At 73.9% G+C, this 461,373-nt stretch carries 399 protein-coding genes, 2 tRNA genes, 1 other RNA gene and 2 riboswitches (2 of these 404 running past the window's edge); of the genes, 144 read left to right on the top strand and 258 right to left on the bottom strand.

Going from position 1 to position 461,373, the window contains the following annotated elements; translation table 11 throughout:
* From EDD28_RS11035 to EDD28_RS11000, 8 genes are all read right to left on the bottom strand, one after another.
* On the bottom strand, positions 1-291 hold the start of the coding sequence (locus EDD28_RS11035) for an ABC transporter ATP-binding protein (protein WP_123739646.1). Its footprint begins 618 nt before the window's first position; the window shows 291 of its 909 coding nt (coding positions 1-291); the start codon lies at positions 289-291; its stop codon lies off the left edge, out of view.
* Complete coding sequence (locus EDD28_RS11030; RefSeq protein WP_123739645.1) at positions 288-1,199, bottom strand: ABC transporter ATP-binding protein; 912 nt, start codon at positions 1,197-1,199, stop codon at positions 288-290. The genes EDD28_RS11035 and EDD28_RS11030 overlap by 4 nt, the downstream gene beginning before the upstream one ends.
* Positions 1,200-1,203: 4 nt before the next feature.
* Positions 1,204-2,319 (bottom strand): ABC transporter permease, encoded by a 1,116-nt coding sequence (locus EDD28_RS11025; RefSeq protein ID WP_342769941.1) that lies wholly within the window; start codon positions 2,317-2,319, stop codon positions 1,204-1,206.
* 1 nt (position 2,320) lies between these two features.
* Positions 2,321-3,313: an ABC transporter permease gene (locus EDD28_RS11020; protein ID WP_123739644.1), complete on the bottom strand. Its 993-nt coding sequence runs from the start codon at positions 3,311-3,313 to the stop codon at positions 2,321-2,323.
* Between the two features lie 182 nt (positions 3,314-3,495).
* Positions 3,496-5,217, bottom strand: a complete 1,722-nt coding sequence (locus tag EDD28_RS11015; RefSeq protein WP_123739643.1) for an ABC transporter substrate-binding protein — start codon at positions 5,215-5,217, stop codon at positions 3,496-3,498.
* Between the two features lie 260 nt (positions 5,218-5,477).
* On the bottom strand, positions 5,478-8,111 hold the full coding sequence (locus EDD28_RS11010) for a glycoside hydrolase family 2 protein (RefSeq protein WP_123739642.1): 2,634 nt from the start codon (positions 8,109-8,111) through the stop codon (positions 5,478-5,480).
* Positions 8,111-9,394: an alpha-L-fucosidase gene (locus EDD28_RS11005; RefSeq protein WP_123739641.1), complete on the bottom strand. Its 1,284-nt coding sequence runs from the start codon at positions 9,392-9,394 to the stop codon at positions 8,111-8,113. The genes EDD28_RS11010 and EDD28_RS11005 overlap by 1 nt, the downstream gene beginning before the upstream one ends.
* Positions 9,395-9,464: 70 nt before the next feature.
* Positions 9,465-10,565 (bottom strand): ROK family transcriptional regulator, encoded by a 1,101-nt coding sequence (locus tag EDD28_RS11000; protein ID WP_123739640.1) that lies wholly within the window; start codon positions 10,563-10,565, stop codon positions 9,465-9,467.
* A gap of 60 nt (positions 10,566-10,625) precedes the next feature.
* Between EDD28_RS11000 and EDD28_RS10995 the strand changes: the two genes are divergently transcribed.
* A complete protein-coding gene (locus EDD28_RS10995; RefSeq protein WP_123739639.1) occupies positions 10,626-11,126 on the top strand; it encodes a P-loop nucleotide/nucleoside kinase family protein in 501 nt (166 codons plus the stop codon).
* 10 nt (positions 11,127-11,136) lie between these two features.
* On the opposite strand, the gene EDD28_RS10990 is transcribed toward EDD28_RS10995, so the two are convergent.
* Genes EDD28_RS10990 through EDD28_RS10985 form a run of 3 tightly spaced genes read right to left on the bottom strand, consistent with a single transcriptional unit; the run spans position 11,137 to position 12,981 of the window.
* Positions 11,137-11,454: a PAAR domain-containing protein gene (locus EDD28_RS10990; RefSeq protein WP_123739638.1), complete on the bottom strand. Its 318-nt coding sequence runs from the start codon at positions 11,452-11,454 to the stop codon at positions 11,137-11,139.
* A gap of 3 nt (positions 11,455-11,457) precedes the next feature.
* The gene (locus EDD28_RS18090) at positions 11,458-11,589 is read right to left on the bottom strand and encodes a hypothetical protein (protein WP_281272553.1); all 132 of its coding nucleotides are present in this window, start codon (positions 11,587-11,589) and stop codon (positions 11,458-11,460) included.
* A 33-nt stretch (positions 11,590-11,622) separates the two neighbouring features.
* Positions 11,623-12,981 (bottom strand): COG1470 family protein, encoded by a 1,359-nt coding sequence (locus tag EDD28_RS10985; protein ID WP_211339168.1) that lies wholly within the window; start codon positions 12,979-12,981, stop codon positions 11,623-11,625.
* A gap of 192 nt (positions 12,982-13,173) precedes the next feature.
* Between EDD28_RS10985 and EDD28_RS10980 the strand changes: the two genes are divergently transcribed.
* The 17 genes from EDD28_RS10980 to EDD28_RS10905 all read left to right on the top strand — a co-directional run bounded on the left by EDD28_RS10980 (position 13,174) and on the right by EDD28_RS10905 (position 40,629).
* Entirely contained in the window at positions 13,174-13,833 is a 660-nt protein-coding gene (locus EDD28_RS10980) for a response regulator transcription factor (RefSeq protein WP_123739637.1), read from the top strand.
* Between the two features lie 238 nt (positions 13,834-14,071).
* On the top strand, positions 14,072-19,786 hold the full coding sequence (locus EDD28_RS10975; RefSeq protein WP_148059598.1) for a DUF11 domain-containing protein: 5,715 nt from the start codon (positions 14,072-14,074) through the stop codon (positions 19,784-19,786).
* 12 nt (positions 19,787-19,798) lie between these two features.
* Positions 19,799-20,719: a Pvc16 family protein gene (locus tag EDD28_RS10970; protein WP_170169439.1), complete on the top strand. Its 921-nt coding sequence runs from the start codon at positions 19,799-19,801 to the stop codon at positions 20,717-20,719.
* Positions 20,716-22,824, top strand: coding sequence for an ATP-binding protein (locus EDD28_RS10965; protein ID WP_123739635.1), 2,109 nt, complete (start codon positions 20,716-20,718; stop codon positions 22,822-22,824). Before EDD28_RS10970 ends, EDD28_RS10965 begins: the two co-directional genes overlap by 4 nt.
* Positions 22,825-23,089: 265 nt before the next feature.
* The gene (locus EDD28_RS10960) at positions 23,090-26,968 is read left to right on the top strand and encodes a hypothetical protein (RefSeq protein ID WP_123739634.1); all 3,879 of its coding nucleotides are present in this window, start codon (positions 23,090-23,092) and stop codon (positions 26,966-26,968) included.
* Positions 26,969-27,174: 206 nt separating this feature from the next.
* A complete protein-coding gene (locus EDD28_RS10955) occupies positions 27,175-28,752 on the top strand; it encodes a phage tail sheath subtilisin-like domain-containing protein (protein WP_123739633.1) in 1,578 nt (525 codons plus the stop codon).
* A 27-nt stretch (positions 28,753-28,779) separates the two neighbouring features.
* Positions 28,780-29,232, top strand: a complete 453-nt coding sequence (locus tag EDD28_RS10950; RefSeq protein ID WP_123739632.1) for a phage tail protein — start codon at positions 28,780-28,782, stop codon at positions 29,230-29,232.
* Between the two features lie 17 nt (positions 29,233-29,249).
* Positions 29,250-29,714 (top strand): hypothetical protein, encoded by a 465-nt coding sequence (locus tag EDD28_RS10945; RefSeq protein WP_245968004.1) that lies wholly within the window; start codon positions 29,250-29,252, stop codon positions 29,712-29,714.
* Complete coding sequence (locus EDD28_RS17375; RefSeq protein ID WP_170169437.1) at positions 29,711-29,869, top strand: DUF6760 family protein; 159 nt, start codon at positions 29,711-29,713, stop codon at positions 29,867-29,869. The genes EDD28_RS10945 and EDD28_RS17375 overlap by 4 nt, the downstream gene beginning before the upstream one ends.
* 3 nt (positions 29,870-29,872) lie before the next feature.
* Positions 29,873-32,572 carry a hypothetical protein gene (locus EDD28_RS10940; RefSeq protein ID WP_123739630.1) on the top strand — a complete coding sequence of 900 codons (2,700 nt, stop codon included), beginning with the start codon at positions 29,873-29,875 and terminating at the stop codon, positions 32,570-32,572.
* Between the two features lie 55 nt (positions 32,573-32,627).
* Positions 32,628-33,065 carry a phage tail protein gene (locus tag EDD28_RS10935; protein ID WP_211339167.1) on the top strand — a complete coding sequence of 146 codons (438 nt, stop codon included), beginning with the start codon at positions 32,628-32,630 and terminating at the stop codon, positions 33,063-33,065.
* Complete coding sequence (locus tag EDD28_RS10930) at positions 33,065-33,856, top strand: CIS tube protein (protein WP_123739629.1); 792 nt, start codon at positions 33,065-33,067, stop codon at positions 33,854-33,856. The genes EDD28_RS10935 and EDD28_RS10930 overlap by 1 nt, the downstream gene beginning before the upstream one ends.
* Before the next feature lie 2 nt (positions 33,857-33,858).
* On the top strand, positions 33,859-35,721 hold the full coding sequence (locus EDD28_RS10925) for a VgrG-related protein (protein ID WP_123739628.1): 1,863 nt from the start codon (positions 33,859-33,861) through the stop codon (positions 35,719-35,721).
* Positions 35,722-35,801: 80 nt separating this feature from the next.
* Positions 35,802-36,230 carry a GPW/gp25 family protein gene (locus tag EDD28_RS10920; RefSeq protein ID WP_123739627.1) on the top strand — a complete coding sequence of 143 codons (429 nt, stop codon included), beginning with the start codon at positions 35,802-35,804 and terminating at the stop codon, positions 36,228-36,230.
* 1 nt (position 36,231) lies between these two features.
* Positions 36,232-38,181 (top strand): putative baseplate assembly protein, encoded by a 1,950-nt coding sequence (locus EDD28_RS10915; protein WP_123739626.1) that lies wholly within the window; start codon positions 36,232-36,234, stop codon positions 38,179-38,181.
* The gene (locus tag EDD28_RS10910; RefSeq protein WP_123739625.1) at positions 38,171-38,731 is read left to right on the top strand and encodes a phage tail protein; all 561 of its coding nucleotides are present in this window, start codon (positions 38,171-38,173) and stop codon (positions 38,729-38,731) included. Before EDD28_RS10915 ends, EDD28_RS10910 begins: the two co-directional genes overlap by 11 nt.
* Positions 38,728-40,629, top strand: coding sequence for an NADase-type glycan-binding domain-containing protein (locus tag EDD28_RS10905; protein WP_123739624.1), 1,902 nt, complete (start codon positions 38,728-38,730; stop codon positions 40,627-40,629). The genes EDD28_RS10910 and EDD28_RS10905 overlap by 4 nt, the downstream gene beginning before the upstream one ends.
* An 84-nt stretch (positions 40,630-40,713) precedes the next feature.
* Here the strand turns inward: EDD28_RS10905 and EDD28_RS10900 are convergent, their stop codons facing one another.
* Together EDD28_RS10900 and EDD28_RS10895 are read right to left on the bottom strand one after the other, a co-directional pair.
* Positions 40,714-41,319: an eCIS core domain-containing protein gene (locus EDD28_RS10900; RefSeq protein WP_123739623.1), complete on the bottom strand. Its 606-nt coding sequence runs from the start codon at positions 41,317-41,319 to the stop codon at positions 40,714-40,716.
* A 130-nt stretch (positions 41,320-41,449) separates the two neighbouring features.
* A complete protein-coding gene (locus tag EDD28_RS10895; protein WP_123739622.1) occupies positions 41,450-44,371 on the bottom strand; it encodes a BTAD domain-containing putative transcriptional regulator in 2,922 nt (973 codons plus the stop codon).
* Positions 44,372-44,629: 258 nt separating this feature from the next.
* Here EDD28_RS10895 and EDD28_RS10890 point away from each other — a divergent pair, with 258 nt between their 5' ends.
* Positions 44,630-45,598, top strand: coding sequence for an FUSC family protein (locus EDD28_RS10890; protein WP_123739621.1), 969 nt, complete (start codon positions 44,630-44,632; stop codon positions 45,596-45,598).
* Positions 45,599-45,733: 135 nt separating this feature from the next.
* Here the strand turns inward: EDD28_RS10890 and EDD28_RS10885 are convergent, their stop codons facing one another.
* From EDD28_RS10885 to EDD28_RS10860, 6 genes are all read right to left on the bottom strand, one after another.
* On the bottom strand, positions 45,734-47,833 hold the full coding sequence (locus tag EDD28_RS10885; RefSeq protein WP_123739620.1) for an Ig domain-containing protein: 2,100 nt from the start codon (positions 47,831-47,833) through the stop codon (positions 45,734-45,736).
* 283 nt (positions 47,834-48,116) lie between these two features.
* A complete protein-coding gene (locus tag EDD28_RS10880; protein ID WP_170169436.1) occupies positions 48,117-49,370 on the bottom strand; it encodes an N-acetylmuramoyl-L-alanine amidase family protein in 1,254 nt (417 codons plus the stop codon).
* A 201-nt stretch (positions 49,371-49,571) separates the two neighbouring features.
* Positions 49,572-49,939: a transfer-messenger RNA gene (gene ssrA, locus EDD28_RS10875) on the bottom strand.
* A 137-nt stretch (positions 49,940-50,076) separates the two neighbouring features.
* Positions 50,077-50,481, bottom strand: coding sequence for a DoxX family membrane protein (locus EDD28_RS10870; protein ID WP_123739618.1), 405 nt, complete (start codon positions 50,479-50,481; stop codon positions 50,077-50,079).
* Positions 50,482-50,626: 145 nt separating this feature from the next.
* Positions 50,627-51,145 carry an SsrA-binding protein SmpB gene (gene smpB, locus EDD28_RS10865; protein WP_123739617.1) on the bottom strand — a complete coding sequence of 173 codons (519 nt, stop codon included), beginning with the start codon at positions 51,143-51,145 and terminating at the stop codon, positions 50,627-50,629.
* Between the two features lie 71 nt (positions 51,146-51,216).
* Entirely contained in the window at positions 51,217-51,843 is a 627-nt protein-coding gene (locus EDD28_RS10860) for a TetR/AcrR family transcriptional regulator (protein WP_123739616.1), read from the bottom strand.
* 80 nt (positions 51,844-51,923) lie between these two features.
* Here EDD28_RS10860 and EDD28_RS10855 point away from each other — a divergent pair, with 80 nt between their 5' ends.
* Positions 51,924-53,399, top strand: coding sequence for an MFS transporter (locus tag EDD28_RS10855; RefSeq protein WP_123739615.1), 1,476 nt, complete (start codon positions 51,924-51,926; stop codon positions 53,397-53,399).
* A 101-nt stretch (positions 53,400-53,500) separates the two neighbouring features.
* Here EDD28_RS10855 and EDD28_RS10850 read toward each other — a convergent pair whose 3' ends face one another.
* The 5 genes from EDD28_RS10850 to ppdK form a co-directional block, all read right to left on the bottom strand.
* A complete protein-coding gene (locus EDD28_RS10850; RefSeq protein WP_123739614.1) occupies positions 53,501-54,205 on the bottom strand; it encodes a DUF6882 domain-containing protein in 705 nt (234 codons plus the stop codon).
* Complete coding sequence (locus tag EDD28_RS10845; protein ID WP_123739613.1) at positions 54,205-55,665, bottom strand: M23 family metallopeptidase; 1,461 nt, start codon at positions 55,663-55,665, stop codon at positions 54,205-54,207. Before EDD28_RS10845 ends, EDD28_RS10850 begins: the two co-directional genes overlap by 1 nt.
* Positions 55,666-55,675: 10 nt before the next feature.
* Complete coding sequence (gene ftsX / locus EDD28_RS10840; RefSeq protein ID WP_211339166.1) at positions 55,676-56,602, bottom strand: permease-like cell division protein FtsX; 927 nt, start codon at positions 56,600-56,602, stop codon at positions 55,676-55,678.
* Complete coding sequence (ftsE, locus tag EDD28_RS10835) at positions 56,599-57,417, bottom strand: cell division ATP-binding protein FtsE (protein WP_123739612.1); 819 nt, start codon at positions 57,415-57,417, stop codon at positions 56,599-56,601. The genes ftsX and ftsE overlap by 4 nt, the downstream gene beginning before the upstream one ends.
* A 257-nt stretch (positions 57,418-57,674) precedes the next feature.
* Positions 57,675-60,449, bottom strand: a complete 2,775-nt coding sequence (gene ppdK / locus EDD28_RS10830) for a pyruvate, phosphate dikinase (protein ID WP_123739611.1) — start codon at positions 60,447-60,449, stop codon at positions 57,675-57,677.
* A 282-nt stretch (positions 60,450-60,731) separates the two neighbouring features.
* On the opposite strand from ppdK, the gene EDD28_RS10825 reads away from it, so the two are divergent.
* Together EDD28_RS10825 and EDD28_RS10820 are read left to right on the top strand one after the other, a co-directional pair.
* Positions 60,732-63,212: a sodium-translocating pyrophosphatase gene (locus tag EDD28_RS10825; protein WP_123739610.1), complete on the top strand. Its 2,481-nt coding sequence runs from the start codon at positions 60,732-60,734 to the stop codon at positions 63,210-63,212.
* Positions 63,209-64,291 (top strand): glycosyltransferase family protein, encoded by a 1,083-nt coding sequence (locus EDD28_RS10820; protein WP_123739609.1) that lies wholly within the window; start codon positions 63,209-63,211, stop codon positions 64,289-64,291. Before EDD28_RS10825 ends, EDD28_RS10820 begins: the two co-directional genes overlap by 4 nt.
* Here the strand turns inward: EDD28_RS10820 and prfB are convergent.
* The 4 genes from prfB to EDD28_RS10800 form a co-directional block, all read right to left on the bottom strand.
* Positions 64,288-65,406 carry a peptide chain release factor 2 gene (prfB, locus tag EDD28_RS10815; RefSeq protein WP_123739608.1) on the bottom strand — a complete coding sequence of 373 codons (1,119 nt, stop codon included), beginning with the start codon at positions 65,404-65,406 and terminating at the stop codon, positions 64,288-64,290. The two genes, EDD28_RS10820 and prfB, sit on opposite strands and share 4 nt — an antisense overlap.
* Positions 65,407-65,417: 11 nt before the next feature.
* On the bottom strand, positions 65,418-67,028 hold the full coding sequence (locus tag EDD28_RS10810; protein WP_123739607.1) for a sensor histidine kinase: 1,611 nt from the start codon (positions 67,026-67,028) through the stop codon (positions 65,418-65,420).
* A complete protein-coding gene (locus tag EDD28_RS10805; protein ID WP_123739606.1) occupies positions 67,025-67,777 on the bottom strand; it encodes a response regulator transcription factor in 753 nt (250 codons plus the stop codon). Before EDD28_RS10805 ends, EDD28_RS10810 begins: the two co-directional genes overlap by 4 nt.
* Positions 67,778-67,860: 83 nt before the next feature.
* Complete coding sequence (locus EDD28_RS10800; RefSeq protein ID WP_170169435.1) at positions 67,861-68,670, bottom strand: M15 family metallopeptidase; 810 nt, start codon at positions 68,668-68,670, stop codon at positions 67,861-67,863.
* 115 nt (positions 68,671-68,785) lie between these two features.
* Between EDD28_RS10800 and EDD28_RS10795 the strand changes: the two genes are divergently transcribed.
* Both EDD28_RS10795 and EDD28_RS10790 read left to right on the top strand, forming a co-directional pair.
* The gene (locus tag EDD28_RS10795) at positions 68,786-69,796 is read left to right on the top strand and encodes an aldo/keto reductase family protein (RefSeq protein ID WP_123739604.1); all 1,011 of its coding nucleotides are present in this window, start codon (positions 68,786-68,788) and stop codon (positions 69,794-69,796) included.
* Positions 69,797-69,899: 103 nt separating this feature from the next.
* Complete coding sequence (locus tag EDD28_RS10790; RefSeq protein ID WP_123739603.1) at positions 69,900-71,309, top strand: sensor histidine kinase; 1,410 nt, start codon at positions 69,900-69,902, stop codon at positions 71,307-71,309.
* An 18-nt stretch (positions 71,310-71,327) separates the two neighbouring features.
* Here EDD28_RS10790 and EDD28_RS10785 read toward each other — a convergent pair whose 3' ends face one another.
* Positions 71,328-71,780, bottom strand: a complete 453-nt coding sequence (locus EDD28_RS10785; RefSeq protein ID WP_123739602.1) for a GNAT family N-acetyltransferase — start codon at positions 71,778-71,780, stop codon at positions 71,328-71,330.
* A gap of 34 nt (positions 71,781-71,814) precedes the next feature.
* Here EDD28_RS10785 and EDD28_RS10780 point away from each other — a divergent pair, with 34 nt between their 5' ends.
* On the top strand, positions 71,815-72,483 hold the full coding sequence (locus tag EDD28_RS10780) for a response regulator (RefSeq protein WP_123739601.1): 669 nt from the start codon (positions 71,815-71,817) through the stop codon (positions 72,481-72,483).
* Positions 72,484-72,495: 12 nt separating this feature from the next.
* Here EDD28_RS10780 and EDD28_RS10775 read toward each other — a convergent pair whose 3' ends face one another.
* From EDD28_RS10775 to EDD28_RS10740, 8 genes are all read right to left on the bottom strand, one after another.
* Positions 72,496-73,983 carry a multidrug effflux MFS transporter gene (locus tag EDD28_RS10775; protein WP_245968003.1) on the bottom strand — a complete coding sequence of 496 codons (1,488 nt, stop codon included), beginning with the start codon at positions 73,981-73,983 and terminating at the stop codon, positions 72,496-72,498.
* Between the two features lie 258 nt (positions 73,984-74,241).
* Positions 74,242-74,697 (bottom strand): glycosyltransferase, encoded by a 456-nt coding sequence (locus EDD28_RS10770; RefSeq protein WP_123739600.1) that lies wholly within the window; start codon positions 74,695-74,697, stop codon positions 74,242-74,244.
* Positions 74,694-75,122, bottom strand: a complete 429-nt coding sequence (locus EDD28_RS10765; protein ID WP_123739599.1) for a pilus assembly protein — start codon at positions 75,120-75,122, stop codon at positions 74,694-74,696. The genes EDD28_RS10770 and EDD28_RS10765 overlap by 4 nt, the downstream gene beginning before the upstream one ends.
* Entirely contained in the window at positions 75,119-75,508 is a 390-nt protein-coding gene (locus tag EDD28_RS10760) for a TadE/TadG family type IV pilus assembly protein (RefSeq protein ID WP_245968002.1), read from the bottom strand. The genes EDD28_RS10765 and EDD28_RS10760 overlap by 4 nt, the downstream gene beginning before the upstream one ends.
* Positions 75,505-75,753, bottom strand: coding sequence for a hypothetical protein (locus tag EDD28_RS10755; protein ID WP_245968001.1), 249 nt, complete (start codon positions 75,751-75,753; stop codon positions 75,505-75,507). The genes EDD28_RS10760 and EDD28_RS10755 overlap by 4 nt, the downstream gene beginning before the upstream one ends.
* A gap of 71 nt (positions 75,754-75,824) precedes the next feature.
* Entirely contained in the window at positions 75,825-76,727 is a 903-nt protein-coding gene (locus tag EDD28_RS10750; RefSeq protein ID WP_123740058.1) for a type II secretion system F family protein, read from the bottom strand.
* The gene (locus EDD28_RS10745; RefSeq protein ID WP_123739598.1) at positions 76,724-77,752 is read right to left on the bottom strand and encodes a type II secretion system F family protein; all 1,029 of its coding nucleotides are present in this window, start codon (positions 77,750-77,752) and stop codon (positions 76,724-76,726) included. The genes EDD28_RS10750 and EDD28_RS10745 overlap by 4 nt, the downstream gene beginning before the upstream one ends.
* Entirely contained in the window at positions 77,752-79,002 is a 1,251-nt protein-coding gene (locus tag EDD28_RS10740; protein ID WP_425469980.1) for a TadA family conjugal transfer-associated ATPase, read from the bottom strand. The genes EDD28_RS10745 and EDD28_RS10740 overlap by 1 nt, the downstream gene beginning before the upstream one ends.
* Before the next feature lie 265 nt (positions 79,003-79,267).
* Here EDD28_RS10740 and EDD28_RS10735 point away from each other — a divergent pair, with 265 nt between their 5' ends.
* The 4 genes from EDD28_RS10735 to EDD28_RS10720 all read left to right on the top strand — a co-directional run bounded on the left by EDD28_RS10735 (position 79,268) and on the right by EDD28_RS10720 (position 83,383).
* Entirely contained in the window at positions 79,268-80,512 is a 1,245-nt protein-coding gene (locus EDD28_RS10735) for an aminotransferase class I/II-fold pyridoxal phosphate-dependent enzyme (protein ID WP_123739596.1), read from the top strand.
* A complete protein-coding gene (locus EDD28_RS10730) occupies positions 80,493-81,293 on the top strand; it encodes an SOS response-associated peptidase (protein ID WP_123739595.1) in 801 nt (266 codons plus the stop codon). Before EDD28_RS10735 ends, EDD28_RS10730 begins: the two co-directional genes overlap by 20 nt.
* 53 nt (positions 81,294-81,346) lie before the next feature.
* Entirely contained in the window at positions 81,347-82,603 is a 1,257-nt protein-coding gene (locus EDD28_RS10725) for a sensor histidine kinase (RefSeq protein WP_245967999.1), read from the top strand.
* A gap of 72 nt (positions 82,604-82,675) precedes the next feature.
* Entirely contained in the window at positions 82,676-83,383 is a 708-nt protein-coding gene (locus EDD28_RS10720) for a response regulator (RefSeq protein WP_123739594.1), read from the top strand.
* A gap of 88 nt (positions 83,384-83,471) precedes the next feature.
* Here the strand turns inward: EDD28_RS10720 and EDD28_RS10715 are convergent, their stop codons facing one another.
* From EDD28_RS10715 to EDD28_RS10700, 4 genes are read right to left on the bottom strand one after another with little or no spacing between them, the layout of a single operon-like run.
* On the bottom strand, positions 83,472-84,656 hold the full coding sequence (locus EDD28_RS10715; protein ID WP_123739593.1) for an ABC transporter permease: 1,185 nt from the start codon (positions 84,654-84,656) through the stop codon (positions 83,472-83,474).
* Complete coding sequence (locus tag EDD28_RS10710) at positions 84,653-85,384, bottom strand: ABC transporter ATP-binding protein (RefSeq protein ID WP_123739592.1); 732 nt, start codon at positions 85,382-85,384, stop codon at positions 84,653-84,655. Before EDD28_RS10710 ends, EDD28_RS10715 begins: the two co-directional genes overlap by 4 nt.
* Positions 85,381-86,553, bottom strand: a complete 1,173-nt coding sequence (locus EDD28_RS10705; RefSeq protein WP_148059597.1) for a peptidoglycan-binding domain-containing protein — start codon at positions 86,551-86,553, stop codon at positions 85,381-85,383. The genes EDD28_RS10710 and EDD28_RS10705 overlap by 4 nt, the downstream gene beginning before the upstream one ends.
* The gene (locus tag EDD28_RS10700; protein ID WP_123739590.1) at positions 86,550-87,074 is read right to left on the bottom strand and encodes a hypothetical protein; all 525 of its coding nucleotides are present in this window, start codon (positions 87,072-87,074) and stop codon (positions 86,550-86,552) included. Before EDD28_RS10700 ends, EDD28_RS10705 begins: the two co-directional genes overlap by 4 nt.
* Positions 87,075-87,216: 142 nt before the next feature.
* Here EDD28_RS10700 and EDD28_RS10695 point away from each other — a divergent pair, with 142 nt between their 5' ends.
* The 3 genes from EDD28_RS10695 (at position 87,217) to EDD28_RS10685 (ending at position 90,767) form a co-directional block, all read left to right on the top strand.
* Positions 87,217-87,897: a response regulator transcription factor gene (locus EDD28_RS10695; protein WP_123739589.1), complete on the top strand. Its 681-nt coding sequence runs from the start codon at positions 87,217-87,219 to the stop codon at positions 87,895-87,897.
* The gene (locus EDD28_RS10690) at positions 87,884-89,083 is read left to right on the top strand and encodes a sensor histidine kinase (protein WP_123739588.1); all 1,200 of its coding nucleotides are present in this window, start codon (positions 87,884-87,886) and stop codon (positions 89,081-89,083) included. Before EDD28_RS10695 ends, EDD28_RS10690 begins: the two co-directional genes overlap by 14 nt.
* Before the next feature lie 130 nt (positions 89,084-89,213).
* On the top strand, positions 89,214-90,767 hold the full coding sequence (locus tag EDD28_RS10685; RefSeq protein WP_123739587.1) for a hypothetical protein: 1,554 nt from the start codon (positions 89,214-89,216) through the stop codon (positions 90,765-90,767).
* Positions 90,768-90,803: 36 nt separating this feature from the next.
* On the opposite strand, the gene EDD28_RS17170 is transcribed toward EDD28_RS10685, so the two are convergent.
* Together EDD28_RS17170 and EDD28_RS17370 are read right to left on the bottom strand one after the other, a co-directional pair.
* Positions 90,804-92,180: an RCC1 domain-containing protein gene (locus EDD28_RS17170; protein ID WP_148059596.1), complete on the bottom strand. Its 1,377-nt coding sequence runs from the start codon at positions 92,178-92,180 to the stop codon at positions 90,804-90,806.
* A 73-nt stretch (positions 92,181-92,253) separates the two neighbouring features.
* The gene (locus EDD28_RS17370; RefSeq protein WP_170169434.1) at positions 92,254-92,877 is read right to left on the bottom strand and encodes a signal peptidase I; all 624 of its coding nucleotides are present in this window, start codon (positions 92,875-92,877) and stop codon (positions 92,254-92,256) included.
* A gap of 471 nt (positions 92,878-93,348) precedes the next feature.
* On the opposite strand from EDD28_RS17370, the gene EDD28_RS10660 reads away from it, so the two are divergent.
* Positions 93,349-93,906 carry a TasA family protein gene (locus EDD28_RS10660; RefSeq protein WP_170169433.1) on the top strand — a complete coding sequence of 186 codons (558 nt, stop codon included), beginning with the start codon at positions 93,349-93,351 and terminating at the stop codon, positions 93,904-93,906.
* A 194-nt stretch (positions 93,907-94,100) separates the two neighbouring features.
* Positions 94,101-96,635, top strand: coding sequence for a helix-turn-helix transcriptional regulator (locus EDD28_RS18085; RefSeq protein WP_123739585.1), 2,535 nt, complete (start codon positions 94,101-94,103; stop codon positions 96,633-96,635).
* 38 nt (positions 96,636-96,673) lie between these two features.
* Here EDD28_RS18085 and EDD28_RS10650 read toward each other — a convergent pair whose 3' ends face one another.
* On the bottom strand, positions 96,674-99,247 hold the full coding sequence (locus tag EDD28_RS10650; protein WP_148059595.1) for a helix-turn-helix transcriptional regulator: 2,574 nt from the start codon (positions 99,245-99,247) through the stop codon (positions 96,674-96,676).
* An 898-nt stretch (positions 99,248-100,145) separates the two neighbouring features.
* Between EDD28_RS10650 and EDD28_RS10645 the strand changes: the two genes are divergently transcribed.
* Both EDD28_RS10645 and EDD28_RS10640 read left to right on the top strand, forming a co-directional pair.
* A complete protein-coding gene (locus tag EDD28_RS10645; protein ID WP_123739583.1) occupies positions 100,146-101,702 on the top strand; it encodes a leucine-rich repeat domain-containing protein in 1,557 nt (518 codons plus the stop codon).
* A 336-nt stretch (positions 101,703-102,038) separates the two neighbouring features.
* Complete coding sequence (locus EDD28_RS10640; protein WP_170169432.1) at positions 102,039-105,596, top strand: FtsK/SpoIIIE domain-containing protein; 3,558 nt, start codon at positions 102,039-102,041, stop codon at positions 105,594-105,596.
* A gap of 43 nt (positions 105,597-105,639) precedes the next feature.
* Here EDD28_RS10640 and EDD28_RS10635 read toward each other — a convergent pair whose 3' ends face one another.
* On the bottom strand, positions 105,640-106,203 hold the full coding sequence (locus EDD28_RS10635; RefSeq protein ID WP_123739581.1) for a hypothetical protein: 564 nt from the start codon (positions 106,201-106,203) through the stop codon (positions 105,640-105,642).
* A gap of 239 nt (positions 106,204-106,442) precedes the next feature.
* Here EDD28_RS10635 and EDD28_RS10630 point away from each other — a divergent pair, with 239 nt between their 5' ends.
* Complete coding sequence (locus tag EDD28_RS10630) at positions 106,443-106,691, top strand: WhiB family transcriptional regulator (RefSeq protein WP_123739580.1); 249 nt, start codon at positions 106,443-106,445, stop codon at positions 106,689-106,691.
* A 169-nt stretch (positions 106,692-106,860) separates the two neighbouring features.
* Here the strand turns inward: EDD28_RS10630 and EDD28_RS10625 are convergent, their stop codons facing one another.
* The gene (locus tag EDD28_RS10625; RefSeq protein WP_123739579.1) at positions 106,861-108,342 is read right to left on the bottom strand and encodes a sensor histidine kinase; all 1,482 of its coding nucleotides are present in this window, start codon (positions 108,340-108,342) and stop codon (positions 106,861-106,863) included.
* A 42-nt stretch (positions 108,343-108,384) separates the two neighbouring features.
* Here EDD28_RS10625 and EDD28_RS10620 point away from each other — a divergent pair, with 42 nt between their 5' ends.
* Positions 108,385-109,200, top strand: coding sequence for a glycerophosphodiester phosphodiesterase (locus EDD28_RS10620; protein WP_123739578.1), 816 nt, complete (start codon positions 108,385-108,387; stop codon positions 109,198-109,200).
* Positions 109,201-109,244: 44 nt separating this feature from the next.
* On the opposite strand, the gene EDD28_RS10615 is transcribed toward EDD28_RS10620, so the two are convergent.
* Positions 109,245-109,787 carry a hypothetical protein gene (locus EDD28_RS10615; protein ID WP_123739577.1) on the bottom strand — a complete coding sequence of 181 codons (543 nt, stop codon included), beginning with the start codon at positions 109,785-109,787 and terminating at the stop codon, positions 109,245-109,247.
* Positions 109,788-109,939: 152 nt separating this feature from the next.
* On the bottom strand, positions 109,940-113,500 hold the full coding sequence (locus EDD28_RS10610; protein ID WP_123739576.1) for a bifunctional proline dehydrogenase/L-glutamate gamma-semialdehyde dehydrogenase: 3,561 nt from the start codon (positions 113,498-113,500) through the stop codon (positions 109,940-109,942).
* A gap of 83 nt (positions 113,501-113,583) precedes the next feature.
* Here EDD28_RS10610 and EDD28_RS10605 point away from each other — a divergent pair, with 83 nt between their 5' ends.
* The 13 genes from EDD28_RS10605 (at position 113,584) to EDD28_RS10550 (ending at position 123,772) form a co-directional block, all read left to right on the top strand.
* Positions 113,584-114,063: an OsmC family protein gene (locus EDD28_RS10605; protein ID WP_123739575.1), complete on the top strand. Its 480-nt coding sequence runs from the start codon at positions 113,584-113,586 to the stop codon at positions 114,061-114,063.
* Positions 114,064-114,086: 23 nt separating this feature from the next.
* Positions 114,087-114,899, top strand: coding sequence for a thymidylate synthase (locus tag EDD28_RS10600; RefSeq protein WP_123739574.1), 813 nt, complete (start codon positions 114,087-114,089; stop codon positions 114,897-114,899).
* Between the two features lie 11 nt (positions 114,900-114,910).
* Positions 114,911-115,471, top strand: coding sequence for a dihydrofolate reductase (locus EDD28_RS10595; RefSeq protein ID WP_245967998.1), 561 nt, complete (start codon positions 114,911-114,913; stop codon positions 115,469-115,471).
* A gap of 6 nt (positions 115,472-115,477) precedes the next feature.
* Complete coding sequence (locus EDD28_RS10590) at positions 115,478-116,263, top strand: DUF4129 domain-containing protein (protein WP_123739572.1); 786 nt, start codon at positions 115,478-115,480, stop codon at positions 116,261-116,263.
* Positions 116,251-116,772, top strand: coding sequence for a hypothetical protein (locus tag EDD28_RS10585; protein ID WP_123739571.1), 522 nt, complete (start codon positions 116,251-116,253; stop codon positions 116,770-116,772). The genes EDD28_RS10590 and EDD28_RS10585 overlap by 13 nt, the downstream gene beginning before the upstream one ends.
* Positions 116,769-117,794, top strand: a complete 1,026-nt coding sequence (locus EDD28_RS10580) for an AAA family ATPase (protein WP_123739570.1) — start codon at positions 116,769-116,771, stop codon at positions 117,792-117,794. Before EDD28_RS10585 ends, EDD28_RS10580 begins: the two co-directional genes overlap by 4 nt.
* On the top strand, positions 117,791-119,059 hold the full coding sequence (locus tag EDD28_RS10575; RefSeq protein ID WP_170169431.1) for a DUF58 domain-containing protein: 1,269 nt from the start codon (positions 117,791-117,793) through the stop codon (positions 119,057-119,059). The genes EDD28_RS10580 and EDD28_RS10575 overlap by 4 nt, the downstream gene beginning before the upstream one ends.
* Positions 119,056-119,685: a hypothetical protein gene (locus EDD28_RS10570; protein WP_148059594.1), complete on the top strand. Its 630-nt coding sequence runs from the start codon at positions 119,056-119,058 to the stop codon at positions 119,683-119,685. Before EDD28_RS10575 ends, EDD28_RS10570 begins: the two co-directional genes overlap by 4 nt.
* 3 nt (positions 119,686-119,688) lie before the next feature.
* Positions 119,689-120,597, top strand: a complete 909-nt coding sequence (locus EDD28_RS10565; protein WP_123739568.1) for an Fpg/Nei family DNA glycosylase — start codon at positions 119,689-119,691, stop codon at positions 120,595-120,597.
* Between the two features lie 88 nt (positions 120,598-120,685).
* A complete protein-coding gene (locus EDD28_RS10560; RefSeq protein ID WP_123739567.1) occupies positions 120,686-121,834 on the top strand; it encodes an AI-2E family transporter in 1,149 nt (382 codons plus the stop codon).
* A gap of 125 nt (positions 121,835-121,959) precedes the next feature.
* Positions 121,960-122,106 carry a hypothetical protein gene (locus EDD28_RS17365; RefSeq protein ID WP_170169430.1) on the top strand — a complete coding sequence of 49 codons (147 nt, stop codon included), beginning with the start codon at positions 121,960-121,962 and terminating at the stop codon, positions 122,104-122,106.
* Positions 122,107-122,206: 100 nt separating this feature from the next.
* Positions 122,207-122,770 (top strand): hypothetical protein, encoded by a 564-nt coding sequence (locus EDD28_RS10555; protein WP_123739566.1) that lies wholly within the window; start codon positions 122,207-122,209, stop codon positions 122,768-122,770.
* Positions 122,771-122,866: 96 nt separating this feature from the next.
* Complete coding sequence (locus EDD28_RS10550; RefSeq protein WP_123739565.1) at positions 122,867-123,772, top strand: DUF4097 family beta strand repeat-containing protein; 906 nt, start codon at positions 122,867-122,869, stop codon at positions 123,770-123,772.
* 395 nt (positions 123,773-124,167) lie between these two features.
* Here EDD28_RS10550 and EDD28_RS10545 read toward each other — a convergent pair.
* Both EDD28_RS10545 and EDD28_RS10540 read right to left on the bottom strand, forming a co-directional pair.
* Positions 124,168-124,244: transfer RNA gene (locus EDD28_RS10545), tRNA-Met, on the bottom strand.
* 61 nt (positions 124,245-124,305) lie between these two features.
* On the bottom strand, positions 124,306-127,311 hold the full coding sequence (locus tag EDD28_RS10540) for a UPF0182 family membrane protein (RefSeq protein WP_245967997.1): 3,006 nt from the start codon (positions 127,309-127,311) through the stop codon (positions 124,306-124,308).
* A gap of 156 nt (positions 127,312-127,467) precedes the next feature.
* Here EDD28_RS10540 and EDD28_RS10535 point away from each other — a divergent pair, with 156 nt between their 5' ends.
* A complete protein-coding gene (locus EDD28_RS10535) occupies positions 127,468-128,046 on the top strand; it encodes a PPA1309 family protein (RefSeq protein ID WP_123739564.1) in 579 nt (192 codons plus the stop codon).
* A 53-nt stretch (positions 128,047-128,099) separates the two neighbouring features.
* Here the strand turns inward: EDD28_RS10535 and EDD28_RS10530 are convergent, their stop codons facing one another.
* Positions 128,100-129,227 carry a YlbL family protein gene (locus tag EDD28_RS10530; protein WP_245967996.1) on the bottom strand — a complete coding sequence of 376 codons (1,128 nt, stop codon included), beginning with the start codon at positions 129,225-129,227 and terminating at the stop codon, positions 128,100-128,102.
* Between the two features lie 117 nt (positions 129,228-129,344).
* Between EDD28_RS10530 and EDD28_RS10525 the strand changes: the two genes are divergently transcribed.
* Together EDD28_RS10525 and EDD28_RS10520 are read left to right on the top strand one after the other, a co-directional pair.
* Positions 129,345-130,742, top strand: coding sequence for a zinc-dependent metalloprotease (locus EDD28_RS10525; protein WP_123739563.1), 1,398 nt, complete (start codon positions 129,345-129,347; stop codon positions 130,740-130,742).
* 95 nt (positions 130,743-130,837) lie between these two features.
* Positions 130,838-131,971 carry a TOMM precursor leader peptide-binding protein gene (locus EDD28_RS10520; RefSeq protein WP_123739562.1) on the top strand — a complete coding sequence of 378 codons (1,134 nt, stop codon included), beginning with the start codon at positions 130,838-130,840 and terminating at the stop codon, positions 131,969-131,971.
* Between the two features lie 417 nt (positions 131,972-132,388).
* Here EDD28_RS10520 and EDD28_RS10515 read toward each other — a convergent pair whose 3' ends face one another.
* The 3 genes from EDD28_RS10515 to EDD28_RS10510 form a co-directional block, all read right to left on the bottom strand.
* Positions 132,389-132,724, bottom strand: coding sequence for a WhiB family transcriptional regulator (locus EDD28_RS10515; protein WP_123739561.1), 336 nt, complete (start codon positions 132,722-132,724; stop codon positions 132,389-132,391).
* A 101-nt stretch (positions 132,725-132,825) separates the two neighbouring features.
* Positions 132,826-132,969: a hypothetical protein gene (locus EDD28_RS17360; RefSeq protein ID WP_170169429.1), complete on the bottom strand. Its 144-nt coding sequence runs from the start codon at positions 132,967-132,969 to the stop codon at positions 132,826-132,828.
* Positions 132,970-133,223: 254 nt separating this feature from the next.
* On the bottom strand, positions 133,224-135,401 hold the full coding sequence (locus EDD28_RS10510) for an ATP-dependent DNA helicase UvrD2 (RefSeq protein ID WP_123739560.1): 2,178 nt from the start codon (positions 135,399-135,401) through the stop codon (positions 133,224-133,226).
* Positions 135,402-135,593: 192 nt separating this feature from the next.
* On the opposite strand from EDD28_RS10510, the gene EDD28_RS10505 reads away from it, so the two are divergent.
* Complete coding sequence (locus EDD28_RS10505; protein WP_123739559.1) at positions 135,594-135,860, top strand: mycoredoxin; 267 nt, start codon at positions 135,594-135,596, stop codon at positions 135,858-135,860.
* A gap of 19 nt (positions 135,861-135,879) precedes the next feature.
* On the opposite strand, the gene EDD28_RS10500 is transcribed toward EDD28_RS10505, so the two are convergent.
* Together EDD28_RS10500 and nudC are read right to left on the bottom strand one after the other, a co-directional pair.
* Positions 135,880-136,449: a P-loop nucleotide/nucleoside kinase family protein gene (locus tag EDD28_RS10500; protein ID WP_211339165.1), complete on the bottom strand. Its 570-nt coding sequence runs from the start codon at positions 136,447-136,449 to the stop codon at positions 135,880-135,882.
* A gap of 60 nt (positions 136,450-136,509) precedes the next feature.
* Positions 136,510-137,538 (bottom strand): NAD(+) diphosphatase, encoded by a 1,029-nt coding sequence (gene nudC / locus EDD28_RS10495; protein WP_123739557.1) that lies wholly within the window; start codon positions 137,536-137,538, stop codon positions 136,510-136,512.
* 62 nt (positions 137,539-137,600) lie between these two features.
* On the opposite strand from nudC, the gene EDD28_RS10490 reads away from it, so the two are divergent.
* The 3 genes from EDD28_RS10490 (at position 137,601) to EDD28_RS10485 (ending at position 139,540) form a co-directional block, all read left to right on the top strand.
* Positions 137,601-138,542, top strand: a complete 942-nt coding sequence (locus EDD28_RS10490) for a phosphotransferase (protein ID WP_123739556.1) — start codon at positions 137,601-137,603, stop codon at positions 138,540-138,542.
* Positions 138,543-138,710: 168 nt separating this feature from the next.
* A complete protein-coding gene (locus EDD28_RS17355) occupies positions 138,711-138,866 on the top strand; it encodes a hypothetical protein (RefSeq protein ID WP_170169427.1) in 156 nt (51 codons plus the stop codon).
* Entirely contained in the window at positions 138,863-139,540 is a 678-nt protein-coding gene (locus EDD28_RS10485) for a M23 family metallopeptidase (protein WP_123739555.1), read from the top strand. The genes EDD28_RS17355 and EDD28_RS10485 overlap by 4 nt, the downstream gene beginning before the upstream one ends.
* A 33-nt stretch (positions 139,541-139,573) precedes the next feature.
* Here EDD28_RS10485 and EDD28_RS10480 read toward each other — a convergent pair whose 3' ends face one another.
* Positions 139,574-143,062, bottom strand: a complete 3,489-nt coding sequence (locus EDD28_RS10480; RefSeq protein ID WP_148059593.1) for an ATP-dependent helicase — start codon at positions 143,060-143,062, stop codon at positions 139,574-139,576.
* A complete protein-coding gene (locus EDD28_RS10475) occupies positions 143,059-146,442 on the bottom strand; it encodes an ATP-dependent helicase (RefSeq protein ID WP_123739553.1) in 3,384 nt (1,127 codons plus the stop codon). The genes EDD28_RS10480 and EDD28_RS10475 overlap by 4 nt, the downstream gene beginning before the upstream one ends.
* A gap of 131 nt (positions 146,443-146,573) precedes the next feature.
* Between EDD28_RS10475 and EDD28_RS10470 the strand changes: the two genes are divergently transcribed.
* Positions 146,574-146,795: a DUF3107 domain-containing protein gene (locus EDD28_RS10470; RefSeq protein WP_123739552.1), complete on the top strand. Its 222-nt coding sequence runs from the start codon at positions 146,574-146,576 to the stop codon at positions 146,793-146,795.
* 61 nt (positions 146,796-146,856) lie between these two features.
* Here the strand turns inward: EDD28_RS10470 and EDD28_RS10465 are convergent, their stop codons facing one another.
* Entirely contained in the window at positions 146,857-147,540 is a 684-nt protein-coding gene (locus EDD28_RS10465; RefSeq protein WP_170169426.1) for a ferritin-like fold-containing protein, read from the bottom strand.
* A 416-nt stretch (positions 147,541-147,956) separates the two neighbouring features.
* Between EDD28_RS10465 and EDD28_RS10460 the strand changes: the two genes are divergently transcribed.
* Positions 147,957-149,741 (top strand): DEAD/DEAH box helicase, encoded by a 1,785-nt coding sequence (locus tag EDD28_RS10460; RefSeq protein WP_123739550.1) that lies wholly within the window; start codon positions 147,957-147,959, stop codon positions 149,739-149,741.
* 182 nt (positions 149,742-149,923) lie between these two features.
* Here the strand turns inward: EDD28_RS10460 and EDD28_RS10455 are convergent, their stop codons facing one another.
* From EDD28_RS10455 to EDD28_RS10440, 4 genes are all read right to left on the bottom strand, one after another.
* Complete coding sequence (locus EDD28_RS10455) at positions 149,924-155,686, bottom strand: rhamnogalacturonan lyase family protein (protein WP_245967995.1); 5,763 nt, start codon at positions 155,684-155,686, stop codon at positions 149,924-149,926.
* A gap of 657 nt (positions 155,687-156,343) precedes the next feature.
* A complete protein-coding gene (locus tag EDD28_RS10450; RefSeq protein WP_123739549.1) occupies positions 156,344-156,964 on the bottom strand; it encodes an L-threonylcarbamoyladenylate synthase in 621 nt (206 codons plus the stop codon).
* Between the two features lie 87 nt (positions 156,965-157,051).
* Positions 157,052-157,669 (bottom strand): MarC family protein, encoded by a 618-nt coding sequence (locus EDD28_RS10445; protein WP_123739548.1) that lies wholly within the window; start codon positions 157,667-157,669, stop codon positions 157,052-157,054.
* Between the two features lie 88 nt (positions 157,670-157,757).
* On the bottom strand, positions 157,758-158,597 hold the full coding sequence (locus EDD28_RS10440; RefSeq protein WP_123739547.1) for a PHP domain-containing protein: 840 nt from the start codon (positions 158,595-158,597) through the stop codon (positions 157,758-157,760).
* Positions 158,598-158,660: 63 nt separating this feature from the next.
* On the opposite strand from EDD28_RS10440, the gene EDD28_RS10435 reads away from it, so the two are divergent.
* Positions 158,661-160,205, top strand: coding sequence for an aminopeptidase P family protein (locus tag EDD28_RS10435; protein ID WP_123739546.1), 1,545 nt, complete (start codon positions 158,661-158,663; stop codon positions 160,203-160,205).
* A gap of 64 nt (positions 160,206-160,269) precedes the next feature.
* Here EDD28_RS10435 and EDD28_RS10430 read toward each other — a convergent pair whose 3' ends face one another.
* Both EDD28_RS10430 and EDD28_RS10425 read right to left on the bottom strand, forming a co-directional pair.
* Positions 160,270-161,649: a glycosyltransferase 87 family protein gene (locus tag EDD28_RS10430; RefSeq protein ID WP_123739545.1), complete on the bottom strand. Its 1,380-nt coding sequence runs from the start codon at positions 161,647-161,649 to the stop codon at positions 160,270-160,272.
* On the bottom strand, positions 161,646-162,299 hold the full coding sequence (locus EDD28_RS10425; protein ID WP_123739544.1) for a YflT domain-containing protein: 654 nt from the start codon (positions 162,297-162,299) through the stop codon (positions 161,646-161,648). Before EDD28_RS10425 ends, EDD28_RS10430 begins: the two co-directional genes overlap by 4 nt.
* A 78-nt stretch (positions 162,300-162,377) precedes the next feature.
* On the opposite strand from EDD28_RS10425, the gene EDD28_RS10420 reads away from it, so the two are divergent.
* The 3 genes from EDD28_RS10420 to EDD28_RS10410 all read left to right on the top strand — a co-directional run bounded on the left by EDD28_RS10420 (position 162,378) and on the right by EDD28_RS10410 (position 165,616).
* A complete protein-coding gene (locus tag EDD28_RS10420; RefSeq protein ID WP_123739543.1) occupies positions 162,378-163,661 on the top strand; it encodes a magnesium transporter MgtE N-terminal domain-containing protein in 1,284 nt (427 codons plus the stop codon).
* A complete protein-coding gene (locus EDD28_RS10415; protein ID WP_123739542.1) occupies positions 163,654-164,361 on the top strand; it encodes a DUF1003 domain-containing protein in 708 nt (235 codons plus the stop codon). Before EDD28_RS10420 ends, EDD28_RS10415 begins: the two co-directional genes overlap by 8 nt.
* Positions 164,362-164,437: 76 nt before the next feature.
* Complete coding sequence (locus tag EDD28_RS10410) at positions 164,438-165,616, top strand: Mrp/NBP35 family ATP-binding protein (protein ID WP_245967994.1); 1,179 nt, start codon at positions 164,438-164,440, stop codon at positions 165,614-165,616.
* 36 nt (positions 165,617-165,652) lie between these two features.
* Here EDD28_RS10410 and EDD28_RS10405 read toward each other — a convergent pair whose 3' ends face one another.
* Genes EDD28_RS10405 through EDD28_RS10390 form a run of 4 tightly spaced genes read right to left on the bottom strand, consistent with a single transcriptional unit; the run spans position 165,653 to position 168,903 of the window.
* Positions 165,653-166,012, bottom strand: a complete 360-nt coding sequence (locus tag EDD28_RS10405) for a twin-arginine translocase TatA/TatE family subunit (protein WP_123739541.1) — start codon at positions 166,010-166,012, stop codon at positions 165,653-165,655.
* Entirely contained in the window at positions 166,009-167,460 is a 1,452-nt protein-coding gene (locus EDD28_RS10400) for a S1C family serine protease (RefSeq protein WP_245967993.1), read from the bottom strand. Before EDD28_RS10400 ends, EDD28_RS10405 begins: the two co-directional genes overlap by 4 nt.
* Positions 167,453-168,313: a hypothetical protein gene (locus EDD28_RS17160; RefSeq protein ID WP_148059592.1), complete on the bottom strand. Its 861-nt coding sequence runs from the start codon at positions 168,311-168,313 to the stop codon at positions 167,453-167,455. Before EDD28_RS17160 ends, EDD28_RS10400 begins: the two co-directional genes overlap by 8 nt.
* Positions 168,310-168,903, bottom strand: a complete 594-nt coding sequence (locus tag EDD28_RS10390; protein ID WP_123739538.1) for a sigma-70 family RNA polymerase sigma factor — start codon at positions 168,901-168,903, stop codon at positions 168,310-168,312. The genes EDD28_RS17160 and EDD28_RS10390 overlap by 4 nt, the downstream gene beginning before the upstream one ends.
* A 137-nt stretch (positions 168,904-169,040) precedes the next feature.
* Here EDD28_RS10390 and EDD28_RS10385 point away from each other — a divergent pair, with 137 nt between their 5' ends.
* The gene (locus EDD28_RS10385) at positions 169,041-169,676 is read left to right on the top strand and encodes an O-methyltransferase (RefSeq protein ID WP_123739537.1); all 636 of its coding nucleotides are present in this window, start codon (positions 169,041-169,043) and stop codon (positions 169,674-169,676) included.
* Between the two features lie 37 nt (positions 169,677-169,713).
* On the opposite strand, the gene EDD28_RS10380 is transcribed toward EDD28_RS10385, so the two are convergent.
* The 6 genes from EDD28_RS10380 to EDD28_RS10355 all read right to left on the bottom strand — a co-directional run bounded on the left by EDD28_RS10380 (position 169,714) and on the right by EDD28_RS10355 (position 175,566).
* Positions 169,714-171,366, bottom strand: a complete 1,653-nt coding sequence (locus EDD28_RS10380) for a leucyl aminopeptidase family protein (protein WP_123739536.1) — start codon at positions 171,364-171,366, stop codon at positions 169,714-169,716.
* A gap of 22 nt (positions 171,367-171,388) precedes the next feature.
* The gene (locus EDD28_RS10375; RefSeq protein WP_123739535.1) at positions 171,389-171,556 is read right to left on the bottom strand and encodes a DUF3117 domain-containing protein; all 168 of its coding nucleotides are present in this window, start codon (positions 171,554-171,556) and stop codon (positions 171,389-171,391) included.
* 105 nt (positions 171,557-171,661) lie between these two features.
* Positions 171,662-172,009: a hypothetical protein gene (locus EDD28_RS17350; protein WP_170169425.1), complete on the bottom strand. Its 348-nt coding sequence runs from the start codon at positions 172,007-172,009 to the stop codon at positions 171,662-171,664.
* Positions 172,009-172,809, bottom strand: coding sequence for an LOG family protein (locus EDD28_RS10365; protein ID WP_123739534.1), 801 nt, complete (start codon positions 172,807-172,809; stop codon positions 172,009-172,011). The genes EDD28_RS17350 and EDD28_RS10365 overlap by 1 nt, the downstream gene beginning before the upstream one ends.
* A gap of 57 nt (positions 172,810-172,866) precedes the next feature.
* Positions 172,867-173,976, bottom strand: a complete 1,110-nt coding sequence (gene dapE / locus EDD28_RS10360; protein WP_123739533.1) for a succinyl-diaminopimelate desuccinylase — start codon at positions 173,974-173,976, stop codon at positions 172,867-172,869.
* Positions 173,977-174,033: 57 nt separating this feature from the next.
* The gene (locus tag EDD28_RS10355) at positions 174,034-175,566 is read right to left on the bottom strand and encodes an NAD(P)H-quinone dehydrogenase (protein WP_123739532.1); all 1,533 of its coding nucleotides are present in this window, start codon (positions 175,564-175,566) and stop codon (positions 174,034-174,036) included.
* A 131-nt stretch (positions 175,567-175,697) separates the two neighbouring features.
* On the opposite strand from EDD28_RS10355, the gene EDD28_RS10350 reads away from it, so the two are divergent.
* The 3 genes from EDD28_RS10350 (at position 175,698) to EDD28_RS10340 (ending at position 180,278) form a co-directional block, all read left to right on the top strand.
* Positions 175,698-176,597 (top strand): purine-nucleoside phosphorylase, encoded by a 900-nt coding sequence (locus EDD28_RS10350; RefSeq protein WP_123739531.1) that lies wholly within the window; start codon positions 175,698-175,700, stop codon positions 176,595-176,597.
* 55 nt (positions 176,598-176,652) lie between these two features.
* Positions 176,653-178,506, top strand: coding sequence for a phospho-sugar mutase (locus tag EDD28_RS10345; RefSeq protein ID WP_342769935.1), 1,854 nt, complete (start codon positions 176,653-176,655; stop codon positions 178,504-178,506).
* Positions 178,507-178,586: 80 nt separating this feature from the next.
* Positions 178,587-180,278 (top strand): glycoside hydrolase family 13 protein, encoded by a 1,692-nt coding sequence (locus EDD28_RS10340; protein WP_123739530.1) that lies wholly within the window; start codon positions 178,587-178,589, stop codon positions 180,276-180,278.
* A 61-nt stretch (positions 180,279-180,339) separates the two neighbouring features.
* Here the strand turns inward: EDD28_RS10340 and EDD28_RS10335 are convergent, their stop codons facing one another.
* The 10 genes from EDD28_RS10335 to EDD28_RS10290 all read right to left on the bottom strand — a co-directional run bounded on the left by EDD28_RS10335 (position 180,340) and on the right by EDD28_RS10290 (position 192,989).
* Positions 180,340-181,452, bottom strand: a complete 1,113-nt coding sequence (locus EDD28_RS10335; protein ID WP_123739529.1) for an adenosine deaminase — start codon at positions 181,450-181,452, stop codon at positions 180,340-180,342.
* 155 nt (positions 181,453-181,607) lie between these two features.
* Entirely contained in the window at positions 181,608-182,477 is an 870-nt protein-coding gene (locus tag EDD28_RS10330) for a hypothetical protein (RefSeq protein ID WP_123739528.1), read from the bottom strand.
* Positions 182,478-182,664: 187 nt separating this feature from the next.
* A complete protein-coding gene (locus tag EDD28_RS10325; RefSeq protein WP_123739527.1) occupies positions 182,665-183,969 on the bottom strand; it encodes a thymidine phosphorylase in 1,305 nt (434 codons plus the stop codon).
* Complete coding sequence (locus EDD28_RS10320) at positions 183,966-184,409, bottom strand: cytidine deaminase (RefSeq protein ID WP_123739526.1); 444 nt, start codon at positions 184,407-184,409, stop codon at positions 183,966-183,968. The genes EDD28_RS10325 and EDD28_RS10320 overlap by 4 nt, the downstream gene beginning before the upstream one ends.
* A complete protein-coding gene (locus EDD28_RS10315) occupies positions 184,399-185,694 on the bottom strand; it encodes an ABC transporter permease (protein ID WP_123739525.1) in 1,296 nt (431 codons plus the stop codon). The genes EDD28_RS10320 and EDD28_RS10315 overlap by 11 nt, the downstream gene beginning before the upstream one ends.
* Positions 185,691-187,013 (bottom strand): ABC transporter permease, encoded by a 1,323-nt coding sequence (locus EDD28_RS10310; RefSeq protein WP_123739524.1) that lies wholly within the window; start codon positions 187,011-187,013, stop codon positions 185,691-185,693. The genes EDD28_RS10315 and EDD28_RS10310 overlap by 4 nt, the downstream gene beginning before the upstream one ends.
* The gene (locus tag EDD28_RS10305) at positions 187,010-188,869 is read right to left on the bottom strand and encodes an ATP-binding cassette domain-containing protein (protein ID WP_170169423.1); all 1,860 of its coding nucleotides are present in this window, start codon (positions 188,867-188,869) and stop codon (positions 187,010-187,012) included. Before EDD28_RS10305 ends, EDD28_RS10310 begins: the two co-directional genes overlap by 4 nt.
* Before the next feature lie 214 nt (positions 188,870-189,083).
* Complete coding sequence (locus EDD28_RS10300; protein WP_123739523.1) at positions 189,084-190,229, bottom strand: BMP family lipoprotein; 1,146 nt, start codon at positions 190,227-190,229, stop codon at positions 189,084-189,086.
* A gap of 201 nt (positions 190,230-190,430) precedes the next feature.
* On the bottom strand, positions 190,431-191,690 hold the full coding sequence (locus EDD28_RS10295; RefSeq protein WP_425469969.1) for an amidohydrolase: 1,260 nt from the start codon (positions 191,688-191,690) through the stop codon (positions 190,431-190,433).
* 69 nt (positions 191,691-191,759) lie between these two features.
* Positions 191,760-192,989 (bottom strand): mannose-1-phosphate guanylyltransferase, encoded by a 1,230-nt coding sequence (locus EDD28_RS10290; protein ID WP_123739522.1) that lies wholly within the window; start codon positions 192,987-192,989, stop codon positions 191,760-191,762.
* A 53-nt stretch (positions 192,990-193,042) separates the two neighbouring features.
* Here EDD28_RS10290 and sdhC point away from each other — a divergent pair, with 53 nt between their 5' ends.
* The 4 genes from sdhC to EDD28_RS10270 all read left to right on the top strand — a co-directional run bounded on the left by sdhC (position 193,043) and on the right by EDD28_RS10270 (position 196,543).
* Positions 193,043-193,468, top strand: a complete 426-nt coding sequence (sdhC, locus tag EDD28_RS10285; RefSeq protein ID WP_123739521.1) for a succinate dehydrogenase, cytochrome b556 subunit — start codon at positions 193,043-193,045, stop codon at positions 193,466-193,468.
* A gap of 1 nt (position 193,469) precedes the next feature.
* Positions 193,470-193,925 (top strand): succinate dehydrogenase hydrophobic membrane anchor subunit, encoded by a 456-nt coding sequence (locus tag EDD28_RS10280; RefSeq protein ID WP_123739520.1) that lies wholly within the window; start codon positions 193,470-193,472, stop codon positions 193,923-193,925.
* 72 nt (positions 193,926-193,997) lie between these two features.
* Positions 193,998-195,776, top strand: coding sequence for a succinate dehydrogenase flavoprotein subunit (gene sdhA / locus EDD28_RS10275; RefSeq protein ID WP_123739519.1), 1,779 nt, complete (start codon positions 193,998-194,000; stop codon positions 195,774-195,776).
* Positions 195,776-196,543, top strand: coding sequence for a succinate dehydrogenase iron-sulfur subunit (locus tag EDD28_RS10270; RefSeq protein WP_123739518.1), 768 nt, complete (start codon positions 195,776-195,778; stop codon positions 196,541-196,543). The genes sdhA and EDD28_RS10270 overlap by 1 nt, the downstream gene beginning before the upstream one ends.
* 76 nt (positions 196,544-196,619) lie before the next feature.
* Here the strand turns inward: EDD28_RS10270 and EDD28_RS10265 are convergent, their stop codons facing one another.
* The 5 genes from EDD28_RS10265 to EDD28_RS10245 all read right to left on the bottom strand — a co-directional run bounded on the left by EDD28_RS10265 (position 196,620) and on the right by EDD28_RS10245 (position 200,442).
* Entirely contained in the window at positions 196,620-197,816 is a 1,197-nt protein-coding gene (locus tag EDD28_RS10265; protein WP_123739517.1) for a YihY/virulence factor BrkB family protein, read from the bottom strand.
* A 28-nt stretch (positions 197,817-197,844) separates the two neighbouring features.
* Positions 197,845-198,420, bottom strand: coding sequence for a 2'-5' RNA ligase family protein (locus EDD28_RS10260; RefSeq protein WP_123739516.1), 576 nt, complete (start codon positions 198,418-198,420; stop codon positions 197,845-197,847).
* Positions 198,417-199,436, bottom strand: a complete 1,020-nt coding sequence (gene trpS, locus EDD28_RS10255; protein WP_123739515.1) for a tryptophan--tRNA ligase — start codon at positions 199,434-199,436, stop codon at positions 198,417-198,419. Before trpS ends, EDD28_RS10260 begins: the two co-directional genes overlap by 4 nt.
* 110 nt (positions 199,437-199,546) lie before the next feature.
* On the bottom strand, positions 199,547-200,281 hold the full coding sequence (locus tag EDD28_RS10250; protein ID WP_123739514.1) for a hypothetical protein: 735 nt from the start codon (positions 200,279-200,281) through the stop codon (positions 199,547-199,549).
* Positions 200,278-200,442, bottom strand: a complete 165-nt coding sequence (locus EDD28_RS10245) for a ribbon-helix-helix protein, CopG family (RefSeq protein WP_123739513.1) — start codon at positions 200,440-200,442, stop codon at positions 200,278-200,280. Before EDD28_RS10245 ends, EDD28_RS10250 begins: the two co-directional genes overlap by 4 nt.
* Before the next feature lie 137 nt (positions 200,443-200,579).
* On the opposite strand from EDD28_RS10245, the gene EDD28_RS10240 reads away from it, so the two are divergent.
* The 7 genes from EDD28_RS10240 (at position 200,580) to EDD28_RS10210 (ending at position 209,756) form a co-directional block, all read left to right on the top strand.
* A complete protein-coding gene (locus tag EDD28_RS10240) occupies positions 200,580-201,140 on the top strand; it encodes a YdeI/OmpD-associated family protein (RefSeq protein ID WP_123740049.1) in 561 nt (186 codons plus the stop codon).
* Between the two features lie 32 nt (positions 201,141-201,172).
* Positions 201,173-202,399 carry a galactokinase gene (gene galK, locus EDD28_RS10235; RefSeq protein WP_245967992.1) on the top strand — a complete coding sequence of 409 codons (1,227 nt, stop codon included), beginning with the start codon at positions 201,173-201,175 and terminating at the stop codon, positions 202,397-202,399.
* Between the two features lie 330 nt (positions 202,400-202,729).
* A complete protein-coding gene (locus tag EDD28_RS10230; RefSeq protein WP_148059591.1) occupies positions 202,730-203,773 on the top strand; it encodes a hypothetical protein in 1,044 nt (347 codons plus the stop codon).
* Positions 203,770-205,557 (top strand): hypothetical protein, encoded by a 1,788-nt coding sequence (locus tag EDD28_RS10225; RefSeq protein WP_211339164.1) that lies wholly within the window; start codon positions 203,770-203,772, stop codon positions 205,555-205,557. The genes EDD28_RS10230 and EDD28_RS10225 overlap by 4 nt, the downstream gene beginning before the upstream one ends.
* A 61-nt stretch (positions 205,558-205,618) precedes the next feature.
* A complete protein-coding gene (locus tag EDD28_RS10220; RefSeq protein WP_211339220.1) occupies positions 205,619-206,335 on the top strand; it encodes an ABC transporter ATP-binding protein in 717 nt (238 codons plus the stop codon).
* Positions 206,332-207,549 (top strand): ABC transporter permease, encoded by a 1,218-nt coding sequence (locus EDD28_RS10215; RefSeq protein ID WP_123739510.1) that lies wholly within the window; start codon positions 206,332-206,334, stop codon positions 207,547-207,549. Before EDD28_RS10220 ends, EDD28_RS10215 begins: the two co-directional genes overlap by 4 nt.
* Positions 207,550-207,698: 149 nt before the next feature.
* A complete protein-coding gene (locus tag EDD28_RS10210) occupies positions 207,699-209,756 on the top strand; it encodes a bifunctional metallophosphatase/5'-nucleotidase (RefSeq protein ID WP_211339163.1) in 2,058 nt (685 codons plus the stop codon).
* Between the two features lie 162 nt (positions 209,757-209,918).
* Here the strand turns inward: EDD28_RS10210 and EDD28_RS10205 are convergent, their stop codons facing one another.
* The gene (locus EDD28_RS10205; RefSeq protein ID WP_123740047.1) at positions 209,919-210,785 is read right to left on the bottom strand and encodes an exodeoxyribonuclease III; all 867 of its coding nucleotides are present in this window, start codon (positions 210,783-210,785) and stop codon (positions 209,919-209,921) included.
* A 143-nt stretch (positions 210,786-210,928) separates the two neighbouring features.
* Between EDD28_RS10205 and EDD28_RS17345 the strand changes: the two genes are divergently transcribed.
* From EDD28_RS17345 to EDD28_RS10190, 3 genes are read left to right on the top strand one after another with little or no spacing between them, the layout of a single operon-like run.
* Positions 210,929-211,402 (top strand): hypothetical protein, encoded by a 474-nt coding sequence (locus EDD28_RS17345; protein WP_170169422.1) that lies wholly within the window; start codon positions 210,929-210,931, stop codon positions 211,400-211,402.
* 27 nt (positions 211,403-211,429) lie between these two features.
* A complete protein-coding gene (vapB, locus tag EDD28_RS10195) occupies positions 211,430-211,666 on the top strand; it encodes a type II toxin-antitoxin system VapB family antitoxin (protein WP_123739509.1) in 237 nt (78 codons plus the stop codon).
* The gene (locus tag EDD28_RS10190) at positions 211,642-212,058 is read left to right on the top strand and encodes a PIN domain nuclease (RefSeq protein ID WP_123739508.1); all 417 of its coding nucleotides are present in this window, start codon (positions 211,642-211,644) and stop codon (positions 212,056-212,058) included. Before vapB ends, EDD28_RS10190 begins: the two co-directional genes overlap by 25 nt.
* Positions 212,059-212,122: 64 nt before the next feature.
* Here EDD28_RS10190 and EDD28_RS10185 read toward each other — a convergent pair whose 3' ends face one another.
* The 6 genes from EDD28_RS10185 to EDD28_RS10160 form a co-directional block, all read right to left on the bottom strand.
* On the bottom strand, positions 212,123-213,283 hold the full coding sequence (locus EDD28_RS10185) for a DUF4232 domain-containing protein (protein WP_123739507.1): 1,161 nt from the start codon (positions 213,281-213,283) through the stop codon (positions 212,123-212,125).
* Complete coding sequence (locus EDD28_RS10180; protein ID WP_123739506.1) at positions 213,280-214,140, bottom strand: bifunctional 5,10-methylenetetrahydrofolate dehydrogenase/5,10-methenyltetrahydrofolate cyclohydrolase; 861 nt, start codon at positions 214,138-214,140, stop codon at positions 213,280-213,282. The genes EDD28_RS10185 and EDD28_RS10180 overlap by 4 nt, the downstream gene beginning before the upstream one ends.
* On the bottom strand, positions 214,137-215,417 hold the full coding sequence (glyA, locus tag EDD28_RS10175; RefSeq protein ID WP_123739505.1) for a serine hydroxymethyltransferase: 1,281 nt from the start codon (positions 215,415-215,417) through the stop codon (positions 214,137-214,139). Before glyA ends, EDD28_RS10180 begins: the two co-directional genes overlap by 4 nt.
* A 68-nt stretch (positions 215,418-215,485) precedes the next feature.
* Positions 215,486-215,575, bottom strand: a riboswitch (ZMP/ZTP riboswitch).
* A 27-nt stretch (positions 215,576-215,602) separates the two neighbouring features.
* Positions 215,603-215,983: a cupin domain-containing protein gene (locus EDD28_RS10170; protein ID WP_211339162.1), complete on the bottom strand. Its 381-nt coding sequence runs from the start codon at positions 215,981-215,983 to the stop codon at positions 215,603-215,605.
* A complete protein-coding gene (locus EDD28_RS10165; RefSeq protein WP_123739504.1) occupies positions 215,980-216,816 on the bottom strand; it encodes a class I SAM-dependent methyltransferase in 837 nt (278 codons plus the stop codon). The genes EDD28_RS10170 and EDD28_RS10165 overlap by 4 nt, the downstream gene beginning before the upstream one ends.
* 67 nt (positions 216,817-216,883) lie before the next feature.
* Positions 216,884-217,414, bottom strand: coding sequence for a GNAT family N-acetyltransferase (locus EDD28_RS10160; protein ID WP_123739503.1), 531 nt, complete (start codon positions 217,412-217,414; stop codon positions 216,884-216,886).
* A gap of 50 nt (positions 217,415-217,464) precedes the next feature.
* On the opposite strand from EDD28_RS10160, the gene purU reads away from it, so the two are divergent.
* Positions 217,465-218,334 (top strand): formyltetrahydrofolate deformylase, encoded by an 870-nt coding sequence (gene purU / locus EDD28_RS10155; protein WP_123739502.1) that lies wholly within the window; start codon positions 217,465-217,467, stop codon positions 218,332-218,334.
* An 18-nt stretch (positions 218,335-218,352) separates the two neighbouring features.
* Here the strand turns inward: purU and EDD28_RS10150 are convergent, their stop codons facing one another.
* The 7 genes from EDD28_RS10150 to EDD28_RS10120 form a co-directional block, all read right to left on the bottom strand.
* Positions 218,353-219,216 carry an ATP-binding cassette domain-containing protein gene (locus EDD28_RS10150; protein ID WP_123739501.1) on the bottom strand — a complete coding sequence of 288 codons (864 nt, stop codon included), beginning with the start codon at positions 219,214-219,216 and terminating at the stop codon, positions 218,353-218,355.
* A complete protein-coding gene (locus tag EDD28_RS10145; RefSeq protein ID WP_123739500.1) occupies positions 219,213-220,385 on the bottom strand; it encodes an ROK family transcriptional regulator in 1,173 nt (390 codons plus the stop codon). The genes EDD28_RS10150 and EDD28_RS10145 overlap by 4 nt, the downstream gene beginning before the upstream one ends.
* 111 nt (positions 220,386-220,496) lie before the next feature.
* The gene (mmsB, locus tag EDD28_RS10140; RefSeq protein WP_123739499.1) at positions 220,497-221,675 is read right to left on the bottom strand and encodes a multiple monosaccharide ABC transporter permease; all 1,179 of its coding nucleotides are present in this window, start codon (positions 221,673-221,675) and stop codon (positions 220,497-220,499) included.
* Positions 221,672-223,228 (bottom strand): multiple monosaccharide ABC transporter ATP-binding protein, encoded by a 1,557-nt coding sequence (gene mmsA / locus EDD28_RS10135; RefSeq protein WP_123739498.1) that lies wholly within the window; start codon positions 223,226-223,228, stop codon positions 221,672-221,674. Before mmsA ends, mmsB begins: the two co-directional genes overlap by 4 nt.
* Before the next feature lie 88 nt (positions 223,229-223,316).
* Positions 223,317-224,519, bottom strand: coding sequence for a multiple monosaccharide ABC transporter substrate-binding protein (chvE, locus tag EDD28_RS10130; protein ID WP_123739497.1), 1,203 nt, complete (start codon positions 224,517-224,519; stop codon positions 223,317-223,319).
* A 413-nt stretch (positions 224,520-224,932) separates the two neighbouring features.
* A complete protein-coding gene (locus EDD28_RS10125; protein WP_123739496.1) occupies positions 224,933-225,919 on the bottom strand; it encodes a malate dehydrogenase in 987 nt (328 codons plus the stop codon).
* Positions 225,920-225,941: 22 nt separating this feature from the next.
* Positions 225,942-227,159 carry an NADP-dependent isocitrate dehydrogenase gene (locus EDD28_RS10120; protein WP_123739495.1) on the bottom strand — a complete coding sequence of 406 codons (1,218 nt, stop codon included), beginning with the start codon at positions 227,157-227,159 and terminating at the stop codon, positions 225,942-225,944.
* 195 nt (positions 227,160-227,354) lie between these two features.
* Between EDD28_RS10120 and EDD28_RS10115 the strand changes: the two genes are divergently transcribed.
* Positions 227,355-228,539, top strand: a complete 1,185-nt coding sequence (locus EDD28_RS10115) for an aquaporin (RefSeq protein WP_211339161.1) — start codon at positions 227,355-227,357, stop codon at positions 228,537-228,539.
* A gap of 116 nt (positions 228,540-228,655) precedes the next feature.
* Here EDD28_RS10115 and EDD28_RS10110 read toward each other — a convergent pair whose 3' ends face one another.
* The 7 genes from EDD28_RS10110 to EDD28_RS10080 form a co-directional block, all read right to left on the bottom strand.
* Positions 228,656-228,928: a DUF3017 domain-containing protein gene (locus tag EDD28_RS10110; protein WP_148059589.1), complete on the bottom strand. Its 273-nt coding sequence runs from the start codon at positions 228,926-228,928 to the stop codon at positions 228,656-228,658.
* A gap of 65 nt (positions 228,929-228,993) precedes the next feature.
* Positions 228,994-230,727 (bottom strand): bifunctional phosphoribosylaminoimidazolecarboxamide formyltransferase/IMP cyclohydrolase, encoded by a 1,734-nt coding sequence (purH, locus tag EDD28_RS10105; protein ID WP_123739493.1) that lies wholly within the window; start codon positions 230,725-230,727, stop codon positions 228,994-228,996.
* A gap of 60 nt (positions 230,728-230,787) precedes the next feature.
* Positions 230,788-230,882: riboswitch (ZMP/ZTP riboswitch) on the bottom strand.
* A 66-nt stretch (positions 230,883-230,948) separates the two neighbouring features.
* A complete protein-coding gene (gene purN / locus EDD28_RS10100; RefSeq protein ID WP_123740045.1) occupies positions 230,949-231,578 on the bottom strand; it encodes a phosphoribosylglycinamide formyltransferase in 630 nt (209 codons plus the stop codon).
* Positions 231,579-231,657: 79 nt separating this feature from the next.
* The gene (locus EDD28_RS10095; RefSeq protein WP_123739492.1) at positions 231,658-233,265 is read right to left on the bottom strand and encodes a cell division protein PerM; all 1,608 of its coding nucleotides are present in this window, start codon (positions 233,263-233,265) and stop codon (positions 231,658-231,660) included.
* 226 nt (positions 233,266-233,491) lie between these two features.
* Positions 233,492-234,382 carry a succinate--CoA ligase subunit alpha gene (sucD, locus tag EDD28_RS10090; protein WP_123739491.1) on the bottom strand — a complete coding sequence of 297 codons (891 nt, stop codon included), beginning with the start codon at positions 234,380-234,382 and terminating at the stop codon, positions 233,492-233,494.
* 46 nt (positions 234,383-234,428) lie between these two features.
* Positions 234,429-235,610, bottom strand: a complete 1,182-nt coding sequence (gene sucC, locus EDD28_RS10085; RefSeq protein ID WP_123739490.1) for an ADP-forming succinate--CoA ligase subunit beta — start codon at positions 235,608-235,610, stop codon at positions 234,429-234,431.
* Positions 235,611-235,856: 246 nt separating this feature from the next.
* The gene (locus EDD28_RS10080) at positions 235,857-238,469 is read right to left on the bottom strand and encodes a UvrD-helicase domain-containing protein (protein WP_123739489.1); all 2,613 of its coding nucleotides are present in this window, start codon (positions 238,467-238,469) and stop codon (positions 235,857-235,859) included.
* Positions 238,470-238,638: 169 nt separating this feature from the next.
* Between EDD28_RS10080 and EDD28_RS10075 the strand changes: the two genes are divergently transcribed.
* From EDD28_RS10075 to EDD28_RS10060, 4 genes are all read left to right on the top strand, one after another.
* Positions 238,639-240,021: a sensor histidine kinase gene (locus EDD28_RS10075; RefSeq protein WP_170169421.1), complete on the top strand. Its 1,383-nt coding sequence runs from the start codon at positions 238,639-238,641 to the stop codon at positions 240,019-240,021.
* Entirely contained in the window at positions 240,021-240,821 is an 801-nt protein-coding gene (locus tag EDD28_RS10070) for a response regulator transcription factor (RefSeq protein ID WP_123740044.1), read from the top strand. Before EDD28_RS10075 ends, EDD28_RS10070 begins: the two co-directional genes overlap by 1 nt.
* Positions 240,822-241,088: 267 nt before the next feature.
* The gene (locus tag EDD28_RS10065) at positions 241,089-242,033 is read left to right on the top strand and encodes an ABC transporter ATP-binding protein (protein ID WP_123739487.1); all 945 of its coding nucleotides are present in this window, start codon (positions 241,089-241,091) and stop codon (positions 242,031-242,033) included.
* Positions 242,030-243,172, top strand: a complete 1,143-nt coding sequence (locus EDD28_RS10060; protein WP_123739486.1) for an ABC transporter permease — start codon at positions 242,030-242,032, stop codon at positions 243,170-243,172. Before EDD28_RS10065 ends, EDD28_RS10060 begins: the two co-directional genes overlap by 4 nt.
* Before the next feature lie 73 nt (positions 243,173-243,245).
* Here EDD28_RS10060 and EDD28_RS10055 read toward each other — a convergent pair whose 3' ends face one another.
* The gene (locus tag EDD28_RS10055) at positions 243,246-244,019 is read right to left on the bottom strand and encodes a metallophosphoesterase family protein (protein ID WP_123739485.1); all 774 of its coding nucleotides are present in this window, start codon (positions 244,017-244,019) and stop codon (positions 243,246-243,248) included.
* Positions 244,016-244,369, bottom strand: a complete 354-nt coding sequence (locus EDD28_RS10050; protein ID WP_123739484.1) for a hypothetical protein — start codon at positions 244,367-244,369, stop codon at positions 244,016-244,018. The genes EDD28_RS10055 and EDD28_RS10050 overlap by 4 nt, the downstream gene beginning before the upstream one ends.
* Positions 244,370-244,671: 302 nt before the next feature.
* Between EDD28_RS10050 and EDD28_RS10045 the strand changes: the two genes are divergently transcribed.
* Positions 244,672-245,766 carry a 3-deoxy-7-phosphoheptulonate synthase gene (locus tag EDD28_RS10045; protein ID WP_123739483.1) on the top strand — a complete coding sequence of 365 codons (1,095 nt, stop codon included), beginning with the start codon at positions 244,672-244,674 and terminating at the stop codon, positions 245,764-245,766.
* A gap of 128 nt (positions 245,767-245,894) precedes the next feature.
* Positions 245,895-246,962: an Rv2578c family radical SAM protein gene (locus EDD28_RS10040; RefSeq protein WP_123739482.1), complete on the top strand. Its 1,068-nt coding sequence runs from the start codon at positions 245,895-245,897 to the stop codon at positions 246,960-246,962.
* Between the two features lie 16 nt (positions 246,963-246,978).
* Here EDD28_RS10040 and EDD28_RS10035 read toward each other — a convergent pair whose 3' ends face one another.
* Together EDD28_RS10035 and EDD28_RS10030 are read right to left on the bottom strand one after the other, a co-directional pair.
* On the bottom strand, positions 246,979-247,671 hold the full coding sequence (locus EDD28_RS10035; protein WP_123739481.1) for a LuxR C-terminal-related transcriptional regulator: 693 nt from the start codon (positions 247,669-247,671) through the stop codon (positions 246,979-246,981).
* Complete coding sequence (locus EDD28_RS10030; protein WP_245967991.1) at positions 247,668-249,212, bottom strand: ATP-binding protein; 1,545 nt, start codon at positions 249,210-249,212, stop codon at positions 247,668-247,670. Before EDD28_RS10030 ends, EDD28_RS10035 begins: the two co-directional genes overlap by 4 nt.
* 177 nt (positions 249,213-249,389) lie before the next feature.
* Between EDD28_RS10030 and EDD28_RS10025 the strand changes: the two genes are divergently transcribed.
* Together EDD28_RS10025 and EDD28_RS17155 are read left to right on the top strand one after the other, a co-directional pair.
* The gene (locus tag EDD28_RS10025; RefSeq protein WP_123739479.1) at positions 249,390-250,796 is read left to right on the top strand and encodes a PspC domain-containing protein; all 1,407 of its coding nucleotides are present in this window, start codon (positions 249,390-249,392) and stop codon (positions 250,794-250,796) included.
* Positions 250,793-251,161, top strand: a complete 369-nt coding sequence (locus tag EDD28_RS17155) for a hypothetical protein (protein ID WP_148059588.1) — start codon at positions 250,793-250,795, stop codon at positions 251,159-251,161. The genes EDD28_RS10025 and EDD28_RS17155 overlap by 4 nt, the downstream gene beginning before the upstream one ends.
* Positions 251,162-251,232: 71 nt before the next feature.
* Here EDD28_RS17155 and EDD28_RS10015 read toward each other — a convergent pair whose 3' ends face one another.
* Genes EDD28_RS10015 through EDD28_RS10005 form a run of 3 tightly spaced genes read right to left on the bottom strand, consistent with a single transcriptional unit; the run spans position 251,233 to position 254,568 of the window.
* A complete protein-coding gene (locus EDD28_RS10015) occupies positions 251,233-252,420 on the bottom strand; it encodes a glycosyltransferase family 4 protein (RefSeq protein WP_123739477.1) in 1,188 nt (395 codons plus the stop codon).
* Positions 252,421-252,469: 49 nt separating this feature from the next.
* The gene (guaA, locus tag EDD28_RS10010) at positions 252,470-254,110 is read right to left on the bottom strand and encodes a glutamine-hydrolyzing GMP synthase (RefSeq protein ID WP_123739476.1); all 1,641 of its coding nucleotides are present in this window, start codon (positions 254,108-254,110) and stop codon (positions 252,470-252,472) included.
* Between the two features lie 38 nt (positions 254,111-254,148).
* Positions 254,149-254,568 carry a DUF3817 domain-containing protein gene (locus EDD28_RS10005; RefSeq protein ID WP_123739475.1) on the bottom strand — a complete coding sequence of 140 codons (420 nt, stop codon included), beginning with the start codon at positions 254,566-254,568 and terminating at the stop codon, positions 254,149-254,151.
* Positions 254,569-254,663: 95 nt separating this feature from the next.
* Here EDD28_RS10005 and EDD28_RS10000 point away from each other — a divergent pair, with 95 nt between their 5' ends.
* The 7 genes from EDD28_RS10000 (at position 254,664) to EDD28_RS09970 (ending at position 266,385) form a co-directional block, all read left to right on the top strand.
* Positions 254,664-255,644, top strand: coding sequence for a hypothetical protein (locus EDD28_RS10000; protein WP_123739474.1), 981 nt, complete (start codon positions 254,664-254,666; stop codon positions 255,642-255,644).
* 200 nt (positions 255,645-255,844) lie between these two features.
* Positions 255,845-257,803 (top strand): ABC transporter ATP-binding protein, encoded by a 1,959-nt coding sequence (locus EDD28_RS09995; RefSeq protein ID WP_245967990.1) that lies wholly within the window; start codon positions 255,845-255,847, stop codon positions 257,801-257,803.
* Complete coding sequence (locus EDD28_RS09990) at positions 257,800-259,575, top strand: ABC transporter ATP-binding protein (RefSeq protein WP_245967989.1); 1,776 nt, start codon at positions 257,800-257,802, stop codon at positions 259,573-259,575. The genes EDD28_RS09995 and EDD28_RS09990 overlap by 4 nt, the downstream gene beginning before the upstream one ends.
* 38 nt (positions 259,576-259,613) lie before the next feature.
* Positions 259,614-260,489 carry an SURF1 family protein gene (locus EDD28_RS09985; protein ID WP_123739472.1) on the top strand — a complete coding sequence of 292 codons (876 nt, stop codon included), beginning with the start codon at positions 259,614-259,616 and terminating at the stop codon, positions 260,487-260,489.
* A gap of 69 nt (positions 260,490-260,558) precedes the next feature.
* Positions 260,559-263,093 carry a phosphoketolase family protein gene (locus EDD28_RS09980; protein ID WP_123739471.1) on the top strand — a complete coding sequence of 845 codons (2,535 nt, stop codon included), beginning with the start codon at positions 260,559-260,561 and terminating at the stop codon, positions 263,091-263,093.
* Positions 263,090-265,180, top strand: coding sequence for a phosphate acetyltransferase (pta, locus tag EDD28_RS09975; RefSeq protein ID WP_123739470.1), 2,091 nt, complete (start codon positions 263,090-263,092; stop codon positions 265,178-265,180). The genes EDD28_RS09980 and pta overlap by 4 nt, the downstream gene beginning before the upstream one ends.
* An 8-nt stretch (positions 265,181-265,188) precedes the next feature.
* On the top strand, positions 265,189-266,385 hold the full coding sequence (locus EDD28_RS09970) for an acetate kinase (RefSeq protein WP_123739469.1): 1,197 nt from the start codon (positions 265,189-265,191) through the stop codon (positions 266,383-266,385).
* A 560-nt stretch (positions 266,386-266,945) separates the two neighbouring features.
* On the opposite strand, the gene EDD28_RS09965 is transcribed toward EDD28_RS09970, so the two are convergent.
* The 9 genes from EDD28_RS09965 to EDD28_RS09925 all read right to left on the bottom strand — a co-directional run bounded on the left by EDD28_RS09965 (position 266,946) and on the right by EDD28_RS09925 (position 275,768).
* On the bottom strand, positions 266,946-267,974 hold the full coding sequence (locus EDD28_RS09965) for a nitroreductase family protein (RefSeq protein ID WP_123739468.1): 1,029 nt from the start codon (positions 267,972-267,974) through the stop codon (positions 266,946-266,948).
* Between the two features lie 178 nt (positions 267,975-268,152).
* Positions 268,153-269,859 carry a putative PEP-binding protein gene (locus EDD28_RS09960; RefSeq protein WP_123739467.1) on the bottom strand — a complete coding sequence of 569 codons (1,707 nt, stop codon included), beginning with the start codon at positions 269,857-269,859 and terminating at the stop codon, positions 268,153-268,155.
* Positions 269,856-270,119: an HPr family phosphocarrier protein gene (locus tag EDD28_RS09955; protein ID WP_123739466.1), complete on the bottom strand. Its 264-nt coding sequence runs from the start codon at positions 270,117-270,119 to the stop codon at positions 269,856-269,858. The genes EDD28_RS09960 and EDD28_RS09955 overlap by 4 nt, the downstream gene beginning before the upstream one ends.
* A gap of 63 nt (positions 270,120-270,182) precedes the next feature.
* Positions 270,183-271,676, bottom strand: a complete 1,494-nt coding sequence (locus EDD28_RS09950; protein ID WP_123739465.1) for a PTS fructose transporter subunit IIC — start codon at positions 271,674-271,676, stop codon at positions 270,183-270,185.
* Positions 271,677-271,678: 2 nt separating this feature from the next.
* Positions 271,679-272,128 (bottom strand): PTS sugar transporter subunit IIA, encoded by a 450-nt coding sequence (locus EDD28_RS09945; protein WP_123739464.1) that lies wholly within the window; start codon positions 272,126-272,128, stop codon positions 271,679-271,681.
* A gap of 2 nt (positions 272,129-272,130) precedes the next feature.
* A complete protein-coding gene (pfkB, locus tag EDD28_RS09940) occupies positions 272,131-273,093 on the bottom strand; it encodes a 1-phosphofructokinase (RefSeq protein WP_123739463.1) in 963 nt (320 codons plus the stop codon).
* On the bottom strand, positions 273,090-273,851 hold the full coding sequence (locus EDD28_RS09935) for a DeoR/GlpR family DNA-binding transcription regulator (RefSeq protein ID WP_123739462.1): 762 nt from the start codon (positions 273,849-273,851) through the stop codon (positions 273,090-273,092). Before EDD28_RS09935 ends, pfkB begins: the two co-directional genes overlap by 4 nt.
* 287 nt (positions 273,852-274,138) lie before the next feature.
* Complete coding sequence (locus tag EDD28_RS09930) at positions 274,139-274,633, bottom strand: GNAT family acetyltransferase (protein ID WP_123739461.1); 495 nt, start codon at positions 274,631-274,633, stop codon at positions 274,139-274,141.
* A gap of 10 nt (positions 274,634-274,643) precedes the next feature.
* Positions 274,644-275,768, bottom strand: a complete 1,125-nt coding sequence (locus EDD28_RS09925; protein ID WP_123739460.1) for a GuaB3 family IMP dehydrogenase-related protein — start codon at positions 275,766-275,768, stop codon at positions 274,644-274,646.
* Positions 275,769-275,895: 127 nt separating this feature from the next.
* Between EDD28_RS09925 and EDD28_RS09920 the strand changes: the two genes are divergently transcribed.
* Positions 275,896-276,702: an exonuclease domain-containing protein gene (locus EDD28_RS09920; RefSeq protein ID WP_123739459.1), complete on the top strand. Its 807-nt coding sequence runs from the start codon at positions 275,896-275,898 to the stop codon at positions 276,700-276,702.
* A gap of 87 nt (positions 276,703-276,789) precedes the next feature.
* Here EDD28_RS09920 and EDD28_RS09915 read toward each other — a convergent pair whose 3' ends face one another.
* Positions 276,790-278,187 carry a class II fumarate hydratase gene (locus tag EDD28_RS09915; RefSeq protein ID WP_123739458.1) on the bottom strand — a complete coding sequence of 466 codons (1,398 nt, stop codon included), beginning with the start codon at positions 278,185-278,187 and terminating at the stop codon, positions 276,790-276,792.
* An 81-nt stretch (positions 278,188-278,268) separates the two neighbouring features.
* A complete protein-coding gene (locus tag EDD28_RS09910) occupies positions 278,269-279,660 on the bottom strand; it encodes an MFS transporter (protein ID WP_123739457.1) in 1,392 nt (463 codons plus the stop codon).
* Between the two features lie 129 nt (positions 279,661-279,789).
* On the opposite strand from EDD28_RS09910, the gene EDD28_RS09905 reads away from it, so the two are divergent.
* Positions 279,790-280,353 (top strand): ArsR/SmtB family transcription factor, encoded by a 564-nt coding sequence (locus EDD28_RS09905; protein WP_123739456.1) that lies wholly within the window; start codon positions 279,790-279,792, stop codon positions 280,351-280,353.
* 27 nt (positions 280,354-280,380) lie between these two features.
* Here EDD28_RS09905 and guaB read toward each other — a convergent pair whose 3' ends face one another.
* On the bottom strand, positions 280,381-281,955 hold the full coding sequence (guaB, locus tag EDD28_RS09900; protein WP_123739455.1) for an IMP dehydrogenase: 1,575 nt from the start codon (positions 281,953-281,955) through the stop codon (positions 280,381-280,383).
* A gap of 303 nt (positions 281,956-282,258) precedes the next feature.
* On the opposite strand from guaB, the gene EDD28_RS09895 reads away from it, so the two are divergent.
* The gene (locus tag EDD28_RS09895) at positions 282,259-282,561 is read left to right on the top strand and encodes a WhiB family transcriptional regulator (protein WP_123739454.1); all 303 of its coding nucleotides are present in this window, start codon (positions 282,259-282,261) and stop codon (positions 282,559-282,561) included.
* A gap of 254 nt (positions 282,562-282,815) precedes the next feature.
* Here the strand turns inward: EDD28_RS09895 and groES are convergent, their stop codons facing one another.
* Complete coding sequence (groES, locus tag EDD28_RS09890) at positions 282,816-283,112, bottom strand: co-chaperone GroES (protein WP_123739453.1); 297 nt, start codon at positions 283,110-283,112, stop codon at positions 282,816-282,818.
* A gap of 308 nt (positions 283,113-283,420) precedes the next feature.
* Here groES and EDD28_RS09885 point away from each other — a divergent pair, with 308 nt between their 5' ends.
* Both EDD28_RS09885 and EDD28_RS09880 read left to right on the top strand, forming a co-directional pair.
* Positions 283,421-284,692: a THUMP-like domain-containing protein gene (locus EDD28_RS09885; protein ID WP_123739452.1), complete on the top strand. Its 1,272-nt coding sequence runs from the start codon at positions 283,421-283,423 to the stop codon at positions 284,690-284,692.
* A gap of 35 nt (positions 284,693-284,727) precedes the next feature.
* The gene (locus tag EDD28_RS09880; RefSeq protein ID WP_123739451.1) at positions 284,728-285,876 is read left to right on the top strand and encodes a glutamate--cysteine ligase; all 1,149 of its coding nucleotides are present in this window, start codon (positions 284,728-284,730) and stop codon (positions 285,874-285,876) included.
* A gap of 58 nt (positions 285,877-285,934) precedes the next feature.
* On the opposite strand, the gene EDD28_RS09875 is transcribed toward EDD28_RS09880, so the two are convergent.
* Both EDD28_RS09875 and EDD28_RS09870 read right to left on the bottom strand, forming a co-directional pair.
* Positions 285,935-286,621: a GNAT family N-acetyltransferase gene (locus tag EDD28_RS09875; protein ID WP_123739450.1), complete on the bottom strand. Its 687-nt coding sequence runs from the start codon at positions 286,619-286,621 to the stop codon at positions 285,935-285,937.
* Between the two features lie 52 nt (positions 286,622-286,673).
* Positions 286,674-287,462, bottom strand: a complete 789-nt coding sequence (locus EDD28_RS09870; RefSeq protein ID WP_170169420.1) for an alpha/beta hydrolase — start codon at positions 287,460-287,462, stop codon at positions 286,674-286,676.
* Between the two features lie 86 nt (positions 287,463-287,548).
* On the opposite strand from EDD28_RS09870, the gene arfB reads away from it, so the two are divergent.
* A complete protein-coding gene (arfB, locus tag EDD28_RS09865; RefSeq protein WP_123739448.1) occupies positions 287,549-287,992 on the top strand; it encodes an alternative ribosome rescue aminoacyl-tRNA hydrolase ArfB in 444 nt (147 codons plus the stop codon).
* Here the strand turns inward: arfB and tsaD are convergent.
* Positions 287,989-289,053: a tRNA (adenosine(37)-N6)-threonylcarbamoyltransferase complex transferase subunit TsaD gene (gene tsaD / locus EDD28_RS09860; RefSeq protein WP_245967988.1), complete on the bottom strand. Its 1,065-nt coding sequence runs from the start codon at positions 289,051-289,053 to the stop codon at positions 287,989-287,991. The two genes, arfB and tsaD, sit on opposite strands and share 4 nt — an antisense overlap.
* A gap of 73 nt (positions 289,054-289,126) precedes the next feature.
* Here tsaD and EDD28_RS09855 point away from each other — a divergent pair, with 73 nt between their 5' ends.
* A complete protein-coding gene (locus EDD28_RS09855) occupies positions 289,127-289,774 on the top strand; it encodes a malonic semialdehyde reductase (protein WP_123739447.1) in 648 nt (215 codons plus the stop codon).
* 63 nt (positions 289,775-289,837) lie between these two features.
* On the opposite strand, the gene EDD28_RS18145 is transcribed toward EDD28_RS09855, so the two are convergent.
* From EDD28_RS18145 to glmS, 7 genes are read right to left on the bottom strand one after another with little or no spacing between them, the layout of a single operon-like run.
* Positions 289,838-291,235 carry a GNAT family N-acetyltransferase gene (locus tag EDD28_RS18145; protein ID WP_123739446.1) on the bottom strand — a complete coding sequence of 466 codons (1,398 nt, stop codon included), beginning with the start codon at positions 291,233-291,235 and terminating at the stop codon, positions 289,838-289,840.
* Entirely contained in the window at positions 291,232-291,918 is a 687-nt protein-coding gene (gene tsaB / locus EDD28_RS09845) for a tRNA (adenosine(37)-N6)-threonylcarbamoyltransferase complex dimerization subunit type 1 TsaB (protein ID WP_123739445.1), read from the bottom strand. The genes EDD28_RS18145 and tsaB overlap by 4 nt, the downstream gene beginning before the upstream one ends.
* Entirely contained in the window at positions 291,915-292,415 is a 501-nt protein-coding gene (gene tsaE / locus EDD28_RS09840; RefSeq protein WP_123739444.1) for a tRNA (adenosine(37)-N6)-threonylcarbamoyltransferase complex ATPase subunit type 1 TsaE, read from the bottom strand. Before tsaE ends, tsaB begins: the two co-directional genes overlap by 4 nt.
* A complete protein-coding gene (gene alr / locus EDD28_RS09835; RefSeq protein ID WP_123739443.1) occupies positions 292,412-293,731 on the bottom strand; it encodes an alanine racemase in 1,320 nt (439 codons plus the stop codon). Before alr ends, tsaE begins: the two co-directional genes overlap by 4 nt.
* Entirely contained in the window at positions 293,728-295,383 is a 1,656-nt protein-coding gene (locus tag EDD28_RS09830) for a bifunctional ADP-dependent NAD(P)H-hydrate dehydratase/NAD(P)H-hydrate epimerase (protein ID WP_123739442.1), read from the bottom strand. The genes alr and EDD28_RS09830 overlap by 4 nt, the downstream gene beginning before the upstream one ends.
* Before the next feature lie 46 nt (positions 295,384-295,429).
* Positions 295,430-295,780 (bottom strand): holo-ACP synthase, encoded by a 351-nt coding sequence (locus EDD28_RS09825; RefSeq protein WP_123739441.1) that lies wholly within the window; start codon positions 295,778-295,780, stop codon positions 295,430-295,432.
* Positions 295,781-295,786: 6 nt separating this feature from the next.
* Entirely contained in the window at positions 295,787-297,640 is a 1,854-nt protein-coding gene (gene glmS, locus EDD28_RS09820) for a glutamine--fructose-6-phosphate transaminase (isomerizing) (protein WP_123739440.1), read from the bottom strand.
* A gap of 109 nt (positions 297,641-297,749) precedes the next feature.
* Here glmS and coaA point away from each other — a divergent pair, with 109 nt between their 5' ends.
* Complete coding sequence (gene coaA / locus EDD28_RS09815) at positions 297,750-298,748, top strand: type I pantothenate kinase (protein ID WP_123739439.1); 999 nt, start codon at positions 297,750-297,752, stop codon at positions 298,746-298,748.
* 52 nt (positions 298,749-298,800) lie between these two features.
* On the top strand, positions 298,801-299,169 hold the full coding sequence (locus EDD28_RS09810; protein WP_123739438.1) for a VOC family protein: 369 nt from the start codon (positions 298,801-298,803) through the stop codon (positions 299,167-299,169).
* Here the strand turns inward: EDD28_RS09810 and EDD28_RS09805 are convergent.
* From EDD28_RS09805 to rplM, 4 genes are all read right to left on the bottom strand, one after another.
* Complete coding sequence (locus tag EDD28_RS09805) at positions 299,159-299,896, bottom strand: DedA family protein (RefSeq protein ID WP_245967987.1); 738 nt, start codon at positions 299,894-299,896, stop codon at positions 299,159-299,161. The two genes, EDD28_RS09810 and EDD28_RS09805, sit on opposite strands and share 11 nt — an antisense overlap.
* A 186-nt stretch (positions 299,897-300,082) precedes the next feature.
* Complete coding sequence (gene glmM, locus EDD28_RS09800; protein WP_123739437.1) at positions 300,083-301,453, bottom strand: phosphoglucosamine mutase; 1,371 nt, start codon at positions 301,451-301,453, stop codon at positions 300,083-300,085.
* 14 nt (positions 301,454-301,467) lie between these two features.
* Positions 301,468-301,953 (bottom strand): 30S ribosomal protein S9, encoded by a 486-nt coding sequence (gene rpsI, locus EDD28_RS09795; protein ID WP_123739436.1) that lies wholly within the window; start codon positions 301,951-301,953, stop codon positions 301,468-301,470.
* A 55-nt stretch (positions 301,954-302,008) separates the two neighbouring features.
* Positions 302,009-302,452, bottom strand: coding sequence for a 50S ribosomal protein L13 (rplM, locus tag EDD28_RS09790; RefSeq protein ID WP_123739435.1), 444 nt, complete (start codon positions 302,450-302,452; stop codon positions 302,009-302,011).
* Positions 302,453-302,828: 376 nt separating this feature from the next.
* Between rplM and EDD28_RS09785 the strand changes: the two genes are divergently transcribed.
* Positions 302,829-303,296, top strand: a complete 468-nt coding sequence (locus EDD28_RS09785; protein WP_123739434.1) for a DUF5709 domain-containing protein — start codon at positions 302,829-302,831, stop codon at positions 303,294-303,296.
* 85 nt (positions 303,297-303,381) lie between these two features.
* On the opposite strand, the gene truA is transcribed toward EDD28_RS09785, so the two are convergent.
* Positions 303,382-304,218, bottom strand: a complete 837-nt coding sequence (gene truA, locus EDD28_RS09780) for a tRNA pseudouridine(38-40) synthase TruA (protein WP_123739433.1) — start codon at positions 304,216-304,218, stop codon at positions 303,382-303,384.
* A gap of 47 nt (positions 304,219-304,265) precedes the next feature.
* On the opposite strand from truA, the gene EDD28_RS09775 reads away from it, so the two are divergent.
* Positions 304,266-305,021: an ROK family protein gene (locus EDD28_RS09775; protein ID WP_123739432.1), complete on the top strand. Its 756-nt coding sequence runs from the start codon at positions 304,266-304,268 to the stop codon at positions 305,019-305,021.
* 70 nt (positions 305,022-305,091) lie between these two features.
* Here the strand turns inward: EDD28_RS09775 and EDD28_RS09770 are convergent, their stop codons facing one another.
* From EDD28_RS09770 to EDD28_RS09525, 50 genes are all read right to left on the bottom strand, one after another.
* Positions 305,092-306,567, bottom strand: a complete 1,476-nt coding sequence (locus tag EDD28_RS09770) for an alpha/beta fold hydrolase (RefSeq protein ID WP_170169419.1) — start codon at positions 306,565-306,567, stop codon at positions 305,092-305,094.
* A gap of 455 nt (positions 306,568-307,022) precedes the next feature.
* Complete coding sequence (gene rplQ, locus EDD28_RS09765) at positions 307,023-307,613, bottom strand: 50S ribosomal protein L17 (RefSeq protein ID WP_123739430.1); 591 nt, start codon at positions 307,611-307,613, stop codon at positions 307,023-307,025.
* 56 nt (positions 307,614-307,669) lie between these two features.
* Positions 307,670-308,683: a DNA-directed RNA polymerase subunit alpha gene (locus EDD28_RS09760; protein WP_123739429.1), complete on the bottom strand. Its 1,014-nt coding sequence runs from the start codon at positions 308,681-308,683 to the stop codon at positions 307,670-307,672.
* A 118-nt stretch (positions 308,684-308,801) separates the two neighbouring features.
* Positions 308,802-309,212: a 30S ribosomal protein S11 gene (gene rpsK / locus EDD28_RS09755; protein WP_123739428.1), complete on the bottom strand. Its 411-nt coding sequence runs from the start codon at positions 309,210-309,212 to the stop codon at positions 308,802-308,804.
* A 93-nt stretch (positions 309,213-309,305) separates the two neighbouring features.
* Positions 309,306-309,686 (bottom strand): 30S ribosomal protein S13, encoded by a 381-nt coding sequence (gene rpsM / locus EDD28_RS09750; protein WP_123739427.1) that lies wholly within the window; start codon positions 309,684-309,686, stop codon positions 309,306-309,308.
* Between the two features lie 188 nt (positions 309,687-309,874).
* Positions 309,875-309,988 (bottom strand): 50S ribosomal protein L36, encoded by a 114-nt coding sequence (gene rpmJ / locus EDD28_RS09745; RefSeq protein WP_015883600.1) that lies wholly within the window; start codon positions 309,986-309,988, stop codon positions 309,875-309,877.
* 69 nt (positions 309,989-310,057) lie between these two features.
* Positions 310,058-310,279, bottom strand: a complete 222-nt coding sequence (infA, locus tag EDD28_RS09740) for a translation initiation factor IF-1 (RefSeq protein ID WP_123739426.1) — start codon at positions 310,277-310,279, stop codon at positions 310,058-310,060.
* Positions 310,280-310,578: 299 nt separating this feature from the next.
* The gene (locus EDD28_RS09735; protein ID WP_123739425.1) at positions 310,579-311,163 is read right to left on the bottom strand and encodes an adenylate kinase; all 585 of its coding nucleotides are present in this window, start codon (positions 311,161-311,163) and stop codon (positions 310,579-310,581) included.
* On the bottom strand, positions 311,160-312,464 hold the full coding sequence (gene secY / locus EDD28_RS09730) for a preprotein translocase subunit SecY (protein WP_123739424.1): 1,305 nt from the start codon (positions 312,462-312,464) through the stop codon (positions 311,160-311,162). Before secY ends, EDD28_RS09735 begins: the two co-directional genes overlap by 4 nt.
* A 179-nt stretch (positions 312,465-312,643) precedes the next feature.
* Positions 312,644-313,330: a 50S ribosomal protein L15 gene (gene rplO, locus EDD28_RS09725; protein WP_123739423.1), complete on the bottom strand. Its 687-nt coding sequence runs from the start codon at positions 313,328-313,330 to the stop codon at positions 312,644-312,646.
* Positions 313,330-313,512: a 50S ribosomal protein L30 gene (rpmD, locus tag EDD28_RS09720; protein WP_123739422.1), complete on the bottom strand. Its 183-nt coding sequence runs from the start codon at positions 313,510-313,512 to the stop codon at positions 313,330-313,332. The genes rplO and rpmD overlap by 1 nt, the downstream gene beginning before the upstream one ends.
* Positions 313,512-314,204 (bottom strand): 30S ribosomal protein S5, encoded by a 693-nt coding sequence (rpsE, locus tag EDD28_RS09715; protein ID WP_123739421.1) that lies wholly within the window; start codon positions 314,202-314,204, stop codon positions 313,512-313,514. The genes rpmD and rpsE overlap by 1 nt, the downstream gene beginning before the upstream one ends.
* 28 nt (positions 314,205-314,232) lie before the next feature.
* Entirely contained in the window at positions 314,233-314,610 is a 378-nt protein-coding gene (rplR, locus tag EDD28_RS09710) for a 50S ribosomal protein L18 (RefSeq protein WP_123739420.1), read from the bottom strand.
* Positions 314,611-314,612: 2 nt separating this feature from the next.
* Positions 314,613-315,149 carry a 50S ribosomal protein L6 gene (rplF, locus tag EDD28_RS09705; protein WP_123739419.1) on the bottom strand — a complete coding sequence of 179 codons (537 nt, stop codon included), beginning with the start codon at positions 315,147-315,149 and terminating at the stop codon, positions 314,613-314,615.
* A 14-nt stretch (positions 315,150-315,163) separates the two neighbouring features.
* The gene (gene rpsH, locus EDD28_RS09700) at positions 315,164-315,562 is read right to left on the bottom strand and encodes a 30S ribosomal protein S8 (RefSeq protein ID WP_123739418.1); all 399 of its coding nucleotides are present in this window, start codon (positions 315,560-315,562) and stop codon (positions 315,164-315,166) included.
* A 75-nt stretch (positions 315,563-315,637) separates the two neighbouring features.
* Complete coding sequence (locus EDD28_RS09695; RefSeq protein ID WP_123739417.1) at positions 315,638-315,823, bottom strand: type Z 30S ribosomal protein S14; 186 nt, start codon at positions 315,821-315,823, stop codon at positions 315,638-315,640.
* A gap of 1 nt (position 315,824) precedes the next feature.
* A complete protein-coding gene (gene rplE, locus EDD28_RS09690; RefSeq protein WP_123739416.1) occupies positions 315,825-316,421 on the bottom strand; it encodes a 50S ribosomal protein L5 in 597 nt (198 codons plus the stop codon).
* On the bottom strand, positions 316,421-316,762 hold the full coding sequence (gene rplX / locus EDD28_RS09685) for a 50S ribosomal protein L24 (RefSeq protein ID WP_123739415.1): 342 nt from the start codon (positions 316,760-316,762) through the stop codon (positions 316,421-316,423). The genes rplE and rplX overlap by 1 nt, the downstream gene beginning before the upstream one ends.
* 3 nt (positions 316,763-316,765) lie before the next feature.
* Positions 316,766-317,134, bottom strand: coding sequence for a 50S ribosomal protein L14 (gene rplN, locus EDD28_RS09680; RefSeq protein ID WP_123739414.1), 369 nt, complete (start codon positions 317,132-317,134; stop codon positions 316,766-316,768).
* A gap of 85 nt (positions 317,135-317,219) precedes the next feature.
* Positions 317,220-317,540 carry a 30S ribosomal protein S17 gene (rpsQ, locus tag EDD28_RS09675; RefSeq protein ID WP_123740040.1) on the bottom strand — a complete coding sequence of 107 codons (321 nt, stop codon included), beginning with the start codon at positions 317,538-317,540 and terminating at the stop codon, positions 317,220-317,222.
* 11 nt (positions 317,541-317,551) lie between these two features.
* The gene (gene rpmC, locus EDD28_RS09670) at positions 317,552-317,791 is read right to left on the bottom strand and encodes a 50S ribosomal protein L29 (RefSeq protein WP_123739413.1); all 240 of its coding nucleotides are present in this window, start codon (positions 317,789-317,791) and stop codon (positions 317,552-317,554) included.
* Entirely contained in the window at positions 317,791-318,210 is a 420-nt protein-coding gene (rplP, locus tag EDD28_RS09665; RefSeq protein WP_123739412.1) for a 50S ribosomal protein L16, read from the bottom strand. Before rplP ends, rpmC begins: the two co-directional genes overlap by 1 nt.
* Before the next feature lie 4 nt (positions 318,211-318,214).
* Complete coding sequence (gene rpsC, locus EDD28_RS09660) at positions 318,215-319,027, bottom strand: 30S ribosomal protein S3 (protein WP_123739411.1); 813 nt, start codon at positions 319,025-319,027, stop codon at positions 318,215-318,217.
* A complete protein-coding gene (gene rplV / locus EDD28_RS09655; protein ID WP_123739410.1) occupies positions 319,027-319,386 on the bottom strand; it encodes a 50S ribosomal protein L22 in 360 nt (119 codons plus the stop codon). The genes rpsC and rplV overlap by 1 nt, the downstream gene beginning before the upstream one ends.
* Before the next feature lie 53 nt (positions 319,387-319,439).
* Positions 319,440-319,721: a 30S ribosomal protein S19 gene (rpsS, locus tag EDD28_RS09650; protein WP_123739409.1), complete on the bottom strand. Its 282-nt coding sequence runs from the start codon at positions 319,719-319,721 to the stop codon at positions 319,440-319,442.
* 15 nt (positions 319,722-319,736) lie between these two features.
* Positions 319,737-320,573, bottom strand: a complete 837-nt coding sequence (rplB, locus tag EDD28_RS09645; protein WP_123739408.1) for a 50S ribosomal protein L2 — start codon at positions 320,571-320,573, stop codon at positions 319,737-319,739.
* A gap of 31 nt (positions 320,574-320,604) precedes the next feature.
* Positions 320,605-320,901, bottom strand: coding sequence for a 50S ribosomal protein L23 (gene rplW, locus EDD28_RS09640; protein WP_123740039.1), 297 nt, complete (start codon positions 320,899-320,901; stop codon positions 320,605-320,607).
* Positions 320,902-320,906: 5 nt separating this feature from the next.
* Positions 320,907-321,557 (bottom strand): 50S ribosomal protein L4, encoded by a 651-nt coding sequence (gene rplD / locus EDD28_RS09635; RefSeq protein ID WP_123739407.1) that lies wholly within the window; start codon positions 321,555-321,557, stop codon positions 320,907-320,909.
* A gap of 1 nt (position 321,558) precedes the next feature.
* Complete coding sequence (rplC, locus tag EDD28_RS09630) at positions 321,559-322,212, bottom strand: 50S ribosomal protein L3 (protein WP_123739406.1); 654 nt, start codon at positions 322,210-322,212, stop codon at positions 321,559-321,561.
* An 11-nt stretch (positions 322,213-322,223) separates the two neighbouring features.
* Positions 322,224-322,532, bottom strand: coding sequence for a 30S ribosomal protein S10 (rpsJ, locus tag EDD28_RS09625; RefSeq protein ID WP_015883628.1), 309 nt, complete (start codon positions 322,530-322,532; stop codon positions 322,224-322,226).
* An 875-nt stretch (positions 322,533-323,407) separates the two neighbouring features.
* Positions 323,408-324,463 carry a type IV toxin-antitoxin system AbiEi family antitoxin domain-containing protein gene (locus EDD28_RS09620; protein WP_123739405.1) on the bottom strand — a complete coding sequence of 352 codons (1,056 nt, stop codon included), beginning with the start codon at positions 324,461-324,463 and terminating at the stop codon, positions 323,408-323,410.
* 540 nt (positions 324,464-325,003) lie between these two features.
* Positions 325,004-325,699 (bottom strand): hypothetical protein, encoded by a 696-nt coding sequence (locus EDD28_RS09615; RefSeq protein ID WP_123739404.1) that lies wholly within the window; start codon positions 325,697-325,699, stop codon positions 325,004-325,006.
* Positions 325,696-326,583: an ABC transporter ATP-binding protein gene (locus EDD28_RS09610; RefSeq protein WP_123739403.1), complete on the bottom strand. Its 888-nt coding sequence runs from the start codon at positions 326,581-326,583 to the stop codon at positions 325,696-325,698. Before EDD28_RS09610 ends, EDD28_RS09615 begins: the two co-directional genes overlap by 4 nt.
* A complete protein-coding gene (locus EDD28_RS09605; protein WP_123739402.1) occupies positions 326,580-326,984 on the bottom strand; it encodes a GntR family transcriptional regulator in 405 nt (134 codons plus the stop codon). The genes EDD28_RS09610 and EDD28_RS09605 overlap by 4 nt, the downstream gene beginning before the upstream one ends.
* A gap of 204 nt (positions 326,985-327,188) precedes the next feature.
* A complete protein-coding gene (gene tuf / locus EDD28_RS09600) occupies positions 327,189-328,379 on the bottom strand; it encodes an elongation factor Tu (protein ID WP_123739401.1) in 1,191 nt (396 codons plus the stop codon).
* Positions 328,380-328,488: 109 nt separating this feature from the next.
* Positions 328,489-330,591, bottom strand: a complete 2,103-nt coding sequence (gene fusA, locus EDD28_RS09595; protein WP_123739400.1) for an elongation factor G — start codon at positions 330,589-330,591, stop codon at positions 328,489-328,491.
* Positions 330,592-330,736: 145 nt separating this feature from the next.
* On the bottom strand, positions 330,737-331,207 hold the full coding sequence (rpsG, locus tag EDD28_RS09590; protein WP_123739399.1) for a 30S ribosomal protein S7: 471 nt from the start codon (positions 331,205-331,207) through the stop codon (positions 330,737-330,739).
* The gene (rpsL, locus tag EDD28_RS09585) at positions 331,207-331,581 is read right to left on the bottom strand and encodes a 30S ribosomal protein S12 (protein WP_123739398.1); all 375 of its coding nucleotides are present in this window, start codon (positions 331,579-331,581) and stop codon (positions 331,207-331,209) included. Before rpsL ends, rpsG begins: the two co-directional genes overlap by 1 nt.
* A 269-nt stretch (positions 331,582-331,850) precedes the next feature.
* Positions 331,851-332,531, bottom strand: a complete 681-nt coding sequence (locus EDD28_RS09580; protein WP_123739397.1) for a hypothetical protein — start codon at positions 332,529-332,531, stop codon at positions 331,851-331,853.
* On the bottom strand, positions 332,528-334,387 hold the full coding sequence (locus EDD28_RS09575) for a M91 family zinc metallopeptidase (protein WP_123739396.1): 1,860 nt from the start codon (positions 334,385-334,387) through the stop codon (positions 332,528-332,530). Before EDD28_RS09575 ends, EDD28_RS09580 begins: the two co-directional genes overlap by 4 nt.
* On the bottom strand, positions 334,384-334,701 hold the full coding sequence (locus EDD28_RS09570) for a hypothetical protein (protein WP_123739395.1): 318 nt from the start codon (positions 334,699-334,701) through the stop codon (positions 334,384-334,386). Before EDD28_RS09570 ends, EDD28_RS09575 begins: the two co-directional genes overlap by 4 nt.
* Before the next feature lie 144 nt (positions 334,702-334,845).
* Positions 334,846-338,739 (bottom strand): DNA-directed RNA polymerase subunit beta', encoded by a 3,894-nt coding sequence (locus tag EDD28_RS09565; RefSeq protein ID WP_123739394.1) that lies wholly within the window; start codon positions 338,737-338,739, stop codon positions 334,846-334,848.
* Positions 338,740-338,887: 148 nt separating this feature from the next.
* Entirely contained in the window at positions 338,888-342,400 is a 3,513-nt protein-coding gene (gene rpoB, locus EDD28_RS09560) for a DNA-directed RNA polymerase subunit beta (RefSeq protein WP_123739393.1), read from the bottom strand.
* A 903-nt stretch (positions 342,401-343,303) separates the two neighbouring features.
* The gene (gene rplL, locus EDD28_RS09555) at positions 343,304-343,693 is read right to left on the bottom strand and encodes a 50S ribosomal protein L7/L12 (protein WP_123739392.1); all 390 of its coding nucleotides are present in this window, start codon (positions 343,691-343,693) and stop codon (positions 343,304-343,306) included.
* Between the two features lie 78 nt (positions 343,694-343,771).
* A complete protein-coding gene (gene rplJ, locus EDD28_RS09550) occupies positions 343,772-344,290 on the bottom strand; it encodes a 50S ribosomal protein L10 (protein WP_123739391.1) in 519 nt (172 codons plus the stop codon).
* A gap of 422 nt (positions 344,291-344,712) precedes the next feature.
* Positions 344,713-345,429: a 50S ribosomal protein L1 gene (gene rplA, locus EDD28_RS09545; RefSeq protein WP_123739390.1), complete on the bottom strand. Its 717-nt coding sequence runs from the start codon at positions 345,427-345,429 to the stop codon at positions 344,713-344,715.
* 124 nt (positions 345,430-345,553) lie between these two features.
* Positions 345,554-345,985 carry a 50S ribosomal protein L11 gene (gene rplK, locus EDD28_RS09540; protein WP_123739389.1) on the bottom strand — a complete coding sequence of 144 codons (432 nt, stop codon included), beginning with the start codon at positions 345,983-345,985 and terminating at the stop codon, positions 345,554-345,556.
* 116 nt (positions 345,986-346,101) lie between these two features.
* Complete coding sequence (gene nusG / locus EDD28_RS09535; RefSeq protein WP_123739388.1) at positions 346,102-346,887, bottom strand: transcription termination/antitermination protein NusG; 786 nt, start codon at positions 346,885-346,887, stop codon at positions 346,102-346,104.
* Between the two features lie 77 nt (positions 346,888-346,964).
* The gene (gene secE / locus EDD28_RS09530) at positions 346,965-347,210 is read right to left on the bottom strand and encodes a preprotein translocase subunit SecE (RefSeq protein ID WP_123739387.1); all 246 of its coding nucleotides are present in this window, start codon (positions 347,208-347,210) and stop codon (positions 346,965-346,967) included.
* 92 nt (positions 347,211-347,302) lie between these two features.
* Positions 347,303-347,375 (bottom strand) — tRNA-Trp (locus EDD28_RS09525).
* A 125-nt stretch (positions 347,376-347,500) separates the two neighbouring features.
* On the opposite strand from EDD28_RS09525, the gene EDD28_RS09520 reads away from it, so the two are divergent.
* Genes EDD28_RS09520 through EDD28_RS09505 form a run of 4 tightly spaced genes read left to right on the top strand, consistent with a single transcriptional unit; the run spans position 347,501 to position 351,278 of the window.
* Positions 347,501-348,757 carry a pyridoxal phosphate-dependent aminotransferase gene (locus EDD28_RS09520; RefSeq protein ID WP_170169418.1) on the top strand — a complete coding sequence of 419 codons (1,257 nt, stop codon included), beginning with the start codon at positions 347,501-347,503 and terminating at the stop codon, positions 348,755-348,757.
* Between the two features lie 46 nt (positions 348,758-348,803).
* Positions 348,804-349,199, top strand: coding sequence for a hypothetical protein (locus tag EDD28_RS17340; protein WP_170169417.1), 396 nt, complete (start codon positions 348,804-348,806; stop codon positions 349,197-349,199).
* Positions 349,138-350,619: a sensor histidine kinase gene (locus EDD28_RS09510; RefSeq protein WP_148059586.1), complete on the top strand. Its 1,482-nt coding sequence runs from the start codon at positions 349,138-349,140 to the stop codon at positions 350,617-350,619. Before EDD28_RS17340 ends, EDD28_RS09510 begins: the two co-directional genes overlap by 62 nt.
* Complete coding sequence (locus tag EDD28_RS09505) at positions 350,616-351,278, top strand: response regulator transcription factor (RefSeq protein WP_123739384.1); 663 nt, start codon at positions 350,616-350,618, stop codon at positions 351,276-351,278. The genes EDD28_RS09510 and EDD28_RS09505 overlap by 4 nt, the downstream gene beginning before the upstream one ends.
* Before the next feature lie 181 nt (positions 351,279-351,459).
* Here the strand turns inward: EDD28_RS09505 and EDD28_RS09500 are convergent, their stop codons facing one another.
* Both EDD28_RS09500 and EDD28_RS09495 read right to left on the bottom strand, forming a co-directional pair.
* On the bottom strand, positions 351,460-351,906 hold the full coding sequence (locus tag EDD28_RS09500) for a hypothetical protein (protein WP_123739383.1): 447 nt from the start codon (positions 351,904-351,906) through the stop codon (positions 351,460-351,462).
* Positions 351,903-353,246 carry a phosphotransferase gene (locus EDD28_RS09495; protein ID WP_170169416.1) on the bottom strand — a complete coding sequence of 448 codons (1,344 nt, stop codon included), beginning with the start codon at positions 353,244-353,246 and terminating at the stop codon, positions 351,903-351,905. The genes EDD28_RS09500 and EDD28_RS09495 overlap by 4 nt, the downstream gene beginning before the upstream one ends.
* Positions 353,247-353,325: 79 nt before the next feature.
* Here EDD28_RS09495 and EDD28_RS09490 point away from each other — a divergent pair, with 79 nt between their 5' ends.
* A complete protein-coding gene (locus EDD28_RS09490) occupies positions 353,326-354,345 on the top strand; it encodes an adenosine deaminase (RefSeq protein ID WP_123739381.1) in 1,020 nt (339 codons plus the stop codon).
* 653 nt (positions 354,346-354,998) lie between these two features.
* On the opposite strand, the gene EDD28_RS09485 is transcribed toward EDD28_RS09490, so the two are convergent.
* Genes EDD28_RS09485 through EDD28_RS09475 form a run of 3 tightly spaced genes read right to left on the bottom strand, consistent with a single transcriptional unit; the run spans position 354,999 to position 357,617 of the window.
* Complete coding sequence (locus EDD28_RS09485; RefSeq protein WP_245967986.1) at positions 354,999-356,081, bottom strand: LacI family DNA-binding transcriptional regulator; 1,083 nt, start codon at positions 356,079-356,081, stop codon at positions 354,999-355,001.
* Positions 356,078-356,923 carry a pyrroline-5-carboxylate reductase gene (proC, locus tag EDD28_RS09480; RefSeq protein ID WP_123739380.1) on the bottom strand — a complete coding sequence of 282 codons (846 nt, stop codon included), beginning with the start codon at positions 356,921-356,923 and terminating at the stop codon, positions 356,078-356,080. Before proC ends, EDD28_RS09485 begins: the two co-directional genes overlap by 4 nt.
* A 7-nt stretch (positions 356,924-356,930) precedes the next feature.
* Positions 356,931-357,617 carry a hypothetical protein gene (locus EDD28_RS09475; protein WP_148059585.1) on the bottom strand — a complete coding sequence of 229 codons (687 nt, stop codon included), beginning with the start codon at positions 357,615-357,617 and terminating at the stop codon, positions 356,931-356,933.
* A gap of 232 nt (positions 357,618-357,849) precedes the next feature.
* On the opposite strand from EDD28_RS09475, the gene radA reads away from it, so the two are divergent.
* Together radA and disA are read left to right on the top strand one after the other, a co-directional pair.
* A complete protein-coding gene (gene radA / locus EDD28_RS09470) occupies positions 357,850-359,376 on the top strand; it encodes a DNA repair protein RadA (protein WP_123739378.1) in 1,527 nt (508 codons plus the stop codon).
* A gap of 10 nt (positions 359,377-359,386) precedes the next feature.
* On the top strand, positions 359,387-360,460 hold the full coding sequence (gene disA, locus EDD28_RS09465) for a DNA integrity scanning diadenylate cyclase DisA (protein WP_123739377.1): 1,074 nt from the start codon (positions 359,387-359,389) through the stop codon (positions 360,458-360,460).
* A 540-nt stretch (positions 360,461-361,000) separates the two neighbouring features.
* Here the strand turns inward: disA and EDD28_RS09460 are convergent.
* Positions 361,001-362,239: an HhH-GPD family protein gene (locus tag EDD28_RS09460; RefSeq protein ID WP_342769933.1), complete on the bottom strand. Its 1,239-nt coding sequence runs from the start codon at positions 362,237-362,239 to the stop codon at positions 361,001-361,003.
* Between the two features lie 21 nt (positions 362,240-362,260).
* Between EDD28_RS09460 and EDD28_RS09455 the strand changes: the two genes are divergently transcribed.
* Together EDD28_RS09455 and EDD28_RS09450 are read left to right on the top strand one after the other, a co-directional pair.
* The gene (locus tag EDD28_RS09455; protein WP_123739376.1) at positions 362,261-363,049 is read left to right on the top strand and encodes a hypothetical protein; all 789 of its coding nucleotides are present in this window, start codon (positions 362,261-362,263) and stop codon (positions 363,047-363,049) included.
* A gap of 78 nt (positions 363,050-363,127) precedes the next feature.
* Positions 363,128-363,625 carry a hypothetical protein gene (locus EDD28_RS09450; RefSeq protein WP_123739375.1) on the top strand — a complete coding sequence of 166 codons (498 nt, stop codon included), beginning with the start codon at positions 363,128-363,130 and terminating at the stop codon, positions 363,623-363,625.
* A gap of 57 nt (positions 363,626-363,682) precedes the next feature.
* Here EDD28_RS09450 and EDD28_RS09445 read toward each other — a convergent pair whose 3' ends face one another.
* Complete coding sequence (locus EDD28_RS09445; protein ID WP_123739374.1) at positions 363,683-364,627, bottom strand: sugar-binding transcriptional regulator; 945 nt, start codon at positions 364,625-364,627, stop codon at positions 363,683-363,685.
* 178 nt (positions 364,628-364,805) lie between these two features.
* Here EDD28_RS09445 and EDD28_RS09440 point away from each other — a divergent pair, with 178 nt between their 5' ends.
* The 3 genes from EDD28_RS09440 to glpK all read left to right on the top strand — a co-directional run bounded on the left by EDD28_RS09440 (position 364,806) and on the right by glpK (position 369,189).
* Entirely contained in the window at positions 364,806-366,512 is a 1,707-nt protein-coding gene (locus EDD28_RS09440) for a glycerol-3-phosphate dehydrogenase/oxidase (RefSeq protein WP_123740036.1), read from the top strand.
* A 152-nt stretch (positions 366,513-366,664) separates the two neighbouring features.
* A complete protein-coding gene (locus EDD28_RS09435; RefSeq protein WP_123739373.1) occupies positions 366,665-367,426 on the top strand; it encodes an MIP/aquaporin family protein in 762 nt (253 codons plus the stop codon).
* A 242-nt stretch (positions 367,427-367,668) separates the two neighbouring features.
* Positions 367,669-369,189, top strand: a complete 1,521-nt coding sequence (glpK, locus tag EDD28_RS09430) for a glycerol kinase GlpK (RefSeq protein ID WP_123739372.1) — start codon at positions 367,669-367,671, stop codon at positions 369,187-369,189.
* Between the two features lie 98 nt (positions 369,190-369,287).
* Here the strand turns inward: glpK and EDD28_RS09425 are convergent, their stop codons facing one another.
* The gene (locus EDD28_RS09425) at positions 369,288-369,692 is read right to left on the bottom strand and encodes a phage holin family protein (RefSeq protein ID WP_123739371.1); all 405 of its coding nucleotides are present in this window, start codon (positions 369,690-369,692) and stop codon (positions 369,288-369,290) included.
* 160 nt (positions 369,693-369,852) lie between these two features.
* Between EDD28_RS09425 and EDD28_RS09420 the strand changes: the two genes are divergently transcribed.
* Positions 369,853-370,203, top strand: coding sequence for an SHOCT domain-containing protein (locus tag EDD28_RS09420; protein WP_123739370.1), 351 nt, complete (start codon positions 369,853-369,855; stop codon positions 370,201-370,203).
* A 61-nt stretch (positions 370,204-370,264) separates the two neighbouring features.
* On the opposite strand, the gene EDD28_RS09415 is transcribed toward EDD28_RS09420, so the two are convergent.
* Both EDD28_RS09415 and EDD28_RS09410 read right to left on the bottom strand, forming a co-directional pair.
* Positions 370,265-371,707, bottom strand: coding sequence for a hypothetical protein (locus EDD28_RS09415; RefSeq protein ID WP_123739369.1), 1,443 nt, complete (start codon positions 371,705-371,707; stop codon positions 370,265-370,267).
* Between the two features lie 314 nt (positions 371,708-372,021).
* Positions 372,022-373,536 carry a methyltransferase domain-containing protein gene (locus EDD28_RS09410; RefSeq protein ID WP_123739368.1) on the bottom strand — a complete coding sequence of 505 codons (1,515 nt, stop codon included), beginning with the start codon at positions 373,534-373,536 and terminating at the stop codon, positions 372,022-372,024.
* A 103-nt stretch (positions 373,537-373,639) separates the two neighbouring features.
* Here EDD28_RS09410 and EDD28_RS09405 point away from each other — a divergent pair, with 103 nt between their 5' ends.
* Genes EDD28_RS09405 through EDD28_RS09395 form a run of 3 tightly spaced genes read left to right on the top strand, consistent with a single transcriptional unit; the run spans position 373,640 to position 376,768 of the window.
* On the top strand, positions 373,640-374,644 hold the full coding sequence (locus tag EDD28_RS09405; protein WP_123739367.1) for an SPFH domain-containing protein: 1,005 nt from the start codon (positions 373,640-373,642) through the stop codon (positions 374,642-374,644).
* Positions 374,641-375,546 carry an NAD(+)/NADH kinase gene (locus tag EDD28_RS09400; protein ID WP_123740035.1) on the top strand — a complete coding sequence of 302 codons (906 nt, stop codon included), beginning with the start codon at positions 374,641-374,643 and terminating at the stop codon, positions 375,544-375,546. Before EDD28_RS09405 ends, EDD28_RS09400 begins: the two co-directional genes overlap by 4 nt.
* A gap of 40 nt (positions 375,547-375,586) precedes the next feature.
* Positions 375,587-376,768 carry an acyl-CoA dehydrogenase family protein gene (locus tag EDD28_RS09395; protein WP_123739366.1) on the top strand — a complete coding sequence of 394 codons (1,182 nt, stop codon included), beginning with the start codon at positions 375,587-375,589 and terminating at the stop codon, positions 376,766-376,768.
* 74 nt (positions 376,769-376,842) lie between these two features.
* Here the strand turns inward: EDD28_RS09395 and EDD28_RS09390 are convergent, their stop codons facing one another.
* Genes EDD28_RS09390 through EDD28_RS09375 form a run of 4 tightly spaced genes read right to left on the bottom strand, consistent with a single transcriptional unit; the run spans position 376,843 to position 381,959 of the window.
* Complete coding sequence (locus tag EDD28_RS09390; protein WP_123739365.1) at positions 376,843-378,819, bottom strand: right-handed parallel beta-helix repeat-containing protein; 1,977 nt, start codon at positions 378,817-378,819, stop codon at positions 376,843-376,845.
* 22 nt (positions 378,820-378,841) lie between these two features.
* The gene (locus tag EDD28_RS09385) at positions 378,842-379,681 is read right to left on the bottom strand and encodes a carbohydrate ABC transporter permease (protein ID WP_123739364.1); all 840 of its coding nucleotides are present in this window, start codon (positions 379,679-379,681) and stop codon (positions 378,842-378,844) included.
* Positions 379,681-380,616: a carbohydrate ABC transporter permease gene (locus EDD28_RS09380; protein WP_123740034.1), complete on the bottom strand. Its 936-nt coding sequence runs from the start codon at positions 380,614-380,616 to the stop codon at positions 379,681-379,683. Before EDD28_RS09380 ends, EDD28_RS09385 begins: the two co-directional genes overlap by 1 nt.
* Positions 380,613-381,959: an extracellular solute-binding protein gene (locus tag EDD28_RS09375; protein ID WP_123739363.1), complete on the bottom strand. Its 1,347-nt coding sequence runs from the start codon at positions 381,957-381,959 to the stop codon at positions 380,613-380,615. Before EDD28_RS09375 ends, EDD28_RS09380 begins: the two co-directional genes overlap by 4 nt.
* Positions 381,960-382,204: 245 nt before the next feature.
* Between EDD28_RS09375 and EDD28_RS09370 the strand changes: the two genes are divergently transcribed.
* Entirely contained in the window at positions 382,205-383,275 is a 1,071-nt protein-coding gene (locus EDD28_RS09370; RefSeq protein WP_123739362.1) for a LacI family DNA-binding transcriptional regulator, read from the top strand.
* A gap of 94 nt (positions 383,276-383,369) precedes the next feature.
* On the opposite strand, the gene EDD28_RS09365 is transcribed toward EDD28_RS09370, so the two are convergent.
* Positions 383,370-383,702: a YtxH domain-containing protein gene (locus tag EDD28_RS09365; protein ID WP_123739361.1), complete on the bottom strand. Its 333-nt coding sequence runs from the start codon at positions 383,700-383,702 to the stop codon at positions 383,370-383,372.
* Positions 383,703-383,817: 115 nt separating this feature from the next.
* Between EDD28_RS09365 and EDD28_RS09360 the strand changes: the two genes are divergently transcribed.
* The gene (locus EDD28_RS09360) at positions 383,818-384,453 is read left to right on the top strand and encodes a uridine kinase family protein (RefSeq protein ID WP_245967985.1); all 636 of its coding nucleotides are present in this window, start codon (positions 383,818-383,820) and stop codon (positions 384,451-384,453) included.
* Positions 384,454-384,476: 23 nt separating this feature from the next.
* Here EDD28_RS09360 and EDD28_RS09355 read toward each other — a convergent pair whose 3' ends face one another.
* The 3 genes from EDD28_RS09355 to xylA are packed head-to-tail and all read right to left on the bottom strand — an operon-like array spanning position 384,477 to position 388,121.
* Positions 384,477-385,502 (bottom strand): zinc-dependent alcohol dehydrogenase, encoded by a 1,026-nt coding sequence (locus EDD28_RS09355; RefSeq protein ID WP_245967984.1) that lies wholly within the window; start codon positions 385,500-385,502, stop codon positions 384,477-384,479.
* 1 nt (position 385,503) lies between these two features.
* Complete coding sequence (gene xylB, locus EDD28_RS09350; RefSeq protein ID WP_123739359.1) at positions 385,504-386,940, bottom strand: xylulokinase; 1,437 nt, start codon at positions 386,938-386,940, stop codon at positions 385,504-385,506.
* Positions 386,940-388,121: a xylose isomerase gene (gene xylA / locus EDD28_RS09345; RefSeq protein WP_123739358.1), complete on the bottom strand. Its 1,182-nt coding sequence runs from the start codon at positions 388,119-388,121 to the stop codon at positions 386,940-386,942. The genes xylB and xylA overlap by 1 nt, the downstream gene beginning before the upstream one ends.
* A gap of 103 nt (positions 388,122-388,224) precedes the next feature.
* Between xylA and EDD28_RS09340 the strand changes: the two genes are divergently transcribed.
* Positions 388,225-389,493 (top strand): ROK family protein, encoded by a 1,269-nt coding sequence (locus EDD28_RS09340; protein ID WP_211339159.1) that lies wholly within the window; start codon positions 388,225-388,227, stop codon positions 389,491-389,493.
* A gap of 47 nt (positions 389,494-389,540) precedes the next feature.
* A complete protein-coding gene (locus tag EDD28_RS09335; protein WP_123739357.1) occupies positions 389,541-390,257 on the top strand; it encodes a GntR family transcriptional regulator in 717 nt (238 codons plus the stop codon).
* 54 nt (positions 390,258-390,311) lie between these two features.
* On the opposite strand, the gene manD is transcribed toward EDD28_RS09335, so the two are convergent.
* The 4 genes from manD to EDD28_RS09310 form a co-directional block, all read right to left on the bottom strand.
* Positions 390,312-391,520, bottom strand: coding sequence for a D-mannonate dehydratase ManD (manD, locus tag EDD28_RS09330; RefSeq protein WP_123740031.1), 1,209 nt, complete (start codon positions 391,518-391,520; stop codon positions 390,312-390,314).
* Positions 391,521-391,849: 329 nt separating this feature from the next.
* On the bottom strand, positions 391,850-392,992 hold the full coding sequence (locus EDD28_RS09320; protein WP_123739356.1) for a Gfo/Idh/MocA family protein: 1,143 nt from the start codon (positions 392,990-392,992) through the stop codon (positions 391,850-391,852).
* Entirely contained in the window at positions 392,989-394,083 is a 1,095-nt protein-coding gene (locus EDD28_RS09315; protein WP_123739355.1) for a Gfo/Idh/MocA family protein, read from the bottom strand. The genes EDD28_RS09320 and EDD28_RS09315 overlap by 4 nt, the downstream gene beginning before the upstream one ends.
* 40 nt (positions 394,084-394,123) lie before the next feature.
* Positions 394,124-395,284 carry a Gfo/Idh/MocA family protein gene (locus EDD28_RS09310; RefSeq protein ID WP_123739354.1) on the bottom strand — a complete coding sequence of 387 codons (1,161 nt, stop codon included), beginning with the start codon at positions 395,282-395,284 and terminating at the stop codon, positions 394,124-394,126.
* A 190-nt stretch (positions 395,285-395,474) separates the two neighbouring features.
* Between EDD28_RS09310 and EDD28_RS09305 the strand changes: the two genes are divergently transcribed.
* Positions 395,475-396,503, top strand: a complete 1,029-nt coding sequence (locus EDD28_RS09305) for a LacI family DNA-binding transcriptional regulator (protein ID WP_148059584.1) — start codon at positions 395,475-395,477, stop codon at positions 396,501-396,503.
* Positions 396,504-396,570: 67 nt separating this feature from the next.
* Here the strand turns inward: EDD28_RS09305 and uxuA are convergent, their stop codons facing one another.
* A complete protein-coding gene (gene uxuA / locus EDD28_RS09300; protein ID WP_123739352.1) occupies positions 396,571-397,773 on the bottom strand; it encodes a mannonate dehydratase in 1,203 nt (400 codons plus the stop codon).
* A 62-nt stretch (positions 397,774-397,835) separates the two neighbouring features.
* Here uxuA and EDD28_RS09295 point away from each other — a divergent pair, with 62 nt between their 5' ends.
* On the top strand, positions 397,836-398,837 hold the full coding sequence (locus EDD28_RS09295) for a suppressor of fused domain protein (protein ID WP_123739351.1): 1,002 nt from the start codon (positions 397,836-397,838) through the stop codon (positions 398,835-398,837).
* Here EDD28_RS09295 and EDD28_RS09290 read toward each other — a convergent pair whose 3' ends face one another.
* The 3 genes from EDD28_RS09290 to EDD28_RS09280 form a co-directional block, all read right to left on the bottom strand.
* Entirely contained in the window at positions 398,838-399,476 is a 639-nt protein-coding gene (locus EDD28_RS09290; RefSeq protein WP_123739350.1) for a hypothetical protein, read from the bottom strand.
* The gene (locus tag EDD28_RS09285; RefSeq protein ID WP_170169413.1) at positions 399,442-401,112 is read right to left on the bottom strand and encodes an MATE family efflux transporter; all 1,671 of its coding nucleotides are present in this window, start codon (positions 401,110-401,112) and stop codon (positions 399,442-399,444) included. Before EDD28_RS09285 ends, EDD28_RS09290 begins: the two co-directional genes overlap by 35 nt.
* A gap of 259 nt (positions 401,113-401,371) precedes the next feature.
* Positions 401,372-403,948 carry an ATP-dependent Clp protease ATP-binding subunit gene (locus tag EDD28_RS09280; protein WP_123739348.1) on the bottom strand — a complete coding sequence of 859 codons (2,577 nt, stop codon included), beginning with the start codon at positions 403,946-403,948 and terminating at the stop codon, positions 401,372-401,374.
* 189 nt (positions 403,949-404,137) lie between these two features.
* On the opposite strand from EDD28_RS09280, the gene EDD28_RS09275 reads away from it, so the two are divergent.
* From EDD28_RS09275 to EDD28_RS09265, 3 genes are all read left to right on the top strand, one after another.
* Positions 404,138-405,151, top strand: a complete 1,014-nt coding sequence (locus EDD28_RS09275; RefSeq protein ID WP_123740030.1) for an ATP-binding cassette domain-containing protein — start codon at positions 404,138-404,140, stop codon at positions 405,149-405,151.
* Positions 405,151-405,951: an ABC transporter permease gene (locus EDD28_RS09270; RefSeq protein ID WP_123739347.1), complete on the top strand. Its 801-nt coding sequence runs from the start codon at positions 405,151-405,153 to the stop codon at positions 405,949-405,951. The genes EDD28_RS09275 and EDD28_RS09270 overlap by 1 nt, the downstream gene beginning before the upstream one ends.
* A gap of 85 nt (positions 405,952-406,036) precedes the next feature.
* A complete protein-coding gene (locus EDD28_RS09265; RefSeq protein ID WP_123739346.1) occupies positions 406,037-406,450 on the top strand; it encodes a VOC family protein in 414 nt (137 codons plus the stop codon).
* A gap of 34 nt (positions 406,451-406,484) precedes the next feature.
* Here the strand turns inward: EDD28_RS09265 and dtd are convergent, their stop codons facing one another.
* The 10 genes from dtd to EDD28_RS09215 all read right to left on the bottom strand — a co-directional run bounded on the left by dtd (position 406,485) and on the right by EDD28_RS09215 (position 416,669).
* Complete coding sequence (gene dtd, locus EDD28_RS09260; protein ID WP_123739345.1) at positions 406,485-406,940, bottom strand: D-aminoacyl-tRNA deacylase; 456 nt, start codon at positions 406,938-406,940, stop codon at positions 406,485-406,487.
* Between the two features lies 1 nt (position 406,941).
* Positions 406,942-407,277, bottom strand: coding sequence for a DUF2516 family protein (locus tag EDD28_RS09255; RefSeq protein WP_123739344.1), 336 nt, complete (start codon positions 407,275-407,277; stop codon positions 406,942-406,944).
* Positions 407,278-407,298: 21 nt separating this feature from the next.
* Positions 407,299-408,363 carry an FUSC family protein gene (locus EDD28_RS09250; RefSeq protein WP_123739343.1) on the bottom strand — a complete coding sequence of 355 codons (1,065 nt, stop codon included), beginning with the start codon at positions 408,361-408,363 and terminating at the stop codon, positions 407,299-407,301.
* Positions 408,360-409,493 carry a CAF17-like 4Fe-4S cluster assembly/insertion protein YgfZ gene (ygfZ, locus tag EDD28_RS09245; RefSeq protein ID WP_123739342.1) on the bottom strand — a complete coding sequence of 378 codons (1,134 nt, stop codon included), beginning with the start codon at positions 409,491-409,493 and terminating at the stop codon, positions 408,360-408,362. Before ygfZ ends, EDD28_RS09250 begins: the two co-directional genes overlap by 4 nt.
* 12 nt (positions 409,494-409,505) lie before the next feature.
* On the bottom strand, positions 409,506-410,150 hold the full coding sequence (locus tag EDD28_RS09240; RefSeq protein ID WP_123739341.1) for a heme-binding beta-barrel domain-containing protein: 645 nt from the start codon (positions 410,148-410,150) through the stop codon (positions 409,506-409,508).
* 128 nt (positions 410,151-410,278) lie between these two features.
* Positions 410,279-412,483, bottom strand: coding sequence for a 1,3-beta-galactosyl-N-acetylhexosamine phosphorylase (gnpA, locus tag EDD28_RS09235; protein WP_123739340.1), 2,205 nt, complete (start codon positions 412,481-412,483; stop codon positions 410,279-410,281).
* 41 nt (positions 412,484-412,524) lie between these two features.
* Positions 412,525-413,256: a hypothetical protein gene (locus EDD28_RS09230; protein ID WP_123739339.1), complete on the bottom strand. Its 732-nt coding sequence runs from the start codon at positions 413,254-413,256 to the stop codon at positions 412,525-412,527.
* Between the two features lie 2 nt (positions 413,257-413,258).
* Positions 413,259-414,173: a carbohydrate ABC transporter permease gene (locus EDD28_RS09225; protein ID WP_123740029.1), complete on the bottom strand. Its 915-nt coding sequence runs from the start codon at positions 414,171-414,173 to the stop codon at positions 413,259-413,261.
* An 11-nt stretch (positions 414,174-414,184) separates the two neighbouring features.
* Positions 414,185-415,132, bottom strand: coding sequence for a carbohydrate ABC transporter permease (locus EDD28_RS09220; protein WP_123739338.1), 948 nt, complete (start codon positions 415,130-415,132; stop codon positions 414,185-414,187).
* A 175-nt stretch (positions 415,133-415,307) separates the two neighbouring features.
* Positions 415,308-416,669, bottom strand: coding sequence for an ABC transporter substrate-binding protein (locus tag EDD28_RS09215; protein ID WP_123739337.1), 1,362 nt, complete (start codon positions 416,667-416,669; stop codon positions 415,308-415,310).
* A 146-nt stretch (positions 416,670-416,815) separates the two neighbouring features.
* Here EDD28_RS09215 and EDD28_RS09210 point away from each other — a divergent pair, with 146 nt between their 5' ends.
* Positions 416,816-418,039: an SGNH/GDSL hydrolase family protein gene (locus EDD28_RS09210; protein WP_123739336.1), complete on the top strand. Its 1,224-nt coding sequence runs from the start codon at positions 416,816-416,818 to the stop codon at positions 418,037-418,039.
* Here the strand turns inward: EDD28_RS09210 and EDD28_RS09205 are convergent.
* Positions 417,990-418,724, bottom strand: a complete 735-nt coding sequence (locus EDD28_RS09205) for a hypothetical protein (RefSeq protein ID WP_123739335.1) — start codon at positions 418,722-418,724, stop codon at positions 417,990-417,992. The genes EDD28_RS09210 and EDD28_RS09205 overlap by 50 nt on opposite strands.
* Before the next feature lie 228 nt (positions 418,725-418,952).
* On the opposite strand from EDD28_RS09205, the gene EDD28_RS09200 reads away from it, so the two are divergent.
* The 3 genes from EDD28_RS09200 to EDD28_RS09190 all read left to right on the top strand — a co-directional run bounded on the left by EDD28_RS09200 (position 418,953) and on the right by EDD28_RS09190 (position 421,460).
* Positions 418,953-419,648 carry a winged helix-turn-helix transcriptional regulator gene (locus EDD28_RS09200; protein WP_123739334.1) on the top strand — a complete coding sequence of 232 codons (696 nt, stop codon included), beginning with the start codon at positions 418,953-418,955 and terminating at the stop codon, positions 419,646-419,648.
* 140 nt (positions 419,649-419,788) lie between these two features.
* Positions 419,789-420,421, top strand: coding sequence for a DUF47 domain-containing protein (locus EDD28_RS09195; RefSeq protein WP_123739333.1), 633 nt, complete (start codon positions 419,789-419,791; stop codon positions 420,419-420,421).
* A 1-nt stretch (position 420,422) separates the two neighbouring features.
* Positions 420,423-421,460: an inorganic phosphate transporter gene (locus EDD28_RS09190; protein WP_123739332.1), complete on the top strand. Its 1,038-nt coding sequence runs from the start codon at positions 420,423-420,425 to the stop codon at positions 421,458-421,460.
* Positions 421,461-421,469: 9 nt separating this feature from the next.
* Here EDD28_RS09190 and EDD28_RS09185 read toward each other — a convergent pair whose 3' ends face one another.
* The 20 genes from EDD28_RS09185 to EDD28_RS17705 all read right to left on the bottom strand — a co-directional run bounded on the left by EDD28_RS09185 (position 421,470) and on the right by EDD28_RS17705 (position 445,577).
* A complete protein-coding gene (locus EDD28_RS09185) occupies positions 421,470-422,072 on the bottom strand; it encodes a TetR/AcrR family transcriptional regulator (RefSeq protein WP_123739331.1) in 603 nt (200 codons plus the stop codon).
* Positions 422,073-422,077: 5 nt separating this feature from the next.
* Positions 422,078-422,632, bottom strand: coding sequence for a hypothetical protein (locus EDD28_RS09180; RefSeq protein ID WP_123739330.1), 555 nt, complete (start codon positions 422,630-422,632; stop codon positions 422,078-422,080).
* 204 nt (positions 422,633-422,836) lie between these two features.
* Positions 422,837-423,616, bottom strand: coding sequence for a phosphate ABC transporter ATP-binding protein PstB (gene pstB / locus EDD28_RS09175; protein WP_123739329.1), 780 nt, complete (start codon positions 423,614-423,616; stop codon positions 422,837-422,839).
* A 28-nt stretch (positions 423,617-423,644) separates the two neighbouring features.
* On the bottom strand, positions 423,645-424,577 hold the full coding sequence (gene pstA, locus EDD28_RS09170; protein ID WP_123739328.1) for a phosphate ABC transporter permease PstA: 933 nt from the start codon (positions 424,575-424,577) through the stop codon (positions 423,645-423,647).
* Positions 424,577-425,617: a phosphate ABC transporter permease subunit PstC gene (gene pstC / locus EDD28_RS09165; RefSeq protein WP_123739327.1), complete on the bottom strand. Its 1,041-nt coding sequence runs from the start codon at positions 425,615-425,617 to the stop codon at positions 424,577-424,579. The genes pstA and pstC overlap by 1 nt, the downstream gene beginning before the upstream one ends.
* Before the next feature lie 44 nt (positions 425,618-425,661).
* Entirely contained in the window at positions 425,662-426,825 is a 1,164-nt protein-coding gene (pstS, locus tag EDD28_RS09160) for a phosphate ABC transporter substrate-binding protein PstS (protein WP_123739326.1), read from the bottom strand.
* A gap of 337 nt (positions 426,826-427,162) precedes the next feature.
* A complete protein-coding gene (locus EDD28_RS09155; protein ID WP_245967981.1) occupies positions 427,163-428,182 on the bottom strand; it encodes an NUDIX hydrolase in 1,020 nt (339 codons plus the stop codon).
* Between the two features lie 62 nt (positions 428,183-428,244).
* On the bottom strand, positions 428,245-430,473 hold the full coding sequence (locus EDD28_RS09150) for an RNA degradosome polyphosphate kinase (RefSeq protein ID WP_245968053.1): 2,229 nt from the start codon (positions 430,471-430,473) through the stop codon (positions 428,245-428,247).
* A gap of 183 nt (positions 430,474-430,656) precedes the next feature.
* On the bottom strand, positions 430,657-431,637 hold the full coding sequence (gene mshD, locus EDD28_RS09145; RefSeq protein ID WP_211339158.1) for a mycothiol synthase: 981 nt from the start codon (positions 431,635-431,637) through the stop codon (positions 430,657-430,659).
* Entirely contained in the window at positions 431,634-432,311 is a 678-nt protein-coding gene (locus EDD28_RS09140) for a hypothetical protein (protein ID WP_245967980.1), read from the bottom strand. Before EDD28_RS09140 ends, mshD begins: the two co-directional genes overlap by 4 nt.
* Before the next feature lie 224 nt (positions 432,312-432,535).
* On the bottom strand, positions 432,536-433,579 hold the full coding sequence (locus EDD28_RS09135; protein ID WP_245967979.1) for an arabinan endo-1,5-alpha-L-arabinosidase: 1,044 nt from the start codon (positions 433,577-433,579) through the stop codon (positions 432,536-432,538).
* Positions 433,576-435,090 (bottom strand): arabinosylfuranosidase ArfA, encoded by a 1,515-nt coding sequence (gene arfA, locus EDD28_RS09130; protein WP_123739321.1) that lies wholly within the window; start codon positions 435,088-435,090, stop codon positions 433,576-433,578. Before arfA ends, EDD28_RS09135 begins: the two co-directional genes overlap by 4 nt.
* A 97-nt stretch (positions 435,091-435,187) precedes the next feature.
* Positions 435,188-436,282, bottom strand: a complete 1,095-nt coding sequence (locus EDD28_RS09125) for a LacI family DNA-binding transcriptional regulator (protein ID WP_245967978.1) — start codon at positions 436,280-436,282, stop codon at positions 435,188-435,190.
* Positions 436,283-436,354: 72 nt separating this feature from the next.
* The gene (locus EDD28_RS09120) at positions 436,355-438,667 is read right to left on the bottom strand and encodes a hypothetical protein (RefSeq protein ID WP_123739320.1); all 2,313 of its coding nucleotides are present in this window, start codon (positions 438,665-438,667) and stop codon (positions 436,355-436,357) included.
* On the bottom strand, positions 438,664-439,764 hold the full coding sequence (locus EDD28_RS09115) for a glycoside hydrolase 5 family protein (RefSeq protein ID WP_123739319.1): 1,101 nt from the start codon (positions 439,762-439,764) through the stop codon (positions 438,664-438,666). Before EDD28_RS09115 ends, EDD28_RS09120 begins: the two co-directional genes overlap by 4 nt.
* A complete protein-coding gene (locus EDD28_RS09110) occupies positions 439,761-440,915 on the bottom strand; it encodes a sialidase family protein (RefSeq protein WP_123739318.1) in 1,155 nt (384 codons plus the stop codon). Before EDD28_RS09110 ends, EDD28_RS09115 begins: the two co-directional genes overlap by 4 nt.
* A 13-nt stretch (positions 440,916-440,928) precedes the next feature.
* Positions 440,929-441,828 carry a carbohydrate ABC transporter permease gene (locus tag EDD28_RS09105; RefSeq protein ID WP_123739317.1) on the bottom strand — a complete coding sequence of 300 codons (900 nt, stop codon included), beginning with the start codon at positions 441,826-441,828 and terminating at the stop codon, positions 440,929-440,931.
* A complete protein-coding gene (locus EDD28_RS09100) occupies positions 441,825-442,790 on the bottom strand; it encodes a carbohydrate ABC transporter permease (RefSeq protein ID WP_211339157.1) in 966 nt (321 codons plus the stop codon). The genes EDD28_RS09105 and EDD28_RS09100 overlap by 4 nt, the downstream gene beginning before the upstream one ends.
* A 63-nt stretch (positions 442,791-442,853) precedes the next feature.
* Positions 442,854-444,134, bottom strand: coding sequence for an extracellular solute-binding protein (locus EDD28_RS09095; RefSeq protein ID WP_123739316.1), 1,281 nt, complete (start codon positions 444,132-444,134; stop codon positions 442,854-442,856).
* Between the two features lie 792 nt (positions 444,135-444,926).
* Entirely contained in the window at positions 444,927-445,577 is a 651-nt protein-coding gene (locus EDD28_RS17705; protein ID WP_211339156.1) for a VOC family protein, read from the bottom strand.
* Positions 445,578-445,661: 84 nt separating this feature from the next.
* On the opposite strand from EDD28_RS17705, the gene soxR reads away from it, so the two are divergent.
* Positions 445,662-446,126, top strand: coding sequence for a redox-sensitive transcriptional activator SoxR (gene soxR, locus EDD28_RS17700; protein WP_245967977.1), 465 nt, complete (start codon positions 445,662-445,664; stop codon positions 446,124-446,126).
* Between the two features lie 28 nt (positions 446,127-446,154).
* On the opposite strand, the gene EDD28_RS09085 is transcribed toward soxR, so the two are convergent.
* The 4 genes from EDD28_RS09085 to EDD28_RS09070 are packed head-to-tail and all read right to left on the bottom strand — an operon-like array spanning position 446,155 to position 454,547.
* Entirely contained in the window at positions 446,155-448,281 is a 2,127-nt protein-coding gene (locus EDD28_RS09085; protein ID WP_123739314.1) for a glycoside hydrolase family 31 protein, read from the bottom strand.
* A 41-nt stretch (positions 448,282-448,322) separates the two neighbouring features.
* Positions 448,323-450,272 carry a glycoside hydrolase family 127 protein gene (locus EDD28_RS09080; protein ID WP_123739313.1) on the bottom strand — a complete coding sequence of 650 codons (1,950 nt, stop codon included), beginning with the start codon at positions 450,270-450,272 and terminating at the stop codon, positions 448,323-448,325.
* Between the two features lie 22 nt (positions 450,273-450,294).
* The gene (locus EDD28_RS09075; RefSeq protein ID WP_211339155.1) at positions 450,295-452,253 is read right to left on the bottom strand and encodes a glycoside hydrolase family 127 protein; all 1,959 of its coding nucleotides are present in this window, start codon (positions 452,251-452,253) and stop codon (positions 450,295-450,297) included.
* A 50-nt stretch (positions 452,254-452,303) separates the two neighbouring features.
* Positions 452,304-454,547, bottom strand: a complete 2,244-nt coding sequence (locus EDD28_RS09070; protein ID WP_123739311.1) for a beta-galactosidase — start codon at positions 454,545-454,547, stop codon at positions 452,304-452,306.
* A gap of 1,037 nt (positions 454,548-455,584) precedes the next feature.
* On the opposite strand from EDD28_RS09070, the gene EDD28_RS09065 reads away from it, so the two are divergent.
* Positions 455,585-457,003 carry an alpha-galactosidase gene (locus EDD28_RS09065; protein WP_123739310.1) on the top strand — a complete coding sequence of 473 codons (1,419 nt, stop codon included), beginning with the start codon at positions 455,585-455,587 and terminating at the stop codon, positions 457,001-457,003.
* A 75-nt stretch (positions 457,004-457,078) separates the two neighbouring features.
* On the opposite strand, the gene EDD28_RS09060 is transcribed toward EDD28_RS09065, so the two are convergent.
* On the bottom strand, positions 457,079-457,489 hold the full coding sequence (locus EDD28_RS09060; RefSeq protein ID WP_211339154.1) for a winged helix-turn-helix transcriptional regulator: 411 nt from the start codon (positions 457,487-457,489) through the stop codon (positions 457,079-457,081).
* 115 nt (positions 457,490-457,604) lie between these two features.
* Between EDD28_RS09060 and EDD28_RS09055 the strand changes: the two genes are divergently transcribed.
* The 3 genes from EDD28_RS09055 to EDD28_RS09045 all read left to right on the top strand — a co-directional run.
* A complete protein-coding gene (locus EDD28_RS09055; RefSeq protein ID WP_123739309.1) occupies positions 457,605-457,973 on the top strand; it encodes a DoxX family protein in 369 nt (122 codons plus the stop codon).
* Positions 457,974-458,102: 129 nt separating this feature from the next.
* Positions 458,103-461,036, top strand: a complete 2,934-nt coding sequence (locus tag EDD28_RS09050) for a glycoside hydrolase family 2 TIM barrel-domain containing protein (RefSeq protein ID WP_123739308.1) — start codon at positions 458,103-458,105, stop codon at positions 461,034-461,036.
* A gap of 71 nt (positions 461,037-461,107) precedes the next feature.
* A protein-coding gene (locus tag EDD28_RS09045) for a beta-galactosidase (RefSeq protein WP_123739307.1) crosses the window boundary here: on the top strand, positions 461,108-461,373 show its 5' end (the start). It continues 2,026 nt past the right edge of the window; 266 of the gene's 2,292 nt are visible here — the first part of the coding sequence; it begins with the start codon at positions 461,108-461,110; the stop codon falls past the right edge of the window.

Raw genomic sequence — 461,373 nt, 5'->3', positions numbered from 1 at the left:
CGGGTCCTGGAACACCATCTGGAGCTGGCGCCGGTAGTCCTCGATCCCGCGGGAGCCGGTCGGGACCGGGTGCCCGTCGAGCAGGATCTCCCCCGACGTCGGCGTCTCGAGCTTCGCGAGCATCTTCGCGACGGTCGACTTGCCCGAGCCGGACTCGCCGACCAGCGCGATCGTCTTGCCCTGCTCCAGCGTGAAGCTCACGTGGTTCGCCGCGGTGAGCTTCTCCGTGCGGACACCCCTGCGGACCTTGTAGACCTTCGTGAGGTCACGGACCTCGAGCGTTCCGGTCACTGCGACACCCCCGTTCCCTCTCGGACGAATGAACCGCGGTCGCCCGTGAGGCTCGGGAACGAGCTGAGCAGCCGCTGCGTGTACGGGTGCTGCGGGCGGTGGAGGATGTTCTCGGCCACGTCGACCTCGACGATCTCGCCCCGGAGCATGACGGCGATCCGGTCGGAGATCTCCAGCAGCAGCGGCAGGTCGTGCGTGATGAACACGACCGCGAACTGGAGCTGCTCGCGCAGGCGCATGATCTCGCGCAGGATCCCGCGCTGGACGACGACGTCGAGGGCCGTCGTCGGCTCGTCCATGATCATGAGCTGCGGGCTGAGCGCGAGCGCCATGGCGATCATGACGCGCTGGCGCATCCCGCCGGACAGCTCGTGGGCGTAGGCGCCGAGCCGCGACGGGTCGACCCCGACGAGCTCGAACAGCTCGACGCAGCGCGCCTCCCGCTCGGCCTTCGACATGCCGGGGCGGTGGGTGGCGAACACGTCGTAGAGCTGCGCCCGGACCGAGATCACCGGGTTGAGCGAGTTCATCGCCCCCTGGAAGACCATCGAGATCTTGTCCCAGCGGAACCGGCGCAGGCCGTCGCCGTCGAGCGCGACGACGTCGACGTCCGTGCCGTCGGCGTCGTGGAAGGCGATCGACCCGGAGGTGAGCAGCGCCGGCGGCTTGAGCAGCCGGTTGATGCCGTAGGCCAGCGTCGTCTTGCCGCAGCCGGACTCCCCGGCCAGGCCGAGGATCTCGCCGCGGTTGACGACGAGGTCGACGTTCTTGACGGCGTGGACCACGGGGGTGACCTCGTAGTCGATGGAGACGTCGGTCGCCGTGAGCACCGGCGACTGCTCCGCCAGGTAGCGCTCGTGGTCGGCCGAGCTGAGCGGGCGGGTGGGCGTGATGGCGTCGGTCGTCATGTCCTCACCTGGCCGTTCCGGTCGGGGCGGCGGCCGTCCGGGACGACGACGCCGTCGGCAGCGACTTGTTCTTCTTGGCCTTGCGCACGCTGCGCGCGGCCGCGGGGACGCTCCTGAGCTTCGGGTTGATGATCTCGTCGATCGAGAAGTTGATGAGCGAGAGACCGCAGCCGAACGCGGAGATCATGAGGCCGGGCGGGATGAACCACCACCACGCGCCGGCGGACAGCGCGTTGCCCGTCTGCGCCTCGTTGAGCATCGTGCCCCAGGTGATGACGCCGTTCGGGCCGAGGCCGAGGTAGGACAGACCCGCCTCACCGAGGATCGCGAGCACGACCGCGGCGATGAACTGCGCCGCGAGGAGCGGCAGCAGGTTCGGCAGGATCTCGACGGCGATGATGCGGAAGGACTTCTCCCCCGCGACCTTCGACGCCGCGACGTAGTCCCGCGAGCGCAGCGAGCGCGCCTGGGAGCGCAGCACGACGGCCGCTCCGGCCCAGCCGGTCACCCCGAGGATGAGCGCGACCAGCAGCATCGAGCGCTGCTGCGCGTAGGAGGCGATGACGATCATGAGCGGCAGGCCGGGGATCACGAGCATGACGTTCGTGACGAGCGAGAGCGCCTCGTCGGTGAAGCCGCCGACGTAGCCGGCGACGATACCGAAGACGATGGAGAGCGAGAGCGCGATGAGACCGGCGATGAGGCCGACCTGGAGCGAGCCCTTGGCGCCGTACGCGAGCTGCGCGAACACGTCGTAGCCGAGCTTCGTCGTGCCGAGGATGTGGTCGCCGTTCGGCGGCTCGAAGGCGGGGTTGCCGGAGAACTTCGGGTCCTGGGTGAACAGCGGCGCGATGAGCGCGAACGCGACGATGCCGACGACGAGCACGAGCCCGACGATCAGCTTCGGCGTGATCCGCGGCATGAGCTGCGCGCCCCGCCACCCCTTCCGGCTCGGCGCGCCGGGCGCCGCCGCACCGCCGGCGGCGACGGCCGGGTTGATCGCCTCGCGCGCGGCAAGGCTCTCCTTGTCGACGAGCTGCGTCCCCATCGTGCCGAGATCGGCGGCCGGGGCCAGGTCGGCCTCGTGCTCGGCCGTCGGCGACGGCTGGATGTCGTCCATGTCAGCCACGGGTCCTCGCTCTCGGGTCGATGAATCCGTACACCAGGTCCATGAGCAGGTTCGCCGACAGCACCGCGATGGTGATGACGAGGAACACCCCCTGCATGAGCGGGTAGTCGTTGCCCTGGACCGCGGTGATCATGAGCTTCCCGATGCCGGGATAGGTGAAGACCTGCTCCATGACGATCGAGCCGGCCACGACGAACCCGAGCGCGACGCCGAAGCCGGCGATCGACGGCAGGGCGGCGTTGCGCACGGCGTAGGTCATGAAGATGCGCCGCGGGCGCAGGCCCTTGGCCTCGGCGGTCGTGATGTAGTCCTCGGCCAGCGTCGAGACCATCATGTTGCGCATCCCGAGCATCCAGCCGCCGAACGCCGAGATGACGATCGTGAGCGCCGGCAGCGTCCCGTGCTTGAGGACGGACAGGACGAACGCCCAGCTCTGCTCCGGCTCGTCGAACGTGAACACGTCGTACGCGCCGATGCGCGGCAGGATCTGCCACTGCACGGAGAACAGGTAGGCGAGCAGGAGGGCGACCCAGAAGTAGGGCAGCGACTGCAGGAGCGTCGAGCCGGGGACGAGGTTGTCCACCCAGGTCCCGCGCTTCCAGCCGGCCCAGGCGCCGAGACCGACGCCGATGAGGACCGAGATGATCGTCGCGAGCCCGACGAGCCCGATGGTCCAGGGCAGCGCCTGACCGATCAGCTCCGTGACGGGCGTGGGGTACTTCGTGACCGAGACGCCGAGGTTGCCCCGGAAGAGGTTCCCCCAGTACTGCAGGTACTGCTCCCACATCGACTGGTCGGACTCGGCACCGAGCAGCAGCCGGACGGTCTTCTCGACGCCGGGTGGGATCTCCCCGTTGCGCGCCATCTTCGCGAGGATGATGTCGGCCGGGTTGCCCGGCAGCAGGCGGGGGATGAAGAAGTTGAGCGAGATGGCAGCCCAGAGCGTGATGACGTAGAACGCGAGCCGTCGCGCGTAGAACTTCACGTGTCACCCCTGTCCATAGCGGTTCCTCCTCGAACCTTGCGGGTGGTGGATCACATCATGGTGAAGCGGGTGAGCGTGCGGCAACGGCCTCACGCCCACCCGCTTCCGGAGCCGTTCGGGGCTCCACCGTCCAGGGCGAGGCCCCGGGTCGCCGTCCAGGGCGAGCCCGGGGCCTCGTCGCCTCAGCCGACCGGCTGGAGCTTGGACAGGATGTACCCGGCCGAGTTGGAGCCCCACGCCGGCGGGAAGGCGTAGAGGTCGTCCTCGGTCGGCCAGCCCGTGAAGTCCTTGTCGTTGAAGAACGTCTGGGTGGCGTTCACGACGACCGGGATGTACGGCAGGTCGTTGACGATGTGCTCCTGGATGATCGCGTACTGCGCGAGGCGCTCCGCGTCGTCGTTCGTCTGCGACGCGGCGAGCACCGCGGCGTCGACCTCGGCGTTGGAGTACCGGGAGATGCCCCAGGCGCCGGCGTCGAGCATCTCGCCGACGGGGTTCGTCATGTCGGTGGTGAACCAGTCGCGGTAGATCTGGAACGGGTCGGCGACCGGCGTGCCGATCATGCCGCCGACGATGAGCTCGAAGTTGCCGGACTGGCGGCCGTCGGAGAACTCGTTCCACGAGACGGTCGAGGCGATGACCTCCATGCCGGCGGCCTTGGCCTGCTCCTCGATCAGCTTGGCGGCGTCGTTGTAGTCGCTCCAGCCGTCGACGGAGGTCAGCTTCATGGAGACGCGCTGGCCGTCCTTCTCGTAGATGCCGTCGCTGCCCTTGGTGTAGCCGGCGGCCTCGAGGATCGACGCGGCCTTGGCCGCGTCGGCGCTCTGCGACGCCTCCTTCGGCATGCCGTCCGCGATCCACGCGTCGTCACGGCCGAGGAGCGCGAACGTCGGCGAGATCTCCTTGGTCAGGCCGACGAAGGCCTTGTCCTTGATGACACCGCGGTCGATGGCGGCGTCGAGCGCCTGGCGGACGGCGACGTCCGTCTGCGCGCCCGTGCAGCCGAGGTCGGCGTTGGAGCACGTGTAGAGGACCGTCGGGTCGATCGGCGTGTTGACGTAGCCCATGTCGACGCTGTCCGGGTCCGGCACGAACATGGCCGTCCAGTCGATCTGACCGGCCTTGAGCAGGTCCTCGGCCGAGGCGTTGGCGTCGATGCCGAGGTAGCGGAGGTTCTTCACCGCCGGAGCCCCGCCCCAGTAGTCCTCGTTCGCGTGCAGCGTGTAGGACGCGTCCGAGACCTTGTCGACGATGTACGGGCCCGTGCCGACCGGGGTCTCGTTGACCCAGGACATGAGCTCCTCCTCCGTCTTGTCCTTCCAGATGTGCTCCGGGAGGATCGTCGTCTGGAGGATGGCGGACTCGTTCGTGAACGCCGGGGCGTTGAACTTGAGCTCGACCGTGGTGTCGTCGGTCGCCGTCGCGGAGTCGAGGTAGCTCGCCTTCGCGACCGCGTTGGTGAGCGAGTAGACGACGTCCTCGGCCGTGAAGTCCTCGCCGTCCGTCCAGGTCACGCCGGAGCGGACCTTGATCGTCATCGAGGTGCCGTCGGCGCCGAACTCGTAGGACTCACCGAGGATCGGCACCGGGTCGCCGGCCGCTGCCTTGTTGAACAGGAAGAGGGGCTCGTAGACCGGGCCCTGGGTCGCGTGCAGGAAGCCGGGGATGTACGGGTTGAAGTTCGCCTTGATCGGCGTCTGCGAGCCGGCCCAGATGTTCAGCGTCGCACCGTCTCCGCCGGCCGCACCACCGTCTCCCCCGCCCTCGGAGGTCTCGCCACCCGTGCCGTCGCCCGTGCCGGGGTCGTCCGACCCGCCGGTGGAGCAGCCGGCCGCCAGGAGCGCAAGCCCCGCCGCCGCGGCCACCAGCGTGGCGACCCTGCGCCGTCCTGTGCTTCGAGTCATCTACTCGATCCTTTCTCAGTCACTCGCAACGCGTCCATGCGTCGCTCCCACCTCGTCGGGGGGTGTACCGCTCACGCTAACCGCTGGATCGCGATCGCGCATCCGTTCTGGAAGGAAAGTTGCCTAATTGAGACCTGCGAGGTCGGTGACCCCCTCCGACGGGTCGACATCAGCAGGATTTTGACGGCTCTACGAGGCTGAAGAGACGGATGGAACGCGTTCGGCGCGTGTCGCCGCGCCTCCCTTCCCGACCGTTCGCGTCAGCGGTGCCAGAGATCGTTTCGCGTGCGCAGCACGGGCGCGCGGCCGAGGGCGCCGGAGTCGACCGTGCCCGACGCCGACCCGCTCGAGGCGGTGACGAGCAGCTCGAGCGTCTCCCCGGGCAGGACCGTGCGCAGCATGTCGTCGGCCACCGCCTCCGGGACGACGCGATCGGCGAGCACCGCGACGTCGGCCAGCACGACGCGCGCCCTGACCCGGACCAGCCAGCCGCCGTCGACCGGCTCGACGTCGACGCTCGCGCCGGACGCCGCGTCCGGCCAGGCCACGCCGTCCGGGCGGCACAGCGGCGCCGTGGCGCGACGGGGCGAGGGGTGGCACGGCCCCGACGGCGCAGCGTCGTCGGCCTCGCTCAGGTCCGCGACGAGGATCTCCTCACGCCGTCGCCGCGGGAGGGCGACCGCTGGCGGGACCGGCAGCCACGCGACGCCGCGCGGGGCGACGCTCGCCGGGAGCACGACCCGCTCGACCTCGCCGTCACGGACGTGGACGCGACGCACCAGCACCTCGGTCGACCACGCGTCGTCGGTGTCGTTGACGAGCACGACGTGCGGTGCGCCCTCGCGGGGCTGGATCGACAGGGCACGCGGGGCGAAGGCCGTGCGCAGCGCGTACCAGACGGGCTTGCGGCGTCCGCCGTGGTCGACGATCGACCAGGAGATGCCGGGCCAGGCGTCGTTCATCTGCCACACGAGCATGCCGGCGCTGCGCGGCCAGTGGCCGCGCAGGTGCTCGGCGGCCGTGCGCATCGCGTCGGCCTGGAGGAGCTGGGTCGCCCAGAGCCAGTCGTCGAGGTCGGCCTCCAGCGCGGCCGGGTCCGGGACGTTGCCGGCCAGACGACCGAGAAGGCTGCGCATCCCGGTGGGCTGACGCTGCCGGGTCGCCATGGCCGCGGACGTCGGCGCGACCGGCCAGGCGTCGATGGCGCCGGCCAGCGTCGCCCAGGTGGCGGGCGCCTGGTAGCCGAGCTCGGCGGCGAACCGCGGGACCTGGTCCCGATAGGTCGAGTGGTCCCGCAGGTTCCACTGGTCCCACAGGTGGGTCGATCCGTCGCCGTCGACGTTCGCGGCGACGTCGGGGCCGCTGGAGAACGGGCTGGACGGGACGTACGGGACCCCGGGCGCCTGCTCCGCGACGATCGCCGGGAGCAGGCGGTGGTAGTAGCCGTCGCCCCAGGTGCGGCCGGCGACGCGCGCCTGCCAGCCCCAGTCCTCCCAGCCGAGCAGGCACTCGTTGCCGCCGTTCCAGACGACGACGCTCGGGTGCGCCGCGAGCCGTCGCACCTGCTCGGTGGCCTCGGCGACCACCTCGGAGCGCAACGGCTCCTCCTCGGGGTAGGCGGCGCAGGCGAACGCGAAGTCCTGCCAGACGAGCAGCCCCGCCTCGTCCGCGAGGTCGTAGAAGAGGTCGTCCTCGTAGCGGCCGCCGCCCCACACGCGCAGCATCGTCATGTTCGCCTCGACGGCCTGCGCGACGCGCTCGCGATAGCGCTCGGGCGTCACGCGGGCGGCGAGCTGGTCGTCCGGGATCCAGTTCGCCCCGCGGGCGAACACCGGTCGACCGTTGACGACGACGGTGCACGCGCGACCGTGCTCGTCCGGCGTCGTGTCGAGGTGCGCGTGCCGGAAGCCGACCCGTCCGGCGTGCAGCTGCGGCGAGCCGACCAGCGTCACGCCGACGTCGTGCAGCGTCGCCCGGCCGTACCCGCGCGGCCACCACAGGTCGTCGTCGGTGAGCTCGACGGGCAGGCGCAGCGTGGCCGAGCCCTCGACGTCGGCGCGCCAGGTCAGCTCCCCCAGGCGCACCTCGACCGATCCGCTCGCCGAGCCGTCCCCCGGCGCGGCGTCGAGCGCGACCTCGACGACGAGCGTCCCCTCGCGCAGGTCCTCCGCGACCTCGGTGCGCGTCCTCGTCCGCAGGCGCGCGCCGCGCCACGACACCAGCTCGGCGCGCCCGATCCCGGCCGTGATCATCGGCGGTGCCCAGTCCCAGCCGGCGCTGCACGCCGTCACTCGCAGGCGGTTGTACTGGTGCTCCCAGTCGTACGGGAGCTGGCCGCCGGGGTCGGCCGCCTCCGCCGCGTCCATCGCCCGCGCCGCCGAGTCGATCTCGATCACGAGGTCGCTGCCGCCCGGGCGCAGGTGGGGGCCGACGTCGATCCGGTGGGTGCGGTTGGCGTTCGCGAGCTCGGCGACGACGACGCCGTCGACGAGCACGCGCGCCACCGTCTCGACGCGGGTGAGCACCAGCTCGTGCCGGAGGGCGGCTGCATCGGCGCCGGCGGCGCCGGCGGGGTCGGCGGGGAGCCCGATCCGCGTCCGGTACACCCAGTCGCTCTCGCCGATCCAGGCGGCGGCCGCCGTCCCGTCGTTCCGGTACGGGTCCTCGACGAGGCCGGCGGCGACGAGCGCGTCGTGCGCGTTGCCGGGAGCGCGCGCCGGGACGCCGGACCGGGCCGCGGCGAGCACGTGCTCGGGCGGGAGGGCGCCGGACCGGCTCGGCCGCGCCTCGCGCAGCGCGAGGGTCCAGACCGTCAGCTCCGTCGTCGCCACCGCGCCCGGCTCGTCGGGGAGCCGGAGGGTCGTCGCCCCGGCGGTGTCGTGGGAGGTGGTCATCAGGACTCCGGGTAGTCGGTCGGGGCGGTGTAGCCGGCGGGGATGCGGGGTGGCGTCACGTCGCCGACGTCGTGCAGCAGGACCTCGGCGAGCCGGGCGCCGGCGCCGGTCAGCTCGATCTCCAGCGCGCCGTCGCCGGGCGTCGCGACGATGTGGAGCCGGCCGGCGCCCACCGTCCCGCCCTCGGCGATCACGGCGCCGTCGCGGAGCACGCGGTGGGACACGACGCGCTGCCCGTCGCGCAGGTCCTCGACGAGCCGCACGTGGTCGAACGCGCGGGCCGCGGGGACCTCGACGCGCCAGGTGCTGCCGCCGGCGTGCGTCGCCGACTCGGTCGGCGTGACGCGGACCGGGTCGGCGAACCGGCGCCGCAGCTCGGCCCCGAGCTCCTCGACGCGAGCGAGGTCGGCGGGGTCGAGGCGGCCCCGGTCGTCGGGCGGCACGTTGAGCAGGAGGTTGGCCCCGAGGCCGACGGAGCGGTAGTAGATGGCGAGCAGGTGCTCGAGCGACTTGGGCTCGTCGTCCGCCCGCCAGAACCAGCCGCGGCGCAGCGAGACGTCGCACTCGGGCGGGAGGTAGAGCGCGTCGGCGTGCTCGATGGTCTCGACCGTGTAGTTGCTCATCTGCGAGTGCGTCACGACGTACTCGACCGGGTCGGTCGCGAGGCCGTCCTCGTTGCCGACCCAGCGGATCGTCGGGTCGCCCATGTTGAAGACCATCGCGTCCGGCTGGTGGGTGCGCGCGACGTCCATGATGCGCCGCCAGTCGTAGCGGTAGCCCTCGGAGCCCGCGCCGTCGAACCAGAGCTCGACGAGCGGTCCGTAGCGCGTGCACAGCTCCGTGAGCTGCGCGACGTAGAGGTCGGCGTACGCGTCGGGGTCGGCGTAGGCGGGCGCGTTGCGGTCCCAGGGCGAGAGGTAGAGGCCGAGACCGATGCCCGCCTCCCGGCACGCCCGCGCAACCTCGGCCACGACGTCCCCGCGACCGTCCCGCCACGGCGAGGAGGCGACGGAGTAGTCGGTCGTCGCCGTCGGCCAGAGGCAGAAGCCGTCGTGGTGCTTGGCGGTCAGGACGAGGTAGCGCGCACCGATCGCGCGGGCGGCCTCGACCCACTCCCGGGCGTCGAGGTCGCTCGGGTCGAACGCCGCGGGCGGGATGGTGCCGTCGCTCCACTCGACGCCGCGGAAGGTGTTGACGCCGACGTGGACGAACAGGCCGATCCCCCACGACTGCCAGGCGAGCTGCTGCGGGGTCGGCGCGAGGGGCGGGGCGGAGGCGGTCACGGGGATCCGTTCTGGTTCGAGGGGAGGGGCGGGGTCGAGGCTGCTGGAGGTTCGTGCGGGGGGCCGACGGTCAGGTGCCGTAGACGTCGTCGCGCAGCCGGGCGGCGGCGATCGCGACCGCGCCGTCCACGACGGCGTCGGCACCGAGGCCGGTGGGGCGGACGTCGAGGTCGATCGGGACGAGCGAGGCGAGCTCGGCGCGGACCCGCCTCGCGAGGTCGGTGCCGCCGGCGGCACCGACGGGACCACCGAGCACGACGCACTCGGGATCGAGGATCGTCGCGATCAGGCTCGTCACCTCGGCGATCCGCCGCGCGACGGCGTCGGCTCCCCCGCGCTCGTCGACCCGCCCCAGCGCGGAGCGGCCGAGGAGGTCCTGGAGCCGGAGCGGAGCGTCGGTGCCGCGGTCGTCGGCGCCGCGGTCGTCGCTGGCGGCCCCCGTCGCCGCGCGCGAGGCGACCGGGAGCACGGCAAGGCCGATCTCGCCGGCGAACCCGCGGGCACCGCGCAGCGGCTCGCCGTCGAGGATCGTCGCGGCGCGGACGCCCTCGGCGAGGTGGAGGACGGTGTAGCGCGCGCGGTCGCTGGCGTTCCCGGTCATCCCCTCGGCGAGCGCGAGCAGGTTGACGTCGTTCTCGACCTGGACCGGGCAGCCGAGGCGGCGCGCGAGCTCGGCGACCGGCTCGGGATGCCAGTCGGGGTGGCCCCACACGTACGTCGCCTCGCCGTCCGGCCCGACGACGCCCGGCATTCCGACGACGACGCGACCGAGCGCGCGCTCGTCGACACGGAGATCCCGGAGCACCGAGCGGACGGCGTCGACCACACCGTGCCGGTCGAACGTCGTGGCGTCGGCGAGCGCGCGGCCGGCGAGGTCGGCGACGACGACGCGGACCGTCCCCGGCATCAGCTCGACGCCCGCGGCGAGGGCCAGCTCGGTCACGGCTCGGAAGTGCACGGCGTTCGGGCCGCGCCTGGTCGAGACCACCTCACCGACGGGCTCGACCACGCCCGAGGCCACCAGACGGGCGACGAGCTCGTTGAGCGAGGCGCGGGACATGCCGATCCGCTCGGCGAGGTCGACCCGCGAGGCCGGGCCGTCCGCGAGCAGGAGGTCGACGACGGTGCGCTCGTTGGCGGACAGCCGCCGTCGCGCGTCGCTCCCGGTCATAATAGTTAGGCTACCTGATTGATACTCCGTACGCCGCCCGAACGGTGCTGTACTTGAAGCATGAGCTCCGTCAGCCCCGCCACACCGCCGGTGCGCGTCGTCCTGCTGTGCGGGCCGGCGGGGAGCGGGAAGTCGTACCTGGCTCGGGCCATGGCGCGCGAGGGCTGGGTGCGGCTCTCGATCGACGAGCTCGCGTGGGAGCAGGGCCTGCGTCACCACCCGCTGCCGGACGAGCGGCTCGCGCGACTGAACGAGGAGCTCCAGGACCGGCTTCTCGCGACCGTGGCGCGGGGCGACGACGTCGTCGTCGACGCCTCGTTCTGGTCGCGCCGGCGCCGCGAGGACTACCGGAGCCTGCCCTACCCGCGGGCGGTGGAGGTCGAGGTCTGGTACCTGCGCACGCCGGAGCCCGTGCTCCGCACCCGCATCGCCGCGCGGACGAACTCCGGCCCCGACGACGTCGCGCTCACCCAGGACGTGCTGACCGGCTTCCTCGCCGGGTTCGAGGTGCCGACCCCGGACGAGGGCCGGCTGCGGGTGATCGACGCCGACGAGGGCTGACCGCGCGTCGCTAGCCCCCGACGATCACCGTCGGCGCCCCCGGTCCGGGCACGATCGGCGACCCGTGCATCGACTGGTCCCCCACGCGCGCGGCGGGGAACCCGCCGACCAGCACGGTCATGCTGCCCATCGCGATACCGTTCGGCGCCGGCGAGACGCACACGATCCCGCCGGGGGTCGCGTTGGCCACGGCGGCCGGCGCGCCGCCGACCAGCACCGTCATGACGCACGCCGCCGGCGTGATCGGGCCGCCGACGTGGGGCTTGGGGCCGTCCGACAGCGGGCAGACGACGGTGTCCCCCGCGCGCAGCCACGGACCGGTCGGCACGGCTCAGCCCCGCCCGCGCGACCCGGGGGTCGCCGGCCGGCCCGCCCCGGCGGCTCCGGCCGGAGCGCCGGCTCCCCGCACCTCGTCGATCACGGCGTCGCGCACCTCGTCGCGACCGCCGACCGCGCTCCTCACCCGTCCCACCTGACCCGCCTCACCGGACCGGGCTCACCCACCGGTCTCACCGGAGGTGTCGGCGCCGGGCTCGACGGGCACGAGCCGCACGAGGTTCCCGCCGAACGAGACCCCCTGGGCGCACGTCGTCGGCGGCGGCGTCTGCCCGAACGGCGTCCCGGGCTGGCGGCAGGACAGCGAGAACCGCAGCTGCGCGTCGCCGGGGACCACGATCGGCGTCTGGAAGTGGAAGTCGGAGTCGCGGAAGTTCTCCAGCCCCAGCTCGGTCACCACCTCGAGACCGGCGTCGGACAGGACGGACAGCGTCACCGTCCCGAAGTCGCCCTGCGGGTTGTTGAACAGCAGGCTGTAGACGCGCAGCGTCTGCCCGGACGGGACGACATAGCTGTCGGCGTCGGACCCGCCGATGCCGGCCGAGGTCTCGAGCCGTCCGACGGTCGGCGTCAGCACCTCCGTCGCGGGCAGCAGACCCTCGCGCAGCGCGGACATCTCCTCGATCTGCGCCTCGCCCTGCGCCGCGGCCGCGTCGGCCGCCTGCCCGGCGGCCGCCGCGTCACCCTGCGCGGCCTCCGCGGCTCCCTTGGCGTCCTCGGCCGCGCTCTGCGCCGCGGCGACGTCCTCCGCGACCGCGGCCCTCGCCGCCGCCGACACGGCGGGCTTGACGAGCAGGAACCAGAGCGCGACCAGCAGGAGCAGCAGCGCGAGCAGCGCCAGGAGCGCCTTGAGGAACCATGGGGGAAGGGTCGGCCGCTGCACGTGCGCCGCGTCGAGGATGACGGGGGTGGAGTTCGCCGGCGCCACGGTCACGGCGAACGGGAACGTCGTGTCGGCGCCCCGCCAGATCCGCTTGGGCGGCTTGACGCGCACGGTGGTGAACGCGGCCTCCCCCGGCGCGACGGTGAGGTACTCGGGGTCGACGGCGAACCGCAGGCCCTTGCCCTCGTCGGCACCCTTGACCGTGACGCTCACCGGGGTGTTCCCGCGGTTGTCGATCGCCACCTGGTGCTTGGCGCCCATCCGCCCGGTCGACGTGCGCGGCAGGATCTCGGCCGTCGACTCCAGGTAGGGCAGCACCTCGACGGTCCCCTCCGGGACCACGACGCCGGTGGCGTCGTCGATCGGCACGACGCGCACGCCGTAGTCGAGGGTGCCGGCGGCGACGCTGGCGCTGCGCGGCGGGGCGAACGTGATCGTCGCGGTGGTCGAGGTGTCCGGGTAGAGGCCGTCGATCCGAGCTGGCTCGACCGTCGCCCACGAGGCCGGGACCCCGAGGATCTCGATCCGGTACCCCTCGACCGTCGTGCCGCCGTTGCGGATGCTCAGGGGCACCACGGCCTGCTCCCCCGGTACCAGCCGGACGTGCGCGCCATCGAGCGTGGCTGTCGTGGTCATGCCCCGACGCTAGGAACGCGGCGGGATCGAGCGGGAGGCGGCCGGGACGGCCGTTCGGGCAACGCGGTTGCCCGTTGAGCCGTTGTTGAGTGCGCGATCAGTCAACCGAGGATGCTGTCCTTCTGGGCACCCGAGGATGCCCGGGAATCACGCAGGGGGGAGCCGGGACGGACAACTGTGTGAGGTGGAGCAATGAGCGTGTCGACGGGCACGACCGGGACGCTGACGTCCCGGGTCCGGGTGTGGGTGAGCGCGAGCGACCCGATCTCGCTGGCGGGGGTGATGAGCGCGCTGCGGTCGCGTCCGGAGCTCTCGCTCGTGAGGGATCCGGACGCGAACGACGCCGAGGTCGCGGTGGTCGTGACCGATCGTGTGGACGAGCAGGCGCTGCGGGCGGTGCGCAGCGCGCGACGCAACCACGGCGTCCAGGTGGTCCTCGTCTGCGGCCGGCTCGGTGACGACGACGACGTCGTGGCCGCGGTCGAGGCCGGGGCGCTCGGTCTGGTGCGGCGCTCCGAGGCGACGCCCGAGCGGCTGGTCTCGGTGATCCGGGGCGCCAGCCACGGCGAGGGGACGGTCCCGCCCGACCTGCTCGGCCACCTCCTGGACCAGGTCGGCTCGCTGCAGCGCCAGGTGCTGCGTCCGATGGGTCTCACGTTCACGGGGCTCACGACGCGGGAGGTCGACGTGCTCCGGCTCATCGCCGACGGCTTCGACACCGCCGAGATCGCCCGGAACCTCAACTTCTCCGAGCGGACCGTGAAGAACGTGCTGCACGACATCACGACGCGGCTGCAGCTTCGCAACCGCCCCCACGCCGTCGCGTACGCGCTGCGCGAGGGCCTCATCTAGCCGCGCCACCCGCCGCCGGTGTCGGTCGGCCGGCACCCGCGGTGCGGGCGAGGCTCGGCCGGGACACCGGGCCGAGGGGGCGGCGCCCCGGGCCGCTGCCCGTTCGGGCAGCCCCGGTGCCCGCTCCGGTGACCGGCAGCCCTGCCGTCGCGACATCGACGCTCGCGACGCTGACACCCACGAGCGCTGAGGAGGTGCGGCGATGAGGCGTGCGCCGTTGATGCGTGAGCGTGCGCGCGTGCGCCGGCCCACGTCCGTGACGGCGACGCTGTCCTGCGTCGCGCTCGGGGCGAGCCTCGCGATCGCCGCCGTCGTGGTCGCCCCGAGCACGAGCGCCGAGCCGGCCATCCCGTGGCTGCCGGTCCTCGAGGGCGACGTCGCCCCGCGGCTGGCCTTCGCCGACGACGGCGTCGAGGTCGCGCGCACGTTCGTCGACGACGCGTGGAGCGAGGACGACGACGTCTTCCCCTTCCGCGACCCGGACCGTCGCTACCTCGCCGACTACCGCACGACCTGGGTCGACGCCGACCGCGTCTCGACGCAGCCGGCCGTCGAACGGGGCTGGTACTCGGAGGGCGGGGCCGTCGTCGCGTTCGTCTCGAACGCCGACCTGACCGGCGGCCCGGTGTTCCCTGGCGGCGACGTCTACGCGCAGGGGATCGACGACAACGAGGTGACCTGGATCGCCCGGCTCACGTGCAACGCCGCGGTCGAGTCCCACCCCGCCGTGAACCCGGCCCACGACGGCGTCGCCTACACGACCAACGCCGACGAGAACGGCGAGCCCGGCTCCGACTTCGACATCGTCATGACCCAGATGTGGGCGGACGACGGCATCGACGCCTGCGGAGGCGACCTCGTCACCACGCCGCTCGCGACCGGCCCCGGCGACCAGCTCTGGCCGGCGTGGAACGACGTCGAGATGCAGCTCGTCTACTCCTCCTCGAGCGGTCCGGGCGCCCCGGCCGACCTGTACGTCGTGCCGGACCCGGAGGACAACGGGCCGGGCGCGGAGCCGACCTCCTACCAGGTCACGAGCACGGCGGCCGACGAGACGCAGCCCACCGTCATCACCGCGACGCGGATCGACGAGTCGTCCTGGACGGCCATCGCCTTCCGGACCGACGAGTTCCGCCCCGACGGGTCGCTCGGGCTGGTCATGTGCGCCGACCTCGCCTGCGCCGACGGGCCGTTCGACGGGGCGATCGACCTCTACCGCGACGACGCGCGCGCTCGCATCCAGGGGTCCCAGCCGAGCTGGCTCGAGGCCGACTTCCCGGAGGGCTCCACGAGCGGCGAGTTCGGCGTCATGGATCTCGCCTTCACCAGCACGTCGGGCAGCCCGGACGGGGACGTCTGGGTGGCCCACGTGACCTCGCCCGACTCCGACCCGCAGATCGAGGACCAGGGGCGCGCGGTCGCCGACCCGCTGGTGACGGAGGGCAACCCGACCGGCCTGCCGTCCTGGCCCTACCCCGGGAGCGACACCAGCGGCGGCCTCCTGCTGTCCCAGGACGGCGACGACGCCAACGTCGACGACGTGCTCGCGTCCGACGGCACCGACCGTCGGGTCCTGACCTCGGGCACCCGACCCTCCCCCAGCGGCGTCGACGTGCCAGCGGACGAGGACGGACCGGCCTACAGCCCCGACGGCCGCACGATGGTCTACTCGGTCGCGACGTGCGACTGCCACCCGTCGATCGAGTGGCACGGCCGTCAGCTCGTCGTCGCGGCCGCCGACGGGACCTCGCCGACGCCCCTGACCTACCCCCACGACCTCATGGACCTCGACGTCGACCCGGTCTGGTCGCCCGACGGGACCCGGATCGCGTTCGTGCGCTACTCCACGGCCACCGGCCCCTGGCTCGGGTACCCGTCCCTGTCACCGGGCGGCTACCAGCCGCCCGTCATCATGGTGCTCGACCTGCGGACCATGCTCGTCGAGCCGCTGCTCTCGGCCGACCCGCGGGAGAGCCAGGTCGGCAACCTCGACCCGGCCTGGTCCCCGGACGGCACCCGCATCGTGTTCACGGCCGAGGCCGAGGTCCACGACGGGGCGCCGGGCCCCCTCGGCGTCTTCCTCGCGGACGTCGCGGCGCGGACCGCGATCCCGATCGGACAGTCCCGGACGATCACCTGTCCCGACGCGACCTGCGCCCCCCACGAGGAGCAGATCGCCCTGGTCGGGCGCCACCCCTCCTGGTCGCCGGACGGCCGGGCGCTCGTCGTCGCGGACGCGACGCTCACCGCGAAGTACGGCGGCCTCGTCCACGACGGCCGCGGTGCGCTCTCGATCGCGACCCTCGACCCCGAGGCCGACGGTGGCGAGATGGTCACGCGGATCCAGCTCCTCACCCGCCCCGCCGTCCTCGCCACCGAGGTCGACGCGGGCGCGGTCGACGCGACCTGGCGCCGGCTCACCGCCGTCAGCACGCCGGCGTGGTCGCCCGACGGCGCGCGGATCGCGTTCGTCGGCGCCGACGTCGACGGCGCCCGCGACGTGTGGACCGTGGGTACGGACGGCTCCGGCCTCACCCGAGTGACGGACGACCGGACCGAGCAGCGCGACCCGGCGTGGCAGGCGGCGCCCGACGTCGCCGCCGAGGTGTCCTCCGCGGCGTCGACGCTCACCCGGGGCGACGCGACGACGGTGACGTCGACGGTGCGGCCGGTCGGCGGCGCGGCCCCCGCCTCGACCCTCACGATCCACCTCCCGACCGGCCTCACCGCTGACTGGTCGGCCGCGTGCGGCTGGCCGACGGCCGACCCGGACGGCGGCGGCACGGTCGTCACCTGCGCGGTCCCGCCGCTCCCCGCCGGCGGGTCCTTCGCGGTCACGCTCGACGTCACGGCGTCGCGCGACGGGCAGCACGTCGTGACGGCGACGGTCGCGCTCGCGTTCCCGGACGCCGACCCGGACAACGACACGGCCTCGACCACGATCGACGTCCAGGCGCCGCCGCCCCAGCGCGTCGACCGGCCCCGCCTGGCATTCACCGACGACGGCACCGCGGTCGCCACCGAGTCGCTCACGCGCGGCGAGGAGGGCTACGGCTGGCTCGGGCAGCAGGGCGGCCGGATCACCGAGCAGGCCAGCATCCTCGAGCCGGACGGCTACTACGGCAGCATGTCCGTCTGGATCAGCTCCGGCGCCTGGACCGAGGGCGGCGAGGAGAACCTGTTCCCGAACGGCGACATCTACGTGACGCTGGCCAACTGGCAGGGCGACGTCCGGCTGACCTGCGACGACTCCCGCAAGAGCCACCCCGTCCTCGACCCGAGCGGCGAGTGGGTCGCCTGGGCCACCGACCGCGGCGGCGACTTCGACGTCGTCGTCGCGCCGATCACCGACGCCGACCCGTGCGCCCAGCCGCCGGAGATCGTCGTCGTCGCCGGCGGCCCCGGCGACCAGACCTGGCCGACGTGGGCCGGCGAGCACGGCGTGATCGTCTACGCGTCGAACACGGCGTCGGGCGAGCCGAGCGACCTGTGGGCGGTCTCCCGGGACGGGGACGGCGGCGCGGCCCAGCGGCTCACCGACACCCCGACCGACGAGACGCAGCCGTCCGCCGTCGACGTCATCGCCTGGTACGACGGGATCTCCTACGTCGACTCGATCGCGATCGCGGCGCGCAGCGATGCCGTCCGGCCGGACGGGTCGATCGTCGTGCTGCAGTGCGACTCCTACATCGTGGTCGACGGCGGCGGGTGCGGCGCCCCGGTCGACCCGTACGCCGCGGACCCCGGCGCCCGCGTCCAGGGCAGCGAGCCGGCGTGGAGCGGGAGCGCGACGTGGGAGGAGGGCAGCGACCTCGCCTTCACGACGACGGCCGACTCCCCGCTCGGCAGCCCGTGGACGGCCGAGGTGGCGCTGCGCGACCGGACCGCGAACGAGCCGAACGGCGCGGCGGTGGTCCAGTGGCAGGAGCGCGGGTCCTCCGAGCCGCTCACGAGCCGGACGCACCCCACCTGGCTCAGCACCTGGAGCCCGTACGAGATCCCGGGCGGCGACGTCGAGTGGGCGGCCCAGCTCGAGGTGACGAGCAACTCCAGCCAGGGCGCGATCCACGACGTGCGCGCCACCGACTACAGCCAGCGCCGCACGGTCCTGGACCAGGAGGTCCTGATCGAGCCGTGGGAGTACCTGTGGTGGCCGGACGAGCGTCAGCCCGCCTACAGCAGCGACGGCGACCTGCTCGCGTTCTCGACGGACGTCTACGTCGAGAGCGAGGGCGAGGTGGACGCGCCCGAGCGCGTCCTCGGGGTGGTCGACTGGAACGGCGTCCCCGTCATGTCGCCGCTGGCGTACGAGACCGAGACGGGCGCGCGCGACGTCGACCCCGTCTTCTCCCCCGACGGCACGCGGCTCGCCTTCGTCCGCTACCCCGCGCTGGCCCAGGGCGAGGCCCAGACCTCGACGGCTCCCGCCGGCTACGGCCCCGGCCGGGTGATGGTCGTGACGCTCGCGACCGGCGCCGTCGAGGAGCTGCTCGCGAGCGAGACCGAGGGGATCGGCGAGCTCGACCCGGCGTGGTCGCTCGACGGCAGGACGATCGCGCTCAGCCGCGTCGACGGCCGTCCGGCCGGAGAGCCGGTCGACCTCGGCATCCACCTGGTCGACGTCGCCACGCGTCAGGCGCGCCAGCTCCGCGTCGGTGTCGGCTGCGCGACGACCTGCACCGGCCAGCGACCGGTGCTCGGCCGGCACCCCGCGTGGTCGCCCGACTCCAGCCGTCTCGTCGTCGCCGACCTCTCGGTGCCGGCGGCGTCCGGCGGCGGCACCGTCGTCGACGCGCGCGGCTCGCTCGCGATCGTCCGGGTCACGGGAACCGGCGCCGCCGGGACGGTCGAGGCCGGGGAGTCCATCGTCGTGCTCGACGCGACGTCGCGGGCCGACGCGCGGCAGTGGGGCTCTCTCGTCAACCCCGCCCAGCCCGCGTGGTCGCCGGACGGCGAGCGGATCGCGTTCATGGCGCAGCACGCCGGTCTGTCCGCGTCGACCGACATCGCGACCGTGCGGGTCGACGGCAGCGACGTGCGGTGGGCGACCGACGACCCCTCGCGCCAGACCGACCCGGCCTGGCAGCCCGCCGGCCTCCCCACCCCGACGCCGACGCCGACGACTCCCACCCCGACCCCGACCCTGCCGGGACCGCCCGACCTCGGCGTCACGATCGAGGTCACGACGCCGGTCGCCGTGACGGACTCGGCGCTGCCCGTGCTGTGGCAGGGCGGGCAGAGCGGCGAGGTGCGGATCACCGTGCGCAACCACGGCGGGTCGCCCGCCCCCGGCTCCGCGCTCGACGTCGTCTGGCCGGCCGGGCTCGTGCCGACGGCCAGCGGGTCGAGCACGGGCGCGTGCCTGGCCGCGTCGGACCGGTGCCAGCTCGGCAGCATCGCCGCCGGCGCACAGGTCGTGCTCACCGCCGCCGTCGCCGCCACCGGGCCCGTGACCCCGCCGGCGCCGGTGGAGCGCTCGCAGCCCGCGCCGAGCGTCGGGCCCGTGACGCCGCCGACCACGACGACGCTCACGGCGTCCGTCACGTCGACCCCCGTCCCGCCCGGCAGCGTCGACGCGAGCGTCCGGGTCGATGCCTCCGACGACGCGGCGAGCTCCACCGTCGAGCTGCGGCTCGCGCAGCTCCGCCTGGCGAGCTCGGTCATGCGGACGGGGACGCCGATCACCGTCATGGGGTACTGGTTCCCGCCCGGTCAGCAGGTCTCGCTCGCGTGGAGCCGGGGCGTCACGTCGAACCCCGGCGCGGTCACCGTCGCTACCAACGGGACGTTCGCCACGACCGTCCTCGCGCTCAACGACGGGCTCCTCGACGACCGCGACCTGCTCGCGCTCACCGCGCCGTCGGGCGCGCCGCCGGGCTGGGGCGACGCGCGCTCGCGCGTGCTCGTCGTGCAGAACACGACCCAGGCCCCCAACTTCCTCTACCGGAACTAGGCGGGTGGTCCCGTGATCCCCCAGGTGGACGACCTGCTCAAGGAGACCGTGCGCTCGGCGCTGGCCGGGTCCGACGTCGACGTCGTGCTCGACGCGCCGACGAAGGAGTGGGCGGCGCGACGCAACGCCCCGACCATCTCCCTCTACCTCTACGACCTGCGCGAGGACCCGCGCCGGCGCAGCCGCGGGGTCATCGAGCTGCGCGGCGACGACGGGCTCGTCACCCGGCGGATGTCCCCGCCGCCGGTGTTCCGGCTCTCCTACCTCGTGACGGCGTGGACGCAGCGGCCGGAGGACGAGCACCGGCTGCTCGACACGGTCCTCGTCCGGCTGCTCGGGCTGCCGACCCTGCCCGGGTACCGGCCGGTCGGGGCGCTCGCGGACTCGGGCATCAGCGCACCGCTCCTCGTCGCGCTCCCGCCGCCGGAGGACCGCGGGCTCGCCGACATCTGGAGCGCGCTGGGCGGGGAGCTCAAGCCGTCCGTCGACGTCGCGGTCATCGTGCCGGCCGACGTGCCCGTCGACGACCACATCGCGCCGCCCGTGCGCGAGGGTCTGCTGCTCGACATGGCGGGGACCGACGGGACCGGCGGCACCGACGCCGGCGTCCAGCGGCACGTCCCGCCGCCGGCGACGGGGGACGGCGCAGCCGCGGGTGGTGGCGACGACCGCGGTGGTGGCGGTGACGGCAGCAGCGGCGGGGCGCGCGGGGGGCGAGGTGGTTCCGGCGCGGGCGGCCGCGCGGGCGGCACCGGCCGCGGCGGCTCGGGCTCGGGTGCCGGCTCCGCGCGGGACGCCGACGCACCGGATGGCGCCGCGGGCACCGGCGACCCCGGCGAGGACGGTGCCGGCACGGACGGCACGGCGGCGCGTGGTCTCGGGCTCGATCTCGGCGCGCAGGCGCGGCGCGGGCGCCGCCGGACGTCGTCGTGACGCCCGGGACGACCCACCTGCTCGAGCGGCTCCTCGCCGTCCAGGAGCGGGTGGAGGCTCTCGTCGCCGCGCGGCGTGGCGGCGACCACAACCCGGACGACCCGTTCCGCGGGCTCTACGTCGACGACGCGATGGTGGACCACCTGCTCGCCCGCGGCGCGCCGGACGCCGCCGGCGACGGCCTCGCCGGCCCCGACCGGGAGCGCGTCGCGGACATCGAGGCCCGGGCGGACGCGGTGCTCGCCGAGGACGGTCCCGCGCTGCCGCTGCGCGACCTCGAGCTGACGTTCGGGCTCGACGCGCTCGACGTGGAGCTCCTCCTCGTCGCGCTGGCCGGCGAGCTCGACCCGCGTCTCGACCTCCTGTTCGGCTACCTCAACGACGACGTGACGCGGCGCCGACCGTCGGCCGCCGTGGCGCTCGCGCTGTGCGGGCTGCCGATCGCGTCGGCGTCGGCGCGACACCGGCTGCAGCACGGGCCGCTCATCGAGAGCGGTCTCCTCACCCTCGACGAGCCGGACCGGCCGCTCCCCTCGCGGTGCCTGCGCGTGCCCGACCGGGTGGTCGACCACCTGCTCGGCTCCCGGACGCCGGACGCCGCGCTGCGGGACCTGCTCCTCGCACCCGACCCGGTCGAGTGGGGCGACGGCAGCGAGCTCGCCCTCGCGCTCAGCCTCGGGCAGCGGCTGGTCCACCTGCGCGAGGGCGCGACGGGGTCGGGCCGGCTGCTCGCGCTCGACGCGCTCGGCCGGCTGCGTCGCGGCGCGCTCCTGCTCGACGCAGCGGCGCTCGCCCAGCACCCCGACGCCGACGTGCTCGCCCGCACCGCCGTCCGGGAGGCGCTGCTGACCGGGGCCGGTCTCGTCGTGTGCGGGCTGGACCAGCTCGCCGAGCGGCCGGCCGTGCTGCACCGACTGCTCGACCCGCGCGCCACCGTCGTCACCGTCGGGGCGCTCGGCTGGGACCCGGAGTGGAGCTCGGTCGCTCCGCTGCGGCTCGAGGTGCCCGAGAGCACCGTCGCCGAGCGGCTCGCGCTGTGGGACCGGACGCTCGGGATCGACGCCGACGTGGTGAGCGACGGGTCGGGTGAGGGGTCGGTGGTCGGTGGGCGGCCCGGCGAGGGCGCAGCGACGGCCGCGGCCGCGCCGTTCCGGCTGCGGCCCGAGCAGGTGGTCAGGGCCGCGCGGACGGCGCGCCAGCTCTCGCAGCTGCGCGGCGCGCTGACGCCGGAGCACGTCCGGCAGGGCGCGCTCGCCGAGAACAGCTCCGCGCTGGAGCGGCTCGCGCGACGCGTGACGCCGGGCGTCGGCTGGGACGACCTCGTGCTGCCGGCCCCGATCCTCGCGTCGCTGCGCGAGATCTCGCTGCGCGCCCGGTTCCGCGAGCGGGTGCTCGGTGACTGGCGGATGCGCCCAGGGGGCGGGCGTGGCATCGGCGTCGCCGCGCTGTTCGCCGGCGACTCCGGCACCGGGAAGACGATGTCGGCCGAGGTCGTGGCCGCCGACCTCGGGCTCGAGCTGTTCGTGGTGGACCTCGCCACCGTCGTCAGCAAGTACATCGGCGAGACCGAGAAGAACATCGAGCGGATCTTCGTCGGCGCCGCCGGGGTCAACGCGGTGCTGCTGTTCGACGAGGCGGACGCGCTGTTCGGCCGGCGCACCGAGGTGCGCGACTCCCACGACCGCTACGCGAACCTGGAGAGCGCCTACCTGCTCCAGCGGCTGGAGTCGTTCGACGGACTGTGCATCCTCGCGACCAACCTGCGGGCGAACATCGACGAGGCGTTCACCCGGCGCCTCGACGTGCTGGTCGACTTCCCGCTGCCCGACGTCGGACACCGGCTCGCGCTGTGGGACCGCTCGCTCGGCACGGCGCTCCCGCGGGAGGCGGACGTCGATCTCGCGTTCTGCGCCGAGGCGTTCGAGATGGCGGGCGGCGCGATCCGCTCGGCCGCGATCACGGCCGCCTACCTCGCGGCCGCCGACGACGGCGTGCTCCGGATGTCGCACGTCGTCTCGGGCATCCACCGCGAGTTCCGCAAGCTCGGCCGGCTCACGATCGAGCAGGAGTTCGGGCCCTACTGGGAGCTGGTCGAGCGTCCCTGAGCCCGGCCCCGCGCAGGGGCGTCGACCCGTGCGCGCGGTCAGGCCGCCCCCGCCGTGGCCACCCCACGACCGGCTGCCGAACACCACCCGAGCCGTCGGTGGACGCCGTGGCCGCGGTGTCCACCCGGGGACCGGACGCGCTCGGCGATCCGGCTCTCCCGTGGACACCGGTCCCGCGCGGGACGCCCGAAGGTGCAGCCGCCTCTGCCCTCGCGGGCGCCCGAACCGTCCGTTCGCCGACGCGCGCGTCGACGACCCTCGACGCATGGCGGCGTCGCGGTCCCGTCTCGATGCGCGCGCGGGTCCGACCGCGCGCGACGACTCGCGCCCGCGCCGTCCGGCACCGACCCCACCGGTGGCGCTCATGCGGCTCCAGGCGAGCGCCGGGAACGGCGCGGTGGCCACCCTCGTGCGCTCCTCGGGCGTCCGCGCCTCGATCGGAGCCGGCGCCGTCGGGTCGGTCGGCGTCGGGCCTCTCGGCGTGGGGCCGGTCGCCGCCGCGGGACGTGCCACGACGGCCTCGGCCCCCGCCGCGTCGGGGCGCGACGCGGCCGGGGTCGCCGGGGCCGTCGGGCCGGCGGCCGCGCAGGAGGGCGCCACGACGACGGGCACGCCGACGGCTGGCGCCGTGAGCGGGGTGCCGGCGGCCGCGTCGCAGACACCGGCGTCCGCCTCGACGCCGGCGGGGCCTGCAAGCGCAACCCCCGAGCCGACGGCGGCCCAGCCGGTGACGGCCGTCGGACCGACCGAGACGTCGGCCGGCGCCGTGCCCGGGGGTGCAGCTCCCGCATCGGACGCGGCCCGGGAGGGGCCGGTGCCCGCCGATCCGGCGGCGGCCACCGGCCCGACCGAGGGAGCGTCCACCGCCACGACGGACGAGTCGAGCGCCGGGCCCGCCCTCGCGGCCACCGAGGTCGCGGCGACCCCCGGGGCGGCGGAGTCCGCGAGCGAGGCCGCGGGAGCCGCGACGCCGACCCGGTCGGCAGCCTCCTCCCCCGGCCTGGCCCGCGCCAAGGCACGGGTCGCCGGCGCGGCGCGGACGCTCAAGCAGCACGGCGCCCCGGCGGCGGCCGGGGCCGCCGGCGTCCGGGCGGCCGCTGCGCCCAGCGGCGAGCGGGAGGCCATCGCCAAGGCCGGCCAGGCGGACGACATGGCGGCGGCCGAGCCCCGACCGTTCGATCGGGCGGCCTTCATCGCGGCCGTCCACCAGGCCATCGCGCAGCAGCAGCCGCGCACGCTCGAGGAGGCCGACGCCCAGTCACGCCCCGACCCCGCCGTCGCGACCTCCGTCCGGCAGACCGTCGCCGCCGGCCAGACGCAGGCGGCGGCGCCCGTCGCCGAGGCGACGACCGCCGCGCCGAGCACGAGCCAGGTCCCCGTCGAGGAGCCGGAGCGGCTGGCGCCCCCCGTCGTCGTCCCGGCGCCCGCGATCCACGCGGCCGAGGCGGTGCCCCAGCCGCTGCCGGCGGAGCAGACGAACCTGGCGGCCGGTCCGGCCGCCGTCTCGGACCAGATGGCACGGGCGAACGTCACGGAGGAGCAGCTCGCCCGATCCAACGAGCCGGAGCTGACCGGCGCGCTCGACGCGAAGCGCGCGGGCGAGGCGCACAGCGCGACGGCGCCCGGCGAGGTCCGCGCCGAGGAGGCCACGGTGCTCGCGGGCGCCCGGGCGGGCGCCGAGGCGGCCGGCGCCCAGGCGAGCGTCGCCATGGTCGGTGCCCGCGACACCGGGCTGGCCGCGGCCCACACGAGCCAGGGCGGCGCCGCTGACCGCACCGCCCAGATGCGCGCCCGCGTCACCGGACGGATCCACGCGATCTTCGACGCGACGAGGACGACGGTGGAGGGGATCCTGGCCGGGATCGGTCCCAGCGTCGAGCAGCAGTTCGTCGCGGGCGAGCAGGCAGCCGCCCAGGCGTTCCAGAACCACCACGACCAGGAGATGGCGGCGTTCCGCGACCGGCGGTACGGCGGCGCCCTCGGCTGGACCGACTGGATCGCTGACAAGCTGACCAGCCCGCCGCCCGAGGTGAACCGGATCATCGAGAGCTCCCGGGCCCTCTACACCGCCCGGATGACGGCCCTCGTCGAGCAGATCGCCGACACGGTCTCGGCCGAGCTCGGCCGCGCGAGCGCCGCGGTCCAGGCCGGTCGCGCGCAGATCGCGGAGTTCGTCGCCTCCCGGCCGGCGCAGGAGCGGCAGGTCGCGCAGCAGGCGGCGACCGAGGTCGGGACCGGGTTCACCCAGCTCGAGACCTCGATCGACGAGAAGGCCACCGCGCTCGCCGACGACCTGGCCGCGCGCTACGTCGAGGCCAGCGCGGCCGTCGACGAGCGGGTCACGGCCATGCGCGAGGCCAACCGGGGGCTCATCGACCGCGCGCGGGACGCCGTCGGCGGCGCCATCACGACGATCCTGAAGATGAAGGACATGCTGACGGGCGTGCTCGCCCGCGCGGCGGGCGCGGTCGACCAGATCATCCAGGACCCGATCGGCTTCCTCGGCAACTTCGTCGGGGCGATCCGCGCCGGGGTCGGGCAGTTCGTCGGGAACATCGCCACGCACCTCAAGCGCGGGCTGCAGGAGTGGCTGTTCGGCGCGCTGGCCGAGGCGGGCATCGAGGTGCCGGAGACGCTCGACCTCAAGGGCGTCATCACGCTCGTGCTGCAGCTCATCGGCGCGACGTGGGCGAACCTGCGCGCCCGGATCGTCAAGCGGATCGGCGAGCGCGCGATGGCGGCGGTCGAGCGCGGCGTCGAGGTGATCCAGCTCCTCGTGACCAAGGGCATCGGCGGGCTGTGGGAGTGGATCGCCGGCAAGGTGACGAACCTGTACGAGCAGGTCGTGGAGAAGATCCAGGACTTCGTCGTCACCAAGGTCATCACGGCCGGCGTCACGTGGCTGATCTCGCTGCTCAACCCCGCGGCGGCGTTCATCAAGGCCTGCCGGATGATCTACGACGCCGTTATGTGGTTCGTCGAGAACGCGGCCCGGCTGAAGGACTTCGTCGGCTCGGTGCTGGACTCCGTCGAGTCGATCGCGCGGGGCGGCGTCGGCGCGGTGGCGTCGCTCATCGAGAACACGATGGCCAGGACCGTCCCGATGATCATCAGCGGGTTCGCGAGCCTGCTCGGGCTCGGCGGCATCGCGGCGAAGATCAAGTCGATCCTGCAGACCGTGCAGCGCCCGGTCGGGAAGCTGATCGACAAGGTCGTCGACACCGCGGTCCGGTTCGGCAAGCGCGCCATGGGCAGGCTCACGCGTGGTGGCCGGTCCCGCGGGCCGGGTGCGCGGGACGACGGCGCCCTCGGTCCCGCGCTCCGCGCCGCCCGAGCGCTGCTCGCGCGACCGGGCGCGACGCCGGAGACCGTTCGCGCGGCGCTGCCCGGGCTCACGTCCGAGCACGGTCTGCGAGCCGCGTCGCTGCAGGAGACGAGCGGGAGGTTCCACATCCACGTCCAGCGCGAGGACGGCGACACCCCAGCCGTGGCGCTCGGTGGGGGCGACCACACCGACCTCGTCGGACGGCGCGTCTTCGTCGCCGCGGAGAAGAAGATCGCCAAGGTGGTGAAGATCGTCACCGAACACGGGTTCGCCATGCTCCAGTGGGACACCGGGCGGGCCGGACCGCGGAGCAGGAACGGGCCCGCGAGCTTCGGTGTCAAGGCCGACCTGCTCGCGGAGCAGCTCCGGGCCGGTGGACCCGCGTACACGCTGGCGACGGGCAACGAGAACCAGACGACGTACACGATCGACGGCGAGAACCTCCGCGAGACCTACGACGGTCTGACGATCCGCAACGTGTTCTACGGCGGGACCAACGCCTACCTCCACCACCTGCCGGCCAAGCTCGCGCCGCTGCGCAATCCCGACGGCCTCACCTTCCGCTGCCCGGGGACCGGCTCGCGTCCCGCCCACGATGCCGCCCTCACCAGCGCAACGCTCGACCACGCTCAGTCGCTCGCCGTGCACTGGAAGACCCACGGCCACAACGCCACCCAACGCGAGCGGGTCGAGTTCAGCGGGCAGTCGGAGAACCTCGTGGTGCTCTGCCGCTCGTGCAACAGCTCGAAGGGCTCGGGGGGCGTCACCTACGTGCGGGTCATCGGCGTCGCGTTCACGGGCCCGAACGGCGATCGCTGATCTCGCGCGTGGCTCCACCAGCGCCACGCCGGTGGAGCCACCCGCGAGCGCACGCCCAGCGCACGCCCGGCACCCGGCCCTTTCGGGCAGTCCTTCTTCCCTCACGGGCGTCCGCCCGGACCGGCGCCGACGGGGCCCGCGCACCACGCTGGAGCCACCCATCAGTGCCACCCATCAGTACTGCTCAGCGGCGAGGAGGATTCGCGATGCCGACGTACCTGTCCCCCGGTGTCTACGTCGAGGAGGTGGAGGCCGGCTCACGCCCGATCGAGGGAGTCGGGACGTCCGTCGCCGCCTTCGTCGGTCTGGCCGAGAAGGGCCCGATCAACACCCCGACCCTGGTGTCCAACTGGACCCAGTTCGTCGACACGTTCGGGGACTTCGTCCCGGGCAGCTACCTGGCGCACGCCGTGTACGGGTACTACCTCAACGGCGGGTCGAACTGCTACGTGGTCCGCATCGGTTCCGCGGCCGAGCCGACGCCTAAGGCGGTCGGCGGCGGCTCCGGGCGAGCGGCCAAGCAGATCGCGCCCGGACCGGCGCAGGCCATGGTCGGCGCGCTCCGCATCACGGCGCAGGACTCCTCGGGCAAGCCGAAGAAGATCACCGTCGAGGTCTCGGACGCTGGCGGCGACTCGCCCTCCGACGACCAGTTCAAGCTCGTCATCTCCGTCGACGGCAAGGAGGCCGAGACCTTCGACAACGTCACGACGAAGAAGGGCGAGAACAACGTCGCGACGAAGGTCAACGCGCACTCGAAGGTCGTCGTCATCGAGGAGACGGCCGCGGGCAGCGCCGCCCTCATGAAGCCGGACAAGGGGTCGACGGAGCTCGTCACCCCGCCGGTCGAGGAGCCGGCCCCCAGCTCGGCCGAGCTCGGCGCGCAGGACTACATCGGCGACGCCTCGGCCCGCACCGGCTTCTCCGGCCTCGAGGCGATCGACGACATCACGATGGTCTCCGTCCCCGACCTCGTCGCCGCCCTCGAGCAGGGTGCGATCGACCGCGAGACGTTCAAGGCCGTACAGCTCGCGATGATCGCGCACTGCGAGCTCATGGGCGACCGGATGGCGATCCTCGACCCGCCGCCCGGCCTCAGCGCCCAGCAGATCAAGGACTGGCGCGTCGACGAGGCCGGCTACGACTCCAAGTACGCCACCCTCTACTGGCCCGAGATCAAGGTGTTCGACCCGGCGTCGGCCACGAACATCTACGTCCCGCCGAGCGGCCACATGGCCGGCATCTGGGCGCGCAGCGACGGCGAGCGCGGCGTCCACAAGGCCCCGGCCAACGAGGTGATCCGCGGGGCGATCGACCTCAAGACCCAGATCACCCGCGCGGAGCACGACCTGCTCAACCCGGTCGGCATCAACTGCAACCGGGCGTTCCCCGGCCGCGGCATCCGCGTGTGGGGCGCCCGGACGCTCTCCTCCGACCCGGCGTGGCGCTACATCAACGTCCGCCGGCTGTTCAACTACCTCGAGGAGTCGATCCTCGTCGGCACCCAGTGGGTGGTCTTCGAGCCGAACGACGACGCGCTGTGGGCCCGGATCCGCCGCACCATCAACGCCTTCCTCGTCAACGAGTGGCGCAAGGGCGCGCTCTTCGGCACCCAGCCGGCGGAGGCGTTCTACGTCCAGTGCGACCGCGAGACCAACCCCGCCGAGGCGATCGACGCGGGGCAGGTCACCTGCCGGATCGGCGTCGCGCCGGTGAAGCCGGCCGAGTTCGTCATCTTCCAGCTCGCCCAGTTCTCGGGCGGCACCAGCCTCGTCGCCGAGTAGTCGGCGCACCCGAGAGAGGAACCTCCCATGCCACTCCCCGACCAGTACGACCTCGCCGCCGGCTACTCCTTCAGCGTCACCATCGACGGCGTCCAGGTGCCGCACGTCATGGAGGTCAGCGGGATCAAGGCCGAGGTCGAGAAGATCGAGTACAAGCAGCAGGCGAGCGACGGCAAGTTCATCGTGCGCCAGATGATGGGCCGGATCAAGCCGGGCGAGATCAAGGTCAAGCGCGGCCTCACCGACTCCACCACGGTCACCGACTGGTTCAAGATGGTCTTCGAGGGCAAGCTCCAGGACGCCCGCAAGACCGCCGAGGTCGCGATCTACTCCTCCGACGGCACGGTCATCAAGCGCGTCAACTACACGAACGTCTGGATCAAGGACGTCGAGCTCGGCGGGTCGCTCAAGGCCGGGTCGACCGAGCCGCTCACCGAGTCGTTCACGATGTGCTGGGACGAGATGGAGTTCGCGCAGTGAGGCGCGCGGTGGCGGGAGTGCTCGGAGCGGAGGAGCCGGGCATCGGCGACGCCGACGAGATCACCTCCGCCACCGCCGACCTCTCCCGGGCCGGGAGCGGCGGCGCCCCGGCCCTGCGGACCGAGTTCGCGTTCCAGCTCCCGCGCGGCTACCTCGACGACGACGGCGTGCTCCACCGCAGCGGCGTCATGCGGCTCGCGACGGCGCGCGACGAGCTGCTCCCCCTCTACGACGCCCGCGTCCAGGAGAACCCCGCCTTCACGACGGTGGTGCTCCTCAGCCGGGTCATCACGGAGCTCGGGACGCTGAGCTCGGTCTCGGCCAGCGTCGTCGAGCGGATGTTCGCCTCGGACGTGGCCTTCCTGCAGGACCTGTACCGCCGGATCAACGCGGAGGGGCACACGCACGCCGCCGTCGTGTGCCCGAGCTGCCAGCACCACTTCGTCGTCGACATCTCGGGTGGGCGCCTGGGGGAATCGTGACGTACGCGGCCGACAGACTCTACGAGGAGGTCGCGTACGTCGCGTTCCACTTCCACTGGCCCCTGGCCGACATCCTCGACCTGGAGCACCCCGAGCGGCGCCGCTACGTCGCCCAGATCGCCTCGCTCAACCGCCGGATCAACGGGGAGGAGTGAGCAGTGCGCTGGCCATGGAGCCGTGACCGCGCCGGCGACGCGTCGGTCGAGCCGGCCGCCCCCGGCGGTGGCGTCGATGCCGTCCCCGGGCCCGTCGCACCGCGGGTCGCCCCGCGCGGCTGGGCGTTCCTCCCGCCGCTGCAGCGCACCGTCGCGCCGGCCCCGAGCATCTCGCGCCCGGTCGGCTTCCCCTCGCTGCTCGCCACCCGCGCCGACCCCACGACGCTGACGTCGATGGGGCACCTCGTCGCCGACGACGGGCCGACGGGCGTCGTCGACGGGCTCGGCATCGGCCTCACCGGGCCGACCGCTCCCCCGATCGGTCGGACGACGTCGACGCTGCCGGACCTGACCATCGCCCAGCCACCGCAGCTCCAGCGCGCGACGCTCGCGCCGAGCCGGCCCGCAGCGTCCGACCTCACCCGCGCCCCCCGGCCGCGCACGCTCCCGCCGCTGCCGACCGTTGCCGCGCCCGCGGCGGCGCTCGTGGTCGCCGCGCCGCCCGAGCCGTACGCCGAGCGACCCGTGGTCACCCCCGTCGAGACGCTCGCCGAGGCCGCCGTCCAGCGGTCCGTCGTTCCCGACGCTGCCGCGCCCGCGCCCGCGGCCCTGGCACCCCGGCCCGAGCGGCTCGACCTCCCGCTCGTCCCGACGCTGCGGCCCGAACCACCTGCCGGGCCAGCCGCGGCGCCGTCGGTCGAGCCGGCCGTCGAGGCCGTCCTCGACCCCGGGGCACGCGCCGCGGCCTCGACCGTCCCGTCGGTCGAGGCCGGGGTCGCCCGGCCGCCAGCCCCCGACCTGGTGACCGCCCAGCGCGCGACGACGCCGACGGAGACCGTGCCGACCGAGCCGACCGCCGCCCCGACGGTGACGTCGAGCGCCACGAGCGTCGACCTCCCGGCCGGTGCCGTGCGCGACGACTCCGGGACGAGCGTCCCGATCCTCGGCTCCGCCCCGGCCGCCGGGCTCGCGCCCGCCACCGCGGGGTCGAGCCTCCCGACGCCGCTCGCCTCCGAGGGCGGGCGGCGGCTCGGTCTCGGCGCCCCGATCCGGCGGGACGCGCCGACACCGGTCCAGCGGGCGGTGACCACGCCCCCGGCGAGCGCGACGCCGCGCGGCCTCGCCGCCCCCGTCGGACCGCTCGCGCCCGCGTCCGGCAGCGATCTGCCCACGCTCTCGCGTCTCGCCTCGGGGCCCGACGTCGGCCCCGTCCCCGGGTCGGCCGAGCCGGCCGCGTCGCCGATCCCCGCCACCCCGACGCCGGAGCCGGCCGAGCCGACGGCGCAGACCGCGGTCGTCGAGCCCGTCGCCGACGACCCGGTCGTCACCCTCGCCCCGGTCCGGACGCCGGCCCCGCTCGGCGACCTCCCCGTCGCGACGGCTCCGGCGACGTCGGACACCCCGCCGATCACGGCGCAGCCGACGCCGGAGGGAGCCGTCGGCGCCGCGCCGGCTCAGGCACCCGCGCCCGCGTCGAGCGCCGCCACCGACGCTGGCGAGCCCGTGGCGCGGACGGCGCCCACCGGGCCGAGGACGTCACCGGCGGCCGGCGTCCAGCGCATGCCCGACCCCGACGTCCCGCACCTCGCAGCCACCGTCGTCCCGCTCGACCCGGCCCGCGTGTCGGTGACGGCCCCCGTCGTCGACCTCGCGGTCGCCGCCGGGGCGCGCGCGACCGCGGCGTCCGGGAGCTCCGCGTCCGGGGGCTCGGCCTCCGGGACCGCCGCGTCCGTGGGCTCGCCATCGAGCACGGCGGAGCCGGCCGGGCCGGGCGGTGCGACCGCCCCAGCGGCCCTCGGTCTCTCCGGGCGGGCGGGCGTCGCGACGCTCGCGGCCCCGCTCGGTGCGGTCGGGACGTCGCTCCAGCGCTCGGTCGCGCCGGACCTCGCCTCGGTCGCGCGCCCCGTCCGCCACGTCGTGCACGCCCGGCTCCAGCCACCCGCCGTCGCCGAGCCGACGGCCGGCGGCTCGACCACCCCGACGACGCGGCCGGCCGCCGGGGACGGCCCGCACGGCGTGCTCGCGGCGCAGCGGTCGACCGGCGAGCCCGCCCGCCACGCGGGCGCCACCGCCGCCGGCGCGGCCACCTACGCGGCCGCCGCCACCGTCGGAGTCCAGCGACTCGCCCAGCCGCCGAGCTCCCGCGCGCCCGGCGCGCAGCCACCGGTCCAGCGCGCGCCCGAGGCCGCGGTCGCCTCGGCCAACCCCCTGCGCCGGTTCGTCGACTGGCTCTTCGACTCCGGGACCGCACCCGATCCCGCCGCCCTGTCCGCCGTGGCCGAGACGGCTCCCGCGTCGTCCATCCCCGCGAGCGCCCCGAGCGCGCCGTCGTCGTCCGCGGCGCTGCCGGTCGCCACCCAGCTCGCGGCGCCCCTGGACCACCCGGCCGATGCGATCGCCGCGACGCAGCTTCCCGTCGCCGCCCCCCGCGCGGCGACGGCGACCACCGCGGCACCGACTCCGGCGGCCCCGGCGGCTGTCCCGGCCGAGGCCGCCGAGGCGGACCTCGTCGCGCCGGCGGAGCCCGTGCTCGACGCGCGGTCCACGACGTCCGACCCGAGCGCGACCGCCGCCTCGGCCGGCGACGCCGGGACGCTCGACGTCGACCTGCTGGCCCGGCGCCTGGCCGACCCGATCATGCGACAGCTGCGGCACGAGGTGCTGCGCGGCCGCGAGCGCCTCGGTCAGCGCGCCGACCTGTGACCAGCCGCCACGTCACCAGCCACGACCACCCGAGAACCTGCGAGAGGAGCACCCGATGACGATCCTGGAGACGACGGAGACGGCGGTCGGCGTCCGCTACCACGTGAGCGTCGACGGCCAGGACCTCGGCCTGTTCTCCTCGTGCGAGGGGCTCGCCGTCGAGGTCGTCATGGAGACGCGCGAGGAGGGCGGGAACAACGACTTCGTCCACCAGCTCCCCACCCGGCTGCGCTACCCGAACATCAAGCTGACCCGTCCGCTCGGCAAGGACGCGGCCAAGGTCGCGGCCTGGGTGTCGTCGGTCGCGAGCGGCTACCAGCGCCGCACCTGCCAGATCACGGTGTTCACGACGGACGGCCGGCAGGTCGCGTCCTGGTCGCTGCAGGGCGTCGTCCCCGTGCGATGGACCGGCCCGCAGCTCCAGGAGGACTCGGCCAAGGTCCTGACCGAGCAGCTCGAGATCGCCCACCACGGCTTCACCGGGGGTGCGTGATGGCCACCCCGGGGCTGGCCGGAGCCTCGACCGCCGCCTCGGCCGCTGGCTCGCGCCAGGCCGCCGTCCTCAAGCTGTTCTCGCCGCCGCCGGCCGGCTCGTCGCAGCCGGGCGGGCAGTTCGACTCGATCGAGTTCGAGTTCAACCCCAAGGAGCTCACCATGGGGAAGGAGGCGGACTGGACGACGAACGAGGGGCAGAGGGCCGACAGCGCCTCGCCGCCCCAGTACAAGGGACCGAAGGCGTCGCGGCTCGCGCTGGAGCTCTTCCTCGACGACTCGGCCGAGCGACGCGGAACGGTCGTGGCGAAGGTCGAGAAGCTGTTCGCCTGCTGCACGCCGAAGACCGCCGGCAGCGACAACACCTCCCCGCCCTGGGTGCAGTTCCAGTGGGGCGGGATCACGAGCTTCGTCGGGTACGTCAGCTCCGTCCAGGCGCGGTACACGCTGTTCACCCCGGCGGGGCTGCCGGTCCGGGCGGTCGTCTCGGTGACGCTGCAGGAGTTCCCGAGCACCCCGCCGCGCCAGAACCCGACGTCGGGGACGCTGGTGCCGCACCGCGAGCACGTCGTCGTCGCGGGCGACACGCTCCAGGGGATCGCCTACCGCGAGTACGGCGACGCGGGCCGGTGGCGGGACATCGCGGCCGCCAACGGCGTCGACGACCCGGCGCGGCTGTCGCCGGGGCTGCGGCTGCTCCTCCCGCTGCGCGGCGAGGACGAGGCGGCCGGCGACGGACGCGACGGCGCCGATCGCCCCGCGGCGACCGCCGCGTCCCGGGACGGCGGCTAGCCATGCCGAACCAGATCTACAGCGCGACCCTCGAGGTCAAGGTCAACGGCACGGCGCTGCCCGACGCCGTCGCGACGAGGCTGACCTATGCCCTGGTCGAGACGGCGCGCCGCCTGCCCGGCATGTTCGAGCTGCACTTCGCCGACGGCGAGCGCACGGTGCTCGCTCGGTCCGGGCTCGCCGTCGGCGCCGCGGTCAAGCTCTCCGTCCGCAGCAACGAGCCCGGCGCGACGGAGCTGTTCGACGGCGAGGTCGTGACGCTCGAGGCCGAGATCGGCCCGCTCGGCGCGCTCACGATCGTCCGCGGGTACGACCGCTCCTACCGGCTCCTGCGCCAGCGCCGGGTCGCGGCGTACCAGGACCAGACCGTCGCCGACATCGCGCGGCGGATCGCGGGCGACCACGGGCTCACCGCCAGCGTCTCGAGCCAGGTCAAGCACCAGCACGTGCTCCAGGCGGGGACGTCGGACTGGGCGTTCCTGCACGAGCTCGCCGACGCCGAGGGGCTCGCGTTCTCGGTCTCCGGCACCAGGCTCACGCTGGCCGACCCCGCCACGGCGGCGCCCGGCAGCCCCCGCGCCTCCGCGCGCACCGACGCGACCGTGCTGCAGTACGGCGCGAACCTGCGCTCGCTGCGCGCGGCCGTCACCGCCTCCGACCAGGTGAAGGAGGTCGAGGTGCGCGGCTGGGACCCGACGAACCACAAGCCGACCGTCGCCACGGCGACGGCGAGGACCAGCGGCGTGAAGATCGACCAGACCCCGGCGAAGCTCGCCACCGCCATCGCGTCCTCACCTCGGCTCGTCCACGCGCCGCAGGCGAGCACGCAGGCCCAGGCCTCCGCGCTCGCCGATGCCGTGGCCGACGAGGTCGGTGGGGCGTTCGCCGAGCTCGAGGGCGTCGTCACCGGCAACCCGGCGCTCGCCGCCGGGGGCAAGGTCACCCTCGCCGGGCTCGGGGCGCCGTTCGACGGCGGCTACGTCCTCACCCGCGTCACGCACCGGTTCGAGCCGGGAGAGACCGGGTACACGACGGCGTTCCAGGTCTCCTCGGGGGCCGACCGCACCACCCGCGGCGTCCTCAGCGGCGGTGGCGGGGCCGGCGCCGCGCTCGCCCCGCGCGTCGGCGGGGCCGGCGGCAGCGGCGGCGGGCCGCGCCTCGTGCTCGGCGTCGTCACGAACAACCAGGACCCCGACTCCCTCGGTCGGGTCCGGCTCAAGCTGCCGACGCTGTCCGACTCGGCCGAGACGTGGTGGTCGCACGTCGTCATGCCGGGCGCCGGCACCGAGCGCGGCTTCTCGATGGTGCCCGACGTCAACGACCTCGTCGTCGTCGCGCTGCCGGAGTCGGCCGCCGAGGCGCCGTGGGTGCTCGGCGGGCTGCACCACCCGAAGGTGAAGACCCCGGCGACCAAGGAGCAGATCAAGGCCGCCACCGCGATGTGGGTGAGCAAGAGCGGCATGACCGTCCAGCTCGTGGAGAAGCAGGGGTCGGAGTCGATCCGCCTGTCGATCAGGTACGCGGAGGGCAGCGACGAGGACTCCATCGTCATTGCGAAGGACACGAGCAAGGGCATCTCGATCAGCTCGAAGGGACCGGTGGCGATCACGGCCGACGGCGACGTCACCGTCAAGGCGAAGGGCAAGGCCGACGTCACCGCCGACCAGGACGTCTCCGTCAAGGGCATGAACGTCTCGATCACCGGCAACCAGAAGATCTCGCTCAAGGCGCCGCAGATCGAGCTCGCCGGCGACGCGAAGATCGCGGCCAAGGCCGCGGCGCTGGAGCTCAAGGCCGACGGCATGGCCGAGCTCTCGGCGTCCGGGATCCTCACGGTCAAGGGGTCGCTGGTCAAGATCAACTGACGTCGAGCACGACGGGCGCGCGGCCACGCGGACGCCCCCACCACCGACACGAACGACGGGACGGAGAGGAGGACGAGGAGATGGCACGGGAGTTCATCGGCTCCGGCTGGGCCTACCCGGTCGGCACGGACGCCACGGGACGGATCGCGCTGTCGCGGGAGTCGCACGAGATCGAGGAGAGCATCCACCTCATCCTCGGCACCGCGAAGGGCGAGCGGCCCATGCGGCCGGAGTTCGGCTGCGGCGTCCACGACTACGTCTTCGCGCCGGCCGACGCCACGACGGCCGGCGCGATCGCCGACGCCGTCCGCGTCGCCCTGGAGTGGTGGGAGCCCCGGATCACGCTGGCCGACGTCGTCGTCCGGCTCGACCGCGCGACGGAGGGCGTCCTGCTCATCGAGATCCACTACACCGTGCGCGGCACCAACGACCCGCGCAACCTCGTCTTCCCGTTCTACACGATCCCGTCGGAGCCATCCCGCGCGACGCCCGACCCGGCTGGAGGCTGACGTGCTGCCAACCCCGAACCTCGACGACCGCCGGTTCCAGGACATGGTCGACGACGCGAAGCGCTACGTGCAGCAGCGCTGCCCCGAGTGGACCGACCACAACGTGTCGGACCCGGGCGTCACCGTCATCGAGACGGTCGCGTCGATGGTGGACGAGATGTTCTACCGGCTCAACCGGGTCCCCGACCGGCTCTACCTGGAGTTCCTCCAGCTCCTCGGCGTGCGGCTGCACCCGGCGACCGCGGCCGTCGCCGAGGTCGTCGCGTGGCTCTCGGCTCCGCAGACGGAGGACGTCCTCGTCCCCGCGGGGCTCGAGCTCGCGACGCCGGGCGTCGACGCCGGCGACGCCGTCGTCTTCACCACGACGCGCTCGCTCACGATCCCGCCGCGCTCGCTCGCCCACGTCATGACGCAGGCGAGCGGCGACGACGCCGGCCCGCCGGTGTCCCGGGACGACGCGCTGCGCGACGGGCAGCACGTCCCGGCGTTCTCGCCCGAGCCGGTGATCGGCGACACCCTCCTGTTCGGGCTCGACGACCCCGCCCCGAGCTGCGCCGTCCTGCTCCACCTGGCGTGCGAGGTCCAGGGGGTCGGCGTCGACCCGCGCTACCCCCCGCTCGTCTGGGAGGCGTGGACGGGATCGTGGACGCCGTGCGAGGTCGTCGAGGACGGCACCGGCGGGCTCAACCGGACGGGCGACGTCGTCCTCCTGCTGCCCCCGACGCACACCGCCAGCGTCATCGCGCAGGTGCGGGCCGGGTGGCTGCGCTGCCGCGTCGTCGAGGCGGACGAGGGCTACCCGACCTACACCGCGAGCCCGACGCTGCACCGCGCGGTCGCCTCGACCGTCGGCGGCACGACGGAGGCCGTGCACGCGCGCACCGTGACGGACGAGGTGCTCGGCCTGTCCGAGGGCGTGCCGGGCCAGGTGTTCCGGCTGCAGCACGCGCCCGTGGTCGCCGGTCCGGCGCTCGTGCTCGAGGTCGCGGCCGGGCACGGCTGGGAGACCTGGCACGAGGTCGACTCCTTCGCCAGTCACGACGGCGACGACGGCGTGTTCACCGTCGACCGGGCGAACGGGCTCGTCGAGCTGGCCCCCGCCGTCCGGGAGCCCGACGGCAGCGTCCGGCTCTGCGGCGCCGTGCCGCCCAAGGGCGCTCCGCTGCGGCTCGTCGGCTACCGCACGGGCGGCGGACCGGCGGGGAACGTCGCGGCCGGGGCCATCAGCGTCATGCGCACACCGGTGCCGTTCGTCGACCGGGTGGAGAACCGGCGCGTCGCGCACGGGGGCGTCGCGGCGGAGACCGTCGCCGAGGTGCGCCGGCGGGGGCCGATGACGCTGCGTGTGCGGGACCGCGCCGTCACGACCGAGGACATCGAGGCGATCGCGTCGGCCGCGGCTCCCCAGATCGCGCGGGTCCGCGCGTTCACCGACGACGAGCCGGGCGCCGTGCGGGTGCTGCTCGTGCCGTCGGCGGTCCCCGACGAGGAGGGGGTGCTCCGGTTCGAGGACATGGTGCCGCAGGAGGAGGCGGTCGCCGCGATCGTCGAGGCGCTCGAGGAGCGGCGGACGGTCGGCGCACGGATCGTCGTGGAGCCCCCGTCCTACCAGGGCGTCACCGTGGTGGCCCGGCTGGCGGCGACGCTGCGCGCCGCCCCGGCGCTGCTGGAGCTCGAGGCGCTGCGCGCGCTCAACCGGTACTTCGACCCGCTCGTCGGCGGCCCGGACGGGACCGGCTGGCCGTTCGGCCGACCCGTGCAGACCGGCGAGGTCTACGCCGTCCTGCAGCGGCTGCCGGGGACCGACCTCGTCGAGGACGTCCGGCTGTTCGCGGCCGACCCGATCACGGGCAAGCGCGGCGAGCCGGTGCCGCGGATCGACATCGACCCCAACGCGCTCGTCTTCTCCTTCCGGCACCAGGTCCGGGTCGGCGGTCGCGATGCGCGGTGAGACCCCCGGCGTCATCAGCCCCGTCCCCGTGGTGGACCGCCTGCCGGCGATCCTCGCGGAGGACGACTTCCTCGCGCGCTACGTGAGCGGGCTCGACGACCTGCTCGCCCCGATCTACCTCACGCTCGACTCGCTGCACGCCTATGTCGACCCCGACCTGGCCCCGGAGGACTTCCTCCTGTGGCTCACGGGCTGGGTCGGCATCGAGCACGACCAGACGTGGTCGACCGAGCGCACCCGCGGCGCCGTGCGCTCGGCCGCGTCCCTGCACCGCTGGCGCGGCACGCCCCGCGGGGTCGCCGAGGCCGTGCGGCTCGCGTTCGACGGGGACGTGGAGGTCCACGACTCCGGCGGCGTCGTCGGCTCGATGAGCCCGCGGGGCGAGCTGCCGGGCAGTGCGACGCCGGGGCTGCGGGTCGTCCTGCGGGTGCCCGACGCCTCGCGCGTCGACCCACGACGGCTGGACGCGCTCGTGGCGTCGGTCAAGCCGGCGCACGTGCCCCACACGTGCGAGATCAGGGAGCTCGGGACCGAGGAGGCAGGGACATGAGGGTCTGCGTTGAGTGCGGCTTCCGCAACGAGGCCGACGAGGCGTTCTGCGGCGGGTGCGGGGCGTACCTCGAGTGGGCCGAGGAGCCCGAGGTCCTCGAGGCGGGGGCCGTCGAGGGGAGCGAGGAGATCGCCGCGGTCGAGGGCGACGACGCGGTGGTCGAGGACGTCGCGGTCTCGGAGGTCGCGGTCGACGACGCCGGACTCGCCTGGCTCGCGGAGGACGACGACCCCGGGACCGTCGGATGGTCCGAGGGCGTCGAGGAGACCGGTGACCCGGTGAGCGAGCGAGCCGTCGAGGCCGTCACGGCCGCAGAGGCCGTCGAGGTCGCGTCGACGCAGTCGGTCGCCGCCGACCCGCCGGCGACGGCGTTCGCGGCGGCGATCGAGGAGAGCGACGACGAGGACGTGCCGCTCCCCCGCGGCGCGGCCGGCCTCGGGGTGGGGGCCGAGACCGGGAGCGGCGCGGGGGCAGCGGGGGACGTCGAGGGACGCGGTGCCGGCGAGGCCTCCGACGTCGGGGCCGCGGCGGCCGGCAGCGCAACGGGCTCGGCCGCGACGACGGGCGCGGCGGAGCCGGACGCCCCCGCCGAGGCGGCGAGACCGGCCGCGGCAGCCGGCCCGGCGGCCTCCGCGGGCACCGCGGCCACCCCCGGTCCGACGCACGAGTCGCCGCCCCCCGCCGCGACGACGGCTCCGGCCCCGTCCCCGGACGACCCGGCCCCCAAGCCCGCGGAGACGCCCGCGCCCGCCCCGATCGCCGCACCGGCCCCGACCGCCGCGCCAGACCCGACGTCCGCTGCGGCGAAGCTGGTCCCCCCGCCGCGCTCCGCGTCCGCAGCCACGTCGGCGTCGGCGGCCGCGGCCAAGCTCGTCCCACCGGCCAGGCCCGTCGTCCCGGCGAAGCCCGCGGCGCCCTCGCCGGCCGCGGCGACGCGCAAGGCCGCCCGGGCGGCGACCGCCGCGGCCGCGGTGCCACCGATCAGCCCGACGGCAGCAACGGCAGCCGCGGCGGCGAAGCGGGCGGCCGCCCCGTCGCTGGTCGCCCCGGTCCGGCCGGCAGCCCCCAAGCCGGGCAGCGTCGCGGCCGTCCAGCCCGGCCGGGCCAGGCCGAAGCCGCCGCCGCGTCAGGCGAAGGCGGACGAGCCGCCGCCGGCCCCCGGCGACCTCATCTGCGGGTCGTGCGGCGCCGGCAACGTCCCGACGCGCAAGTTCTGCCGCCGCTGCGGGAACAGCCTGGCGGAGGCCAGGGTCCAGCCGCGTCGCTCGTGGTGGTCGCGGCTGTGGCGGCCCGAGCCGAAGGCCGGACCCGTCGCCGGGACCCGACCGAAGGTGCGCCGGCGCCGGTTCCCGACCCGGGCCGTCGTCACGCTCGGCGTCCTCGGTGTGCTCGTCTTCGTCGGCTTCCTGTTCCGCCCCGAGCTGGCGAAGCTGGTCGTGGCCGTGCAGGACCGGATCGCGGGGAACGAGGCGATCAACCAGGTGTCGGTGACGGCGTCGTCGGCCGCGGCCGGGCACGAGGCCGACCTCGCCCGCGACGGGACGACGAACCTCTCCTGGCAGCCCGAGGCGACGGGGGCCGGGGCCGGGGAGTACCTCGACTTCACGTTCGCCGAGCCGTTCCGGCTCACCCGCGTCCTGGTCATCCCCGGTGCGTCCGACGTCGAGGCCGAGTACCTCACGACGGCCGCGCCGCAGCAGCTCACGATCACCGTGACGACCTCGGCCGGGACCCAGCAGGACTTCACGATGACGCTGGAGGACCGGGTCGGGCTGCAGCACACGGCGATCGAGGCCGACGACGTCGTGGCCGTCCGGGTCACGATCGACCAGAGCTACCGCGCGAGCGACACGATGCACGTCGCGCTGGCCGAGGTGGAGTTCCGCGGCCGCACCTGACCACGCCGCACCGTCGCACCACCTCCGACATCGGGGTGGATCCAGTCGTGATTCACGATCGGACCCACCCCGGTATCGGAGGGGCTACTCCTGCAGCTCCTCCTCGGGCGCCTCCTCCTCCTGACGCTGGACGGCCATCGCCGCCTCGGCGTTCGCGGCGGCCGCCAGCTCGAAGGAGTCCCCGGGGTCGCTCACCCGCACGCCGTTGCCTGCGTCGGAGCCGGCGACCGGCCCCGACCGCTGCTGGATGACGTGCGTCAGCTCGTGCGCGATGGTCGTCCGCCCGGCGCGCGAGGACGGGTCGAACGCCTCGCGCTGGAACACGACGTCGCTGCCCACCGTGTAGGCGCGCGCGCCGACGGAGCGGGCGGAGTCGTGCGCGCGCGCGTCGGTGTGGATGCGGACGTCCGAGAAGTCGGCTCCGAGCCGCGTCTCCATGTCGCGGCGCAGCCCGCTCTCCATCGGTGACCCGCCACCGCGTCCCACGACGTCGAGCACGGGCGAGCGCTCCTCCTCGAGCATCCCGGCGACGGCGCCGTTGCCAGCCTCCCGCTGCAGGCGCAGGATCCCGCTCGCGCCGAGCACGCCCGGGGGCGCCGCGTTGGCGTGCTCCCCACCCGCCGGACCCGCGCGCCGCACCGGCGCGACCGACGTGACGTGCTGCTGCGGATCGAGCTCGTGGGCATACATGGGGCGCCTCCTCGTCGAGTCCCCCTATTGCAGCGCCGAACCGCTCGGTCGCGGGAGCCCGTCGCCCCAAGACGCATCGAAGCCTGCCCGAACGCGCACCGCCGTCGTCGCGCCGTCCCGGACGGGACCGTCACGGACCGGCGGGTCGCGCCCCCGCGGGCCGCGCCCCGCGCTCGGGCGCCGGTGCCAGCTCCGCCGCCCCGTCCCGCCCGGCCACGATGCCGCCACCGGTCCGCACCGCCGACGGGTCGCGCTCATCGATGCCGAGCGAGCGGAGCACCTCCCGGTAGGACCGCCGCACCCGCTGCGCCGACGCGCGCTCGCCCGAGAGCGTGAGCGCCGCGATGAGCACCCGCCACGCGTTGTCCCGCCACTCGTCCAGCTCGATCGCGCGCGACGCGGCCTCGGCCGCCGCGACCGGCTCCCCCGCTCGGAGCAGCAGCGCGGCGAGCGAGGTCGCAGCCCCCGCCACCTGCTGGCGCAGCCGGTCCCGCGGCCCGAGCACCCACTCGGCGGACCCGGCCTCGGGCAGCAGCTCGCCGGGGTAGGCCGCGAGCGCCCGGCTCCACGCGCGGCGCGCCAGCTCGTCGTCGTCGCGGCTCGCCGCGTACTCCCCCGAGCGAAGGGCCGCCTCGAGCTCGAGCAGGTCGCAGCTCGCCCCCTCGCCGAGCCGCAGCACGTACGACTCGCCCTCGCGCTGGAGCAGCCGCCGACCGAGGCCGGGCTCGACCTCGTTGAGCAGCCGGCGCACGGCCGAGACCGCCACGTGGAGGTTGTGCGTCGCCGACTCGGGCGAGAGGTCGAACCAGAGCGCCTCGACCAGCCGCTCGCGATGGACGACGTGCCCGGCCTCGATCGCGAGCAGGCGCAGCAGGTTCCGCGCGCGAGGGCGCAGCCGGGTCAGGTCGACCACGCGCCCGTCGGCGCGCAGCTCGAACGGCCCGAGGCAGCGCAGCCGGACCCCGGTCTCCGCGACCGGGCGGGCCGCGAGCGCGCCGGCCGTCGGCGCACCGGTCGGCGCCGTCGGGGTGGGCGACACGAGGGCCGACGGGACGCGGGCGCTCGCGCCCGCCGCGATCTCGGTGACGCGGCCGCGGCCGGCGACGGGGCGTCGCTCGCGCACGTCGCTCGCGCCACCGCCGCCGTGCTCGACGACGCGCGGGACGGCCGGTGCCTCGGTGCCCGCCCAGTCCTCGGGCGGCAGCTCGGCGACGAGCCGCCACGCCGTCGTTCGCGCGGCGGCCACCCGGCACGTCTCGGCGACGAGCGGGAGCCCCCGCTCGTGCCACGCGGCCGCCAGCTCGAGCCAGCGCTGGGAGTCGTCCTCGTCGCGGCGCATCGCGCACAGCTCCGCGACGCTCGACACGACGAGCGGCCCCCAGGCGTCGGAGGCCTCCTGTCCCCACCGGCGCAGCCGCCCGACGGCCTCGCGCCACCCCGGCGTCCCGTCGACGGCGAGGACGACGGTCTGTGCCAGCCGCTCGGTCCAGGCCAGGCCGAGCTCGTGCGCCTCCACCAGGATGCGGTCGGCCCCCTCGAGGAGCTGCTGGAGCGGCAGCGTCCGGTCGAGCAGCAGCGCGGCGAGCGAGGCGAGCAGGCCGAGGCCGCGCCCGGCGCCGGGATCCTCGACGACCCGACCGAGCTCGTCGCGGGCCAGGTCCGCGTCCTGGCTGAGCCCGTGGACGAGGCCGGCGACGAACAGATCGGCCGGCCGGCCGGACGACGTCGGCGACGGCGCACCCTGGAGCGCCCAGCGCAGGCGGGTGCGCCACTCGACGTCGCCGTCGGGCTGGGCCGTGATCGTCCGGGCGCTCCCCCAGGCCACCAGCGAGCCGCGCAGCCGGGCGAGCCGCGGGTCCGCCCCCGCGTCGAGCTGCTCGATGAGCGAGCCCGCCGTGGTGAGCGCGCCGTCCGCCATCGCGCGGGACAGGCGGGCGAACAGCCGAGCGTGCGGCGTCGCGTCGTCGGGGAGCGCCTCGTCCCAGGGCTCGGCGGCTCGCGCACCGTGCCACAGCGCGGCGTCGGGGCGCTCGGTCAGTCGCCGGACCGAGACCGCGTCGCCGCCCCGGCCGTAGCACAGGAGGGCGCCGGGCACGTCGCCGTCGGCCTCGAGCACCGCGCCGCCGGCGAGGAACCACTCCCGCGCCCCCGCGCGGCCGAGGTCGCGGGCGTGCGTCGCGCGCAGGTAGCGCCGCAGCGGGCCGGGCAGCCGCAGCCCGGCCGAGGTGCGGGCCGCCGGCAGCGAGGGGCGGCGCTCGAGCCGGTCGAGCGTCGCGGCGTGGTCGCCGGCGCCGAGCAGGGCGTCCAGTCGCGCCGGCGTCAGGTGCTCGAACACCGATCCCCAGCGCAGCAGCGCGAGCTCCTGCGTCGAGCAGCCGGTGAGCAGGACCTGCTCGGCGTAGCCGGCGAGGAACCAGGGCTCGTGGACGAGCGAGCGGACGGCGCGGCTCAGCTCGGCCGGGAGGTGGGCCGCCGTGCCGGCGTGGAACAGCTCGAGCGCCGCCGGCCAGCCGTCCGTCACGCGGGCGAGCAGGTGGACGTCCTCGGCTCCGAGCGGCGTGCGATGCACCTCGCGGAAGAGCCGGTCGACCTCGTAGGGACGGAACGTGAGATCGACGCCGCCGATCACGCCCGAGATCATCCGGCCGGCGTTGACGAGCAGGCAGGAGGGCACGACGGCCACGGCGATGACCACCTGGACCTCGGGCGGCAGCAGGCGCACGAGCCGTTCGAGGTCGCGCTCGTGGTCCGGGTGGTCGGTCAGGCGGTCGCCGTCGTCGATCGTGACGAGCCACGGACCGGACAGGCCGGTGACCGCGTCGACGACGGCGGCGAGCGTGAGCTCCAGCTCGTCGCCGTTCGCGTGCCAGCGGAGGTTCCCGTCGTCGTGCGCGACGACGCGGGCGGTCGGCACGCCGTCCGCACCGGCGGCATCGACGAGCTGCCCGAGCAGCGTCGACTTCCCGCTGCCGGCGGTCCCGACGACGAGCGCGACCCCCGGGTCCATCTCGGCGACGCGACGCAGCAGGCGCGGTCGCACGAGCGACCGCACCGGGGCTGCTCGGTACCTCCACGAGCGAGGTGACTCACTGCCCAGCACTTGATTCCCAACGACAGCGCCTGCGGCCTGGGTGCTGCCCCAACGACCGCAGGCCGCAGCGGTCGGCACTCAGCATCCTTCCAGGGTCAACCCCGCGGTGCTACTAGGGAAAACCCTCACCGTGGCCCGTTCGGCCGCACGTTCGCGCTTGACTTCGGGCCGCGTGCGTGCCGGCACCGGGCGCCGCGCGACGCGTCCTAGCCTTGGCCCATGGCTGCGAGCTCGCGCGAGGTGCTGGTCCGGGCGCTCACGGCCGCGCTCCTCGTCCTCGTGCCGGTCGTGGCGGTCTCGCTCTCCCCGTGGCGCGACGCGACGGGTCTGCTCGTGCTCAGCCTGCTGCCGACGCTCACGGCGCTGGCGGCCGGGCCGCGGGCGACCACGGCCGCCGCGCTCGCCACCGGCCTCACGGGCTTCCTCGCCGTGCTCGCGGCGGGCGCGTTCGCACCGGTGACGGGGACACTGCTCGTGGTCGTGCTCGCCTACCTCACGGCGACGGTCTCGCCGCGCGGCTACCACGCCGTCGGCGCGGCGACGATCGCGTTCGCCGCGTACCTGCTGGTCGACCCGTCCCGCGTCGTCGAGGTGCTCGACGCGCAGGCGCCGCGTCTCGCGGTCGCCGCCCTCGTCCTCGGGACCACCGTGCTGGCGGGAGCGTGGGCGCTGCTCGTGCGCGCCGTCCTCCTGCGCGGGATCCGCCTCCCGATCCGCACGGCACCGGCGACGCTCCCCTACGGGGTCCTGCTGGCGGCGCTGTGCGGGGCGTTCATGCTCGTCTGCCTCGTGTGGTTCCGCGGCACGAACGCCTGGTGGGCCGTCATGACCGTTGCGCTCATCCTGCAGCCGACCCACGCGGACACGCGGACCCGGCTCGGCGGCCGCATCGCCGGCACGATGCTCGGCGGGACGGCGGCCGCGCTCGTCGCGATCGTGCTCCCGGGCGTCGGAGCCGCCACCGTGCTCGGGGTGCTCGCGGCGCTGGCGTCCGTCGTCCTGACGCTGGCGGGCGGCGCCTACTGGCTGTGCACGACGGCGACGACGATCTCCGTCGTGCTGCTGACCTTCGAGCCGTCGGACCGGCTGGCCGGCGACCTCGCGCGCGTCGGCATCACCCTGGTCGCGGCCGGGGTCACGGCCGGGGCGGTGTGGCTGGCCGCCCGGCTCGCACCCGTCCCCGACTGACGGCGGGGCCGACCGAGGTCGCGACCGCCGCGCGGCGCCGGTCTCCGGCACCGGGTCGGGGTGTCGGCGCGGACCGGGACGACGACGGCCGGCCCCCGGGGGGGCCGGCCGCGTCGAGCCTCCGTCGGCTCCGTGCTACCGGAGCGCGCTGCGACGACGCTGAGCCATGAGCCCCAGCGCGCCGACGACGAGCAGCAGCACCGCCACGAGCGCGGGGACGGCCGGCGAGACACCGGTGTTCGAGAGGTCGCCGGCGGTCGGCGAGGTCGAGGGCGAGGGCGACGTCGTCGAGATGGACGGCGAGGCCGAGGCCGACACCGACGGGCTCGGTGCCGGAGCGACCGTTCCCGTGAGCTCGATGCTCGTCGGCTCGCCGAACCCGTTGCTCGCCGTGATCGTGAACGAGTAGGTGCCCGGCGTCGTCGGGCTGCCGAGGAAGGCACCCGTGACGGGATCGAGCGTGACGCCCGGGGGCAGCGCGCCAGCGGTCACGGCGTAGGTCGGCGCCGGCACGCCGGACGCGGAGACCGAGCCGCCGGCCGGCTGACCGACGACGAACGCGTCCGGACCGCCGGTGACCGCACCGGGGGCGACGCCGACGACACCGCTGACCACCAGGTCGTCGGTCCCGGCGGCGTTCGTCGCGCGGAGCGTGAACTCGTAGGGGCCGGGCTGCGTCGGCGTCCCGCTGACGATCCCGGTGGCGGGGTCGAACTCCAGGCCCTCCGGCAGCTCACCGGCGACCAGCTCGTAGGTCGGCGCGAGGACGCCGGTCGCGGTGAACGTGACCTCGACCGGGACGCCGAGCTCGACGGGACCGAGGCCCCCGTTCGCCCACTGCGGCGCGGCGGGCTGGGCGCAGGTGTAGCCGCTCAGCGCGGCGGAGCTCGCCGAGGACGACCCGGCCGCGTTGGTCTGGGTCACGGTCACGGTCAGCTCGCTGCCGGGGGACGCGACGAGGAAGCACGTCTCGGCGGTCTCGCCCTCGAGCGGGGTGCTGACGCCGTCGACGGTGCTCACCCACTGGAAGGCGGTCCCGGTGATCGGCGACCCGCCGTCCGTCCAGGTGCCCGGGTGCGCGGTGACCGTCTCGCCCTCGGCGACCGTCCCCGTGATGTAGGGCAGGCCGGCGTTGATCGGGGCCGTCGGCTCGCTGAGCACGCGGAAGGAGCGCGTGACGGTCTCCGCGGCCACGTAGTCGACGCCGTCGCCCGGCTGGTTCGCCACGACGCTGCAGATGCCGGTCGTACCGGTGAGCGTCACGGTCGTGCCGGACACGGTGCAGACGCCCGGCGTGCCGGAGGCGAAGGAGACCGGGCCGCCCGGAGCGGTCGCCGCGACGTCGAACGGCGCGGCGCCGACGATCCGGTCCGGCAGCCCGTCGAACGCGATGGGGTTGGCCAGGCCGACCTTCACCGCGGCGTCGAGGTACATGTCCGAGCCGAGCGCCCAGCCCCCGCTCCGGTCGTAGGAACCGTTGACGAAGCGGAACCGGTAGGTGCCGTCGGCCGGAACGTCGAGGCTCGTCGTCGTCCAGCCCTGCGCCGTGCCGCGGCCGTAGGCGAGGAGCGTGTGATCGGCCTCGGTGCCGTAGCCCTCGCCGTCGACCCGGACGAGGAAGGCGTAGATCTCGTAGTCGTCGATCACGGCGTGCGCCGCCCAGTCGAACGACACCGCCTGGCCGACCTGCGCGTCGAACGGCTCGGTCCACACGTCCGGCCCGAAGGTGGAGCAGTAGGTCTCGACTCCCGTGGTGAGGTTGTTGCGGGTGCACTCGATCTGCGAGGCGAGCCACAGGACACCCGTCCGGCCGTCGTAGGTCTGGCCCGTCTGGGAGATGAAGTAGGTGGAGAGCGACTCCCGCTCGAGGCCCTCGCGCGCCCAGCCCGGCATCGTCCACTCGGACAGGCCGCCGTAGTCGCTGTCGGTGACGAACTCGTACGGGAGCTCGGTGCGCGAGTCGGTGCCGCGCACGGTGTAGGGGCCGATCCCGCTCGTCGCGACCGGCTTGCCCTGCGTCCGGCTGGCGAGGTTGCCGAGCTGGACGCCGGTCGTGCCGGGGGCCTCGAAGGCGATCGTGGTGATCGCGGCGGACGCGGGCTGGGCCGTGGCGACGAGCAGCACCGGCAGGGCGAGCAGCATGGCCACGAGGAGGGCGAGGAGGGAGCGGACCGATCCGCGGACCCCGGACGGGGCGAGCGCAGACCGATCGAGCGCGAAGGCGCGAGAAGACATGGGGGTCCCAAGGGGTTGTGCCGACGAGGTGCGCGACGTGGAGGTCGCAGGTGTGGAGCGACCACACTTCCGCCCGGAGCCGTGGCGGGACGCACGCTACAACCACGCGTTGTCGTGCCCGTTGATCCGTCCACATGTCGGATGCCGGGTTCTGATGCCCGACCCCATTGCGAGGTTTCACTATGAGGGCTTTTGGCATCGAAGGCAGTCGATGCGGGCCTATCGCGATCCTTCCGTTCCCGCCATCTACTCTCGAACCTAGTCGGACGCGACCGACCTGCCCCTAGCGGGACCAGCTCCACACGCCGCCCTCGCTGAAGTAGTTGAGGCGGCCGTCGATCCAGGTGGCACCCGTCGCCATGACCCCGTCGGCCTTGAGGTAGTACCAGAACCGTCCGGACTGGAGCCAGCCCGTCCTCATCCGTCCGGACTCCTCCAGGTAGTACCAGCTCCCACCGACGCTGACCCAGCCGGTGTGCATGTAGCCCGGCGAACCCGAGGAACCGAGCTGGCCGAGGAAGTACCAGTCGCGGCCCTGCTGCAACCAGCCCTGCCAGCCGCGGCCGGAGCCGTCCATGAAGTACCAGACTCCGCCGACGACGCACCAGCCCGTGCACATCCGGCCGTCGGCCCTCAGGTAGTACATCCCCCCGTCGGGCTCGGTCACCCAGGTGCTCGCCAGCATGGCGCCGTCGTCACGCCGGAGGTTGTACCAGGAGCCGCCGTCGCGGACCCAGCCCGATCGTCGGGCGCCATCCCGGTCGAAGAGGTACCAGCGTCCGTCGACCTTTGCCCACCCCGTCGCCATCGCACCGCTCGACGTCAGGTAGTACCAGCTTCCTGAGTCCTTGCGCCAGCCCGTCATCATCTGCCCGGACTCCGGCGAGAACCAGTACCACGCGCCGCTGATCCTCGCCCACCCGCGCTTGAAGAACCCCTGCTCGTTGGCGTGGATCCAGGCGTCTCCGACACGGGACCATCCGCCCCGCAGGAGCACGCCGTCGACCACCCAGGCGGCCCCCGACTCGCCCGTCCGGGTGTCGGTCACGGTGCCGAGCTCCAGGTAGGGCACGGAGCTCGGGCCGACCCACCAGCGCTCGGACTCGTAGGTGACCTCCACGCCCTCGTCGATCACGGTGACCTCGAGGTAGCCCCAGTCGCCGGCGCCGGACGTGACCGTCTGGCTGCCCGCCCGACCGGCCGAGCTCGGCTGATAGGTCCCCCACACGAGCCCCGTGAAGACGAGGGAACCACTCACGAGCTCGCTGCGGACCCGCAGCGACTCGATGCGCGGCTCGACGCCGCCGGTGATCTCCCAGCGCACCGTCACGGGCGACCCCGGTCCCACGCCCGAGGGGGTGATCTCCAGGTCGACCTGGTGCTCGCCCGCGGGCACGGCCTGCGCCTCGACGCGCCCGGCCGCCTGAGCAACCGGCTCACCGGGTGCGGCGGACGCCCCCGTCACCCCCGTACCGACGAACATCGCAGCCACGAGCGCGGCCACCGATCCAACCCTGGCCCACCGAACACCCGTCATGGCGAGACTCCCTTGCCCCGTCGTCATCGGCAACAAAAGCCGCGAGCGTCGGCCTCGTCGTCGGCGCCTGATGCTCAACCTAGGACCAAGCGTCCGCCCGCGCCAATTCCGCGAGACAACTCGCTCCATTTCTCCCCCGAATACGACGAGTGCCCGATCCCACGCGGTGGGATCGGGCACTCGGGGCGTCGCGAGACGCCGGGGTGGAGGTGGCGGGAATCGAACCCGCGTCCGACGGTGTGGAGCCAGGGCTTCTCCGGGTGCAGTCAGCTGCTGTTCTGCTCGGCCCCGGCGCTGTCGCTGACAACGCGCCGACGGGCCCAGTCATCTAGATGTCCCCGCAACCCCGATGACGAGGGCTACGGGCAGTGGCTCTCTAGGCGACGCCAGGACCCCGGTCGAGAGCTATCCGGGACTGACGGACTTCGAGGCTCGCTCAGGCGGCGAGGGCGAAGTCGGTGCGCTTGGAATCGGCACCTATTGGTTTGCGTGGAGCGTTATCGAGATAACCACGCATCCTCGACCCGCTTCCCCTGGCTGAACGGCCGTCGTCGAAACCGTTCACCCCCATGTGGAGTTGTCAATCGTCCGGGGCTCTCGCCCCGGCGTGCCGCCCCGAGGAGCGGACGTTCCATCCTACCTGGCCAACACCGCGGCGGCCAGGGGTATTTCCGCGCGCAGCTCGCGGACGGCGCGCGCCGGCGGCTCAGCGCTTGCGGAACGCGTCCAGCACGAGGGCGAGCCCGATGCCGAGGAGGAACACGTCCTTGGCCATCGCGATGCCCTGCTGCGTCGGGCGCACGCCGTCGAGCGTCGCGCCGGGGGTCTTGTGATACAGCCACAGCAGCGCGCCCGAGAAACCGGTCAGCCCGAGGCCGGCGATGACGCGCGGCACGAACGGCAGGAGCAGGGCCGAGCCGAGCGCGACCTCGGCCGAGGCCAGGAGCTTGCCGAACTCCGCCGGCGCCATCTCCTTGACCTGCGGGAACGCCTCCGCCGCCGCGGCCTGCAGCCCGGCGGCCGCCTCCTCCGTGAGGGAGAGCTTGCCGAGACCCGAGTTGAGGATGAACGCGCCGGACGCCAGTCGCAGCGGGACGTTACGCAGTGCCATGAGATGTCTCCTGGTGGATCGGTGACGGATTCCTCGCACCTCCAGTATCACCCGGATCGGCGGACCGAGACGGTCGATCCCGGCGCCGACGGCGCGACACCGGTCCCGCCGGAGTCGAGCGCCTCGTCCGCCGGCCGCCCGGGACTCAGGCGATCTCGCGGTGCCGGATGGCTCGGTGCGCCTCGCGCAGGTCCTGCTTCTCGCGCAGGGTCTGCCGCTTGTCCCACTCCTTCTTGCCGCGCGCGAGCGCGATCTCGACCTTGGCGTGCGAGCCGAGGAAGTACAGCTCGAGGGGCACGATCGTGTACCCCTTCTCCTTGGTCTTCGCGGCGAGCTTGAGGATCTCGGTCTTGTGCAGCAGGAGCTTGCGCTTGCGCCGCGGGGCGTGGTTGGTCCACGTCCCCTCGGCGTACTCGGCGATGTGGACGTGCTCGAGCCACGCCTCACCACGGTCGATCAGGACGAAACCGTCGATCAGCGACGCGCGCCCCGCCCGCAGCGACTTCACCTCGGTCCCCGTCAGCACGATCCCCGCCTCGTAGCGCGCGTCGACGTGGTAGTCGTGCAGCGCCTTCTTGTTGCGCGCCACGACCACCTTCGCCGGTCGCTCGCCCTTGGCGGCGGCAGCCTTCGCCGCGCGCTCGGCGTTCTTCATGCGGGACATGGTCAACCAGCCTAACGGGCCCCGCGGCGACGAGGCCCGTCCTTTTCCGTCGCGCCCACCGGCGCCGGACGTCAGGTGCCGGACGCGTCCCGGTCGGCGAGCTCGCGCAGGATGCCGACCTTGGTGGGCAGCGCCGTCTCCAGGAGCTCGCGCACGTCGGGCTCCTCCCAGTCGGCCGCGAGGCGGACGCCGACGAGGGTGTTGATGAGCATGCCGCCCGAGAGCACGTCGACGACGGCCTCCGGCGTCAGCCCGATCTCGTCCCGCAGCGTGCGGTACACCCGGATCCACCCGGCCCGGGCGATCGGCCCGATCTCGGGGTCGGCCCCCAGCATGAACGCCTGCATGAGGCTGAGCAGGATCCCCCGGTCACGCAGGAGGTCGACGTAGTTGCGCCCGACGCACGCCGCGAGCTCCTGCTGACCGGGGCTGGACCGGCCGACCTCGGCCGCGGCGCTCCGGAACGTCTCGAGCAGCCGATCGAGCGACCGCTCGAGCACCGCCTCGAAGAGCGCGGCCTTCGAGCCGAACATCCGCACGACGTACGGCTGGCTGACGCCCGCCGCGCGCGCGACGGCGTCGGTCGTCGCGCCGACGTAGCCGCGCTCCCCGAACACCTCGGCGGCCGCGCTGAGCACGAGCTCGCGGCGCTCGGACCCGCGCATCCGTGCCGGGGGCGTCGCTGCCGGGCTGCTCATGCTTGACAGGTTATCACCCGATTACTTACCCTCGCCTCGCAAGTAATCATCCGATTACCTCATCTAGTCCAGGAGCCCGCATGACCTCCCCCACCACGACCGACGGGCGGCGCGCGCCGTTCCTGCTCGTGATCCTCGCGACCGGCGTCCCGATGTTCATGGCCACGCTCGACAACCTCGTCATGACGAACGCGCTCCCCGTCATCCACGCCGACCTCGGGGCGAGCGTCGAGCAGCTCCAGTGGTTCGTCAACGCCTACACGCTCGTGTTCGCGAGCCTCATCCTGCTGGCCGTCGGGCTGGGCGACCGGGTCGGGCGGCGCACCGTGTTCGTCGCCGGGATCGCGGTGTTCGCCCTCGCGTCGGTCGGTGCGGCGCTGAGCACCGACCCCACCCAGCTCATCGTCGCCCGCGCCGTGCAGGGCCTCGGCGGTGCCGCCGTCATGCCGCTCTCGCTGTCCCTGCTCGCGGGCGCGGTCGAGCCGCGACGGCGACCGCTCGCCATCGGGATCTGGGGTGGCCTCGCCGGACTGGGCGTCGCCGTCGGGCCGCTCGTCGGCGGGGCCGTCGTCGAGGGCTGGAGCTGGCACGCGATCTTCTGGATCAACGTCCCGGTCGGGCTGCTCGCCATCCCGCTGGTCCTGCTCGTCCTCCCGGCCGGGAGCCGCTCACGGCTGCGGCTCGACCTCCTCGGCACGCTGCTGGCCGGGCTCGGCGTCCTCGGCATCGTCTACGGCATCGTCCGCGGCAACGAGGTCGGCTGGACCTCGGCGGAGGTCCTCGGCTCCCTCGTCGCGGGCGTCGCCCTCCTCGCCGCGTTCCTGGTCCACGAACGACGCACCGACTCACCGCTGCTGCCGCTGCGACTGTTCCGGGACCGCAGCTTCACGCTCGCGAACGCGGTCGGCCTCGGGTTCAGCTTCGGGATGTTCGGGGCGGTGTTCATCCTCATCCAGTTCCTCCAGGTCGTGCAGGGCGCGACCCCGCTCGAGGCCGCCGTCCAGACGACGCCGTGGACCCTGGCACCCGTGATCGTCGCGCCGATCGCCGGGCTGCTGGCCCCGCGGGTCGGCACGCGGGTGCTCATCGTCGTCGGGCTCGTGCTGCAGACGGCCGGGATGGCGTGGCTGGGGCTCGTCATCTCCCCCGACGTCGCGTACTCGACCATGCTGCCGGCGTTCATCGCCGCCGGCGTCGGCATGAGCCTCGTCTTCGCGCCGTCCTCGACCGCGGTGCTCGCGAACATCGGCGAGGCGGACACGGCGAAGGCGTCGGGAACCAGCTCGACGATGCGGGAGATCGGCACCGCGCTCGGCATCGCCGTGCTGACGGCGGTGTTCACGGGCGCGGGCGGCGAGCTGACCCCGACCGGGTACACCGACGCGGCCGGCGTCGCCGTCCTCGCCGGGGCCGCCGCACTGGCCGTCACGGCCGTCGTCGCGGTCTTCCTCCCCGCCGAGCGCGGAACGCCGCGGACGGCGCCGACGTCCGAGGAGCCGGGCCGACCGGACGCTGCGGTCGTCGCACCCGCACCCGCCGCCGTCGTCCCGGCCTGACCGGCCGCGGCCGCAACCCGATGTCGGGGTGGATCCGATCGTAAAACGCGACGCGATCCACCCCGGTATCGGACGAGGGGGTGAAGCCCGGCGCCGGGAGGCTAGGCGGTCGCCCCGCCCGGCCCCGCGGTCCCGCCCATCCGGACGAGCCGGCCGGCGTGGTCGACCTCGACGGTGAGGTCGCCGTCGGGCATGGTGAGCACCGACCCGTCCCAGCCGAGGCCGCGCAGCGTCGCGTAGCTCGCGAACGCCCGCCGGGCGTCGGTCAGCAGCCCGAGCTGCGCCGCCTCCCCCGCGATGCGCAGCGTGCGCAGGATGCCCGGCTCGGGCAGCGTCAGCCCCTCCCCCGTGAGCAGCAGGTAGACCCACTGGCCCGGGTTCGGCTGACCGCGGTAGCCGAACCAGTCGCCGGAGACCACCCGGCTGACGATCCAGATCCTCGTCGCGAGGTCCTGACCGTCCTCGTCACCGTCGGGGAACGGGATCTCTCCCGTCGTCAGCTCCGGGATGCCGTAGCGCTCACCGAGCTCGCGGACGGCGCGCGAGGCGCGCAGCACCGGCTCGGGGAAGCCGGCCGGGTTGGCCCAGCCCCACATCCACGTGCGCGGGGTCGGCGCCGTCGAGCCGAGGAGCTGGACGCCGAACACCCGCTCGCCCGTGGAGGGGCCGCTGAAGGTGAACGTGCCCCGCGCGAGGTCGACGTCCCACCGCGGCTGGTCCTCGAACCGGTCGGCCATGTGCGCCTGCACCTCGAGGGCCAGCAGCGCGCCGTCGCTGACCAGCGCGTCGAAGCCGGCCGACGTCATCAGTTCGACCTCGTCCAGCCCGCCAGCGACTCCGGGTTGATCGCGGTGCCGTTCTTCCAGACCTCGACGTGGACGTGGCAGCCCGTGACGTTGCCGGTCATGCCGGTGTAGCCGAGCACGTCGCCCTTGCCGATCCACTGGCCGTTGCTCACGTTGAACCGCGAGAGGTGGTTGTAGACCGTGACGTAGGAGTCCCCGTCGATGACCCCGTGGTCGATGAGCACCTGGTTGCCGTGCGTCCCGTTGCCCGCGGCCTTGCGCACGCCGACGACCGTCCCGGAGCCGGACGCGTACTGCGGGTTGCCGCAGGCCGAGCGGATGTCCGTGCCGTTGTGCATGTAGCGGCCGCCGTTGATCGGGTAGATCCGCATCCCGAACGGCGACGTCACGTGGAACGGGGCCGCGACCGGCGGCGAGAGGCCGGGGCCGGACGACGACGGGGGCGCGGCGCCTCCGCCACCGCCGCCACCACCGGTCGAGCCGCCACCGGAGCTGCCGCCCCCGCTGGAGCCCGAGTTCTGCTTCGCCGCCTCGGCGGCGGCGGCCGCCTCACGCTCCTCGCGCTCCTTGCGCTGGCGCTCGCGCTCGTCGGCCTGCTGGGCCATGAGGTCGTCGATCTGCGCCTTGAGGTCGGCGTCGTCGGCCTCGATCTGGTCCTGCTGCTGCTCGATCTGCGTCCGGTAGCTCTCGAGCTCGCTCGCCTTGGACGCGCGGTCGGCGCGCAGCGACGTCAGCTCGTCGCGGTGCTGCTGCGCCTCGTCGCGCGCCTCGTCGGCCGCGACGACGGCCTCCTGGGCCTCCACCTCGAGCTCGCCGATCCGCACGTTGACGGCGTCGAGGCGGGCCTGGGAGTTGCGCTGCTCGGCCGCGGTGTTCTCCAGGTCGTCGAGCACCTGGGTCTGGGAGCGCATCGCGAGGTCGTACGCGGAGGCACGCTCGGTGAACTCCTGCGGCGAGGCAGCGTCGACCACGAGCGCGATCGCCGACAGCCCGTCGGTGCCCCGGTAGGTCGACCGGGCCAGCTCGCCGATCTCGTCCTGCGTGCTCGCGATGTCGGCGTCCGACTGCGCGATCTCGTCCTCGAGCGTCGTGGCCTCGCTCTGCGCGACGGCGAGCCGGTCCTGGACGGAGTCGCGGTGCCGCTCGGCGGCCGCGAGGTCGTCCTCGGCCTGGGCAAGCTCGGCCTCGGCGATCGGGATCTCGCCGTCGAGCTGCGCGATCTCCAGGTAGACCGCCTGGAGGGAGGCGTCCGTCCCCTCGAGCTCGGAGGAGAGCTGCTCCTGCTTGTCCTGGTTCGCCTGGCGCTGGGACTCCAGGTCCTTGGTCTGGGACTGGAGCTGCTCGAGCTTGTCGGCGAAGGCGACACCGCCGGCGAGCCCGAGACCGATGGTCACGGCGAGGACGGCGGCGACGCGGCGCACGACGCGCGTGCGGCGGGGGGTGCGGGGGGTTCTGGTCACGGTCGGCTCCTCAGACCCTCGTGTACCGGGACAGGCTGACGATCGAGCTGACCGCGGCGATCGCGATGCCGATGACGGCGAGCCCCGGTGCGATCAGCCACACGTCGGCCGTCGATATGTAGTCGTTGACGATGTTCACCGAGCTCGACAGCCACTCCTCGACGCCGTAGCGCACGCCCAGCCACAGCGTGGTCGTCGCCAGCGCGGCGCCGACCAGCGCGGCGAGCGCGCCCTCGAGCATGAACGGGAGCTGGATGAAGAAGTTGGACGCGCCGACGAAGCGCATGATCTCGGTCTCCCGGCGTCTCGACATCGCCGAGAGCCGGATCGTCGTCGTGATGAGCAGGACGGCCGTCACCGTCATGACGGCCGCGAGGCCGATCGACAGCGCCGTCGCGCGGTTCATCACGAGGAACACCGGTTCCCAGATGGCGCGCAGGTCCTGGACGCTCTCGACGCCGGCGCGGCCCGAGACCTCGTCGGCGACCACGTCGATCTGCGTCGGGTCGGCGAGCTTGACCCGGAACGACGACGGCATCATCTCGACGGTCACGCGGTCGAACCAGTCCAGGTCGCCCACCTGCTTCTGGAGCGCGGTGTAGGCCTCCTCCTTCGTCTCGAAGTAGATCTCCTGGACGTAGGGGGCGAGGCCGTCGCTCTCGAGGATGCCGCGAACCTCGTCGATCTGGTTCTGCGACGCCTCGCCGCCGGCGCACGTGGCGACGATGGGCTTGTCGCGGTCGGGGCACATCCAGACGGTCAGCTCGACGCGGTCGTACCACTCGCCCTTGAGCTTGCCGATCTGCATCTGCAGCAGCGCGGCGGCGCCGACGAACGTGAGCGAGACGAACGTGACGAGGACGACCGAGATGGCCATCGGCAGGTTGCGGCGCAGCCCCTGGCCGAGCTCGCCGAGGACGAAGCGCAGCCGGGTCACGCGGCGCCCCCCTCGGTCTCGGGCGTGTGCTCCATGGTCTCCGCGAGCGTCGCGCCGGCCGGGATGGACCCGACGCGGCCCGCGCCCCCGGGACGGGCCCGGCCGCCGACGTCGGGATCGTCCAGGCCCTCGGCCGAGTCGTACGTCCCGTACTCCTGGTCGCGCACGACCTCGCCGTCGATGAGCTGGATGACGCGCTTGCGCATCTGGTTGACGATGTTCTCGTCGTGGGTGGCCATGACCACCGTCGTCCCCGTCCGGTTGATCCGGTCGAGGAGCTGCATGATGCCGGCCGACGTCGACGGGTCGAGGTTGCCCGTCGGCTCGTCGGCCAGGAGGATGGCGGGCCGGTTGACGATGGCGCGCGCGATCGCGACGCGCTGCTGCTCACCGCCCGACAGCTCGTGCGGGAGCCGCTTCTCCTTGCCGGAGAGCTTGACCAGCTCGAGCGTCTCGGGCACGTCGCGCGCGATGGTGTGCCGCGGCCGGCCGATCACCTGCTGGGCGAACGCCACGTTCTCGAACACGGTCTTGCCTGGCAGCAGGCGGAAGTCCTGGAACACGACGCCGATCCGGCGACGCAGGCCGGGGACCTTCCACTGCGAGAGCGCGGTGATCTCCCGGCCCGCCACGTACACGCGGCCGGACGTCGCCTGCTCCTCGCGCATGACGAGCCGCAGGAACGTCGACTTCCCCGACCCGGACGCCCCGACGAGGAAGACGAACTCCTCGCGCTCGATCTCGAGCGAGACCCGGTCGAGGGCGGGGCGCGCGCCCCGCTTGTAGACCTTGGAGACTCTGTCGAACCGGATCACGTGCTCTCTCTCGCCTAGACCGTGCGCGTGCCGGCCCCCGTCGATCGCGCGCGGGCCGTCTGCGTACCACGCGTACCAACGGACAGAAGGCCCAGGTCACCATAAGCACGCCTCGTGGCAGCCGTGCGGGAGGGCACGCCGATGACGGCCGACCCCGTGTGGTCGGGCCTCGCCGCGGCACGACGCGGGACGGCCCCGGCCGGGCGGCGCGATGCCGTCCGGCCGGGGCCGTCCCTGGAGGTGGTCGGCGGGGGTGGTCAGCGGGAGTCGCTGAGGCGCCCGCTCCCGGCCGCCTCGATCGCGGCGCGCCCCGCCTCGAGCCGGGCGACCGGCACGCGGAACGGCGAGCACGAGACGTAGTCGAGCCCGACGGCGTCGAAGAACCGGATCGACTCCGGGTCGCCGCCGTGCTCGCCGCACACGCCGAACACCAGCGACGGCTTGGCCTCGCGCGCCTCCTCGACGGCGATCCGGACGAGCCGTCCGACCCCGCGGGTGTCGATCGACTCGAACGGCGAGACCGTGAGCACGCCGTTGGCCGCGTACTGGGAGAAGAACGCGCCCTCGACGTCGTCGCGGGAGAAGCCCCAGGTCGTCTGCGTCAGGTCGTTCGTGCCGAAGGAGAAGAAGTCGGACGCCTCGGCGATCCGGTCGGCCGTGAGCGCCGCGCGCGGCAGCTCGAGCATGGCGCCGACCTCGAGGTCGATCTCGACGCCGCGCGCGGCCGACACCTCGGCCATGATCCCCTTCGCCGTGTCCCGGACCAGGTGGAGCTCCATGACGGAGGCCACCAGCGGCACCATGATCTGCGCCCGCGGGTCCCTCCCGGCCAGGAGCAGGTCGGCCTGCGCCTCGCAGATCGCCCGGATCTGCAGGGCGAACAGCCCGGGGACGACGAGCCCCAGCCGCACGCCGCGCAGGCCGAGCATGGGGTTGGCCTCGTGCATCCGGCGCACGGCGGCCAGCAGCTCCTCGTCCCGCTCGACCTCCTCGCCGCCCTCGCCGCGCTCGTGCGCGAGCGCCACGCGGACGCTCAGCTCGGTGAGGTCGGGCAGGAACTCGTGCAGCGGCGGGTCGATGAGCCGGATCGTGACCGGCAGCCCGTCCATCGCCTCCAGCAGCTCCGTGAAGTCCGCCCGCTGCAGCGGCAGCAGCTCGGCGAGCGCCGCCTCCCGCTCGACGTCGTCGGCGGCGAGGATGACGCGCTCGACGAGCTTGCGCCGGTCGCCGAGGAACATGTGCTCGGTCCGGGTGAGCCCGATGCCCTGGGCGCCGAGCGAGCGGGCGCGGCGCGCGTCCTCGCCCGTGTCGGCGTTGGCCTCGACGGCCAGCCGCCGGGTCTCGTCGGCGTGGTGGAGCAGCAGGTCGACCGCCTCGACGAGCGCGCGCGTGTCGGCGCCGGCGTCGCCGTCACCGGCCAGCTCCAGCGCGGCCTCCAGCCCGTCCGTCAGGTACGTCGTCACGGGCGACGGGACGACCGGGACCTCGCCGAGGAACACCTCGCCCGTCGCGCCGTCGATGGCGATGACGTCGCCCTCCTCGACCACCCGTTCCGTCGGACGCTCGCCGTCCCGGCCCCGCGCGGCGACCCGGAACAGGCGCTGCTCGGGGTCGACGTCGAGCGCGTCGGCCCCGACGACGCAGGTCCGGCCCATGCCGCGGGCCACGACGGCCGCGTGCGAGGTCTTGCCGCCCCTGGCCGTGAGGATGCCGTCGGCGGCGATCATCCCGGCGAGGTCGTCCGGGTTGGTCTCGCGACGCACCAGGATGACCTTCTCGCCGCGCTCCGCCCACGCCGTCGCCGTCTCGGAGTCGAACACGGCCCGGCCGACGGCGGCCCCGGGCGACGCGGACATCGCCTGGGTCAGCAGCACCTTGTTCGCCGCCCGCGGGTCGAACTGGGGGAACATGAGCTGGCTGAGCTGCTCCCCGCTCACCCGCAGCAGCGCCTCGTCGAGCGTGATGACGTGCTCGCGCTCGAGCTCGGCGGCGATCCGGAACGCGGCCGGCGCCGTGCGCTTGCCAACGCGGGTCTGGAGCATCCAGAGCCGGCCCTGCTCGACGGTGAACTCGATGTCGCACAGGTCGCGGTAGTGGTTCTCGAGCCGGCGCATGACGCCGCGCAGCTCCGCGTAGACGTCCGGGTCGATCTCCTCCAGCGCGGACAGCGACAGCGTGTTGCGGATGCCGGCGACGACGTCCTCGCCCTGGGCGTTCTCGAGGTAGTCGCCGTAGTCGCCGGGCCGCCCCGTCGCGGGGTCGCGCGTGAACGCGACGCCGGTGCCCGAGCGGTCGCCCAGGTTGCCGAACACCATGGTGCAGACGTTGACGGCCGTCCCGATGTCGTGCGGGATGCGCTCGCGGCGGCGGTAGAGCATCGCGCGCTCGGTGTTCCACGAGTCGAGGACGGCGACGATCGCCAGGTCGAGCTGCTCGCGCGGGTGCTGCGGGAAGTCGCGTCCCGTCTGCTCCTTGACGATCTCCTTGTAGCGCTGGGTGAGCGCGCGCATCGCCCCGGCGTCGAGGTCGGAGTCGCTGGCGGCACCGGCGGCGGCCTTCGCCGCGTCCAGCTCGGCCGCGAACAGGTCGCCGTCGATCCCGAGGACGGTCTTGCCGAACATCTGCACCAGGCGGCGGTAGGAGTCCCAGGCGAACCGCTCGTCCCCGGCCAGCTCGGCCAGGCCCTGCACGGACGCGTCGTTGAGGCCGATGTTGAGGACCGTCTCCATCATCCCCGGCATCGAGAACTTGGCGCCCGAGCGCACGGAGACCAGCAGGGGGTCGTGGAAGTCGCCCAGCCGGCGGTCCATCGCGGCCTCGAGCCGGCGCACGGCCTGCGTGACCTCGACCCGCAGGTCGGTCGGGACGCGGCCGTTGGCCAGGTAGTAGCGGCAGGCCTCGGTCGTGATGGTGAAGCCCGGCGGGACGGGGAGCCCCAGTCTCGTCATCTCGGCCAGGTTCGCCCCCTTGCCGCCGAGCAGGTCCTTCTGCTCCATGGACCCCTGCGCGAAGTCCTGCACGTACGTGACCACGAACGACCTCCTTGTCGCTGCCAGAGCGTCGGGGGCGCGTCCGGCACCCGCCGCGAACGACCTCCGACCAGTTCGGCCAGCCTGCCACGGTGTGACGCAGGTCACCGGGGACCATGGGCCCACGTGACGCCGATCACACCGACCTAGCGTGGTGTGCGGGCGGCGCCGTTGCGGCTCACCGGGCCCACACCGCCCCCGCCTCCCCGCCGGTCTCCCGGCGGACGCGACGCGCACGGAGGCGGCACCAACGACCGTCACGCGCTGCGTGGCGTGGAGGAACCGATGGACGGCTCACACGGCGGCGAGGCCAACCTCGTCCTGCCATCGCTCAGCGACGTCATGCTCGCCGGCGGCATCCCCGGCCGCGTCGCCCTCGTCGTGGCGCTCCTGCTGTGCCTCGCGGGGCTCGCGTTCGGCGGGATCGTGCTCGCGCAGCTGCGCCGGCTGCCGACGCACCCGTCGATGCGGGAGATCGCGGACCTCATCTACGCGACGTGCAAGGCGTACCTGCTGCGGCAGGGCCGGTTCCTCATGCTCCTGTGGGTGTTCATCGCCACGGTGATCGTCGCCTACTACGGCTTCCTCATGAGCCTCGGCGTCGCGAAGGTCCTCGTCATCGTCGGCTTCTCGCTGCTCGGCATGGCCGGCTCCTACGCCGTCGCCTGGTTCGGCATCCGCGTCAACACCTACGCGAACGCGCGCACGGCCTACGCGTCGCTGTCCGGCCGCCCGCTGCCGGTGCACCGGATCCCGCTGCGGGCCGGGATGAGCATCGGCATGGTGCTCATCAGCCTCGAGCTGTTCCTCATGCTCGTCATCCTCCTGTTCCTGCCCCGCGAGGTGGCCGGCGCGTGCTTCATCGGCTTCGCGGTCGGGGAGTCGCTCGGCGCGGCCGCCCTGCGCATCGCCGGCGGCATCTTCACCAAGATCGCCGACATCGGCGCCGACCTCATGAAGATCGTCCTCAAGATCAAGGAGGACGACGCGCGCAACCCCGGCGTCATCGCCGACTGCACGGGCGACAACGCCGGCGACTCCGTCGGGCCGTCGGCGGACGGGTTCGAGACCTACGGCGTGACCGGCGTCGCGATCATCACGTTCATCCTCCTGGCCGTCCACGACGTCGGGGTCCAGGCGACGCTGCTCGTGTGGATGTTCGTCGTCCGCGCCGTCATGCTGATCGCGTCGGCCGCGTCCTACGCGATCAACGACGCGATCACCTCGGCCCGGCACCGCGGCGCGACGCGGATGGACTTCGAGAAGCCGCTGACGAACCTGGTCTGGCTCACGTCGCTCGTCTCGATCGTCCTGACCTACGCGACGAGCTGGGTCGCGCTCGGCACGCTGCCGGGCGGCCTGTGGTGGAAGCTCGCCTCGATCGTCTCGGCGGGGACGCTGGCCGGCGCGCTCATCCCGGAGCTGGTCAAGGTCTTCACGTCGACCTCCTCCCGGCACGTGCGCGAGGTGGTGAAGTCCTCCCGCGCCGGCGGCCCGTCGCTCAACATCCTCTCCGGCCTCGTGGCTGGCAACTTCTCCGCCTACTGGCTCGGCATGGCGATCGTCGCCCTGATGGCCGCCGGCTACGGCATCTCGACGATGGGGCTGGACGCCTACATGACCGCGCCGGCCGTCTTCGCGTTCGGCCTCGTCGCGTTCGGCTTCCTCGGGATGGGGCCGGTGACGATCGCCGTCGACTCCTACGGGCCGGTGACGGACAACGCGCAGAGCGTCTACGAGCTCTCCCTCATCGAGGAGATCCCCGGCATCGACGACGAGCTGCGCGCGCAGGGCGTCGAGGTCGAGTGGGACCGCGCCAAGCAGATGCTCGAGGAGAACGACGGCGCCGGGAACACCTTCAAGGCGACGGCCAAGCCGGTGCTCATCGGGACCGCGGTCGTCGGCGCGACGACGATGATCTTCTCGATCGTCATGGCGCTGACCGACGGGCTGACGACGAACATGGCGAACCTCTCGCTCATCCACCCGCCGTTCCTGCTCGGGCTGGTCGCCGGCGGCGCGATCATCTACTGGTTCACGGGCGCGTCGATCCAGGCGGTCACGACGGGGGCGCACCGCGCGGTCGAGTTCATCCGCGACACGATCCGGCTCGACTCGGGCAGCCGCCGGGCCTCGACGCAGGACTCGACCCGCGTCGTCGACATCTGCACGCAGTACGCCCAGCGCGGCATGCTGACGATCTTCCTCGCGACGTTCTTCGTCACGCTCGCCTTCGCGTTCGTCGAGCCCTACTTCTTCATCGGCTACCTCGTCTCGATCGCCGTGTTCGGGCTCTACCAGGCGATCTTCATGGCCAACGCGGGCGGCGCGTGGGACAACGCGAAGAAGGTCGTCGAGGTCGACCTGCACGCCAAGGGCTCGGCGCTGCACGACGCGACGATCGTCGGCGACACCGTCGGCGACCCGTACAAGGACACCTCCTCCGTCGCGCTCAACCCGATCATCAAGTTCACGACGCTGTTCGGTCTCCTCGCGGTCGAGCTCGCCGTGTCGCTCACGAACCAGGGCCGCGGGCCGCTGGTGCACGTGCTCGCCGCCGTCTTCTTCCTCGTCTCGGCGTACTTCGTCCACCGCTCGTTCTACGGCATGCGGATCGGGTCCTCCCTCGAGGCGGACGAGGAGGGCGACGAGGACGGCTCCGGCGACCGGATCAGCGAGACCGCCGACCTCGGCGGTGCGTCGGGCTCGTACGAGGGCCGGGCCGCGGCGAGCGCCCCCGCCGAGGTGGAGGTGACGTCGCGATGAGCAGGCGGATCGCGGTCAAGTACGCCGGCGTCGAGCTGGACCGGGCCGGTCGCGTCGCGGGGCACGACTCGGGGGCGACGCTGGTGCGCCGCATCCTGCGGGTGTTCCCGGGCTCGATCGTCGTCGGCGCCGGACCGCGGCGCGGCGAGGGCTTCGACGTCATGCCGCTGGAGTTCCTCGACCCGGCGAGCGCCGTCGTCGTCAACATGGACGTGCTCGACAGCCTCGACGTGGTCCGGCAGCTCCGGGCGAGCGCCACGGCTCAGGGCTACGGGCCGGAGACCTCCCCGCAGGTGATGAACTTCCTGTGGTGGCCGCCGAGCACCTACCCGGAGATCGAGGACCGGGCGGCGCTCGCGCTGTCGGCCGCGCTCGTGCCGACGTTCGCCGACTCCGAGCGCACGGCGCAGGAGGTGCGGGAGCTGGTCTCGCGACTCGTGGTCAAGCAGCTCGCCGAGCGGATGCGGATGGGCTGGGTCAACCTCGGGTTCCGGCTCGACCACGTCCGCCCGCGCAAGGAGCGCGCGGCCGGGGCGCCGCCCGTCGTGCAGTACCCGGCGACGTACCTCTCCGAGCGCAAGCGTCCCGAGCTGTTCCTCGAGGTGGTGGAGCGGGTGCGCCAGCAGGTGCCGATCCGCGTCGAGGTGCACCTGCACGAGTCGCAGCTCACGCGGGACCTCGCGCTGCGGATGGGGCGCAAGGAGTGGATGTGGGTCGGCCCGCTCGCGACGCGGTCGGACTACTGGGACGACCTGTCCGGGACGACGGCGTTCCTCGCGACCGCGTCCGAGGAGTCCTACGGGATGGCGTACGTCGAGGCGCTGGCGGCCGGGGTGGTCGGCGTGCTGCCCGACCTGCCGTGGGCGAGGGCGCTGCTGCCCGCCGGCTACCCGCTGCTGTACCGGACCAAGGACGAGGCGGCCGCGCTGCTGCTGCGGGCCGTCACGGAGCCGGCGGCCTGTCTGGCCGAGGTCGACGCGGCCGTCGGCGGCTCGCTCGCCGAGGTGCTGCGGACCGAGCACTCCGACGCGGTGTTCGACCGCGCGCTGCGCTCCCGCGTCGCCGAGTGGTTCGGCTAGGAGCCCTCGACCTCGAGCTGCTGCTGGCGGCGCCAGCGGATGCCGGCGTCGATGAAGTCGTCGATCTCGCCGTCGAACACCGCGGCCGGGTTGCCGACCTCGTGCTCGGTGCGCAGGTCCTTGACCATCTGGTACGGCTGCAGGACGTAGGAGCGCATCTGGTCGCCCCAGGACGCCTTGATGTCGCCGGCCAGCTCCTTCTTCTGGGCCGCCTCCTCCTCCTTCTTCGCCAGGAGGAGTCGCGACTGGAGCACGCGCATGGCGGCGGCGCGGTTCTGGATCTGGGACTTCTCGTCCTGCATCGAGACGACGATGCCGGTCGGGAGGTGGGTGATCCGGACGGCCGAGTCGGTCGTGTTGACGCTCTGCCCGCCGGGGCCGGAGGAGCGGAACACGTCGACCTTGATGTCGGTCTCGGGCACGTCGACGTGGTCGGTCGACTCGATGAGCGGGATGACCTCGACGGCCGCGAAGGACGTCTGGCGCCGGCCCTGGTTGTCGAACGGGGAGATCCGGACGAGGCGGTGCGTCCCGGCCTCGACCGAGAGCGTGCCGTAGGCGTAGGGCGCCTTCACCTCGAACGTCGCCGACTTGATGCCGGCCTCCTCGGCGTAGGACGTGTCGAGCACCTTGGCGGCGTAGCCGTGCCGCTCGGCCCAGCGCAGGTACATCCGCAGGAGCGTCTGGGCGAAGTCGGCCGCGTCGACCCCGCCGGCTCCGGAGCGGATCGTGACGACGGCCTCGCGCTCGTCCCACTCCCCCGACAGCAGGGTGCGGACCTCGAGCTCCGACAGCGCCTTGCTCACCGATGCGAGCTCGCTCTCGGCCTCGGCGAGCGTGTCCGCGTCGTCCTCCTCCGCCGCGAGCTCCACGAGCGTCTCGAGGTCGTCGATCCGGGCGGCGAGGGTGTCGAGCCGCTTGACCTCGCCCGAGACGTGCGAGAGCCGCGACGTGACGGCCTGCGCCTTCTCCGGGTCGTCCCACAGGTCGGGCGCCGACGCCTCCTGCTCGAGCTCGGCGATCTGGGCCCGCAGCTTCTCCGGGTCGCGCACGGCGGTGATCTGCCGGAGCGTGCCGCGCAGCTCGGAGATCTCGGTCGGGAAGTCGGTAGCCACGAGGGTCAAGCCTACCGGCCGGCCGACGGCGTCCTCGGCTCGGCTCCCCCGCTCGACCCGGCGGCGCGCCTGCCCTTCTGGAGCGCGCCCGGGCCCGGCAGGTCGAGCGTCGCGACGAAGGTCTCGTCGTCGGCGTCGAGGGTGAGCCGGCCACCGAGGAGCGCGGTGAGCCGGTCGGCGATGAACAGGCCGAGCCCGCTGCCCTCCCCCGTGCGCGCGGCGTCGCCGCGGGTGAACTGCCCGACCAGCTCGGCCGCCGGCACCGCGAGGCGGCGCGCCATGACGTTGGCCAGCCGCAGGCGCACGACGCCGGACCGCTCGGCCGGCCGGTCGATGCTGGCGCGGACGGTCGTGCCCGGCCGCGCGTACTTGACGACGTTGCCGAGCAGGTTCTCCAGGATCCGGCGCAGGTGCTCGCCGTCCGCCGTGACGAGGGCCCGCCCGCGACCCGGCTCGCCCGCCGGACCGGCGTCCGGCCCGACCCACGCGAGGTCACGCGCGGCGAGGTCGTCGTCGTGGTCGCCAACGATCTGGCCGAGCATCTCCGCCAGGTCGAGCACCTCGCGGTGCACCGGCAGGCTGCCCGCACTGGCCCGCGACGCGTCCAGCAGGTCGCCGATGAGCACCCTCAGCCGCTCGGCCTTCCGGCTCAGCACGGCGGTGTAGCCCGCGAGCCGGTCGTCGTCGATGTCGAGCCGCGCGATCAGGTCCGCGTAGGCGATGACGGACGTCAGCGGCGTCCGGATGTCGTGCGTGACGTTGGTGACGAGCTCGGCGCGGAAGCGCTCCTCCCGGAACCGCGCCTCGACGGCCGCCTCGTTCGCCTCCGTGATCTCGATGATGTTGCGGCACAGGACGGCGACGACGGCCAGCGTCACGAGCGGAAGGCCCACCGTCACGAGCCACCAGCCGGTCCAGTTCGCGAAGAACGCGGAGCCGAAGGCCGAGGCGGTCACCACCTCGGCGATGCACCAGACGGCGCCGCCGAGCAGGAGCGCCGTCGCGGTGACCACGACGACGAGGACGCCCATCCCGGCGATCTGCCCGGGCGGCAGCGTCCGGAAGACGCGCGGCCAGAAGATCGTGCGCGCGAGCGTCCCGGCCCGCAGGCGCACCAGCGTCGTCGCAGTCACGTAGCAGACGCTCACCGCGACGACCGCGAGCCAGAGCACGTGCCAGACGAGCTGACGACGGCCGGTCTCGAGCAGGATGGTCACGAGTGCCAGGGCGCTCAACGCGCCCACCAGGACGAAGAAGTAGTCCCACCGGTGGATCCGCAGCGTCGAACGCTCGCGCGCCCCGGCGAGGCAGGAGGCGCCCCCGACGACGAGCGCGGCGACGCCGACGACGAGGCCGACGCCACCGTCGCCGAGCCCGAACGGAAGCTGCGTCGCGGCGAGGTCGCCCGGGATGAGGACGCGGTCCGGGTCGTCCGGGGTGCGACCGAGCAGGACCCAGCGGTAGGAGGTGAAGGGCGGGACGCTGCCGTACAGCCAGAGGGTGAGACCGAGGGTCGCCACGACGAAGGCGGTCACCATGACCCGCGTGGACGCGAAGCCCCGCGTCGCCGGCTCGCCGGACGTCCGCGCGCGGGGGCCGTGCCGCGTCGCCGTCGGGCTCACGGGTCGGACACCACCTTGTACCCGAGGCCGTAGACGACCCGGAGGTAGCGCGGGCGGGCCGGGTCCCGCTCGATCTTCTCCCGGATGTGCCGGACGTGGACGGCGACCGTCCGGCGCGGGTCCAGCGCGACGTCGCGCCAGACCGCCTCGTAGATCTGCTCGGAGGAGTAGACGCGGTCGGGGTGCGCGATGAGCAGGCGCAGGATGCCGAACTCGAGCGGCGTCAGCGTGGCCTCCCGTCCCTCGACGACCACCGTCTTGCGCTTGTCGTCGAGGACGAGCTCGCCGGTGCGCCAGACGCTCCCGGTGCCCGGACCGGACGCCGACCCGGCCGTCACCGGGCCCGGGCCAGCCGCGCCGCCGGACGGCAGCCCGCCGAGCTGCGTGTACCGGCGCAGCGCCGAGCGCACCCGGGCGAACAGCTCGCCCGGCGAGAACGGCTTGACGATGTAGTCGTCGGCTCCGGCGTGCAGGCCGAGGACGCGGTCGGCCTCCTCGCCCCGGGCGCTGAGGAACAGGATGGGCAGGTTCGAGGTCTCGCGGATCCGCTCGGCGGCGGCGATGCCGTCGAGGTTCGGCATCATGACGTCGAGCAGGACGAGGTGGACCGTCTCCGTCCGCACGAGCCGGACGGCCTCGAGCCCGTCGGCGGCGCTGAGCACCCGGTAGCCCTCGCCGGTGAGATAGATCCGCAGCGCCGCGAGGATGTCCGGGTCGTCGTCGCACGCGAGGATCGTGTGCTGCGTCATGGCGTCCCTCCCGAGCCCCGGTGCACCCGCTCGCCCGGGGCCGCCGTCGTGCCCATCCTGCCCGTTCCCGCGCTGCCACGCGCTCATGCCGCCCCCGCGTACTCCTCGAGCGTCAGGCCCTCGCGCTGGCAGATCTCGGCCACCTCGGGGCCGACGTAGCGGAAGTGCCACGCCTCGTACGCGATCCCCGTCACCTCCTCCTTGCCGGCCGGGTAGCGCAGGATGAAGCCGTACCGCCAGGCGTTGTCGGCCAGCCACCGGCCGGAGGAGCTGTCGGCGAGGCTCGCGCCGTCGGGCTCGAGGTCCGCCAGGTCGACCGCGAGACCGGTCTGGTGCTCGCTGTGGCCGGGCGGCTGGACGAGGGACCGGTCCTCGGCCGTGTCCCAGAGCTCCCGCTGGTCCTCGGCGGAGCGGTACCCGCTGTTGACGTACAGGCCCGGGTACCCGGCGTCGGCGGCCGCGCCGAGCATCTGCCGCAGCGGCTCGACCAGCTCGGCGGCGACCTGGACCCCCGAGCCCGAGACGGGGACCGTCCCGACGAGGTCGACGAGATCGGGCGCACCCAGGTCGTCGGGAAGGGCGTGGTCGGCGTTGACGAGGAGGACGCTGGGCCGGCTCCCGCCCGCGGCGTCGCCCTGGGCGCCCCCGGCGCCTCCGGCGCCCGGGTCGTCGGTCGTCGTCGCGTCGGCCGCCTCGTCCGTGGCACCCGCGTCGGCCGCGTCGTCGGTCGTCGCGTCGGCCGTCATCGTGCCGACGGCGTCGGCGAGCCGCACGAGGCCGGGCACAGCGACGGCGACGACGGCGAGGACCGCCCCGGCGAGCAGGGTCCTGACCAGGAGACGGCGACGACGACGCCTGCGGCGCAGGGCCTCGGTGAGCGTGAGAGCTGTCATGCCTCCCAGCCCAGCGCACGCATCTTGTGACCCGTGGCGCGGAGAGCTTAAGTTCCGTTGAAGACCGCCGACCCGCCGCGTCGGCCGCCGCCCGGCTCGGCGTAGGTTGGAGGTCATGGTCACCTACCGCTATCTCGGCAGCTCCGGTCTCAAGGTCTCGGAGATCACCTACGGCAACTGGATCACGCACGGCTCGCAGGTGGAGGACGGCGCGGCCGTCGCCACGGTGCACGCGGCGCTCGACCTCGGCATCACGACGTTCGACACGGCGGACGTCTACGCCAACACGCTCGCCGAGGAGGTGCTCGGCAAGGCGCTGGAGGGCCAGCGTCGGGAGTCCCTCGAGATCCTCACGAAGGTGTACTGGCCGACCGGCCCGCGGGGCGCCAACGACGTCGGTCTCTCCCGCAAGCACATCCGCGACTCGGTGCACGGCTCGCTGCGCCGCCTGCGAACGGACTACATCGACCTGTACCAGGCCCACCGGTTCGACTACGAGACGCCGCTGGAGGAGACGTTCCAGACGTTCGCCGACCTCGTCCACCAGGGCAAGATCCTCTACGTCGGGGTCTCGGAGTGGACCGCCGAGCAGCTCCGCGACGGCGCGCGGCTCGCCAAGGAGCTCGGCATCCAGCTCGTCTCGAACCAGCCGCAGTACTCCGCGCTGTGGCGGGTCATCGAGGAGAAGGTCGTGCCCGCGAGCGAGGAGCTCGGGATCACGCAGATCGTCTGGTCGCCGATGGCGCAGGGCGTCCTGTCCGGGAAGTACCTGCCCGGCCAGCCGGCGCCGGCCGGCTCGCGCGCGACGGACGAGAAGTCCGGGGCCCGCACCATCAAGGGGTTCATGCGGGAGGAGGTGCTCGAGGCCGTCCAGCGGCTCGTGCCGATCGCGGCCGAGGCCGGGCTCACCATGCCGCAGCTCGCCATCGCGTGGGTGCTGCAGAACCCGAACGTCTCCGCCGCCCTGGTCGGGGCGTCCCGGCCCGAGCAGCTCGCCGACACCGTCAAGGCGTCCGGCGTCGTGCTCGACGACGCGACGATGAGCGCGATCGACGCGGCGCTCGACGCGGTGGTGGAGCGCGACCCGGCCAAGACGTACGACGTCTCGCCGCGGACCCGCCCGTAGCGCTCCGCGGGGCCCGGCCGGGCCTCGCGTGGGGGCGTGCCCCCACGCGAGGTCTCCGGTCGGCTCCCTGTCCCGCCCGACCCCCGAGCGGAAGGCTCGAGGCATGAGCTCATCGGCTGCTGCCCCTCCCGTCCCCTCCCTCGCCGGCGTCTACTCCTGGCGCGCCCTGCCCCGGCGGGTCGGCTACCTGCTCCTTGGCCTCGTCTGGTCGCTCTCGCTCGGGCTGGCCGTCGTCGTCCTCGTGGCGGTCGGCGTCCCGCTGTCGCTCATCGCGGTCGGCGTCCCCGTGCTCCTCGCCGGTCTCTCCCTCGCCCGCGCGTACGGCGCGCTGGAGCTGGCGCTCCTGCGCTGGACCCGGATGCCGGCGGTGACACCGCCGACGTGGCGGACCGAGAAGGCCGACACGATCGGCACCTGGCTCTGGCGCCGGCTGAGCAGTCCCGACGCCTGGCGCGCCGCCCTGTTCGCCGCCGTCACGCTCCTCCTCACGCCCGTGACGTGGGCGCTGACGCTCCTCTTCTCGGTGCTCACGGTCGCGTTCCCGGCGATGCTCGTGCAGGTCTACCTCATCCCGTCGCTCATGTACGACGACGCCGAGAGCCAGTCGCTGGGCGAGCTGCTGTTCAGCCTCATGACGCCGGCGGAGCAGGCGCAGTGGCGGATCGGCCCGCACGGGCTGGACCTGCTGATCGGCGGGGTCGGGAGCGTGATCGGGCTGGCCCTGCTGCCGCTCGTGGCCGGCGCCTGCGTCCACCTGCACCACGCGATCGCGCGCGGCCTGCTCGCCCGACGCACGAGCGACGCCCTCCGCGCCCAGGTGGTCGAGCTGTCCAGCGCGCGCCGGGCCGCGACCCAGGCCGAGGGCCGGACGCTGCGCCAGCTCGAGCGCGACCTCCACGACGGGCCGCAGCAGCAGCTCCTGCGCCTGCAGCTCGACCTCGAGGCGGCGCAGCGCCGGCTGGAGAGCGATCCCGGCGGCGCGGGCGACCTGCTCGCCGACGCGCGGACGCGGACCCGGGACACGCTCTCGGAGCTGCGGCGACTCTCCCGCGGCATCGCGCCACCGCTGCTGCAGGACCGCGGGCTGGCGGAGGCCGTCGCCGCGCTGGCCGAGCGCAGCCCGATCCCGGCGACGGTCGACCTCGGGGACGGCACCGGCCCGGACGGCCTCGGCGGGGACGACGTGGGCGACGGCCTCGACCCGGCGGTCGCGCAGGCCGCGTACTTCGTGGTGAGCGAGCTGCTCGCGAACGCGGCCAAGCACTCCGGCGCCGAGCACGTCGTCGTCGCGCTCGGCCGGGTGATCGGCGCGGACGGCGGCGACGGGGCGGAGCTGGCCGAGCTCCTCGTGGTCGAGGTGTCCGACGACGGTGCCGGCGGAGCCGCGCTCGTGCCCGGCGGTGGGTTGGACGGCCTGGCCGAGCGGCTGCGCGGCCTGGGCGGGACGCTCTCGGTGAGCAGTCCGGACGGCGGGCCGACCCGCGTCCGGGCGGTCGTCCCGCTCGCGGCGTGAGGCGTGGCCCGAGCCGGCTCAGTCGAGCTGGCGGGTGAAGTGGTGCGACACGATGTCCATCCGCTCGCGCAGGTAGAACCGGTGGGCGCCGACGCGCTGGACGCCGGAGTCGAGGTCGATGGCGGTGCAGCCCAGCTCCCGGGCGCGCTCGGTGAGGACGCGCAGCAGCGTCGAGCCGTGGCCGCGGGACCGGTGGGCGGCCGCGGTCGAGAGGTCGTCGACGTAGAGCTTGCGGATCGCGCTCGTGTTCGCGACGAGGCGCCAGCCAGCGACGGCGACGCACTCGCCACCGGCGAGCAGCGCCGTGAACCGGAGGCCCTGCGGCGCGCCCTCGGTCGCGACCTGGCGCAGCAGCTCCGGCGTCAGGTGGGGGCGCAGCTCGCGCAGGACGGGCAGCGCGAGCGCCCAGCGCGGGTCGTCCGGCCCGTCGAGGTCGACGACGGTCGGCTCGGGTGCCTCGGGTTCGCTCACCCGACGAGGCTAGCGCCGCGCCTAGGGTGAGGGCGTGACACCGCCACCAGCCCGGATCGCCCTGGCCGAGGACTCGGCCCTGCTGCGCGAGGGACTCCTCCGGCTGCTCGGGGAGGCGGGCTTCGAGATCGTCGGCTCGCACGGCGACGGCGCGTCCCTCCTGGCGGCCCTGGACGCCGAGGCGCCCGACGCCGTCGTCCTCGACGTCCGGATGCCGCCGACGTTCACGGACGAGGGGGTCAGGACCGCGCTGGAGGTGCGCCGGCGGCGGCCCGGCACCGCGGTGCTGCTGCTGAGCCAGTACGTCGAGTCGGTCTACGCCCAGGAGCTGTTCGCCGCCGGCGAGGGCGGCTGCGGCTACCTGCTCAAGGACCGGGTGCTCTCGCTCGCCGACCTCAGCGGTGCGCTGGAGCGGCTGCTCGCCGGCTCGACCGTGCTCGACCCGGAGATCGTCGCCGCGCTCGTCGGGGCGCGCCGGGACCCGCTGGCCGCCCTCACGCCGAGCGAGCTCGAGGTGCTGGGCGACATGGCCCGCGGGCGGACGAACCAGGAGATCGCCGCGGCCCGCGTCGTGAGTCTCGGGACGGTGGAGAAGCAGGTCGGCTCCGTCTTCGACAAGCTCGGCCTCGACGCCGCGGACGGCGGGCACCGCCGCGTCCTCGCGGTCCTCACCTGGCTGCGCAGCCCGCGCGCGGCGCGCTGAGCCGGTCCTCGCTCAGTCGCGCCCGGTGGTCCAGCCGCCGCTGCGGTAGGCCGGCGTGCCGAACGCCACGACGAGCAGGGCGAGCGTGAGCGCCCCCGCCATGACCGCGGCCATCGCGATCGCCGTGCCGCCGAACACGCCGACGAGCGGCGAGATCGCGGCGGGCAGCAGCGCGCCGAGGCTGCCGCAGACGGCTGCGGCGGCGCCGGCCCGGTCGCCGTGACGCCCGAGCGCGAGCGCCGTCGCGTTCGGGGGGACGAAGTTCTGGAACGACAGCGTCGCCGCGAGCACGACGAGGAACCCGATGACGCCGCCGATGCCCGTCACCGCGACGACGAGCAGCGCGACGGCGAACGAGAGCTGGATCGGCAGGGCGAGCCGGATGATCCGCACGGGGGCGTACCGGTGCACGAGCGCCGCGTTGACCTGCGCCATCCCGACGAGCAGCATCCCGCCGACGGCGAAGAACAGCGAGAACTGGCCGACCGAGAGCCCGAACTGCTCCTGGAGCACGAACGGCGAGCCCGACACGTACGCGATGAGGGCGCTGGAGACGAGGCCGGGCAGCACGGCGAGCGCGAGGAACCGGGGATCGCCGAACAGCACGCGGTAGCTGCGCAGCGCCGTCCCGATCCCGCCGGTCTGGCGCCGCTGCCGCGGGTGGGACTCGGGCAGCATCCGCCAGCACAGGGCGAGCACGAACAGCCCGCAGCCCGCGAGCACGGCGAACACCGCCCGCCAGCCCCAGTGGTGGGCGATGAACCCGCCGACGCTCGGGGCGAAGAGCGGGGCGACACCGATCACGAGCATGAGCCGCGAGAGCGTCGCGGCGGCGACGGGGCCCGAGTAGCGGTCGCGGATGAGCGCCTGCGCGCACACGCCGAGCGCGGCGGCCGCGACGCCCTGGAGCAGGCGGAGGCCGAGGAAGACCCCGATGCCGGAGCCGAGGAGCACGAGCGCGCACGCGACGACGTGCAGGGCGGCCCCGATGAGCACCGGCCGGCGGCGACCGATCCGGTCCGAGAGCGGCCCGACGACGAGCTGGCCGATCGCGGCGCCCGCCATCATGAACGAGATCGTGAGCTGCGACGTCGCGTCGGAGACCCGCATCTCTCTCGCGACGGTCGGCAGCGACGGGAGGTACATGTCGACCGTGACGGCGAAGATGGCCGACATCGCGCCGAGCAGCGCGACGAGCCAGGCCTGCGGCCGCGGCGGGACGACGCCCGGTCGGTCGCCGCGCCACTCCCCCGGCGCGAAGCCGTCCGGGTGGACGACCTCCGGCTCGCTCGGCGCCGCCGGTGTGGCCGGCGTGGTCGTCCCCGGGGAGACGGGCGCCATCGCGGGCACGGCGTGCGTCGGGTCCTCGCCCGCGTCGCCGACGGCGAGCGCGCCCACCTCGCCCATGACGGAGTCGATGGTCGGGACGTCGAGCGCCTCGGGCACGCCGAGGACGTCGACGGGGTCGTCGGCCCCGTCGGAGGAGCGTGGCTGAGGCATACGAGTCATGCGAGAAATGGACTCCAGGGGGTTGCTCGACGTCACGCGCGGGCCGGTGCGGACGACGAGTCCATCGTGCTCCACCGCGGGGCTGGTGTCGAATCGTTTCGAGGACGCGTCACGGCCGGGTCTTGGCCGGGTCTGCGAGAGGTACGCGACAGGTCAAGCCCGCCGGGCCCGACCCTCGTCCGCCGCACGTCCAACCACCGGGACCGGATGACGCCGCCGGGTCAGCGGGCCGACGTCGGCCGGCTCGGGTCAGGTGCCGGCGGCGGTCGAGGTGACCCGCAGCGCGATGCCGTCGGACCACGGCGCGAGCAGCCAGGGCAGGAAGGCCGGCCGCGAGCGGCCGACCAGCGTCACCTGCGCCGTGACCTCGTCGGGAGCACCCGTCGGCTCGGCCAGCGCGAGGCGGTCGACGTCGACCGCGTCGATCGGGACGGACGCGAGGAACTCATCGGCCCCGGCGCGCACGCCGGCGTCGGTGAGCACGACGAGGCCCTCGGCGTACGCCGCCGGGTCGATGCTCGTCGCCGCGTGCGCCGCCGTCGCGTCCGCGAGCGCCAGCAGCTCCCGCCGGTCGAGGTAGACCGCCGAGGCCACCGCGACGACCACGACGAGCAGCGCCGCCACCCCGAGGGCACCGAGCGTGAGCGCGAGGACGCCTCCGCGCTCGGCGTCCTCGCGCCCACCCGACGGCGCACCCGGGCTCACGGATGCTCCCGGTGCGGATCGATCGTCCCCCAGGCATCGCCCTCGGCGGTGTAGCCGGCCCCCTCCGGGAGGAACGGCAGCGCGACCGCGGCTCGGACGGTCACCACCACCCGGTCGCCCGGCCCGCAGTCGCGCTGGCAGACGATCGTCACGGCCCGCGACCCGTCGACCACGAGGCCCTGGTCGGCGAAGGCCAGCTCGACCGCCGCGGCGGTCAGCGACGACCACAGCTCGGGGTCGGCGGTCGCGACGAGACGGGCCGCGTCGCGCGCGGCTCCGGTCGCGGCGAGCTGCGCGCCCTGGACCTGGACGAGCGTGAGCACGAGATACACCAGCGGGACGAGCAGCACGATCGTGCCGCCGAGGAGCTCCACCAGCGCCGAGCCGCGCTCGCCCCGGGCGACGGGTCCGGCCGGGCAGCTCATCGCTCGACCACCGCGTGACCGGTGACGCTCAGCGCGCCCGGCGGGCCCAGCAGCCCGAGCACGGGCAGCGGGGCGCTCAGCTCGACCGCCATGACGTCGTACCCCGGCACGCCGAGCGCGTCGTCCTCGCGGTGCACGGAGACGGACGGCTGGTACCCCGACCCGAGCGTCGACGCGACCAGCTCGGCGGCCCGGGAGGCCGCGGCCAGCTCGTCGCCGCCCGCGAGCGCCGCGAGCCGCGCGCCCTCCGCCGCCGCGTCGATCAGGACCGTGCGCACCCACAGCGCGAAGGTGAGCTGCACGAGGGCGAGCACGACGACGACGACCAGCGCGGAGGTCATCGTGAACTCGGCGATCGCGGAGCCCCGCTCCCCCGGTCGGGTCACGGGCCGGAGACCCGATCGACCGCCTGCTGGAAGAGCTGGCGCAGCCAGTCGTCGGCGAGCACCCAGATGACGGCGACCAGCCCGGCCGACATCAGGGTGATCATCACCCAGCCGGGGACGTCGCCGCGCTCGGGGGTCGCGGCGCCAGCGGTCGCGCGAGCACGGACGGCGCCCGCGATCCCGTCGGCGAGGCGGGTCAGCAGGGCGGCGGTCGCCACGGCGAGGGCGAGCAGGTGGCGGTTCATCGGACCTCCAGGAGGGGTGGTGGGTGGGGCTGGTTCGGGAGCTGGGAGGGGTCGCCGCCCGTCGTGACGCGTCACGGCAGGCCCGACCCGAGCACCGCGAGGCCCGGGAACAGGGCGAACACCACCGTGAGCGGCAGGATGAGCAGGACGACGGGCACGAGCATCGCGATCTCGCGCCGGCCGCCGGACTCCATCAGCTCCTGGCGGGCCGACTCGCGCGCGTCGCCCGCCTGGGCCCGCAGCACGTCGGCGACCGGCGACCCGCGCTCGACGGCGACGGCCAGGCCCTCCGTGAACCGGGAGAGCTGCGGCAGCCCGATCCGGTCGCCGAGCGCGGTGAGCGCCGTCGCGAGGCCCGAGCCGGCGCGCAGCTCGGCCAGCGTGCGGCGCAGCTCCTCGGCGAGCGGCCCGTCGGTGCCGCGGGCCACCCGGTCCATCGCCGCGACCGGCGACTCACCCGCGCCGACCGCGAGCGCCAGCAGCTCGGCGATCGTCGGCAGCTCGGCGACGATCCGCTCGCGCCTGCGGCGCACCTGCCGGGTCAGCACCCGGTCGCGCAGCAGCGCACCGCCGAGGCCGCACAGGGCGACGACCGCGAGGACGAGCACGGGCGAGAAGCCCCGGGCGATGCTGAGCGCCCCGCCGAGCAGCAGCCCCGCGACGAGCCCGAGGCACGCCCAGACGACCTGCTCGAGCCGGAAGCCGTCGAGCGTGAGGGACGAGCCGAGGACGGCGAGCCGGTGCCGGACGCTGGGGGCCGTGCTGCCGAGGCGGTCGAGCCCCCGCGCGAGGTCGCCCGTGATCGTCGCGACGAGGCGCGCGCCGGCGGGCACCGGCCGCTCGGCGACCCGCAGCCCACCGAGGTAGGGCGCCACGCGCTCGGCGAACGTCGGCCGCCGCCCGCGCCAGGCGGCCGCGACGAGCAGGGCGCCCAGCGCTCCCAGCAGCCCGGCGAGCGCGCCCAGCGGGCTCACCGCCCGCCTCCCGGTCGTGCGGCCGGAGCCGTCCGGCGCCTGGCGCACGACCGGGACGAGCCGACGACACCGCTGGATCCCGCCACGCCTCCGGGGCGGGCGGTCGCGCCCGCGGCGCCGCCGTTCGCCGGTCCTCCCGTGCCGCCGCCCGCACCCGGTGCCGGCGCGGCCGCCCGCAACACCCGCGGGTCCTCCGGCAGCCGGCCGAGCCGCAGCATCAGGGCGTACGCCACCGCCGAGGTGACACCTCCCCCGGCGAGGAGCGTCACGCCGGCCGGGGTGTCGAAGGCCGCCGCGGTCGCGCCGCGCCCGCTCATCAGCGCCAGGACGATCCACGGCGCGGCGACCGCGAGCCGGGCGCCGTTGACCGTCCAGCTCTGGCGCGCCGCGAGCTCGCCGCGCGTGCGCAGATCCTCGCGCAGGAACGTCGAGAGCGTCCGGAGCATCCGGCCGAGGTCGCTGCCGCCGACGTCGTCGGCAAGCCGCAGCGCGGCCGCGATCCGGTCGGCGACGGGATCCGCGAGCGCGAGCTGCCACCGCGCGAGCGCGTCCGAGAACCGCCCCGTCGCCCGGTACTCGGCGGCGAACAGGGCCATCTCCGGTCGCAGCTCCGCCGGGCCGCGAGTGGCGAGGGCGACCAGGGCCTCCGGGAGCGAGAGACCGGCCCGGACCGCGGAGGTGAGGTCGTCGACGACGTCGGGCCAGAGCGTGCGCCGCTCGACGACGCGTCGCCGCGCCCGCCGCCACAGCCAGGCCAGCGGCAGCGCCGCGGCCACCAGGGCGAAGGCGACCGTGACGCTCGTGGCAATCCCCGTGCCGAGACCAACGAGCGCGACGAGGACGGCGGCCAGGGCGCCCAGCCCGACGACCGGACCCGGGTCGACGCCCGCGAGGCCGGCCCGCGCGGTCAGCTCCCGCCACGACCGGACGGGCCACGACTCCCCGCGTGGGAGCTCGTCGGCCCAGGTCGCCGACCAGACCAGCAGGAGCCCTGCGCCGAGCAGCAGACCGGCAACGGTCCCCATCAGCCGACCTCCTCGGCACGGGCCGGACGCATCGCGGCGGCGCGGGCGGCGGCCGAGCGCGCGTCGGCGGACCGGTCGGAGCCGAGCAGCGCCGCGACGTCGTACCCGGCGCGCTCGAACCGCTCGACGCCGGGCGGGAAGCCGCTGCCGCGGACGAGCTCACCGGGAGCCCCGTCCTCCGGCCGGTGGAAGAGCGTGGCCGTCCCGACGATGCCGTTCTCGCTCCGGCCGGTCACGGCGAGGATCTCGCGGACGCTGCGTCGACCGGCGCGGTCGAGGTCGAGGTGGACGACGAGGTCGAGCGCGCCGGCGACCATCGGCACGACGAACTGCGGCGTGACGTTCTCCCCCGCCAGGAGCGGGAGCACGCAGAGCTTGGCGACCGCGTCGCGCGCGGAGTTCGCGTGGATCGTCCCCGCGCCGCAGATGCCGGCGTTGAGCGCGAGGAGCAGGTCGAGGCTCTCCGCCTCGCGGACCTCGCCGATGACGAGGCGGTCCGGCCGCATCCGCAGCGCCTCCTTGACCAGGCGGCGCAGCGTGATCTCGCCGGCGCCCTCGAGGTTGGGCTGGCGGCACTGCAGCGCGACGTGGTCGCGCAGCGCCGGGCGCAGCTCGAACACCTCCTCGCACGTGACGAGCCGCTGGGCGGCCGGGACGGAGCCGGTCAGCGCGCCGAGGAACGTCGTCTTCCCGGCCTGGGTCGATCCGCTGACCAGGACGTTGAGCCCGGCGACCACGGCGGCGTCGAGGAACCGCGCCGCGTGCGCCGGGAGCGACCCGGCGGCGACGAGGTCGTCGAGGTGGCGGGCCCGGGCGACGTACTTGCGGATGTTCACCGCGACGTGGCGGCGGGTCACGTCGGGGATGACCACGTGCAGGCGCTCGCCGCCGGGGAGCGTGGCGTCGACGAACGGCGCGCTCAGGTCGAGCCGCCGCCCGCTCGGCCGCAGCATCCGCTCGACGAGGTCGCGCACCTGGGCGTCCGTCAGGACGATGGTGGTGAGCTCGGGGACGCCGTGCCGGGCGACGAAGACGCGGGCCGGCTCGTTGATCCAGATCTCCTCGATCGCCGGGTCGTCGAGGAGGGGTTGCAGCGGGCCGAGCCCCGCGAGGGCGTCGCTGACCTCGCGCGCCGCCTCGGCGACGTCGGCGAGCTGCGGCACGGCGCCGAGGCTCGCCTCGTGGACGTAGTCGGCGACGACGCCCTCGACCAGCGCCCGGAACTCATCCGCCTCGCGCACCGGATCCACGCCGCGGCGGCGCACCGCGTCTCGGACTCGGCTCTCGAGAAGCCGCGTCGTCGTGTCCACCCCCTGCCCCTGTCCGCCCCGAGGCCACCTTAGTCACGGACTGAGTGGGTTGGGAAGGATTCGACAAGATCGTGGACGACTTGATGCTACGTAGACGTGGCAACGGCGCGCCCGACGGGACGGTCCGCCGGCCCGTAGGCTCACCAGCGTGACCACCCCGGCAGCCCGGCCCCCGACCGACGCGCAGGTCCCCCGCTGGCGCGCCATGGCCGCCGCGACCGGCCTGGTCGCACCCGACGGCGCCGTCCGGCCGACGATCTTCGCCGAGATGTCCGCCCTCGCCCTGGCCAACGACGCGGTCAACCTCGGCCAGGGCTTCCCCGACACCGACGGGCCAGCGTGGATCCGCGAGCGCGCCGTCGAGGCCATCCGCGCCGGCGCCAACCAGTACCCGCCCGGTCCCGGCATCCCCGCCCTGCGCCGCGCGATCGCCGCCCACCAGCGGCGGCACTACGGCCTCGACCTCGATCCGGAGAGCGAGGTGCTGGTGACGGCCGGGGCCACCGAGGCGATCGCGGCCGCGATCGTCGCGCTCGCGGGGCCGGGCGACGAGGTCCTCACGCTCGAGCCGTTCTACGACTCCTACGCCGCCACCATCGCGATGGCCGGGGCGACCCACACGACGGCTCCGCTCCGGCCGACCCCCGCCGGCTGGCGCCTGGACGCCGACGTGCTCCGTTCCGCCGTGACCGAGCGCACCCGCGTCGTCCTGCTCAACAGCCCGCACAACCCGACCGGGACCGTCCTGACGCGCGAGGAGCTCGACCTCGTCGCCCGGCACGCCCGGCGGGTGGACGCCGTCGTCGTGACCGACGAGGTCTACGAGCACCTCACGTTCGACGGCGCCCGGCACGTGCCCGTGGCGACCCTGCCGGGCATGCGCGAGCTGACGCTCACGATCTCCAGCCTCGGCAAGTCGTTCTCCCTCACCGGCTGGAAGATCGGCTGGGTGAGCGGGCCGGCCGCGCTCGTCACGGCGGTCCGCACCGTCAAGCAGTTCCTCACCTACGTCTCCGGTGCCCCGTTCCAGCCGGCCGCCGCGGCCGCGCTCGACGGGGGCGACGCGGACGTCGCGGACCTCGCCGGCTCGCTCGCCGCGCGACGCGACGCGCTCATGGCGGGCCTGACGCGGGCCGGCCTCCGGGTCGCCCGGCCCGACGGCACGTACTTCGTCTGCGCCGACGCGTCCGGGCTGCTCGACGCGACCGGCCTGCCCGACGGCGCCGCCCTCGCCCGCGCGCTGCCCGGGCTGGCTGGCGTCGCGTGCGTCCCGCTGACCGCGTTCTGCCGCCCCGGCGGCCCGACCAACGACGCGCTCGCGCCGTGGCTGAGGTTCACGTTCGTCAAGGACGAGGCGACGATCGACGAGGGCGTCCGCCGGCTCCTCGCGTTCGCCGCGTCGCTCGGCACGCTCGCGGAGGAGGACCCGGATGTGCGGCCGGTTCGCTGAGTACACCTCGGCCGACGACCTGCTCGAGGCATACGGCGCCGCGGAGGCGAGCGAGGCGGCGCGCGACCGCCCGCCGTCGTACAACGTCGCGCCGACCGACCCGGTCCGCATCGTGATCGACCGGCCGGCCGACACCGACGCGACCCCCGCCGCCGACGCCGCCGACGAGGCCACCGCCGACGCCCGCCCTCGTCGCGAGCTGCACCTCGCGCGCTGGGGCCTCGTCCCGTCGTGGTCCAGGAGCCTGACGACGAAGGGCGCGCCGCTGTTCAACGCGCGGATCGAGACCGTCGCGGAGAAGCCGGCCTTCCGCGCCTCGCTGCGGGCGCGGCGCTGCCTCGTGCCAGCCGACGGCTACTACGAGTGGCGGCGCAACGACCGGTCGGACGACGCGGCGGTCCAGGCGGCGGTCCGCGCCGGGACGATGCCGGCCAGGACGCCGTTCTACATCACGGAGGCGTCGGGCTCGACGCTCGCCTTCGCCGGTCTCTACGGCTGGTGGCGCGACCCGTCGAGGGCGGAGGACGACCCCGAGCGCTGGGTGCTCTCCACCACGATCCTCACCCAGCCGGCGCGCGACGGCCTCGAGACGATCCACGACCGCGAGCCGGTCGTCCTCGCCCGCGACGCCATCGGCGCGTGGCTCGACCCGCGGGTCCGCACGGCCGACGAGGCACTGGGCGTCCTGGCGGAGCCCGGTCCGCCGCTCGAGTGGTACGAGGTCGGCCCGCGCGTCGGGTCGGTCCGCAACGACGACCCCGGTCTGATCCACCGCGTGTAGAACGGCACCACGGGATGACCCGCCGGACGCGGCCCCGCTCGTAGGCTGCCGGGGTGACCTTCCCGACCGCGACCTCCGACTCGCCCGTGCAGCAGGCCGACGCCTGGCTCACGCGGCGCGGCTGGATCCTCGACGTGAGCCTCGCGGTCCTCGCCTTCCTCCTGCTCGGCGGGTTCTCGTTCGTCACGCTCGGCACCTCGGTCGAGGGCGGCGCCGCCGGCCTCGTCACGACCTGGCTCGCCTCGCTCGGGATGCCGGCGGCGCTCGCCGTGCGCCGGCGGTTCCCGGTGGCCAGCGCCGTCGCGGTCAACGCCCTCGCGCTGCTGCACTGGCTCCTCGGCCCGCCGCTGCTGCCGATCGACCTCCTGATCTACGTGTCGGTCTACTCCACGGCCGTCCACGGCCCGCGCTGGGCTCGCCGCGCCAGCCTCAGCTCCGCCCTCCTCGGCAGCGGCCTCGTCGCCCTGCAGGAGGCGGCGGTGTGGGGCAGCTTCAGCGACCGCGCGATCGGCGTGGTGTTCCTCTTCATCGCGATGGCGGCCCCGGTCGTCGTCGCCTGGGCGCTGGGCCTGCTGCGCCGCAGCACGCGCGCCCGGTGGGAGTCGCTGCGCGAGCGGGCCGCCCGGCTGGAGTACGAGCGCGACCAGCAGGCCGTCATCGCGGCCGGCGCGGAGCGCGCCCGGATCGCCCGCGAGATGCACGACGTCGTCGCCCACTCCCTCTCCATCATCGTCGCGCAGGCGGACGGCGGGCGGTACGCGGCCCGGACCGACCCGGACCTCGCGGTCGGCGCGCTGGAGACGATCGCCGACACCGCCCGCGGCGCCCTCGCCGACACGCGGCGCATCCTCGGCGTGCTGCGCGGGGACGCAGCGGCCGACACCGCGCCCCAGCCGGGCCTGGCGTCGCTGGACGACCTCGTCCGCACCGTGCGCGAGTCGGGTCTCGGGGTCGAGGTCGTGACATGGGGCGAGCGGCTGCCGCTCACCCCCGCCGCCGACCTCGCGGTCTACCGGGTGTGCCAGGAGTCGCTCACGAACGTGCTCAAGCACGCGGGGACGCCCGGCGTCGTGCACGCCCGCGTCGACGTCGCGTGGCACCCGGGTGCGCTCGTCGTCCAGATCGACGACGACGGGCGCGGCGCGGCGGCCGGCGACGACGGTGCCGGCAACGGCATCCTCGGGATGCGCGAGCGGATCGCGCTGTTCTCGGGCAGTCTCGAGAGCGGGCCGCGACCGGGCGGCGGCTGGCGGGTCAAGGCCACGCTGCCGACCTCCGCCATCGTGGCGGGCACGATGGGACGCTGGTAACGGTGGCACGACCGGACGGTCGGCGCGACGGGACGACGAGGGAACGGACGGGGACGGGTGAGCGAGAGCGTGATGGGTGACGGGACCGGCGACGGCGGCGGGGCGCGGATCCGCGTCGCGCTCGTCGACGACCAGCAGCTCGTGCGGGCCGGGTTCGCGATGGTCATCAACTCCCAGCCCGACATGACGGTCGTCGTCGAGGCGAGCGACGGAGACCAGGCGCTGCGCGTGCTGCCGAGCTACGACGTCGACGTCGTGCTCATGGACGTGCGCATGCCGGGCCGCGACGGCATCTCGGCGACGGAGGCGCTGCTGTGCGCACCGCGACCGGCCGGGCACGCCACGCCGAAGGTCATCATCCTCACGACGTTCGACCTCGACGAGTACGTCTTCACCGCCATCAAGGCGGGCGCGAGCGGGTTCCTGCTCAAGGACACCCAGCCCGAGGACATGCTCGGCGCCATCCGGACCGTGCACGCCGGCGACGCCGTCGTCGCGCCGTCGGTGACGCGGCGGCTCATCGAGCACGTCGCCGCGACGCTGCCGGCCACCGAGCGGACGCCGCTGGAGGCGCTGGACGACCTGACCGATCGGGAGCGGGAGGTGCTCGTCCTCATCGCGCGGGGGTTCACCAACTCCGAGATCGCGACCGAGCTGTTCGTGGCCGAGGCGACCGTCAAGACGCACGTCGGGCGCATCCTGGCGAAACTCGGCGCGCGCGACCGGGTGCAGCTCGTCGTGACCGCGTACGAGACCGGGCTGGTGTCGCCCGGCGCGTAGCCGCGTCCGGCCGACGCGAGGAGAGCGGGTGGCGCCGGACGCTCACCCGCCCGGTGCCACCCGCGTCCTCCAGCCGGCGCTCAGGCGCTCAGGCGCTCAGCGCGACGGTCGGCGAGGTCCGCGCCGCCCGGATCGCCGGCAGCATCCCGGCCACCGCGCCCACGACGACGGTCACCGTCACCCCGGCGGCGAGCACGAGCGGCGGGACCGACACGAGCCAGCCGTTCGCCGACGCGACCGCCGCGGTGATGCCCCAGCCGAGCACGGTCCCGGCCACGCCGCCGCACGCGGCCAGCAGGATCGCCTCGACGAGGAACTGCGAGCGGATGTGGCTGCGGGTCGCCCCGATGGCCCGCCGCAGGCCGATCTCGCGCCGGCGTTCCAGCACCGAGATCACCATGGTGTTCGCCACGCCGATGCCGCCGACCAGCAGCGCGATCGACCCGACGCCGACGAGCAGCCCGGTGAACGCCTGGTCGACCGTGTTCTGCGCCGCGAGCGCGTCGGAGGGTCGGCTGACCTTCACCTCGTTGGGCGCCTCGGGGTTGATCGTGCGCGGCAGGAGCTCCCTGACGCGCTCGACCGCGTCGTCCCGCGACCGCTCGTAGATGCTGCCGGGCGAGCCGTCGAAGGCGAAGAGGTCCCGGGCGACCGGCTCGCCGATCAGCGCCGTCGTGTCGAGCTCGGGCACCAGCGCCGACGGCGCGAGGATGCCGAGCACGGCGAACGACTGGTCGCCGAGCCAGACCGTCCCGCCGACGTCGACGATGCCGAGCCGGTCCGCCGCCTTGGTGCCGAGCACGACGCCGGGCAGGCGGGCCGTCGCGTCGTTCAGCCACACACCGTCGGCGAGCTCGCCGCTGACCGCCCGGAGCAGGTCGAGGTCGGCCGCGGCGACGGTGAGGCCGGAGGTCGCATCGGGATCGACGAGCGCGTTCCGGTAGACGTGCACGTCGGACAGCCCGGCCAGCCAGCTCGCGTCCGTCACCCCGTCGATGCGCCGGACGCGCTCGACCGCGTCGGCGGGCAGCGAGGTCTCCTTGCCGAACAGGTCGGTGCCGGCCGAGGCCGTCAGCAGGTTCGTGCCGAGTGCGGCGAGGCGCTCGCGCACCAGCGCCTCGCTCGACGTCGAGATGCCGATGACGGCCACCATCGCGGCGATGCCGATCGCGATGCCGAGGGCCGAGAGCACGGCCCGCAGCGGGTGCGCGCGCAGGCCGTGGAAGCCCAGCCCGACCAGGTCGCCCGGGCGCAGCCGGGAGCGCGGGGTCACGCGGCGGCCCTCCCGCCCCCGGCGCGCGGCCGGTCGGCGCCCGCGACGGGATCGTCCGACTCGTCGGAGACGATGCGGCCGTCCTTGAGCGAGACCCGTCGCGGCATCCGCTCGGCGAGCCCGCGGTCGTGGGTGATGACGACGACGGTGGTCCCGGCGGCGTGCAGCTCGCCGAGGATCCGGATGACGGTCTCGCCCGAGCGACTGTCGAGCGCGCCGGTCGGTTCGTCGGCCAGCAGCAGCCGGGGCCGGCCGACGACGGCGCGCGCGATCGCGACCCGCTGCTTCTCTCCCCCGGAGAGCTGGCGCGGCAGGTGCCTCGTGCGATGGCCGAGCCCCACCTGCTCCAGCGCCAGGCCGGCCCGGCGCCGCCGCTCCCGCACGGGCATCCCCGTGTAGAGGAGACCGGTGGCGACGTTGTCGAGCGCGGTGACGCCGTCGGACAGGTGGAACTGCTGGAACACGAAGCCGATCGTGTGCGCCCGCAGCGCGGAGAGCTCGCCGTCCTCGAGCGTCGAGACGTCGGTGCCGGCGATCCGCACGGTGCCGGCCGTCGGCCGGTCGAGCGTGCCCATGAGGTTGAGCATCGTGGACTTCCCGGACCCGCTGGGCCCGACCACCGCGACCATCTCGCCCCGCTCGACGCACAGGTCGACGCCGGCGAGGGCGACGGTCGGCGGCGACCCGAACGAGCGCACGGCGCCCACCATCTCCACGTCCGCGGTCATCGTCCGACCACCACCTCGTCGCCCTCGGCGAGCTCACCGCCGGTGACCTCCACCATCGAGCCGGCGAACGCGCCGATCTCGATCGGGACGTCGCGGACCGCCCCGCCGTCGAGCACCTGGACCGCGAAGCCACCCTCGGGCGCCGCGAGGAGCGCGAGCACGGGGACGAGGAGCGCGTCCTCCCGGATCACCCGGGAGAGCTGGAGCGTGACGCCGACGTTGTCCAGCGCCTCGCCCTGCGACGGGTCGTCGAGCCGCAGCACGAGCGGGATCTTCAGGTCCTTGCCGCCGGAGCCGTCCTCCTCCTCGCGGGGGGACCCGACCGACTCGATGGTCGCCTCGGCCCGGGTGCCGTCGGGCAGCGACACGCTCGTCGCCGCGCCGGGGACGGCGACGGCGGCGAGGTTCGGGTCGACGCTCGCCACGATCTCCTTGGCGGTCCCCGTGACGTCGAGCGCCTCGGGCGACGCGGGGTCGCCGATCGCGGCCGCCGCCGAGCCGACGCGGACGTCGGACGGCTCGAACACGATCCGGCCCAGCTCGATCGAGCCGGTGCGCTCGAGGCCGAGCGACTTCTGCCAGCGACGGATCGCGTCGCGCGTGCGCCAGGTGAACTCCTCGTCCGGCGTGCGGTCGAAGAAGCCCAGCTCGGCCAGGTTGGTCTCCAGCTGCAGCACGTCGCGCCCGTCCGCCATGCCGGACTCGAACGGGCGCCACATCGGCAGGTCCCCGAGGAGGAGGACGACGGGCAGGTCGTCGACGCGCAGCAGCTCCGCACCGCGGCCGATGACCGTTCCGGCGGCCGGCAGCCCCGTGATGGTGCCCTCGAGCACGGTGCCGAGGGAGCGCGGGTCGGCGAACCGCAGCGTGCCCTTCTGCCGGATCTCCTGGGTGAGGTCGCCGCGGTGGACCTCGGCGGTCTCGTGCTCCACCGCCGTGGCGTCGTCCCCGGCCGACGCGGCCGGCGGGCGCAGGAACAGCCCCAGCCCGACGGCGACGGCGGCCACGACCGCGACGCCGGTCGCGACCCACGGCCAGCGCCGCCGCGGGCGCGGGCCGCCGCCGGACGGCCCGGGCGGCGGCTCGGCCGGCGGTCCAGGCGGCGACGGGGCGGGTGGGGTCCCCGCCGGGGCCGCCGCCGCGTCCTGTCCCCGCGTCTCGACGCTCATGACGCCGGGCCCCCGCCGAGACCGGCCGCCTCGCGGCACGTCATGATGTCCTGCGGGTCGACCTCCCCCTCGAGCGTCGTCGTCGTGGTGCCGGACCCGGAGGAGTCGGGGTCGGGGAAGTCGTAGCCGGCATCCCGCATGCACTTGGCGAAGGCCAGCTCGGCCTCGTTCTGCTCCTCGACGCCGGGGTCGTCGGGGCTCGCCGGAGGCTCGCCCACCTGGTCGTAGCAGGTCTGCTGCGCCGAGAGCAGCTCGTCCATGTCGACCTCGCCCGGGTCCAGCATCGTGACTCCGTCCCCACCGGACCCGCTGGGCAGGTCGACGCCCTGGTCCGCCATGCAGGCGGTGAAGTCGCGGTTCCAGTCGTCGAAGTCGGTCTGCTCGTTGCTCGTGTCGAGCTCGGCGTCCTCCTGGGCGGACTGGTCGGCGGCGCAGGAGGTGAGCAGGCCGGTGAGCGCGAGCGCCGCGATGCCGGCGCTCAGGAGCCGACCCGGGTGCCGGCGGCTACGTGTTCTCTGCATGGTGATTCCCTTCGTGTGGAGCGGGCAGGGAACCAGCACACCCGTCGACCGGTTGCGACGGCGTCAGCTCGTGCGTTGACCTTTTCCCAACCTTGGGCGTGTTTCACTGCGTGCTTCACTGGTCTCGAACGGAGGGAAGCGGATGCGGGTGTTGATCGTCGACGACGAGGAGCTGCTCGCGGACTCGATCCGGCGGTGGCTGGCGGCCGAGGCGATCGCCGCCGACGTCGCCGACGACGGGGACGCGGCCCTGCTCGCGATCGACGTCAACGACTACGACGTCGTCGTCCTCGATCGCGACCTGCCGGGGCTCCACGGCGACGAGGTGTGCCGCATCCTCGTCGCCCGTCCCGAGCGGCCCGCCATCCTCATGCTGACGGCGGCCCGCTCGCTCGACGACACGGTCGAGGGCCTGCGCCTCGGCGCGGACGACTACCTGACGAAGCCGTTCGAGCTGGCCGAGCTCACCGCGCGCCTGCGCACGCTGACCCGGCGACGCTTCACGGCCCTGCCCCCCATCCTGCGCGCCGGCGACCTCACGCTCGACCCCTACCGGCGCGAGGTGTACCGCGCCGGGCGCTTCGTCCACCTGAGCCGCAAGGAGTTCGCCGTGCTCGAGCTGCTGCTGCGTGCGCAGGGCGGCGTGCTGAGCGCGGAGACGCTCCTGGAGAAGGCGTGGGACGAGAACGCCGACCCGCTGACGAACAGCGTCAAGGTCACGATCAGCACCCTGCGGCGCAAGATCGGGGCCCCCGCGGTCATCCGTACGGTCCCCGGCACCGGGTACGCGATCGACGGGGCGCAGGCGCATGAGCGCGGCTAGCTGGCCGCGGCGGCACCGGCTCACCGTCCGCGCCCGCCTGGCGCTCAGCCACGTCGTCCTGCTCGTCGCGGCGAGCGCCGTCGTGCTCACGGCCCTCGGCGTGGTGGTCACGCTGCTGCCGACCTACGGGTTCGCGGCCACGACGCAGACGGCGACCGGCTCGCCGCCGCAGGCCCCGGCCGGCGCCACCCCCGCCGACGTCGTCGAGGTCGTCGACGTCGGGCTGCTCTCGCCCGCGCTGCTCAGCATCGGCAGCCGCGAGGAGCTCGTCCGCGTCGTCCTGTGGGCCTCGGCCGCCGCCCTCGTGCTCATCGTCGGCGCCGGGGGGTGGGTCTCCTGGGTGTCGGCCGGCCGGCTCACCCGCCCGCTGCAGCAGGTCAACGAGGCCGCGACCCGCGCCGCGCACGGCGACCTGCGTCACCGGATCGACATTCCGGGACCCCGCGACGAGCTCACCGACCTCGCCGACACGATGAACGAGATGCTGGGGCGGCTGGACGACCAGCTCACGGCGCACCGCCGGTTCGCCGCGAACGCGTCGCACGAGCTGCGCACCCCGCTCGCGAGCACGCGAGCGATGCTCGACGTCGCGCTGTCCGGGACGACCGAGCCGGACCCCGACCTGCTCGTCCACCTCCGGGCGACCAACGAGCGCAGCATCGCAACCGTCGAGTCGCTGATGGACCTGGCCGAGATCGAGCACGCCGACCCGCCGCGCGACCCCGTCGACCTGGCCGGGCTGGTCCTCGACGTCGTCGGTGACTGCCAGGCCGAGGCGGCGGCGCGCGAGGTCCACCTCGTCCCCCGCCTCGGCGAGGCGCCGACCCGCGGCGACGCGGTGCTGCTGCGCCAGCTCGCCGCGAACCTCGTGCAGAACGCGATCCGGCACAACGTCCCCGGCGGCAGCGTCGTCATCACGACCGGCACCTGGGTCAACGCCCGGACCGGCTCGGAGTCGTTCGTCCAGGTCGTCAACGGCGGCCGCACCGTCCCGCCGGACGACCTCGCCCGGCTGGCGGACCCGTTCTTCCGCGTGGCTGGCCGCACGTCGACGCCGGCCTCCCGCGGCCGCGGGCTCGGTCTGGCCATCGTCGAGGCCATCGTCCGTCGGCACGGCGGTCGGCTGACCCTCACGGCTCCCGGCGAGGGCGGGCTCGTCGTGACGGTCGCGCTCGCGAACGACTGACCGCCGTCCTCCGAGGCTCGGCCCTCACTCCCGACCCGACCGCCCTGGGTGGCGCCCGCGCGCGGGCGAGACCCGTCGGGGCCGCCGCCCGCGCGCCCGCACCCGTCCGACCCGACCCGGAGACATCGCCGTGAGCTCACGCCCGTCCGCACGCCGCCTCGGCGGCGTCCTGTCCGCCGTCCTCTGCCTCGTCCTGCTCGGCTCGGGACCCGCGGGCGCCGGCGGGGAGCCGCTCCCCCCGAGGTTCGACGTCCAGTCCTCCTCGCTGATGCCGTACGCGGGACTCAACCTCACGATGGGCTCCGTCCTCGTCAACCCGAACCCGGAGCCGCTGCACGACGTCTACGTCGAGGTCACGGCCGGGCCGTCCGGGAACGGGCTCGCCATGCTGCCGGAGAGCCGCCCGAGCTGCGCCCAGCCGGACGGCCCGGGCTCGGCCGTGGTCTGCGGGCCGCTCACGGTCCCGGGGGACGGGTTCGTGCACCTCCTGGACAGCTCGCGCGTCCCGTCGGACTACCTGCGCACGCACGGCCGGACGCCGCTCGTGCTCACGGCTCGCGTCACGGGGGCGCGCCTCGGCGGTGCCCCGGTCGACGTCTCGGACGTGCCCCCGCGCACCGTCTCCATGTCGGTGCTCACCTCCCCCGGCGCGCAGGTCGCGCTCGGCCGCACGATCGCGACCTCCCCCGGCGAGTCAGCTCTCCGGCTGATCGTGGCGAACGGCGGGTGGAGCTGGGCGCAGCTCCTGACGGCGTCACAGACCTTCCCGCCCGGGCTGCGCCCGCACGACCTGCCCGCCGGGTGCACCGCCGAGCCGCCGTCCGATGCGGGGACGGAGGTGACCTGCGTCTGGGAGTGGGCGCCCAGCGCGCGCCAGCGCGAGTTCCGCATCCCCTTCACGATGCCGCAGGGCCACGCCCCGGGCACCGCGGTGTGGCTGCCGGACCCGTCGCTCATCCAGACCAGCGACCTGGAGCCGCCGGGCGAGCGCGACCGGTGGGTCGGCCAGGTGGTCGGGCGGCCGTTCTCGGTGCACATCGTGTCGAGCCGGATCTCCGGCACGGTGTACGAGGACGTCGACGGCGACGGCGCGCCCTCGCCGGACGACCGGCCGCTGCCCTCGCCGCTCGTCCGGATCACCGGGGGCTACTCCTTCGGGCCGGACGGCCTCGACCAGGCCGGCGGGGGCGACGACGTCCCCGTGACCGTGACGATCGACGCGACCTCCGGCACCGACGGCGGCTACGCGCTCGCCGGCCTGATGCCGGGCCGGTACGAGCTCACGCTCGTGCCGCCGGAGGGCGGGAGCGTCGTCTGGCGGCCGTCGGGGTCCGTGCTGGTCGACGTCGACGCCGACGTCACGGGGAAGGACTTCGGCGTCGCGCTCGGCGACCCGGTGCCGTCGCCGGCCCCGTCCTCGGGTCCACCTCCCGCTCCCTCCCCGTCCGCGCCCGAACCGCCGTCCAGCCCGGCGCCGACTCCCTCCCCCGTGCCCGAGCCGACGCCGGGGCACGGGACGGGGCCCGGCGACGCGACCGACCCGGCGGAGGCGCGGTCGACCCCGGGCGACGCGGGACCGGACGGCCTCGGCGGGACGGGCGTCGCCGTCCTCCCGCTCGCCGCCGTCGGCGCGGGCCTGCTGCTCCTCGGCCTCGTCGTCCGGCGGACCTGGCGGGCGGGCTGACACCCGGCCCGGGGGCCGGGCAGCCGGACGCCGGCGTCAGTAGCCCTGGACCGCGAGGAAGGAGCCGGCCCCGCCGACGATCCGCAGGACGGGGCGCGTCGAGGGCATGGTGACGACGGTGGCCGCGCCCGAGGAGGTCGTGGTGCCGCGACCGAGCTGACCGCGGCGGTTGTCGCCCCAGCAGGCGAGACGTCCGTCGCCGTACCGGACGCACGCGGCCTCCTGCGCGGTGGCGAGCTCGACGGCGGGCTGGGCGAGCGCCCCGACCTTGACCGGACGGGCCGCGTCGCTCCCGCCCGTGGTGCCGCGGCCGTTCTGCCCCTGCGAGTTGTTGCCCCAGCAGAAGACCTCGCCGGCCTCGGTCAGGGCGCAGCCGCCGTTGTACATGACGCCGACGCTGCGCACGCGGGCCGACGACGGCAGGGCGGACGCCCCGTCGACGGCCACCGGACGCGCCGAGGTCACGGCGGCGCCCGCGGTCGAGCCGTTGCCGAGGCCACCCCAGAGGGCGTCACCCCAGCAATAGGCCCGGGCGTCGGCGACGGCACAGGTGACCACGCCGTCCGCGGCGACGTCCGTGACCCGTCGCGCGCTCTGGGCGGCCTCGAACGCGGCATCGCCCTTGACCAGCGCCGGCGTCGTCCTCGACTCCGTGGTCCCGTTGCCGAGCCGCCCCTGGACGTTGCGGCCCCAGCACCACGCCTGGCCGTCGACCACGCCGCAGGAGTACTCGATGCCGAGGCTCAGGTCGCCCACGACCGTCGACGGCCCGAACGGGATGCCCGTCACGAGCGTCGGCAGGTACTGGTGCGGCTTCCCGCCGATGCCGAGCTGGCCGTAGTAGTTGTCGCCCCAGCAGTAGACCTCCATGCCGCCGCTCGGGGCGATCACGGACGCGCAGGTGAAGCCGCGCCCGTCGGCGACCGAGCCGACGGCCACCTCGACCGCGACCCGGTCGTACAGCGCGTCGCCCGGGTTCGGGCTCACGGGCACGGGGGTGTCGGAGGCGGTCGACGTGCCGTTCCCGAGCTGGCCGGTCGCGTTGTCTCCCCAGCAGTACACCCGGCCCTCGACGACCGCGCAGCCGTGGAACTCGCCGACGGCGGCGTCGGTCACGAGCCCGGGCAGCGAGCCGGCGGGGTCGGCGAGGCGGAACGTCGTCGCGTTCGAGCCGCGCCCGCCGGTGCCGAGCTGGCCGTGCGCGTTCGCGCCGACGCCCTGCAGGGAGAGCGGGTGGCTCGCCAGGTCGACGGAGACGGCTCCGGGGTCCTGGAAGGCGGCGACCGTCTCGCCCGTTGCGGCGATCCCGATCGCCGTCGCGGCCAGGACTGCGAGCGCCGCGAGGCGCGCCACGCGCGCGTGGCGCCGTCGGGTCGGGCGCACGGGTGCGGCGGACGGGGCTGCGGCTGACATGTCGACCTCGCTGCTCGGTGGGGTGGGGGTGTCGTCGGAGGGTGTCGGGGTGGGACTGTCGTGGTGGGTGCGCTCAGCCGGCGCCGACGAGCGTCGGGGCGTCGGAGGCGGCGCCCGCGGCGTCGGCGTCGTCGGCACCGGCGCCCGCGGCGTCGTCATCCGCGGCACCAGCGCCCGCGGCGTCAGCGTCGTCCGCGGTCGGGCGCGCCCGCTTGCCGGGGATGAGGGCGATCAGGACGAGCGCCACCGCGCCGACGACGATCCAGGGCGTGCTCAGCGAGCCGACCACGCTCCCCGCACCCTCCACGTGCCAGATCACGCGGTCGGCACCGTCGGTCACGTCGTACCGCTCGGCGTCGACGTCCGTGTTGGCATCGCCCTTCATGACGAGCAGGACGCGACCGTCCTGCGCCACGAGCTCGACGGCGCGGTGCGTGACGCGGACGCCGTCGGCGCGCGTGACGCTGATGACGTCGCCCTCCTCGATGCCGTCGGCCGCCACGGGTGCGGTGAGGGCGAGCGCCCCGGTCTGGATCGTCGGGCTCATCGATCCGCTGATGAAGACGACGGGACGCACGCCCGTGAGCAGGGCGACGAGCGCGACGACCGTCGCCGCGACGCCGGCGACGGCGATGACGTTGACGACCCAGCTCGCCGCGGTCGCGGCGATCCTCCGGGCGGGCGTGCTGGTGGACATGTCGGGCTCCGATGCTCTGGGGTGGTTCGGGACCTCTCCATTACAGGCGCGCGCCGCGACGTCCGCCCCACTCATCCGCCCCGTTCCCTGGCCGATGAGTGGGGATATGAGTAGGGGGCCGGCAGCCCACGCTCCCGGCGGCGCGACACTCAGCCGGCGGGTGCGCGGCCTCCCGCCCGAGGGGTCCCGAGGGGTCAGGCTGAGTGCTCGCTCACGCCGGGGCGCGGCGCACCCGGGCGGGGATCGGCTCGCCACTCATCCCGCCACTCACCTGGGCCCCGTGCGGGCGGCTGGGTGCTGCGTACCCCGGTCCCGGCGGGCGTAATGGATCCATCGCATCCGCGACCCCGCCACGTACCGGAACGACCGTCCGGTCGGCGGTCGGCCAGGCGCGCCCCACGACCGGCGACGCCTCGTTCCACGCGGCACCGCCGTCCGGCGGCCTCCGCGCGACAGAAAGGGAAGACCCCCATGGCATTCGAGATCTCCACCCGCGCCCGGATCATCGCCGCCGCCACCGTCGTGCTCGGCGTCGGCGTCGCCACCACGTTCGCCGCGTTCAGCGACTCCGGCGACGTGCGGACCGAGCTGGCCTCCGGCACGCTCGACCTCAAGTTCGACGACGCGCAGGACGGCAACCCCGACGCGTACCTGATCGAGTTCGACGGCGGGAGCTCCCTGGTCCCCGGCGCGACCGTGAGCCGCGACCTCGTCGTCTACAACTCCGGCTCCGTCGAGGCGGACCTCGACCTCGCCCTCCCGGTCGTCGTCAACTCCGCCGGCTCGCCGGCCGAGGCGCTCCAGGACGCGCTGCTGCTGGAGATCCGGGACGACGAGAGCGGCGCCGTCCTCTACACCGGCCCCCTCTCGGGCGCGACGTTCGCCGACTTCGAGGTGCCGCGGGCGGCCACGCCCGAGGACGGGGCGACGCTCGTCCTCACGGCCACCCTCCCGGCCGAGGCGACCATCGCCGTCGCCGGCCAGACGCTCGACATCACGTTCAGCTTCACCGCGGAGCAGGCCGTGTGACGCGGACACCGCTCGCGAGAGGGCGCGTCCCCCGATCCGGGGGGCGCGCCCTTCGCGCGCCCCCGACCGCCCGCCGCACCTGCCCGGCGACGCCCCCCGCGCGTATGCTGCCGACCACGGCAGCGAGACGGTGCGGATCACGCCGGTGACGGCGGCCCGGACCGCGGCGACGCGGCAGATCCGAGGGGGTGACCATGACGGCACACGGTGCGAGCGTCGAGGCGATCGAGCTCCGGCTGTCCGACGGTGCGAACGTCGTCGTGACCGGCGACGTCGGCTCGGGCAAGTCGGCCGTCCTCGCCGAGCTGCACGACCGGGCGGTCGCCATCGGCCGGCCCGTGCTGCGGCTGCGCGGCTCGCAGACGGCGCACGACCTGCCGTTCGCGCTGCTGCAGTCCGACCCCTCCTTCCTCCCCTCCCCCGACGTCCGCCCCTCGCCCGCCTACGCTGCGGCCTGGCTGGACGCCCGGCACCTCGGGGAGCGCGGGCTCCTGCTGATCGACGACGTCGACCTGGCCGACCGGGTGTCGCTGCTCGTCGTCGAGAGCGTCCTCGGCGCCGGCCTGGTCCGGATCGCGTGCAGCCTCAGCTCGACCCGGGCCCCCGACGCGGCCGCCGACGCCTTCTCCCGCGCGATGACGCCGGTGGAGCTGCCGCCGCTCGGCCTCGGCGGGACCACGACGCTGCTCACGGAGCACACGCGCACGGACGTCGACGCCAGTCTCGCGTGGGCGATCGCGGCCATGTCGGCCGGCAACCCGCGCGCGGCGCTGGCCGTCTTCGACGCGGGCGTGTGGTCCGAGGCCATCCAGCTCGTCGACGGCGCGTGGACCGACGTCGCACCGCTCGAGGACGTCCCGCTCTCGGCGGTGCTGCACCAGTTCTCGGCCGCGCTCTCGCCGGAGGAGTCCCGCGCGCTCCGGGCGCTGTCCTGGTGCGGCGCGATCCCGTGGGACAGCGCCCGGCGGATCGTCGGCGACGACACCGCGCGATCCCTCATCCGTCGGCGGCGCCTCATCGTCGACCCACGCGACCCGGAGTCGGCGGTGGTCGTCTCCCCGCCGGCGCTGTCGCGGGCGATCCTGGCGTCGCTCACCCCGTTCGACCGGCTCGACGCGGCCGGGTCGACCCGCCGGGCGCTCGGCGACACGGGCGCGATGGACGACGCGGTCGGCGTCGCCGAGGCGGTGTGGCCGGTGCGGCAGCGCCGCCAGCACGTCCTCGGCGCCGACTTCCCCGAGTCGACGACGATCCTCACGGAGCGGCTGCGCTCCCGCATCGCCACCCTCTGGCGCGCGTGGGACGAGGACCGGACGGTCTCCTCGGCGATCCCCGTGCTGCAGCTCCTCATGCTGCACGACCTGGAGACCTCCGACCCAGCGACCGCGTTCCGGGACACCCGGATCACCGCGTCGGACACCACCGAGGACGTCGCGCACTACCTGGTGATGCGCGAGCAGTGGCTGCTGTGGACCGGCCGCGCGGACGCCGAGGACCTGCCGGCGCCGCCGACCGGCTGGGACGCGGGCGAGTGGGAGGAGTCGATGGCGTTCGCGACGCAGCGGCTGCTCGGCCCGCTCAGCGAGGGCGTCCCGGCGAGCACGATCGTCGCCGGGCTGACCCCGCCCTACCCGATCGGCCTCGACGAGACCGTGCACCTGCTGACGGCCCAGGCGCTGTTCGACCGCGGCGAGCTGGAGGAGCTGGAGGAGCTGCTGGAGAGCGTCCGGCCGCACGCCACGAACACCGAGGTCGGCGACCGGATGGACGCCCTGCGCGGCGACGCGCTGCTCGCGCGGGGCGAGCTGCGTCGCGGCATCCAGTGGTTCCGGCAGCGGCTGGCGGACGCGCACGACCGCGTCGACCCGTTCGGGGTCCGCCTGTGCGCCCGGGGGCTCGCAAGCGCGCTGTTCCTGCGCGGCGACCTGCTCGGGGCGTGGCGCGCCGTCAGCGTCGCGCTGAGCCTCGGCCGGTCCGGACCGCTGAGCGCCAGCTACGACGAGCGGCTGCTCGCGCTCGGGACCGCGCTGGCCGCGCGGAACGGGGACGCCCGGCTCGCCCAGTCGCTGTTCCGCGAGCTCGAGGGGCTGCGCCGGACCGGGGCGCCGACGCTCGACATCATGCGGGAGTGGGCGCGGGCCGAGCTGCTGTCCGCCGAGGACGCCACGTCGACCGCCGCGGGCGACCTGCTGTGGAGCTGCGGCGAGCGGGAGGCGGAGCGGGGAGCGCCGCTCTCGGCACTCGCGGCGTGGATGCTCATCGGCACGCCCCTCGACGCCGAGCGGATGGCCACCGTCGAGCGCGTGTGGTCGACGACCCGCGTGCCGCTGCTCGGTCCCGTCCTCGAGGTGCACCGGCGGCTGCACGAGGGAGACGCCGAGCAGCTCCTCCGGGCGCTGGCGCCGCTGCCGGCCCCGGTGCCGCTCGCGGTGACCGCGTTCCGCGTCGCCGGCGAGCGCTGGCAGGCCCAGCACGGCCGCGCGCTCACGGAGGCCGACGTGTCGACGCTGGCCGGCGAGGGGGTCGCGGAGACCTGGCGCGAGGTCTCCGACGCGGCGCCGGCGACTCCGGGGCCGCTGACCGACCGCGAGCGGGAGGTGCTGGAGCTCGCGCGCGCCGGGCGGAGCAACCGCGAGATCGCCGACGCGCTGTTCCTCAGCGTGCGCACCGTCGAGAACCACCTGTACCGCGCGCGACAGAAGAGCGGGCCGGTGGCGCGCCGGGGGTAGGCGCCCCGTCCGCGTCGGGCGGTGGCCGACCCGCGGCGCTACGCGTCGATGCGCTCGGTGACCAGCCGGCCGAGCATGCGGCGGTTCGCCGCCCCCGTCTTGCGCATCGTCCGGTGGACGTGGTTCTCGACGGTGCGCACGCTGATGACGAGCTCCGCCGCGATCTGCTGGTTCGACAGCCCGGCGGCCACGAGCTGGGCGACCTCGTGCTCGCGCGCGGTCAGCGTGACGGCCTCCGTCTCCTCCCGCGCCGCGGCCGGGGCGCCGAGGGTGAGCCGCTGCACGAGCGCGGCCCGCTCCCGCTCGACGGCGTCGGCGGCCTCGACGCGGCCCTCCTCCCGCAGGAGCCGGGTCGCCTCCTGGTACGCGCGCAGCGCCCTGGCGTGGAAGCCGGCGGCGGCGACCCGGGCGGCGCCGGCGGTCAGCGCCGGCACGTCGCGCCGCACGAGCGCCCGGAGCAGCTCCAGGTGCACCTCGACGATGACCCCGTCGAGGTCGCGCGCCCGCGACTCCGCCTCGGCGAGGCGTTCCTCGTCGGGGGCGATCTCCACGGCGGTCGCGTAGGCGAGCATCGCGGCGAGCCGGGCGCCGCGGTCCCACAGCGCCCGCGCCCAGTCGGCGACGATGTGCGCCGCCGCCTCGCGGTCGCCGCTCGCCGCGAGCCGTTCCGCGTGGCGCCACGACGTGACCATCCCCGACAGCGGCCCGTCCACCACCTCGACCTGGTCGAGGGCGCGGTTCTCCTCCTCGACGACGCGCCAGAGACGCACCGCCGTGACCGCGCCGAGGCAGAGCGTCGCCAGGTAGTCGTGGGACGGGACGTGCGGCGGGTCGCCGAGCGTCGTCCAGGTCTCGACCAGGGTCCGCAGCTGACCGTGCTCACCGCGGACCATGAGGCAGAGCGCGCTGAGGTAGGAGTAGCAGCGGATGGCCTCGGCGTCGAGCGCGTTGCGCGCCTCGCTGAGGACGAGGCCGGCGCGATCGATCGCCTCGTCGTTGCGGCCCTCGCCGATGAGCACGAGGACGGTGAGCACGTCCCGGCTCAGCCACGGCGTCGGCGACGACGCGGTGGAGGCGTCGAGGCGGTCCCGCGCCTCGACGAAGCGACCGAGCGAGACCAGCACGAGGATCCGGGTCGCCTCGAGCTCGGCGCGCACCGACTCCGGCAGGTCGTCCTCGACGGCGACGAGCGGCACGTGGTCGGCCGGCACCGTGCCGCGGTTGAGGCAGAGCTGGACGACGGCGGCGTCGAGGAGGCGGCCGTAGCTGCCGAACGAGAGCCGCGTCTCGCGGAGCATCCGCAGACCCTCCTCGAGGTCCGCCTTCGCGTACGCGGTCCACCACGCCCGCCAGACGAGCAGGCGCGCCCGGTCCTCGGCACCCCCGTCGTCGCTGCGCGGGTCCGAGAGCACGGCCTCGATCTGCGCCACCGGGGCGCGCGCCCCGCTGAGGCCGGTGAGGTAGCGCAGGGCGGTCGCGGCGCTCGGGTCGCGGGTCCACTCGACCCGGCTGATGAGGAGCTGCGCCCGCGCCTGCTCGTGGACCAGCCGGACGAACGACGCGTCCGCCTCGGATCCCGTCGGCACGGCGTCGGAGACGTGGGGCAGGAGCGCTCCCCCGGTCCCGAGCCTTGACTCCAGGGCCTCGGTGATCCGGATGCGCCGGGCGACGAACGGGTCGTGCCGGAAGTACTCCACCAGCAGCGGGGGCTCGATGCTCGCGAGCCGGCGGCCCCGCGAGGGGTGGAAGCTGAGGAGCGCCTGGGCCTCCAGGCTCTCCAGCACCTCCCAGTCGACGAGCGTGCGCGCGGTGGCGACGTCGATGACGCCGAGCAGGGCCATCGTCGCCAGCGCGTCGCGCTCCGCCGGGAGGAGGGTCTCCAGCATCGCCTCGACGAGGTGGCTGAGCGCCGGGCTCCACAGGCTGCGGGTCGCGCTCCAGACGCCGTTGGCCAGCGTCAGCGCACCCTCCCGGACGGCGACGTCGACGACGCTCAGGGCGAGCCCGACGAGGCCGCCGGACTTGGCGAAGATCCGGTTGAGCGTCGCGCCGTCCGTGGGGGCGCCCAGCCGGTGCTCGAGGATCTGCTCGATCTCGTCGATCCGCAGCGGGCCGAGCGGGATCACGTAGGCGGCGAGGTTGCCGGCCGGGTCGAGACCGGTGGGGGTCTGCCGGCTCGTGCGGCCGCGCAGGTGCGTCAGGACCATCGGGAAGCCGGCGATGCGCTGGGCCGCGGTCACGGCACCCCAGGTCGCCTCGTCGAGGTCGTCCCAGTCGTCCACGAGCAGGACGACGCGGCGGGTCCTGGCGTAGCCGACCATCGCGGTGACGACGGCCGGGATCGACCCGGCACCGCGGCCGCTCACGAGGTCCTGCACCGGCGAGACCTGGAGCGCGGCCAGCGGGTAGCCGCGCAGCGACGCCACCCCGAACAGGTCGAGCACGGTCCAGCCGTCGGCGACGAGCTTGGCGCGCAGCTCCCCGAGGAAGGCCGTCCGCCCGCTGCCCCGACAGCCGACGACGTCGACGACGGCTCCGGTCTGGACGTAGGACGCGGCCATCGCGAGGCAGCGCGCGCGGCCGACGATCCTCGACTCGCTTCGAGCTGACACGTCGCGCCTCCGTTCGGGTCGCCGAGGAACCGCGGCAGCGGTCGTTGGGGGGAGGTGCCATCCTCACCGAGCGACGGCCGCGTCGGGCGGGCCTGAGCGGCGGCGTGAGTGGCGCACGCCGAACGTTGAGCGCACGCGGGGTCGTCGCGTGCCCCGGCGCGGGTGGCCGAGTGAGCAACTACTCAGCCGCGCCGGCGGGGCACCGGCGGGGAGCCGGCGAGGCATCGGCGGGGAGCCGGCGGGGCGTCCGCGGGCGGGTCGAGGGGGCAGGGGGACGGCGCTCGGCGCGATCGGTCCGGGCGCGGGGTCGGAGTGGTGGTCGGCCTCCACGCGGCCTGCGGACGGGCTGAGCGTCCACTCACGGCACGGAGCCCAGCCACGCAGTCGCGCCCTCCGAACACTCAACTCGGCTCTCCTGAGCCCTTTTTCACGGCCCTGTCCCGGCTCGGTGCCGCGTCACGGCCACCATCCTCGATCCAGGCGCCGTCGGCATGGGCGGCCCCACCCACCACGTCTTCTCGTCCGAGGGGGACATCTCATGACGACGCACTCCACGACCCGTCGCTCCACGGCCGCGCCGGCGGCCGGACGCGCCACGCTCGCGATCCCGCACCCGCCGACCACGGAGGACACCGAGTCGCGGCGATGAACGGCGTGCAACCCCGCCGCGGCCGGGTTGCACGCGACAGACGTGATGAGGGCCCCCATCCCACTCAGCCCTCATCACGCATCGAGGAGCTCGACGGTCCCCCAGCCGTCGCCTCGAACAGATCGGCCGGTGACGAAGGACCCCCGGGCCGATCGCCCAGCTGATGGGTGTGGGGACGCGTCCGTCCCCACACCCGTCAGCACCCCACGACTTCTTCCTTGTCCGTGAACTCCGAAAGGTTGTCCGTCCATGGCAACGCGTCCCAGCGCTCACCGAGTCGCGACCGCACTCGCGGTCGGCGGCACGATGCTCGCGACCCCACTCCTGTTCGCACCGGCGGCCGTCGCCGACACCTCGGTCGTGCCCGATGCAGCGCTGGCCACCTGCGTCAACTCTGCGCTCGGCCGACCGGCGCAGAGCGATCTCACGGCCGAGGACGTCGCCGCGATCACCGGCGTGTTCTCCTGCACCGGCCGAGGCGTCGCAGACCTCACCGGATTGGAGCACCTCACGGGTGCCACCGAGCTCCAGCTCTCCTACAATCACGGCATCAGCGACCTGACGCCCCTGGCCGGCCTCACCCAGCTCACGGCGCTCGACCTCGTCGAGGCCGGTCCCATCACCTCGCTGGAGCCGATCGACGAGCTGACCGAGCTTCGCCGGCTCCTCTTCGCGGGCCGGATCCCGCCGTTCGGCGGCCCTCCGCTCGATGGCATCGCGCCGCTGCGCAACCTGCGCGAGCTGCGCCAGCTCTGGCTGATGAACGCCGGGCTCACCGACATCTCGGACCTCTCCGACCTCACGAGGCTCGAGACCCTGGCACTGACGGGCAACCGGATCGAGGATGTCGCGCCACTCGCCGGCATGTCCGAGCTGCGGCAGCTCGACCTGCGGAACAACCGCGTCTCCGACGTGTCTCCGCTCGGGCCCGAGGTCGTCGACGGACTGACGATGGTGGTCCTGGCCGGCAACCGGATCTCCGATCTCAGCGTGTTCCCCACGGCCCCCGACGACGGCTCCGCGTGGGGGCAGTACCCCTCGAGTGGCACCGTGTACGTGCCGATCGACGCCGAGGAGTTCCGGCTCGGCCCCGACGGCCTCCCCCGGTCCTGGGGTGGCGCCCCGACCAATGCGACCAACACCTGGTCCTGGGTGACGGGCGAGGTTCCCGGTAGCCTGTCGGCCGCGTTCAACGACCTGGAGGACCCGGAGCGGTACAACGGCGTCGCCACCTACGACGTCGTGCTCGTCGACCTGATGACCACGCAGCCGGCCGACGGCCAGGTGGGTGCGGAGTACACGTTCGCGTTCGAGCTCACGGAGGCGGAGGCCCCGTACGACGCCTTCACCCTCGTCGGTGACGTCCCCGGTCTGTCCCTCGCGTCCGACGGCACGCTGCGGGGCACCCCGACCGAGGCGGGCACGCACTCCGTCGTCGTCGAGGCTCGGGACGCCTGGGGCAACGTCGTGAGCGGGTCGTACTCCCTCCGCATCGACGAGCCCATGGAGCCCACGCCGACGCCGGTCGAGCCCACGCCCGCCGAGCCCACGCCCGCCGAGCCCGGCGACGGCGACGGGGACGGGAACGGCGGCGACGGGTCGGGTGACGGCTCCAGCGGGTCCGGCAACGGCAGCAGCTCCGGCAGCACCGACGGCACGGGTTCCGCCACGGGCGCCGGCACCGGTGACCGCCTCGCCGTCACCGGCGTCGAGCAGAACGGCCTCTGGCTCGCCGCGACCGGAGCGATCACCGCGGGAGGTCTCCTCCTCGTCGGCGCGCGCCTGCGGCGACGAGGGTGGCGCTGACCACCCGACCACAGCCTGGGCGGGTAGCCGATCGCCGGCTACCCGCCCGCGGAACGCGATGAGGTGCCTCCTTCCCCCTCAGGCCTCATCACGCCTCGGATATCGACGCTCCCCCAGCCGTCGTTACCCGAGTGGACCGACCGATCGGAGGACCATCGGTCGGTCACCCTGCCGGTGGGCACGGGGTATCGACGTACCCCGCGCCCACCGGCGTCTTCGTACGATCCGGCGAACCGGTGCGCCGAGCCCTGTCCACAGGTAGCCGTGATGTCGTCCTCCCAGCACCGTCCCCAGGACCCCAGCGGCGACGATGCCGCGTGGACCATCGTGTGGCGCATGACGACAGCACCCACCCCGGACCGACGCTCGACGAGCGGCCAGGAACCACACCGGACGGTCGCCCTGTGGCGCGCCTGCTGGGACACGGCTCTGCACCTCGCGGTCGTGTCGGGACCGGACGCCGGGTGGGCGGTACCGCTCGTCCCCGGCCGTGACGTGCTCGTGGGGCGAGGCGCCGACGCCGCACTCCGCATCGCCGACCAGGACGTCTGGCAGCGCCACCTCACGGTCAGGGCGCAGCACGGCGGCCGCGTGTTGCTGAGGAGGATCGGACGGGCCCAGGTCCTCCTCCACCGACCTCGTCGGCGTCCCGTCCGAGGAGCTCGGCGCGAGCGTGCCTGGCCGCCCCACACCGCGACGACGACGTCGCTCCCGTCCGACGGCGCCGACGCTCCGGCGGACGAGGCCCGGGGGCGACGCTCCCGACGCGGCGCGGCGGGCAACGCGTGGCGGCGCGGGAGACCGCTGCGCAGGCAGGCGAGGATCCGGCCGGGGACCCGGATCGTGCTGGGCTCGACCACCCTGGAGGCGAGGGGCACCCCCTTCCGAGGTCCCGACCGGGACGGTCCTGCGTCCAGCTCGCCGCCAGGCCGGCTGCCGTCCCCGGTCGTCCTGCTCCCCCTCGTCGCGATGCTCGCCGTGGCCGCGACGCTCGCGATGCGCGGCGGCGGTCACGGGGCCCCGGGCTACCTCCTGGTCGGGTTGATCGTGTCGGCGGCGAGCGGCGTCGCGATGCTCGTGTCCGGCGTCAGAGCCGGTGCCAGCCCCCGGCCGGCCGCACCCCCGGAGCCAGCGTCGCGAGGGCCGCTCCACGGCGGTCCGCCCGACCCCGCGACCGTGGCCGTGCTCGCGGCGGGTCTCGGCCGGGAGGGCCTCACGCGAGCCGCGGGGCCACCGGGTGAGGGCGATCGGGCGGGTCTCGTCGAGCGCGCGGGCGCCACGACGACGCGGCCCGAGCACGCTCCCGCGATGCGACGGCCTCCCGAAGGTCTCCTGGTCACCGGGCCGGACGGCATCGGTGTGGCGCGATGGCTGACGGTCGAGCTGGAGCTGGCCGGGCACGACCCCGCCGACGTCGGCGTCTGGCCCGGCCCCGGGGCGTGCCCGCCGACCGGTGGGCGCCTCGTGCCGTCGACCGGCCGACCGGGGGTCTCGTCCCGGTGGCTGGCCGCGCTCCACCACGCGCTGGGACCACCGATGGACGCCGGCGACCTGCGCGGGCTGCTGGGTCGGCCGAGTGCCGCCGAGATCGCCTCGGCCTGGGCGAGGGGGCGTCGCGACCTCGCCGTGCCGCTCGGCCCGGGACCCGGCTGCGTGCTCGACCTGGCCACCGACGGTCCGCACGCACTCGTCGTCGGCACGACGGGGTCGGGCAAGTCCGAGCTGCTCCAGGCCTGGGTCCTGGCGCTGGCGACACGACACCCGCCGCGGGACATCGCGTTCCTCCTCGTCGACTACAAGGGCGGGGCGACCTTCGCCCACGCCGCGCACCTGCCGCACTGCGTCGGTCTGCTGACCGACCTGGACCCCGCGGGGAGCCGGCGCGCCCTCGCTGCGCTGCGGCACGAGCTGCGCCGGCGCGAGCGAGTGCTCGGCGAGGCCGGCGTTCGGGATCGCGAGGCGTTCGAGGCCACGGGCGGCACGCTGGGCAGGCTGATCGTCGTCGTCGACGAGCTCCGCGCCCTGGTGGAGGACGACGAGGACCGCCTCGCCGACCTCGTCGCCGTCGCGACGCTCGGCCGCTCCCTCGGCGTGCACCTCGTCCTGGCGACGCAACGGGCCGGCGGCGTGGTCAGCGGGCAGCTCCGCGCGAACCTCACGCTCCGGGTCTGCCTCCGGGTGCTCGAGGCCGGCGACGCGCTCGACGTGGTGGGCGACCCACGTCCCGCCTCCTTCACGACGCCGGGTGAGGCGTCCGTCGGTGGGCGGGAGGTCCGGCTCGCCTGGCTTCCCGGGACGGCCGCGGCGGAGCTCGCGGCCGCGGTCGTCGAGGCGGGTGAGCGGGCGCGCCGACGCCGGCGGTCCGACCTCCTGCGGACGCACCGCCCGTGGCTGCCTCCGTTGCCGGAGGCGCCGGCCGCCGGCTCCGTGGACGGGGCTGTCCTGCTCGACCGTCTCGAGGTGCCCGACCACGTCTTCTGGCGGGAGCCCGGTGGACACGTGCTCGTGAGCGGACCGCCGCGCAGCGGACGGAGCACGGCGCTGCGCGCGCTCGCCACCCAGGCGCTGCGACCCGGGCGGACTCGCGGGCGGACGGGCGTCGTCGGCTCCGAGCCGTCCGGGTCGACGGCGCGGGTCATCGAGAGGCGCTCGATGCTCGATGACCCACCCACCGGTGCCGGGACCCCCGTGGGTGGGCGGACGCCGACGGATGGGGCGATCCCGATCCCCGGCACCGCCGACGACGCCGTCACCGGTTGCCACGTCCTCTCTCGCGAGGGCTGGGGCGTCGGCGTGGACGGGACCGTCGCGGGCTGCGACGACCCCGACGTGCTCGCGCGGCTGCTCACGCACGTCGCGTCCGGTGGCGATCCGGCGGCGCTCGTCATGGTCGACGACGCCGAGCACGTGGTCGCGGCCGTCGACCAGGTGCTGGGGCCGGGCAGCGGGATCGACCTCGTGACGGCGCTGCTCACGATCCGTCGCTCCGGCCGCGTGGTGCTGGCCGCCGGCAGTCCGCACCGGTGGACCGCATCGGTCGCCCACCACCTCGCGCTGGGCGTGCGCGATGCCGGCACGGCCGCGACGCTCGGGATCGGCCGCGACCTCGTGGAGCCGCGTCCCCTCCCCGGGCGCGGGGTGCTGCTGACGGATGGTCGTCAGCGCGCGGCCCAGGTGGTTCCGGCGCCGCCGGTCGACCGCCCGCACCCGTCCGGCGCGACGAGACCCGAGCTGCTGCGCCTGAGACCGCTGCCCGACCTGGTCACGCCGCACGACCTCGACCGCCTGGTGCGCGATCGGTCGCAGCCGGTCCGCCGGTGGGGCTCGACGGCATCCGCGCGGCTTCCTCCGGTGCCGCTCGGGGTCGGTCACGCGGGGCTGGTGGAGGTGGAGGTGCCGACGCGCGGAGCGCTGCTCGTGGTCGGGCCAGCCGGCTCCGGTCGCAGCACCGCCCTGGCACGGATCGCCGATGGGCTCGGGGCGACGGGCGTCGCGGTGAGCCGCGCGAGCCCCGGCCACATCGAGGACGTCGGGACCGAGGGCGATGGGTCGCCCGGTCGGTCACGGGGTGGCTCACCGCTGGCGGTCCGCGGGGAGGCGGTCCTGCTCGTCGACGACGCGGAGCTGCTCGCCGCCGAGGAGGTCGAGGCCCTGCGGCCGCGCCTGCGCGGGCGATGTGTCGTCGCGACGACCCCGTCGGCGTTCGCCGGGGACTTCCGCGGACTGGTGGCGGCCGCACGGGACGGCGCGCGCGTCCTCGCCCTCGGCGGCTTCGCTCCGGGTCGGGCACGCCCACCGCACGGTCCCCCGCGTCCCGGTCGGGGACTGCTCGTCGAGCCCGACCGGACGATCCCGGTCCAGGTCGGCCTCGGCGTCCAGGACGGCCGGCGGTAGTCGGTTCGTCGCCGCGTCGAGTCGACGAACCCGTCGGACCCGACTAGCCCGCCGGTGTCGACGAACCGGTCGAACCGGTCGGTCCGTCCGCGTCGTCCTCGTCGGGCCCGTCCGAGTCGCCGGCGAGGGCGAGCCGCGTCGCGGGGGCGAAGGCCGTCACCGCGGTCGCAGCTCCCGCGAGGGCGACGGCGATCGCGACGGGTCCGTTGACCGAGAGCTGCGCTAGCCCGACGAGCATGAGGAGGACGCCCCAGGCGGTGGCCGCGCCGCGCGGCCACCGGCGCAGCCGCCACAGGTGGAGCGCCATGATCGCGAGCAGTGCCCCGGCCAGCAGCGTGAAGACCGCGACGGGGTAGACGGCGCCGGCGCCCTCGGCGGGGGTCGGACCCGTCACCACGGCGATGCCGAGGGCGACGAACGCTCCCGCCTGGAGCGCGAGCAGCGCGACGCACGCGACGAGGGTCACCGGCCGCGCCGGGCGCACCGACTCCGTCGGGGCGGCCGCGCTCGGCGCAACGGCCGCGCTCGGCTCGGCGGTCAGGCTCGGCTCGGCGGCGATCTCGGCCCCGCGGTCGGGGCCGTCGGGGAGGGTGGAATCAGCACTCACCCGACCAGGGTAAGGTGGGCCCTCACAACGGCAGGACAACGGTGCACCTGCCTCGGACGACGACTCTGGCCCACCGATGTGACGGACGACTCACGATCGTCCGTCGTCAACTGTGCGGGAACCCTTGTGCCCACGGGGCCGACGTGTGACCCTTGATCCAGGACCTGTTGACCACGGCGCCCGAACCCCCTCATCACCCGAGGCACGGGCACGTCCGCGCCCTGAAGGAGCACCACACGATGGACTGGCGTCACAACGCTGCCTGCCTCACCGAGGACCCCGAGCTGTTCTTCCCGATCGGCAACACGGGTCCCGCCCTCGCGCAGATCGAGGAGGCCAAGGCCGTGTGCAACCGCTGCGAGGTCGTGGACTCCTGCCTCAAGTGGGCGCTCGAGACGGGTCAGGACTCCGGCGTGTGGGGCGGCCTGTCCGAGGACGAGCGTCGCGCGCTGAAGCGCCGCACCGCCCGCGCCCGCCGCGCCGGCTGACCTCAGCCGACCCCCCTCGCGGCACCGGCGGCGCGGTCGACCGACCGTTCCCCGGTCCCGACCGACCGTTCCCCGGTCCCGACCGCCCGTTTCCCCGGCCCCGACCGACCGCTCCCGGTGCCGATCGACGGCCGCCGGACCCTGTCGGCCACCCCCTGAACGGCCGCGACTAGAACTGGTCGAGCTCCCCGTCCGACGCGGCGGCGAAGCCGAGCCGCGCCTTGATGAGCACCTCGGTGCCGCCCTGCTCGCGGGGCAGCCACTCCATCGTCCCGTGCAGCTCGCCCGCCACGAGCGTCCGCACGATCTGCATGCCGAGGCCCGTCCCCGAGGGCGCGGCCGCCGGGTCGATGCCCACCCCGTCGTCGATCACCGACACCGCGAGGTCGCGGCCCGTCCGCTCGCTGCGCACGACCACGGTCCCGCCGGTCTTCGCCAGCCCGTGCTCGACCGCGTTCGAGACCAGCTCGGTCAGCACGACGGCGAGTGCGGTCGCCTCGGTCGCCTGCACCTTCCCGAACGAGCCCTCCCGCACCATCCGGACCGGCGCCTCGGACGTCGCGACGTCGACGGCGAGCCGCAGCGTGCGGCCGAACACCTGGTCGAAGTCGACGATCTCGTCGATGGTCTGGGACAGCGCCTCGTGCACGGTCGCGATCGTCGCGACGCGGCGCATGGCCTCCTCGAGAGCGGCCCTGGCGTCATCCGACGGGGTGCGCCGCGCCTGGAGCCGCAGCAGCGCCGCGACCGTCTGCAGGTTGTTCTTCACGCGGTGGTGGATCTCGCGGATCGTCGCGTCCTTCGTGATGAGCTCCTGCTCGCGCCGCCGCAGCTCCGTCACGTCGCGGCACAGCACGATGGCGCCGAGCCGCTCACCGTCGCGCGTCGTCGGGATCGAGCGCAGCGACAGGCACACGCCGTGCGCCTCGACGTCCGTCCGCCAGTCCGCGCGTCCCATCGCCACGAGCGGCAGCGACTCGTCGACCGGCTCGCCGATCCCCACGTGGTCGGTGATGACCTGCGCCAGCGAGCGCCCGACCAGGTCACCGATGACGCCGATCCGGTGGAAGCAGGACATCGCGTTCGGGCTCGCGTACAGGACCTCGCCCTCGGGGTTGAGCCGCACCAGGCCGTCGCCGACGCGCGGCGCGCCGCGCAGGCGACCGGTGGCCGTGTTCGACGTCGGGTACTCGCCGCGCGCGATCATCTCGCACAGCTCGTCGGCCGCCTCGATGTAGTTGATCTCCAGCCGGCCCGGCGTGCGCTGCTCGCCCAGGTTCGTCTCACGCCCGAGCACCGCGATCGCCTTGCCGCCCTTGACGACGGGGACGGCCTCCTCGCGGATCGCGTAGCTCCCGTTCCACCGCGGCACCCGCGAGCGGCGGATCTCCTTGCGGGTGAACGCCGCCGCGAGCGCCGGCTCCTGCCCCTCGGGCGCCGGCCGCCCCACGACGTCGTCGTAGTGCACCGTCCCGCCGGTCGACGGACGGCAGTGCGCGACCGCGTAGAACCGCCCGTCCGCACCGGGCAGCCACAGGATGAGGTCGGCGAACGCCATGTCGGAGAGCACCTGCCAGTCCCCGACGAGCAGGTGCAGCCAGTCGACCTCGCTGCTGGAGAGTCGGGCGTGGCGGGCGATCAGGTCGCTCATCGTTGACACCCGGCCAGGGTAGTCGCGGCGTAGCCTCGACGCGTGACCTGGCTCCAGCTCGCCTCCTCCACGCCCCCCGTCGTCCTGGCCCACCGCGGCGACGCCGACCACGCCCCCGAGAACACGCTCGCCGCCTTCCGGGCCGCCGTCGCCGCTGGCGCACGGGCCGTCGAGACCGACGTGCAGCTCTCCGCCGACGGCGTCCTGCTCCTCCTCCACGACGACGGTCCGGCGCGCACCACCGACTCCCTCGCACGCGGCATCCCGGCCGAGACGTCGATCGAGTCCCTCCCCTGGGAGACGCTCGCCGGGCTCGACGCCGGTTCCTGGTTCGACGAGCGGTTCCGCGGCGAGCCGATCCCCCTGCTCGCCGATCTCGGCGGCCTCCTCGCCACCGCGCTCGCGACCGGGGACGCCACGCGGCCCCCGGTCGGGCTCGACCTCGAGATCAAGCCACCGCTGCTCCACTCGGCGGCACGCGTGGTCGACGCCGTCGCGGCAGAGCTGGCCCGGCCGGTCTGGGCGGACCTCGTCGCAGCCGGGGAGGTGGTCGTGACCTCGTTCGACCCCGAGGTCGTGACGCTCGCGCTCGACCGCCTGCCGGTCCCGGTCGGTCTCCTCACCGCGGCGACGCCCGCACCCGAGGAGGTGCCGGAGCTCGCCGCCAGCGGGATCGCGGCCCTCGTCACCGAGCAGGAGGACGTGACGGCGGCCGCCGTGTCGGCGGCGCACGCGGTCGGGCTGCCGGTCGGGGTCTACACGGCGAACGCCCCGGAGTGGGAGCGCGTCGTCGCGGTGGGTGTCGACGTCATCTGCACCGACGACCCGGGCGGCCTGCGCGCCTACCTCGCGCGCTGAGCCGCCGAGCGGCTGAGCCTCCGCGCGCGGGGTCGCGGCCGGGCTCAGCTCCCCAGCGTCGCGCGGATCGCGGTGACGGCCGCGTCGAGGCTGGTCTCCCCGGTGTCGACGGCGACGTCGGCGTGCAGCCTCGGCCGGTGCTCCCGCCAGCCGGCGTAGATCCGGCCGAGGAAGTCGGGATCGCGCGAGATCCCGCGGGTCGGGTCCGCCTGCGCCCGCGCGAGCGCGACGTCGAAGTCGCTCGTCAGCACGGCCGAGACCACCCGCGTCCCCGCGGGGACGACGGCCATCACGCCCGCGACCTCGTCCGGATCGCCCGGCCCCTCCGCGACCACGACGTCGAGCTCCGTCCGCAGCCACTGCCCGACCACCGAGGCGAAGACCGCGGCGGCGACGTCCCAGCCGGGCAGCGTCGGCAGCGCCATCTCGGCGACCTCGTCGAGCCCGACGAGCGCCACGCGCCGGCCGTCCGCACGCAGGTCGTCCGCGAGCCGGCGCGCGACCGTGCTCTTGCCGGCGGCGATCGGGCCGACGACGAGCACGAGCGTCGGGGCCGGGACGGTCGGGCTGGGGTGGTGGGTGGTCACGGTGCCGATCCTGACACGCGAGGGGTGTCCGCTCCACGCGGTTTTCTCCTCCCGCCACCCCGGACCGACCGGCGTGCTCGCGCGGGCCGACCGGCCGCCGCGCGACGACGAGGGCATCGGCGCGCGCGCCGATCCGCAGAGAGCGGACGCCCTCAGCCGTGCAGGTGGCCGTACCGGTGCCGGGTCCGACTGATCGCCTGCTCGCGCGCCACCCGGCGCAGCTCGGCGGCGGGTCCGCCGATGGCCGGGTCGTCGATGATCGTCGCGCCCGAGCCGACGGGGACCGCGAGCGCGGCCTCCCACAGCCCGGTCGGTGCCGGTTCGCCCGGGGCTCCGAGCCAGCGCACGCGGACGTCGCCGAGGCCGGCCAGCCGCTCGGCGAGGGCGGTCTCGTCCTCGACGACCACGCCCACGCCTCCCGGCAGGACCGCGGCGCCGGCCTCGGCCCGGCCCGCGGCGAGGCTGACCGTGACCTCCGGGACACCGAGCGCACGGGCGCACCGCACGGTCAGCCCCAGGTCGCCCGGTGCCCCGGTCTCGGCGAGCCGGATCAGCAGCCGGGGGACGGGCCGGAGGCGCAGCGTGTTCTCCTCCGCCGGAAGACCGGTCACGTCCTCGCCGGCGAGCATCGCCGCCGCCAGCGCCTCGACCGCCAGCGCCTCGCGCTCCAGCGCCTCGCGCGCCGCCCCCTCGACGCTCTCCCCGGCCAGCTCACCGTCCCGCGTCGCCGCTTCCGACGCCCCCGACACCCGCGAGGCGCCCGCCCCGGTCATGCGCGCGGGACGCCAGTCACCGAGCTGCGCGACGTAGGCCGGTCCGCCCGCCTTCGCGCCCGGCCCCATGACCGAGCCCTTCCAGCCACCGAACGGCTGCCGCTGCACGATCGCGCCCGTGATGCCCCGGTTGACGTAGGCGTTGCCCACCTCGACCCGGTCGGTCCACCGGGCGATCTCGTCCTCGTCCAGCGAGTGCAGGCCGCCGGTGAGACCGAAGGCGACGGCGTTCTGCCACTCGATCGCCTCGTCCAGCGTGGCGGCCCGCATGACGCCGAGCACCGGTCCGAAGCACTCGGTCCGGTGGAACCACGACCCCGGCCGCACGCCCGAGCGGATGCCCGGCGTCCAGAGCCGGCCCGCCCAGCTGGCCGCCCCGGGTCCCCACTCCTCGACGATCTCCTCCGCCGTCAGCTCGCGCGGCACCAGGGCCCAGCTCTCCCCCGGGTCCAGCGTCGTGAGGGCCCGGCGCAGCTTCCCGCTCGGCGGCTCGATCACGGGTCCCATCCCGGTGCCCAGGTCGTCCGGGACGCCGACGCGCAGCGAGGCGACGGAGTCGAGGAGCTGGTCGTGGAACCGTCGGCTCGTGCCGACCGAACCGACGAGCACGACGAGCGACGCCGCCGAGCACTTCTGACCGGCGTGCCCGAACGCGCTGCGGGTCACGTCGGCGACGGCGAGGTCCAGGTCGGCGCTCGGCGTCACGACGATGGCGTTCTTCCCCGAGGTCTCGGCGAGCACGCGCGGACCGCCCGGCCGCGCCACGCGCCAGCCGGCGAACAGCCGCGCCGTGGCCAGCGCCCCGGTGAGGACCACCTGGTCGACGCCGTCGTGGGCCACCAGGTGCCGCCCGGCCTCGTCCTCCGGCACGCGGGCGACCTGGACGAGGTCGGGGTCGAACCCCGCGGCCGCGAGCGCCGCCCGGACGGCCCCGGCCACCTCCTCCCCGCACCGGGTCGCGTTCGGCGACGGCTTCATCACGACGGCCGACCCGGCCGCGAGCGCCGCGAGCACGCCCCCGGCGGCGATGGCGACCGGGAAGTTCCACGGCGGCGTCACGAGCGTGACCGGGCGGGGGACGAGGACGCGCCCGCGCTCCGCCGCCTCCTGGTCCAGCAGGGTCGCGCCGCGCGCGTAGTACCGGGCGAAGTCGACCGCCTCGCTGACCTCGGGGTCCGCCTCGCCGACGGTCTTGCCGGCCTCGTGCGCCATGAGCGCGACGAGTCGGAACCGGTCGGCCTCGAGCCGGTCGGCGACGTCGACCAGCACCGCCGCCCGCTCGGCACCGCTGGTCGCACCCCAGGCTCCCGCGACGGCTCGGGCACGGCCGACCAGCGCGTCGACGGCCGCGATGCTCGTCAGCTCGGGGGTGTCGACCGTGAGGTCGGGCGGGGAGGCCAGGGCGGTCCGCGCGGTCTCGCGGACCTCCTCGACGGTCGGGTCGGCGTCCGGCGCGTTGGCGAACGCCCCGGCGACGGGACCGCCCCCGAGACCGGCCGTCGAGCCGGCCACCGCCCCGGCGACCGACCAAGCCGCCGCCCGGCGGCGCGGCGTCGTCGTGACCGCTGCGGCGTCCTCGATCGAGGCGAGGAACCGGCGCTCGGCCTCCGCGCGGCCCTCGGCGCTCAGCGACTGGTGCAGGTAGTTCTCGGGGCTGGCGTTCTCCTCCAGCCGCCGCACGAGGTAGGAGACGGCCAGGTCGAAGTCGTCCCGCGCGACCACGGGCGTGTAGAGCAGGACCGAGCCGACCGTGTCCCGGACCGCCCGCGACGCCGCCGGTGCCATGCCCTGGAGCATCTCGACGTCCATCGCGTCCGCGACGCCGCGCTCCCGCGCGAGCAGGTGGGCGAGCGCCAGGTGGTGGAGGTTGTGGCCGGCGACGCCGATCCGCACGGCGCGCGCCACCTCGGGCATCAGGGCGCGGTCGAGGATCCGGACGTAGGTCGCGTCGGTCTCGGCCTTGGACGGGTGAGGGGCCTGCGGCCAGCCGTGCAGGTCGGCCTCCACGAGCTCCATCGCGAGGTTCGCCCCCTTGACCAGGCGGACCTTCACGGGGGCGCCGCCGGCGTCGACGCGCCGGGTCGCGGCCTCGACGACGCGCTCGAACGCGGCCGGAGCGTCCGGCAGGTACGCCTGGAGGACGACGCCGGCCTCGAGCCGGGCCAGCTCGGGCTCCCCGACGAGCGCGAGGAACGCGTCGAGCGTCGGGGCGAGGTCGCGGTACTCCTCCATGTCGAGGTTGACGAACGCGCCGTTCGCCAGCGCCTCGCGGTAGAGCGGACGCAGCCGCTCGACCGCGCGAGCGACGGTGCCGGGGGTGTCCCACGTCGAGACCTGCGAGACGAGCGAGGAGAGCTTGATCGAGACGTAGTCGACGTCCGGGCGGCGCAGCAGGTCGACGGTGCGCGCCACGCGCGACGCGGCCTCGCGCTCGCCGAGGACGGCCTCGCCGAGCAGGTTGAGGTTGAGCCGGTAGCCCGCCTCGCGTGCCCGAGCCAGATGGGCGGTCAGCTTCCGGTCGGCGGAGTCGACGACGAGGTGCCCGACGAGCCGGCGCAGCCGCGCGCGGGCCGCTGGGACGACGACACCGGGGGCCACCGGGGCCGCGACGCGACCGAGCGCGAGCAGGACGCGATCCAGCGGCGAGAGGAACCCGGCCGTGGCGGCGGCGGGCAGCGCGGCCAGCTCGCGCGCCGCGACGCGGGGGTCCTCGGGGCGCGCGACGCGGTCGACGAACGCGACGGCGAGGTCGAGACCGGCGCGGTCGGCGAGCAGGGCGCCGAGCCGGGCGGAGGGGTCGCGCGCCGCCGCGCCGCCCGACGCCGCCCCGGCGGCGGACGCCCAGTCGCGGGCCAGCCCGACGGCGGCGGGTGCCAGCCGGCGCAGCGTCGCGACGTCGGGCAGCGGCAGGAGCGTGGTCAGGTCCTCGCGCGGCCTCATCCCGCCAGTCTCACCCCGTTCGCCTCGCCAGGCCAGAGCCGGGGGTCCCCGGCGCGGCCCGCTCGACGCGGCAGGATGGGGGGATGAGCGACGACGCGACGCACCGACCCGAGACCCCGGCACCCGGCGAGAGCACGACGGCCCCCGCGCTGTACGTCGAGCGCACCGGCCCGATCGCGTGGACGGGGCACAACGGCCGCGGCGCGGAGGTCCTGATCGGCAAGGAGGGCGCGCCCGGCGTGTTCTCGCCCGGCGAGCTGCTGGCGATCGCCGTCGCCGGGTGCACCGGGATGTCCGCCGAGGGCCGGATCACGTCCGAGCTGGGCGACGGTGTCGCGATGACCGTCGGCGTCGAGCGCGTGCCCGAGCCGTTCGAGAACCGGTACGCGCGGTTCGTCGTCGAGCTCGTGGTGAGCGGGCCGGAGGTCGAGGGGCAGGACGCGTCGCGGCGCACCCGCATGCTCACGACCGCCCAGGCCGGCATCGCCGCGCACTGCACGGTCTCCCGGACGCTCGAGGCGGGCGCCCCGACCGCCGTGACCGTGACGGCCGAGCTGCCGTGAGCCAGCCTGCCTACGATGAGCGCATGAGCCCCGACCCGCGCCTCGACACCCAGTACGAGGACCTGCTCGCCGACGTCCTCGCGCACGGGGCCCACAAGGGCGATCGCACCGGCACCGGGACGCGGAGCGTGTTCGGCCGCCAGCTCCGCTACGACCTCTCGCGCGGTTTCCCGCTCGTCACGACGAAGCGGGTGCACCTGCGCAGCGTCGTCCACGAGCTGCTGTGGTTCCTCAGGGGCGACTCCAACGTGCGCTACCTGCAGGAGAACGGCGTCCGGATCTGGAACGAGTGGGCCGACGAGAACGGTGAGCTCGGTCCGGTCTACGGCGTCCAGTGGCGCTCCTGGCCGACGCCGGACGGCGGGCACGTCGACCAGATCACGAAGGTGGTCGATGACCTGCGTCGCGACCCCGACTCGCGCCGCCACCTCGTCTCGGCGTGGAACGTCGCGGCCCTCGACGAGATGGCGCTCGCTCCCTGCCACGCGTTCTTCCAGTTCTACGTCGCCGAGGGCCGGCTCTCCTGCCAGCTCTACCAGCGCAGCGCCGACCTCTTCCTCGGCGTGCCGTTCAACGTCCCCTCCTACGCCCTGCTCACCGCCATGGTGGCGCAGCAGACGGGCCTCGGCCTCGGCGACTTCGTCTGGACCGGTGGCGACTGCCACATCTACGACAACCACGACGCGCAGGTCCGCGAGCAGCTCACCCGCGAGCCCTACCCCTTCCCGACGCTCGAGCTGCGCCCGGCGGCCAGCATCTTCGACTACACGTTCGACGACGTCGTCGTGCACGACTACCGCCACCACCCCACGATCCCCGGGAAGGTCGCCGTCTGATGGGCCGTCCCGTGCCTCACGCCACCGTCGGGATGGTCTGGGCGCAGACGCCGGGTGGCGTCATCGCGGTCGACGACGAGCTGCCGTGGGACGTCCCCGAGGACTTCCGTCACTTCCGCGACACGGTGGCCGGCCGCCCCGTCGTCGTCGGGCGGACCACCTGGGACTCGATGCCGGGGCCATGGCGGCGGGCGCGGACGGCGGCGTCCGTCGTCGTCACCCGGGACCCGGCCTGGCACGGCGCACCGGACGAGCACCCGGTCCGCGCCGGCTCGCTCCCCGAGGCGATCGCGACGGCCTCGCTCCCCGTCGGGACACCGGACGCCGCCCCGCCCCCGGACGAGGTCTGGATCATGGGCGGCGGTCAGGTCTACGCGCAGGGGATCGCCTACGCCGACCTGCTCGTGGTGAGCGAGATCGACGTGCCAGAGCCCGGTCCGGACGCGGCGGCCACCCGCGCCCCCGCGATCGACGAGGCGACGTGGCGGGAGTGCACGCCGGCCGACGTCGCCGGCTGGCGCGTCTCGCGCACGGGCACCGGCTGGCGGATCCTGCACTACCGGCGGCGCTGAGCCCCGGTGAGCACCCCGACCGGCCCGCCGAGCGGGTCCCGCGGCGTCGCGGGGACCGGCGACGCCCCCGACCCCGGCGCGCCTGCGCGTCCCGGTCGCGCGAGCACCGCCGGTCGGCTCGGCTGGACGCTCCTCGGACTGCTGCTCCTCGCCGGTCTCGGCGCACGCTGGCGGGGCGAGCTGGGCGTCCGGCCGGCGCCGCCCGCGCCGAGCGCGCAGCAGTCGGCGCCTCCGGCATCGCCCGGCGGGGTGGTCGACCCCGTGCTGCCGACGCCCTCGTTCGGCCAGGGCGGCGACCCCCTGGTCATCGAGGTGCCCGACTGGCTCGGCCCGACGCTGGTGGCGGTCGCCGCGGCCGTCGTGGCCGCGGCCGTCATCCTCCTGCTGCGCCGCTACCTCCCGCGCCGACTGGCCCGGTACGAGGGCGAGGTCATCGAGACGGTCGGCCGGACGACGGACGCCGAGGCGACCGCGGTCCCCGACCTCACCGAGTCCCTGACCTCCGCCCGCGGCGCCCTGGACCGGGCGGTGGCCCCGCGCGACGCGGTCGTCGCCGCCTGGCTGGCGCTGGAGGAGGGCGCGGCGGACCGCCACGCCGCCCGGTCGCCGAGCCAGACGCCGACCGAGTTCACGCTCGAGCTGCTCGCGAGGACCCACGCCGACCCCGCGGCCGTCGAGGCGCTGCGGCGCACCTACCTCGCCGCCCGGTTCTCGACCGCGCCCGTCACGCGGCAGCAGGTGGCCGTCGCGAGCGAGGCGCTCGCCCGGATCGAGGCGACGTGGCGGGGCTGAGCACACGGCGCCTCGTGCTGGAGGGGCTCGCGATCCCGGGCTCCGCGCTCGTCGCGTGGGGCGTCCTCCGGTTCGACCTCGCTGCGACGGCCGTCGTCACGGCGACGGTCGTCGTCGTGCTCGTCCTCGCCCACCTCCTGCCGGGCGACGACTACACGGCGTGGCCCCAGCTTCCCGCCCCCGAGCGGGGCGGCCGGCGCGCCGAGATCTACCGCCTGTCCTGGCAGCTCGACGCGGGCACGAGCGCCGGTCCGTACCTCGTCCGGCGCCTCGTCGAGCTCGCGGAACGGCTCGAGCCGGACGCCACCCCCGCCGAGCGGGACGCGCTGCGGGCCGCGCTCGCCCCGCTGCTCCCGACCACGCCCCCGACCGGGGGCCGGCGCCGGCGCTCCGGCACCGACCCGACCGCCGACGTCGCACGCGCCGTCGACCGGATCGAGCGCACGCTCGCCGCGATCGAGCAGCGCGCCGACACCAGCCCCTCCCACGACCAGAGGAGACCCCGATGACCAGCCCCGACAACGTTCCGGCGACGGTGGGCACCGAGGTGCCCGGCAGCCCGGCCGGCGTCGCCGAGATCGCGGAGGCCAGCACCCGCGTCCTCGCCGAGGTCCGCACCGCCGTCGTCGGCATGCCGACCCTCGACCTGGCGCTCGCGACGATCCTCGCGGGCGGCCACCTCCTGCTCGAGGACGTCCCGGGGACGGGCAAGACGCTCGCGGCTCGCAGCCTCGCGACCGCGCTCGCCCTCGACTTCGCGCGCGTCCAGTGCACCCCCGACCTGCTCCCGTCGGACATCACGGGCGCGATGATCTACTCCCCCGGCGACGCCGAGTTCGAGTTCCGGGCGGGCCCGGTCTTCACCAACCTGCTGCTGGCGGACGAGATCAACCGCACCCCGCCCAAGACCCAGTCGGCGCTGCTCGAGGCGATGGCCGAGCGCCAGGTGACGGTCGAGGGGACGACCCGCCGGCTGCCGACCCCGTTCCACGTCGTCGCGACCTCGAACCCCGTCGAGCACGAGGGCACCTACCCCCTGCCGGAGGCCCAGCTGGACCGGTTCCTCGCGCGGGTCGCCGTCGGGTACCTCGACGTGGCGGCGGAGAGCGAGATCCTGCACCGCCGGCTCGCGCGCCGCGCCGAGGCCGCCCCCGTCCGGCCCGTGCTCGCCCCGGGCGAGCTGCACCGGCTGCAGGAGGGGCTCGAGCTGGTGAGCGTCGACGCCGACGTCGTGCGCTACTGCGTCGACCTCGTCGCGGCGACGCGGACGGCGCGGGGCGTCGAGGTCGGCGCGTCCCCGCGCGGATCGCAGGCGCTGCTCCTGCTCGCGCGCGCCGTCGCGGCCATGGCGGGCCGCGACTACGCCACCCCGGAGGACGTCAAGGCCGTGGCCGTCCCGGCGCTCGCCCACCGGCTCGTGCTGACCGCCCAGGCCTGGGCCGGCGGCGTCTCGCCGGAGCGGGTCGTCGCCGAGATCCTCACGACGGTCCCGACGCCGGCCGCGGTCCCGGCCCGATCGGGTCACGCGTGAGCTCACCCGGACCGGCCGATCGGATCGCGTCCACGGCGCCCGGCGCCGGGTCGTGGTTCGAGATCCGCAGCGCCTCGGCGCTCGGAGTCGTCGCGCTCGGGCTGCTGCTCGCCGGCGTCGTCCTCGGTCGCCCGGTGGTCGTCGCGGTCGTCGCCCCGCTGCTGGTCGCGGCCGTCGTCGCGCGACGCCGGTCCGTCGCCCGCCCACCGGGGCCGCCGACCCTGCGCGCGACCGGTGCCCCGCGTCCCGGCGAGCACGTGACGCGGCTCGTCCCGCCGCCCGGGGAGACGAGGGTCCGGCTGAGCCTGCCCGGCTACCCCGAGGCGACGGCGCTCCTGGCGGCCGACCCGACACCGGCGACCGTCACGTTCGAGTCCGCGCGCACCGGCGACCTGGCGCCGCTGCGGCTCGACGCGGTTCCCGTCGCCGCCGACGGCGAGCTGGAGTCCGCGCCCGTCACGGTCGTCGCGCCGGCGCTCGTCGTCGAGCCGATCCGGCTGCCCGTCAGCGGCCTGCCGGCGCCGCACCACCTCGTCGGCTCGACCGGGACCCACCGCTCGCGCCGTCGCGGCGAGGGCGAGGACCTGCTCGACATCGCGCCGTTCGCGCCCGGGGACCGGCTGCGCAACGTCGACTGGCGGGTCACCGCCCGGCGCGGCACCACCGACCCGCGGCTGGGGACGCGTCTATGGGTCCGACGACACCACGCGGACGCGGAGGCCGTCGTCGTGGTCGTCCTCGACTCGCGCGACGACGTCGGCATCGACGTGCGGACGTGGGCCGGGGGCACCGGCGACGTGCTGACCCAGCCGACCTCGCTCGACGTGGCGCGGCAGGCGGCCGCGTCCCACGCGCAGGCGTCGATCGAGCGCGGCGACCGCGTCGCGTTCGTCGACCTCGGCCACCGCGGGCGCCCGCTGCGCCCGGGTGCCGGTCGGCGCCACCTCGACCGGATCGTCCAGGCGATCACGCGCAGCCGCGCGGTCGGCGAGCCGGGGCGTCTCGTCCGCGCGCCGCAGGTGACGGCGGGGGCGATCATCGTCGTGGTCTCCACCTTCCTCGACGACGACGCGGCGACGGCCGCCGCCGACTGGTCCCGCGCCGGACACCCCGTCGTCGCCGTCGACGTCCTCCCGCCGACCCACCTGGGCTCGCTGAGCGGGCCGGAGCAGGTGGCGGCGCGCCTCGTGCTCGCCGAGCGCACGCAGCGGCTGCGTGAGCTGCGCGCCGCCGGCATCGGCGTCGAGCGGTGGTGGACCGCGTGAGCCTCGACGTCCGCGGCGCCCTCACCGGGCTGCTCGACCGGCTGCGACGACGCGGCGGCGAGACCCCGCGCCGCGGCGCGGGCCGTGGCCACGGCGAGACCTCGTCCGAGGAGCCGGAGCTGCGGATCGACGTCGGTCCGGCCGTGTCCGTCGGGACGCTGCGGGCGCTGGCCGTCGTCGCCGGCGCGGCGGCCGTGCTCCTGACCGCGACGACGGTGACCGGCTGGGTCCTCGGGCTGGTCGCGCTCGCCCTGGCGGTCGTCCGACCGCGCGGTGCGCTGCCCGCGTTCTGGCTCGGCGTCGTGGGTCTCGCCCTGCTGCTGCAGGACGAGCGCCCGACGGTGTGGCTCGCGCTCTCGACGGCGCTGACCGTCCTCGCCGTGCACGTCACGTGCGTCGCGCTGCGGCTGACCGAGAACCTCGGACCGCGCGCCCCCGTCGCCGTCGCCGTGCTGCGGCGGCGCTGGCCGACGTTCTGGCGCGCGCAGCTCGTCGGCCAGGCTCTCGGCCTCGTCGCGTGGGCGGTTCCCGAGCTGCCCGGAGCCTGGGTGACGGCGGCGGCCGTGCTCGGCGTCGGGGTCCTCGGCTGGCTGCTCCTCGTGCCGCCCCGGCGTGTGGCACAGTGAGGCATGCCCGAGCTTCCTGAGGTCGAAGCCCTCGCGGGCTTCCTGCGCGAGCGGACCGTCGGCCGGTTCGTCGTCGCCGTCCACGTCGCGGCCATCGGTGCGCTCAAGACGGTCCAGCCGCCGCTCGAGGAGATCACCGGGCGCTGCGTCACCGACGTCGAGCGGCACGGCAAGTGGGTGTCCATCGGGCTCGGCCCGCGTGGCGACCTCACGGCGACCGAGCCGGAGGAGTGGCTCTCGTTCCACCTCGCCAAGGCCGGCTGGCTGCGCTGGCGGGAGGAGATGCCCGCCTCGACCGCGCCGCGCTCGCGTCCGCTCGGCCGGTCGGCCGGCCCGCTCGCGGTGCGCGTGTGGTTCGACGACGGCTCGGGGTTCGACCTCACCGAGGCCGGCACGCGCAAGCGTCTCGCCGTCCACCTCACCCGGGACGTCCGGGAGGTCGAGCCGATCGCGACGCTCGGCTTCGACCCGCTCGCGGTCGACGACCCGCGCGAGCAGCTCGCCTCCGCCCTCGGCTCGCGCAACCAGCAGGTCAAGGGCGCGCTGCGCGACCAGCGGCTCGTCGCCGGGATCGGGAACGCCTACAGCGACGAGATCCTCCACGCCGCGCGGCTCTCGCCGTTCGCGCTCACCGGCTCCCTCACGGACGAGGAGCTGGACCGCCTCGCCGAGGCGACCCGGGAGGTGCTGCGTGCCGCGGTCGCCGCGTCGACCGGTCGGCCGGCGGCGGAGCTCAAGGATGCCAAGCGGCGCGGCATGGCGGTGCACGGCCGGACCGGCCAGGCGTGCCCCGTGTGCGGCGACGTCGTGCGCGAGGTCTCCTTCTCCGACCGCTCGCTGCAGTACTGCGCGACGTGCCAGACGGGCGGCAAGCCGCTCGCCGACCGGCGGATGTCCCGGCTCCTGCGCTAGGCCCCGCCCGTCACCCGCGACGTCGGTGTGGCCCCGGTCCCCGACCAGCGCGGTCATCCGATGTCCCGGAAGCCGTCACACTGAGCGCATGAGCGAAGCAGCCCCCGAGGTGTCGGACCGACCGGTCGTCCCCGCGCGCCACTCCGACCACCCGGCGAACCGGCCCCCGGCGTGGCTGTGGCGCGCGTTCGCCGGCGCCGTCGTCACGGTCTTCGTCGGCATCGCCGTGTGGCACGCGCTGGGCTCGCTGCGCACGCTCGGGGTCTACCTGCTGCTGTCGTTCTTCCTCGCCCTGGCCCTCGAGCCGATCGTCGTGTGGCTGGTCCGGCACGGCTGGAAGCGCGGGCGCGCGGCGATCACGACGCTGCTCGGGTCGATCGCCGTCGTCATGGTCGTCGTGGCGATGTTCGGGAACCTGTTCGTGCAGCAGCTCGTCCAGCTCATCTCCAACGTGCCCGCGCTGTACGAGGACGTCACGCTGTGGATATCGGAGCGGTTCGACATCGTCATGCCCGAGGCGCACGACCTCCTCCTGGACCTCGTCAACCAGCACGGGATGGACGTCGCCTCGGGCGCGCTGCTGCTGGGCACGACCGCCATCGGGCTCGTGTTCGCGTCCCTGACGATCATGCTCGTCACGTACTACCTGCTCGCGGCGGGGCCGCGGTTCCGCGCGTCGATCTGCCGCTACCTCACCCCGAACCGCCAGGCCGACATGCTGCGCTACTGGGAGATCACGCAGCTCAAGGTCTCGGACTTCCTGCGCACGCGGATCGCGCTCGCGGCGATCTCGACCGTAGCGACCGCGATCTTCCTGCTCATCCTCCAGACGCCCTACGCGCTGCCGCTCGCGGTGTTCACCGGTCTCGTCTCGCAGTTCGTCCCGACGATCGGCACCTACCTCGGCGGCGCGCTGCCGGTCGCGGTCGCGCTGACCTCGCAGGGACTGACGCAGGGCATCATCGTGCTGGCGTTCATCATCGCCTACCAGCAGGTCGAGAACCTGTGGCTCTCCCCGAAGATCTCGGCGAAGGCGCTCGAGATGAACCCGGCGGTCAGCTTCGTCGTCGTCATCGCGTTCGGAGCCGTGTTCGGCGCCCTCGGCGCGTTCCTCGCGCTGCCGATCGCGGCGACGATCCAGGCGATCGCGAGCACGTACATGCGCCGGCACGAGCTCGTCGCCTCGCCCATGCTCGACGATCCGACGCCGGCCCCCAGGGCACCCCGCCCGAGCTGAGCTCGCCCCGGCTCGACGCACCATCGCGGCCACGCGGCCCTCCGGGGCGGGCGCCGTCACCGGCGACTGGCACCTGCTCGGTGAGGTCGCCCTCGCGACGCTCGCGACGTTCCTCGCCCTCGCCGGTGTTCTCCCACGTCGGACGCGTGCCGACGGTCGAGAACGTGGTCCGGCCGCTCGCCGTGCTCTCGCTCGTCGCCGCGGCGCTCGTCGCCGCGGCGCTCGTGGCCGCGGCCCCGTGGCGGTCCCGGCGCCGCGACGTCCCCGCCTGAGACCGCCACGGCCCGGGTGGCGATCCACGACACCGCACCGCACCCACACTGACACCATGACGACACCATCATGGTGTCATAATGGTGCTACGGTGACGTCATGTCCTTCGATCAACGAGTTCTCGAGGTCCGTGACCAGCTCCTGGCGCTGGGGTCCGGCGCCGGGGGTGCCGTCGAGGAGGCCAGCGGCCGCCTCGCCCTCGCGCTGGAGCCCGCGCTCCGGCTGGCGCTCCAGCGCACCCTGTCCGACGCGGCCGACGCCCTGCGCGAGCAGCTCGCGGAGGTCGCCACCGTCGAGGTCCGGCTCGAGGACGGCGAGCCCGTCATCGTCGCCGTCCCCCGGGTGCGGGTGGACCCGCGGGACGAGGACCCGGCCGCGTCGCACCTGCCGCCGACCTCCGTCCTGCCCGTCATGGCGCCACCCTTCACGACCCCGCCGGCGCAGGCCGCGCCCGAGCCGGTCGACGAGGAGGTCGAGGCCGGCGTCACCCGGTTCACGCTGCGGCTGCCGCAGCACCTCAAGCTGCGGATCGACGCGGCGGCGACCGGCGTCGGCCTCTCCGTCAACTCGTGGATGGTGCGGGCCGCCGAGCTCGCGCTCACGGACACGACCCCGCGCTCGACGCAGCGCGCGGGCAACCGCCTCACGGGCTGGATCGGCTGACCGCCCGGTCGAGCCGGACCCAGCCGATCGTCGGCGCCCGCCGTCCCCGTCCATCCCGCCACACCTCGCGGCCCCCGTCCCCACCAAGGAGTCCCCATGTCCATGACCGCCACCCGCACCACGTCCGCCCCCGTCACGGGGATCCTCACCCTCGCCGGGCAGCTGCGCTGGTCCGACCTGCGCGTGCGGGCCGTCGACGGCCTCACGACCGCGACGGTCACGCTCACGGCCACCGGCCTGCGCGCCGAGGAGCTGGCCGAGGCGACGACCGTCGCCGTGTCGGCGAACCGGATCGACATCGACGTGCCCAACCCCCTGCGCCTGCTCGCGACCGCGACGGGGCTGCGGATCGACGCCGACGTGCCGACCGGCACCGTCCTCGACCTGGCGGGCGGCAGCGGCCGGATCGAGGCCCAGGGTCGCTACTCGGCCGCGAACCTGCGCACGGGGTCCGGCGCCGTGCGCCTCGAGGAGGCCGAGACGGCCACCGTGCACGGCGGCTCCGGGGCGATCGACCTCCAGCGCGCCGCGGCCGCCGACGTCCGGATCGGCTCGGGCGCTCTCGCGGTCGGCCAGGTCGGCTCGCTCCAGGTGCGCGGCGGCAGCGGGAGCGTCGCCGTGCGCGCGATCGACGGCGTGAGCTCGCTCCGCGTCGGGTCGGGGCACCTCCAGGTCGACTCGGCCGCCGGCGAGGTCGCGCTCGAGACGAGCTCGGGCTCGCTCAAGGTCGGCGAGGCGCGCGGGACCCTCACGGCTCACGCGAGCTCGGGCAGCATCACCGTCGAGCGGCTCGTCGAAGGCCGTCTCACCAGCACGACGCGCAGCGGCAGCCAGAAGATCGGCATCCCCTACGGCACCGCCGTCCAGGTCGACGCCGAGTCCCGCAACGGCCGGGTGCGCAGCGCGCTCGACGAGGTCGCCGGCGAGGCGGGGTTCGACCGCGCCGCGACGGTGACCGCGCGCAGCGACCACGGCAGCATCACGTTCCGCCGCGCCTCCTGAGGCGGGTTCCGGGAGAGGCCGACGAGATCGGCCGTCCGCGGTCCCGCCGTCCGCGGTGCCGTCGTCCCGTCGTCCACGACGAACCGCGTCGCCCGGGCACGCGGCCCCACCGTGGCCGCGGTCGCCGCGCTGGCCACCCCGAGACCGCACCGTCCCGGGCACCCGGCCCTGTCATGGCCACGGTCACGGCCGTGGCCACCCGGCGACCGTGTCGTCCTCGGTACCCGGCCCAGGCGTGGCCACGGCGAGGGCGTCGGTCGTCCCAGCGCACCACCCGGCGCCACCACCCCACGACCCCGGGAGCCACCGGCGACGACACCGCGGCCCCGACATGACGAAGGCCCGAACCCACATCCGTGGGTTCGGGCCTTTGCCGATGTCCTGCGACAGGACACTGGTAGCGGGGGCAGGATTTGAACCTGCGACCTCCGGGTTATGAGCCCGGCGAGCTACCGAGCTGCTCCACCCCGCGTCGGCTCCTCTACGTTACGTCACGGATCGTGAGGAACCAAATCGCGGGGCTGTGGGCTGGCTCACCCGGCGGCGTCGAGCTCCTCCTGCGCCGTGATCGCGCGGCCGAGCGCCTCGTTTAGGGCGTCCTGCGCCCGGCCGTACGCAGCCCAGTCACCGTCGACCTGCGCCTGGCGCGAGGCGTCCATCGCCTCCTTGGCGTCCGCGAGCGCCTGCCCCAGCCGCCCGCCGGGCGTCGACAGGTCGAAGTCGCCCGACCCGGACGACCCGGGCGTCGCGGACGTCGCGGTCGGCGTCGGGCTGGGCGTCGCACCGTCCGTCGGCTGCTCGGTCGGCTCCCCGTCCTCCCCGGGCTCGATCGGTTCGATCGGCTCGACGCCGGCATCGCCGGCCTCGGCCCCCGACTCTCCCTCGAACACCTGGTTGAGCGCCTCGTCGAGCGTCGTCGCGAACCCGACCTTGTCACCGAACGCCACGAGGACGTACCGCAGGAGCGGGTACCTGGTCCCGGACGACGCCTGCGCGTACACCGGCTGGACGTAGAGGAAGCCGCCGCCGACGGGCAGCGTCAGCAGGTTGCCGCTCACGGCCTGCGAGCCCTGGCTGTTGAGGATGTTGAGGATGTTCGCGGCATCCTGGTCGGACTTGAAGTTGTTCTGCACCTGACCGGGTCCGGGCACGGCCGTGCCCGAGGCGACCTCGAGGAGCCGGATCGTCCCGTAGCCGTCGGCCTTGACCCCCGCCTCGCCGCCAGCGTCGCCGTCGACGGCGGCGAAGCCGCGCAGCACGTTGCGCTGGTCGTCGTCGAGGATGAAGGACGTCGTGAGCGAGAACGCCGACTCGTCCTGGTCGGGCATCCGCAGCGTGAGGTAGTAGGGCGGCTGCGGCGTCGAGCCCGTCTCGGTCGGATCGCTCGGGGTCCGCCAGAAGTCGGCCTGCGTGAAGAACTGCTGGGCGTCGGTCACGTGGTAGCGGTTGAGGATGGTGCGCTGCACCTTGAACATGTCCTCGGGGTAGCGCACGTGCGACATGAGGTCGCCCGACATCTCCGTGTAGGGCTCGACGAGCCCGGGGTACACCTTCGACCACGACGCCAGGACCGGGTCCTCGGTGTCCCACGCGTAGAGCGTGACGGAACCGTCGTAGGCGTTCACCACGGCCTTGACCGAGTTGCGGATGTAGTTGACCGACTCCGGCAGCGAGGTCACGATCTGCGCCTGGCCGTCGGCGCCGATGAGCGAGGAGTCGATCGTCGCGTCCTGGAGCTGCTCGCGCTTGGAGTAGGGGTAGTCGTTCGACGTCGTGTACGCGTCGACGATCCAGACGACCTCCTTCGTCCCGTCGCCGTCGGTGTCGACGACGGCCGGGTAGGTGCGCGAGTCGACGGTGAGGAACGGCGCGACCTTCTCCACCCGCACGCGCGGGTCGCGGTCCCACAGCACCTGGGAGACCGGCGTCACGCTGTCGGAGAAGAGGATCTCCTGGCTGCCGAACTTGAGCGCGAACAGCGTCTTGAGGAAGAGGTTGTCGACGACGGGACCGCCGTCGCCGGTGTAGGTCGTCTTGACCTCGCCGGCGTCCTCGTCGCTCGGGTAGTCGACCTCGCGGGGCTCGCTGCCCTCCGGCGCGCCGACGATCGAGTAGACCGGCGACTCCTGGCCGAAGTAGATCCGCGGCTCGTAGTCACCGAGCAGGCCCTGGCTGGGGATGTCCCCCTCGAAGAAGCTCGGCTGGCCGTCCGCCCGGGCCGTGTTCCCGTACGCGGCGACGACGCCGTACCCGTGGGTGTAGATCGTGTGGTTGTTGACCCAGTTGCTCTCCCGCAGCCCGTCGAGGTTGAGCTCGCGGACCGAGATGACCGTGTCCTGGCTGGTGCCGTCGAGCTCGTAGCGGTCGACCGACAGGTCCTTCGGGAACGTGTAGTACTGACGGATCTGCTGGAGCTGGCGGAACGTCGGCGAGATGATCGTCGGGTCCATGAGGCGGATGCTCGCGGTCGACTCGGCGTCCTCGCGCAGCGCGCCGGCCTCCGGGTCGAGCGTCGCGTCGTACTTGATCTTCTTCACGTCCTCCAGCCCGTACGCCGTCAGGGTGGCGTCGATGTTGCGCTGGATGAACGGCTGCTCGAGGCGCTGCTCGTTCGGGACGACCTGGAAGCGCTGGATGAGCGCCGGGTAGATCCCGCCGATGACGATGGCGGCCACGACCATGAGCCCGACGGCGACGGCCGGCAGCTTCCACGTCCCGCGCAGCGTCGCGACGACGAACATGACGGCGACGACGACGGCGATCCCGGCGAGGATCTCCCGACCGGGCAGCACGGCGTGGATGTCGGTGTACCCGGCGCCGTCGAACCGGTCGCGCTCCTGGCTGAGCAGCGAGTACCGGTCGAGCCAGTAGGACACGCCGAGCAGGAGCGCGAACACGGCCGCGAGCACGCCGAGGTGGATCCGGGCGGCGCGCGTCATGCCGGCCTCCGGCACCACCTGGAGGCCGCCGTAGAGGTAGTGCGTGACGAGGGCCCCGACCGCCGCGAGGAACACCGCCGCCATGAGGAAGGAGACCCAGAACCGGACGGCCGGCAGGGTGAAGGTGTAGAAGGACAGGTCGATCCCGAACTGCGGGTCGACCTCGCCGAACGGCTCCCCGTTGAGCCAGAGCAGCATCGTCTGCCACTGCGAGTTCGCCGCGATCCCGCCGAACAGGCCGAGCACGACGGGCACGGCGATGAGCGCGACCCGGCGCAGCGGCTCGATCGCCTCGCGATACCGGTCGAGGTTGCGCTGCTCGGGCGTCGTCGGTGCGTACACCGGCCGCGACCGGTAGGCGAGCTGCAGGTTGAGGTAGACCGCCCCGCCGAGGACGAGGAGGCCGATGAGGAAGAGCACCGCCCGGCTCACCCACTGGGTGCGCAGCACCTGCGACACCCCGAGCTGGTCGAACCACAGCCACTCGGTGACGAGCCCGGAGGCGAGGAAGAAGGCGACGACGATGACGGCCAGGACGATGATCGTCGGGCCGAGCGCGGATCGCCGGGGGGACTTGGTGGCCGTGGCAGCGGAGGTCACGTCAATGGTCCTTCGGTCGGGACGGTGTCAGGCCGCGGTCGTCTCACCGAGGCTTGGCGCCTGCGGTGCTGAGCAGTGCCGGCGCGTTCCAGGGGTCAACGACGGTCGCGGCCCTCAAGTTTCCCATGATCGGCGCGCGCCTGTGAGACTGACGGCATGACCTCCCCCGTCCCCTCCCCGGGCTCCTCCCCCGTCGACGGCCTCGACCCGACCCTCGTCGCGCTCGCGCGCTGCGTCCACGAGACCGAGGTGCACGTCTCGGCCGGCGGCTGGGACGGCCCGGTCCGGGTCTTCGCGCTGGTCAACACGGCGCGCGCCCTGGCCGCCGACCCCGCGATCGCCACGCTCCTGCCGGCCGGGACGCGGGTCGACGACCCCCACCACCTCCTCGCCATCGAGCAGGAGGGCCTGCCGGAGGCCGACTCGCTGGAGTCGCTGCTCGCGCAGCTCGCGTGGCCGGACGCGGTCGACGGCGCCGCCGTCGTCGTCGAGCGTCTCGTCGTCCCGCCCGACGCCGAGGCCGACCTGCCCGGCGATCTCAGCGAGGACGAGGCCGTGGCGCGGCTCGCGGCGCACCCGGGCGCCGAGGACGTCCGGCTCGCGGCCGGTGTGCTGCGCACGGGCGAGTCGTGGTGCGCGATCCGGGCCCGCGGACACGACGACGACCTCGAGGTCGCGGGCGGCCAGGATGCCGTGCCCGGCCTCGTCGCCGCGCTGCGCGCGACGCTGAGCTGACGCGCGGCGCGGACGTCGGACGCCCACCCGGCGCGGACGTCGGACGTCGGGCGTCAGCAGCTCGGCAGGTCCGCCGCGTCGCCGGTGCCGATCGCCTGCACGGCGGCCCACGCCTCCTCGAGCGTCCCGACCGCGACGACTCGCAGATCACCGGGGACGTGACCGGCGACGTCGCCGCAGTTCGCGACCGGCGCGAGGAAGAACTCGGCGCCGTCCCGCAGCGAGCCGTTCATCTTCTGCACGATCCCGCCGATCGGTCCGACGTTGCCCTCGAGGTCGATGGTGCCGGTGCCGGCGATGACGTGGCCGCCGGTGGCGTCGCCCGGGGTGAGCAGCTCCATGATCCCGAGGGCGAACATGGTGCCGGCCGACGGCCCGCCGATGTCGTGGATCTGGATGGCGACGTTCACCGGGAAGTGGAAGTCGGGGTCGATGAGGACGCCGATGACGGAGCCGCCCGCCCCGTCGTCGCCGGTGGTCAGCTCCGCGGACGCGCGGGTGCCCGCGCGGTCGAGGGTGAGGGTGATCGGCGTGCCCGGCGGCGTCCGGTCGAGGAGCCCGAGAAGGTCGGGGAACGTCGCGGTCTCGGTGACGACGCCGTCGATCTCGACGGACTCGATGACGTCGTCGACCTCGATCGCGCCGACCGCCGGACCGTCCTCGACGACGCCGGCGACGACGAGGTCCGCGGGCACCTCGTAGCCGAGCGCCGTGAGCGCCGCGGCGGTGGCGTTCTCCTGGGAGGACGTCATCTGCGCCTGGCTCTGCTCCTTGGCCTCCTCCGCCGTCTGGTTCTCCGGGAAGATCGCCTCCCGCGGCAGCACGGACGAGGCCGGGTCGAAGAACCCCTGCAGCGCCCGGAGCATGAAGACGGGGTAGTCGGGGCCGCCCGACGCCGAGACGGTCGTGAGCCGGAGCTGGCCGTCCGACGGGTAGGTCTCGGCGTCGGAGATGGAGATGAGCGGCTCGTCGTCCACCTCGCCGAGCGTGTCGACGGTCGGGCCGGGCATCCGGACCGCGTACGGCACGGGAACGACGAGACCGAGGGCGAGCAGCACCGCGAGCACGAGCCCGAGCGTGAGCGTCACGGCGGGGATGCGGTCCCACCACGGGTCGGGCAGCGGGAGCGGCGCGAACCTCGGGGTTGACGCAACGGGTCGCGGCGCGGGGGGCTGACTCACGCGTCCATTGTGCGGCAAGCGAAATCGGCGTGCGCTCCGGCGCCGAGCCGCCCCGGCGGGGTTAGCGTTGGCGACACCCCCGGGGCGCGAGCCCCCGTGCGAGACGAGGAGCACGCCATGCCTGAGGACGACGCCGCCCGGCAGAGCTGGGAGATGCTCCTGCGCCAGATGCTCGGCGAGGAGGGGGCCCGCGAGGCCATGTCCGCGCTGGAGGCCAGCGGGTTCGACCCGGAGCAGCTCGCCCGGACGACCGGGCTGCCGACCGACCCGGCCTCGCTCCAGGCGATGATGGGCCAGATGCAGCGGATGATGTCCGGCTCGGGCGTGGACGGCGTCAACTGGTCGCTCGCGCACGACGTCGCCCGGCAGGTGGCACACACCGGCGGCGACCCCAGCCTCACGGCGGCCCAGGCGTCGCGAGCGACGACCGCGCTGTCCGTCGCCGACCTCTGGCTCGACGCCGCGACCGACCTCCCGCCCGCCGGTGGGAGTCGCTCCGCGTGGAGCCGCGCGCAGTGGGTCGAGGGGACGCTGGAGGTCTGGAAGCGGCTGACCCAGCCCGTCGCCAGCTCGATCGCCGAGGCGCTCGTCGGGGCGATCACCTCCCAGCACGAGACGATGCCGATCGCCGGCGGCGGCGCGCAGATGCTGCGCTCGCTCGGCGGAACCGTGTTCGGGATGCAGGTCGGCCAGGCGGCCGGGACGCTCGCGCGCGAGGTGTTCGGCACCTCCGACACCGGGCTGCCGCTCGTCGACGGGCACGGCACCGCGCTCGTGCTGACGAACGTCGAGGAGTTCGCCGCTGGCCTCGACGCGGCGCCGGAGGAGGTGCTGCACCTGCTCGCCGTCCGCGAGGCGGCCCACGCCCGGCTCTACGCGCACGTCCCGTGGCTGCGCCACCACATCCTCGGCCTCGTGGAGGAGTACGCCCGCGGCATCGCGATCGACGTCGACGCCATGGAGGAGGCCGTCCGCAGCATCGACGTGACCGACCCCGAGGCCCTGCGCTCCGCGCTCTCGGGCGGGGAGATCTTCGCCGTCGAGCGCACGCCGGAGCAGGCCGGTGCGCTCGACCGGCTGGAGACGGCGCTCGCGCTGGTCGAGGGGTGGGTCGAGGACGTGACGGGGCGGGCCGTCGCCCCGCACCTGGCGCACGCCGTGCCGCTGCGGGAGATGCTGCGCCGCCGCCGCGCCGCCGGCGGCCCGGCCGAGCACGTGTTCTCCAGCCTCGTCGGCCTCCAGCTCCGTCCCCGCAAGCTCCGCGAGGCCGCGGCGCTCTGGGCGGCGCTGCACGACGAGGGCGGCCCCGCCGCCCGCGAGGCGCTCTGGGAGCACCCGGACATCCTGCCCCGCTCGGAGGACCTGGACGACGGCGCCGCGTTCCTCGCCCGTCGCGAGGCGGCGAAGGCCGCCGACGCCGAGATGGACGCCGCCCTGGAGCAGCTCCTCTCCGGCGAGCCGGAGTCGGGCGGCGACGAGCACGACGGGCACCGCGAGGATGGCGGGGACCGGTAGGCAGCGCCGGTCCGGTCGGCGCCCGGCCGGCTAGGTCCACAGGGCGCCGTCCACAGGGGCGTCGCTGACGGTGTCAAGCGTGGCACGATCGCGCCATGACAGCCCTCCCGGTCGCTCACGACCCGCCCTCGGTCGCGACCGTCCAGCCGACCCCCCGGACGGTCACCATCGTGCCCCCCTCCCGCGCGCGACCGCCGTGCGCCCCGACGCTGCGCCCCGGCCTCGTCCCGCTGTGGCGCGCGCGGGGCCAGACGCAGATCGGCACCGACCCTCGCCTCGCGCTCGTCCTCGACGGGCTGAGCCAGCGCGAGCAGCGGTTCGTCGACTCGCTCGCCTGGCCGCGGCTCCGTGAGGTGCCGCTCCGACAGGTCGTCCGGCAGCACGGGGTGGATCCGCGGCGGGCGAGCGCCATCGTCGAGCACCTGCGGCGGCACGGGAGCCTGGTCGAACCGGCGGAGCCGCCCGAGGTCGGGCCGGTCGGGTCCCGCCGCGAGGGCCGCGGACGCGCGGAGACCCTGGCGACGCTGTGGCGGGCCGGCACCGCCGTGGGAGCGAGCCGGCGGCGGGGAGCCGAGGTGGCCGTCGTCGCGGACGACAGCTCCGGCGCGCTGGGGCTCGCCGTGCTGGACCATCTCGCCCGGGAGGGCGTCGGGCGGCTCGGCCTGGTCGCGGAGGGAGCCGTCGCCGCGTCGGACGCCGGGTTCGCGGTGCACGAGGTCGGCCGGCCGTGGGCGGAGGTCGCGGTCGCACGCCTCCGCGCCGTCGACCCGACCGTGCGGCTGGGCGCGGTCGCGCCGGACGTCGTCGTGCTCGTGGAGTCGCGCGTCGCGGTGCCGTTCCGGTCGAGCGGGCTCGTCCGGGAGGACATGCCGCACCTCTCGGTGGTGACGCGGGAGATCGACGTCGTCGTCGGGCCGCTCGTGCGGCCGGGCCGGGACGCGTGCCTGCGCTGCCTGGACCTCACGCGGACCGACCTCGACCCGCACTGGCCGGCTCTCGCGACACAGCTCGCCGGGGCTCGACCCGCGCAGCTCGGGCCGACTCTTCACGCGCTCGGGGCGGCGACGGCCGCGCTCGAGGTGCTCGACGCGCTCGACGGCCGCGACCCGAGTCTCGCCGGCCGGACGCTGGAGCTCGGGGCGCGCACCGTGCCGGTGACGCGCGCGTGGGCCCCGCACCCGAGGTGCGGGTGCGGGGCCTGTGTCGAGACGGAGGGCCGGGTGGGGTGAGCGACGAACCGGTCGGGTCGGACGGGCGGTCGCCGGACGGGCGGTCGCCGGGCCGGGTGCGGGCCGGGGTGAGCAACGGGCCGGGTGGTCACGGGCCGGGTGGTCGTCGAACGGTGCCGTCACCGGGTCGGACGAGCTCACCGGGCGATGCAGTCACCGGTCTGGGGTGCTCAGGAACCGGGGTGGCCATGGGCCGGGGAGGACACCGGCCCAGGTGAGCGACGGCCGGGTCGGGTCGGACGCTGGTCACGGGCCGGGTGGTCGTCGAGCGGTGCGGCCCGCACCCGCCGGAGGGGCGGGGGCGAGGCCGTGGGATCGGATCGGGCCGGACGCGGCGCCGCCGAGGCCCGGTCTGCGGCGTCCCGACCCGACGCGGTCGGACCGCCTCGCGCTGCGGGCGCGGGGCGGTCCGGCCGGTCAGGCCGCGACCTTGCGAGGCCGTCCGCGGCCTCGCTTGCGGGCGACGACGACGCCGTCGATGAAGACCTCGCCGCCCCAGACGCCCCAGGGCTCCTGCCGGCGGACGGCGCCCGCGAGGCACTCGGCGCGTAACGGGCACTCGCGGCACATGGCCTTGGCCCGCTCGACGTCGTCACCGCGCTCGGCGAACCAGAGGTCGATCGTTCCGGGGACCTGGCACGGGAGCACGAGGTCGAGGTCGGCTACGACGTCGAGCGCGGGGAGCGCCGGAAGGGTGAGGGTCTGGGTGGAGAAGCCGCCGGACACGGACGTGTCGGTGAAGGCAGAGAACATGGTGAGTCCTCGGGAAGTTCGTGGGTGTTCGTCTGATGGCGCCGAGAGGCGCGGGAGGCGGGTGGGCCTCGGCGGGGTGGCGCATCGCGCCACCGGGCGTGTCAGGCGGTCGGCTTCATGCCGCCGATGACACCGGGGTTGCCGCTGGGCAGAGCTGTCCCCAGGGAGGCAACGATGCGCGGGCGCGACGCGGTGGGCGTGGCGACGGACTCCAGGCCGTAGACGGCGAAGACTGTCATCCTCATGCGGGAACACCTCCCCTCGATGCGGACCCCTGGTGCTGGCTAGGCGGGGCCGGACGAACACGAACTCCATGAGCGTAGCCGAGGGTGGCCCGGGCCGCGCAAGCGAATTACCGAAACTTCTTCCGAGCAGTTCGGAGGCAGCCGCTGAGCCGGCTCCGCACGAGACGAGCCGCGTCCCTCGGTCGATGCTCGGCGCGCCCCTCCGCCGCGTTCGGCTGACGGGCGGCCGGCGTGCGTCGGTCGGCCGCGGCCGGCTACTCGCTCGGCTGGGGCGGATCCTCGCCCGCGACCAGCGCGAGCACGGCCGGTCCGTACGCCTCGATCTTCGCCGCCCCGATCCCCCGGACCAGGGCGAGCTGGCGCAGCGTCCGCGGCAGCATCGTGGCGATCCCCACCAGCGTGGTGTCGTGCAGGATCGTGTAGGCGGGCTTGCCCGTCTCCTTGGCGAGCCCGCCGCGCCACTCGCGCAGCCGCTCGAACACCTCGGCGTCGGCATCGGCCAGCGCGTCCTGCACCGCGGCCGCGCGCGCCTTGCGACGCTGCCGCTCGCTGGCGCCCCCGCGGCCCTCCTCGACCGGCCAGATGCCGTCGAGGAACCGCGACGGCTTCCGCGTCCCCCGACCACCGGCGGAGCGGGACCGGGCGTAGGAGAGCGTGAGGTGCTCCCGCGCGCGCGTCACCCCGACGTAGAGCAGGCGCCGCTCCTCCGCGATCTCCTCCTCGTCCTCCGCGAACGAGATCGGCAGGAGGCCCTCGCAGACCCCGGCGAGGAACACCGCGTCCCACTCCAGGCCCTTCGCGGCGTGCAGCGAGGCCAGCGTGACGCCCTCGACCGCCGGCGCGTGCTGCTCGGCCGCGCGCTCCTGCAGCTCGGCGACGAAGCCGGCGAGGTCGGCGCCCCGCTGACGGTGCAGGTCGTCGGCGAGCCGGACGAGCGCGTCGAGCGACTCCCACCGCTCCCGGACCGCGCCGCGTCCCTCGGGCGGGCTGGCCGACCAGCCGGCGCTGGAGAGGACGTCGCGGACCTGGTGCGGCATCGACCCGGCCGGGCCTCCCGCCGCGCCACCACCGCCGCTCGACCCGTCACCCCCGCCGTCGTCACCGAACCCGTCGCTTGGTCCAGCGTCGTCGTCGGCCGGCCCGGCGCTGCCCGCCGACCGCGCGGCACCGGCGAGCATCGCCATGGCGTCGCGGACCTCGCGGCGGGAGAAGAACCGCTCGCCGCCGCGCACGAGGTAGGCGATCCCCGCGCTCGCGAGCGCCTGCTCGAACGCCTCGCCCTGCGCGTTGGTCCGGTAGAGGATCGCGATCTCCCGCACCGGCACGCCCTCGGCGACGAGCTCCCCGATCCGGCGCGCCACCCCGGCGGCCTCCGCGTCGTCGTCGTCGAAGGTGAGATAGGCGACGGGCGGCCCGGACGGCCGCTGGGCCTCCAGCCGCACCGCCGCACTCGACCGGTCGCGCCCCGCGCGCGCCAGCACGTCGTTCGCGAGGCGCACCACCTGCGGCGTCGAGCGGTAGTCGCGCACGAGACGGACGACGACGGCCCCCGGGTGGGTCGAGGCGAACCCCGTGAGGTAGCGCGGGCTCGCCCCCGTGAACGAGTAGATGGTCTGCGAGACGTCCCCGACCACGCACAGCTCGTGCCGGTCCCCCAGCCAGAGGTCGAGCAGGCGCTGCTGGAGGGGCGAGACGTCCTGGTACTCGTCGACCACGAAGTGGCGGTACTGCTCGCGCACCGTCCGGGCGATCTCCTCGCGCTCGGCCAGGACGCCGACCGTGAGCAGCAGGACGTCCTCGAAGTCGATCACGCCGCGGTCCGTCTTGACGTCCTCGTAGACGGACAGGAGCCGCGCGACGGTCGTGAGGTCGTGCCCGGCGGCGCCGACCCGGCCCGCCCGTGCGGCGGCCCGCGGGTAGTCCTCCGCCGTGACGAGGCTGACCTTGGCCCACTCGATCTCGGCGGCGAGGTCACGCAGCGCGAGCCGGTCGGCGCCGAGCCCGAGCCGGCCGGAGGCCTCGGCGACGAGCGGCGCCTTGTGCTCAGCGATCCGCGGCAGGGCTCCGCCGACGACCCGCGGCCAGAAGTAGGAGAGCTGGCGCAGCGCGGCGGCGTGGAAGGTGCGCGCCTGGACGCCGGCCACCCCGAGGTCGCGCAGCCGGGAGCGCATCTCGGAGGCCGCGCGCGCGGTGAAGGTCACGGCGAGGACGCGCGTGGGCTGGAACGCCCCGACCATGGCACCGTGCGCGATCCGGTAGGTGATCGCGCGGGTCTTGCCGGTACCGGCACCGGCGAGCACGCACAGCGGGCCCGAGAGGTGCTGCGCGACCTCGCGCTGGTCGGGATCGAGCGCGGCGAGGAGCTCCTCGGGGGTGCGCGGGGCCGTGCGGGGCGCACCCGAGGAGTCGGCGGGGCTGAGCGTCGTGGACATCGGGACCATCCTCGCAGGGCGGTCCGACAGATTGGCCGGCCCCGCCCTCCCCTGTGGACGGCCGACCCTCGCGTCACTGGGCCAGCCCCCGGCCAGCGTCGCGTCCAGCCGGTTCCGGAACGGGCGCCGGCGCGACCGCGGCAGCGGGGACGCGGCGGAATACGGACGAGGGCGCCGACCGTTGGGTCAGTCATGAGCACACCCGCGCTTCCCGCCGAGGGCACCGTCACGATGTTCACCACGACGTGGTGCGGCTACTGCCGCATCCTGAAGTCGGCGATGCAGCGCGAGGGCGTGCCCTACACCGAGGTCAACATCGAGGAGGTCCCGGGGACCGCGGAGTTCGTCGAGTCCGTCAACGGCGGCAACCAGACGGTGCCGACGGTGCTCTTCCCCGACGGCTCGGCCCTCACGAACCCGTCGGTCGCCCAGGTGAAGGCGGCGCTCTCCGCGTCCTGACCCGACACCGGGACGCGCGTCACCACCCGGAGCCGTCGCCCTCCGCCTGGTCCAGCCGCGGGAGCGACGGCCAGTTGTCCGACGCCCACGCCGCCCAGCTCGGGAACGGCGCGGGTGGCGCCGGGAGCGGCCGGCCGTCGAGCTCGTCGACGCCCGGGCGCTGGAACGAGGCCAGGTAGGCGTCGTGCTCCGCGTCGGAGATCGGGAAGTGCGCCGTCGGATCGCGGCGCTGCCGCGCGGCGGCGCGCTCACGACGCACGGGCTCCGGCACCTCCAGGACGTGCAGCTCGAACCGCGCACCCGCGCGCTCCGCCACGTCGCGGATCGCGAACCGCTCGTGCGGGCTCCAGCAGCCGAGGTCGAGGACCACCGAGAGGCCGCCGCGCAACGCCTGGTACGCGGTCGCGATGAAGCGGCCCTCGAGGACGGTGCGCTTCCCGTCCGGGTCGTGGTGGCCGAACAGCGGCAGCATCCACTCGTCGGGGGTGAGCCGGAGCGCGCGGTCCTCCGCCTCGATCCGACGCGCCAGCGTCGTCTTGCCCACACCCGGGAGCCCGACCATCAGGTGCAGGACGGGACGCTGGCTCACCGGGTCAGTGTGCCGGACGAACGGCCTCGGCCGAGCACTCGCCATCAGCCGGCGCACGCGTCACCCCGCCGGGAGCTCCCGGCCGTACCAGGACTCGACGAGCGCGAGCGCGATCGACGTCCGCATCGGCAGCCGGACGCTCCCGTCCGCGAGCTCCGCCGCCAGCTCCTCGCGGGTGAACCAGTCGGCGTGCGTGATCTCGATGCCGTCGGGTGCCGGGTCCGGCACGTCGGCGCGGTCGACGACGCGCTCGTCGCCCGGCGGGCCGGCGACCCACGCGTGGAACCCGAGCATGAGCGAGGCCGGGAACGGCCACGGCTGCGCGCCCGCGTACGCGACGCGGCCGATCTCGAGCCCGACCTCCTCGGCCACCTCGCGCCGCACCGCGGCCTCTGGCGCCTCGCCCGCCTCGACGAAGCCGGCGAGCACCGAGCGCCGACGCTCCGGCCACGCCACCGAGCGGGCGAGGAGGATCCGCCCGGTCCCGTCGTGGACCGCCATGATGACGGCGGGGTCGGTCCGCGGGTAGACCACGTGACCGTCGACGTCGCACCGCGCGGCCCAGCCGCCCTCGACGAGCCGGGTCCGCGCCCCGCACCGCGGGCAGTGCCGGTGCGTGCGACGCCACTGCGACAGCGCGACCGCCGCCGTCGCGAGTCCCGTGTCGCGATCGTCCAGGAGGTGTCCGACGTCCCGCAGCGACGCGATCGTCACGCCCCCGGGCGCGCGGTCCCTCGTCCCGGGCGGCCCGGCCGGTGACACCGTCGGGGCGTCCGGCAGCGCCTCGTCCAGGTCGCAGCTCCACGCGACGTAGGCGCCCGCGTCGTCGCGGCCGAGGTAGAAGGTCTCCCCCTCGCCGCGCCGAGCCGCCGGGCCGACGAGCGCGAGCCGCGGCGCACCGACGCCGTCGCCGTCCGGCTCGCGGAGGATCGCGACGCGCGCGCCGTCGACGAGGAGGACCCGGGTCGCGGGATCGGCGAGCGCGGCCTCCAGCGTCCCGGGCGCCGTCCGCTCGATGCCCGCGCGGTCGATGCTCGCGCGGTTGAGCGCCAGCGGCTCGGGCAGTGCCGGGGGCCTCGGGCCGGGCATGGCAAAGGGGTCCACGCGTGGTCACGTTACGCCGGGTCGACCGGGCAAGTAGCGTTGACCCCGTGTCCGGACATCTCACGCCCCGCTGGTCGGCGCCGTTCCTCGCGGCGCTGGCGACCGTGGCCGTCCCCGGCCTCGAGGCGGTGGCCACGCGGCGGCCGCGGATCGTGACGCCGACGGTCGAGATCACGGGAGTCCTCGACTCCGACGGCGGGAGCTGGATCGTGCGGGCCCCGCGCGACGCGGCGACCGGCGCCGCGATGATGGCCGAGTCCGAGCTGCTGCGGCTGCTCGCCCGCGAGCACCTCCCGTTCGCGCTCGCCGTTCCCGCGGGGTTCGCCGAGATCGACGACGCCGGCCGCGCCGTCGTGCACCGTGCCCTCACGGGCCGGGAGCTCGACCTGTCGACGCTGCGACCCGGCCCCGGGCTGGCCGCATCCCTCGGTGCCGCGCTCGCCGCGCTGCACGAGGTGGACGTGGCCGCCGTCACCGCGGTCGACCTGCCGACCTACGACGCGGCCGAGTGCCGCACGCGACTGCTCGCTGAGCTGGACGAGATGGCGGCCTCGCGGCGCGTGCCGACCGTGCTGCTGCGCCGGTGGGAGGAGGCGCTGGAGGACGTGCGGAGCTGGCGCTTCCGGCCGGCCGTCGTGCACGGCGACCTCGCCTCCGACCGCGTGCTCACCGAGAGTGGCCAGGTCACGGCGATGACCGACTTCGTCTCGGCGCACGTCGGGGACCCGGCCGTCGACCTGGGCTGGCTCGTGGCGGCGGCGCCGGAGGACGCGCTGGAGTCCGTGCTGGAGTCCTACGACCTGCACCGCGCCGCCGGCAGCGACGCGCAGCTCCTCGTCCGCGCGCAGCTCTACTCCGAGCTCGCGCTCGGGCGCTGGCTCCTGCACGGCGTGCGCGCGGGTGACCGGACCGTCGTCGCCGACGCCGAGGAGATGCTCACGGAGCTGGCCGACGCCGTCAGCTCCGCCGGTCCCGGGTACCCGGAGTAGGCCGGGCGTCCTCGTCGCGGAGGCCGTCGTCGGACGGCACCGACTCGCCGTCCTCCCGCGGGTGACGCCGCCCGAAGGCCGCCAGAGCAGCACGGCGATCCACCAGGGCACGATCGTTCGCCGCCCGATCGTTCAGACCTGAACGATGCATCTCAGTACCGTGGGGATGTGAGCGAGGACGACGGCGAGGCGATCACGACCGCGGCGTGCTTCCGGCCCGGCCCGCTCGGTGCGAGGCTCACGCGGGGGTTCTCGGAGCGCGTCGAGCGGATCGGGATCACCCACAGGCAGGTCGGGCTGCTCGACGTGGTCGCCGAACGATGAGTCGGCCACATCGCCCCGGCGATCGGAGCCGCGACGGGGCGCCCGCCTCGATCGACGTCGCCTTCCCCTTCACCGGCGCCTGGCTCGTCCGGAACAGCCCGGCGAACCGCGTTCCCAGCCACGGCACGTCGGCCTTTGCCACGGCCTACGCCATCGACTTCGTGCCGGTGTCGGACTCGGGCCGCACGGCACCGGTCGGACCACGCTCGCTCGTGCGCTCCGAGGCCGCCGAACGGTTCCCCGGCTTCGGTCGTCCGATCCTCGCCCCCGTCGAGGGCATCGTCCTGAAGGTTCACGACGGCGAGCCCGACCATCCCGCCCATCGCGGCCTGCCCTCGATCCGGTACGCGCTGACCCAGCGCCGCCGAGCAGCCGCGGGATGGGCTGCGCTCGCCGGGAACCACGTCCTGATCGACAGCGGCGGCGTCGTCGTCGCGCTGTGTCACCTGCAGCGAGACAGCATCGAGGTCGCACCCGGTCAGCGGGTCCGGGTCGGGGACGCGGTCGCCCGCTGTGGCAACTCGGGCAACAGCACCGAGCCCCACCTCCACCTCCAGGCGATCGACCATCCCGACGTCACCCACGCCGACGCGGTGCGCCTGACGTTCGAGGGTTCCCTGCCGACCAACGGCACGATCGTCCGGGGGCGGGCCCGGCGCCGCCACGCGGACTAGGGACGGCGGGGACCGGCCGATCCGGACGCTGCTTCAACCGCTCCCCCCGGACCCGAGCGACGCCAGCTCGGCGAGGTGACGCTCGAGCAGGTCGGTGACCTCCTCCTCCCCCAGCCGCGGGGCCGCCAGCGTGACGCCCTCGCCGACGTAGTGGAAGGATGCGGCGATCCGCTCGAGCCGGATGCCGTGCAGCCGCGACCAGCCCAGCCGGTACATCGCGAGCTGCAGCTCGCGGGCGCGGCGGGCACGCTCACCGGCGGGCTCGTGACCCGTCTTCCAGTCCACGATGTGCACGTCGCAGTCCTCCCCGGGACCGCCGGGGAACACCGCGTCGATCCGGCACCGGATCTCGACGCCCGCGACCGGGGTCGTCACGTCCTCCTCGATCGCGATCGGCTCGCGCTGCGCCCAGGGTGAGGCGAGGAAGGCCTCGCGGAGCGCCTCGAGCTCCTCGTCGGACCCGATCTCCTCGCCCACCAGCTCGTCGACGTCGATCAGCGCCGCGCGGGAGTAGTGCCGCTCCAGCCAGGCGTGGAAGCGGGTACCTCGACGGGCCGCGGCGCGCGGCGGCGTCGGCATCGGTCGGCGGCGGTCCCGCGCGAAGGTCTCGGGGTCGCTCGCCAGCGCGACGACGGCGGAGGCCGACAGGTGCTCGGGTGCCGTCACGACGCGCCCGCCGGAGGCGAGGTCGCGCTCCGCGAGCAGCGCCCCGGCCTCCCACCGCCACCGCGCGACCAGCGCGTCCTCTCCCGCGTCGCCCCACGTCACGGGGGGCGGGGAGGGAACGCCGGCGACGGCCGCCGCCCGGTCGTCCGGCGCTCCCGCCGCCCGGTCGTCCGGCGCTCCCGGGCCGACCGGAGTGCCCGGAGCCACCGACGAGCGCTCCGCGGCAGCAGGATCGCGGTCCGGCGCCTCGGGGTCGCCGGCGCGACCCGGGATCACCAGGTCCACGGGGTCGGCCAGCTCGACCATCCGCTGCGCGCGCCGCAGGGCGGCCGTCTCGTCCGGGTCCTGCTCGACCGGCCAGACGACCGGCCGGCTCGCGGCCGACTCCGGGCGCTCGGGCGGCCCGTCCAGCACCTCGGGCTCGACCCCGTCGACCGGCTGCGCGAGTCCCTCGCGCACGAGGGCGAGGAGGAACCGGCTCGGCGCGTCCGGCTCCTTGCGGGTGCTCCACCACGATCCGGACAGGACGAGGCTGCGCTCGGCCCGGGTGAACGCGACGTAGGCGAGCCGGCGCTCCTCGCGCAGCGCCCGCGCGCCGTCCTCCACCCGGAACCGCTCGCGCGCCTCGTCGACGTCCCTGTGGGTCGCCCCGGGCTCGCCCCCGAGGTCGGGCAGGTGGTCGGCGTCCCCCCGCAGCTCGTAGGGCAGCGCGTCGAGCGCCGTGAGCCAGCCGCTGCTCGTGGGCTCGTCGACGGACCCGCCGAGCCCGGGGAACTCCTTCTCCGCGAGGCCGACGACGCCGACGACGCTCCACTCGAGCCCCTTCGCCGCGTGCATCGTGAGGATCTGGACCCGCGCGGGGTCGGGCTCGCCCGCCGGGACGTCGAGCCCGCGCTCGTGCTCCTGCGCCGCGTCGAGGTACGCGAGGAAGCCGCCGAGCGTCGGCGCGGTGGCACCGGCCTCGAAGTCGGCGGCGACGTCGACCAGCTCGTCGAGGTCGGCCCGACCGCGCCGGCCGGCACCGCCGTGAGCCACGAGCTCCAGGTCGAGGCCGAGGAGCTGCTCGACGGCGACGACGAGGTCGGCCAGGCCCAGGTGGGCGAGCGAGCGGATCTGCCGCACGAGCGTCCGCGCCTCGACGAGCCGGGCGTGGCCGGCCGCGCTCAGCTCCCGTCCGTCGCCGGCCCGCCAGCCGGGCTCCGGCAGCACGTCCAGCGCCTCGACGATCGAGGCGTTCTCGGCCTCCTCGCGTCGTCCGGCGCCCTCGCCCCGGCCGGCCGTCCGCTCGCGCGCGAGCGACTGGAGCGCGAGCAGGTCGGCGATCCCGAGCCGGAACGCCGGACCGGTGAGCAGCCGGGCGAGCGCGTCGCCGCGCGACGGGTCGAACGCCGCGGTCAGCGCGGCCCGGACGTCGCTCACCGCCGGCGTCTCGAGCAGGCCGGCGAGCCCGACCACCTGGGCCGGAACGCCGAGCGCAGCGAACGCGGCGCGCAGCGGCTCGAACCAGGCGCGCTTGCGGCACAGGACGGCCGCCGTACCGTGCCCGGGACGCCAGCGCTGCGCGATGGCGCGCGCCATGGCCGCGGTCTCGGCCTCGGTGTCCGCCGCGTAGAGCCAGCGCACCTCGCCGGGGCCGGCCCCCGGTCGCGCGCGCAGCTCCGGCACCGCGAGGCGCGTGCTGGCGCGCAGCGGTGCCGACGTCTCGTTGGCCGCGGCGAGGATCGCCTCGTCGTTGCGCCACGACGTGGAGAGCGTGGCGAGCCGCGCCGGCTCGCCGTCCGCCCGGGGGAAGTGCTCGGGGAACGACAGGAGCGACCCGGCCGACGCCCCTCGCCAGCCGTAGATGCCCTGGTGGGGGTCGCCGACGGCCGTCACGGGGTGCCCGTCGCCGAACAGCCCGCGCAGCATCTCGAGCTGGGCGACGGAGGTGTCCTGGTACTCGTCGAGCAGGACGACGCGCGCCGTCTCCCGCTCCCGTGCCGCGACGAGCGGGAACTCGCGGCCGAGGCGCGCCGCGGCCGCGACCTGGTCGGCGAAGTCGATGGCGCCGCGCTCCCGCTTGAGTCGCTGCATCTCGGCGATGAGCGGCATGAGCTGCGCGCGCGCCTCGAGCGAGTCGATGACCTTCTGCACGTCCGCGTACGGGACGCGCTTGCTCCCCGCCGGCTCGGCCGACGCGAGCTCGAGCGCGATCTCGCGCAGCCGCCGCGCCACCGCGTCGGGGTCGAGCAGGTGCTCGCTCATCTCCCCGGCGAGGGACGCCACCGCCCCGACGACGGTGCTGACCGCCAGGGGGGTGTCGAGCTGGCCGGCCCAGCGGTCGACCACCTCGCTGGCGAGCTGGAGGCGACCGGCCTCGGTGAGCAGCGTGAGGTCGGCCTCGATGCCGAGCCGCAGGCCGTGGTCCTGGACGAGTGCCGCGGCGTAGGCGTTGTAGGTGGAGATGCGGGGCCGCTGGGTCACCCAGTCCACACCGGAGTCGGCCGGGCCGAACAGCTCCGGCAGCTCCCGGGCGAGCAGGCGCAGGCGCTTCTCGACGCGGCTCGCGAGCTCGGCCGCCGCCTTGCGGGTGAACGTGAGACCGAGCACCTCGGCTGGCTCGACGAGGCCGTTCGCCACGAGCCAGACCACCCGGTCCGTCATCGTGGCGGTCTTGCCCGAGCCGGCGCCGGCGACCACGAGCAGCGGCTCCAGCGGCGCCTCGATGACGGCGATCTGCTCGTCCGTCGGCCGGTTGGTGCCCAGCAGCGCGGCCAGCTCGACCGCGCCGAGCCGCACGCCCTCCGCACCGGAGACCGCGCGGACACCGCCCCCGCCGGCGCTGCCCTCGACGGTCGCGACGTCCCGGGCGCTCATCGCCCCACCACCCGGTCGCCGCTCGGCCGGGCCGGGCAGCTCGTGCGCACGGGGCACGTCTGGCACTGCGACCCGGTCGTAGCGAGGAACTCGGCGGACGCCATGGTCTCCGCCGCCTCCGCGACGAGCCGGGCGGGCCAGTCGTCCTCGGGCGCCGCCTGGTCGCGGATCGCCGCGGCCCTCCGCGCACCACCGACGTACACGAGCCGGGCGCCGTCGGCGTGGACGTCGTCACCGAAGCCTCCGGCCGCGACGGCGGCCTGGTAGGCGGCGAGCTGCGCGTGGGCGTCCGCCTCCGCGACGGGGATGGGGCTCTTGCCGGTCTTGAGGTCGACGATGCGCGCCCCGCCGTCCCCGGTTCGCTCGATCCGGTCGACGCGCCCGACGAGGTCGGCTCGCCCGATCCGGACCTCGAACGCGACCTCGGTCTCCACGCTGCCGCGGGGGATCCCCGCGACGTACGCGGCGAGGAGCCCGATCATCCGCTCCGCCTCCTCGCGCCGCCGCCGACCGGCCCAGGTGTCCGGCAGCCGGAGGGTGTCCCACCGCGCATCGAGCTCGGCGAGCATCTCCTCGCGCGTGCCCTCGGGCAGCTCGGCCGCGATGGCGTGGACCAGCGTGCCGACGTCGGCGTCGAGCGACGACCCCGCCTGGGCGCCAGCCGCCTCGAGCGCCCAGCGCAGCGAGCAGGTCCCGAGCATGACGAGGGAGGACGGGCGGACCGGGACGGGCTCCTGCGGCCCCCAGGCCGGCGCATCGGTCGAGGCCGCCCGACCCCACCACTCCCGCGGGTCGGCCCCCGGGACGCCGGCCCGGGCGAGCGTCGCGAGCAGCGAGGCAGCCGCGGCTCCCCTCGCGGCTCCGGCGCCGCCGGCCGCACCCGAGGCACCGGAGTGTGCGGTGGCCTCCGCCCGCACGGTCTCCCTCGCGGCGTCCAGCACCTCGCGCCGCAGGCGGGCGACGAGCCCGCGCAGGTCGAGCGCCGGCGGGGCCGCGACCGTCGGACGCAGCTCGTCGCTCAGCGGGTCGCGCGGGTCGACGACGTCGAGGAACACGGAGGGACGCGTGTCGTTGTCCTGCACGGCGGTCACGAGCAGGTGGCGGTGCGTCCGGGAGACGGCCGAGGCAAACAGCCGCCGCTCGTCCCACAGCACCGCGCGGCGCGCGTCGATCGGGCGCACGGGTCCCGCGCCGCGGCCGGTCGCGAGGTCGCTGACACCCACCGGGTCGAGCAGCCGCGTGCGCAGCCGCAGGTCGGGCCAGACGTCCTCCTGAACACCCGCGACCACGACGACGTCCCACTCCCGGCCGGCCGCCGAGGCGACCGTCAGCACCTCGACCGCCTCCCGCTCCCCCGTCCCGGCGAGCGTGTCGGTCGCGAAGTCCTGCGCGCGCAGGTACTCGAGGAACTGGTGCGGGCGCCCGCCCTCGCGTCGCTCGGCGAAGCCCTCGGCGGCGCGGAACAGCGCGACGACCGCGTCGAGGTCCGCGTGGGCGCGCTCGGCCGAGACGCCGTCGCCCAGCGCGAGTCGGCGCCACGGCTCGGCCCGTCCGCTGGCCTCCCACACCGCCCAGAGCACGGACTCGACGTCCCCAGGCCCGTCGAGGGCGCGCGCACCCGAGCCGAGCATCCGGGCCACGCGCTCGACGGCCCGGCGCGCCGGCTCCGCGACGCGCAGCTCCGGCAGCACGCCGTCGGGCGACTCGATCGCCTCGATCAGCAGCTCGTCGCTCGGGCGGCGGCCACCGGAGCGCACCTCGTGCGCCCGCAGGGCACGGCGCAGGGCGCGCAGGCCGACCGGGTCCAGCCCGCCGAGCGGCGAGAGCAGCAGCTCGGCCGCGGCCTCCGCGCCCAGCGTCTCCTCGGTCAGCACCTCGAGCACCCGCAGCAGGGGGCGCACGGCCTGCTCCGCCGCGAGCGGCACGTCCCGGCTCACCGCCACGGGAACGCCGGCGGCCCGCAGTCCCCGTCGCAGGGCCGCGAGCTGCCCGCTCGACCGGGCCAGCACGGCCATCCGGTCCCAGCCGATGCCCCCGGCGAGTCGGTGCCGACGCAGGTGGTGGGCGACGAGCCGGCCCTCCTCGCCGATGCTCGCCGTCACCGCGACCTCGACGCTGGAGCCCCGATCCGCGCCCGCGCTCCGGTCTGCGTCGCTCACCGCGGCGGGGTCCGGTCGGGCAGCGCCCCGCGGGCCGCGCTCCCCGCGCGACGCGGCTCCGTCCGCCGCGCGGCTTCGTCGCCGCGCCGTCTCGCCCAGCGCGGGCAGGCCGTCCGTCGCCGCCTCGACGACGGTCCGCAGCAGCTCGTCGCCACGCCACACCGTCGGCAGCAGGTGCCGTCGCGCGCCGAAGGCACCGGCGGTGCGGATCATCGGCCAGCCGCCGCCCGCGCTCGCGCCGCCACCGTCGCCGCCCGCGCCCCCGTCGATGACGTCCCCGCCGAGCACGTCGCCGCCGACGCGCGGGGCCGGCTCGCGCGTCGCCTCCTCGAGCAGAGCCGGCAGGCCGCCGCGGAACGTCTGGACGGCCGTGTCCGGGTCGCCCAGCACGACGATCCGCGCCCCGTCCCGCGCGAGCACCTCGAGCAGGCGGGCGGTCGCCATCGTGGCGTCCTGGTAGTCGTCGTGCACCACGACGCGCCACCGCGGCCGCGGGTGCCGCGGCAGGTCCAGGTCCCACGCGTCGAGCGCACGCGCCGCCTCGTCGACGATGCCCGCGACGTCGTACCGGGTCCCGCGGTCCGGGGTCGTCTCACCGAGCCGGGTCACCTCGTCGTACTCCGCCATGACCCGACCGCACGCGACCCACGCCGGGCGCCCGTGGCGACGCCCCATCTCGGCGAGGTCGGCGCCGTCCCAGCCCGCCTCGGCCGCACGCATGAGCACGTCCCGCAGCTCGTGCCGGAACGTCGCGAGCCCGAGGGCCTCGGCCGGGACGTCGGCGGGCCAGCCCGGATCCCGCCCCTCGCCGGCCGTGTGGCCGGCGAGCAGGTCCGCGAGCGCCGCGTCCTGGTCGGCCCCGGTGAGCAGCATGGGAGGCGCCTCGCCGAGCAGCGCCGCGCGCTGGCGCAGCAGCGAGAACGCGAACGACGCCGGCGTTCGCGCGACGACCCGCCCGGTGGTCCGGGCCAGCCGTCGGCTGACCGCGTCGCGCAGCCGGGTGGCCGCCTGCCGGGTCGGCGCGAGCAGCAGGACCTCGTCGAGGCCGACGTCCTCGCGCTCCGCGAGCGTGGCGAGCAGCTCGACCGCCGTGGTCGACTTCCCGCTGCCGGGCGCCCCGTAGACGACGTGGTGGCCGCCCGTGAGGACGGCGTCGACGACGACCGACCGGGCCGGGTCGCTCACCCGCCCCGGCGGCGTGAGCACCGGTGTCGTCGTCATGTCTCCGATCTCACCACGAACCACCGACATCCTGACGCGCGGCCGGGGACCCGGCCGTTGCCGGTGCGCCGCGAGCGAACAGGGCTCCCGCGGGGCCGGTCGGACGGGCGCGCCTGCCTACGATGACCGACATGGAGATCACGATCGGAATCCGTCAGGTCGCCCGCGAGCTGACGTTCGAGTCCCCCCTGTCCGCCGACGAGGTCGCGGCCGAGATCACCAAGGCCCTCGACGGGTCCGTCCTCGACCTGGAGGACATCCGCGGACGCCGGATCGTCGTCCCGACCGAGTCGCTCGGCTACGTCGAGATCGGCGCCGAGGAGCAGCGCCGGGTCGGCTTCGGCACCGCCTGACCGACCGGCCACCGGCCGCACCGTCCGACGGACCCGGCCCCGCCTCGGCCTCGGCCCGGGCTCAGGCCGTGAGGTCGAGCCGCTTCATCCGGCGCGCGTGCTCGCTCGTGAGCCGGCCGAGGACGGCGGCGAGCGCGTCCGCCGCCCCGGGCGTCCCGACCGGGATCCCGACGAGCCGGGCGAGCACCGGCCGTGAGTGCAGGAGCCGCGAGGCGACGCCGAGCGCCTCCCCGACCACGCGACGTCCCCACAGCGCGAGGCGCGCGCCGAGCTGCGGGTCCGCCTCGATCGCCGGACGCAGCATGGCGACCGTGACGTCGGTGAGCGAGCCGTCAGCGAGCGCCGAGCGCCCGAGCTCGCCGGCCGCGCCCGACAGCCCCGTCACGACCTCGCGCTCCAGGTCGGCGAACACGCCGTACCCGATGTAGGTCCGAACGAGGCGCTCCCACCAGTCGCGCGGGACGGTGCGGGCGTCGATCTCCGCGAGCAGCTCGCGGAACTGCCACGTCTGCTCCTCCAGGACGGGCGCGTCGACCCCGAGACCGAGCACGTGCTCCTCCAGACCCGCCATCGGCTCCAGGTCCGCGGCCGCCATCCGGCTCAGCGTGATCCGGGCGCGCAGCTCGGGGGCGTTGGCGGCGTCGTCGGCGAGGCGCGCGAACGCGACCAGCTCGCCGGCGATGAGGAGCGCGAACGCCTCGGTCACGGCCGCGGCGTCGGTCCGGGCGTCGACGGGGGAAGTCATGCGGGTCAGCGTAGACCGACGGCGCTCCCGCGCGCGGCCCGGTCCACGCCGGTCCGCATCGGTTCCGACCGCCCGGCGTGGCCCGGTCGTGGCCACCGCCGACACCGTGACCACCCCTGGACCGCATCCCTCGCACCACCCGGCTCCACCGTGGCCACCGCCGACGCCGTGACCACCACGGCCCCGCATCGCCCGCACCATCCGGCCCCACCGTGGTCGCGGCCGACTCACCGCGACTAGACTGAGACCGACAACGGTTGCCCGGTCGCCCGCAACCCTGCTTGACCCCGCCCGTTCCGGGCAGAACTCCGCGATCGGCTACCCCCACCAGCGCGTGGCCGACGCGCGTCGCGGTCCCTCCGACGACGCGACCCACCGTCCGCCGCGCCGCGCACGAGAGCGGACCGCTTCCCAGCATGACCGAGCCCACCACCGACCCCACCGAGAGCATCGACGTCACGGACGTCGCCCTCGACGACACGACCGACACCGCCGCCGCCGATGGCGCGGACGCTGCGGCGCCCGTCGCCCCCGAGCCCCTCAAGACCTTCGCCGACTTCGGCGTCGACGAGGCCATCGTCGGCTCCCTCGCCGACGTCGGGATCATCCACCCGTTCCCGATCCAGTCCCTGACGCTGCCCGTCGCGCTCCAGCGGCACGACATCATCGGCCAGGCCAAGACCGGGACCGGCAAGACACTGGGCTTCGGCGTCCCGCTGCTCCAGAACGTCATCGCCCCGGGCGAGGACGGCTTCGACGACGTGCCGGCCGCCGGCAAGCCGCAGGCCCTCGTCGTCGTGCCGACCCGCGAGCTCGCGGTCCAGGTGGCCGGCGACCTCATGACGGCCTCGCGCCGCCGCAAGGTCCGGATCGCGCAGGTCTACGGCGGTCGCGCGTACGAGCCGCAGATCGAGCAGCTGACGCGCGGCGTCGAGGTCGTCGTCGGGACGCCCGGCCGGATGATCGACCTGCTCAAGCAGCGCCACCTCGACCTGTCGCACGTCAAGACCGTCGTGCTCGACGAGGCCGACGAGATGCTCGACCTCGGCTTCCTTCCCGACGTCGAGCGCATCCTCGGCTCCACGCCCCCGACGCGGCACACGATGCTGTTCTCCGCGACGATGCCGGGCGCCGTCGTCGCGCTCGCGCGTCGCTACATGACGCAGCCGACCCACATCCGGGCCCACGACCCGAACGACGACGGTGTCACCCTCAAGGCGATCAAGCAGCTCGTCTACCGCGCGCACGCGCTCGACAAGGTCGAGATGCTGAGCCGGATGCTCCAGGCCAGGGGCCGGGGTCTGACCATCGTCTTCACGCGCACGAAGCGGACGGCGGCCAAGGTGGCCGACGAGCTGACCGAGCGCGGGTTCGCCGCGGCCGCCATCCACGGCGACCTCGGCCAGGGCGCCCGGGAGCAGGCGCTGCGCGCCTTCCGCAACGGGAAGGTCGACGTGCTCGTCGCGACCGACGTCGCGGCGCGCGGCATCGACGTCGACGACGTCACCCACGTCGTCAACTACCAGTGCCCCGACGACGACAAGACCTACCTGCACCGCGTCGGGCGCACCGGCCGCGCCGGCAACACGGGCACGGCCGTGACCTTCGTCGACTGGGACGACATCCCGAAGTGGTCGCTCATCGACAAGGCACTCGAGCTCGGCGTCCCCGAGCCGCCGGAGACCTACTCCTCGACGCCGTCGTTCTTCACCGACCTCGACATCCCCGAGGGGACGAAGGGCCGGCTGCCGCGCTCCGAGCGCACGCGCGCCGGCCTCGGCGCCGAGACGCTCGAGGACCTGGGCGAGACCGGCAAGCGCGGTGGCAAGGGCGGCCCCGGCTCGCGCGACGGCGGCCAGCGGGACGGCCGTCGTGACGGCGGGTCGCGTGACGGCGGCTCCCGCGACGGCGGGTCGCGCGGTCCGGCGCGCGAGCGCCGGGCCGAGACGGGCGAGGAGGGCGAGCGTCGTCCGCGACGCCGCCGTCGCCGGGACGGCTCCGGCCCGGAGAGCGGGTCGGACGCGTCGGGCGCCACGAGCGGCGTCGAGGTCGGCGGTGTCAGCATCGAGCTGCCCGACCGGTCCGAGCGCACCACCGGCGACGGTGAGGGCGGCGGCAAGCCGCGTCGTCGCCGTCGTCGCCGCGGTGGCAGCGGCGGCGGGGCGGACGCCGGCACCCCCGCGGAGTCCGCGGCCGAGTAGCGGCGCGTCGCACCCACGACAGCACGACACGGGCGCTGGTCCCGACCATCGGATGGTCGGGACCAGCGCCCGTGTCATGTCCCGGACGTGCCCGCGCGGGCGAGCGACGTCGTGCGGCCGACCGGGGCGGACCGGCCGGCCGCGTGGGCCGGCGATCCGCCCCGGTCGGGGGATCTCCTCGGCTAGGCCGTGAGCCTCCTGCGGCGCGCGACGAGCACGGCCCCGGCGGCCAGCGCGCCGAGCGCGAGCGTCACCAGCAGCCCGACGGCGACACCGGTTCCGGGCATGGAGCCCCCTCCCGGCGTCGACGCGGAGCCGCTCGGCGACACCGACGACCCGCCCGTCGGCGACGTCGACGAGCCGTCCGTCGGCTCACCGGAGGGTCCACCCGTCGGCTCACCGGAGGGCTCACCGGACGGCTCTCCCGAGGGCTCACCCGACGGGTCGCCGGGCGCCCTCAGCTCCAGCTCGGCGGTGGCCGAGGCGTCGCCCGTCCCCGTCGAGCTGACGCTCGCCTCGATCGTGTACGAGCCGGACGGCAGGGCCGAGACGTCGAACGTCGTCGACCAGGCACCGTCGGCGACCGGCGCGGTCAGACCGAGGACCTCGCGCCCGTCACCGTCCCTGAGCACGACGGCGACCACGGCCGCGTCGTCCCTCCAGCCCGTGTCACCGGGCTGCGCGGTCCCCGTGACGACGAGCGGCTCGACGGTGCTCGCCGTACCCCCGCCGCCCGTGATCGCCACGGTCGGCAGCCCGACCTCCGGCGTCGCGACCCCGTCGCCGACGTACGCGATCGACGGCGCCGGCGGCGTGTCCATCCCGACGCCGAGGAAGTACGACGTGTGCGGGGGCTGGTTGTAGGCGGTGTTCTGCCACGCGACGGCGAGGCGGTAGACCGGGTCGGACTGCAGCGTGCGCAGCCGGTGGTCGGTCAGGTCCACGGTCGTGGCGATCCGCAGCGCGGAGGAGTCGTCCAGCCGCGTGACGATCTCCTCGCGCCAGTCCCCGAACAGGTCGGCCTGCAGGGCGGGGTTGCCCTTCGTGTCGTTGTTCGTGAGCGTGCCGTCGGCGCGGTAGATCTCCACCTCCCGGCCGTTCTCGTAGTCCCACTTCGAGATCGTCGGGACGCCCGTCCGGGTCTCCTCCGTCCAGTCGTGGTCCGTGATCTCGCGCAGCAGGTCGCCGTCCCACCAGGTGACGAAGTTCGCCGCCGGGATGTCGTTGGTGATGAGCGTTCCGTCCGCCGCGTGCAGGAAGCCCGCCACGTCGTTCCACGCACCACCGTCGGAGATGTTCCACGCCTCGGCACCCGCGTAGCGGGGGTCGATGTCGCCGGCGGCTCCCCGCCCGGTGTCCCGGGTGCCCGGGACGGACCAGATGACCTCGCCCGTCGCCGCGTCGCGGAACGTCGCGATCCGGTTGCCGTTGCTGCCCGGGGCCTCGTGGACCGCGAACACCTCCAGCCCCGGCCGGCTCGGGTCGAGGTCGGACACGTGCAGCGCGTCCCCGTGCCCGAGACCGGTGTTGTAGAGCACCGTGCCGTCGTCGTCGAACGTGATCGAGCCGTAGACGATCTCGTCCTTCTGGTCGCCGTCGACGTCGGCCACCGCGAGCTGGTGGTTGCCCTGGTGCTCGTACTGCGACCCCGCCTCGTCGGTGTCGAACCGCCAGCGCTCCACGAGCCGCTCGCCGTCGAAGTCGTACGCGGTCAGCGCGGTGCGCGTGTAGTAGCCGCGTGCGGTGACGAGCGAGGGGTGCTCGCCATCGAGGTAGGCCGTCCCGGCGAGGAACCGGTCGACCCGGTTGCCGTACGCGTCGCCCCAGGCGCTGACCGCCCCGCGGGCCGGCGTGTACTCGACCGTGTCGATCGCCGCGCCCGTCGCCCCGTCGAAGATCGTGAGGAACTCGGGGCCGTCGAGGACGTAGCCGGAGGAGTTGCGGTAGTCGGCCCCGGGGTCGCCGATGAACGTGCCGACGCCGTCGAGCGTGCCGTCGGCCGTCTTCATGGCGACCTCGGCCCGGCCGTCGCCGTCGTAGTCGAACACCTGGAACTGGGTGTAGTGCGCGCCCGCCCGGATGTTGACGCCGAGGTCGATCCGCCAGAGCTGGGTCCCGTCGAGCTCGTAGGCGTCGACGAAGACCTTGCCCGTGTAGCCGGCCTGGGAGTTGTCCCGCGAGTTGGACGGGTCCCACTTGACGATGAGCTCGTACTGCCCGTCGCCGTCGACGTCACCGACCGACACGTCGTTCGCCCGGTAGGAGTAGGGCTGACCGTCCTTCGTGTAGGCGTCGGCCGGCTTGTTCAGCGCGACGTCGAGGGTCTGGTCGTCCCACACCCCGAACTCCTCCGTCACCCACCGCTGCACCCCGTCGACGACGGCGGCGATCCGGTAGGTGGAGTCGGCGGTCCCGTCCTCGTCCAGCACGTTGGTCGTGTCCGTGATCGGGCTGGCGGTGACCCGCGCCCCGTCGCGGTAGACGTGGAAACCGAGGTGCAGCGGGTCCAGGCCGAGCAGGCGCCACCCGAGGTAGACGCCGCCGTCGACCGCGACCGCGACCGGCGCCCGGTCGAGGTTCTCGGCCTGCCGCACCAGCACGGTCTCGCCGGCCGACGCGACGGTGTCCGACAGCTCCGAGACGCCGCCCGCGTTCACGGAGGCGACCGCGTAGTGGAACGGGATCGTCGTGAGCACGTCGGTGTCGTCGTAGCTCGGGGTGGTCGAGCTGCCGATGAGCTCGAGCTCGCCGTCGGCCGACGCGGCCCGGTAGACCTGGTAGAACAGCGCGCCCTCAACGCCCTCCCAGGCCAGGCTCACGAGGTGCTTCGCCTCGTCGGTCACCGTCAGACCGGTCGGCGTCGCGGCCGTCGGGACGTCCGGGTCGACCGTCGTGACCTCGACGACGTTGCTGGCAACGGACTCGCTGCCGATCGCGTCGATCGAGACCACCTTGTAGCTGTAGACCTGCCCGACCGCCGCCGTCCGGTCGACGAACGACGTGTCCGTCACCGTCCCGACCAGCGCCGGGGACGTCGCCCCCGCCGTCTGCCGGTACACGCGGTACCCGTCGGCCTCGGCCGCCGCCGCCCAGGACAGGCTGACGGCGACGTCCGTGCCGTCGATCGTGACGTCGTCGAGCGTGAGGTCGGCCGGCGCGTACTGCAGCGGCGTGATCTCGAGCCCGTTCAGCCAGCCGTCGGCCACCATCGTGAGCTGACCGTCCAGGACGGTCACCGGCTGCATGGCCTTCGTGCTGAGGTTGCCGCGGCCGCCCGTCGTGCTGCCGTACGTGACACCCTCGAGCGTCACAGCGAGCCGCGCCGTCCCGATCATGTCGCCGTACAGGGCCGTGACCGAGTACGTCCCCGGCGGCAGGTCGACGACGAAGGTGTTCCCCGTGCCCGGCAGCGCGAAGTCGCGCAGCAGGGCGGACGGGACGGGATCGAAGGCGATGCCGCGGTCGCGCCCACCGGGCCCGGCGGCGGTCCACCCGTAGCCGAGCGCCTCGGTGTAGCGAGTGTTCTCGTTGACCTCGAGGTAGCCCGGCTCGACGACGTTGCCCGCGAGCTGGAAGTCGAACGCGTACAGCGGCGCCTTCGTCCGGAAGCTCACGACGTTGGAGTACCCCGAGTCACCGGCGCCGTTGGTCGCGACGACGACGACGTCGTAGGCCGTTCCCTGCGTCATGCCCGTCGTCGTCACCTGGGCGACCGTCGAGGAGCCGACCAGCGCGTAGTCCGCGTCGGAGCCCCCGGCCGGCCTGCGGTACACCTTGTAGATGTCCGCGCCCTCGACGGCGGTCCAGGTCAGCAGCGCGCTGGAGTTCGTGATGCTGGTCGCGACCAGCCCGGCCGGAGCGGCCGGGACGTCGCTCGGCAGCTCCGTGTCCAGGACGTGGTCGGCGAGCGGGACGTCCAGCTCCGCCGTGTCCCCCGCCACGAGCCGGGCCATCTGGATGGCGCCGTACTCCTGGAAGTGGGTGTCGTCCGTCGTGCCGCTCGGGCGGCCCGGGTAGACCCCGGCCGGGACGTGCAGGAACACGGACTTGGCCAGCTCGGGTCCGATCTGGTTCAGGTAGTCGCGGCTGGACGCCGACAGGTCGACCAGCGGCGTGCCCGTCTCCTGCGCGACGGCCGTCGCGGCGGCGACGTAGGCCGGGAAGGAGACGTTGAAGACCCCGGTCGTCGCGTTGAAGTCACGCCGCGAGACGGGCGTCACGATGATCGGCGTCGCGCCGCGCTGGCGCGCGCCGTCGATGTAGGTGCGCAGGTAGTTCTTGTAGTCCAGCGGCGCCGCCCAGCGGTCGTCGACGCCACGGGAGTTGTCGTTGTGCCCGAACTGGACGTACAGGTAGTCGCCCGGGCGGATGCTGCCCAGGACCTCGTCGAGACGACCCTGGCTGATGAAGTTCTTCGCCGAGCGGCCCCCGATGGCGCGGTTGTCGACCGTCACCGAGTCGTCGAGGAAGCGGTCGAGCATCTGGCCCCAGCCGGCCTGCGGGGCGTAGCCCGAGGTGTAGCTCTGGACCGTCGAGTCGCCGGTCACCCACACCGTGGGCTTGGCGCCGGCCGTGCGGTCCTCCAGCCGGGTGATGACGAGCTGGTTGAGCTTCGGCGCCGTCCCGCCGACCTCGATCGTGAGCTGGCCGTCGACCAGCGAGATCGGGAACGTCATCTCGAGGAACGAGCCGGCGACGTTCGCCGTCGTCTGCACCTTGGACATGGTCTCGACGGTCATCGAGATCGAGCTGGCGGCGGTGGCGTCGCCCGCGACGACCGAGACGTTGTAGTCGCCGTTCGGCAGGTCGATCACGAGGTCGGTCGCGCCGACCTGGACGAAGTCGCTGCGGACCGGGTCGTCCGTCCCGCGGTCGGTCGCCGTCACCTTCGAGGTATCGACGAAGCCGTAGCGGGTCTGCGCCGAGTAGGCCGTCGACGCGTCGACCGCGATGGCGCCGTCGGCGAGCTCGCCGTCGCCGAAGTCGAACGTGAGCACCCCGCTCGCGGGCAGCTCGACGTCCTCCACGCCGTCACCGGCGAGCGTCGCGACCGCGACCCGGGAGGGGACCGACGGCAGGCCCGAGGCGGGCCGCGACTGGACGCGGTAGTAGTTCACCCTGGTCGTGTCGGCCGTGGCATCGGTCGCCCAGACCTGGTCGCCGACCGTCGCGACGACCGTGAAGGGGCCATCGGGGCTGTCGCCGCGGGACAGGACGTAGCCGGCGGCGCCCGAGATCTCCTCCCAGCGCATCGTGACGCTGCCGTCCTCGACGTGGGCGGTCCGCAGGTAGGACGGCGTCGCGATGGTGCCGTACTCCGGATCGGTGGGGTCGGTCGGCTGGTCGGTCGGGGTCGGCTCGCCGGTGGGCTCGCCGGTCGGCTCCTCACCGGGGTCCGGGGCATCGCCCGTGCGGACGACCTCGATGCCGTTGACGAACGCGCCGGCGCCCGTGCCGGTGAAGCCGAAGGTGAGCTGACCGTCGGTCACGGCGGTGGTGAAGGTGTCCGTTGCGACGGCCGCCTTGGCCGAGAGCGACCCGGCCGTCTCGCCCTCGAGCACGACCGTCGTCTTCGTCGTGCCCGTCCCGGTCATGTCGCCGGACGTCACGGTGACGTCGTAGGTGCCGCTCGGCACGTCGAGGAGGAAGCCCCAGCTCGTCGACAGCACGAAGTCGCGCTGGACGTCGTCCCCGGTGCTGCGGTCGCGGGAGACGGGGGCCGACGGCGACGCGGGGTCGATCCCGTAGCCCGCCTCCTCCGAGTATCGGTTCGACTCGGACACACCGACCCAGCCCTCGGCGACGGGACTCGTCGCCGTGCCGAAGTCGTACTTCCAGGGGCCCGTCTCGGGGTCCGGGGCCGCGAGCGCCGGGATCCCCACGAGCGGGAGCGCCAGGGCCGCGCTGGCCAGGAGCGCCGTCCAGGTTCGTTGCTGCTGTCTCATCTCTGCCTTCGCCTCTGCGTCCTTCGTCTCTGCATTGAAACGATTTAATCCCGAGGTGCGCATAAATCGATTTAGCACCGGGAGTGCGACCATCTTGCCCAGGACGGAGTCCGGCGTCCAGCCCGGCGATGAAACGATCCAAGGCGCGGGCCCGCCGTGAGGTGGGTCACATGGACGGTCCGGACGGCGGCCGACCTGGGCTGATGCGGTTCAGTGCGCCGGTCGGGGGCGGGTCCGCAGGGGCGGACGGACGGTTCACATGGTGAGACGGCCGGGCGGGCGGTCGAGGGGTCGGCGGGTGCGGACCAGGCGACGGTGGTGGCGCGGCGGCTGGCGTCGAGCGCGTGGGGCGGCGGGTGTTGGCACACGGAGAGCTGGGCACCGAACGCCCGGCGTGGCGGGCGCCAATCGCCATGGGCGTGGTGCGCGTGGAGTGGCGGGCGCCGAGCACCAGCCGTCGCGGGCAGTGGGCGTCGGACGGCGGGCGCCGAGCACGGCAGGGCATCGGCATGACCACGGCCGGCCGCGAGCCGCGACGCCCGGGCCCCCAATGTCGGAGCGGGCCTCACCGGCCGGGACCGCGCGATCCACCCCGATGTCGGAGGACGGGCCGACGGCGCGCGACCGCCCGCGTCACCGCGCCGCCGAAGCCGCGCGCTACTCGAACGGGGTCGGGTCGCCGGCGCCGACGCGCACGACCTCCGGGGCACCCGAGGAGAAGTCGACGACGGTCGTCGGCTCGGTGCCGCACTCCCCCGAGTCGAGCACGATGTCGAGCGCGTGCCCGATCTCCTCGTTGATCTGCCAGCCGTCGGTCAGCGGCTCGTCGTGCCCCGGCAGGAGCAGCGTCGAGGACAGCATCGGCTCGCCCAGCTCCCGCAGCAGCGCGCGCACGACCGGGTGCTCGGGGATGCGGACGCCCACCGTCTTCTTCTTCGGGTGGTGGAGGCGCCGCGGCACCTCCTTCGTCGCCGGGAGGATGAACGTGTAGGGCCCGGGCGTCGCGGCCTTGATCGCGCGGAACGCGGAGTTGTCCAGGTGGACGAGCGCACCGAGCTGGTGGAAGTCCGAGCACACGAGCGTGAAGTCGTGCTTGGCGTCGAGATGACGGATCTCGCGGATGCGCTCGGGCCCGCTCGGCGAGTCCAGCCGCGCCCCGAGGGCGTAGCAGGAGTCGGTCGGGTAGGCGATCAGAGCACCGTCGCGCAGCGCCGCGACGGTCTGGGCGATGGCCCGCGGCTGCGGGTCGACGGGGTGGACCTCGATGAACCGTGCCATTCGCCAAGCCTAGACGCGGATCGCTCGCGAGCCGAGAGGCGGGCCGCGACGGACGCCGCCGGACGCCGCCGGGCGGCGCCAGCCGCGTCACATGGTCGCGACGAACGCCATGACCGCGTCGGCGATGAGCTGCACCGCGATGGCGGCCAGCAGCAGACCGGCGAGCCGCGTCACGACCGTGACCCCGCCCTCGCCGAGCACCCGGTGGATGACGACGGAGAACCGCATCGCGAGGTAGAGGCACGCGTGCACGAGCACGATCGCCACGATGATGACGGTCCACGACGCGAACGAGTGGTCGGAGTTCTCCACGGCGAGCATCGAGGCCACGATCGCGCCCGGTCCGGCCAGCAGCGGCGTGCCCAGCGGCACGAGCGCGACGTTGACCCCGCTCGCCGTCGGCCGCGGCTCCTCGGCCTTGCCCGTCAGCAGCTCCAGCGCGACCAGCAGGAGGAGCAGACCACCCGAGGCCTGGAACGCCGGCACCGAGACGTGGAGGAACTCCAGGATGTAGCGCCCGAACATGGTGAACACGAGGATGACCCCGAACGCCACCAGCACGGCCTGCCGCGCGGCGAGCACGCGGCGTCGCCGGTCCATCCCGTTCGTCAGCGCGAGGAACACCGGGACGGTGCCCGGCGGGTCCATGATGACGAACAGGGTCACGAACGTTGTCACGCCCAGCGTGACGATCTCCGGGCTCATCTCACCTCAGGTTCTCGGGCCCAGGATCGCCGGGCGCGCGTGGAGTGAGCCGGACGGACACGGGGCACCGCGGTCGGCCGGCTCGGGTTCAGCTCACGAGGGGTTCGCGGCCGCGCTCGAGGATCGACTCGAGGGCGTCGGCGTGCGTCGTGTGCTCGCCAAGCCTGTTCGGCTTGCCGGCACCGTGGTAGTCGCTCGATCCCGTCACGAGCAAGTCTAGGTCCCGGGCGAGCCCGAGCAGACGCGTCCGCTCCCCCTCGTCGTGGTCCCGGTGGTCGACCTCGAGGCCGACCAGCCCCGCCCGCGCGAGCGACGCGATCTGCTCGTCGGACAGGATCGCCCCCCGGCGGCCGGCCGCCGGGTGCGCGAGCACCGGCACACCGCCGGCGGCGAGCACGAGCGCGACCCCCTCGTGCGGCGTCGGCACGTCGTACGGGACGGAGTACGGACCGCCGGAGTAGAGGATGCGCTCGAAGGCGTCGGTCCGGTCCCGCGCGGCCCCGAGCGTCACGAGCGCGTCGGCGAGGTGGGGACGCCCGACCGTCGCCCCGCCCGGTGTGTGGGCGAGCACGTCGGCCCAGGTCAGCTCGTAGTCGCGCGCGAGCAGCTCGGTCATCCGCCGGGCCCGGGTCACGCGCGCGCCGCGCGATCGCTCGAGCCGGTCGGCGAGCCCGGGGACCGTCGGGTCCTGCAGGTAGGACAGGAGGTGGACGGTCGTGCCCTCGCCGCGGCAGGTCACCTCGGTCCCGCGGACCAGGCCGATCCCGACCTCCCGCGCCGCGCGCGCCGCCTCGGCCCAGCCGGCGGTCGTGTCGTGGTCGGTGAGGGCGACGACGTCGAGCCCGACGCGCGCGGCCTCCCGGACCACGTCGCCGGGCGAGGTCGTGCCGTCGGACGCCGTCGAGTGGGTGTGGAGGTCGATGCGCACACGCGCAGTCTAGGAACTCGTGGACACCCGGCGTCGCGCCCGCGGCGGTGGGACGATGGAGCCATGACGAGCGAGACCCCCGCGGATGCCCAGCACGACGACCAGCCACTCGAGGACCGGGGCAACAACCGCTCGCAGCGGCCCAGCTCGGTCGCGTTCCGCGAGTTCATGTCCTCGGCCTGGGCGCCGCGCTCCGGCGACGGCGTGACGCGGCACGAGGCGGCCGACCACGCGGCCGAGCGCCGCGCCCGGCTCGGCGCCCGGCTCACCGGCCAGACCCTCGTCATCCCGGCCGGCTCGCTCAAGACCCGCTCGAACGACACGGACTACGCCTTCCGCCCGCACGCCGCGTTCTCCCACCTCACCGGGCTCGGCACGGACCTGGAGCCCGACGCCGTCCTCGTCCTGCACGCGCTCGCCGCGGACGCCGGCCCGACCCACGAGGCCGTCCTGTACACGAAGCCGCTCGCCGGCCGGGACAGCGAGGAGTTCTACGCCGACTCGCGCTACGGCGAGTTCTGGGTCGGTCCGCGCTGGACGCTCGAGGAGGCCCAGGAGCTCACCGGCATCCGCGCGGCGCACATCGACGACCTGCGGGACGCGGTCGCGAAGGACGCGGGCAACCCCGAGGTGGAGGTTCGGGTGCTGCGCGGGGCCGACGACGCCGTCGCCACCCTCGTCGACGTCGTCCTGGCCGAGCACGGCCGGTGGAGCGAGGACGCGCGCGACGCCGACGACGCCCTCGCCACCGCCGTGTCCGAGCTGCGCCTCGTCAAGGACGCGTGGGAGGTCGACCAGCTCCGCGCGGCGGTCGCGGCGACGATCACCGGCTTCGAGGACGTCGTGCGCAGCCTCCCGCGCGCCGCGGGCCACCCGCGGGGCGAGCGCGTCGTCGAGGGCGTCTTCGCCGCGAGGGCGCGCGAGGAGGGCAACGCGGTCGGCTACGACACGATCGCCGCCGCGGGCGACCACGCGACGACGCTGCACTGGATCCGCAACACCGGCGCGGTGCGTCCGGGCGAGCTGCTGCTGCTCGACGCCGGCGTCGAGGTCAACTCGCTCTACACCGCCGACATCACGCGGACGCTGCCCGTCGACGGCACGTTCACCGACGTCCAGCGCCGGGTCTACGACGCCGTGCGCGAGGCGGCGGACGCCGCGTTCGCCGTCGTGCGGCCCGGCGCGAAGTTCCGCGACGTCCACGCCGCGGCGATGGAGGTGCTCGCCGCGCGGCTCGAGGAGTGGGGGCTGCTGCCGGTCACGGCGGCGGAGTCGCTGACGCCCGAGGGCCAGCAGCACCGCCGCTGGATGCCGCACGGCACGAGCCACCACCTCGGGCTCGACGTCCACGACTGCGCCCAGGCCCGCGCCGAGCTCTACCTCGACGCGCGACTGGAGCCGGGCATGGTGTTCACGATCGAGCCGGGCCTGTACTTCAAGGCGGACGACCTCGCCGTCCCGGCGGAGTACCGCGGCATCGGCGTGCGGATCGAGGACGACGTCCTGGTCACCGCCGACGGCTACGAGAACCTCTCGGCGGCCCTCCCGCGCCGGTCCGAGGACGTCGAGGCCTGGATGGCGCGCCTCTCCGACGGACAGGGCGGCTAGCGCCCCGTCCGCTCTCCGCGGACCGCCCGCCGCGACACGGGCTCGCGCCCGGCATCGCCGCAGGTCAGGACGCCGCGCCCTCCGGCACCGCCGACTGCTCGGCGGGCTCTTCCGCGGGGAGCGGACGGGGCGCCGCGCCCTCGACGCGTCCGGCGCCGCGCCGTCCCCGGCGGTGCCGCGCGATCCCGACCAGCTCGACCACGACCGCGACGAGCACGGCCACGACGAGCAGGTTCCGCAGCGCCGCCACGACGACCATCGTCGGCTCGGCCAGGATGAAGCCGCCGTAGTCGACCGGGTAGACGAGCTGCGTGAGCGCGGCGGCGGCCAGCAGACCGAGCGCCGGGATCTCCCACGGCAGCCGCAGGTGCCGCCCGGCGCTCAGGCCGACCGCGACGACCGGCCCGAGCCACGCGATGAATTGCGGCGAGCCGACCTTGTTGAACACGACGAGCGCCACGAGCACGGCCTGTGTCGTGAGCAGGAAGACGGCCTGGACCTGGCGCGGGTTGCGCCGCCACGCCCACCAGCCCAGCGCGAGCAGGGCGACGACCGCGAGCGGCAGCACCAGGTCGAGCGCGCGGGCGACGGCGTCCGCGGCCGGGGAGAGGAACTCGTAGGTGTAGATCTCCTCGTTGTAGACCGGGGCGGCCGTTCCCGTCCCGCCGTTCCACAGGCGCGCGAGGGAGAACGGGGTCGCCAGCACGGACTCCGCCTGCAGCGCGCGCTTGCCCTGCTCGCCGAAGACGCTGAACACGCGCGTACCGGAGCCGAGCGCCATCGCGGTCACGACGACGGCGGCGCTCACCGCCGCGCCGACCGCCAGCACCGGGACGCGGCGGCGGGTGAACGTGAGGACGGTGAGGAACACGGCCGCCGGGGCGATCTTGATCCAGGCGCCGGCCGTCGCGATCGCGGCCGCCGTGCGGGGATGGCGCAGCCCGGCCGTCGCGGCGACGAGGATGAGCGGGGCGACGATGCCGTCGATCCGGCCGAGGCTGATCGGCCCGAGCAGCGCGAGGAACGCGAGCCAGAACCAGCCGCCGTAGGTCCCGAACGGGCGGTGGTCCCACAGGTAGGCGAGCGCCAGGGCGTTGAGGAGGATGACGAGGCCGACGAACCCGGCGGCGTAGGGCCACGGGCCGAGTCCGGCGACGACGAGCGGCAGGAGCGCGCCGGCCGGGTAGACCCACTCGGTGTCGAGGACGGGCCAGACGCCGTTGGCCTGGCCGTTCCAGATCCACCACTCGTACAGGCCGACGTCACCGAAGATCGCGCTGGAGTGCGCGAGGGCGCGGGAGACGAGCCAGGCGTGGACCGCGACGAACCCGGCGAGCAGCAACCACGGCGACCGCGCGAGGACGCCCGTGGCCGCGACCGTCTCGGCGAGCGACGGCGCGCTCCGGGAGGGCGTCGACGGACGACGCTGCTCCGGCTCGCTCACCGCTGGGGCGGGTCGTCGAGGCGCTGGCCGTAGCGCGGCGGCTCGAGGGCCTCGGGCGGTGTCGGGGTCGGGCGGGACGCCGGGTCGCCGACGGGTCCGGGCGCGGCGGGCGCACCCGGTCCGCCCGGGCCGAACGCCGTCCCCTGACCGTGTCCCTGGCCGCGGCCGACCGTCGTGATGCCGGCCTGCTGGAGGCGGGAGCGCGCGTCACCGGCGAGCTCGCTGAGGCACAGGACGTCGTACCGGCTCGCCACCACCTGCGACTGCGAGACGAAGTCCCTCTTGCCGCCGGTGAACGCGTAGGAGATGACGCCGAAGAGCATGCCGAACGCGGCACCGAGCGAGACGCACACGACGATCGTCGCCATCCCGTTCTCGTTGAACATGCTGAACAGCAGGCCGATGAACAGACCGAACCACACGCCCGACAGCGCACCGGCCAGCGCGACGCGCGGGTAGGACAGGCGGCCCGTCACGCGCTCGACCATCCGCAGGTCGGACCCGACGATCGTCACGGCCTGGACGGCGAAGGCGCTGTCGGCGAGCACGTCGACGGCCTTCTGCGCCTCGAGATAGGTGGCGAAGGAGGCGATCTCCTCCCCCTGCGGCGGGGTGGGCACGGTGGTCCGGCGCGCGTCGTTCATCGACATGCCCCCTATTCTCCCCCACGCTCCCGCCCACCGAAAGCTGCCGCGGCTGGGGCCGGGGGCACGCCCTACGCTGGGACCGTGAGCACGCCCACCCGAGTCTTCGCCGCACGCCTCGCCGGCACCGGCGTCTACGACCCCAACCGCGACCGGGTGGGCAAGGTGCACGACGTCGTCGTGGTCGTGCGGCCGGGCGGCGCGCTGCGGGCCGTCGGCCTCGTCGTGGAGGTGGCCGGGCGCCGCCGCGTCTTCGTCCCGCTGTCCCGCGTCACCAGCATGGACCCCGGCGCCGTCATCACGACCGGCCTGGTCAACATGCGCCGGTTCGAGCAGCGCGCGGGCGAGCGCCAGGTCATGGGCGAGATCCTCGACCGCGCCGTCACGCTCTCGCCGGCCGACGGCGGCGGCACCGCCCGCGTCGAGGACCTCGGCTTCGAGCTGCGCCGTGGCCGGGACTGGGACGTCACGAAGCTGTTCGTCCGGCGCAGCGCGTCGGGCCGGCTGTTCCGCCGGGGCGAGACGCTCATGGTCGACGCGGCCTCCGTCACCGGCCTGCTCTCGGTGCAGACGGACCAGGGCGCCGCGTCGTTCATCGCGACGCTCGACGGCCTGCACGCGGCCGACGTGGCCGAGGTGCTGCACGCGCTGCCCGCCGCACGCCGCGTCGAGGTCGCGATGGAGCTCGACGACGAGCGGCTGGCCGACGTCCTCGAGGAGCTATCGGAGGAGGACGCGGCGGAGATCCTCACCGCGCTCGAGGCGGGTCGCGCGGCCGACGTCCTCGACGCCATGCAGCCCGACGACGCCGCCGACCTCGTCCAGGAGCTGCCCGAGCAGATGGCCGAGGAGCTGCTCGAGCTGATGGAGCCAGAGGAGGCCGAGGACGTGCGCCGCCTCATGGCCTACGGCGAGCACACGGCCGGTGGTCTCATGACGACGGAGCCGGTCATCCTCGGCCCCGAGGCGACCATCGCGGCGGGCCTCGCCCACGTGCGCCGCCGCGACCTCGCGCCCGCGCTGTCGACGATGGTGTTCGTCGTCCGGCCGCCGCTCGAGACGCCGACGGGGCGGTTCCTCGGCGTCGTCCACCTCCAGGAGATGCTGCGGGAACCCCCGCACGACCGGCTCGGCTCGATCATCGACCAGGACGTCGAGTGGGTGCTGCCGTCGGACCCGCTCGGCAAGGTGACCCGCCTGCTCGCGACCTACAACCTCACCGTGCTGCCCGTGCTCGACGAGGACAAGCACCTGCTCGGCGCCGTCTCCGCCGACGACGTGCTCGACCGGCTCCTGCCCGACGACTGGCGCGACGCCGACGACTCGGTGACCGACCTCTCCCTCACCCCCGGAGGCAGCCGTGGCTGAGCGCGGACAGCAGCGCGACCGACGGCTCGACACCCCGCTGGAGCGCGGGCGCTGGTTCGGGTCGCGCCCGCGCGGGAGCAAGGAGTCGGACACCGCCGGCATCCTCTCCGAGCGCATCGCGCGCTTCCTCGGCACGCCGAGCTTCATCATCTGGCTCACGGTGTTCTGCATCGTGTGGCTCGCGTGGAACACGCTGGCTGCGCGGGAGCTGCGGTTCGACTCGGCCGCGAACGGGTTCACGGCGCTCACGCTCATGCTGTCGCTGCAGGCCTCCTACGCCGCGCCCCTCATCCTCCTCGCGCAGAACCGGCAGACCGACCGCGACCGCATCGCGGCCGAGCAGGACCGCCAGCGCACCGAGCGCAACCTCGCGGACACCGAGTACCTGGCGCGCGAGATGGCGTCGCTGCGCATGGCGCTGCAGGACGTCGCGACGCGCGACTACGTCCGCGGTGAGCTGCGCGACCTGCTCGACGCGCTCCGCGAGGACATCCGCACCGAGGTGCGGGCCGAGTTGCGCGCGGAGCTGCACGGGGAGGAGCGCGTCGACGAACCCGCCGGCAAGCGGACCGACCGGCGCAAGAAGAAGCGGCCGAGCTCGCCCGAGCACGCGGACGGGACCGACGCGGTGCCCGGACCGGGTGGCGACGCAGAACCGGACGCCCGTGCCGAGCCGACGGCCGAGGCCGACGACGCCTGACGCGGGACCGAGCGGTCCCGAGCCGCGCCCCCTCGCGGCCCGGTCTCGGCCCCGGGGGCCGACCTAGACTGGAGGGGTGCCCGCCGACCTCCTCACCGCCGTCCAGTCCGCGCTCGCGGGGGTCCTCGACCCCGAGATCCGCCGCCCCATCACCGAGCTCGGGATGGTCAAGGACGTCACGCTGAGCGAGCCCGGCGAGGGTGCCGACACCTCGGGCGCGGCCGGTGTCGACGCCGCGATCCTCGTCGCGCTGACGACCGCTGGCTGCCCGCTGCGCGAGACCATCACGCGCGACGTCACGGCCGCGGTGGCGGGCGTCCCCGGGATCGCCGGCGTCGAGGTCCGGCTCACCGTCATGACCGACGCCGAGCGGCAGGAGCTGCGCAAGCAGCTGCGCGGGACCGACGCGGAGCCCGTCATCCCGTTCGCGCAGCCGGACTCCCTCACGCGGGTGATCGCCGTGTCCTCGGGCAAGGGCGGCGTCGGCAAGTCGACGGTCACGGCGAACCTCGCCGTCGCGATGGCGCGGCGCGGGCTGCGGGTGGGGGTGCTCGACGCGGACATCTACGGGTTCTCGATCCCGCTCATGCTGGGGGTGACGCAGAACCCCACCAAGGTCGAGGACATGATCCTGCCGCCGGTGGCGCACGACGTGAAGGTCATCTCGATCGGCATGTTCGCCCCGCCCGGACAGCCGGTCGTGTGGCGCGGGCCGATGCTGCACCGCGCGCTCCAGCAGTTCCTCGCCGACGTGTTCTGGGGCGACCTCGACATCCTCCTGCTCGACCTCCCGCCGGGGACCGGCGACATCGCGATCTCGCTCGCGCAGCTCCTGCCGAACGCGGAGATCCTCGTCGTGACGACGCCGCAGCAGGCCGCGGCCGACGTGGCGGCGCGCGCGGGGTCGATGGCGACCCAGACGCGGCAGCGCGTCATCGGGGTCGTCGAGAACATGTCGTGGCTGACGCAGCCCGACGGTTCCCGGCTCGAGATCTTCGGCTCCGGCGGCGGCCAGGAGGTGGCGAACACCCTCTCGGCGACGCTCGGCTACCCGGTCGGGCTGCTCGGCCAGGTGCCGCTCGACGTCGCGGTCCGCGAGGGCGGCGACGTCGGCAGCCCGCGCGCCGGGCTCGACACCGCGGCGAGCGGCGAGGACCTGGGTGAGGGAGCCGACGCGCTCGTGGCGATCGCCGACCAGCTCGCGGGGCAGCGTCGCGGGCTCGCCGGCCGGCGGCTCGGGCTCAGCGTCGTCTAGACCGCGGACGGGCCGGCGCAGGCGGACGGACCGGCGCTACGTCGCCTCGTCGTCGAACGCCGGCCGGCCACCGGGCCGGAAGGCCGCGGTCGGTCCCGGACGCGCGGCGTCCCCACCGGCGGTCGGGGGGCCGGTCGGACCGGCGTCGTCGTCCGCGAGCGCGTCGCGGATGATGCGGCGCGGGTCGTACTGCCGGGGGTCGTACTGGCGCAGGTCGTCGATCTCGGGACCGAGCTCCTCCCGGACCCGCTCGGTCGCGCCCGTCGCGATGCGCTTGACCTCGCGCACGAGCCGGCCGAGCTGACGCGCGTACTCGGGCAGCCGCTCGGGACCGACGACCAGGAGCACGACGACCGCGAGGATCATCCACTCCCACCCGTTGATCGAGCCGATCACCGCGAGCGCTCCTCCCCGAGGACCACGGGCACGTCCCGGTCGACGTCGTCGTCCCGGATCGTCAGGACCACGGTGTCGCCCGGCGCGTGGGCGCGGATCGCGACGATGAGCTCGTCCGGCGCGGTGACGGGCCGCGAGTCGATCGCCACGATGACGTCGCCCGGCCGGATCCCCGCCTGCTCGGCCGGACCGCCGGCCGTGAGCGGCTGGACGCCGTCCTCCGTCGGCTGGGTGCTCACCTTGACGCCGACCCCGACCCAGGAGGAGTCGAGGAGCACCCCGATGACGGGGTAGGTGGCGTAGCCGTGCGCGATGAGCTGCTCGGCCGTGCGTCGCGCCTGGTTGCTGGGGATCGCGAACCCGAGGCCGATGCTGCCGGTCGCCTGCTGCCCGCCGCTCGCCTGCGCGATCGCCGAGTTGATGCCGATGACGGCGCCGCTCGCGTCGAGCAGCGGGCCGCCGGAGTTGCCCGGGTTGATCGCCGCGTCCGTCTGGATCGCGTTGATGAACGAGATCGAGCTGGCGTCGCCCGCCTGGACGGGCCGGTTCAGCGCGCTCACGATGCCGGCGGTCACGGTGCCCTGGAGCCCGAGCGGCGCGCCGACGGCCACGACCTCCTGGCCGACGACCACGCCGTCGGAGTCGGCCAGCGGGAGCGCGGGCACGTCGGTGCGGTCGACGGAGACGACGGCGAGGTCGTAGTCGTGCGTGATGCCGACGACCGTCCCGGTGCTCTGCTCGCCGTCCGCGTACAGGACGGTCAGGGTCGCCCCGTCGGCGTCCGAGCCGGCGACGACGTGCGCGTTGGTCAGGATGAACCCGTCCTCGCGGATGACGAACCCGGAACCGGACGAGCCGCTGCCGTCGGTCTGACGAACCTGGATCGAGACCGTGCTGGGCAGCGCGCGCGCCGCGATGTCGACGACGTCGATCCGCGCGCCCGGGTCGATCGGGCCACCGGGTGCGAGCGGCAGCGTGTCCGGCAGGGGGGTGTCGGGCAGCTCGGTCTGCTCCGGCTCGGGCTGCGGCTCCGGCGCGCTCGGCTCGGCGGACGGGCTCGGTCCGAGCCCGGTGGGCGGCTCGGACGGCGCCGGCGCGCTGGAGGTCGCGGCCTCGATCCCGAACCACGGGGCGAGCAGCAGGCCGCCGAGCGTGCCGACGAGCAGGGCGAGGACGCCGACGACGGCGACGACCGCGCCACCGACCCCGCGCCGGGCGGTGCGGTCACGGCGCGGAGCCCGGCGGCGGGCGCGCGGCGCCCCCGGCGTCACGACCCCGGTCGGGTCGTCGGCCGGGGCAGCGGGCGTGCCGACCCCGGCGCCGGACTCGTCCGGTTCGCCCGGTCCGGACGGTGCGACGTCCTGTCGGGCCAGCTCCTCCGGCGTCGGCCACGGCCACGCCTCGAGGCCGCCCGGCTCGTCCCGCTCGGTCCCGTCCGGCTCAGTCACCGGTGACCACCCGCCAGCCAGCCTCGAACCGGGCGGACCACTCCGGGGTCGGCTCGTCGAACGCGGCCAGCAGCTCCGCGACGGCGCCGGCATCCCCGCGCACCGCGACGACGTCGTCGCCGAGCTGGGTCACCCACCAGCCGTCCACCTCGTGCGCGACGTGCCCGGCGAGGGCCGTCGCGTCGAAGACGCCCTCCGGCAGCTCGAGCCGGCCGTGCGCCTCGACCACGGTCACGGGCGTCCCGTCGAGGGAGAGCTCGACGAGCACGACGCCCGGCTCCAGCACCTGCGCCTGGGCGATGCTCGCCGCCGTCGGGAGCACCGTGGGGGCGACGAAGCCGCGCGGCCAGCTCGCCGGGGACGACGCCTCGTCGTCGCCGGCGTCGGCGAGCCCGGCGTTCCCGACGACCAGCGTGGGCGCCGGGGCGACCTGGGCGAGCACCTCCGGACCCCGTCCGGTCGGCGTGCCGAGCGCGTAGAGCGTGCCGACGGCGGCGAGCCCGGCGACGCCGACGGCGGCGGCGCCGACCAGCGCCAGGCGCGGCGTGATGCCGGGGTGGCGAGCGCCGTCGGCCCAGGGCGCCGCACCCGACGCGCCCGCGCCCGTCCCCGCGGCCGCGGTCCCGGCGGCGGCCGTCCCGGCCGACACGGCGAGGATCCGGTCCGTGAGCCCGGCCGGCATCCCGACGCAGCGCAGCGACGAGGCGACCCGGCGCGCGCGACGCTCCTGCTCGACCTCCTCCTGGCAGCTCCGGCACGACGCGAGGTGGTCGAGGGCCCGACGCCGCTCGGCTCCGACGAGGTGGTCGTCGACCAGCTCGCTCACCCGCGCCCCGAGGTGCCACCCGATCACGACGACGCCCCCGGCAGCGGCGCGAGCCCGAGCGGCCCGGCGGCGCGCTGGGCCTGCGGCGAGCGGTGCGCGAGCGCCTCGCGCAGGCGCGCGCGGCCGCGGTGGATGCGCGAGCGGACGGTGCCGAGCGAGACGCCGAGCACGTCGGCGATCTCCTCGTAGGTGAGGTCCTCGATGTCCCGGAGCACGACCGCCGCGCGGTACTCGGGGGCGAGCGCGCCGAGGGCGGCCTGGACGTCGAGGTCGAGGTTGCTCATCTCGAACGACCGCTCGGGCTCGTCGACCCGGTTCGCGCGTGGCGCGTCGGCCTCGTAGGAGCCGAGCGGGAACGCCGGCTGGCGCTGCTTGCGCCGGACCTGGTCGAGGAACAGGTTCGTGGTGATCCGGTGCAGCCAGCCGGAGAACGTGCCGGGCCGGTAGCCGTCGAGCGAGCGGAACACGCGCAGGAACACCTCCTGCGTCAGGTCCTCGGCGTCGGCCGCCTGGCCGGTCAGGCGGTACGCGAGCCGGTAGACCTGGGGCGAGTACTCGCGCACGACCTCGTCCCAGGTGGGCGGCTGCCAGGTGGCATCCTCGGGAATCTCGGGCACGCGTTCCTCACGGCTCGGGCGGCTTCATGCGGACCCACCATGCTACGCCCACCGGCGTACGACGCGGGACGGGGTCTCGCGGTGCGCGGCAGGCGCGCCCCCTACGATGGCACCATTACCGAGCGGGAGGACGGGTCATGGGAGCCGCCGACAAGGCACAGAGCTGGCGCTACGTCGAGGAGATCACGCCCGAGGGCGCCCCGGCGGCCGGCGCGCGCGCTCGCGCCGTCGAGCTCGACGTCGACTCCGTGACGCCCGCGACGGGCGCCCTGCTCGCGACGCTCGCGGCCGCGGCCGGGGCCCGGCACGTCGTCGAGATCGGGACCGGGGCCGGCGTCTCCGGCGCCTGGCTGCTCGCCGGGATGCCGTCGGACGGGATCCTCACGACGATCGACGTCGACGTCGAGCACCAGCGCTCGGCCCGCACCGCGTTCGCCGACGCCGGCGTCCCCACCTCGCGCACCCGCACGATCGGCGGTCGGGCGCTCGAGGTCCTCCCCCGGCTCGCGGACGGCGCCTACGACCTCGTCCTGATCGACACCGACGTCGCCGACCTGCAGCTCCTGCTCGAGCAGGGGCGGCGCCTCCTGCGCGTCGGCGGGACGCTCGTCGTGCCGCACGCGCTCTGGTTCGACCAGGTCGCCGACCCGGCGCGGCGCGACCCCGAGACCACGACGATGCGGGAGCTGGTCCGCTCCCTGCTGGAGTCGGAGGAGTGGACGGCGTCCCTGCTGCCGGTGGGCAGCGGCGTCGTCGTCGCCGTCAAGCGGTAGCCGGTCCCTCGGCGACCGGCGACGTCGGCGCGGTCGGTCAGCCGAGCGAGGCGAGCCAGCGCACGAGGAGCCGCACGCCGAAGCCGGTGGCGCCCTCCGGGATCTCGCCCCTGGCCTTCGCCGAGCGCGCCGGGCCCGCGATGTCGAGGTGCGCCCACGGGCGTCCCCCGGTGAACCGCTCGAGGAAGAGGCCGGCCGTGACGGTCCCGGCGGAGACGTGCGGGTCGGTCGCGATGTGCGCGACGTCGGCGACGTCGGAGTCGAGCGCCGCGCGGTAGTCGGCGACGAGCGGGAGCCGCCACAGCTCCTCCCCCGTCTCGCGTCCGGCCAGCTCCAGCGCGCCGGCGAGCGCGTCCCGCGGCGTGAGGACAGCCCCCATGCCGCGGCCGAGCGCGAGCCCGGCCGCTCCGGTGAGGGTCGCGACGTCGAGCAGGACGTCCGGATCCCACGTCTGCGCGGCCCAGGCGAGGCCGTCGGCCAGGACCATCCGGCCCTCGGCGTCGGTGTTGCGGATCTCGACGGTCGTGCCGTCCCACACGCGCACGACGTCGCCCGGCCGGTAGGAGGAGCCGGAGAAGGCGTTCTCGGCGAGCGCCATGACGCCGACGACCCGGACCGGCAGCCGCAGCCGCGCGGCGCTGAGCACCGTCGCGAGGGCGACGGCCGAGCCCGTCATGTCCGTCTTCATCGTGGCCATGCCCTCGCGCGGCTTGAGCGCGAGGCCGCCCGTGTCGTACGTGATGCCCTTGCCGACGATGGCGACGGTGGGGCCCTGCGGGGCGCGGCGCGTGCCGCGTCGTCCGTCGTAGCCGACGGCGACGAGGCGGGGCGGGTTGACCGAGCCGGACCCGACGGCCAGCATGCCGCCGAAGCCGTGCGAGGCGAGCCAGCGCTCGTCGTGCACCTCGATCGTGAGGTCGAGCGTCTCGCCGGCGGCGCCGGACGACCCGGTGCCGGACGACCCGGCGGCCTGCGCGGTCACGGCCTCGACCAGCTCGCGCGCGCGGTCGGCGAGCCACTCCGGCGTCGCGACGTCAGCCGGCGTCGCGGCGAGCGTCCTGGCGATGGCGGTCCCGGCGGCGAGCGCGACGGCACGGTCGGCCGCCTCGGCCAGCTCGGCGGCGGCGGTCGTGCCCGTGGTGGCCAGCGTCGCCAGCCCGAGCCGGCTCAGACGCCGCGCTGGCTCGCCCGTCTTGCGGGTGTACGCGGTGTGGGAGGCGAGCAGCGCGCCGACGACGAAGGCGACGTCGCCGCCGTCCCGGTCGCCCCGCGTCTCGCGGTCGACGAGCGGGACGGTGGTGAGGACGCGTCCCCAGGACGCGGCGGCGCGGGCGAGCTGGGCGCCCGCGAGGCGCAGGTCGGCCGACGTGCCGTCCCCGACGCCGACGAGCACGAGCCGGCGCGGCAGATCGCGCCACTGGGCCGTGCCGGCGAGCAGCCGAGGGAGCGGGACCGTGACGATCTCGCCGGCCTTCCCCGTCGCACCGGTCAGCTCGGCGAGGTCCGCGAGGTCGATGCCGTACCAGGTCGCGACGTCGGCGACGCCGCTGCGCGGCTGGACGCCGTCGTCACCGCCCTGCGTGATCGGCGGGGCGATGGGGACGGCGACCGCGTCCCAGTCGGCTGCCGTCGCCCCCGTGAGGGGGACGACCTCGACCGACGGGAACGGCGGGGTGGCGAGGTCGGTCATCCCTGCGGGATACCCGGGAGCGTCAGCCGACGACGCCGGCGAGGGCGTCCCGCAGGGCCTCGGCCTCCGCGGCGTTGAGCTCGACGACGAGGCGGCCGCCGCCCTCGAGCGGGACCCGCATGACGAGTCCGCGGCCTTCCTTCGTCACCTCGAGCGGTCCGTCTCCAGTCCTCGGCTTCATCGCGGCCATCGCGGGTGGTCCCTCCGTGTCGATCGGACTTCTCAGTCAGGCCCGTGACAGCCGTCGATCCACGCGCGGGGGCACGGGTCGGGGCTGCAACGGTTCGGACCCATTCTAGTCCGACGGAGGGGTGGCGGGAGCCTCGTCGGCCGGGTCGACCGGCCGGACGCGGCCCGGGAGGGTGCCGTACGGCGTCGCGAGACCCACGACGTCATCGCCCTCGAGACCCGCCCAGACGTCGTGGTCGGCGGCGGCGTCGGCGCCGTCCCGGCCGGTGACGCCGGCGCCCGGCCCGCCGGTGCCAGACGGTCCGCCCGGCCAGCCGACGAGCCCGGCCGCCGCCGGGTAGGGCTCGTCGAGACCGCCGATGTCGGCGACCCGACCGCGCAGGAGCACGACGCCGGCCGCGACCAGGAGCAGCACGAGGGGGACGCCGAGCAGGACGGCGCGCAGCAGCGCCATCAGTCGACGCCGTCGGTGGCGGCCTCGTGCATCGCGGCCTCCTTGGCCGCGAGCCCGTTGGCGGCCGTCGTGACGTGGCGGACGGCGTCCACCGCGTCGTCGGTGACGTAGAACAGGTCGAGGTCGCGGGGGCCGATGAGGCCGCGCTCGCGCAGCGCGGAGTCGAGCCAGTCGATCAGCCCGCTCCAGAACGAGCGGCCGACGAGCACGATCGGGAACTGGCGGACCTTGCCGGTCTGGACGAGCGTCACGGCCTCGAACAGCTCGTCCATCGTGCCGAACCCGCCCGGCAGCACGATGAAGCCGGTCGCGTACTTGACGAACATCGTCTTGCGCGCGAAGAAGTACCGGAAGTTGACGCCGAGGTCGACGTAGGAGTTGAGCCCCTGCTCGAACGGCAGCTCGATCCCGAGCCCGACCGAGACGCCGCCAGCCTCGTGGGCCCCCTTGTTCGCCGCCTCCATGATGCCCGGGCCACCGCCGGTGATGACCGCGAACCCGGCCCGCACGAGCTCGGTCGCGACCTCCTCGGCGAGCGCGTACTCGGGGTCGCCGGGCCGCACGCGGGCCGAGCCGAAGACGCTGACGGCCGGGCCGAGCTCGGCGAGCGCGCCGAAGCCCTCGACGAACTCCGACTGGATGCGCAGGACGCGCCACGGGTCGGCGTGCAGCCAGTCCTCGGAGCCGGAGGTCGGAGCGAGCAGACGCTCGTCGAAGGTCGACTCGGGCACCTGGCTGCCCCGGAGCGTCACCGGCCCCTTGTGGTAGGTGCTGCGGGACGGGCGCGCGTGCTCACTCACTCGGGTCTCCTCCTGCTCACGTGCGGGCCACCCGCACCGGTGCTCGACGTTACCCGGTCAGCCGAGCCACGCCGCGAGGGCCGCGGCGACGTCGGTGACCTGCTGGGTCGGGCAGTGCTCGTCGTCGTGGTGGGCGAGCATCGGGTCGCCGGGACCGAAGTTGACCGCGGGGATGCCGAGCTCCGAGAACCGGGCGACGTCCGTCCAGCCGTACTTGGGGTTCACCCGCGCGCCCGTCGCCGTCCGTGCGGCCTCGACGAACGCGGCCGCGGCCGGGTGGTCGAGACCGGGCCGGGCGCCGGCCGCCGCGTCCGTCGTCGTCAGCGTGAGCCCGGGGACGGCCGCGAGCGCCGGGGCGAGCACGGCCGCGACGTAGCGCTCGGCGTCCGCGACCGAGCGCGACGGCGCGAACCGGTAGTTGACGGTGACCACCGCCTCGTCGGGGACGACGTTCCCGGCGATCCCGCCCCGGATGCCGACGGCGCCGAGGCTCTCCCGGTAGTCGAGCCCGTCGACCGTCACGGTCTCGGCCGTGTGCCCGGCGAGCGCGGCGAGGACGGGGGCGAGGTCGTGGACGGCGTTGTGACCGCGCCAGGCGCGGGCCGAGTGCGCCGCCGTGCCGCTCGCGCGCACCTCGACGCGGATCGTTCCGTTGCAGCCGCCCTCGATCTGCGCGTCGGTCGGCTCGGCGAGGATGGCGAACTCGCCGTCGAGCCACTCGGGGTGGTGCCGCGCCACCCGGCCGAGGCCGTTGAGGCTCGAGTCAACCTCCTCGTGGTCGTAGAGAACCCAGGTGACGTCGTAGCGGGGGTCGACGAGCGTCGCGGCGAGGTGGAGCATGACGGCGACGCCGCCCTTCATGTCGACGCTCCCCCGGCCCCACAGGACCTCCCGACCGTCGCGCTCCTCCAGCCGGCCCGGCACGTTGTCCTTGATCGGCACCGTGTCCAGGTGGCCGGCGACGACGACCCGCATCGCGCGGCCGCGGCTCGTCCTGGCGAGCACCGCGTCGCCGTCCCGCAGCACCTCCAGGTGGGGGTGGGCGCGCAGGGCGGCCTCGACGCCGTCGGCGAGCGCGGTCTCGTCCCCGGAGACGGAGGGGACGTCGACGACGGCGCGGAACAGCTCGGTCACCGGGACGCTCCCGGGCGCTGGCAGGGTGCTCACCCCGCCAGCCTAGGAGCAGGTCGGCGGTGAGCGACGCGGCGGCCGCGCCGGACGCGGCTAGGAGTGCAGCGGCTCGTGGAGCTGGCGCGCGGCCTCGGCGATCGAGCCGGAGAGCGACGGGTAGATGGTCATGGAGTTCGCAAGCTGGTCGGCCGTGCGGCGGTTCGCGACGGCCAGCGTGATCGGGTAGATCAGCTCGCTCGCGCGCGGCCCGACCACGACGCCGCCGAGGATCGTGCCGTCACCCTCCCGGGCGATCAGCTTGATGAAGCCCTCGCGCACGTCGAGCATCTTCGCGCGCGGGTTGCGCGGCAGCGGCACCGTGACGACGCGCGCGCCGCGCGCGGCCGCCTCGGCCTCCCCGATGCCGACCGTCGCGATCTCGGGCGAGGTGAACACGGTCGCGGGGACGCGGCTGGTGTCGAGGGGGGAGACCGCGTCGCCGAGCGCGTGCCACATCGCGACCCGGCCCTGCGTCGCCGCGACGGATGCCAGCGGGAAGACGCCCGTGACGTCGCCGGCGGCGTAGATGCCGCGCGTCGTCGTGCGGGAGACCCGGTCCACCAGCACGTGCCCGCTCGGCGTCAGCTCGACGCCGGCGTCGTGCAGTCCGAGCCCCGCGGTGTTCGGGACGCCGCCGACCGCCATGAGGCAGTGCGAGCCGGTGACGCTGCGGCCGTCCTGCAGCTCGACCACCACCTCGTCGCCGTGCCGCGTGGCCGAGACGGCGCGCGAGTTCGCCATGACGGTCATCCCGCGGCGGCAGAACACGTCCTCGATGAGCTCGGCCGCGTCGGCGTCGTTGCCCGGCAGCACGCGGTCGCGGCTCGAGACGAGCACGACGTCGGCTCCGAGCGCGGCGAACGCGCCCGCGAACTCGGCGCCCGTGACGCCCGACCCGACGACGACGAGCCGCTCCGGCATCGCCGTGAGGTTGTACACCTGCGTCCAGGTGAGGATGCGCTCGCCGTCGGGCACCGCCGTCGGGAGCACGCGGGGCGAGACCCCCGTCGAGACGAGGACGACGTCCGCGTCGAGCCGGTGCTCGCGCCCGGGGCCGGAGCCGGGCGTGCGCTCCTCGGCCACGACGGTGTCGGGCGCGGACAGGCGACCCGTGCCGTGGATGATCCGGATGCCCTCGCGCTCGAGTCGGCCGGCGATGTCGTTCGACTGCTGCTCGGCCAGCGCGCGGACGCGCTCGTTGACGGCGCCGAGGTCGACGTCGAAGACGGCCGGCTCGACGTCGGGGGTCGGCGCGCCGGCCGGGGTGGCCGACCCGGCGATCCGGATCCCCAGCTCGTCCGCGCTCTCGACGAGCGTGAGCCACTCGGCCGTCGCGATGAGTGTCTTCGACGGCACGACGTCCGTGAGCACGGCAGCTCCCCCGACGCCGCGCCGCTCGACCAGCGTCACGTCGGAGCCGAGCTGACGCGCCACGAGCGCCGCCTCGTAGCCGCCCGGGCCGCCGCCGACGACGACGACGCGACTGCCCCGCCGCGTGGCCGACGCGCCGCGGTGCGGCTCGGCGGGGCTGACGGTCGCCGCGGTGGTCGCCGACTCGGGTTGGGGCTGCGCTGCTCCGGTCACCATGCGCCCATCATGCCGAGTCGGTCGTGCCGCGCCCTACTCCGGTCCTCCGGCCGGCCGTGTCGGACCGGTCCCGCCGACCGTGTCGGCACGCAACCCTCGCGCGCGCGACACGGGGGGACTAGCGTGCAGACGTGACCGACACCACTGCCTCCACCGCGTCCGCCTCACCCGCCCAGCTCGACCTCGACGACCCGCGCACCGACCCGTTCGCCGTCGCCGAGGCCGCCGCGCTCCAGATCGCCGCCGAGACGGGCGTCACGCGCCACGACGTCGCGCTCGTCCTCGGGTCGGGCTGGGGCGGGGCAGCCGACCTGCTCGGCGAGACGGTCGCCGAGATCCCGGCCGAGCGGATCGTCGGCTTCTCGGCGCCGGCCGTCGCGGGTCACGGCGCGACCATCCGGTCGATCCGGATCGAGCACGACGAGCACGCGCCGACCGGCGAGGGCGCCTACGGCGAGGACACGTACGCGCTCGTCCTCGGCTCGCGCACGCACCTGTACGAGGGCCGGGGCGTGCGCCGCGTCGCGCACGGGGTCCGCACGGCCGCGGCCGCCGGCGCCCGGACGATCGTGCTGACGAACGGCTGCGGCGGGCTCAACCCGGACTGGGCGCCCGGCACGCCCGTGCTCATCCGCGACCACATCAACCTCACGGCGCAGTCCCCGCTGGAGGGGGCGACGTTCGTCGACCTCACCGACCTCTACACACCCCGCCTGCGCGAGCTCGCCCGCCGCGTCGACCCCTCGCTGGACGAGGGCGTCTACGTCCAGTTCCGCGGCCCGCACTACGAGAGCCCCGCCGAGGTCCGCATGGCCGGCATCATCGGCGGCGACCTCGTCGGGATGTCGACGACGCTCGAGGCGATCGCCGCGCGCCAGGCCGGCCTCGACGTGCTCGGCCTCTCGCTCGTGACCAACGCGGCCGCCGGCATCTCCCCCACGCCGCTGTCGCACGCCGAGGTCATCGAGGCCGGCAAGGCCGCGGGGCCGCGGATCAGCGCCCTGCTCGCCTCCATCGTCCGGAGCCTGTGACCCTCCGGCGTCCCGCACCTGCCACCAGCCCCGCGCTGGACCTGAGACGGAGCCGATGACGATGTCAGCCCGCACCCCGTGCCCCGGCGATGCCCTCGGTCTCGACCGGCTCGCCGACTGGGTGCTCCCGCGCGCGCTCGCGTGGCTCGCCGACGACCCGGACGAGGCGACGGCGGCCGAGGCCACCGCCCTCGTCCACGCGGCCGAGCAGGGCGACGCCGACGCGATCCGCGAGCTCACCGACCGGTTCTCCGGCACGCTCCAGTTCGGCACCGCCGGGCTGCGGGGTGCGATCGGGGCCGGGAGCAACCGGATGAACCGGGCCGTCGTGCTGCGCGCCGCAGCCGGCCTGGTCGCATTCCTCCGGGCGGAGCTCGCGGCCACGGGTGGGCGTCCCCGCGTCGTCATCGGCTACGACGCGCGGCACTACTCCCGCGTGTTCGCGCTCGACACGGCGGCCGTGGTGACCGCTGCCGGCGGCGAGGCCCTGCTCATGCCGCAGGAGTGGCCGACGCCGATCCTCGCGTTCGCCGTCCGCCACCTCGGCGCGGACGCCGGGGTCATGGTGACGGCGTCGCACAACCCGGCCGCCGACAACGGGTGCAAGGTCTACCTCGGTGGCCGGATCGTCACCGGCTCGGGCAGCGGCGCCCAGATCGTCCCGCCGTACGACGCCGCGATCGCCGAGCGGATCGCCGCCGTCAAGCAGGTGGCCGACATCCCGCGCGCCGAGTCCGGCTGGCGGGTGCTCGACGACACGATCCACGCGGACTACCTCGCCGCCATCGCGCGGCAGCCGGTCGAGCGGGGCGTCGGCGCGCTGCGCGTCGTCACGACGGCGATGCACGGCGTCGGCGGCGCCACGCTCACCTCGGCGCTCGTCCGGGCCGGCGTGACGGACCTGCACACGGTGGCCGCGCAGGCCGAGCCGGACGCGGCCTTCCCGACGGTCGCCTTCCCCAACCCCGAGGAGCCCGGCGCGATGGACCTCGCGTTCGCGCTCGCCCGCGAGGTCGACGCCGATCTGGTCCTCGCCGTCGACCCCGACGCCGACCGGTGCGCCGTCGCCGTCCCCGACGGGGCGGCGGACGGCGGGTGGCGCCGCCTGTCCGGGGACGAGGTCGGCTCGCTGCTCGGGGAGGCGGCGGCCCAGGCGCTCGCGCCCGGCGAGGCGGGCGACGGGGGCGACGCGGACGCGTCGGGCGACGGGGGCGACGCGGAGCCGGCGGACGTCCCGGTCCTCGCGTGCTCGATCGTCTCCTCGCGCCACCTCGCCGCGATCGCCCGCGCCCACGGGCTGCGCCACCGCGCGACGCTCACGGGCTTCAAGTGGATCTCCCGCGTCCCGGGCCTCGTCCTCGGGTACGAGGAGGCCCTCGGCTACTGCGTCGCCCCCGACGTCGTGCGCGACAAGGACGGCATCTCCGCCTCGGTTGCCATCGTCAACCTGCTGGCCCGCGCCCGCGCGGACGGCGGGTCGCTGACGGACGTGCTCGACGCCCTCGCCCGGCGGGACGGCCTCTACCTGTCGGCGCCGGTCACCGTGCGCGTCGATGACGTCTCCCTCATCGGCGACGCCATGGCGCGGCTGCGCTCGCAGCCCCCGTCCTCCCTCGGCGGCTCACCCGTGACGCGCGTGATCGACCTCGCCGACGGGCTCGACGTGCCCGACGCCGACGGCGTCAACGGCGGCGCCTACCGGGTGCCGCCGACCGACGGGATGTGGTTCGAGACGCTCGACGCCACCCGCGTCGTCGTCCGCCCCAGCGGCACCGAGCCGAAGCTCAAGGCCTACCTCGACGTCCTCGTCCCGATCGCCGACGACGAGCCGGTCGATGGGGCACGATGGAGGGCACGCGAGCGCCTCGCCGCGGTCGCCGCCGACGTCGAGGCCGCGATCGCCATCTGACCGACCCGCGACGCTCGGCTCCCGGCTGACCGCCGACCGCCAGCGCGCCCCGCAGACCACCCCCGAGATTGGACCCGTTCGTGAGCACCATCGAGCAGCCCCGTCCCGCGACGTCGCCGTCCGCCGACTGGTGGCGCCAGGCCGTCGTCTACCAGATCTACCCGCGCAGCTTCGCCGACCTCGACGGGAACGGGATCGGCGACCTGCGCGGCGTCACGTCACGCGTCCCCTACCTGCGCGAGCTCGGCGTCGACGCGGTGTGGCTCAGCCCGTTCTACCCCTCGGCGCTGGCCGACGGCGGGTACGACGTCGACGACTACCGCGACGTCGACCCGCGCATCGGCACCCTCGCCGACTTCGACGAGATGACGGCCGCCCTGCACGCGGCTGGCATCCGCGTCATCGTCGACATCGTCCCCAACCACTCCTCCGACCGGCACGCCTTCTTCCGCGCCGCCCTCGCCGCGCCCGCCGGATCGCCCGAGCGCGACCGGTACATCTTCCGCGACGGCCTCGGCGAGAACGGCGAGCTGCCGCCGGCGGACTGGACGGCCGCCTTCGGCGGCCCGGCCTGGGAGCCGGTCGGCGACGGGCAGTGGTACCTGCACACGTTCGCGCGGGAGCAGCCCGACTTCAACTGGGACCACCCGGACGTGCGCGAGGAGTTCCTCACCACGCTGCGGTTCTGGTCGGACCGGGGCGTCGACGGCTTCCGCGTCGACGTGGCGCACCTGCTGCTCAAGGACCTGCCCGAGACCCTGCCCAGCCGGGCCGAGCTGGCGGCGATGGACCGGACGTCGGGCACCCACCCGCTCGAGGACCGCGACGAGGTCCAGGACGTCTACGCCACGTGGCGCGAGGTGTTCGACTCCTACGACCCGCCGCGGATCGCCGTCGCCGAGGCCTGGGTGGCGACCCCGGAGCGCCGCGCGCGGTACGCCGCGCCGACCAGCCTGGGCCAGGCGTTCAACTTCGACCTGCTGACGGCCGACTTCGACGCCGGGCAGTTCCGCCGGATCGTGACGGAGAACCTGGCGCAGTCGGCCGCGGCCGGCTCCTCCTCGACGTGGGTCCTGTCGAACCACGACGTCACCCGGCACGCGACGCGGTACGGCCTCCCGCCGCTCGCGGGCCGCGAGGGCAAGCAGGGCGTCGAGTGGATGCTCGCGGGCGCGCCGGCGGACGGGGTGGACCGCGAGCTCGGTGCCCGGCGGGCGCGGGCCGCCACGCTGTTCCTGCTCGGGCTGCCCGGCAGCACCTACCTCTACCAGGGCGAGGAGCTCGGCCTGCCGGAGGTCGGGGACCTGCCCGGCGACCGGCGCCAGGACCCGGCCTACCACCGGTCGCTCGACCAGGGGACGTGGACGTACGACGGGCTCGGCCGCGACGGCTGCCGCGTGCCTCTGCCCTGGCGGGCGAGCGGCGCCTCGCTCGGGTTCGGCGAGGGCGCGGAGCCCCAGCCGCCGCACCTCCCGCAGCCGGACTGGTTCGCCGAGTACGCCGTCGAGGTCGAGGACGGCGACCCCGACTCCAGCCTCACGCTCTACCGCGAGGCGCTCCGGCTGCGGCGTGAGCTGCAGGCCGCCGAGACGCTCGAGTGGGTCGAGACCGGGAGCGAGGACGTGCTGCGCTTCCGCAGGCCGAACGGGTGGGAGGTCGTGACGAACTTCGGCGGCGAGCCGGCCGAGCTCCCGGCCGGTCGGGTCGTCCTGGCCAGCCGCCGGCTCGACGGCACGCTGCCCGGCGCAACCACGGTCTGGCTCGCCCCCTGACCCGCCGCGAGCGTGGGTTCGGCACCGGGACGCGGTGCCGAACCCACGCTCGACGGAGGCGTCAGCCGCGCGCGGCCTCGAAGCCGGGCAGGATCTGGTCGACGACGATCCGCTCGAGCTCCGGGCGGTGCGCGAACGCGGCCCAGGCGGCCTGGAGCGTCGCCTGCTCGAGGTCGTCGAGGGTCCAGCCGGCCTCCGAGGCGAGCAGCGTCATCTCGCGGGACACGCTCGTCCCCGACATCAGCCGGTTGTCGGTGTTCACGGTGACGGCGAAGCCGAGGTCGCGCAGCAGCGTGATCGGGTGCGCCTCGATCGAGGTGGCGCCCCCCGTCTGGAGGTTCGAGGTCGGCGAGACCTCGAGCGGGATCTGCCGGTCGCGCACCCACTGCGCCACGAGGCCGAGCCGCGCCGTCTCGAGCGGGGCGTCGGGGGCCAGCTCGACGTCGTCCATGATCCGGATGCCGTGCCCGAGCCGCAGGGCGCCCATCTGGAGCGCGCCGAACACGGAGTCGATGCCGTCGGCCTCGCCCGCGTGGATGGTGACGGGGAGCAGGTTCTCGCGCAGCAGGTCGAAGGCGGCGCGGTGGTTCGTCGCCGGGAAGCCCAGCTCGGCTCCGGCGATGTCGAAGCCGACGACGCCGCGCGTGCGGTTCGCGAGGGCGAGCTCGGCGATCTCGGTCGCCCGGTCGGCGTGCCGCATGGCGGTGATGAGCGTGCCGACCTGGATCGTGCGGCCCAGCTCGGCCGCCGCGGCGACGCCCTCGGCGAGGCCCTCCTGCACGGCGTCGACGACCTCCTGGAGCGTGAGGCCGCGCTGCAGGTGCTGCTCGGGCGCGTAGCGCTGCTCGGCGTAGACGACGCCGTCGGCGGCGAGGTCGACGACCGCGTCCCGCGCGACGCGGCGCAGCCCCTCGGCCGTCTGCATGACCGCGACCGTGTGGTCGAAGGTCTCGAGGTAGCGCACGAGCGAGCCGGAGTCGGCCGCGGAGACGAACCAGGCCGCGAGCTCGTCGGGGTCGGACGCCGGCAGCTCGTGGCCGATGTCCTCCGCGAGCTCGAGCAGGGTGGTGGGCCGCAGGCCGCCGTCGAGGTGGTCGTGCAGCACGACCTTCGGCAGGGCGAGGATGAGGCTCTCGGAGAGGGTGGGCATGGCGTCGGGGACCTCGTTCGTCATGACGACAACGGTAGCCGCGCCGGGCGGCGAACCGGGCGGCGAACCGGGCCGGTCGGCGCGGCGTCGACGATGCGACCCCGCCGTTCGAGATGCATCGCGTGCCACGCACGCCCTCGCGGCGTCCCACCCGCTGATCGGCGCTGGCGCCGCGGCGACTAGCGGTAGGCGCTGCGCGGGAGCACGGCCCACACGACGTGGCTCCAGCCGCCGAGCGCCGCGTGGCCGCGGGTCCGGCCGAGCAGCGCGTCGATCGGGACCTGGAAGGTCGACCCGGCCGACGGCTCGAGGATCCGCAGGTCCGACGTCCCGTTCCGGTGCGGGACGGCCAGGACGACGTGCCGCGGGACGGCGGCGGCCGGCGAGCCCCCGCGACCGAGGTCGCCGCCCGTGAACAGCGGGACCGGGATGCCCAGCCGCGTCGCGGCGCGGACGGTGTCGAGGACGACGCGGGTCCGGGCGACGTCGCCGTCGTTCACCGGCGTGTGCGTGTACTCGACGCCGCGGAACCTGGCGACCCGCGCGGCACCCCAGGGCGGGGTGCCGACGGCGCGCGGCCAGTCGAACGGACCGAGCGTGGCGTGCCGCGAGGCGCCGTGCACGGCGCGCTCGGCGACGGCGACCCGGGCCGCGACGTCGTCGAGGGCCAGCTCCTCGCGCGAGAGCCGGGCGAGCTCGGGCGGCGGGACGGGTCCGACCCGCGCGCCGGTCGTGAGCCAGCTCGCGAGCACGGGGTCGCCGGCGGCGGCGAGCAGCAGCAGGCTGAGCGCGCCGCAGGTCACCGGGCTGGTCTGGCGGACGCGGGTGCCGTCCCAGGTCAGGGCGCCGACGCGGCCGCCGCGCAGCGGCGCGAGCGCGAGCCGGCGCTGCACCGGGGTGAGGGCGGCCTCGCGCGGGATCGTCCCCGCCGGCTGGGGCGGGGGCTCGACCGCGCCGGGGTCCGGCAGTCCGCGCTCCCCGACGCCGAGCGCCGTGAGGAGCCCGGTCGCCGCGGTGAGGTTCCAGGTGCTCCGGGTCCGCAGCCGCATCCGTCCACCCTAGGCGCCACGGCGACCGCCGAGGCCACCACCGGGCCGGCTGTTCCACTCGATGAGGCCACCCGGTGGCCACCGGGAACGCCGTGGCCACGCCACGGCCGGTTCGGCCCGACGCGCCCGCACCGTGGCCACCGGAGACGCCGCGGCAACACCGGGCCCCGGACCGCCAGCCCGCGACTCAGGCGATGCGCTCCAGCACGACGCCCGTTGCGCCGTCCCCCGCCGGCCGCGCGACGTCCTCGGGACCACCGACGACGGCCGCGCCGTCCAGCGCCTCGAGCGCGCGCTCGAACCGCTCGGGGGTGTCCGTCCACAGGGTCATGAGCGGCTGGCCGGCGCGCACGGCGCCGCCCGGCTTCGCGTGCAGCTCGATCCCCGCGCCGGCCTGGACCTCGTCCTCGCGCCGCGCGCGCCCGGCGCCCAGGCGCCAGGCCGCGACGCCGACGCCGAGCGCGTCGAGCCGCGTCAGCACGCCGTCGGCCGGCGCCGTCACCACGTGGGACTCCCGACCGACCGGCAGCTCCGCGTCCGCGTCGCCGCCCTGCGCCTCGATCATCCGGCGCCACGCGTCCATCGCGCGGCCGTCGGCGAGCGCGGCCGCCGGGTCGGCGTCGGGGCGTCCGGCGGCGTCGAGCATCTCCCGCGCCAGCGCGAGCGTGAGGTCGACGACGTCGGCGGGGCCGCCACCGGCCAGCACCTCGACCGACTCGCGCACCTCGAGCGCGTTGCCGACCGTGAGCCCGAGCGGCGTCGACATGTCGGTCAGCAGCGCGCGGGTGTCGACACCGGCGTCCGTCCCGAGGTCGACCATCGTCCGGGCCAGCTCGCGCGCGGCGTCGATGTCCTTCATGAAGGCGCCGGAGCCGACCTTGACGTCGAGCACGAGCGACGCCGTGCCCTCCGCGATCTTCTTGCTCATGATCGAGGACGCGATGAGCGGGATCGCCTCCACCGTCCCGGTGACGTCGCGCAGCGCGTACAGCCGGCGGTCGGCGGGCGCGAGCCCGGAGCCGGCCTGGCAGATGACGGCGCCGACGTCCGCGAGCTGCGCCATCATCTCCTCGTTGCTCAGCGCCGCCCGCCAGCCCGGGATGGACTCCAGCTTGTCGAGCGTCCCGCCGGTGTGACCGAGGCCGCGGCCGGAGAGCTGCGGCACCGCGACGTCGAACACCGCGACGAGCGGCGCGAGCGGCAGCGTGATCTTGTCGCCAACGCCCCCGGTCGAGTGCTTGTCCGACGTCGGCCGCGGGAGCGAGGAGAAGTCCATCCGCTCGCCGCTCGCGATCATCGCGGCGGTCCACGAGGCGATCTCGCGGCGGTTCATGCCACGCAGCAGGATCGCCATGGCCAGCGCGGCCATCTGCTCCTCCGCCACCACCTGGCGCACGTAGGCGTCGATGACCCACGCGATCTGCGCGTCCGAGAGCTCGCCCCCGTCGCGCTTGGTCCTGATGACGTCGACGGCGTCGAACGACTCGGTCATGGCTGCTCCAGCTTCTTCCGACTTGTCTCGACGGCCACGAGGTCGTCGGGACCGAACCCGCCCGGCAGGACCTGCGTCATCGGCACGACGCCGGCCCAGGCGGTCTCGACCAGCAGGTCGGGCCCGCCGTGCTCCCACAGGAGCTGGCGGCACCGACCGCACGGCGCGATGACCTCGCCGTCGGCGTTGACACAGGTGAACGCCGCCAGGCGCCCGCCCCCGCCCATGACGAGCGCCGAGACGAGCGAGCACTCGGCGCACAGCGTGACGCCGTAGGCGGCGTTCTCGATGTTGCAGCCGCTGATCAGCCGGCCGTCGGTCGTGAGCGCGGCCGCGCCGACCGGGAAGCCGGAGTACGGGGCGTAGGCGCGCCGCATCGCCGCGGTGGCCTCGGCCCGCAGGGCGTCCCAGTCGACCTCGCGCGAGGGGTCACTTGACATACGGGATGCCCTCGGCGGCCGGTGCGCGCACCTTCCCGGCGAACCCGGCGACGGCGAAGATCGTCACGATGTACGGGATCATCGCGAGGAACTGCGACGGCACGGGCACCTGGAGCGTCGACATGAGCCCCTGCATCTGGCCGGCGAGGCCGAACAGGAGCGCCGCGGCGACGGCGCCCTTCGGGCTCCACCGCCCGAGGATCATCGCGGCCAGGGCGATGAAGCCCTTGCCGGCCGTCATCTCCTTGCCGAACGCGAGGTTCGACGCGACCGTGAAGAAGGCGCCGCCGAGGCCGGCGATCGCCCCACCCAGGAGGGTGTTGCGCCACCGGGTGCGGATGACGTCGATCCCGACCGTGTCGGCGGCCTTCGGGTGCTCGCCCACCGCGCGCAGCCGCAGGCCCCACCGGGAGCGGAAGATCATCACCTGCAGCCCGATGACGATCGCGTACATGAGGTAGACGAGCAGGTTCTGCCGGAACAGCACGGGGCCGATGACGGGGATCTCCGACAGCAGCGGGATGGGCAGCACCGGCAGCCGCATGGGGTCGTTGAGGCCCGGCGTCTCGCGCAGCACGGTCGAGAACAGGAAGCCGGTCAGGCCGACGACGAGCACGTTGAGCACGACGCCGACGATGATCTGGTTGACCTGGTAGGTGATCGAGAACCAGGCGAGCAGCGCGGCGACGGCGACGCCGGCGAGCGGCGCCGCGATGAGCCCCCAGTAGCTCGAGCCGGCGACGGACGCTACGACGGCCGCGGCGAACGCCCCGAACAGGAGCTGGGCCTCGATCGCGATGTTGACGATGCCGACGCGCTCGCACACGACGCCGGAGAGCGCGCCGAACACGAGCGGGGTGGCGAGGAACAGCGTCCCGAACAGGAGCCCCGTGATCGGCACGACCTGCGACTTGCCCGAGCTGATGAGCACGAGCACCGTGAGGAACGCGAACAGACCGGCGAGGCCGACCAGCCACGTCGGGACCTTGCGGCGGCCGAGCGCGTACCAGAACGCGAGCCCGGCGGCCACGGCGACGCCGACGGTGAGGACCCAGGCGGCCGGGGGCCCCGGGATGGCGAGGGGGGCGATCTGGATCGAGTCGGCGTCGGTCGAGATGCGGACCGTCGAGTGCCCCGGACGCGTCGCCCAGGCCATGACGGCCGTGAGCAGCGTCAGGACCGCGAGGACGATCGGCGTCCGGAGACGGACCGGGACCGCGGGAACGGTCGAGGCCGCGACCGGCGCGGGCGCCGGGGCCGCGGGCGGGGTCAGCGTGGTGGTCATGCCGCGGCTCCTGCCTGCTCGGTCGGGACGGTGGCCTGCTTCGCCCGCGTGGGGCGCTTGCCGGAGCCCGGTGCCGGCAGTCGGAAGATCGACCGCACGAGCGGGGGCGCCGCGATGAACAGGACGATGAAGGACTGGAGCACGAGGACGAGGTCGAGCGGCGTCCCGGTGCGCGTCTGCATGAGGCGTCCGCCGGCGGCGAGCGCGCCGAACAGGAGCCCGGCGAGCACGGTGCCGAGCGGCTTGGACCGGCCCAGCAGCGCCACCGTGATGGCGTCGAAGCCGATCGAGCCGACGACGGCGGCGGAGAGCTTGCCCTCGGTCCCCAGCACGAGCGTGCCGCCCGCGAGCCCCGACAGCGCCCCCGAGATCGCCATGGCCGCGACCGTCATGGCCGCGACCGAGATGCCGGCGGTCCGCGCGGCCCGGGCGTTGGAGCCGACGGCGCGCAGCTTGAACCCGAGCGACGAGCGCTCCATGAGCCACCACACGCCGACCGCGATCGCGAGCGCGAGGACGAAGCCCAGGTGCAGCCGGAACGGGTCCGGCAGCAGCTTCGGCAGCATCGCGGTCGACTGGATCGGCTTGGAGACGCCGGGCGTCTTGGAGGCGAAGTACTTCGTGTAGACGAGCCACAGCACGAAGAAGCCGGCGATGTTGTTGAGCATGATCGTGACGATCACCTCGTGCGCGCCGGTGCGCGCCTTGAGGACACCGGCGATGCCGGCCCAGATCGCGCCGCCGGCCGCCGCGCCCAGCAGCGCGACGAGCAGGTGCAGCCCGACGGGCAGGTGGAGCGCGAAGCCCAGCCAGGTCGCGCCGATCGCGCCGAGGATGACCTGGCCCTGACCACCGATGTTGAACAGGCCGGCGCGGAAGCCGAGACCGATCGAGAGACCGGCGAGGATGAGCGGCGTCGCGATCGTGAGCGTCTCGGTGATCGGCCGGATCGCGCGGACGAAGCTGGTCGCGTTCGAGTCGTAGATCGCCCCCTGGAACAGCGCGATGTACGCCTCCGACGCGGCCCGCCAGGCCGCGGCGAAGAAGTCGCTCGGCCGCGCGAAGAAGTAGGAGGCGGTCGCCTGGACCTCGGCGTCGGTCGCGACGATGAGGACGGCGCCGAGCAGGATCGCGAGGACGACGGCCCCGAGCGTGAGCACCCAGGAGGAGCTCATCACCTGGTGCAGGAAGGACTCGGTGCGCGTCTGCTGCGGCGCCTCCGGCTGGCTCCCCCCGGCGAGCGGGGAGTCGCTCACCGGCTCCGGCCCGAGGGGCTCGCCCTCGGGGGCCGCGCCGGGCGAGGATGGCGTGGTCGTCATCGCTGGGTCTCCTCGTCGGTTGCGTTGGTCTGGGCGTCGGCGGCGTGCGCGGCCGAGGTGGCGTCGTCGCCCGGCTCCGGCAGGCCCGGCTCGGGCAGGCCCGGCTCGGGCAGGCCCGCCTCCGGCAGGCCCGCCTCCGGCAGCCCGACGTCCGTCGGGTCGGGGTCCGGCGGGTCGGCGGCGGGTGGGCCGTCGGGCACGTCGTCGACGTCGACGACGACCGCGACCGACTCCTGCGGGGCTCCGACCGGCCAGCCGAACCCGGTGTCCGCCGCCGCGGCGGCCTCCGCCTCGACGGCGGCCTCGAGATCGGCCTGGCCGAGCAGCGTGCGGTGCTCCGACGCCTGGCGCCGGGCCTCCTCCGGGTCCATCCCCGTCATCATGAGACCGAGGACGTCGCGGTCCTCGCCGCCGGGAACGATGCCGACGAGCCGGCCGCCGCACATGACGGCGATCCGGTCGCCGAGCGCGAGCACCTCGTCCAGCTCGGTCGAGACGATGACGACGGCGGCGCCCTTGTCCCGCTCGGAGACGATCCGCTCGTGCAGGAACTCGATCGACCCGACGTCGACGCCGCGCGTCGGCTGGGACGCGACGAGCAGGCTGAGGTCGCGGGACAGCTCGCGGGCGAGCACGACCTTCTGCTGGTTGCCGCCGGACAGCGTGCCGGCCGCGCGCTCGATCGACGTGGTGCGCACGTCGAACTCCTTGACGAGATCCGTGGCGTTGCGGCGCATCCAGCCGACGTCGAGCGCCGCCCCGCGGGAGACCGGCGGGGCGCCGACCCGGTCGAGGACGAGGTTCTCGGTGATCGAGAACTCGCCGACGAGGCCGTCGGTCGAGCGATCCTCCGGCACGTAGCCGAGGCCGGCGTCGAGCCGTTCCCGCACGTCGAGGTCGGCGACGGGCCGGCCGGCGAACGAGATGCTGCCAGCGTCGGGCTTGCGCAGGCCGAGGATCGCCTCGGCGAGCTCGGTCTGGCCGTTGCCCTGGACGCCGGCGACGGCGAGGATCTCGCCGCGCGCGACCGAGAGCGTCACGTCGTCGACGACGGGGACGCCGGTCGAGTCGCGCACGACGAGGCCGGCGACGTCGAGGATGGTCTCGCCCGGCTGCGCCGGTGCGCGGTCGACGCCGAGGCTCACCGACCGGCCGACCATGAGCGAGGCCAGCTCGGTCTCGGGGGCGTCCGGCGTCGCGGTGCCGACGACGCGGCCGAGCCGGATGATCGTGATGGCGTCCGCGACGGCGCGGATCTCCCGCAGCTTGTGGGTGATGAAGAGGATCGCCGTGCCGTTCGCCGCGAGGCGCCGCATGATCTCGATGAGCTCGTCGGTCTCCTGCGGCGTCAGCACCGCGGTCGGCTCGTCGAGGATGAGCAGGCGGGCGTCGCGGGACAGCGCCTTGACGATCTCCACGCGCTGCTGTGCGCCGACGGAGATGTCGCCGACCAGGGCGTCGGGGTCGATCTGGAACCCGAGCGACGATGCCGTGTCCCGGACGAGCGCCCGGGCGCGGTCGGTGGAGATGAGCGGTCCGCCCATCGGCTCCTGGCCGAGGACGACGTTCTCGGTCACGGTGAAGACCGGGACCAGCATGAAGTGCTGGTGGACCATCCCGATCCCGGCGCGCATCGCGTCGCCGGGGCCGGCGAAGTGCTGCGGGACCCCGTCGATGAGGATCTCGCCCTCCTCCGGGGTGTAGAGGCCGTACAGCACGTTCATCAGCGTGCTCTTGCCGGCCCCGTTCTCGCCGAGGATCGCGTGGATCTGTCCCGGCTCGACCACGAGGTCGATGGAGTCGTTGGCGGTGAAGTCGCCGAACCGCTTGGTGATGCCCCGTAGCTCGAGCCGCATCCGCGCTTTCCTTCTGGTCGGTTGGGTCAGGTCGGTCAGGTGTGTCGCAGCGTCACGGACGGGTCCCCGACGGTGACCTAGGACACACATCCTGGCACGCGGGCCCGGTCCGGGCACGCGCCGGGGACGACAGCGGGGCGGGCCGTGGGGCCCGCCCCGCTGGCGACCGCGCGCCGATCTCGGCGCGCGGTCAGCTCATGTCACGCGACCGTCGTCAGGACGGGGTCGAGGGGGACTCGACCTTCAGCTCGCCCGAGATGATCTTCTGCTTGTACTCGTCGATCTTCTGCGTGAGCTCGGCCGGGACCTTGCTCTCGAAGTCGTGCCACGGGGCGATCCCGACGCCGCCGTTCTCCAGCGTGCCGACGTACGGCTCGGCGGAGAAGCTGCCCTCGGAGGAGGCCTTGACGGAGTCGAAGACGGCCTGGCCGATCTCCTTCATCACCGAGGTGAGGATGATGTCGCCGTAGCTCGTGGAGTTGAAGCCGTCGGAGTCGACCCACACCATGGTGCCGTTGGCGGCCTGGAGGGCCGAGGCGGCGCCGAGGCCGACCGGGCCGGCGACGGGCATGACGATGTCGACGCCCTGGTCGAGGAAGCCCTGCGTGGTGTCCTGGCCCTTCGACTGGTCGTCGAAGTCACCCGTGAAGGAGCCCTCCTGGGTGTCCTTGTCCCAGCCGATGAGCTCGACGGCCTTGCCGTTGTCCTCGTTGTACTGCTTGATGCCGTCGGCGAAGCCGTCCATGAAGATGGTGACGGACGGGATCGGCAGACCGCCGAACGTGCCGACCTTGCCGGACTCGGACATGCCGGCGGCGGCGTAGCCCGCGAGGAACGCGGCCTCGGCCGTGTTGAAGAGCAGCGGCTTGACGTTGTCCAGCTCGACCGTGGAGAAGTCGTCGGGGTTGGACAGCGCGGAGTCGATGAGGCCGAAGTGGAGGTCCGGGTTCGCCCGGCCAGCCGCCTGGATCGCCGGCTCGAGCAGGAAGCCGACGCCGATGATGTAGGTGCAGCCGTCGGAGATGAGGCTGTCGATGTTCGGGCCGTACTCGGAGTCGTCGCGCGACTCGATCGCCTTGACCTCGACACCGAGCTCGGAGGCGGCCTTGTCGAGGCCCTCCTTGCCGGACTGGTTGAAGGACTGGTCGTCGAAGCCGCCGGCGTCGGAGACCATGCAGGCCTTGAAGCCCTCGACGGCCTCGCCGCCGCCCGTCTCGGTCTCGCCGCCGTCAGCGGTCTCGGACGCGGTGTCCGTGGGCGTCTCGGAGGAGCCCGAACCGGACTCCGGGGCCGTGCCGCAGGCGGCCAGCGTCAGTGCGACAGCGGCGGCACCCGCCACCGCGATGATCGACTTCTTCACGTGATCTCCTTGTCAGTGGACGGACGACGCGGCACCCCCGGGGTCACCGGGAGGTCAATGCCTCCGCCGTCGTGCCCCCACGCGAGGGGCAGAGAGACAGCGTAGGTCACCCACGTTGCCGGCGTGTCACATTGTGGGACGCCCGCGGAAATCGTGACCAAATCGTGCTGTGGGCGCTAAGGGGCGGCGCGACGACCGGCGTCAGGCCGCCGGGAACGGCCGCGGCGCGGGGCTGCTCCCCGCGACGACGACCGTGCGCGCGAGCATCCGCGCGCCGATCCCGATCGCGCGCTCGTCGATGACGAGGTCCGCGCGGTGCAGGTCCGTGATCGGGGCACCGGGCGTCCGGGCGCCGAGGCGGACCATCGCGCCGGGCACCCGGCGCAGGTACCAGCCGAAGTCCTCGCCGCCGAGCGACTGCTCCGTCAGCGTGACGTTCTCCGACCCGACGACGCCGGCGGCCGCCGCCTCGATGTAGGAGGTGGCCACCTCCTCGTTGACGGTCGGGGGCACGCCGCGCACGTGGTCGACCTCGACCTCGACCCCGTAGGGCGCGACGATCTGCTCGATCGCCGTGTCGAGGACGTGCCCGGCGCGCTCCCACTCCTTGACGTCGAGCACGCGCAGCGTCCCGAGGAGGCTGCCCGACGTCGGGATCGCGTTGGTCGCGTTGCCCGCGTGGACGGCGCCCCAGGTGAGGTTGACGCCGGCGCGCGGGTCCATCCGCCGCCCGAGGACGCCGGCGGCCTGCGCGATGACCTGGCCGAGCGCGTAGACCACGTCGCCCGTCATGTGCGGGCGCGACGTGTGACCGCCCTGCGACCGGAGCGTCACGCGGACCGGGTCCGAGGCCGACGTGATGGACCCGACGCGCGAGCCGATCGTCCCGACCTCGATCTTGGGATCGGCGTGGACGGCGTAGATCTGCTCGACGCCGTCCAGCACGCCCGCCTCGATCGCCGCCTCGGCGCCACCGGGCTGGACCTCCTCGGCGGGCTGGAACACGAGCCGGACGTCGACCGGCAGCAGGCCGTCCCGCGCGAGGTCGGCGAGCGCCAGCCCCGCGCCGAGCACGACGGCGGTGTGGACGTCGTGACCGCAGGCGTGCGAGACACCCGGCCGCGTCGAGGCGAACGGCAGCCCGGTCTCCTCGGTCACCGGCAGGGCGTCGAGGTCGGCGCGCAGCGCGACCGTCCGGTGCCCCGACGGGAGGCCGGCGACGGCCGGCGTCCCGGGCGACGCGGGGATGTCGCAGACGACGCCGGTCGCCCCGAGCATCCGCGGGGCGAGGCCCGCCGCGGCGAGCGTGTCGAGCACGAGCTGGCTCGTGCGGTGCTCGGTCCAGGCGGTCTCGGGGTGGGCGTGGATGTCGCGGCGCAGCGCGACCAGGGAGTCCATGCGGTTCTCGACGGCGGTGTCGACGGCGGTGAAGGCGTGAGCTGGGGTGGAGTCGAGAGGCACGACGGCGAGGTTACTCGCCCGGCCGCCGTCCGCCCCGGCCGGCCGTGGCCGGGCCGGGGCCGCGACGCGTCAGACGAGGTCGTCGCGACCCAGCTCGCGCAGCCGGTCGACGACGCCCTTGACGTCCTGCGCCGCGTCCCGGGACAGGACGAGGATCGCGTCGCCGGTGCGCACGACGGCGACGCCCGGCAGTCCCACGACCGCGATCGCCGGCGCGTCGGGGCCGGGGGCGACGAGCGCGCCCGGGGAGTCGATGACGACGATCGGGGCGCCCGCCCCGTCACCCGGCTCGCCGCTCGACGCGCCCGGCTCGCTCGACGCCAGCACGACGGGCGCCGCCGCGTCGTCCTGCCCAGCGGCGGACAGCAGCCCGGCGAGCGCGTCGACGTCGCCGACGTCGTCCCAGCCGAACGTCCCCGGCACCACGGCGACGCCGCCCTGCGCCGCCACCGGCTCAGCGATCGCGTGGTCGATCGCGATCCGCTCGAGGGTCGGCCAGACGCGGCCGAGCACGTCGTCGCGTCCGGCCGTGTCCCAGGCGGCGGCGATCTCGCGGACGCCGGCGGCCAGCTCGGGGTGCAGCCGCGCGAGGTGGCCGAGCAGCACGTCGGTGCGCACGACGAACATGCCGGCGTTCCACGAGTACCGGCCGGTCGCGAGGTAGCCGGCGGCCGTCTCGGCGTCCGGCTTCTCGACGAACCGCCGCACGCCGAACGCGCCCGGGACCGCGGCCAGCTCCTCGCCGCGCTCGATGTAGCCGAACGCGGTGGACGGGCCGGTCGCCTCGATCCCGACGGTCGTGACGTAGCCCGCGCGCGCCGCCAGCACCGCCGTGCGGACGCAGTCGCGGAACCGGTCGGCGTCGGGCACGACGTGGTCGGCGGCGAACGACGCGACGACCCGCGGGCCGAGCCGCGCCTCGACGACGGCGGCGGCGAGGGCGATGGCCGCCATCGAGTCCCGCGGGCTGGGTTCGGCGAGCAGGTTGGCGACCGGCAGCTCCGGGAGCTGCCCGGCCACGGCCTCGGCGTGCGCGACGCCGGTCACGACGTAGACGCCGCCGTCGCCGGTCAGCGGCAGGAGCCGGTCGACCGTCGCCTGGAGCAGCGTCCGGCCGGAGCCCACGAGGTCGAGGAGGAACTTGGGCCGCGAGCGCCGCGAGAGCGGCCACAGCCGCGTCCCCGCGCCACCCGCCGGGACGATGGCGACGAGCTCCCCGGTCGGGTCGTCGGCCGGTCCGTCGACGCGGTGGAGAGCCGCCGGGGGTGCTGACGTCGTGTCGTCTGCTTCGTCCTTCATAACCCCGAGACTAGAGTGGAGGAGTTCCGATCAGCTCTTGGAGGCTCAGCACCGTGGCCAGCGCTCCCACACTCCCACCCCCGACACCGAGGGCGCAGACGAAAGAGAAGAAGTTCGCGACCCTGTACCGCGGGGGCGAGGGCATGTGGTCCTGGGTGCTGCAGCGCGTCACCGGGATGCTCCTGTTCCTCTTCCTCCTGGTGCACGTGCTCGACACCGCCCTCGTGCGGGTCTCGCCCGAGGTCTACAACGAGGTCATCGGCACGTACAAGACGCCGATCATGGGCATCGGCGAGCTCGGCCTCGTCGCGGCGATCCTGTTCCACGCCTTCAACGGCGTGCGGATCATCCTCGTCGACTTCCTCGCGAAGGGACCGCGCTACCAGCGGGTCATGTTCTGGATCGTCATCGGTGTCGCGGTCGTCCTGTTCCTCGGCTTCGCGCCGCGCCACCTCATGAACGTCTTCGGAGGCCACTGACATGTCCGGCTCCGCACCCGACATCGCGCCGCCGCGGACGCGCCGCACGGCCGGCCTGCGCGGGGACGTCAACCTCGAGCTGTGGGGATGGCTGTTCATGCGCATCTCCGGCGTCGTCCTCATCGTGCTCGTGTTCGGCCACCTCATCGTCAACCTGCTCATCGGCGACGGCGTCCACGCGATCGACTTCGCCTTCGTCGGCGGCAAGTGGAGCTCGCCGTTCTGGCAGGTCTGGGACCTGCTCATGCTCTGGCTCGCGATGATCCACGGCACGAACGGCGTTCGCACGATCATCAACGACTACGCCGAGCGGACCGGCACCCGGATCACGCTCAAGGCGCTGCTCTACCTCGCGTTCGTCGTGACGGTCGTGCTCGGGACGCTCGTCATCTTCACGTTCGACCCGTGCCCGCCGGGCTCACCGGCGGACCTGCTGCCGTCGATCTGCTTCGCCTGAGGCCGAACGCCGACCCCCGAGACCCCGGCCAGTCGCACCACCACCCGTCGCAAGCGGAAGAAGGACAACCCCGTGCAGACGCACACCTACGACGTCGTCATCGTCGGAGCCGGCGGCGCAGGCATGCGCGCGGCGCTCGAGGCCTCCTCGCGCGCGCGCACCGCCGTCGTCACCAAGCTCTACCCGACCCGCTCGCACACCGGAGCCGCCCAGGGCGGGATGTGCGCGGCGCTCGCCAACGTCGAGGACGACAACTGGGAGTGGCACACCTTCGACACGGTCAAGGGCGGTGACTACCTCGTCGACCAGGACGCGGCCGAGATCATGGCCAAGGAGGCCATCGACGCGGTGCTGGACCTGGAGAAGATGGGCCTGCCGTTCAACCGCACGCCCGAGGGCCGGATCGACCAGCGCCGGTTCGGCGGCCACACCCGCAACCACGGCGAGGCCCCGGTGCGCCGCGCCTGCTACGCGGCCGACCGCACCGGTCACATGATCCTGCAGACGCTCTACCAGCAGTGCGTCAAGCAGGACGTGGAGTTCTTCAACGAGTTCTACGTCCTCGACCTGCTGCTCACCGGCGACCCGCGCACGGACGACGACGTGCGGGCGGCCGGCGTCGTCGCCTACGAGCTGGCGACGGGCGAGCTGCACGTCATCCGCGCCAAGTCGGTGGTGTTCGCGACCGGCGGCGCCGGCAAGATCTACAAGACGACCTCGAACGCGCACACGCTCACGGGTGACGGCATGGCCGTCGCCTACCGGCGCGGGCTGCCGCTGGAGGACATGGAGTTCTTCCAGTTCCACCCGACCGGCCTTGCTGGCCTCGGCATCCTGCTGTCCGAGGCCGCGCGCGGTGAGGGCGCGATCCTCCGCAACGCCTCCGGCGAGCGGTTCATGGAGCGCTACGCGCCGACCATCAAGGACCTGGCGCCGCGCGACATCGTCGCCCGCTCCATGGCGAACGAGGTCCGCGAGGGCCGCGGCGCCGGCCCGCACAAGGACTACGTGCTGCTCGACCTCACGCACCTCGAGCCGGCGCACATCGACGCCAAGCTCCCGGACATCACGGAGTTCGCGCGGACCTACCTCGGCGTCGAGCCGTACACCGAGCCGGTGCCCGTGTACCCGACCGCGCACTACGCGATGGGGGGCATCCCGACGAACGTCACGACGAACGTGCTGCGCTCCAACACCGAGATGGTGCCGGGGCTGTTCGCGGCCGGCGAGTGCGCGTGCGTGTCCGTCCACGGGTCCAACCGGCTCGGGACGAACTCGCTGCTCGACATCAACGTCTTCGGCAAGCGCGCGGGGATCGCGGCGGCCGAGCACGCGGTCTCCAGCGACCTGCCCGAGCTGCCCGACGGCGACCCGGTCGCGTTCGTCGAGGAGCAGCTCGCCGCGCTGCGCGCGGGCAGCGGGGACGACAACGTCGCCGCGATCCGGCGCGAGCTCCAGGCGACGATGGACGCCAACGCCCAGGTGTTCCGGACGAAGGAGTCGCTCACGCGCTGCCTCGCGGACGTTGAGGCGCTGCGCGCCCGCGCCCGCAACGTCGGGGTGTCGGACAAGGGCAGCTCCTACAACACCGAGCTGGTCGAGGCGTTCGAGCTGGGCTTCCTGCTCGACATCGCCGAGGCCGTCGTGGTCGGCGCGCTGGCCCGCGAGGAGTCGCGCGGCGGGCACTTCCGCGAGGACTTCCCCGACCGCGACGACGCCGGCTTCATGAAGCACACGATGGCCTACCTCGACGTGCACGGCGACGGCGAGGTCAGCTTCGACTCGCGCGTGGTGCTGGACTACAAGCCGGTCACCGTGACGCGCTACCAGCCGATGGAGAGGAAGTACTGATGACGGCGACTGTGACCGAGCGCTCGGCTGCCGGGGACGCGATCGGCGAGATCCCGTCCTTCACGGTCACCCTGCGGATCGAGCGGTTCGACCCGGACACGCCGAGCCCCACCCCGTACTCGCAGGACTTCACGCTCACGATGCACGGGACGGACCGCGTGCTCGACGCGCTCCACAAGATCAAGTGGGACCTCGACGGGTCGCTCACGTTCCGCCGCTCCTGCGCGCACGGCATCTGCGGGTCGGACGCCATGCGGATCAACGGCCGCAACCGGCTGGCCTGCAAGACGCTGCTCAAGGACCTCGACCTGTCGAAGCCGATCACGGTCGAGCCGATCAAGGGCCTGCCCGTGAAGAAGGACCTCATCGTCGACATGGAGCCGTTCTTCGCCTCCTACCGCGAGGTGATGCCGTTCCTCATCACGACGGGCAACGCCCCCACGCGCGAGCGCCTGCAGTCCGCCGAGCAGCGCGAGCGGTTCGACGACACGACGAAGTGCATCCTCTGCGCGTGCTGCACGACGTCGTGCCCGGTGTTCTGGGCCGACGGGCAGTACTTCGGGCCGGCGGCGATCGTCAACGCGCACAGGTTCATCTTCGACAGCCGCGACGAGGGCGGGACGCAGCGGCTCAGCATCCTCAACGACAAGGAGGGCGTGTGGCGCTGCCGCACGACCTTCAACTGCACCGACGCCTGCCCGCGCGGCATCGAGGTCACCAAGGCGATCGCCGAGGTCAAGCGCGCCATCGTGACGCGCACGTACTGACCGGGGAAGTCGGGGGGCTGGTCTCCCCGGCACCGCCGGTGGCCGTGGCGCCCGCCGGGACCACCACGGCGCCGCGTCAGTCGGGCCGCTGGTCCTCCGCGCGGTCCGCGCGCACGTCGCGGGCGGCCCGGCGCGCCGCCCGCAGGGCGCGCCGCCGCGACCACCACGAGTCCGGCCGCTCGAGCGCGGCATCCAGTGCCGCCTGCAGCTCGCGACGCTGGAGCGTCCGCTCGCGCTCCGTGTCCTCGCGCTCGACCCGGGTCGCCTCGCTCGGCAGCACGGCACCGGTGCGCGGGTCGTGGTCCCAGGTGAGCGTCGCCGGGACGGAGACCGTCACGTAGTTCGGGCGCTGCCGCGCGTGGAGCTCTTCGGGACGCACGCTCGAGTGCTCCGGCGCCGGCGGGTTGGCCGTCCACGCGGCGACGTAGAGCGTGATCCGGGCCACGAGGTTGATCCACAGCAGCAGCGTCACCAGCGCGGCGAACGACGCCAGGAGCGGGTTCCCCCTCGCCCCGCCGACCACGCTCGTCCCGAGCAGCCGCACGAGGCCGCCGATCGCGGCACCCATCATCGCCCCGGCCCACAGGTCCCGCGTCGGCGGCCGGGCACCGGCGAGCAGCCGCATGATCGCCGCGAACACGAGCGTGTCGACGACGAACGCGCCGAGCAGGCCGAGCCCTCGCACGAGCAGCGCGCCGACCCCGGCCTCGAGCCCGAGCTGCGCCGTCACCCAGGCCCCCGCCGTCCCCGCGGCGACGGTGAGCGCGGCCGTGACGAGGACGGCGAGCGCCAGCACGACGAAGCCCGACAGGTCGCGCAGCTTGGCGACGACGGCGTTCCCGGCCGGCGCGACGACGCCGAACATCGCCCGCACCGCCATCCCGAGCGACCCCATGACGGCGAGCCCGGACAGGAGCAGCGTCACCACCGCGACGACGCTCGTCACCGTCAGGCCGCTGTCGAGGATGAGCTGGTCGGGCGTGAGCAGCCCGTCGTTGCCGCCGTTCTCGATGATGCCCGGCAGGGCGCGGTCGATGGCGTCGACGACGGCGTCGCGCAGCTCGACGTTGTCCCCGAGCAGCCGCATGAAGACGGTGAACGCGAGCGTGAGCACGGCGAACGTCGAGAACAGCCCGGCGTAGGCGATCCCCCCGGCCAGCAGGGCGCCGTTGACGGCGCCGTAGCGCGCGTTCATCCGGCCGACGCGCGTCCTGTTGAACCACGCCACGACCGCCTGGACCCGTTCGACGACGGTAGCGACCCATGCCTTCATGCCGATGACCTCACCCTCACCTCGACGTCTACGTCGACCGGCCGCGCCGACCGGTCAGCTCGAATCGTCGAATCGTGTGCCAGATCCCGTCGGGACCCAGCTCGTACAGCACGAACTCCGTCACCTCGAACGCCGCGTGGAACCGGGACAGGGCGTCCTCGGCCGCGTCGAGCCGCTCGTCCGTGACGTCCTGCGCCACGGTGACGTGCGGGTGGTAGGCGAACCGGAGCTCCTGCTCCAGCGGGCCCCGGCGGGCCTCGGCCTGGAGCGCCTCGCACTGCTGGCCGCCCTCCGCGAGCGCCGCGTAGACCACCTGCGTCGTCGGGCGGAAGGTCCCCGAGCCGGCGAGGACCACCGGGAACGGCGCGACCGCCCGGGCGGCCCGGGCGAGCTGGGCCTCCACGTCGGTGAGGTCGTAGCTCGGCAGCAGCGTCGGCGGGACGAGCGTGATGTGCGGGCCGATGATCTCGACGGGCGGCGCGCCCTCGACCCACTCGCGCAGCTCGCGCAGCGCGTTCGCGTGCGGCTCGGGGACCTCGATGGCCACACCGACGCTCGTCCCTCCCGCGAACGGGGAGAGGAACGAGAGCGTCTCGGAGCTCATCGCGCCGGCACCAGGCCGACGGCGTCGTAGACCCTCGCGAGGGTCTCGCGGGCGATCGCCCGCGCCTTCTGCGCCCCGACGGCGAGGATCTCGTCGAGCTCGTCCGGCCGCGCGAGCAGCTCCCCGACCCGCTCGCGGATCGGGCCGAGCGCGGCCTCGACGACGTCGACGACGGCCACCTTGAGGTGGCCGTACATCTTGCCGTCGAACTCGGCGACCAGCTCGTCGATCGGCACCCCGGACAGGGCCGAGTGGATCGACAGGAGGTTGGAGACGCCCGGCTTGGCCACGGGGTCGAACGCGATCACCGTGTCGGCGTCCGTCACGGCGGACTTGATCCGCTTCGCCACGACCTTCGGCGGGTCCAGCAGCTCGATGAGGCCGGACGGGTTGCCGGACTTGCTCATCTTCGCGGTCGGCTCGGCCAGGTCGTAGATCTTGGCGGTGGCCTTGACGATGTACGGCTCGGGCACCGTGACGAGCTCCGTCCCCTCCGGCGCGTACCGGGAGTTGAGCCGCTGCGCCAGGTTGCGGGAGAGCTCGAGGTGCTGACGCTGGTCCTCCCCCACGGGCACGAGGTCGGCGTCGTAGAGCAGGATGTCGGCCGCCATGAGCACCGGGTAGGTGAACAGCCCGACCGTCGTGCCGTCCGTGCCCTGCTTCGCCGACTTGTCCTTGAACTGCGTCATCCGCGAGGCCTCGCCGAAGCCCGTGAGGCAGCCGAGGACCCAGGTCAGCTCGGCGTGCTCGGGCACGTGCGACTGGACGAACAGGATCGAGCGCTCGGGGTCGACGCCCGCGGCCAGGTACTGCGCCGCCGTCACGCGGGTGCGGGCCCGCAGCGCGGCCGGGTCGGGCGAGACCGTGAGGGCGTGGAGGTCGACGACCGAGTAGATCGCGTCGTGCGTGTCCTGGAGCTGGACCCACTGCCGCAGCGCGCCGAGGTAGTTGCCGAGGTGGAGCGAGTCCGCGGTGGGCTGCATCCCTGAGAACACACGGGGACGAGATGAGGTCATCCGCTCATCCTTCCAGGTGCCGCGGGCAGGCCCAAAGAAGGGAGCGCCCGCTCGGCAACGGGCGACGATGAGGCGCGATCCGGGGCGATCGGGTGGAGGACGGACGGGGGTCAGACGGCGTGGACGAGGACGCGCTGCCCGTCGGCGTCGACCGTCACGAGGTGCGACCCGACCTCGTCGTCGACGACGTGACCGGCGTCGAGCCCCGCGTCCCGCAGCCGGTCCTGGATCTCGGCGAGCGGCCGCGTCGTCACGAGGCCGAGCGTGACCGCACCGCCGAGCTCGGCGCCGGGCAGCTCGGGGGCGCCGTCGGTCGTGTGCAGGCCGAGGGTGCCGCGGCCGGCGGAGTACGGGACGTACCAGGGGTTCTCCTCGCCCAGCCGGGCGAGTCCGAGCGCGGCCGCGAAGGCCCCGTACGGTCCGGCCGGGTCCGTGAAGCGGCACAGGGCGAGGCCGGTCTCGGGGTCCGGCGTCCCGGGCACGGGCCGCGAGCCGTACCGGTCGCCGTCGTCGTTGAACGTCACGACCTCACCGAGCGGGTCGACCACCTCGACCGTCCGCCCGTAGGCCTCGTCGACGATGGTGGCCTCGAAGCCGGCCTCGGCGAGCTGGTCGCGCAGGGCGTCCGGGTCACCGACGAGACCGGTGAGCTGGGTGCAGCCGACGGGCGCCCCCTGGGTGCTGCCGGCCGCGCTGTGCAGCCACACCTGGCCGGCCCCCGAGGCCAGGACGACCATGCCCGGCCCCCAGCTCACGACGGGCGCGAGCCCCATCGCCTCGAGGTAGTGCTGCATCGCCGGGAGGTCGTCGGTGAAGCGGATCGCTGCGAGGGTCAGGTCGGTCATCGGTCGCTCTCCTGTCGGGTGAGGTACTCGGTCAGCGCGCGCTCGACGAGCGCGGACAGGCTGAGGTCCACGTCGATGGCGTGGTGCTTGACGCGCGTGATGAGATCGCGCGGCAGGTAGACGTTCATCTGCGCCTTGGCGGCGCCCGCGGGCTGGATCATGCAAGGATGCTAGCAATCTTGCACGTAGCGCGCAAGGCCTACCCTGGGGACGACGCGCCGAGAGCGCCGGGGGCCGGCGAACGGACCGACGGCCGCGATCGACGGGGACGACGGAGGCTGGAGTGGAGCGGGAGCAGATGAGGAGCACGGACGACGCACCGGCGACGGACGCGACGATCACGGCCGACGGACGCGTCGAGGTCATCGGCGACCGCGCGATCGTGCGCCTGCCCGCCGACGCGAGCTCCGCACTGCCGTCGCGCGGACAGGTCGCGGCGCAGGTGCGCGTGGACGGGCGAGCCATCAGGACCGTGCTGGAGCCCGACGGCCGGCGCGGCCACTGGCTCGGCCTGGACGCGAACCTCGTGCGCGAGCTCACGCTGACGGCCGGCGACCGCGTCGAGCTGGCGATCGCGCCCGTCCGCCAGTGGCCGGAGCCGGACGTCCCGGACGACCTGCGCTCCGCCCTCGACGACGCCCCTGACCTGGCCGGGACCTGGAGCGACATCACGCCGATGGCCCGCTGGGAGTGGGTCCGGTGGGTCAGCGCCACGCGAAGCCCGGCGACGCGCGAACGACGGGTCGAGGTCAGCATCGACAAGCTGCGCTCCGGCAAGCGCCGGCCGTGCTGCTTCGACCTCTCCTCGTGCACGGACCCGGAGCTGTCGCGCGGCGGCCGCCTCGTCGATCCCGCCTGAGCCGAGCCCGCCTCGATGGCAGAATCGACCTCGTGACGACGACGCCGGGCTCCCCCGTGTTCACCCTCCTTCCCGCCTGGTCGGCCCACGAGGGCGCCGAGCGGGTCCGCACACTCTTCGAGGCGACCTTCGGTGCGCCCGCGACCGGCGTGTGGTCGGCCCCCGGCCGGGTCAACCTCATCGGGGAGCACACCGACTACAACGGCGGGCTCTGCCTGCCGATCGCGCTCGAGCACCGCTGCTACGCCGCGCTGTCCCGGCGCACGGACACCCTCGTCCGGCTCGTCTCCGCCCAGGGCGACGGCGAGGTCTGGGAGATCGATCTTGCCGACGTCTCGCCCGGGGCCGTCACCGGCTGGGGCGCCTACGTCGCCGGGGTCGCCTGGGCGCTGCGCGAGGCCGGTCACGACGTCACCGGCTTCGAGGGCGCGGTCGACTCCTGCGTCCCGTTCGGCGCCGGCCTGTCCTCCTCCGCCTCGCTCGAGGCAGCGTTCGCGATCGCCATCGACGACATCGCCGGCCTCGGCCTCGGCGCGGACGACGCCGGCCGCTCGACGCTCGTCGCGGCCTGCGTCCGGGCCGAGAACGAGATCGCCGGGGCGGCCACCGGCGGGATGGACCAGGCGGCGTCGCTCCGCGCACGGGACGGCTACGCCCTCGCGCTGGACTGCCTCGACGGCAGCGTCCACCACGAGCCGTTCGACCCGGCCGGGTACGAGCTCCTCGTCATCGACACGCGCGCGCCCCACGAGCTCAACGACGGCCAGTACGCCTCGCGGCGCGCGACGTGCGACGCGGCCGCCGAGGTGCTCGGCGTTGCCACCCTGCGGGAGTGGCTGGACGCCGGCACCGACCTCGAGACCTCGCTCGCGGCCGCCCTCGGCCGGCTGGTCGACGACACGACGCGACGGCGCGTGCGGCACGTCCTGACGGAGATCGACCGGACCCGGGCGGCGTTCGCCGCGATGCAGGCGGGCGACTGGGGAACGTTCGGCCTGCTCATGGACGCCTCGCACGCCTCGCTCCGCGACGACTACGAGGTCACCGTTCGCGAGCTCGACCTCGCCGTCGAGGCGGCGCGCACGGCGGGCGCGATCGGGGCCCGGATGACGGGCGGCGGGTTCGGCGGCTCGGCCATCGCGCTCGTCCCGGCTGGCACGTCGGCGGCCGTCGCCACCGCCGTCGTCGGGGCCTTCGTCGCCGCCGGCCTGCGCGAGCCCGCGTTCCTCACCTCGCGCGCCGCCGGCCCCGCGGCCTGACGCCTCGCGGTCCGGCGTCCCGCGCGTCGGCCCCACCGTTCGACGCGGGCGGAGGCGGCCGGCTCGCGACGTCCCGGCCGCGACCGACGCGCGCCACCGAGACCACTCCGGCGTCCCCGGCCGCCTGGCCGCGGCGTCGGCGCGCCGGACGAGCCGCGGCGCGGGACACACCGCCCGCGGGATGACCCCCGACGTGTCCCGATCATCCTCACGAACGATGTGCACGAAACACGCTCGAGCGGACACTACCTGTACGAGAGCCCGCGATCGGGTACGGTCCTACCAGCCCGATAGTTACCGGGTAAGTGAAACGTGAAGGAGACGACGACGATGTCCACCACCCCGCGGTCCCTGACCCCGCGCAGGTCAGCAGCCACCGGCGCCGTCCTCGTCCTCGTCGCGGCCCTCGCGGCCTGCAGCAACGGCGACGGGGGCGGCTCCGGGGGTGACCTGACGTACGAGGACTCGCCGATCAACAGCTACTTCGAGGCGTTCAACGTCATGGGCGACATGTCCCAGGAGGAGCAGCAGGCGTTCTACGACGAGCGTGACCGCAAGACGGAGGACCTCGTCGCCCAGTGCATGGCGGACCAGGGCTTCGAGTACAACCCGCAGAGCTCGCGCACCACCTACGTCGGCTCGTCCAACGAGGACGGCCCGCAGTGGGGCACCCTCGAGTTCGCGCAGCAGTACGGCTACGGCGCCTTCAGCTGGCCCGGCCAGGAGGAGATGGAGCTGCAGGAGCCCGAGGAGTGGGTCGACCCGAACCAGGACATCATCGACTCCATGTCCGAGAGCGAGCTCACCGCGTGGCAGGAGGCCCTCTGGGGCGCCCCCCAGGAGTGGGACGAGGACGCCGACATGGAGGAGTACGAGTGGAACTGGGAGGACAGCGGCTGCTACGGCTGGGCGCAGCACGAGCTCGAGGCCGACGACCCGTGGACCGCGATGAACTCCCTCTACGAGGACCCGCGCTTCGCCGAGCTGTTCGCGCAGATGGGCGAGCTGTACACCAAGGCTGAGTCCGACCCGCGGATGGCCGACCTCACCGGCAAGTGGTCCTCCTGCATGGCCGACGCCGGCTACACCTTCGCGAACCCGAACGAGGCGCAGCAGTCGATCTACGACCTCCAGAACGGCCTCTGGGAGGGGCACGAGGACGACCCGGAGTACATGGGCCCGAGCGACGAGGAGCTCGCCCCGATCAAGGAGCAGGAGCTCCAGACCGCGGTCGCCGACTTCACCTGCCAGGACGAGCTGAACTACCAGCAGGAGCAGCTGAGCATCCAGTTCAAGATCGAGCAGGAGTTCGTCGACGCCAACAAGGACGCTCTCGAGGAGCTCTCCGCCGCGGCCCAGGAGCTCCAGAAGTGACGTCGCAGCCCCCCGCCGGAGACCTCGAGGGCCCCGGCGGGTCGGACGACGCCGGCTCGACCGACCCCGTCGGCTCCGCCGTCGCCGACCCGGCGGCGACCACCACCGCCGGGACCGATCTCGAGCTGGCCAAGGCGCACGCCAGGACCGGCGTGAACAAGACCGTGTGGGTCCTCGCGGCCGTCGCGGTCGTGGCGCTCGGCATCGGCCTCGTCATCGGGCGCTTCGTCAAGTCGCCGGCTCAGATCGCGGCCGAGAGCAAGCCGCCCGAGGCCGGACCGATCACCGTCGAGGTCGAGTCGCGGATCATCTCCGCCGACGTGCTCGCCCGCGGCGACGCGGTGTACGACGACGCGGTCGCCGTCACGCTGGAGACCGGCGACATCGGCGGCCCGGCCGTCGTGACGGGCGCGGTTCCCGAGGTCGGCACCGAGGTCCAGCCTGCCTCCGTCCTCCTCGAGGTCGCCGGACGCCCCGTCATCGCGCTGCCGGGCGACCTGCCGGTCTACCGGACGCTGCGCGCCGGCGCGTCCGGACCGGACGTCGCCCAGCTCCAGTCCTCCCTCATCGAGCTGGGGCTCGACCCGGGCACCTCCGGGACGTACGACGCGCAGACGGCGGGCGCCGTCGCGGCGCTCTACGCCCGCGCCGGCTACCCGGCACCCGAACCAGCGGAGGGGGCGCGCGAGGCCCTGCGCGCCGCGGAGGACGGCGTCCGCTCGGCCGAGGAGTCGCTCGCGATGGCGCAGGCCACGCTGGACCAGGCCTCCCGCGGCCCCAAGGACTCCGACCGGATCGCCGCCGACAACCAGGTCAACGCCGCCCAGCGCGCCCTCGACGACGCCTGGGCCTGCGCCAACGCCCCGGCGGACCCGGAGACGGGTCAGAGGGAACCGTGCGGGATGTCCGTCGCGGACGCCGAGGACGCGCTGCGGCTCGCCAAGGCGCAGCGCAGCGAGGCCCTCGCCGGGGCCGACACGTCCGGTGAGGTGTCGGCGCGCGACGCGGCCCGTCGCTCGCTCGACGACGCCCGCGAGGCACTCAGCCAGGCCCAGCGGGACGTGCTGACGCCGCTGCCGGCGAGCGAGATCGTGTACCTGGCGAACCTCCCCCGCCGGGTCGACTCGGTCGAGGTCGAGCGCGGCAGCACGGTCAACGGCGCGGTCATGACGATCTCCGGCGCGACGCTGCAGATCGTGGCCAACGTCGCCGACGCCGACGCCGCGCTGCTCGAGGTCGGCCACACCGCCCAGCTCAGCTCGGGCGACCTCACGCTCAACGCGACGATCCAGGAGATCACGAAGCAGAACCCGAACCAGAGCGGCGGGGACGGCGGCAGCGGCGACGGGAGCAAGGCGGGACGGACGTACCTCGTCCTCACCCCCGACGAGCTCACCGAGGAGCAGCGCAGCGCGCTCGTCGGCACCAACGTCCGCGTCACCATCCCGGTCTCCTCGACCGACGGCGAGGTGCTCGCGGTTCCCGACGCCGCGCTCACGGCCGGCGCCGGCGGCGAGGTGCGGGTCGAGGTCATGCGTCCGGGCGCGGAGCAGCCCGAGCTGGTCGTGGTGACGATCGGCCTGTCCGCCAACGGGTACACCGAGATCGTCTCCGCGCAGTCACCGCTCGACGTCGGCGACCTCGTCGTCGTCGGTCAGAGCGACGGGTCGGCGGGCGCGAGCCCCGGGAGCTCGGACCGGTCGGAGGAGTCGGGCTCCGGCGACTCGAACGGCTCCGGCGACTCGGAGGAGACGCCGGCCGAGGAGACAAGCGAGGATGCGTAGCCCCCTGCGGCTGCGCCGTCGGCACCGCGACGACGGCGTGCGCGACACGGGCCTGGCGCAGATGGTCGCCGAGCCCGAGGAGGACGACGACGTCATCGAGGCCGAGCAGCCCGTCATCGAGCTGCGCGGGATGGCCAGGTCGTTCCCCGGTTCGCCGCCCGTGCTCGCGCTCCGGCCGACCGACCTGGTCGTGGAGCGGGGCGACTACCTCTCGATCGTCGGCCCGTCCGGCTCGGGCAAGTCGACGCTGCTCAACCTGCTCGGGCTGCTCGACCGGCCCACCGCCGGGGAGTACTTCCTCGACGGCGAGCCGACCCACAGCGTCGACGAGCGCCGCCGGACCGCCCTGCGGGCCGGCCGGATCGGGTTCGTCTTCCAGGCCTTCCACCTGCTGCCCCACCGCACCGTGCTGGAGAACGTCATGCTCGCCGGGACCTACGCCGGCGTGCCCCGCGAGGAGCGCGCCGACCGAGCCGTCGCCGCCCTCGACCGCGTCGGCCTCGCCCACCGGATGGACTTCCGTCCGACCACCCTCTCCGGCGGCGAGCGGCAGCGCGTCGCCGTCGCGCGCGCCGTGTCGACGACGCCGACGCTCCTCCTGGCCGACGAGCCGACGGGAAACCTCGACTCGGTGACGTCCGGCGAGGTGCTCGACCTGTTCGACGAGCTGCACGCCGACGGGCTCACGCTCGCGGTCATCACCCACGAGGAGGACGTCGCGGCGAGGGCCGAGCGTCAGGTCAGGATCTCCGACGGGCTGCTGGAGGTCGTGCGATGAGCGGGCTGTCGGCGCGCGACCTCCTCGTCGAGGCGTCCCACGGCATCGGCTCGCGCCCCGGGCGGCTCGTCCTGACGATCCTCGGCACGGTGCTCGGCATCGCGGCCGTCGTCGTCACGCTCGGCATGGCCCAGACCGGCGCCGGACAGATCGCGAAGCAGTTCGACGCCGTCGCGGCGACCCAGGCCGTCGCCTCGCCCGAGACGACGAACACGATGGGCGGCGACTCGCGCGCCAAGATGACGATGCCGTGGAACGCCCCCGAGCGCGTGGAGCGGCTCAACGGCGTGGAGGCCGCGGCCCTGCTCGCCGACGTCGACGTGGCTGGCGCCCGGATCTCGGCCGTTCCCGTCGTCGACCCGAGCGCGGCGCAGCTCGCCAACCCGTCCGTCGTCGCGGCCTCGCCCGGTCTGCTCGAGGCCGTGCGCGCCACGCTCTCGACCGGCCGCATGTTCGACGCGGGCCACGACGAGCGGGCCAACCGCGTCGTCGTCCTCGGCGCCGGGGCGGCGCAGCGGCTCGGCGTCAACCGCGTCGACTCCCAGCCCGCCATCTTCATCGGCGACAAGGCGTACACGGTCATCGGGATCCTCGACGAGACCGCCCGCCGCCGGGACCTGCTCGACTCGGTGATCCTGCCGCTCGGCACGGCCCGCGCCGACTTCGACCTCCAGGCCGCCAGCGAGCTGCAGATGCGGATCGCGGTCGGCGCCGGCGACCTCGTCGCGGAGCAGGTCCCGATCGCGCTCGCGCCGAACACCCCGGACAACGTCAAGGTGCAAGCACCCCGCGCCGGGGGCGAGCTGCAGCGCAACGTGCGCGGGAGCATCAACTACATCTTCATCGCGCTCGGTGCGGTCGCCCTCATCGTCGGCGGCCTCGGCATCGCGAACGTCACGCTCCTGTCGGTCATGGAGCGGGTCGGCGAGATCGGGCTGCGGCGCGCCCTCGGCGCGACGCGCGGTCAGGTGGCGCTCCAGTTCATCGTGGAGTCGGTCGTCGTCGGGCTCCTCGGCGGCTTCCTCGGGTCGGCCCTCGGCGTCGTCACGGTCGTGATCGTCTCCGCCGCGCAGCAGTGGACACCGATCATCGACATGCCGATCGCGTTCGCCGCCGCCGCGCTCGGCGGCGTCATCGGGCTCGTCGCCGGCGCCTACCCCGCGATCAAGGCGGCCTCGCTCGAACCCGTCGCCGCCCTGCGCGGCGGGCTCTGACGGACCGGTCCCGGCCGGGTCGAGCCGGTGGGTCGGCCCCGTCCGCCCGGCCCGAGCTCGACCACGGCTGGACGCAAGAAATCCGGCCGGTCGCTTCGATACCATCGAGTCACACCTGTGCGGGGGGCACCCGACACGAAAGCGCGACCGTGACACGAACGCATCGACGACGGAGCTCGTTCCTCCCGACCGCCGTGGTGGGAGCCCTGGCGCTCGTCCCCCTGCTGGCCGCCCCGGCCCAGGCGGACGACGAGATCACGCTCACCGTCCTGGCCACCACCGACGTCCACGGGCACGTCTACAACTGGGACTACTTCGCCGACGCCCCGTACACGGGCAACAACCAGCTCGGGATGAGCCGCGCCGCGAGCATCGTCGAGCAGGTCCGCGGCGAGCGAGCGCCCGACTCCGTCCTGCTGCTCGACAACGGCGACGCCATCCAGGGCACGCCGCTGACCTACCTGGCCCAGCGCGACGAGGGCGACCCGGGCTGGGAGACCAACCCGATGGCCGAGGCGTTCAACGCGCTGGACTACGACGCGCTCAACCTCGGCAACCACGAGTTCAACTACGGGCTCGACCTGCTCGGTGACGTCGAGGACTCCTACGACGCACCGCTCCTCGGCGCGAACGTCGTCGACGCCACCACGGGCGACCCGGCGTTCCAGCCGTACGAGATCATCGAGCGCGTCATCGACGGGCACACGGTCAAGGTCGGCGTTCTCGGCCTCGTGACGCCCGGCGTCCGGGTCTGGGACAAGGCGATCGTCGACGGCGTCCTGGAGTTCCGCGACCTCGTCGCCACGGCGCGCGAGGTCGTCCCGGAGATGAAGGCCGACGGCGCGGAGATCGTCGTCGCGCTCGTCCACTCGGGCCTCGACGCCGACGGCTACGAGTGGCGCGAGGCCGACCTGGAGGAGAACGTCGCCGCCTCGGTCGCGTCGCTGGTGAACGACATCGACCTGGTCATCGGCGGGCACTCCCACGTCGACGTCCCGGCCCGGGTGTTCGCGGCGCCCGACGGCGACCCGGTGCTCTTCACCCAGCCGTACTTCTGGGCGCGCTCCGTCTCCGACGTCCAGCTCCCGCTCACGAGGACGGCCGGCGGCGCCTACCGCGTCGACTGGCCCGCGAGCGACGAGGCCGTCGCCGCGCTCGTCACGCCGCGGTACGCGCGGGACTACGCCGACTCCGCGCTCCTCACGGAGAACCCCGTGCTCGCCGAGCAGCACACGAGGACCGTCGACTACGTCAACACGACGGTCGCGACGAACCTCGAGGAGATGACGACGGCGACCTCGCGGTACGAGGACACCCCGATCCTCGACCTCATCGGGCAGGTCATGGTCGACGCGGTCACGCTCGGCCTGAGCGAGACCGAGTACGCGGGGCTGCCCGTGGTCGCGCAGACGTCGCCGTTCTCGCGCACGTCGGTCTTCCCCGCCGGCGACCTGACGATCAAGGACATCGCGGGTCTCTACATCTACGACAACACGCTCCAGGCGTCGCTCATGACGGGGGCGCAGCTCAAGGCCTATCTCGAGTACTCGGCGCGCTACTTCAAGCAGGCGACGCCGGAGGACCCGTGGGACCCCGAGACGCACACCGGCGCGCTGTACCCGGGCGAGACGCGCGGCATCCCCGACTACAACTACGACGCGCTCACGGGGGTCAGCTACCGGATCGACGTCACCAGGCCGGTGGGCGAGCGGATCGTCGACCTCGCCTGGGACGGCGCGCCGGTCGCCGACGACGACCGGCTCGTGCTCGCCGTCAACAACTACCGCGCGAACGGGGGCGGCGGGTTCCCGGTCGGTGACATGGTGCCGATCTGGGACGAGCAGCTCGAGATCCGCCAGCTCATCATCGAGTACGCGACGCAGGCCGGTGAGCTGGACCAGGCCGCCTTCCACGAGGCGAACTGGTCGCTCATCACGCAGGCCGAGGAGCCGACGCCGACGGACACGACGAGCCCGTCCGTCAGCCCGTCGCCCGATCCGTCGGACCCCACCGGCCCGACGGGCACGACGACGCCGAGCGAGCCGGGATCGAGCGCGCCGGCGTCCGCGTCGCCGTCGTCGACGAGGGGCGGCGAGCTGGGCAGCACCGGTGCCAGCGTCGGGGGCATCGTGGCCGTTGCCCTGGGCCTTGCCGTCGTCGGCGGCCTCGCGCTGGTCTGGCGGCGCCGCTCGATGAGGACGCGCTAGCCGGCGTCGGCCGGACCGCGTGGAGCCGGTGGGTCGCCGACGGGTGGCCCACCGGCTTCGTCGTACCGGCTCCGGGTGGGCGTCGGGGTGGTTCGGGGCGCGTGACGCCGGGAGCTCTCGCCGCGGCGACGCGCCGGAGCCTCCGACGCACGGCCCCGACGGTCAGAAGGCGTAGGTCGCCACGAACGGGGCGTGGTCGCTGAACCGCTCGGCGTAGCTCGCCGCGCGGTCCACCCGCGCCCCGACCAGCCCGGCGGCGCCCTGCGGCGTCGTGATCTGGACGTCGATGCGCCAGCCGGAGTCGTTGTCGAAGGCCTGTCCCCGCCAGGACCACCAGGTGTAGGGGCCGTCGACCTCGCCGGCGAGGTGCCGCCCGACGTCGACCAGCCCGAGCCCCCCGTCCTCGCACGCGCCGTACCAGCGCTCGAGGTAGGCGCGCTCGGCCGGGAGGAAGCCGGCGCTCTTGCGGTTGCCCCGCCAGTTCTTGATGTCGAGCTCGCGGTGCCCGATGTTGATGTCTCCGCCGACGACGAGGCGGCCGCCCGGCGCGCTCGCGTGCAGCTCCTCGAGGCGGGCGGTGACGCGGTCGAGGTGCGCGTACTTCCAGTCCATCGACGGGGTGTCGGCGGTGCCGGAGTACAGGTAGGTGGACACGACCGTCACGAGGCGCCCGTCCGGCAGCTCGACGTCGGCCTCGACCCAGCGGCCGACGTCCCCGGCGAACTCCTCCTCGCCGTCGGCGACGGGCAGCGTCGGGCGGTGGGCGCGGATCGGCAGCCGCGAGGCGATCGCCACCCCCGCGCGCCCCTTCGCCGCGGCCTCGACGTGCACGACGTGGCACTCGCCGAGCACCTCGGCGAGCAGCTCGCGCACGAGCGCGTCGGGGGCGCGCAGCTCCTGCAGGAGGACGACGTCCGGCCGGGCGGCCGCGACCCACGCCGGCATCCCCCGGCGGATCGCGGCACGGATGCCGTTGACGTTGATGGTGGCGACGGTGAGCTGCGACGGTGTGGTGAGAGCCTCGGACACGGTCCACCACTCTGCCACGATCCGCCGGCCGTCGGGGAGGTCACGCGGGCGCGAGCTGTCCACCGCCCGGTCGACGACGAGGCCGTCCACAGGGTCGCGTTCGAGCGTGGCGGGCGGCGGGCCCGCATCGTCATCCTCGAGCCATGACGACGACGAACGACGACCAGCCGACGACCGACGCCCCCGGTGGCCGGGCTCCCGACCCGCACGAGGCCCGCGTGCGCTCGACCACCGAGGCGATCGAGCTCGTCGCGCGCCTGGTCGGCACCGCGCACCAGCGGCAGTGGTGGCTGCTCATGCTGGACGACGAGGGCCGCGTGGCGCCCGTGCTGCCCCGGGTGGAGATGCCCCGCCGGTTCGGCGAGGGCGAGGCCGAGCGGCTCGCCGGCCTGCTCGCGCACCTGCTCGACGCGGGCCTGCCCCGCCTCGTCGTGGTGTGGGAGCGGCCCGACGTCGAGGACGCCGCGGCGCTCATCGGGCCCAGCCTGCTGCACGCCGCCCTCGCGCGTCGCCGCCGCGAGCTCCTGACCCAGGTCGTCGTGCAGCCGGACGCGCGGGTGTCCGCGTGGGAGCCCGGGACGACGACGGTCGGCGGGCCGGCCGCCAGCGCCCGGTGATATCGTCCAGTAGCGGAGGTGGTCGTCATGACGGATGTGGTGGTCCGGAACGTCACCTCGAGCGCGCTGCAGCAGATCGAGGCGGACGCCGCTCGGCTCGGTCTCTCCCGCGACGAGTATCTCCGAATCGCGATGGAGCGGCTGAGCACGACGCCGCTCCGCCCCGTGACGGCGGAGGACCTGCAGCGGTTTGGCCACCTGACCGCCGATCTTCGGAACGACGCCGTACGACGGGCGGCATGGGGCGCACCGGCGCCTGGCTGATCGACACATCGGCCATCGTCCGGTTGGCCGACTCGCCCGATGCCTCCCTCTGGGCCGAGCGCCTTCAGCGGGGTCTCGTTCGCGTCTCGACCGTGACACTGCTCGAGAGTGGCTTCTCCGCGCGCAGCGCTCGCGAGTGGGTGTTGATCCATGCGGAGCCGCCCCTCGTCAGCATGCCGATGGCGAACCTGACCCCCACGGTCGAGTCGCGCGCCGTCGAGGTCCAGGGCGAGCTCGCCCGTCGCGGTTACCACCGCGCCGTCTCCATCCCGGACCTTCTCGTCGCGGCCGTCGCCGAGCTCGCCGGCTACACCGTGCTCCACGTCGACAAGGACTTCGACCTCATCGCCGAGGTCACCGGCCAACGCGTCGAACGCCTTCGCGAAGCATGAATGACATCGCCACCCCGCCCTGGCGCACCGCGCCGTGGTCGCGCGGGCGACGGCGACTCGCGGGTCAGCCGCTCCCGTCGGGGGCCGAGCCGGCGTCGGACGGGAACCACGCCGACACCTGCAGCTCGGCGCCGTCCTCGAGGTCCAGGTCGATCGGGAGGCGGGTGCGCTGCGCACCCGCCCAGGGTGCCAGCAGCACCTCCGCGACGGTGCGGGCGCCGGCGCCGGCACCCCGCCACGTGAGCTCGGCCCGGACGCTCTCGCCCGACTCCAGGAGAACGGGCTCCGGGGTGCCACCGAACCCACCGGAGCTGACGCCGTCGACCCGGTCGGGGCGCACGGCGTTCCCGTCGGCGTCGGCGAACGCCAGGTCGGGCCATCCCGCGACCGTGCACGCGAACCCGTCGTTCGTCGCGGTCACGCTCAGGTACCGCCGCCCGGAGGCCGCGTCGAACCCGCCCAGCTCCATCGTGAGCATCCCCGGCTCGCACCGGCCGTAGAACGACGGCTCGGCCTCACCGGCCACCTCGGCCGGCGGGTCCGTGACCGCGACGGCCGGGGTCGGCCGGGTGACCACCTCGGTCTGCGCGGAGATCGACGCCGCCCGCGTCGCCGACCCCAGCAGCACCAGCACGCCGACCCACGCCACGACGAGCGGGACCGCGACGCGCCACGCGCGGCGGGGCGGCCGGTCCGGGAGCAACCGCCCCACGGTCAGGACGACGACCCCGCCCCAGAGCAGACCCCACCGCACCGCGTCCGCGAGCGCCGGGAGCGTGAACAGTCGGATGTGGGAGCCGCCCCGGCCGCCGAACTGCTCGATCGTCAGCAGCACCTCGCCGGCCTGGGCCGACCCCACCGCGACGAGCGCGACCAGGACGAGCCCGAGCCACAGCAGGAGCAACCGGGCGCGGCCGGGTCGCCGGGTCACGGAGCACGCGACGAGCGCCACGACGACGGCGCCGAGCACCATCGCGAGCACGAGCCAGCCGACGATCGCGACCGGGTGCGGCGCGACGGTGTAGCCGGCGTGGGCCGGGACGAGCGTGGGGGTGCTGCTCTCCAGGGCCCGCGTCACGGTGATCGGCGTCACCCACCGGACGAGGCTCCGGAGCAGCTCGGCCAGGATCACGGCGAGGCCGGACGCCACCGCGACGACGCCGACGCCCCGCCACGCGCGCGATGGCGTGGCGGGGCGGGGCGCGTCGGGACGGTGGTCGCTCACGCCGCGCGGGCCTCCGCGAGCTCGACGGCGTTGCGGAACAGCAGCGCGATCGTCGTCGGGCCGACGCCGCCGATCCGCGGCGTGATCGCCCCGGCGACCTCGGCGCACGACTCGTCGACGTCGGGCAGCAGGCGCTTGCCCTCGTACCGGACTCCCCCGCCGACGACCGTGACGCCCGGCGACAGGTGCTCGGGCCGCAGGATCCCCGGCACCCCCACGGCGGCGATGACGACGTCGGCGCGACGCGTGTACTCGGGCCAGTCCGGGACGCCGGTGTGGACGACGGTGACCGCCGCGTTGGCCGTCGGCCGCTTCTGCGAGAGCAGGAGCGCGAGCGGGCGCCCGAGCGTCGTGCCCCGGCCGAGGATGACGACGTTGCGTCCCGAGACCGGGACGTCGTGGTGGGCCAGCAGCGCCTCGATGCCGGCGGGCGTGCACGGCACCGGCCCGGGCATGCCGAGCGCGAGCCGGCCCATGTTGACCGGGTGCAGGCCGTCGACGTCCTTGTCCGGGTCGAGGGCGAGCAGGGCGGCGTCGAAGTCGATCTGCGGCGGCGTCGGGTGCTGGATCAGCACGGCGTCGACCGCGTCGTCGGAGTTGAAGGACCGCACGGCGCCCAGCACGTCCTCCTGCGTCGCGTCCTGCGGCAGGTGGAGGTGCGGGGAGGCGAAGCCGAGCTCCTCGGCCTTCGCCATCTTCATCCGGATGTACCCGGCGCTCGCCGAGTCGTCGCCGACGAGGATCGTCCCGAGCCCCGGCCGCCGCCCGTGCGCGGCGGTGAACGCCGCGACACGGGTCTCGACGTCCGCGAGCACCGCATCGGCGACCGGGCCGCCCGGCAGGAGCCGGGCCGTCACTGGCTGAGCCCCGGGTAGAGCGGGAACGCGGCCGCGAGGGCGTCGATCCGCGCGCGCAGCGACTCGGTGTCGGCGCCGGGCTGGAGCGCGAGCGCGATGACGTCGGCGACCTCGGTGAACTCGGCGTCGCCGAAGCCGCGCGTGGCGAGGGCGGGCGTGCCGATCCGCAGGCCGGAGGTGACCATCGGCGGACGCGGGTCGTTCGGGACGGCGTTGCGGTTCACCGTGATGTGGATGTCGTGCAGGAGGTCCTCGGCCTGCTTGCCGTCGATCGCGGCGTCGCGCAGGTCGACGAGCACGAGGTGGACGTCCGTCCCGCCCGAGCGGACGGAGATGCCCGCGTCCCTGACGTCCTGCTGGGAGAGCCGGTCGGCGAGGATCCGCGCGCCGCGCAGCACGCGCTCCTGGCGCTCCTTGAACTCCGGCGTCGCGGCGAGCATGAACGCCGTCGCCTTGGCGGCGATGACGTGCATGAGCGGGCCGCCCTGCTGGCCGGGGAAGACCGCGGAGTTGATCTTCTTCGCGAGGTCGGCGTCGTTGGTGAGGATGAAGCCCGAGCGCGGGCCGCCGATGGTCTTGTGCACCGTCGAGGAGACGACGTGCGCGTGCGGCACGGGGTTGGGGTGCAGCCCGGCCGCGACGAGCCCGGCGAAGTGCGCCATGTCGACCCAGAGCAGCGCGCCGACCTCGTCGGCGATCTCGCGGAAGGCGGCGAAGTCGAGCTGGCGCGGGTACGCGGACCAGCCGGCGATGATGACCTTGGGCCGGTGCTCGATCGCGAGGCGGCGGACCTCGGCCATGTCGATCGTCGAGGTCTCCGGGTCGACACCGTACGCGACGATGTCGTAGAGCCGGCCCGAGAAGTTGATCTTCATGCCGTGCGTGAGGTGGCCGCCCTGGTCGAGGGAGAGACCGAGCAGCGTGTCGCCGGGGCGCGCGATGGCGTGCAGCACCGCCGCGTTGGCGCTCGCGCCGGAGTGCGGCTGGACGTTGGCGAACTCGGCGCCGAAGAGCTTCTTGACGCGCTCGATCGCGAGGTTCTCCGCGACGTCGACCTCCTCGCAGCCGCCGTAGTAGCGACGGCCGGGGTAGCCCTCGGCGTACTTGTTCGTCAGCACCGAGCCCTGCGACTGCAGGACCGAGACGGGCACGAAGTTCTCGGACGCGATCATCTCGAGATACGTGCGCTGGCGCTCGAGCTCGGCGTCGAGGACGGCGGCGATCTCGGGGTCGACCTGGGCGAGCGGGGCGTTGAAGACGTCGGGGGTCTCGGTCACGGGGGTCCTCCTGGGTTGGACCCGGTCCGAGCTCGGTGGAGCGCGACCGGGCATGGGTTCGGCCATGACCGTGGGACCCAGGCGGGCGGCCCCGTTGGTCGGCGTACCTCGTCGCTCCCCGGTGGTTGTTCCACCCGGCGCCAGTCGCGACGAGCCCATGCTACCCGGCGTCCGGGTGGGCGAGGTCAGGAGCGCCGCGCGTCGATCATCGTGAGCGAGAGGATCGACGGCTCGACCGCCTCCACCGCGTGCGGCTCCCGCGTGCGCAGGTGCAGCAGGTCGCCGGGCAGGAGGTCGACGGTCCGGCCGTCGGCCGTGATCCGCAGGTGCCCGCGGACCGTCTGCAGCACGACGGGCATCGCGGCCGTGTGCTCGGTCAGCACCTGACCCGCGTCGAACCCGAAGACGACGACGCGCACGCCCTCGGCCTTCAGCACGGTGCGCGACACGGTGCTCTCGGGCTGGACGAGCACCAGCTCGTCGGCACCCGGCACGTGGATCATGCCCGGCTCGGCGGCCGGCTCGGCCACGGTCGGGGTCGGCTGCTCTGCGGGGGTGCTGGTCACGGGAGGTCCCTCTCGTCGTCGTTCTCGGGGGCGGGCTGCTCCGGGCGGCGGGCGACGAGCCCGACCCCGACCAGCACGTCGCGGTTCTCGCGGAAGACCCGGCGCATCGCGAGCACCCGGCGTCGGGCGTCGGGCTGGCGCAGGACGTTCCAGACGATCCGCAGGACGCCGCCGAGGCCCTCGTCCGCGACGTTGCGGCGCACCTCGAGGAGGGCCATCGGCGCGGTCGTCGTCGCCTCGACCTCCAGACCGGCGGACTCCAGCAGCTCGCGCCACTCGGCGACGGTGAGCGGCCGCGCGTTCACCTTGATGGACCGCGCGAGGGCCTTGCGCAGCTCCTCCTTGCGCCCGCCGTCGAGGTCGTCGGGGACGAGACCGAGCTCGTGGACGACGTACCGGCCGCCGGGCCGGAGCACGCGCGCGGCCTCGGCGACGATCTCGCGCTTGCCGCGCTCGCCCTGCATCGAGAGCATCGCCTCGCCGACGACGACGTCGGCGCTCGCATCGGGCAGCCCGGTCGCCTGCGCCTGCGCGAGGACGCAGCGTCCGCGCTCCCCGACGACGCCCTCGACGGTGGCGACGGCGGCCGGGTCGGCGTCGACGCCGACGTAGCTCGCCGGCCCGGCGGCCAGGATGTCGCGCGCGGTCCGGCCGAGACCGGGCGCCAGCTCGACGACGTCGCGTCCGGGGAGGTCGGCGTGCCGCAGCAGCCAGTCGGTGGTCTCGAGCCCGCCGGGTCGCAGGACCCGCTTGCCCAGCCGGGCGAGCAGCCAGTGCCCGGGGACGTCCTCGGGGCGCCGGTCGGCCAGCGGGAGCGCCGGATCATTTTTCACAATGCCGACGGTACTTAAATCCGACGCGACGCCACGAGGGACCAAGGTCCCGGCGTCGTGACCGGCCTCAGCCGAGCTGGCCGCCGATCTCGGCCTCGCCGAGGATCTTGCGCAGGTAGGCGTACGTCAGGTCGCCCGTGTGCTCGTCGAACTGGTGCTCGAAGCCCTGCTTGGCGTACATCGAGATGTTCTGCTTGGAGTCGCGGCCGGTGAAGACCCAGACCTCCTGGGTCTGCTCGGGCAGGTACTGCAGCACCGCGAGCAGGAGCTGCGTCCCGATCCCGAGACCCTGGAGGTCGGGGACGACGGCGAGCCGGCCGAGCGTCGCCTTGTCCTCCTCGAGCTCGACGCGGATGGAGCCGACGAGCCGACGTCCCTGCCACGCGCCGAGCGTCACGACGTCCGGCCGCGCGAGGTCGGCCAGCAGCTCCTCCATCGTCTGGGTGAGCGGCGGGATGTGCGGGTCGCCGTAGCGCTGCGCCTCCGTCACGAACGCGGCGCGGCGGACCGTGAGCAGCTCGCCGGCGTCGTGGTGGTCGACGACGTCGACGCGCAGGACGTCCTGCTCGGGGGCCGCGGGTGCTGTTGGCTCGCTCATGGCTCGATCATGGCAGACGCGCGGGGGTGCTCCACAGGTACCCTGCCCAGGTGACACGCTGGGTCCTCACACTCTCCTGCCCCGACCGGCCAGGGATCGTCGCGGCCGTCGCCGGGGCGCTCGCCGGTCTCGGCGGCAACATCACCGAGTCGCAGCAGTTCGGCGACGCCGACACGGGCGTCTTCTTCATGCGCGTCGAGTGCGAGATCGACGACGCCGCGCGCGACCGCGTCGAGGCGGTGCTGCGCCCCGTGGCGACCTCGTTCGAGATGGACTGGTCGCTCGACGTCGTCGGCCGGCCGATGCGCACCGTCGTCATGGTCTCGACGGCGTCGCACTGCCTGCACGACCTGGCGCACCGCCAGCGCGCCGGCCAGCTCCCCGTCGACATCGTCGCGGTCGTCTCGAACCACGAGGTGCTCCGCCCGATCGCGGAGTTCTACGGCCTGCCGTTCCACCACGTGCCCGTCTCCCGGGACGCCGCGCCTGGCGGGCCGGGGTCGAAGGAGGCCGCCGAGGCCGAGCTGCTGCGGCTGGTCGAGGAGACCGGCGCCGAGCTGGTCGTGCTGGCGCGGTACATGCAGATCCTCTCCGACGACCTGTGCCGCGCGCTCGCGGGGCGGATCATCAACATCCACCACTCGTTCCTGCCGTCCTTCAAGGGCGCGCGGCCCTACGCGCAGGCGCACCGCCGCGGGGTCAAGCTGATCGGCGCGACCGCGCACTACGCGACGGCCGACCTCGACGAGGGGCCGATCATCGAGCAGGACGTCGAGCGCGTGAACCACGACGACTCGGTGGCCGAGCTCCAGGCCATGGGCGAGGACGTCGAGCGTCGCGTGCTCGCCCGCGCGGTGCGCTGGCACGCCGAGCACCGCGTCCTGATCGACCTCGGCCGGCGCACCGTCGTCTTCCGCTGACCGCACCCCGCGGGCGGCTCAGCCGCGGTAGGCCTCCAGGTGGCCGTCGGCCCGCGTCGCCCCGGTGATCGCGGCGATCAGCTCCTCGTTCGTCGCGGAGCTGCCGCGGAACGTCCCGTTGTTGCGGCCGTGACGCAGCACGACGATCCAGTCGGCGATCGCGCGGACGTCGTTGAGGTTGTGCGAGATGAGGACGACGCCGAGGCCGAGGTCGCGCAGCCGCTCGATGTGCGTCAGCACCTCGGCCGTCGCGGCGACCGAGAGCGACGCCGTCGGCTCGTCGAGCACCACGAGGCGCGGCTGGCCCAGCAGCGTGCGCGCGATCGCGACGGACTGCTGCTGCCCCTTCGACAGGTCAGCGACCCGCGTGCGCACGGACGGGATGCGGGCGCCGAGCTGGTGCAGGAGCTTGCGCGCGGCCAGCTCCATCTCGCCCTCGTGGAGCAGGGGGGTGCCGGCGATGCGCTGCTCGCGGCCGAGGAACAGGTTGGCCGTGACGTCGAGGTTCCCGGCGACCGCGAGGTCCTGGAACACGGTCGCGATCCCCAGGTCGCGCGCCGCGCTCGGCGACGGGATGCTCACGGGCTCACCGGCCAGCTCGAGCAGGCCGCCGTCGGGCTGCAGCACGCCGGCGACGATCTTCGCGAAGGTCGACTTCCCCGCCGCGTTGTCGCCGACGATCGCGACGACCTCGTGCGTGTGCACCTCGATCGTCGCGCCCGCGAGCGCCTCGACCGCGCCGAACCGCTTGACGAGGCCGCTGGCGCGCAGCAGCGGGACCGGCGTCCACGGGGCGCCCGGGGACGCGGCCTCGGGGGCATCGATCGCGTCCGCGACGGTGGTCGCCGAGAGCACGGTCGGCTCTCGCGGTGTCGACGTCATCGTTCGCCTCCCGTCTCGGTCACGTCGGTGTGCTGGAGCACCGTCGCGACGGCACCCATGATCTCGGCTCGCGCCCCCAGATCGCCGGTGACCACCTCGACGGGCGCGATGACGTTGGGAAGCATGCTACGACGCAGCTCGCGCCGCATGGGGTCGAGCAGCGTCTCACCGGCCTCGGCCATCTCACCGCCGACGATGACGAGCTGCGGGTTGAGCGTCTGGCAGGCGCCGGCGAGCACCGACCCGATCGCCTCCCCCGCGTCCGCGATGACGCGGCTGCACCCCGGGTCGCCGAGCTGGGCGCGACGCAGCACGTCGCGCAGCGAGAGGCTGCCGTGGCTGGCCTGGAGGGTGGCCAGGAGCGCGTCCGAGCGGACGACCGTCTCGAGGCAGCCCCGCGAGCCGCACCGGCAGATCGCGCCCATCGGGTCCACCTGGACGTGGCCGATCTCGCCGGCGGTCCCCGCGAACCCGCGGTGGAGGCGGCCGCCGATGACGACGCCGGCGCCGACCGAGTGGGAGTAGCTGACGTAGAGGAGGTCCCGCACGCCGCGGCCCGCCCCGAGCGTCGCCTCGGCCAGGGCACCGAGGTTCGCGTCGTTGTCGACGTACACCGGCTTCTCCAGGCGCTTGGTCATGACGTGGGCGATGTGCTCGTCGTCCCAGCCGCGCATGATGCCGCGGACGGAGATCATGCCGGTGTCGACGTCGACGGGGGCCGGCAGCCCGACCCCGACCCCGACGAGCTCGGCGAGCGAGGACCCCTCGCGCTCCAGCATGTCGACGACGAGCAGCGCCGCGCGGTCGAGCGTCGTGTCCATCCGGTGCTCGAACGGCAGCGGGAGCACCTGCTCGGCGCACACCTCGCTCGTGAAGTCCGCGAGGGCCACCCGCATGGTCCGCGGCCCGACCTGGATGCCGGCCGCCAGCCCGACCCGGCGGGCCAGCGTGACGAGCTGCGCCCGCCGGCCGCTGCGCGAGGTCGGCTGCACCTCGACGAGCCCCGAGCCGGTCAGCTCCTTGACGATCGTCGAGACGGTGGCGGGCGAGAGGCCCGTCGCCCCGACCAGCTCGACCTGGGTGAGCCCGCCGAAGCGCTTGACCGCCTCGAGGATGGCACCCCGATTCGCCTCACGGAGTGAGGTCTGCGAACCGGACTGCCAGGACATTGGCACCACCCTAGGGACTCGGGAGGGGTTTTCTCGGCGTTGTCCGAGACGATCGAGCCGCCGACGCCCTCGCGGGCGGCGGCGGCTCGGTCGCGACGACTCCGGGAGGCGTCAGCGGGCGACGCCGGCGCGACGCTTGTTGACGACGTCGAAGGCGACGGCGAGCAGCAGGACGAGGCCCTTGACCATCTGCTGGATCGACTGGTCGAGGCCCATGAGCTGCATGCCGTTGGACAGCACCGCCATGATGAGGCCACCGACCATGGCGCCGCCGACGCGGCCGACACCGCCCGTCGTCGAGGCGCCGCCGATGAAGCACGCGGCGATCGCGTCGAGCTCGAACATGTTGCCGGCGCCGGGCTGCGCGCCGTTCATCCGCGAGGAGAACACGACGCCGGCGATGCCGGCGAGGAACCCCATGTTGATGAAGATCCACATGTTGACCTTGCGGACCTTCACACCGGAGAGCTGGGCCGCGTGCAGGTTGCCGCCGATCGCGTAGACGTGCCGGCCGAACACCGAGCGCTGCATGACGACCGAGTAGGCCATGATGAGCACCGCGAGGATGATGAGGATGATCGGCAGGCCCCGGCTGTGCGCGATCTGCCAGCCGAACCACATGACGACGGCGCCGACGACCACGATCTTGACCACGAACAGCCACATGGCCTCGACGCTCTGCTGGTAACGGATCTTGCCCTGGCGGGTGCGCCACTGCGACCAGGCGTACCCGGCGACCCCGATGCCGAAGACCACGAGCGTGAAGACGTCGTACCCCTGCCCGCCGAACAGCCCGTTGATGAACCCGCCGGCGATGTCGCTGTACGGCTTGCCGAACGGGGACAGCGAGATGTTGTCCAGCACCCGCGCGGTGAGCCCGCGGAACAGCAGCATGCCCGCCAGCGTCACGATGAAGGCGGGGATCCCCATGTAGGCGACCCAGAACCCCTGCCAGACGCCGACGAGGACGCCGACGCCGATCGCAGCCAGCACGCCGACCCACCACGGCATGCCGTTCTTCACGACGAGGACGGCCGAGACGGCTCCGGTCAGCGCCACCACCGAGCCGACCGAGAGGTCGATGTGCCCGGCGATGATGATGACGACCATGCCGATCGCGAGGATGAGGATGTAGGAGTACTGCAGGATCAGGTTGGTGAGGTTGCCCGGCGAGAGGAACACCGGTTTGAGGACGGAGAAGAACACGACGATCACCACGAAGGCGACGAAGATCCCTGACTGGCGCACGTTGCGCTTGGCCAGCTCCCACACATTGCCGATGGCGGTCATCGGACGGACTCCTTCCGCTCGACCCGCTCCTGGGTCATCAGCTCCATGAGGTTCTCCTGCGTGGCCTGCGCCACGGGCACCTCCCCGGTGATTCGCCCGTAGGCGAGGGTGTAGATCCGATCACACGTCCCGAGGATCTCGGGCAGCTCGGAGGAGATGACGACGACGGCCTTGCCCGCCGCCACCATCCGGTTGATCAGCTGGTAGATCTCGAACTTCGCGCCCACGTCGATCCCGCGCGTCGGCTCGTCGAGGATGAGCACCTCCGGCTCCGTGAAGAGCCACTTGGCGAGCACCACCTTCTGCTGGTTCCCGCCCGAGAGCGTACCGACGACGGACAGGACGCTCGGCGTGCGGACCCCGAGGCTCGCCCGGAACTCCTCGGCGACCTTGAGCTCCTCGTTCCCGTTGACCCAGCCGCGGCTCGCGAGCTTGCGCAGCCCGGCGGCCGAGATGTTGCGGCGGATGTCCTCGATGAGGTTGAGGCCGTACCGCTTGCGGTCCTCGGTGGCGTAGGCGATGCCCGCGTCGATCGCCTTGGCGACCGTCGAGGTGTCGACCACGCGACCGTGCACGCTGACCCGGCCGGCGATGTCCCGGCCGTAGCTGTGGCCGAAGATGCTCATCGCCAGCTCGGTGCGCCCGGCGCCCATGAGGCCGGCGATCCCGACCACCTCGCCCGCCCGCACGTAGAAGCTGGCGTCGTCGACGATCGTGCGGCCGAGCTGGGTCGGGTGCTGGACGGACCAGTGCTCGACCGAGAGGAGCACCTCCCCCGGCGTCGACTCGCGCTCGGGGTAGCGGTGCTCGAGGTCACGACCGACCATGCCGCGGATGATCCGGTCCTGCACGTTGTCGTGCTCGCGCATCACGATCGTCTCGATGGTGCGACCGTCCCGGATGATCGTCGTCGCGTCCGCGATCTCCTCGATCTCGCCCAGCTTGTGGGAGATGATGATCGAGGTGATCCCCTGCCCCTTGAGGTGGCGCAGCAGGTCGAGCAGGTGCTCGGAGTCGTTGTCGTTGAGGGCGGCCGTCGGCTCGTCGAGGATGAGCAGCCGCACGTCCTTGGACAGCGCCTTCGCGATCTCGACGAGCTGCTGCTTGCCGACCCCGAGCTGACTGATCGGTGTCGTCGGGTTCTCCGCGAGCCCGACGCGGGCCAGTAGCTTCGCCGCCTCGGCGTTCGTCAGGTTCCAGTCGATGAGCCCGCCGGCGCCGCGCTGCTCGTTGCCGAGGAAGATGTTCTCGGCGACGGACAGGTACGGGCTCAGCGCCAGCTCCTGGTGGATGATGACGATGCCGCGGGCCTCGGAGTCGTTGATCGACCCGAAGCTCATGACCTCGCCCTCGAAGACGATCTCCCCCTCGTAGGTGCCGTGCGGGTAGACCCCCGACAGCACCTTCATCAGGGTCGACTTGCCGGCGCCGTTCTCGCCGCAGATGGCGTGGATCTCGCCGCGGTTCACGGTCAGCGTGACGTTCTGGAGTGCCTTGACCCCGGGGAACGTCTTGGTGATGTCCCGCATCTCGAGGATGGGGGTGACGTCCATGTCCTGTTTCTCCTCCCTGGACACTGCGGATGACCGGGTCCCGGTCCGCACGCTGGGTGCGGGCCGGGACCCGGTGTCGGGTCGAGGATCAGGCGACGCCCGAGGCGACCTGCTCCTCGGTCCAGTACCCGGAGTCGATGAGGAGCTCCTGGATGTTGCCGGCGTAGACGATGTCCGACTCCAGCAGGTAGGACGGGACGACCTTGACGCCGTTGTCGTACGTCTCGGTGTCGTTCGCCTCGGGCGTCTCGCCCTTGAGGAACGCCGTGCCGGAGACGACGGCCTGGTTGGCCAGCTTGCGGGTGTCCTTGAAGATCGTGGCGAACTGGACACCGTCGCGGATGAGCTTGACCGAGGCGATCTCGGCGTCCTGGCCCGTCACGATGGGCAGGCCGTCGGCGATCGTCGTGCCGTAGCCGGCGTTCTGCAGCGCGGTGATGATGCCGCGGGAGATGCCGTCGTACGGCGAGAGGACGCCGTCGACCTTGTCACCACCGGAGTACGTGGAGGTCAGCAGGTCCTCCATCCGCTTCTGCGCCGTCTCCTGCTGCCAGCGCAGGGTGGCGGCCTTCTCGATCGTGGTCTGACCGGAGGGGACGACGATCACGCCGGAGTCGATGTACGGCTGGAGCGTGTCGATCGCGCCGCCCCAGAAGAAGTGCGCGTTGTTGTCGTCCAGCGAGCCGGCGAACAGCTCGACGTTGAACGGGCCCTTCGCGTCGGCGTTCTCCGAGCCGTCCTCGTTGAGGACGCCGAGCCCGACGAGCAGCGACGTCGCCTGCTGGACGCCGACCTTGTAGTTGTCGAACGTGACGTAGAAGTCGACGTTCTCCGAGTCACGGATGAGCCGGTCGTAGGCGATGACCGGGATCCCGGCCTGGGCGGCGGCCTCGAGCTGGCCGGAGAGCGCGGTGCCGTCGATCGCGCCGATGACCAGGAGCTTGACGCCCGAGGTGATCATCTGGTCGATCTGCTGGGACTGCGTCGGGATGTCGTCGTTGGCGAACTGGAGGTCGACCTTGTAGCCGAGGTCCTCGAAGCCCTTCTTGACGGCGTTGCCGTCGGCGATCCACCGCTCGGAGGTCTGGGTCGGCATCGAGACGCCGATCGTGCCCTCGGCCGCGGCACCGGTGTCGCCGCCGGCGTCCGTCGACTCGGCCGTCGTCGCCTCCGTCGCACCCTCGTCCGTGCCGGTGGCCCCGCCACCGCCCGCGCCGGACCCGCCGCACGCCGCCAGGACGAGCGCTCCCGCCGCGACGACCGCGGCCACACTGAACTTCCCCACACGCATGTGAGTACTCCTTCGCATCATTGCCAGGATGACCGGTCGAGCTGCCTCGCCCGACTCGGTTCGGACCGGCCCGGGATGCCCCCGGCGCCGTTGGCGACAACTCTCTTGGGTTCGAGTCTCAAAGTCAAGCCGGAACTTGTGGCCTCAGATCACAGTTTGGTCACGGATTCTCGCCCCGCTTGCCCGCCGGGGACGGTTCATCCGTTCGATACTCAAAGTCACGGCAGCCGATCGCGCCGGTCCGTCGAAGTCAGGGGACGGGGCCGCTCGGCCCGCCGCCGCCGGTCCGGGCACGCGGAACCGCCGCCGACCGGGAGGTCTCTCCCCGTCAGCGGCGGTCGTTGGTGCCCTCGTCGGCGGGCGGGTGCGGGGCCGGCGAGGGCCGGCGGGCGTTCGGGCGTCGGGGCAGCGCGTCAGAGCAGCCCGAGCGCCGACACGGCCGCGCGCTCGTCGAGCAGCTCCGCGACGGAGGCGTCGATCCGGGCCCGGGAGAACGCGTCGATCTCGAGTCCCTGGACGATCTCCCACCGTCCGTCGACCGAGCGCACGGGGAACGACGACACGATCCCCTCGGGCACGCCGTAGGAGCCGTCGGAGATGAGCCCCGCCGACGTCCAGTCGCCCTCCCGGACACCGAGCTGCCGAGCGCGGGAGTGGTCGATGATCGCGGTCGCGGTAGAAGCGACCGACGAGCCGCCGCGGGCGCGGATGATCTCCTCCCCGCGCGCCGCGACGACGTCGATGAACGTGCTCTCCGCCCACTCCCGGCCGACCACGTCGAGCGCCGGACGGTCGCCGACGAGCGCGTGGCGCAGGTCGGGGTACTGCGTGCGGGAGTGGTTTCCCCACACGGTGAGCCGGGAGATCTCCGCGACGCCGACGCCGGTCCGCAGGGCGAGCTGCGCGACGGCGCGGTTGTGGTCGAGACGGGTGAGCGCCGCGAACCGCTCGCGCGGGACGTCCGGCGCGTTCGCCGCCGTCAGGAGCGTGTTCGTGTTGGCGGGGTTGCCGATGACGAGCACGCGGACGTCGTCCGCAGCCACCTCGCCGAGCGCCCGGCCCTGCGGGCCGAAGATCCCCGCGTTCACCTCGAGCAGGTCGCGCCGCTCCATGCCGACCGTGCGCGGGCGAGCGCCCACGAGGATGATGACGTTCGCGCCGGCGAACGCCGCACGCGGGTCCGCCGTCACCTCGACGTCGACGATGAGTCGACTGGCGGCGTCCTGCAGCTCGAGGGCGACCCCGGCCGCGGCGGCGAGCGCCCGGGGTGCCTCCAGCATCCGGATCCGGACCGGGGTCCGTCCGAACAGCTCGCCGCTGGCCACGCGGAACAGCAGCGAGTAGCCGATCTGGCCCGCCGCTCCGGAGAGCGCGAGCGTGATCGGAGGGGTGGACGTCATGCGCGGCTCAGGATCCACGGCCTCAGGCGAGGCGCGCCGCGAGGTTCTCGTCGAGCGTCGCGAGGAAGTCCTCGGTGGTCTGCCACTCCTGGTCAGGGCCGACGAGCAGCGCGAGGTCCTTCGTCATCCGCCCGGACTCGACCGTCGTGACGACGACGTCCTCGAGCGTCTCGGCGAAGCCGACGACCTCGGGCGTCGAGTCGAGCGCACCGCGGTGCTTGAGGCCGCCGGTCCAGGCGAAGATCGACGCGATCGGGTTGGTCGACGTCGGCTTGCCCTGCTGGTGCTGGCGGTAGTGCCGCGTCACCGTGCCGTGCGCCGCCTCGGCCTCGACCGTGCGGCCGTCCGGCGTCATGAGGACCGACGTCATGAGGCCGAGCGAGCCGAAGCCCTGCGCGACGGTGTCGGACTGGACGTCGCCGTCGTAGTTCTTGCAGGCCCAGACGTAGCCGCCCTCCCACTTCATGGCCGAGGCGACCATGTCGTCGATGAGGCGGTGCTCGTAGGTGAGCCCGGCCGCGTCGAACTGCGCCTTGAACTCACGGTCGAACACGTCCTGGAAGATGTCCTTGAACGCGCCGTCGTACGCCTTGAGGATGGTGTTCTTCGTCGAGAGGTACACGGGGTAGCCGCGCTTGAGGCCGTAGGAGAACGAGGCCCGCGCGAAGTCGATGATCGACTGCGTGAAGTTGTACATCCCCATCGCGACGCCGCCGTCGGGACCGTAGTTCGCGACGACGTGCTCGATCGGCGCGCCACCGTCAGACGGCGTGAACGTCACCGTGAGCTGGCCGGCGCCGGGCACCTTGAAGTTGGTCGCCTTGTACTGGTCGCCGTGGGCGTGACGGCCGATGACGATCGGCTTCGTCCAGCCCGGGACCAGCCGCGGGACGTTGGAGATGATGATCGGCTCGCGGAAGACGACGCCGCCGAGGATGTTGCGGATCGTCCCGTTCGGGGAGACCCACATCTTCTTCAGCCCGAACTCCTCGACGCGCGCCTCGTCCGGCGTGATGGTGGCGCACTTGACGCCGACGTTGTGCTCCTTGATCGCGACGGCCGCGTCGACCGTCACCTGGTCGTCGGTGGCGTCGCGGTTCTGGATCGACAGGTCGTAGTAGCGCAGGTCGACGTCCAGGTAGGGGTGGATGAGGCGGTCCTTGATGAACTGCCAGATGATCCGCGTCATCTCGTCGCCGTCGAGCTCGACGACGGGCCCGGCCACCTTGATCTTCGACATGGAGCGTCCTTCCGCTGCGTGGTGTGCTGCCAGGCTACCCGAGCGAGGCCGGTTCTCTCGACGTCGAGAGATCTCACAGGTTCGTCCACGATGCTGGACGGTGGCGCGCCAGTATCGCGCTGGGCCGGCGGGGGTGGCATCGTTGGGTGCTGGTGCCGCCGGCGCCCACCCGACCATGCCCAAGGAGGCACTCTCATGTCCACTGCCGTCGAGGCCACCGACGACGTCGAGCTCGAGCTCGACGTCGTCCCCAGCTACTCGCTCCTCGCCCGCGTGGGCGCCGAGGTGTTCGGCACCTTCGTGCTCGTCCTCCTCGGTGTCGGGACGGCGCTGTGGGCGACCGCCAGCGGCGTCGCCGGCAACGGCCTGGTCGTCCCGCTCGCGTTCGGCATCGCCGTGCTCGGCGCGGCCAGCGCCGTCGGTCACGTGTCGGGCGGCCACTTCAACCCGGCCGTGACGCTCGGCGCCGCGATCGCTCGCCGCATCTCGTGGGCCGACCTGGTCCCCTACTGGGTCGCGCAGCTCATCGGCGGCATCCTCGCCTCGACGCTCCTGTTCCTGCTCATGCCCTCCGGCCTGGCCACGGTGACGGGCGGCACGAACCGGGGCTGGTTCTCCGGCGCGAGCAACGGCTTCGGCGACCACTCCCCGCTCGCGACCTCGACGCAGGGCGCGGTCCAGTTCGGCCTCGGCCACGCGATCCTCATCGAGGTCATCGCGACCGCGGTGTTCGTCGGCGTCATCCTCGGCGTCACGGACAAGCGCGCCAACGTGAGCAACGCCCCCGTCGCCATCGGCTTCACGCTCGCCGCGCTCGTCGCGCTCACGGTGCCGTTCACCAACGCGTCCATCAACCCGGCCCGCTCCACGGCCAGCGCGCTGTTCTCCGACTTCTGGGCGATCAGCCAGCTCTGGGTGTTCTGGGCCGCGCCGTTGCTCGGTGCCGCGATCGCCGGCGTCGTCTACCTCATGGTGACGCCCACCCCGTCGACCGAGGGCGAGTGGCCCGAGGCGTCGCTCGAGCTGACCGAGGGGCGCGACCCCGAGGCCACCGAGGTCATCGCGTCCGGCTCGGCGGCCGCGGCCGTCGCGACCGAGCTCGGCTTCGACGACGTGGAGGCCGACGGCATCGACGCGCTGCTCTCCCGGGCCGCCGCGACGCAGGCCGCGGAGACCGTCGAGGTCGAGGCCGCCGAGGTCACCGCGGCGGAGACCGTCGGGGTCGAGGCCGAGACGACGGCCCAGGCGGAGCTCGCCGCGGCCGAGGTCGCGGCTGCGGCTGCGGCTGCGGCGGAGGCTGCCGCCGAGGAGGCGGCTCCCGCGGAGGCCGTCCAGGCCGAGGAGCCCGAGAGCGACGACGACGGCGCCGCGCGCGCCTGAGCCCGTCCCGACGCTCGGCGTCGACACGACACACGAAGGCCCCCACCCGCTCGGGTGGGGGCCTTCGTCGTCCCGCCGCGGCGTCCGCGACCGGCTCGGCGTCCGCGGACCGGCGGTCAGAGGTCGGGGGTGCTGGCCAGGTAGGCGACCGCCGCGGCCAGCGCGAGCAGCAGCACCACGTCGAAGCCGCGCGAGCGGGCGATCCGCCAGTCCTCCCCCGGCCCGACGGCGCGCAGCACCGCGAGCGCCACGAGCCCGCCCGCCAGCACGTACAGGCCGAGCAGGACGGGGCCGAGGACGGACAGCAGCGTCGAGACGACGGCGAGCCCGAGGCAGCACCACACCATGGGGCGCAGCTGCCAGGTCGGTCGCTCCTGCGGTGTGCTCACCGGGTCAGCCTAGAGGCAGTCGACCCCGCCGACCCCTCCGTCCGCCCCCGCTCGGCCCGGGCGCCTCAGTGGGCGAAGTGCCGCGTCCCCGTGAGGTAGAGCGTGACGCCGGCGGCGCGCGCGGCCTCGATCACCTCGGCGTCGCGGACCGACCCGCCGGGCTGGACGACGGCGCGCACCCCCGCGTCGAGCAGCACCTGCAGGCCGTCGGCGAACGGGAAGAACGCGTCCGAGGCCGCGACGGCGCCGCGCGCCCGCTCCACCCCGTTGGCGTTCGCGCGCTCGACGGCCAGCCGGCACGAGTCGACCCGGTTGACCTGCCCCATCCCGACGCCGACGGACGCCACGACCCGGTCGACGACGTCGCCGTCGGGGGCCACGACCACCTCGGCCGGGGCGGCGAGCAGGATCGCGTTCGACTTCACCGCCCGCACCGCGTTCCAGGCGAACTGGAGCGCCTCGAGCGTCGCGGCGTCGGCCGGCTCCCCCGCGGCGAGCTGCCACGCCTCGGCGGCGTCGCCGCCGCCCTCGACCTCCGCGTCGATCGCGTCGCGGGCCTGCAGCAGCATGCCGCCCGAGATCGGGCGCATCTCGACGTCGTCCCGCACGGGCGGCGCCGCGACGAGCAGGCGGAGGTTCTTCTTGCGCGTCAGCACCTCGAGCGCGTCCTGCGCGAACGACGGCGCGATGACCACCTCCGTGAACACCTCGCCGATCGCCTCGGCCATCGCCCTGGTCACCTCGCGGTTGGTGGCGATGACGCCCCCGTAGGCCGAGACCGGGTCGCACGCGTGGGCGGCGGCGTAGACCTCGGCGATGGACGCCTCGGCGCCCCCGTCACCCGCGGCACCGCGCGCCGGAGCTGCCGCGATGCCGCACGGGTTCGCGTGCTTGATGATCGCGACCGCCGGACCGGGGTGGTCCCAGGCGGCGCGCCACGCGGCGTCGGCGTCGACGTAGTTGTTGAAGCTCATCTCCTTGCCGTGGAGCTGCTCGGCCTGCGCGAGGCCCGGCGAGCCGTGGTGGGAGACGTAGAGCGCGGCGCGCTGGTGCGGGTTCTCGCCGTAGCGCAGCACGGCGGCGCGCTCCCAGGTGGCGCCGACCCAGCCCGGGAAGCCCGAGCGCACGGGGCCGGCCAGCGTCTCGATCTGGTCGTCGGGCGAGAGCACGTCGCCGAACCAGGACGCGACCGCGACGTCGTAGCTCGCGGTGTGGCGGAACGCGAGACCGGCGAGGCGCCGGCGCTGCGCGAGCGTGAACCCGCCGGCCGTCACCGCCTCCCCGACCTCGCCGTAGGACGACGGGTCGACGACGACGGCGACGCTCGCGTGGTTCTTCGCCGCGGCGCGAACCATGCTCGGGCCGCCGATGTCGATGAGCTCGACGCAGTCGTCCTCGCTCGCGCCCGAGGCGACCGTCTGCGAGAACGGGTAGAGGTTGACGACGACGAGGTCGAACGGCGCGATGTCCTGGTCGGCCAGCGCCTCCACGTGCGAGGCGAAGCGGCGGTCGGCGAGGATCCCGGCGTGGATGCGCGGGTGCAGCGTCTTGACGCGGCCGTCGAGCATCTCGGGGAAGCCCGTGACCTGCTCGACGGCGGTCACGGCGATGCCGGCGTCGGCGATCGTGGCGGCCGTCGAGCCGGTCGAGACGATCTCGACGCCGGCGGCGGCGAGCGCGGCTGCCAGGTCGAGGAGGCCCGTCTTGTCGTAGACGGAGATGAGGGCGCGGCGGACCGGGACGACGTCCGGGGTCTCGACCGGGACGCGCTCGGCGGTACGGGTGGCGTGCGTGGCCATCGGTGCTCCTGGGTGTGCGGACCCCGGGCGATCGTTGGCGGCCCGGGGTCGGGTCTGCAGGCCGCGGGCCCAGGCGTCCGGCACGCGGGGTGGTCACCAGCACTGGGCAGCTCCCCGGTGGTGCTCCACCTCGTTCGCCAGTCGCGGCCCGTCCGCCAGTCTACCGGCGCGTCCGCGGGCCCGTCGGTCCGGCTGGCCTGCCGACCCTCGGGCGTCGGGCGTCAGCCGCCGATCCGGACGCGCCGGTCCGCGACGCTCCAGCCCTCGCGCGCCATCCGGCCGACGACGTCGACGAGCTGGGCCCGCTCGGCCTGCTTGATCCGCTCGGTCAGGACCTCGACGTCGTCGTCGTCCAGCACCGGGACGGTGGTCTGGGCGATGATCGGCCCGGTGTCGACCCCGGCGTCGACGACGAACAGCGTCGCACCCGCGACCTTGACCCCGTACGCGAGGGCGTCGGCCGGGGCCGTCATGCCGGGGAAGGCCGGCAGCAGCGAGTTGTGCGTGTTGAGGTAGCGGCCGGGGAACGCGGCGAGGAACTCGGCGCCGACGAGCTTGAGGAACCCCGCGGAGACCACGAGGTCCGGCCGGTGCGCGGCCACGGCGGCGGTGAGCGCCGCGTCCCACCCCTCGCGCGTCGCGTGGTCGCCGACGCGCTCGACGAACGTCGGGATGCCCCGCTCGCCGGCCAGGTCGAGCCCCGCGGCGCTCGGCCGGTCGGCCCCGACGGCGACGACCTCGACGCCGTAGCCCGGGTCGTCGCACGCGGCGAGGAGCGCGGCGAGGTTGGACCCGCCGCCGGAGATGAGGACGACGACGCGGCAGCGCTGGCCGGAGCGGGGAGACGTCACCCTGCGAGGGTAGTCGGACCGCCGGGTGGCCTGGCCCCCGGTCCGGACCGCGGCGGGCCCGTCGGCGAACGGACCGGCGTCAGGCGCGGCGGACGCGACGGCGCACCGAGCGGCGCCAGCCGCGCAGCGTCCGGCGGAGGCTCCCGGCGGCCCGGACGACGGGCTCGCCGAGGAGCGCCGGGTCGCGGCCCAGCGCCCGGAGCCCGACGACGGCACCGACGGCCAGCAGCGCGCCGAGCGCCGTCAGCAGCGCGAGGGCGAGCAGGACCGCCGGCCCGCTCGTCCCGACCGGCATGAGCGGGCCGACCTCGCCGCCGGAGAGCCCGGCCGCCGCGCCGCCGACGAGGGCGACGACGAGCACGGGGACGGCGGCCGTCGTCGCCAGCTCGACCCAGCCGGTCGTGCGGCCGAGCGGACGGACGAGGACGAGGAGTGCGAGCACGACGACCACGACGCCGACCCAGCGGCCGGGGCCGGGGCCGGCGTCCGGCACGAGCGCGAGCACGGGCAGCGCCGGCAGCGGGCCGGCCGTCGCGGCGACGGGCGAGACGCTCACGGCCCCGATCGCGAACCCGGGGCCGGCGAGCCAGGCGACGCCCCAGACGAGCAGCGTCACGAGCGCCGCCGCCTGGGCGAGGACGAGGACGACGGTGCTGATGAGGTCCGGCCCCAGGGCGGCGTGGACGGCGAGCACGTCGCCGAACGAGCCGAGAAGGGTGACGAGCAGGAGCGCGGCGCCCAGCGCGACGAGCCCGACCAGCAGCGCGGCCCCGGCGCGCACGCCGGCCACGACCCAGCCCGTGATCTCGCGCCAGCGCGGGTCGTGCGGGCGCAGCAGCGCGAGCGTCGACCGCATGCCGAGCAGGAGCGCGAGCGCCGCGACGCCGAGCTGCGTCAGCACCGCGCGCGACGTCGGCGTCGTGCCAGCGATCGTGTAGGCGAGCCAGAGCACGGCGCCACCCGCGAGCAGCAGCCCGATGACGCCGGGCAGCGAGTCGATCCGGGCCCGGCGGACGCCGCCCGCGAGCAGGGCGAGGACGAGGGCGGTGAGCCCGAGCGGGACCAGCGTCACGTGGGTCACGACCTCGGGGGTCGTCGCGGTCGCGGCGGTCACGACGTCGAACGGCTCCCCCAGCCCGAGGAGCCAGCCGGAGGTCGCGCTGCGCGCCGCGTCGCTCCAGCTCGTCCCGCCGAGGCTCGGGGCCGTGACGGTCGCGACGTACCCCGCCACGACCGGCACCACGACGACGAGCCAGGACACCACGAGCGCCTCGAGCGCGACGCGGGCGCCCCGGCCGAGGTCGCCCAGCGCGACCCGCCACTCGGGCGTGGGCCGGGCGGCCGAGGGGGCGTCGTCGATGACCCGGGCGCGGGCCGAGCGCACCGTCGCGGCCCCTGGACGTCCGGTCGAGGCGCCGTACTCCCCGGTGCCCCCGAGCAGGTCGAGCTCCGCGGTGTCGTCCCAGAGGTCGTCGACCACGAGCTCGGCGCCGATGTCCGCCGTGGCCGCGTCCTGGTCGTCGAGGACGTCGGCGTCGAGGTAGGCGTCCGGATCGTCGTCCGGGGCCGGGTCCAGCCCCGCGTCGTCGCGTCCGACGTCGACGGCGCGGGAACCCGCGTCGCGCCGGGGACGCGCGGGCTCCGCCCGGGGGGTCGGGCGGACGCGGGGAGCTGGAGGACGTGCCATCGCGTCCATGCTGCAACGCGCGACGGGGTGCGCCGGGGTGCCACGCCGCACGAGGCCCCACCGGGCCGTCCGCTCCGCGCGGATGCGACGCGTCAGCTCGGCGACCGTTCAGCGGCGCGACGGCTCCGACCAGCGGGGATGCCACGGCGACCTCCGGCAGGACGGCGGCGGTCGGTGTCCGATCCGCACGGAGCGGACACCCGTCACGGGTGCCCTCCCCCCGGGGTCAGGCGAGCAGCTCCCGGGCGAGCCGCGCGGTCTCGCTGGGCGTCGTGCCGACCCGCACGCCGGCGGCCTCGAGGGCCTCCTTCTTGGCGGCCGCGGTGCCGGCGGAGCCCGAGACGATCGCGCCGGCGTGGCCCATCGTCTTGCCCTCCGGCGCCGTGAACCCGGCGACGTAGCCGACGACCGGCTTCGTCACGTGCTCGCGGATGTACTCGGCCGCGCGCTCCTCGGCGTCGCCGCCGATCTCGCCGATCATGACGATGAGCTCGGTCTCCGGGTCGGCCTCGAACGCCTCGAGGGCGTCGATGTGGGTCGTCCCGATGATCGGGTCGCCGCCGATGCCGATGGCGGTGGAGAAGCCGAAGTCCCGCAGCTCGTACATCATCTGGTAGGTCAGCGTGCCCGACTTCGAGACGAGCCCGATCCGGCCCGGTCCCGCGATGTCGGCCGGGATGATCCCGACGTTGGACTTGCCGGGGCTGATGATGCCGGGGCAGTTCGGACCGATGAGGCGCACGCCCTTCTCGGCGGCGAGGGCGAAGAACTGCGCGGTGTCGGCCACCGGCACGCCCTCGGTGATGACGACGACGACGGGCACGCCCTCGGTGATCGCCTCCTCCGCCGCGGCCTTGGTGAACGCCGGCGGGACGAAGATGACGGACACGTTGGCGCCCGTGGCGGCGACGGCCTCGGCGACCGTCCCGAACACCGGGACCTCGACCTCGGTGCCGTCGGGCAGCGCGAACGTCTGCGCGGTACCGGCCTTGCGGGGGTTGACGCCGCCGACGATGGCCGTGCCGGACGCGAGCATGCGCGTCGTGTGCTTGGTGCCCTCGGAGCCGGTCATGCCCTGGACGATGACGCGGGAGTCGCCGTCGATGAAGATCGCCATGTCGTTTCTTTCCTTAGCTGCGTCGGTGTCGCGCGAGTAGTGGCGGTCAGGCCGCGGGACCGGCCGCGGCGGCGAGCTCGGCCGCTTTGTCGGCGCCGCCGTCCATCGTGTCGGCGAGCGTGACGAGCGGGTGCGCGGCCTCGAGGAGGATGCGGCGCCCCACCTCGACGTTGTTCCCGTCGAGCCGGACGACGAGGGGCTTCGTCGCGGCGTCGCCGAGGATGTCGAGCGCGGCGACGATGCCGTTGGCGACCGCGTCGCACGCCGTGATCCCGCCGAAGACGTTGACGAAGACGCTCCTGACCTGCGGGTCACCGAGGATGACGTCGAGGCCGGCCGCCATCACCTCGGCCGAGGCGCCGCCGCCGATGTCGAGGAAGTTGGCCGGGGAGACACCGCCGTGGTTCTTGCCCGCGAGGTCGACGACGTCGAGCGTGCTCATGACGAGCCCGGCCCCGTTGCCGATGACACCGACCTCGCCGTCGAGCTTGACGTAGTTGAGGTCGTTCTCCTTGGCCTTGGCCTCGAGCGGGTCGGCGGCCGACGTGTCCTCGAGCTCGGCGTGGTCGGGGTGGCGGAAGTCCGCGTTCGCGTCGAGGGAGACCTTGCCGTCGAGGGCGACGATGGCGCCCGAGCCGGTCTTGACCAGCGGGTTCACCTCGACGAGCGTCGCGTCCTCGCCGGTGTAGACGTCCCACAGCCGCTGGACGACCTCGGCCACCTGGTCCGCGACGTCGTCGTCGAAGTGCGCGGCCGCCACGATCTCGGCCGCCTTCGCGGCGTCGATCCCGACGAGCGGGTCGACGGCGACGCGCGCGAGCGCCTCGGGCCGCTCGACGGCGAGCTGCTCGATCTCCATGCCGCCCTCCTTGGACGCCATGGCGAGGTAGGAGCGGTTGGCGCGGTCGAGCAGGACGGAGAAGTAGTACTCCTCGGCGATGTCGGCACCCTCGGCGATCATGACGCGGTGGACGGTGTGGCCCTTGATGTCCATCCCGAGGATGGCCTCGGCGTGGGCGCGGGCCTCCTCCGGGCTGCGAGCGACCTTGACGCCGCCGGCCTTGCCGCGTCCGCCAGTCTTCACCTGGGCCTTCACGACGACGACGTCGGTGCCCAGCTCGCGAGCCGCGGCCTCGGCCTCGTCCGGGGTGGTGGCGACGATGCCTCGCAGGACGGGGACCCCGTGCTTCTCGAAGACGTCGCGCGCCTGGTACTCGAACAGGTCCACACCGGGTCCTTCCGTCGTGTCTGGAGTGCAGCCGAGATCTCTCGACGTAGAGAGATTCCGGCCTCAGCCTACTTCACCGCGGGTGCCGGGCGGGCTCCGGGACCTCCGCCTCCGAGGCCCCGCCCGATGTCCGCTACATCGGGTCCGGAGGACCTCGCCGGTCGCCCGACAGGGCGCTCCGGGGGAGGGTGCGCCGGCCAGACACCCACGGGCACTCCCCGCGGAACCCGGAGGTCGGCGCGCGGGTCAGAGCTTGGTGACCGGGGCGTAGCGCAGGAGGAGGCGCTTGACGCCCGCCGAGCCGAAGTCGACCTTCGCAACGGAGCTGGACCCCGCACCCTCGAGCGACACGACGGTGCCGAGTCCGTAGGAGTCGTGGGTGACCCGGTCGCCGACGGCGAGGCTCGGGACGTCGGCCGAGGCGGTGGACCGCGTCGCGGCGCTCCCGCGGCTCGTCCCGGTCCCGAGCCCACCGGACGCCGGCGCGCCGTCACCGAACGAGCGCGGCCCGCGCGGCCCCGTCGACCCGCGCTCGCCCCGGCGCGCGCCGGAGCCGTAGGCGGGCGCGAAGTCGCCGTCGTCGTCGCGACGCGAGCGGTAGCCGCCGTACCCGCCCGAGCCGTACCCGTCGCCGGCCCAGCCGCGGCGCATCGCCTCGGTCGCCGACTCCTCGCGACGCCACTCCAGCACCTCGGGCGGGATGTCGTCGATGAACCGCGAGGCCGGCATCTGGTTCGGCACCCCGAAGGACGTCCGCACCGCGGCCCGGGTCAGGTAGAGCCGCTGCCGCGCGCGCGTCAGCGCGACGTAGGCGAGCCGGCGCTCCTCCGCGAGCTGGTCCGGGTCGGCCAGCGAGCGCATGTGCGGGAACGTCCCGTCCTCCAGCCCCGTGACGAACACGACCGGGAACTCCAGCCCCTTGGCCGTGTGGACCGTCATGAGCGTGACGACGCCCTGGCCCCCGTCGTCGAGCGGGATCTGGTCGGCGTCCGCGACGAGCGAGACCCGCTCGAGGAAGTCGGCGAGCGTGCCGTCCGGCGTCGCCTGCGCGAACTCCTCGGCCACGGCGTGCAGCTCGGCGAGGTTCTCCACGCGCGAGGCGTCCTGCGGGTCGTCGGAGGCGCGCAGCTCGGCGAGATAGCCGGACCGGTCGAGCGCGGCGTCGAGCACCTCGGCGGCACTGGCCCCGCCCTCGAGCATCGCCCGCAGCCCCGCCATCAGCTCGGCGAAGCCGGCGACGCCCTTCTCCGCCCGCGGCGGCAGTCCGACCTCGGCGTACCTCTCGACCGCGGCACCGAACGAGATGCGCTCACGCTCGGCGAACCACGCGAGCGTCCCCTCCGTCCGCTCCCCCAGGCCGCGCTTGGGCACGTTGAGGATGCGGCGGACGTTGACCGCGTCGTCCGGGTTCGCCACGGCGTGCAGGTAGGCGATCGCGTCCTTGATCTCGCGCCGCTCGTAGAACCGCGTCCCGCCGACCACCTTGTACGGGATGCCCGCGCGCACGAGCCGCTCCTCCAGCGACCGTGACTGCGCGTTGGTCCGGTAGAACACCGCGACGTCGCCGGGCTTCACCCCGTCGGAGTCGCCCAGCCGGTCGATCTCCTCCACGACGAACGTCGACTCGTCGTGGTCGGAGTCCGCGACGTACCCGACGATGCTCGGCCCGGCCCCCTCGGCCGTCCACAGGTTCTTGGCGCGACGGCCGGCGTTGCGGGCGATGACCGCGTTCGCCGCCGTGAGGATGTTCTGCGTCGAGCGGTAGTTCTGCTCCAGCAGGATCGTCCGCGCGTTCGGGTAGTCCTCCTCGAACTCGAGGATGTTGCGGATCGTCGCGCCGCGGAAGGCGTAGATCGACTGGTCAGCGTCGCCGACGACCGTGAGCTGCCCCGTCGGCAGCACCGCACCGCGGGTGTCCCAGCCCTCGGTCTCGACGCCGGCGAGCTCGCGCACGAGCACGTACTGCGCGTGGTTGGTGTCCTGGTACTCGTCGACCAGCACGTGCCGGAACCGGCGGCGGTAGCTCTCCTTGATGTCCGGGAACTCGCGCAGCAGGCGGACGGTCTGGGCGATGAGGTCGTCGAAGTCGAGCGCGCTCGCCTGCGCCAGCCGGGCCTGGTACCGCTCGAACGCCTGCGCGAGCGCGGAGTCGAAGGCGTTGCCGTCCGCGATGGTCGCGGCGAACTCCCGCGGGCCGATCAGCTCGTTCTTGAGGTCGGACACCTTGCGGCTGAAGGCCTTCGGGTTGAACTTCTTCGGATCGAGGTCCATCTCCCGGCAGACGAGCTGCATGAGGCGCTGGGAGTCGGCCGCGTCGTAGATCGAGAAGCTGGACCGGAGCCCGAGCGCCGCGTGCTCCCGGCGCAGGATCCGCACGCACGCGGAGTGGAACGTCGACACCCACATCATCCGCGCCGCGGGGCCTACGAGCGCCTCGACGCGCTCGCGCATCTCGGCGGCCGCCTTGTTGGTGAACGTGATCGCGAGGATCTCCCCCGGGCGGGCCTCGCCGGTCGCGAGCAGGTGCGCGATCCGGTTCGTCAGGACGCGGGTCTTGCCCGAGCCGGCGCCCGCCACGATGAGCAGGGGGCCGCCGCGGTGCTCGACGGCCTCGCGCTGCTGCGGGTTGAGCCCCGCCACGAGGTCGTCGGGCGAGGGCCGGCCCCGCCGCGCGCCGCCCGGACGCTCGCCCCTCGCGTCCGGCTCGGCCCCGGTGCCGCCGCCGCGCGCGGCCGCCGCGTCCCGGTTCGCCGGGACGATCCCGGGCAGGACGGCACCCGCCGCGCGATCGTGGGTCGACCCGGACGCGGGCGCGGTGAGGGACGAGAGACCGGCGAGGCCGTCGAAGAGGTTGTTCATGGCGAGTCCCAGGGTAGGCGCCACCACCGACATCGACGCCGGGCACGTCCGTGACGCCCGCGTCCCCGGCTCCGTGACGCCCGCGGGCGGCGAGCGCGACGCCGTCGCCCACAGGCCTCCGCCGCGCGGGGGAGGCAGCGTGTCGGTGGGCCTCGCTAGGTTGATCGGCATGACCCTGACCGATCCCGAGCTGCCCGGCTGGCGGCGCGCCGAGCCGAGTCCGGAGCAGCTGCGCACCGACGTGCTCGGCGGCATCGGGCTCTACCTGCTGTCGCTGCTCTCGCTCGCGCTCGGCACCGCGACCGGGGTGTACGGCGAGAAGGCGGCGTCGCTGGGCGTGTCGGCGCTCGTCCTCGCCGGGGTGACGCTGCCGCTCACGGTGCGCCGGCGCTGGCCGGCCGTCGTGCTCGGCGTCGTGACGGTCGCGTTCGTGCTCATCGGCGAGCTCCCCGTCGCCGAGGGCACGATCTCGAACGTCTCCCTGTTCTGCGCGCTCTACACCGTCGGCGCGTGGGACGCGAACCGCCGCCGCGCGGTGCTCGTGCGCGCGATCGTCATCGACATCATGGTCGTGTGGCTCGTGGTGAGCCTGTTCCGCACCGGCCTGTCCGCGTTCGACGACGACCTGCCGGGCGAGGGGCTCGGCGTCCTGACGCCGACCATGGCGTTCATGCTCAGCCAGGTCCTCATCAACATCCTCTACTTCGCTGGCGCCTGGTGGTTCGGGAGCCACTCGTGGAACGCGGCGCGCGAGCGGGCGCTGGTCGAGTACCGGACGGCGCAGCTCGAGGCCGAGCAGGAGATCGTGTCGCGGCAGGCCGTGACGATCGAGCGGCTGCGGATCGCGCGCGAGCTGCACGACGCGGTCGCCCACCACGTCTCGCTCATGGGCATCCAGGCCGCCGCGGCGCGGGCCGTCATCCCGCGCGACCCGGCCGGCGCCCAGCGCCAGCTCGTGGCGCTGGAGGACTCGGCCCGCGCCGCCGTCAGCGAGCTGTACGACCTGCTCGGGACGCTGCGGGACGACACCGCCACCGGGTCCGACGACGGGGGCGCCGACTGGGGCGCCGACGCGACCGCACCGCCCGGGTCGGCCAGCTCCTCGCTCACGGTGTCCCAGCTCCCCCAGCTCGTCGAGGAGGCGCAGAGCGCCGGTCTGCTGGCCGACCTCGAGGTGGTCGGCCAGCCGCGGGACCTCTCACCGCTGGTCGGGCTCAACCTGTACCGGATCGGGCAGGAGGCGCTCACCAACGTCGTCAAGCACACCGGGACGGGCACGCGCACGCGCGTCCGGCTGCGCTACCTGCCCGACACCGTGGAGCTGGAGATCACCGACGACGGCCGCGGCCGTCCCATGCCCCGCCCGCGGGGTGGCGGCCTCGGGCTCCAGGGCATGCGCGAGCGCGTGGCCGCGATGCGGGGGACGCTGACGGCCGAACCGCGCAGCTCGGGCGGCTTCATCGTCCGGGCGACCGTCCCCGACGGGGCCGAGGCCCGGCCCACCGCCGCCGACCGCTCCACCGCCGACACCCTGACCGAGGAGCTGACGTGATGCCGTCCGACGCGACGCACCTGCCCGCGACCCTGCCGACGCCGGACACCGGTTCCGCCGGCCCCGTTCGCGTCGTCCTCGTCGACGACCACGCCATGATGCGCGAGGGCATCCGGACGATCCTCCAGGCCTCGGGCGCGATCGACGTCGTGGGGACCGCGGCGAACGGTCAGGAGGCGCTCGCCGTGGTGCGCGAGCAGGCGCCCGACGTCGTGTGCATGGACGTCGAGATGCCCGTGCTCGACGGCCTGGAGGCGACCCGGCGGCTCGTGGCCGATCCGGGCGTGACCAGCCGGGTGCTCGTGCTCACGACGTTCGAGCGCGAGGACTATCTCATCACCGCGCTCGAGGCCGGCGCGAGCGGGTTCCTGCTCAAGAACTCCCGGCCGGAGCAGCTCGTCGACGCCATCGTCGCCGTCGCGGCGGGCGAGGCGCTGCTGGCCCCGGAGCTCACGATGGCCGTCATCAAGCGGGCGGTCCGCGCCGGCGGGACGGCTGCGACGACCGGCGCGGCTGCCATGACGGTCGGCGCGGGCGCCCCGACGGCTGGCGCCGACACCGGCGGCCTCGGGACGCCGGCCGGGGCGGGCGGCGTCGTCGTGCCCCTCACCGACCGGGAGCTCGAGGTGCTGGAGCTGCTGGCCCTCGGGCTGTCGAACGAGGAGATCGCCGCGCGGCTGTTCGTCGGACGCGCGACCGTCAAGACCCACGTCTCGAACGTGCTCGCCAAGCTCGGCCTGCGCGACCGGGTCCAGGCCGTGGCGTACGCCTACCGCAGCGGCCTGGTCCCGCTCACCTGAGCCGTCCGCGGGCGGGCCTGCCCGGCCGTGCCCTGCCCGCCCGCGGGTCTCGCGGACGAACCGCGGGACCGGGCGAACCGGGCGGACCCGGCGGACCGAGGAGGGTCGAGCCCAGCGCTGCGGGGTCGCGCCCGGATCACCCCCGCCACGCGCCCGGATCGCCCCCGGCTCACGGCCCGGGTCCGCCGCGTGGGCGAGAGCCCTCCACCCCGAAGATCGGCCACGCGGCCGATCCCCCCGGCCTCGCTCCTTCCTAGCGTTGGACGCATGCTGAGCCTCACGGACGTCACCAAGACATTCGGCGAGCGTCGCGCCCTCGACGGCGTCACGTTCGACGTCGCACCCGGCCGCCTCACCGGCTTCGTCGGCGGCAACGGCGCCGGGAAGACCACCGCCATGCGCATCCTCCTCGGCGTGCTCGCGCCGACCTCGGGCACCGCCACCATCGACGGCCGTCCCATCACGGGCGACGACCGCCGCGGGTTCGGCTACATGCCGGAGGAGCGCGGGCTCTACCCCAAGATGGCCATCGGCGAGCAGCTCGCCTACCTCGCGCGCCTGCACGGCATCGACCGCGCCAGCGCCACGAAGCGCGCCATGGCCCTGCTCGAGCGGTTCGACCTCGCCGCGCGCGCCAAGGACAACCTCGACTCGCTCTCGCTGGGCAACCAGCAGCGGGTCCAGGTAGCCGCGGCCCTCGTCCACACCCCGGAGGTCCTCGTCCTCGACGAGCCGTTCTCCGGCCTCGACCCGCTCGCGGTCGACGAGGTGGTCTCCGTCGTCGCCGAGCACGCGGCGCGCGGCATCCCGGTCCTGTTCTCCTCCCACCAGCTCGACGTGGTCGAGCGCCTGTGCGACGACCTCGTCATCATCGCCGGCGGCCGGATCCGCGCCCGCGGCACCCGCGACGGCCTGCGCGCCGAGCACGCGGGGAACCGCTGGGCGATGGCCGCCCGCGGCGACGCCGGCTGGGTCCGCGGCGTGCCCGGCGTCGTCGTCGACGAGCTCGCCGGCGACCACGTGACGTTCGCGGCCGACGACGCGGCCGCCCAGCTCGTGCTCACCGAGGCCGTCGGCCGCGGCGGCGTCACGTCGTTCACGCCCGTGCGCCCGACGCTCGGCGAGATCTTCCGCGACGTCATCCGCGACGAGGCCGACGACACCACCACCGACCCCACGACCGAGGCCACCACGAAGGAGGCAGTCGCATGACCAGCACGACGACACCCCAGGGCGGCACGCCCGCGACCTCCGCGAACCCCAGCCTCTCCTCCTGGTCCGCGACCTGGCTCGTGGCCGAGCGGGAGGTGACCAGCCAGATCCGGTCGAAGTCGTTCGTCATCTCCAACCTCATCACGATCGCGCTCATCATCGGCGGCATCGTCATCGCCAACCTCGTCGGGGGCGGCGGGACGTCGGCCGCGAAGGTCGCCGTCGTCGACGGCGTGCCCGCGAGCGCCACGGCGTCCGCGGTCGAGGACGAGACGATCGAGATCGTCGCCGTCGACGACCGGGCCGCCGGCGAGGCCCTGCTGCGCGGCGACGAGGTCGACGCGGTGCTCGTCCCGTCGGACTCCCCCGTCGGGTACACGGTGATCGGTCTCACCTCCCCGCCGGACGGCGTCGTCAACGCGCTGGCCGTCACCCCGCCGGTCGAGCTGCTCGACCCGAACGCCGTCTCCGACGGGCTGCGCTACCTCGTCGCCTACGGCTTCGGGCTCGTGTTCATGATGTCGGCGCTGGGCTCCGGCGCGATGATCATGCAGAACACGATCACGGAGAAGCAGTCGCGGATCGTCGAGATCCTGCTCGCGGCCGTCCCCGCCCGGGCGCTCATGGCCGGCAAGATCATCGGCAACTCGATCATCGGGGTCGGCTCAGCTGTCGTCATGGCGGCGGCCGTCGTCCTGGGCCTCGCCGTGACCGGTCAGGCGCAGCTCCTCGCCCTGCTCACGGCCCCCATGGTGTGGTTCGTCGTGTTCTTCCTGCTCGGGTTCGTCCTCGTCGCGAGCATCTTCGCCGCGGGAGCCGCGATGGTCTCGCGCCAGGAGGACTCCGGCGCCGTCATGACGCCGGCGATGATGCTCGTCATGCTCCCGTTCATGGGGGTGGCGTTCTTCGGGACGAACCTCACGGTCATGCAGGTGCTGTCGTACGTGCCGTTCAGCGCCCCGGTCGCGATGCCGGCGCGGATGTTCTTCGGCGAGGCGCTGTGGTGGGAGCCCGTGCTCTCGCTCGGCATCCTCGCCGCGACGACGGGCCTCGTCGTCATGCTGGCCGCGCGGATCTACACCGGGTCGCTGCTGCGGATGGGCAACCGCGTCAAGCTGAGCGAGGCGCTGGGCCGCTGATCCCGCCGGCCCGCTCGGCCCCACCGACCCCGACCCCGGCCGGCACCGCATCGCGCGGTGCCGGCCGGATCCGTCAGGGCTGGCGGGAGCGGTAGACGGCGGTGCGCAGCTCGACGGCCCACACCTCGCGGGTCGGCATCCGCAGCTCGTGCGCCACGGCGATCTCGGCCTCCACGTCGTAGGGCACCCGGACGAACCGGATCTCGAACGGCGCCGGCGCCGGTCCGGGTGTCCCTTCGAGGACGACGTAGCTCGGCGTCGGCTCGTCGAGCGGGTTCCCGACGCTCCCCACGTTGAACAGGGTCCGCCCGTCGACCGTCTCGAGGTAGGCGTCGTGGATGTCGGCGTACCCGACGACGTCCGGCTCCGGCCCGTCGCCCGTCATCTCGGTGTTGACGAACATGCCGGCGAACTGCTCCGGCGTGTGGTGGGCGTGCACCCGGACGTGCGGGCTCGTGGCGGAGGCGTGGAACAGGCGGATCCGCCGCCCGCTCAGCTCCAGGTCGTGGCTGAGCGGCAGCGAGACCAGCCAGGCGCGACTCTCGGGCGAGAGCTCGTCGCGCCACCAGCGCAGCTCCTCGGGAGCGTCGTCGGGCTGACCGGGGAGGAAGTCGTCCCAGTTGCCGCGGACGTTCACCTCGCAGGCCCGGCGGCACAGCCGGACGGCCGCCTCGCCGCGCGGGCCCTTGCCGACGGTGTCGCCGAGGTTGACGATCCGGTCGATCCCGCGCCGCTCGATGTCGGCGAGGACGGCCGCCAGGGCGGTGACGTTGCCGTGGACGTCCGAGACGACCGCGATGCGGGTCGGCGCGGGGCTGGCCGGCGCGGCTGGGTCGGCCGGGGTCATCGCCAGAGGACGGCGATGGCGACGTTGACGACGATCAGCCCCGCCATCGCCCCGAGGTAGCCCCTGGTCACCTTCTCGGGCCGGTTCTTCCCGACGATCCCCATCGCGACGACGACGAGCGCGATGACGAGCTTGACGCCGATCTTGGCGTAGTCGAGCGGGTGGTACCAGGTGTCGGAGGCCATGCCGGCGAACGCCGCGAAGAGCAGACCCGTCGCCAGCGCCAGGTACAGCCCGTGCAGCACGCCGCCCGCGATCTTCGGCTCCTTCATCGAGACGAGGATCCCGCCGAGCGCGATGGCCCAGCCGAGGAGGTGCAGGACGACGAGGACTCCGACGACGGTGCTCATGAGATGACGGTACGTCGCGAATCCCGACCCGTCAGGCGAGTCGAGCCTTACCCGGCGCGGGGCAGCCGGAGGCACTTCGAGCCACCGCTGGCCGCCGAACCGCCCGGGGTGGGCTAGCCTGCTCTGCGTGATCACGCGTTGGTACGTCTATGTCGAGTCGGCTCTGGAGGGGCCGGCGCCGATCTAGCGCCCACCATCACCTTCAGAGCCGACGGGGCAGAGCTGATGCTCTGCCCCTCGCCGTATGGCGGGCTCTGCGTCGGGTCCGCCTGCCACCACCAGCACGACAGCAGGACGGGACCATGACCAGCACGCGCACCACCGGCACCGACACGACCTCCGACGTCCACGTCGCCGCCTTCACCCCTCTTCCGAGCCCGGCCAGCGTCGCCGCCGACCTCCCGGTCGACCACGAGCGCGCGGCGTTCGTCGCGCGCACCAGGGACGAGGTGCGCGCCGTCATGACGCGGGCCGACGACCGGCTGCTCGCCGTCGTCGGCCCGTGCTCCATCCACGACCCGGCGGCCGGGCTCGACTACGCGGCGCGCCTCGCGCGCGAGGCGCGCCGGCACCGCGAGGACCTCCTCGTCGTCATGCGGACGTACTTCGAGAAGCCCCGCACGACGGTCGGCTGGAAGGGCCTCATCAACGACCCCCACCTCGACGGGAGCCACGACATCGAGGCCGGGCTGCGGCTCGCCCGGGCGTTCCTGCGCGACGTCACCGCGCTCGGCGTGCCGTGCGGGACCGAGTTCCTCGAGCCGATCAGCCCGCAGTACACGGCCGACCTCGTCGCGTGGGGCGCGATCGGCGCGCGCACGACGGAGAGCCAGATCCACCGCCAGCTCGCGTCCGGCCTGTCGATGCCGATCGGGTTCAAGAACGGGACGGACGGCGGGCTCCAGGTCGCGCTCGACGCGGCCGTCGCCGCGGCGGCCCCGCAGAGCTTCCTCGGGATCGGCGCCGACGGACGCGCCAGCCTCGTCACGACGACCGGCAACCCGGACACGTCCGTCATCCTGCGCGGCGGCGCCGACGGGCCCAACTACGCCACCGAGCACGTGCTGGCGGCGTCCCGGATGCTCGCCGACGCCGGTCTCGTCGACCGGGTGGTGGTCGACGCCAGCCACGGCAACAGCGGCAAGGACCACGTCCGTCAGGCGCGGGTCGCGGCGGAGCTCGCGGAGCAGGTCGCGGCCGACGAGCCGATCGCCGGGCTCATGCTCGAGAGCCACCTCGTCGCCGGCGCGCAGCCGCTGGACGTGACCGCCGGACCGGCCGGGCTGGTCTACGGCCAGAGCGTGACGGACGCGTGCCTCGGCTGGGAGGCGACGGTCGAGGCGCTCGACGTGCTCGCGGAGGCGGTCAGCGAACGACGCGCTCGCGCTCGCGGGTAGGGGGACCGCGGATGGGGGACTGTCCTCGTACTGGTGTTCCCATCCGCCAACCGCGTGGATGTCGGACCCCGGGGGCAGCATGGCCACCCTCGCGGGGTCGAGGGAACCACGCGGGACGGAGGTCGGCGATGAGATGGAGCGCGCAGGAGCTCGCCCCCGCGCGGGACGGCGAGTCGGCGCCGGTGTCCGACGGGGCGCTGCCCGGGCTCGACCTGGCGCGGGTCGCTCCGATGCCCGGCCACCTGCGCACGGTGCGCCCGCCCGAGTTCCCCGGCATCACGTTCCACGAGGTCGTGGCCAAGAGCGCGCTCAACCGCGTCCCCGCGGCGTCGGCGATGCCGTTCCGATGGACGATCAACCCCTACCGGGGCTGCTCGCACGCGTGCGTCTACTGCTTCGCCCGCGGGTCGCACCGCTACCTCGACCTGGACGCCGGGCGCGACTTCGACTCGCAGATCGTCGTCAAGGTCAACGTCGCCGACGTGCTGCGGCGGGAGCTCGGGCGGCCGTCCTGGTCGCCCGAGCACGTCGCGCTCGGCACGAACACCGACCCCTACCAGCGCGCCGAGGGTCGCTACCGCCTCATGCCCGGCATCATCGCGGCGCTGACCGAGCGCCGCACGCCGTTCTCGATCCTCACCAAGGGCACGCTGCTGCGCCGGGACCTGCCGCTGCTGGCCGAGGCGGCGGGGCGCGTCCGCGTCCACCTCTCGATGTCCATCGCGATCGGCGACCCCGCCCTCCAGCAGCTCGTCGAGCCGGGGACGCCGACCACGGCCGCGCGGCTCGCCACCGTCGCCGCCGCGCGCGAGGCCGGGCTCGACTGCGACGTCTTCGTCATGCCGATCCTGCCGTTCCTCACCGACTCGACGGCCCAGCTGCGCCGGCTGCTCCTCGACGTCCGAGACGCCGGGGCGCAGTCGGTCGTCTACGGCGCCCTGCACCTGCGCGAGCACGTGAAGCCCTGGTTCTTCGCCTGGCTCGAGCGGACCCGCCCCGACCTCGTCCCGCGCTACCGGCAGCTCTACCCGGGGCGGACGAGCCAGGCCGACCGCGGCTACCGCGCCGAGCTCGCCGGTCGGGTCCGTCCCCTGCTGCGCCAGCTCGGCCTGGACCGCTCCTCCGACCGCTCGCGGGGACTGGCGCGACCGGAGCCGACGGTCCCGGGCGAGCCGGTCGCACCGACCCTGTTCTGAGGGCGTCGCGGGGACGTCAGAGGAGGCGGCGCTGCGCCGCCCAGCGGGTGAGCTCGTGGCGCGAGGAGAGCTGGAGCTTGCGCAGGACGGCCGACACGTGGGTCTCGACCGTCTTGACCGAGATGAACAGCTCGGCGCCGACCTCGCGGTAGGAGCGTCCGCGCGCGATGAGTCGCATGACCTCGCGCTCGCGAGCCGTGAGCCGGTCGAGCTCGTCGTCGTCGACCTCGACCTCGCCCGGGCCGGCGGCGCCGAACGCGTCGAGCACGAACCCGGCCAGCCGCGGGGAGAACACGGCGTCGCCACCGGCCACGCGCGCGACGGCGTCGACGAGCGCCGCCGGTGTGATCGACTTGGTCACGTACCCGCGCGCACCGGCGCGGATGACGGCCACGACGTCCTCCGCCGCGTCGGACACCGAGAGCGCGAGGAACCGCGTCCCCGGCGCGAGGTCGACGCAGGCCCGCGCCACCTCGGCGCCACCCCCGCCCTCGCCGCCGGGCAGGTGGACGTCGAGCAGGACGACCGCCGGCCGCGTCCGGCGGACCACCGCGATCGCGTCGGGCACGTCGGCGGCCTCCCCGACGACGCGGATGCCCGGACCGAGGCTGGCCCGGACCCCGGCGCGGAACATGTCGTGGTCGTCGACGAGGACGACGCTCACCGGCTCGCCCGCGGCACCCACCGCGCCGCTCGCTGACTCGCTCATGATGCCGCGGCCTCCTGACTGCGTTGACTGCTGCTGCTCTGACCGCTGCCGTGACCGGCACCGCCCTGGCCGGCGCCCTGACCCTGGTGCTTCGGCGACTCGGGATCAGCCTGCCGCCTCGGGAGGTACAGGCGCACCTCCGTCCCGCCGTCGGCCATCGCGACGACGCTCGCGTCACCGCCGCGCCGGCGCACCCGCCCGATGATCGACTCACGCACGCCGAACCGGTCGAGCGGCACGTGGTCGAGGTCGAACCCGTCGCCGTGGTCGCGGACGGAGACCTCGACCCCGTCGTCTGACGCCTCGACGTAGACCGCGATGGGCGAGGCGCCGTGGGCCACGGCGTTGAGCAGGGCCTCCCGCGTCGCCTGCAGCAGCGCGTGCGTCCCCTCGTCCGGCACGACGTCGCCGACGACGACCGTCTCGACCTCGGGCGCGCTGCCGTCGGCGTGCGTGCGGGTGTCCTCGACGAGCGCCACCATCTCGCGCACCTGCTGCGCGACGGACGTGGCCGCCGGCGCGCGGTCGTCGTACAGCCAGGCGCGCAGGTCGCGCTCCTGGGCGCGGGCCAGGCGGATCACCTCGGGCTCCGTCGAGCGGGTCTTGATGAGGGCGAGGGTCTGGAGCACGGAGTCGTGCAGGTGCGCCGCGATGTCCGCGCGCTCGGCCTCGCGCTCGCGCTCGGCCCGCGCGTCGCCGAGCTCGCGGACCAGCCGGAGCCACCACGGCGCGAGCACGAGCGCGACGCCGGCCAGCACGGCGACGGCGGCGAGCGCCGACTGGACGACGACGACCGGCTCCGCGCGCTGGCCGACGAGCAGGACGATCGCGGTCGCGGCGATCGCGACGCCACCGACCAGGCGGAGCACGCGCACCCGCCCGGTCGTCTGCTGACCGCGCCGCGCGTCGAGCTCGCCCCACACGAGGGCCGCCCCGGCGACGAGGAGCAGCGCCGGGATGATCCAGCCCTGCACCGGCGGCGCGCCGAGGCGCGAGGCGACGAGGACCGCCGCGACGGCGAGCAGGCCGAGCGCGACGACGATGTCGCCGACGCGGAGCGTGCGGCCCTGGCTCTGCCGCAGCGGCCGGGCGAGCCGCGCCATGACCGTCGGCCGGTCGCTGCCCGGCGAGCGGTCGCCCTCCTCCGGCAGCGTGAGCCACCAGAACGCGTACCCGACGACGCCGATGCCCAGGAGCGGGGTCAGCGCGACGAAGCCGAGGCGGACGAGCCAGACGTCGATCCCGAGGTGGCGCGCGAGCCCGGCCGCGACGCCGCCGACCCAGCGCCCCCGGCGCGGGCGGACGAGCGGGGGGCGCTGCGGCGACGGAGTCGGCGACGTCGGGTCCGTGCCAGGGACGGGCGCCGTCGGGTCCGGGACCGGCGTCGTCGGCGTCGCCGCGGTCGCGTGGGTCGGCGGGGTCGCGGATGCGGCCGGCGACGAGGCCCCGGGCTCGGCGGTCGACCGGTCGCCGTGCGGGCGGGCGGGCGTCGCCCCGGCACTCGCCTGGGCAGCCCGCGGCTCGGGTGCTGACTCGGTCACCATGGGATCGTCGCACGGACGCCCGGCACCGACCAGGCCGCGGCGGCCCGGCCGCCCGATCCCAGGGTCGAGACCAGGGGGAACCCTGAGACGCCGCCGCCCACCGGCCCTCGCCGGGCCCGAGAATCCGGGGGTCCCCCCATAGCGGCGGCCTCGTCGTCCCGGCAGGCTGGAGGCATGTCCCAGAACACCACCCCCGACAGCCAGGTGCCGCCGTCCCCCGGCCAGCCGCACCCGTCGCAACAGCCGCAGCGCGACGGCCGCGAGACGCTCGCCCCGATCTGGCGCTGGGCGCGCGGTCTCGGCATCACGCGCTCCTCCGACCGCTGGGTCGGCGGCGTCGCGGGCGGGGTCGCCACGCGGCTCGGGCTCGACCCGCTGCTGGTGCGCGGCCTCTTCGTCGTGGCAGCGATGCTCGGCGGCGTCGGCTTCATCGCCTACGCCATCGCCTGGGCGCTGCTGCCCGAGCCCGACGGCCGGATCCACGCGGAGGAGGCGGTCAAGGGCACCTTCGACCAGGCGGACCTCGGCATCGTCGTCTTCCTGCTCATCGGCCTCGACCCGTTCGACGTTGGCAGCTCCGGCGCGTGGGTGTGGGGCATCGGCAAGGGCCTCGGCTGGATCGCGCTCATCACGCTCGCCGTCTGGCTCTGGTCGCAGCACCGGCCGACGTCGGGCGGCGCCCAGCCGGGCCCGGCCCAGCCGGGTGCACCGTCGAGCGACCCGTCCGGCACGTCGGCGGCCTCCGGCACGACCGGCGACCCGTCCGCCCCGTGGGGCACCCCCGAGTCGCCGGTCCCCGCCGCGTCCGGCCCCGTGGCGTCGTTCGCGACCGCCACCGGCGTCCACGACGCGGGGTTCGGGCCGGCCGCCCCGCCCGCGGCCGTCGCGGCGCCGCGCCCGCCCAAGCCCCCCAAGGCCCCGAAGCCGCGCACCGCCCCGAACCCGGCGTACGTCGCCTCGGTCGTCGGTCTCGCGGGCATCACGGCCGCCGCTCTGCTCATCGCCGACCGCACCGGCGCGATCTCGGTGAGCGCGTTGCTCGTCCTCGCGGTCGTGCTCGGCGTGCTCGGCCTCGGCATCGTGCTCGCCGGGCTGGCCGGACGGCGCGGCGGGCTGCTGAGCCTGCTCGCCGTCGTCGGGCTCATCGCCGTGCCGGCGGCGGCGAACAGCGCGCTCGGCTGGGAGTGGGACGCGTCCGGCGTCACGGTCGCCGGCACCGCCGACTGGACCCCGGTCACGGCGCGCGAGGCGAGCGACGGCCTCAAGATCGTCGCCGGGCACGCCGAGGTCGACCTCACGCAGATCCCGCTGCCCCCGGTCGGCGCCGAGCCGGTCACGGTCCCCGTGCACGTGACGGCCGGCGACGCGGTCATCACGGTGCCCGAGGGCGTATCCGTCCTGCTCGACGTCGACGTGTTCGCCGGCTCGGCCGACTGGGACGTCGACGGCGTCAGCGGCTCGGCGAACGACGGGCTGCGGAGCCAGGCGTCCGTGCCGTTCGGGCCGGACGGCGAACCGAGGCTCGTCATCGACCTGTCGGTCGGTGCGGGCGACGCGACGATCCAGGGAGCGGCATCATGAGCACCCAGCCGACACCCGAGAACCGGCCGACGCCGCTCGGTCAGCCGATGCCGGCCGAGCCGACCGGCGCGGACGCCACCGCGACCGCGCCCGTGCCGCCCGTTCAGCCGAGCCCCTCGGCGCAGCCCGACCCATCGATCCAGCCGGCCCAGCCCGACCCGTCGACGCTGCCCGACCCGCTCCCCCGCGGGCCGCGGATCGGGACGGTCGTGTGGGGCGTGCTCGTCATCCTCGCCGCCGCCTACCTCGTCATGGCGGTGCTGGGGCGGCGGGTCGACGTGCAGCTCGCGGCCATCGTCGCGCTCGCCGCGACGGGCGTCGCACTGCTCCTCGCCGCGATCGTGAGCGCGGTCCGCCGCCGCTGACGGGCTGCCCCGCCGGACGACCCGCGAGGTCGTCCTCGTCGGCCCGCCTCCGTGATCGGGGCGGTCCGGCGTCAGGGTCGCGGCCGGAACCGGACGAGTCGGCGGGCGCGGGAGTACTCCCGCTCGGCGGCGGCGAGCACGTCGTCCCACCCCGCCGCCGGTCGGTGCTCACGAGCGTTCCGGCGCAGCCGCGCGGCCAGCCCCGGCGTCGTGAGGAGACTCGCGACGGCCCGGGCGAGCCCCGCGTCGTCCTTGGCGATCAGACCGTCGACACCGTCCGTGACGAACGACGTGATGCCCGTCCCGTCGAGCGCGACGACCGGCAGCCCGGACGCGCGCGCCTCGAGCGCCGCGATGCCGAAGGCCTCGAGCCGGGCGACGGACAGGAACACGTCCTGGTCGGCGTACAGCCGTGCCAGCTCACCGCGCGGGACGCGCCCCAGCAGGTCGACGTCACCCGCGACGCCGCGCGACTGCGCGTGCCGGCGCACCCGAGCGAGGTCGGGGCCGTCCCCGGCGATCGTCAGCCTCACGGCACCCGCGCCGAGCTCGGCGAGCACGGCCGCGAGCACGTCGACGAGCTCCGTCGTGCGCTTGCGCGGGGCGACGCGCTGCGTCGCGACGATCCGCAGCGGGCGCACGGGGAGGCCGTCCTCGTCACCCGGGCCGCCCGCGTCGGCGCCGTCCGTCGGCGCCCACGCGTCGAGGTCGAGCCCGTTCGGCAGGATGCCGACCTCGGCGGGGCGGCCCTCGACCGGGAACGCCTCCCCGACGCGCGCCGCCGCGACGTCGCTGACCGCGGACAGCGCGGCGCTCTCCCCGTCCCAGCCGAGCAGGCGCGCGCCCGCGCGCAGGGGGCGCTCGACGCCGTCGAGCATGCAGTGCCAGGTGATCGCAAGCGGCAGGTCGGCGGCCCGCGCGGCCCGCGCCCCCTGGAACGCGAAGGGCGAGACGACGCCGGCCTGGACGTGGACGACGTCGGGCCGGAGCTCGGCCATGGCGCGCGCGAGGAGCGTGCGGCCGCGCGGGTGGACCGGCAGACCCGCGACGTAGCGCGAGGCGATCCGGTGGACGGTGACGCCGTCGGGGGTCACGACGACCTCGCGGTACCGGTCGGGCGTGCCCGCCGGGGCGGCGGTCGCCGTCAGGACGTGGACGTCGTGCCCGGCGCGCGCCTGGTGGGCCGCGAGGTCGCCGACCTGGGTCTCGATCCCGCCGACCCGCGGGGCGAAGCAGTCGGAGACGTGGACGATCCTCATGGCAGCCCGGCCGTGTCCCAGCCCACCCGGCTCACCCGCCGACGGCGGGCTACTCCCACTCGATCGTCGCGGGCGGCTTGCTCGTGACGTCGAGCACCACGCGGTTGACGTCGGCAACCTCGTTGGTGATGCGGGTGGAGATGCGGGCGAGGACGTCGTACGGGACGCGGGTCCAGTCGGCCGTCATCGCGTCCTCGGAGGAGACCGGGCGCAGCACGACCGGGTGACCGTAGGTGCGGCCGTCACCCTGCACCCCGACCGAGCGGACGTCGGCGAGCAGCACGACCGGGCACTGCCAGATGTCCCGGTCGAGCCCGGCGGCGGTCAGCTCCTCGCGGGCGATCAGGTCGGCGGCCCGGAGCACGTCGAGCCGCTCGCGGGTCACCTCGCCGATGACGCGGATGCCGAGACCGGGGCCGGGGAAGGGCTGGCGCCAGACGATGACCTCCGGCACGCCGAGCTCGAGACCGACGGCCCGGACCTCGTCCTTGAACAGCTCGCGCAGCGGCTCGACGAGGGAGAACTGCAGGTCGTCCGGCAGGCCGCCGACGTTGTGGTGGCTCTTGATGTTGGCCGCGCCCTCACCGCCGCCGGACTCGACGACGTCGGGGTAGAGCGTGCCCTGGACGAGGAACTCCACGGGGTGCGCGGCGCTGTCGGCCGTGCCAGCAGCACCCGCGCCGCCGTCGACGACGTGCGCGGCCGCCACGACGTCGCGCGCGGCCTGCTCGAACACGCGGATGAACTCGCGGCCGATGATCTTGCGCTTCGTCTCCGGGTCGGTGACACCGGCGAGCGCGTCGAGGAAGCGCTCCTGGGCGTCGACCACGACGAGGTTGACACCCGTCGCCGCGACGAAGTCCTGCTCGACCTGCTCGGCCTCGCCGGCACGCAGCAGGCCGTGGTCGACGAACACGCACGTGAGCTGGTCGCCGACCGCCTTCTGGACGAGCGCGGCCGCCACGGCCGAGTCGACGCCGCCGGACAGCCCGCAGATGACGCGGGCGGCGCCGACCTGGGCGCGGATCTTCTCGACCTGGTCGGCGATGACGTTGCCGGGCGTCCAGTCGGGCGCGAGGCCGGCACCGTCGTAGAGGAACCGCTCGAGCACGGTCTGCCCGTGCTCGGAGTGGCGCACCTCGGGGTGCCACTGGACGCCGAACAGCCGCCGCCGCACATCCTCGAAGGCGGCGACGGGAGCGCCGTCGGACGTCGCGAGCACCGTGAAGCCGTCGGGCGCCGCGTGGACGGCATCGCCGTGGCTCATCCAGGTGCTCTGGTGCTCGGGGGTGCCGGCGAGCAGGACGCCGGCCTCGCAGACGTCGACGTCGGTGCCGCCGTACTCGCGCCGACCCGTCCGGGCGACCTCGCCGCCGAGGGCGGCGGCCATCGCCTGGAAGCCGTAGCAGATGCCGAGGACGGGCACCCCGGCGCCGAGGATCGCCGGGTCGAGCGCGGGGGCGCCGTCCTCGTACACCGAGGAGGGCCCGCCGGACAGGATGATCGCCGCCGGGTCGCGGGCGAGCATGTCGGCCGCGGACATCGTGTGCGGGACGATCTCGGAGTACACCCGCGCCTCGCGCACGCGCCGCGCGATGAGCTGGGCGTACTGGGCGCCGAAGTCGACGACGAGGACGGGGCGGTGGCTCGAGGCCTGCGGGACGGCCGGAGCCGACGGGGTCTGCGTCACGGCACCAAGGATAGGCGGCGCCGGCGGCCCGCCGGCGCTCAGGGCGATGCGGGGTAGGCGGTCCGCTCGACGAGCGGCCAGCGCGCGGCCCGCGCCTCGACCACGAACGACAGCACCGGGACGATGCCGCCGAGGATCATGACGACGAGCCGGCCGAAGCCCCACCGCGCGGCGCTCCAGATCTGCAGGCAGGTGGCCGCGTAGACGACGTAGATCCAGCCGTGCACGATCGCGATCCAGTTCCCGATGACCGGCTGGTCCTGGCCGTTGACCTGCAGGACGTACTTGAGGACCATCTCGACGCACAGCAGGAGCAGGAACGTTCCCGTCACCCACGCCATCACCTTGTACCGGGTGAAGGCGGCACGGGTCGGCTCCGCCGTCGAGGCCGGCGGCGCGTCCGTCGCGGGCGTCTGGGGCGGTTCGGGGGTCTCGGGTGCGCTGGCGGCGCTCGTCATCTCGGGTCCTTCGCGGGGCAGTGGGACGAGTCGATTCTCCCCCACGCCCGGCCGGTGAGGCCCGGATCGACGCGTGGCCTGGCACAGTGGAACCCGTGACCGTCCCTCGCGCCCACGTTCGTCCCCGCAAGCGCCGCTCGTTCGTCCCCGCGCTCATCTCGATCGTCGTGACGCTCGCGGTGGCCCTCGGCGCCCTGCTCGTGTGGCAGCGCAGCCAGCAGACCGCGTGGAACGAGGAGGCGGTCGCGACGGCGAACGCCGACCTCGACGCCTGGGAGTCCGACGCGCTCGGGCTGCTCGCGACCCCGCCGATCGACCTCGCCGCGCTGGCGAGCCCGGCCGATGCCGACGGCGTCGCGGCGTTCCGCGCCGAGTGCGACCGGATCCAGACGCACGCCGCGACCGTCGCGGCCGCCGCCGCGCCCGAGGTCTCGCTCGGCAAGGTGCCCGAGGAGTTCCCCGGCCGAGCCGAGGCCCAGGCCCGCCGCACGGCCGATGCCGAGGCGCTCACGGCGTACCAGGAGCAGGTCGCGGCCGCGGCCGAGCTGGCAACGGGCTTCTGCGAGAGCTACCCGGCGATCCTCGAGGTCCAGCAGGCGCAGACGGCGGGCGTCGCGACGCTCGACGGCCTCCTCGCGGAGTGCTCGGTCTCCGACTCGGGCTGCGTCCCGGTCGAGACGGACACGTGGGGGCAGATCGCCGACGCGGTCGGGCCGGCGTACGTCGAGCCGGCGCAGCGCCGGGCCGAGCTGTTCGCCGCGGGGTGCGGCGAGGCAACCGCGGGGGTCTGCTCGCTCGTCGCCGAGCAGAGCGGTGCGCTCGTCCCGCTCTACACCGCCTACGCCGACGCGCTGCGCTCGGGTGACCGCGACGCCGTCGAGAGCGCGCGCGGCGACCTCGAGACCACGCTCACCGACCAGCAAACGGCCTTCGACCAGGCCGTGCGCGACGCGAACCCCGGCGTCGAGGTCGCCGACCCCGCCGCGACCTTCGCCTCGATGCTCGCGAGCGACGCGGCGACGATCGACGCGAACCTGGCCGCGGCCGAGACCGCGCTCCTCGCCGTCATCGGCTGACCCACCCCGGCCGGCCCGGCCGACCAGCCGGCCGCGCGCGCCGCGGTCCCGACCAGGGCCGTGAAAAAGGCTCCCGTGACCGCCGGATGACCTCGGCGTTGCCAACGCAAGACCCGCGGAACGACACGCCCCGAATCGATTCGATCGACACGCGGAAAACGACTGGCCCGATGTCGGAGGTGCCGCGTAGCGTCTCCCGCGTGCTCGACCTCTACCGTCTCCCAGCCTCCCCCGCACCGACCCGCTCGGTCGCGCGTTTCCTCCTCTGGCGCGCGCGCGAACAGCGCTGGCTCGTCGCCGCCGGGATCGCCCTCGGCATCGTCAACGCACTGACCCAGGCCGCCGCGCCGTGGATCCTCGGCCAGGTCGTCGGCGCCGGCCTGTCCAACGGCCTGTCCCGCACGCTGCTCCTGTGGTGCGGCGCGATGCTCGCCATCTGGGTCGTCCGCGCCTTCACCGGGATGCTCGCCCACCAGGTCGACGTCGCAGCGTGGCTGCGCGCGTGCCTCGGGACGGTCAGCGTCGTCGGCCGGCACGTGACCGAGACCGGCGACGCCCTGCGCCGGGAGGTCCCGACCGGCGAGGTGCTCGCCACCGTGAGCACCGACGGCCCGCGCATCGGCGAGATCTACTCGTTCCTCGGCCGCTTCCTCGGCAGCATCATCGCCTACCTCGTGGTGGCGGTCCTGCTCATGCGCTCCTCGGTCGCGCTCGGCATCGGCGTGCTCCTCGGCGTCCCGCTCGTCGCGGCCGTCCTCGCCTTCATCGTGCGCCCGCTGCAGCGTCTCCAGGGCGCCCAGCGCGAGCAGAACGGCAAGCTCACCACGCTCGGCTCGGACACCGTCTCGGGCCTGCGCATCCTGCGCGGCATCGGCGGCGAGGAGGTCTTCACGGCCCGCTACCGCCGCCAGTCGCACAAGGTGCGGGACGCCGGTGTCGCCGTCGCCGGCGTGCAGTCGCTCCTCGACGCCATGCAGGCGCTCCTGCCCGGCCTGTTCCTCGCGGTCGTCATGTGGATCGGTGCCCGGATGGCGCTGGCCGGCGACCTCAGCGTCGCCGACCTCGTCATGTTCTACGGGTTCGCCGCGTACCTGACGAACCCGCTCAGCTCCGCGACCCAGGGCATCACGTTCCTCACCCGCGCCCGCATCGCGATCCGCCGCGTCCAGCGCGTGCTCAACGTCGCACCGGCCGTCAGCGACACCGCGTCCGACGCCGCTGCCGCGGACGTCGCGGCTGACACGACCGACGGGACGGGCGCCGACCGGGCGTCCGCGTCCTCGACGCTGCCGCGCCGGGGCGAGCTCCACGACCCGGCGAGCGGCCTCACGGTCGCACCGGGCCGCACCGTCGCGCTCGTCAGCGCCGACCCGGACTCCTCGGCCGCGCTCGCCATGCGCCTCGGCCGGCTCGAGGACACCGCCGACCCGGCCGCGAGCCCCACCCTCGGGGGCGTGCCGCTGCGCTCGGTCCCCGTGGCCGAGGTGCGCGAGCGGATCGTCGTCTCCGAGGCGACGCCGACGCTGTTCACCGGCGTCCTCGCCGACGAGCTCGACTCGCGCGGCGACGGTGACAGGACCCGCGTGCGGGCCGCGCTCGCCGTGGCGGACGCCGCCGACGTCATCGACTCCGTCCCCGACGGGCTCGAGGGCCGGCTCGAGGAGAAGGGGCGCTCGCTCTCCGGTGGACAGCGTCAACGTGCCGCTCTGGCCCGCGCGCTGCTCACCGACGCGGACGTCCTCGTCCTCATCGAGCCGACGTCCGCCGTCGACGCGCACACGGAGGCCCGCATCGCGCGGTCGCTCCCGGCGTCGCGCCGGGAGCGGACGACGGTCGTCGTGACCGCGAGCCCGCTCATGCTCGACCAGATGGACGAGGTCGTGCTCCTGCAGGACGGCGTCGTGCGCGCCCGAGGCACGCACGAGCAGCTCATGGACGACGCGGAGCGCGCCGCGCGCGGCGAGGTCGACCGGCCGGGTCGCCCCGGCGGCCTGACGGCCGACCGCGGCGAGGCGGCCATCGCCTACCGGCGCGTCGTCAGCCGCTCGGTCGACGACTCCCCGGCCGAGACGCCGGGCGTCCCCGAGGACGACGCGGCCGATCCGCACCACCAGACCGACCAGACCTGCGAGAACCCCGAGGAGGTGACCGTGCGATGAGCATCACCCCGAACACCACCGCGCTCGGTGACCCGACCATGCTCCCCGTCGCCGACGGCGAGCGCCTGCGCACTCACGTCGCCGGCCTGTTCCGCGGCCACCGCGCCGGCTTCTCGCGCGTCGCGATCCTCCAGGTCGTCGCCGCGGTCGCCGGCCTCACCGGCCCGATCGTCCTCGGCCGGATGGTCGACGGCTTCCAGAACGACACGGCGACCGCCACCGGCGTCAACGTCATGATCGGCATCCTCGTCGTCGCCGTCGTGATCCAGGCCGTGACGATCCGGTTCGCGCAGCGCTCGGCCCTCGTCCTCGGCGAGACGGTCTTCGCGCAGATGCGCGAGGACTTCATCGAGACCGTGACGGCGCTGCCGCTGTCGACCATCGAGCGGGCCGGGACGGGCGACCTCGTCAGCCGCACGACGAACGACGTCGACCGCGTCCAGCACACGATCCGGTTCGGCATCCCGCGCGTCATCGTGAGCGTCGCGACGATCCTCATCACGATCGTCGTCGCCTTCGTCGTGTCCTGGCAGACCGCGATCGCGATCCTGCTCGGCGTGCCGCTCATCGTGACGGCCGTGCGCTGGTACCTCAAGCGCGCGACGCCCGCCTACCTCGAGGAGTCCCGGCGCTGGGCCGTGATGAACGGGACCTTCGCCGAGACGGTCGAGGGCGCGCGGACGGTCGAGGCGCTCGCGCTCGCCAAGCGCCGCCGCGACCGGGGCGAGTCCGACATCCGGGAGATCGCCAAGGCCGAGGCGCGGACGATGCGCCTGCGCAACGTCCTGTTCCCCTCGATCGACCTCGCGTTCGGCATCCCCGCCGTCGCGGTCCTCGTGTGGGGCGCCTGGCTCGTCGGCCAGGGCTACGTCACCGAGGGTGCCGTCGTCGTGGTCGCGATGTACGCGATGCAGCTCATGGGCCCCGTGTGGGAGCTCATCTTCTGGGTCGACGAGATCCAGGTCGCGACCGTCTCGCTCGCGCGCATCTACGGCGTCAAGGACGTCCCGGGCGACCGGGTGGCCGGCGACGACGTCCCCGCCGACGACCACGTCGTGGCCGAGGGCGTCGAGTACGCCTACCGCGAGGGCACGCCCGTGCTGCACGGCATCGACCTCGACCTCGAGGTCGGCGAGCGGCTCGCGATCGTCGGGCCCTCGGGCGCCGGCAAGTCGACGTTCGGCCGGATGCTCGCCGGCGTGCACCCCCCGACGGCCGGTCGGGTGACGGTCGGCGGCGTGCCGCTGGTCGAGCTGCCGCTGGAGGACCTGCGCCGCCAGGTCGCGCTCGTGACGCAGGAGCACCACGTCTTCGTCGGGACGCTCGCGGACAACCTCTACCTCGCCAAGCCCGAGGCGACGACCGACGAGCTGCGGGACGCGCTGGCCGCCGTCGACGCCCTCGGCTGGGCGCTCGCGCTTCCCGAGGGCCTGGAGACCGAGGTCGGCTCCGGCGGTCACGAGCTGACCCCGGCGCAGGCGCAGCAGCTCGCGCTCGCGCGGCTCGTGCTGCTCGACCCGCACACCCTCGTGCTCGACGAGGCGACGTCGCTCATCGACCCGCGCGCGGCGCGCGAGCTGGAGACGTCGCTCGGGGCCGTGCTGGCGGGCCGGACCGTCGTCGCGATCGCGCACCGGCTCTACACGGCGCACGACGCCGACCGCGTCGCCGTCATCGACGCCGGCCGGATCGCCGAGATCGGCTCGCACCACGAGCTCGTCGAGGCGGACGGCGAGTACGCCCGGCTCTGGCACAGCTGGCGCACGGAGTGACGACGGCGGTGGTGCTCTCCCGGACGTAGGCTGGCCGGGTGAGCACCACCGCGTCGGCACCGTCGGACCCGACGACGGACCCCGGCGCCGCCACCCGCCCGGGACTGCGGTCCCGGCCGACGCGACGCGAGCTCGTCGACGCGGCCCGCACCCCGCGGATGCTCGGGCTGCTCGCGATCCTCGTCGTCGCGGCGATCGTCTGCGTGCGGCTCGGCGCCTGGCAGATCGACCGCGCCTACGCCACGACCCAGGCGGCGGCGCAGGCCCAGGCGGAGGAGCTCGCCCACACGGCGGCGCGTCCGCTCGGCGAGGTCGTCGAGCCGGGGGCGCACCTCATGGGCCGCGACGTGGGCCGGCCGGTCACGGTGACGGGCGTGTTCGTCCCCGAGCTGGAGGTTCTCGTGCCCGGCCGCTCGGTCGACGGCGTCGAGGGCGACCTCGTCGTCACCCCCCTGCGGGAGACCGGCCGCGACGACCGGCCGTGGGTCGTCGTCGTGCGCGGCTTCGTCGCGACGGACGCGGCCGCCGACGCCGACGGGCGCCCCGTCGTCCCGCCGGCCCCCGCCGGCGAGGTGACGCTGCTCGGCTCGGTCGCCGCCGGCGAGGCGTACGTCCCCGCCCCCCCGCGCGAGGGTGAGGTGCCCTCGCTCTCCCCCGCGTACTTCGCCGGCGTCTGGGGACTGCCGATCTACAACGTGTACGTCGTGCAGGCGGAGGCTGACCCGGGGCTCGTCACGCTCGACCGGCCGACCCTGGAGACCGACGACGGCGGGAACCTGCGCAACCTGGCCTACGCCGCCGAGTGGTTCGTGTTCGCCGGGTTCGCGCTCGTCGTCTGGTACCGGATGGTCCGCGACGAGGCCATCGACCGCCGCCCGGCCCCGGCCGCAGCCCCGGCTCCGGACCCGCGGTAGTCCGCGCGCGGACGGCGAGGGGGCGAACGTCCCTCGTGCGAGCCGGGAAAACAGGGCAGGCTAGACCCCATGGCAGCAGCGGAGCACACCCCCGAGCACACGCCCGAGCCCACCACGGACTCGTCGACCGCCACCGGCTGGCGCTACCGCCCGGCCACGCCGCTCGACGACACCACCCTCCACCGCATCGACCGCTGGTGGCGCGCCGCCAACTACCTGTCGGTGGGGCAGATCTACCTCCTCGACAACCCGCTCCTGCGCACGCCCCTGACGCGCGAGGACGTGAAGCCCCGCCTGCTCGGCCACTGGGGCACGACGCCGGGGCTCACCTTCCTCTACGCGCACGCCAACCGGGCGATCAAGGAGCGCGACCTCTCGACCATCTACATCACGGGCCCCGGCCACGGCGGGCCCGGCCTCGTCGCGGGCGCCTACCTCGACGGCACGTACTCGGAGACCTACACGGACATCACGCGCGACGCCGAGGGCCTGCGCCGGCTGTTCCGCCAGTTCTCCTTCCCGGGCGGCATCCCCAGCCACGTCGCGCCCGAGACGCCGGGCTCGATCCACGAGGGCGGTGAGCTCGGCTACGCGCTGAGCCACGCCTACGGCGCCGCGTTCGACAACCCGGACCTGCTCGTCCTCGCGGTCGTCGGCGACGGCGAGGCGGAGACCGGCCCGCTCGCGACGTCGTGGCACTCGAACAAGTTCGTCGACCCGGCCACCGACGGCGTCGTCCTGCCGATCCTCCACCTCAACGGGTACAAGATCGCGAACCCGACCGTGCTCGCCCGGATCGGCGACGACGAGCTGCGCGACCTCATGCGCGGCTACGGCCACACACCGCACGAGTTCGTCGCCGGGTTCGACGACGAGGACCCCGTCTCGATCCACCGGCGGTTCGCCGTCCTGCTCGACCAGGTCCTCGACGAGATCGTCGCGATCAAGGAGCGCGCGGCGGCCGGCGACACGTCCCGTCCGATGTGGCCGATGATCATCTTCCGCACGCCCAAGGGCTGGACCTGCCCCGAGTACATCGACGGCAAGCGCGCCGAGGGCTCCTGGCGCGCCCACCAGGTGCCGCTCGCGAGCGCACGGGACACCCCCGAGCACCTCCAGGTCCTCGCGGACTGGCTCGCGTCCTACCGCCCCGAGGAGCTGTTCGACGACGACGGCCGGGTCGACGACGACATCGAGGCAATCACCCCCGCCGGCCAGCTCCGGATGAGCGACAACCCGCACGCCAACGGCGGCCTCCTCATGCACGACCTGCGCCTGCCGGACTTCCGCGAGTTCGCGGTCGACGTGCCGACGCCGGGCTCCGGCCTGCACGAGAACACCCGCGTCCTCGGCGAGTGGCTGCGCGAGGTCATCCGGCTCAACCCGACGAACTTCCGCATCTTCGGTCCGGACGAGACCGCGTCGAACCGGCTGCAGGCGGTGTTCGGCGCGACCGACAAGGCGTGGAACGCCGAGCTGCACGCGGGCGAGGACACGGACGAGCACCTGGGCGTCGACGGCCGCGTCGTCGAGATGCTCTCGGAGCACCAGTGCCAGGGCTGGCTCGAGGGGTACCTCCTGACCGGCCGGCACGGCCTGTTCAACTGCTACGAGGCCTTCATCCACATCATCGACTCGATGCTCAACCAGCACGCGAAGTGGCTCAAGGTGACGCGGGAGATCCCGTGGCGCCGTCCGATCTCCTCGCTCAACTACCTGCTGTCGAGCCACGTCTGGCGCCAGGACCACAACGGCTTCAGCCACCAGGACCCCGGCTTCATCGACCACGTCGTCAACAAGAAGCCCGAGGTCGTCCGCGTCTACCTGCCGGCCGACGCCAACACGCTCCTGTCCACCTACGACCACTGCCTGCGCAGCCGCGACTACGTCAACGTCGTCGTCGCGGGCAAGCAGCCGGCCCCGCAGTACCTCACGATGGACGAGGCGATCGCGCACTGCACGCGCGGCCTCGGCATCTGGGAGTGGGCCGGGTCGGAGGTCGACGGCGAGGAGCCCGACGTCGTGCTGGCCTGCGCCGGTGACGTCCCGACGCTCGAGGCGCTCGCGGCGGCCGACCTGCTGCGCCGCAACGTCCCGGACCTGCGGGTGCGCGTCGTGAACGTCGTCGACCTCATGCGGCTCAACAGCGAGTCGGAGCACCCGCACGGCCTGTCCGACCGGGACTTCGACTCCTACTTCACGACGGACCGGCCGGTCATCTTCGCCTACCACGGCTACCCGTGGCTCATCCACCGCCTCACCTACCGCCGCACGAACCACGCGAACATCCACGTGCGCGGCTACAAGGAGGAGGGCACGACGACGACGCCCTTCGACATGGTGATGCTCAACGACCTCGACCGGTTCCGGCTCGTCATCGACGTCATCGACCGGGTCCCCGGCCTGGCCGCCCGCTACGCGGGCCTGCGCCAGCGCATGGCGGACAAGCGGATCGAGGCGCGGGCGTACACGCGGGCGCACGGCGAGGACCTGCCCGAGATCGCCGAGTGGGTGTGGCCGGACGCGACCGCCCCCGCGGCCACCGGCGACGACGGCAGCACAGGTATCAACGCAACTCTTTCGACAGGTGGAGACAACGAGTGAAGGCACGCACGGTCTACCTCGCGGCGCCCGAGGGGAACATCGGGAAGTCGACGATCGCCCTCGGGCTGATCGACATGTTCGCGACGCGGGTCCAGCGCGTCGGGGTGTTCCGGCCCGTGGTGAGCGGTCCCGACGACGGCGTCCTGCAGGTGCTCCTGCGGCACGACGGCGTCGACCTCACCTACGAGGACTGCGTCGGCGTCACCTACGACGACGTGCACGCCGACCCCGAGGCCGCGCTCGACGCGATCCTCACCAAGGCGCGCGCCCTGGCCGAGCGGTGCGAGGTGCTGGTCGCCGTCGGCTCGGACTACACCGACGTCGCCGGCCCGACCGAGCTCGCTTTCAACGCGACGATCGCGGCGAACCTCAACGCGCCCGTCGTCCTGGCCGTCGGCGCCCGCGAGCGCACGCCGGCCCAGGTGAAGCAGGTCGCGGATGTCGCCATCGCCGAGATCCTCGCGCACCACGCGCACGTCGCCGCGGTGTTCGCCAACCGGTGCGCGCCGCAGGACCAGCGCGCGATCGCCGCCGAGCTGAGCTCCGAGGGGATCCCGGCGTTCACGTTCCCGGAGATCTCGCTGCTGTCCTCGCCGTCGGTGCGGGACGTCATGCGCGTGCTCGACGCCCACCTGCTCGTCGGCGACGAGGAGCTCCTCGACCGCGAGGCCGAGCACATGCTCGTCGGAGCCATGGGCATCGAGCACCTCATCGAGCGGCTCAAGGAGGGCTCGTTCGTCATCACGCCGTCGGACCGGTCCGACGCGATCGTCGCGCTCCTCGCCGCGCACTCCTCCCCCGACTTCCCGACGCTGTCCGGCGTGGCGCTCAACGGCCCGGAGGAGCTGAAGCCGAACGTCCGCAACCTCGTCTCCTCCCTCGCGCGGAGCCTGCCGATCCTGCGCACCGAGCTCGGGACGTTCACCGCGGCGACCGCCGTCGCCGCGACGCGCGGCACGCTCGCCACGGGCTCGCAGCGCAAGATCGACCTGGCGCGCAGGACGTTCGAGGAGACGGTCGACCCGGCCGTCGTGCTCGCGGCGCTCGACGTCGAGCCGGTCAAGGTCGTCACCCCGCTCATGTTCGAGCACATGCTCTACGAGCGGGCGCGGGCGCAGAAGCGCCACATCGTCCTGCCCGAGGGCGACGACGACCGCGTGCTGCGGGCCGCGTCGACGGTCCTGTCCCGCGGCGTCGCCCGGCTGACGATCCTCGGCGTCGAGTCGGCCGTCCGCCAGCGGGCCGGCGAGCTCGGCCTCGACATCGCCGAGGCAACGATCCTCGACCCGGCCACCTCCGCCTACCTGGAGGAGTTCGCGCAGGTCTACACCGAGCTGCGCAAGCACAAGGGGATGACGGTCGAGCGCGCGCGCGAGATCGTCCAGGACGTGTCGTACTTCGGCACGCTCATGGTGCACCTCGGCTACGCCGACGGCATGGTGTCGGGCGCCGCGCACACCACGGCGCACACGATCAAGCCGTCGTTCGAGACGATCAAGACCACGCCGGGCGTCTCCGTCGTGTCGGGCTGCTTCTTCATGTGCCTCGCCGACCAGGTGCTCGTGTACGCCGACTGCGCCGTCAACCCGGACCCGAACGCCGAGCAGCTCGCCGACATCGCGATCTCCTCGGCCCGCTCGGCGCTGCAGTTCGGCGTCGAGCCGCGGATCGCGATGCTGTCGTACTCCACGGGCTCCTCCGGCAAGGGCGAGGACGTGGACAAGGTGCGCCGCGCGACCGAGCTCGTGCGCGAGCGGGCGCCGGAGCTCGTCGTCGAGGGACCGATCCAGTACGACGCGGCGGTCGACCCCGGTGTCGCCGCGGCCAAGATGCCGGGCTCCCCCGTGGCGGGCCAGGCGACGGTGCTGATCTTCCCCGACCTCAACACCGGCAACAACACGTACAAGGCGGTCCAGCGCTCGGCCGGCGCCGTCGCCGTCGGCCCGGTGCTCCAGGGGCTGGCCAAGCCGGTCAACGACCTCTCCCGAGGCGCTACGGTCAAGGACATCATCACGACGGTCGCCATCACGGCGATCCAGGCACAGGACTCGTCCGGGCCACTCGCCCCGGACGAGGAGAGGAACTGACCCCCTTCATGAGCACCTCCCGCTCCGTCCTCGTCATCAACTCCGGCTCGTCCTCGCTGAAGTACCAGCTCCTCGACGCCGACACGGGCGACTCGCTCGCCACCGGTCTCATCGACCGGATCGGCGAGGACTACTCGAACGTCGCCCACACGGCGAACGGCGAGAAGACCACGCGCCAGCTCCCCATCCCCGACCACGAGGTGGCCATCGAGGTCATGCTCGGCCTGTTCGACGAGCTCGGCCCGTCCTCGCTCGCCGAGGCCGGGATCGTCGGGGTCGGACACCGCGTCGTGCACGGCGGGACGCAGATCGTCGGCCCGACGCTGGTCGACGACGCGGCCGAGGCGATCGTGGCGGAGCTCGCGCCGCTGGCGCCGCTGCACAACCCCGCGAACCTCACGGGCATCCGCGTGGCGCGCCGGCTGCTGCCGGACGTGCCGCACGTCATCGTCGCCGACACGGCGTTCTTCACGAACCTGCCCGCCGCCTCGGCGACGTACGCCCTCGACCGCGAGGTGGCCGAGAAGCACCAGGTCCGCCGCTACGGCGCCCACGGCACGTCGCACCAGTACGTGTCGAAGGCGGCGGCCGAGTTCCTCGGCCGCGACGTCGCCGACCTCAACCAGATCGTGCTCCACCTCGGCAACGGGGCCTCGGCCTCGGCGGTGCGCGGCGGTGCGCCGATCGACACGTCCATGGGGCTGACGCCGCTGGAGGGCCTGGTCATGGGGACGCGGACGGGCGACATCGACCCGGCCGTCGTCGTGCACCTGTACCGCAACGCCGGGCTGTCGATCGACGAGATCGACGACGTGCTCAACCGCCGGTCCGGGGTCAAGGGCCTCGCCGGCGTCACCGACATGCGCGAGCTCGACGAGCTCGTCAAGGCCGGCGACCCGGCCGCGCAGCTCGCGCTCGACGTCTACGCGCTGCGGCTGAAGAAGTACGTCGGCTCCTACCACGCGGAGCTCGGCCGGCTCGACGTCATCACGTTCACGGCCGGGATCGGCGAGAACGACGACGTGGTGCGCGCCCGCTCCCTCGAGGGGCTCGAGATGTGGGGCATCGAGGTCGACCCCGAGCGCAACGCCGTCCGGTCCAAGGAGCCGCGCGTCATCTCGCCCGACGGCGCCCGCGTCACGGTGCTGGTCGTGCCGACGAACGAGGAGCTCGAGATCACCCACCAGGTGCTCGAGGTCATCTGAGTCGACCGAGCACTCGACGGCCCGGTGGCGGTCGCGGTTCGCCGCGTCCACCACCGGGCCGTCTCACGTCCGGGATGCGGTCGTGACGTGGCCACGGACGATGCCGTGGCCGGGAGTGGCGCCGTGGCCACGACAGGGCCGGGTCACAACGAGCATCCGGTTGGGCCAGGGCCAGGGTGCTGCCGTAGCCACCACTGGGCCGTCTCACGTCCGGGATGCGGTCGTGACGTGGCCACGAACGATGCCGTGGCCGGGGAGTGGCGCCGTGGCCACGATAGGGCCGGGTCGCATCGAGCATCCGGTTGCGCCGTGGCCACGGGTGTTGCAGTGGCCACCATCGGGCCGGGTCGCACCGAGCATCCGGTCCCACGGTGGCCACGGGTGCTGCTGTAGCCCCGGGTGGCGCCGTGGCCACCATCGGGCCGGGTCGCACCGAACATGCGGTCCCGCGGTGGCCGCGGGTGTTGCGGTGGCCACCACTGGGCCGGGTTGCGTCGAACATGCGGCCCCGCGGTGGCCACGGGCGTCGCCGTGGCCACCGCGGGCCGGAGCCGCAGGGACTAGAGGATGACCTCCGCCACGGGGCGGCGCGGCGTGCGGGGGTGGGTGAGCGGCGACGCGGGGTGGCCGAGACGCAGGATCTGGTGCACCACGACGTCACCGCCGAGCGCCTCGCCCGCGGCCGCGTCGACCGCGGCGCGCGAGTCGACCTCCTCGAGCGCCTGGCCGAGCACACCGATGCCGAGCCCGATCGCGGTGGCCGCCAGCATGGCGCGCTGCATCGCGTAGCCGCCGAGGAACTGGTCGAGCGGGGCGTCCGAGCCGGACGTCAGCACGAGCAGCGCCGGGTCGTGCTCGAAGAACGTGGCCTCGCCCGTCGCGGCCGAGCCCATCGGCGTCTGGTTGAAGTCGCGGGTCGGGATGCGGCCCTCGGCGTCGGGCAGGCCGACCGCCTCCGCCGGGATGCCCGTGCTCTCCGTGCGCTCGATCCAGGCCTCGACCTCCTCGAGGTAGTCGGCGTCGTCCTGGCGCTCCAGCTCGGCCGCGGCCGTGAGCCGCAGCAGCGCCCGGACGAGCGACTCCGGCGCCTCGTGGGCCGCCATGACGCCCTGCGAGCCGGGGACGGCCGCGGCGATCTGCGCCCACTCGACCTGCGTCGGGGCGCCGCCGGTGAGCGGCTCGCGCGTCGTGAACCGCTCGCGGATCGCGCCGCCGAGGCTCGCGGCCTCGGCGCGGCGCTCGTCGTCGGCCGGGACGTCCGTGATCGTGAGGACGGCGAGCGGCCGACCGGCGTACGCGGCCCCGCCGGCGAGCTCGCCCTCGGGCACGAGGTCGCCGACGCGGACCTCGGTCGCGATCTCCTGGCCCGTGGCCGCCACGAGCGCGAGCTCGAGGTTGGCGACGACCGCCCCGATCGACGCGAGCGCCCAGCGACCCACCGGGTCGACGGTGCGGGGCGTCTCGTCGGCGTCGAGGCTCACGGCGATCGAGTCGCCGAGGATCTCGAAGCGCCAGGGCTGGGCGTTGTGGATGGACGAGGCGTAGGTCGCCTCCTCGATCGCTGCAACGAGCTGGTCGCGGTCGGCCATGGGTTTCCTCCGGGTACTCAGGGGACTGCTGGGTCCTGTGCTGACTGGTCTGTCGGGCGCCGGTCGCCCTGGCACTGCATCTCCCACGCTAGGGTCTCCCGTCGCGCGCCGAAGGGGAAGAAGGTCCCCGCGCCGCCCGCCCGGGCACGCCACACCCGCGACGGCGACGTGATGCTCGTCACGCGAGGAGCCGACGCGCCTCCTCGGTGAGCAGATCGACGACGGCGGCGCGCCCCTGCGTCGCCGACGCGGCACTGAGCGCGGCCTCCGCCATGGCCTCGCACTGCGCGAGCGTGTGCCGGCGCAGCGCGTAGCGCACGGCGGGCACCGACCCGAGCGACATCGACAGGCTGGTGACGCCGAGGCCCGTGAGGACGAGCGCCATGAGCGGGTCCCCGGCCGACTCCCCGCACACCCCGACCGGCTTCCCCAGCGCGCGCCCGGCCCGCGCGGTCGTCGCGACGAGCTCGAGGACGGCGGGCTGCCACGGGTCGAGCAGGTCGACGAGCTGGCCGGCCAGCCGGTCCGTCGCCATCGTGTACTGCGCGAGGTCGTTCGTCCCGAGCGAGACGAAGTCCACCTCGGCAAGCACGGCCTCGGCGCGCAGCGCCGCCGCGGGCACCTCGATCATGACGCCGACGCGGGTGAGCCCCGCGGCGCGGGCCGACGCCGCGAACTCCGCGGCCTCCTGCGGCGTCGCGATCATCGGGGCCATCACCCACGGCTGCGTCCCGGTCTCGGCCGCCGCCTGCCCGAGCGCCGCGAGCTGCTCGGTCAGCAGCCGCGGGTGGACGCGCCCGATCCGGTAGCCGCGGACGCCGAGCGCCGGGTTCTCCTCGTCGGCGAGCGTGGCGAAGGCCAGCGGCTTGTCCGCGCCGGCGTCGAGGGTGCGGACGACGACCTTGCGCCCGCCGAACGCCGCGAGCGCCGCCGTGTACTCGGCGGCCTGAGCCGCGACGCTCGGGGCGGCCGTCGCGTCGAGGAACAGCACCTCGGTCCGGAACAGGCCGGAGCCGGCGACCGCGCGCGCGTCCGTCGCGGCCGCCGCCCGCTCGGCGTCGGCGGCGGTCCCGATGTTGACGAGCAGGTCGACCGGGTGGCCGTCCGCCGTCGCCCCGGGGGCCGTGTCCTCCTCGAGCGCCAGCTCGGCGTCGGCCAGCCGCCGGATCGCGGCGACGTCCTCGTCGTCCGGGTCGACGACGAGGCGCCCGGCGCGCGCGTCGACGAGCACGCGGGTGCCGTCGGGCACGTCGCCGGCCCCCGTCACCCGGACGAGGCACGGGATGCCGAGCTGCCCGGCGATGATCGCCGTGTGGCCCGTCGGGCCGCCGAGCTCCGTGACGATGGCGAGGACGCGGTCGAGGTCGAGGGCCGCCGTGTCCGCCGGCGCCAGGTCGCGGGCGACGACGACGCTCGGCTCGGCCAGCTCGGGCACGCCCGGCAGCGGAGCCCCGACGAGGACGGCGACGACGCGGTCGCGCACCGAGGCGAGGTCGGTGACGCGCTCGGCCATGAGGCCGCCCATCGCCGTGAACATCTCGATGAAGCCGCCGATGGTCTTCTCCACGGCCGCGACGGGGGGCGTCCCGGTGCTGAGCTCCTTGCGCGTCCCGGTCAGCAGGGCGGGGTCGGCCGCGATCTGCGCCGTCGCCGCCAGCACCTCGCCCATGCTCCCGGAGGCGCGCTCGGCACGGGCCGCGAGGTCCGCCGAGACGGTCGCGAACGCGGCTCCGACGACGTCGGGCAGCTCGTCGTGCGGGACGGGGGCGCCGTCCCGCTCGATCACGGCGTCCGACGCCGGCCGGACCGGCTCGCGGACCTGGACGACCGGCCCGACGACGGCGCGACGTCCGACGCCGACGCCGGGCAGCACCCGCGCGCTCACGAGGCGTCCAGGTCCGTGGCGACGAGCTCGGCGAGGCGGTCGAGCGCGGCGTCGTCGTCGCTCGCGAGGACGACCTCCTCACCCGCGGCGATCCCGAGCGACATGAGGAGCAGGACGCTCGAGGCATCGACCCCGTCCTCCCCCGGCCGGCCGATGAGGACGGTCGCGGGGGCGGCGGCCGCAGCGGCCTGGCTCACGAGTGCGGCGGGGCGGGCGTGCAGCCCGGAGGACGAACCGACGACGACGGTGCGGCTGGCCATGTGGTGACTCCTTGGGGTAGGGCAGCGACTGTGCTGGGACGAGGTGGGACGGGCGGGTGGACGTCAGGCCGCGGCCACGGCGGCGGCGGCCTCCTCCTTGACCGCGGACGTGGCGCGCATCGACTTCAGGACGATGATGGCACCCGCGGTGACGCAGGTCCCCGCGGCGACGGCAAGGAGGAAGAGGAACGGGTTCCCGATGAGCGGGAGCACCCACACGCCGCCGTGCGGAGCGACCAGCGTCGATCCGAACGCCATGACGAGGCCCCCGGTGACCGCCGAGCCGGCGATCGAGGAGACGATGACGCGCCAGGGGTCGGCGGCCGCGAACGGGATGGCGCCCTCGGAGATGAACGAGGCGCCGAGCAACCAGCTCGCCTTGCCGTTCTCCCGCTCGATCGGCGTGAAGAGCTTCTTCCGGACCGTCGACGCGAGGGCCATGCCGAGCGGGGCGACCATGCCAGCCGCCATGACGGCCGCCATGATCTTGTACTGGGCGGCGTCGCTCGCGAGTCCCTGCGTCGCGAGGCCCGTGACAGCGAACGTGTACGCCACCTTGTTGATCGGGCCGCCGAGGTCGGAGCCCATCATGGCTCCGAGCAGGACGCCGAGCAGGACGATCGAGCCCCCGGACAGGCCCTCGAGCCACGACGTGAGCCCGCCCATCAGCGCGGCGATCGGGCGGCCGATCAGGACCAGCATGAGGATGCCGATACCGAGCGAGGACAGCAGGGGGATGACGACGACCGGCATGATGCCCCGAACGCCCTTGTGCACCTTCCACCGGCTGATCCACAGGGCGAGGAAGCCGGCCGCGAAGCCGGTGAGGAGACCCCCGAGGAAGCCCGCGCCGACGAGCACCGACGCGGCGCCGCCGACGAATCCCGGAACGAGGCCCGGCCGGTCGGCGATCGCGAACGCGATGTAGCCGGACAGCACGGGGACGAGGAAGCCGAAGGCGAGCTGACCGGTGGCCAGCAGCACGATCGACCAGTGCTGCAGCGAGCCGAGGTCGAAGTCGGAGAAGACCGCCACCTGGTCGGCGGCCGTGACCTCGATGGCACCCTCGGCGCCGCCCCAGGCCACCTGGGCGAGCATGAACGAGATGGCGATGAGGATGCCGCCGGCGGCGACGAACGGGATCATGTACGAGACGCCGGTCATGAGCTGCTTGCGGACGCGTGAGAGCCCGCTGTCGGCCGGCCCCGACGAGGTGGGGACCGGCGCGCTGGCCGCGGGGGTCGCGACGCCGCTCGCCACGGCGGCGACGGCCTCGTCGATCACCTTGGCCGGCTCGTGCACGGCGCGCTTCACGCCGACGCTGATGGTCGGCTTGCCCGCGAACCGCTCCTTGCCCTTGACCTCGAGGTCGGCGGCGAAGATGACGCCGTCGGCGTCCTGGATGACGCTGAGCGGGATCTCGTCGGTCCCGATCGAGCCCTGCGTCTCGACGACGACCTCGTGGCCGGCGGCGCGCCCGGCCTGCTCGAGGGCCTCGGCGGCCATGTACGTGTGGGCGATGCCCGTTGGGCACGAGCTGACTGCGACGAACTTCATGGTCAGGACACCGCCTCGGTGACGATCGCGGCGACGGCGTCGGCGTCCGCGGCGTCGCGGATCGAGCCGGTGAAGGCGGGGTTGACCAGCTTGCGGGCGAGCTTCGCGAGGATCTGGAGGTGCTCGTTCGCGCCCTCGGCGGGGGCGGCGATGAGGAACACCAGCGTCGCCGGGCCGTCGGGGCCGGCGAAGTCGACGCCGCCGGGGACGGTCGCAACGGCGAGGGACGGCACGGTGACGGCGGCGGACTTGGCGTGCGGCAGGCCGATGTTGCCCGGCATGCCGGTGGCGGTCTGCGCCTCGCGGGCCGTGACGTCCGCGACGAACGCAGCGGCGTCCGTCACTCGGCCGGCGGCCGCGAGCCTGCCCGCGAGGGCCTCGATGACGGCGTCCTTGTCGACGGCGTCCAGCCCGACGGCGACCAGATCGGCGGTGATGAGGGTGTCAGACATGGTTACAGCTCCTTGATGGGGGTGGTGGGGTCGAGGTCGAGGTCGACGCGGACGGCGCGCGCGTCGATGAGGTCGGGGGTCGGAACGGCCGTGCCCGGCAGGAGGACCGCCGCGCGGCCCCAGGCGACGGCGGTGCGCAGGCACTCCGCGTCGTCGACCTGGTCGAGGTCGCCGCCCGAGGCGGCGAGGAACCCGGCGAGCGTCGTGTCGCCCGCGCCCACCGTCGAGGCGGGGACGAGGGCCGGGCCGCCGGCCCAGCAGGCGGCGTCGGCGGACACGAGCAGGGCGCCGTGCGAGCCGAGGCTCACCAGCACGCGCGTCGTGCCGAGCGCCACCACCTCCCGCGCCGCGGCCACGACGTCCCCGACGGTCGGCAGGGGGCGTCCGGCGAGCTCGGCGAGCTCCTCGTCGTTGGGCTTGACGAGCGCGAGCCCGCCGACGGCGACGGCCGCGTCGAACGCCGGACCGGACGTGTCGAGGACGAGGTGGGCTCCGGCTGCGCGGACCACCTCGCCGAGGGCGACGTAGAACCGGTCGTTGGCTCCCCGCGGGAGGCTGCCGGCGCCGACGACGACGTCGCCCGGCCCGACCGCGGCGGCGACGGCGGCGAACAGCTCGGCCTGGCCTGCGTCGTCGAGCACCGGGCCGGGCGCGTTCACCTTGGTGGTGACGCCGGAGGCGACCTGGAGCGTGACGTTCGAGCGCGTCCGTCCGGGCAGTGGCACCGCGCGGACGGCGACGCCGGTCGGCTCGAGCAGCGCGACGAGCAGGTCGCCGTCGTGACCGCCGACCGGGAGGACGGCGAGCGTCTGGACGTCGTTCGCGGCCAGCGCGCGGGAGACGTTGATGCCCTTGCCGCCGGCGTCGACGTGGACCGCGTCGGCCCTGTTGACCTCGCCGAGCTGGAGCACGTCCAGGTCGTAGGCCCGGTCGACCGACGGGTTGGGGGTCAGGGTGATGATCATGCGCGAACGACCTCCACGCCGGCTGCGGCGATCTCGGATGCCAGATGGGCGTCGACGGCGGCATCGGTCACGATCGTGTCGACGGCCTCGAGCTGGGCGAAGGTGACGAGCTCGTCGTGACCGATCTTGCTGTGGTCGGCCAGGACGACGACGCGCCGGGCCGCGCCGGTGATGGCCCTCTTCACCTCGGCCTCGGCGACGTCGCGGGTCGAGAGCCCGCGCTCCAGCGTCAGCCCGTTGGTCCCAAGGAAGGCGAGGTCGGTCGTGAGCGTCGAGATCGCGGAGGTGGCCCAGGGGCCGACGTTCGTGAGGGTGGTTCCGCGCGTCGTGCCGCCGACGACGAGCAACGTGACGTTGTCGCGCTGCGCGAGCGCGTTCGCGATCGGGATCGCCTGCGTGATGACGGTGAGCTGTCGATCGGTCGGCAGGACCTGGACGAGACGCGCCGTCGTCGTCCCCCCGTCGATGAGGATCGTCGTCGCGTCGCCGATCTCGGCCAGCGCGGCCTGGGCGATGGCGTCCTTCTGTGCCGTGTGGACGGCGTCGCGCTCCACGACGGTCGGCTCGAACGGGAGTCGCTCGAGCGCGACCGCGCCGCCGTGCACGCGCCGCAGCAGGCCCCGGCGCTCGAGCGCGGTGAGGTCGCGTCGGATCGTCTCGGTCGCGACGTCGAACCTGGCGGCGAGGGCCGTGACGTCGACCCGGCCGTCCGCGCGCGCCAGCATCACGATCTCGGCGTGACGTTCCGGTGCGTACACGGCTGCTCCTTCCGGCGCATCGATGCGCCGCTGGTGCGTTCTCGCCGACGGCCATCGTCGACACACCCGACAATGCCCGACTGTGTGGTTTCTGTCAAGCGATTCCACTTAAACGGGCAGAGTCGGGTCTCGTGTCCAACGAAAACGGGCATCATCGAGGCGGTCGTCCGGGGCTGATGCTCTCGCGTGGCACCGGGGTCGACCGGCCCGGCGGCCCGCGTGTCAGCGGCGACCGGCCGGGCTGCGCGCGGAGCAGCGTCCAGTCAGCGGCGGCGGGTCGTGCGCGGTCAGAGCCAGCGGCCGTAGACCTCCGTGTCCTGCGGCTCGTAGCCCAGGTGCGGGTAGAGGGACGCGGCGGGGTTGCCCCGGCGCACCATGAGCTGGACCTTGCGCGCGCCGCGCTCGGCGAGCCAGGCCTCGGCCGCCGCGATCAGCGCCCGGGCGATCCCCGCGCCCCGCAGCCCGGGTGCGACGGCGAGGTAGTAGAGCCAGCCGCGGTGGCCGTCGTAGCCGGCGAGGACCGTGCCGACGAGGCCGCCTGCCACGCTCGCGTCGTCACCGGTCGCGCGGGCGACGAGCACGGTCGAGGCGGGCGACGCCAGCGCGTCGGCGAGGTCGCGCTCGGGCGGGTTCCACGGCCGCGTCAGTCCGCACGCCTCCCACAGGGCGACGACGGCCGCGACGTCCTCGGGCGCCACACCGTCGGGCCCGTCGTCGGAGAGCCCAGCGATGCGCACGCCGGCGACGGGGTCGAGCACGAACGGTCTCGCGTCGTCGGGCATCGGCCGGCGGTCAGCGGGGGTCGTACGGCGAGACGACGACCTCGACCCGCTGGAACTCCTTGACGTCCGAGAAGCCGGTGGTGGCCATGGCCTTGCGCAGCGCGCCGATGATGTTGAGCGTGCCGTCGGCACGGCCGCCCGGCCCGAACAGGATCTCCTCCATCGTGCCGACCGTCCCCACGCGGACGCGCTCGCCGCGCGGCAGGTCGGGGTGGTGCGCCTCGCTCCCCCAGTGCCAGCCGCGACCGGGGGCCTCGACGGCGCGGGCCAGCGCGGCCCCGAGCATGACGGCGTCGGCGCCGCAGGCGATCGCCTTGACCAGGTCGCCGCTGCGGCCGACCGACCCGTCGGCGATGACGTGGACGTACCGGCCGCCGGACTCGTCCATGTAGTCGCGCCGCGCCGCCGCCACGTCCGCGACGGACGTCGCCATCGGCGCGTGGATGCCGAGCGTGATCCGGGTGGTCTGGGCCGCGCCGCCACCGAAGCCGACGAGGACGCCGGCCGCGCCGGTGCGCATGAGGTGGAGCGCCGCCGTGTAGGTGGAGGCGCCGCCGACGATCACCGGGACGTCGAGCTCGTAGATGAACCGCTTGAGGTTGAGCGGCTCGGCCGAGGAGGAGACGTGCTCCGCCGAGACCGTCGTCCCTCGGATGACGAACAGGTCCACACCGGCGCCGACGACCGTGCGCCACAGCTCCTGCGTGCGCTGCGGCGAGAGCGCGCCGGCGACGGGCACCCCGGCCTCGCGGATCTCGCGGATGCGCTGCGTGATGAGGTCGGGGACGATCGGGGCGGCGTAGAGCTCCTGCATCCGGCGCGTCGCGTCACCCGACGGGATCGTCGAGATCTCCTCGAGGAGCGGTGCCGGGTCCTCGTAGCGGGTCCACAGACCCTCGAGGTCGAGGACGCCGATGCCGCCGAGCCGGCCCAGCTCGATCGCCGTCGCCGGGCTCATGACCGAGTCCATCGGAGCCGCCAGCACCGGGATCTCCTGGTGGTAGGCGTCGATCTGCCAGGAGGTCGACACGTCGCTGGGCGTGCGGGTGCGGCGGGACGGGACGACCGCGATGTCGTCGAACGTGTAGGCGCGCCGTCCCCGCTTGCCCCGGCCGATCTCGATCTCGTTGCTCACCCCACCAGGCTAGTCGCCAGCTCCGACACCTCGGTTCGCCGTCCGGGGAGCTGGCGCGCCGCGCCGGACGAGGGACACGGGCTGGACCCTCCCGCATCGTGTCGGAGGTCGGTGGTTGAGTGTCGGCATGGACTCATCGACCGGGTGGACCACGCGACGGATCGTCGGCTTCGACACGGAGACGACGGGCGTCGACGTGCGCACCGACCGGATCGTGACGGCGGCGCTCGTGATCCGCGCGGGCATCGGCGGGCTGTCCCAGGTCCGCACGTGGCTCATCGACCCGGGCGTCGAGATCCCCGAGGCCGCGAGCGCCATCCACGGCGTGACCACCGAGCACGCCCGCGCACACGGCGTCCAGCCGCGCGAGGCGCTGGAGGAGATCGCCTCGCTGCTCGCCGCCTCGATGTCGGCGGACTGCCCCGTCGTCGCCTACAACGCGTGCTTCGACCTCACGCTCCTGGAGTACGAGCTCGACCGGCACGGCCTTCCGACGCTGACGGAGCGGATCGGCCGCGCGCCCTCGCCAGCGATCGACCCGCTCGTGCTGGACCGCGCGCTCGACCGCTACCGCCCGGGCAAGCGACGCCTCGGCGACCTCGCCTCGTTCTACGGCGTCGTCGCCTCGGGCGAGCTGCACGCGGCGGACGTGGACGTCGACGCGACGCTCGACGTGCTGGGCGCGCTCGTCCGGCGGTTCCCCGAGCTGGGCGAGCTGACGCTCGACGCGCTGCACGACCGGCAGATCCGGGCGCACTACCGCTGGGCGTCGAGCTTCAACGACTGGCTGACCTCGAACGGGTTCGAGCGGGAGCCGGCGGACCTGGCGTGGCCGCTCGGGGGCCGGTACGCGCCGCCGACGGAGCTCCTCGTCGCGCTGGTCGAGCGGGCCCGACGGGCCGCGGTGGCGCGGCCCGTCGCGTACGGCGCATAGCGCCCGGTCCCGCACCGGCGCGACCGCGGGCCGCAGGCCGCAGGCCGCAGGCCGCAGGCCGCGGGCCGCGGGCCGCAGGCCGGGAGCTCAGGCCCGCGGCGTCGTCATCGCCGTGACGTCGAGGGCGGCGTCCAGCTGCTCCTCGGTCACCTCGCCCCGCTCGACGTACCCGAGGTCGAGGACGGCCTGGCGGATCGTCGTGCCGTCCTTGACCGCCTTCTTCGCGATCGCGGCCGCGGCCTCGTAGCCGATGAGCCGGTTGAGCGGCGTGACGATCGACGGCGAGGACTCCGCCAGCTCCAGGCAGCGCTCGGCGTTCGCCGTGATGCCGTCGACGCACCGCGTCGCGAGGACCCGCGCGGCGTTGCCGAGCAGCGTCGTGGACTCCAGGACGTTGCGGGCGATGACCGGGATCATGACGTTGAGCTCGAACAGCCCCGAGGCGCCGCCGTAGGTGATGGTCGCGTCGTTGCCGATGACCTGCGCGCACACCATGAGCGTCGCCTCGGGCAGCACGGGGTTGACCTTGCCGGGCATGATCGACGAGCCGGGCTGCAGGTCCGGCAGCGCGATCTCGCCGAGACCGGCGCGCGGGCCCGAGCCCATCCAGCGCAGGTCGTTGCAGATCTTCGTGAGCGAGACCGCGACGGTCTTGAGCGCGCCCGAGGTCTCGACGAAGGAGTCCATCGCGCTCTGCGCCTCGAAGTGGTTCGGCGCCTCGGTCACCGCCAGCCCCGTCTGCTCCGCGAGGTAGGCGATGACCTTCTGCGGGAAGCCGGCGGGGGTGTTGATCCCCGTCCCGACGGCGGTGCCGCCCTGCGGCAGCTCCCCCAGGCGCGGCAGGGTCGCCCGCACCCGCTCGACGCCGTAGCGCACCTGCGTCGCGTAGCCGCCGAACTCCTGGCCGAGCGTCACGGGCGTCGCGTCCATGAGGTGGGTCCGGCCGGACTTCACGACGTCGGCGAACTCCCGCGCCTTGGCCTCGAGCGAGTCGGCGAGCAGCTCGAGACCGGGCAGGAGCACCGTCGTCACGGCCTCGAGCGCCGCGATGTGGACGGAGGTCGGGAACACGTCGTTGGAGGACTGCGACGCGTTGACGTGGTCGTTCGGGTGGACGGTGCGGCCGAGCGCACGGGTCGCGAGCGTCGCGATGACCTCGTTCGCGTTCATGTTCGAGCTCGTGCCCGAGCCGGTCTGGAACACGTCGATCGGGAAGTCGGCGTCGAGCTCCCCGGCGATGACGCGGTCGGCCGCGGCGACGACGGCGGCGGCGATCTCGGCGTCGAGCACCCCGAGGTCGGCGTTGGCGCGGGCGGCCGCCTTCTTCACCTGGCCGAGCGCCGCGATGTGGTGGGGGTCGAGCCCGCGTCCGGAGATCGGGAAGTTCTCCACCGCACGCTGCGTCTGGGCCGCGTAGGTCGCGTCCCTCGGCACGCGGACCTCGCCCATCGTGTCGTGCTCGATGCGGTACTCGGTCTCGCTCACGGCGCCTGCTCCTTCGTCGGGTTGCTCGTCGGGTTGCCCCCAGCGATCGTGCCACGACTCGGCCGTCGACTCACCTCGCGCTCACGTGCCGGCGGGCGCTCCGCCGGCGCGGTCGACGTCGACGGCACCCGCGCGCCAGAAGCGCGCCCCGAGGACGGGCAGCGTCGAGGCGAGGGCACCCCCGGCCGCGATCCACAGCACCGGCAGCACACCGAGCTCGGAGCCGAGCCAGCCGGCCAGGAGCGCCGAGATCGGCATGACACCCCACACGACGAACCGGATCGACGCGTTCATCCGCCCGAGCAGGTCGTGCGGCGTGATCCGCTGCCGGAAGCTCACCTGGACGACGTTGTAGAGCAGGATCCCGAACGACCCCGCGAACCCGTACAGCAGGAGGACCGGCGTCGCGATCCCCGGGACCAGCGCGACGAGCGGCAGCAGCGAGGCCGGGACGCCGAACGCCAGCGCGCCGAGCGGGATCGCCCGCATCTCCCCCACGGCCAGCGCGATCCGCGGCGCCAGCACCGCGCCGACCAGCCCGCCGACCGAACCCGCCCCGAACACGAGGCCGAGGTGCAGCGCCGTGAACCCCAGGTCGCGCAGGAGGAACAGGGGCAGCAGGGTGAACGTCATCGTGGAGAAGAAGTTGGAGATCGCCGTCGTGGCGACGATCCGGCGCAGCCACGGGTTCCCGAACACCCACCGCACGCCGTCCCGGATCGCCGGCAGCAGCGCGGGCCGGTCGGCCTTCGGCGTCGGGCCGTCGTTCTCCACGCGCGTGGCCGCGAGCGCGACGAACGACGCGACGTACCCGCCGGCCGTCACCAGCATCGCGCCGGGGGCGCTGAGCAGCCCGACCAGCCAGCCGCCGATGCCCGGTCCGGCGATGCCGGCGACCTGCGCCGTCGACTCGAGCTTGCCGTTCGCGTCCGGGATCGACGGCCGCGGGACGAGGGCGGGGACGATGCTCTGGTACGCGACGTCGAAGAAGACGTTGGCGAGGCCGACGACGGCGGCGACGACGAGCAGGTGCCACAGCTCGAGGCTCCCGGTGAACCACAGGACCGGCACGGCCGCGAGGGCGACGACGCGGACCAGGTCGGCCGCCATCATCGTCCGCCGCTTGCTCCACCGGTCGACCCAGGCGCCGGCCGGCAGCCCGACGAGCAGGAAGGCCGCGACGCCGGCCGCGTTGAGCCAGCCCATCTGCTGCTCGGTCGCGGACAGCAGGACGACCGCGACGACCGGCAGCGCGATCTCGGTGATCTGACTGCCGAGCTGGGCCGCGCCCTGCCCGCCCCAGAAGGTGAGGAACGTGCGGTCCCGCCACAGCGACGGCGGCGCGGCGGCGGCCGTCAGCTCGTACGGGGCGGCGCCCGCGCCGCCCGCGACGTCCGGGGCGGCCGCGGGGGCGTCGGGCGACGCGTCCACCACGTCGGCCACGACGACTGGGACGTCCTGCGGCTCGCTCATCGGCACAGTCTCGCCCGATCGATTGGGACTTGTCAATCAGTCGGGCCGCCGTCGCACCCACCGCGCCCGGGATAGACCCGCGCGGCGCAGGGCAGACCTCGCCGGGCGAGCACGGCCTAGCGTGGGGGCATGAGCACCAACGCCGACGACGCGGCGGGCGAGCGGGAGGCGCAGGCGCAGGCCCGGGCGCTGTCGAGCCCGCTGCGGCTGCGGATCCTGCGGCTGTGCGGCTTCGACGCCCGGACGAACAAGGAGCTGGCGGAGCTGCTCGACGTCAACCCGGGCACGATGCTGCACCACGTGCGCACGCTCGTCCGCACCGGGTTCCTCGTGCCCGAGCCGGAGCGCACCGGCACCAAGGGGGCGCGGGAGGTCCCGTACCGCTCGACCGGGCTGTCCTGGCGCGCGCCGCACGTCCCGAACCAGTCCGTCGTGCTCCTGGAGACGATGCGCCAGCAGCTCGTCGGCGTCGACCCCGAGCGGGTCGAGGTGAGCTGGCTCGGCCTGCGCCTCAACGCCGAGCACGCCGAGGAGCTGCGCGAGCGCGTCCACGCCCTGCTCACGGAGTTCAAGGAGCGCGCGCCGGACGAGGACGGCGAGACGTTCTCCGTCGTGACCGTCGTCCACCCCGACCTCAACCCCCGGCCCGACCGCGTCGGCAGCGGGGAGGACGGGCCGGACGACGCACCCTGACGCCGGACTCGGCCGGCGCCCCGGGCCTCAGCGCCGGGAGTAGTTGGGCGAGTCGGCGACCATCTGCACGTCGTGCGGGTGGGACTCCTTGAGCCCGGCCGGCGTGATCCGGACGAACTTCCCGCGCTCCTGCAGGTCGGGGATCGTGCGGGCGCCGACGTAGAACATCGACTGGTGCAGACCGCCGACGAGCTGGTGGACGACCGCGGCGAGCCCCCCGCGGTAGGGCACCTGGCCCTCGATGCCCTCGGTGATGACGTCGTCGTCGGACACGTCGCCCTGGAAGTAGCGGTCCTTGGAGAACGAGCGGCGGTCCCCGCGCGACTGCATCGCGCCGAGCGACGCCATGCCGCGGTAGCGCTTGTACTGCTTGCCGTTCATCAGGACGAGGTCACCCGGGGACTCGTCGGTCCCGGCGAGCAGACCGCCGAGCATGACCGAGTCGGCACCGGCGACGAGCGCCTTGGCGATGTCGCCGGAGAACTGCAGGCCGCCGTCGCCGATGACCGGGACACCGGCCGGCTTGCACGCGAGCGAGGCCTCGAAGATCGCCGTCACCTGCGGGACGCCGACGCCGGCGACCACGCGCGTCGTGCAGATCGAGCCGGGCCCGACGCCGACCTTGACCGCGTCGACGCCCGCCTCGACCAGCGCGGCGGCGCCGGCGCGCGTCGCGATGTTGCCGCCGATGATCTGGACGTCGCGCGTGGCCGGGTCGGACTTCAGGCGGCGCACCATGTCGAGCATGAGGCGCGCGTGGCCGTTGGCCGTGTCGACGACGAGGACGTCGGCACCGGCCTCGACCAGGGCGGTGGCCCGCTGCCACGCGTCGCCGAAGAAGCCGACGGCCGCGCCGACGAGGAGGCGACCGGCGCCGTCCTTGGAGGCGTCCGGGTACTGCTCGGACTTGACGAAGTCCTTGACCGTGATGAGGCCGCGCAGGCGACCGGCGTCGTCGACCAGCGGCAGCTTCTCGACGCGGTGCTTGGCCAGGAGCGCCTGCGCGTCCCGGCGCGAGATGCCGACGTGCCCGGTGACGAGCGGGCAGGCCGTCATGACCTCGCGCACCAGCGTCGTCGCGAAGGTGTCGCGCGGGACGAACCGCAGGTCGCGGTTGGTGATGATGCCGACGAGCGTGCCGTCGGGCTCGACGACCGGGAGGCCCGAGACGCGGTACTGGCCGCACAGGGCGTCGAGCTCGGCGAGCGAGACGTCCGGGCCGACGGTCAGCGGGTCGGTGATCATCCCCGACTCGGACCGCTTGACCACGTCGACCTGGGCGGCCTGCGCCTCGATCGGGAGGTTGCGGTGGAGGATGCCGATGCCGCCCTGGCGGGCCATCGCGATCGCCATCCGGGCCTCGGTCACGGTGTCCATGGCGGCCGAGAGCAGCGGGATGGCGATGGACAGCTCGCGCGTGAGCCGCGTCGCCGTGTCCGCCTCGCTCGGGATCACGTCGGTCTCGCCGGGCAGCAGCAGGATGTCGTCGTAGGTGAGGCCGACGAAGCCGAACTTCTCCTCGAGGGACGGAGGGGCAGCGCTGGCGGGGGCACCGAGGGTGGAGGAGGCGAGCTGGCTGGTCGAGGAGGTCGTGGCCGTCACGCCTCCATCGTAGAGCGGGTGCGCGCGAGCGAGGGTGCCGGTGGCGGCGGCCGCGACCGCATGGGGGACGACGCGGCGAGGCGGCGCATGGCGTCGCGCGCGACGTGGCGTGACGAGGAACACGAAAGGGGGCGGTGATCCGGGACCAAAGTCCTTGACTCCACGGAGGAGGCACTTCGGCACCCATCGACCCACCTCAGGACCGAGTCGGCCGTTCTCGCTCACTTGAAACGGGTCTGACGTCCTCATAGAGTCGTCACACGCACCGTGAGACAGTGCGCGCGATATAAGGGGGTGTTGGCAGTGGCGGAGCTGTCGAGGTTGCCGGGTCCGGTCATGGACCTGTGGGAGTGGCAGTTCGATGGAGCCTGCCGGACGGCCGAGCCGTCGATCTTCTTCCACCCGGAGGGCGAGCGCGGTGGCGCGCGACGTCGGCGCGGCGAGGCCGCGAAGGCGGTCTGCGCCACGTGCCCCGTGATCGTCCAGTGCCGCGAGCACGCCCTCGCCGTGCGCGAGCCCTACGGGGTGTGGGGCGGCCTGACCGAGGAGGAGCGGCTCAGCGCCCTCGACGCAGACCTGCGAGGCCGCCTCCGTGACGTCGGCTGAGACCGGCGAGCCGTCGTCCGCGACCGGCCGGCGACCGCGGACGACGAGGCCCCGGAGCGGCTAGTCTGTCGGCCTGGAACGACTTCCCCGGGTGACCCCCTGCGCCCGGGGCGGAGGAGCCCCAGAGAACACGTTCGGTGCTCCTGCTGTTCGCGGTGAGGGTCGCGGACGGACAGCGAACGGGCCCCGGTCTGAGACCGGGGCCCGTTCTGCTGCTCGCTGACGTCGGCTCGGCCGACGTCAGCGGGCGAGCGTCACTTCTCGACGATGGCGAGGACGTCGCGCGCCGAGAGGATGAGGTACTCGGCACCCGCGTACTTGACCTCGGTGCCGCCGTACTTGCTGTAGATGACGATGTCGCCGACGGCGACGTCGACCGGGACGCGGTTGCCCTTGTCGTCGATCCGGCCCGGGCCGACGCTGAGGACCTTGCCCTCCTGGGGCTTCTCCTTCGCGCTGTCCGGGATCACGAGACCGGACGCAGTGACCTGCTCCGCCTCGACCGGCTGGACGACGATCCGGTCCTCGAGGGGCTTGATGGAGACCGACACGTCGGACCTCCCCTTCCGTAGCTTCAGTTGACAACGTTGACGAGGACGAGTGCGCCGACCGGCCGCCGTCGCGGGGATCGGACGATCTGCTCACTGCCCGTGGTTCCGGGGAGCGCGGGCCGCCGCGACGAGAGTCGCTGCCACCCGGTCCCGGTGCCTCGCTCATTCTAGAAATGAGTTAGCACTCGGTCAAGGCGAGTGCCAGGTGTCGCGTCCCGGCGCGCGCGGTGGAGCCGCGTCGGCCCGGCTCGGCGAGCGTCGGACCCCCGAGGGTTGGGGCACCGCGGAGCGTGGGGCAGGATCGGGGGGTGGATCTCGAGGCGCTGCGACAGCTGGCCGAACCCGCGGGCTGGGCCCTCCTCGCGGACCTTCCGGCCTACGACGAGAAGCAGAGCCTCGCCCTCGGCACGGCCCTGCGACAGGCCGGCTTCGCACCGGAGCTCGTCTCGGCGGCGCTCACGCAGTCGCGGCTGCGCGCCCGGGCGACCGGCAAGTTCGGCGATCTCGCGGCCGACATGCTCTTCACGCCGGACGGCCTCGAGCAGGCGACGCGCCTGTCCGTCGCCGCTCGCCACGCCCACCGGTTCCGGTCGGCCGGCGTCCGCGTCGTCGCCGACCTCGGGTGCGGCATCGGCGCCGACGCGCTCGCGCTGGCCGGGATGGCGCTCGACGTCGTCGCCGTCGAGCGCGACCCCGTCACCGCCCTGGTTGCCGCCGTCAACCTGCGCCAGTTCCCCGAGGCCCGCGTCGTCGCCGGTGACGCACTCGACCCGGACGTCCTGCGGGACGTCCTCGCCGGGACGTCGACGGGACCCGTCGACGGCGTGTGGGCCGACCCGGCGCGGCGCACCAGCAGGGGGCGGCTGCACCGCCTCGAGGACTACTCCCCCGCCGTCGCCGACCTGCTCGCCCTGCGCTCGCGCGTCCCGGCGCTCGGGATGAAGCTCGGCCCCGGCATCGCCCATCGCGACCTCCCCGGCGACGCCCTCGTCCAGTGGCTGAGCGTCGCCGGCGACGTCCTGGAGGCCGACCTCTGGTTCGGCGACCTCGCACCGGAGGGGACGGGCCGCGGCGCCGTCGTCGTCGGACGCGACGGCCGCGCGACGACGCTGCTCGACCCCGGTGACCCCACCGGTCCGATCACGCCGGCGCCGAGCGGACCGGGCGCGAGCGGTGGCGCGGCCGTCGGCCGCTACGTCTTCGAGCCGGACGGCGCGATCATCCGGGCCGGCCTGGTCCACCGCCTCGCCGAGCTCCTCGACGCGCGACTGCTCGACCCCACCATCGCGTTCCTCACGGGCGACCGGCTGCCCGCCGACGACGACACCGGGCGCTGCGTCGCGGCCTTCCGCGTGCTCGACGTCATGCCCTACTCGCTCAAGCGGCTGCGCTCCTACCTGCGCGAGCGTCGGATCGGCACGCTGGAGATCAAGAAGCGCGGCTGGGACCTCGACCCGGCGCGCCTGCGCCAGCAGCTTGCGTTGCGCGGAACCGCGTCGGGGACGATCATCCTCACCAGGGTCGCGGGCGAGCACCGCGTGGTCGTCGTCGAGCGCGTCGACCCGCCGGCACCCGCCTGAGCCGCCACCGGCAGCTCCCGAGCACTGGAGGAACGATGGCGCAGCCCTTCCCCGTCCCGTTCGCGACCTCGCGCCGCGGGACCATCGGGATCGAGTGGGAGCTCGCGCTCGTCGACGCCGACTCCGGCGACCTGCGCCAGTGCGCGGCGACGGTGCTGGACGAGCTGCGCCCGCCCGGGCAGAGCGAGCACCCGATGATCAAGCAGGAGCTCCTGCTCAACACGGTCGAGATCGTTACCGGGGTGAACGAGACCGTCGCCGGCGCCGCGCGCGACATCGAGCGCGCCGTCGGGGAGCTGCGCACGGTGACCGACCAGCTCCGGGTCGAGCTGATGTGCGCCGGGACCCACCCGTTCGCCCGCTGGACCGACCAGAAGGTCACCGACAAGCAGCGCTACACCACGCTCATCGACCGCACCCAGTGGTGGGGCCGGCAGATGCTCATCTTCGGCGTCCACGTGCACGTCGGGATCGAGGACCAGCGCAAGGTGCTGCCGATCATGCGCGCGCTGCTCACGGTGTTCGCGCACCTCCAGTCGCTCTCGGCCTCCTCCCCGTTCTGGGGCGGCGACACCACCGGGTACGCGTCGAACCGGGCCCTCATGTTCCAGCAGCTGCCCACCGCGGGGCTGCCCTACCAGTTCGCCGACTGGGGCGAGCTCGAGCAGTACGTCGGCGACCTCGTGCACACCGGCGTCATCGAGGAGTTCAACGAGGTCCGCTGGGACATCCGCCCCTCACCCGGCCTCGGCACGCTGGAGGTGCGGATCTGCGACGGCACGCCGTCGCTGCTGGAGCTGCGCGCGCTGGCGGCGCTGATCCACTGTCTCGTCGAGCACTTCTCGTCCGAGCTGGACGCGGGCCGCGAGCTGCCGACGATGCCGCCGTGGTTCGTCACCGAGAACAAGTGGCGCTCGGCGCGGTACGGGATGGACGCCATCATCATCCTCGACCGCGAGGGGAACGAGGAGCTCGTCACGGACTCGGTCACGGCCTGGCTGCGGACGCTGGAGCCCGTCGCGGAGCGCCTCGGCTGCCTGGAGGACCTCGACGGCGTGCGGACGATCCTGCGGATGGGCGCGTCCTACCAGCGTCAGCGCGCGGCGGCGCGCCGCAACGGCGGCTCGCTCACGGCCGTCGTCGACCTGCTGACGCGGGAGATGCGGGCCGACCGGCCGCTCTAGCGACGCCTCGGGCGACGACGGCTCGCCCGCTCCCGCACCGGTCAGCGCGCGGTGCCGGCTAGGACCCGGCGCCGTCCCCCGGTCGCTCCAGCTCCGCCCGCAGCTCCCGGACGCCGGACATCTCGACCGGGGCGCCGAGCAGCCGCCGGTTCGCGTCCCGCACCTCGAGCCAGCGCTCGCGCGTCATCCGGTAGCGGTGGTGCAGCGTCGCCCGCCCGTCCCTGACCATCTCGTCGTCGCCGTCGTGGAGGTACCCGACGCGGCGGGACACCGCGTTCGACGGCCCGTTGTCGGCCCACGCCCCCGACGTCACGGCGCGCGCGTCGAGCCCGTCGAAGAGCAGCTCGAGCATGAGCGCACGCATCCGCGAGCCGATGCCGCGGCCCTGGTGCTCGCGCCCCAGCCACGACCCGGTCTCGGCCGTCCGGAGCACGGCCCAGTCGCGGCCGCCCGCGCCCTGCATGCCGACCGGCTCGCCGGCCACGAGCACCGCGAGCTCGAGCTGCAGGGCCTCGGGTCCGACCCGGCCGCGCACGCCCCACTGGTAGGTCAGCACGCTGCGCGCGACCTCGCGCGGCGTGCCGCGGGTCCACGGGACCTGGAACGGCATCGCGTCGGGCGCGTGGACGCCGCGCGAGGCCAGCTCGGCGAGGTCGAGCAGCACGGCGTCGTCCGGCCAGCGCAGCTCCAGGTCACCGGCGCGGGCGCGCACGGCGGTGGCGGGCCAGAGATCGGCGAGTGTCATGGGCACCGGACCAGCCTGCCACGCGCGGCGTCGCCGCCGCGGTCACCCGGGCTCAGCCCCGGCCGCCCGGCCACTCCGCCGCGACGCGGTGGAGCCACCGTCCGTCGGCCGGGAGCGCGTGGCCCGACCGTTCGACGACGACGGCGCGCTCGCCCCGCACGTGCTCCTCCAGCACCCGGGCGGCACCCGCGACGTCGAGCGTGCGGTCCTCTCCCCCGAGCACGAGGAGCACGGGCACGCCCAGGCGAGCGAGGTCCGGGCGCGGGTCGACGTCGCCGTAGTCGGTCCAGCCGAGCACCGTGCGCACGACCAGCGCGCCGCACCGCCGGAGCGGTCCGGGCAGGTGGCCGTGCTCGGCCGCCCAGTGGTGGGCCGTCTGCTCCTTCGGCCGGACGAGGGGCGCCGAGCACAGGACCAGCCGGTCGATCGGGACGAGCGACGCGGCCTTGAGCGCCACCCAGGACCCCTCGCTGTAGCCGAGCAGCGAGACCGGGAGGCCCGGCAGGCGCCGGTGGACCCAGGCCACGGTCTCCGCCGCGTCCCGGGCGAGCGCGTCGTAGTCGCGCCGCAGCGCCGAGTACCCCTCCATCGCCTTGTCGACGACGAGGCTCGCGCAGCCCAGCTCCGCGAGCGCTTCGCGGTACGGACCAAACCCCTCGGCGTCGCCGTGGCCGCTCCCGTGGACGAGGACGACGACCCGGCGCGCGGCCGGCGGGAGGGTCAGCAGCGCGCGGCGCTGGACGCCCCGGACGACGAGGGCGGTGCGCTCGACCAGGGCCGGCTGGCGCTGGCCCGGCTCCTGCCGGCCTGGCTCCTGCGGGCTCGGCTCCTGCGGGGTCACCTCGTCGACCCTACGCGTCGAAGCCGCGCGTCGGGGCCGCGCGTCGGGGCCGCGCACCGGGACGGCGAGTGCGGGACGATGGGACGGTGCCCGACGTCGCCCCCACCGGTCTGCGGGTGACGGCCGCCGTCACGATCCCCGAGCGGGAGCTGAGCTGGCGCTTCTCCCGGGCGTCCGGCCCCGGCGGTCAGGGCGTCAACACGACGGACTCGCGGGTCGAGCTGAGCTGGGACGTCACCGCGTCGAAGGCCCTGACGGAGGCGCAGCTCGCGCGCGTGCTGGAACGGCTCGGTCCGCGGCTGGTGCGCGGCGTCCTCACCGTCGTCGCGTCCGAGCACCGCGCCCAGCTCGACAACCGACAGGCGGCCCGGCGACGTCTGGCCGAGGCCGTCGCCGCCGCGCTCGCCCCGCCGGGACCCCGTCGACGCCCGACCAGGCCGACGCGGGGCTCGCAGCAGCGCCGCGTCGAGGCGAAGAAGCAGCGGGGCTCGATCAAGCAGGCCCGCCGTCGGCCCGGGCCGGGAGACTAGACCGAGGCGGGAACCGACGTGAGCGAGAGCGGCATCTGCGAGTCGACGGCGAGGTCGAGCGGCGACGGGGCAACACCGGCGCGGACGAGCGCCGACCCGAGCGCGGCGATCATCGCGCCGTTGTCGGTGCAGTAGCGGATCGGTGGGATGCGCAGCTCGATCCCGGCCTCGGCGAACCGCTCGGCCGCCAGCTCGCGCAGCCGCGAGTTCGCGGAGAACCCACCGCCGATGACGACGGTCCCGACCTCGTGCAGCCGCGCGGCCCGGAGCGTCTTGGTCACGAGCACGTCGGCGACCGCCTCGGAGAAGGACGCGGCGACGTCGGCCCTCGAGTACGGCTCACCCGAGTCCTCGTGCGCCTCGAGGTAGCGGGCGACCGCGGTCTTGAGCCCGGAGAACGAGAAGTCGTACGGGTGACGCTGGAGCTCGCGGCCCTTGGACAGGCCGCGCGGGAACGGGATGGCGTCCGGGTCGCCCTCGCGGGCGAGCCGGTCGACGTGCGGCCCCCCGGGGTAGGGCAGCCCGAGCAGACGCCCGACCTTGTCGAAGGCCTCGCCGGCTGCGTCGTCGAGCGTCTGGCCGAGCTCGACGACGTCGGTCGCGATGTCGTTCACCAGGAGCAGCGAGGAGTGCCCGCCGGAGACGACGAGCGCGAGGAGACGCTCCGGGAACGGCCCGTCGACCAGCTCGTCGACGGCCGCGTGGCCCACGACGTGGTTGACGCCGTAGAGCGGGACGCCGAGGGCGACCGCGAGCGCCTTGGCCCCCGCCGTGCCGACCGTGAGCGAGCCGACGAGGCCGGGGCCCGAGGCGACCGCGACCGCGTCGACGTCACCCAGCTCCAGACCGGCGCGGGCGAGCGCCTCCGTGAGCGTCGGGACGAACGCCTCGAGGTGGGCACGGGAGGCGACCTCGGGCACGATCCCGCCGAACCGGGCGTGCTCGTCCATCGAGGAGGCCGTCACGTCGACGAGCAGCTCGCGTCCGCGCACGAGCGCGAAACCGGTCTCGTCACAGGTCGACTCGATGCCGAGCACCAGGGGGTCGCGCGCCTCACTCACGAACGTCGAGCCTACTCGCGTGATCTGCGCCACAGCCGGGAAGGACGCCCCGACAAAGGTTGTTCCAGCAACCATGACGCTCACGCTCGACCAGACCACCGCCGGGATCGACACGGACCTGGAGGCCCTCGCCGGCCTCGACGACGCCGCGCTCGACCTGCTCTTCCGCGAGGCCCGCTCCGTCAACGCCTTCACGGACGACGACGTCGACCCGGCCGAGGTGCTCGCCGCCTACGACCTGGCGAAGTGGGGGCCGACGGCGATGAACGTCTCGCCGCTGCGGCTGGCCGTCGTGCCGCGCGGCGAGGCGCGCGAGCGCCTCGTGTCACACCTGAGCGAGGGCAACCGCGCCAAGACGCTGGCCGCCCCGCTCGCCGTGGTCGCGGCCGCCGACCCGCGCTTCCACTCCCGGCTCGACACGCTGGCCCCGCACCGCGCCGGCCTCGCCGACGAGCTCGAGCCGCACGCCGAGCGCCGCGCGGGCATGGCGCGGACGAACGCACTGCTCCAGATCGGCTACCTCGTCCTCGCGCTGCGCGCGCGAGGCCTGCACGTCGGGCCGATGGGCGGGTTCGACGCCGCCGGGCTCGACGCCGACCTGTTCGCGGAGTCGGGCTGGACGAGCCTGCTCGTCCTCAACGTCGGACGCGCCGCCGCCCCCGGCGGCACGCACCCGCGGGCGCCGCGGCTCGACGCCGCGGAGGCCGTCACCGTCCTGTAGCGCCGTCGCGCCGTCCGTCCGGGCAGCCCACGGCGCCCCGGTCCCACCGCGGTCGGCCGGTCGCTACGGACCGGTCGCGACGGGCCGGGCCGGGTCGTTGCTCCACTGCGACCAGGACCCCGGGAACAGCGCGGCCTCGATCCCGAGCGAGGCGAGCACGGCGACGGTGTGCGCCGCGGTGACGCCGGAGCCGCAGTACGCGGCGACCCGCGGCGCGTCCGCGGCCGCCGGCGTCACGCCGAGCCGGGCGAACCGGTCGAGCAGCTCGGCCCGCTCGCGCAGCCAGCCGGCCTCGGTGAGGTTCTGGACGGTCGGGGCCGAGGTCGCGCCCGGGACGTGCCCGGCGCGCGGGTCGACGGGCTCGACCTCGCCGCGGTACCGCTCGCCGGCCCTGGCGTCGAGCAGCACGCCGGTGCCGTCCGCCGTCCACGCGGCGGCCTCGTCGATGTCGATCGTCGGCAGGCCGCCGGGCCGCAGCACGACGTTCCCCGGGCGCGGACGGATCATCCCCTGCTCCAGGTGGTGCCCGGCGTCGACCCAGGCGCGCAGCCCGCCGTCGATGATCGCGACCCGGTCGAGACCGGCCCAGCGCAGCAGCCACCACGCGCGCGCGGCCGACGTGCCGCCGGCGTCGTCGTAGACCAGGACGGTGGAGCCGGTGTCGATCCCCCACGCCCGCGCCGATGCCTGGAGGTGGGCCGCCTCGGGCAGCGGGTGCCGGCCCAGCTCCGGGGCGGCGGGCGCGGCGAGCTGGGTCTCGAGGTCGACGAACACCGCGCCGGGCAGGTGACCGGCGGCGTACGCCGCGCGGCCGTCCGGCGCCCCGAGCGCCCAGCGGACGTCGAGCACGACGGGTGGGTCCGCGCTCCAGATCAGGTCGTGCGCCGCCGCGACGTCGACGAACGGGTCCATGGCCGCCTCCCGCCGCCGGGCCGCCTCCCGCTGCCCGGCAGGGTCGGCCGCGACGGCCTCGGCCCCGACCGGTCCGACGCGGCGCGTCGGCCCGCCGAGGTCGAGACGCATGACGACGGCGTCGACGCCCTCCGGCTGGTAGTACCGCCGGCGCAGCCCGACCAGTCGGAACCCGGCGTCGCGGTAGAGCTGCTGGGCTCCTCCGTCGTGCGCCTTGACCTCGAGGAACAGCTCCGTCCCACCGGCGCGCCGGGCGGCGTCGACGAGCGCGTGCAGCAGGGCCCTGGCGATGCCGCGACGCTGCGCCCACGGCAGCACGCCGATCGTCATGACGGTCCACTCGGGGTCGAGCGCGACGCCCGCGTACCCGGCCAGCCGCCCGTCCACGTCGACCGCGAGGTAGCAGCGGTCCGGCCGCTCGATCTCCTCCGCGTACACCCCGCGCGACCAGGCCTGCGAGCCGAACAGCTCGGGCTCGGCCGCCGCGATCGCGTCGAGGTCGGCCGGCACGACGGGCCGCACGCGATGACTCGGGCCCACCTCGCTCATGCCGCCCCCGCCGGGACGCCGTGGATGTCGGGCCGACGCAGGTACAGCGGCTCCGTCGGCGTCGGAACCCCCGCCTCGGCCCGCGCGGTGGCGAGGAGCGCGAGCGCCGCGACGTCGAACGTCCCCGCGCTCGGCCCGAGCACGTCCGGGTAGAGCCCGGGACCCGCGACGACGCCGCCGGCCGCGCGCTCGTCCGCGACCGTCCCGGCCAGCTCGGCGGGGAGGACGACGCGCGGCTCCTCCAGGACGCTCAGACCACCGGGGGCCGACGCGTCGTAGGCGTAGCGCGCGGTGTAGACCTCGCGGCGCCGCGCGTCCGTCACCACCCGCACCTCGCGCGCGCCGGACGCCCCGGCCGCCTCGCGGGAGCCGAGCGCCCACGCCTCGAGGCTCGGGACGCCGTGGACGGGCAGCCCGCGGACCGCGGCGAAGGCGGCCGCGGTGACGAGCCCGACGCGCAGGCCGGTGAACGGCGCCGGCCCCGTGCCGACCGCGACCCCCGTGACGTCGGCGGGGACCAGCCCCGCCTCGTCGAGCGCGGCGGCGACCAGCGGCGCGAGGTTCTCGGCGTGCCCGCGGGCGTCGGCGCGCTCGGCGCGCGCCAGCACGGCGTCACCGCGCAGGACGGCCACGTGCGTGCCGCCCGACGTGTCGATGGCGAGGGTCACCGATGGACCGGTCATGCTCGTCCTTCCCGTTCGTCCAGCGCGAGGTGCGCGAGGTCGACACCATCCCACCGAGGTCCGACACCGACGATCTCGACGTCCCGGCCGGCGTCGGCCGCGTCGCCGCGGGCCCGGCCGATCCGAACCTCGAGCCGGTCGCCCGAGAGCCGCTCGGCGAGCCCGGCGCCCCACTCGACCACGGTGACCGACTCCTCGAGGGAGGAGTCGAGGTCGAGCGCGTCGATCTCGCGCAGGTTGCCGAGCCGGTAGGCGTCGACGTGCACGAGCGCCGGCCCGCCGACGAGCGACGGGTGCTCGCGCGCGATGACGAACGTCGGCGAGGCGACCTGGCCGCGCACGCCGAGCGCGGCGCCGAGGCCCTGGGTGAGCGTCGTCTTCCCGGCCCCGAGGTCGCCGGTGAGGATGACGAGGTCACCCGCGCGCAGCAGGCCCGCGATGGCGGCGCCGAGGGCGCGGGTGGCGTCGGGATCGGGGAGGTGGAGCGTCGTCGTCATGCCGTCGTCTTCTGGGAGGGGGCCGGGTCGGGAGCCGTCGGGGACGTCGGGTCCGCCGGGGGCGTCGCGGCGGTGCCCGCCGTGCCGACGTGGACCCGCGGCACGCGCGCGCCGAGGCGCGTCACGATCTCGTAGGAGATGGTGCCGGCGGCACGGGCCCAGTCCTCGGCGGTGGGCTCGCCGTCGCGCCCGCTGCCCCACAGCACCGCGGTGTCGCCGGCGCTGACCGTCGAGTCGGGGCCGACGTCGAGGACCATCTGGTCCATGCAGACCCGGCCCGCGATCGTGTGACGGCGGCCGGCGACCTGGACCGGGCCGACGCCCGAGACGTGTCGCGGGATCCCGTCGGCGTAGCCGAGCGGGAGGTCGGCGAGCCGCGTCGCCCGCTGCGTCGTGTACGTGTGGCCGTAGCTCACGCCCTGGCCGGCCGGCGCGTCCTTGACCAGCATGACGTCGGCCTCGAGCCGCATCGCCGGGGTGAGCCCGAGGTCGGCGGGGCTGCGGCCCGGCACGGGGCTGAGGCCGAACACGGAGAGCCCGGGCCGGACGAGGTCGAAGTGCGTGTCGGGCCGCAGGAGGGTTCCGGCCGAGTTCGCGAGGTGGCGCACCTGGACCCGCGCGCCGGCCTCGTCGGCGCGACGCAGCGCCTCGCGGAAGACGTCGAGCTGGCGATCGGTGGTGTCGTCGTCCTCCTCGGCCCTCGCCAGGTGGGACCACAGGCCGACGACGGCGACGTGCCCGGCGGCCTCGTGCGCGAGCGCGTCCGCGAGCATCGCGGTCCACGGCTCGAGGAACTGGCCGCCGCGGGCGAGCCCGGTGTCGACCTTGAGGTGGAGCCGGGCCGGTCGGCCGACCTCGCGCGCCGCAGCGACGACGGCGTCCAGCGCCACCGGCGAGCCGGCGGACAGGTCGATGTCGAGCTCGATCGCCCGCACGAGCGCGCGGTGCGTCTCCGGCCCGGGGCTGAAGATCCAGGTCAGCAGGCGGGGGGCGGGGGGATCGGTCACCGCGGTGCGGTCCGCCAGCCCCTCGCGCAGGCGGATCGCCTCGACGAGCTGCGCGACGCCGAGCCAGGTCGCCCCGCCCGCGAGCGCCGCCCTGGCCGACGGGAGGAGGCCGTGCCCGTAGGCGTCCGCCTTGAGGACGGCCATCACCTCGGACCGGGCGGCGACCTGCCTCAGTCGCCGGACGTTGTCGGCGATCGCGTCGAGGTCGACGACCGCGCGGGCGGGAAACGCCGTGCGCGCGGAGAACGCCGGGGGCGTGGCTGGATCGCTCGCATGGTCGGCATCGGTCGGGCCTGGCACGGGGCTCATTCTTCCTCACCACCGCGCCGGACCGCCCCGCCGGCGTCGGGTCCGCCGGCATCCGGTCCGCCGAGCAGGCGGCCGACGGCCGTCGGCAGCGCGCGGGCGACGTCGCTCGCGACGATCGGCCCACCGGACGACGCGAGGGACGCCTCGCGGGCGGCCAGGGCGTGCAGCAGCGCGGCCCCGGCGACGACCTCGGCGACGCGCTCGGGTTCGGCGATGGCTCGCTGGGACCACCGCGCCAGCAGCGCCCCGGCCACGCCGGCGAGCACGTCGCCGGCTCCGGCGGTGGCGAGCCACGAGGGGGCACCGGTCTGCGACCACACGGGTCCGCTCGGTCCCGCGACCAGCGTGACCGAGCCCTTGAGCAGCACCGTCGCGCCGGTGATCCGGACGGCGTCGCGCAGGTGCCGCAGCGGGAGCGCCTCGACCTCCTCGCGGGCCACCGGTGCGCCGGTCAGCCGGCCCAGCAGGCGCGCCAGCTCGCCGGCGTGCGGGGTCAGCACGACGTGCGGCGGCAGCGTGGCGCCGTCCTCGACCAGGTCGAGTGCCCCGGCGTCGAGCACGACCGGCACGCGCGCGTCGTCCTCCGCCGCCGCGAGCACCCGCGCGAGGACGTCGCGGGCCTCGGCGAGCCGGGCGGCGTCCTCGACCCCGACGCCCGACCCGAGCGACCACGCCTGCACCCGCCCGTCGCCGCACACGACCTCGGGCCGGCGGGCCAGCACGGCGTCCCCCACCCGGCCGGGTCCGAGGTAGCGGACCATCCCGGCCAGCGGGGCGGCCGCCTCGCACGCGAGCACGGCGGCGCCCGGGTACCCGGCGGAGCCGGCGAGCACGCCGACGACCCCGCGCCGGTACTTGTCGCTCTCGGCCGGTGGTGGCGCGACGAGCCGCGCGAGCCCGGCGCCCGTCAGCCGCGCGACGCGAGGCTCCGCGGAGGAGAGCCCCGGACCGAGGCCGAGGTCGACCAGCTCGATCCGGCCCGCCGCGCGCGCGGCCGGCGGCACGAGGAGGCCGGGCTTGGCCGCGCCCATCGTGACCGTGACGTCGGCGGGGAGCACCGGCCCGGGCAGCGCGCCGTCGTCGACCCCGATCCCGGACGGGACGTCCACGGCGACGACCGTCGGACGCTCGCCGGGGGCCCGGCCGCGCCGGCGCCACAGGTCCGCCAGCGCGGCGACGACGGCTCCGGGCACGCCACGCAGCCCGTCGCTCACCCCGATGCCGGTGACGGCGTCGAGCACGACGTCGACCGGCGGCGCGTCCAGCCGATCGTCCACCTGACCGTCCAGCCGAGCGACGACGCGCCGGGCCGCCTCCTCGGGCGCGAGACCGCCGAGGTCGACCGGTCGCACCCCGGTCCCGCGCACCGCGGCGAGGCCGCCGACGTGCGGCGAGGCGCCGAGGAGGAGGACGGTGACGTCGACGCCGCGCCGGGCGAGGCCGGCCGCGGCGAACAGACCGTCGCCGCCGTTGTTGCCCGAGCCGACCAGGGCGAGGACCCGGCCGCCGCGGACCGCGCCCCGGCGGGAGCGCAGCTCGCGCACGGTGACGAGCTCGACCGCGAGCGCGGCGTTGGCCATGAGCTGCGCGCCGGCGGCGAGCAGCGGTTCCTCGGCGGCGCGGACGTCGGCGGCGGCGTAGGAGCGCATCATCCGTCCATCCTCACCCCGCGGCGGGCCCGCGTCACGCGATCACCGGTCAGCCCTCGGCGACCACCATCGCGGACGCGATCCCGGCGTCGTGCGAGATCGACAGGTGCCAGCGACGGACGCCGAGCTCCTCGGCTCGCGCGAGCACGGTGCCGCGCAGCTCGACGACGGGGGCGCCCCCGGGCACGCGTCGCACGGTCGCGTCGTGCCAGCGCATCCCGCCCGGCGCCCCGAGCGCCTTGGCGATGGCCTCCTTCGCGGCGAACCGCGCGGCCAGCGAGGCGTCGGCGAGGTCGCGCTCCTCGGGCGTGAACAGCTTCTCGCGCAGCCGCGGTGTGCGGGTGATCGTCGCCATGAAGCGCGCGACGTCGACGACGTCGATCCCCACGCCGACGATCACGCGCGCCTACTCGACCGTGACGGACTTGGCGAGGTTGCGCGGCTGGTCGACGTCGAGCCCCTTGGCCGTGGCCAGCGCGCAGGCGAAGATCTGCAGCGGGACGACGGAGACGAGCGGCGCCAGGAGGACGGGGGTCTGCGGGACCCGGAAGATGACGTCAGCGAACGGCACGACGTCGTCGTCGCCCTCCTCGGCGATCACGAGCGTGCGCGCCCCGCGCGCCCGGACCTCCTGGATGTTGGAGACGACCTTGGAGTGCAGGGAGTCGCGGCCCCGCGGCGACGGTACGACGACGAAGACCGGCTGGCCCTCCTCGATGAGCGCGATCGGCCCGTGCTTGAGCTCGCCGGCGGCGAAGCCCTCCGCGTGGATGTAGGCGATCTCCTTGAGCTTGAGCGCGCCCTCGAGCGCCACGGGGTAGCCGACGTGCCGACCGAGGAAGAGGAACGACTCCTCGTCCGCGAGCGCGCGGGCCACCTCCTCGATCTCGGGCTCGGTGTCGATCACGCGCTGGATCTTGTCCGGCAGCGCCTGGAGCGCCGCGACGGTCTCGCGCAGCTCGTCCGGGAACTTGGTGCCGCGCAGCTGCGCGAGGAAGAGCCCGAGCAGGTAGCAGGCAGCGACCTGGGCGAGGAACGCCTTCGTCGAGGCGACGGCGACCTCGGGGCCGGCGTGCGTGTAGAGCACGGCGTCGGACTCGCGCGGGATCGTCGAGCCGTGCGTGTTGCAGATCGCGAGGACGCGGGCGCCCTGCTCGCGCGCGTGACGCACGGCCATGAGCGTGTCCATCGTCTCGCCCGACTGCGAGATCGCGACGACGAGCGTGCGGGGGCCGACGATCGGGTCGCGGTAGCGGAACTCGTGCGCGAGCTCGACCTCGACCGGGATGCGGCACCAGTGCTCGATCGCGTACTTCGCCACGTGCCCCGAGTAGGCCGCCGTCCCGCAGGCGATGACGATGATCTTGTCGATGCTGCGCAGCTCCGCCTCGGGGATGCGCAGCTCGTCGAGCATGAGCTGGCCGCGGGTGTCGAACCGGCCGCGCAGCGTGTCGGCGACCGCGGTCGGCTGCTCGTGGATCTCCTTGCGCATGAAGGAGTCGTAGCCGCCCTTGACCGCGGCCGAGGCGTCCCAGTCGACGGTGAACTCGCGCGCCGTCGCCGGCTCGCCGTCGAACCCGACGACGTCGACGGAGTCCGCCGTGATCGTGACGACCTGGTCCTGGCCGAGCTCGAGCGCGCGGCGCGTCGCGGAGACGAAGGCGGCGACGTCGGAGCCGAGGAAGTTCTCCCGCTCCCCGAGCCCGACGACGAGCGGGGAGTTGCGGCGGGCGCCGACGACGACGCCGGGCTGACCGGCGTGCAGCGCCAGCAGCGTGAACGCGCCCTCGAGCCGGCCGACGACCGACAGCATCGCCGCCGTGAGGTCGCCCTCGCTGCGCCAGGCGCGCTCCAGCAGGTGCGCGACGACCTCGGTGTCGGTCTCGGAGAGGAACTCCGCGCCCTCGGCGAGCAGCTCGTTCTTCAGGCCGGCGAAGTTCTCGATGATCCCGTTGTGGATGACGGCGATGTCGCCCACCCGGTGCGGGTGCGCGTTGACGTCGCTCGGGCCCCCGTGCGTCGCCCAGCGGGTGTGGCCGATCGCGGCCGTCGCGGGCGGCAGGGGGTGGGCGGCGAGGTCGCCCAGGAGGTTCGTCAGCTTGCCGGCGCGCTTGGCGACGGCGAGCCCGTCCTGCGTCAGGACGGCGACCCCGGCCGAGTCGTAGCCGCGGTACTCCAGCCGGCCGAGACCTTCGAGGACCACCTCGAGCGGCCGCTGGGAGGGGGTCTCGGGGCCGACGTATCCGACGATTCCACACATGGGCACCACGATATCGGCCGCGACCCGCGTCGCCGGCTGACCCGCCCGTGAGCCTCGTCGCACCGGTCTCGCTGTGCGCGTAACGCCGCCGGTAGGCCAGACTGTCCCGGTGACGACGCAGGAGCAGGGTGCGCACGACCTCGACGCGCGGGGAGGCACCGGGGGCGCCGAGGCCGCCGCGCCGAGTCTCACCCCGTTCGTCGAGCTCTCCCGCGCGGACTGGAGCCGGCTGTCGGCCTCGACGCCGCTGCCGCTGGGCGACGCCGACATCGTCCGCCTGCGCAGCCTGTCCGACCCGATCGACCTGGCCGAGGTCGACGAGGTCTACCGGCCGCTGTCCCGCCTGCTCGGCCTCTACGTCGAGGGCATCGCGTCCGTCCACCGGGCGACCGACACCTTCCTCGGCGGCCGCAGCTCGCGCACGCCGTTCGTCATCGGCATCGCCGGGTCGGTCGCGGTCGGGAAGTCGACGACGGCCCGCGTCCTGGTCGAGATGCTGCGCCGCTGGGCGGAGACGCCGCACGTCGAGCTGGTGACGACGGACGGGTTCCTGCTCCCGAACGCCGAGCTGCGCCGCCGCGGGCTGATGGAGCGCAAGGGGTTCCCCGAGTCCTACGACCGCCGCGCCCTGCTGCGCTTCCTCACCGACGTGAAGTCGGGGGCGGAGCACGTCGAGGCCCCGGTCTACGACCACCTCACCTACGACGTGGTGCCCGGCGCGAGCGTGACCGTGAACCGGCCGGACGTGCTCGTCGTCGAGGGCCTCAACGTGCTCCAGCCGGCCCCTCCGGGCGGGACGTCGCTCGCCGTGTCGGACTTCTTCGACTTCTCGATCTACGTCGACGCGGCGACGGCCGACATCGAGCGCTGGTACGTCGAGCGGTTCCTCCGCCTGCGCCAGACGGCGTTCTCCCACCCGGACTCCTACTTCCGGCGCTACGCCGACCTGGACGACGCGGACGCCGAGCGCACCGCGCGGGACATCTGGCGGCGGATCAACGCGCCGAACCTCGAGGAGAACATCTCCCCGACCCGCTCGCGCGCCACCCTCGTCATGACCAAGGACGAGCAGCACCGTATCCAGCAGGTGCTGCTGCGCAAGCTCTAGGAGATCGCCCCGGGGCATTGCCCCCGGGGCCGGTCGCTGCGATGCTCGGACGATGAAGATCCGCTGGCAGGTGGTCGCGTTCGACGCCGCCGACCTCGAGAGCGAGAGCGCGTTCTGGGCCGGCGTGCTGGGCGGCGTCGTGGACGCCGACGACGACTGGCACATGGTGATGGTCGACGGACAGCCCCGGATCGGGGTGCAGCTCGCCCCCGACCACGTGCCCCCCGACTGGCCGGACGGCGAGCCGAAGCAGCAGGTCCACCTCGACCTGTGGGTCGAGGACATCGACGAGGCGCACGCCCGCGTCATGGAGCTGGGGGCGCGCCTGCTCCAGAGCGCCGGCGACGGCGGGCCGGACGACTTCCAGGTCTACGCCGACCCGGCCGGCCACCCGTTCTGCCTCTGCTGGGTCAACCCCTAGCCTCCTCGCCGCCGTCGACCGGCTCGGGGACGGCGTCGGGTCGCGCACCGGGCTCGCCGTCCCGCGAGTCGTCGCCGCGCGCGGCGGGACGCTCCAGCTCGGCCCCGCCGAGCCCGAGTCGTGCGAGCACCCGGTCGATCACCCAGCCGAGCCCGATCCCGACGAGGATGCCGACGCCCATCGAGACGAGCGGCCGGTCCCCGAGCAGGCGGCCGGCCACGGTGCCGATGACGATGCCGAACCCGGCCCACAGGAGCGAGGCGAGGGCGTCGAAGAGCAGGAACCGCCGCAGCGGGAAGCCGACGGCGCCAGCCGTCATGTTGACGGCGACGCGGCCGACGGGGACGTAGCGCGCCGAGAGGATGAAGGAGCCGCCGCTGCGGGCGAGCCTCGTCTCGGCCCAGTCGAGCATGGCCTGCCCGCGCTCGGAGCGGAACAGCCGCGCCGTCCGGACCGGGATGCGGCGGCCGATGCCGAAGGCGATGAGGTCGCCCGTGAGCGCGCCGGCGGCCGCGATGAGGAAGATCAGCCACAGCGGGACGGTCTGGGCGTGCACGGCCAGCGCGGCGAGCGCGATGACGATCGACTCGCTCGGGATCGGCGGGAAGAAGCCGTCGATGGTGCAGAAGGCGTAGAGGAGGGCGAGCACCCACCACTCGTCGGCCGCGCCGACGACGAGGTCCTGGATCCCGTCGATGACGTCCTGGAACGCGGCGATCGGGTTCACGGGGCTCCAGCTCTCGACACGGGGATCGGCGACCGCGGACGCGGCCGAGCACCACGCTCCCCCACGTCGGCCGGCCACGCGTCGCCCGGGAGGATGATCCCACGTCCGTCCGCGGTCAGGGATCGCCCCGAGGCAGCCGTCCGCCGCCGCCGGTCCGGTCCGGCCGGTCGACGCGGCGAGGCGCGGCTAGAGGCTCAGCCGCTCCCGGACGACCTCGGCGAGGCGCTCCGCGGTCGTCGAGGCGCGCTCGGACGTGTCCGCCTCGACCATGACCCGCACGAGCGGCTCGGTGCCGGAGGGGCGCAGCAGGACGCGGCCGGTCTCGCCCAGCTCGGCCTCGGCGGCCCGCACGGCGTCGGCGAGCGCCTCGTCCGTCGCGGCCCGGGTGCGATCGACGCCGGAGACGTTGACGAGCACCTGCGGCAGCCGCTTCACGAACGACACGAGCTCGGCGAGCGGACCCTGCGTCGCGACCTGCGCCGACACCTGGAGCGCGGTGAGCACCCCGTCGCCCGTCGTCGCGTGGTCGGACAGGATGATGTGTCCCGACTGCTCGCCGCCGAGGATGAAACCGCCCTCGCGCATCCGCTCGAGGACGTAGCGGTCCCCGACGCCGGTCTGCTCGGTGACGATGCCGGCGTCGCGCATGGCGAGGAGCAGCCCGAGGTTGCTCATGACGGTGACGACGAGCGTGTCCTTGACCAGCCGGCCCTCACGCTTGAGGGCGCGGGCCATGAGGCCCATGAGCTGGTCGCCGTCGACGAGCCGGCCCGTCGCGTCGACCGCGAGGCAGCGGTCGGCGTCGCCGTCGAACGCGAAGCCGAGATCGGCCTCGGACGCCACGACGGTCGCCTGGAGCTGCTCGGGGTGCGTCGAGCCGCACTTCTCGTTGATGTTGCGACCGTCCGGCGACGCGTTGATGACGACGACGTCGGCTCCCGCCTCGCGCAGCGCGCGCGGGCCGACCTCGCTGGCCGCGCCGTTGGCGCAGTCGAGCGCGATCCGCAGGCCCGACAGGTCCGCGTCGATCGTGCCGAGGAGGTGGTCGACGTAGTCGTCGGCCGCGCGGCCGGAGTCGCGGCTGTAGCGCCCGACGGCGGGACCGACGGGCCGGTCCCACTCGGCGTGCAGCAGCTCGGTGATCTCGTCCTCGAGGTCGTCGGGCAGCTTGTGGCCGCCGCGGGAGAGGAACTTGATGCCGTTGTCCGCCATCGGGTTGTGCGAGGCGGAGACGACGACACCGAGGTCGGTGTCGCGCAGGGCCGTCAGGTAGGCGATGGCCGGCGTCGGCAGCAGCCCGAGGTCGACGACGTCGATCCCAGCCGACGCGAGGCCGGCGACGAGCGCGGCGGACAGGAACTCGCCCGAGGCCCGGCCGTCGCGGCCGATGACCGCACGCGGACGGTGCGGGTGCGCGTGGGGGTCGCTCCCGACCGCACCGTCGCGGTGGGAGCTGAGCACACGCGCAGCCGCGACGCCCAGCCCGAGCGCGAGCTCGGGCGTGACGTCGCGGTTGGCGAGTCCTCGGACCCCGTCGGTTCCGAAGATCCTCGACACGGAGCCCAAGCGGGTCAGCGCTTCGAGTACTGAGGCGCCTTGCGGGCCTTCTTGAGACCGGCCTTCTTGCGCTCAGTGACGCGGGCGTCGCGCGTGAGGAAGCCGGCCTTCTTGAGCGTCGGACGGTTCGACTCGGTGTCGATCGCGTTCAGCGCCCGGGCGATGCCGAGACGCAGCGCGCCGGCCTGACCGGACGTGCCGCCGCCGTCGACGCGAGCGACCACGTCGAACCGGCCCTCGAGGCCGAGCAGCGTGAACGGCGAGCTGACGAGCTGCTGGTGCAGCTTGTTCGGGAAGTAGTCCTCGAGCGTGCGGCCGTTGATGGTCCACGAGCCGGTGCCGGGGACGAGGCGGACGCGAGCGACGGCCTCCTTGCGGCGCCCGACGGCCTGACCCGCGGCGATGATGGACTCCCCGCGGTCGGCGACCGTCGTGGGCGTCTCGGTGGTGTAGCTGGCGGGGACGTTCTCGTCCAGCTCGTCAGTCAGAGGCTGAGCCACGATTCTCCTTGATATCGATGTTCGCCAGGGTGGGGCTGCGCAGCCGCCGGGGCGACTACTGCGCCACCTGGGTCAGCTCGTAGGGCTGGGGCTGCTGCGCGGCGTGCGGGTGCTCGGCGCCCCGGTACACCTTGAGCTTGCGCAGCTGCTGGCGGCCGAGGGACGTCTTCGGGAGCATGCCCGCGATCGCCTTCTCGACGGCCCGCTCCGGGTTCTTCTCCAGGAGCTCGGAGTAGACGGTGGCCTTGAGCCCGCCCGGGTAGCCCGAGTGGCGGTAGGCCATCTTCTTCTCTGCCTTGGCGCCCGTGAGCGCCACCTTGTCGGCGTTCACGACGATGACGAAGTCACCGGTGTCGACGTGGGCGGCAAAGGTTGCCTTGTGCTTGCCGCGCAGCAGGGACGCCACGTGGCTCGCGAGCCGCCCCAGGACGACATCGGTCGCGTCCACGACGTACCAGGTGCGGTCGACGTCGGACGGCTTCGGGGTGAACGTACGCACAGTCGTAGCCTTCGTTTCGGTGCAGGGCCCGCTCGGGCCGGGAGCCGGCGGGCTGCTGCCCTGGGCGCTCCGGACCGGCCGGGCCGGGTGGTAGCTGCGTGTGCCCCATCTGGGCCCGGCGTGCGCGGACGGGGGAAACCCCTCAACCGTCAGCGCTGCTCGGATCCACCCTCGGCGAACGTGGCCTACCTCTGGGAGAGTGGGAGCTCCGAGGCCGGCCGTGCTGTCCGCCGGTAGGCAGAGGAGAACACAACGACGATCCAGAGTAGCCCGCCGAGCGCCCGGGGTCAAAACCTCGTGGCCGATCGGGACCGGACGGCGGCGGGAGATGCGTCACACCCGCGACTCCTCGCCGCGAAGGTGCTTTCATGGTGACATGAGCGAGAACCAGTTCGGCAACGGTGTCGACCCGGAGAGCTTCGACGACTTCGACGACATCGAGGACCAGCTCCAGCCCGAGGACACCCTCGAGCAGTCGCGCGTCGACGACTCCCTCGACGAGGGGTTCATCCCTCCCGACGAGGACCGGCGCTCCCGCTGGGGCGAGACGGCACTGGAGGAGGAGCTCGGCGAGCCGCTGGACCTGCGACTGGCCCAGGAGCTGCCCGACGTGTGGGTCGCGTCCAGCCGCGGGCAGGAGATGGACCGCTCCGGCCGGATCGAGGGCGTCACCGAGGGTTCGTTCTCCCAGGACTCGTTCGCGCGCGACGTCGGGGTCGCCGGCGGCGCCGCGAGCGCCGAGGAGGCGGCCGTCCACACGATCTCGCTCGAGGAGCTCCAGAACATCGAGCGGCTCGAGGCCGAGGGCGTCGAGCCCGACTTCGAGGACGACGGGTCGGTCTAGCCCGATCACGCTCGCCGGGGTCGCGAGCCGACGCCGACGGGACGTCTCCCGCCGTCGTCAGCCGGCCGGCGTCAGCGGGCCGTCCTCAGTCCAGCGTCCGCACCGCCCGGGCGACCCGCGCGCGCTCGGCGAGCTCGTCGTCCGCCGGGTAGCCGACCTCCTCGAGGACGAGCCCCTGCGGCGGCGCGACCGCGACGCCCGGGTCACGACTGACCGCGGCGAGCACCCGGGCCGGCCAGTCCTCGGGGCGCCGGCCCTCCCCCACCGCGAGCAGCGCCCCGACGAGCGAGCGCACCATCGAGTGGCAGAACGCGTCGGCCCGCACGTCGACGACGACGAGCCCCTGCTCGCGCGTCACGCGGAGCAGCTGGAGGGTGCGGATCGTCGTGGCCCCCTCCCGCGGCTTGCAGTAGGCGAGGAAGTCGTGCTGCCCGACGAGCTCGGCGCCCGCGCGGTCCATGGCGCCGACGTCGAGCACCCGGCGGTGCCGCAGCACCCAGGCGCGCGTCAGCGGGTCGGGGGCTCGCGAGTCGTCGATCCGGTAGGCGTAGCGACGCCACACCGCGGCGAACCGGGCGTCGAACCCCGCGGGGGCGAGCGCGGCCCGGCGCACCACGACGTCCGGCGGCAGCACCCCGGCCAGGCGGGCGCACAGCGCGTCGCCGGGGTCGCGGTCGACCGCGCGCCCCGGGAGGGCGGCCCACGCGTCGGCGGGGAGGTCGAGATGGGCCACCTGGCCCCGCGCGTGCACGCCGGCGTCGGTCCGCCCCGCGACCGTGAGCCGGGCCGGCGAGCGCAGGACCGTCGCGATGGCGTCCTCCAGGACGCCCTGGACGGTCCGCAGCCCGGGCTGCGTCGCCCAGCCGCTGAAGCCGGTCCCGTCGTAGGCGAGGTCGAGGCGGACGCGCAGCGAGTCGTTCACACAGGCGAACGTAACCGACCCTCGCGCCCCTTCAGTAGTCTCGACCCATGCCCGGCGCCCGCACCCTGTCCATCGACTGCGGTGGCGGCGGCATCAAGGGCTGCGTGCTCGACACGTCCGGCACGCTCCTGGCCCCGCCCGTCCGGCGACCGACGCCGTACCCCCTCCCGCCGGAGCGGCTCCTCGGGCTCATCGCCGGGATCGCCGACGAGCTTCCCGAGGCCGACCGCGCGACCGTCGGGATGCCCGGGATGATCCGGCACGGCGTCGTCGTCCACACCCCGCACTACATCACCCGGTCGGGTCCGCGGACGCGACAGCTTCCCGAGCTCGAGAAGGCCTGGCAGGGGTTCGACATGGCCGCGGCGATCCGGGCGCGGCTCGGCCTGCCCGCCGTCGTGCTCAACGACGCCGAGGTGCACGGGGCCGGGGTCGTCGACGGTATCGGGTGCGAGCTCGTCCTCACGCTCGGCACCGGGCTCGGCAGCGCGCTGTTCGACGACGGCGCCCTCGCACCGCACCTCGAGCTGTCGCACGCGCAGGTCCGCTGGGGGCTGACGTACGACGGCTACCTCGGGGAGCACGAGCGGCTCCGGCTGGGCGACTCCCACTGGTCCCGGCGCGTGCGGCGCGCGATCGACTCCCTGCACCCCGTCGTGCGGTGGGACCGGCTCTACCTCGGCGGCGGCAACGGCCAGCGCGTGGTGGCGAGCACGCTCGCCCGGCTCGGGCCGGTCACGATCATCCCCAACTCGGCGGCGCTGCTCGGCGGCGTCCGCGTGTGGAGCCTCCCCCGCGCCTGACCTTCGCCTGACCTTCCAGGCCGGTCGTCGCCGGAGGCCCCGGCTCGGCCGGGGCACCCGGGCGCCCCGGCTACAGGAGCGTGAACCCGGGCGGCAGCGGGTCGCGGCCCGTGAGCGCGAGGATCACGGGCGCCGAGCGGTCCCCGCGCACCGCCAGCGTCGCGAGCGTCGTCAGCGTGGCGCTCGCCGGGCCCGTCGGCGGTCGCGCGTCGAGCCCCAGCACGGTCGCCAGGTCACAGCCGTGCACGACGAGCTCCAGGGTGCGCGTCGGCAGGTAGTCCACGAGCCGCATCCCGCCCGCGAGCGTCGTGACCGGCTCGGCGCCGGTCCGGGCGTCCACGAGGCCAAGGACCCGCGCGGCCAGCTCGCGCAGGGCCGCCTCGGGCTCGTCTCCGAGCGCCGCACCGGCCGCGATGCCGCGCTCGGTGACCCCGGGGCCGCCGAGCATGGCGCGGGTCGCCTCCACGTAGCCGGGGGCGTCCGCGACGGCGATCGCGTCGGCCGGCGCGGCGAGGTACTCCTCGACCGTCACCAGCGAGCGGGAGGTGTGCCCGACGAGCGCGCGGACGTCCCACTCCCCGAGCCCCGGGTCGGCCCAGCGGTCCCCGACCCGCGCGACGACGTCGAGCCACCACGCGACGGCCTCGGCGTAGTCGGTGCGGACCCGGTCCCACGCCGGGTCGGCGACGGGCGCGGTCAGGTCGGACGGCCGGGCGACCAGCCGCTCCGCGCGATCGAGCGTGTCGAGCAGCGCCCGGGTGTAGGCGCGCGGCCGGTGCAGCGAGACGAGGTGGTGCGCGCGTCGGACGAGCACCCAGCGCGGCGGCCGCGTGCCGGAGCTGTCCGCCGCCTCACGACCCGCGCGCCGGAAGGCGGCCTCGTCGAGCCGGAAGTGGTCCCACTCCCCCGTCACGAAGGTCACGGGGATCCCCCGCCCGACGACGACCCGCAGGTCCTCGAGCGGCGTCGCCTCGACCATGGCGCGCAGCGCGGCGAGCTGGCCGTCGACGCCGACGCCGCCGCGGACGATGTCGTCGGCGCCCGCGGCGCCGACGAAGGCGCGGGCCCACGGCTCGCTCACGCGCGCGGCACCATCACCGGGCAGTGCGCGGAACGCGTGCGTGATGCCGACGAACCCACGGTTCCCGAGCCCGCCCGGGCGGGCGGTGCACGAGGACACGACGAGCGCGTCCGGCGGCGTCGCCGTGCGCGCGGCCCAGCGCAGGGTGAGGTAGCCGCCGAGCGAGAGACCGACGACGGCGACGCGGCGCGCGCCGGACGCCCGCAGCCCCTGGACGGCCTGCTCGACGGTGGCGCAGGCCGCGTCGAGCGTGAAGGTCTCGGCCATCCGCGTGCCGTGACCGGGCAGGTCGACCGCGACGACGGCGTGGCCAGCGGCCTCGAGCGCCGCGACCTGGTGGCGCCACATCGTGGCGGACGTCCGGACGCCGTGGACGAGCACGACGCCCCACCCGGCGGCCGGGGCGGTCCGGTCGGGTGGGTCGAGCGGTGCGTCCGGCGCAGTGGAGGCGGGGTCAACGGTCACGACCCCATCCTCCCCCGGTCTCGCGGTCTCGCGGTCTCCGGGCCGCGGTCGGCGACGAACCGCACCCGGTGCCACGGTGGCCACGGTGGCCACGGTGGCCACGGCCGCCACCATGTCCACCACCCGACCGTGTCCAGCGCGTCACCCGGCGCGACGGGGTCACGGCCTCCACCATGCCGGCCCCGGCACCATGGGGGCCACAGCCGCCACCAGGCCGAGCCCGGTTCTGCAGGGGCCACGGCCGGCACCGGGGCCACCACCCGATCGTGTCCAGCGCGTCACCCGGCACCACGGGGGCCACGGCCGGCGCCGGGGCCACCACCCGACCGCATCTCGCACATCACCCGGCACCACGGGGGCCACCGCGCCGGGGCCCCGAAACACCCCCGGAAAACCGAGGAGCCCGGCCCCCACGAGGGGACCGGGCTCCTTCGGTGTCGCTCAGCGAGCGCGCGTCACTTCTCGTCGGCGTCGGCCTTGGCGGCGGCGTCGGCGACGTCGTCCGCCGCGACCTCGGCCGCGTCGGCGTCCGTCGCAGCAGCCTCGACGGCCTCGATCTCCTCGGCGGGAGCCTCGGCCACCTCAGCCTCGGGCGCCTCGACCGGGGCCTCCTCGGCCTTCGCCGTCTTCTTGGCGGCGCGCTTCGTGGCGGCCTCCGCCCCCTTGACCGTGCGCTGCTTGGGGCTCAGCGGCTCCAGCACCAGCTCGATGACGGCCATCGGGGCGTTGTCACCCTTGCGCGGGCCGATCTTCGTGATGCGCGTGTAGCCACCCGGACGGTCGGCGACGAGCGGCGCGATCTCCTCGAACAGCTCGTGCACCACGCCCTTGTCGTGGATGACCGTGAGCACGCGGCGACGCGCGTGCAGGTCACCGCGCTTGGCGAACGTGACGAGCCGCTCGGCGTACGGGCGCAGGCGGCGGGCCTTGGCCTCCGTCGTCGTGATCCGACGGTGCTCGAACAGCGCCGTCGCGAGGTTGGCGAGGAGGAGCCGCTCGTGGGCCGGGCCGCCACCGAGGCGGGCACCCTTGGCGGGCTGGGGCATGATGTCTCCTTGCGGACCGGGCGGCCGCGGCCACCCGATCGACTAGCTGGGGTTTGTCAGTTGAAGGTGTCGTCGCCGAAGTCGACGTCGTCGCCGTCGTAGGTGTCGACGACGAGGCTCGGGTCGAAGTCGAGCGGGGAGTCCTTGAGCGCCAGACCGAGCGCCGCGAGACGCTCCTTGACCTCGACGATCGACTTCTGGCCGAAGTTGCGGATGTCGAGCAGGTCGGCCTCGCTGCGGGCGACGAGCTCGCCGACGGTGTGGATGCCCTCGCGCTTGAGGCAGTTGTACGACCGGATGGTCAGCTGCAGGTCCTCGATCGGGAGCGCGAGGTCCTGGGCCAGCTCGACGTCCGTCGGCGACGGACCGATCTCGATGCCCTCGGCGGCCGTGTTGAGCTCACGGGCCAGGCCGAAGAGCTCGACCAGCGTGCGGCCGGCGGAGGCGACGGCGTCGCGCGGGCTGATCGCGTGCTTGGTCTCGACGTCGACGATGAGCCGGTCGAAGTCCGTGCGCTGCTCGACACGCGTCGCCTCGACCTTGTAGGTCACCTTGAGGACGGGCGAGTAGATCGAGTCGACCGGGATCCGGCCGTACTCGGAGTCGAACGCCTTGTTCTGCGCGGCGGACACGTAGCCACGCCCGCGCTCCACCGTCAGCTCGACCTCGAGCTTGCCCTTGCCGTTGACCGTGGCGAGGTGCAGGTCGGGGTTGTGGATCTCGACGCCGGCGGGCGGCGTGATGTCACCGGCGGTGACGACGCCCGGGCCCTGCTTGCGCAGGTACATCACGACCGGCTCGTCATGCTCCGAGGAGACGACGACGTTCTTGATGTTGAGGATGATCTCGGTGACGTCCTCCTTGACCCCCTCGATGGTGTCGAACTCGTGGAGCACGCCGTCGAAACGGACGCTCGTCACGGCCGCGCCGGGGATCGAGGAGAGCAGGGTGCGACGCAGGGAGTTGCCGAGGGTGTAGCCGAAGCCGGGCTCGAGCGGCTCGATGACGAACCGGGAGCGGAACTCGGAGACGACCTCTTCGGTCAGGGTGGGGCGCTGGGCGATCAGCACTGCGATTCCTTCCTTGGGCGTCCGCTATATGACGCCGATGAGGGAGCCGGACGCGGTCTGCGGCCGGCGAGCGAGTGCGTCGGCCGGCCCGGGTGGGCCGACCGACGCATCGATGGGGTCAGACGCGGCGACGCTTCGGCGGACGAACGCCGTTGTGCGCCTGAGGCGTCACGTCGGAGATCGAGCCGACCTCGAGGCCGGTGGCCTGGAGGGAGCGGATCGCCGTCTCGCGGCCCGAGCCCGGGCCCTTGACGAAGACGTCGACCTTCTTCATGCCGTGCTCCTGGGCGCGGCGCGCAGCGGCCTCGGCCGCGAGCTGCGCGGCGAACGGGGTCGACTTGCGGGAGCCCTTGAAGCCGACCTGGCCCGAGGAGGCCCAGGCGATGACAGCACCCGACGGGTCCGTGATGGACACGATGGTGTTGTTGAACGTCGACTTGATGTAGGCGTGGCCGTGGGAGACGTTCTTGCGCTCCTTGCGGCGGGTCTTGCGAGCGCCGGACGCGGCGGCGCGAGTCTTGGGAGGCATCTTCTGTGTAGTCCTTCGTCGAGGTCGTCGGACCACCTCGCACCCGAGCTGCTCGGCCGGCTTGTCGGCCGGCCCCGCGCGGGTGCTCGGTGGCTACTTGCGACCGGCCTTCTTCTTGCCGGCCACGGTGCGCTTCGGACCCTTGCGGGTACGCGCGTTGGTCTTGGTGCGCTGGCCGCGCACGGGAAGACCGCGGCGGTGGCGCAGACCCTCGTACGAGCCGATCTCGACCTTGCGGCGGATGTCGGCGGCGACCTCGCGGCGCAGGTCGCCCTCGATCTTGTAGTTCGCCTCGATGTAGTCGCGCAGCGCGACCAACTCGGCGTCGCCGATGTCGCGGACGCGGAGGTCGGGGCTGATGCCGGTCGCGACGAGCGTCTCGTCCGCGCGGGTCCGACCGATGCCGTAGATGTAGGTGAGCGCAACTTCCAGCCGCTTGTCGCGGGGGAGGTCGACGCCGAGGAGACGTGCCATGCGTATGACTCCTACGCATCATCCGAAGGTCCGTCGCTGCACCGTCCCGCCGATCGACGGGCCCCGGCCCTCGGTCCGGGGGATGTGGCGCCCGCTCGGCGAGGCGAGGGGAACCACGGGTGGTGCAACGCTGGCGGCAGGAGTGCCACCGGGGTGGTGCGGTACTGCGGGTGCTGCTGGGGTGCTGCTCAGCCCTGGCGCTGCTTGTGGCGCAGGTTCTCGCAGATCACCATGACGCGTCCGTGCCGACGGATGACCTTGCACTTGTCACAGATCGGCTTGACGCTCGGCTTGACCTTCATGATCGTTCCTTGCCCGCCGCGCTCCGGACGGAGCACGGCTCGGTGGTGATGACGTGCCTGCGGCACGCCCTACTTGTAGCGGTAGACGATCCGCCCGCGCGAGAGGTCGTAGGGCGTGAGCTCGACGACGACCCGGTCCTCGGGCAGGATCCGGATGTAGTTCTGGCGCATCTTGCCCGAGATCATCGCGAGCACGCGGTGCCCGTTCTTGAGCTCGACGCGGAACATCGCGTTGGGCAACGCCTCGACGACGACGCCCTCCATCTCGATGACTCCGTCTTTCTTCGCCATGTCCTCCGCTAACTGTCGTGGGTACTTCCGATGGGCTCCTCGACGCCCGGGTGGTCCCGGCCCGCGCAGCGCGCACACCGGTGCCATCGTTCGATGGGATCGAGGTTCGGGTTCCGCGCGCCTGAGCCTGCAGGAGGCCGGCCACGCGTCTGCCGGTGAAGGCAGGCGAACCCAACGAGACATCTTACGCGCCAGGGGAAGTGTGCTCAACCCCGGGCGTGTCGCGCGTGCGCGCGACCGCGGACGTCCCGCCGGGGCCGGTGTCGGGAGCCGCGACGGCCCCTCCCCCGGCCCGAGGTTCAGGCGGCGCCGATGCCGCGGGAACCGAGACCCGCGAGGATCGCCGTCGTGATCTCCTCGACGTCCCCGACGCCGACGACGTCGAGCAGGATGCCCCGCTCGCGGTAGGCGTCCAGGAGCGGGGCGGTCTGCTCCTCGTACACCGCGAGGCGGCGCTCGATGGCCTCCGCGGTGTCGTCGGAGCGCCCCTCGGCCACGGCGCGCTGCGCGATCCGCTCGAGCAGCTCGGCGCGCGGGACGTCGAGCGCGACCACGCCCTGCAGCGGCGTGCCGCGCTCGGCGAGGATCGCGTCGAGCTCCTCGACCTGGGCCGCGTTGCGCGGGTACCCGTCGAGCAGGAAGCCGGCCGCGGTGTCCTGCGCGGCGAGCCGGTCGCGCACCATCGCGTTCGTCACCTCGTCCGGGACGAGCTCGCCCCGGTCGGAGTAGGACCGGGCGAGCCGGCCGAGCTCGGTGTCGCCCTTGATGTTCGCGCGGAAGATGTCGCCCGTCGAGATCGCCGGGATGCCCAGCGCCTCGGCGATGCGAGCCGCCTGCGTGCCCTTGCCGGAGCCCTGCGGGCCCATGATGAGAAGGCGGGTCATCGCAGGATCCCCTCGTAGTGGCGCTGCTGGAGCTGGGAGTCGATCTGCTTCACGGTCTCGAGCCCGACGCTCACGATGATGAGGAGCGAGGTGCCGCCGAACGGCACGTTCGAGATGTTGAGCAGGACGAACGCGATCGTCGGGATCAGCGCGATGAGCACGAGGTAGATCGCCCCGGCCGACGTGATCCGGTTGATGACGTACTGGAGGTACTCGGCCGTCGGGCGGCCGGCGCGGATGCCCGGGATGAAGCCGCCGTAGCGCTTCATGTTGTCCGCGACCTCCTCCGGGTTGAAGGTGATCGACGTGTAGAAGAACACGAAGAACAGGATGAGGACCGCGAACAGGACCATGTAGAGCGGCGTGGTGCCCTGGCCGAAGTTGCGGATGATCCACTGGACCCACCCGGCGTTCTGGTCGCCGAACTGCGCGGCCAGCGTCGGGAGCATGAGGATCGAGCTCGCGAAGATGACCGGGATGACGCCGGACATGTTGATCTTGATCGGGATGTACGTCGACGTGCCGCCGTAGACCCGGCGCCCGACCATCCGCTTCGCGTACTGGACGGGGACGCGGCGCTGCGACTGCTCGACGAAGACCACGACGGTCACGAGCACGAGGGCCAGCGCGATGACGAGGAGGAACAGCCCGAAGCCGCCCTGGGTGTTCGCGACGGTCCACAGGGCCGACGGGAAGGAGGACGCGATCGACATGAAGATGAGCAGCGACATCCCGTTGCCGACGCCGCGCTCGGTGATGAGCTCGGCGAGCCACATGATGAGGCCGGTGCCGGCGGTCATGACGAGGATCGCGAGGAGGATGGTCCACACGCTGTCGTTCGCGATGACGGCGCCGTCGGTGCCGGCCATGCCGCACCCGTTGAACAGCAGACCGGTGCGCGCGGTCGTGATGATCGTCGTCGCCTGGAGGACGGCGAGGAAGATCGTCAGGTAGCGCGTGTACTGCGTCAGCTTCGCGGTCCCGGCCTGGCCCTCCTGGTGGAGCGCCTCGAAGTGCGGGATGACGACGCGCAGGAGCTGCACGATGATGCTCGCGGTGATGTACGGCATGATGCCGAGCGCGAACACCGACAGCTGCAGCATCGCGCCGCCGGAGAACAGGTTGATCAGGCCGAGGACGCTGTTGTCCTGGGCCGCGACGCACTGCTTGACGTTGACGTAGTCGACGCCGGGCGTCGGGATGAACGAACCGAGCCGGAAGATCGCGACGATCCCCATCGTGAACAGCAGCTTGCGCCGCAGGTCCGGCGTGCGGAACGCCTGAGCGAATGCCCCGAGCACTTGTCCTCCAGTGAGTCAGTGGGCCGGCGGGCGGTGGACGTCCGTCCTGCCGGCGCGCGGCCGCGCGTGGGGAGCGTCCCCGTGCGGCCAGAGTCCACCCTAACGGCGTCGTGCCGCGGGTGGTGACGCGGAGGGCGGGTGGTGGCGCACGCGTGCGCCTCCACCCGCCCTCGCGATCATCAGGCCAGCGTCACCGTGCCGCCGGCGGCCTCGATCTTCTCCTTGGCCGACGCAGACGCGCGCTCGACCGTGATGTCGATCTTGACCGAGCCCAGGTCACCGGTGCCGAGCACCTTGACCGGGCGGCCCGAGCGCACCGCGCCCTTCGCCACGAGGTCGGCGACCGAGACGGCGCCGCCCTTCGGGAAGAGCTCGGCGAGCCGGTCCAGGTTCACGACCTGGTACTCCGTCCGGAACGGGTTCTTGAACCCACGGAGCTTGGGCAGACGCATGTGCATCGGCATCTGGCCGCCCTCGAAGCCGGCCGGCACCTGGTACCGGGCCTTCGTGCCCTTGGTACCGCGACCGGCCGTCTTGCCCTTGGAGCCCTCACCGCGACCGACGCGCGTGCGCGCCTGGTGCGAGCCGGGGGCGGGACGCAGGTGGTGCACGCGGAGGGCACGACCGGGAGCGTTCTCCTCGGTCTCCTCCGCCGCGGCCTTCGCCGGCTTCTTCGCGGCGGCCGGCTTCTCGGCCTTGGGAGCCGCCTCGGCCTTCGCGGCCTTGGGCGCCTTCGCGGCCTTCTCAGCCTTGGCCGGGGCCTCGACCGTCTCCGTCTTCGCCGCGGCCGCCTTCGAGCGGGCGGGCTTCTTGACGGGGGCGTCGGTGGCCTCGGTCACCTCGGCTGCCTTCTTCGACTCTGCCATCAGTCGACCTCCTCGACCTTCACCAGGTGGTCGACCACCCGGATCATGCCGCGCACCTGCTGGGAGTCCTCGCGGACCGTCGAACGGCCGATCTTGCCGAGGCCCAGGGTGCGCAGCGTCTCACGCTGCTTGTGCTTGCCGCCGATGGCGGAGCCCGTCTGGGTGATCTTCAGCTCAGCCATCACGCCACCCCCGCCTTGATCTTGGCGGCGGCCTCGGCGCGAGCCGCGGCCTGCGCCCGAAGGATCGGGGCCGGCACGACGTCCTCGACGGGGAGACCCCGGCGGGCCGCGACGGCCTCCGGCTCCTCGAGCTCCTTGAGCGCCGCGACCGTCGCGTGGACGATGTTGATCGAGTTCGAGGACCCGAGCGACTTGCTCAGCACGTCGTGGATCCCGGCGCAGTCCAGCACGGCGCGCACCGGACCGCCGGCGATGACGCCGGTACCGGGGGACGCCGGGCGGAGGACGACGACGCCTGCGGCGGCCTCGCCCTGCACCGGGTGCGGGATGGTCGAACCGATCCGGGGAACCCGGAAGAAGTTCTTCTTGGCCTCCTCGACACCCTTGGCGATCGCCGCGGGCACCTCCTTGGCCTTGCCGTAGCCGACGCCGACCGTGCCGTCGCCGTCACCGACGACCACGAGGGCGGTGAAGGAGAACCGACGTCCACCCTTCACGACCTTCGCGACGCGGTTGATCGTCACGACGCGCTCGACGAACTGGCTGCGCTCGGCGTCGCGGCCACCGCGCTCGCCGCGACCTCCGCGGTCGGACCGGCCGCCGCGACCGCCGCGGTCGTTGCGGTCGCCCGAGCGCTCGTTCTCGTTGCCGCCGGTCTGACCGGCGGTCCTGCTGCGCTGCGGTGCAGCCATCAGACGTTCCTCTCCTGCTTCTGGTTCATCACAGCGTCAGGCCTCCCTCGCGGGCGCCGTCGGCCACCGCCGCGACGCGACCGTGGTAGGCGTTGCCGCCCCGGTCGAACACGGCGGCGGTCACACCGGCGGCGACGCCGCGCTCGGCGACCAGCTTGCCGACGGTCTTCGCCTTGACGGTCTTCTCCTCGGACGAGGCACGCAGCTCCGGCTCGAGGGTCGAGGCCGAGGCGATCGTGGTGCCCGTGGAGTCGTCCACCAGCTGCGCCACCATGTGACGCGCGCTGCGGGTGACGACCAGACGCGGACGCTCGGCCGTGCCGACGAGGTGCTTGCGCACCCGCAGGTGACGACGCTTGCGCGCGGTGGCCTTGGACTTCCCGGCGTTCTTGATCGAGATGACCATGGTCACTTACCAGCCTTTCCGACCTTGCGGCGGACCTGCTCGCCCGCGTAGCGCACGCCCTTGCCCTTGTAGGGCTCGGGCTTGCGGATCTTCCGGATGTTGGCCGCAACCTCACCGACCTGCTGCTTGTCGATGCCGGACACCGAGAACCTGGTGGCGCCCTCGACCGTGAACGTGATGCCCTCGGGGGGCGTCACGACGACCGGGTGGCTGAAGCCGAGCGCGAACTCGAGGTCCTTGCCCTTCGCCACGACGCGGTACCCGGTCCCGACGATCTCGAGCTTCTTCTCGTAGCCCTCGGTCACCCCGATGACGAGGTTGGCCAGGAGCGTGCGGGTGAGGCCGTGCAGCGAGCGCGAGGCGCGCTCGTCGTCCGGGCGGGTCACCACGAGCGTGCCGTCCTCGAGCGCGACCTGGATCGGCTCCGGGATCCGGTGCGTCAGGGTGCCCTTGGGGCCCTTGATCGTCACGACCCGGTTCTCGATCGTCGCGTCGACGGCGGCGGGAACCACGACGGGGATCTTCCCAATGCGGGACATGTCAGGTTCCTCCCTTACCAGACGTAGGCGAGGACTTCCCCACCCACGCCCTTCTGCGCTGCCTGACGGTCGGTGAGGAGGCCGGAGGACGTGGACAGGATCGCCACGCCAAGGCCGCCGAGCACCTTCGGCAGGTTGGTCGACTTGGCGTACACCCGCAGACCGGGCTTGGACACCCGGCGGACACCGGCGAGCGAACGCTCGCGCTGCGGGCCGTACTTCAGGACGAGCACGAGGTTCTTGCCGACCTCGGCGTCCTCGACGCGCCACCCCGAGATGTAGCCCTCACGCTGGAGGATCTCGGCGATACGCGCCTTGAGCTTCGAGTACGGCATGGTCACCGACTCGTGGTACGCGGAGTTCGCGTTGCGCAGACGCGTCAGCATGTCTGCGATGGGGTCTGTCATCGTCATGGGCTCGTCGCCCTTCCTCACCGTGGTTTCCCCCACGCGGCACGTGTGCACGCGTGGGGACCTGCGGCGTAGTTGTTACCAGCTGCTCTTCGTGATGCCAGGGAGCTGGCCGGCGAGGGCCATCTCACGCAGGCAGATGCGGCACAGGCCGAACTTGCGGTACACCGAGCGGGGACGCCCGCACCGGTTGCAGCGCGAGTACGCGCGGACCGCGAACTTCGGCTTCGCGGCGGCCTTGTTGACCAGCGCGGTCTTCGCCATGTCAGTTCTCCTTGAACGGGAAGCCGAGGCGGCGCAGGAGCGCGCGGCCCTCGTCATCGGTCGTGGCCGACGTCACGACCGTGATGTCCATACCGCGGACCCGGTCGATCGTGTCCTGGTCGATCTCGTGGAACATCGACTGCTCCGTGAGACCGAAGGTGTAGTTCCCGCGCCCGTCGAACTGCTTGGGCTCGAGGCCACGGAAGTCGCGGATGCGCGGGAGGGCGATCGACAGCAGTCGGTCGAGGAACTCCCACATCCGGTCCCCGCGCAGCGTGGTGTGCGCGCCGATCGGCTGACCCTCGCGCAGCTTGAACTGCGCGATGGACTTGCGGGCCTTGGTGACCTGCGGCTTCTGCCCCGTGATGAGGGAGAGGTCGCGGATCGCACCCTCGATGAGCTTGGAGTCGCGGGCCGCGTCACCGACACCCATGTTCACGACGACCTTGACGACGCCGGGAACCTGCATGACGTTCGCGAACGAGAACTCCTCGCGCAGCGCGGGGACGATCTCCTCGCGGTAGCGCGTCTTGAGTCGGGGGGTCACCTTCTCGGCGGCCTCCGCGACCTCGACGGTCTCGATGGTGGTCTCAGACATCACACGTCCTTACCGGAGCGCTTGGCGAAGCGGACCCGAACGGTCTTCGTGCGGCCGTCGCGCTCGACTTCCTCGGTGCGGTAGCCCACCCGGGTGCCCTTCTTGGTCTCCGGGTCGACGAGCATCACGTTGCTGATGTGGATCGGGGCCTCGATCGTCTCGATGCCGCCGGTCCGGGAACCGCGCTGGGTCTGGGAGACCTTGGTGTGCTTCGTCACCCGGTTGATGCCCTCGACGATGACGCGGTCGTCCTTGTGGACGACCTTGAGCACACGGCCCTGCTTGCCCTTGTCGGAACCCGAGATGACGACGACGAGGTCGCCCTCCTTGATCTTCGCCATGGGTCAGATCACCTCCGGAGCCAGGGACACGATGCGCATGAACTTCTTGTCACGCAGCTCCCGCCCGACCGGGCCGAAGATGCGGGTACCACGGGGCTCGCCGTCGGCCTTGAGGATGACGGCGGCGTTCTCGTCGAAACGGATGTAGGAACCGTCCGGACGGCGGCGCTCCTTGCGGGTGCGCACGACGACGGCCTTGACGACGTCGCCCTTCTTGACGTTCCCGCCGGGGATGGCGTCCTTGACGGTGGCGACGATCACGTCACCGATGCCGGCGTAGCGACGGCCAGAGCCCCCGAGCACACGGATGCAGAGAATCTCCTTCGCACCCGTGTTGTCGGCGACCTTGAGTCGCGACTCCTGCTGAATCATTCACTTGCTCCTGTCGTCGTGCTGGTTCTCGGTGCGCCCACCGGGTGGGCGCACCGGGCCTTGCCGAACGGATACTGGACGGCTCTCAGCGAGCCTTCTCGAGGATCTCCACCACGCGCCACCGCTTGGTGGCCGAGAGCGGACGGGTCTCCATGATGAGGACGAGGTCGCCGATGCCGGCGGTCTCGAGCTCGTCGTGCGCCTTCACCTTCGCGGTGCGGCGGATGACCTTGCCGTAGAGCGGGTGCTTGACCCGGTCCTCGAGCTCGACCACGACGGTCTTGGTCATCTTGTCGCTCACCACGTAGCCCTGGCGGGTCTTGCGGTAGTCGCGGTCACCGCCGTGACCGAGGCGGCTCGCCTCGGCCGAGGCGTCCTCGACCACGGGGGTCTCGTTCTTGGCCATCTTCTCCTCGCTCACTTCACGCTCGTCGGAGCGGTGCGGATACCGAGCTCGCGCTCACGCATCACGGTGTAGATCCGCGCGATGTCACGACGGACCTCCTTGAGCCGGCTGTTGGAGTCGAGCTGACCGGTCGCTGCGGCGAACCGCAGGTGGAACAGCTCGTCCTTCGCCTTGCGCAGCTCGGCGACGAGGCGCTCGTCGTCCATGCCGTCGAGCTCGGTCGTGGCCAGGTCCTTCGAACCAACTGCCATCAGGAGTCACCACCCTCACGGCGCACGAAGCGCGTCTTCATCGGGAGCTTGTGCATGGCGCGAAGCATGGCCTCGCGAGCCAGCGGCTCGGGAACGCCGGCGAGCTCGAACATGACGCGGCCGGGCTTGATGTTGGCGATCCACCACTCGACGGAACCCTTGCCGGAGCCCATGCGGGTCTCGGCCGGCTTCTTGGTGAGGGGGCGGTCCGGGTACACGTTGATCCAGACCTTGCCGCCACGCTTGACGTGACGGGTCATGGCGATACGGGCCGCCTCGATCTGGCGGTTGGTGAGGTACCCGCCCTCGACCGCCTGGATGCCGTAGTCGCCGAACGCGATCTGGGTCCCGCCCTTGGCGGCACCCGTGCGCTTGGGGTGGTGCTGCTTACGGTGCTTGGTCCGACGAGGGATCAGCATGTCCTCAGCCCTCCGTTCCGGTGCTGGGGGCGGCAGCCGGCGCGGCCTCGGCGGCCGGCGCGGCAGCGTCGTCCGTGCGACGTCCGCCGCGCGGACGGTCACCACGGTCGCCGCGCTCGCCACGCTCACGACGGGGCCGCGAGGCGGCGCCAGCCGCCTGCTCGGCCGCGTACTCGCGCTCGGTCTGGTCGCCCTTGTAGATCCACACCTTCACGCCGATGCGGCCGAAGGCGGTGCGGGCCTCGAAGAACCCGTAGTCGATGTTCGCGCGAAGCGTGTGCAGCGGCACCCGGCCCTCGCGGTAGAACTCCTTGCGGCTCATCTCCGCGCCACCGAGGCGGCCGGAGCACTGCACCCGGATGCCCTTGGCACCGGCGCGCTGCGCCGACTGGATGGCCTTGCGCATGGCGCGACGGAACGCGACGCGGGACGCGAGCTGCTCCGCGATGCCCTGAGCCACGAGCTGGGCGTCCAGCTCGGGGTTGGAGGCCTCGTGGATGTTGAGCTGCACCTGCTTGCCCGTGAGCTTCTCGAGCTCCGTGCGCAGGCGGTCCGCCTCGGCGCCGCGGCGGCCGATGACGATGCCCGGGCGAGCCGTGTAGAGCGTGATCGTCACGCGGTCACGGGTGCGCTCGATCTGCACCTTGGCGATGCCGGCGCGCTCGAGACCCTCGGTGAGGAGCTTGCGGATCTGCACGTCCTCGCGCACGAAGTCGGCGTAGCGCTGGCCGGCCTTCGTCGAGTCCGCGAACCACTTGCTGCGGTGCTCGGTCGTGATGCCGAGGCGGAAACCGAGCGGGTTGACCTTCTGACCCATCAGCGAACCTCTTCCTTGGCAGCGACGATGACCGTGATGTGGCTGGTGCGCTTGAGGATCCGGTTCGCCCGGCCCTGCGCCCGGGGCTGGATCCGCTTGAGGGTCGGGCCCTCGTCGACGAACGCCTCCGCGACCACGAGCTCGCTCGGGTCGAACCGCTCGCTGGCGGCGTCGGCCTTCACCCGGGCGTTGGCGATCGCGCTGGCGACCACCTTGCGCACGTCCGAGGCCACGGCCTGCGGCGCGAACGTGAGCATGGCGACGGCCTCCTCGGCCCCCTTGCCACGGATGGTGTCCACGACGCGGCGAGCCTTGCGGGGCGTGACGCGGACGTACCGCGCCTGCGCCTTGGCTTCCATGTGTCTGTCCTTCTTCTTGTGACCGTCAGGGCACCTGCTGCTGACCCAAGGGGTCAGCGGCGGCGCGCCTTCCGGTCGTCCTTGTCGTGTCCACGGTAGGTACGCGTCGGGGCGAACTCACCGAGCTTGTGTCCGACCATCGACTCGGTCACGAAGACCGGGACGTGCTTGCGGCCGTCGTGCACCGCAAACGTGTGGCCGAGGAAGTCCGGCGTGATCATCGAGCGACGAGACCACGTCTTGATGACGTTCTGCGTGCCCTTCTCGTTCTGCGCGTCCACCTTCTTCTGCAGGTGGGCGTCCACGAAGGGGCCCTTCTTCAGGCTGCGAGGCATGCTCCGTACTCCCTATCAGCGCTTCTTGCCGGTACGCCGACGGCGCACGATGAGCTTGTCGCTCGGCTTGCCCGGACGACGGGTGCGGCCCTCGGGCTTGCCCCAGGGGCTCACGGGGTGGCGACCACCGGACGTCTTGCCCTCACCACCACCGTGCGGGTGGTCGACCGGGTTCATGGCGACACCGCGGACGGTCGGGCGCTTGCCCTTCCAGCGCATGCGGCCGGCCTTGCCCCAGTTGATGTTCGACTGCTCGGCGTTGCCGACCTCGCCGACGGTCGCGCGGCAGCGCGCGTCGACGTTGCGGATCTCGCCGGACGGCATGCGCAGCTGCGCGTACGGGCCGTCCTTCGCGACGAGCTGCACGGACACACCGGCCGAGCGGGCGATCTTCGCGCCGCCACCGGGCCGCAGCTCGATGGCGTGGATGACCGTACCGGTCGGGATGTTGCGCAGCGGCAGGTTGTTGCCCGGCTTGATGTCCGCGCTGGGGCCCTGCTCGATGCGGTCGCCCTGACGCAGCTTGTTCGGCGCGATGATGTAGCGCTTCTCGCCGTCGGCGTAGTGCAGGAGCGCGATGCGCGCCGTGCGGTTGGGGTCGTACTCGATGTGAGCGACCGTGGCCGGCACGCCGTCCTTGTCGTGGCGACGGAAGTCGATGACGCGGTAGGCGCGCTTGTGGCCGCCGCCCTTGTGTCGCGACGTCACCCGACCGGAGGCGTTGCGGCCCCCGGACTTGGACAGCGGACGGACCAGCGACTTCTCCGGCGTCGACCGAGTGATCTCGACGAAGTCGGCGACGGACGAGCCGCGGCGGCCCGGCGTCGTCGGCTTGTACTTACGGATTCCCATGTCTGTGAGTCCTTCTATCCCTCGCCGCGGCTCACGCCGTGCCGAAGATGTCGATGGTGCCCTCGCGCAGCGTGACGATCGCGCGCTTGGTGTCCTTGCGCTTGCCGAGGCCGGCGCGCGTCCGCCGGGTCTTGCCCGGGCGGTTCAGCGTGTTGACGTCGGCGACCTTGACCCCGAACACCTTCTCGACCGCGATCTTGATCTCGGTCTTGTTCGCGTCCGGGTGGACGAGGAAGGTGTACTTGCCCTGGTCGAGCAGGTTGTAGCTCTTCTCGGAGACGACCGGCGCGATCAGGATGTCGTGCGGGTCCCGTCCGAGGTTGCCGATGACGCTCACTTGGCAGCCTCCTCAGCCTTGAGCTCGACCGGCTCGCTCAGGAACGAGGCGAGGGCGGACGAGGTGAACACGACGTCGTCGTTGACGAGGACGTCGTAGGTGTTGAGCTGGTCCGGGGAGATGAGGTGGATCTCCGGGACGTTGCGAAGGCTGAGCCACGCGAGGTCGTCGTCGCGCGAGACGACGGCGAGGATGCGCGGGGCCCGCGACGCAGCGCGGAGCACGGCGAGCGCGGCCTTCGTCGACGGCGCCTCGAGGCCGAAGCCCTCGACGACGTGGACGCGGTTCGCGCGAGCGCGGTCCGAGAGCGCGCCACGCAGGGCGGCGGCCTTCATCTTCTTGGGGGTGCGCTGGCTGTAGTCGCGCGGCGTCGGGCCGTGGACGACACCACCGCCGGCGAACTGCGGCGCGCGGGTCGAGCCCTGACGGGCGCGGCCGGTGCCCTTCTGCTTGTACGGCTTCTTGCCGCCACCGCGAACCTCACCGCGGGTCTTCGTCTTGTGCGTGCCCTGGCGCGCGGCAGCGAGCTGGGCGACGACGACCTGGTGGATGAGCGGGATGTTCGTGGTGACGTCGAAGACCTCGGCGGGCAGCTCGGCCGTACCGGCCTTCTTGCCAGCGGCGTCGATGACGGCGATCGTGGTCATCTCAGGCCCCCTTCACGGCGCTGCGGACGACGACGAGCGAGCCCTTGGGGCCCGGCACGGGGCCAGCGATGAGCAGGAGGCCCTTCGCGGCGTCGACGGCCTGGATGGTCAGGTTCTGGATGGTCGCGCGCTCGTGGCCCATGCGGCCGGCCATGCGCAGGCCGCGGAAGACGCGGGCGGGCGTGGACGCCCCACCGATCGAGCCGGGCTTGCGGTGGTTGCGGTGCGCACCGTGGGAGGCGGAGACGCCGGCGAAGCCGTGGCGCTTCATGACACCAGCGGTGCCCTTGCCCTTGGTCGTGCCGATGACGTCGATCTTCTGGCCGACCTCGAAGACGTCGGCGCCGAGCTCCTGGCCGGGCGTGAAGTCGGAGGCGTCGGCCGTGCGGATCTCGGCGACGTGACGGCGCGGCGTGATGCCGGCCTTGGCGAAGTGGCCCTGGAGGGGCTTCGTGACCTTGCGCGGGTCGATCTGCCCGAAGGCAAGCTGCACGGCGCTGTAGCCGTCGGTCTCGGGCGTGCGGATGGCCGACACGACGTTCGTCCCGACCTGGACGACGGTGACCGGGACGAGCTTCCCGGCCTCGTTCCAGACCTGGGTCATCCCGAGCTTCGTCCCGAGCAGCGCGGTCACGCTGGAAGTGGTGGAAGTCATGATGGGAAACCTCAGAGCTTGATCTCGATGTTGACGTCGGCCGGCAGGTCGAGACGCATGAGCGAGTCGACGGCCTTCGGCGTCGGGTCGATGATGTCGATGAGGCGCTTGTGCGTCCGCATCTCGAAGTGGTCGCGGCTGTCCTTGTACTTGTGGGGAGAACGGATCACACAGAACACGTTCTTCTCCGTCGGCAGCGGCACGGGGCCAACCACCGTCGCACCGGCCCGGGTCACCGTGTCGACGATCTTCCGCGCCGAGCTGTCGATGACCTCGTGGTCGTAGGACTTGAGCCGGATGCGGATCTTCTGTCCCGCCATGGCTGTCTGACTCTCTCTCGTCGTTACCGCTCGTGAACTGCTTGACCGACCCCCGCGCTCGGGCGTGTCGCCTTTGCGTCCCACCCCAGCGCCGCACACTCGCGCGTGCGAGCCGGTACTCGAGTCGGGGTCTTGGCCTGCGGCCCTCGGTGAGGTCCGGTCGGCCGGATGGTTGCCGCTCAGTCAATGACTGCCGGGCCCAAGGCCCGAGCGCGACGCCTGGGAGCAGCCGGCGGCATGACCACGCCGGCCATTTCTCAGGCCAGTCGATCTCGCCGTCTGCACGTCCAGCGCGCACGCACGAGCCTCGTTCCCACGAGGCAACCTGAACAGTCTGCCACACGCCTCGGGTTTCGGCCAACTCCGTTGACCACCCGGCGACGGTGACCCACCTCACCCCGGCCGTGGGCCGTCGGGGGCGCCGATGGGCGGACTGCCGCGGCCACCGGATCCGCCGTGGCCACCCTGCAACCGGATCGCGGTCCCGACCCGGTTGCCCCGTGGCCACCAGCTCCACCGCGGCCACCCTGCAACCGGATCGCGGTCCCGACCCGGTTGCCCCGTGGCCACCAGCTCCACCGTGGCCACCCCCAGAACCGGATCGCCGACCCGACCCGGTCGCCCCGTGGCCACCGCGCTCGCAGCGTCCACCCGATCCGCCGTGGCCACCCTGCACCCGGGTTGCCGTCCCCGCCCGGTCTACTCGTAGCCACCGGATCCGCCGTGGCCGTCCACCCGCCGTGACCACCGTGCAACCGGGTCGCCGCCCCCGCCCGGTCCACTCGTAGCTACCGGATCCGCCGTGGCCACCCCAGGACCGGATTGCTGACCGGACCCGGTTGCCCCCTGGCCACCAGACGCGCCGTGGCCAACGATCAAGCCACGGCTGGGGCGATCAGGCGACCTTCCTCCGCAAGGATCGTCAGGACGAGCCGCCAGATCACTCCCGTCGCGAGGTCCTCCCACGCGAAGTGGAGCACCCGGTGACCGAGTGCGACGAGCGCGCGATCGCGGGCGTTGTCGCGCTCGATGCCGGCGTCCCGTCGGTGATGCTCACCATCCAGCTCGACGACGAGAAGCCGCCCACCACCGAGCTCCCACACGAGGTCGCAGCGAGCGACCACCCGTCCGGTCTGATCTCGTACCCGCCGCTGGAGGTCGTCCGGCGGGACACCGTGGTCACGGCACTGCAGGCGAGCGCGCGTCTCGAACGGCGACTCGGCTCGATGGTCGACCAGCGCCCTCGCCTCGCGGAACACCCGCGCGCCTGGACGACCGGCGAGGACGAGCGTGGCGATGCGATCGAGGTCGCCGGTCCCGATCCGCCCCACATGAAGCGCGCTGTCGAGGATGCTCACCAGCGTGTCGCGATCGCAGAGTCGCGCCACCTGCGCGATCGCGAACGCGGGGGCGACGACCGTCAGGTCCTCCCAGAGCCGCAGCAGACCGGGGTGCCTGGGGCTCTCGCGGTCCGTCCGGACCCGTCGCACCCGCAGGCCAGGACGCGACCGCAGCCGGGCGGGAGGTCGACACGCCACCTCCGGGACGAAGTCGAGCGGCGCACCGTCGATCCCGGCGAGCGTGAGGGCGGCGAAGGCCGAGGGCACGACGTGGGGCCCCGACCACAGCACTGCGATCTGCGCACGCTGCTCGGTGGTGGCCCGCCAGTCCCGGTCCTCGACAGCCTCTGGCAGGACGAGGTACACCCCGTCGACGATCTCGGCCCAGCGGCCGGCGCCGACATGGCGAGCGATGCGACCCGGCGGAACGCCGCACTCGAGGAGCTGACGGCGCGACACGAGACCCAGCTGGGAGCTGGCGACGTCGAGGACGACCCTGGGGATGCGCTTGGCGCGCCCGTCCAGCGGCTGGCCCTCGGGGGTGAGCGCGAGCTGGGCGGTACGGAGTCGAGCGAGTGGCTGCGTCGTCATGACCCGAGGAAAGCCGAAGCGACGCTCCCACGCCGGCGGCCTGTGGACGACACCTCGTGTTCGAGCCCAAGCCGTGGCTGGGGACAACGGTCGACCCCGATGTCCCGGGACCGCCAGGGCCACCGTGGCGCCGAGTCTGACCGGCGAGCCGGTGGTGCGGGGGCCACCGCGGGAGCCGTGGCCACCACGGGACCGGGACCTCAGCCCGACCCGGCACCGCCGTGGCCACGGCGAGGTGCGAGGCGGTCCAGGGTGGCGAGGGTGCGCCGGTGGTGCGGGGGCCACCGCGGGAGCCGTGGCCACCACGGGACCGGGACCTCAGCCCGACCCAGCACCGCCGTGGCCACGGCGAGGTGCGAGGCGGTCCAGGGTGGCGAGGGTGCGCCGGTGGCGCGGCGGCGCGGTGATCCGGTGGCGCGGGGGCCACCGCGGTAGCCGTGGCCACCACGGGGCCGGGACGTCAGCCCGACCCGGCACCACCGTGGCCACGGCGAGCAGCGAGACGGCCAGAGATGGCAGGGGCCCGCCGGCAGCCGCGCCTCAGGGCACGGTCCGCCGCAGCGGCAGGTACGCCAGCCCGGCGAGCACCACCACCAGCAGCGCGCCCCAGCCGACCATGCCGGCCCACCCCTGGCCGACGATCCACCGCCCGACCGACCCCCAGCTCCCCGTGCTGGTGATGAGCCAGACCGCGAGCACGAGCACGGCGGCGACCGCCAGCAGCCCGACGACGAGCCACAGCGTGCCGAACCTCTTGAACACCGTCGCGGCGAGGAACCCGGTCACGAAGGCGAGCATCGCCATGACGAGGTAGAACGCGAACGCCAGCGGGATGCCCTCGTCCCACAGGCCCGGCAGCCGGGCGAACACACCGCCCAGCCCGAACCCGTCCGTCGCGTCCTCGACCAGGCCGATGACGACGAACACGACCGCGAGCAGAGCGGAGCCGCCGAGCGCGGCGAGCAGCGACCCGGTGTAGAACTCGCGCCGGGTCACGCTCATCGCCTGCGAGAAGGGGAACGTGAGCGTGAGCGACTGGATGCCGACCACGAGGAAGTACCACAGCGGCGCCTGCGCTCCCCCGCCGACCAGCGGCCCGTCCGCACCGGCGCTGCGCACGATGGCGTAGACGGCGTAGGTCAGCACGAAGGCGCCGCCGAGCACGAGGAGCGGGACCCAGACGAGCGTCTCGCGGTTGACGAGCTGCATCTTGACGACGTTGAGCGTGCGACTCATCGGAGTGCTCCTTCCTCGGCGGTCCGGGTGGTCCGGACCACGAGCTGCTGCAGGGAGACGGGCGAGACGTCGAGCCCGAGCTCGCGGAGCCGGACCCGGTCATCGGCGCTCAGCGCGCCGTACACGGTGGCGGCCAGCACGTGCCCGAGCCGCTCGCGGCCGATCACCTCCCGGCCGGCGACGAACCGCTCGACCGCGTCGGCGTCGCCGACGATCGTGGCCGCGCGGCCGCGCAGGTCGTCGGTCGGCTCGTCGAGCAGGACGCGCCCGCCGTCGAGCAGCACGACGCGCTCGATGAGCGAGGCGACCTCGTCGATGAGGTGCGAGGACAGGACGATCGTGCGCGGGTGCTCGGCGTAGTCCTCGAGCAGCCGGTCGTAGAACACCTGGCGGGCGACGGCGTCGAGCCCGAGGTAGGGCTCGTCGAAGAAGGTCAGCTCGGCGCGGCTCGCGAGCCCGAGGATCACCCCGACGCTGGAGAGCTGGCCGCGGGAGAGCTTCTTGATCCGCTTGTCGAGCGGGAGCCGGAACTCCGCGACCAGCTCGCGCGCCAGGTCCTCGTCCCAGCGGGGGAAGAACAGCCGGGCGATCGCGAACGCGTGGGCCGGCGTGGCGTCCTCGGGGTAGCGCTGGCTCTCCCGGACGAAGCACACGCGCTGCAGCACCCGCGCGTTCTCGTACGGCTCCTCGCCGAACACCCGGACCGAGCCCGAGGTGGCGAACGCCTGGGCGGTGAGGATCGACATCAGCGTCGTCTTGCCCGCGCCGTTGCGTCCCAGGAGCCCGTAGATCGCGTTCGGCTCCAGGGAGAGCGAGACGTCGTCGAGCGCGAGGGTCGTGCCGTACCGCTTGGTGAGGTGCTCGACCTCGATGACCGCCGTCATGATGCCTGTCCTTCCGGAGTGTGCGGGGTGTCGTGCGTGGGGAGCGACGAGCCGCGAGCCCGGACGAGCTCGACGACGTCGGCGGCGGTGAGACCGAGGGTGCGCGCCTCGCCGAGCAGCGGGTCGACGTACCGCTCGACCAGGGCGGCGCGGCGCTCCGCGAGCAGCGCGGCGCGCGCCCCCGTCGCCACGAACATCCCGATGCCGCGCTGCTTGTACAGCACGCCCTTCTCGACGAGGAGGCCGATGCCCTTGGCCGCGGTCGCCGGGTTGATCCGGTAGAAGGCGACGAGCTCGTTGGTCGACGGCGCGCGCCCCTCCTCCGCCAGCGCCCCCGAGACGATGGAGTCCTCCACCGCCTCGGCGACCTGGAGGAAGATCGGTCGGCTCTCGTCGAGCATCGCCCACTTCCCCTCTGGTTACCTACCCAACTAGGTAACCGTACCACGGCACGCCTCCCCGGCACCACCCGCGGCGGGAACGACGACGGCCGGGGACGACGAAGGGCCCCGGGAGCCGAAGCTCCCGGGGCCCTTCTGTGCGTCATTCCTCCGGGGAGGACCTCACGCCGTGATCACGCCGTGATCACCAGGCTGATCGGACGATCAGGCGAGGATCTTGGTGACCGTGCCCGAACCGACCGTGCGGCCACCCTCGCGGATGGCGAAGCCCTGACCCTCCTCGAGGGCGATCGGCTGGATGAGCTCGACCGTCATCTCGGTGGTGTCGCCGGGCAGGACCATCTCGGTGCCCTCGGGCAGGGAGATGACGCCGGTGACGTCCGTCGTGCGGATGTAGAACTGCGGGCGGTAGTTCGTGTAGAACGGGTTGTGACGGCCACCCTCGTCCTTCTTGAGGATGTACGCCTGGCCCTCGAACTTCGTGTGCGGGGTCACGGACCCCGGCTTCACGACGACCTGGCCGCGCTCGACGTCGTCACGCTTGGTGCCGCGCAGGAGCAGACCGCAGTTCTCGCCGGCCCACGCCTCGTCCATCTGCTTGTGGAACATCTCGATGCCCGTGACCGTGGTCTTCTGCGGGGCGCGCAGACCGACGATCTCGACCTCGGAGTTGATCGGGAGCTTGCCGCGCTCGACCTTGCCGGTGACGACCGTGCCACGACCGGTGATCGTGAAGACGTCCTCGATCGGCATGAGGAACGGCTTGTCCATGTCGCGCTCGGGCTCCGGGACGTTCTCGTCCACGGCGTTCATGAGCTCCTCGATGGACTTGGTCCACTCCGGGTCGCCCTCGAGCGCCTTGAGGCCCGACACGCGGACGACGGGGGCGTTGTCGCCGTCGAAGCCCTGCGCGGAGAGGAGCTCACGCACCTCCATCTCGACGAGCTCGAGGATCTCCTCGTCGTCGACCATGTCGGACTTGTTGAGCGCGACGAGGAGGTACGGGACGCCGACCTGGCGGGCGAGCAGGACGTGCTCGCGCGTCTGGGCCATCGGACCGTCGGTCGCGGCGACCACGAGGATGGCGCCGTCCATCTGCGCCGCACCCGTGATCATGTTCTTGATGTAGTCGGCGTGACCGGGAGCGTCGACGTGAGCGTAGTGACGCTTCTCCGTCTGGTACTCGATGTGCGCGATGTTGATCGTGATACCGCGCTGCTTCTCCTCCGGCGCCTTGTCGATCTCGTCGAACGCGAACACCGGGTTGAGGTCCGGGTACTTGTCGTGCAGGACCTTGGAGATCGCCGCCGACAGCGTCGTCTTGCCGTGGTCGACGTGACCGATCGTGCCGATGTTGACGTGCGGCTTGGTCCGCTCGAACTTGGCCTTAGCCACTGGGGTTCCTCCTGGAACTCTGGTAGTTGCTGCACCGTGCGGAGGTCCGCCGCGGTGTCCCTACGGGTCTGGTTGGTGTGGTGCTGGGTGGAGCTGGCGCCCCGTGGGACTACTCGCCCCGGGTCTTCTTGATGATCTCCTCGGCGACGTTCCGAGGAACCTCGGCGTAGCTGTCGAACTGCATCGAGTACACCGCGCGACCCTGGGTCTTCGACCGCAGGTCACCGATGTAGCCGAAGAGCTCGGACAGCGGAACCAGTGCGCGGACAACCTTAACGCCCGACGCGTCGTTCATCGACTGGATCATGCCACGCCGGGAGTTGAGGTCGCCGATGACGTCGCCCATGTACTCCTCGGGCGTCCGCACCTCGACGTCCATGACGGGCTCGAGCAGCGCCGGGTCGGCCCTGCGCATGCCCTCCTTGAACGCCATCGAGCCGGCGATCTTGAACGCCATCTCCGAGGAGTCGACGTCGTGCGCGGCGCCGTCGACCAGCGTCGCCTTGACGCCGACGACCGGGAAGCCCGCCAGGACGCCGGACTGCATGGCGTCCTGGATGCCGTGATCGACGCTCGGGATGTACTCGCGCGGGACGCGGCCACCCGTGACGGCGTTGGTGAACTCGTACACCTGGCCGTCGGTCGTCTCCAGCGGCTCGAAGGTCACCTGGACCTTCGCGAACTGGCCCGAGCCACCCGTCTGCTTCTTGTGCGTGTAGTCGAGCTTCTCGACCGCGCGACGGATCGTCTCGCGGTACGCGACCTGCGGCTTGCCGACGTTCGCCTCGACCTTGAACTCACGACGCATGCGGTCGACGAGGATGTCGAGGTGGAGCTCGCCCATGCCCTTGATGACGGTCTGGCCGGTCTCCTGGTCGAGCTGGACCTGGAACGTCGGGTCCTCCTCGGCCAGCTTCTGGATCGCCGTGCCCAGCTTCTCCTGGTCACCCTTGGTCTTGGGCTCGATGGCCACCTCGATGACCGGGTCCGGGAACGTCATGGACTCGAGCACGACCGGGGCGTCGAGCGCGCACAGCGTGTCACCCGTGGTGGTGTCCTTGAGGCCGATGAACGCGTAGATGTGCCCGGCGGTGGCCTCCTCGACCGGGTTCTCCTTGTTCGCGTGCATCTGGAAGAGCTTGCCGACGCGCTCCTTCTTGCCCTTGGTGGCGTTGAGGATCTGCTGGCCGGGCGTCACGCGACCGGAGTAGATGCGCACGAAGGTGAGCTTGCCGAAGAACGGGTGCACGGCGATCTTGAAGGCGAGCGCCGAGAACGGGGCGTCGAGGGACGCCGCGCGCTCGAGGATGATCTCCTCGTCGCGCACGTCGTGACCCTGGACGGCGGGGACGTCGAGCGGGCTCGGCAGGTAGTCGATGACCGCGTCGAGCATGGGCTGGACGCCCTTGTTCTTGAAGGCCGAGCCGCACAGCACCGGGTAGGCCTCGGAGGTGACGGTGAGCTTGCGGATGCCGGACTTGATCTCGGCGACCGTCAGCTCCTCGCCGCCGAGGTACTTCTCGAGCAGCTCCTCGTCGGTCTCGGCGACGGCCTCGACGAGCTCGGCGTGGTACTGCTCCGCCCGCTCCTTGAGGTCGGCCGGGATCTCCTCGACCGTGTAGTTCGCACCCATGGCCGTCTCGCCGCGCCACAGGAGCGCGCGCATCTCGACCAGGTCGACGACGCCCTCGAACGTGCTCTCGGCACCGATCGGGAGCTGGATCACCAGCGGACGCGCGCCGAGGCGCGACTTGATGGTGTCGACCGTGAAGTAGAAGTCGGCGCCCAGCTTGTCCATCTTGTTGACGAAGCAGATGCGCGGGACGTCGTACTTGTCGGCCTGGCGCCACACCGTCTCCGACTGGGGCTCGACGCCCTCCTTGCCGTCGAAGACGGCGACGGCACCATCGAGCACGCGGAGGCTGCGCTCCACCTCGACCGTGAAGTCCACGTGGCCGGGGGTGTCGATGATGTTGATCTGGTTGCCGTTCCAGAAGCAGGTGACGGCGGCGGAGGTGATGGTGATCCCCCGCTCCTTCTCCTGCTCCATCCAGTCGGTCGTCGAGGCGCCGTCGTGGGTCTCGCCGATCTTGTAGTTGACGCCCGTGTAGAAGAGGATCCGCTCGGTCGTCGTGGTCTTGCCGGCGTCGATGTGCGCCATGATGCCGATGTTGCGGACCTTGTTCAGGTCGGTCAGCACGTCGAGTGCCACAGGTGCTCGTTTCTGTTCGGTATGAGCGATTCGGGTGCACCGCCGGCTTCTGGCCGACGGTGCGGGAGGCGGGTGGCGGACCGGAGGGTCCGCGGGGCGGGCAGCGACGACGCGGCCGGGGGCCGAGCGCCGTCGCCGGCCCGGCTCACCAGCGGTAGTGCGCGAACGCCCGGTTGGACTCGGCCATCTTGTGCGTGTCCTCGCGGCGCTTGACCGCGGCGCCGAGACCGTTCGACGCGTCGAGGATCTCGTTCATGAGGCGCTCGGTCATCGTCTTCTCGCGACGCTGACGCGAGTAGTCGACGAGCCAGCGCATCGCCAGCGCCGTGGCGCGGGCGGGGCGGACCTCGACCGGGACCTGGTAGGTGGAGCCACCGACGCGGCGGGACTTCACCTCGAGCGACGGACGGACGTTGTCGAGCGCGCGCTTGAGCACGGCGGCGGGGTCCTGCTGCGTCTTCTCGCGGACGCCCTCGAGGGCGTCGTACACGATGCGCTCGGCGACGGACTTCTTGCCGTCGAGGAGCACGCGGTTGACGAGCTGAGAGACCGTCGGCGAGCCGTAGACCGGGTCGACGACGACGGGGCGCTTGGGTGCGGGGCCCTTACGAGGCATTACTTCTTCTCCTTCTTGGCGCCGTAACGGCTGCGGGCCTGCTGACGGCCGCGCACGCCCTGCGTGTCGAGCGCGCCACGCACGATCTTGTAGCGGACACCGGGAAGGTCCTTCACACGACCGCCGCGCACGAGCACGATCGAGTGCTCCTGGAGGTTGTGGCCGACGCCCGGGATGTACGCCGTGACCTCGATGCCGCTCGACAGCTTCACGCGAGCAACCTTGCGCAGCGCCGAGTTCGGCTTCTTCGGGGTCGTGGTGTACACGCGGGTGCACACGCCGCGGCGCTGGGGCGAACCCTTGAGCGCCGGGGTCTTGGAGCTGGTGGTCTTGGGCGCACGGCCCTTGCGGACCAGCTGCTGAATGGTAGGCACTACGTCTCCGTCTCGAGAGATTGACTCAGTGGTCGTTTCTCCCGCACCGGTGGGCCCACGCGTGTGCTCGGGCGCACACGGGACGAGACTCGTCTCGGGTGGGCGCCGGTGGTCGCTGCCACTCAGTGATCCCGACCGACGCCCTCGGTCGAGCCGGGGGTAACGTCAAGGAGCGGAATCACGCGCACGCAAGAGCCCGCCTGTGCGGGCACCGCAGGACACAGTACGCCGACGGGGCCTCCACGTCAACCGGCGGACGGCTCGGCCCGTCAGCCCGAACCGGTCTCCCAGTCGAGCGCGACCGGCTCGGCGAGCTCGATCGCGTTGCTGCACACCAGTCGCACCCGGGACGCCCACCAGCCGTCGTCCCACGGGTAGTCGAGCGTCTCCCCCGAGACGTCGTACCCCGCGTCGGCGACGACGGAGGCCGGCACGACCGCGAGGCAGTACCGGACCGCGCGCACCGGGTCGGGCGCGCCCCGCGACCACCGGCCCGGGTCGTCCGACCGGCCGGCGAGCGGGATCCCCGGCGCGCGGACGAGCTCCGTCGCCCCGGGTCCGAGCCGGTCGGCGCTGGACGGCCCGGGGTCCTGCACCCAGCTGATCGCGTCGAGCTCGGCCTGCCCGAGCACCCGGTCGACGACGAGGACCCCACCCGGCGTCGTCGCGTCGGCCACCACCACCCGGTTCGCCTGCGGCACCCACAGGTCGCCGCCGGAGTCGTTGCGGAGCTCGAGCCCGAGCCGGAGCGCACCGGAACCGGCGCCCGGCTCGACGCTCGCCGAGGCGATGGTGAGCGTGACGTCGCCCGCCGGCCACCGCTCGTGCGGGAGGCGTCCGCCACCGCCGCCGCACCCGGCGACGACGGCCGCCAGCGAGGCCAGCGCCGCGAGACCGCCAAGGACGACGACGCGGGGGCGCCGCCGCCCGCTCCCCCGGACCCGCCTCACCGGTAGTGCTCCCTCGTCGGCAGTCCCATCTCGTCGCGCAGCCCGTTCTCGGTGGTGGCGAGCGGATGGCGCGGATCGATGATCTCGGGTGTGCTCGGGTCGCGGTCGTGATCGATGGGGAGCCCGGTGGCCTGCCGCTCCGCGACGCGGATGCCGTGGTCCTGGGCGTCGGCGCCCTCGTACATCCAGTCGGGATCGTAGGAGCCGTTGATGTAGTCGTAGGCGTGACCCATCTCGTGCTGGAGGACGACGACGGGAGGAGCACCGCGGAAGTCGTCGATCGACGGAAGGTACTGGATCACGTGGGGGTTGCCGCTCCCGTTGGCGTAGGAGTTCTCGTACCAGGGGTCGCCCTGTCCGCCGTGCTCGTCGGCCGGGACGAGCTCGCGGATGTCCAGCGACTTCCGACCGAGCCCGAAGAACCAGCTCCCCGAGTCGTCGTACTTCTCCGAGAGGTTGGCGAGCAACTGCTGCCCGGTCGGTGAGGAGCGCAGGAGGTCGAGATCGGCCCTCACGCGCTCGATGAACTCCGGCGACCCGGTGATCGTGATGTGCTCGGTGTCCGCGGGGATCTGGAGGTTGACGTTGACCTCGTTGGTCGAGCCATCCGCCCGCCGGTCGTCGTGGCTCGTGTCCCGGCCCGTACCGCCGATGGTCCGGTCCTCGCCAAGACCGCCGTAGCTGACGTCGTCGCCCGCACCGCCCGAGATCTCGTCCCTGCCGCGACCGCCGGAGAGCACGTCGGCGCCGTGGCCTCCCGAGAGCACGTCGTTGCCGGCACCGCCCTCGAGGAAGTCCTCGTCGCGGCCGCCGCTGAGGTGGTCGTCCCCGCCGAGCCCGTAGAGCGTGTCCCGGCCCTCGCCGCCGAAGATGCGGTCGTCACCACCCTGGCCGTCGAGGTAGTCGGCCTCGGCGCCGCCCGAGACGTAGTCACCGCCACCGCCCGCCTTGATGACGTCCTCGCCCCCGAGGCCGAAGAGGCGGTCGCGACCCCCGCCGCCCGTGATGATGTCCGCCCCCTCGCCGCCGAGCGCGGTGAACCGCAGCCGCGAGTCCCGCGGCAGCGTGATGATGTCGTTCCCACCGCCGCCGTGGAGCACGAGCTCCTCGCCGGCTGGCAGGCGGAAGGTGCGCGACTCCCCCTCGGTCATCACGCGCTCACCGTCGACGGTGCTGAAGGAGAGCTTCGTGACGGTGACGATCTGCTCCCCGGTCTCCGGGTCGATCGTCACGGTGATGCGCTCGTCGCCCTCGCCGCCGCGCAGCATGATCGCGCCGTCGATCTCGACGATGCCGATGCCGGTCAGGTCCAGCTCGTCGCCCGGGTCGAAGAACGACCCGCCAAGGGTGAAGCTCCACCAGGTCTGCGTGAGCGCGTCCCAGCGCGCCGTGGCCGAGGCGACCTCACCCTCGAGGGCGACGAGCGAGCCGTCCAGCTCCGCCCGTACGCCCTCGGCCGCCGTGACGGCCGAGCGCACGATGGCCTGGTCCTCCTCGGTCTCGGTGACGAACCACAGGCTGCCGTCGGACAGGACCCGGCGCTCGAAGCTCATGACGTCACCCCAGCTCGAGTCGAGGCGTCCCTGGGCCGCCGTCACCGTTCCGGCGACGCTCTGCATCGTCCGCGCGAGGGCGGCCGCGATGTCCGCCGCCTCGTCGAGGTCCCGGACGAGCGCGCGCCGGCGCTCGTCGTACGCGTCCGCCGCCTCCCCCTCCCAGGTCTCCAGCGGGTTCGCCATGTCGGCGCGCGCGCCGTCGGCCACGGTGCTCACGCTGCGCGCGACGTCCGACCACGCCGTGGCCGCCGTCTCGATCTGCCCGGGGTCGGCGCGCAGGTCCCAGAGGCCCTGGCTCATCGCTGCTCGAATCTCGCCGCCGCGTCCTCGTCCGTGCTGCCGTAGCCGAACCCGCACGTGTAGAGGCTGTCGGCGGCCACCTCGAGCACGGCCCGCAGGGTGTCGAGCGCCGAGTCGGCGGCCTCGGAGCACCCGACGTGCGCCGAGATGACGGCGGCGCCGGCCGCGGTGCTCCCGGCGGAGAACCCGGCCGCGGCCGTGGCAAGACCCACGATGGTCGCGGACCCGTCCTGCCACGCCGTCCCCAGGGAGACGGAGTGCCCCAGGACCTGGCTGCCCGCGGTCACGAGCGCCTCGGGATCGACCGTCGTCATGGTGCTCCTCCCCGCCCGGTCGTCGCCGCCCGACCGTGGCGCGCGACTGTCGGCGAGGCTACACGAACGGCGGGCCGCCACCCCGTGGGGTGGCGGCCCGCCGTTCGTGCTGGGCGCACGCCGTGCCGAGCGCGGCGCGACGCGTCAGCGGTAGTCGTCGAAGCCGCGACCGAGGTCGAGCTCCTCGAGGGCGATCGCCTCGCCGGAGCCGGTCTCGTAGGACATCGGCAGGTACTCGATGTCGTCGTAGCCGAAGGCCGGGTACAGCTCGGCCTTCGCCTCCTCGGTCGGCTCGACCGACACGTCGCGGTACCGCGGAAGGCCCGTCCCGGCGGGGATGAGCTTACCGAGGATGACGTTCTCCTTGAGGCCGAGCAGCGAGTCGGAGCGACCCGACATCGCGGCCTCGGTGAGCACCTTGGTCGTCTCCTGGAAGGAGGCGGCCGAGAGCCAGGAGTCCGTGGCGAGCGACGCCTTGGTGATCCCCATGAGCTCCGGGCGGCCCGAGGCCGGCGTGCCGCCCTCGGAGACGACGCGGCGGTTCTCCTCCTCGAACCGGGAGCGCTCGGCGAGCTCACCCGGCAGCAGGTCGGAGTCACCCGAGTCGAGCACGGTCACGCGACGCAGCATCTGCCGGACGATGACCTCGATGTGCTTGTCGTGGATGTCGACGCCCTGGCTCCGGTAGGTCTCCTGGACCTGCTGAACGAGGTGCTTCTGCACGGCCTGCGGGCCGAGGATGCGCAGCACCTTCTTGGGGTCGACCGCACCGGCGACGAGCTGCTGCCCGACCGCGACGTGGTCGCCGTCGGAGATGAGCAGCCGCGAGCGCTTGGAGACCGGGTAGGCCAGCTCCTCGCTGCCGTCGTCGGGCGTCACGACGAGCTTGCGCGTGCGCTCCGTGTCGTCGATCCGGACGCGGCCGGCGGCCTCGGAGATCGGGGCCTCACCCTTGGGGGTGCGGGCCTCGAACAGCTCCTGGACGCGCGGCAGACCCTGCGTGATGTCCTCGGCCGCCGCCACACCACCGGTGTGGAACGTCCGCATCGTCAGCTGGGTGCCGGGCTCGCCGATGGACTGGGCGGCGATGATGCCGACCGCCTCGCCGACGTCGACGAGCTTGCCCGTGGCCAGCGAGCGGCCGTAGCACATCGCGCACGTGCCGACCCGCGAGGCGCAGGTGAGGACGGAGCGGACCTTGATGGTCTCGATCCCGTGCTCGACGAGCTTCTCGATGACGACGTCGCCGACGTCCTCGCCCGCGTTCGCGAGCACCTCGCCGTCCTCGCCCACCACGTCGACCGCGAGGGTCCGTGCGTAGGCCGAGGTCTCGACCGTCTCGGCCCGGTAGGCCTTGCCGGTGGAGTCCTTCTCCGCGATCGTCATGACGAGGCCGCGCTCGGTGCCGCAGTCCTCCTCGCGGATGATGACGTCCTGGGAGACGTCGACGAGGCGGCGCGTGAGGTAGCCCGAGTCGGCCGTCCGCAGAGCGGTGTCGGCCAGACCCTTGCGGGCGCCGTGCGTCGCGATGAAGTACTCGAGCACCGAGAGGCCCTCGCGGTAGTTCGAGGTGATCGGACGCGGGATGATCTCACCCTTCGGGTTCGCCACGAGGCCGCGCATACCGGCGATCTGGCGGACCTGCATCCAGTTACCACGAGCACCCGAGGTGACCATCCGCTGGATGGTGTTGCGCGTCGGGAAGTTGGCGCGCATCGCCTCGTCGACCTCGTCGGTCGCCTTGGTCCAGATGTCGATGAGCTCGCTGCGACGCTCCTCGTCCGTGATGAGACCCAGGTCGAACTGCGCCTGGACCTTCGCGGCCGCGTCCTCGTACCGGTCGAGGATCTCCGGCTTGGTGTCCGGGGGCACGACGTCGGAGAACGCGATGGTGAGGCCCGAGCGGGTCGCCCACTGGAACCCCGCCGCCTTGAGGGCGTCGAGGCTCGCGGCCACCTCCACCTTCGGGTAGCGCTCGGCCAGGTCGTTGACGATGACCGAGAGCTCCTTCTTGCCGACGACCCCGTTGACGTACGGGTAGTCGACCGGGAGGGTCTCGTTGAACAGCGCGCGGCCCAGCGTCGTCCCGAAGAGGATCGTGTCGCCGCTCTCCCAGCCCTCCGGCGCCTCGTAGCCGACCGGCGGCACGAGGTCGTCCATGAGGACCTTGATCTCGGCGTTCAGGTCCAGCTCCCCGGCGTCGAACGCCATGATCGCCTCGGCGATCGAGGAGAACGAGCGGCCGGCGCCCTTTGCGTCCTCACGGTCGGACGTGAGGTGGAACAGACCGATGATCATGTCCTGCGACGGCATGGTCACCGGACGACCGTCCGACGGCTTGAGGATGTTGTTGCTCGAGAGCATGAGGATGCGGGCCTCGGCCTGCGCCTCGGCGCTCAGGGGCAGGTGGACGGCCATCTGGTCGCCGTCGAAGTCGGCGTTGAACGCCGCGCAGACGAGCGGGTGCAGGTGAATCGCCTTGCCCTCGACGAGCTGGGGCTCGAACGCCTGGATGCCGAGACGGTGCAGCGTGGGTGCGCGGTTGAGCAGCACCGGGTGCTCCGTGATGACCTCCTCGAGCACGTCCCACACGACGGGACGCGCGCGCTCGACCATCCGCTTGGCGCTCTTGATGTTCTGCGCGTGGTTGAGGTCGACGAGACGCTTCATCACGAACGGCTTGAACAGCTCGAGCGCCATCTGCTTGGGCAGACCGCACTGGTGCAGCTTGAGCTGCGGGCCGACGACGATGACCGAGCGGCCCGAGTAGTCGACGCGCTTGCCGAGCAGGTTCTGGCGGAAGCGCCCCTGCTTGCCCTTGAGCATGTCCGAGATGGACTTGAGCGGGCGGTTGCCGGGGCCCGTGACCGGGCGGCCGCGGCGGCCGTTGTCGAACAGCGCGTCGACGGCCTCCTGGAGCATCCGCTTCTCGTTGTTCACGATGATCTCGGGCGCGCCGAGGTCGAGCAGACGCTTGAGCCGGTTGTTCCGGTTGATGACGCGGCGGTACAGGTCGTTCAGGTCGGAGGTCGCGAAGCGGCCACCGTCGAGCTGGACCATCGGGCGCAGGTCCGGCGGGATCACCGGGATGCAGTCGAGCACCATGCCGAGCGGGGAGTTCGTCGTCGTGAGGAACGCGTTGACGACCTTGAGCCGCTTGAGGGCGCGGGTCTTGCGCTGGCCCTTGCCCGTGCGGATGATCTCGCGCAGCGTCTCGGCCTCGGCCTCGAGGTCGAAGGTCTCGAGGCGACGCTTGATCGCCTCGGCGCCCATCGCACCCTCGAAGTACGAGCCGTAGCGCGCCTCGAGCTCGCGGTAGAGCATCTCGTCGCCCTCGAGGTCGGCGACCTTGAGGTTCTTGAACCGGTCCCAGACGCGCTCGAGACGCTCGGTCTCCTGCTTGGACCGGTTGCGCAGCTGCTGCATCTCGCGCTCGGCGGACTGCTGCACCTTCTTGCGCACGTCGGCCTTGGCGCCCTCGGCCTCGAGCTCGGCCAGGTCGGACTCGAGCTTCTTGGTCCGCTCGGAGATGTCGCCGTCGAGCCGCTTGGTGATCTGCGCCTTCTCGATGTCGATCTCGTTCTGCAGCGACGCGAGGTCCTGCGAACGACGCTCGGCGTCGACGGCCGTGATCATGTGCGCCGCGAAGTAGATGACCTTCTCCAGGTCCTTCGGGGCGAGGTCGAGCAGGTACCCGAGGCGCGAGGGGACGCCCTTGAAGTACCAGATGTGCGTCACGGGCGCCGCGAGCTCGATGTGGCCCATCCGCTCACGGCGGACCTTCGAGCGCGTCACCTCGACCTGGCAGCGCTCGCAGACGATGCCCTTGAAGCGCACGCGCTTGTACTTGCCGCACGAGCACTCCCAGTCCCGCGTGGGACCGAAGATGCGCTCGCAGAACAGGCCGTCCTTCTCGGGCTTGAGCGTGCGGTAGTTGATCGTCTCCGGCTTCTTGACCTCGCCGTGCGACCAGGTGCGCACGTCATCGGCCGTCGCGAGGCCGATCCGCAGCTCGTCGAACAGGTTGACGTCGAGCAAGGTGTCCTACTTCCTTCGGTGTGTCACCGGTCAATCGAATGGGGTGGGATCCGATCCCCGGCCGCCGGGCCTCGTGTCCGAGGCGCCGGCCGGCCGGTCGGGGGTCCTGTCGGGTCGTCGAGCGACGCCGACAGGACCGCGCCCGGGATCAGATCTCGTCGATGTTGCTGGCGTCAGGACGGCGGGACAGGTCGATCCCGAGCTCCTCGGCGGCCCGGTAGACCTCCTCGTCCGTGTCGCGCATCTCGATGAGCGTGCCGTCGGCCGAGAGGACCTCGACGTTCAGGCACAGCGACTGCATCTCCTTGATGAGCACCTTGAAGGACTCGGGGATGCCCGGCTCGGGGATGTTCTCGCCCTTGACGATCGCCTCGTAGACCTTGACGCGGCCCGGGACGTCGTCCGACTTGATGGTGAGCAGCTCCTGCAGCGCGTAGGCGGCGCCGTACGCCTCGAGGGCCCACACCTCCATCTCGCCGAACCGCTGGCCACCGAACTGCGCCTTACCACCGAGCGGCTGCTGGGTGATCATCGAGTACGGACCGGTGGAACGCGCGTGGATCTTGTCGTCCACCAGGTGGTGCAGCTTGAGGATGTACATGTAGCCGATCGAGATCGGCTCCGGGAACGGCTCGCCGGAGCGGCCGTCGAACAGCCGCGCCTTGCCGCTGGAGTTGACCAGCTGGACCCCGTCGCGCGTGCGGAGCGTCGAGTCGAGCAGACCCGCGAGCTCCTCCTCGCGCACACCGTCGAAGACCGGCGTCGCAACCGTCGTGCCCGGCTCGGCCGCGAGGGCCGAGGCGGGCAGGTGCTTCGCCCAGCCCGGGACGCCGTCCTTGCCGGCGTCGCCGTCGAGCGACGCGTCCCAGCCGTTCTTGGCGACCCACCCGAGGTGGGTCTCCATGACCTGGCCGACGTTCATGCGGCCGGGCACGCCGAGCGGGTTGAGGATGACGTCGAGCGGCGTCCCGTCCTCGAGGAACGGCATGTCCTCGACGGGCAGGATCTTCGAGATGACACCCTTGTTGCCGTGACGGCCGGCGAGCTTGTCACCGTCCGTGATCTTGCGGCGCTGGGCGACGTAGACGCGGACGAGCTGGTTGACCCCCGGGGGCAGCTCGTCGCCGTCCTCGCGGTTGAACTCGCGCACGCCGATGACCGTGCCCTGCTCGCCGTGCGGCACCTTGAGGGACGTGTCGCGCACCTCGCGGGACTTCTCCCCGAAGATGGCGCGGAGCAGGCGCTCCTCCGGCGTCAGCTCGGTCTCACCCTTGGGCGTGACCTTGCCGACCAGGACGTCGCCCGACCCGACCTCGGCACCGATCCGGACGATGCCGCGCTCGTCGAGGTCGGCGAGGACCTCGTCGGAGACGTTCGGGATGTCGCGGGTGATCTCCTCCGGACCCAGCTTGGTGTCGCGGGCGTCGACCTCGTGCTCCTCGATGTGGATCGAGGAGAGGATGTCCTCCGAGACGAGCCGCTGGCTCAGGATGATGGCGTCCTCGTAGTTGTGGCCCTCCCACGACATGAACCCGACGAGGAGGTTGCGGCCGAGCGCGAGCTCGCCCTCGTCCGTCGCCGGCCCGTCGGCGAGCACGGAGCCCACCTCGACGCGCTGGCCCTCGTCGACCAGCACGCGCTGGTTGTAGGACGTGCCCTGGTTGGAGCGCTGGAACTTCGCGACGCGGTAGGTGAAGTGCGTCCCGTCGTCGTGCATGACGACGATCCCGTCGGCCGAGACCTCCGTGACCACACCGGGGGTGTGGGCGACGATGACGTCGCCGGCGTCGATCGCCGCGCGGCGCTCCATGCCGGTCCCGACGAGCGGGGCCTCGGAGCGGACCAGCGGCACCGCCTGGCGCTGCATGTTCGCGCCCATGAGGGCGCGGTTCGCGTCGTCGTGCTCGAGGAACGGGATCATCGCGGTGGCGACCGACACCATCTGGCGCGGGGAGACGTCCATGTAGTCCACCTCGTCGGCGGGGACCAGGACGGCCTCCTCACCACCGGCGCGGACGAGGACGTTCTTCTCGGCGAAGGTGTTGTCGTCGGTCAGCGGCGCGTTGGCCTGCGCGATGACGTGACGGTCCTCGTCGTCGGCCGTGAGGTAGACGACCTCGTCGGTCACGACGCCGTCGATCACCTTGCGGTACGGCGTCTCGACGAAGCCGAACGGGTTGATCCGCGCGTACGTCGCGAGCGAGCCGATGAGACCGATGTTCGGACCCTCGGGGGTCTCGATCGGGCACATGCGGCCGTAGTGCGACGGGTGGACGTCACGGACCTCCATGCTCGCCCGGTCACGGCTCAGACCACCCGGGCCGAGGGCGCTCAGGCGACGCTTGTGCGTGAGGCCCGCCAGGGGGTTGTTCTGGTCCATGAACTGGGAGAGCTGGCTCGTGCCGAAGAACTCCTTGATGGAGGCGACGACCGGCCGGATGTTGATGAGCGTCTGCGGCGTGATCGCCTCGATGTCCTGCGTCGTCATGCGCTCGCGGACCACGCGCTCCATCCGGGACAGGCCCGTGCGGACCTGGTTCTGAATGAGCTCGCCGACCGCGCGGATGCGGCGGTTGCCAAAGTGGTCGATGTCGTCCGTCTCGACGCGCACGACGGCCGGGGCCTCGGAGGTGCCGAGGTCGACCTCGTCGATGCCGCGGTGCAGCGCCGCGAGGTACTTGATCGTCGCGACGATGTCCTCGGGGGTGAGCACCGAGTCCGAGAGCGGGGCGGTGCGACCGAGCTTCTTGTTCAGCTTGTAGCGGCCGACCTTCGCGAGGTCGTAGCGCTTCGGGTTGAAGTAGAAGTTGTCGAGGAGGTTGCGGCCGGCCTCGATGGTCGGCGGCTCGCCCGGACGGATCTTCCGGTAGATGTCGAGCAGCGCCTCGTCCTGCGTCTTGACCGTGTCCTTCTCGAGCGTTTCGAGCACGACGGGGAAGTCGGCGAACTGCTCGCGGATCTCGCCCTCGGTGAGGCCGAGCGCCTTGAGGAAGACGGTGACGGACTGCTTGCGCTTGCGGTCGATGCGCACGCCGACGGCGTCGCGCTTGTCGATCTCGAACTCGAGCCACGCGCCGCGGCTCGGGATCATCTTCACCGACAGCACGTCCTTGTCGGACGTCTTGTCGGCGATGCGCTCGAAGTAGACGCCGGGCGAGCGGACGAGCTGCGAGACGACGACGCGCTCGGTGCCGTTGATGATGAACGTGCCGCGGTCGGTCATGAGCGGGAAGTCGCCCATGAACACGGTCTGCGACTTGATCTCGCCCGTGACGAAGTTCGTGAACTCCGCCGTGACGAAGAGCGGCGCGGAGAAGGTGAAGTCCTTCTCCTTGCACTCCTCGGCCGTGTACTTCGGCGGCTCGAAGCGGTGGTCCTTGAAGCGGAGCTCCATGGACTGGCCCAGGTCCTCGATGGGAGAGATCTCCTCGAAGATCTCCTCGAGGCCCGACGTGCTCGGGACGGGCTGGTTGCGCTCCGCCGCGGCCTCGACACGCGCCTGCCAGCGCTCGTTGCCGAGGAGCCAGTCGAAGCTGTCGAGCTGGAGTCCGAGGAGGTCGGGAGCCTGGAGGGGCTCCGTGATCTTGGCGAAGGAAACCCTTCGCGAAGCGGTGCGGTTGGCGATGGCGTCAGCGATCGAAGGGTTGCTCGAGGCAGCCAAGAGGGATCCTTCCCCACGAAAAGGGTGTTCTCGCGCGCCGCCGCGTGGTTCCCTGGACACCCGGGACGTGGTCTGTCAGCCTGGGACCGAGCCGGAATCCGGCACCGAACCGCGGGCAGCACGACGTGTTCCTGGGATGAGGGGGCACAAGGCAGCGCAAAGCGCGAGCATACCTGAGCGCGGAAGCCAGGTCAACTCCGGGTCGTTGGGGGCTCGGCGGGGGCTCGGACGCCCCGGCGCCACGGGGGCCACGGCGCGCGCCACGACTGCTCCCGGCCCGTCCAGTTCGCCGTGGCCACGCACGCACCGGCTCACCCCACCGGCCCGGACCTCCAGTGGCCACGGACGCCGCGTTGACCCCCGCCGGCCCGCATGCCCTCGGACACCCGGCCCCACGGTGGCCACCGCGTACGCCACGACCACTCCCGGCCCGTCCGGTCCGCCGTGGCCACGCACGCACCGGCTCACCCCGCCGACCCGGCCCCACGGTGGCCACGGACGCCGCGTTGACCACCGACGGCCCGCATGCCCTCGGACACCCGGCCCCACGGTGGCCACGGTGGCCACGGTGGCCACGGTGGCCACGGCCCACCCCACGGCCACTCCCACGGCCACTCCCCGCCCGTCCGGTCCGCCGTGGCTACCCACGCACCGGCTCACCCCACCGGCCCGGATTTCCAGTGGCCACGGTGACGGCGGCGACCACCGCCGGCCCGCATGCCCTCGGACACCCGGCCCCACGGTGGCCACGGCGCGCGCCACGGCCACCGGCATCGCCCCCGCGTCACCGGCCCGGCCCGGCCCCCGGCCTCTGGCCTCTGGCCTCTGGACGAACGACAGCGGGGCCCGCACCTTTCGGTGCGGGCCCCGCTGCGTGATGCGTGGAGCTGAGGTGGCCTCAGATCACTTGATGGTGACCTTGGCGCCAGCGCCCTCGAGCTGCTCCTTGGCCTTGTCCGCGGCCTCCTTGTTGGCGGCCTCGAGGACCGGCTTCGGAGCGCCGTCGACGAGGTCCTTCGCCTCCTTCAGGCCGAGACCCGTGATGGCGCGCACCTCCTTGATGACGGCGATCTTCTGCGAGCCGACCTCCTCGAGGATGACGTCGAACTCGGTCTTCTCCTCCTCCTCGGCGGGAGCGTCGGAGGCGCCGGCAACGGCCTGGACGGCAACGGCGGCCGGAGCGGCGGCCGTGACCTCGAAGACCTCCTCGAACTTCTTCACGAAGTCCGAGAGCTCGATGAGGGTGAGCTCCTTGAAAGCGTCGATGAGCTCGTCAGCGGTGAGCTTCGCCATGATGGGCGTTCCTTCCTGTGATGACTTCTGCGCGTGCTGCGCGAGAGGTGGGGTGAAACGTCTGCCTGTCCGGACGGATCAGGCAGCGGCCTGCTTCTCGCGCAGGGCCTCGATGGTGCGGACCGCCTGCGACGCGGGAGCGGTGAAGACGTACGCAGCCTGGAAGAGCTTCGCCTTCATCGCACCGGCCGCCTTGGCCAGCAGCACCTCGCGCGACTCCAGGTCGGCGAGTGCGGTGATCTCGGCAGGAGTGATCTCCTTGCCGTCGAGCACACCGGCCTTGACGACCAGTGCCGGGTTCGCCTTGGCGAAGTCACGCAGACCCTTGGCCGCCGTCACCGGGTCCCCGGAGACGAAGGCGATGGCGCTCGGGCCGGAGAGCTGCTCAGCGAAGCTCTCGAGACCGGCCTCGCGCGCCGCGATCGCGGCCAGCGTGTTCTTCGCCACGGCGTACTGCGCCTCGGCCCCGAGGGCCTTGCGCAGCTGCTTGAGCTGGGCGACCGTGAGGCCGCGGTACTCGGTGAGCACCGCAGCGCTGGAGCCGCGGAAGAGCTCGGTGAGCTCTGCGACGGCTGCCGCCTTGTCGGGCCTCGCCATGGCATTCCTTTCGGTGGCGACCGTCGGTCTCTCCGCTCGGAACGAGAAAGAGCCCCGCGCACAGGCGCGGGGCTCGAAGGAACGCGGCTCGATCGTGATCGAGCATGACGCGTGTCGAACATCGCACCTGCGCAGGCTTCCCGTGGGAGCTTCGACCCGGAGACGTCATCGTCCGTGCGGACGAGGGCGCAACCGAATGACCGGCGGTCTGGGGTACGCGGACCATCGTACAGGACGCGGGAGGGTGCCCCGTCCACGGGCGTCGTCATCCGGCGGGAGGGGGCATCGGCACCACGCCGGCACCATTCCCGCGGACCCTCCCGGGGATCTCCGGCGCCCCGACCGACCCCGCCGGAACGCCCGAGGGCCCCGACCGGCGAACCGGTCGGGGCCCTCGGGGAGAGCTCGGAAAGCCCTCGAGCTCAGGCGGCGTCCTCGGCGGCGACGTTGCGCGTGCGCGTCACGTCGAGCGGGATGCCGGGGCCCATCGTCGTGGCGACGGTGCCCTTGAGCAGGTAGCGGCCCTTGGAGGAGGACGGCTTGAGACGCAGGATCTCCTCGAGCACCGCCGCGTAGTTCTCGGCGAGCTGCGCGTCGGAGAAGGAGGCCTTCCCGACGATCACGTGGAGGTTGCCGTGCTTGTCGACGCGGAACTCGATCCGGCCACCCTTGATCTCGGACACGGCCTTCGCCACGTCCATCGTCACGGTGCCGGTGCGCGGGTTCGGCATGAGACCGCGCGGGCCGAGGACGCGGCCGAGGCGGCCGACCTTGCCCATGAGGTCCGGCGTCGCGATCGCGGCGTCGAAGTCGGTGTAGCCGGCGGCGACCTTCTCGATGAGCTCGTCGCCACCGACCTCGTCGGCACCGGCGTCGATGGCCTGCTGCGCGCGCTCGCCGACGGCGAAGACGACGACGCGGGCCGTCTTGCCCGTGCCGTGCGGGAGGTTGACGGTGCCGCGCACCATCTGGTCCGCCTTGCGCTGGTCGACGCCGAGGCGGAACGCCACCTCGACCGTCGGGTCGAACTTCGCCGTCGCCGTCTCCTTCGCCAGGCGCATCGCGGCCAGCGGGGAGTAGGTGGTCGAGCGGTCGATACCGGTGGCCGCCTTGCGGTAGGCCTTGCCGTGCTTGGGCATTGCTGCTCCCTTCTCAGGCCGGGCTCGTGTGCCCGGCGGTGCAGGTGTGGTTGACGGACCGGGTGGTCCTCCCACGGTGCGTCTCACGAGGAGACGCGGGTCTTGGTGCCGTGTGGCGGGTGCCCTACTCGGCGACCGTGATGCCCATCGAGCGCGCGGTGCCCTCGATGATCTTCTCGGCGGCCGCGAGGTCGTTCGCGTTGAGGTCGGGCATCTTGGTGGTGGCGATCTCGCGGACCTGGTCGCGCGTGATCTGGCCGGCCGTGGTGCGGCTCGGGGTGGAGGACGCCTTGGCGAGGCCGGCGGCCTTCTTGATGAGCTCGGCGGCCGGCGGCGTCTTGAGGATGAACGTGAACGAACGGTCCTCGTAGACGGTGATCTCGACCGGGATCACGTCGCCACGCTGCGCCTCGGTGGCGGCGTTGTAGGCCTTGCAGAACTCCATGATGTTGACGCCGTGCTGACCGAGCGCCGGACCGATCGGCGGGGCGGGGTTGGCCGCACCGGCCTTGATCTGGAGCTTGATGTAGCCGGAGACCTTCTTCTTGGGAGGCATGTGTCTCTCCTAGGTGTGGGCCGACGCCGTGGGCGATGACCCGGTTGCAGACGCTCGCCCCGGCGGGGCGAGCGGGTCCGTCCGCGCCTGCGGGCAGGACGCGGACGGGATCCGGCTCAGATCTTGGCGACCTGGCCGAACGAGAGCTCGACCGGGGTGTCCCGGCCGAAGATCGAGACGAGGACCTTGAGCTTGGCCGACTCGGGCTGGATCTCCGAGATCGTGGCCGGCATGCCCTCGAACGGACCGTCGGTGACGGTGATGGACTCGCCGACCGAGAACGCGATCTCGATGGGCGCGCCCTTGGCCGCCGCGGTCGCCGCCTTCTCCTTGGCCTTCGTCTGCTGCGCCGGGGCGAGCATCGAGACGACCTCGTTGAGGGTCAGCGGGACGGGCGAGTGCGCCTGGCCGACGAAGCCGGTGACGCCCGGCGTGTGCCGGACCGCGCCCCACGACTCGTCGGTGAGGTCCATCCGGACGAGGACGTAGCCGGGGATCCGGACGCGCTCGACGACCTTCTTCTGGCCGCTGGCCTTGACCTCGACGACCTCCTCCATCGGGACCTCGATCTGGAAGATGAAGTCCTCCATGTTGAGCGTCGCGATGCGGGCGGCGAGGTTCGACTTCACCGAGCGCTCGTAGCCGGCGTAGGAGTGCACGACGTACCAGTCGCCGGGCTGACGCGAGAGCTCGCGGCGGAACGCCTCGGTCGGGTCGATCTCCTCCTCGGCCTCCTCGACCTCGACGGTCTCCTCGACGACGTCGGCCTCGGCGGCGTCGATCGACTCCGCGGCGGACTCGACGGCCTGCGCTGCCTCCTCCGCGACGTCGGTCTCGGCCTCGGCGGCCGCGAGCGCGACCTCCTCGACGAGCTCGTCAGGAGTCTGGGGCGTCTCGGACACGTCCGACCTGCTTTCTCTCAGTGATCCACGCGTGGGCTCGGCTGCGACACGGGCCGCGACCGGCCCGGCGAGCGACGTCAGGCCCCGAACACCTTCAGGACGAGCTGTCCGAAGATGAAGTCGATGCCGGCGACGAAGGCCATGCACACGAGCACGAACACGACGACGACGATGGTGAAGTTGACGAGCTCGTTGCGGGTCGGCGTCACGACCTTGCGCAGCTCGGAGATGACCTGCCGCACGAAGAGGGCGATCCGGGCGAAGAGGCTGGGGCGCTGCTCGCCCTTGCGCGGCTTGGGTGCAGTCGCGTGCGTCTCGCTCATGTCCCCTCCTTCGTGGTCGTGGCCGTCCGGCGCCCGAGAGGTCGGGCGCCACGGGCGTCGTGAGGACGCCCCGCGCGGGGCGATCCCTCGAGCAGGGCAGGCGGGACTCGAACCCACAACCGCCGGTTTTGGAGACCGGTGCGCTACCAATTGCGCCACTGCCCTACGGCTCGACCGGGCTCCACGACCGGGCGCACGAGGCGCGCGTCAGCGTGGTGTCCGGAAGCACCGGGGGTCCACTGTACGCGACGGGGCCCGGCAGGTCGAACCGACGTGACACGATAGGGGCCGTGACCACCGAGGCCTCCTCCTCCAGCCCCTCCGCCAGCCCGTCGCACCCGGTGCCCACGCGACGCGTGAGCTCCCGGATCGGGGCGATCGCCCCGTCCGCGACGCTGGCCGTCGACGCGAAGGCGAAGGCGCTCAAGGCGGCGGGCCGACCCGTCATCGGATTCGGCGCCGGTGAGCCCGACTTCCCGACGCCCGACTACGTGGTCGAGGCGGCCGCGCGCGCCTGCCACGACACGGTCAACCACCGCTACACGCCCGCGGGCGGCCTGCCGGAGCTCAAGGAGGCGATCGCGGCCGCGACGCTGCGCGACGGCGGGTACGAGGTCGCCCCGTCGGACGTGCTCGTGACGAACGGCGGCAAGCAGGCGGTCTACGAGGCGTTCGCGACGCTGGTCGACCCGGGCGACGAGGTCATCCTCCCGGCGCCGTACTGGACGACCTACCCCGAGACCATCGCGCTGGCCGGCGGTGTCCCGGTCGAGGTGTTCGCCGGTCCCGAGCAGGACTACCTGGTGACGGTCGACCAGCTCGAGGCAGCGCGCACGCCGGCCACGAAGGCCCTGCTCCTGTGCTCCCCCAGCAACCCGACCGGCGCCGTCTACTCCCCCGAGCAGATCGAGGCGATCGGCCGGTGGGCCCTGGAGCACGGCGTCTGGGTCGTGACGGACGAGATCTACCAGCACCTCGTGTACGACGACGCGGTGTTCACGCCGATCCTGCGTGCCGTGCCCGAGCTCGCCGACCAGACGGTCGTCCTCAACGGCGTCGCCAAGACCTACGCCATGACCGGGTGGCGGGTCGGCTGGCTGACCGGCCCGACCGACGTCGTCAAGGCCGCGACCAACCTGCAGTCGCACCTCACGTCGAACGTGGCGAACGTCTCCCAGCGCGCCGCGATCGCCGCGCTCACGGGCCCCCTCGACGTCGTCGAGCGGATGCGCGAGGCGTTCGACCGCCGCCGCCGCACGATCGTCGCGGCGCTCGACGCGATCCCGGGCGTCCAGTGCCCGACGCCGAAGGGCGCGTTCTACGTCTACCCGTCGGTCCGGGACCTGCTCGGCCGGGAGATCGACGGCGAGCGTCCGACGACGTCGGCCGAGCTGGCCGAGCTCGTCCTCGCCCGCGCCGAGGTGGCCGTCGTGCCGGGCGAGGCGTTCGGCCCGAGCGGCTACCTGCGCCTGTCGTACGCCCTCGGCGACGACGCGCTGGTCGAGGGCGTCACGCGGCTCGCGGAGCTGCTCGGCCGCGCGCGGTAGCCACCCTTCTCATCCGCCTCTCATCGCCGGTTGCGAGAATGCCGGGATGAGGGCCGGGACGAGCGCGCGGGTGCTCGCTCGTCGCGTCGCGACGGGCGGGCTCGCCCTCGTGCTGCTCGTCGCCGTCGCGTGGCTGGCCGCGACGGCCGTCCGCGCGGACCGCTCGACCGTCCCCCTCGGCGACGTGGTCGTCGTCCGCGCGCCCGGTCCGTCGCCCGCCCCGTCGGGATCGGCGTCGCCACCCCCGTCACCCGCCCCGACGACGCCCGCATCGCCGTCGCCGTCCGCCTCCCCGGCGGAGCCGGCCACGCCGTCGCCCGCCCCGACGACGCGGCCCTCCCCCGTCCCACCGCCCGCGCCGCACGACGACGACGATGACGATGACGACGATCCCGACGACGACCACGCTGACGACCCGGACGACGACGATGACGACGACTGAGCCCCGCGCGTCGATCCGGGTGCGGATCCTGCTCGCCGTGCTGGCCCTCGTCGCGCTCGCGTTCACCGGAGCCGGCGTCGCATGGTTCGCGCTCGAGCGCGAGCGCGCCGAGGACCGCATCGAGGACTCGCTCGCCCGCACCGTGACGGAGGTTCGCGCGATCGCGTCGGACGACGTCGACCCGGAGACCGGCCTGCCGTTCGCCTCGGCGCGCGCCCTGCTCTACGTCGCGCTCCAGCGGTTCGTCCCGGCCGATCACGAGGCCGCGTTCTCGATCGACGCGACCGGGGACGCCCGCCAGTACGCCCAGCTCAACCCGTTCCCGGCCCAGGACGACCCCGACCTGCTCGCCGCGCTCGCGGACGCCGCGCACCGCGACCAGGTGACGCTCGAGTCCGTCAGCACCCGCCAGGCCGACTACCGAGTCGCCGTCATCCCCGTCGCCGTCGAGCTGCCGGACGGCTCGACCGACGCCTCGGCGATGATCGTCGTCGTGGACCGCGGCGCCGAGCTGGCCGAGGTGAACCGCGCGGTCGGGCTGCTCGCGCTCGTCGCCGCGGCGGCGAGCGCCGCGAGCTGCGTCGTGGCCTGGTTCGTCGTCGGACGCGTCCTCGCACCGCTGCGCCGGCTCCAGCGCACCGCGCAGGAGGTCAGCTCGACGGACCTGTCCCGGCGCATCCCGGTCGACGGCGACGACGAGCTCGCCGCCCTCACGACCACCTTCAACGCGATGCTCGACCGGCTGGACGCGGCCTTCACGGCCCAGCGCCGCCTGCTCGACGACGTCGGCCACGAGCTGCGCACGCCGCTCACCGTCATGCGCGGCCACCTGGAGCTCATGGACGCCGGCGACCCGGCCGACGTCGAGGCCGTGCGCGGGCTGGCGCTGGACGAGATCGACCGCACCGACGCCCTCGTCGACGACCTCGTCACGATCGCGCGCGCCGGCCGGCCCGACTTCCTGCGGCCGGCGGCGGTCGACGTCGCACTCCTGACGGACGACGTCCTCGCGAAGGCCCGCGGGCTCGGCGAGCGCCGCTGGCGGCTCGACGCGCTCGCCGAGGGCGAGGCGGTGCTGGACGCGCGCCGGGTCACGCAGGCCCTCCTCCAGCTCGCCGCCAACGCCGTGCGCTACTCCGAGCCGGGCAGCACGGTGGCCGTCGGCTCGCGCCGGCGGGAGGGCGACCTCCTCCTGTGGGTGCGCGACGAGGGCGTCGGCATCTCGCCGCAGGAGACGCGTCGGGTGCTCGACCGGTTCGCGACGGGCGCCCACGCCACCCGCGAGAGCACCGGCCTCGGTCTCGCGATCGTGCACTCGATCGCGCTCGCGCACGGGGGCGACGTCGAGATCGACTCCGAGCCGGGCGCCGGGACGACCGTGACGCTCGTGCTCCCGCTGACGGGAGGAAGGCCGACGTGACCGCGATCCTGGTGGTGGAGGACTCCGAGCGCATCGCCGCGTTCGTCGCGAAGGGGCTGCGCGCCGCCGGCTTCACGCCGACGATCACGGCGAGCGCCCGTGACGCGTTCGACCTGGCGGCCTCGGGCGAGTTCGACCTCATGGTGCTCGACCTGTCGCTGCCCGACGGTGACGGCCTCGACGTCGCGCGCCGCCTGCGGGCCGCGGGGGCGGAGCTGGCCATCATCATCCTCACGGCGCGCGACTCGGTCACCGACACCGTCGCCGGCCTGGAGGGCGGCGCCGACGACTACATGGCGAAGCCGTTCCGGTTCGAGGAGCTGCTCGCCCGGATCCGGCTGCGGCTGCGCACGGGTGCCGCCGGGGACTCCCGGAGCGACGTGCTGCGACACGACGACGTCGAGCTGGACCTGCGCTCGCGCCGGGCACGGGTCGGGGACCGAGAGGTGGAGCTGTCCGCGCGGGAGTTCGCGCTCGCGGAGACGTTCCTGCGCCACCCCGGGCAGGTGCTGAGCCGGGAGCAGCTCCTCTCGCGGGTGTGGGGGTACGACTTCGACCCCGGGTCCAACGTCGTGGACGTCTACGTGCGCTACCTGCGCCGCAAGCTCGGGGCCGAGCTCGTCACGACCGTGCGCGGCGCGGGATACCGCCTGGGCTGATCCGGCCGGGGGGCTGGCGGGCGCGCGTCGGGTCGTCGGTCCGTGGGTCGAGAGGACGGCGAGGTCCCCGCCGCGCGTGGGGGAGCAGCGGGGACCTCGGTGGCCGGGTCGCGACGACCCGGCCACGGCCCAGGGCGGGCCGTTGTCGGCCGTCCGGAGTCCGTGGACGGCCGGCGTCCGGTCAGTCCGCCGACTGCGGGCTGACGGGTGACGCGGGCGACGCCGGGGTGGCGGGCGACGGCTGCGTGACGGGCGAGACCGGGCTGACCGGCGAGGCCTGCGTCACGGGCGAGGCCTGCGTCACCGGCGAGACCTGCGTCACCGGCGAGGCCTGCGTCGTCGGCGAGACGACCGATGGCGCCGTGACCGTCGTGATGGCCGAGCTCGCGCCGACGAACGCGGGGTCGCCGACGGCCGGGGTCGCGGTGACCCCGGGGGTGGCGACGGGAGCTGGCGTGGACGGCGTCGGCTCGGGCAGCGCCGGCGTCGTCGTGGCGCTCGACTCGGGCGTCGTCGTGACCGCCGGGCCGAGCGGCGTCGTGCCGGGGTCGGCCGCGGCCATGACCGAGCCGCCGACCACACCGGCGGCCCCGAGGGCGCCGGCGACGATCCAGGTGGTGCGCTTCATCGTTCTTCCTCCTTCTGTGACGGCCCCACCGGGGGCGGCGGGACGGGACCGAGCAGTCGCTCGGCCAGATCGAGCACGTCGGACGCGCGGTGCGCGAGGACGGGCACGAGAGTGAGCAGCACGGCGGCGACGCGGGCCCGCGTCGCCGCGAGCACCCCCGGGTCGTCCGTCGGCACCTGGGACCACCAGCCCGCGAGCGCCTCACCCGCGCCGGGGTGGTCGAGCGCGAGGATCTCGGTGTGCGCGAGGAGGCAGGCGTCGTCGTCGACGAGGAGCCCGGTCCCCGCACGGTCGAGGTCGAGGTGACCGGCGACGTCGCCCGACTCCGTCAGCAGCACGTTGCCCGGGTGCAGGTCGCCGTGGACGAGGCCGGTCGCGCCGACGGCGTCGCGATGACGACGCCAGGAGCTCCCGGCGCGGGCGGCGAGCACGGCCAGCCGCGCGTGCGTGGCCGGGGTGAGCACGCCGCGTGCCGCGTCCACCTGGGTCGGGAGGGTGTCCGCCCAGGCCTGCACCGCCGGCGGACCGGGCGGGGTGGGCGTCATGTCGGCGGCCGGCTCGACCGACCTGGCCGATCCTGCCGGCCGGGGCCGCAGCCGCGCGAGCGGCGGCACCGGAGCGCCGGCGACCAGGCGGTCGGTGAGCGGCACGCCCGGCAGCGCGGTCAGCGCGAGGACGCCGGGGCCGAGGCACTCCACCGCGCCGGGCGCCTCCTCGACCAGCTCGTGCCGTGCGCGGAGCCCGGCGAGCCGCCGCGGGGCGACCACCTTGAGGTAGGCGAGCGCCGAGCCGTCGGCTGCGGTCACGCGGACCACGGCCCGGCGCAGCGGCCGGTAGGTCACGACCTCGAGGCCGGCGGCGTCGGGCAGCGCGGCCCGGACGGCGGCGAGGGTGCAGGCGGCAGCGAGGCCCGGCAGCTCGGGGTCGGCCGGGTGGCGCCACACGGCGACCGAGTCGGAGCGGGTGCCGGTCTCGTCCTCCGCGACCGCGACTCCACCGGGCCGGGAACCCGCGCGCCGGTCGTCGTCCTCGTCGCCGGCCTCGGGAGCTGGCCGCAGGAGCGCGGCCCGGCCCGCGTGCGCCGCGGCGATCGCGACCGGCGCGTCGGACGCGACGAGGTAGTCGCGCCGGGGGCCGAGGTCCGTCGAGTAGGCGACGTCGAGCCCGACGCTGAGGTGCCCGGCCCTCGGCTGCACCCGGTCGACGCGCACCGTGAGCCCCTCGGGAGCTCGACCCGGCCGGTCGTCACCCCCGAGACCGAGCGCCGCCGCGACGAGCGTGCGCGCGCCCGCGGCGTCGGTGCCGGAGTACGGCACGAGGAGTGCGGCGAGCGTCGTCATGTCTCCACTCGACACCCGGCGGGTGAGGTCCGCGTGAGACGCGGATGAGAGCCGTCTCATCAAGTGCGAGACTCGCGTGATGCGTCCCCTGGCCCGGCTCCCGAAGGCGCACCTCCACCTGCACTTCACCGGGTCGATGCGCCAGGCGACGGTCGTCGAGCTGGCCGCGGAGGCCGGGTTGCGCCTGCCGGACGCCCTGCTCGACGACGCGCCGGACGTGCCCCAGGACGTCCGCGGCTGGTTCCGGTTCCAGCGGCTCTACGACGCGGCCCGCGCCGTCGTGCGGAACGAGAGCGCCATGCGTCGCGTCGTCCGCGAGGCCGTGCTCGACGACGCGGCGGAGGGCTCCCGGCGGCTCGAGCTCCAGGTGGACCCGACCTCGTACGCGCCGTACGTCGGCGGCCTCACGCCCGCGCTGGAGATCGTGCTGGACGAGGCGCGCGCGGCTTCCCGGGACACCGGCCTGTCGGTCGGGATCGTCGTCGCCGGCTCCCGGATGCGCCACCCGCTGGAGGCCCGGACGCTGGCCAGGCTGGCGGCGCGCTACGCCGGGGACGGCTCCGGGGACGTCGTCGCGTTCGGCCTGTCGAACGACGAGCGACGCGGCGACACCGCCGAGTTCGCGCCCGCGTTCCGGATCGCGCGCGACGCCGGGCTGCCGGGTGTCCCGCACGGCGGCGAGCTCCTCGGCCCCGAGCACGTCCGCGAGGTCGTCGAGAAGCTGCGGCCCGTGCGGCTCGGGCACGGCGTCCGCTCGGCCGAGGACCCCCGGCTGCTGGCCGAGCTGGCCGAGCGCGGGATCGCGGCCGAGGTGTGCCCGGCGTCCAACGTGTCGCTCGGCGTCTACCACGAGGCCCGGGCGGTCCCGCTGGACGCGCTGCGCGCAGCGGGCGTCCGGATCGCGCTCGGTGCCGACGACCCGCTGCTGTTCGGCTCCCGGCTGGTCGAGCAGTACGAGGCGGCGCGGCACGTCCACGCGCTCGACGACGACGCGCTCGCCGCGCTGGCGCGGGACTCGATCGAGGCGTCGCTGGCCCCGGAGCAGGACCGGCGCGCGTGGCTGCGCGAGGTCGACGAGTGGCTGGGACTGCCCGGCTGACGAGCGCTGAGATGGGGCTAGGGCTGGCCGCTGAGGCGTCGGGGAGCCTGGCTCCGGCTCGACCGGTCCGGGGTCTCGCGGTGGCCACCGTGGGGCCGAGCCCGCAGGGCCACCAGGCCACTCCGTGGCCAGCACGACGCCCACGTCCACCGACACACCGGATCACCCCCACGACCCGACCCGCCCGGGGCCACGGCGCGCGTCGAGGTCAGCTCGTCGGCATCGAGCCGTGCCACTCCGGCGCCGCAGCCACCGCGGCGCAGGGTCCGGTGTCTAGGGCGGGGAACCAGGCCCCGGGTTGACCGTCCGGCGTCTCGCTGTGGCCACCGTGGGGCCGGGTCCACAGGGCGACCCGACCACTCCGTGGCCAGCAGGACGCCCACGTCCACCGACACACCGGATCACCCCCACGACCCGACCCACCCGTGGCCACGGCGCTTCCGGAGACCACGGCGACGACGGGCGCGGTCGGACCCCACGATCGCGGTGGTCACGTTCGGGGCTGGCCCAGCAGTCAATCGCCACGGACCGCCCTCGGGTCCGGCCCGCGCCTCGCGAACCGACGCGGCGAGTCGGGCGTCAGCCCGAGCCGCGACGGGGGGCGTCAGCCAGCGCGCGGCGGGGCGGTGCGTCAGCCCACGCGCGGCCGGGCGTCAGCCAGCGCGCGGCGGGGCGGTGCTCGCCCGGACGACGAGCTCCGGGACCGTCGTCGGCGCGGTCGGCGCCCGCTCGGGGCCGCCGGCCGCGGACCCGTCGGTCCGCGACGCGGCGTCGCCGCCGGGAACCGCCACGAGCACGCGCTCCATGACGAGCCCGGCCAGGGCCTCGAAGTCCTGCCGGACGGTGGTGAGCGGCGGGAGGAAGTACCCGGTGCCCTCGATGTCGTCGAAGCCCGTGACGCTCACGTCCCCGGGCACCGCGACACCGCGCTCGGCGAAGGCGCGGAGCAGCCCGAGCGCCATCTGGTCGTTCGACGCGACGATCGCCGTCGGCCGGTCCGGGTCGTCCGCGAGGCGGAGGCCGAGCCGGTAGCCGGCCTCGGCACTCCAGTCGCCCTCCCACTCCGCGGCGGGCTCGAGACCGGCCTCAGCCAGCTCCTCCCGCCAGCCGCGGGCGCGCTCGCGCGCGTCGAACCAGTCGCTCGGGCCGGCCAGGTGGGCGATCCGGGTGTGCCCGAGGTCGAGCAGGTGGCGCGTGGCCGCACGCGCGCCGGCCGCCTGATCGACGGCGACGACGTCGAACCGCTCGGTCGGAGCGACGCCGGCCGCGACGAGCACCAGCGGCGCGCGCGAGTCGATGTCCGCGAGCGCCTCGACCACCGAGACGCGCGGCGCGATGACGACGACGGCCTCGACGGCCTGGGTGTCGAGGCCCGCGAGTGCGGCATCCAGCTCGGCCACCGGCGGGGTGCCGGGGGCCTCGTCCGCCCCGCGGCGCACGGCGCGCACGTGGACGGCGTACTCGCTCCCGCGCGCGGCCTCCTCGATCGCCAGCAGCGTCGACATCGGACCGTACTTCGCACTGCCGCTGGTGACGACGCCGAGCAGGCCCGACCGTGCCGTGACGAGCGCCCGGGCCAGTCGGTTGGGCCGGTAGTGGAGCTCGGCCATGGCCGCGAGCACGCGCTCGCGGGTCGACTCGCGCACGCTCGGGTGGCCGTTGAGGACCCGCGAGACCGTCTGGTGCGAGACCCCGGCGAGCCGGGCGACGTCCGTCATCCCGGCGGGCCGGCTCATGACGGGCTCTCGAGGCCCGCGGCGAGCTCGTCAGCGCGGTCGCTCGCCGCCCGCACGGCGGCGACGTAGGCGGCGCGGACCGCGCGGTCGTCGAGCACGCCGAGGGCGGCGAGCGTCGTGCCCCCCGGCGAGGAGACCGCCTCTCGCAGCAGGGCCGGGTGCTGCCCCGACCGGGCCGCGTACGCGCCCGAGCCCGAGACGGTGTGCGAGGCGAGCTGGAGCGCGAGGGCGCGCGGCAGGCCGAGCGCGGTGCCGGCCTCGGCCAGCGCGTCGATCATCGCGAACACGTAGGCGGGTCCCGAGCCGGACAGCCCGGTGACCGCTGACTGGAGGTCCTCCGGGACCTGGACGACGAGCCCGGTACCCGCGAACAGCCGCGAGACGAGGTCGAGCCGGTCCTGACCGACCCCGGCCCCCGGCGAGATGGCGCTCACGCCCTGGCCGATCGTCGCGGGCGTGTTCGGCATCACCCGGACGACGCCGACCCCCTCGGGGAGCCGGGCGGCGAGCCACTGCGTCGGCAGCCCGGCGGCGATCGACACCACGAGCGCGTCGTGGTTGACGCTGTCACCCAGGCGGGCGAGGAGGTCGGCCGCGTGCTGCGGCTTGACCGCGACCACGAGGACGTCCGCTCCGGTCGCGGCCGCGACGGGGTCGTCGTGCGCCTCGACCTCGATGCCGCGCTCCCCCGCCGTCTCGGCGACCGACGCGGCAGCGGACCGCGCCGACTCCAGCCGCAGGTCGAGGACGGCCACGGCGCCGTCGCGCAGGTCGTCGGCCGCCACGAGCGAGGCGAGGACGGCGGTCCCCATGACGCCGGATCCCAGCAGTGCCACTCTCATGACGACCTCACATCCCGAACGCGTCGTAGAAGGGGAGCCCCATCCCGGGCGGCGCGGTGACCGTGAACAGGACCGAGCCGTTGGTCCACACGACGCCCTGCGACGGGACGTCGCCCGCGAAGTCGCGGACGGTCACGTGACCGACGACCTCGCCACCGACCAGGACGTCCTCGTCGCGGACGGTCTCGCCCGCCTGCTGCACGTTGCCGGCCGCGGTCGCGGCCTGCTCGGGGCTGCGCCACAGCGACGCGCCCAGCGTCAGCTCGTTCTCGCCGTCCGTGTAGGTGAGCTCGTAGGCCTCGACCGGCACGCCGTCGGGGTTGAGCACCGCCGCGAGCTCCCCCGGGTCGAGGACCGTCTGGCCGGTGACCGACCAGCGCAGCACCGTGTCCGGGATCGCGGCGAGCAGCTCCGTGCTCTTGTCCCGCTCGACCGGTGCGATCGTCGACGTCGGCGTCGGGCCCGTGACGGTCGGGCCGGGGACCGGCGGCAGCACGACCGGGTCGGGATCGGGTCGCGTCTGCAGCCAGACGATCAGACCGAGTGCGACGACGATGACCCCGACGAGGACACCGATGACGATCTTGCGACGCTTCGCTGCGGCGGCCCTGGCGTCGTCGCTCCAGGTGCGCTCCTGCGTCGCGCCGTCCGCGGCGGCAGGCGTACCCGCCGTCGCCTCGGTGTCCTCACTCATCTGGCTCTCCTGCCTCCCGCGCCCGACGACGCCGGTGCGCCGCTGACGTGCGTCGTCCCGAGCGTAGCGAGCGCGACCGACGTCCACGGGGTTCATCCACAGGCGTCCGGTCTCCGATCGTCGATGTCGGACCCGGCCCCTAGTGTCCTTGGCAGTGGTTCCGCGCGGCGGCCGGTCGGATGACCGGCGCGCGGGGAGCCGGACGAGTCGGATCGGCGGGAGGAGGAGCTCGATGGCCAGAGCAGCCGGAAGGACGGTGCGCGCGGCGTGGTCGTGCTCGGAGTGCGGGTGGAGCACGGCGAAGTGGGTCGGGCGGTGCGGGGAGTGCCAGGCGTGGGGAACCGTCGTCGAGTCGACGTCCGGATCGGGTGGCGGGCTCGGCGGAGCGGCCGGCCGCGCGACGACGGCGACGGCCCCGCGCACGGCCGCGCGCCCGATCGGTGACGTCGAGCTCGCGCTCGTCGCGCGCCGCTCGACGGGCGTGAGCGAGCTCGACCGCGTGCTCGGCGGCGGGATCGTGCCAGGAGCGGTCATCCTGCTCGCCGGCGAGCCCGGGGTGGGCAAGTCGACGCTGCTGCTCGACGTCGCGGCGCGCTCCGCCGACGCCGGGACGCGGGTGCTGTACGTGACGGGCGAGGAGTCCGCCGCGCAGGTCCGGCTGCGGGCGCAGCGCATCGGTGCGGTCCGGCGCGACCTGCTCCTCGCGGCCGAGGGCGACCTCGGCGCCCTCCTCGGCCACGTCGCGGACGAGGACCCGGGGCTCCTGGTCGTGGACTCCGTCCAGACGATCGCGTCGAGCTCCGTCGAGGGCAGCGCCGGGGGCGTCGCCCAGGTCCGCGAGGTCGCGGCCGCCATCATCGCGACGGCCAAGGAGCGCCACCTCCCCGTCGTCCTGGTCGGGCACGTGACGAAGGACGGCGGTATCGCCGGACCGCGCGTGCTCGAGCACCTCGTGGACGTGGTCTGCCAGTTCGAGGGGGACCGTCACTCGCGGCTGCGGATGGTCCGCGCCGTGAAGAACCGGTACGGACCGACGGACGAGGTCGGCTGCTTCGACCTGTCCGACGCCGGCATCGTCGGGCTCGCCGATCCCAGCGGTCTCTTCCTGTCCGAGCGGGGCTCGCCCGAGCCCGGCACGTGCGTCACGATCGCGCTCGACGGCGCGCGCCCGATGCCCGTGGAGATCCAGGCGCTCGTCGCGTCGAGCGCGGCGCAGCACCCGCGGCGCGCCACGGCCGGCGTCGACTCGGCCCGCGTCTCGATGGTCCTCGCCGTGCTGGAGTCGCGGCTCGGCGTGCGCACCGGCGGGCAGGACGTCTACGTCTCGACGGTCGGCGGCGCGCGGGTGCAGGAGCCGGCGGCGGACGTGGCGCTCGCGCTCGCGCTCGCGAGCGCGACGACGGCGACGCCGCTGCGCGAGGGTCTCGTGGCCGTGGGCGAGGTGAGCCTGACCGGCCAGCTCAGGCCGACGGCCGGACTGGAGCGTCGCCTCGCGGAGGCCGCGCGGCTGGGGTTCACCGCCGCCGTGGTGCCGGCCGCCGGGGCGGACGGGCTGCGCGTGCCGGCGGGGATGACGGTGACCCGCGCGGCCGACCTCTCCCAGGCCTGGCGAGCCGCGAAGGACACGCTGCGCGACCCGGCGTTCACGGCCGTCGTCGAGGAGGAGCTGGCGAGGGCAAGGGCGCAGCGCGTCGCGGCCGGTCCGCCGGACCCGACGTCGCCGTCGGTCACCGCCGGCGGGACCGGGCACGACCACTAGGGTTGTCGGCATGTCCGAGTTCCTCGCCAGCCCGTCCGGTCGCGCCATCCTGCGCGCGATCGCGCCGGGCACGGCGCTGCGCGACGGGCTCGAGCGCATCCTGCGCGGACGGACCGGCGCCCTCATCGTCGTGGGCTACGACGACGTGGTCGAGTCGATCTGCTCGGGCGGGTTCGAGCTCGACGTCGCCTTCTCCTCCACCCGGTTGCGCGAGCTGGCGAAGATGGACGGTGCGGTGGTCCTGGACGACTCGGCCACGCGCATCCTGCGCGCCGCGGTCCAGCTCCTCCCCGACGCATCGATCGAGACGTCCGAGTCCGGGACGCGACACCGGACGGCCCAGCGCGTCGCCGTGCAGACCGGCTTCCCCGTCATCTCGGTGAGCCAGTCGATGCGGATCGTCGCGGTGTACTACCGCGACGACCGGTACGTCGTCGAGGACTCCGACGCGATCCTGTCCCGCGCGAACCAGGCGCTCGCCACGCTCGAGCGGTACAAGGCCCGCCTCGACGAGGTGAGCCAGACCCTGTCGGCGCTCGAGATCGAGGACCTCGTGACGGTCCGGGACGTCGCGACGCTGGTCCAGCGGCTCGAGATGGTGCGCCGCATCTCGCTCGAGATCCGCGGCTACGTCGACGAGCTCGGGGCCGACGGGCGCCTGCTCGCGCTCCAGCTCGACGAGCTGGTCGGTCCGTCCTCACCGGACCGCGAGCTGGTCGTCCGGGACTACCTCGACGAGCGCCGGGACCTCGACGAGGCGCTCGCCGCGATCGAGGCGCTCGACTCGACGGCGCTCATCGACCTCGCCCTCACCGCCCGCATCCTCGGCATCGGCGGGGTCGGGGGCGACGTGCTCGACGCGGCCACCTCCCCGCGCGGCTACCGGATGCTGTCCCGGATCCCGCGCATCCCGCGGGCGATGGTCGACGCGGTCGTGGCCCACTTCGGCAGCCTGCAGAAGATGCTGGCGGCCTCGGTCGAGGACCTGCAGGTCGTCGACGGGATCGGCGCGGTGCGCGCGCGGTCCGTCCGAGAGGGTCTCTCGCGCCTGGCCGAGACCTCGCTCATCGACCGCTTCATCTAGCCCGCCACGGCTCGGACGTCGTCGGTCCGCTCGCCTCAGCTCGACCGTCTCGGCCCGGTCGTCGTCGGTCGGGCGTCTCGGCCCGGTCGTCGTCGGTCGGGCGTCTCGGCCCGGTCGTCGTCGGTCGGGCGTCTCGGCCCGGTCATCGTCGTCGAGCATCTCGGTCCGCTCGCCTCTGCTCGGTCATCGCCGGCCGGGCGTCACGGCCCGCTTGTCTCGGCTCGACCATCGTCGGTCGGCGTCCCGCCTCGACCGTCACGGCTCAGGCGTCTCGGCTCGTCATCGTCGGTCGAGCCCGTCCGCGCGTCCGGCCGGCACACCCGGCGCATCGTCGACCGACGCACTCGTCACGCCACTCGGCGCGCCGCCGGCCGGCGCACTCAGCGCATCGCTGCCGGGACGGGCGCCCGCGCGCCGGCTCCTCGATGCCCGCAAGTCTCGCGACCCGCGACCTCCGGGCGACAGCCCCGCCTCGCCACCCCCGCGTCACACCGCGGGCCACAGCCCCGCGGCCGTCGCACCGGAGGCCACGCCCCGGCCTCACCTGGGAAGCGCGTAGCCGACCGGCGGCACACCGGCGTCGCCCGGCTCGCCGGCCGCCACGGCCCGACCACCCGCATCCTGGTCCGCGCCCGCGTCACCGCCGACGCGCACGGCGAGGCCGTCCGCGACGAGACCCGCGAGCGCCCGGGCGAGCTGCTCGGGCTCGATCCCCGCGAGCTCCGCCTCGATGTCGCTCAGCTCGACCACGTCGTCACCGGCCCGGCGCAGCAACGCCATGACCCGCCCACGCACCTGCCGGTCCGATCCGTGCCACGCCTGGGTCCGGCGACGTCCCGCGTGCTCGTCCCTCGGGTACCCGGCCGCCCGCCAGGCGCACCAGTCGCGGACGGGACACTCGTCGCACGCCGGCGCACCCGCCGTGCAGACGAGCGCGCCCAGCTCCATGAGCGCCACGTTCCACCGCGCGCTCAGTCCCGGCTCCTCGGGCAGCACCGTCGCGGCCCGGCGACGCTCGGCCGCCGTCAGGGTCGGCGGCGGCAGCGCCTCGCCGCCGAGCAGACGGCCCAGCACCCGTCGCACGTTGGTGTCGAGCACGACGGCGCGCCCGCCGTACGCGAACGCGACGACCGCGGCCGCGGTGTAGTCCCCGACGCCGGGCAGCGTCCGCAGCTCGGCCTCGCTCCGCGGCAGCTCGCCGCCCCAGGCCTGCGCGACGACCGCGGCGCACTCCCGCAGCCGCAGCGCCCGGCGCGGGTAGCCGAGGCGGTCCCACGCGCGCAGCACGTCGGCGACGGGCGCCGCCGCAAGCTCGGCCGGTCCCGGCCATCGCGTCAGCCACTCCCGCCACCGGGGCGCGACCCGCGCGACCGGCGTCTGCTGCGACATCACCTCGCTCACCAGGACGCCCCACGCCGTCGTGCCGGGCTCGCGCCACGGCAGGTCCCGCTCGTGCACGGTGTACCACGCGAGCAGCCGCTCGCGGATCGCGGCAAGGACGTCGCCGACGGCACCCGCCGCCGCATCGCCACCCGCCGAACCGCCGACCGCCGCAGAACCGCCGACCGCCATCGGGCCTATCGCCGCGTGCGGAGCACCGGTCGGCTCGTCCGCCGCACCCGCCGGACCTCCGCCCCGCGCACCCGCGACCACACCCGGTTCAGCCGCTCCCGCGCCCAGCACCCCCACCGCCGGGTCCGTCGCGATCGGGTCACCGCCGGCCGTCCCGGCAAGGTCGGGGACGGGCGCGGGCGGCGTGGGAGACGGGAGCGTCGACATGGCCCGCCTATCCTCACACTCGTGCCCGATCGTCGTCCGCCTGCCTCCGGCTCGGGACGAGGCGGACCCCGGCGACCCGCGTCCGGCCGGCCCGGAACACCGTCGCGGGGCGGCTTCCCGCGCCCGTCCACCCCACCCACCCGCCCGAGCGCCGGCACGTTCCGGCGTCGCCGGCTGATCGTCCTGGTCGCGCTCCTTGCCATCCTCGGCCTCGGTGTCTGGGGGATCCTCGCGCTCGTCGGCGGCGGCTCGCCCTCGACGACGCCGAGCTCCCCGACCGACCCCGGGACGTCGACGGCACCGACGCAGGAGCCGTCCCAGGACGGGCAGGACGGGACCGACGAACCGTCGCCACCCCCGTCGCCGACCCCCTCGAAGACGGAGTACCCGCTCGGTTCGACGCCGCCCCCGCCCGGCGCCTGTGCCCCCGACGGCGCGACGCTGACCGTCACCGCGCCCGAGCGCGTCGAGCCCGGCGACAGCGTGACGGCCGCGATCGAGGTCACCGTCCCCGCCGAGGCCGAGCCGTGCCTCGTCGATCTCGGGGCCGACGCCCTGACCGTCGCGGTGTACTCCGGCGAGGACCAGCTCTGGTCCTCGGCCGAGTGCCCGTTCGACCCCGCATCCCGCCGCCTGCTCCTTCCCGCCGGCGGCACCGACGACGCGAGCGTCACGTGGAACGGCCACCGCTCCTCGGGCGGCTGCGGCACCGACGGCGACATCGCGGCGCCGGGCACCTACCGGGTCGTCGTCACGCACACGCTGGACGGCGCGAGCGTGGTCGGCGAGGCGACGTTCCTCGTCGAGTGACGCCCGAGGCGAGCAGCCGGCCGACGTCGTCGGCGGGTTGACCGTCCGCGCGAACCCCCGGCCGCCTAGGTTTGGAGCGTGAGCGAGCAGAGTCCTGGCGCGGGCCCCGTCGTCGTCGACCCCGAGGTCCGAGCCGCCCTGGCCCTGCGCGCCGTCACCACGGCGGTCGCCGTCCTCGCGGCGACGGCCGTGGGCATCGGGCTGATCGCGGCCGGCACCGCCTCGATGGCCCGCGTCGAGGAGGGCGGCGAGGGCGCGCAGGTCGTCATCCCCGGCATCAGCGTGCTCATGGTCGGGCAGCTCGTCGCGCTCGTCGCGACCGGGCTCGCCGCGTGGGTGCTGGTCCGGCTCGTGCGCCGCCGCGTCCCGGAGCCGGATCGGGCGCTCGAGGGACTGTCCCGCGCGCTCGGGCTGTGCTCGCGCGTCGTGCTCGCCGGCTGCGTCCTGGTCATCCTCGTCTGGGTGTTCGCGCGCCCGTCGGCCGCCCTCTCGGCGGTGATCGGTGCACTCGTCTCGGCCCAGGTCGCGGTGGTCTTCGGGGTCGTCCGCGGGATCCTGCAGCGCGCCCGCACCTAGGTCAACCGCCAGCCAGCACGCGTCCCCGCGCCTGGGCCCTCCGCCCAGCCCCAGCGGTCAGAGCGCGGCGAGGCGACGCGCGGACGGCTCGTCGATGACGACGTCGGTGATCGCACCGGCGAGCAGCGCCGCGCGCAGCGGCAGCACCTTCGCCAGCCCCGCGGCCACGCAGACGCGGCGCGGGATCCGGCGCAGCTCGCGCGGGTTCGGTCCGGTCCCGCGCGCGTTGATCGCGATGTCCTCCCACGACCCGTCGCGGCGCAGGAACACCGTGCAGACGTCGCCGACGACGCCGGCCGACTGGAGCGCCGCCTTGTCGTCGTCGTCGAGGTACCCGGACGCGTAGACGTGCGACGACACGGGTCCCGCGAGCGCCCCGACACCGAACAGCGCGAGGTCGGCCCGCGCCTGCAGGCCGAGGACGTGCCGGACGCTCCGCTCGCGCCACATGAGGTCGCGGGTCTCCGCGTAGTCGAAGAACGCCGGCACCGGGAAGTGCTCCGGGGTCGCGCCGAACGCCGCGGCGATGTCGGACACGAGGTCGGTCCCGTAGGCGAGCCCCGACGCCGAGGTGTTCGCCGCGCCGTTGAGCTGGACGACGGTCGCCTCCCGCAGCGGGGCCGGGCGCAGGTGCTGCCGGATCGCGGCGACGGTCGTCCCCCACGCGACACCGAGCGTCATGCCGTCGGTGAACCACTCCTGCAGGAGCTGGGCGCCGTAGCGCGCGACGTGGTCGAGCCGCACGTGCTCGGCGATCGGCGTGCGCACTGGCACCACGTGCACGCGCGCGCCGTAGGTGCGCTGGAGCCGGTCGGCGACGAGGTTGCCCGACCCCGGCTGCTGCACGCGCACGCGCACCATGCCGTTCTCCCGCGCCGCCTTGAGCAGCCTCGACACCGCCGACCGGGACATGCCGAGCTTGCGCGCGACCGTCTCCATCGTGGCGTCCTGCAGGTAGTACATGGTCGCCGCCTCGTGCATGAGGGCCTCACGAGTGTCCACCGGCACATCCTCTCGTCTGCACATTCGTGCAGCAGTCTTGCGCAGATGTCCACCCCGGGGAAAGGTGACGGTGCAACTACCTCCGTAGCGACCCCGGTCAGGGGCCTAGCACCAGCCCGAGGAGAACGACGTGACCACCGCGATCACCCCCGCCACCCGCCTCGAGGCCCTGGAGGCCATGAGCGACGACGAGGGCCTCGACGTCCTCGTCATCGGTGGCGGCGTCACCGGTGCCGGCATCGCGCTCGACGCCGCGACGCGCGGCCTGCGCACCGGGATCATCGAGGCGCAGGACTGGGCCAGCGGCACGTCCTCCCGGTCCTCCAAGCTCGTCCACGGCGGGCTGCGCTACCTCCAGATGCTCGACTTCTCCCTCGTCCACGAGGCGCTGACCGAGCGCGACCTGCTCATCAAGGAGATCGCGCCGCACCTCGTCAAGCCGGTGTCGTTCCTCTACCCGCTGCTCAAGCACTACGAGCGCCCGTACGTCGGCGCCGGCGTCGCCCTCTACGACGCGCTCGCCACGATCGGCTCCCGCAAGGGCCGGGCGATGCCGTTCCACCGGCACGTGTCGCGCAAGGGCATGGCGAAGCTCTTCCCCGACCTGCGCCACGACGCCGCCGTCGGTGCCGTGCGCTACTGGGACGCGTCGGTCGACGACGCCCGCCTGGTGCTGACGCTGGTGCGCACGGCCGCCGCGTACGGCGCGCTCGCCGCACCGCGGACCCAGGTGGTCGAGCTGACCCGCAACGGCCTCGGCAAGGTGACGGGCGCCGTCGTCGTCGACCTCGAGACGGGCGCGCAGCACACGATCAAGGCCGACCACGTCATCGCCGCCACCGGCGTGTGGACCGAGGAGACCGAGTCGCTCTCCGGCACCGAGGGCGGTCTGCGCGTGCTCGCGTCGAAGGGCATCCACATCGTCGTGCCGCGGGACCGGATCCAGGGCGACGTCGGGTTGATCCTGCAGACCGAGAAGTCCGTCCTGTTCCTCATCCCGTGGTCGCGCTACTGGATCATCGGCACGACGGACACGCCCTACGACGAGAACCCGGTCCACCCCGTCCCGACCGGCGCCGACATCGACTACGTCATCGACCACGCCAACGCGGTCCTGGCCGACCCGCTCTCGCGCGAGGACGTCATCGGCACCTTCGCCGGCCTGCGCCCGCTGCTCCAGCCGGGCACCAAGGACGGCACGAGCAGCGCGAAGGTCTCCCGCGAGCACACGGTCGCCTCGCCCGCCCCCGGCCTGGTCTCGATCGCCGGCGGCAAGCTCACGACGTACCGGGTCATGGCGAAGGACGCCGTCGACTTCGCCCTCGGCGCCCGCGCGCACAAGCTCCCGTCGATCACGGACCAGATCCCGCTCATCGGCGCCGTCGGCCTCGAGGCCGTCACCCGTCAGCGGCGCGCGCTCAAGGAGAAGTACGGCTGGTCCGAGCAGGTGATCGACCACCTGCTGCACCGGTACGGCTCGGCGCTGCGGGACCTGCTCGCCGCCATCGCACGCCAGCCCGACCTGGCCAACCCGCTCGAGCACGCCCCCGCCTACCTGCGGGCCGAGATCGCCTACGCGGCGACGCACGAGCAGGTGATGCACCTGGAGGACGTGCTCGAGCACCGGACGCGGCTCGTCTACGAGGTGGCCGACTCCGGCGTCGCCGCCATCCCGGAGATCCTCGCGATCGTCTCCCCGATCCTCGGCTGGGACGAGGCGCGCCAGCAGAAGGAGGCCGCGTCCTACACCGCCTCCCGCGAGGCGAAGGCCGCCGCAGCCCTCACGGCGACGGACGCGGAGGCCGAGGCCGTCCGGGCCGAGGTCCCCGACCTCGTGCCGCTGCACCCGATGGGCACCGAGGAGGTGCGCACGGAGCAGAGCTAACCGGTCCGCGGCGCCGCCGCGGCACCCCGGCGCGCCGTCACTGACGGACGGCGCGCACGGGACGAGACTGACCTCAGCCGGCGCACCCGCGCTCGGCATCCGGGGGGACGCCATCGGCGTCGTCCCCTTCACAACGAAGTGAAAGGCAGCACATGGGATCGCAGATCTTCCTCTCGGAGCTCTTCGGCACCGCCATGCTCATCGTCCTCGGTTGCGGCGTCGTCGCGAATGTCGCGCTCGCCAAGACCAAGGGGAACAACGGTGGGTTCCTCATGGTGAACTTCGGCTGGGGCCTCGGTGTCTTCGCCGGTGTGTACGTCGCGTTCGCCTCGGGCGCCCACCTCAACCCGGCGGTCACGCTCGGCCTCCTCGCGAGCGGCGGGGACCTGTTCCCCGGCAACACCGACCTGGGCCTCGACCCCGTGCCAGGCACGGTCGGGAACGCCGTCCTCTACATCGTCGCGCAGCTCGTCGGGGCCTTCATCGGCGCCGTCATCTGCTGGCTGGCCTACAAGAAGCACTTCGACGCGGAGCCTGACCCGGCCGCCAAGCTCGGCGTCTTCTCCACCGGCCCCGCCATCCGCTCCTACGGCTGGAACGTCGTCACCGAGGTCATCGCGACCTTCGTCCTCGTGTTCGTCGTGATCCTGTTCGGCCGCACCCCCTCGGGCCTCGGGCCGCTCGCCGTCGCGCTCCTCGTCGTCGGCATCGGCGCCAGCCTCGGTGGCCCGACCGGGTACGCCATCAACCCCGCGCGTGACCTCGGTCCCCGCATCGCCCACGCGGTCCTTCCGATCAAGGGCAAGGGCTCCTCGGACTGGAGCTACTCGTGGGTCCCCGTCGTCGGCCCGATCATCGGCGGCGTCGTCGCCGGTCTCGTCGCGACGGCCATGCAGGGCGCGCTCGGTCTGTGACCGCGCGGTCGGCGCCGCCGCGGGCCGACCATCGACACCCATCCAGCAGCAGACAGCAGCCGACGACGGCGGGGACGCCTCACCGCCAGCGCGTCCCCGCCGTCGTCGTTCCCGGGCGGCTCGTCGGCTCCCCACCCTCCAGGCGCCCGGCACCCGCCGGGGCCGACCGCAGTTCCCGGACCCGCACCGACGGGGCCGGTCCACCGGCTCGACAGCACGACAGCACACGAAAGGACATCCCAGTGGCTGACACCCAGTACGTCATGGCGATCGACCAGGGCACCACGAGCTCCCGCGCGATCATCTTCGACCACGCCGGCACGATCGTCGCGACCGGCCAGAAGGAGCACGAGCAGATCTTCCCGAAGGCGGGCTGGGTCGAGCACGACCCGCAGGAGGTCTGGACGAACGTGCGCGAGGTCGTGGCCCAGGCCCTCGCCCGGGCGAGCCTCACCGCCAAGGACATCGCGGCGATCGGCATCACCAACCAGCGCGAGACCGCCGTCGTGTGGGACAAGAACACCGGCGAGCCCGTCTACAACGCCATCGTCTGGCAGGACACCCGCACGCAGAAGATCTGCGACCGCCTCGCCGGCGACGTCGGCGCCGACCGGTACAAGGACGTCGTCGGGCTGCCGCTCGCGACGTACTTCGCCGGCCCCAAGGTCGTGTGGGTCCTGGAGAACGTCGAGGGCGCGCGGGAGCGGGCCGAGGCCGGCGACCTCCTCATGGGCACGATGGACACCTGGGTCGTGTGGAACATGACCGGCGGCCCGCAGGGCGGTGTGCACGTCACGGACGTCACGAACGCCTCCCGGACGCTCCTCATGGACCTCAAGACGCTGCAGTGGGACGCCTCGATCGCCGCCGACATGGGCATCCCCACGTCCATGCTCCCGGAGATCAAGTCCTCCTCCGAGGTCTACGGCGTCGACCGCGAGGGCGGCCTCGTCGCCGGTGTGCCGATCGCCGGCATCCTCGGCGACCAGCAGGCGGCGACGTTCGGCCAGGCCTGCTTCGAGGTCGGCATGGCGAAGAACACCTACGGCACCGGCAACTTCATGCTGATGAACACCGGCACCGAGATCGTCCCGAGCAAGAACGGCCTCCTCACCACGGTCTGCTACAAGATCGGCGACCAGGCCGCCGTGTACGCGCTCGAGGGCTCGATCGCGGTCACCGGCTCCCTCGTGCAGTGGCTGCGGGACAACCTCAAGGTCATCTCCTCCGCCCCGGAGATCGAGTCGCTCGCCGCGACCGTCGACGACAACGGCGGCGCGTACTTCGTGCCCGCCTTCTCCGGCCTGTTCGCGCCGTACTGGCGCGGCGACGCCCGCGGCGCCCTCGTCGGCCTCACCCGGTACGTCAACATCGGCCACATCGCCCGCGCGGCCCTCGAGGCGACGGCGTTCCAGACGGCCGAGGTGCTCGAGGCGATGAACGCCGACTCGGGCGTCGACCTGACCGAGCTCAAGGTCGACGGCGGCATGACGGCCAACGACACCCTCATGCAGTTCCAGGCCGACATCCTCGGCGTCGACGTCGTCAAGCCGGTCGTCGCTGAGACGACCGCGCTCGGCGCCGCGTACGCCGCCGGCATCGCGGTCGGCTACTGGTCGGGCGAGCAGGACGTCATCGACAACTGGGCCGAGGACAAGCGCTGGACGCCGGAGATGGAGCAGTCCGAGCGTGACCGCCTCCTGCGCAACTGGAAGAAGGCCGTCACGAAGACCCTCGACTGGGTCGACGACGACGTGGAGTAGTCGCGCCGCGGCGTGCGATGCGCCGCACCATGACGACGGCCGGTCCGGATCTCCGGGCCGGCCGTCGTCGTGCGTCGGGGTGTGGTCGCGGCGCGACGTCAGCGACGCGAGGCGCCGCGCGCCTCGGCGCGCGCGGCCAGGTGCTTCTTCCCCCAGACCGCGAAGAGGATCCAGCTCGCGAGCGACGTCACGAGCCAGACGATGACGGTGGCGAGGATCCAGTCCGTCACGCCGCGGATCGTGAGGCCGCCGAACAGCGTGGCGAGCCAGAGCGCGACGACCGTCGCGATGAGCCCGATGCCGCCGAGCGCCGCCGGCGCGTACTTGCGCGCCATGTTCGCGATGAACGGGGTGAGCAGGCCGCTCGCGACCACGAAGATCAGCACCGCCCAGACGAACCCGAGCACGGGAACCTCGACGCCGTCGAGCACGGCACCGGCGATGAGGAGCGCGACGGCGGCGGACGCGAGGTTGATGACCGTGTTGACGAGGAAGCGAATCATGGTGCTCCGATCCGGGGGTCGCGCGGCCGGCGGCCGACGCTGATGACGCCATCCTGGCATCGCGGAGCCGTCGGCGCCCGGCGTCGGGCTCCGGTTGCGCGACGGCGCGCCGGTGGGACCATGGGGACGTCGGACACCCCCAGCCCCGGAAGGACCCATCATGAGGAGAGCAGGACGCCCCGGTCTCGTCGGACTGGCCGCGCGGACCGCCGTCGTGGCGGGTACCGCCAACGCCGTCAACGCGCGCGCCGCGGCCCGCCAGCAGGACAAGCAGCTCGCCGCCGACGCCGCGGCGGCGCAGCAGCAGGCCGCCGTCGAGGCGGCGGCGGCCCAGGCGGTCGCCGCGGCCCAGGCGGCCGTGCCGGCGGCGCCGGAGCCCGTGGCACCCGCCGCCCCGGCGGCGCCGGCGGTCGACCTCGTCGCCGAGCTGACGAAGCTCGGGGACCTGCGCACGGCCGGCCTGCTGACGGACGAGGAGTTCGCCGCCGCGAAGGCGCGCCTGCTCGGCTGAGCCCCGGTCGGTCCGGGCCCGACGGGGCCGGGTCGATCGACCCGGCCCCGTCGACCCCAGCTCAGGCGACGGGGTCGGCCGCGGGTCCCGGGTCGGTCACCGGCACCGGCACCGGACGCCGGACGATCTCGACGAGCGCGAGCACGACGAGCACGCCGGCGAGCGACCCGAGCACGCGCCCCGGCGTGACCGGTCGCCCCAGGAGCACGGCGCCGACGCCCACGACGACCGTGACCGCGACGATCGCCCCGCGCCCCCGCTCGACCAGGCGGCCGACGCCCCGCGGGTCGAGGCCGCCGCGGTCCATCGCAGCGCGCACCGCCCCGGACGCGCGCGTCCCGAGGCTGCGCGCGGCGGTCGCCGGCCGCGAGTCGCCGAGGAGCCACGCCCCGACCGCGACGAGGACGCTCAGCAGCAGGAGCGCGGTCACGGCCGCGACGAGCACCGCGCTCACCTGGTCGACCATGGCGCGGCCGGCCGCGACCGGCACCCCCACCTCGCCGAGCTCCCGGACGAGAAGGCGGCGGGCGAGGGCGAGGCCGACGGCGAGCAGCGCGAGCGCGACGGTGTAGCCGGCACCGGTCCGGGCCAGCCCGCGACGCCGGTCGCGCGCCAGCGCGAGACCCAGCGCGAGCAGCCCGAGCACGACGAACGGCAACCACCAGCCGACGGCGACCGCGAGCCGGTAGCCGCTCGCGACCGCGCCGAGCGACTGCGACGTCACGATCGGGATGGACCGGTCGACCTCCGGGATGCGCTCGGCGAACGCGAAGCCCTGCTCGATGAGCACCGCCCGCACCTCGGCGACGACGACGCCGAGCTGGAGCGAGAGCTGGTCGCCCTCGAGCGCGAGCAGCCGGCCGTCGTCGCCGCGGAGGACGGCGACGGCGCGCGCGTGGGTCTGCTCCAGCGCCACGGTCCACACCCGGGCGAACCGGGGCGAGGTGACCACCCGCTCGACCGTCGAGGTGATGAGCGAGCGCACGCCCTCGACGGCCGGCGCGACGAGCAGTCCCGCCGCCTGCTGCGCGCGCGGCGGGAGACCGAGCTCGAGGATGCCGGACTCCAGGTCGGCCGCGATGCCGGCGAGGTCGATGCCCTCCTCGACCGCCCTCGACACCTCGGCGACGATGAGGTCCTGGACGCCCGGGTCCTCGACGAGCGGGGCGAACGTCTCGACGAACCGGTCGGTGTCGACGAGCTGCACCCGCGCCCAGGTGCCCAGCGTCGCGACGGGTGCGAGGAGGACGCTCACGACGAGCAGGACGGCGGCGACGGCACCCCGGACGCGGCCCCGTGACGTCGTCGGCGGCGTGGTCGACGAGGCAGGTGACATCGGCGACGAGGCGGTCGGCGTCGGTTGCGCGGCGGGCGCCGGCACCGGGCGGGTCGCGGACGCGCTCTCCGTCTCGAGCCGACGGTTGCGCTCGTCGAGCTCGCGGTTGCGCTCCTCGAGCCGCGCGATCCTGGCGTGCAGCTCCGCGACGTCGTCCGACTCGGCCATGGTCCTCCCTCACGCGCCCCGCGACGCCTCGCCCGCGCCAGCGGCGCACGGACCCGTCGACCGGTGCGGCGGGGTCTCGGATAGAGCATGGCAGGACGGGCCAGCGCGTGCGCGCCCGGAGCGGCCGTGACCGAACCGTCTACGTTTTGTTGCCGAATCGTGACCGTCCGTGGCGTGCATCACACCCGGGGGCGGCCTAGGTTGGACGTAGTCCCCAACGTCGCGGGCTCGAAAGTGGCCGGTTCCTGGTACCCCCTGCGGACCGGCCACTTTTGCTTCCCCGGAGCGCGCGACGGCTCCTCAGCCCAGGCTCCTCAGCCCAGCGGCTTCTCGGCCACGAGGAGCACGTTCGTCCACGACCACGGGTCGGGCACGGGCCCCTCGTCGGTGAGCCGGAGCACCCGCGCGGCCGGCGCGAACCGGTGCTCGATCAGCCACGGGTTGCGGATCGGCCGGGTCCGCGTCGTGCAGACGAAACCGTTCCGCTCGAGCAGGCCGGTCCACTCCCCCGGTGAGAAGAAGCAGAACCGCTCGTGCGCCTCGGAGTACCAGGACTCGACGTAGTCCTTCTTGGCGAGGAACTCATACAGCGCGGACCGGGTGAGCCGGACGTGCTCCTCGCCGTCGACGACCACCGTGTCGTAGGTGATGCCGTCCCCCTCCTCGCGCCGGAAGTCGTGGGCGAAGCGCTCGAACCTGGCACGCGAGGAGAGGCCGGCGATGGGTCCGTCGATCGGCCCGTCCGCACCGTCAGCGGTCGTGAGCCGCGCGAGCACGACCTCGTCGCCGTCGTCCGGCCCGACGACGTCGTAGTTGATCCACACCCCGCCCGGTCGCAGCATCGTGTGGACGCGGGAGCAGAACTCCAGCAGCGCCTCGCGCCCGAGGTAGGACTCGATCTCGTGCGTCAGCGCCATCGTGATGACGGTGTCGACGGAGTCGGGCTCGAAGAGGCGCGACTGCATGATGTTGCGCTGGTGGAAGAACACGTTGGCGTCGCCGAACTCGCCGCCCGCCGTCCGCTGCAGGCAGATCTCGTAGAGCTGCCGGGCGACCTCGACGCCGTAGAAGTCCGACTCGAACAGCTCCGGCCGCTCGCTCAGCAGCTTGATCGTCTGGCCCGTCGCGCACCCGACGTCGACGATCCGCCCCGGCCGCACCGCGTCGGCGAACTCGCCGACCTTGCGCCACGCGTTGTCCTCGAACGCCGCGCGGTAGCTGGCGTAGTCGCGGGTGACGGTGATGTCGCCGTCGTCGGTGTCGACGAGCGGGTCGGCGTGGATCTGCTGGATCGTCTCGGCCAGCCCGTAGCGCAGGTAGTGCCGGCGCGCGACGGGGTGGAGCCGCTCGGCCACCCACGCGTCGTCGGCCCAGCCCGGCCCCGCCGCGACGATCGCTTCGACGACGTCCCACGGCCGCGCCTCGTCGAGCCCCAGCTCGACCGTGTCGATCGGGAACCCGAGCGCCTCGTAGTCGGCGATGACGGCCGGGGTCGAGCACGCGACGACCGTGTTCTCCGGCGTCATGGCGACGCGGCCGCCGGTCTGGGTGCGGATCTCCTCGACGACGTAGTGGGCGAAGTCCGGCTTCGGTCGCCGGTTGACGACGAGGTAGGTGAGCGACGCGAGCGCCTCGTGCTCCGCGACCGCCTCGACGAGACCCAGCCGCCGGCTGCCGGGGATCGGGTTGCGCCGGGTGCCGCCGTGGTCGGCGCTCGTGATCGCCCACACGACCTCGGCGCCGGGGTGCTGCGCGAGGAGCCGGCGCAGGCTGGCCACCTGGAACCGCGTGACGAGGTGGTGCCGGCCGGGGAAGAGCACATAGCGCATGGCGAGCAGGGTAACCACGGCCGACCTCGACTCCTCATTGTCATCTTGACAAGATTATCTCCCGCCACTTATTGTCGTAGTGACGACAAACAAGGAGGGCGTCATGACCACCATCCGCAGGTTCCCCTTCGTCTCCCACGCCACGAGCGACGCGACCCGGTTCCTCGTCCACGGCACCGGCGGGAGCATCCACCCCCGCGGCACGGGCGCGTCGTTCTGGTTCCGCCCGCTCGGCAGCACGCTCTCGGAGGTCCCCGTCGAGGACCTCGAGCTCGGCAGCATCGTCCGCGTCACGACCTCCGACCGGCAGGAGGTGAGCGTCCAGCTCGCGCTGACGGTTCGGATCGTCGAGCCCGAGCTGGCGGCGCGCCGGCTCGACTTCGCGATCGACCTCGCGACGGGCGAGTGGACGGGCCGGCCCCTGCAGACCCTGCAGAACCGGGTCGCCGAGGCCGCCGGCCAGTTCACCGCCCGGACCGTCGCGCGGACGTCGCTCGCGGCGGTGCTCGGCGACGGGCTCGAGCTGGTCCGCGACGCGGTGCGGGCGGGGTTCGCCGCCGAGGCGCACCTCGCCGACTCCGGGATCGAGATGGTGAGCGTGCGAGTCGTCGCCGTCCGGCCGGAGGAGGACGTGGAGCGCGCCCTGCAGACCACGGTGCGCGAGGCGATCCAGGCCGAGGCCGACCGGGCGACCTACGACCGGCGGGCGCAGGCGGTCGACCGCGAGCGCGCGATCAAGGAGAACGAGCTGCACAACCGCACCGAGCTCGCCCGCCGCGAGGCGGAGCTGGTCGAGCTCGTCGGGTCGAACGACCTGCGGCGCACGGAGCAGGAGCTCGACCGGGCCGACCTGCGCGCCCGCGCCGACCTGGCCGGCAAGCGGCTCGAGGTCGACGCGCGGGTCGACGAGATCGCCCGCGTCGCGGCCGCCGAGAACGAGGCGCTCGGCACCCGCCTCGCGGCCTACGACGCGGCCGGGACGACGGCGCTGCTCGCCAGCATCGCCCCGGACGTCCTCGCCGCGCTCCCCCGGATCGACTCGCTCACCATCACGCCGGACATGCTCGCCGACGCGCTGGGACGCGTGCTGGCCGAGGTGAGGTCGTGAGCGCGCCGCGGCTCGTCGTCGTCCATCGCCGCACGGAGCTGGCGGAGGTGCTGGCCGAGCACGCGACCCTCGCCGCCGCCGAGTTCTTCCTCGCCACGCGCGGGCGGTCGGCCGCGCCCCTGGTGGCGGCGGACGAGGCCCAGCACCGCGCAGTCGACGCCGTCATGGCCGCGGCGCCGACGCACTGGCGCCAGGCCGTCGTGGAGCGCGCCCAGCTCAGCCGGTTCCTGTTCGAGCCGGACGACCTGGTCGTCGTCGTCGGTCCGGACGGCCTCGTGCCCAACGTCGCGAAGTACCTCGACGGACAGGGCGTGCTCGGTGTCAGCCCCGGGCCGCCGGGGCTGCTGTGCCGGCACCGGGCCGACCAGGTGCGCGGCGTGCTGACCGGGTCGACCACCTGTCGGGTCGCCGAGCGGGCGATGGTCGAGGCGAGCCTCGACGACGGGCAGCGCCTCCTCGCGCTCAACGAGGTGTTCGTCGGCGACCGCGGCCACCAGTCCGCCCGGTACACCCTCGCGGTCGGCAGCCGGAGCGAGCCGCAGTCCTCCTCGGGCGTCATCGTCGGCACCGGGACGGGCGCGACGGGGTGGCTGGCGTCGCTGTGGCGGCAGGCGCGGCCGGGGTTCGACCTGCCGGCCCCGGACTCCGACGACCTCGCCTACTTCGTCCGCGAGGCCTGGCCGTCCGCCCGCACGGGGACCGATCTGGTCGCCGGGCTGCTCACCGACCGGTCGCCCGGGAGGGATGGCGACGACGCCCGGGTGCGCGTGCGGGCCGAGTCCTCGCTCGTCGTCTTCGGCGACGGGATCGAGCGCGACCAGCTCCGGGTCGAGTGGGGCCAGGAGGTCGTGCTGCACCGCTCGGACCGCCGGCTCAGGCTGCTCCTGGCGCCGACCCCCTGACCGTCGACCCCGTCGGTCCGGAGGGTGGCAGGCTGGAGGCATGCGCACCCACCGGACGATCCTCACCGACGAGCTGCTGGCCGCGATCCACGACCGCGCGCCGCGTCACGACGCCGAGAACACCTTCCCCGAGCAGGACCTCGCCGACCTGGCCGCGGCCGGCTACCTCACCGCGTTCGTCCCGGCGGACCTGGGCGGGGCCGGCCTCACGCTCGAGGAGGTCGCGCGCGAGCAGCTGCGCCTCGCCGCCGCGTCCCCCGCCACGGCGCTGGCGGTCAACATGCACCTCGTCGTGACGGGCCTCGCGGCGCACCTGCGCTCCCGCGGCGACGCGTCGGTCGAGTTCGTCCTGCGCGACGCCGCGGCGGGCGAGGTGTTCGCCTTCGGCAACTCCGAGGCAGGCAACGACCTCGTCATGTTCGACTCCGGGACCCGGGCCGAGCCCGTCCGCGAGGCGCGGGACGGCGGTGACGAGGCCGTCGTCGGCTACCGCTACACCGGGACCAAGATCTTCACCTCGCTCGCCCCGGTCTGGACGCGGCTGGCCACGTTCGGGCGCGACGACTCCGACCCGGACGCCCCGGTGCTCGTCCACGGCGTCGTCGACCGCGACGGCACGCGGACGAAGGACGACTGGAACACGCTCGGGATGCGCGCGACGCAGTCCTGCTCGACCGTGCTGGAGGGGGCGTACGCGCCGATCGACCGCGTCTACCGTCGCCTCGCGCCCGGCCCCAACGCCGACTCCTTCACCTTCGCGCTGTTCGCGGTCTTCGAGATCCTGCTCGCCGCCGTCTACACCGGCGTCGCCGGACGCGCGATCGAGCTCGGCGTCGAGGCCGCCCGCCGTCGCCGGTCGCGCAGGACAGGGCTGACCTACGACGTCGATCCCGACATCCGGTGGAAGCTCGCCGAGGCCGCGATGGAGCACGACGGGGCCGTGCTCCAGGTGCTCGCGCTCGCGCGCGACGTCGACGAGGACGCCGACCACGGCGCGCGCTGGTTCGCCCAGCTCGTCGGGCTCAAGGTCCGCGCGGTGGAGAGCTCGCGCCGCGTGGTCGACCTCGTCCTGCGCGTGAGCGGCGGCGCGAGCTACACCGCGACCAGCGAGATCTCGCGGATCTACCGCGACGTGCTCGCGGGCATCTTCCACCCGAGCGACGAGGAGTCGGCGCACTCGACGGTGGCGTCGTCGATCCTCGGCCCCCTGCCCGCCCCGTGACCGCGGGCTGACGTCCGCGTCCCGCCGCCGCCCGCTGCGGGGCGGCGGCGGGACGCGGACGCCCGGCTGGCCGGTCAGTCCAGGACGCGGGTCCTGGCCGGACCGGCCGGCAGGTCGACCAGCGGTCCGGCCGGGTAGCGGCCGTCGGCCGTCCGGCGTCGCCCGACCAGGTCGACGTCGATGACGGCCGGCGAGCCGTCCAGCTCCTCGACGTCGGCGTTCGCCACGCGCACGCGCGGCAGGTCCCGTCCCCCGACCGCCCCGACGACGGCGGCCGTCGCCGCCTCGGGGAGGTCGGTGACGAGGACGACGACGTCGCCGTCGTCCTCCACGCGCACGTGGGCCGGGCCGTCGACGACGACCGCGTCCGCCTCGCCGTCCCGACCGCGCGCCCCGGCGAGGTAGACGTTGCCGTGCAGCGTCACCGGCTGGCGCAGGTCCATGAACCGCCGGTGGTCGCCCTCGTTCTCCCGCAGCCCGGCGAGGTACTCGTCGAACGACGCCGGGTAGGCGGCGTACCCGGCCGTCCCATAGCCGGAGCGCTCGAACCCGAACGACCCGGCCTCGTACGCCTCCGCCAGGTTCCCGCCGAGGAAGACGTTGCCGATCCACGTGTCGTCGCCGCCCTCGATGACGGCGTAGCCGGCCACCTGGGTGCTGTGCGGGCGGTGGTACGGCGTGGCCCGATCGCGCACGTGCTCGAGCCGGACGGCGCCGGCGACGAGGTTGTGCACGTAGGCGCCGCCCTGGCTCATGTTGTCGAGGCTCACCGGCGAGGCGAGGACGTTGTGCTCGACGAGGTAGGGGCCGTGGCTCACCTCGATGAACAGGTCCCGCTCGTTGCGGTAGTAGACGTTGCGGGACAGCCGCGTGCCCTGCGTCTCCCAGTCGAGCCACGTGCCGAGCGAGCAGTCGTGGATCCGGTTGCCGCGGATGACGACGTCGATCGCCGCGTGGAGCTTGATGCCGGCGATCTCGTAGCCGTAGAACTCGCGCCTGGTCGCGATGTCGTGGATGTGGTTGTCCTCGATGGTCGAGAACACGCAGCCGAGGTGGCCGACGATCCCGTTCTGCCCGCAGTCGTAGACGTGGTTGCGGCGGATCACGTGGGAGCCGACGTGCTCGCGGTCCCAGCCGATCTGGCGGGCCGAGAACACGGACTCGAGCTGGTACTGGTAGCCCGACTTGTCCCCGCGGACGGTCGCGTAGTTGTCGCCCGTCGACGCCTCCTTGCCGATCGAGATCGCGGAGCACTTCGCGTCGTGGATGACGTTGTCCTCGATGATCCAGCCCTTGGCCCAGTTCGGGCCGATCAACCCCGGCTGGTCGGCGGTCGGCGGCGTCCACGGGCAGGCAGCCTGGGCCAGCTCGAACCCGCGGACCGTGATGTAGTCGACGTGGTGCCGGTCGGGGTAGAAGACCGAGCGACGCACGTTGATCTCGACCTGCTCGGCGTTCGGGTCGGCGCCGTCGAAGGACGCCCAGATCGTGGTCGCGTCCGGCCCGACCTCCGCGTACCAGGCCCGCCTGGTCTGCGCCACGTCGCGGACGGGGACGACGATGCCGGTCCAGTCGTCCCGGATCTCGGTGCGCTCGGACGTCGCGGCCGCCGCCACCTCCGCGACCGAGTGCGCCTCGTAGGAACCTGACCCGTTGAGGTAGACGTCGCCGAGGTGCTTGCGGTCACGACGGACGTCGTCGTACACGATCCAGTCGCCCCCCACCTCGATGGCATACGGGTTCCACTCGCCGAACAGCGAGCTCGGTACGCTGACGCGCCAGACGCCGTCGCCCTCGTCGACCCAGCCCGTCACCGCCTCGGCGCCGGTGATCCGCACGTGCTCACCCTCGGCGGCCGTGTAGGTGATCCGGCGCGTGTCGCTCAGGCCGCCCCGGCGGGGGCGCACCCACTCGCGGTAGGTGCCGGCGTGCACCACGACGGTGTCACCGGGGTGCGCGAGCCCGGCCGCCCGGTCGATCGTGCGCAGCGGGGCGTCGACGGTGCCGTCGGCCGCGTCGTCGCCGCTGACGGCCACGTGGATCTCGGTCATTCCATGTCTCCTTCGGTTGAGGTCATTTTCCGAACCCGGCGGTGAGGCCGGCGACGAGCTGGCGGCGCCCCACGACGTAGGCGGCCAGGAGCGGCAGCACCGAGAGCACGACGGCCGCGAGGACCGCCGGGATGTCGGTCGTGAACTCGCCCTGGTAGCTCCACAGCGACAGCGGGAGCACCCGCATGCCGCTGCTCTGGGTGAGGACGAGCGGGAAGAGGAAGCCGTTCCACACGTTGAGGGCGTCGTAGATGCCCACCGTCACGAGGGCCGGCTTCGACAGCGGCAGCACGAGTCGCCACAGCATCGCCATGTCCGATGCGCCGTCGACGCGCATGGACTCGAACAGCTCCTTCGGGATGTCCCGCATGAAGGTGACGATGATGAGCACCGTGATCGGCAGCGCGAAGGCTGCCGACGGAAGGATGAGCGCCCACAGGGTGTCGTAGAGGCCGAGCTGCACGATGAGGTAGTAGACGGGGATGATCGTCGCCTGCATCGGGATGGCGAGGCCGAGCAGGAAGATCGAGAACGTGCGCCGCGCGAACGGCGACACCGACCGGACGATGACGTAGGACGCCGCGACCGCCATGAGGAGCAGGAGCACGACGGCCGTCACCGTGACGACGACGCTGTTGGCGAAGTAGAGCAGGAAGTCGTTCGCGAGCACCCGCCCGTACGCGGCGACGGTCGGGTTCGCCGGGATCGAGAGCGGGTTCTCCGCGTAGTAGACGGCCTGCGCCCTGAAGCTCGTCACGATGATGAAGTAGATCGGCAGCAGCACGATCGCCAGCCAGCCCCACGCGAGGACGGCGCCGACGACGTTCGGGCGGGTGCGGCCGTGCAGGGATGGCGCGCTCATCACAGACCCTCCTGCTGGGACTCCATGCGGTGGGAGCCGGAGACGCGGTTGAGCCCGAGCGACATCGTGAGCCCGACGACGACGAGGATCGTCGCGATGACGCTCGCGCCGCCCATGTCGAACGAGCGGAACCCCCGCAGGTACATGTCGAGCGGGAGGATGCGGGTGGCGTCGCCCGGGCCGCCCTGGGTGAGGATGAAGATGAGGTCGAAGTAGGTGAGCGACCCCACGAGGATGAGCGTCGTCGAGGTGATGATCGTGTACCGGAGCTGGGGGATCGTGATGCTCCAGAACTGCCGCCAGGCGCCCGCGCCGTCGAGCGTCGCCGCCTCGTAGAGCTGGACGGGGATCTGCCGGACGCCCGCCTGGTAGAGCAGCGCGTGGAACGGGATGAAGCTCCAGGCGATGACGAAGAGGCAGACGCCGAGCGCGAGGTGCGGCTTGCCGAGCCAGTCCTGGGACAGCACGTCGAGCCCGATGGCGGCGCCGAGGCCGAAGTTCGGGTCGAGCAGCGAGCGGAACGCGATCGCGACGGCCGCCGAGGAGAACAGCAGCGGGAGGAAGTAGAGGATGGAGAGCACCTCGCGGTAGCGCTGCCGACCCGCCATGAACACACCGAGCAGGAGGCTCACGGGCGCCTGGAACAGGACCGAGAGGAGCACGACGACGAGCGAGAGCACCGTCGCCCGCTGGGTGAGGGGCTCGGCGAGGATCCGGCCCCAGTTCCCGGCGCCGATGAACGTCGGCGAGCCGAGCCCGTCCCAGCTCGTGAAGCTGAGCACCACGACGCCGAGCAGCGGGACGAGGGCGAAGAAGGCGAAGAACGCCAGCGCGGGGAGGGCGAGCCACGGGGCCGGCCCGGTGCGGCGACGTGCCGCACCGGACGCGGACCCGGGCCGGCCGACCCGTTCGGTCGTCCGGACGGCCACGGTCAGCCGATCGTCTTGTTCATCGCGTCGACGAACTGCTCGGGCGTGCTCTGGAGCAGGAAGATCTTCTCCAGGTTCGTCAGGAGCTCCTGCGCCGCGTCGGGCGCGAGGGCCTGGTCCCAGGAGAGCTGGAAGTGCGGAGCCTGCTTCACCATGTCGTAGGCCAGCCCGATGAACTCCGCGTCGTCCGCCTTCGCGATGGTGTCCTCGAGCCCGGCGACGGGCGGGACGCCGCCCGCGTCCAGCAGCACCTGGGTGTAGTCGTCGTCGAACACGATCGTGTCGAGGTAGGAGGTGGCAGCCGCCTTCGCCTCGTCCGTCGCCGTCGCGGAGACCGACCAGTAGTTCGAGGTGTTCCCGACGATGTCGAGCGGGTCGCCGGCGCCGCCGGTGACCTCCGGGAACGTGGTGAAGCCGAGGCCGTCGGCGACGAAGTCCGGCGCGTCGACCTTGAGACTCGAGTAGATCCAGCTCCCCTGGAGCAGGAACGCGGCCTTGCCCGTGTACAGGAGCGCCTGGTCGGCGTTGGCGTCCGCGGCGATCGAGCCGTAGCCCGAGACGAAGCCGTCGGCCTTCACGAGGTCCTGGATCATCGTGAGCGCCTCGGCGAACGCCGGGTCGGACCAGGCACCGGGCTCCCCGTCGAGCACGGCCTGGAAGGCCTCCGGGCCGCCGACGCGGTCCGTGAGGTACTGGATCCACATGAGGTAGGGCCACTTGGACTGCCCGGCGACCGAGAACGGCGCGACGCCGTGCTCGTTGAGCGTGGCGACGGCGCTCATCAGCTCCTCCCACGTCGTCGGGACGGCGACCCCCGCCTCGTCGAGGACGTTCTGGTTGTAGTAGAGGATGACGGGCTGGCTCTGGCTGTTCGGGACGCCGTACACCTTGCCGTCGAAGATGCCGCCCGCCGCGACGGACGGGAGGACGCGGTCGACGAGGTTCGCGGTCTCGGCCGTCATGTCGACGACGTTGCCGTTGTCGACGTACTCCTTGAGACCACCGCCGCCCCAGCCGTAGATGAGCGTCGGCGCGTTGCCCGCGCCGAGGGCCGTGCGGATCTTCTCCTTGTAGGCGTCGTTGGCGAAGAACTCGAGCCCGATCCGGGCATCGGGGTTCGCCTCGTTCCACCAGCCGAGCGACTCCTTGTAGAGCACCTCGTTGACGCCGCCGGTGAGGCCCCAGGCGGTCGCGACGGTGGAGCCCGACGCACCACCGCCGTCGGCCCCTCCTCCGTCGTCCGTCCCCGTGCCGCCCTGGCCGGGCCTCGTCCCGCCGCCGCACGCGGCGACGAGGGTGAGGGCTGCGAGCATTCCGATCGATCCTGCGATGACACGACGTCGTGACATGGGTCGTCCTCTCTGACGAGCTGGGTGAACCGGATACTGAAACTTTCGATCTACGCCAGATGTTTCAGTGAATGTTCGACCCGAGTTTGCGGCGACCAGCGCGCTCCGTCAAGACCCGAATGGCTCTATTTTGCTCGGATGCGCGCTTTGTAACTCAACCGAGATGATCTGAAAGTTTCTTCACGCTGTAGTCTGAGCGCGACTCGGGGCGCGAGGGGCCCGCGAGCGACGAGAAGGGGGCCGGGGTGGCAGGCAGGTCGACGCGTCCCACGCTGGAGGAGGTCGCGGAGGCGGCCGGCTGCTCGCTGGCGACGGCATCGAAGGCGCTGGCCGGACGCCCCGAGGTGGCCGTCGCGACGCGCGTGCGGGTTCACGCCGCCGCGGTCGAGCTCGGGTACGAGCGCCGGCCACGGGCGCTCGCGGCTCAGCCGAAGCGGCGCACGATCCTCGCGGCGTTCGACGGGTTCGGCTCCGTCTACAGCGCGAGCGTGCTCGAGGGGGCCATGGCCGCCGCGGCGAAGGCCGACGTCGAGGTCGTGGTCGGCCTCACCCCGACGGTCGAGGAGGGCGGCGTCGACGCGGCCTGGCTCGAGCGCCGCGCCGCGACGGGGGTGCTCGGCATCCTGCTCGTCACCGCGCTCCTGGCCGACGGGCTCCACGAGACGACCGAGCGGCTGGGGGTGCCCGTCGTCTGCGTCGACGCCAAGTCGCGCGACCTGGGGTCGATCGTGACCGTCGGCTCGGCGAGCTGGGCCGGCGCCGCGCTCGGCACGCAGCACCTCATCGACCTCGGCCACGAGCGGATCGCCTTCGCGGGCGTCAACAAGGACTTCGACTTCGCCCTCGAGCGGTACGCGGGATACCGCTCGGCGCTCGAGCGCTCCGGCATCGAGCCCGACCCGACGCTGGCGTTCCCCGGCGACACGGAGTACAGCACCGGCTTCGCCATCGGCACCCGGATCGCGCGCTCACCCCGCCCGCCGACCGCGATCATGTGCCTGTGCGACGCGGTCGCGCTCGGCGTCATCGAGGGAGCCCGGCGGTCGGGGCTGCGCACGCCGGAGCGGCTCAGCGTCGTCGGCTTCGACGACCTGCAGCCGGCGCACTGGTCCTCCCCCGCCCTCACGACCGTGCGGCAGCCGCTGCGCCGGATGGGCGCGCTCGCCGCGCGGACGCTGCTGCGGATGGCCGACGGGCACGAGCCCGACTCGACGCGGATCCAGCTCGCGACGTCGCTCGTCGTCCGCAGCTCCACCGCGCCACCAGCCGACGGTGAGGCGGGCGGCGAGCCCGGCGGCGACGCGACCGCGGGCTGACGTCCGCGTCCCACCGCTTGCCCGACGGGAACGGCCCCGGTCGCGACAGCTCGGCTGTCGCGACCGGGCCCGCTGCACGTCGGCGCGGCGCGCGTCAGGCGAAGCGCTCGTCGTCCGCCTGCGCCTCGGCGGCGGCGTCCGGGTTCGGCGTCGCCTCGTCGCCGTCGAACCGGTCCTTGACCGACTCGAACGCGGCGCCCGCGCGGTCCTTGGCGTCCTCGAGGAGATCGCCCGCCTTCTCCCGGGCCTCGGCGAGGCCCGGCCCGACCTTCTCCTGGACGTCGTCGAAGGCGTCCTTCGCCTTGCCGGCGACGTCACCCGCCACGTCCTTGGCCTTCTCGGCCACGTCCCCCGCCACGTCGCCGATCTTCTCGGCGACGTCGCTCGCGACGTCCTTGACCTTGTCGAGGAAGCTGTCCTCCGCCATGTCACCCTCCCGGTGCGATGGCCCCCCGCCGTGGGTGGGCCGCGAGCACACTATGGGGGTCGCGACGCCCGCCCCGCAAGCATCGGCGAGGCATCGCCCGCACTACGCTCGTCCCGTGACCCCGAGCGACGCCCTGTTCGACCTGCCCGAGGGCGAGCGGGTCCCCCGGCGGCGCGTGCTCGTGCTGGCCGGCGCCTCGGGGTCGGGCAAGAGCTCCGTCGCCGGCCGGCTCGGCATCCCGGTGGTCAGGCTCGACGACTTCTACCTCGACATCGACCACCCCGGCCTGCCGCGGGCCCGCGGCACCGTCGACTGGGACGACCCCGGCACGTGGGACCTCGACCACGCCGTCGCGACCCTCCTGGACGCCTGCCGGTGCGACAGCCTCACGCTGCCCGTCTACGACATCCCGACGTCGCGCCGCACGGGCTCGGAGACGCTCGACATCTCCGGCGCGCCGGCCATCGTGGCCGAGGGGATCTTCGCGGCGCACGTCGTCGAGCCGCTGCGCTCCGCCGGCGTCCTCGCGGGCGCCTTCCACCTCGTCCAGTCGCGCACGACGACGGCCGTGCGCCGGTTCGCGCGCGACGTCGGGGAGGCGCGCAAGCCGCTCGGGACGCTGGTCCGCCGGGGCGTCGCGCTGTGGCGGGCCGAGCCGCGGCTGGTGCGGTCGTGGCAGTCGGCCGGCCTCGACCCGCTGCCGCGCGAGGGCGCGGAGGACGCGCTGGCGCGGATCGTCTCGGGGCGCTGACCTCGCCGGGCGGACCGGTCCGGTCAGTCCAGGCCGATGACCACCTTGAGCCCGTCGCGCGCGACACCGCGCTCGAACGCCTCGGCTGCGGACGCCAGCGGCAGCCGGTCCGAGACGAGTCCCCGCACGTCGACGGTCCCCGACTCGACCAGCCGGATCGTCCGGTCGTACATCTCCTTCATCCGGCGCACCATGACGAGGGTGAGGCCCTTGCGGCGTGCCAGCCCGGCACCGAAGGAGGACCGGTCGTCGTCGGGGATCCCGGCCAGGACCACGCGGGCGCCCGGTCGCGCGAGCGCGAGCGACGCGGCGATCGCCCGGTCGTTCCCGGCCACCTCGAACACGGTGTGCGCCCCGCCGTGCGTCAGCACCGCCTCGGCGGCCGCGAGGTCGTCCGGCGCGACGGCGACGTCGGCGCCGTAGCGCAGCGCCGCCTCCCGCCGGTGCGCCAGCGGCTCGACGGCCACGACGCGACCGCCCCCGCCGAGCCGCCGCGCGAGCTGGACGAGCATGAGGCCGATCGGGCCGCAGCCGACGACGGCGACGTCCTGCACCAGCCGGCCGTGCGCGAGGTCCCAGGCGTGCAGCGCGACGCCGAGCGGCTCGAGCATGGCACCGTCGGCGCCCGTCATGCCGTCGGGCAGCGGATGGATCAGCCGGGTCGGCCACGTCTTGTACTCGACGAGCCCGCCCTCGGTGCTGCTGTGCCCGGAGAACCGGACCGCCGGACACAGGTTCCGGTCGTTCTCGAGGCAGTGCTCGCACTCCTCGCACGGGATCGCGGGGTCCAGCGCCACGCGTCGGCCGGCGTACGGGCCGTCGACGGCGACGCCGGCCAGCTCGTGACCGGGGACGAGCGGGTCGGTCAGGACCGCGTCGCCGATGCCCCCGTCGGCGAACCAGTGCAGGTCGCTCCCGCACAGGCCCATGTCGGTCATCCGGACGAGGGTCTCCCCCGGTCCGGGGACCGGGAGGGGCACCTCGTCCAGCCGCAGGTCACGCGCGGCGAACAGGCGGCCGCGGCGCATCGTCGGGGGCAGCTCGCCCACGTCAGCCCTCCCTGGTCAGGTGCAGCGGCGCGGCGAGCGCGTACTGCTCGCGCACGTGCGGAGCCGACGGCGCCGTCGCGACCTCGACGGGGGCGCCCCCGAGCTCCGGCCACGCCGGCAGGTCGGCCGCCGCGTCCGTCTGGGCGGCGAGCACCCAGGCGGCCTGACGGGCGACGCCGTCGGCCACGTACTCCCCCGGCGCCGGCAGCACGATGTCGTGCCCGAGCACGGACGGCGCCACCTCGCGCAGCGCCGGCGACTTCGCCGCCCCGCCGACCAGCCGCAGCGACGCGACCTCGAGGCCGAGCACCCGGACGGCGTCGAGACCGACGCCGAGCCCGCAGACGATCGCCTCGAACGCGGCACGCGCGAGCGACTCGCGCGTGTAGGAGGCGTGGGTGACGCCGTGGATCGCACCGGCGGCGTCGGGCAGGTTCGGCGTCCGCTCGCCGTGCAGGTAGGGGACGAAGCTCAGCCCGTTGCTCCCCGCCGGCGCGGCCAGCGCGAGCCGCGCGAGCTCGTCGTAGTCGACGCCGAGGAGCTCGCGCGTCGCGTCGAGCACCTGGGCGCAGTTGACCGTCGCGACCAGCGGCAGGTAGTTGCCGGTGGCGTCCGAGAACCCCGCCACCAGTCCCGTGGGATCGGCCGGCTGCTGCGTGACGATGGCCGAGACCACGCCCGACGTGCCGACCGAGAGCAGGACGTCGCCCGGGCCGAGGCCGAGCGCGAGCGCCGCGCCGGCGTTGTCCCCCGTTCCGGGTCCGACGATGGCGTCGATGCCGAGCCCCGCGGCCCGGCCGACCGACTCGCGGATGTCGGCGACGCGCGGGAGCACGAGGTCGCTGCGCCCGAACGCGTGCCCCAGCAGGTCGGGCAGGTACTCCCCCGTCCGCCCGCTGAAGTACCCGGTGCCGGACGCGTCGGACCGGTCGGTGGTGAGCTCGGCGATGTCGGTCGAGCCGCGCAGCCGCCAGGTGAGGTAGTCGTGCGGCAGGCAGACGGCCGCGACCCGCGCGGCGTTCTCGGGCTCGTGCTCGGCCAGCCAGCGCAGCTTCGTCGCCGTGATCGACGCCACCGGGACGGTCCCGGTCTCGCTCGCCCAGCGCTCGGCGCCGAGCTCGGCCACCAGCTCCCTTGCCTGCCGGCCCGAGGAGTTGTCGTTCCACAGCATGGCCGGGCGGACGGGCTCGCCGTCCGCGTCGAGCGTGACCATGCCGTGCTGCTGGCCGCCGACCGACACGGCGACGACGCCGTCGAGGCCGCCCGCGCGCTCGACGGCGACCTGCAGGGCCTCCCACCACACGCGGGGGTCGACCTGGGTGGCGTTCGGGTGCGACGCCGAGCCGGAGCGGACGAACGCCCCGGTCTCGGCGTCGCGCACGACGACCTTGACGGACTGGGTCGACGTGTCGATCCCGGCGACGAGCGGTGCGGTCATCAGCCGATGAGGTGCTCGAGCGCGAGCTGGTTGAGGATCACGTAGTTGGTCTCCCGGGCGCCGGCGGCGTCGGCGTCGAAGTCCTCGAACGCCGAGCGGTCGGCGAGCAGGTCGGCGACGCTCTCCCCCTCGGCGAGCGTCGGCTGCGCGGACTCGAAGATGCCGGCGGCCTCGAACGCCGCCTGGACGCGCGGGTCCTCGCGGTAGGCCCGCGCCTTCTCCGCCAGGAGCAGGTAGGTCTCGATGTTGGCGCGGGCCGAGGCCCAGACGCCGTCGAAGCCCTCGGTCCGGGACGGCTTGTAGTCGAAGTGCTTCCAGCCGGTGTACCGCGGGCCGCCGTTCGGGAAGCCGTTCTCGATGAGGTCGACCGTGAAGAAGGCCGAGAGCAGGTCACCGTGACCGAACACGAGGTCCTGGTCGTACTTGATCGAGCGCTGGCCGTTGAGGTCGATGTGGAACAGCTTGCCGGCCCACAGCGCCTGCGCGAGGCCGTGGGTGTAGTTGAGGCCGGCCATCTGCTCGTGCCCGGTCTCCGGGTTGAGGCCGACGATGTCGCCGTTGCTCAGCTTCGCGATGAAGCCGAGGGCGTGGCCGATCGTCGGGAGGAAGATGTCGCCGCGCGGCTCGTTCGGCTTGGGCTCGAGGGCGATGACCATGTCGTAGCCCGAGTCCTTGATGTACTGCGCGACCGTGTCGACGCCCTCGGCGTAGCGCTCGAGCGCCGTGTTGAGGTCCTTCGAGCCGTCGTACTCCGTGCCCTCGCGACCGCCCCACATGACGAACGTCGAGGCGCCGAGCTCGGCGGCCAGGTCGACGTTGCGCAGCACCTTGCGCAGGCCGAACCGGCGCACCGACCGGTCGTTGGCCGTGAAGCCGCCGTCCTTGAACACCGGGTGGGTGAACGTGTTGGTCGTGACCATCTCGATGGTGAGGCCGACCTCGTCGGCCGCCGCGCGGAAGCGCTCGAGGATCGCGGTGCGCTCGTCGTCGGACGCGCCGAACGGGACCACGTCGTCGTCGTGGAAGGTGATGCCGGAGGCACCGGCCTCGGCCACCGGGCCGAGGTACTCCCACGGGTCGAGCGCCGCTCGCGTCGCGTCGCCGAACTGGTCCTTGCCAGCCCAGGACACCGTCCACAGACCGAAGGAGAACTTGTCCTCGGGAGTTGCTGCGCGCACCATCGCCTGCCTCGTTCCTCACGTCTCCTCGACGACGACCCTCGCCGTCGAGAGGTATTGGTTTACCCGATGAACTTATCGCGAGCCGTGCGGTAGCGTCAAGAGCGTGGAGAACGTGGGGGCACCCCGCCAGTCGGCGCGTCGGGTCGGGCACCAGGCGGCCCGTCAGGCCGCGCGTCAGGCCGGGCTGCGGCGGCACAACCTCGCGCTCGTCCTCGACCACGTCGCCCGCGCCGAGCCGACGGGCGTCTCGCGCGCCAGCGTCGCCGAGGCCGCCGGGCTCACCCGGGCGACGGTCTCCTCGCTCGTCGAGACGCTGCTCGCGCTCGGCCTCGTCGAGTGGGCCCCCGCGACGGGACCGAGCAGTGTCGGGCGGCCCGCGTCACCGATCCGGCTCGCCCGCGGCCGGTGGGCCGGGCTCGGCCTCGAGGTGGGCGCGAACCAGCTCGCCGTCGCCGTCGTCGACCTCACGGGCGAGACGCTCGCGCGCGCCGAGGTGCGAGGCGACTTCGCCGCCCGCGAGCCGGCGGCGACGCTCGAGGCGCTCGCCCACCTCGCCGAGCGGACCTGGGAGCAGGCGCGCGCCGCCGCGGCCGGGCCGACGGGTCGGGCTCGGCGGGCCGGACCGGCCGATCACGACGACGCGCCCCACGGGTCGCCCGGGTCACCCGAGCCCGTCGAGCGGCCGGGGCTCGGCGCGCTCGGCGTCGCGCTCGCGGTTCCCGGAATCGTGCGCGACGGGGTCGTGCTGGACGCGCCGCGGCTCGGCTGGACCGACGTCGACGCGGCGCGAGCGCTGCACGCCCGGCTCGCCCGGCTGACCGGGGCGGGGCCGGCGCCCGGCGTCGTCGTCGGGAACGAGGCGACCCTCGCGGCGCTGGCCGAAGCCGCCCGGCGCGGGCCCGAGACGTTCCTCTACGTGTCGGCCGGGGTCGGCGTCGGCGGCGCGTGCGTCGTCGACGGCCAGCTCCAGGGCGGCGTGCACGGGTTCGCCGGCGAGCTCGGGCACGTGACGGTCGACCCGGCCGGGCCCCGCTGTCGCTGCGGCGCGACCGGCTGCCTCGAGCAGTACGCCGGGGCGACGGCGCTGGCGCAGCTCGCCCCGGCGGCCGTCGGTCGCGCGGTCGGGATCGCCGTGGCCGGAGCCGTCAACGTGCTCGACGTCGGCCGCGTCGTGCTCGGCGGGACGCTCGGCCCGCTCCTCCCGGCGATCGGCGCGGCGGTCGACGACGAGCTCGCCACGCGCGTGCTCGCCTACCCGTGGGCACCCGCCGCGGTCGAGGCGGCGCTCGTCACGGACCTGCCGGCGCTGCGGGGCGCCGCGCTCGCCCCCGTGCTGGAGACGCTGGCCGACCCCGAGCGGCTCGAGGCGTAGGCCGGATGCGCCGCCCCGGCGCATCCGGCATTGCTAGCGTGAGCGCCATGAGACACCGCAGGGGGACGACGCGCGAGGTCGTGCACACCGAGCTGCGCCGGCGCATCCTCACCCTGACGACGCCGCCCGGCGCACCCATCTCCGAGAACGACATCGCCGCCGACCTCGGCGTCTCCCGCACGCCCGTCCGCGAGGCACTCATCCTGCTCGGCGACGAGGGGCTGGTCGAGGTGTACCCGCAGGTCGGGACGTTCGCGTCGCTCGTCGACATCGAGCGGGTGCGCGACGCGCAGTTCCTGCGCGAGTCGGTCGAGGTGGCCTCGCTCGCGTCGCTCGCGGGCGACGGCGACGACGGGGGTGGCTCCGGCGCCGGGCTCGATCCGGAGGTGCTGGCGCGGCTGCGGGAGAACATCGCGGCGCAGCGCGAGGCGCTGGAGGACTCCGAGCGGTTCTTCGACCTCGACGAGGCCTTCCACCGCGACCTCATGACGCTCGCCGGCCACGGCGGGGTCTGGCCGTCGGTCGTGTCGGCCAAGGGGCATCTCGACCGCGCCCGACGGCTCGGCATGGCCGAGATCCGGCCGGCGTCGCAGAACCTCGAGCAGCACGCGGCCATCCTCGACGCGGCAGCCGACGGGCGGGGCGAGGAGGCCGTGGCGCTGCTGCGCGGGCACCTGCGCTCCGTGCTGGAGGACGTCGTCCGGATCCGCGAGCTCCACCCGGAGCTGTTCGCGCGTCCCGGCAGCCACCGCGTCCGGGGCTGACCAGCCGGCGCACGCGTCGGCGTCGTCCTCACCCCGTCGTCGGACCGGCCGGCCTCACCAGTCGTGCACGGAGCCGTCGAGCCGGCGCGCGACGGGCAGGTACTTCGGGGAGTACTCGAACCGGGCGGCCGCCGCGTCGTCGTACGTGACGCCGAGGCCGGGCTCCTCGCTCGGGTGGAGCGCGCCGCCGGCGTAGGTCGCGCCGCCGTGGAAGACCTCGGCCACGAGGTCCGGGTAGCCCATGTGCTCCTGGATGCCGAAGTTGGGGATGGCGGTGTCGAGGTGGACGGCGGCCGACTGCGTCACCGGCGAGAGGTCCGAGGCGCCGTGGCTGCCCGAGCGGACGCCGTAGAGGTCGGCGAGGTCGAAGATCCGGCGCAGGTGCGTGATCCCGCCCGCGTGCACGACGGTCGTGCGGACGTAGTCGATGAGCTGCTCCGTGATGAGCTGCTTGACGTCGTAGATCGATGACAAGGTCTCGCCCACCGCGATCGGCGTCGTCGTGTGCTGGCGGATGAGGCGGAACGAGTCCTGGGAGTCGACCGGGGTGGGGTCCTCCATCCAGAACAGGTGGAGGGGCTCGACGCTCCGGCCGAACCGGGCGGCCTCGAGCGGCGCGAGCCGGTGGTGCACGTCGTGCAGGAGCGGGAACCCGTCACCGAGCGCCTCGCGCGCCGCGGCCAGGTAGCCCGGCGCGAACTGGAGGTACGCCTCGGTGTCCCAGGGCTGCTCGTCGGGCAGCGCGTGGTCGGCCGGCTCGTACCGCCCGTTCTTCTTGACGCCGTAGGTCCCCGCGCTGCCCGGCACGGCGCACTGGACGCGGATCGCCCGGTACCCGGCCTCGCGGGCGGCCGCGACGTCGTCGAGCATCTCCTCGACGCTGGAGCCCGAGGCGTGCGCGTAGACCAGCACCTCCTCGCGGCTGCGGCCCCCGAGCAGCTGGTAGAGCGGCAGGCCCGCGACCCGGCCCTTGATGTCCCAGAGCGCGACGTCGACCGCGGCGATCGCCGTCATCGTGACGGGACCGCGACGCCAGTAGGCCCCGCGGAAGAGGTACTGCCACATGTCCTCGATCCGCGCCGGGTCGCGGCCGATGAGCAGGGGGACGAGGTGGTCGCGCAGGTACGCGGCGACGGCGAGCTCGCGCCCGTTGAGCGTCGCGTCGCCGAGCCCGACGACGCCGTCGGAGGTCGTGATGCGCAGCGTGACGAAGTTTCTGCCGGGACTCGTGATGAGGACCTCGGCGCGGTCGATCGTGGCCATGAGCACTAGTATACAAGTCGAGGCGCCCCACGTCCCCCACGTCCCACGCCCGGCGCCCCACCACGCGCTTCGGCTCCGGCACCCGCGCCCACTCCGGCACCCGCACCCACTCCGGCACGCACCTACTCCGATACTGGGGTGGCCTCGGTCGCGATACGCGATCGCACTCACCCCAACATCGGAGCTCCGGCGCCCGCACCCACTCCGGCGCCCGCACCCACTCCGGCACGCACCTACTCCGATAGCGGGGTGGCCTCGGTCGCGATACGCGATCGCACTCACCCCAACATCGGAGCTCCGGCGGTCCGAACCCCTCCGGAGAAGGACGGCTAGGGCGCGAGATCGATCGCGCGGCCCTCGCGCGCGGCGCGGTAGATCGCGTCGACCAGCTCGAGCGCCGCGTACCCCTCGCCCCCGCCGGAGCGCGGGGCGACGCCGCCGCGGATCGCCGCGACCGCGTCGGCGAGCTGCCGCTCGTGGGCGTCGCCCCAGGCGAGCCCGGTGCCCGAGGCGCGACCGGCCGCCGCACCAGCACCAGCACCCGACACCGAACGGCTCCCGCCCGCGGCGACCGCGACAGCATCCAGCCGCGGCACCGCGACCGCACCGCGCGAGCCGTCGGCCCGCTCGTCGAGCACGAGCGCGTCGCCCTCGATCGCGAGGGCCCCGCCGTCCCCGGCGAGCGAGAGCCGGGCGGGGAAGCCGGGGGCCGAGGCCGTCGTCGCGGACAGCGTCCCCAGCGCGCCGCTCGCGAACCGCAGCGAGGCGACGATGACGTCCTCGACCTCGATCCGGTGCACGCGCGTCGTCGCGATGGCTTGGACGCTCGCCACCGGGCCGGCCAGGGCCAGCATGAGGTCGACCGTGTGGATGGCCTGGTTGATGAGGGCGCCACCCCCGTCGCCGGCGAGCGTGCCCCGCCACGGGTCCGCGTCGTAGTAGGACTGCGGGCGCCACCACGGCACCCGGGCCTCGACCAGCACGAGCGTGCCGAGCCCTCCCTCGGCGAGGATGCGGGCCGCGTCCTCGGTCGCGGGGTCGAACCGGTGCTGACTGATGACGGCCAGCACCCGGTCGCTCGCGCGGGCGGCGTCGCGCAGCCGCCGCGCAGCTTCGAGGTCGGCGTCCATCGGCTTCTCGACGACGACGTGCTTGCCCGCCGCGAGCGCCGCGAGCGCCAGCTCGGCGTGCGTCCAGCTCGGCGTGCAGATGGTGACGGCGTCGACGGCGTCGTCCGCCAGCGTCTCGGCCCACGTCCGGGCGGGACCGCCGTGCTGCGCCCCCAGCGCGAGCGCCCGCTCGGGGAGGACGTCGACGAACGCCGCGAGCTCCACGTCGCCCAGCTCGCGCAGCCGGGCGAGCGCCGCCGCGTGCGTCCGGGCGATGTTGCCGCAGCCGACGACGGCGAACCGGACCGGGCGGCCGCTCCGACCGGCCAGCTCGGGCCGGCCGGGGCTCGTCGCCGGGTTCATCCGCGGTCCGGACCCGGCGTGAGGTCGCGCGCCAGGATCTGCGCGCGGACGCTGAGCTCGGCCGCCTTGAGGGCGTGCTCCTGGGTCATCGCCGTCTCGGTGCGGTCGAGGACGTCGCGCGCGAGCTGGCCGAAGAACGGGAACCCGACCGTGCCGTCGGCGCGCAGGTGGTGCTCGCCGTCGCCGTCGACGAGGAAGACGTGACCGCCGGAGCGCTCGGTCGCGACGTTGACGTACTTGCGCAGCTCGATGTAGCCGTCGGTGCCGAGCAGGAACGTGCGCCCGTCGCCCCACGTGCCGAGGCCCCGGGGGGTGAGCCAGTCGACGCGGACGTAGCCCGTCGCCCCGTTGTCCGTGACGACGTGGGCGTCGCCGAAGTCGTCGAGCTGCGGATGGTCGGGGTGGTGGTAGTTCGCGATGGTCGAGCCGACGAGCTCGGCGTCGCGCGACCCCGTGTAGTGGAGGATCTGCTCGAAGTTGTGGCTGCCGATGTCGCACAGGATGCCGCCGTAGCTGGCGCGCTCGAAGAACCAGTCGGGGCGGGTCGCGGGATCGCCGACGCGGTGGGGACCCATCGACATGACCTGGATGACGCGGCCGATCGCACCACGCTCGACGAGCTGGCCGGCGAGGACGGCGGCCTCGACGTGGATCCGCTCGGAGTAGTAGACGGCGTACCGGCGACCGGTGCGCGCGACGGCGGCGCGGACGTCGTCGAGCTGGTCGAGCGAGACCAGCGGCGCCTTGTCGGTGAAGTAGTCCTTGCCCGCGTCCATCACCCGGACGCCGAACGGGGCCCGCTCGCTCGTCACGGCGGCGCCCGCGACGAGGCGCACCGCGTCGTCGTCGAGGATCTCCGCCTCGCTGCGCGCGACGCGGGCCTGCGGGAAGCGCTCGACGAACGCGGCGACCTTCGCGGGGTCGGGGTCGTAGACCCAGCCGAGGGTGGCGCCGGCGCCGAGCAGGCCCTCGATCATGCCGTAGATGTGGCCGTGGTCGAGGTGGGCGGCGGCGACGACGAGCTCACCGGGCTCGACGGTCGGGCGGGGCATGGGCTGGGGGCGGTAGGCGGCGCCCTCGGAGACGGTCACGCTCGGTCCTCTCGGTGCAGGTTCGGGTGGCGGGACGGGATCAGCGGTCGGCCGAGGAGCCGACGACGATGTCCTCGTCCAGCTCGGCCACCGACGCGGACTTCTCGTAGAACCGGGGCGCGCGGGCGGCGCGGTGCCCGTCGCGGCGATAGGGGTCGTCGGCGGCGAGCGGCAGCTCGACGCTGCCGCCCTCGATCCCCGCCTCGTAGATCGCGGTGACCAGCTCGACGGCGGCGCGGCCGTCGGCGCTCGTGACGAGGGGGGCCCGGCCGTCCGCGAGCGCGGCGAGCACGTCGCCGATCTGACCGGGGTGGAGCGTGTGCGCGAGCGGCTCGCGCGCGGCGGCGACCTCCTCGATCCGGGCGACGAGCTCGGCGTTGCCGCCGGGCGCCGGGAAGCCGTTCGGCGCGGTGACGTCGGCGACGACCGACCACGGCTGCGCGACCATCGCCTCGCGGCCGTGGATGACGATCTCCTGCTGCTCGCCGTGGTGGACGACGGAGCTGGTCAGCTCGGCGATCGCCCGGCCGTAGCGCAGGAGCGCGACGGAGAGGTCCTCGACCTCGGAGTTCTCGTGCTGGGCGTTCGTCAGGAGCGCCACCACGGACTCGGGCCGGCCGAGGAACCACAGGAGCAGGTCGACGTGGTGGATGGCGTGGTTGAGCGTGCAGCCGCCGCCCTCGACGTCCCACGTGCCGCGCCACCACAGGTCGTAGTACGGCAGGCCGCGCCACCAGGCCGAGCTGACCCGGACGTGGGACACCGGGCCGATGAGACCGGAGTCGAGGACGTCCTTGAGCACGAGCACGTCGTCGCGGAAGCGGTTCTGCGCGATGACCGAGAGCGTCTTCCCCGAGGCGCGCTCGGCGGCGATCATGGCGTCGCACTCCTCGAGGGAGGGGGCCATCGGCTTCTCGACCAGCACGTTGACGCCGTGCTCGAGCGCCGCGACGGCCAGCTCGGCGTGGCTCTCCGGCGGCGTCGAGATGCTGACGAGGTCGAGGTCCTCGGCCTCCAGCATCGCCTGCGCCGAGTCGTAGCAGCGCACGGCGTCGAGGCCGGCCGCCGCGGCCTTCGTCGCCGCCTTGCCGGGGACGATGTCCGCCATCGCGACGATCTCGCAGCGCTCGGGATGGGCGAGGTACCCCGCGATGTGCGCCCTGCTGATGCCACCGATGCCGATGACGCCGACCTTGATCACGTGCCGTCCCGCCTTCCCGCCGCGTCGTCGACGGCGTTGCTGATACGAATCATCATTCCGCGACGACGGGCCGGGGTCAAGGGGGTGGGACCGAGAGCCGCCCTCGGCCGCCGCGGCGGCGGCCGAGGACCGGCCTCCGCGCCGGCTCCCCGGACCCGTGGGCGTCGCGACGCTTGGCTACGGTGGGCCCATGCGAAGCACGGGGCCCGCGCGGGGCCGCCCGACGAGCCGGGACGTGGCCCGGCTCGCCGGCGTCGGCCAGTCGACGGTGTCCTACGTGCTGTCCGGGACGGGCCGCATCTCCGCGGAGACGCGGCGCCGCGTGCTCGACGCGGCCGCCGCCCTCGGCTACCGCCCCAACCTCACGGCGCGCTCGATGCGGACCGGACGCACGGGCCGCCTCGCCCTCCTGCTCGCGACGCCCGGCGAGGCGCGCGGCGGCCTCCTCTCCGCGGCGAGCCGGGCCGCGACGGATGCCGGCTACACGCTCGACATGCGCACGGTGCCGACGGACTCCACGCGGGCGGCCGTCGTGCGCGAGGTGCTGGACTCCGGCCTGTACGAGGGCGTCCTGTCGTTCGTCCCGCTCGACGACGCGGAGGGGAGCCCGGACGCCCCGGACGCCCAGGACACCCCGACCGCGACGGACGGGCCCGCCGTCGTCGTGCTCGCCGACACGTTCGACGCGCAGATGCGCGTCACCGGTCCCGCCATCGGCCCCGAGCCGATCCGCGAGCTCGTCGCCGGCCTGGCCGCGCGCGGCCACCGACGCTTCCTCCACCTCGCCGGCGGCCTCGACTTCCGCTCGGCCCAGGCCCGGCGGGACGCCTACCTCGCGAGCGTGACGGAGCTCGGGCTGACCGATCTCGGCGTCGTGGAGTGCGGCTGGGCTGGCGCACGCGCCCTCGAGGTCGTGCGCGGGCTGCCGGACGACCTCGCGCCGGTCGCGATCGTCGCGGCCAACGACATCCTCGCCACCGCCGCCGTCCGCGGCCTCACGGAGCGCGGGCTGCGCGTTCCGGCCGACGCTGCCGTGACGGGGTGGGACGACCAGCCGACGAGCGAGTTCCAGACCCCGTCGCTCACGTCGGTCCGGATCGACTTCGCCGCGCTCGGGGCGTGGGCGGTGCGGACGCTCGTCGCCCGCGTGCGGGAGGAGGAGCCCCCGGCGCAGCCGGACGGGTTCCAGCGCGTCCTGTGGCGGGAGTCGACCGGCTGACCAGCCACGACGCCGTCCGGCAACGGAAGGTGCAGCTCGCCCGGGCTCGCGGCGCTCGGTGGCCGGCCTACGCGAGTGCGTTGACCGCCGCCTCGATGCCGCGCAGCTCCGCCAGTCCCTTCATCCGCCCGAGCAGCGAGTACCCGGGGTTGGTGCGCCGCCCCGACTCCTGGTCGTACAGGAGCTGGTGGCCGTGGTCGGGACGCATCGGCAGTCGGTGCCGCGGCCCCGTGAGGCCGACCTCCCGACGGCGGCGCTCCTCGCGGACGATCTCGCGGACGACGCCGACCATGTCGACGTCGGCGCCGACGGCGGACCCGAGGTGGTAGCTCTCGTGGAACGAGCGCGGATCGGCCTCGCGACGGGTCGAGCGCAGGTGCACGAAGTGGAGGCGCGGCGCGAGCTCGCGGACCATCGCGACGAGGTCGTTGTCTGGCCGCACCCCGTAGGACCCCGTGCAGAACGTCAGCCCGTTGGCTGGGACGTCGACGACGTCGAGCCACCAGCGAGCGTCCGCGAGGGTCGAGAGGACGCGCGGCAGGCCGAGCAGCGGCCGGGGCGGGTCGTCGGGGTGGGCGGCCATCCGCACGCCGACCCCCTCGGCGACCGGGACGACGTGCCGGAGGAACACGGCGACGTTCTCACGCAGCGCGTCGCGGTCGATCCCGTCGTAGCCGGCGACCCGCTCGCGGATGGTGTCGAGCGTGTAGTGCTCCTCGGTCCCGGGCAGTCCCGCGATGATCGACGCGACCAGGCGCTCGCGCTCGCCCTCCCCCAGCGCCTCGTGGTACGCCCGCGCGGCGGCGACGTCCGCCTCGTCGTGCTCCTCGCGGGCGCCGGGACGCTGGAGGATGAACAGGTCGAACGCCGCGAACGCGACGTGGTCGAAGCGGAGCGCCCACGCCCCGTCCGGCAGCGGGTAGGCGAGGTCGGTGCGGGTCCAGTCGAGGACCGGCATGACGTTGTAGCAGACGACGTCGATGCCGCACGCCGCGAGGTTGCGCACGGACTGCGCGTAGCGCTCGAGATAGCGGTCCCGGGTCGGCAGACCACGCTTGATGTCCTCGTGGACCGGGATCGACTCGACGACCGACCACGTGAGCCCCGCCGCCTCGATCTGGTCCTTGCGACGCTGGATCTCGGCAACCTCCCACACCTCACCGTTGGGGACGTGGTGCAGGGCGGTGACGACGCCGGTGGCGCCCGCCTGTCGGATGTCGCTCAGCCGGACGGGATCCTCGGGGCCGAACCAGCGCCAGGTGTGCTCCATCCGTCTAGTATACAAGCGGTCCGGGCAGCCCCTCCGCCGAGCCGTGCCCCTAGGGTCGGGGGATGACCGACGACGGTGGCGCCCCGGCCCTCCCCCTCGCTGAGCCCGACGAGTCCTTCCCGCTCCACGTGTGGAACGCGTTCGGGGTCACGCCGCGCGTGCTCACCGAGAAGATCGGCGGCTCCGTCATGGTGGTGGCCAAGACGCCGCCCGACCAGGACGAGGGCGGCCCGGTCACGGTGATGACCGCCGGCGTCGGGCGGCTGCCCGTCGACGGCGCCCTCCCGGTCGAGCTGGCCGTCGAGGTGCCCCCCGGTCAGGAGGGCGCAGCGCTCGTCGCGCTGCGGATCGTCGCGAACGACGTCGCGACCCGGCGCCGTGTCCCACCCGTGGACACGCCGTGGCGCAACGGCACGCCCTTCCTCTCGGGGACGCAGATCGCCGCCATCGTGGCGACCACCTCGCGCTGGGGCGCCTCCTTCGACGAGGTCCGCAACCCGGCCGGCGAGCTCGTCGGCCACGTCCGGACGCTCCGCCTGATCACCGATCCCGAGGCGGCCGTCATGGCGGCCGAGGGCTGGGCCGGCCTCCTGGCGCGGGCCGGGTCGATCGACGCGCTGCTCGACGTGCAGCGAACCAGCACCGTGCCCGCCCCCGGCGGCGCCCCCGTCACGGGCGCGGGGAACCGGGCGGAGAACACCCGGAACGCCCGGAACGCCCGGCCGACCGGGGCCGCGAGCCCCGTCGGCGGCCCGCCCACCCCCGTGAACGACGCCGGCGCCACCGGCACGACCGACGCGCGCTCCCGGATGCCCGTCATGCTCTCCCGGCTGCACGCGCAGCACCCGCCGCGCTGGCTGCAGCTTGCTCCGGACGGGTCGTTCCGCTCGTTCACGGGTGCCGAGACCGCCGAGTACACGGCCGACGCGGCGAACGTCGAGGTCACCTCGCTGGCCGACTACGTCCGACGCTTCCCGTGGACCGAGCCCTTCACGCTCGTGGCCCGGCCGGGCCAGACGGCGCGCTACGACGACGCGTCGGGCCGCTACACGCTCGCCGACTGATCAGCTCGTGGCGATCGCCGCGATGATCCCGAACAGCAGCGGGAGGAGGATCGCGGCGCCGACGATGCCGAGCAGCCACCACGTCCCGGCGCGACTCTGCTTCTCGTGCCCGATCCGCCCCTTCTGAAACACCGAGACCGGCGCCGCGTAGAACACCGGAACGGCCTGACCCGGCGCGAGGTCGAGCATCATCGAGGCCTGGCCGAACGTGCGGGTCCACCGGCACTCGACGTCGATCCGGACCGGGCCGGCGGGCACCGGCACGCGACGGTAGCCGTACTCGCTCACGAGGGGGCGGCCGTTCACCATCACGAACGGCGGCACCATGTTCGAGGTGAACCGGTTGCCCTGCACCGTGAGGTCGATGAACGCCGTCGGCTGGGCGTCGGACGCGGGGACGACCGGCAGCCCGGGCATCCCGTACGCGGACGCCGCGGGCGCGACGCCGTAGGCCGGCGCTCCCGCCTCCGACGGGCCGTACCCCGGCGCGGGCGCCCCGGAGGCCGGGGCACCGTACGCGGGCGTCCCGTAGCCGGGCGCCCCACCGGGACCGGCCGGCGCGGGGCCGGCGGGCGGCGTGGCGCCGACCGGCGGCGTGGTCGGATCAGGAGAGCCGGGCAGCGGCGGAAGTGTGCTCACGCCCAGGGACCTTACCGGTCTCGACCGGCAGGGCCAGCGTGCCCCGGGGAGGCAGCGCCGCCGCCGAGCCCGACGCGAGCGCCACGGCCGACTCCGCGCCGGCGCGCAGCGCGGCCGCCGAGGAGATCCCGCACTGGCGCACGCGGGCCCGTTCGTCCGCGCGGTGGCGCACGCGCGCCCGCACGGTCGCGCCGGCGGTCATGCCGGCGCGGACCCCGGCCCTGACCCGGGCGCGGGTCGGCGCCAGGCGACCCGACCGTCGGCACTCGGCCGCCTCGCGCGGCGACGGGAGCCCGTCGGCGACGAGACCCATCTCACGACGCCGCAGCTCCCACGACCACCACAGCGGGACGAGCGCGCCAACCCACGCCATCGGCGCGGCGAGCACGGCCCCGAGGAACCCGAGCGTGTCGACCAGCAGCAGCGCGGCCGCCGAGCGCAGGAGCAGCTCCATGACGCCGGAGAACGTCGGGATGCCGCTGCGACCGAGGCCCTGGAGCGCCGAGCGGAAGATGAACAGGAGGGCCAGCACGGAGTAGAGCGTTCCGTTGACGAGCAGCAGCGTGTGCGCCGTGCGGATGATCTCCTCGCTGTGCGCGTCGGTCGCCGTGAAGCTGCCGATGATCGCGTCGCCCCACAGGATGCAGGCCGCGCCGACCGTGACGGCGACCCCCGCCCCGAGCCACGCCGTCTGGGAGACCCCGCGGCGGATCCGCGACCACGCCGCGGCCCCGCGGTTCTGCGCGACGTAGGTCGCGACCGCCATCCCGAGCGCCTGGAGCGGCGCCATCGCGAGCGCGTCGACGCGGCTGCCCGCCGTGAACGCGGCGACCGCCCCGGCCCCGAGGCCGTTGATCGCGTACTGCAGCACGAGGGTGCCGACGGCGATGATCGACATCTGGAACCCCATCGGCAGGCCGATGCTCACGGACTCGACGACGTCGGCCCGCGCCGGGCGCCAGTCCTCGTGCCGCGGTCGAAGCTGCGGCATCCGCCGCGCGATGAGCCAGAGGCAGGCGACGACGGTGGCGAGCTGGGCGACGACCGTCGCGAGCGCCGCACCGCCGATCCCGAGGTCGGCCCAGCCGACGAGGAGCACGACGAGCCCGACGTTCAGCAGGCTCGAGATCGCGAGGAAGATGAGCGGGGTCGTGGAGTCGCCGAGCGCCCGGATGATGCCCGAGAGGTAGTTGAACGCCACGAGGGTCGGGCTGCCGGCGAGGAGGACCGTGAGGAAGGTGGTCGCCTGCGGCAGGAGCTCGGCCGGCGTGTGGAGCAGGACGAGCAGGTGACGGGCGAGCGGGATGCCGCCGACCGTCAGCAGCACCGCCATGCCGGCCGAGAGGATCGCGCCGACCGCGACGGCCCGGCGCAGCCCGGCCGCGTCGCCCGCGCCGAACGCGCGCGCCACCGGGATGGCGAAACCGTTCGCCATCCCCATGGTGAAGCCGAGGAGCAGGAACGTGATGCCGCCGCTGGCGCCGACCGAGGCGAGGGCGTCCATCCCGAGCACGCGACCGACCACGAGGGCGTCGACGAACTGGTAGAGCTGCTGGAAGAGCAGGCCGATGAACATCGGCACTGCGAAACGAACGATGAGCTTGAGCGGGGATCCGCTGGTCAGGGCCCTGGACACGGGCACAGCCTCCGATGGAGCAAAGAGGTGGAACGAGGAGTCGTCGGGATCGGGGACAGGTGCCGATCGACGTCGCATGCCGGACTCGAATCGATTCGACCTGTGTGACCAGCGTACCCCGATCCGCGCCCGCGCGACATCCCCGAGCGACCCCGGCCGTGTGAAGGTTCTGCGTCGGCTCACGGGCGCGCCCGGCGGGAGCCCCCGGACACGACGACGGCCGCCGCACCGATCGGTGCGGCGGCCGTCGTCGACCGGGTCAGCCCTCGGACGGGCTCGGCGCGTCCTCGACGGGCGTCGCCGGGGCGTCGGCCACCGTCGCGCCGACGACGACCACCTCGGGCTCGCCGATCGCGGAGGAGTCCAGACGCGGGTCGTCGCGGTCGACGCCGACGAACGTGAACTCCCCGAGCAGCCCCTCGCCGCGGGCGTCCACCAGGACCTTCTGGCCCGAGCGGAGCTCGCCGAACAGGATCTTCTCGCTGAGCGCGTCCTCGATCTCGCGCTGGAGCGCGCGGCGCAGCGGCCGGGCCCCGAGCACGGGGTCGTACCCGCGGTCGGCGAGCAGCGTCTTGGCCGCCTCGCTCAGCTCGATCGTCATGTCGCGGTCGGCGAGCCGCTTGTCCAGGCGCGCGACCAGCAGGTCGACGATCTGGAAGATCTCGTCGCGCGAGAGCTGCGGGAACACGACCACGTCGTCGACGCGGTTGAGGAACTCGGGCCGGAAGTGCTGCTTGAGCTCGTCGTTGACCTTCGACTTCATCCGCTCGTAGTCGGTCGAGAGGTCGCCGCCGGCCTGGAACCCGGTCTGCACGCCCTTGGCGATGTCCCGGGTGCCGAGGTTCGTCGTCATGATGATGATCGTGTTCTTGAAGTCGACGACGCGGCCCTGGGAGTCGGTGAGCTTGCCCTCCTCCAGGATCTGCAGCAGCGAGTTGAAGATGTCGGCGTGCGCCTTCTCCACCTCGTCGAACAGCACGACGGAGAACGGCCGGCGCCGCACCTTCTCGGTGAGCTGCCCGCCCTCCTCGTAGCCGACGTATCCCGGCGGGGAGCCGAAGAGCCGCGAGACGGTGTGCTTCTCGCCGTACTCGGACATGTCGAGCTGGATGAGCGCGTCCTCGTCCCCGAACAGGAACTCGGCGAGCGCCTTGGCCAGCTCGGTCTTCCCGACGCCGGTCGGCCCGGCGAAGATGAACGAGCCACCGGGGCGCTTGGGGTCCTTGAGCCCGGCGCGCGTGCGGCGGATCGCCTGCGAGAGCGCCTTGACGGCGTCCTTCTGGCCGACGATGCGCTCGTGCAGCGCGTCCTCCATCCGGAGCAGGCGCGAGGACTCCTCCTCGGTCAGCTTGAACACCGGGATGCCGGTCGCGACGGCGAGCACCTCGGCGATCAGGTCCTCGTCCACCGTGGCGACCGTGTCCATGTCGCCCGACTTCCAGGCCTTCTCCTTCTCCAGCCGCTCCTGCGTGAGGTTCTTCTCGTCGTCGCGCAGGCGGGCGGCCTTCTCGAAGTCCTGGTCGTCGATCGCCGACTCCTTGGCGCGTCGCGCCTCGGCGATCCGCTCGTCCAGCTCGCGCAGCTCCGGCGGCGCCGTCATCCGACGGATCCGCAGGCGCGCGCCGGCCTCGTCGACCAGGTCGATCGCCTTGTCGGGGAGGAAGCGGTCGTTGACGTAGCGGTCGGCCAGCGTCGCGGCGGCGACGAGCGCGCCGTCCGTGATCGTGACGCGGTGGTGCGCCTCGTACCGGTCGCGGACACCCTTGAGGATCTCGATGGCGTGCGCGAGCGTCGGCTCGTTCACCGTGATCGGCTGGAAGCGGCGCTCGAGCGCCGGGTCCTTCTCGACGTACTTGCGGTACTCGTCGAGCGTCGTGGCGCCGATGGTCTGGAGCTCGCCGCGCGCGAGCATCGGCTTGAGGATGCTCGCGGCGTCGATCGCGCCCTCCGCGGCCCCCGCCCCGACGAGCGTGTGGATCTCGTCGATGAACAGGATGATGTCGCCGCGCGTGCGGATCTCCTTGAGCACCTTCTTCAGGCGCTCCTCGAAGTCACCGCGGTAGCGCGAGCCGGCGACGAGCGCGCCGAGGTCGAGCGTGTAGAGCTGCTTGTCCTTGAGCGTCTCGGGGACCGTGCCGCGCACGATGTCCTGCGCGAGCCCCTCGACGACGGCGGTCTTGCCGACGCCGGGCTCGCCCACGAGCACCGGGTTGTTCTTGGTGCGGCGGGAGAGCACCTGCATGACGCGCTCGGTCTCGCGCTCACGCCCGATCACCGGGTCGAGCCGGTTCTCGCGGGCGAGCTGCGTGAGGTTGCGCCCGAACTGGTCGAGGACGGCCGAGCCGGACGGCGTGCCCTCCTGCGGACCGCCGGCCGACACCGTCTCCTTACCGCCGCCGGGCTGGCCCTGGAGGAGCTGGAGCACCTGCTGGCGCACGCGACCGAGGTCGGCGCCGAGGTTGCCGAGCACCTGGGCGGCGACGCCCTCGCCCTCGCGGATGAGGCCGAGCAGGATGTGCTCGGTGCCGATGTGGTTGTGGCCGAGCTGCAGCGCCTCGCGCAGGGACAGCTCGAGCACCTTCTTGGCGCGCGGGGTGAACGGGATGTGACCCGTGGGCGCCTGCTGGCCCTCCCCGATGATGTCGACGACCTGCTGACGCACCACATCGAGCGAGATCCCGAGCGACTCCAGCGCCTTCGCTGCGACGCCCTCGCCCTCGTGGATGAGGCCGAGCAGGATGTGCTCGGTGCCGATGTAGTTGTGGTTGAGCATGCGCGCCTCGTCCTGGGCCAGGACGACGACACGGCGGGCCCGGTCGGTGAATCTCTCGAACATGGCGCACCTTCTTTCCGGCTACGACGGGTCGCAGAGGCGTCCCGCGGGCGGCGTTCACCCAGGCTAACCGCGCGAACCCCGCCGGTGTGCCCGTGTTCGCCCCAGGCGTGATGGTGAGACAGGAGACCGTTGAAACTCCATCGCGATACATCGTTGACAGATCTCGATAGAGACGCGATGCTCTTCCCCATGACACACACACGGAACGCGGACGCACCGGCCGTCCGCACTCGCTCCCTCGTCCGGGACTTCGGGACCAACCGCGCGGTCGACAACGTCGACCTCGAGGTCCGACGCGGCGAGATCGTCGGCCTGCTCGGCCCCAACGGCGCCGGCAAGACCACGACGCTGCGGATGCTCGCGACGCTGCTCGCCCCCACGAGCGGCACGGCCGAGGTGTTCGGCCACGACGTCGTCGAGCACAAGCACGAGGTGCGCCAGCTCATCGGCCTGACCGGCCAGTACGCCAGCGTCGACGAGGACCTCACGGCCCGCGAGAACCTGCGGATGTTCGGCCGCCTCGAGGGGCTGCGCGGCCCCGCGGCCAACACCAGGGCCGACGAGCTGCTCGAGGAGTTCTCGCTCGAGGACGCGGCCGACCGCGCGCTCAAGAACTTCTCCGGCGGCATGCGCCGCCGCCTCGACCTCGCCGTCTCCCTCATCACCCGGCCGCCGCTGATCTTCCTCGACGAGCCGACGACGGGCCTCGACCCCCGCACCCGCAACCAGATGTGGGACACCATCCGCCGGCTCGTCGCCGACGGGGCGACCCTCCTGCTCACCACCCAGTACCTCGACGAGGCCGACCAGCTCGCCGAGCGCATCGTCGTCGTCGACCACGGCCGGATCGTCGCCGAGGGCACGCCCGACGCGCTCAAGGCGTCGATCGGCGGGTCGAGCCTCGTCGTCGACCTCGCGGTGGCCGACGACGCGACGCTCGCCCGCGACACGCTCGCCCGCGTCCTCGACGCGCCCGCCTACGTCTCCGGCGCCCGCGTCACCGCCCCCCTGCCCGACGCGAACCGCGCGATCGAGGCGCTCGCCGAGCTGCGCCGCCACGGCGTCGACGTGCTCGCCCTCCAGGTCAGCCGCCCGACGCTCGACGAGGTCTTCCTCTCGATCACCGGCGCACCGGCCGACTCCCCCGACGAGCCCGGCACCCCCGACTCCCCCGAGCTCCCCGTCCTCGAGAGGACCATGTGATGACCACCGCGACCCTCCCCCGCGTCACGTCCCACGTCGCGCTGCCCGACGCGTTCCGCCAAGTCGGCGCGCTCGCCCACCGCGCGCTGCGGATGATGCTCCGCAAGCCCGAGCAGATGATCGACGTGATCGTGCAGCCGCTGCTGTTCACGGCGATGTTCGCCTACATCTTCGGCGGCGCGATCTCCGGCGGCGTCGCCGCCTACCTGCCGCTGCTCATCCCCGGCATCCTCGCCCAGACCGCCCTGACGACGTCGATGGCCACCGGGGTCAAGCTCCGCGAGGACATGGACAAGGGCGTGTTCGACCGGTTCAAGTCCCTGCCGATCGCCCGCGTCGCCCCCATCGTCGGGCCCATGATCGCCGACCTGGCCCGCTACCTCATCGCGGCGGTCCTCACGTTCGCGACGGGCATCGCGATGGGCTACCGACCGGGCGGCGGCATCGGCGGGGTCGCCTGCGCGATCCTGCTCGTCGTCTTCTCCGGCTGGTCGCTCGCCTGGATCTTCGCCTGGGTCGGCACCATCGCGCGCTCGGCCACGAGCGTCCAGGGCATCTCGATGGTCATCCTGTTCCCGCTCACGTTCCTGTCGAACGCCTTCGTCCCGGTCGAGTCGCTGCCGCACTGGCTCGCGGCGTTCGTCCGGGTCAACCCGGTCTCGCACATCGTGACGGCCGTGCGCGACCTCGCGAACTCCTTCACCGTCGGGCCGGCGGTCGTGTGGGCGCTGGTCGGGTGCGCCGTCGTCATCGCGATCTTCGCGCCGCTCGCGGTCCGCAGCTACTCGCGCAAGATGTGACGGTCGACCTCGCGCCGGACCGATGAGTTCTCCTCCGGCGCGGGGTCAACCCCGCACCACCCGATCCCGACCAGGAGAGACGCCCATGTTCTTCCCCAACTTCCCGATCGTCGACATCGCGGCCACGCGCGAGTTCTGGACGTCGCTCGGCTACTCCTTCAACCCCGACTACTCCGCCGAGGACGTCGCGTGCCTCGTCTTCACCGACGAGGTCGCGGTCATGCTGCACGAGCCGTCGTCGTTCGCCCGGTTCCTGCCCGAGGGCTCCGCGCCGGCCGACCCGCGGGCGACCACCATCGGCATGTTCGCCTTCGACCTGGCCAGCCGCGAGGCGGTCGACGAGCTGTTCGAGAGGGTCGTCGCCGCCGGCGGCAGCGCCGCCCGACCGACCGAGGACCTCGGCTTCATGTACACGCGCTCGTTCCGCGACCTCGACGGGATCGTCTGGGAGCCGTTCTTCATGGACACCTCGGCCTACCCGGGGCCCGACGCCGGCTGACCGCCGACCCCGGCCGACTAGACGTCGAGGACGACTAGACGTCGAGGACGAGCGTGACCGGCCCGTCGTTCACGAGCGACACCGCCATGTCGGCGCCGAAGACCCCGGTCGCGACCGTCAGCCCGCGCGAGCGCAGCTCGTCGACGACGGCCGCCACGAGCGGCTCGGCCACCTCGCCGGGGGCGGCGGCGACCCACGTGGGTCGCCGCCCCTTCCGGGCGTCGCCGTAGAGGGTGAACTGGCTGACGACGAGCACCTCGCCGCCCTCCCCCGCCGCCGCGAGCTCGGCGACCGACCGTTCGCCGCGCATGATCCGCAGGTCGGCGATCTTCCGGGCGATCGTCGCGGCCGCGGCCGGCCCGTCGTCGTGCGTCACGCCGACGAGGGCGAGGATGCCCGGCAGCTCACCGGTGTCGTCGCCGATCGCGCCGACCACCTCGCCGTCGACGACGACGTCGGCCCGCGTGACGCGCTGCAGGACCGCCCGCACCTCAGTAGTCCCGACGCGAGCGCCGGGTGAACCGGATGACCTCCGGCTTGACGTCCGCGAGGTAGATCGCCGCCGGGAGCACCGACACCAGCAGGAACAGCAGCGGCAGCCCGCCGCCGATCCGCACCGGGCCGAGCGCGATCACCGGGATCGAGAGATAGCCGAACAGGGCACCCGCGGCCGTGAGGCCGACCCAGAACGGCTTCGTGCGCTTCTCCGCGTCGACGTAGGCCTGCCCCGGTCGGCGCGCGGCGTCCACGAGGCCCCAGACCTCGATCGCGAACGCGACGAGACCGAGGGCGAGGAAGACGAAGGAGGCGATGGTGGCCGCGATCACGTCCCGAGCCTAACCAACGCCTCAGCGCTGGAGCGCGCGGGTGGCCTCGGCCTCGCTCGCGCCGGCCGCCAGCAGGAGGTCGAACGCGACCGAGCGCAACAGCGACGTGAGCGTGTGGCGCATGGGGTCGCGCTCCCCCGTGATGACGAGCGTCGCGGCCGTCTGCTCCAGCAGCGCCCTCGCGGCCGCCGGGTCGCGTCGTCCCCCGAACGCCCCCGCGAGCCGCGACGCGCCCGCCTCGAGCGCCTCGCAGCGCTGCGCGATCTCCTCGTCCCGCACCCCGCCGGCCGTCGCGACGCGCCGGGCGAGGACGCGCGAGGAGCGCACGGCGCGGTCCGCGTGCTCGGCGGCGTCGGCGAGCTCGTCCAGGTCGGCCCGGAACCGACGCCACGCGGGCGAGAGCCGGGCGGTCGAGGCCGAGGCCGCCACCGCGTCCTCGAGGGCCGTCAGCGCCGGCTGCAGCGACCGACCGCGGACGAGCGCGGTCTGGGCGTGCGACGGCTCCCCCGTCCGCAGCGCCAGCGCCACGAGCCCGAGGATCGAGGCGATGCTCGTGACGACGTCGCGGGTGAGGAGCTGGGGCCGGCGGCGCGGGTCCTTGGGGATGAACAGCGAGAAGACGAGCGCGACCGCACCGCCGAGCAGCGCGTCCAGCCAGCGACCGACCGGTCCGGCCGTCGTCGCGGCCGCCGGCAGGCCGAGCACGACGATGGCCTGGACGGCCGACTGCGTCGTGAGCACCGGGGAGGGGTCGAGGACCCGCGCGACGAGCGTCCCGACGATGACGACGACGGCGACCTGCCACGCCCCCGAGCCGACCCACGTCTGGAACAGCTCCCCGAGCCCGACGCCCATGGTGACGCCGAACGCGACCTCGCCGACCCGCCGGGGCCGGACGTCCGGGCTGAACCCGAGCGCGGCGAACGCCGCGACCGCGGCGAAGAACGGGTAGGGGTTGGAGAGCAGCCAGGCGGCGAGCGCGTAGGCGGTCCCGCACGCGAGCGCCGTCCAGGTGATCGGACCGGCGGTGTCCCGTGCACGCTGCAGACCGGCGCGGGCGGCCGGCCCGGCCAGGACGGGCCTCACCGTCGCCGCAGGCCCGGGGTCACGGGGCCGCGCGCCTCGGGGCGGCCGTCGCCGTGCCCGTCGGGCGCGACGATCACCTCCTGGGACGCGGCGATCGGACCGGCGGGGCCGGTGACGTCGAGCGTGGCGTCGACCGGCGTCGAGCGCTTGAGGATCGCGAGCGCGATCGGACCGAGCTCGTGGTGGCGGGCGACGGAGGTGATCGAGCCGACGACGCGGCCGCCGTGCTCGACGGCGGCGCCGGGCTCGGGCAGGAGGTGGTCGGACCCGTCGAGGTGGAGGAAGGCGAGCCGGCGCGGCGGACGCCCGAGGTTGAACGTGCGCGCGACGCCCTCCTGGCCCTTGTAGCAGCCCTTGTGCAGGTGGACGGCGGTGCGCAGCCAGTCGAGCTCGTGCGGCAGCGACCGGTCGTCGACCTCCCGGGCCAGGCGCGGGCGCCAGCTCGCGACCCGCAGCGCCTCCCAGGCGAGCGTCCCGGCCGGCCGGACGCCGGCCGCGCCGAGCGCGGCGACGACGCGGTCGAGCGCGTCGCCCGCGACGAGCGCGAGCGCGACCGGGAGCTCCCGGCCCGGGTGTGCCGCGTCGTCGCGACCGACGAGCGCGTACCGCGTGCCGCCCTCGACGACGCCGGGCCACGGGTCGCGCCACAGGCCGAGGACGTCCGCGTCGGCGGCAAGGTCGGCGAACGGCCCGGTGAGGGGGCCGCCGCCCGGGACGACGCCGAGCACCACGACGTCCTCCCGGACCGCGACCGAGACGTCGAGCATGAACCGCATCGAGTCAAGGAACGCTGCCAGCCCGGCCGCGCGGTCCGCCTCGGTCACGAGGTAGGTGCGCTCGCCGTCGTCGACGACGGCGGCGGCGTGCTCGATCCGGCCGTGGACGTCGAGCAGGAGGATCTCGGCGCTGTCGCCGGGGGCGAGGTCGCGGGTGCGCTGGGAGGAGAGGGTGTCGAGCCAGCCGAGGCGGTCGCGTCCGGAGACGGCGACGACGACGGACGGCAGCTCGACGACGCCGCGGCCGGTCTCGAGCGCGCGCTGCTCCCGGCCGGGGTTGCCGTAGTGGGCCGCGACCTGGCGCCCGGCCGCCGACGCGGCGGCGTCCACCACGGCGCCCGGGACCGCGAGCATGACGGCGCGTCCCTACTCGTCGGCCGCGGCGGCCGGGCCGGCCGACGCCGCGGCGGAGGTGGCGGCGGGCGCGTCCAGCCGGACGAGGCGGCCCGACGCGTAGGACTGCAGCTCCTGCCCGAACGCGGCGAGCTCGTGCGACCAAAAGATCTCGCCGCGCACCCAGCCGTACATCCGGCGCATCGCGGTGACGGCGGCGGGCGACGACGGGGTCGAGGCGACCCACTCGCTCACCAGGTCGATCCGCGGCCCCTGCGCGCTGCCGGCGAGCACGGCGGCGACGCCGGCGGCCTCGGCGAGCAGGACCTCGATCGCGGTGGGCGCCGGGCTGTCGGCGCGCGCGCCCTGGACGGGCAGGGCCTCGGTGCCGGTCGCGGGACGCCAGAAGCCCGACTCCTGCGCCCACACCTCGCCGGCCGTGAGCTCGCGGACGTCGTCGGGGCTCAGCTGCGCGTCGTGCGCGAGCGCCGGACCGGTGGCGAGCGTCCAGGTGTACTGGAGGTAGGGGCCGCCGTCGTGCGTCACGACGAGATCGGCGACGACGCCGCCGTCCGGGATGCCGGGGTAGGCGAGCACGCCGGGGCCGCGCCAGGTGCCGACCAGCCAGGCGAGCGGGTAGAGCTCCGGGGCGAGCGAGTCGTCGAGGACGAGCGACATCAGTCCTGCTTGACGATGCGGTAGACGACGTAGCCGGCGAACCAGACCGTGACGACACCGACCGCGACGACGAGGCCCGTGAAGATGACGTGCAGCATGCGATCGATCGTAGTCGAGGGCCGTCCCGGCTAGCCGTCGAGCGCGGCCGCGTCGAGCACGGCCAGCCCGGCCGGCGCCAGCGAGACCTCGGCCACGACCTCGCCGTCGCGCAGCACGCTCCCGGTGACCGGGACGTCGGCCGAGCTCGCGACGAGCACCGTCCCGGAGGCCGGGAAGTGCGCGACGTCGAGCCGGGGGTCGCTCGTCGCGTACCCGGACGGCTCGCGTCCGGCCGCCCACCACAGGGCGTTCGAGAGGAGCCGAGCCGCGTCGGCGCCGTGGCGGTGGTCGGCGAGGTAGACGGCGCGCCCGGCGCCGAACGACGTCGCCGTCACGGTCGGCACGCCGTCGGTCGCGGCGAGCACGGCGACGCCGGAGCGGGCGAGGCGCGTCCCCGGCTGCGGCCGGACCCCGGCCAGGGCGGTCGCGACGTCGACCCCCGCGAGGATCGACCGCGCGGCCGGGCCGGCCTCGTCGACGTCGAACCGGCGACGGGCGAGCACGTGGCGGTCACCGGCGTCGACGTCGACGCCGAGCACCGGCGCGAGCTGGAAGCGGTCGAGCCGGCCCGGCGCCTGCGCCCGGTCGAGCGCCGACGGCGACTCGACCCCGACGAGGCCGCCGCCCGCGGCGACGAACCGGGTGACGGCCGCGACCAGCTCGGGGCGCGACCAGACGGGACCGCCCGACCAGGAGCTGCCGGCGGGACCGGCGTTGACCAGCACGTCGATGCCGTCGGGGACGCCGTCGGCCGCGAGATCGTCGAGCGCGAGGAACTCCACGTCGAACGGCAGCCCGGCGAGCGACTCGATGACGTGCAGCAGCGACAGCTCGGGGTTCTCGTGCAGGTGCCCGGAGCAGGTCCACGAGCGCAGCCGCCCCCAGCAGGTCGCGACGCCGACCCGCACGGGGGCGACGGCCGGCGGACCGGCCAGGTGCAGGTCGCGGACGAGCCGGTGCTCGTCGGCGACCTCGGCGACGTACGCCTGGAAGTCCTCGAACGGCTCGACCAGCGAGAGGTAGCCGCCGAGCCCGATCCGGTCGATCCGGGCGCGCAGCAGCGCGCGACGCATGACGGTCCAGTAGGCGCGCGCGTCGGCGGTCGGGTCGCCGCCCGGGACGAAGGTCGGCTTGCCCTCCAGGTCGACGGGGAACAGGTAGGGGTGCAGCCGCAGCTCGTGGACGGGCACGTCGACGCCGGCGTTGAGGCGCGCCTCGTACCCGGAGAAGACGGCCTTGATGAGCCCGTCGAAGCCGAACTCGGGGAACCGCGGCGAGTAGGGCTCGAGCCCGACCCAGGAGTCGTCGTAGAAGACGTACGCCTGCTTGCCGTGCCGGTGGACGACGTCCACCAGGCGGCGACCGAGCGCCAGGACGAAGTCCATCGTGAACTCCATCCACTCCCGGTAGATCGGGGAGGGCGGGTTGTGCGTCGAGGTGTACCGACCCGCGTCGACGAAGTCCTCGGAGGTGATCGGGACCGCGCGGCCGGCGTTGAACTCGCGCAGCGCGACGGGGTTGACCGTGAAGTCGTAGGAGCCCCAGTCGGCGTAGACGTGCGGCAGGTCGGGGTCGCTGCCCCAGAACCAGGCGAAGTTGTAGAACAGCGACGTGAACCGCACGACGGTGGTCTCCGGGTGCTCGACGCACCACCGCTCGAGCCACTCCTCGAGCCGCTGCGCGACGGCCGGGTGACGCGGTTCCAGCGCCATGAGCCGGGGCTTGTCGCCCCAGTCGTTCGTCACGTGGTTGTACATGGAGATCTCTTCCCAGACCCGCATGACGAGCACGTTGACGGTGTAGGAGTGCCCCGGGACGGTGCCGTCGACGACGACGGTCCCGTCCACCAGCCGCCAGCTCTCCCGCGGCACCTCGGTGCCGCTGGTCCGGTCGAAGACCTGCCAGAGCTCGACGCCGTCCCAGTCGTTGAGCACGAACTGGTCGGTGGAGTAGCCGGCCAGCGGGTCGATCCGCACGACGTCGCCGTCGGCCACGACCGGGAAGGAACCGAGGAAGTTCTGCTGGAGCAGGCGCTGGTTCGCGAGCGCCCAGTCGCGGTCCTCCCGGATGAGGCAGATCGTGGAGTAGATCCCGTAGTCGGCGTCGAGGATCTCCCGCGACAGCGTCGTGCCGTCGGAGTCGCGGATGACGTCGGCACCCCAGCGCTCGGCGAGGCGGAGCGTGAGCTCCTCGTGGCCGGCCTCGCCGGGCAGGGTGAAGCCACCGGTGGTCATCGCGATCTCCTTGGGACGAACGGGGTCAGGACGGGGGGCGGTCAGGCCGCGCCGTGCCGGCGGCGCTCCGCCGCCACGAGGGCGACGGTCACCATGCCCGGCGTGATGACGACGAGGGGCGGCAGCATCCACACGACGACCGCGGCGACGCCGTAGCCGGTGAGCACGAGCACGCTGCCCACGGGGTCGGCGACGGTGACGTCGACGGCCTCGCGGAGCAGGTCGCCCCACCGGGCGCCCGGGCGCCACAGCGCCGCGGCGCGGCTGACGACGAGGAGGACTCCGACGCCGGCCGCCACGCTGACCCAGCCGACGGCGGCGCCGCCGGGCACGAGTCCCTGGAAGCTCCCCGAGGCGTTGACCGCGAGGAGGCCGAGCACGGCGGTGGTGCCGAGCCCGACCCACCAGCCGCCGGAGCGGAATGCATCGACGAAGCCGCGCCAGAACGCGCGGAGCGAGTCGTCGCGCGCCGACAGGTGCCGCTCGAGCTGGCGCACGGCGGCCGCGAGGGCCGGCACGGCCGGGAACAGCGGGAGCGAGAGCGCGCAGACGCACAGCCCGATGAGCAGCATCTGGCTGAACGGCCCGACCGCTCCGCCGCCGAAGCGGCGCAGCTCCTCCGGCGCGGTGAGGTCCGCGTGACGCCTGCGGGCGCGACCCGATCGACCGAGCACGGCGAGGCCCGCCGGCCCGGGGTTGGGGAGGCCGGCGGCACCCACGCCGACCTCCCCCGTCCCGTTGGCGCCCCGGTGCGGGGCGGTGGTCCCGGTCATCCCTAGCCCTTGAGCCCCTGCGTGGCGACCCCGCCGACGAGGTGACGCTGGAAGGCGAAGAAGAACAGCATGACCGGGAGGAGCGCGAGCATGGCCATGGCCATCTGAGCTCCGTAGTCGCTCGTCGTCGTCTGGTCGACGTACGCGCGCAGGGCGATCGGCATCGTGTACATGCTCGGGTTCTTGAGGTAGAGCAGCGGGCCGAAGAAGTCGTTCCACGACCAGATGAACGCGAAGATCGCCGAGGTGATGAGCGCGGGCTGCATGAGCGGGAGGATGATCGACCCGAAGATCCGCGCGTGGCCGGCACCGTCGATCCGGGCCGCCTCGTCGAGCTCGTTCGGCAGGCCGCGCATGAACTGGATCATGAGGAACACGAAGAACGCGTCCGCCGCGAGGAACTTGCCGATGAGCAGCGGCCAGTAGGTGTTCACCATCCCGAGGTTGTTGAACACGATGTACTGCGGGATGACGACGACGTGGAACGGCAGCAGCATCGTGCCGATCATGCAGGCGAAGAACACGTTGCGGCCCGGGAACTCCACCCGCGCGAAGGCGTAGGCGGCGAGCGAGCAGGAGATGAGCACGCCGACCACCGAGGCGACGGCGAGGATGAGGGAGTTGCTGACGAAGGTCCAGAAGGACACCCCGCCGATGCCCTCGAGGGCCGTGGCGTAGTTCGCGAGCGTGAAGTCGCTCGGGATGAGCGAGACGTTGCCGACGATCTGGTTGCTCGGCTTGAAGGTCGAGGTGAGCATCCACACCGCGGGGTAGAGGATGACCACGAGGACCGCGAGCGCGAAGATGTGGAACCCGGTGGAGCCGACGGCGCCACGGCGTCGGGCGGCCTTGCGCAGCTGCTCCGACTGCTGGGCTGACACGGTCGGGCCGAGCTTGCCTGCCGCCTTGGGCGGCATCGAGGTGGCGCTCACTTGTTGCCTCCCGAGTAGTGCACCCACGCGTTGGACGTGCGGAACATGACGAGCGTGACGAGGCCGACGACGAGGACGAGCACCCAGGCCATGGCCGAGGCATAGCCCATCTGGAAGTCGCGGAAGCCACGGAAGTACAGGTAGAGCGTGTAGAAGAGGGTCGAGCGGGCCGGGCCACCGGTGCCGTTGGAGATGATGAACGCGGAGTTGAAGATCTGGAACGCGTGGATCGTCTCGAGCAGCAGGTTGAAGAAGATGACCGGGGACAGCATCGGGATGGTGATCTTGAGGAACTTGCGCACGGGGCCCGCGCCGTCGACCTCGGCCGCCTCGTACAGCTCGACCGGGACCTGCTTGAGGCCCGCGAGGAAGATGACCATCGGGGCGCCGAACTGCCACACCGTCAGCAGGATGAGCATCGGCATCGTGCGGTTCGGGTCGCCGACCCAGCCACCGGCCGAGGCCGCGGGACCGCCGAGCGACTCCACGACGCGGGCGACGATGCCGTTGTCGATGAACATGGCCTTCCACACGATGGCGATGGAGACCGAGCCGCCGATGAGGGAGGGCAGGTAGTACGCGGAGCGGTAGAAGCCCATCCCGCGCCGGCCGGCGTTGAGCAGCATCGCGACCGCGAGGGCCGAGATCAGCTTGATGGGCGTCCCGACGACCACGTAGTACAGCGTGACCTGGCAGGCCTTGAGGAAGTTCGGGTCGGAGAAGAGCCGGGTGTAGTTCTCGATCCCGGTGAAGTTCGGGGCGTTGAACAGGTCGTAGTCGGTGAACGACAGGTAGAGCGAGGCGATCATCGGACCGGCCGTCAGCACGAAGAACCCGATCAGCCAGGGCGAGAGGAACGCGTAGCCCACGCGGGCTCCGTGCGCCTTCTTGCGCTTGATCGAGCGGAGACGGTCGGAGTCGAGCGGTATGGCGGGTGCGGCCATGGCAGGACCTCCTGACGGGAAGAGCTGGGACGGGGCCGGGCTGGGCCCGGGGGGACGCGGCGCTGCGTCGGGCATGTCGCGGGCTGACCGCAGCCGACACGTCGGGGTGTCGGACGGCGGCGGCGCTGACCGGACCAGCACCGCCGCCGTCGACGTCTCTAGCGAGACGGGTCGATCACAGGATCGCCATCTCGGCCTCGGCCCACCACTCGGTCACGAACTGGTCGACGGTGAGGTTGCCGTACTGGATCTCCTCGGAGAGCTGACGCCACTTCTCCTCGATCGTGCCGAAGCCCTTGACGGGGATCGGGGCGGTGGAGGTCGTCGTGGTCGCGACGTACTCCTCGTAGGCGAGGACCTTCGCGTCGACCGAGCCGTCCTCGGCCTGGACGGCCGCGCGCTGGTCGACATCGGCCGGGACGCCCTTGCTCGTACCGAAGATGGTGCCGACCTCGGGGTCGGTGAGCAGGAAGTTGATGAGGGCGGCCGCCGCCTCGGGGTTCTTCGTGTTCGCGCCGGCCGACAGCAGCATCGACGGACGGAAGAAGTTGGCCGTGCCGTCGGGGCCGCTCGGGATCGGGTGGAGCTCGATCGAGTCGGTCCCGGAGTCGGCGGTGTACCCGGCCATGAAGTTGGACCACGACATCTCGGAGGAGACCTCGTTCATCGTGAACCCGCCGAGCGGGCTGAGCGCGACGCCGCGGGCGACGGGGAACTGCGCCTCCTGCTGGCGGACGTCGGCCGTGAGGGCGAACCAGTCCTTGACGTCGTCCTGCGTGAAGTTGAGCTGGCCGTCGTCGCTGAACGGGTCCGTGCCGTTCTGGATGAGCCACTGCAGGAAGAACCAGAACGTCCCGGTGTAGTCGCCGCTGCCGTAGAGGTCGTAGCCGTCGGCGTTCTTGACGCCGGCCGCGTGGGTCTTCTCGATGAACTCGTTGAGGTCGGCCCACGTGTAGCCGTCGGCGGGGAACTCGACCCCGGTCTGCTCGATGACGGTCGGGTTGACGAACATGCCGAGCGTGTTCGTCGAGGTCGGGATGCCGACCTGGACGTCGTTCAGGTTGCCCGCCGCCACGAGGCTCTCGTCGAAGCCGGACAGGTCGATCGCGCCGCTGTCGACGTACTCGGACAGGTCGAGCAGGCGGTTGGCGTTCGCGTACTCGCGCAGGTAGGAGGAGTCGAACTGCAGCACGTCCGGCAGCGCCGAGCCGGCGGCCTCGGTGTTGCGGGCCGTCCAGTAGTCGGGGAACGCCTGCCAGGAGGTCTGCACCGTGACGTTCGGGTACTTCTCCTTGAAGAGCGCGAGGGACTCCTCGTACTTGGCGGCGCGGTCGTCGTTGCCCCACCACGTGAACGAGATGGTGCCCGAGACGTCGGCCGGGTCGGTCGGCTCGGCGTCGCCGCCGCCGTCCGTCTCGGACTCGGACGCCTTGTCCGTCGGGCTGCTGGTGTCGCCGCCGTCGCCGGTGCCGCACGCGGCCAGGACGAAGCTCGCGGCGGCGATCGCAGCCACGGAGCCGATGAGGGACTTCTTCATGGGACAGAGCCTCCTTGCTCGAGGAACCGAGGGATTGAATCGGTACAAAGGGGAGCATATTGAATCGCTTCACTCGCGTCAACCGCCCGCATCGCGCCGTTGCTAAATCGTTACACATCGGGCGCCGAGGCGGTAGCGTCGCGACCATGATGACCGACCCCCGCATCGAGGTCCTCGGGGCGGCGTGGCTCGAGGAGACCCCGCACGGCCTGCTCCCGCACCGCCTGCCCGCCTGGACGCGCGCCCAGTACGAGAGCGAGCTCTACGGCCTCAACGTCACGCAGGGCTCGGGCGTGCGACTGCGGTTCGCCACGGCGTCGGACCGGCTGGCGCTGCGGGTGCGCGCGAGCCGCCAGCTCTTCGAGCCCGTGCCGCCGGCACCCGCGCTTCCCGCGCGGGACTGCGGGCCGTTCGACGCGGTGATCGACGGAGAGGTCGTCGCGACGTCGGTCCCGACCGGCGGCCGCGTCGGCCTGCTCCGGGCCGACGGCGCGACCGCGACCGTCGACGACGACCCCGGCGACGAGCTCACCGTCACGTTCGCCCTGCCGCCGGCACCGCCCGGCGGCGGCCGGCGCACCGTCGAGATCTGGCTCCCCTACCGCGACCGCGTCCGCCTGCTGGCCCTGGAGGCGGACGACCTCGCGGCGGCCGAGCCGTCGGACGGCCCGCGCTGGGTCCACTACGGCTCGTCGATCAGCCACGGCGCCGAGGCGGCATCGCCCGCGCGCACGTGGGTCGGCGTCGCGGCGCGGCGGGCCGGGCTCGACCTCCACAACCTCGGGTTCGGCGGCGCCGCGCTCATGGACCCGTTCGTCGCCCGGACCATCCGCGACCTCGACGTCGACGTCGTCTCGGTCAAGGTCGGCATCAACGTGCTCAACGCCGACGCGTACGGGCGCCGCGTGTTCGGCCCCCTCCTGCACGGCTTCCTCGACACGATCCGCGAGGGCCACCCGGACACGCCCCTCCTCGTGGTGTCCCCGATCTTCTGCCCGATCGGCGAGGACCTTCCCGGGCCGACGATGATCGACCCGGCGCGGCTGCCCGAGGTCCGGTTCCGCTCGCTCGGCTCGCCGGACCGGATCGCCGAGGGCGCGCTCACGCTGCGGGCGATGCGCGAGCTGATCGCCGGCATCGTCGCCGACCGCCGCGCGGCCGGCGACCACGAGCTGCACCACCTCGACGGGCTCGACCTCTACGGGGAGGCCGACGACGCCGCGACCCCGATGGCGGACCTGCTCCACCCCGACCCGCCGGCGCACGAGCTCATCGGGCAGCGCGCCGCCGCCGTCGTCGCCGACCTCGTCCGGGGACGGGCTAGAGCAGGAAGTACCGCAGCAGCCCGTACGCCGGCAGGCCAGCGATGACGACGGGCAGCACCGCGGCCGCGAGGGCCGCGAGCGGCTGACGCGCCGCGCGGTAGCGGCCGAGCGCCTGGTGCACGGACGAGCTGACCAGCCCGGCCGCGAGCCCGATGAGCGCGGCGACCCAGGACAGCTCCGGCAGCGCGAGCGCCGCACCCGCGCCGAGGATCGTTGCAGCGGCGATCGTCGCGAGGGCGTGCGGCCACGGCGGCAGGTGGATCGCGGAGACCGCGGCGCCGGCGGCCAGCGTCCCCGCCGTCGTGACGACGACGGCGAGCGCGATCGGGTCCGGCCCCATCCCGAGCCACGCCGCCCCGGACAGGAGCACGACGACGCCGGCGACCGACGCCGAGAGCGAGTCGACCAGGCGCTGGCGCCCGTCCCGGCGCAGCAGCTCGAGGACGAACGCGCCGATGACGCCGAGCGCCCCGACGATCGCGAGCAGGCGGAGGTTGCCCGAGGTGAGGACCGCCCAGCCGGCGCCGGCGCCCGCGAGGAGCAGGAGCGCCGTGCGCTGCCACGGGATCGGCAGCCCGACGAGCTGGGGCCAGCCGACGGCGAAGATCGCCAGGAGCACGCACACGACGACGCCGCCGACCGTCGGCGACGCGACGTACCCGACCGCGACGGCCGCCGCGGCCACCGCGCTCAGCACGGCCCTGACCGACGGACTCAGCGTCCGAGCCACAGGCCCCTCCTCGCGCTCGCTGGATCGGCGCGGCGGTGCCGCGACACGCGCCCGCTCGCGTGGTCGCGGCGGAGCCGTTCCACGGTACTGCACGGGGCAGGCAACACGGTCGTGACATCGGGGCAATACAGTGGTGTCGGTCCGGGGGTCGTCCCGGGCCGCCGACTCGTCGGCCCCGGGGCATCGCAGGGACCGTCGGCGCGGCCCGTCGCACCGGGAAGGACACGCGTGGCCGATCTGCTCCTGCTCACGTCCGAACCTGGCGGCGCCACGGCCGTCCTGCCGGCTCTCGCGCTCGTCCCGCACCGGATCAAGATGGCCGACCTGGCCCCGTCCGCCGTGCTGGAGGCGGCCGCGACCGACGTCGTCGTCCTCGACGGGCGCGGCGACCTCGCCACCGCGCGGACGACCTGCCGGCTCATCCGCTCGACCGGCCTGTCGGTCCCGATCCTGCTCGTGCTCACGGAGGGCGGGCTGACGGTCGTCTCCGCCGACTGGGGCATCGACGACATCGTCCTGGACACGGCCGGCCCGGCCGAGCTGGCCAGCCGGCTGCGCCTGCTCGGGGACAGCGCCCGCGCGAGCGCTCCGGAGCGGGACGAGGACGGCGAGATCGAGGCGGGCGACCTGACGATCGATCCGGGCGGCTACACGGTCCGCCTGCGCGGGCGCACGCTCGAGCTCACCTACAAGGAGTTCGAGCTGCTCAAGTACCTCATGCAGCACCCCGGCCGGGTGTTCACGCGCGCGCAGCTCCTCCAGGAGGTCTGGGGGTACGACTACTACGGCGGCACCCGGACGGTCGACGTCCACGTCCGGCGCCTGCGGGCCAAGCTCGGGATCGACTACGAGACGCTCATCGGGACGGTGCGCAACGTCGGCTACCGGTTCGACCCGCCGACGCCGGCGCCCGCCCTGTCGTAGACTCGTCCTGGCGTCGGGCCGGGCAAGCCCCGGGCTCCAATTTCTGCCGCTACGAGCGGCCACGCGCCGAGAGGCGCTTCCCGGTCCGGCGCCGCTGCCATCCCCTGGCACCTCCCGGACCACGACCGATCGGCCCGCCCGTGCGCTTCAGCCTCACCCCTCGCGAGGACCGCGTGCTCGAGCTCCTCGGAGCGCTCGCGCGCCACCTCCCGGTCGCGGCCGACCTCCTCGCGCAGCTCGTCGGCGCCCTGCCGGAGGACCGCCCCGCGCTCGCCGAGCGCCTGCGCGCCGTCGAGCACGACGCCGACGAGGACGCCAGGGCCGCGCTGCGCCGGGTCACCGAGGTCTTCGTCACCCCGCTCGAGCCGGCCGACGTGTACCTGCTGGCGGCCGCCCTCGACGACTGCGTCGACCAGCTCGACGAGGTCGGCGAGCACATCGTGCTGTACGGGGTCGAGACGCTGCCGCCCGGTGTGGTGCGCCAGGCCGAGGTCATCCAGCGCTGCGCCGAGCTCGCCGTCGACGCCGTCGACCGACTCCGCTCGCTGCACCGCCTGCGCGAGCCGCTGGCCGAGATCACCCGGCTCGAGGACGAGGGCGACGCCCTGCACCGCGACCTCCTGCGCTCGGTGTTCGACGGCTCCTCCCCCGCCGGCAGCGACCCCATCCGGGTGCTGGCGCTCAAGGAGGTCGTCGACGAGCTCGAGGACTGCATCGACTCCTTCCAGAAGGTCGCGAGCGCGCTCGGGACCATCGCCCTGCGGGAGGGTTGACGTGGAGGCGGCCCTCGTCGTCGTCATCGTCGCCGTCGCCCTGGCCTTCGCCTGGACGAACGGCGTCCACGACGCGTCGAACGCCATCGCGACGTCCGTCTCGACGCGGGCGCTCACCCCGCGCGCCGCCCTCGTCATGGCCGCGGTGATGAACGTGGTCGGCGCGCTGCTCGGCACGTCCGTCGCGGAGACGATCGCGACGAGGATCGTGACGCTCGCGCCACCCGGCGCCGAGCCGGGGACCGTGCCCGAGGGGATGGCCGGAGCCGCGCTCGTCGTCGTGCTCGCGGCGCTCGTCGGCGCGATCGGCTGGAACCTGCTGACCTGGCGGCTCGGGATGCCGTCGTCGTCCTCCTACGCGCTCATCGGCGGGCTGGTCGGCGCCGGGCTCGCGGGCGCGTACGCGATCCAGTGGGGCGAGGTGATGGATCGCGTCGTGTGGCCGCTGCTGCTCTCCCCCGTCATCGGCTTCACGCTCGCGTTCGTGCTCATGACGGCGCTGCTGTGGGCGATCCGCGGGGCTCGGCCCGCACCGACGACGCGCCGGTTCCGCGCCGCCCAGACCGTCTCGGCCGCGGCGATGGCGCTGGGGCACGGCCTGCAGGACGCCCAGAAGACGATGGGGGTCATCCTGCTCGCGCTGCTCACGGTCGGCTGGGCGGCCCCGGGCTCGAGCGTGCCGCTGTGGGTCAAGCTGTGCTCGGCCGCCGCGATCTCGCTCGGCACCTACGCCGGCGGCTGGCGGATCATCCGGACGCTGGGGCGTCGGCTCATCCACCTCGACCCGGCCCGCGGGTTCGTCGCCGAGTCCGTCGCGGCGAGCGTGCTCTACGTCGCCGCGATGGGCCTGCACGCCCCGGTGTCGACGACGCAGACGATCACCTCGGCGATCGCCGGGACGGGCGCCACCCGCGGTCTCGCCGCCGTGCGCTGGGGCGTCCTGCGGAGCATCGCGCTCACCTGGGCGGCGACGATCCCGGCGGCCGGCCTGCTCGGCGCGCTGGCGTTCTGGCTCCTGCGCGCCGTCCTGCCGGTCTGACCCGTCGCCCTACCCTGACTCCTCGTCGGCCAGCTCCGCCAGGTGTCGGGAGACGAGGTCGAGGGCGTGCACGGCCTGCGTCGCCTCGCCCGCCCAGAGTCCGTGCACCGCCGCGCCGTCGAGCAGGGCGTGCAGGCGCTGCGCCTCGTAGTCGGGGTCGCGGTCGCGCCCGAGCTGGCCGGCATCGGCGAGGATCGCGACGGCGGCCCGGCACGCGCGCCCGACGGCGGTGTCGAGCCGGACGGCCGCGGCCCGCAGGGCCGGGTCGGTGAGCGCGAGGACGCCGAGCTGGATCTGCGCCGCGAGCTCGGTGCGACGCTCGCGGTCGAGGGGAAGGAGCTGGGCGAGCATCGCCTCGACCAGTCGGCGTCCGGTCAGGTCCGGCGGGAGCGCCCTGATCCTCGCGGTGGCCCGCTCCTCGACGAGCGCCAGGCAGTGCTCGCGAAGGGCGTGCTGGGTGGGGAACGCCCGCCGGAGCGAGGCGGTGGCGATCCCGGCCTCCTCCGCGACCCTGCGCACGGACAGTCCGGCGAGCCCGTCGCGCTCCAGCACGCGCAGCGACGCGGCGGCGATCTCGGCGTTGCGCGCGTCGACGTCGATCAGGCGGGGCACGGCACTCAGCCTACGGAAGCCCCCCGGGACGCGGTGACCTCTCGCCTCGGCCAGATCGTGTAGCTGATCGCCCAGAGCAGGTCGATGGTCAGGATCAGCCCGAGGATGCGGAAGGTCGCGGCCAGCGCGCCGGTCCGCGCGGGGTCGCCGACGAGCAGGATCAGTCCGCCGGCGATGGCGCCAGCGACCGCGGCCATGAGGAGCGAGCGGAGGACGTCCTTCCAGCACTTCACCGTGTAGCTGGTGCCGGTGAGCTGCTCGGGCCTCGGGCCACCGGCGAACCGGTGGGCGAACCGGACGTCGGCCCAGGCGATGATCGGGTGGCCGAAGGCCACGGAGAAGCCGATGTAGATGGCGGCGAGGCCGTGCTCCCACGACGCCGTCCCCCCGCGCAGCAGGTCGATGGCGACCAGGACCAGCAGCACGACGTCGATCACCGGCGCGGCGATCAGCAGCCCGGCGCCCAGACGCGGCCGGCGCAGCAGGTAGCGGACGGCGAGGCCGGACAGGATCGCCACCCAGAAGCCGACCTCGCAGGCCACGATCAGCGCGAGGATCATGTCCGGTCCCGTTCCCTCGAGGTTTATTTAGCACGAGTGTACTCGCAAAAGTCCTCGGTGGGGCGCACGACGAGCTCGACCCCCGCGCCAGCCGACTCGGCCCGGGGGTCGGTGTCGGCGTGCGCGGGGGTCGAGCTCGGGCCGGAGGGCCGGCGTCGGTGCCCGGGCGGCGGGGCCGCGGTCGGGGCAGGGTCGGGCGCGGGATCAGCCGAAGCGGCCGGAGATGTAGTCCTCGGTCGACTTCTCGCGGGGGGCGGAGAACATCGTCGTCGTGTCGTCGATCTCCACGAGCTGCCCCGGCTTGCCCGTCGCCTCGAGGTTGAAGAACCCGGTGCGGTCGGAGACGCGGGAGGCCTGCTGCATGTTGTGCGTCACGATGACGATCGTGTACGCCTCCTTGAGCTCGTGGATCAGGTCCTCGATCGCGAGCGTGGAGATCGGGTCGAGCGCCGAGCACGGCTCGTCCATGAGCAGCACCTGCGGCTGGACGGCGATCGCGCGCGCGATGCACAGGCGCTGCTGCTGCCCGCCGGACAGGCCCGAGCCGGGCTTGTCGAGGCGGTCCTTCACCTCGTTCCACAGGTTGGCGCCGCGCAGCGAGCGCTCCACCAGCTCGGCGGACTCCGCGCGGGAGAGCCGGCCGCGGTTGAGCCGCACGCCGGCGAGCACGTTCTCCTCGATGGACATCGTGGGGAACGGGTTAGGCCGCTGGAACACCATGCCGATCTGGCGACGCACCTGCACCGGGTCGACGTCGGGGCCGTAGAGGTCGAGGCCGTCCATGACGGCCTTCCCCTCGACGCGGGCGCCGGGGATGACCTCGTGCATGCGGTTGAGGGTCCGCAGGAACGTGGACTTCCCGCAGCCGGACGGGCCGATGAGCGCGGTGACCGAGCGGGGCTCGATCGCCATCGTCACGCCCTTCACGGCGAGGAAGTCGCCGTAGTAGATGTCGAGGTCGCTGACGTCGATGCGCTTGGACATGGGGTGGGGTCCTTCCGAGGTAGCGCGGTCAGCGCTCGGCGATGGAGAAGCGGCGGGAGATGAACCGCGCCACGAGGTTGAGCAGCATGATGAGGACGATGAGGACGAACGCGGCCCCCCACGCCCGGTCGGCGCCGACGCCGAGGGCGTCCTGGCTGTACTGGCTGTAGGCGAACACGGGCAGCGTCGCGACGCGACCGTCGAGCATGTTCGTGTTGACCTGCGTGACGATGCCGACCGTGAGCAGGAGCGGCGCGGTCTCGCCGATGACGCGGGCGATCGCGAGGACGATCGAGGTGACGATGCCGGCGAGCGACGTGCGCAGGACCACCTTGACGATCGTGAGCCACTTCGGCACGCCGAGCGCGTAGGCCGCCTCGCGCAGCTCGTTCGGGACGAGCTTGAGCATCTCCTCGCACGAGCGCACGACCACGGGGATCATGAGCACGGACAGCGCGATCGCGCCCATGAGGCCGGAGCGGTAGTCCGGGCCGACGAGCAGGGCGAAGAGCGCGACGGCGAACAGACCGGCGACGATCGACGGGATGCCCGTCATGACGTCGACGAAGAACGTGAGGACGCGCGCGAGGCGGCCCTTGCCGTATTCGACGAGGTAGATCGCGGCGAGCAGACCGATCGGCGCGGAGATGAGCGTCGCGAGCGCCGTGATCTGGACCGTCCCGAGCAGCGCGTGCAGGATGCCGCCGCTCGTCATGTCACCGAACACGCCCTGCATGTCCGTGCTGAGGAACTCCCAGCTCAGCATGCGGACCCCGCGGGAGATGACCTCGTACAGGAGGCTGATGAGCGGGATGAGCGCCACGAGGAACGCGGCGGTCACGAGCACGCGCATCGTCACGTCGGTCGCCTTGCGCCGGCGGCCGCGGGCGTCGGTCGTCAGCGGGGAGGACGACGGCGGGGGCGCCTCGCTGCCCGGGCTGCGCTCGAGGACGGTGGTCATCAGTTGGCTCCCGAGAAGGCGGCGCGGCGCGAGACGATCCAGCGCGCCAGCATGTTGACGACGAGGGTGATGGCGAAGAGGGCGAGACCGCTCGCGATGAGGACGCTCACGGAGATGCCGCTGGCCTCGCGGATCTGCTGCGCGATGTTGGCGGCGATCGTCTGGTGCTGCGCGCTGGCGAGGAGCTGCCAGCTGTAGATCTCGGAGCCCTTGGCGAACGGCGCGAGGATCATGAGGACCGCCATGGTCTCGCCGAGCGCACGACCCAGGCCGAGCATCGAGGCGCTGACGACGCCCGAGCGGCCGAACGGCAGGATCGCCTGCTGGGCGACCTCCCACTTGGTGGCCCCGAGCGCGAGCGACGCCTCGATGTGCAGGCGCGGCGTCTGCAGGAACACCTCGCGGCTCACGGCGGTGATGATCGGCAGGATCATGACGGCGAGGACGAGCGCGGCGGAGGAGATGTTCTTGGCCGGCGGCGAGTAGTTCGCGAACAGCGGGATCCAGCCGAGCTTCGCCGAGACCCAGTCCATGGCCGGGCCGACGCGCGGGACGAGCCAGAAGAAGCCCCACAGGCCGTAGACGACGGACGGGATGGCCGCCAGGAGGTCCACGACGTAGGCGACCGGACCGGCGAACCGCTTCGGCGCGTAGTGGGCGATGAACAGGGCGATCGCCACGGAGAGCGGCACCGCCACCACGAGCGCCAGCAGCGCGGCGAGCACCGTGCCGAACACCAGCGGGCCGATGTACTGGCCGAGGTTGAGGCCGCGCGTGAAGTCCGCGTAGGCCTCGGGCGCCGACGTGATCGCCGGCAGCGCCTCGAGCAGGAGGAAGAACGCGACGGCGGCGAGGATCGCGAGGATGAGGATGCCGGAGCCCGTCGAGATGCCGGCGAAGAGGCGGTTGCCGAACCGGCCCGTGCCCGTGAGGTGCTTCGGGGCGGCGGGCTGGCCGCCCCGGGGTGAGCCCGGCTCGGCGGCCGGACCCCCCGGGGCCGGTCGCCCGGCCCCGGGGGTGTGTGCGTGATCGGTCGTCACGAGGTCGCTCCTGGAGTGGTCCTGAGCCGTCCGGTCGGATCGGTTCAGGACGCCGAGATCGTGGCGATGGCCGCCTCGACGCGAGTGCGCAGGTCGTCGGAGATCGGCGCGGTGCCCGCGGCCTGCGCCGAGCGCTCCTGGCCGGCCTCGCTGGCGATGTAGCCGAAGTAGGCGGCGACGTTCGCGGCGTCGGAGGCGTCGGCGTACGTCTCGCAGCCCGCGAGGTAGGAGATGAGGACGAGCGGGTACGCGCCGGCCTCGGACGTCGTCCGGTCGAGCTGGTAGGTGATCCGCAGGTCCGTCGCGTCGTCCGTGAGCGGCGAGGCGTCGACGGCCTTGGCCGCGGCGTCGGCCGAGAACGGGACGAACGCGTCGCCGACCTTGAGCGCGGCCGTGCCGAGGCTGCCGGCCTGCGAGGCGTCGGCGTAGCCGATCGCGCCGACGGCGGAGGAGACCGTCGTCACCATGCCGGACGTGCCGTCGCCGGACTGCACCGACGCGATGGGCCAGGCCTCCTCGGCCTCGTCCGTCCAGACGTCCGGAGCGGTCTGGTGGAGGTAGTCGGTGAAGTTCTTCGTGGTGCCAGAGTCGTCCGAGCGGTTGACGACCGTGATGGCCGTGGCCGGGAGCGTCGCGTCCGGGTTGTCGGCGGCGATGGCCGCGTCGTCCCACGTCGTGATGTCGCCGCGGAAGATCTTGGCGAGCGTCTCCGGCGTGAGCTGGAGGTGGTCGACGCCGACGTCCGGGAGGTTGTAGACGACCGCGATCGGAGAGATGTAGACGGGCAGCTCGACGACCTCGCCGCCCTCGCAGCGCGCGGCGGCCTCGGTCAGCTCCTCCTGCTTGAACGCGGAGTCGGTGCCGGCGAAGAGCACGCCACCCGAGATGAACTGCTTGCGGCCACCGCCGGACCCCTGCGGGTCGTAGCTGACGGTGACGCCCTGGTACTGCTCGGTGAACCCGGCGATCCAGCCCTCCTGGGCCTTCGCCTGCGAGGACGCACCAGCGCCCGCCAGGTTGCCGGACAGGTCGGCGGGGGCCGAGCCCGAGTCGGTCGAGGCCTCGCTGGAGCCGGTCGAGGGCGAGTCGGTGCCGGCGTCCGTGGAGGAGTCACCGCCCCCGGTCACGCCACCGCCACACGAGGCGAGCACAAGAGCAAGGCCGGCGGCCGCGAGAGCGTAGGTGCCGCGGCGGATCGACTGCTTCAAGATCGGTGTCCCTTCACGTCTTCGAGGCACGACGCTGCTGCGCGTGCCATGACCTGACGCTAAGGAGACTCGGTGACCCGGCTCCGGCCCCGAGGTGAACGGAACCTGAACAGTTCGCCCGCGCGGGTGTGAGCAACGGCACAGGACCGCGACCGGCGCGCGGCGGGGCGCGCCGCGACCGGCGCGCGGCGGGGTCCGCCGCGAGTGGCGGCGGCGGGGGCGCGGCGGCGAGGCTCGCCGTGACGGCCGGCGACGGGGCGCGGGGTGGCACCGGCGGCCCGCGATCGCCGGCCGGCGGGGACTCCGGGAGTCGTCCGGTGACGCGGTCGGGGCGTCGTCAGCGGGGGACGCGGTGGCGCTCGATCGCCACCACCCGCACGCCGCGGCGGTGCCGCGGCAGCACGTGCGCCACGAGCATCTCGCCGGGGCGCAGGTACGGGTTCGCGCTCGGCAGGAGGGCCTTGACGCGGTTCGGCATCCGCTCCGCGAGGACGTCGAGCACGACGGGCAGCACCGGCCGGTGCGTGCACACCACCGTCCCCGGCTCGCCGCCGGGCAGCCGCAGCGAGGCGCGCAGCCCGAGCAGCAGCCTGGAGACGGCGCGGCGCGCGTGGACGGGCGCGCGCTTCGCCTCGGCCTCGGTGAGCTCTGGCACGAGCTCGACGAGCACCTCGGACAGCTCCGCGTACGGCACGACGGTCGCGACGCAGCGCTCCCACGGGCTCGAGGTCACCCGGTCGACGCCGAACGCCGACAGCGTCCCGGTGAGGTCGACGGCGTGGTGCAGGCCCTGCGCGGTCAGCGGTCGGTCGTGCTCACCGCCGGACCAGGCCGAGCGCTTCTTCGCCCGCGCGTGCCGGAGCACGACGAACGACCGGGTCTCGAGCGCGCCCTCGTCCCACAAGTCGAGCAGCGCCTCGAGCGGCAGCCGGTCGGAGGCGCGGGTGAGCAGCTTCCTCGCCTGCGTCGGCGTCACCCAGGTGGTGCGGTCGACCTCGCGCGGCGAGCACCGCTTGACCTCCATCCGAGCGCGCACGGCCGGCGTCTCGTCGGCCACGACCTGTGCGACCCAGTAGTGACAGACCTTGAGCCGGCCGTCGCCGAGCCGGTACCGGACCCCGGGGAGCTGCTGGCCGAGCACCACCTGGACGCCGGTCTCCTCGGCGATCTCCCGCACGGCGCAGGCTGGCAGCGTCTCCCCCGCCTCGAGCTTGCCCTTGGGCCAGGACCAGTCGTCGTACCGCGGCCGGTGGACCAGCAGGACCTCGATGCCCGACTTCCGCGAGCCGCGGCCGTCGCCGGATCCCCGGGCGACGCGGCGCCAGACGATCCCGCCGGCGGCGTGGACGGTCGGCACGGGCGCGACGCTCGGTGTGGCGGGACGCAGGGCCAGCGACGGCGTCATCGCACCGACCCCGTCTAGCGGCCCGAACGTCCGGCGACGCCGGACGCCCCCGGCCGGCCCGAGCGCCGGGCGATGAGCCAGCTCTGGACGTCGAGGAGCAGCTCGCCCTCCTCGTCCCGCGAGTGGCGCACCCACGCCTGCTCGCCGTCGTCGTGCTCGAGGTGCCAGCTCGACGTCGTGTCGGCGAGCTGCACCTCCATGAGGTGGCCGAGGAACGCGATGTGGTCGGGGTCCGTGAGCCGGACGAGCACCTCGACCCGGCGGTCGAGGTTGCGGTGCATGAGGTCGGCGGACCCGATGAAGTACTCCGGGTCGCCGCCGTTCGCGAACGAGTAGATCCGCGAGTGCTCGAGGAAGCGGCCGAGGATCGAGCGGACGGTGATGTTCTCGCTCAGCCCCGGCACCCCGGCCTTGACCGCGCAGATGCCGCGGACGACGATCCCGACCGGCACGCCGGCCTGCGACGCGCGGTAGAGGGCGTCGATCGTCTGCTCGTCCACGATCGAGTTGACCTTGAGGTGGATCCAGGCCTCCTTGCCGGCCCGGTGGTGCTCGATCTCGCGCTCGATCCGCTCGACGAGGCTGGAGCGGATCGACCGCGGCGCCACGAGGAGCCGGTGGAACCGGGACTTCGGCGCGTAGCCCGAGAGCTGGTTGAACAGGCGCGTGAGGTCCTGCCCGACGTCCGGGTTGCACGTGAGCAGACCCAGGTCCTCGTACAGCCGCGCCGTCTTGGGGTTGTAGTTGCCCGTGCCGACGTGGCAGTAGCGCCGCAGGCCGCCGGCCTCCTGCCGGACGACGAGCGAGAGCTTGCAGTGCGTCTTGAGACCGACGATGCCGTAGACGACGTGGACGCCGGCGCGCTCCAGCTTGCGGGCCCAGGAGATGTTGGCCTGCTCGTCGAACCGGGCCTTGATCTCGACGATCGCGAGCACCTGCTTGCCGGCCTGCGCCGCGTCGATGAGGGCGTCGATGATCGGGGAGTTGCCGGACGTGCGGTAGAGCGTCTGCTTGATCGCGAGCACGTTCGGGTCGGCCGCGGCCTGGGCGAGGAACTGCTGCACGCTCGTGGAGAACGAGTCGTACGGGTGGTGCAGGAGGATGTCCCGCTCGCGCAGGGCGGCGAAGAAGTCGGTCGGGCTCGCGCTCTCGACCTCCGCGAGGGCGCGCGGCGTCCGGCCGGCGAACCGCGGGTACTGCAGGTCGGGCCGGTCGAGGTCGGCGACGACGTTGAGACCCGTGAGGTCGAGCGGCGCCGGGAGCTGGTAGACCTCGGCCTCGACGACGCCCAGCTCGCGGATGAGCAGCCGGCGCACGAGCGGGGACATGTCGGGGGCCAGCTCGAGCCGGACCGGCGGGCCGAACCGGCGGCGCAGCAGCTCCTTCTCCAGGGCCTTGAGGAGGTTCTCGGCGTCGTCCTCCTCGACCTCCAGGTCCTCGTTGCGGGTGACGCGGAACGTGTGGTGCTCCACGACCTCCATGCCCGGGAAGAGGTAGTGCAGGTGGGCGGCGATGAGCTCCTCGAGGGCGATGAGGCGCACCGGCGCGAGCGGGTCGAGGTCGCCGTCGGCGCCCACCGACTCCACGACGACGAACCGCGGCAGCGACTGCGGCACCTTCACGCGGGCGAAGTGCTCCTTCTCGGTCGTCGGGTTGCGCACGACGACCGCGAGGTTGAGCGAGAGGCCCGAGATGTAGGGGAACGGGTGCGCCGGGTCGACCGCGAGCGGCGTCAGCACCGGGAAGATCTGCCGGCGGAAGTACTTGTGCAGCCGGTCCTGCTCCTGCTGGCCGAGACCCTCCCAGTGCGCGAACGCGATGCCCTGCTCCTCCAGCGCCGGGACGAGCTCGTCCCGGTACAGGCTCGCGTGCCGCTCCATCAGCTCGTGCGCGCGCACCGAGATCGCCTCGAGCACCTGGCGGGGCGTGAGGCCCGACGCGGCCGTGACCGCGATGCCGGTGGCGATCCGGCGCTTGAGACCGGCCACGCGGACCATGAAGAACTCGTCGAGGTTCGAGGCGAAGATCGCCGCGAACCGGCACCGCTCCAGGAGCGGGAGGTCGGGGTCCTCGGCCAGCTCGAGCACGCGCTCGTTGAAGGCCAGCCAGGACAGCTCGCGGTCGGCGAACCGGTCCTCGGGAAGCTCGGCGTCCTCGGCGGCGAGCTCGTCGTCGGCGAGGGCGTCAGCCGCCTCCGACGCGACCCCCTCGGCTGCCCCGTCGCGCTCGAACGCCTGCTCCATCGCTGCCGCCTCGGCCTCACCCTCGGCCGTCGCCGCGGCGACCGGATCGGGCAGGACGCCGGTGGCCGTGCTCGCAGGACCCGTCGACCCCGTCCCTGCGGCTTCGTCGGCGGTACGGGGGGTGAGCGCGTCGGTCATGCGCCTATCGTTGCATCCCCGCCGGGCCGCGGGCGACCCCCGGCCTCAGGCTGTGGACGACGCCCCGCGGACGTACTGGGCATGGCGCTCGACGACGCCGAATCCCGCCCGGTCGTACAGCCGCACGGCCGGTGCGTTCCCGCCGTCGACGTAGAGCTCGACGTCCCGGACGCCGCGTCGCGCGAGCAGCCCGAGCGCGTGGTCGAGCAGGGACCGCCCGAGCCCGCGACCGGCCGCGTCGGGGTGGACCGCGACGACGTAGACCTCGGCGCGCTCGCGGCCGCCGACGGGTGGCTGCGGCTTGATCCACAGGCTGGCGGCAAGGTCGCTGCCCGCGTCATCCGGCACGAGGAGGAGCAGCGACGGGTCGAACCACGGCTCGGCGACGCGCGTCGCGACGTCCTCCCAGGTCCACCGGCCCTGCTCGGGGTGGTCGCGGAAGGCGACGGCGTTGAGCCGCAGCCACGAGCGCAGGGCGGCCTCGCGCTCGGACGCGGGGAGGTCGGCGAGCCGGAGCGCGCCGGGGAGCTCGGGCAGCTCGGCGTCGCCCGGCCGGCTCGCTCGCTCGAGCCGGAGCAGCTCGCGCGCGCGGACCAGCCCGAGGTCGGCCGCGAGCGCCCGGGCCGGGGCGAGGTCGCCGTGCGCCCAGACCGCCGGGACCCCGGGCGCGGGCGGGGTGTCGGGGCCGGACGGGGCGGACGGGTCGCCGAGCTCGGGCTGCGCGGCCGCGTCGTCGAGCGCCGCCGTGACGAGCGCGCGACCGAGCCCGCGTCGCCGGTGCTCGGGGTGGACAGCCACCTCGATCGCATCGCCGCGGCGGGAGGCGAGGCCGACGACGCGCGCCGCGTCGCGCACGACCCACGCGCGCGCCGGCGCGGCCCCGGGGCGCAGCGCGATGAGGTGCTCCTCGGACAGGGGCTCGACGCCGTCGCGCGCCGCGACGTCGGCCAGCAGGCCCGCCAGGCCCACCCGGTCGTCCTCGGTGAGCGCCGTCGGTCCGTCGTACCGGGGCCCGGTGTCCCTCACTCGAGCGTCCCGGCCCGCGCGCGGCGGGCGGCGTCGCGCAGCTCGTCGGCGGTCCGGACGAGGTTGTTCGCGCGCCGGGTGGCGTGTGCCGCCTCGTCGCCGTGGGGCAGGTCCTGCAGGTCGGCGTCGAGCGCCATGCCGGTCCCGACGACGCGGTAGAAGGCGGAGGCCCGGTCGAGGGCGACGTCGAGGTCGGCGGTGATCGCGCCGGCAAGGACGGCGTCGGCGACGCGGCGCATCTCGTCGGGCGTCGGCGGCTCGGCGGCCCCGGCCACGACGCCGGCGACCTGGGCGCGCCGGCTGCCGAGGGCGAAGTGCTGGGCGATCTCCACGGGGCTGCGGCGGATCCACTCGCGCAGGGCGTACAGGCGCCAGAGGGCGCCGGGCAGCGTGTCGGCACCGGAGTCGGCCCACAGCTCGGCGACCACCTCGATGCCCTCGGTCTCCACGAGCCGGACGAGCCGGTCGACCTCGGCGGCGTCCGCGCCGTCGTGACCGCGGCGCAGCACGGCGCTCGCCGTGCGGTGGGCGGCGGCCTCGCGCATCGCGGGGTCGGCGCGGCCGACGATCCGGTCGGCCTGGGCGGGATCCATCGCGGCCGGCCGCCGCGGGTGCGGACGGTTCGGGCCGTCGGAGCCGGGGGCGCCGTCGGGGCCAGGAGGCTGCGCAGTCACCGCACCATTGTCACCCCGTCGGCCGCCCGGGTCCCGGGGGCGGCTCCCGCCGCAGGCCGTGCGGCGCCGCGACCGCCCGGCTCGGCGGTGTCCACCCCGGGACCGGATGCCGTCGACCACCCGGGCCCACCGTGGCCACGGCGCGCTCGCCGACCACCCCACGACCTGATCGACGCGGCGACCCGGTCCGGTGGTGGCCACCGCGGCGGGACCGCACCGCACGCTCACCCGTCGGCGGCGGCGAGCTCGCTCTCCGTCCGGGCGACCGGCCAGCCGTCGGCGTCCCACGCCAGCTCCCGGATGCCCAGCTCGAACGCCCCGGCGCGGGCGGCGTCGTAGAAGTGGAACGCCAGCCGACCCTGCGACACCGACTGCCCGCCGGGGCCGATCATGTCCCCCGACGTCGTGAGCAGCTCGAGGCCGCCGTCCTGCGTCATCGGGGTCCCGTCCGGCCCGACGTACGGCCCGGTCACCTCGCGCGAGCGGCCGACCGCGATGCTGTACGTCGAGTCGACGCCCCGGCAGCACGCGTCCCGCGAGACGAACAGGTAGTACCAGCCGTCCCGCTCGTGCAGGTACGGCGCCTCGATCGCGTTGAGCGCGTCCCCGCGCGAGGCGATCGTCACCGGCTCGGCGCCGGGCGCCGCGAGCCCGCTGGGCCACTCCAGCTCGACGAGCTGGATGCCGCCCCAGAACGAGCCGAACGCCATCCACGGCGTGCCGTCGGCGTCGGTGATGACGCCGGGGTCGATGGCGTTGTACCCGTCCCCCGCGGCCGAGGACCAGACGATCCCGCGGTCCTGCCAGCCGAAGTCGGCGTCCTCCGGGTCGAGGCTCGTCCCCGTCGCGAGCCCGATCGCCGAGGTGTTGCTGCCGAACGTCGACGCCGAGTAGTAGAGGTAGTACGTCCCGTCGTGCTCGACGATCTCGGGCGCCCACAGGTTCGTCACGCCCGGGACGGCCTCGGCGATCCACTCCGGCGTGCTCGCGCGGTCCCACACCGTGCCGAGGTACCGCCAGGTCGCGCCGTCGTCGGTCGAGCGCCGGATCTGCGGCGAGCCGGCACCGAGCGCCATCGACCCGGTCGAGTAGACGTACCAGCCGTCGTCGGTGACCACGAGCGCCGGGTCGTGGGTGTCCAGGTCGCCGGTCAGCTCGAGCTGGGTCGCGGCGACGGGCGCCGGGGCGGCGCAGGCGCCGAGGAGCGCCGCGACGGCGAGCAGTGCCGGCGCGGCCCAGCGCCACCCCCGGCGCCCCGGCGCGCTCACCCCCGGGCCAGCCGGAACATCGACCACGAGACGGCCGGCAGGGTCGCCGTCACCGTCGCGCCGTCGACCGTCGCCGTGGTGTTGGCGACCGGCAGGACGGACGTGTCGTCGTCGGCCGATGCCTGCCACGCGTGGTCGTCGCTGCTGTACGTCACGGCCTCCACCAGCTCGTACGCACCGTCACGCAGGTCGATCGCCAGCGGCAGAGCCTCCCCCTGCGACCGGTTGACGGCGAACACGGTCAGCTCGCCGCTCTCGGCGTCGAAGGTCGCGACGGCGTCCAGCAGCGGCACCTCGCCGAACCGCGTCGTCTCGTAGGTCGGGGACTCCAGCACCACCTGGAGCACGTCGCCCTTCGCGTGGCGCGAGGTCAGCGCGAACGGGTGAAAGATCGTCTGCTTCCACGCCCGGCCGCCCGGCTCCGTCATGATCGGCGCGATGACGTTGACGAGCTGGGCCTGCGACGCGGAGTGCACCCGGTCCGTGTGCCGCAGCAGCGAGATGAGCAGGTTCCCCACGACGACGGCGTCCGCCACCGTGTAGTGGTCCTCCAGCAGCGACGGCGCCACCGGCCAGTCGTCACCCGTCGGCGACGGGATGTAGGACTCCACCCGCGCCTGGTCCCACACGTTCCACTCGTCGAAGGAGATGTTGATCCGCTTCGTGTGCTTGCCGGCGGCGCGCACGGCGTCGGCGGTCGCGGCGACCGAGTCGATGAAGTGGTCCATGTCGACGGCCGAGGCGAGGAACGAGCCGAGGTCGGAGTCGCCCTCGCAGTAGTAGGCGTGCGCCGAGATGAGGTCGACCAGGTCGTAGGTCTCGGTCAGGACGGTGTGCTCCCACGTCCCGAACGTCGCCATGCTGGAGGAGGAGGAGCCGCACGCGACGAGCTCGAGGTCGGGCTGGATCTGGCGCATGGCCCGCGCCGTCTCGGCCGCGAGCCGTCCGTACTCCTCGGGCGTCTTGTGGCCGGTCTGCCACGGCCCGTCCATCTCGTTGCCGAGGCACCACATGCTCACGCGGTAGGGCTCCTCCGCGCCGTTGGCGCGACGCAGGTCGGACAGCATCGTGCCGCCGGCGATGTTCGTGTACTCCAGGACGTCCATCGCCTCGTGCACACCGCGGGTGCCGAGGTTGATCGCCATCATCGGCTCGACCCCGGCCTTGGCAGCCCAGACCATGAACTCGTCCAGCCCCACCGTGTTCGGCTCCGTGGAGTGCCACGCCAGATCCAGCCGCCGCGGCCGCTCCTCCACCGGCCCGATCCCGTCCTCCCACCGATACCCCGACACGAAGTTCCCACCCGGGTAGCGGACCGTCGAGATGCCGAGCTCCTTGACCAGCTCGACGACGTCGCCGCGGAAGCCGTCCTCGTCCGCCGTGGGGTGACCCGGGTCGTGGATGCCGGTGTACACGCACCGCCCGAGGTGCTCGACGAAGGAGCCGAACGTGCGGCGGCGCACGGGCCCGACGACGAAGGCGGGGTCGATGGTGAGACGAGGGGTCGACATGGCGGTCCTTTCATGCCCGGGCGTGGGCCCGGGGAGGTGGTTCTCTCGGTCGTTCAGCTGACGCCGGCGGGGCCGGTGCAGCGGTGGTGGCTGGTGGTCATCTGGTCGTGTCCCGGGCGGAGATGTGGAAGGGCAGGACACGCAGGCTGGCGGGCTCGGTCGACCCCTCGAGCCGGAGCGCGAGGAGGTCGAGCGCGGTCTTGGCGATCTCGACGCGGCCGGGCGCGACCGTCGTGAGGGCCGGCGTGGCGTACGCGGCCTCGTCGAGGTCGTCGAACCCGATCACCTGGACCCGTCCCGGGACGTCGACCCCGCGGATCTGGAGCGTGTGCAGCGCGCCGAGCGCGACCGCGTCGTTGAACCCGACGACGCCGTCGAAGTCGAGGTCCGCATCGAGCGCGTCCGAGAGCGCGGCGGCACCCGTCGAGCGACGCCACGGCCCCGTCGGCAGGAGGAGGTCGGGGTCGAACGGGAGGCCCGCGTCCGCGAGCGCCCGCCGGTACCCCTCGAGACGCAGGGCCTCGGACGACGTGGTGAGCTCCCGGGTCAGCCCGTCCTCCGCGACGTCGACCAGCCGGGGGTCGGGCTCGCGGACGGGCGGCGCCCCGGCGGCGACGATCCGCCGCGCGCCGCGCTCGATGAGGTAGGCGGTCGCGGCGCGCGTGCCCTCGATGTTGGCCATGACGGCGTGGTCGATGCCGACGCCGAACACGCGCTCGCCGAGCAGCACGATCGGGAACGGCGACGCCGCGACCGCCCGGCGCAGGTCGGTCGCCTCGAGCAGGAGCGGGGAGAAGAGCAGCCCGTCGGTCATCGAGCGGCGGTCGTTCGTCAGCACCTCGAGCTCCGAGGCGGCGTCCGCCCGCGTCGGCTCGATGAGGACGCTGAGCCCCATCCCGTCGGCGACGTCGACGACGGCGTTCGCGAGCTCGCCGAAGTAGGACTCGCCGAGATCCGGGATCGCCAGCCCGACGAGGCCGGTCCGGCCGCGCCGCAGGTTGCGCGCGGTCGCATTGACCCGGTAGCCCAGCTCCTCGATCGCCTCGGTCACGCGCGCCCTCGTGGTCGGGCGCACGTGCGGGTAGTCGTTGATGACGTTCGACACCGTCTTGAGGGAGACGCCGGCGATCCGCGCGACGTCGCTCATCGTGACGGCGCGCGGGGCCTCCTCCCGCGCGTCGCGCAGGCTCATCTCGCTCTCCCGGGGCCCGGTTCCTCGGCCGCGGCGGACACGACGGGGCCGCCCGTCAGCCCGCGCCCGGACTCACTCGTCCTCACGCACCCCTCCCGCCACCGTGATCCACACCGCGCTGCGCGCCGGCGTCTCGATCGCGAGACCGCGCGGCCCGGTGGGCACGGAGATGTCGGTCCAAACTACCGGCGTCGGGTCGGCCGGGCATGCCGTCGTCCCGATGCGGTCGAGGGTCCACCGGCGCGCCCGGACCTGTCCGCCGCGCCAGCCGTCGGGCAGGGCGATCTCGACGTCGTCCCCGCCGCTGCGCCGCCGGCTGACGAGCAGGAGGGTGAGGTCGTCCCCGTCGGTGAACGCGCTGACGCCGACGGTCGGGACGCCGGTCTCCGGGAGCCCGAGGTCCGGCGGGTGCTCGACGTCGTAGGTCGGTCCGGTGACCTCCAGCGCGACGGGCCGGTGCCCGACGAGCGAGGCCATCTCCCTCGTCACCTCGAAGACGGCGTCCGTGTAGACGACGCCGGCGCCCTTCTTGATCGAGCCGCCGTGCAGGAACCCGTTCGGCGACGCCATGGCGATCCGCGAGCCGAACCTCGTGAGCATGGCGAGGAAGTCGAGACCCCACAGGCCGCCGCCGGCGTTCTCGCACCGCACGCGGTCGCGCCGGGCTCCGACGGGGCCCCACTCGGTGACGCTGAGCCGGATCGGCGGGAGGTCGGGACGACGCCCGCTCGCGTCGAGCCGGGCCAGCAGCTCGGGGAAGAACCGCCGCTCGGTCGTCACGACGTTCGCCATGAGGGCGCCGTGCACCTCGTCCTCGTCGACTCCGTCGACGTGCTCGTCGTTGACGGGCAGCGCGTGGAGCGAGACGACGTCGACCTCGTCGGGCGCCTGCCGGACCAGCTCGTCGTGCCACCGCCCGTCGGCGACGGAGATGTCGAGGGCCGCGCTCGGCGGGACCAGGTCGAACCAGCTCCCGCACGCCTGGACCTCGATCGGGACCGGGCTGGCCGCCCGCATGGCCGGCGCGAACTCGGCGAACCGGCGCGCGTTCTCCTCCGAGCCGACGTACCCGCCCTGCCAGGTGCCGAAGTTCTCGTTGCCGACCTCCCAGACCAGGACGCCGTACGGCTCGGGGTGGCCGTTCCGGGCGCGCAGCGCGCCCATCGGGGTGTCGACGCCGCCGTTGCAGTACTCGACCCACTCGGCCGCCTCGGTCGAGCTGCCGGTCCCGGAGTTGACCGTGATGTGCGGGGCGACGCCGATGAGCTCGCACAGGCGGAGGAACTCGTCGGTGCCGATCTCGTTCTGCTCCAGGCCGCCCCAGGCCGGGTTGCCCCGGGTGGGCCGCAGCTCGCGCGGGCCGACGCCGTCGCGCCAGTGGTAGTGGGAGACGAAGTTGCCGCCGGGCCAGCGCAGCTCGGCGATCCGCGCGCCGCGGGCGAGGTCGACGATCTCCGGGTCGAACCCCTCGACGTGGTCGGCCGGCATCGCGCTGATGCGGTCGACGACGAGGTCGGGCGCGACACCCGCGCCGGGGGCGCCGGCCGCCCCCGCGCCGTCAGCCGCGGCGTCCGGCAGCCAGCGGACGCAGAGGTCGACCAGCTCGGTCGGCTCGACCTCGGCGCCGTCCGGCAGGTCGAGGGTGTGCCGGGTCAGGTGCCACGCGGCGTCGTCGACGGCGACGCGGGAGCGGGCGAGCACGTCGCCGACCCGACCGGCGACGCCGGCGAGCCCGCCGTCCTCGCCGACCCGCGGCTCGCGACGCCGCAGCAGCACCTCGACGACGCCCGCCCCGGCGACGGGTCGCGCGACGAGCGACACCTCGACGCTGCGGCACCGGTGGGTCGGCAGGCGGACGCCCTGGCGCAGGCCGGGGACGTCATCGAGCTGCGCGAGGGAGCCGGCGGTCCCGTCGGTCCCGGCGGCCTCGGCGGTAGCCAGGCCCGCGCGGCCGGGGACGCGCACGCCGTCGCCGATCCGACCCGGGCAGCTCCGCACGGCGCGCGCCTCCCAGCCGAGCGGCGCCCAGCCGAGCGGAACGCCGACGTGCACCTCCTCGACCAGCGTCGCCGGGAACCCGCCCTGCAGGGGGGCGCCGCTCCACCGCTCGCGCATCGGGCCGTCGTCGCCCCGGCGCCACGCGCGGACCGTCGCCTCGTTCCGGTGCAGCAGCTCGACCTGGGCGGGGCTCAGGCCCGAGTCGGCGGCGAGCGTGGGGTTCGCCAGCAGCTCGGCGCTGATCCCGCCGACCGTCGCCGTCGCCATGTGCTCGAAGAACTGCGAGAACAGGCGCGCGTCGACGGGTTCGCCGAGGTCGTCGACGCGCAGCTCGACGACGGTGGGCGTGCGCGGGGCCGCGCTGGGCTCGGTGGACTGGGCCGTCATCGAAGGGGCTCCTCACGGTTGCACGCGCGCAGCACGGCGATCTCGTCGGGGTCGTAGGGGGTGAAGTCGGCGTGGACGACGTCGTGCATCCACGGGCTGGTGTCGACGTTGGGCAGGTCCTTGATGAACTCCCAGACGTGGTGGAGCTGGGGCTTGCCGTTGACCAGGCCGAAGAAGTAGCTGCCGATGTCCTCGCGCTTCCACAGCGGCAGGTGGGTCTCGATGAGGCTGCCGTAGGGGCGGTGCATCCACTCGGTGTTGACGAGCGGGCGACCGAAGCCGCGCAGGTAGCCGATGAGCTGCTTCGCGTGCCAGTAGTCGCCGTAGTAGTGGAACGTCACGATGTCCGAGAGCTCCATGGCGCGGTGCTCGACCTCCGGCAGCGTCGTCGGGTGGTGCACCCAGGCGAGCGGCGACGGCGCACCGCCGCCCCACACCTCCGCGGTGAGCGGCTGGGCGACGTCGGCCTCGCGCAGCCAGGAGAAGACCTCGCGCATCATCGCGAGCGAGCGGTCGCCGCGGTGGGAGTTGCCGATCTCGTTCCAGACGTTCCACATGAGGACGCGCTCGTCCTCGCCGTACCGGGTGGCGAGGGAGTCGACGAACTCGCGCATGAGCACGGACGAGCCCGGCTCGTCGAACGGGAGGTAGCCGACGACGTCGCCGCCCTGGACGTCCTCGTCGAACGCGCCGCCGGGCGCGCCCCCGAAGTAGCCGGGGACGGGCTCGGGCTGGACGCCGAGCCGCGCCGGGGCCCAGCGGTCCCTCGGCACGGTGCAGTCGTTGAACAGGACCGGCATCATCGTCATCCCGTACCGGTCCAGCAGCGCCAGCAGCTCGTCGAGGTGGGCGAAGAACGCGTCGCGCTGGTGCTGCCACACCTCGAACGGCAGGTAGAACCGGATGCTGTTGAGGCCGAGCCACGAGGCGAGGGCGATCTCCCGCGCGGCGTCGCGGAACGCCTCGGCGTGCCCGTGCTCCTGGAGGAGCCACAGCGAGCCGTGCGTCGAGCCGCTCGGGATGAAGTTGCAGCCCGTGATCCACGGGCGCTCGCCGTACCACCGCCAGGCCTCGGCCTCGCTCCAGCGCTGCCTCATCGGTCGCCCGCCGGGATCGGGTCGGTGGCGTCGACGTCGAACGTCGCCCGCGTCACGACGACGTCGTGGGAGCCGATCGCGTTGCGCACGCTCGTCGCCTGGACGAGCTCCCCCGCGTCGTTCCACCGGATCGTCTGGCTGTAGCCGGAGGCGTCGCCGTGGATCGCGCGGGTCGCCGGCGTCGGCAGCTCGAACGACGTCCAGGTCTCGCCGAGGTCGAGCGAGGCGAGGGCGCGGTTGCCCTCGCGTCCGTCGCGCATCGAGTGCCGCCCGAGCGCGACGAGGAGGACGCGCCCGTCCGGCAGCTCGCGCCAGGAGATCGTCGGGGTCCCGGAGAGCGCGACCCCGTCGTCGGCGACGAGCAGCCGGCCGAGGTCCGCCGGGTCGCCCCACGAGCGCCCGTCGGCGGACTCCAGGAGATGGATCGGGACGTCGCGCGGGCCGACGATCTCGATGACGGCGCGGCGTCGGCCGTCCGGCATCTCACCCGTGCCGACGAACATCCCCGGCCGCAGGTAGCGGTTCGAGATGCCACTGACCAGCTCGCGGTCCGACCACGTCCGCAGGTCGGTCGTCGTGCGCCGCTCGATCGTCTGGAGCATGCCGTCGGGCTTGCGCCGCTCGTCCGCGTAGCAGCAGACGAGGGCGCCGTCGACGACGTCGAGGTCGGGCTCCCAGATGGCCGTCGTCGTCGAGTCGGACCGGTTGTCGTAGACCGACGGGCCGCCCTCGTCGATGACGGACTCGAAGGTCCAGGTGTGACCGCCGTCCGTCGAGGAGTACAGCACGAGGCAGGTGAACGCGCCGTCGGCCGGGATCGCGTTGCCCGCCAGCAGCAGGTCGCCCCGGCGCAGGTGCGCGACGTCGCTCGGCAGCTCCAGCAGGGTCGGCTGGTAACGGTTGCCGGCACCGCGCGCGACGTCGGCGACTGCGGCGATCTCGGTCCAGGTCCGGCCGCCGTCGTCGCTGCGACAGATCGGGAAGGTGGGCCCGCCGGGGTCGGCGACGCCGAGGCGGCGCTCCCACGTCAGGAACATGGCCCCGGCGAGGGGGCCGTCCGGCCGTCCGGCGAGCAGGCGGGTGTACATCGAGCCGGCCTCGCCGACCGCGCCACGGTGGACGACGGCGGTGCCGAGCGGAGAGACGCGCATGGTTGATCCCTTGTTATCCCTTGATCCCGGTGCTGGCGACGCCCTCGATGAACCGCTTCTGGACGATCGCGAAGATGACGATGAGCGGCAGCACCGAGATGAGCGAGCCGGCCATGGTCACGCCGTAGGGCACGACGCCCTGGGCGCTGCCGTTGAGCAGGGCGAGCCCGGCGGTGAGGGTGCGGTCGCTGGCGGAGTTGGTCATGACCATCGGCCAGAGCATGTCGTTCCAGTTGCCGATGAAGTTGAACAGGCCGAGCGTGAGCAGGCCGGCCGTCGCGTTGGGCAGGATGATGTTCCAGTAGATCCGGAACTCCGACGCGCCGTCGATCCGGGCCGCGCTGTCGAGGTCGCGCGGGATCGAGATGAAGAACTGGCGCAGCAGGAAGATGCCGGCTACGTCGGCGGCGCGCGGGACGATGAGGCCGACGAGGGTGCCGATCCAGCCGAGCTCGCTCAGCATCTTGTACAGCGGGATGAGCAGCGACTGGAACGGGATCATCATCGTCGCGATGAGGACGCCGAGCAGCCAGCCGCGACCGCGGAACGGGATGCACGCGAGGGCGTAGGCGGCGAGGGAGTCGAAGAACAGCGAGAGGGCCGTGACCCCGACGGACATCGCGACGGTGTTCCAGAGCTGGTCCCAGACCGGGATCCGCTCGAAGACCTCGGGGAAGTTCGCCGTCGTCCAGTTCTGCGGGACGAGCTGCGGCGGCCACGACAGCGTCTCGGACTGCGGCGTGAACGCCGTGAGCAGCACGACGATGAGCGGGAACGCGGCGAGGGCCGCGGCCGCGATGCCGATGAGCATCGCCACCAGACGGCCGACGGGCGGGCGCCGGAACCGGCGGGCGGCGTCGCGGCTCGAGCCGCCGGGTGCGGTCGGGAGCGTGTGGACGGGTGTCGCGGTCATGCGAGGTCCCTCTCCTGGCGACGGCTCACGATGAGCTGGACGATGCCGATGATCATCGTGATCCCCATGAGGATGAACGAGAGCGCCGAGGCGTAGCCCTGACGGAAGTTGGCGAAGCCCTCGATGTAGACGCGGTACACGATCGTCTCGGTCGAGCGCAGCGGGCCGCCGCCGGTCATGACGTAGATCTGGTCGAAGGCCTGGAAGGCGCCGTTGGCGGCCAGGATGACGACGTAGGTCATGGTCGGGCGCAGCCCCGGGAGGGTGACGGCCAGCAACCGGCGCCACGCGTTCGCCCCGTCGAGCGCCGCCGCCTCGTACAGGTCCCGCGGGATGTTCTGCAGGCCGGCGAGGAAGATCACCATGAAGTAGCCGAAGTTCTTCCACACGGCGACGAAGATGACGGCGGGCATCGCCCACGTCGTGCTCGCCAGGATGTCCGGCAGGTCGATGCCCAGCCGGGAGAACCAGTACGGCAGGAGGCCGGTGCGCGCGTCGATGATGAAGCTCCACGCCAGCGCCGCCACCGCCATCGAGATGATGAACGGGACGAAGATGACGGTGCGCATGAGGCTGCGCAGCCACAGGTCGCTCCGGTTGAGCAGGAGCGCGACCGCCAGCGCGACGATGATGACGAGCGGCGCGTACGACACCGCGTAGACCACCGTGTTCGCCAGGGCCTTGAGCGAGTCCTCCTCGGTGAACGCCCGCACGTAGTTCTCCGCGCCGATGAAGCTCGGGGCGTTCAGGCCGGAGGAGTCGGTGAACGAGATGGCGAGGGCGTAGAACGTCGGGTAGAAGACGAAGATGCCGAGGATGACCAGCGCCGGGCCCGAGAACAGGTAGCCCAGGAGGTTGCGGCGTCGGCGCATCCGGCGGCTGCCGGCCGACAGGGTGCGCGGGTCCTGGGCGCCCTTGCCCCCGATCATCCGCGGCGCGCGATAGGCGAGCTTTGCGTTCATGTCATGTCACCTCCGAGGTGTCCCCCGCGGGGCCGGTGGCCCGGCCCCGCGGGGGACGCGGCGTCACTTGAGGTAACCCTCGACCTTGGACTGCGTCGATGCGACGAGGTCGGCGACGTTCCCGCCCTGGGAGATCTGCTCCATCATCGCGTTGGTCGTGCTCGAGATGTCGTTGAAGTTCTGCTGGACGCCCGAGAGGTAGTAGTGGGCGTACTGCGAGAACTCCGCGAGCGTCGCGATCCGGGAGTCGGTGAACTCCTCCGGCGTGATGTCGCTGCGGTTCGGCGGGTAGAACGAGTCCTGCCAGACGACCTGCATGTCGCGGCTGTTCCAGAAGTCACCGAAGGCGTAGACGCACGCCTTCTCCTCGTCGGTGTCGTTCATGCTCGTCGACCACCAGTAGTTGAGGACGCCGGCGACCCAGGTGGCCGGCCAGCCGAAGACGTCGGCGTCGATGCCGAAGCTCTCGGCGGAGGTGATCTGCCAGGGGCCGTTGAGGATCATGCCCGCGCGGCCGGAGCCGAACAGCTCCATGGCGGCGGTCTGGTCCATGCCCGTCGGACTGACCTTGTCCTCGACGAACGCCTTCTGCCACTTCTCGAGCGTCGCGACGTTCTCGGGCGAGTCGATGAACGCCTCGCCGTCCGTGATGAAGTCGCCGCCGCCGGAGTGCAGGATCGTGGCGAGGAAGATCGGGTCCTTGTCCGGGGCGGCGATGCCGTAGTTCTCCCCGTTCGTCATCTTCTTCGCGACGTCGAGCATCTCGTCGATCGTGGTCGGGACGTCGGCGTCGGTCAGGCCGGCGGCCGCCCACAGGTCCTTGTTGTAGTACATCGCGTAGGCGGCGGTGCCCATCGGGATGCCGTACGTCTTGCCGTCCCAGGTCACGGCCTCCGCGAGGTTCGGGAACAGGGCCGGGACGCTCGTGTAGGTCTCCGGGTCGTCGTAGTAGTCCTGGACGTCGAGGAAGGCGCCCTGGTTGACGTACCCGAGGCCCGTGTCGGGGCCCTGGACCACGAGGTTCGGGCCGTTGCCGGCGCCGAGGCTCGTGATGAGCTTCTCCGTGATCGAGGCCCAGGCGATGGCCTCGGCCTTCACCTCGCAGGCGTCCTGGGACTCGTTGAAGGCGGCGACGATCTTGTCCAGGACCTTGCCGTCGGCCTCCGTGTAGCCGTGCCAGGCGAGCAGCGTCGTCTTCCCGCCGCCACCACCGTCGGAGCCCGTGGCGTCCCCGCCACTGCTGCCCGAGCTGCCCGAACCACCCGTGCCGCCACCGCAGGCGGCGAGAGCGAGGGCTGCCACGAGAGCAAGCCCGCCGAACGCGACTGGCAACTTGCGTTCCATCTGATCCTCCTTGATCCCGTCTCCGTCGGGAGACGTCCGGTGCTCCGGTGCGCGTGGCGTCGGAGCCGTTCTACAACGTTGTAAATCGCCGTGGTCGACCGTGGGCCGAACCGATCCTGCTGTGCTGCGTGCCTCATGCTGCGTGCCTGCGGGACAGGGCTCCACTGCCCTGCCCGGCGACCCGCTCCCTCCGGTGCGAGCCACCACCGCGCACCCCGCGCCGCTCCCGCTCGTGATGCTGCCGGCGGTCGTGCTGTGAGGTGCGTCACGGACGATGCTGCCGAGAATTTCTATCGTTGTCAACAACGATGGAAATGCCGTTACGCGATCGTGACCTGGGGGTTCGGGCGGGTTCGGAGAGGGTGTCGCGCGGGGGCCGAGAGGGTGTCGCGGCGGGGCGCGGGAGACGCCTGGGCTGCCCCCCCCACCTCCGATAGTGGGGTGGATCAGGTCGCGAATGGCGACTCGATCCACCCCGATACCGGAGGGGGCGGGTGTCGGGTGGCGGGTGGCCGGAGGGGTGCCACGGCGTCGGACCGCGCGCCGTCGGCGCCGACGGGGAGGTCCGGCGCCGCAGCTGGCCCGAACTCCGCTACCGGAGTGGATCAGGTCGCGAATGGCGACTCGATCCACCCCGATACCGGAGGGGGTCGGGCTGGGCGGCGGCGCAGCCGTGGTGGTTGGGCTGAGGGGCGCACGGCCGAGGTGGTCGGGCGGGGCGGCGGCGCCGCGGAGGTGGTTGGCTCACGCCCGGCCACCCCGCCCCCCTTGCCCGCGCCCGCCCCCGCGCCGTCAGGACGACGCCGCCGGCCGGAGGACGCGACCCGGTGCGAGCTCGGCCTCCAGCTCCGGGTCGACCCGGAGCAGCACGGGGTCGTCCGCCACCACGCGGTCGTCGGTGGGAAGCCACGCGCGCCCCGGCGGCACCAGGATCAGCAGCCCGTCGATGTCGCCGACGGCCGCGAACCCCGCGCCCGGCGGGTTGCCGTACGGGTGGACGCCGAGCCCCTCGAGCATCGCAACGGTCGCAAGGACGTCTGGGACCGCCACCCCGACCTCACTCACGCCCAGGAGGTGCTCGGGACCGAACCCGCTGTCGTAGGGCTGACGGAGGTCGCGCCGCTCGATCAGCTCGAGCACCTGGCCGTCCGGCCCGTCGAAGTAGACGGACATGGCGTTCCAGCTCGGGGGAGACGGGAACTCCTCGACACCGTCCCGCCCCAGCAGTCGCACCCGTCCCTCGAGCCACTGCCTGGCCGCGGCGAAGGAGCCGGTCGGGATCGTGAACGCGAGGTGCTGCGCCCCGCGCCGCGTCCGTCCCGCCTCAAGGACGAGGCTGGTCGACCCGATGCTCACCGCCGCGGTCCGGCTGTCGGAGACCACCGGGAGCCCCAGCGTCTCCGCGTAGAACCGGCCGGCCGTCTCGAGGTCGTTCGTTGGCATTCGTACCTGAGTGAGTCGCATGTCGCCCACCCAACAACCTCAAGTGGACTTGAGGTCAAGCGCGCGATCCGGACAGAATCGAGCGTGGCCAGGATCGAACCGCACGAGCTGCTCGGCATCGGCGACGTCGCGCGCCGCTCCGGCACCACCGTGGCGACGCTGAGGTACTACGAGGAGCGCGGCCTGATCGACGCGGTCCGCACCAGCGGCGGGCGCCGGATGTTCGCGCGCCACACCCTGCGCCGGCTCGCCGTGATCGCGGCCGGTCAGCGCATCGGGCTCAGCCTGGAGCAGATCGGGGCGGCGCTCGCCGACCTGCCGCGCGACCACGCGCCGACGCAGCGCGACTGGACCCGGATGTCGACGGCCTGGGCCGAGCTCGTGGCCGAGCGCATCCGGGTGCTGGAACGCCTCGCCGCCGATCTCGACGGCTGCATCGGGTGCGGGTGCCTGTCCCTCGGCCGGTGCACCCTCGTCAACCCCGGCGACGAGGCCGCGACGGAGGGCCCGGGGTCGCGCTGGCTCCGCCGCGCGGTCGGGTCCTCCTGAGACCGGCCGGGCAGCCGCCCGTACCGGATCAGGACGACGCGGGAGCGCCGAGTCGCGCCAGCCCGTCGCGGGCCGTCTGCGCCGCGCCGACCCGGAGGAAGACGGGGATCCGCTCCAGCGGGGCGTCGACCTCGACCCACGACCCGCCCTCGTGCTCCTGTCCGGACCAGGCGTCGACCCATCGCGCCCCGCCAGCCGAGCCCGAGCCCGTCGCCGAGCCCGGCAGGTACACGCGTCGCGACCGCGCCCCCGCCTCCAGCACCGGCGCCACGAGCACGTCGGGCCCGAACAGGAACTGGTCGCCGACGCGCCACGCCGCCGGGTCGTCCGGGAAGTCGTGGAACAGCCCCCGCATGACGGGCTGGCCGTCCTCGTGCGCCGCGCGCATGACCGAGCGGGTGTACTCTCGCAGCCCCTCGCGCAGGTGCACGTACCGGGCGAGGACTCCGTAGACCTCCTCGCCGTAGGACCACAGCTCGTTCCCGGCCCCGGAGTGGCAGCGGCGCGACCCGTCCGCCGCGACCACCTGGCGCTGCGGCCCGCGGTCGCCGTGCAGCCGCATGACCGGCATGAACGCCCCCATCTGGAACCAGCGGATCAGCAGCTCGTGGAACGCGGGGTCCTCGACGTTCCCGCCCGCGAACCCGCCGATGTCCGTCGTGAACCACGGGATGCCGGCGACGCCCATGTGGATCCCGGCCGTCACCTGTCGCCGCATCGACTCGAACGAGGAGTGGATGTCGCCCGACCACACGAGCGCGCCGTAGCGCTGCGACCCCGCCCACGCGCAGCGGACCAGGTTGACCGGGCCGACCCCGTCGACCCCGGCGCCGTCCGCGACCCCGGCGCCGTCCGCGACCTGCCCGTCGAACACCGCGCGGGAGAAGAGCTGCGGATAGGTGTTGCCGACCTGGACCGCCTGGCCCGTGTGGTGCCGATAGGTCTCGTACTCGAAGAAGACGTACTCGGGCTCGGCCTCGTCCAGCCAGAACAGCCGGACGCCGGGGTAGTTGCGCCGCAGCGTCGACCACAGCCAGGCCCGCGCCCCGGGGTGCGTGACGTCGAGGAACCGGGAGGGGCCCTCGAACGACATCTGGATGTCGAGCCCGCGGTTCGATCGCACCAGGTACCCGCGCCGCGACAGCTCCTCGAAGTTCTCCGACTCCAGCGAGACCTGCGGCCAGACCGAGACCATGAGCTCGACGCCCAGGTCCCGCAGCTCGGCGATCATCGCGTCCGGGTCGGGCCAGAACTCCTCCTCCCACCGGAAGTCGCCCATCCGCGGCCAGTGGAAGAAGTCGGCGACGATCACGTCGAGCGGCAGCCCCCGCCCGACGTGCTCCCGCGCGACGGCCAGCAGCTCCTCCTGCGAGGTGTACCGCAGCTTGCACTGCCAGAACCCCAGCCCGTGCTCCGGCATCATCGGCGCGTGCCCGGTCGCGTCGGCGTAGGCGCGCGCGATCTGCGCCGGGGTCTCCCCCACGGTGATCCAGTAGTCGAGCTGATCGGCCCGCTCCGCCAGCCACTCCGTCCGGTTGGTGCCGAACGTCGCTCGCCCGATCGCCGGGTTGTGCCAGAGGAACCCGTACCCCGCGCTCGAGACGACGAACGGGACGCTCGCCTGGGAGTTGCGGTGCGCCAGCTCGAGCGTCGCCCCCTTGAGGTCCAGCAGGTCCTGCTGGTACAGCCCCATCCCGACGAGCACCTCCTCCCGCGGCGCGCTGAACGACGCCGTCAGCCGTTCGCTCTCCCCGCGCGAGTCGTAGCAGCGGGCACGCCGCTTGAGCGCGCCCCCGGAGTCCTCCTCCGCGATGAGGAGACGGTCGCCGTCGTAGAACGCGAGGGAGCAGTGCGCCCGCGGGTACATCGCCTGCCCGTCCATCCCCTGCCACGCCGTCGCGACGACGCGGAGCCGGCCCCGCGTCAGCGTCGCGACCTCGCGTCCGTCCGCACCCGCGACGACGTCGATCGTCGTGGCGGACGCGCCCGCCACGTCACCGGTCGGCGGCAGCAGGGCCCAGTCGTGGTCGACGACGTCGTGGCTCAGCGCCGCCCTGACCCGCGCGGCGTCGCGGCCCCAGGGCTCGACGACGAGCGTCTCACCGTCGCCGCGCCAGGTGAGACGCGCGTCGGACACCTCGAAGAACATGGTCATGGGGACCTCCCGGTCGGGCGAGCTGGCTGGGTCGGAGCGGATCAGACGGACGCGGACGCGGGCAGCCAGACCTTCATCGCCCCCGGCGTCCGGTTGCCCCAGGTCGAGAACGGGATGGCCCGCACCTCGATCCGGCCCGTCGCAGCCGGCGTCGCGCCCGCGGCGGGATAGAGACCGTCCTGCTCCGGCAGGACGGCGCAGGTGAGCGTGAGCGTCCCGTCGTCGTTGAGGACGGGCGCCGTGTCGGGGAGCAGGACGAGATCGTCGACGGCGACGCCGGCCGGCAGGTCGGCCTGCTCGACGCAGTGCACCAGCGGACCGCGCTCGACGGCGAGCGTCCCGCGCAGCGCGTCGACCCGGTGGTGGGCGCGGGTGAGGCGTGGCGTGAGGTCGACCTCGAGCCGGTAGGACGCGCCGGGCACGAGCGGCAGGCGGGCGTAGCCGTCCTCGCCGCGCGGGGCCGACGTCCCGTCGGGACCGTGCAGGACGCTGGCCGCCGACCACGACGGGACCCGGACCGCGAGCTCGGCGGCTGCCGGGGCGTCGGCGGCTGCCTCCCCGGCCCCATCCCCCACCACGTCGATCGTCACGACGCCGTCGTGGGGGTAGTCCGTGCGGATCCGCACGACGCCGGCGCCGAGCCCCGCCGGCAGGTCGATGTCCGCCGAGGCGAGCTGGTGCACCCAGAGCGTCGCTGGCGCCTCGGGCGTCGACCCGGTGACGGACGCGACGTAGGCGGCGAGCTGCGCGACGACTCGGCCGATGTTCGGCGGGCAGCACGCGCAGACGTACCAGTCGGCTCGCTCGCGCGGCGCGTTCTCCTCGGAGAACCGGTCGGGGCGCAGCTGCAGCGGGTTGGAGTAGAAGAACCGCGTGCCGGTGGCGTCGATCGAGGCCGCGAGCGCGTTGTGGATCTCGCGCTCCATCGTCTCGGCGTACGCGGCCGGACCGGCGCCCCCGCCGGCCAGCAGCATGCGCCAGGTCCAGTGGAGGTCGGCGATCGTCGCGCAGGTCTCGGCGTAGGCGCGCTCGCTCGGCAACTCGTAGTCGTCACCGAACGCCTCGTCGCGGTGGCGCGAGCCGAACGCGCCGGAGATGTACATCTTGCGCTCGTGGGCGCTGGCCCACTGGGCGTCCATCGCGTCCAGCAGCGTGGCGTCGCCCAGCTCGAGGTAGACGTCGATGACGCCGGTGTTGAGGTAGATCTGGCGCACGGCGTGCCCGACGGCGTCGCGGGCCTCCCGCACCGGTGCGTGGTCCTGGAAGTAGCGGGCGCCGAAGCCGCCCGTCTTGAGCAGGCCGCGGCCGCGCTCCTCGATCTGGTGCGCGGCGAGGTCGAGGTAGCGCCGCTCGCCGGTCTCGCGGTACAGCTCGACGAGCGCCGTCTCCAGCTCGGGGTGGCCGCAGATGCCGCGCTCGCGCCCCGGACCGAACCGCCGGTCGACGAGGTCGGCGAACCGACGGGACATCTCGAGCAGGTCGGTGCGCCCGTTCGCCCGGGCGAGCGCGACGCCGGCCTGGATCATGTGGCCGAGCACGTACATCTCGTGGGTGAGGTCGAGCTGCCGGAACTTCGACTCGGGCGCGACGCCCTGGTGGTAGGAGTGCACGTAGCCGGTCGGCTCCTGGACGCGGCCGACGAGACCGATGACGTCGTCGAGCCACGCGTCGAACTCGGTCGTCCCGGTCCGGGCGATCTCCCACGCGACGGCCTCGATGACCTTGTAGAGGTCGGAGTCGGCGAACCAGAAGCCCCGGAAGTCCTTGCCCGACTCCCCGACGACCCGGCGCAGGTTGTCGAGGATCCCCCACTCCTCGATCTTGACGATGCAGTGCGGGATGGTCGCGGAGGCGTTGAGCTCCTGCCAGTCGGCGAGGGCCCCGCCCGCGAGGCGGACCTCGCCGAGGCCGAGCGGGCGGTGGAGCGCGTGCTCCGATGACGTCCGGGCCGGCGTGCGAACGGCGTCCGCGCGCGGGTCGTCGTGGGACATGGGGTCTCCTTCGTGCGGGGGGTCAGGCGGGGGCGGAGTCCAGGAGCCACACGCGCATCGCGCTCGGCCCGCGGTTCGCCCACGCGAAGTACGGGATGGCCTCGGCGGTGCGCCGCGTCGTCCGCGGCGGCGTCCGGCGGTGGAGCGGGGCGGCACCGTCGGGGGCGGCGGCGCCGTCGGCCTCGACCGTCGCCGCGTCGTCGTCGATCGTCCGGACGGGCAGGTCGGCGACGACGAGACCGAGCTCGTCCGACCAGCTGGTCCCGATCGGCTCGTCGCGGGCGAGCACGACGGCGGCCGGGTCGGGGGCATCGGCGCTCCCGTCGAGCGGCCGCTCGACGCAGTAGACGAGCGGCCCGCGCGCGACCGCGACGCGGCCGAGATCGGCGCGCACCCGCGGGTCGGCCCAGACCCGACGGGCGGGCATCGGCAGCTCGATGCTCAGCCGGTCGCCGGCGCGCCACGCGCGCTCGACCCACAGGAACCCGTCGACGACCGCGTCGTCCGGCAGGTCCTCGCCGTTGAGCTCGGCCCGCGCGCCATCGGCCCAGCCGGGGATGCGCACGCGCAGGACGAGGTCCGCCCCGGGCGGGGCCGTCACGTCGATCGCGACGTCACCGGTCCACGGGTAGCCGGTCGCGACGTCGAGGCGGACCTCGCCGACGCCGGGCACGTCGAGCCGGGCCGACCCCCCGACGGCGAGGGTGACGTCGACCTGGCCGGGGCGGACGAGGTAGGCGTACCACGGCAGCGACATGAGGAGGCGGGCGAGGTTGGGCGGGCAGCAGGCGCAGCCGAACCAGGGCTCGCGCTCGTGGCCGCCGTCGCTGGCCATGGGGTTGCCGTAGAAGTAGTGCGTGCCGTCGGCCGACGCCCCGGCGAGGACGGTGTTGTAGAGGGCGAGCTCCATGACGTCGCCGTACCGGCCCTCGCCGGTGAGCGCCCCCATCCGCTGCGCCCACATGACGAGGCCGACCGAGGCGCACGTCTCGTTGTAGCTCGACTCGTTCGGCAGCTCGTGGTCGCCCGCGAACCCCTCGATCGACGGATCGGCGCCGATGCCGCCCGTGAGGTACATCTTGCGCTCCGTGACGCTCGTCCACAGGCGCTCGCACGCGGCCCGCAGCCCGTCGTCGCCGGTCTCGGCCGCGAGGTCGGCCATGGCGCAGTAGAGGTACATGGCGCGCACGGCGTGCCCGACCGCGTCGGACTGCTCGCGGACCGGCGCGTGGCTCTGGTTGTACTCGCGGAACCGCTGGACCTGCCGCGGGCGGTCGGGGAAGTAGGAGGCGAAGTAGCCCTCGTCACCGCGGCGCTCGGTCTCGGCGTCGAAGTAGAACGGCTCGCGGCCGCGGGCGTCGACCATGCGCCGAGCGAGGTCGAGGTAGCGCGCCTCCCCCGTCGCGCGGGCGAGGCGGACCAGCGCGAGCTCGATCTCCTCGTGGCCGTCGTACCCGCCGTCGCACGATCCGCCCGGGCCGAGCTCGCGCTCGACCAGGTCGACGTACCGGCGCACGACGTCCAGCAGGCTCGTCCTCCCGGTCGCCTCGTGGTGGGCGACCGCCGCCTCGACGAGGTGGCCGAGGCAGTAGAGCTCGTGGGCGTCCCGCAGGTCGGTGAACCGGCGGCCGGGGCGCACCTGGGAGAAGTAGACGTTGAGGTAGCCGTCGGGCTCCTGGGCGCCGGCGAGCAGGGCGACGACCTCCTCGACGGCGGCGTCCAGCTCCGGGTCGGGGACCTGGGTGAGCGAGTAGCTCGCGGCCTCGATCCACTTGGCGACGTCGGACTCCCAGAAGACGTGCGGCTCCGGCTCGCCGGGGCGCCACGTGCCGCGGAGCGCGTCGAGGTGGCCGCCGGTGCGCAGCTCGCGTTCCTGCTGCGGGATCGTGTGGGTCCGGACGACCTCGCGGCGCGGCGCCCAGAACGCGTCGTCGATCCTCACGTCGGCGAGGGCCGGCACGGTGGACAGGCCATTGTTCACGTTCACAAGGCTAGGCACGGGCGCGCCTCCCGGGCAAGGATCGGCCATGGTCAGACGTCGATCAGGGTCGCGACCGACCACGGCCCGACGGACAGCCGGTCGCCGGCGCGGTGGCGGCCCCCGGCGTCGTCGGCCGCGCCGTGCGCGTCGGCGCCGTCCGCCGCGTCGAGGCGGGCGACGTCGCGGCGCAGCTCGACGTCGTACTCCCGCCAGGACCAGTTGAACAGGAACCAGGCGCGCCGGCCGTCCGGGAGCGCGCCGGAACCGACGGTGACCGGGAGCCCGACCCGCGCGAGGCCGTGACCGATCGGGTCGGGGACGGCCCAGGCCATGACCGCCGCGGCGAGCGGGCGGTTGGGGATCGTCCCGACGACGGTGACGCGTCCGGCTCCGTGCGGCCGGGTGGTGACGGCCGGGAAGGCGCCGAAGAACGGGTGGTCGTACGTGGCGAGCGTCGCGGCGGCGGGGTCGGCGTCGGTGCGCGCGTCCCCGAGCGCGGCGCCGGCCGAGTCGGCGAGCCCGGCGCCGGCCGCGTCGAGCGCGAGGCCGTCGATCCACAGGGTCGCCGCGGCCGACCCGTCGACGGTGGCCCGCACCGAGCCGAGCGTCTCGTGGAGCGTCACGGGGACGTCGCGCTCGAGCGTGGAGAACTCCTCGTACCGCACGCCGGCGGCGGACCTCAGCACGTCGGGGGCGACGGCGACCCGGGCGCGGGCCTCGTCGTCGGCGTACCCGGTGCGCGGCCCGAGGACGAGGTGGCCGCCCGCCGCCGCGTAGTCGAGAAGGAGGCGGAGGTCGGCGTCCGTCGCGACGTAGTTCCCGGCCGCGACGAGGACGGGGTAGCGCTCGGCGAGGGCGGCCGCACCGAGGTCGAGCGCCTGGGCGGTGTGCAGGATGCGGACCTGGGCGCCGGCGTCGATCGCCCCGCCGTGGAAGGCGTCGACGATCCGCTCGTAGGCACCGTCGCGACCGTCGGCGGCACCACGGAACGGGGCGGTGGCGTCCAGGGCGTAGCGGGAGTCCGTCGACCAGAGCAGCGCGACGTCCGCGTCGGGGTCGAACCCGTCCAGCGCGGAGCCGATGGCGGCGAGGCGCCGGCCGGTCTCGGCGACCTCGCGATAGACCCGGCCGGGCTCGAGGCCGTGCGGCAGGACCCCGCCCCAGTAGGTCTCGGTGCCGTAGGAGAGCGTGTGCCAGTGCCAGTACTCGATCATCGACGCACCGCGCGAGACGAGCGCGAACGCGGCCTGGGTGAGCTGTCCCGGGTAGGGCGGGAGGTTGTACCCGGCGCCGCCGATGCTCTGCGCGCCGGTCTCCGTCACCAGGAACCGGTCCTGGCGGGAGGAGTAGAGCCGGTCGGCCTGGCGCAGCACGCCCGCCACCCCGCTGGTGACCCAGCCCTCGAACGGCGCGAGCGTCTGCGCGGGGTCGAGGTGGTCCTGGGCACCGAAGTAGGGGTTGCCCGCCGCGACGTCGAGCCGGCTCGTGAGCAGCTCGTCGTCAACGGCCGGCCGCGGGTAGGCGATGCAGGTCATGACGAACTGGTCGGCCCCGGCGTACTCGCGCACGATGTCGGCCTGCCAGTGGATGAACTCGGCCGTCTGCTCGGACTGGAACCGGCGCCAGGCCAGGTCGTACTGGGGAAGGCTGTTGCCGTCCGGGGTCCACAGCTCGTCCCAGTGCGCGATCCGGTGCGACCAGTAGGTCAGCCCCCACTCGCGGTTGAGCGTCTCGACGTCGCCGTACCGCGCGCGCAGCCAGGCGACGAACCGGCGGAACGTCGCCGGGTTGTGGAACAGGAACAGGCCCGGCTCGTTGTCGACCTGGTAGCCGATGACGGCCGGGTGGTCGGCATAGCGCGCGACGACGGCGCGGATCACCCGCTCCGCGTGGAACCGGAACGCGGCGTGCGTGTAGTCGATCTCCTGGCGGCTCCCCCACGGCACCGGCTGCCCGGTCCGCGTCTGCGCGGCGATCTCCGGGTAGGCCTTCTGCAGCCACGGCGGCGCCGCGTAGGTCGGGGTGCCGAGGATCACGCCGATGCCGCGGGCGTGCGCCGCATCGAGGACGGGCGCCAACCACTCCAGGTCGTACTCCCCCTCGCGCGGCTCCCAGGTCGACCAGACGGACTCCCCGACCCGGATGACGGTGAACCCGGCGTCCCGCATGAGGTCGAGGTCCGTCTCGAGCCGATCGGTCATCCGGTCGGTCACGTGGTACTCGGCGTAGTAGGCGGCGCCGAACAGCACGCTCGGGCGGGTCCGTGCGGTCTGGGCGTCTTCGTCCTGCGGCATCCGGACTCCTTCGGGGTTCACGGGAGGGCGCGCACTGTTAACGTTAAACCTAGCAGGGATCGGCGGGGGACGGTCACTATCGGCCCGGGTGGTGTCGCCGGGCTCGCCGGGTTCCGGGGACCGCCGCCGACATCGCCATGGCCACCCCACAACCGGGTGGTCCGACCGACCCGGCTCGGCGGGGGTCACCATCGTCGCCGCGGCCACGACCGAACCGGATGAACCAGCGGATACGGCACCACGGTGGCCACCGCGACCACGGCGACACCGGGAGCTCGACGACCAGCCACGGCAACGGCGGGCACCAGCCTCGATCGGCCGCACCGGGCCACACGGTCCCGCCACGACCCGCCGAGGCCGCCCGCAGCTCGCCGGCGCGGCCGTCATCGCCATGGCCACCGCACAACCGGGTGGCCCGACCGACCCGGCTCCACGAGGGGCACCATCGTCGCGGTGGCCACGACCGAACCGGATGGTCCAGCGGATGCGGTGCCGCGGTGGCCACCGCGACCACGGCGGCCATCGGGAGCTCGACGACCAGCCACGACAACGGCAGGCACCAGCCCCGGTCGGCCACACCGGGCCACACGCTCCCAGCACGACCCGCCGAGGCCGCCCGCGGCTCGCCGGACCGCCATCATCGCCACGGCCACCCCACAACCGGGTGGTCCCACCGACCCGGCTCCACGGGGTCACCATCGTCGCGGTGGCCACGACCGAACCGGATGGTCCAACGGATGCGGCACCGCGGTGGCCACCGCGGTGCCGGCGACACCGCAAGCCCGACGACCAGCCACGACAACGCCGGGCACCAGCTCGATCGGCCACACCGAGCGCGGGCCGAACCCCACGAGCCCAGGCCGAGCCACGCGGACTCTCGCCCGCTCGCTCCACCCCGGCGACTGGCACCACCCCGGCGACTCGCACCGCCCGCACCGGGCCGGACCACCACGCAAGGACTCGCACCACCGCGCGCCTGATGTTAACGTTAAACATCTCTCACCGCCGAGACTCGGACGACCCCCTGGAGCACCGCCATGGCCCGCATCCCCACCCCCCGACCGCCGATGGGCTGGAACTCCTGGGACTGCTTCGGGACCACCGTCACCGAGGCCGAGGTCCTCGCCAACGCCGAGGTGCTCAGCCGCCGGCTGGCGCACCTGGGCTGGGACACCGTCGTGGTCGACATCGACTGGTCCGACCCGACCGCCCGCTCCCACGGCTACAACGCCGGGGCCCCGCTCGCGATCGACGACCACGGCCGCCTCCTGCCCGACCCGGGTCGCTTCCCGAGCGCGGCCGGGACGGCCGACGGCACCGGCTTCGCCCCGCTGGCGCGCGCCGTCCACGACCTCGGCCTGCGGTTCGGCATCCACACCATGCGCGGTATCCCCCGGATCGCCGTCGAGCGGGACCTGCCGATCCTCGGCACCGACCTCACCGCGAGCGCCGTCGCCGACCCGAGCAACGCGTGCGAGTGGAACCCGGACATGGTCGGCCTGCGCTGGCACGACCCGGACCCGACCGTCCGCGCCGCGTGCCGGGCCTACTACGACTCGACGCTCGACCTGTACGCCTCGTGGGGCGTCGACTTCATCAAGGCCGACGACATGCTCTGGCCCTACCAGGCCGCCGACATCGCCGCCTACGCGCGCGCCATCGAGCGCTCGGGACGCCCGATCGAGCTGAGCCTCTCCCCCGGCCGCGACCTCAGCCTCGCCCGGCTGGACGACCTGCGCGAGCACGCGACGATGTGGCGCATCTGCGACGACCTGTGGGACTCCTGGGCCGACGTCGAGGCGAACTTCGCGCGCCTCGCCCGGTGGGCGCCGCACGCGTCGCCGCAGGGCTGGCCCGACGGCGACATGCTCCCGCTCGGCCGGATCAGCGTGCGGGCCGAGCGCGGCGAGCCGCACGACAGCAACCTCACCCCCGCCGAGCAGCGCACCCTGCTGACGCTGTGGTGCGTCGCCCGCTCGCCGCTCATGGTCGGTGGGCACCTGCCCGCCTCCAGCGAGGAGACGTTCGAGCTGCTGAGCAACCCCGGCGTCCTGGCGCTGCTGCACGCGAGCGGCTCGCGCGAGGTGTTCCGGGAGGGGTCGCTCGTCCTGTGGAGCGCCGAGGTTCGCGCCGACTCGCTCCCGGCCGCCTACCTCGCCGACCTGAGCGGCGCCGACGACGCGGACACCGTCGGCGTCCACCGCTACGTCGCGGCGTTCAACACGGGCGAGGAGCCGCTCGTCGTCGCGCTCGACGCGGGCAACGTCGGCCTGCCGCTGCGGCTCGACGGCCCGGTGACGGACGTGTGGGCGGGCGCGGCCGCGTCGGCCATCCCGGTGAGCACCCAGGACGACGGCGCGCGCGGCGTCGCCCCGGGCTCGACCGCGATCCCGGTCACGGTCGAGCCCCACGGCGTCGTCCTCCTGCGCTACCTCGACCGCGGCACCGGCGCATGACGCCGATCGCACCGCCGGTCGCGGCGTGATCCGGACCGCGCCGCCGACCGCTCCGCCGACGCTCGGGACCCCGGCTCAGCGCGCGGCGTCGTAGGCGGCCCGGGACGCCTCGATCGCGGGATAGCTCTCGATCGCCCAGCTCGCCAGCGCGACCGACGGAGCGATGAGCGTGCGTCCCGTCGGGGTGAGGTCGTACTCGACGCGGGGCGGCACCTCCGCGTGGACCGTGCGGCTCACCAGCCCGTCGCGCTCGAGATGGCGCAGGGTGAGCGTGAGCATCCGCTGGGAGACGCCGGGGATGTGCCGCTGCAGCTCGGTGAAGCGCAGCCGGCCCCCGGCCAGCGTCCCGATGACGAGCAGCGACCACTTGTCGCCGATGCGGTCGAGGACGTCCCGGACCGCGCGGCCGTCCTCGTCCCGCACGCCGTGGCACATGCCCTCGTAGTCGGTGCGCGGCTCGCGGTCCTCGTCGTCGCCGATCTCCATGGCACTCCCACCCGCGGTGTGCCCGGGGCACACGGCTGTTCCTTTTGTACCGCCCCCGATGCTGACGCACCATGGGGTCACTCACAAACAGTAACCATCGATCGAAGGACCGCCCGTGACCATCGCCCTGTGGATCGTCAACATCCTCCTCGCCGCCGCGTTCCTCGCCGCCGGGTCCATGAAGGCGACCCGTTCGAAGGAGCAGCTCGCCGCGGCCGGGATGGCGTGGACCGAGGACTACTCCGCCGCCGCCGTGCGCCTGATCGGCGTCGCCGAGGTGCTCGGGGCCGTCGGGCTCGTCCTGCCGCTCGCGCTCTCGATCGCCCCGATCCTGACTCCGGTCGCCGCGGTGGCCCTCGCCGCGACCATGGTCGGCGCCGTCCTCACCCACGTGCGTCGCCGCGAGTCGTTCACGCCGTCCCTCGTCCTCGGCGTCGTCTCGGTCGTGAGCGCGGTGCTCGGCTTCCTCGTCGTCCTCGGCTGAGCATCGGGGCGACGCCGGCCACCGGGCGCAAGGCGCCCCCCGCCGACCGCCAGCCACGCGGCGGATCGTCCATGTGACCGCACGGCAACGTCCATTCAGCCGGCTCGCCGCGCTGCCTACGATCGGGCCGTGGACCACCCCTCGTCAGCCCACGTCCCAGCCACCGCCGACACCGCCGCCGTCGTGCCGGACCCCTGGCACCTCGACCTCGCGGGCGAGTGGAGCTGCACCCTCGACCCGGACGGCGTCGGCGAGCGCGAGGCGTGGTTCGCCACGACGCCCGACGCCGCCGTGGCGCTCACCCTGCCCGGTTCGCTCCAGGAGCAGGGCCTCGGCGACCCGGTCGGTCTCGACACCCCGTGGACGGGCAGCATCGTCGACCGCTCGTTCTTCACCGACGAGCGCTACGCCCCCTACCGCCGCCCGGACACGTTCGCCGTGCCGTTCTGGCTCCAGCCGCGCGTCTACTACCGCGGCGCGGCGTGGTTCTCCCGCGAGATCGAGATCCCGCCGGCGTGGTCGGGCCGTCGCGTGCGGCTGAGCCTCGAGCGCGTGCACTGGGAGTCCACCGTGTGGGTCGACGGCGAGCGCATCGGCTCCGAGCGCAGCCTCACCACGCCGCACCACCACGACCTCGGCCGGCTCGCCCCCGGGCGCCACCTGCTGACGCTCCGCGTGGACAACCGCACCGTCGTCGACGTCGGGCCGAACGCGCACAGCGTCTCGGACCACACGCAGGGGAACTGGAACGGCGTCGTCGGCGACCTCCGGCTCACCGCCCTGCCCGAGGTGCGCATCCGCCGCGTGCGCGTGTTCCCCGACGCCGCCGCCCGCACGGCCACCGTCCGCGTCGACCTCGTCGGCGGCACCGGTGGGACGGGGTCCGGCGACGTGCGGGTCGTCGCCCGTCGCGTCCGGGCGGACGGGACGGTCGACGACGCGGCCTCCACCGCCGCGACCGTCGGCTTCGTCGGCGAGCACTCGCGCGACCTCGGCGAGCGCGGCGTCACCGAGTCGAGCGCCCACGTCGACGTCTCGCTCGACCTGGGCGCCGACGCGCCCCTGTGGGACGAGTTCCACCCGGGCCGGCACGAGCTGACGGTCGAGCTCGCCACGACGGTCGACGGCCGGGAGCACCGCGACGTCGCGCGCACCGTGCTCGGCCTGCGGGACGTCGCGGTGCGGGACGGGCGGATCACCGTCAACGACCGGCCGACGTTCTTCCGCGGCACCCTGGAGTGCGCCGTCTTCCCGCTCACGGGCTACCCGCCGACGGACGTCGCGGCCTGGCGACGCATCATCGAGGTCTGCCGCGCCCACGGCCTCAACCTCCTGCGGTTCCACTCCTGGTGCCCGCCCCGGGCGGCGTTCGACGCGGCCGACGCGGCGGGGATGTACCTCCAGGTCGAGGGACCGCTGTGGGCCAACCAGGGGGCGGCGCTCGGCGAGGGCCGCGCCGTCGACGCGTTCCTGGTCGAGGAGACCCGGCGCATCCTCGACGAGTACGGCAACCACCCCTCCTTCGTCGTCATGGCGCACGGGAACGAGCCGGCCGGCCGCGACGCCGAGTTCCTCGGCGCCTGGGTGCACGGCACCCGGGCGATGGACCCGCGCCGGCTCTACACGAGCGCCGCCGGCTGGCCGGCGATCCCAGCGAACGACCTCGACAACGTCCCCGAGCCGCGCGCCCATCGCTGGGGCGAGGGGCTGACGTCGCGGCTGAACGCGTGCCCGCCGAGCACGACGAGCGACTACCGCGCGTGGGTCGAGGCGACGCCGCGGCCGATCGTCAGCCACGAGATCGGCCAGTGGTGCGCGTACCCCGACCTCGACGAGATCGGGCGGTATCGGGGGCTCATGCAGCCGCGCAACCTCGAGATCTTCCGCGACTTCCTCGCGGCCGCGGGGCTCGAGGACCGCGCGGCCGAGCTGCTGCACGCCTCCGGGCGGCTGCAGACCCTCTGCTACAAGGAGGACGTCGAGGCCGCGCTGCGCACCGAGGGGTTCGGCGGCTTCCACCTGCTCGGGCTGAGCGACTTCCCCGGCCAGGGCACTGCGCTCGTCGGGGTGCTCAACGCGTTCTGGGAGTCCAAGGGGTACTGCGCACCGGAGGAGTTCGCGCGGTTCTGCGGGCCGACCGTCCCGCTCGCCCGGCTGCCCCGACGCACCTGGCGGCACGGGGACGACCTCACCTTCGAGGTGCAGGTCGCGCACTTCGGCGCCGCCGAGCTCACCGGCGCCCGGGTCACCTGGAGCCTGCGCGACGACGCGGGGACGGAGGTCCTCGGCGGTGTCGTGGCCGAGGCGGTCGACCTGCCGCTGGGCAACGGGACGCGGCTGGGGACGGTGACCGTCCCGACACGACGGCGCGGCCAGGTCGACCGGGCGGAGCGGCTCACGCTGTGGCTCGGCATCGAGACCGGCGACGCCGTGCACGCCAACGACTGGCCGCTGTGGTTCTACCCGGACGCCGGCCCCGCGGCCGACGTCCCGGCCGACTCCGCGGCCGACGTCCCGGCCGGTCCCCCGTCCGGCGTCGTCGTGACGGGCGAGGTGGACGAGGCGATCCGCCTCGCGACCGACGGGGCCCGTGTCCTGCTCGAGCTCGCCCCCGACGCGATCGGCAACGACGTCGCCCTCGGCTTCACCACGGTGTTCTGGAACACGGCGTGGACCGAGGGGCAGGGGCCGCACACGCTCGGCCTCGTGCACGACCCCGCCCACCGGCTGTTCCGCGACTTCCCGAGCGACGGGCACACGGACTGGCAGTGGTGGGAGCTGCTGCACGGCGCCAGGGCGATGCTCGTCGACGGCCTGCCCGACGGCCTCGAGCCGACCGTGCGCGCGATCGACACCTGGTTCGAGGCACGCCGGCTCGGCGTCCTGGTCGAGGCGCGGCTGGGGGCGGGCACGGTCGCGGTCACGTCGCTCAACCTCCAGGCGTCGCCCGACCGCCCGGCGGCGGCGCACTTCCGCCGGCGCCTCCTCGACCACCTGGCGAGCGACGAGGCACCGCCGGAGGCCGAGATCACCCCGGCGCAGCTCCGCGGCCTGCTGCGCTGAGGCGGGGAACCGTGGACACGACGTCGAGCGTCACGAGCAGGGGGTGGACCGGCCCGCCGTCCCGTCCGGCGATGGCCAACGAGCTGGACGTCCGCGACGGGCTCGAGCTGACCGACCGCGGGCTGCGCCGGGACGGACGCGGGTGGATCCCGGTCTCGGGCGAGCTGCACTACTCCCGCGTCCCGCGCGAGCGCTGGGGCGAGCGCGTGCGCCAGGTGCGGGCCGGCGGGATCGACGTCGTGTCGACGTACGTCCCGTGGATCCACCACGTCGCCGCCCCCGGCGACGCGCGGTTCGACGGCGGCCTCGACGTCGGGGCCTTCGTCGACGTCGTGCG

Source organism: Salana multivorans (assembly GCF_003751805.1).
GTDB lineage: Bacteria > Actinomycetota > Actinomycetes > Actinomycetales > Beutenbergiaceae > Salana > Salana multivorans.
This window is presented reverse-complemented; position numbering and strand designations above follow the sequence as displayed.

Excerpts from the sequence above, each read along its gene's own strand:
- EDD28_RS11030 (WP_123739645.1), bottom strand. The coding sequence starts at position 1,199 with ATGACGACCGACGCCATCACGCCCACCCGCCCGCTCAGCTCGGCCGAC.
- EDD28_RS11025 (WP_342769941.1), bottom strand. The coding sequence starts at position 2,319 with ATGGACGACATCCAGCCGTCGCCGACGGCCGAGCACGAGGCCGACCTG.
- EDD28_RS11015 (WP_123739643.1), bottom strand. The coding sequence starts at position 5,217 with ATGACTCGAAGCACAGGACGGCGCAGGGTCGCCACGCTGGTGGCCGCG.
- EDD28_RS11010 (WP_123739642.1), bottom strand. The coding sequence starts at position 8,111 with ATGACCACCTCCCACGACACCGCCGGGGCGACGACCCTCCGGCTCCCC.
- EDD28_RS11000 (WP_123739640.1), bottom strand. The coding sequence starts at position 10,565 with ATGACCGGGAGCGACGCGCGACGGCGGCTGTCCGCCAACGAGCGCACC.
- EDD28_RS10995 (WP_123739639.1), top strand. The coding sequence starts at position 10,626 with ATGAGCTCCGTCAGCCCCGCCACACCGCCGGTGCGCGTCGTCCTGCTG.
- EDD28_RS10985 (WP_211339168.1), bottom strand. The coding sequence starts at position 12,981 with ATGACCACGACAGCCACGCTCGATGGCGCGCACGTCCGGCTGGTACCG.
- EDD28_RS10980 (WP_123739637.1), top strand. The coding sequence starts at position 13,174 with ATGAGCGTGTCGACGGGCACGACCGGGACGCTGACGTCCCGGGTCCGG.
- EDD28_RS10960 (WP_123739634.1), top strand. The coding sequence starts at position 23,090 with ATGGCGGCGTCGCGGTCCCGTCTCGATGCGCGCGCGGGTCCGACCGCG.
- EDD28_RS10955 (WP_123739633.1), top strand. The coding sequence starts at position 27,175 with ATGCCGACGTACCTGTCCCCCGGTGTCTACGTCGAGGAGGTGGAGGCC.
- EDD28_RS10950 (WP_123739632.1), top strand. The coding sequence starts at position 28,780 with ATGCCACTCCCCGACCAGTACGACCTCGCCGCCGGCTACTCCTTCAGC.
- EDD28_RS10935 (WP_211339167.1), top strand. The coding sequence starts at position 32,628 with ATGACGATCCTGGAGACGACGGAGACGGCGGTCGGCGTCCGCTACCAC.
- EDD28_RS10930 (WP_123739629.1), top strand. The coding sequence starts at position 33,065 with ATGGCCACCCCGGGGCTGGCCGGAGCCTCGACCGCCGCCTCGGCCGCT.
- EDD28_RS10925 (WP_123739628.1), top strand. The coding sequence starts at position 33,859 with ATGCCGAACCAGATCTACAGCGCGACCCTCGAGGTCAAGGTCAACGGC.
- EDD28_RS10920 (WP_123739627.1), top strand. The coding sequence starts at position 35,802 with ATGGCACGGGAGTTCATCGGCTCCGGCTGGGCCTACCCGGTCGGCACG.
- EDD28_RS10910 (WP_123739625.1), top strand. The coding sequence starts at position 38,171 with ATGCGCGGTGAGACCCCCGGCGTCATCAGCCCCGTCCCCGTGGTGGAC.
- EDD28_RS10905 (WP_123739624.1), top strand. The coding sequence starts at position 38,728 with ATGAGGGTCTGCGTTGAGTGCGGCTTCCGCAACGAGGCCGACGAGGCG.
- EDD28_RS10900 (WP_123739623.1), bottom strand. The coding sequence starts at position 41,319 with ATGTATGCCCACGAGCTCGATCCGCAGCAGCACGTCACGTCGGTCGCG.
- EDD28_RS10890 (WP_123739621.1), top strand. The coding sequence starts at position 44,630 with ATGGCTGCGAGCTCGCGCGAGGTGCTGGTCCGGGCGCTCACGGCCGCG.
- EDD28_RS10885 (WP_123739620.1), bottom strand. The coding sequence starts at position 47,833 with ATGTCTTCTCGCGCCTTCGCGCTCGATCGGTCTGCGCTCGCCCCGTCC.
- EDD28_RS10880 (WP_170169436.1), bottom strand. The coding sequence starts at position 49,370 with ATGACGGGTGTTCGGTGGGCCAGGGTTGGATCGGTGGCCGCGCTCGTG.
- EDD28_RS10870 (WP_123739618.1), bottom strand. The coding sequence starts at position 50,481 with ATGGCACTGCGTAACGTCCCGCTGCGACTGGCGTCCGGCGCGTTCATC.
- smpB (WP_123739617.1), bottom strand. The coding sequence starts at position 51,145 with ATGTCCCGCATGAAGAACGCCGAGCGCGCGGCGAAGGCTGCCGCCGCC.
- EDD28_RS10860 (WP_123739616.1), bottom strand. The coding sequence starts at position 51,843 with ATGAGCAGCCCGGCAGCGACGCCCCCGGCACGGATGCGCGGGTCCGAG.
- EDD28_RS10855 (WP_123739615.1), top strand. The coding sequence starts at position 51,924 with ATGACCTCCCCCACCACGACCGACGGGCGGCGCGCGCCGTTCCTGCTC.
- EDD28_RS10850 (WP_123739614.1), bottom strand. The coding sequence starts at position 54,205 with ATGACGTCGGCCGGCTTCGACGCGCTGGTCAGCGACGGCGCGCTGCTG.
- EDD28_RS10825 (WP_123739610.1), top strand. The coding sequence starts at position 60,732 with ATGGACGGCTCACACGGCGGCGAGGCCAACCTCGTCCTGCCATCGCTC.
- EDD28_RS10820 (WP_123739609.1), top strand. The coding sequence starts at position 63,209 with ATGAGCAGGCGGATCGCGGTCAAGTACGCCGGCGTCGAGCTGGACCGG.
- EDD28_RS10805 (WP_123739606.1), bottom strand. The coding sequence starts at position 67,777 with ATGACGCAGCACACGATCCTCGCGTGCGACGACGACCCGGACATCCTC.
- EDD28_RS10800 (WP_170169435.1), bottom strand. The coding sequence starts at position 68,670 with ATGACAGCTCTCACGCTCACCGAGGCCCTGCGCCGCAGGCGTCGTCGT.
- EDD28_RS10795 (WP_123739604.1), top strand. The coding sequence starts at position 68,786 with ATGGTCACCTACCGCTATCTCGGCAGCTCCGGTCTCAAGGTCTCGGAG.
- EDD28_RS10790 (WP_123739603.1), top strand. The coding sequence starts at position 69,900 with ATGAGCTCATCGGCTGCTGCCCCTCCCGTCCCCTCCCTCGCCGGCGTC.
- EDD28_RS10775 (WP_245968003.1), bottom strand. The coding sequence starts at position 73,983 with ATGCCTCAGCCACGCTCCTCCGACGGGGCCGACGACCCCGTCGACGTC.
- EDD28_RS10765 (WP_123739599.1), bottom strand. The coding sequence starts at position 75,122 with ATGAGCTGCCCGGCCGGACCCGTCGCCCGGGGCGAGCGCGGCTCGGCG.
- EDD28_RS10755 (WP_245968001.1), bottom strand. The coding sequence starts at position 75,753 with ATGAACCGCCACCTGCTCGCCCTCGCCGTGGCGACCGCCGCCCTGCTG.
- EDD28_RS10745 (WP_123739598.1), bottom strand. The coding sequence starts at position 77,752 with ATGGGGACCGTTGCCGGTCTGCTGCTCGGCGCAGGGCTCCTGCTGGTC.
- EDD28_RS10735 (WP_123739596.1), top strand. The coding sequence starts at position 79,268 with ATGGCCGCCGCGACCGGCCTGGTCGCACCCGACGGCGCCGTCCGGCCG.
- EDD28_RS10730 (WP_123739595.1), top strand. The coding sequence starts at position 80,493 with ATGTGCGGCCGGTTCGCTGAGTACACCTCGGCCGACGACCTGCTCGAG.
- EDD28_RS10720 (WP_123739594.1), top strand. The coding sequence starts at position 82,676 with ATGGGTGACGGGACCGGCGACGGCGGCGGGGCGCGGATCCGCGTCGCG.
- EDD28_RS10710 (WP_123739592.1), bottom strand. The coding sequence starts at position 85,384 with ATGACCGCGGACGTGGAGATGGTGGGCGCCGTGCGCTCGTTCGGGTCG.
- EDD28_RS10705 (WP_148059597.1), bottom strand. The coding sequence starts at position 86,553 with ATGAGCGTCGAGACGCGGGGACAGGACGCGGCGGCGGCCCCGGCGGGG.
- EDD28_RS10700 (WP_123739590.1), bottom strand. The coding sequence starts at position 87,074 with ATGCAGAGAACACGTAGCCGCCGGCACCCGGGTCGGCTCCTGAGCGCC.
- EDD28_RS10695 (WP_123739589.1), top strand. The coding sequence starts at position 87,217 with ATGCGGGTGTTGATCGTCGACGACGAGGAGCTGCTCGCGGACTCGATC.
- EDD28_RS10690 (WP_123739588.1), top strand. The coding sequence starts at position 87,884 with ATGAGCGCGGCTAGCTGGCCGCGGCGGCACCGGCTCACCGTCCGCGCC.
- EDD28_RS17170 (WP_148059596.1), bottom strand. The coding sequence starts at position 92,180 with ATGTCAGCCGCAGCCCCGTCCGCCGCACCCGTGCGCCCGACCCGACGG.
- EDD28_RS17370 (WP_170169434.1), bottom strand. The coding sequence starts at position 92,877 with ATGTCCACCAGCACGCCCGCCCGGAGGATCGCCGCGACCGCGGCGAGC.
- EDD28_RS10660 (WP_170169433.1), top strand. The coding sequence starts at position 93,349 with ATGGCATTCGAGATCTCCACCCGCGCCCGGATCATCGCCGCCGCCACC.
- EDD28_RS18085 (WP_123739585.1), top strand. The coding sequence starts at position 94,101 with ATGACGGCACACGGTGCGAGCGTCGAGGCGATCGAGCTCCGGCTGTCC.
- EDD28_RS10645 (WP_123739583.1), top strand. The coding sequence starts at position 100,146 with ATGGCAACGCGTCCCAGCGCTCACCGAGTCGCGACCGCACTCGCGGTC.
- EDD28_RS10640 (WP_170169432.1), top strand. The coding sequence starts at position 102,039 with ATGACGACAGCACCCACCCCGGACCGACGCTCGACGAGCGGCCAGGAA.
- EDD28_RS10630 (WP_123739580.1), top strand. The coding sequence starts at position 106,443 with ATGGACTGGCGTCACAACGCTGCCTGCCTCACCGAGGACCCCGAGCTG.
- EDD28_RS10625 (WP_123739579.1), bottom strand. The coding sequence starts at position 108,342 with ATGAGCGACCTGATCGCCCGCCACGCCCGACTCTCCAGCAGCGAGGTC.
- EDD28_RS10610 (WP_123739576.1), bottom strand. The coding sequence starts at position 113,500 with ATGAGGCCGCGCGAGGACCTGACCACGCTCCTGCCGCTGCCCGACGTC.
- EDD28_RS10605 (WP_123739575.1), top strand. The coding sequence starts at position 113,584 with ATGAGCGACGACGCGACGCACCGACCCGAGACCCCGGCACCCGGCGAG.
- EDD28_RS10600 (WP_123739574.1), top strand. The coding sequence starts at position 114,087 with ATGAGCCCCGACCCGCGCCTCGACACCCAGTACGAGGACCTGCTCGCC.
- EDD28_RS10580 (WP_123739570.1), top strand. The coding sequence starts at position 116,769 with ATGACCAGCCCCGACAACGTTCCGGCGACGGTGGGCACCGAGGTGCCC.
- EDD28_RS10565 (WP_123739568.1), top strand. The coding sequence starts at position 119,689 with ATGCCCGAGCTTCCTGAGGTCGAAGCCCTCGCGGGCTTCCTGCGCGAG.
- EDD28_RS10560 (WP_123739567.1), top strand. The coding sequence starts at position 120,686 with ATGAGCGAAGCAGCCCCCGAGGTGTCGGACCGACCGGTCGTCCCCGCG.
- EDD28_RS10555 (WP_123739566.1), top strand. The coding sequence starts at position 122,207 with ATGTCCTTCGATCAACGAGTTCTCGAGGTCCGTGACCAGCTCCTGGCG.
- EDD28_RS10550 (WP_123739565.1), top strand. The coding sequence starts at position 122,867 with ATGTCCATGACCGCCACCCGCACCACGTCCGCCCCCGTCACGGGGATC.
- EDD28_RS10535 (WP_123739564.1), top strand. The coding sequence starts at position 127,468 with ATGACCTCCCCCGTCCCCTCCCCGGGCTCCTCCCCCGTCGACGGCCTC.
- EDD28_RS10525 (WP_123739563.1), top strand. The coding sequence starts at position 129,345 with ATGCCTGAGGACGACGCCGCCCGGCAGAGCTGGGAGATGCTCCTGCGC.
- EDD28_RS10520 (WP_123739562.1), top strand. The coding sequence starts at position 130,838 with ATGACAGCCCTCCCGGTCGCTCACGACCCGCCCTCGGTCGCGACCGTC.
- EDD28_RS10515 (WP_123739561.1), bottom strand. The coding sequence starts at position 132,724 with ATGTTCTCTGCCTTCACCGACACGTCCGTGTCCGGCGGCTTCTCCACC.
- EDD28_RS17360 (WP_170169429.1), bottom strand. The coding sequence starts at position 132,969 with ATGAGGATGACAGTCTTCGCCGTCTACGGCCTGGAGTCCGTCGCCACG.
- EDD28_RS10510 (WP_123739560.1), bottom strand. The coding sequence starts at position 135,401 with ATGTCCACGACGCTCAGCCCCGCCGACTCCTCGGGTGCGCCCCGCACG.
- EDD28_RS10505 (WP_123739559.1), top strand. The coding sequence starts at position 135,594 with ATGAGCACACCCGCGCTTCCCGCCGAGGGCACCGTCACGATGTTCACC.
- nudC (WP_123739557.1), bottom strand. The coding sequence starts at position 137,538 with ATGCCCGGCCCGAGGCCCCCGGCACTGCCCGAGCCGCTGGCGCTCAAC.
- EDD28_RS10485 (WP_123739555.1), top strand. The coding sequence starts at position 138,863 with ATGAGTCGGCCACATCGCCCCGGCGATCGGAGCCGCGACGGGGCGCCC.
- EDD28_RS10480 (WP_148059593.1), bottom strand. The coding sequence starts at position 143,062 with ATGAGCGCCCGGGACGTCGCGACCGTCGAGGGCAGCGCCGGCGGGGGC.
- EDD28_RS10475 (WP_123739553.1), bottom strand. The coding sequence starts at position 146,442 with ATGACGACGACACCGGTGCTCACGCCGCCGGGGCGGGTGAGCGACCCG.
- EDD28_RS10470 (WP_123739552.1), top strand. The coding sequence starts at position 146,574 with ATGGAGATCACGATCGGAATCCGTCAGGTCGCCCGCGAGCTGACGTTC.
- EDD28_RS10465 (WP_170169426.1), bottom strand. The coding sequence starts at position 147,540 with ATGACTTCCCCCGTCGACGCCCGGACCGACGCCGCGGCCGTGACCGAG.
- EDD28_RS10460 (WP_123739550.1), top strand. The coding sequence starts at position 147,957 with ATGACCGAGCCCACCACCGACCCCACCGAGAGCATCGACGTCACGGAC.
- EDD28_RS10455 (WP_245967995.1), bottom strand. The coding sequence starts at position 155,686 with ATGAGACAGCAGCAACGAACCTGGACGGCGCTCCTGGCCAGCGCGGCC.
- EDD28_RS10450 (WP_123739549.1), bottom strand. The coding sequence starts at position 156,964 with ATGGCACGGTTCATCGAGGTCCACCCCGTCGACCCGCAGCCGCGGGCC.
- EDD28_RS10445 (WP_123739548.1), bottom strand. The coding sequence starts at position 157,669 with ATGAGCCCGGAGATCGTCACGCTGGGCGTGACAACGTTCGTGACCCTG.
- EDD28_RS10435 (WP_123739546.1), top strand. The coding sequence starts at position 158,661 with ATGACGAGCGAGACCCCCGCGGATGCCCAGCACGACGACCAGCCACTC.
- EDD28_RS10425 (WP_123739544.1), bottom strand. The coding sequence starts at position 162,299 with ATGTCGATGAACGACGCGCGCCGGACCACCGTGCCCACCCCGCCGCAG.
- EDD28_RS10385 (WP_123739537.1), top strand. The coding sequence starts at position 169,041 with ATGGGAGCCGCCGACAAGGCACAGAGCTGGCGCTACGTCGAGGAGATC.
- EDD28_RS10380 (WP_123739536.1), bottom strand. The coding sequence starts at position 171,366 with ATGACCGACCTCGCCACCCCGCCGTTCCCGTCGGTCGAGGTCGTCCCC.
- EDD28_RS10375 (WP_123739535.1), bottom strand. The coding sequence starts at position 171,556 with ATGGCCGCGATGAAGCCGAGGACTGGAGACGGACCGCTCGAGGTGACG.
- EDD28_RS17350 (WP_170169425.1), bottom strand. The coding sequence starts at position 172,009 with ATGGCGCTGCTGCGCGCCGTCCTGCTCGGCGTCCCCCTCGTGCTGCTC.
- EDD28_RS10355 (WP_123739532.1), bottom strand. The coding sequence starts at position 175,566 with ATGGTGACCGGAGCAGCGCAGCCCCAACCCGAGTCGGCGACCACCGCG.
- EDD28_RS10345 (WP_342769935.1), top strand. The coding sequence starts at position 176,653 with ATGACGATGTCAGCCCGCACCCCGTGCCCCGGCGATGCCCTCGGTCTC.
- EDD28_RS10335 (WP_123739529.1), bottom strand. The coding sequence starts at position 181,452 with ATGACGAACGAGGTCCCCGACGCCATGCCCACCCTCTCCGAGAGCCTC.
- EDD28_RS10330 (WP_123739528.1), bottom strand. The coding sequence starts at position 182,477 with ATGCGGCTGCGGACCCGGAGCACCTGGAACCTCACCGCGGCGACCGGG.
- EDD28_RS10325 (WP_123739527.1), bottom strand. The coding sequence starts at position 183,969 with ATGACCGAGTCGTTCGACGCCGTCGACGTCATCAGGACCAAGCGCGAC.
- EDD28_RS10320 (WP_123739526.1), bottom strand. The coding sequence starts at position 184,409 with ATGTCAAGTGACCCCTCGCGCGAGGTCGACTGGGACGCCCTGCGGGCC.
- EDD28_RS10315 (WP_123739525.1), bottom strand. The coding sequence starts at position 185,694 with ATGACCACCACGCTGACCCCGCCCGCGGCCCCGGCGCCCGCGCCGGTC.
- EDD28_RS10310 (WP_123739524.1), bottom strand. The coding sequence starts at position 187,013 with ATGACGACCACGCCATCCTCGCCCGGCGCGGCCCCCGAGGGCGAGCCC.
- EDD28_RS10305 (WP_170169423.1), bottom strand. The coding sequence starts at position 188,869 with ATGCGGCTCGAGCTACGGGGCATCACCAAGCGGTTCGGCGACTTCACC.
- EDD28_RS10290 (WP_123739522.1), bottom strand. The coding sequence starts at position 192,989 with ATGAAGGACGAAGCAGACGACACGACGTCAGCACCCCCGGCGGCTCTC.
- EDD28_RS10280 (WP_123739520.1), top strand. The coding sequence starts at position 193,470 with ATGTCCGGCTCCGCACCCGACATCGCGCCGCCGCGGACGCGCCGCACG.
- EDD28_RS10270 (WP_123739518.1), top strand. The coding sequence starts at position 195,776 with ATGACGGCGACTGTGACCGAGCGCTCGGCTGCCGGGGACGCGATCGGC.
- EDD28_RS10265 (WP_123739517.1), bottom strand. The coding sequence starts at position 197,816 with ATGAAGGCATGGGTCGCTACCGTCGTCGAACGGGTCCAGGCGGTCGTG.
- EDD28_RS10260 (WP_123739516.1), bottom strand. The coding sequence starts at position 198,420 with ATGAGCTCCGAGACGCTCTCGTTCCTCTCCCCGTTCGCGGGAGGGACG.
- trpS (WP_123739515.1), bottom strand. The coding sequence starts at position 199,436 with ATGACCTCATCTCGTCCCCGTGTGTTCTCAGGGATGCAGCCCACCGCG.
- EDD28_RS10250 (WP_123739514.1), bottom strand. The coding sequence starts at position 200,281 with ATGACCGACCTGACCCTCGCAGCGATCCGCTTCACCGACGACCTCCCG.
- EDD28_RS10245 (WP_123739513.1), bottom strand. The coding sequence starts at position 200,442 with ATGATCCAGCCCGCGGGCGCCGCCAAGGCGCAGATGAACGTCTACCTG.
- EDD28_RS10240 (WP_123740049.1), top strand. The coding sequence starts at position 200,580 with ATGAGGAGCACGGACGACGCACCGGCGACGGACGCGACGATCACGGCC.
- EDD28_RS10230 (WP_148059591.1), top strand. The coding sequence starts at position 202,730 with ATGTCCACCACCCCGCGGTCCCTGACCCCGCGCAGGTCAGCAGCCACC.
- EDD28_RS10220 (WP_211339220.1), top strand. The coding sequence starts at position 205,619 with ATGGTCGCCGAGCCCGAGGAGGACGACGACGTCATCGAGGCCGAGCAG.
- EDD28_RS10215 (WP_123739510.1), top strand. The coding sequence starts at position 206,332 with ATGAGCGGGCTGTCGGCGCGCGACCTCCTCGTCGAGGCGTCCCACGGC.
- EDD28_RS17345 (WP_170169422.1), top strand. The coding sequence starts at position 210,929 with ATGACGACGACGAACGACGACCAGCCGACGACCGACGCCCCCGGTGGC.
- vapB (WP_123739509.1), top strand. The coding sequence starts at position 211,430 with ATGACGGATGTGGTGGTCCGGAACGTCACCTCGAGCGCGCTGCAGCAG.
- EDD28_RS10190 (WP_123739508.1), top strand. The coding sequence starts at position 211,642 with ATGGGGCGCACCGGCGCCTGGCTGATCGACACATCGGCCATCGTCCGG.
- EDD28_RS10160 (WP_123739503.1), bottom strand. The coding sequence starts at position 217,414 with ATGAGCGAGCCAACAGCACCCGCGGCCCCCGAGCAGGACGTCCTGCGC.
- EDD28_RS10150 (WP_123739501.1), bottom strand. The coding sequence starts at position 219,216 with ATGACGTCGACACCGCGAGAGCCGACCGTGCTCTCGGCGACCACCGTC.
- EDD28_RS10145 (WP_123739500.1), bottom strand. The coding sequence starts at position 220,385 with ATGTCCTGGCAGTCCGGTTCGCAGACCTCACTCCGTGAGGCGAATCGG.
- mmsB (WP_123739499.1), bottom strand. The coding sequence starts at position 221,675 with ATGACCGCCATCGGCAATGTGTGGGAGCTGGCCAAGCGCAACGTGCGC.
- mmsA (WP_123739498.1), bottom strand. The coding sequence starts at position 223,228 with ATGGACGTCACCCCCATCCTCGAGATGCGGGACATCACCAAGACGTTC.
- chvE (WP_123739497.1), bottom strand. The coding sequence starts at position 224,519 with ATGCGTGTGGGGAAGTTCAGTGTGGCCGCGGTCGTCGCGGCGGGAGCG.
- EDD28_RS10125 (WP_123739496.1), bottom strand. The coding sequence starts at position 225,919 with ATGACGTCCACCCCTCCGATCACGCTCGCGCTCTCCGGAGCGGCGGGC.
- EDD28_RS10120 (WP_123739495.1), bottom strand. The coding sequence starts at position 227,159 with ATGTCGAAGATCAAGGTGGCCGGGCCCGTCGTCGAGCTCGACGGCGAC.
- EDD28_RS10115 (WP_211339161.1), top strand. The coding sequence starts at position 227,355 with ATGTCCACTGCCGTCGAGGCCACCGACGACGTCGAGCTCGAGCTCGAC.
- purH (WP_123739493.1), bottom strand. The coding sequence starts at position 230,727 with ATGGCCACGCACGCCACCCGTACCGCCGAGCGCGTCCCGGTCGAGACC.
- EDD28_RS10095 (WP_123739492.1), bottom strand. The coding sequence starts at position 233,265 with ATGGCACGTCCTCCAGCTCCCCGCGTCCGCCCGACCCCCCGGGCGGAG.
- sucD (WP_123739491.1), bottom strand. The coding sequence starts at position 234,382 with ATGGCGATCTTCATCGACGGCGACTCCCGCGTCATCGTCCAGGGCATG.
- EDD28_RS10080 (WP_123739489.1), bottom strand. The coding sequence starts at position 238,469 with ATGAACAACCTCTTCGACGGCCTCGCCGGTCTCTCGTCCCTCACCGCG.
- EDD28_RS10075 (WP_170169421.1), top strand. The coding sequence starts at position 238,639 with ATGACCCTGACCGATCCCGAGCTGCCCGGCTGGCGGCGCGCCGAGCCG.
- EDD28_RS10070 (WP_123740044.1), top strand. The coding sequence starts at position 240,021 with ATGCCGTCCGACGCGACGCACCTGCCCGCGACCCTGCCGACGCCGGAC.
- EDD28_RS10065 (WP_123739487.1), top strand. The coding sequence starts at position 241,089 with ATGCTGAGCCTCACGGACGTCACCAAGACATTCGGCGAGCGTCGCGCC.
- EDD28_RS10060 (WP_123739486.1), top strand. The coding sequence starts at position 242,030 with ATGACCAGCACGACGACACCCCAGGGCGGCACGCCCGCGACCTCCGCG.
- EDD28_RS10055 (WP_123739485.1), bottom strand. The coding sequence starts at position 244,019 with ATGACCCCGGCCGACCCAGCCGCGCCGGCCAGCCCCGCGCCGACCCGC.
- EDD28_RS10050 (WP_123739484.1), bottom strand. The coding sequence starts at position 244,369 with ATGAGCACCGTCGTCGGAGTCCTCGTCGTCCTGCACCTCCTCGGCTGG.
- EDD28_RS10045 (WP_123739483.1), top strand. The coding sequence starts at position 244,672 with ATGACCAGCACGCGCACCACCGGCACCGACACGACCTCCGACGTCCAC.
- EDD28_RS10040 (WP_123739482.1), top strand. The coding sequence starts at position 245,895 with ATGAGATGGAGCGCGCAGGAGCTCGCCCCCGCGCGGGACGGCGAGTCG.
- EDD28_RS10035 (WP_123739481.1), bottom strand. The coding sequence starts at position 247,671 with ATGAGCGAGTCAGCGAGCGGCGCGGTGGGTGCCGCGGGCGAGCCGGTG.
- EDD28_RS10025 (WP_123739479.1), top strand. The coding sequence starts at position 249,390 with ATGTCCCAGAACACCACCCCCGACAGCCAGGTGCCGCCGTCCCCCGGC.
- EDD28_RS17155 (WP_148059588.1), top strand. The coding sequence starts at position 250,793 with ATGAGCACCCAGCCGACACCCGAGAACCGGCCGACGCCGCTCGGTCAG.
- EDD28_RS10015 (WP_123739477.1), bottom strand. The coding sequence starts at position 252,420 with ATGAGGATCGTCCACGTCTCCGACTGCTTCGCCCCGCGGGTCGGCGGG.
- EDD28_RS10005 (WP_123739475.1), bottom strand. The coding sequence starts at position 254,568 with ATGACGAGCGCCGCCAGCGCACCCGAGACCCCCGAACCGCCCCAGACG.
- EDD28_RS09990 (WP_245967989.1), top strand. The coding sequence starts at position 257,800 with ATGAGCATCACCCCGAACACCACCGCGCTCGGTGACCCGACCATGCTC.
- EDD28_RS09980 (WP_123739471.1), top strand. The coding sequence starts at position 260,559 with ATGGCAGCAGCGGAGCACACCCCCGAGCACACGCCCGAGCCCACCACG.
- EDD28_RS09970 (WP_123739469.1), top strand. The coding sequence starts at position 265,189 with ATGAGCACCTCCCGCTCCGTCCTCGTCATCAACTCCGGCTCGTCCTCG.
- EDD28_RS09965 (WP_123739468.1), bottom strand. The coding sequence starts at position 267,974 with ATGGCCGACCGCGACCAGCTCGTTGCAGCGATCGAGGAGGCGACCTAC.
- EDD28_RS09955 (WP_123739466.1), bottom strand. The coding sequence starts at position 270,119 with ATGGCCAGCCGCACCGTCGTCGTCGGTTCGTCCTCCGGGCTGCACGCC.
- EDD28_RS09950 (WP_123739465.1), bottom strand. The coding sequence starts at position 271,676 with ATGAAGTTCGTCGCAGTCAGCTCGTGCCCAACGGGCATCGCCCACACG.
- EDD28_RS09945 (WP_123739464.1), bottom strand. The coding sequence starts at position 272,128 with ATGTCTGACACCCTCATCACCGCCGATCTGGTCGCCGTCGGGCTGGAC.
- pfkB (WP_123739463.1), bottom strand. The coding sequence starts at position 273,093 with ATGATCATCACCCTGACCCCCAACCCGTCGGTCGACCGGGCCTACGAC.
- EDD28_RS09930 (WP_123739461.1), bottom strand. The coding sequence starts at position 274,633 with ATGCCCGACGACGCGAGACCGTTCGTGCTCGACCCCGTCGCCGGCGTG.
- EDD28_RS09920 (WP_123739459.1), top strand. The coding sequence starts at position 275,896 with ATGGACTCATCGACCGGGTGGACCACGCGACGGATCGTCGGCTTCGAC.
- EDD28_RS09910 (WP_123739457.1), bottom strand. The coding sequence starts at position 279,660 with ATGAGCGAGCCGCAGGACGTCCCAGTCGTCGTGGCCGACGTGGTGGAC.
- EDD28_RS09905 (WP_123739456.1), top strand. The coding sequence starts at position 279,790 with ATGAGCACCAACGCCGACGACGCGGCGGGCGAGCGGGAGGCGCAGGCG.
- EDD28_RS09880 (WP_123739451.1), top strand. The coding sequence starts at position 284,728 with ATGGCGCAGCCCTTCCCCGTCCCGTTCGCGACCTCGCGCCGCGGGACC.
- EDD28_RS09875 (WP_123739450.1), bottom strand. The coding sequence starts at position 286,621 with ATGACACTCGCCGATCTCTGGCCCGCCACCGCCGTGCGCGCCCGCGCC.
- EDD28_RS09855 (WP_123739447.1), top strand. The coding sequence starts at position 289,127 with ATGACGCTCACGCTCGACCAGACCACCGCCGGGATCGACACGGACCTG.
- EDD28_RS18145 (WP_123739446.1), bottom strand. The coding sequence starts at position 291,235 with ATGAGCGAGGTGGGCCCGAGTCATCGCGTGCGGCCCGTCGTGCCGGCC.
- tsaB (WP_123739445.1), bottom strand. The coding sequence starts at position 291,918 with ATGACCGGTCCATCGGTGACCCTCGCCATCGACACGTCGGGCGGCACG.
- tsaE (WP_123739444.1), bottom strand. The coding sequence starts at position 292,415 with ATGACGACGACGCTCCACCTCCCCGATCCCGACGCCACCCGCGCCCTC.
- alr (WP_123739443.1), bottom strand. The coding sequence starts at position 293,731 with ATGAGCCCCGTGCCAGGCCCGACCGATGCCGACCATGCGAGCGATCCA.
- EDD28_RS09830 (WP_123739442.1), bottom strand. The coding sequence starts at position 295,383 with ATGATGCGCTCCTACGCCGCCGCCGACGTCCGCGCCGCCGAGGAACCG.
- glmS (WP_123739440.1), bottom strand. The coding sequence starts at position 297,640 with ATGTGTGGAATCGTCGGATACGTCGGCCCCGAGACCCCCTCCCAGCGG.
- EDD28_RS09810 (WP_123739438.1), top strand. The coding sequence starts at position 298,801 with ATGAAGATCCGCTGGCAGGTGGTCGCGTTCGACGCCGCCGACCTCGAG.
- EDD28_RS09785 (WP_123739434.1), top strand. The coding sequence starts at position 302,829 with ATGAGCGAGAACCAGTTCGGCAACGGTGTCGACCCGGAGAGCTTCGAC.
- EDD28_RS09775 (WP_123739432.1), top strand. The coding sequence starts at position 304,266 with ATGCCCGGCGCCCGCACCCTGTCCATCGACTGCGGTGGCGGCGGCATC.
- rplQ (WP_123739430.1), bottom strand. The coding sequence starts at position 307,613 with ATGCCCCAGCCCGCCAAGGGTGCCCGCCTCGGTGGCGGCCCGGCCCAC.
- rpsK (WP_123739428.1), bottom strand. The coding sequence starts at position 309,212 with ATGCCTCCCAAGACTCGCGCCGCCGCGTCCGGCGCTCGCAAGACCCGC.
- rpsM (WP_123739427.1), bottom strand. The coding sequence starts at position 309,686 with ATGGCACGTCTCCTCGGCGTCGACCTCCCCCGCGACAAGCGGCTGGAA.
- rpmJ (WP_015883600.1), bottom strand. The coding sequence starts at position 309,988 with ATGAAGGTCAAGCCGAGCGTCAAGCCGATCTGTGACAAGTGCAAGGTC.
- infA (WP_123739426.1), bottom strand. The coding sequence starts at position 310,279 with ATGGCGAAGAAAGACGGAGTCATCGAGATGGAGGGCGTCGTCGTCGAG.
- EDD28_RS09735 (WP_123739425.1), bottom strand. The coding sequence starts at position 311,163 with ATGACCCGCCTTCTCATCATGGGCCCGCAGGGCTCCGGCAAGGGCACG.
- rplO (WP_123739423.1), bottom strand. The coding sequence starts at position 313,330 with ATGGCAGAGTCGAAGAAGGCAGCCGAGGTGACCGAGGCCACCGACGCC.
- rpmD (WP_123739422.1), bottom strand. The coding sequence starts at position 313,512 with ATGGCTGAGCTGAAGATCACCCAGACGGGCTCCGCCATCGGCGGCAAG.
- rpsE (WP_123739421.1), bottom strand. The coding sequence starts at position 314,204 with ATGGCTGCACCGCAGCGCAGCAGGACCGCCGGTCAGACCGGCGGCAAC.
- rplR (WP_123739420.1), bottom strand. The coding sequence starts at position 314,610 with ATGGTCATCTCGATCAAGAACGCCGGGAAGTCCAAGGCCACCGCGCGC.
- rplF (WP_123739419.1), bottom strand. The coding sequence starts at position 315,149 with ATGTCCCGCATTGGGAAGATCCCCGTCGTGGTTCCCGCCGCCGTCGAC.
- rpsH (WP_123739418.1), bottom strand. The coding sequence starts at position 315,562 with ATGACGATGACAGACCCCATCGCAGACATGCTGACGCGTCTGCGCAAC.
- EDD28_RS09695 (WP_123739417.1), bottom strand. The coding sequence starts at position 315,823 with ATGGCGAAGACCGCGCTGGTCAACAAGGCCGCCGCGAAGCCGAAGTTC.
- rplE (WP_123739416.1), bottom strand. The coding sequence starts at position 316,421 with ATGTCTGAGACCACCATCGAGACCGTCGAGGTCGCGGAGGCCGCCGAG.
- rplX (WP_123739415.1), bottom strand. The coding sequence starts at position 316,762 with ATGGCGAAGATCAAGGAGGGCGACCTCGTCGTCGTCATCTCGGGTTCC.
- rplN (WP_123739414.1), bottom strand. The coding sequence starts at position 317,134 with ATGATTCAGCAGGAGTCGCGACTCAAGGTCGCCGACAACACGGGTGCG.
- rpsQ (WP_123740040.1), bottom strand. The coding sequence starts at position 317,540 with ATGGCCAAGAACGAGACCCCCGTGGTCGAGGACGCCTCGGCCGAGGCG.
- rpmC (WP_123739413.1), bottom strand. The coding sequence starts at position 317,791 with ATGGCAGTTGGTTCGAAGGACCTGGCCACGACCGAGCTCGACGGCATG.
- rplP (WP_123739412.1), bottom strand. The coding sequence starts at position 318,210 with ATGCTGATCCCTCGTCGGACCAAGCACCGTAAGCAGCACCACCCCAAG.
- rpsC (WP_123739411.1), bottom strand. The coding sequence starts at position 319,027 with ATGGGTCAGAAGGTCAACCCGCTCGGTTTCCGCCTCGGCATCACGACC.
- rplV (WP_123739410.1), bottom strand. The coding sequence starts at position 319,386 with ATGGAAGCCAAGGCGCAGGCGCGGTACGTCCGCGTCACGCCCCGCAAG.
- rpsS (WP_123739409.1), bottom strand. The coding sequence starts at position 319,721 with ATGCCTCGCAGCCTGAAGAAGGGCCCCTTCGTGGACGCCCACCTGCAG.
- rplB (WP_123739408.1), bottom strand. The coding sequence starts at position 320,573 with ATGGGAATCCGTAAGTACAAGCCGACGACGCCGGGCCGCCGCGGCTCG.
- rplD (WP_123739407.1), bottom strand. The coding sequence starts at position 321,557 with ATGACCACGATCGCCGTCATCGACGCCGCTGGCAAGAAGGCCGGTACG.
- rplC (WP_123739406.1), bottom strand. The coding sequence starts at position 322,212 with ATGACTTCCACCACTTCCAGCGTGACCGCGCTGCTCGGGACGAAGCTC.
- rpsJ (WP_015883628.1), bottom strand. The coding sequence starts at position 322,532 with ATGGCGGGACAGAAGATCCGCATCCGGCTCAAGTCCTACGACCACGAG.
- EDD28_RS09620 (WP_123739405.1), bottom strand. The coding sequence starts at position 324,463 with ATGACGACGCAGCCACTCGCTCGACTCCGTACCGCCCAGCTCGCGCTC.
- EDD28_RS09615 (WP_123739404.1), bottom strand. The coding sequence starts at position 325,699 with ATGAGTCGCACGCTCAACGTCGTCAAGATGCAGCTCGTCAACCGCGAG.
- EDD28_RS09610 (WP_123739403.1), bottom strand. The coding sequence starts at position 326,583 with ATGACGGCGGTCATCGAGGTCGAGCACCTCACCAAGCGGTACGGCACG.
- EDD28_RS09605 (WP_123739402.1), bottom strand. The coding sequence starts at position 326,984 with ATGCTCGACGAGAGCCGACCGATCTTCCTCCAGGTCGCCGAGGCGGTG.
- rpsG (WP_123739399.1), bottom strand. The coding sequence starts at position 331,207 with ATGCCTCGTAAGGGCCCCGCACCCAAGCGCCCCGTCGTCGTCGACCCG.
- EDD28_RS09575 (WP_123739396.1), bottom strand. The coding sequence starts at position 334,387 with ATGAGCCAGGGCCTCTGGGACCTGCGCGCCGACCCCGGGCAGATCGAG.
- EDD28_RS09570 (WP_123739395.1), bottom strand. The coding sequence starts at position 334,701 with ATGACGACGGTCGATCCCGAGGCGCTCGTGACCGCGGGCAGCCAGGTC.
- rplL (WP_123739392.1), bottom strand. The coding sequence starts at position 343,693 with ATGGCGAAGCTCACCGCTGACGAGCTCATCGACGCTTTCAAGGAGCTC.
- rplJ (WP_123739391.1), bottom strand. The coding sequence starts at position 344,290 with ATGGCGAGGCCCGACAAGGCGGCAGCCGTCGCAGAGCTCACCGAGCTC.
- rplA (WP_123739390.1), bottom strand. The coding sequence starts at position 345,429 with ATGCCCAAGCACGGCAAGGCCTACCGCAAGGCGGCCACCGGTATCGAC.
- rplK (WP_123739389.1), bottom strand. The coding sequence starts at position 345,985 with ATGCCTCCCAAGAAGAAGGTCTCCGGCTACATCAAGCTCCAGATCAAG.
- secE (WP_123739387.1), bottom strand. The coding sequence starts at position 347,210 with ATGAGCGAGACGCACGCGACTGCACCCAAGCCGCGCAAGGGCGAGCAG.
- EDD28_RS17340 (WP_170169417.1), top strand. The coding sequence starts at position 348,804 with ATGAGGGCCGGGACGAGCGCGCGGGTGCTCGCTCGTCGCGTCGCGACG.
- EDD28_RS09510 (WP_148059586.1), top strand. The coding sequence starts at position 349,138 with ATGACGACGATCCCGACGACGACCACGCTGACGACCCGGACGACGACG.
- EDD28_RS09500 (WP_123739383.1), bottom strand. The coding sequence starts at position 351,906 with ATGAAGCGCACCACCTGGATCGTCGCCGGCGCCCTCGGGGCCGCCGGT.
- EDD28_RS09495 (WP_170169416.1), bottom strand. The coding sequence starts at position 353,246 with ATGACGACGCTCGCCGCACTCCTCGTGCCGTACTCCGGCACCGACGCC.
- EDD28_RS09490 (WP_123739381.1), top strand. The coding sequence starts at position 353,326 with ATGCGTCCCCTGGCCCGGCTCCCGAAGGCGCACCTCCACCTGCACTTC.
- EDD28_RS09485 (WP_245967986.1), bottom strand. The coding sequence starts at position 356,081 with ATGAGCCGGCCCGCCGGGATGACGGACGTCGCCCGGCTCGCCGGGGTC.
- proC (WP_123739380.1), bottom strand. The coding sequence starts at position 356,923 with ATGAGAGTGGCACTGCTGGGATCCGGCGTCATGGGGACCGCCGTCCTC.
- EDD28_RS09475 (WP_148059585.1), bottom strand. The coding sequence starts at position 357,617 with ATGAGTGAGGACACCGAGGCGACGGCGGGTACGCCTGCCGCCGCGGAC.
- radA (WP_123739378.1), top strand. The coding sequence starts at position 357,850 with ATGGCCAGAGCAGCCGGAAGGACGGTGCGCGCGGCGTGGTCGTGCTCG.
- disA (WP_123739377.1), top strand. The coding sequence starts at position 359,387 with ATGTCCGAGTTCCTCGCCAGCCCGTCCGGTCGCGCCATCCTGCGCGCG.
- EDD28_RS09460 (WP_342769933.1), bottom strand. The coding sequence starts at position 362,239 with ATGTCGACGCTCCCGTCTCCCACGCCGCCCGCGCCCGTCCCCGACCTT.
- EDD28_RS09440 (WP_123740036.1), top strand. The coding sequence starts at position 364,806 with ATGAGCGACGACGAGGGCCTCGACGTCCTCGTCATCGGTGGCGGCGTC.
- EDD28_RS09435 (WP_123739373.1), top strand. The coding sequence starts at position 366,665 with ATGGGATCGCAGATCTTCCTCTCGGAGCTCTTCGGCACCGCCATGCTC.
- EDD28_RS09425 (WP_123739371.1), bottom strand. The coding sequence starts at position 369,692 with ATGATTCGCTTCCTCGTCAACACGGTCATCAACCTCGCGTCCGCCGCC.
- EDD28_RS09420 (WP_123739370.1), top strand. The coding sequence starts at position 369,853 with ATGAGGAGAGCAGGACGCCCCGGTCTCGTCGGACTGGCCGCGCGGACC.
- EDD28_RS09415 (WP_123739369.1), bottom strand. The coding sequence starts at position 371,707 with ATGGCCGAGTCGGACGACGTCGCGGAGCTGCACGCCAGGATCGCGCGG.
- EDD28_RS09410 (WP_123739368.1), bottom strand. The coding sequence starts at position 373,536 with ATGCGCTATGTGCTCTTCCCCGGCCGGCACCACCTCGTCACGCGGTTC.
- EDD28_RS09405 (WP_123739367.1), top strand. The coding sequence starts at position 373,640 with ATGACCACCATCCGCAGGTTCCCCTTCGTCTCCCACGCCACGAGCGAC.
- EDD28_RS09395 (WP_123739366.1), top strand. The coding sequence starts at position 375,587 with ATGCGCACCCACCGGACGATCCTCACCGACGAGCTGCTGGCCGCGATC.
- EDD28_RS09390 (WP_123739365.1), bottom strand. The coding sequence starts at position 378,819 with ATGACCGAGATCCACGTGGCCGTCAGCGGCGACGACGCGGCCGACGGC.
- EDD28_RS09385 (WP_123739364.1), bottom strand. The coding sequence starts at position 379,681 with ATGAGCGCGCCATCCCTGCACGGCCGCACCCGCCCGAACGTCGTCGGC.
- EDD28_RS09375 (WP_123739363.1), bottom strand. The coding sequence starts at position 381,959 with ATGTCACGACGTCGTGTCATCGCAGGATCGATCGGAATGCTCGCAGCC.
- EDD28_RS09365 (WP_123739361.1), bottom strand. The coding sequence starts at position 383,702 with ATGGCGGAGGACAGCTTCCTCGACAAGGTCAAGGACGTCGCGAGCGAC.
- xylB (WP_123739359.1), bottom strand. The coding sequence starts at position 386,940 with ATGACCGCACCGCTCGTCGCCGGGATCGACACGTCGACCCAGTCCGTC.
- xylA (WP_123739358.1), bottom strand. The coding sequence starts at position 388,121 with ATGGTGCGCGCAGCAACTCCCGAGGACAAGTTCTCCTTCGGTCTGTGG.
- EDD28_RS09335 (WP_123739357.1), top strand. The coding sequence starts at position 389,541 with ATGAGACACCGCAGGGGGACGACGCGCGAGGTCGTGCACACCGAGCTG.
- manD (WP_123740031.1), bottom strand. The coding sequence starts at position 391,520 with ATGGCCACGATCGACCGCGCCGAGGTCCTCATCACGAGTCCCGGCAGA.
- EDD28_RS09320 (WP_123739356.1), bottom strand. The coding sequence starts at position 392,992 with ATGAACCCGGCGACGAGCCCCGGCCGGCCCGAGCTGGCCGGTCGGAGC.
- EDD28_RS09305 (WP_148059584.1), top strand. The coding sequence starts at position 395,475 with ATGCGAAGCACGGGGCCCGCGCGGGGCCGCCCGACGAGCCGGGACGTG.
- uxuA (WP_123739352.1), bottom strand. The coding sequence starts at position 397,773 with ATGGAGCACACCTGGCGCTGGTTCGGCCCCGAGGATCCCGTCCGGCTG.
- EDD28_RS09295 (WP_123739351.1), top strand. The coding sequence starts at position 397,836 with ATGACCGACGACGGTGGCGCCCCGGCCCTCCCCCTCGCTGAGCCCGAC.
- EDD28_RS09280 (WP_123739348.1), bottom strand. The coding sequence starts at position 403,948 with ATGTTCGAGAGATTCACCGACCGGGCCCGCCGTGTCGTCGTCCTGGCC.
- EDD28_RS09275 (WP_123740030.1), top strand. The coding sequence starts at position 404,138 with ATGACACACACACGGAACGCGGACGCACCGGCCGTCCGCACTCGCTCC.
- EDD28_RS09270 (WP_123739347.1), top strand. The coding sequence starts at position 405,151 with ATGACCACCGCGACCCTCCCCCGCGTCACGTCCCACGTCGCGCTGCCC.
- EDD28_RS09265 (WP_123739346.1), top strand. The coding sequence starts at position 406,037 with ATGTTCTTCCCCAACTTCCCGATCGTCGACATCGCGGCCACGCGCGAG.
- ygfZ (WP_123739342.1), bottom strand. The coding sequence starts at position 409,493 with ATGCTCGCGGTCCCGGGCGCCGTGGTGGACGCCGCCGCGTCGGCGGCC.
- EDD28_RS09240 (WP_123739341.1), bottom strand. The coding sequence starts at position 410,150 with ATGTCGCTCGTCCTCGACGACTCGCTCGCCCCGGAGCTCTACCCGCTC.
- gnpA (WP_123739340.1), bottom strand. The coding sequence starts at position 412,483 with ATGACCACCGGTGGCTTCACCCTGCCCGGCGAGGCCGGCCACGAGGAG.
- EDD28_RS09230 (WP_123739339.1), bottom strand. The coding sequence starts at position 413,256 with ATGACCGGGACCACCGCCCCGCACCGGGGCGCCAACGGGACGGGGGAG.
- EDD28_RS09225 (WP_123740029.1), bottom strand. The coding sequence starts at position 414,173 with ATGCCGCCCAAGGCGGCAGGCAAGCTCGGCCCGACCGTGTCAGCCCAG.
- EDD28_RS09220 (WP_123739338.1), bottom strand. The coding sequence starts at position 415,132 with ATGGCCGCACCCGCCATACCGCTCGACTCCGACCGTCTCCGCTCGATC.
- EDD28_RS09215 (WP_123739337.1), bottom strand. The coding sequence starts at position 416,669 with ATGAAGAAGTCCCTCATCGGCTCCGTGGCTGCGATCGCCGCCGCGAGC.
- EDD28_RS09210 (WP_123739336.1), top strand. The coding sequence starts at position 416,816 with ATGATGACCGACCCCCGCATCGAGGTCCTCGGGGCGGCGTGGCTCGAG.
- EDD28_RS09180 (WP_123739330.1), bottom strand. The coding sequence starts at position 422,632 with ATGATCCTCGCGCTGATCGTGGCCTGCGAGGTCGGCTTCTGGGTGGCG.
- pstB (WP_123739329.1), bottom strand. The coding sequence starts at position 423,616 with ATGTCCAAGCGCATCGACGTCAGCGACCTCGACATCTACTACGGCGAC.
- pstA (WP_123739328.1), bottom strand. The coding sequence starts at position 424,577 with ATGACCACCGTCCTCGAGCGCAGCCCGGGCAGCGAGGCGCCCCCGCCG.
- EDD28_RS09150 (WP_245968053.1), bottom strand. The coding sequence starts at position 430,473 with ATGGAGCAGGCGTTCGAGCGCGACGGGGCAGCCGAGGGGGTCGCGTCG.
- arfA (WP_123739321.1), bottom strand. The coding sequence starts at position 435,090 with ATGTCGACCCCTCGTCTCACCATCGACCCCGCCTTCGTCGTCGGGCCC.
- EDD28_RS09125 (WP_245967978.1), bottom strand. The coding sequence starts at position 436,282 with ATGAGCCTGCGCGACGCGCGGGAGGAGGCCCCGCGCGCCGTCACGATG.
- EDD28_RS09120 (WP_123739320.1), bottom strand. The coding sequence starts at position 438,667 with ATGACGGCCCAGTCCACCGAGCCCAGCGCGGCCCCGCGCACGCCCACC.
- EDD28_RS09115 (WP_123739319.1), bottom strand. The coding sequence starts at position 439,764 with ATGAGGCAGCGCTGGAGCGAGGCCGAGGCCTGGCGGTGGTACGGCGAG.
- EDD28_RS09110 (WP_123739318.1), bottom strand. The coding sequence starts at position 440,915 with ATGCGCGTCTCTCCGCTCGGCACCGCCGTCGTCCACCGTGGCGCGGTC.
- EDD28_RS09105 (WP_123739317.1), bottom strand. The coding sequence starts at position 441,828 with ATGACCGCGACACCCGTCCACACGCTCCCGACCGCACCCGGCGGCTCG.
- EDD28_RS09100 (WP_211339157.1), bottom strand. The coding sequence starts at position 442,790 with ATGAACGCAAAGCTCGCCTATCGCGCGCCGCGGATGATCGGGGGCAAG.
- EDD28_RS09095 (WP_123739316.1), bottom strand. The coding sequence starts at position 444,134 with ATGGAACGCAAGTTGCCAGTCGCGTTCGGCGGGCTTGCTCTCGTGGCA.
- EDD28_RS17705 (WP_211339156.1), bottom strand. The coding sequence starts at position 445,577 with ATGCCAACGAACGACCTCGAGACGGCCGGCCGGTTCTACGCGGAGACG.
- EDD28_RS09085 (WP_123739314.1), bottom strand. The coding sequence starts at position 448,281 with ATGACCATGTTCTTCGAGGTGTCCGACGCGCGTCTCACCTGGCGCGGC.
- EDD28_RS09080 (WP_123739313.1), bottom strand. The coding sequence starts at position 450,272 with ATGTCCCACGACGACCCGCGCGCGGACGCCGTTCGCACGCCGGCCCGG.
- EDD28_RS09070 (WP_123739311.1), bottom strand. The coding sequence starts at position 454,547 with ATGCCGCAGGACGAAGACGCCCAGACCGCACGGACCCGCCCGAGCGTG.
- EDD28_RS09065 (WP_123739310.1), top strand. The coding sequence starts at position 455,585 with ATGGCCCGCATCCCCACCCCCCGACCGCCGATGGGCTGGAACTCCTGG.
- EDD28_RS09060 (WP_211339154.1), bottom strand. The coding sequence starts at position 457,489 with ATGGAGATCGGCGACGACGAGGACCGCGAGCCGCGCACCGACTACGAG.